Here is a 460078-nt window from a genome sequence, read left to right on the forward strand (position 1 = left end):
TCATCCGTACGTCCCCAAGGCGCGAGGCGGGGCGCGGCGTGCCGGGGCCGGCTGCATGCCGTACGGCTGGACGTACGCGACTGAATTCCCTATTTTTCCTACGGGATTCCTAGGGAATGCTGAATGTGGGCCGGGTCGGGTGACGGACCGGACGAACGAAGGGGAGCGCGCGTGACGGTGGTGGATGCGGCGGTTGAAGCGCCCGACCGCGCGAGGTGGCTGAAGATCGCCGACGAGGCGGCGGACGACCTCGCCACGGACGCGGTCCTCCGTGACCAGGCGGGCAAGACGCCGTACGACGAGGTCGCCCGGCTCCGTGAGGCGGGGCTCCTGACGCTGCTGATCCCCGCCGAGCACGGGGGCGGGGGCGGGGACTGGTCCACGGCCTGCGCCGTCGTGCGCAAGATCGCCGCGGCCGACGGCGCGATCGGCCAGGTGCTCGGCTGTCACTACCTGCTCTGTTTCAGCGCACGCTTCTTCGGCGGGGCCGATCTCGCGGCCCGGCTGGAACGGCGGTCCGCGGCGGGGCAGTGGTGCTGGGGCGGCGGGCTGACCACCCGCGAGCCACGGCTGACGCTCACCCCCGGCCAAGGTGGCCACATGCTGAACGGACGCCAGGGGTACGCCACCGGCGTCCTGGTCGCCGACCGGCTGGCGGTCCGCGCCATCCACGCCGACACCGGCGAACCGCTGGCCGTGCTCGTCGACGCCACCCATCCCGGTGTGGTGTGCGGCGGGGACGACGGGGACACCTTCGGACAGCGGCTGGCGGCCGGCGGCAGCGTGGAGTTCGACGCGGTGCCGGTCGGGGACGACGCGGTGCTCGGCCCGCTCTCCTGGGACGAGGACACCCTGTCGCCCTTCAGCGGCCTGTCCGCGCCGACCGGGCGTCTGGTCTCGGCGCAGATCTGTCTCGGGATCGCGCAGGGAGTGCTCGCCGAGGCCCGCGAGTACACCAGGGCCGTACACGCGCCCTGGCCGCACACCTCCCCGCGCGATCCGTACGCGCTGACCACCTACGGCGAACTCACCGTCGCCACGTTCTCCGCCGCCGCCCTCGCCGATCAGGCGCTGGAGGCCCTGGACGCCGGGCTCGCGCGGGGCGAGGACCTCACCGACGACGAATGCGCCGAGATCACCGTGCTGGCCGCCGCGGCCGAGGCTGCCGCCTCCCGGGCCGCCCATGACGCCACCGCCCGCGCCCTGGACGTCATCGGCGCACGCTCCGCCTCCTCCGCCTACGGATTCGACCGCTTCTGGCGCAACGCGCGCACCCACACGCTCTACGACCCCGTCGCCCACCGGCTCCACGAGGTCGGCGACTACTTCCTCAACGGCGAGCATCCCCCGTTCACCCTGCCCTTCTGAACGGTCCGGCCCGCCGGTGCCGGATAATCACCACATGCGGATTTCGGCGAAGGCGGACTATGCGGTGCGGGCGGCGTTGGAACTGGCCGCGGCGGCGGAGGACACGTCCGTCAAGGCCGAGGTGATCGCCGCCGCGCAGGGCATACCGCACAAGTTCCTCGAAGGGATCCTGGGCGATCTGCGCCGGGGCGGACTGGTGGCCAGCCAGCGCGGCGGCAAGGGCGGATACCGGCTGGCCCGTCCCGCGGACACGATCAGCATCGCCGAGGTGATCCGGGTGGTCGACGGGCCCCTGGTGTCGGTGCGCGGAGTGCGCCCGCCCGAGCTGTCGTACCACGGACCGGCGGAGTCACTGCTGCCGCTGTGGATCGCGGTACGGGCCAATGTGCGCAAGATCCTCGGCGAGGTGACCCTGGCGCAGGTGGCCGCGGCCAAGCTGCCCGACGACGTCCTCGGCCTCGCCGACGACCCCGAAGCCTGGACCAACCCCTGACCTCCCGCTTCCCGGTCAGCCTCCCGCTTCCCGGCCGGGCGTCCGCGGGCCCGTGTCCAGGCCGTCGACCATGCGGTCGAGCAGCCGGGCGAACGTGGCATCGGGGGTGAGCGGCCGCCGGGGCGCGGCGAGGGCCTCGGCGAGCTCCGGGTGGTGTCCGTCGGCGGCCACCGCGGCGAGGTAGCGGGCTTCGGCGGCGGCCCGGTCGGGTGCGCCGGAGACCGCGGCCTGGGCGATCTCATCGGCGACCAGTCCGGTGACGAAGCCGGTGATCAGGCTGAACACCTCGAGCTTCGCACCACCGTCCAGCGCGGTGGGCCGCAGCGCGGCGAGCGCGTGTTCCACGAAGGCCAGGGTGTTGGGCCCGAGCGACCAGCGGCGGCTGGACAGGGCGGCGCAGAGCCAGGGGTGGCGGAGCATCAGGGCGCGCTGGGCATGGGCGATGGCCTTCAGATCGGCGCGCCAGTCGCCGGTCGGCGGATCCGGCGGGCACAGTTCGCCGCTCACGTGGTCGACCATCAGGAGCAGCAGCGTCTCCTTGTCGGGGGCGTAGCTGTACAGCGACATGACACCGGCCCCGACCCGCGCGGCCACCGCTCGCATGGTGACCGCCTCGATGCCCTCGGCATCCGCCAGGGCGACGGCCGCGGCGGTGATCGCGGCACGGCTGAAGGCGGGTTTGCGGCCCCTGCGGGGCCGGTGGGGGCTCAGCCACAGCTGCTGGGGGTCGACGCCTCCGGCGCCGGACCCGTCACCGCGGACCACGACCTGATCGCTCCTTCCACGCCACGCGACTTGCGGAAACCATCCAAGCACCTCAGTATTCTCGTACGTTGTACGGAGTTTTTGGGGAGGGAACACGATGACGTCACATACGGGTGCCGGGGTGCCCGGGGCCACCGGCGGTGCGTCCGGGGCCACCTGGGTCGCGCCGCCGGGCCGGCCGCCGCTGTCCGCGCGGCTGCTGAGGGCGACCTGGCGCTCCCTTCCGGCCAGGCGGTACGAGGCCGGATGGGAGCCGGGCCTGGAGGTGCCGGCCGCCGACGGCGGCACTCTGCGCACGGACCACTACTTCCCGCGCGCGGAGGGCGACTTCCCCACCCTGCTGGTGCGCTCGCCCTACGGCAGGGGAGTGCCCTGGTCACCCATGTACGGTGTGCTCTTCGCCGAACAGGGCTTCCACGTCGTGCTCCAGAGCTGCCGGGGCACCGGTGGCTCGGGCGGCGTGTTCCACCTGTGGCGCAACGAGGCCGCCGACGGCCGGGCCACCGTGGCCTGGCTGCGGGACCGGCCCTGGTTCAATGGCGCGCTGGGCACCATCGGCCCGAGCTATCTCGGCTATGTGCAGTGGGCGCTCGCCCTGGACCCGCCGCCGGAGCTGCGGGCCATGGTGGTGCAGGTCGGCCTGCACGACCCGCATGCCCTGTTCCACCGCAACGGCGCGCTCCAACTGGAGAACGCCCTGCTCGTCGGCTCCGGGATGACCTCCCAGCACCGGGGCTTCGGCCCCTTCCTCCGGGCCACGCTGCGCCTGGGACGCCATCTGAAGGAGATGACCCGGGCGCTGCCGCTGCGCGGGTCGTATGTGCGCGGGCTCGGGGGCGAGGTGCCCTGGCTGGACGGTGCCATGTCCCATCCGGACGCCGACGACCCGTTCTGGGACGGCGCCTACGCGGGCGGCGCCGCGGCCGGCTCGCACATCCCCACCTGCCTGATCAGCGGATGGCATGACGCGCTGGTGGACCAGACCGTCGAGCAGTACGGCCGGCTGCGCCGGTCCGGCTGCCCCACCTCCCTGCTCATCGGCCCCTGGACGCACACCTCCGCGCTGCGGGAGGGCTGGCCCGAAGTGTTCGCCGAAAGCCTCGCCTGGCTGCGCGCGCATCTGTGCGACGACCCCTCGGGACCGCGCCCCCGGGCCGGGGCGCGGGTGCACGTCGGCGGCCAGGGGCGCTGGCGGGACCTCGACGACTGGCCGCCGTCCCCGGCCACCGCCCCGTGGTTCCCCGCCGAGCACGGGCGGTTCACCCGGCGCTCGCCGGGGTCCTCCGTCCCGCTGGCCTCCTTCCGCTACGACCCGGCCGACCCCACCCCGTCCCTCGGCGGGCCCCTGCTCTCCCGTACCTCCGGGAGCCGCGACAACCGTCGCCTGGAGAAGCGTCCCGATGTGCTCACGTTCACCAGCGAGCCGCTGGCCGAGCCCATGGACGTCCTCGGCCCGGTCACCGCACGGCTGCGGATCTCCACGGACACCGGGTACGCCGATGTCTTCGCCCGGCTGTGCGACGTCGACGGACAGGGCCGCTCCTGGAACGTGTGCGACGGGCTGGTGCGGTTGCCCACCACACCCGAGCACCCACTGGAGGTCACCGTGCCGATGAGCTCCACGGCCCACCGCTTCGCCCCCGGCCACCGGGTCCGGCTGCAGATCAGCGCGGGCGCCCACCCCCGCTTCGCCCGCAACACCGGCAGCGGGGAGCCGGCGCTGGAGGCGACCACCCTCACTCCCGTGCGCGTCACCGTGCACGGGGGATCGGCGCTGGAGCTGCCCCGAGGGGCCCGCTGACGGCCGCCGGGCGGGGCGGGAGGATGGGACGCATGACATCCGAGACCGGCTATCTGCTGGACAACCGGCAACGCGAGGCCGGCCGGCGCTTCGACGCGCTGGCCGGGCTCTTCGACCCCTGGACCCTCGACCACCTCGACCGGCTCGGCCTCGCCGCCGGATGGCGCTGCTGGGAGGTGGGCGCGGGCGGGCCCTCGGTGCCCACCGCCCTCGCGGAGCGGGTCGGGCCCACCGGGCAGGTGCTGGTGACCGACATCGACACCTCCTGGCTGATGGATCTGCCCGGCCCGGCCGCCGGGCCGGTCGAGGTACGGCGGCATGACGTGGCCCGCGACGAGCCACCGGGCGGCGGCTTCGACCTCGTCCACGCCCGGCTGGTGCTGGTGCACCTGCCCGACCGGGCCGAAGCGCTGCGGCGGATGGCCGAGGCGGTGCGGCCGGGCGGATGGCTGGTGGTGGAGGACGCCGACCCGGCGCTCCAGCCCCTCGCCTGCCCCGATGAGCGCGGCCCGGCCGAGGAACTGGCCAACCGCGTCCGCCGCGGGTTCCGGTCGCTGCTCGCCGGGCGCGGTGCGGACCTCGCCTTCGGCCGCACCCTGCCCGCCCTGCTGCGCGGCGCCGGGCTGGCCGACGTCCGCGCCGAGGGCTGTTTCCCGCTGACCTCCCCGGCGTGCCGGGAGCTGGAGGCGGCCACCGTGCGTCAGCTGCGCGGTCAGCTGGTGGCGGGCGGACTGGCCACCGACGAGGAGATCGAGCGCCATCTGGACCATCTGCGCGACGCCGGAATGGACGTCACCACCGCCCCGCTCATCACCTGCTGGGGCCGGCGCCCCGACTGAGCGCCGAACGCCCACCAGGCGGTGCGCTCAGTCCAGCAGGCCGAGCCGGCCCGCGGCCCGGATCGCCAGCCAGACCTCGGCGAACGCGCCGGTGGTGGCCAGATCGCGGCCGGTGAGCTCATGGAAGCGGCGCAGCCGGTAGGCCAGCGTATTGGGGTGCACATGGAGCGCCGCGGCCGCCTCGTCGGTGCGGCGGTCGCGCTCCATCCAGGTGCGCACCGACGGCAGCAGCCGTGAGCCGTGGCCGGCGTCGTAAGCCAGCGCCTCGCCCAGCACATGCTCGACCAGGTCGGTGAGGGCGGCCGGGTCGTCGGGCAGCCAGCGGCCGGTGACGTCGTCGCCGTACCGTACGAGGACGCGGCCGGACGCGACGGCGTGCGAGGCCGCCCACAGCGCCTCGCGCTGGGCGATCCGCAGCGGGGCGCCGGGGCTGACCGGGCGGCTCATCCCGGCGGCCGCCCCGGACAGGGACTCGATCGCGTCGCCCAGGCCGGGGGCACCCAGCACATAGCGGTCCTCGCCCCGGTTGAGCAGCAGATACGGCTGGTCCTCCAGCGCCGCCAGCACCTCCTCCTCGGTGACGCCCCTGACCACCGCCAGCACGGTCTCGCCCTCGATGGAGTGGCGCGCCAGATGGCGCCGCGCCACGGCGGGGTCGAGCGCGCCCTGGAGCAGTTCGGCGAGGATCTCCGCACCCTCGCGGCGCAGCGTCTCCCGCTCGGTGCGGACCATGGCGAGCTGGAGCGCGGCCACCGTGGCGATGTGCTGCACCACGGCGAGCCCCGCCGGGCGCGCGCCCTCCCGCTCGAAGGCGATGACGAACCCCGCTGTGCCACCGGGGGAGGGCACTGGGAGCGCGAAGCCGCCGGGGATGGTCGGCGGGGCGTCCGCCGAGCGGGGAATCACGGACGCGTCGGGCGCGGGCACCCCGGGCAGCAGCGGCCGGCCCTGTGGGGTGCACAGGTGGATGTCGTATCCGGACAGCTTCTCCAGCCGGCTGAACAGCGTCGCGGTGTCCAGGTTCTCCGAGGTCAGCCAGCGCAGCGCGCCGAACACCTGGAGCTGCGCGCCGAGCCGGTGCCGGGCGTCCTCCTGGATGGCGGCGGCCACCTCCTGCGCCACCGCCATGAACGGCACGGCCAGCGGAATCTCCAGGACCGGCATGCCCCGCTCCTCGGCGGCGTCGAAGAACGCCCGGCGCAGCGGGGGCATGCGCAGCTGGGCGGAGACGGCGAGGGCGGCGACCCCGGCGTCGTCGAGCCGCTCCAGATAGCCGCGCTGGCCGGCCGCCGAACGGGGCACCGCTATCCCCGTCGTCATGATCATCTCGGCGCCGAGCAGCCAGGGCGTGGGGTCGTCCAGCTCGCTGACATGGGCCCAGGACACCGAGCGGTGCAGACCGGCGCCGCCCGCGAGCAGCCGGAGCTGAAGGGCCGGGTACGACAGCAGGTCGCCGACGGTCACGCCCTGCACCTTGTTGTTCACCACAAACCGAACCTCACTCTTTGTGCCGACAACGATTGTCCCGCGGCTCCTCCGCTGTGCACACTCGCCCGGCCGGACCACACCGGCGCACCGGAGAAGGGACTGCCAGCACCATGACCGAACCCCGAGGGCCCGTCGACTCCTCTCGGATCCCGCGCTTCGCCGGCCCCGCCACGTTCGCCCGGCTGCCCCGCCTCGATGAGGTGGCCCGCGCCGATGTGGCCGTGGTGGGCGTCCCGTTCGACGCCGGCGTCTCCTACCGCCCCGGCGCCCGCTTCGGGCCCGCCGCGGTCCGTGAGGCCAGCCGGCTGCTCCGCCCCTACCACCCGGGGCTGGACGTGTCCCCGTTCGCCACCCAGCAGGTGGCCGACGCCGGTGACATCGCCGTCAACCCGTTCGACATCGGCGAGGCCATCGAGACCATCCAGGACGCCGCCGACCGCCTCCAGGCCGACGGCACCCGCCTGGTCACCATCGGCGGCGACCACACCATCGCGCTGCCGCTGCTGCGCGCCGCCGCGCGGCGGCACGGCCCGGTCGCGGTGCTCCACTTCGACGCGCACCTGGACACCTGGGACACCTACTTCGGCGCCGAGCACACCCACGGCACCCCGTTCCGCCGGGCCGTGGAGGAGGGCATCGTCGACACCTCCGCCCTCTCGCACGTCGGCACCCGCGGCCCGCTGTACGGCAAGGAGGACCTCACCGAGGACCAGAAGCTGGGCTTCGGCATCGTCACCTCCGCCGATGTCTACCGGCGCGGCGCCGACGAGGTGGCCGACCAGCTGCGCGGGCGCATCGGCGACCGGCCGCTGTACATCTCCATCGACATCGACTGCCTCGACCCGGCCCACGCCCCCGGCACCGGCACCCCGGAGGCGGGCGGCCTGACCTCCCGGGAGCTGTTGGAGATCCTGCGCGGGCTCGCGGGATGCCATCTGGTCGGCGCGGACGTGGTGGAGGTGGCGCCCGCCTACGACCACGCCGAGATCACCTCGGTCGCGGCCTCCCACGTCGCCTACGACCTGATCGGCCTGCTCGCGCTGCGCCCTGGTCAGCCTGCTCGCGCCGCATGACCTGTGCTCGCGCCGCATGATGGGAAGTGATCGCGCGCACGCGCACCGGTGGCGAAGAAGGGCGGGGCGGCATGGCGAGGAGTGCGGGCAAGGTCCTGCTCACCGGCTGGTTCAGCTTCCTCGACGGTGAGGCCACCGCGGGCGATGTGCTCGCCCTGCGCCGGCTGCGCGCCGTTCTGGACCACGCCGGTATCCCGTACGACGTGGCCTGGAGTCCCGGTTACCGGGCCGAGGCCCTGCATCTGTCCGACGCCGCCGAGGACTCCTACTCCCATCTGGTGTTCCTGTGCGGGCCGCTGCACGGCCCCCAGGTCGAGGAGTTGCACACCCGGTTCCGGCACTGTGTGCGCGTCGCCGTCGGCACCTCCGTGATCGACGCCTCGTCGCCGGCGGTCGGCGGCTTCCACCAGGTCCTGGCGCGCGACGCGCCCGGCGGTGTGCCCGGAGTGCGCGACCTCGCCGCCGGAGCCCCCGCCGGCGCCGCCACACCGGTCGTGGGCGTCGTCCTCACCCATGGACAGGGCGAGTACGGGCCGGCGCGGCGCCATGACGAGGTGGCCGAGGCACTGACCCGCTGGCTGGCGGCCAAGGACTGTGCCCGGCTGGAGCTGACCACCCGTCTGGACACCCGCGACTGGCGCCTGTGCGCCACTCCGGAACAGTTCGAGTCCGTGGTGCGACGGCTGGACCTGGTGGTCACCGACCGGCTGCACGGCCTGGTGGTGGCGCTGCGGTCGGGTGTTCCGGCCCTGGCGGTCGACCCCGTCGACGGCGGGGCCAAGCTGAGCGCCCAGGGGCGGGCCCTTGACTGGCCCGCCACGCTCGGCGCCGGACAGCTCCACCCCGCCGAGCTCGACCGGTGGTGGCGATGGTGTCTCACCTCGGGGCGCGCCCTGGCCGAGCGGCGCCGCCGCGAACTTTTGGCCACACCCGCGCGCGGCGCCGCCGTGGACGCCACGGACGCGGTGCTGACGGCGCTGTCGGCGGCGGTCTCCACCAGCCCCGGCCCCGGCCCCGGCCGGCCGCGCGGCGGCTGACCGGGCTTCCGGCCCGCCGTGGCACCGCCGTCCACCACCACCGGGGACCCGGACGGTCCGGCCCTACGCGAGCCCGGCGCACAGGATCGTCGTCGTCAACCACCATCGAGCACATCGAGCACATCTTGAGAACTGCCGCTGTACTGCTCGGCCCGTTCCGGTCGCCGGGCGGAAGCCTTGGTGCCCCGGGCATCCGCCACGGCGAGGAGCGCGAGGACGAACACCAGGCTCGAGCCGATCAGGAAGTACGCGAGTCGCGAGGGGACATGGGCGAGATCGGGGCTGAGCAGGCTGACGAACGTCGGCGTGAGGCCGCCGAGCATGAAGCCCAGGTTCCAGCTGACCGCCGTTCCCCTGGCCCGCAGTTCCGTCGGATACCGCTCGTTGAGGAAGATCATCAGTGGCGCGTAGGCCGCGTTGGACAGCATCACCATGATCATGCACAGCAGGGCGACCACGGCACCGCGCTCGCCTCCGGCTTCGGCGATGGCCCAGACGACGGCCGGCAGGGCGAAGAGGTTGCACAGCCCGAAGCCCAGCATGGTCGTGCGGCGGCCGAGCCGTTCGCTCAGCTCCCCCGCGCCGATCGCCGCGGCGACCACCACCAGGCTGCACACGAGCAGGATCAGCCCGCGCAGGCTCTCCGTGACCGGCACCACCTCACTGAGCAGGGTGGGCAGGAAGCCCGACGTCAGGTAGTACTGCGCCCCGCCACCGGCCGCGACGGCGACGTTCAGCGCCAGGATCGTCTTGCCTTGACCCCGCAGCAGTTCACGGAACGCCACCGGCTCGGCGGGCCGGCCGGTCTCGCCGCCGTCCCAGGCCGGTGACTCCTCGACCTTCCTGGAGACGAACAGGCTCAGCAGCGCACCGGCGAGCCCGCAGAAGAACAGCACCCGCCAGCCCCACGCCTCGAAGGCCGGGCCGGGGAAGGCGGCCGAGACGGCGATGTACGCCACACTGGCCAACGCCGCGCCGAGGCCCGCGCCACCGGCGCCGATCAGGCCGCTCATCAGACCTCGCCAGCGCGGACCGATGCTCTCCGTGCCCAACGTGTGCGTGCTCGCGGTGACACCGCCGACGAACAGGCCCTGCACCACCCGCAGGAGCAGGAAGAGGACGGGGGCGAGCACGCCGACCACGGCATAGGTCGGCACGAGTCCCATGGCCGCCGTGGTGAGGCCCACCCCGCACATCACGGTCACCATGGCCTTCTTGCGGCCCTTGCGGTCGGCGACCTCACCGAAGATCGCGGCGCCGGCGGGACGCATGATCACCGTAACGGCGAACGAGCCGAACACCGCGGCGATACCGAGGGTCGGGCTGGAGGTCGGAAAGATGTTCTCGCTGACCGGCCCCGCGACGTAGAGCAGCAGGAACAGATCGAAGAGGTCGAAGGACCATCCCGCGACCGAGGCGAATACCGCGGCTCGGGGCGACTTCGACCGCTGTCGGGTGTCGGACGTCATGGTGTTCCCCTCATGTCCGAGTGTGGTGGGGGGCGGGCCCCGCGGTTTCCGCGAGGGTCCGGGAGCGCCGCCGTCGGCGGCGACGGGTGGTGTTAACACCTGGTCCTAACGCTCCTTCTCGCCGCCGCGGCGGCGCTTTCCGCGTCCGGGCAGGAACCGCTTGACCCGGTCCAGCAGCGGGGCGAACACCAGGCTCAGGGCGCCAGGGGCCGTCACCGGGCCGGACGGGGCCCCGCCCGAGGTGGCCGCTTCGGCGACGGCGTCGGCGAACTGCTCGAACATGCGGCGGCTGACGTCACCGGCGAGGGCGCGGCCGAACTGGGCGATGCGGCCGGTGAGGTAGACCTTGGCGTCGGCGTGCATCGCGGTACCGGTCTCCGTGGCCTTTGTACGCAGCGTGATGTCCGCCTGGGTCTGCGCACCACCGGTGTCCTGCCCCTGGGCGATGACCCGCAGGCGGCCGGCGGAGCGGTCGTGTTCGACGATGTGCGCGAGACCGTTGAACGCCAGCTTGATCGGTCCCACCGACACCCGGGCCCGGCCCGCGTAATGGTCGTTGCCGAGGTCGTCGGTGAGTTCGGCACCGGGCAGGCAGCGTGCGAGGAGGTGGATGTCGTCGAGGACGCGCCAGATCTTCTCCTCGGGCAGGTCGATTCCGGTCGTGATCTCGACCGCGATGGTGGGATCGCCACTGAGCAGCACGATCTCCTTGTCGGTCACCGAGGCCGCCGCCGCTCCGCCGTCCTCCTGACCGGCGGAGGCGTTGCCGCCCTGTCCGGCGCGGCCGACGAGCGCCCGGTGCCCGCAGTTGCCCGGCGCGGGGATTCCCCCGGGATGCGCGCGGTGGGTCTCCCCGACCGCGGTGAGGATGTTGCGGTATCCGGTGCACCGGCAGATGACGCCCGAGAGCTCCTCCGGCAGCTCCTCCTGCGTGACCTCCGGCTTGTTCGCCAGCAGGTCGTAGGAGCTCATCAGGAAGCCGGGGGTGCAGAAGCCGCACTGCAGCGCGTGGTTGCGCCCGAACGCCTCCTGGAGCGGGTGCAGGTCGTCGGGCCGTCCCAGCCCCTCGACGGTGACGACATCCGCCCCGTCGAGCTGTACGGCGAACAGCAGGCAGGCCCGCGCGGCCTCCCCGTTGACCAGCACGGTGCACATTCCGCAGACGCCGTGTTCGCAGCCGATGTGGGTGCCGGTGAGGCCCAGGTGGTCGCGCAGCGCGTCGGAGAGGGTGACCCGCGCGGGCAGGCTGAGGACGCTGGGCGTCCCGTTGACGGTCATCCGCACCTCGACCGGGTCGTCCGCTCCCGCCTTCACCGGCCGGGGCCTGGCGGGGGGCGTCGCCTCGCGGTGCGCCGCTGCTTCGTTGACGGTCATGTGCTCACCTCGACGGAGCCCTTGCGGGCGCGCTCGTATGCCTTGGAAAGTTCCCGGCCGGCCAGGGCGAGGAGGAGCCGGCGGCGGTAGTCCCGGGACGCGTGGGCGTCGCCGTCGGTGTCCACCACCTCCTCGACCACGGCGGACAGCGGCCCCTTGAGCCGCTCCGCGGGCGCGCCGTCCCCGCTGGTGACCGCCGCGGCGAGCTGTTCGGAGACGTCACGGGTGACCGGCCGGTCGGACACGCCGAACGCGGTCATCGTCGCCTCCGGGCGGCCGCCGCGCAGGCGTACCTTCGCGGCGAGGCCCGCGAGGGCGAAGTCGCCGTGCCGGCGCGCGATCTCGGCGAACCCGAAGCCTTCGTCTGCGGCGGCGACCGGCAGTCGCACGGAGGTGAGGATCTCGTCGGGGCCCAGCGCGGTGGTCATCGCCCCGCCGAAGAACTCCCGGGCCGGAACCTGCCGGGCGCCGTCCGGCCCGGTCAGCGTCAGCACGGCGTCGAGGCAGCAGGCCACGGCCGGAAGTTCGGCCGCCGGGTCGGCGTGGGCGAGGCTGCCGCAGACGGTGCCCCGGCTGCGCAGCTCGCGGTGGCCCACCCAGGGCAGGGCCAGGCGCAGCAGCGGAATGGCCGCGCTCAGCGGGTGCCGCTCGACGCGGCGCTGCCGCACGGTGGCGCCGATGTGCACATGGCCACCGGAGCGGGCCAGCTGGTCGAGCTCCTCGATGGCGTTGATGTCGACCAGAGTGTCGGGGCGGGCAAGTCGCATGGCCAGCACAGGTGCCAGCGACTGCCCACCCGCGATGACCTTGCCGCCCCCGCCGGTTCCGGCCAGTTCGGCGATCGCGTCGGTCAGACTCGCCGGACGAACATAGGCGAACGGTGCGGCTTTCATGAATCAGCTCACCGGCCCTGGAACTTCGGGGACCGCTTCTCGGTGAAGGCGGCGACGCCCTCGGCGAAGTCGTGGCTCGACCGCAGCATGGCGTACGCCTTGCGCTCCAGCTCGATACCGGAGTAGAGCGGCGCGTCGACGCCCTTGTCCAGGACCTCCTTGGCGGTACGGGCGGCCAGCGGCGAGAAGCCGAGCAGAGCCTTCACCACGCGTTCGACCTCGGCGTCGAGGGCCGCGCGATCCTCGACGACACTGGCGACCAGGCCCCAGTCGCCCGCCTGCCGGGCGTTGATCCGGGTCGCGGTCATGACGTGGTACTTGGCGCGGGAGAGGCCGATCAGCCGGGCCAGGCGCTGGGTGCCGCCGGAACCGGGGATCATGCCCAGGCGCATCTCCGGCAGGGCGAACTCGCTGCGCTGGGTGGCGATGCGGATGTCCGTGGACAGCGCGAGCTCCAGACCGACCCCGAAGCAGTAGCCGTCGACCGCGGTGATGACCGGCTTCGGGCTGCGGGCCGGTGCGGTGATGTTCTGGCCCAGATCGGTGAAGTCGACCGGATCCAGCTCCATGAAGCCGGAGATGTCGCCGCCGGAGGAGAAGTGCTCGCCGTCGCCCTGGATGACGACGACCTGGATGTCCTCGTCGGCGTCGATCTCGGCGAAGCGGTCGGCCATCACCTGGCGGGTCTCCATGGTGATGATGTTGTACTTGCCGTGATCGATGGTCAGGTAGGCCACGCGTCCGTCGTGGCCGCGGTCCAGCCCGATGCGGCCTCCGGTGAGTGCCATGGTCACAGGTTCCTTCCGGTGTCACTGCCGTTGAGCAGCTCGTTGAGCACATTGCCGTGCAGGGGGAGGGTGGTGATGTCCGCGCCGACCGGGGCGAGCGCGTCGGCGACCGCGTTGGCGATCGCGACGGGAAGGCTCATGCTGCTGCCTTCACCGCAGCCCTTCGCGCCGAGACGGGTGAGCGGGGAGGGGGTCTCGAGGTGGTCGCTGTTGAGCTCGTACCGTGTCTCCGCCGTGGTGGGACACAGGTAGTCCATGAACGTCGCCGTGGGCTGTCCGGCGTCGGTGTAGCGCATCTCCTCGAACATCGCACCGCCGATGGCGTGTGCGAGCGCGCCGTGGATCTGGCCTTCGAGCAGTGTGTGGTTGAGGATCGTGCCCGGGTCGTGGACCGTCACCACCTGGTCGAGCTCCAGCTGCCGGGTCTCGGCGTCGATGCGCACCGTGACCAGTTCCGCGACGAAGCCGTAGCACAGGCTCGAGTTGATCTGATCGGATCTGCTGGCGGCCTTCGACTGCGGGGGCGTGAAGGCGGCCTCCTCGTACAGCCGCGCGGAGGTGCCTTCGGGGAGTGCGCCGGGGTCCCAGTGGACCAGTCCGGCCGCGTGCCGGAACGCGACCGCCCGCTCCGGTTCCGCCCGCAGCCTGATCTGCCCTTCGACGAGCTCGACGGCGTCCGGACCGGTCTCCAGCAGCGTGGCGCCGGCGATCTTGATCGTCTCCGCCAGCTTCTCACTGGCTTCCACCAGCGCGCTGGTCAGCAGGGGGGCGAACCGTGACGAGTAGCTTCCCGAGGTCACCGTCCACGGTGTGGTGGCGGTGTCCATCTCGACCACCGGCCGCACCTGTTCCAGCGGCAGTCCCAGCTGTTCGGCGACGACGGCCTGCGCGACCGTGGCGTGGCCCTGCCCCTGCGGCACGGTGCCCAGCAGCACGGAGACGATCCCGTTCGGATCGACGCTGATGCGCACGTGCTCGGTGGAACCGGACTTGCCCCGCCCCGCCGCTCGCTGCTCCGCCGGGGTGGCCAGGCCCACGTAGCCGATGTTGGTCGCCGACGGGTCGACGATCGTGGCCACGCCGATGCCGACGTACTCGCCGCGCTCGCGCGCCTCCCGCTGCCGCTGCCGCAGCGCCTGGTAGTCGGCGTTCTTCAGCAGCATCTCCATCGCCCGCTGGTAGTCACCCGAGTCGTAGATGCCGCCGGTCGGGGTGGCGTACGGGAAGTCCTCGCGCTCGACGAAGTTGCGCTGCCGCAGCTCGGCCGGGTCCAGACCGCAGACACCGGCGATCTTGTCCATCAACCGTTCCAGACCGAAGTACAGCTGCTGACCGCCGAATCCGCGGTTCAGACCGGTCGGCGTCTTGTTCGTGACCACGGCGCGGGAGCGGATCCGCACGGCGTCGATCTTGTAGGCGCCGGTGATGTTGCCGAAGCAGCGGTACAGCGTGCTGGGCTCCGGCGGGCGCAGATAGGCGCCGACGTTGTCCACCAGGTCCGCGCGCAGCGCCCGCACCTTGCCGTCGGCCGAGACCGCCGCCTCGAACCACATGACACGGTCGGATCCGGCGGAGCTGGCCAGCAGGTGCTCGACGCGGTCCTCGGTCCAGCGCACCGGGCGGCCGGCGTACTTGCTGGCCAGCGCCATCAGCGCCACGTACGGATAGATGCCCGCCTTGATGCCGAAGCTGCCGCCGTTGTCGGCCGGGATCATCAGGCGGACGCGTGAGGCGGGCACACCGAGCGCTCCGGCCAGCACCGGGACCATGGAGAAGGGGCCGTGGAAGTTCGCCCACGCCTGGACGGCGGGGCCGTCGACCTCGTCCTGCCACTCGGCGATGACCGAGTAGCACTCCATCGGGGTCGAGGAGTAGCGCGGGAAGCTGTACTTGCCCTTGACGACGTGGTCGGCCTCGGCGAAGACGGCGTCCACGTCCCCGAACGTGAAGGTGCGGTCGGTCGCCACATTGTCGTCCGCGCCATCGTGCAGCCGCGGGGCGTCCGGCAGCAGCGCCTTCTCGACGTCGACCACCGGTGGCAGCGGTTCGTAAGTGATCTCGACGAGCTCGGCGGCGTCCTCCGCGAGGTAGCGGTCCGCGGCCACCACGACCGCGACCGGTTCGCCGACGAACCGGACCTTGTCGGTGCCCGTCGGGTAGTACGGCATGGGTGCCTTGAGGGAGAGCGGAAACGGTCGCAGGGTCGCGGTGACCTCGTCGGGGCCGATCACGGCGGCGACACCGGGGTGGCGTCGGGCCCGCTCGAGGTCGACACCGCGGATACGGGCGTGCGGATGCGGGCTGCGGACGATCGCGGCGGTGAGCGTGCCGGGCAGCGGGTCGATGTCGTCGAGGAAGCGGCCTCGGCCGGTGAGCAGCGCCGGATCCTCGATCCGCGCGGTCGGCCGGTTCGGCCGTTTGAAGGTGGCGGTCATGTGGTTCACCTGTCTGCTGCGGCGTCGCTGTCGGCCAGCGGGCTGTACTGGCCGGAGCTCAGCCGACGGCGGATGATCTTGCCCGTTCCCGACTTCGGGAGCTCGTCGACGGCGATGAGCCGTTTGGGGCGTTTGAGGGACGGCAGTCCGGAGCCCTCGCGCACATAGGCACGCAGCACCGCCAGCGCGTGGTCGGGGGTCATTCCGCTGTCGGGGACGAAGAACGCGGTGGCGGCCTGGCCCCAGCGGTCGTCGGAGAGACCGACGACGACCACCTCGCTGACCGCGGGACAGCGCATCAGCCTGTCCTCGATCTCGCCCGGATAGATGTTCTCGCCACCGGAGTTGATCATGTCGTCGACGCGGCCGGCGACCCACAGATCACCGTCCTCGTCGGCCACGGCGAGGTCTCCGGGGAAGTACCAGCCCTCGCGGATGGACTTGCTGTCCGCGTCGGGCCGGTGCCAGTAGCCGGCGAAAGCCTCCGGGCTCCGCAGGGAGACGGCGATCTGCCCCTGTTCCCCCGGTCCCACCACGGCGTCGGGACTGGCGTCCGGGACCGGTTCGACCAGACGGACCCGGGAGAAGACGCCGGCTCGTCCCGCGCACCCGGGCTTGGCGATGACGTCGGGCCCGACGGTGAAGGTGTAGATCTCGGTGCTGCCGAAGTGGTTGACGAAGGACTCCGGCCGTAGCGTGTCCGCCAGTTGCTCGGCGAGCACCGGGGTCATCGACGAGCCGGCGTAGGCCAGGTTGCGCACGGACACCGCTTCCGCCAGCCTGCCGGTGCGCATCAGCGACCAGTAGATCGTCGGTACCAGGTACAGCGACGTGATCCGCTCTTCGGTGATGAGGGCGAGCGTCTCCTCGGTGTCGAACCTCACCTGCGGAACCCAGGTGCCCGCACCGACGATGGTCGCGGTCAGCGTGCGCAGCCCCATGGTGTGGAACAGCGGCATCACACCGAGCGTCGTGTCGAAGAGCGACTGTCCGCTCTGCAGCAGATGGGCGACCGCGGCGTGGTACTCGGCGGAGTGCGTCCGCGGTACGCCCTTGGGTCTGCCGGTGGTGCCGGAGGTGTAGAGCATGACGCTGATGTCCTGGTCGGACACCTGGACGTCGAGGGGGCCGTCCGGCTGGGCGAGCGCGAGGCGCTCGACCGTCGCCTCGGCCGGGTCGCCGGAGTGGGCACGAGGCAGGGAACCCATGCCGCTCAGCGCCTCCCGCGCGACGGCGGAGGTCGACGCGTCCATGATCAACAGCGCCGGCTCGGCATCGGAGAGGCAGTACGCGAGCTCCTCGGGGCCGAAGCGGAAGGACAGCGGCACCGAGACGGCACCGATCTTCTGCGCGGCCAGATGCAGGCTGGCCAGCGGCTCGCCACCGGCCATCGAGAGCACCACCCGCCCGCCGGGACGGACCCCGAGCTCGAACAGCGCCCGCGCCAGCCGGTTGGTGTGGGCGTCCCATTCGACGTAGGTCATCGGGGTCCTGCCACCCACCGCGCGGCGCCGCGGATAGCGCTCGGCCGTCCAGCGCAAAACCGTGCCCAGATCCATGGGGCATCCCTCTCCATCGCCTCTTTGCGATTGAGCGACGAACACAACATCGCATCCAGCCAACCGTCTGAAAACGATCGTCTGTTTCGGATGGTGGGGAACCTACGATATGCTTCGGATCATGTCAACGGTTCGGCTATCGACGACGTCGTATGTGGTCCTGGGGCTGATCGCGATGCGTGGTCCGTCCACGTCCTACGACCTCAAACGCGCGATCGGCCGGTCCGTGGGGTACTTCTGGAACTTCCCGCACGCGCAGCTGTACTCGGAGCCGAAGCGGCTACAGGAGGCCGGGCTGCTCGAACTGAACGAGGAGGAATCCGGACGGCGGCGCAAGTTCTACGCCATCACCGAGGCGGGCCGGACAGCGCTGCGGCGCTGGCTCGCCGAGCCGGTCAAGGAACACTTCGAACTGCGCGACGTCGCGGAGATCAAGTTGTTCTTCAACGAGCTGGCAACGCCCGAGGACGTGGCTCGGCTCGCCCGGGACCAGGTCGAGCAGCATGAGCGCCGGATCGCGGAGTACACGGACATGCAACGCCGCTACGGCAAGATCGAAGAGGTGGCCGGCCGCATGATCACCCTGGAGCTCGGGCTGGGCATGGAATACGCGGCACTGGAGTTCTGGCGCAAGGTCCACGCACAGGCGGAGAGCGGCGACTTCCCGTCGAAACCCGGAGCGGCGTGGGGCTGAGGCCCAAGGCGAGCCGAAGATCTGCGGATCGGTCGGGAGAAAGTCGCCTCGGGGCCGCCGGAATCGGCCCCTTGGCGGCCTTCCACGGGTGTCTGGGCGGCCGGTGCCCACGGTCGCGGAGAACTCCTCCACCGCCTCGCCCCCGGCCCCGCGAACGGCCGTCAAAGCCCGTGCCGCATACGGCCTGAGCTGGTCTTTCGCTGGCTCCGTGGCTATGTTTCAGCCCTCTGTGTCACCCCGGGAAAGGGGAGCGAGTGGACCGGAACATACGCACGGTGGACGACGTCCTGCGGCTGATGGACGGCTTGTTCGCGCCGGAGGCCGACCGCTGGACGGCCGGTGGTGCCTCCTGGTGGGACGGTTTCTACGCGGACCGGTCAAAACCGGTGCCGTTCTTCGCGGCCAAGCCCGACGAACATCTGGTGTCCTGTCTCGACCGTGGGCTGATCGCCCCGGGCCGGGCCCTCGACCTGGGGTGCGGCCCCGGCCGCAACGCCCTCCACCTCGCCTCCAGGGGCTTCACGGTGGACGCCGTCGACCTCTCGCCCACGGCCATCGCCTGGGCCGAGGAGCGTGCCCGGGAGACCGGGGCCGAGATCCGGTTCCACCACGGCGACGCCTTCGCCCTCACCACCGGCGAACTCGCCGGTCCATACGACCTGATCTGCGATTCCGGCTGTTTCCACCATCTTCCCCCGCACCGCCGGATCAGCTACCTCGACCTCGTCGAGCGCGTCCTGGCCCCCGGCGGCCATCTCGCCCTCACCTGCTTCGCGGCGGGCGCCATGGGCTCGGAACTCCCCGACGCGGCCTTCTACCGCCAGTCCGGGCTGCACGGTGGTCTCGCCTACACACCCGAGTCCCTGCGCTGGATCTTCTCCGGGCTGACCGAGATCGAGCTGCGCCGCATGCGCGACGAGCCCCCCGACTCCCCGCTCTTCGGGGAGCCGTTCCTGTGGACAGCCCTCTTCCGCCGCGCCACGGAGACGGGGAGCACGGCGGTCCGGGGGCCGGCCGCCACCTGACGGCCCCGGGCCGGATTCCGGCGCGGACTGCGGACGTCGGACGGCCTGGCGCCGCCCGAGTCGTGTCCGCACCGGAACCCGGACCACCACCGCCCCGGTGGGGTCACTCGCAGCCGTACTGCCAGTTCCAGCCCACGAAGGTGTGCCGCAGCTCCACGTCGAAACGGCAGCTCGCCGTCCCGTCGGCCGCCAACGCGACGTAGGAGTGGTGGGTGTTGGCGTACCAGTCGCCGGTCGGATCGAAGACGCCCTGGTACGTGAAGTCGGCGTGCGCTTCGGAGTTGACCGCGGCGCAGTCCGTGACACAGTCGTCCTTCGCGGTCTGCGAGGCGAGCGACCAGCCGGCGTCCCACGGCTCGCGGTTCCACTCCTGGGTGGCCGTGGTGCCGGCCGTCGGGATGCGGCCGTCCGCCGTCTCCCACGAGGACGTGGTGTACAGGCCCGTCATCCGGATGTTGCAGCAGTCGTACATCTCGTTCCAGCCGCGCAGCTGATGGCCGGTGGCGGCGGTGGCGGTGCCGGACGAGCGGGCCGAGGCGGCCGAGGCCGGGCCGTGCTGGACGGAGGCCGGTTCCGGCTTGCAGTCGGCGCCGATGGTGATCCGCCCCGACACGGCCTGGCCGGGCTCCGGAACCGGGAGCTCGCCGGTCAGCCGGACACCGTCACAGGACTTCGGCGCCGGGTCGGACTCCTGAGCCACCGCCACCGTCGTACCACCCAGGAGCGCCACCAGGGAGATGGCCGACACGGCCGCGATTCTTAACCGGGTGCTCACGTCTCACGCCCTTCGATCCGATCCGGTCCTCAACGGGCAGCGCACGTCTCGCCCGTGCGCCGCCCGGTCACGCGGATGATCGTAAAGGGGCGGCGCTGCGCGGGAGCGGGGGATCGCGAAGGTTGGCAGGAAGGTGGCACGTGGCATCCAACGCCCAGCGGCTGGTGGCCCGGTGGGGTGACGCCGCCGGTTCCGGCTCCGGCTAAGGTGGCCCCGGGTCCCACCGAGGGGCCCGGGGGAGGGGTGATGCACGGCGATGTCGAGGCCGAGGGGGCCGGAGGGCTGCGCACGGCCGCGCGCGTCGGCACACTGGCCCTGATCGCGGGCCTTCCGGTGGTGGTGCTCGGCGGTCTCGCCCTCTGGCTCGGGCCGCGGATCACCGAGGGGCTGGACCACCGTGCGGTGGCCGCCTGGCGGACGGTGTTCACCGCGATCGTCATCCAGGGCGTGCCGTTCCTGCTGCTGGGCACCGTGGTGTCGGCCACCATCAGCGCGTTCGTACCGGCCTGGGTCTTCACCCGGGTGCTGCCGCGCAACCCGGCCCTCGCCGTACCCGTGGCGGGCGCCGCCGGGGCGGTGCTGCCGGGGTGCGAATGCGCGTCGGTGCCGGTGGCCGGCAGCCTCATGCGGCGCGGGGTGGCCCCGGCGGCGGCGCTGGCCTTTCTGCTGTCGGCCCCGGCCATCAACCCGATCGTGCTGGTCGCGACCTATGTGGCCTTCCCCGACACACCCTGGATGGTGGCCGCCCGTCTGATCGCCTCGCTGCTGACGTCTGTCGCCATGGGCTGGCTGTGGATCCGGGCGGGCCGCGAGGAGTGGCTGCGGCTGCCGAAGGGGCCCACCGGGCACACTCCCGGCGCGAGCCGCGCGGAGGAGTTCCGCGTCTCGCTCCAGCACGACTTCCTGCACGCCGGGGGCTTCCTGGTGGTCGGCGCGGCGGCCGCGGCCACGTTCAATGTCGCGGTGCCGCACTCCGTGCTGCGGCTCTTCTCCGACTCCCTGTGGCTCTCACTGCCCATGCTGGGGCTGCTCGCGGTGGTCCTCGCGGTCTGCTCCGAGGCGGACGCGTTCGTCGCCGCATCGCTCACCGGGTTCTCGCCCACCGCCCGGCTCGCCTTCATGGTGGTCGGCCCGATGGTGGACCTGAAGCTCATCGCCCTCCAGTCCGGCACGTTCGGACGCGCCTTCGCGGTGCGTTTCTCGTCGGCCACCTGGGTCATGGCGGTGCTGTGCAGCGGACTGGTGGGGTGGTGGCTGCTGTGAAGCGCAACGTCCAGGTGTTGCTGCTGCTGTTCCTCGGCGTCGGTCTGCTGCACATCTCCCTGCTGACCGATCTGTATCTGCGCTATGTGCGTCCGGGCCTGCGTCCCGCGCTCATCGCCTCCGGGGTGTTGCTGATCGTGCTCGGAGCGGTCAGCGCCGCCCGCGACGGCTTCCCCTTCAACCGCCCCCGCACGGACGGCCACGACCACCACGACGGCCACGGCCACGACCACGCGGGCGGGCCGAAGGTGGCCTGGCTGCTGTACGTACCGGCCCTGACCATCCTGTTCCTGGCGCCGCCCGCGCTCGGCTCGTACACCGCCGCCCGCGACGAGGCGGCGGCCCCGAAGGCCCCCTCCTCCTCGTCCTCCTCGGGTGAGAGCCTCTTCCCCGCCCTGCCGGACACCGGTGTGGTGCCGATGTCGCTGAACGACTTCAGCGCCCGTGCGGTCTGGGACACCGACCGCACGCTGAAGGGCCACACCGTCCGGCTCACCGGATTCGTCACCCCCTCGGGCCACGGCACCTGGTACGTCAGCCGGCTCGTCATCAGCTGCTGCGCCGCCGACGCCCAGGTGCGCAAGGTGCGGGTGCACGGGGCCCCGGCACCGCCCGCCGACGCCTGGGTGACGGTCACCGGCACCTGGCATCCCACCGGGAAGGTGGGCACGGACGACGCCAGCCCCGCCCTGGACGCCACCGCCGTACGGCGCGTCCCCGAGCCCAAGGACCCGTACCACGACCTGGGGTGACCCAGGGTCAGTCAGGAGCCGCCGCGCCGTCCGGCGGCGGCTCGTCCGCGGAGCCCTCCTCGGCCCGCGGCGGTGCGGGCTCGACGGCCGCCAGCGGCGCCGCCAGGGACGCCGGCATCGCGCCGGGCTTGCTGTTGACGTAGGTGGTGAGCCGGTGGACCTGACGCTCCAGGGCCCTGATCCGGTCCACGATGTCCTCGGGCAGGTTCGCCATCAGTCTGCCTCCTCCAGATACAGATCGGCGGTCTCCGGGCGCCCCCGCTCCGGGGCGGTGACCTTGATGCCGACGACGCGGTAGCGGGCGTCCAGCCCCTCGGCGAACCACACGTCCTTGATGCGCAGCCGCACGGTCGTGCCGAGCAGCGCGGGCGTGGTGTCCGGACCGAGGCGGATCCGCACCGAGGGGATGACCACCGCACCGCGCAGGGCGGCGAGTTCGGACCGGGCGAACGCGTCGAGCGTCGCCTTGTCGGTGACATTGCTGTGATCGGACGAGGTGTCCAGGCGGGGGAACCCGGCCGCGAGGAGATCCTCGGCCACCTGTTCCCCGGACATCACCGGGCCGCCCGCCCCGCCTTCCGGGGTGCCGCCCCTGGCCCGCGCGGTCGTCCCGCCGCGCGTGGCGTCGCGGGGGAAGGAGTACGACAGCACATCGCCCGGCAGATCCAGCATCACCGGCTGGTCGCCCACCCGGATGGCCGGAGAGCCGAGCTGGAGCTGTTTCACCCGCCGCCCGGTCACCGGATCCCGGTACACCGCGATCCGGTGCTCGAAACCGGGCTCCATCGCCGCGAGCTGCCCGATCGCCTCCTCCACCAGGGTCTCGTCACCGTCGCTGTAGGCCACCGTACGGACCGCGGTGGGGGCCGTCGGCTGGTATTCCACGCCGATGTGGCCGCCTTCGGACCCCTGCATGTAGTCCCACAGCCGACGGACGATCTCCAGGTGGTCGAGCGTGGTGAAGCTCAGGTTCGCGCGGATGTAGCGCCGGCCCGCGTAGGAGTCGAACGTGGCCGCCTGCACCCCGACCGTGGTGAGGCCCCGGTCGTCCGTGGCCGGGGTCAGCGTCCAGACGATACCGCCCCAGCACACTTCGTTCCCCCGTTCCAGGTAGACCGCGGTGCGCCCCTCCACCAGCTCCCGGACCCGGCGGGCCATACGGGCGTCGGGCACCGGCACGGTCGCGGTGAGCGAACCGGGCTTGCCGAGGTAGTCGTCGTACTCCACCTCCCGCAGGGGCAGCACATCGATGGCCTGATCGGTGCGCAGATCGGTGAAGACGGCGCGGTAGCGGGTGTCCACGGCGGTCACGCCACCGGATCGACGCGGATGAAGCGATCGTCGAAGTGCACCCGTGTCCCCGCGATGGACGAGCGGTAGGCGGCGGTCGCCGTGTAGACGGCGCCCGGGGTCAGGTTGCCCACCGGGAAACAGGTGGAGATCGAGGCCCGCCCGGCGCCGGAGAGGGCCGCCGCCCGGTCGTCGGACGGGGCGAGCACCTCGGCTCCGCTCTGCGTCCTGAGCCGGAACGAGATGTACGCGGTGGCGTCCCCGTCGGCGGCCGTGAAGGCGCCGAAGGTGAGGGACACCCACCGGGACGCCGGGGCGGTGAAGGTGGCGGTGAGCGTGGCGACGGTGTCGGTGAGCATCTCCTGATAGGTGGCGGAGGTGGTGGCTCCCCAGTCCGCCGTGTGCCGGAGCACGGTGTCGGGGATGAGCTTCGCCCACTGGGTGCCGTCCCAGCGCTCCAGCCGCCCGCCCGCGTCGCGGTACTGGCCGACGTGCGCGCCGTTGTGCGGCGCGCCGCCGGCCGCGGGGACGATGCCGCCCAGCGCCACGGTGTAGCGACGGCGGTCGGTGATGGCCGAGGCCCAGGTGATGCCCTTGGCGGCGGACGCCCCGGCGGGTACGGCGACCTCGTGGAGGAGTTCGGCGTTCTTGGGCACGGCCGGGGCGGTGGGCGAGCTCGCCGCCGTCCCCTGGAGCACCTCCAGCGTCGCCTCGTACCTGCCCGAGCCGTCGTAATCGGTGTCGTAGACCCGTACGATCACCGCGTCCACGCGCGGCAGGCTGGCGTGGCCGTCGGCGAAGGTCAGCAGGGTGTCGGCGTCGACGGTCACGGGGTAGCCGCCCTGGGCCCCGGTGGAGGTGCCGGGCACCCACACCTGGCCGGGGGAGAGCTTGGCCTGCATACCGGTGGCGGCGGTGCCGGTGAGGTGCAACCCGCCGAACACACACCCCGCTCGGGTCAGCAGCGGTCCGGCGGAGGCCATGCCGAGGCCGACGGCCAGCCGGGTGTCCTCACGGGTCTGTCCATTGGGCAGGTGCCAGGCGGAACGAACGGTCATGAAACGGCTCCTGGATGCGGGAAGAGGCGGGTGCGGGCCGGTGGGCGGCTCGGGGCGGTCACCAGTCGGCACCGCGCCAGGTGACGGTGACGTCCGCCGCCCCGCCGGACGCGGACTCGGCCCGGAACGACAGCTGGGAGGTGCCGGGCGGCAGGGTGAACGACTCCTCGGGGGCGCTGCCCGACGTCGCGGTATGACGTCGCGACGCGGTGCCGTTGAACATCACGGTCCCCTCGGCCGTGTCGACGACGAGTTCGTCGTCCGGGGCCAGGGTGATCGCGTACTCCAGCCAGTCGCCGGTGGTGCGGTTGGCCAGCCGTGGCGTGGTGCACGGACCGGTGAACGTGATCACGGGGTGGGCGGGGGCACTGCCGGTGTTCTCCACGTTCAGATCGCCGGTGGACTCGGGGGTGCCCCAGATCAGCGGCCAGCCGAGCGGCCAGGTCAGGCCGGGCTCCGGCCGGGGGAGACCGACGGTCTCCCGCCGTGCCACCGCCTCGTAGCGGCGTGGGTCGCTCGCCTTCCACTGGAGCGTCATCTTCGCCAGGCGGCTTGCGGTGAACTGCCGGTCGGTGGGCACGACGCGCTGGGTGACCCGGGCCCGTACGGCCAGCGTCTCGCCGTGCAGCCGTACCGCGAGCCACTCCTCCTCATCGCGTACGGCGGTGGCGGCGCGCAGCGCGCGCAGCGCGTCGCGCACGGCCTGTGGCCCGGCGTCCGGGTCGGGCGCGAACCACACCTGCGCGGTGACCGTACGGGCCTGCGCCCACTGCGAACCGGGCCAGCCGCCGTGCCCCACCGGGCGGTCGGCGTCGGAGGTGTCGAGGGCGGGCAGCTCCTCCCAGCCGGTGAGCCCCTCGGCGGCGATCCAGTAGTCGGTGCCGGGGCCCATCAGCAGCCCGGCCCACTGCACCTGCCCATCGGCGGTGATCAGCGGCCCCGGTTCGGTGGTGCTGGTCCGGCTCGTCATGTCACTCACCCCCTCGCCTTCATCAGGAACATCAGATCCTCGGCGGTCTGCCGGGCGGTGGCGCCCGGGGCCTCGTGGTAGTGCTCGATGACGAATCCGCCCGGTGGCCTGCCGGAGGCGGCCGGGCCGGGCGCGGGCCCGGTGCGGGCGAGCAGCGTGTGCAGCCGGTTCAGCGGCAGGACGGCCTCGGCCTGCCCGCCCTCGGCGAGCAGCGCGAGCGTGCCGCCGGGGCGGGGCAGCACGACGCCGCCCTGGGCGAGTGTGGGGATGGTGGGGATGTTCACCCCGAACGACCGGCCGCCGATTCCCCCCGGCACCCAGGAGGGCACCGAGACCTTGACCCGGTTCAGCGCGCCGATCGCCCGGTTGACCAGCCCGATCACTCCGTTGAGCGGTCCGCGCACGGCCCCGAGCACGGCGCTGAACGCACCCCTCACGATGCCCGCCAGCCCGCTGAAGGCGCGCTGGATGCCCCTTCGGGCGGAGCGGAAGGCGCCCGGGACGCGCTCGGAGAAGAACGACAGCAGGGGCCGTACCACGGCCATGATGGCGTGGATGACCGTGGTAATGATGGTTTTGTAGAGGGTGAAGTAGGTCTTCACCACCGTCCAGATGACCTTCAGCACGACCGTGAACGCCGTCTTGATGGCGTTCCACGTCGTCTGGACCACGCGTCTGGCCACCCGCATGGTGGTGCCGATGACCTGGCCGATGATCCGGAAGGCGGCCTGGACGACGCGCTGGACGGTCTTGGACTGCAGGGCCATGTCGACCAGCTTCATGATCAGCGGCATCAGCAGGGCCATGACGGCCCCGAAGACATTCGCCTTCATGGCGGTGTTCAGGCCCTTCTGGGCCGTGGTCACCCCCTGGAGCCCCGTCTTCATCCGCCCCATGAGCCCGCCCCCGGTCGCCGCGCTGCGCCCCGCCGTACTCATGGACCTCCCGCTCTTGGCGACGGAGCGCTCGGCGGCGTCGGCGTTGCGCTGGAGGGTGCGCATCGAGGTGGCCGACTTGTCGACGTCGGCCTTGATACGGCCGACGGCGGAACCCGCCTGGGTGGCCGTACGGGCGAGCCGGGCGACGCTCGTATCGGCCTGACCGGTGCCGTTCTTGAGTTTGACCAGTGCGGACGACGACCTGTTGAGTGCCGCGATCAGTGACATGGCTGCCTCCTTCCCGGCGCGTCAGTCCAGGGCTCGGGTCAGGCTGCTGATGCGTTGTTCGAGGCGGTTGATCCGCTCGGCGGCTTCGCTGAAGGACCGCGTGTTGCCGATGTGCGCCTGCTGCTGCGGGGCGCTGCGCCGGATCTCGGTCCGCAGGGCGTCCAGCCGCCGGTTGGCCCGGGTGGCCTGGCCCAGGGCTCGGCCGGTGACGCGGCCGAGCGATTGGCGGGTGTTCCGCAACGTCACCGTGGCCTGCTCGGCGATCCGTGTCGCCCGCTCCGCCACGCCGCGTACGGTGGCGATCTCGCGCTTGAGGGAATCCGGGTCCAGACCGCGCCTCTTGTCGAGGATCTCTTGGAGGTCGAACACCGTCTTCTCGGCGTTGAACAGTTTGAAGCCGAGCGAGGCTCCGACCGCCTCGGTCTTGATGCCGCTGGTCTCGCCCTTCACCGCCGCGGGGTGCACGATGGCCTTCGCGGCGTCCACGGCGTCTTTGACGATCTTCTTGCCGGCCGTGTTCAGGGCGGCGTGCACTCTGCGGTCGATCTCTTGGCCCATGGACCTCATCGGATCGATCGATCCCGTCATCTTCCTTCCCCTCAGCTCCAGAACGCCTCGTCGGCCGAACGTCTCCTCAGCCGAAGAACCGCGCCAATTCCGCCGCCGTCGGCGCCGGCCCGGTGGCGGCCGGGCCGCCGGACGCGTCGACGGGCTCCGTCTCCGCCCCCGCTCCGGCCCCCGGCCTCGGCACCGGTACCGGCGTCTGGGGCGGGTCCGCGTACTCGTCGCGGTTGACCGACGCGAACATCCAGTTGGCGATCGCCAGGTGGTCCACGGCCGCCGCCAGCAGATGGTCGGTCAGCGTCCACTCCGCGGCCTCGCCCTCCCGCGACCGTACGAACGCCGAGTCCGGTGGCAGATGGCGCACCAGGACCGCCAGACGGCGTGAGGACAGCTCCTCGCGGTGCCAGTCGAGCAGGTCGACGCCGTAGTACCGCAGCAGATCGGCCTCCAGCGCCTCGGCGTGCTCCTCCACGAGCGCGCCGAGGCTCAGCCTTCCCCCACGCCGAGCCCGGTGTCCTGGCCGTACGCCTCCAGGATCGCGGCGATGTCCTGCACGCTCACCTCGTGTGCGCACAGCCGCTGGTAGCTCTCCTCGCCCATCAGGAGGGCGAGCAGTCCGTCCAGGTCGTTGTCCTTCAGCTCGGCCAGGGCGTGCGCGGAGCGGCGGGGGATCTCGGTGGGCAGCGAGAACGTCTCCCCGTCCACCTCGAAGTCCCAGGTCAGGCCCAGCGCTTCGAGGCGCTGGGCGCGAGCGGCGTTGACATTGAACGCGGACATGGGTGACGGCTCCTTCACGGTGGAGATCTTTCGTGGGCGGGGTCTTCGCGGCCGGGGCGGCGCGGTCGGGGCGGCGCGGTCAGGATCCGGCGAACGCCGGGTCGTTCATCAGCCAGGTGGCCAGCGGGGTGGCGTTGTCCACGGCCAGCGCCGTGAAGGTGACGCCGAGCCGGACCGCGGCCGTGCGGGTGAGCTGGAGCTCCTCGGTCTCGGTGACCTGGCCGCGGCGGATGACGAACCGGTACCTGATGACATCGCCGTCCGCGAACTCCACGCCCAGCATCCGCTCGTCCTTCTTCGGCTCGGCGGCGAGTTCATAGCGGTACACCTGGGACCCGGCCTCGGTCTCCGTCACCGCCTCACCGCCGAAGAAGAACGCCAGGGTGTCCTCGTTGAGCTGGAGGAGCTGGAACTTCAGGGTGAGGTCGCGGTCGGAGTAGACGAAGCGGGCGGGGCTGACCGACTGCCAGGTGTCCACCGGGTCGATCTTGTCCTTCTTGTTGAACTTGATGCCGTCGGTGGTGGTGTACCCGAGGTCCTTCCAGCCCGCCGCCCACTCCGTGGAGACATCGGCCGGGACGGTGGTGCCGAGCGGTGCGGTCAGGATGCGGCCGGTCCCCGCGACACGGATCTCATTGGGGTTCATTCCGGGCATGCGTGGCTCCTTGTGGCGTGATGAGGACAGGCGGCCGGCTACGCCGGGCGGATCGAGAGCCGGGCCGTGGACAGATAGCGGCTGGCCGCGGCGTGGAGGTAGTCGGGCAGCCAACGGGGGCCGTCCACCTCGGAGACATCGGTGACGCGGGCGGTGCCGAAGGTGGTGCCGCGCACGGTGAACAGCGCCGTACGGGCGGCCGTGGCGACGGTGTGGGCGGTGGGTTTGTCCGGGCCGTACACCTCGAGGTCGACCAGCGGCTGGTCCAGGTGGATGTCCTCCACCCAGACCCCGCCCGCCCGGGAGACCAGCACGGCCTTCTGGGTCCCGTCGAAGTCCGGCGGGGTCCGGTTGTCCACCAGCACCCCGGCCAGTTCGGGGCGGTTCTGCAAATGCTCGACGACGAGGCGTTCGACGTCAGGAAAGATCACCAAGGGCTCGGTCATGCGCGCACTCCTTGCTGTGGTCAGGGGCTGCGCACAGCGAAAAGCGGCGGGGCCGTGGCCCGTTCCCCGGGCACAGCTCCGCCGCTGGCACCAAGTGTGATTGACCTGGCGCCCCGTGACAACCACTTGTCGTCACTTGTCCCAAGATGACCAAGGGGTCCGCAGGTCAGTCATGTCGCCGTGCGGCGCGCTCGGCCGCGAACACATCCTCCAGCCGGTAGAGGAACGCCTTGCCCTGGCGGCCCGCGGGCCGCAGCCGCTCCAACTGCACCCACTTGCGGATGGTGGCCGGGGTGACGCCCACCTCCAGGGCGGCCACGGCGGCGGTCAGCAGGGGGTATTCGGGCGCCCGGGTGGTCCTCACCGGTTCACCGCCGGTGCGGCGGAACGGCCGTCCAGGGCGGCGGTGATCTCCTCCAGGGCGATCCCGCCGCCGGCCGAGAGCTCCGCCCACTCGCCCTCCGGCCAGGAGTGCCGGTGCGCCCGGTCCGCATGGCAGCCGCAGGCCGGGTGCGGGCAGCGGCAGCCGGGGTTGATGCACAGCACCGCCCGGCGCAGCGGGAAGGCCCGCAGCGAGACCGAGGCGCACAGCGGGCAGCGGCCGCGCAGCCGGACCACGGGCTCGGCGTCCCCGAGCGCGCCCGCGCAGCGTCGCGCCATCGCGCTGACCTCGTCCAGCAGATGGCGCATCAGCACCGGGTCGGCCTCGACCCGCTCCAGCAGTCCCGCCAGGCGTACCAGCCGGACCTCGACCGTTCCCCTGGCCGCGGGCGGCAGGCCGAGCCGGTCGTGGACGGCCTCCTCCAGCTCCACCACGCCGTCGGTGATGTCGCGCAGGGTGTCGGAGACCCGCAGGCGCAACGGTGCCGAGGGCCCGTGGCGGTCGGCGCCGTCCCGCCGCCGGCCCGCGCCCAAGCGGCGCGGGGTGGCGGCCAGCTCCGCCCGCAGTTCGGGGAACTGCCGTACCAGGACGGTGATCCAACGGCTCGCTCTGATGCGGTCAGGGTGCGCGAACGCGTCCTTGCTCAATGGAAACCCCCCGGGTCGTCTGCCTCTTCGCTCCCTATGAACCGCGGTCCACGCGGAACGGTTCCTACCGGAATGAGGCTTTCGAGGGGTGGCCGGGGGTCGGTCAGGGGAGGATCGAGTCGACATAGCCGCCGTCGACGCGGACGGCGCCGCCGGTGGTGGCCGAGGCGAGCGGGGAGCTGAGGTAGACCGCCATGTTGGCGATCTCCTCGGGCTCGATCAGCCGCTGGAGCAGCGACTGCGGCCGGTGCTTGGCCATGAACTCCCGCTGGGCCTCCTCCCAGGGCAGCTCCGGGTCCACCAGCTCGTACACGAAGTCCTCGACCCCGCCGGTGTGGGTCGGCCCGGCGATCAGCGAGTTGACCGTGACCCCGGTGCCGGCGGCCTCCTTGGCGAAGCCGCGGGTGACGGCGAGCAGCGCGGTCTTGGACATCCCGTAGTGGATCATCTCGGCGGGGATGACGACGGCGGAGTCACTGGCGACGTTCAGGATCCGGCCCCATGAGCGGTCCTTCATCCCGGGCAGATAGCCGCGGATCATCCGGACGGCGGCCAGGACGTTCACCTCGAAGTAGCGCCGCCACTCCGCGTCGCTGATCTCCAGCGCCGGAGCGGCCCCGAAGATGCCGAGGTTGTTGACCAGGACATCGGCGTCCGGAACGGCGCCGGTGACCTGGCGGGCGCCGTCCTCGGAGGTGATGTCGCCGGGGGCGGGGACGAACGAGCCGCCCGCCGTCTCCTCCTCGAGCTTCTGGATGGCGGCCTCGACGGACTCCGGCCGGCGGCCGTTGACGGCGACACGGGCGCCCGCCCGCGCCAGGCCGGCCGCGATGGCGAACCCGATGCCCTGGGTGGAGCCGGTGACCAGGGCGGTCCTACCGGAAAGGTCGATCTGCACGGCGCTCCTTCGTCGATGCCTTGGACGCCCGCAATGCTTGCGTACGCCTTTAGTTGCGTGCGCGCCATACTAGCGCAGTCGGCTCTGGGGAGGCGGTCTCCGCCGCGGGGATTCGGCCACGGCCGTCGTGCAGCGTGCGGTCATCACATCACGGGGCCGGCCGCTCGCCGGTGTGCGCCGGATTTTCGTCGAGCGCGGGTGTCGGACCGGTGCGCGGCGGTCCGCCAAAGCGGCGGACCCGCCCGGAAAGGGATGGACCCCGCCCGGAAAGGGGCGGGGTCCACGGCCGCGGGAAGCGCGTTCGCACGCGCCGGGTGCCTCAGGTGCGGTAGGCGTAGTAGGCCGAGTTGGGGTACGAGGCGATGATGCTGGCCACGGACCTGCGGTAGGTGTTCACCGAGTGGTAGGTCAGATACGGGACCCCGCTCGCGCTCCGGTAGGTGACGACCATGGTGTGGTCCTTGGACCCGTCCTTGTCGAAGTCCATCTGCATCACGTCGCCGACGCCCATGTCGTAGACGTTCGCCAGGTTGGTGGCCCGCTTGGAGTCCAGCGTGAACCAGGACCACTCGTTGGCGCCCACCCAGGACGTCGACTGGTACGAGGTGTCGTACCACCAGCTGTGGTAGTCGTCGTAGTCGCCGGACTGGTGGGCCCAGCCGCCCGCCTTCAGGGCCTGGCTCACGAAGTTGGTGCAGTCCCCGCCGTCGTCGTTGAACTTCCGGTAGGCGGTGTTGTAGTTCTGCCAGTACTTCTCCGCGTACGAGGCCATCGCCGCGTAGTCATAGCTGCCCGCGGGCTTCGTCTGCGGCCTTGACGGCACCGTGGTGGCGGCGGGCGTCGCCTCAGGCAGGGCCGTCGTCCCGGCCGCCACCCGCGCCGTACCGGGCTCGTTGACCGCCAGCGGACCGTCGTCGGCCGAGGTGAGGCCGGTCAGCTGCCACGTTCCGTCCGCCGCGGCGGTGAAGCTCAGCCGGTGGTGTGCCTGGAAGCCGGTGGTCGTGGGCTCGTCGCCGCGCACCTTCCGGTACGTCAGCGTCGTGGTCTCGGTGGCCTGGACCGTGGCGTGCCCGGCCTCGACCCGCACCCCGTCCACCGCCACCCGGGTGTCGGCGGAGGTGTACGCCTCGCCCAGGGCCGCCAGCCGCGCCTTGCGGGTGCGCAGCGCGGACAGCGCGGTGTCCTCGGCCCGGGTCGCGCCGGCCGACAGGCGGACGTTGTTCGCGGCGAGCGGGGCCGCGCGCCGCGCAGACCGCTCGTTGTCCAGCAGAGCCGCCGTGCGCTGGGTCAGCACCGCGTCGGCCAGCCGTCCGAAGGACTGCGCGGTCGCGGCGTCCACGGTGCCGGCCGCCGCCGCGTTCTCCGCCGCGCTCGCGGCGGAGGCGGGCAGGGCCACGGCGGACAGGGCCGCCGTCAGCACGGCCCCCACGGCGGCGGATCTGAAGGTCGTTGACTTCACGTGTATGTCCCCTCCACACTCCCGGACCGGACGGACCGGGGCCACCGCATCATCACATGAACTCCACGGATGCGAGGCTCATGTGATGATTTCGGTCGGGTGCGGAACGGGCCCTACCGCGTCGTCACCAGGTGACGGGCAGCTCATGCGCTCCGTAGATGACCATGTCGCTGCGCATCGGGACCTCCTCCGGAGGCACGGCGAGCCGCAGTCCCGGGAACCGGCGGATCAGCCCGCGGTAGCCCGCCACCAGCTCGATCCTGGCCAGATGCTGGCCCAGGCACTGGTGGATGCCGTATCCGAAGGCGAGATGGCTGCTGCGGGCACGCTCGATGTTCAGCGTGTCCGGGTCGTCCACCAGCGCCGGGTCCCGGTTCACCGCGGGGATCGAGACGGCCACGGACTGGCCGGCCGTGATGGTGACACCGCCCACGACGACGTCCTCCAGCGCGATGCGGACGGGGAAGGCGTTGACGATGCTGAGGTAGCGCAGCAGCTCCTCGACGGCCCGCGGGAGGAGCGACTCGTCCTCCCGCAGCCGCCGCAGCTGCTCGGGGTGGCGCAGCAGGGCGAAGGTGCCGAGGCTGAGCATGTTGGTCGTGGTCTCGTGGCCGGCGATCAGCAGCAGCCCCGCGATACCGGCGATCTCCTCGTCGGTGAACTCGTCGACGGCGGTCAGCAGGGAGATCAGATCGTCCCGCGGCTCCTTGCGCTTGGCTTGGATCAGCGTGCCCAGGTAAGTCTGGAGCGCGGCCCGCCCGGCGACGAACTCCTCGTCGGTGCGGTCCTGGCGCAGCAGCTGAGCGGCCACGGTCTGGAACAGCTCCCGCTCCTCGTACGGCACGCCGAGCATCTCGCAGATCACCAGCGAGGGGATGGGCAGGGCGAAGTGCCGGACCAGATCGGCCGGTTTGCCCGCCGCCTCCAGGGCGTCCAGCCGCTCGGCCACGATGTCCTCGATACGCTCCTCCAGCTCACGCATCCGCCGCACGGTGAAGTACTTGGTGAGCTGCCCCCGGTAGCGTCCGTGCTCCGGCGCGTCCATGGCCAGGAACGACCCCGCCCCGCTGCTCCGCTCCCGCCGGATCGACTCGGGGACCTCCCGCATCGCGTCGTCGCCGCGCCAGCGCTCGGCGCTGAAACGAGGGTCGCGCAGCACCTCCCGCGCCTCGTGATAGCCGGTCACCAGCCAGCCGGCGCTGCCGCCGACGAACCTCAGCGGACTGATCGGCGGCCCGCTGAGCAGCGCGCGTGCCGGGTTGATGTAGTCGTCCCGCTCATTCGGATACGAAGGGAGGTCTCGGAGGTCGTCATGGGTCGTGGGCATCGGTGTGTTCACGATGGCTCTCCTTCGTGATTCCTGGAACCGCCCGGAACGAACGTCCCGGAACGAACTTTCCGGAGCATCGGCCGCGGCCTTCGATAGGGAACGCTACCGATAGGGTTCCCTACTGAACAGGGGGACGGATCGGATACCGTACGGATCTGGCCATGTTGGTCGAACAACTGGGGGAGAGGGGCACACCGATGCCGCCGCAGCGGTCAAAGACCGTGGAAGCGCTGCTCGTCGGGGCGGAGCGGGCGTTCGCCGAACGCGGTTTCCACGGGGCCTCGATCGGATACATCTGCCAGTGCGCGGGCAGGACCACCGGGGCCTTCTACTCCAACTACGACAGCAAGCTGAAACTCTTCCTCGATGTCTTCCGGCGGCACGGCGACCGCACCGCCGACTACATCGGGGAGCGGATCGCCCATGTGGACACCAAACGGGACCTCGCCCCCCAGCTCGCCCGGATCTTCGCCGGAATCTTCAGCGGGGAGCACCTGGACGCCCGGTGGGTCTTCATCCACCTCGAATTCCGGATGATGGCGCTGCGGGACCACGAGGCCGCCACCGCCCTGGTGGACCACGAGAACTGGTTCAGCGGCCGCATCGGCACCATGCTGGACGCGCTGTTCGAGCGGGCCGGCCACCGGCCCGCGCTGACCGGCACCGAACTGGCCGCGCTGCTCGGCGCGATGACACGGGGCATCAAGCTGGACCGGGCCATCTACGCCGTGGGCGGGGTCGCCGACCCGCTCTCGTCGGACCAGGTGGCGAGGGCGCTGGAGGGCCTGTTCCGCTCCGTGATGTGAGACCGCCGCACGCGGCGAACGCCGCCCGCCGGGTGTCCCGGCGGGCGGCGCTTACGCGGTGGTCGCTTACGCGGTGGTCGCTTACGCGGTGGTCGCTACTCGACTACCTTGAGCAGCTTGTTGGGCGAGCCCGAGCCGATACCGGACAGGGCCCCCGAGGTGGCCCCGTTCACCAGCGCGGACCCCACCGCGGACGGTGCCGCGGAGGGGTGGCCGGAGAGATAGACCGCCGCGGCTCCCGAGACGTGCGGAGCCGCGAACGAGGTGCCATTGCCGGTGTAGGTGGCGGTGTCGGAGGAGTTCCAGCCGGCGGTGATGTTCGAACCCGGGGCGAAGAGGTCCACGACCGACCCGTAGTTGGAGTAGCTCGCCCGCGCGTCGGCGCTGGTGGTGGCGCCGACCGTGAGGGCGGCCGCCACCCTGGCGGGGGAGTAGTTCGCGGCGTTGGCGCTCGAGTTGCCCGCGGCGATGGAGTAGGTCACGCCGGAGGCGATGGAGTTGTTCACCGCGGTGTCCAGCGAGGTGCTGGCGCCGCCGCCCAGCGACACATTGGCCACCGACGGGCCGGAGTGGTTGGCGGTGATCCAGTCCACGCCCGCGATGACACCGGCCGTGGTGCCCGACCCGTCGTTGCCGAGCACCCGCACCGCCACGATCTTCGCCTTCTTGGCCACGCCGTAGGTGCTGCCGGCGACGGTCGTGGCCACGTGGGTCCCATGGCCGTAACCGTCCTGCGCGGTGGTGTCGTTGTCCACGAAGTCATAGCCGTAGGAGGCCCGGCCGCTGATCTCCGTATGGGTGATCCGCACGCCGGTGTCCAGGACGTAGACCGTCACCCCGCTGCCGGCGCTGTCCGGGTAGGTGTACGTGCCGCTCAGCGGCAGACCGGCCTGGTCGACCCGGTCCAGGCCCCAGGGGGCGTTGGTCTGGGTGGCATCGGCGTGGACCTCGCGGTCCTGCTCGACGGAGGCGACGGCCGGATCGGCGGCGAGCCGTCTGGCCTCGGTGGCGCTCAGCTTCGCCGCATAGCCGTTCAGCGCCGTGGTGTAGGTCCGCCGCACCTCGCCGCCGTATCCGGAGACGAGGTCCTTCCCCTCGCCGGAGGTGGCCTTCAGCCCGGATGTCTTCTTCAAGGTGATGATGTAGCTGCCGGGGATCGCGTCGGCGGCGCCGGCGTGCAGCACCGTGCCTTCGGCCGGTGCGGCGTGCGCGGGGAGCGCCGTGCCTGCTCCGACGCAGACGGCGGCGGCCGCCGCCGCGATCGCTGCGGCGATCCGCCGCTTGGTGGTACGCATCACTGCCATCGCGAGGGTTCCTCCTCGGTCGGTGGCGCGCCGTGGTGCGTGCGCGCTCTATGGGTGGTGTGGGACCGCGCGGTGCACCGGAAGCGCACGGTGAGCGCCCCGGCCTCTCGAGGATTCGTCGCGGTGGAAGCGCACCACAAGCGATGTCATATGCATGCCACACGATTGAAGCGGTGGGCCACCCGCCGTCATGCGGGGCCATGTTGCCGTCACGATGCGGTAAAAGCACTGCGGCTCCCGGCCTCGCCGAGGGCCCGGGAGCCGCCGGGGTCCGGCGGGCGTCAGCTCGCCCTGCGGAAGCTGTCGATGGGGCCGCCGAAGCCGCCCTCGGGGCCGTCCCAGTTGATCGCCAGCGCGTCATCGCCCTTCATCTGGACGGTGCCCCGGCCCCGACCGCCATCGCTGCCGCCCTCGCACGACAGGGTCAGGGAGGGCGCGTCCGCGCCGTCCTCCTGACCGGGCTTCAGCGTGCCGGTGCAGTCGAGCTTCGGCCCCTTCGCGGTGACCTCGCCGTCCGCGATGGTGAGGGTCGCCAGGGCGTCGTCGGACTTCGCCGCCACGATGGACTTCCAGGACCCCGTCGAACGCTCGATGATCGTGCGCTGGGCCGACGGGCTCGAACTGGGCGACTGCCGGGCGGTCGAGGTGGCTCCGCCACTCGGCTTCGATTCCTTCTGACCGTCATCGCTGTTTCCACAGCCGCTGACGACAAGGCCGACGATGACCGAAGTGACTGCCATGTGCACTGCCTTGCGCACGTGATCTCCTTTTGCTTCACAACCGGGCATGTCAACCTAACAGCCCGGGTCACCACCCCCACCACGGGCCTGGCCTGCGAAGACACCGTCCGGGCCGGGAACCTGCGCGCGCGACCGGCCTGATGTGCCCGGCGCTTTCGAAGGCCCGTGAAACGGTCAATACAGTACGTCGGTGGGCGGACCGCCGACCGGGCCGCACGACATGGCGAACGGCGGGGTGAGGAGGAGCACTGCTGTGGAGGCACCGGCGCACACCGGACGGCTGGACGAACTGCTGCACGAGGTGCGGCGGCAGATGAGCCGGGGGACCGGGGCGGACCCGCGGGCGGTTCTCGACTGGCTGGGCCGGCAGATCGACGCCGGTGTCGCGCTGGTCGGCAGCGCGGGGGCGGTGGAGGCGGCCACCGCGCGCTTCCCCCGGCAGATCCTGCCCTCGCTCGGGCCGACGCTGGCGCGCCTGGCCGGCGGGCAGATGGCCGCGGCGGTCACCGAGAGCGGGGCCTTCCAGGTGCGCCTGGAGGCACTCGGCGCGCGTGTGCCACGCCCCGTCCTGGTGGTGGCCGGCGCCTCGGCGCCCACCCGGGACGCGGCGTCGCTGGTCTCGCACGCCGGGAGCGTCATCGCGCTGCTGGACCGGGCGCAGGACGCGGACACCACCTTCCGCGGCTACCAGCACAAGGCCCGGCAGCTGCGGTTCGCCGTCTTCAGCGCCCTGCTGGCGGGGGACATCACCCTGGCCCGCCGGATGACCACCGGCGCCGTCCCCGCGCTGCTGGACGCCGAACGGCTGCGGGTCTACCTGCTGCACTGCCCACCGGAGGACCGGGACCGGCTGGCGCAGGCCTACCAGGACGGATCGGGCTATCACGGCACGGGTCTGATGGTGCACTGCCCGGCCTTCGAGGAGCACCTCATCTGTCTCGTCGCCGACGACGACGACGCCGGCGCCGATGACGCCGATAAGGCCGACGCCGCCGACGGGACCGACGCCGACCCCAAGACGGCCCACGGCCAGGGCATGGTGCTGCGCCGCCTGGTGCGGGAGAACCCGCACTACGCGCTGGGCATCAGCAGCCCGTATCCGCTCGGCGCCACGGCCGAGGCGTACGGGCAGGCCGTCCACGCCCTGGCCGCGGCGCACCACACCCCCGAGCGGACGGCCGCCTACCTCGGCCGGACCCCGCTGCTGCCGCTGCTGCCCCGCACCGACGCGGACGCCTGGGCCCGCGCCCTGCTGCGGCCACTGGCCACCACCCCCAGGGCCACGCTCGACATCACCCGGCTCGCCGTCACCTTCCCCCGGTCCGCCGTGGCCCGGCTGCTGGACATCAGCCGCAACACCGTCTCCCACCACCTCAGACGGGTGGAGACGGCCCTCGGCCTGGACCTGGGCGAGGTGCGCACCCGGGCCGCCCTCGACCTGGCCTTCGGCCTGACCGGAGGGCAGCCGGAGGGTGGCTTCGGCGCCGCGGACGGGCGCCCGGTGCCCACCCTGGACGAGCTGCTGAGCACCGGACCCGCCCACGCCTGGGCGCGGGAATTCCTCGGCCCGCTGCGGGACACCCGGGGCCGCGATCTGCACACCACCCTGCGCGCCTGGATCGACGCGAACACCGACGCCCAGCGGACCGCCCGCCACCTCGGCGTCAGCCGCAACACCGTCAGGGCCCGTCTGCGGGCCGCCGAACACCTGCTCAGCCGTGATCTGCTCACCACCGGGTCCGGCATCCACGACCTGGTGCACGCCCTGCACATCTCCGGGCTCCACCAGGAGGTCTGACTGCGCACCGTGCACATGCCCGCGGGCGACGATGCGCACCGTGCACCGTTGTCCGCCCCCGTGATCCGCTTTAGCGTCGGCCCTGCCGCACAGCGCGGGAACGAAGCCCCGGCCCCAGCGTGACGACGGTCTGCATCACCACGTGGGGAGTGATCCAGGCGGTCGCCGTACGGTGCGTCACAGCTCCGAGGGCTTCTTTCCCGCGCTCGGCGACGTTCCGGCCCACGTCCCCCCGAGATCGGGTGCGGCGAGCGCCCCCAGCAGCAGTGCCCCCGCACAGGTGGCACAGGCCGTGGCGCGCAGCGGGTCGATCCCGGCCGGCACCCGTGGCCCGGTGCCGTGTCCGATCCGTGAGGAATACCCCTTCCCGTGATGTGGAACCGGGTAGGTGTCACCCCGTGGCACGGAACGTTCGCAAGCCAACCCGTGGCACGGACCGCACACAAGGTTCACGCTGTGGAAGGTGGTCCCGTTGAACACCGCTGACCAGGACACATCCGGCGAGCGCAAGGAGTTCCGCCGATCCGCGCCACACTTCTCCGACCGGATCACCGCCGACGGCCGGGACGGCTGGCCGGTGGAGGCCGGGCGCTATCGGCTGGTGGTCAGCCGGGCCTGCCCCTGGGCGAGCCGTGCGCTGGTCTCACGGCGGCTGCTCGGCCTGGAGCCGGCCCTCTCGCTGGCCGTCGCCGACCCCGTCCAGGACGAGCGCAGTTGGCGCTTCACCCTGGACCCGGGGGACCGGGACCCGGTGCTGGGCATCGCGTTCCTCAGTGAGGCGTACGACGCCCGCGAGACGGGATATCCGGGCGGGGTGAGCGTGCCCGCGGTCGTGGACGTCCCCAGCGGCGCACTGGTCACCAACGACTACCACCGGATCACCCTGGACCTCGCCACCGAGTGGACCGCCCTCCACCGGGAGGGCGCCCCGGACCTGTACCCCGAGGAGCACCGCGACGAGATCGACGAGGTGGCGGAGGGGATCTACCGCGATGTGAACAATGGCGTGTACCGGGCGGGTTTCGCCGAGCACCAGCACACCTACGACGACGCCTACCGGCGTCTGTTCGCCCGCCTCGACGAGCTGTCCGAGCGGCTGGCCACGCGGCGCTATCTGGTCGGTGACACCATCACCGAGGCCGATATCCGGCTGTTCACCACGCTGGTCCGGTTCGACGCCGTCTACCACGGCCACTTCAAGTGCAATCGCAACAAGCTCAGCGAGGACCCGGTGCTGTGGGGTTACGTCCGTGACCTGTTCCAGACGCCGGGCTTCGGGGACACCGTCGACTTCGACCACATCAAGCGCCACTACTACCAGGTGCACACGGACATCAATCCCCGCCGCATCGTCCCGCTCGGCCCCGACCGCTCCGGCTGGCTGACCCCGCATCACCGTGAGGAGCTGGGCGGTCGTCCATTCGGCGACGGCACCCCGCCCGGACCGGTGCCGGACGGCGAGGAGGTACCGGAGCGGGGCCGGGCGGACTGATGTCGCACATGTCGCCATTCCCGCGTCGCCCGGCGGCGCGTGCGACCGCCGTTCGCCTGGTCTTCAAGTGATCAGCACAGCTGCTCCACAGATGCCGTGCGTACCTCCCGTCCCAGGTGTCACCTCGGCCCCGGTCCCGGCCGCCGGACCTGGAATGACGCGCGTCACCTGGCGAAAGGTGTCCGGGGCGCGGCGCGAAGGGTGACCTTTCTGTGAGGGAACCGCGTTGATGCTGTGTGCGGATGTGCCTGGCGTGTCATCGGTAAGTGGCGGAATGCCCGATTCCGGGGGTTGGCTGATTCGCGACGCCGCGAGCCCCGTGGTTACATCCCCTTCCGCGCTCAGGCAGCTACGGACCCCGGGTTCCCGGAGCCCCGTGGCCGGCCGCGGGAGCCGATCCCCTTCGGCCCCCATGCGCTGTTGCAAGCTCAACGAGACAGTCACCCAAGGGAGACGCAACAATGAACAACGCGCCCAAGGTCGCGACCCAGGAGATTTCCGACGCCGAGCTGGACAACGTGGCCGGCGGCATCGGCAACCCGGTGGGCGACGTCCTCGGCACGGTCGACTCCGTCACCGGCCCGGTGGCCGGCGTCGTCGGCACCGTGACCGGCACGGTTGACGGTCTCACCGGCCTGAACACCACCGGCATCGTCGGTGGGGTCGTCAGCAGCCTCTGAGGCTGACGCACCGCCTTCCCCGTGCCCCGGACCCGCCAGGTCCGGGGCACTCGGCGGTCCGCGCCCGCCTCATCGAGCACTCCGCCCGTGGTGTCCGGCCACTCCCCTCGCGGTTGAGGAAAGACTTTCGTGCAGTTCCGCCAGCAGGCCCTCACCAAGCTTCAGTCGGCAGAGGACATCGATCTGCCGGTGCGCTATGCCCGTCCCCAGGGATGGCTGGCGCTGGCGGTGACGATGGTGGTCATGGCCGGTGCCGCCGTATGGGCCGTCACCGGCGCCGTCTCCAGCACCCTGGAAGCCACCGGGATCCTCACCCACGGACAGGGCAGCTATGTGCTGCAGAGCCCGATCGCGGGCCAGGTGACCTCGGTCCTCGCGCGCGAGGGCAGCACCCTCCCGGCGGGAGCGCCGCTGCTGAAGGTCCGCACCGACCGTGGCACCACCGTCGTGCGCACCATCGCCGCCGGCCGGCTCACCGCCCTTTCCGCCTCGATCGGCTCCGTGCTGAACACCGGCGCCGACGTCGCGTCCGTGGAGCGGGTCGGCCACTCCGGCGACCCCCTGGTGGCGACCCTGTACGTCCCCGCGGACCGGGCGGCCTCGGTCCGGGCGGGCGCGTCGGTCGACCTCAGTGTGCAGTCCGTGCCCACGCAGACCTATGGGGTGCTGCGCGGTGCGGTGCAAGCCGTCGGCCGGACCGCCCAGTCGTCCCAGCAGATCGGCTCCTACCTCGGCAGCGAACAGCTCGGCGCGGAGTTCTCCAAGCACGGTCCGCCGGTCGCGGTCCAAGTGCGCCTTCACCGCAGCTCCGCCACCCGCTCCGGCTACCGCTGGTCGTCCCCCGAGGGCCCGCCGTTCGCCCTCGGCTCCATGACCCTGACCAGCGGCACCATCCACCTGGCCGACCGCCACCCCATCGATTGGCTGCTCCCGTGACCGCGACGAACCAAGGCGGCCCGCCCCGGCCCGCACCCGCCGGAAGCAGCGGGGCGCGCCGCCCCCAGCCGGCCCGCGGCCGGCGGCGCGCCCCGCGCGGCGGAGGCGGGCCGAGGACATCCAGGCGCCGGACCGTGCGCACCCCCACCGTGCTCCAGATGGAGGCCCTGGAGTGCGGTGCGGCGTCGCTGGCCATGGTGCTCGGACACTACGGGCGCCACGTCCCGCTGGAGGAACTGCGGATCGCCTGCGGTGTCTCCCGGGACGGATCGCGCGCCAGCAATCTGCTCAAGGCCGCCCGCGGCTACGGCCTGCGCGCCAAGGGCATGCAGATGGAGCCCGAGGCCCTCGCGGAGGTCCAGGCCCCGGCGATCCTGTTCTGGGAGTTCAACCACTACGTCGTCTACGACGGCATGGGACGGCGGTTCGGCAAGCGCGGCGTCCACATCAACGACCCCGACAAGGGCCGCCGTTTCGTCCCCGTCGAGGAGTTCGACACCAGCTTCACCGGTGTCGTCCTGGTCTTCGAACCCGAGGAGTCCTTCCGCCGGGGCGGCCGCCGCCCCGGGGTGCTGGGCGCCCTGCCCGCGCGGATGCGCGGCACCACGGGCACCTTGCTGGCGTCGCTGCTGGCCAGCCTGTTGCTGGTGGCGGTGGGGGCCGCGGTGCCGGCGCTCAGCCGTGCCTTCATCGACGGCTTCCTGATCGGCGGCCAGGACTCGACGCTGGGCCCGCTGTTCGCGTCCATGGCCGTGGCGGTGGCGCTGACCGCCGTGCTGACCGGCGTCCAGCAGGCCAATCTGCTGCGCGGACGCATCATCTCCTCCACCCTCGGCAGCGCGCGGTTCCTGCGGCATCTGCTGCGGCTGCCCGTCACCTTCTTCGCCCAGCGCAGCCCGGCGGACCTGGTCCAGCGGCTGCGCTCCAACGACACCGTCGCCGAGACGCTCGCCCGCGATCTGGCCGCCGCGGCCGTCGACGGGATCGTGGTGGTCCTCTACGCCGTTCTGCTGTGGACCTACGACCCCCAGCTCACTGTCGTCGGCGTCGGACTGGCGCTGCTCAACGTGGTGGCGATGCGGGTGGTGGTACGGCTGCGGGCCACCAGGACCCAGAAGCTGCGGGCCGACACCGCGCGGCTGACCACCACCGCGTACACCGGTCTCCAGCTCATCGAGACGGTGAAGGCCACCGGCGGCGAGACCGGCTACTTCCGCCGCTGGGCCGGTCAGCACGCCATCACCCTGGACGAACAGCAGCGCCTCGGCGTGCCGAGCGCCCACCTGGCCGTGGTCGCCCCCACCCTCGCCACGCTCAACAGCGCCCTGATCCTGTGGATCGGCGGGCTGCGGGCCGTCGAGGGACACATCTCCATCGGTCTGCTGGTGGCCTTCCAGGCGCTGGTGGCCCGCTTCACCGCGCCCATCACCCGGCTCAACGGAGTGGCCGGCCGCGTGCAGGACTTCTCCGCCGACGTGGCCCGGCTCAAGGACGTGGAGAACTTCCCGGTGGACTCCCTCTACACCCGCGACGAGCCGCGCGCGGACACCCGCAGGCTGACCGGGCAGGTGACGCTGGAGCACATCACCTTCGGCTACAACCCGCTGGACGAACCGCTGCTGCGCGACTTCTCGCTGTCCGTCGGCCCCGGCCGGCAGGTGGCGCTGGTCGGCGCCTCCGGCAGCGGCAAGTCCACCGTCTCCCGGCTCGTCTCCGGCCTCTACACCCCCTGGGAGGGGGTCATCCGCATCGACGGACAGCGCCTGGAGGACATCCCCCGCGGTGCGCTGGCCGCCTCGGTCTCCTTCGTCGACCAGGACGTCTTCCTGTTCGAGGGGACGGTGCGGGACAACGTGGCGCTGTGGGACCCGTCCATCCCGGACGACGCGGTGGTGGAGGCCCTGCGGGACGCCGCGCTCTACGACGATGTGATCGCACGCCGCCCGGAGGGCATCCACTGCCGGGTGGAGCAGGACGGCCGGAACTTCTCCGGCGGCCAGCGGCAGCGGCTGGAGATCGCCCGCGCCCTGGTGCGGCGCCCCAGCGTCCTGGTGCTGGACGAGGTCACCAGCGCCCTGGACGCGCGGACCGAGCAGATCGTGATGGACAACCTGCGCCGCCGCGGCTGTGCGTGTGTGGTGATCGCCCACCGGCTCAGCACCGTGCGCGACAGCGACGAGATCCTCGTCCTGAACCGCGGCACGGTCGTCGAACGCGGACGGCACGAGGACCTCGCCGCCGCCCAGGGCCCGTACGCCGAGCTGATGAAGGAGCACTGACATGGCGTCCGTTCACCCGTCCGCGGCGGTGGCCGCGGACGGCGGCGACGCGGTGGTCCAGGCGCTGGGCGCCCTCGGCACGCCCGTCGACCTCGCCGGAGCGCGCAGCCTCCCGCTGGAGGGCCCGCAGGTGCTCTGGCTGGTCGTCGGCGGTGCCCTGGACCTGTTCGCGGTCGACGCCGCCGAGGAGGGCCAGTGGCACTTCCTCGGCCGGCTGGAGACGGGCGCCGCGCTGCCGGGCCCGGTCGAGGGGCCACGGCACACCCTGCTGGGCCGGCCCTCGCAGGACTGCCTGGTGCGCCGTATCCCGCTGCGCGAGCTGTACCGCCCGGAGGCGTACGACCCGTACGGCACGGCCCCGGCCCACGACCCGTACGGCACGTACGGGGGCGGCGGATTCCAGGACACCCCGCCCACCCCGCTGGAGCACGCCGTGTCGCTCGGGGTGAGCCGCAGCCTCGGCGTCCTCTTCCAGGCCCCGCTGGACGGCGGGACCGCGTCCGACGCGGAGGCGGCCGACGAGGACCTGCTCTGGCTTCCGGTACCGCCCGGCAGTGTGCGCTACGGCGCCGAGTACAGCGCCCAGGCCGCCGGGGACCTGCTGATCGACGGCGCGCTGTGGCAGCGGATGGTCAATCAGCAGTACCGCCTCGGCACCGCCGTGGACCGCTGGATCGAGACCATGGAGCGGGCCCACGCGGACCGCACGGCGGCCGGTATCCGCGCGGGTGAGGCCGTGCGTACCCGCGCCGACCAGGCGCTGATCGCCTCCATCGCCGGGCCGCGGCGGGAGCGGTGGCCGTCGGAGGAGAGCACCGACGACGCCGTGTACGCGGTGTGCCGCCGCGTGGCGGAGGCCGCCGGGATCACCCTGCCCGAGCCGCCGAGGGTCCGCGCCACCGACGACCGCACGGACCCGGTGGAGCGCATCGCCGCCCACGCGCGGATCCGCACCCGCGCCGTCCGGCTGGAGGGCCGCTGGTGGCGGGAGGACGCCGGACCGCTGGTGGGCTACCGGGCCAAGTCCGGGGCCCCGGTGGCGCTGCTGTGGCGGCGCGGCCGGTACGAGGCGGTCAACCCCGCCTCGGGTCTGCGCATCCGCGTCGGCCCGGACAACGCGGATCAGTTCGAGCCGCGGGCCGTGATGTTCTACCGTCCGCTGCCCGACCGGCCGATGACGGTGTGGCGGCTGATGCGCTTCAGCGCCCGCGGCTCCGCCGGGGACATCCGCAACCTCGCGATCGCGGGGCTGGTGACGGTGGCGCTCGGCGCGCTGGTGCCCCTGGCCACCGGTCAGGTGCTGGGCGGATTCGTGCCCCGCGCCGAGAAGGACCCCATCGTCCAGATCTCCCTGGCCCTGATCGTCGCCGGCGTTGTCGTGGCCGCCTTCATGCTGCTCCAGAACCTCACCCTGCTGCGGCTGGAGGGGCGGCTGGAGTCCACCCTCCAGCCCGCGGTGTGGGACCGGCTGCTGCGGCTGCCCACCACCTTCTTCGCCCGGCGCTCCACCGGAGAGCTGGCCAGCGCGGCGATGGGCATCAGCGCCATGCGCCGGGTGCTCTCCGGGGTCGCCCCGACGGTCCTCCAGGCCGGCACGGTGGGCGCGGTGAACCTCGCCCTGCTGCTGTACTACAGCGCCTCGCTGGCGCTCGCGGTGATCGCCCTGCTGCTGGTGGTCTCCGGGGTCTTCCTCGGCATGGGGCTGTGGCAGGTGCGCTGGCAGCGACGGCTGGTGGAGAGCGAGAACAAGCTCAACAACCAGGCGTTCCAGACCCTGCGCGGGCTGCCCAAGCTGCGGGTCGCCGCGGCCGAGAACTTCGCCTACGCGGCCTGGGCCCGTGGCTTCGCCCACTCCCGCGATCTGCATCAGCGCACCGGCCGCATCAAGAACCTCACCCAGGTGCTGGACGCGGTCTACCTCCCGCTGGTCTCGCTCATCGTGTTCATGCTGCTGGCCGGCCCGGCGCGCGGGAGCATGTCGGCCGGCGCCTTCCTGACCTTCAACACCTCGGTGACCATGCTGCTCACCTCCCTCACCCAGCTCACCAACGCGCTGGTCTCGGTGGTCGCGGTGCTGCCCCTGTTCGAGCAGGTCAAGCCGATCCTGGACGAGCCGCCCGAGGTCCGTGGCGGCAGCGCGCAGCCGGGGGTGCTCTCCGGCGACCTCCGGGCCAAGAACCTCACCTTCCGCTACGGTGCCGACGGGCCGCTGGTGCTCGACGACGTCTCGCTGGAGATCCGGCCGGGCGAGTTCGTGGCCGTCGTCGGCCCGAGCGGCTGCGGCAAGTCGACCCTGCTGCGGTTGCTCATCGGCTTCGAACGGCCGGTGTCCGGCAGTGTGCTCTACGACGGCCAGGACCTCGCCGCCCTCGACCAGGCGGCCGTGCGCCGCCAGTGCGGGGTGGTCCTCCAGAACGCCCAGCCGCTGGGCGGTACGGTGCTGGACTGCATCCGCGGCGCCGAGCCGTTCACCCCCGAGGAGGCCATGGCCGCCGCTGAACTGGCCGGTCTGGCCGAGGACATCCGGCAGATGCCCATGGGGCTCCAGACCATGATCTCCGGCAGCGGTGCCATCTCCGGCGGCCAGCGGCAGCGGCTGATGATCGCCCAGGCCCTGATCCGCCGCCCGCGCATCCTCTTCTTCGACGAGGCCACCAGCGCCCTGGACAACGAGACCCAGCGCATCGTCATCGACAGCACCCGCCGGCTCAACGCCAGCCGGCTGGTGATCGCGCACCGGCTGTCCACCGTCATGGACGCCGACCGCGTCCTGGTCATGGCGGACGGCCGGATCGTGGAGCAGGGCGCCCCGGCCGAGCTGATGGCCCTCCCCGACGGGAAGCTGCGCGAGCTGGTGCGGCGCCAGATGAGCTAGGCCGTGTATCGAAAGTGGATTTTGGCCTGTGAATGATCACGGTTCATGGGTCGGGGAGATCTCACGGACAAGCAGTGGGCGGTGCTGGAGCCGTTGTTGCCGAAGGGCACGAAGACGGGGCGACCGCCGGTCTGGCCTCGGCGGCAGTTGATCGACGGCATACGGTTCCGGGTCCGGACCGGTGTGCCGTGGCGAGACGTCCCCGCCGAGTACGGACCGTGGAGCCGGGTCTACGACCTGTTCCGCCGATGGCAGCGGAACGGCACCTGGCACCGGATCCTCACCCGACTCCAGTCCCTGGCCGACGCGAAGGGGGCGATCGTGTGGGACCTGAACGTCGACTCCACGGTCTGCCGCGCCCACCAGCACGCGGCCGGCGCCCGCAAGCAGGGCGATCTGCAGAAGGAACCACCGGGCGGAATCTTCGTCGAGCCTGGTGATCACGCCCTTGGACGCTCGCGCGGCGGATTCACCACCAAGCTGCACCTGGCCGTCGAGCAGGGCCAGAAGCCCATGGCGATAGTGCTCACGGCGGGACAGCGCGGTGACTCGCCGCAGTTCGAACCCGTGCTGGAGAAGGTCCGCGTGCCCCGCATCGGGCCGGGCCGGCCGCGTGTCCGCCCCAAACCGAGTCCGGGCGGACAAGGCGTACGCCTCCCGCAAGAACCGTGCCTACCTGCGCCGCCGCGGAATCCGCTGCACCATCCCCGACAAGGCTGACCAGGCCCGCAACCGCCAGAAGCTCGGCTCCCGTGGCGGCCGGCCGCCACGTTTTGACGCGGTCGACTACCGCGAGCGCCATGCGGTCGAGTGCGGGATCAACCGCCTCAAGAGACACCGTGCCGTCGCCACCCGGTACGACAAGCTCGCCGTCCGCTACGAGGCGACCGTGCTGGTCGCAGTACTTAACGAGTGGCTGTGACAGGCGCCCTGCTGGGACCATGCGCCGGTGAACTCAGGACTCCCCACCGGATGGACGATTGAACGCGTGCGCGCTCTTTCCGGAGACCCAAGCGCCGCCCCGCTCTCCCTCGATCGGCTCGTAGTCGTCGAGGTGGCCGGCCAGGGCGACTACGAGCCGCTTCAGCCCGATGTAATTCTCGCGTTCCACGAGTTGTGCCTCGTGAGGGACGACGGTGAGTGGTTCATGGGGCAGCTCGACGATGACGGCTCGGTGAGTGGGTGACCTCGGTCGAAGGTGTGCCGCCGACCGGTGGTCGTCCGGGTTCGAAGCCACTGATCGGTCGGTGCGTGGTTGTTTCGCCTCGGGTCCGACGGGTACCCGCACAGCACGCCGCCGGAGCACCGACGCTCCCTTGGGCGGGCCGGCGGCGGAAGCACCGTTCCCCTCACCAAGGTGAACGGCTCCCAGAGGCGCGCCGGAGTCACGGCCCCCGTCGCAGCAGTTGCGAGAGTCGGGTTCTCTGTGCCTTCCACACCACCGCCGTGCCGCAACGTCAAGGGAAGTCACCATGAAGGCAGCGGTATACGAAGGACCGCGAACGGTCAAAGTGAAGGACATACCGGACGCGAAGATCGAGCACCCCTGCGACATCATCGTCAAGATCACCACCACCAACATCTGCGGTTCGGACCTGCACATGTACGAGGGCCGCACCTCGTTCGAGTCCGGCCGCGCCATGGGACACGAGAACATGGGCCAGGTGGTGGAGGTCGGCCCGGCCGTCCGCAAGGTCCAGGTCGGCGAGTACGTGGTCCTGCCCTTCAACATCGCCTGCGGCTTCTGCAAGCAGTGCGAGCGCGGTCTGACCAACTACTGCCTGACCATGCAGCCGGAACCCGCCCTCGCGGGAGCCGCCTACGGATTCGCCGACATGGGCCCCTACCAAGGCGGCCAGGCGGAGCTGCTGCGCGTACCCTACGGCGACTTCAACGCGCTGCGTCTGGGCGAGGACGCCGCCGAGCGGCAGACCGACTACGTGATGCTCGCCGACATCTTCCCCACCGGCTATCACGCCACCGAGATGGCCCACGTCAAGCCGGGCGACCAGACCATCGTCTTCGGGGCCGGTCCCGTCGGGCTGATGGCGACGTACTCCGCCCTCCTCAAGGGCGCCGGCCGCGTCTGGACGGCCGACCACCATCCCGACCGGCTGCGCAAGGCGGAGGAGATCGGGGCCATCCCGATCAACACCGCCGAGCAGGACCCGGCGGAGGTCGTCAAGGAGGCCACCCTCGGTCTGGGCGCCGATAACGGCTGCGAATGCGTCGGCTACCAGGCCCACGACCCCCAGGGACACGAGGACGCCAGCCTCACGCTCAACGGCCTGATCGACTCGGTCAGGTTCACGGGCGGCATCGGCGTGGTGGGCGTGTTCCTGCCCCAGGACCCTGGCGGCGCGGAGGCCCAGGGCGAGCTGGAGGCCCAGGGCAAGGTCCCGATCGACTTCGGCATGATGTGGTTCAAGGGCCAGAGCATGGGCACGGGGCAGGCGCCGGTGAAGAAGTACAACCGGGCGCTGCGGGATCTGATCGCCGGCGGGAAGGCGAAGCCGAGCTTCGTCGTCTCCCACGAGCTCAGCCTGGACGAGGCCCCCACCGCCTACGAGCACTTCGACGCCCGTGACGAGGGCTGGACCAAGGTGGTCCTGCATCCGAACGGACACGGGAACGGCCACAAGCGGTAGGAGACCCTAGGTCGTCGCTATCCCCCTGCTTCCCCTGGTATGCCCCGCGGTCGAAAGCCGGCGGGCGGCCACCGGATCGGCCTCTTCGCCTGCGGTTGGCGGGCTGGTCGGCGGACTGCGGAATCACTGCCCGGTTCCCTCGTCGGCGCAGACGCGTTCGGATTGCACACGACGAGTGGCCTTGCCGACCCAGGACCACACCCGGCCTGGTCCTGGGTCGGCCGATCGGCCGCGTCATCCGTAAACGGACCATGATCCCGGGGAACGCGGGCGCGTCAGCGGCCTGCCCGGGAGTGAAGACGAACGCGAGCGGCCGACGGCGGTTGTTCGCAGCCATCAACGAATGGCTGTGCCCAGGGCATCCGCGCCAGGCGTTAGTGCCCGTTCCTTCGAACGTCGCGTCGGAAGTGCTCGATGCTTGCGCGCAGGTTGACGTAGTCGAGGGCGAGTCCCACGCCACGAGCAGCCAACTTCGCTGCCTTCACCAGGACCTCATCCACCGCATCCTCCATTCTTCGACCTGCATTTCCCCTTCAGACTCCGCTAGGACCGAGAAGGTTGCGCGGTTGCCAAACGGCAAGGTGACCGTGGCTTTCGCAACAGGCCCTAGGCCGCACCCACCCCACCGGCCACGGCCGGCCCCTCCGCTCACGGGGCGGCCGGGCTGGTGGCCTCCTCGGCCTTCCGCGGCGGGGCCGCCGGGCCGGGCCTGCCGCGCAGCGGGACCTCCTGCACGCACAGGGCGGCGACGAAGGCCACGGCGCAGACGACGGCCGCGGTGAGGAAGATCCGCTGGGTGCCGTCGGCGACCGCGTGCAGATAGCCGTCCCTCGCGGCCCGCGGCAGCCGGGCCAGCGCCGCGGGGTCGGACCGGGCCTCACCGGTGTCCGCACCGGCGGGTGCGTGGCCCTGGACGGCGCCGGTGAACAGCGAACCGAAGACCGCGACGCCCAGGGAGCCGCCGATGGTGCGGAACAGGGTGACCGACGCGGAGGCGGCACCCATGTCGCGCATCTCCACACTGTTCTGCGCGATGGTGGTGACCATCTGCATCTGGCACCCCATGCCCGTGCCCACCAGGGCCATGAAGCACCCGGTGGCCGTGCGGGAGGTCGTGGTGTCCATGGTGGCCAGCAGGAACAGACCGGTGGCCATGCAGACGGTGCCGAGGATCGGGAAGATCTTGTACCGGCCGGTGGCGGACATGACCTTGCCGCCGACCTGGGACATGATCACCACGGGGATCATCAGGGGCAGCAGCAGCAGACCGGAGCGGGAGGCGGAGACGCCCTGGACGGTCTGCTGGTACAGCGGCAGATACAGCGAGCAGCCGAACATGACCACCCCGCCCACCAGGATCAGCGAGGACGCCAGGGGGAAGTTGCGGTGTCCGGTGAAGATGCGCAGCGGCATGAGCGGTTCGGCCGCGCGGCGCTGCCGGGCGACGAACGCGGCCACGCCCACCGCGGCCAGGACGAACAGCCCCAGGATCTGCCACGAGGTCCACCGATAGGTGGAACCGGCCCAGGTGGCGGCCAGGGTGAGGGCGCAGACGGTGACCGTCATCACCGCGATGCCCGGCCAGTCGATCCGGGCCTTGGCGCGGGTGGCGGGCAGCCGCAGCATCAGCTGGCACCAGATCAGGGTGAGGACGCCGAGCGGCAGATTGATGAAGAAGGCCCAGCGCCAGCCGAGGTGGCCGGTGATGAAGCCGCCGAGCAGCGGGCCGCCGATGGTGCCGACGGCCATGATGGAGGCGGTCATGCCCTGGTAGCGGCCCCGCTCCCGGGGCGGGGCCAGCGAGGCGATCAGGGCGAAGGCCCCGGCGCCGATACCGCCCGCGCCCAGGCCCTGGAGGGCCCGGAAGACGATCAGCTGGGTCATCGAGTGGGCCGCGCCGGACAGCGCCGAGCCGAGCACGAAGACGACGACGGCGATCAGGTACATGTGCTTGCGGCCGTACAGATCGCCGAATTTGCCCCAGACGGGGGTGGAGGCGGCGGTGGCCAGGGTGTAGGCGGTCACCACCCAGGAGATGTGCTCCAGGCCGCCGAGATCGCCCACGATCGTCGGCATCGCGGTGCCGACGATCGTGGCGTCGAGCATCGACAGCAGCATCGCGAGCAGGACACCGAGCAGGGCCGGACGGACGTTCTTCGGGGCGGGTTGCGGCGGGGCGGGACTGCCGGACCGGGGTGCGTCGGATACGGACATGACTGATCACTTCCTTCTCGGCGCGCTCGGCGCGGGGGTCCTCACAGAAGAGCACACCGAATAAAGAAGTGCAACGACTCAACTTTTACACTCGATCCACCTACGGGGGAGGGTCCCGGGGCCGAGGCGATGGGCGCCGTGAGCACTTCCCCGGCAAGGAGGGTCCTGATCTTCGACCAGGACTCCGACCGGTAGGCCGCCCTCCGCCGGGCGATGACATCTCTCACACCGGACGCCCGAGCGCAGGGCGTGGAGCGGTGCGCATCGACGAGGCGACATAGGAGCTCTTGTCCGCCCTGTCGGACATGAGTGATTCCAGGGGTCGTGCTCCCCGGCGCCACCGGCGCTTCGTCCACGCGCCTGGTCGCCGGGTTTTCCTGATGCCGCGTCGGGCCGCCTGAGTCCTCCCCGGAACCGGCTCAGCATGTCTCGCCGCTGAGCGCAAGCTCAGGTCCTCGCTACGAACCCGTGTCGTACGAACACGTGTTGCCTCGCGCGGCCGGCCGCTCCAAGAATGACGGGCCTCAACCGAGTGTGAGGTCACGTATGAGCAAGCACCGCAGCAGCACGACGCACCAGCGCTCCATAGCCATCGCCGCGCTCGCCGCGGCCGCCGTGGGCATTCCCTCGGCGGCGATGGCACAGTCCGCCGCACCCGCGGGCGCCCCCTCCGCCGCCTCCACGGCGGCCACCGCCCGGCAGGAGGTGGTGGATCTCGTCAACAGCGAGCGCGCCAAGGCCGGTTGTCAGCCGCTGACCGTGAACGAGAAGCTGACCGAGGCCGCCCAGGACCACAGCGAGGACATGGCGGCCCACGGCACGATGTCGCACACCGGCTCCGACGGGTCCTCCCCGGGCGACCGGATCGAGCGGGCGGGCTACAGCTGGAGCACCTACGGCGAGAACGTGGCCTACGGCTACGGCTCGGCCAAGAGCGTCATGGCCGGCTGGATGTCCAGCCCCGGCCACAAGGCCAACATTCTGAACTGCGACTTCAAGGAGATCGGCGTCGGCCTGGCGCAGCCCGGCAACTACTGGACGCAGGACTTCGGCACCGCCCGGTAGCTCAGCGCTCCGGGGCCCGGTGCGACCGGCCCAGCCGCAGTGGCGCCGGTGGCGGGAGCGGGCGGGCCGGCTCGGCCCGCCCGGTCTCGAAGGACCGCAGGAGGTGGGCGACCAGCCGCCGGGACGCGGCCGGTGCGGTCCGGGCGTCGCCGATGACACCCCGGTTGGCCATGAAGACGAGGGTGAGATCCGAGAGGTCGAAGTCCTGGCGCAGCCGACCCGCGGCCTTGGCGCGCCGGACCACCTCGGCGAAGCCCTCCTCGATGCGCCGGCGCTCCCGCTCGAAGCCGGCCATGTCGGGGAACGACGACAGGAAGGCGTCGCTGAACCCCCGGTCCTGCGCCTGCGAGGCGCACACCGACTCGATGGTCCGGCAGAACCCCCGCCAGGGGTCGTCGTCGGCCAGGGCCTCCTCCATGCTCGCCCGGCACACGGACAGCTCGTCCGAGAACACCGCGGTGACCAGCGCGTCGCGGGTGGGGAAGCGCCGGTAGAGGGTGGCCACCCCGACCCGGGCGTGCCGCGCGATGGTGGCCATCGGCACATCGATCCCGCGCGAGACGAACAGCGCACGGGCCGCGTCCAGAACGCGCCGCCGGTTGAGCTCCGCGTCGGCGCGCAGCCCGGTGCCCCCGACGGCCGGGACACCGGTGGCGGGCGCTGTAGGCGAGAGGCGAGCAGGCATGTGTCTCACCTTACGCCGTGCCATAAACAGAGAAACGCCCCTGCCGCCTTGACGGCCGGGGCGTTTCTCCGCGTATATTGGGGATTTCCATGTGCCAATGTTTTATGGCATGCGGAAACCTGATGAAGTCATCGTATCCCGGCGGGAGTCGCATTGTCAAATGAGGAAATGGACCGTGAGCAAGAATTCCTCGATCTGCTCAACGGGCGCCTCGCCGAACTCACGGCGCACGCCGAGGAGGCGGTGACCGAGGCCCTGTCCCTGGAGGGCACCACCTTCCAGGCCCGGCTGGAGCGCGATGTGCTGGTGGCCGAGCGGTCCGGACTGCTCGCCGCGTTCGAGGCGGGGGAGCGCGGGCTGTGCTTCGGCCGGCTGCTGTTCCGCGACGGCCGCGACCACCACATCGGCCGTATCGGCATCCGCCGCGACGACGCGGACCGCACCCCGCTGGTCATCGACTGGCGGGCCGATGTGGCGCGTCCGTTCTACCTCGCCACCGGCCACACCCCCATGGGGCTGCGCCGCAGGCGCCACATCACCACCGAGGGCCCTAAGGTCACCGGGCTGCACGACGAGATCCTGGACCTTGACGACACCGTGCGGACCGGGCACGAGGGGTCCGACGCGGACGCCGTGCTGCTGGCCGCGCTGGACGCCGCGCGCACCGGCCGGATGCATGACATCGTGCAGACCATCCAGGCCGAACAGGACCGGATCATCCGCGCCCCGCACCACGGGGTGCATGTCGTCGAGGGCGGCCCCGGCACCGGGAAAACCGTCGTCGCGCTGCACCGTGCCGCGTATCTGCTCTACGCGCACCGCGAGTCGCTGGCCCGCCGCGCGGTGCTGGTCGTCGGGCCCAACCCGGCGTTCCTCGGTTACATCGCAGAGGTGCTGCCCTCGCTCGGCGAGACGGGTGTGCTGCTCGCCACGCTCGGCGAGCTCTTCCCCGGGGTGACGGCCACCGGCACCGACACCCCCGAGGCCGCCGAGGTCAAGGGCCGCGCCGGGATGGCGGACGTCCTGGCCCGCTTCGTACGCGACCGGCAGTCGCTGCCCGACCCGGCGATCGTGATCGACCACGACGACGGTGAGCTGGTCCTGGACCGGGACATCGCCTCCGAGGCGGGCCACAAGGCCCGGGAGACCGGGCTGCCGCACAACCTGGCCCGGCCGCACTTCGCGTTCCGGGTCATCGACGCCCTCACCGACCAGCTCGTCGACCGGATCGGCGCGGACCCCTACGGCGGGCCCAACCTCCTCGGCGCGGACGACATCGCCCAGCTCGGCAAGGCGATCGCGGTCAACCCCGAGGTGCACGCCGCCATCGAGGAGCTGTGGCCGGCCCTCACCCCGGAGCGGCTGGTGGCCGACTTCCTCGCCGACCCCGTCCACCTCCCCGAAGCCGACGCCGCCGCGATCCGCCGCACCGGCGGCGAGTGGACCCCCGCCGACGTCCCGCTGCTGGACGAGGCCGCCGAACTCCTCGGCCACGACGACGCGGCGGCCCGCGCCCGCGAGGAGGCCGAGCGCCAGGAGCGCATCGACTACGCGCAGGGCGTGCTCGACCTCTCCTACGGCTCGCGCACCCAGGAGTTCGAGGACCGCGACGACGAGGAGTCGGAGGTGCTGGCCGCCCATGACCTGATCGACGCCGAACGGCTGGCGGACCGCGCCGAGGAGCGCGACCACCGCAGCGCCGCCGAACGCGCCGCCGCCGACCGCACCTGGGCCTTCGGCCACATCATCGTGGACGAGGCCCAGGAGCTGTCCGCGATGGCGTGGCGGCTGCTGATGCGGCGCAGCCCCACCCGTTCGATGACCCTGGTCGGCGACCCCGCGCAGACCGCGGAACCGGGCGGCTGCGGCTCCTGGTCCGCGATCCTGGCGCCGTACGTCGGCGATCGCTGGGAGCACACCCGGCTCGGCGTCAACTACCGCACACCCACCGAGATCATGGAGGTCGCGGCCCGGGTGGCGCGCACCGCCGACCCCGCCTTCACCCCGCCGCGCTCGGTCCGCGCCACCGGCGCACGGCCCTGGGCGGAGCGCACCGGCGATCTGCCCGGCGCGGTGGCCGCGGCCGTGGCGCGGGAGACCCGTGCCGAGGGCCGGCTGGCGGTGATCGCCCCGAGGGACCGCCATGCCGCGCTGTCGGCCGCCCTCCCGGACGCGTCCACCGGCCGCTCCCCGGACCTGACCAGCCCGGTGGTCCTGCTCGACCCCCGGCAGGCCAAGGGGCTCGAGTTCGACACGGTGATCGTGGCCGAGCCCGCGGAGTTCGGCACCAGCGACCTCTATGTGGCGCTCACCCGGGCCACCCAGCGGCTGGGCGTGGTGCACACCGGTGAGCTGCCGGCGGGCCTGGACGACCTGGCCGGCCCGGTCGATCAGGAGGAACCCGACGGCTCCGCGGGGACGGTGATGTCCCGGAACTCCGCTCGGGCGTCCTCGGTGTAGGCGCCCACGCTGCCCGCCGTGTACGGGCGTTCGGTGTCGGTGAAGCCCACCACCTGGCGGTCGTCCACCGACACCGTCATCCGCTGACCGCGCTGCCGAACTCGCACGTCCGACCAGTCACCGACCGGGAAGGGGCTGGTGCCGGTGGCCAGGAACCGCTGCCCGCCCCGATAGGCCGGGTCCCGTTTGCCCAGCTCCCAGCCGTTCGGCTTGAGCGCCACGTAGTAGAAGTGCTCCGGGTCGGTGTACGCCCACACCAGCCACGCCACTTCCCAGGGATTGGGCTCGGGTGTGCGCAGTTGCTCCGCCGTGCGCATCCGGGCCCGGAAGTCCACGCGCTCGTAGCGGGCGGTGGAGACCACCAGACAGGCGTGGGTACGGTCCTCCCGGCGGGCCGCCCGCGGGGTGAGCGTCAGCTCGTCCACCCCGCCGACGTTCCCGCCGTAGCCGTGGAACACCGAGCGCCAGGGGCCGTGCACCGAACCGTCCCGCCAGGTCTCGACGTTGTCCGGCGGCCGCTTCTCGTCCCATACGCCGGACAGCGCGAGCACCCCGGCCACCACGAGGGCGAAGGCCAGCACCAGCCCGCCGACACGCCACCAGGTACGCCCTCGTAATGACGTCATGCCACCGGATCATACGAGCCCGGCGCGACGCGCCGCGCGGTGTTCACCGCCTCCTCGGGGCCGAAGTCCTCGGTGAGCCGGGCCACGATGCGCTCGGCGGCCCGGCCGTCGCCGAACGGATTCCCCGCCCCGGCCATCCGCGCGTACTCCCGCGGATCGTCCAGCAGCTGACCGGCGGCGGCGAGGATCGTCTCCGGGTCCGTGCCCACCAGCCGCGCCGCGCCCGCCTCCACCGCCTCCGGGCGTTCGGTGGTGGTCCGCAGCACCAGCGCGGGCTTGCCCAGGCTCGGGGCCTCCTCCTGGAGTCCGCCGGAGTCGGTCAGCACCAGATCGCAGTCGGCGAGGGTGGCGGCGAAGTCCAGATAGTCCAGCGGGTCCACCACCCGCACCCCCGGATGGCCTTCCAGCTCCGGCAGCAGCGCCTCCCGCACCGCGGGACTGCGGTGCAGCGGCAGCACCAGCTCCACATCGCCGCGGTCGGCCAGCCGGCGCAGCGCCGCGCCCATGGACCGCATCCTTTCCCCTTGGTTCTCCCGGCGGTGCAGGGTCAGCAGCACCTTGCGGTGCGCGGTGCGGAAGACGCTTGCCCCGGCGCCCTCCTTCAGCACCCACAGCAGATTGTCGATGACCGTGTTGCCCGTGGTGATCACCTGCTCGGACGGTACGCCCTCGGCCAGCAGCTGGGCGGCGGACCGGCCGGTAGGGGCGAAGTGCCAGCGCGCCACCCGGCCGATCATCCGCCGGTTGAGCTCCTCCGGAAACGGGTTGTCCAGGACGCCGGTACGCAGTCCCGCCTCGACATGGGCCACCGGTACGCGCTCGTAGAACGCGGCCAGCGCACCGCACAGCGCCGTGGTGGTGTCGCCCTGGACCACCACCAGATCCGGCCGTTCGGCGCGGATCACCGTGCCCAGGCCGTCCACCAGCCGGGCGGTCAGCTCCGACAGCCGCTGCCGGTCCCGCATCACGGCCAGGTCGGTCTTCACCCCGACCCCCAGCAGCCCGAGCATCTGCTGGAGCATCTCCCGGTGCTGACCGGTGGTCACCACGACCGGCTGGAACAGCGCGGAGGCGGCCATCGCCCGGACCACCGGGGCCAGTTTGATCGCCTCCGGTCGGGTGCCGAGCACCAGCATGGTGCGCACGGTGCGGGGCGGACGCGGCGCGGACGCCTCGTCCACGGACAGGGACACGGGTCTGCCGATGAGGGACATGGGTCTCCTTGACGAGCGGAGCGGAAGGAGCGGAAGAAGCGGTGCGAGCGGGTGGCGCGGGGTGCGGGGGGTGCGGCGGAACCGGGTGGTGCACGGGTGCGGGCGGATCAGCTGCGGGCGGTCTTGAGCCAGGTGCGCTTTCCGGTGACGGCCCGCCACAGCCCCCACCAGCCCGCGGCGAACCAGATGTAGCCGTAGATCACGAAGACATGGCCGAGCAGTACCGCGCGGAGCGCGCCGAGCGTGGATTCGCGCCGGCGGTAGACGAAGCCGTAGATCCAGGCCGCGGTGAACGAGAGCAGATACGGGCCGAGGAACCACATGGTGGAGACCAGCGGCCGGCCGGCCTGGAGGGAACCGGCGATCGTGCCGACGACCGCCACCAGGAAGGACAGCGGCAGCAGCGAGGTGAGCAGGATCAGCACCGGACTGGACAGGTGGTAGATCAGGTCCATCGCGGCCCGGCCGGGCACATCCCGCAGGATCAGCGGAACCAGGTTGGCCGACTGCAGATGCCCCTGGAACCAGCGGGACCGCTGGCGGACCAGCCGCCGCAGATCCAGGACGGCCTGCTGCGAGACGGCCGCCGTGGTGCAGTGCTGATTGGTCCAGCCGCGGGCGATCAGCCGCACCCCGAGGTCCAGGTCCTCGGTGAGGCTGTCGCTCCAGGGCTTCTCGCCCAGCGTGTCGAGCGCGGACAGCCGCATGAACTGGCCGTTGCCGCCCATGCCGACGCTGCCGATGAAACGGCGGGCGCTTTGGAAGATGTCGCCGTAGACGACGAACTCCATGTCCTGCATCCGGGCCAGCAGCCCCGCCCGGCGGTTGTACATCCGGACGCCGATCTGGGTCGCCCCGGTCCGCGGGTCGTTGAAGAACGGGTCGACCGCCTCGATCACATGCGGGTCCAGCCGGCCGTCCGCGTCCACCACACAGACGATGACGTCGTCCGGGTCCCGGCCGCCGAGCAGCCCGGAAGCGCGCAGCAGACGCACCCCGTCGTTGAGGGCCGCGCCCTTGCCGAGCCGGGCGTTCGGCAGCGTGCGCTGATGGAGCCACACCCGCTCGGGGTCCGCGGACCGCGCGATCTCGGCGGTCCGGTCGTCGGAGGCGTCGTCGATGACCAGGGCGACGCATTTCCCGGCGGGCAGGGCGGTGATCCGCGCAAGGCTTTCGGCCAGTACTTTCTCCTCGTTCAGACAGGCGAGCAGAAAGACGTAGAAGCGTTGGTCACCGGAGCCGGAATGGTGCGGAAGCCGGCGCCGGGACAGCAGGAACAGACCGAAATTGTAGGTACCCGCCATCACGATGATGGCGACGCTGGCCCATATCAGGGGCTCATCGGTCACGTCCGGTCCACCGCGGACAGGTCCTTGGCCCCGGAGGCTGTGGAACCGGTCGCGGAGGGGCGGACGCGCAGCCTTGATCGTGCCACCAGCAGGCCGATGACTATCAGGCAGTACAAGAGAAAACCCGCCCCGGCGGTTGCCTGCAAAGCCCTGGCAACCGGAATTCCGGGAATCATTTCCGGCGCCGCGGCCAGGCCGACCAAGGGCAGCACTGATCCCACAGCAGACCTACCGTACATCGGTCCCCCCACCTTCAGTTGGCGCAGGAGTGCCGGACGCCTCCCCAATGGGCCGGCCGCTGCGCGCTTAGGGAAGGTACCAGACCCAACTGTGCTTCAGTTGAACTTTCAAGGCGTAGTTTTCTGCCCCATCGGCCCCATTGACAGGCAGCCGGAATCGTCAGAACAATCACCGGTTTGTTAGCTCCGTGATCCCGCGTCTGGAATTCCGTGGGGAACCGGCCATGATCCATGCGTTGTGACCGGCCATGATCCTCAGGTCGGAATCGGCCATGATCCGCTGTTTTCCCGCTGTCTCGTTCCAGGTAATGCGGGACCGAATCCGAGGGGGGTAAAGAGCATGAAGGAACCCTGGAGAAGAGCACGGCCGGCCTGGCTGGCGTTCATCGCCCTCGCCATCGCCGCCCTGCTGGGAGGCGGTTTCTGGGCACCCATGGCGGTGGCCCGGGACGGCCGGGGGGACGCCGACCGGTCGGCGACACAGGACACCACCAGCGGTGTGAACGCCGACGACCTCAAGGGCTGGGCGGCCGCGCAGCGGTCCGCCGACCGCGAGCGGCGCGCCGGGACGGCCGGAACGCACACCAGCGAAAAACGGACGACCAAGCAGCTGGGGCGGTCGAACACGGCCACCGGGCCGCGGACGAGGAGCGCACCGCGGGCCGCCGAGCCCGGCCAGGCCAAGACACTGGTCCTGTACGACACGGCGGGCCCGTACGGACACCTCGGTGAGCTGTACGCGATGGGCGCGGCCAACCTCGGCGGCCACTTCGGCACCGTGACCAGCAAGCCGGTCCAGGAGTACACCTCCGGCCTGATCGAGTCCTACGACGCCACCATCTACATCGGCTCCACCTACTACGGCGACGAGATCCCCGACGCCGTACCGGAGGACTTCTACCTGGACACCCTGCTCTCCGAGCGGCCGGTGATCTGGGTCGGCGAGAACATCTGGAACATGGCGAACTCCATCAGCCTCCAGGAGTTCGAGTACCGGTACGGCTGGGACCCGACCTCCTCGTTCTACGAGACGGACGGCAGCGTCGGCCAGATCACCAAGGTCACCTACAAGGGTCAGGAGCTCACCCGGAAGATGCCGGCGGGCCTGGACGCCGGTGTGCTGCACCCCCACCTCACGCCCGGCGGGGACAACGGGACCGTGACCGAGCTGGCCCAGGCGGTCGACACGGCCGGGGGCACCGAGAAGACCTCCCCGTGGGCGATCCGCTCGGGCAACCTGACCTACGTCGGTGAGATCCCCTTCACCTACGTCTCCGAGACCGACCGGATCATCGCCTTCCAGGACCTGCTCTTCGACGCGCTGGCCCCGGACACCGCCGAGCAGCACCGGGCCATGGTGCGCCTGGAGGACATCACCCCGCTCTCCGACACCACCAGCCTCCGGGCGATCGCGGACTACCTGAAGTCCAAGAACATCGCCTACGGCATCAACGTCATCCCGGTCTACAGCGACCCCAAGGGCGTGCAGAACAACGGGGTGGCGCGCACCGTGCGGCTCTCCCAGCGCCCGGCGCTGGTGAACACCCTCAAGTACATGCTCAACAACGGCGCGGTGCTGATGGACCACGGCTACACCCATCAGTACGGCAACACCGACAACCCGTACAACGGGCTCACCGCCGATGACTTCGAGTTCTTCCGGGCCCATGTGGACGCCACCGACACGGTGGTCTACGACGGCCCGGTGACCGAGGACTCCGCCGAGTGGGCACAGGGGCGGGTCACCGCCGCCCTGGCCGAGTTCGCGAAGGTGGGCCTGCCCACGCCGAAGCTGTGGACCACCCCGCACTACGCGGCCTCGGCCACCGACTACAAGGTGTTCGCGCAGAACTTCGCGGCCCGGATGGAGCGCCCGCTGTACTTCTCCGGCACCCTCTCCGGCGCCGAGACCGACACCAGCCGCTACCTCGGACAGTTCTTCCCGTACCCGGTCACCGACGTCTACGGCACCAAGGTGATCCCGGAGAACCTGGGTGCCTACGAGCCCGAGGCCCAGAACAACAACCCGCCCCGGCTGGCGGCCGACCTGATCAACAACGCCAAGGCCAACCTGGCGGTGCGGGACGGCTTCGCCAGCTTCTACTACCACCCCTACCAGGCGGTCGAGCCGCTCCAGGAGACCGTCGAGGGCATCCTGGCGCTCGGCTACACCTTCGTCAGCCCCGAGAGCCTGATCTGACGCACCGTCCGTACCTCACGTCCGTCAAGCCGTTCCCGGCCCGCTCCGCGCGGGCCGGGAACGGCCACGTGTCCGTTCCCGCCCGAGGAAGGAAGGCCCTGACCCGATGAGAGCGCTGAGGCGGGTGACCGCGGCGGTCACCGCCGCCGTCGCCGTCCTGACCGGATGCTCGGCCGGTGGGAACGACGACCCGCCCGCCCCCGATGAGCAGGTGCGGGGCATCACGCTGCCCGCCTGGAACACCGACGACTACGACCGTCCCGAGGCCGGCCGCTATCTGCGGCAGATCGCCGGGACCGGCGCCCGGTGGGTGGTCTTCACCCCCACCTGGTACCAGAACGGCACCCGTCGCGCGACGATGCACACCACCGAGGAGACCGCCAGCGACCGCAGTGTGCGCCGGATCGTCGGCCTGGCCCATGACGCCGGGCTGAAGGTGATGCTCAAACCGCATGTGGACCTGGTGGACGGCGGCGACCGGGCCGGTATCCGGCCCGCCGACCCGGACGCCTGGTTCACCGCCTACCGCCGCTTCATCACCCACTACGCCCGGCTGGCCGGCGCACTGGACGTGGAGAAGTTCGCCGTCGGCACCGAACTGGCCGGCACCTCCACCGACCGCCGCCGCTGGACCGATGTGATCTCCGCGGTGCGCGACACCTACGACGGTCCGCTGACCTACGCCGCCAACTACGACGAGTACGCCCGCATCCGCTTCTGGGGCTCCCTCGATCTGATCGGCATCGACGCCTACTGGCCGCTGGCCGACTCCGCCACCACCGACCCCGCGCGACTGGCGGCGGGCTGGAAGCCGATCGTCGCCGAACTCGCCGATTTCGCCGCCCGGTGGGACAAGAAGATCCTGTTCACCGAGGCCGGCTACACCAGCCAGCGGGGCGCCGTCGCCGCACCGTACTCCTGGACCGTCAGCGAGCGCACGGCGACGGACGAGCAGTCCGCCGCGTATGACGCGCTGCTGACCGCCTTTGACGGCCGGTCCTGGTGGGCCGGGGTGTGCTGGTGGATGTGGGACGACTGGCCGGACAGCGGTGAGACCGCGCCGCGGCTGGCCTACACCCCCCATGGCAAACCCGCCGAGAAGGTGCTGCGCAGCTGGTGGCGGGGGTGACGGCCGCGACCCCGGCCGCCCCGCCGACGGCCCTGCCGACCGTCTGGGAGGCCGCCGGTCGCCTACGATCCCGCTGTGGCCCCCTTCCGCGTCCAGCGGCGCTCCCCGCTGACGGCCGACGAGACCTGGCGGCGGCTCACCGACTGGCCGCGCCACGGTGACCAGGTACCGCTGAGCGGCGTCACCGTCCACCCGGCGGGGCCGACCCGGGTGGGCACCGTGGTCGTGGTGCGCACCGGTGTCGGCCGGGCCGGGTTCGACGACCCCATGGAGGTCGTGCGCTGGGACCCGCCGGCCGGTGACGCTCCCGGGCGCTGCCGGCTGGAGAAGCGCGGCTCGGTGGTCCTCGGCTGGGCCGAGATCGAGGTGCGCCCCCGGGACGGCGGCTCCGAGGTGGTGTGGCGCGAGGAGGCGCGGCTGCGGGGGCTGCCCCGGCTGTTCGACCCGGCCACGGCCTGGTCCGGCCGGCTGCTCTTCGGCCGGGTGGTCGACGCGCTGCTCGCGGAGTGACCGGCTCGGCCCGGACCGCGGGGGACGCGGGCGGGGCCGGTTCCGCCGGGTGTTCGCCTCGGGAGCGCCTCCGCCACGGTGACGCAGGGGTGATCTTGCGCTACTCTCCGTAGTATGGGGGTTCAGGGGGAGACCACGGGACGAGGGACCGCGGTGGTGATCGGCGGAGGTCTCGCCGGGATGCTGGCCGCATGGGCGCTGCGGGGACATGCCGAGCGCATTGTCGTGGTGGAGCGCGACCGCTATCCCGAGCGGCCCGCGTTCCGCTCGGGCCTGCCGCAGGGGCGCCACGCACATCTGCTGCTCGAGGCCGGGCACCGGGCGCTGGAGGAGCTGATGCCCGGTGCGCGCGAGGAGTTGCTGGCCGCCGGCGCGGTGCGCGTGCCGATGTCGGGCGTGCGCTGGCTGAGCGCGGCCGGATGGCTCGCGCGGTACGAGAGCGAGGTCGCGTTCCTGTCGTGCACCAGACCGCTGCTCGACCATACGGTGCTGAGCCGGGTGCGCGGCGAGCCCACGGTGCGCTGGCTGGAGAACACGGATGCCGTCGGCCTCCTCGGCGCGTCCGGCCAGGTGACGGGCGTCCGGGTCCGGGGCCGGGGCGACGCCCGTGCCAGGGTGCGCGAGCTGCGCGCGGAGCTGGTGGTGGACGCCTCCGGGCGGGCCTCCTCGCTGCCTTCCTGGCTGGCCCGGCTGGGCTGCCCGGTCGCCCCGGAGGAGCGCGTCGACGCGGGCGTGTCCTACGCCAGCCGGTTCTACCACCGCTCCACCGGGCCGGATCCGGGCTTCGCCGCGCTCTATCTCCAGACCAAGGCCCCCGACGCGCCCAGGCTCGGTGTGGTGCTGCCGGTGGAGGACGGCCGGTGGATCGCCAGTCTCGGCAGTATGCGCGGGGCGGCGGCCGAGCCCGGCGAGGCCGGGTTCGACCGGCAGCTCCGGCTGCTGCGCGATCCGAGCCTGCGTGAGCTGCTGGCCCGCGCCGAGCCCGCCGGCCCGGTGCGCGGCTTCTGGCCCGGCCCCGGTGTGCGGCGCCACTACGAGCGCCGGGCGCCCCGGGGGCTGGTGGTCATCGGCGACGCCGCGTGCACCTTCAACCCGGTCTACGGCCAGGGCATCACCGTGGCCGCGCTCGGCGCCCGCGCCCTGCGGGCCGCCGCCGAGCGCCACGGCGGCATAGGCCACCGCACGGCACACACCGCCCGCAAGGGCATCGCGGCGGCCACCGACAGCGCGTGGATGATGTCCTCCAGCGAGGATGTGCGCTTCCCCGCCACCACGGGCGGCCCCGCCGGTGTGTCGGTCCGGGTCCAGCACCGCTACCTGGACCGGGTCATGCGGCGGGCCACCGTCGACCCACAGGTCTGCAAGGCGCTGCACGAGGTGATGTCGCTGGTGGCCGACCCCACCGCGCTGATGCGTCCCGCCGTCCTCAGAGCCGTTCTGCGCGGCGGAGGGAGCGGCCGGCCCGCATTCCCCCAGTGATCGCCGCGATGCCGCGAGGGGAGTTCCGCCAGGAGTGCCCGCCCTCCCACGACCCGCCCGCCCACGGTCCGCCTACGGTCTGCGGTCCGGTGTCGGAAGGCCGTCCAGGAGTGTGCCGAGCGCGGTCGTGACCAGCGCGCACACCTCGTCCGGGTCCGCGCCGGCCAGCGGCTCCTTGCCCACGATCACCCGCATCGTCCCTATGCCGAGCAGCCAGGACAGCGCCAGATCCGCCCGCAGCTCGCGGTTGTCGGCGCTGGACAGGGTGGCCAGCACCCGTGCGTAGGCGTCGCTGATGGCCCGCACCGCCGTACCGATCTCATCACCGCTGTCCACGGAGCGCAGCAGGGTCGCCAGGCCGCGGGTGCCCGGTTCCTTCCCGCCGTGGCCGAGCAGCCCGCGCAGGGCGGCCTCCAGCAGCTCATGGGGAGGGGTGGTACGCAGCTGCTCCTCCCCGTTGTGCGCGATCACCTCGCCGAACAACGCTCTTTTCGAGCCGAAATAACGGAACAGCAGCGCCTGGTTGACCCCCGCCCGATCGGCGATGTCCCGGACCGTGGCCCGTTCGTAGCCCCGCTCGGCGAACAGCGCCACCGCCGCCTCCAGCAGCCGCCGACGCGTGTCCCGCGCATCCCGGCGCTGCCCCTCGGACATCGTCCCACTCATCCCGGCACCCCTCTCGTCTGCTTGCGGCGATTCCCCGTCGGTCCGTCAGATCAACGGCGCAAAGGGGCCGTTGACCGTACCAGGCGGCGCCTCCTAGGTTTGTAAGCACGTGCTTACGCAAGGGAGGTCACGGTGACCACAGCGGAGACGGCAACCCTCGCCTATCCCTTCAACTCCGCCGAAGGACTGGCGCTCAGCGAGGCGTACGAGGAGGCCAGAAACCGCCCCGGACTGCTCCGGGTGCGCTTGCCCTACGGTGAGCCCGCCTGGCTGGTCACGCGGTACGCCGAGGCCCGGCTGGTGCTCGGGGACCGGCGCTTCAGCCGGGCGGCGGCGCTCCACCACGACGAACCACGGCAGTCCGAGGCCCGGCGCGACAGCGGCATCCTGACCATGGACCCGCCCGACCACACCCGGCTGCGCACCCTGGTCGCCAAGGCGTTCACCGTCCACCAGGTGGAGAAGCTCCGCCCGTGGGTACGGCAGCTGACCCAGGACCTGCTCGACGACCTCGAGGCCGCCGGGCCGCCCGCCGATCTCGTGGACCGCTATGCGCTGCCCATTCCGGTCGGGGTCATCTGCGCGATGCTCGGCGTCCCGGAGGAGGACCGGCCCAAGTTCCGGGTCTGGAGCGACGCCGCGCTGTCCACCAGCTCCCTGAGCGCCGAGGAGTTCACCCGCAACCGCGACGAGCTGCGCGCCTATATGGCCGGGCTGATCGAGGCCCATCGCATCGACCCGCGCGACGACATCATGACCTCGCTGATCGAGGCGCGGGACGCGGGTGACCGGCTGTCCGAGCTCGAACTGGTCGATCTGTGCGTGGGCATCCTGGTGGCCGGGCACGAGACCACGGCCACCCAGATCCCCAACTTCGTGCTGACGCTGCTGGAGCACCCGGAGGAACTGCGCCGGCTGCGCGAGGACCCCGACCTGGTGCGCGGCGCCGTCGAGGAGTTGCTGCGCTTCGTACCGCTGGGCATGGGGGCCTCCATGCCCCGCTACGCCACCGAGGACATCGAGGTGGGCGGGACGCTCGTGCGCAGTGGGGAGCCGGTGCTGGTGGCCGTCGGCTCGGCCAACCGCGACGCGCTGCGCTTCGACCAGCCCGGCACGTTGAACGTCGCCCGCCCCGCCACCCAGCACCTCGGCTTCGGCCACGGTGTGCACCACTGCCTCGGCGCGTCCCTGGCCCGGCTGGAGCTCCAGGAGGCGCTCGGCGCGCTGATCACCCGCTTCCCGGACCTGCATCTGGCCGGGGACGTGCGGTGGAAGGACCAGATGCTGGTCCGCGGGCCCCGTGTCATGCCGATCGGGTGGTGAGCCGGATGACCTGGAAGGCGGAGATCGACTCCGGCCGGTGCATGGCCTCCGGCATGTGCGCCGGAATCGCCCCCGATCTGTTCGTCCTGGACGAGGAGCACGCCCGCCCGCTGGGTGCGGAGGTGCCGCGGGAGGAGCGGGTGCTGGACGCGGCGGACTCCTGTCCCGCGCTGGCGATCACCATCCGCGACGGCACGACGACCGTCGGACCGCGTCCCTGAGCCACGCCCCCGAAGCCCTGGAGCCGAAGGGCTCCAGGGCTTCGGGGGTTCGTGGCTTCAGGGTTTCCGGATTTCCGGGTTTCAGGGCTTCAGGGCGACGCCCGCCCAGAAGGACACCTCTTCGTCGGTCACATCGCCGGTCTCCACCGAGGAACTGCTCTGTGCCAGGTCGGTCCGCCAGCGGTGCGGCACCTCCAGGCCCGGTTCGACCAGCTCAAGACCGGTGAAGAAGCGCGCCACCTCGTCCTTGGTGCGGATCTTCCCCTGGATGCCCCCGCTGTGGTAGATCTGCACGGTCTTCTGGGTGGCCTCGGGGTCGAAGTCCGGGGTGATGTGGCTCAGCACCAGGAAGGAGCCGGGGGCGAGGGCGTCGACCAGCCGCTGGACGATCTCGTACGGACCCCATTCGTCGGGGACGAAGTGCAGCAGCGAGACCAGGCTCAGCGCGACCGGCTGGGACAGGTCCAGCACCTCGGTGAGGTCGGGCGCGGCCAGGATCGAGTCGGGCTCGGTGATGTCCCCGTGCACATAGGCGGTACGCCCCTGGGGGTGGCTCTTGAGCAGGGCCTGGGCGTGGGCGAGCACGATGGGGTCGTTGTCCACGTAGACGACCCGGGACTCCGGGGCTATCCCCTGGGCGACCTCGTGCAGATTGGGCCGGGTGGGAATGCCGGTGCCGATGTCGAGGAACTGGCGGACGCCCCGCTCGGCGGCGAGGAAGCGGATCGCGCGGTGCATCCAGGCTCGGTTGGTCCGCGCGGCGATCATGACACCCGGCCACAGGCCGAGCACCTTGGCGGCGGCCTCACGGTCGGCGACGTAGTTGTCCTTGCCGCCCAGGAAGTAGTCGTACATCCGGGCGCTGTGCGGTCGCCCCTGGTTGAGGGGGGTGTTGGGGGGCTCCGGCCCGCTTCCGGTCTGGGATGCTACCCCTTGCGCGGTCACGTGGTCTCCTCCGTATCCGGGGCGCGATCCCTCGCGCCGCGGCCGACAGTTCCCGAGATCGTAACCGCGCACCCGTGACGAGGAGTTGAGGGGCCCGGTCGCGGCCGGCGCCGCCACGCGCCGGCCGCGCCGCCCCGCGCCCCGTCAGGAGGCCACGCCGTCCATGCGTTCGCGCAGGCTGCGCGGCCGCATATCGGTCCACACCTCATCGACGTACGCGGAGCACTCGTCCTTGGTGCCCTCCTTGCCGACGGGGTGCCAGCCCTCGGGCACGTCGAGGTCGGCGGGCCACAGCGAGTACTGGTCCTCGTCGTTGCGCAGCACCTGGTAGCGGGCGTTGTCGTCCATGGTCGGTCGGTTCCTCTCCTATGAGTGATCTCGGACGTCGGATCGAGCAGTGGGGACCTGACGGTCAGTCGGCGGCCACGGGCTGCCGCCCGGCCTCATGGCCCCGGGCCAGGGTGCGCAGGCTCGGGCTGACGGTGGCCAGGACGGCCGCGGCGGCCATCCCGGCCGAGCAGAGCAGGATCGCCCGGCCGCCCGGCAGGAGCTGGGCGAGCGACCCGCCCAGCGCGGGACCCGCCGCGCCCGCGGCCCCGCAGGCCAGGACGAGGGTGCTGGTGAGCCTGCCGCGCAGCTCGTCCGGGGTGCGCAGCAGCTGGTCCGTCATGATGGCGGTGTTCGCCGCCGGCGGGAACATCGCCATCAGGGCGAACAGCACCCCGATCAGATAGCCGCTGTCCACCAGCACGGTGACCGGGGCGAGCACGGCCAGGGCCCAGAACACCGCGACGATGGCGCCGTAGGGGCCCAGCCGCCGGTGGGTCACGGGCGCCGTCAGCGCGCCGAGCACCCCGCCCACCCCGAGCATCGCCGCCATCACACCGACCTCCCCGGAGGGCACCCCCCTGGACTCGGCGACCACGATGACGACGAGGTAGAAGGCGCTGAAGAACAGGTTGAGCACCACCGCGCACAGCACCGTGACCCGGATCCGGGGCTCCCGCCACACCCAGCGCAGCCCGGCCAGCGCCTCACCGACGAGCGGGCCCGCCCCGCCGGCGGGCCGCTCGCGCCGGGGCAGCCGGACGAAGAGCAGCGCGACGAAGGAGAGCGTGTGCGTCACGGTGTCCACCAGGAAGGGCACGAACCGTCCCACGGCGAAGAGGAATCCGCCGGTGGCGGTGCCCGCCAGCTGGCCCATCGAGGCGCGGGCGGTGTTCATCGCCACCGCCGTGGGCAGCTGCTCGTCCGCCACCAGGGCCGGCAGCGACGCGCTCTCCGCCGGTTCGAAGAGCGCCGCGCTCGCCCCGAACACCGCCGCCACGACCACCATGTGCCAGACCGCGGCGGCGCCGGACCACACGGCGACCACCAGGCTGAGGGCGGCGGCCGCCTGGGCGGCCTCACAGCCCAGCATGATCGCCTTGCGGTCGTAACGGTCCACCAGGACACCCGCCGGGAGCCCCGCCACCAGCTGCGCGGCGGCGACGGTGCCCATGACCAGACCGGAGGCGGCGCCCGAGCCGGTGAGCGCGAGGACCAGCAGCGGAAACGCGATCGCCGTCGCGTGGAAGCCGAACTCCGATAGCGCCTGACCGCCCCACAGCAGCCGGTAGCCCCGGTTGCGCGACAGCGGGACCGGTTCGGACACCGGCGCGGCCGCGGTCATACGGCACCCCGGCAGTCGTCGGCGATCGCGCGCAGCGCCGCCGCGAAGTCCCCGGCCACCGCCTCCACGGTCGCGTGGTCGTGCACATCGGGGCGGTAGTGCCAGGTGAAGCCGAGCCGGCCGTCCTGCACCGCGCCCACCACCTCCAGCAGGTGGGAACCGCCCTCGCGCGGGTCGTGGTCCTGGCCGAACGACCCGTGCTCGGCGTGCACCAGACCACCCTGGGCTCGCGCCGACCGGGCGTCCCACTGGCCCAGGTAGTTGAAGACGATCTGCGGTCCGGAGCCGTCGCGGGACAGCCGCTCGCGCAGCTCGGGCGGGCCGAAGGCGCGCAGCGCCCCGAAGCCGAAGCCGTTGCCGGGCACGGTCCGCAGCCGCCGCCGGACCGACTTGACCAGACCGCGCCAGTCGGCCGGCCCGCCGTCGGGCAGGTCCGGCAGCTCGAAGGAGACCGGATACATCGTGGTGAACCAGCCCACCGTACGGGAGAGATCGACACCTTCCAGGACGTCCTCCTCGCGCCCGTGCCCCTCCAGCTCCACGAAGACCCGGTTCCGGCCCGTCCAGCGGGACAGCGCCGGCGCGAGGGCGGCGAGCAGCACATCGTTGATCCGGGTGCGGTAGGCGGTGGGCGCCGCGCGCAGCAGCGCCTCGGTGTCCCGCTCGCCGAGCGCGACCGCCACCGTACGGGTGGCTGCCCCCGGCGCGGCCACCTGGTGGTCGACCGGCAGCGGCGGGGCGTCGAGGGCCGCGCACCAGTGGTCGGCCTCATGGTCCAGGGCGCCGCCCGCGACATGGTCCGCCAGCCGCCGCGCCCAGCCCCGGAACGCGGTGGTCCTGGGGCCCAGGTCCACCGGTTCGCCCCGCACGCCCTGCTGATACGCCAGGTCCAGATCGTCCAGCAGGATCCGCCAGGACACCCCGTCGATGACCAGGTGGTGCGCGGTCAGGAAGAGGAACGGCCGCCGCGCCCCGCCGAAGCGGAACAGCGCGGCCTTCAGCAGCGGCCCGCGGCCGAGGTCGAAGCCCGCGTGGAGCGCGTCGGCCACCCGCTCCATCGCCGCGTCCGCCTCCCGCGCCGGCAGACCGGACAGGTCGTGGCGGTCCAGGACGGCGGTGTCCGCCCCCGGCTCGGGGACGTGACCGCGCCACTCGCCGCCGTCCTCGGTGAACCGGGTGCGCAGTGCGTCATGGTGGACCAGGAGCGCGGCCAGCGCCCCTTCCAGCGCCTCCTCGTCCGGTTCCCGGTGCAGCTCCAGCAGGGTGGACTGGTTGAAGTGGTGCGGATTGACGGTGTGGGTGGCGAAGAACCAGCGCTGGATCGGGGTCAGCGGCAGCGCCCCGGTCACCGGCTCCGCACGGCCCTCGTCCCGCTCGGCGGTGGCCACGGTGGCCAGCGCGGCCACCGACTGATGGGTGAACAGGTCCTTGGTGGTCAGCCGGAGTCCGGCCTGGCGGGCGCGGGAGACCACCTGGATGCTGAGGATGGAGTCCCCGCCGAGGTCGAAGAAGTTGTCCTCCACGCCCACCCGTTCCAGGCCGAGCACATCCGCCCAGACGGCCGCGATCCGGCGCTCCATCGGGGTGCGCGGGGCGACATGGCCCGCTCCGGAGGAGGCCGGCGCCGGGTCCGGGTCGGGCAGGGCCCGGCGGTCGACCTTGCCATGGGCCGTCAGCGGCAGGGTGTCCAGGGTGGCGAACGCCGAGGGCACCATATGGGACGGGAGGGTCCGCCGCAGATGGTCGCGGAGCGCGGCGGCGGTCGGCGCGCCGCCCGGCGCCGGGACGACATAGCCCACCAGCCGCTTCCCGCCCATGGGCTGCTCCGGGGTCGCGGCGGTCCGCCGTACGGCGACCACCGCTTCCCGCACGTCCGGGGCGCGCCGCAGCGCGCTCTCCACCTCGCCGAGTTCGATCCGGAAGCCCCGCACCTTGACCTGGTCGTCGGCCCGGCCCAGGAACCTCAACTCACCGTCGCCGGTCCACCGGACCACATCGCCGGTGCGGTACATCCGGCCGCCCGCGGGGCCGAACGGATCGGCCACGAACCGCGCCGCGGTCAGCCCCGGACGGCCCAGATAGCCCCGCGCCAGACCCGCGCCCGCCACATACAGCTCCCCGGCCACGCCCACCGGCACCGGGCGCAGCGCCTCGTCCAGCACATAGACCCGGGTGTTGGGGATCGGCCGGCCGATCGGCGGCGCCCCCGACCCGGCGGTCAGCGGCTCTGACCAGGTGCTCACCACCGTGGCCTCGGTCGGGCCGTAGGAGTTGACCAGCCGCCGGCCCGGGGCCCAGCGGTCCACCAGCTCGGCGGAGCAGGTGTCGCCGCCGACGATCAGGGTCCGCAGATCCGGCAGCTGTGGGCACACCGCCTCGTCCAGGGTGGCCAGCGCCGCCGGGGGGATCAGCGCATGGGTGATCCGCTGCCCGCCGAGCACCTCGGCCAGCCGCTCGCCCAGCAGCGGGCCCTCGTCACCGATCACCAGCGCCGCGCCGGCGGGCAGCGAGACGCACAGCTCGAGGACGGCGGCGTCGAAGCTCGGGGAGGAGAACTGGAGCACCCGGTCCCCGGCCCGCACGCCGTAGTGCGCGGCCCCGGCGGCCGCGAAGCTCGCCAGCCCCGCATGGGTGACCACCACCGCCTTGGGCACACCGGTGGACCCGGAGGTGTAGATGACGTACGCCGGGTGGTCCGGCGTCAGGCCACGGCCGGGCGGCGGCCCGGCCGGGCCGTCCTCTACCCAGACCGGGGCCGTGTCGTCGAGCACCACCGAGGGCCCGGCGTCCTGGAGCATGAACGCCACCCGCTCCTTCGGATAGCCGGGGTCGACCGGCAGGAACGCGCCGCCCGCCTTCACCACGGCCAGCTGCGCCACCAGCATCTCCACCGAACGCGGCAGCACCAGTGCCACCAGGTGCTCCGGGCCCACGCCCCGGCCGATCAGCCGGTGCGCCAGCCGGTTCGCGGCCGTCTCCAGCTCGGCGAAGGTCAGATCGCCCTTCCCGTACCGCACGGCCGTGGCGTCCGGGGAGAGCGCCACCTGCCGCTCGAACAGCTCGCGCAGCGTGGCCGGCGCCACCTCCCGCCGGGTGTCGTTCCACTCGACCAGGGTGCGCCGCAGCTCGGCCGGGGTGGCCAGCGGCAGCGCGCCCACCGGCCGCCGCGGATCCGCGGCGATCCCGGCGAGCAGCGCGCCCAGGGCGGTGCCCATCCGCGCCACGGTCGGGGCGTCGAACAGATCGGTGCTGTAGCCGATCAGCCCGCGCAGCACGCCCCCCTCGCCCTCGGCGAACTCGAAGGTGAGGTCGAAGCTCGCGGTGTCGGTCTCCAGCTCCACGTCCGTCAGCTCCAGACCGGGCAGGTCCAGCGCCCGGCCCGGGGCGTTCTGGAGCACCACCATCGCCTGGAACAGCGGTGTCCGGCTGGTGTCGCGGGCCGGCCGCACCTCGTCCACCACCCGCTCGAACGGCACCGCCTGATGGGCGAAGGCGTCCAGGACGGTGCCGCGCACCTCGGCCAGGAAGTCGTCGAAACGGGCGCGCGGATCGACCGTGGAACGCAGCACCAGGGTGTTGACGAAGAACCCGATCAGCCGCTCGACCTCGGCGCGCTCCCGCCCCGAGGTGACGGTGCCCACGGCGATGTCCCGCCCGCCCGACAGCCGGGCCAGCAGGATCTGGGCCGCCGCCACCAGCGTCATGAACAACGTGGTGCCCCGGGCCTGCCCGAACTCCCGCAAGGGCCGGACCACCTCGGCGGGGACGGTGAACTCCACGGTCGCGCCGTATCGCGTCCGCACCGCGGGCCGGGGCCGGTCGGTGGGCAGCTCCAGCGGTGGTACATCGGCCAACTGGCGCTTCCAGTAGGCCAGTTGCTCTTCGGCGCGGGGGGCGGTGAGCTCGGCGCGCTGCCAGTGGGCGAAGTCCGCGTAATGCACCGGCAGCGGTGGCAGCGCCGCGGGCTCGCCGCTCAGCGCCGCCCGGTACAGCTCCCGCAGATCGCCGAGGAGCACACCGGTGGACCAGCCGTCGGTGATGATGTGGTGCAGCGTCAGGCTCAGTACGTGTTCCCGGGCGCCCAGCCGGATCAGCCCGGTCCGCAGCAGCGGGCCGCGCCGCAGGTCGAACGGGCGGGCCCGGTCGTACGCCAGCAGCGCCCGCAGCTCCGCCTCCCGCTCGGGGGCGGACAGATGGGACAGGTCCAACGGGTCGAGCCGGATCTCCCCCGGCTCGTGCACGATCTGCACCCCGCGGCCGTCCACCGTGTCGAAGGTGGTCCGCAGCGACTCGTGCCGGGCCACCAGCGCGGTCAGCGCCGCGCCGAGCGCGGCCACGTCGAGGGTGCCGCGCATCCGCAGCGCGAGCGGGGTGATGTACTCGGCGCTGTCCGGTGCGAAGGAGTCCAGGAACCACAGCCGTTGCTGGGGGTACGACAGCGGCAGCTCGGCGTCCCGGTCCACCGGTGTGATCGGGGCGGGCCGGTCCGCGCCCCGGCCGTCCGCGCCGGCGAGCGCCTCGGCCAGGGCGGCGACCGTGGGATGGCTGAACACCAGCCGGGGCGACAGCTCCACCCCGAACACCTCCCGCAGCCGCGAGGTGAGCCGGATGGACAGGATCGAGTCGCCGCCGAGCTCGAAGAAGTCGTCCCCGGCGCCGACGCGCGCCACCTGGAGCACCTCGGCCCAGACCGCCGCCACCGTCCGCTCGGCCCCCTCGCGCGGCTCGTGGTAGGGCGCGCGGCGCGATCCGAGGGCCGCCGGGTCCGGGGCGGGCAGCGCCGCGCGGTCCAGCTTCCCGGTGGGGCCGAGCGGCAGCGCGTCCAGCGGGACGACGGCGGACGGCACCATGTAGTCCGGCAGCCGGGCCGCGGCGTACGCGCGCAGCCGCGCACCGTCCACCGTGGCCCCGGCACCGGCCACCGCGTAGGCCACCAGCCGCTTCCCGCCGGGCCGGTCCTCCCGGGCCACCACCGCGACATCCGCCACGTCCGGATGCCCGGCCAGCACCCCCTCCACTTCGCCGGGTTCGATCCGGAAGCCACGGATCTTGACCTGGTCGTCGGCGCGGCCGAGGAATTCCACCGTGCCGTCCGGCCGCCGGCGCGCCAGGTCGCCGGTGCGGTACATCCGCTCCCCGGCGGGCCCGTACGGATCGGCCAGGAAGGAGGCGGCGGTCGGGCCGGGGCGGCCGAGATAGCCACGCGCCACCCCCTCACCGGCGATGAACAGCTCCCCGACCACCCCCGGGGGAACCATCCGCAGCCGCGCGTCCAGGACGTGGACCCGCATGTTGTCCAGCGGCCGGCCGATCGGCACCACCTCGGGCACCGTATCGGCGCGGGACATCGGATACGACGTGGCGAAGGTGGTGGTCTCGGTCGGTCCGTACCCGTCCACCACGGTCAGCCCGGGGCAGTGCGCCAGCACCCGGCGCACCGCCGCCGCCGGCACCACATCGCCGCCCGTCCACACCTCGCGCAGCCCCGCGAAGCAGTCCGGCGCGTCCTGCGCCAGCAGCCGGAACAGCCCGGCGGTCAGCCACAGCCCGGTCACCCCCTGCTCGGCCACCAGCCGGCGCACCGCCGTGGCGTCCAGCTCGCCGGGTGCCACCACCACCCGGCCGCCGTTCAGCAGCGGCACCCACATCTCGTAGGTGGCGGCGTCGAACGCCACCGGCGAGTGCATCGCCACCCGTTCGTGCCCGCCGCCGGTGAAGGCGCGGTCGAGGGCGAGCGCCACCACATCGCGCTGGCGCACCCCCACGGCCTTCGGCGCCCCGGTCGACCCGGAGGTGAACATCACATACGCCAGCTGGTCCCGGTGCACGTCCGCCGCGGGCGCCGCCGGCCCGCCCTGCCGGGCGGCGGCCACCTCCTCGCGCGTCAGCACGACCGCGGCGCCCGCCTGGTCCAGCAGCGTCCGCCGCCGGTCGCGCGGGGCGCGGGCGTCCACCGGTACGTACACCCCACCGGCCCTGACCACCGCCAGCTGGGCCACGACCAGCTCCACCGACCGGTCCATCAGCAGCGCCACCCGGTCCTCCGGCCGCACCCCGGCGCGCACCAGGTGCCCCGCCAGCCGGCCCGACCAGTCGTCGAGTTCGGCGTAGCCGAGCGAGGTGGCGCCGTCGGTGACGGCGACGGCGTCCGGGGCGCGCCGGACCCGCTCGGCGAACAGCTCGGCCGGCGAACCCTGCGGCAGCGGCCGGGCGGTGGCGTTCCACTCGGCCGCCGCCCGCAGCCGCTCCGCCTCCGTCAGCAGCGGCAGCTCGTCCAGACACCGCCCGGCGCCGTCCGCGATCCCGGTCAGCAGCGTCCGGAGATGGGCCGCCGCCCGCTCCACCGTGGCCGCGTCGAACAGCGCCGGATCGTAGGCGATGTCGAAGCCCAGCCGGTCGCCGAGATAGGCGCGCAGACACAGCGGGAAGCTGGTGGAGTCCTCGGCCCGCACCTCGCGGACGACGATCCCGGCACCGGCCGCCGACGCCTCGTCGAACGGGTAGTTCTCGAACACCACCAAGCTCTCGAAGAGCGGCTCGCCGGCCGGGAGCGGGCTTAAGGCCTGGATGCGGGGGAGGGCGACGAAGTCGAAGCGGCGCGCCTCGCTCTGCTGCTCCTGGAGCTCCCGCAGCCACTCCACGACCTCACGGCCGCCGTCCGCCACGGCCCGGGTGGGGACCGTGTTGATGAACATGCCGACCATCGTCTCCACGCCCGGCAGCCCGTCCGGACGGCCCGAGACGGTGGTGCCGAACACCACGTCGCGCTCACCGCCGTACCGCGCCAGCAGCAGCGCCCACGCCCCCTGCACCACCGTGTTGACCGTCAGCCCGCCGCCGCGCGCCGTCCGACGCAGCCGGGCGGACACCGCCTCGGTCAGCTCCAGCCGGGTCAGCGCGGTGGAGGTGGTGCGGTGCGCCTCCCGGGGCGGCCGGTCGTACGGCAGCGGCGTGCGGGCCCCGAACCCCGCCAGCACCCCGGCCCAGTGCCGCTCCGCCCGCTCCTGGTCCCGTCCCCGCAGCCAGCCGAGGAAGTCCCGGAAGGGCCGGCGCGCGGGCGGCCGGGGCGTCAGCCCGGCGGCCAGGGCCGCATAGGTCTCGCACACCTCGGCGAAGACCTGCCCGGTGCTCCAGCCGTCGAGCATCAGATGGTGCGCGGTCCACACCAGCATGACCTCGTCCTCCGGGAGCCGGGCCACCGCGATCCGGCTCAGCGGGGCCGAGGTGAGCTCCATCCCGGCGGCCCGGTCCGCGTCCAGCAGCCGGCGCAGCGCCTCCTCCCGCGCGGGCGGCGTCAGCTCCCGCCAGTCCAGCCGGGCGGTGGGCAGGGCGGCCCGCCGGTGGACGACCTGGACGGGCTCGGCGAGCCCCTCCCAGCGGACGGAGCTGCGCAGGCCCGGCGTACGGTCCACCACCCGCTGCCAGGCGGCCGCGAAGGCGTCCGGGTCGGCGATCCCGCCGATCCGGATCGCGATCTGGTCGAGGTAGGCGCCGCCGGTGTCCACCAGACCGTGGAAGAGCATGCCGGCCTGGAGCGGGGTCAGCGGGCAGATGTCCTCCACCGCGCCGCCGTCACCGGCGATCAGGTCCACCTGGCGCTGGTCGAGCCGGGCGAGCGGGAAGTCGGAGGGGGTGCGCCCGCCGGCGCCGGGCTCCGCGCAGTGCGCGACGATCTCCCGCAGCGCGGCCAGACAGTCCTCCGCGAGCCGGCGCACGGTCGCCTCGTCGTACATCCGGGCCGGATAGCTCCAGCCCAGCTCCAGCCGGCCGTCCTGGACCGCGCCGGTGACCTCCAGCAGGCAGGGGCGGGTCTCCTCGGGCGGGGCGTCCTGGCCGGTCACCGGGAGGGCGGCGCGGTAGAGGCCCGGGGCCGCCCCGGCGTCGTCCCCGGCCACGTCCCACTGGCCGTGGTAGTTGAAGACGATCTGCGGTGACGGGCCGTCGGCAAGCTCCCCGGCCGGGGAGCCCTCGGGGGCCAGGTGGCGCAGCGCTCCGTGGCCGATCCCGTGGTGCGGGACGGCCCGCAGCTGCTCCTTGACGGACCGCAGGGTCTCGCGCCATCCCGCCTCGGCGTCGACGGTCAGCGCCAGGGGGTACTCGGCGGTGAACCAGCCGACGGTGCGGGACAGGTCCAGGTCCTCGAAGAGATCCTCGCGGCCGTGTCCCTCGACCCCGATCAGCGCGGTGTTCCCGCCGGTCCAGCGCACCAGGGTCCGGCCGAGCGCGCCGAGCAGCACGTCGTCGATCCGCGTCCGGTAGACCCCGGGGACCGCGCGCAGCAGCGCCTCGGTCTCGGCGCGGCCGAGGACCGTGGTGACCGTGGCCGCCGTGCCATGGGTGTTGGGGCCCTCGCGGTCGACGGGGAGCGCGGCGGGCGCGGCGCGCGCGACGTCCCGCCAGTACGCCAGGTCGCCGTCGAGGCCGCCGGAGCGCACATGGTCCGCCAGCCGGGCGGCCCACCGGGTGAAGGCGGTGCTCGCCGGGGGCAGGGCGGGAACGCCACCGGCGGCGGCGCTCCGGTAGGCGGTCTGAAGATCGCCGAGGAGGACGCGCCAGGACACGCCGTCCACCACCAGGTGGTGGGCGGTGATCAGCAACTCGGGCGGCCGCTCCGGGCCGAAGGTGAACAGCAGCACCCGCAGCACGGCCCCCGCGCCGATGTCCAGCCCGGTCTGCGCGCCGACCGTGGCCTCGGCCACGGCGGCGGCGCGTGCCGCCTCCTCCAGCCCGGACAGCTCGTACCGCTCCAGGACGCCGGCGGGGGCGGCGGGCAGGACCTCCTGGTACCACCGCCCGTCGACGGCGAGGAAGCGGGTGCGCAGCGCCGCGTGCTGCGCCACCAGGGCGTCCACCGCCTGCCGCAGGGCGGCCTCGTCGAGGTCGCCGGTGAGCTGGAGCCGGTGGCTCATGGTGAAGTGGTGCCGGTCGCCGGGGCGCCGTCCGTAGAGGTACCAGTGCTGGATCGGGGTCAGCGGCGCCGGGCCGGCCACGGCCCCGGACGGGGCCGGGCGGGGCTGGTGGCGGGGGTCGAGGCGCACCGCGAGTTCCGCGACGGTCTGGTGGCGGAAGACGTCCTTGGAGGTGAGCGCGAGCCCGGCCGCGCGGGCCCGGGAGACGATCTGGATGCTGAGGATCGAATCCCCGCCCAGGGCGAAGAAGTTGTCCTCCACGCCCACCTGGGGGACACCCAGCACCTCGGCCCACACCCGCGCGAGCACCGTCTCGGCCTCGGTGCGCGGCGCCACGTACGGCGAGCCCCGTTCCGGGCGGTCGCCGGGTGCGGGCAGGGCCCGCCGGTCGACCTTGCCGCTGTCGGTGCGGGGCATCCGCTCCAGCGTCACGAAGGCGGCCGGAACCATGTAGTCGGGCAGGGTGCGCTTGAGATGGGCGCGCAGCTCGACCGGGTCCGGGGCGGCGGCGGTCACCAGGTAGGCCACCAGCCGCCGGTGGCCGGTGTCCTCGCGGGCCACCACCACCGCGTCCTCGATGGCCGGATGGTCCAGCAGCGCGCCCTCGATCTCCCCGGGCTCGATCCGGAACCCGCGGATCTTCAGCTGTTCGTCGGCGCGGCCGAGGAACTCCAGCGTCCCGTCCGCCGTCCAGCGCGCCCGGTCGCCGGTGCGGTACATCCGGCTGCCGGGAGGGCCGTACGGATCGGCGACGAAGTGCGCCGCGGTGAGCCCGGGGCGGCGCAGATAGCCACGGGCCACCTGGGCCCCGGCCAGATGGAGTGCACCGGGGACGCCGGGCGGCACCGGCCGCAGCGCGCCGTCCAGGACGTACGCCCGCAGATTGCGGCCGGGCCGCCCGATGAGCGGGCGGTCGCCGAGGTCGGCCAGCGCGCCGTACACCGCGTCCACGGTGCACTCGGTGGGCCCGTAGAAGTTGTACGCCGCCACATCCGGCACCGCGCGCAGCCGACGCCACAGCGCCGGCCCGATGGCCTCCCCGCCCACCATGACGATCCGCGGCCGGTGGCGGCCTTCGGCGAACAGCCCGGCCACCGTCAGCTCGTGCAGATACGACGGGGTGAGATCGAGGAAGTCCAGGCCACGGGCGTCGATCAGCGCCACCAGGGCGGGCGGGTCCAGCCGTACCGCGTCGTCGACCAGATGCACCTCCTGGCCCGAGGCCCAGAACACCGCGCCCTCCCAGGAGGTGTCGAAGGAGAACGCGGCGGTCAGCGCGGCGCGCAGCGGACGGCCCGCCCCGGCCTGGTGCGGTGCGATGAGCCCGGCCCGGTGGTCCAGGCACAGGTTGACCAGCTGGCGGTGTTCGACGGCGACACCCTTGGGGCGGCCGGTGGACCCCGAGGTGTAGACGAGGTACGCGCAGTGCCCGGGGAGCAGCGGGGAGAGCCGGTCCGCATCGGTGGGATCGGTGTCCGGCAGCGCGTCCAGGGGCGCGTCCCGCAGGACCTTCGGGGTGAGGACGACCTCCGGCGCCGCGTCCTGGAGCAGGAACCGGGCCCGGTCGGCGGGCAGCGCGGGGTCGAGGTACAGCTGCGCACCGCCCGCCTTGAGGACCGCGAGCTGGGCCACCATCAGCTCGGCGGTACGCGGCAGGCTGACCGCGACCACCTTCTCCGGGCCCACGCCGAGGGCGATCAGATGGTGGGCCAGCCGGTTGGCGCGGGCGTTCAGTCCCGCGTAGTCGTAGGCGGCGTCACCGGCCACCAGCGCCGTGGCGCCCGGGGTGCGGGCGGCCTGCTCCTCGAAGAGCCCGGGGAAGGTGGTGTCCGCCACCGTGAGCCCGGTGGCGTTCCACTCCGCCAGCACCGTCCGCCGCTCCTCGGCCGTCATCAGCGGCAGTTCGCCCACCCGGCGGCCGGGGTCCTCGGCCACCGCCTCCAGCAGCAGCCGCAGCCGGCGGACCATCCGCTCCACGGTCGCCGCGTCGAACAGATCGGTGTTGTACTCCACGAAGCCGGTCACGGCGCCGAGGTGGGCCACGAAGTCGAAGCCCAGGTCGAAACCGGCGGTCCGGCCGGGGACCCGGACGGCCTCCACGGCCAGACCGGGCAGGTCGGGCACCTCGCCGCCCAGGTTGTGCAGCGCCACCATCACCTGGAAGAGCGGGGTGCGGCTGGTGTCCCGCTCCGGCTGGAGCGCGTCCACGACCCGCTCGAACGGCACGTCCTGGTGGGCGAAGGCGTCCAGCACGGTGTCCCGCACCCGGGCCAGCAGCTCCGCGAACGACTCGTCGGCGGCCACCCGGGTCCGCAGCACCAGCGTGTTCACGAACATCCCGACCAGGTGCTCCAGTTCGGGGCGCTCCCGTCCGGAGGTCACGGTGCCCACCGCGATGTCCTCCTGCCCCGACCAGCGGGCCAGCAGCACCTGGCAGGTGGCGAGGAGCGTCATGAACAAGGTGGCGTCACCGCGCCGCCCGGTCGCGCGCAGCCGCTCCACCAGCCCGGCGGGCAGGGTGAACTCCAGCAGCGCCCCATTCTTGGTCTGCACGGCCGGCCTCGGGCGGTCGGTCGGCAGCTCCAGCGGCGCCACATCCGCCAGCCGCGCCCGCCAGTGCTCCAGCTGCGGCTCCACCAGCGCCGCGCCGCCGCGCGGATCGCGCTGCCACGCCGCGAAGTCGGCGTAGCCCAGGGGCAGCGGGGGGAGCGCGGGCCGCCGGCCGGTGGCCGCCGCGCCGTACAGCTCGCTCAGATCGGTGCTGATGACGGCCGTGGACCAGCCGTCCGTGACGATGTGGTGCATCGTCAGGGTCAGCACGTGTTCCGCGTCGTCCAGCCGGATCAGGGACGCCCGCAGCAGCGGCCCGGTGCGCAGGTCGAACGGTGTGGCGCCGTCCCGCTCCAGCAGCCGGGCCAGCTCCCCCTCGCGCTCCGCCGGGGGCGCGGCGGTGAGGTCGTGCAGGGGCAGCGCCACCGGGTACGGGTCGTGCACCCGCTGCACCCCGTGGCCGTCCACCTCGGCGAAGGTGGTGCGCAGCGACTCGTGCCGGGCCACCAGACCGTCCAGGGCGGTGCGCAGGGCGGTGGTGTCGAGGCGGCCGCGCAGCCGCAGCGCGAACGGTGTCACATACTCCGTGCCGCCGTCGTCGAAGGAGTCCAGGAACCACAGGCGCGCCTGCGCGAAGGACAGCGGCAGGTCCCCCTCCCGTGGCACGGCCGGGATGGTGTCCCGGGCCCCGCCGCCCGGTGCCGTGGTCAGCGCGGCGGCGAGGCCGGCGACGGTGGTGTGGGTGAACAGCGCCCGCGGGGAGACGTCCGTGCCGAAGGCCGTCCGCAGCCGGGAGGCCACCCGGATGGCCAGGATGGAGTCGCCGCCCAGCGCGAAGAAGTCGTCCGTCGCCCCGGCCTCCTCGATCTGGAGGACCTCGGCCCACGCCCGCGCCACCGTCACCTCGGCCTCGGTGCGCGGGGCGATCCGCTCGGCGCTCGCCGCGAAGCCGTCCGGGCCGGGCGCGGGCAGCGCCGCCCGGTCCAGCTTGCCGTTGGCGGTCAGCGGCAGCGCGTCCAGCGGCACGAACGCCGCCGGGACCAGCTGCGCGGGCAGCGACCGCTGGAGGAACTCCCGCAGTGCGGCGGCGGACGGTGGCGCGGCCGGACCGGCGGCCACCACATAGGCCACCAGCCGCCGCACCCCGGGCTGGTCCTCCCGCGCGGTCACCACCGCGTCGCCGACCTCCGGATGGGCGGCCAGCGCGGCCTCGATCTCCCCGGGCTCGATCCGGAAACCGCGGATCTTCACCTGGTCGTCGGCGCGGCCCAGATACTCCAGCTGTCCGTCCGCGCTCCACCGGGCCCGGTCCCCGGTGCGGTACATCCGGCTCCCGGCGGGTCCGTACGGATCGGCCACGAAGCGGGCGGCGGTCAGCCCCGGGCGGCGCAGATAGCCGCGGGCGAGCCCCGCCCCCGCCACGTACAGTTCGCCGACCGCCCCCGGGGGCAGCGGCTGAAGACCCTCGTCCAGCACGTACACCCGCAGATCGGGGATGCCGGTGCCGATGGCGCTCCCGGTGGCCGCCGGGGCGGCCGCGGCGGCGCGGTCGAGCGGGGCGCAGGTGACATGCACGGTGGTCTCGGTGATCCCGTACATGTTGACCAGCACCGGCGCGGTGTCCGGATACCGCGCGTACCACTCCGCCAGCCGCCGCACCTCGAGCGCCTCACCGCCGAAGACGACCCGGCGCAGGGCGAGCCGGGCCCCGGGGTGCTCGGCGTCGGCGCGCATCAGCCCCTGGAAGGCGGAGGGCGTCTGGCTGAGCACCGTCACCCGTTCGTCCGCCAGCAGCCGCCGGAACTCCTCTGGGGAGCGGGAGACCGCGTACGGGACGACCACCAGTCGGCCGCCGTGCAGCAGCGCCCCCCAGATCTCCCAGACGGAGAAGTCGAAGGCGTAACTGTGGAACAGCGTCCACACATCGCTGGCGTCGAACGAGAACCACGCGCGGGTCCGCTCGAACAGCCGCACCACATTGGCGTGCGGGATCACCACCCCCTTGGGCGCCCCGGTGGACCCGGAGGTGTAGATGGCGTAGGCGGGGCTGTCCGGCAGCGGCCCGGCACCGGCCGGGACGGCGGCGGGCCGGCCCGCCAGGTCGGCGATCAGCGCCGGGTCGTCCAGGCACAGCCGGGCCACGGCGGTGTGCCCGCCCCCGTCCCCGCCGAGCCGCTCCGCGAGGGCGGCGGTGGTCACCAGGGCGACCGGTTCGGCGTCGGCGAGCATCCGCGCGATCCGGCCGGACGGCTGGTCCGGGTCGAGGGGCAGATAGGCCGCGCCCGTCTTCAGCACCGCCACGATCGCCACGATCATCTCCGGCGAACGGGGCAGGGCCAGCGCCACATACCGCTCCCGCCCGGCGCCCTCGGCCAGCAGCCGGTGCGCCAGCCGGCCCGCCCGCGCGTCCAGTTCGGCGTACGACAGCGACTCTCCGGCGCAGGTGACGGCGGTGGCGCCGGGGGTGCGCCCGGCCTGCTCCGCGAACAGGTCCACCAGGGTCCGCTCCGGCGCCCGCGGGGCCGTGCCGCCGGCCCACTCCTCCAGGGCGCGCCGGCGCTCCTCGGCGGTGGTCCACGGCAGCGCCCGCAGCGGCCGGCCGGGGTCGGCCGCGATCGCGGTGAGCAGCAGACACAGCCGGTCGGCGAGCGCCCGCGCGGTGCGGGCGTCGAACAGCCCCGGGTCATAGCCGAGGTCGAAGCCCAGCCGGTCGGAGAGATGGGCCCGCAGGCTCAAGCCGAAGTTGGTCGCGTCGATGGACCGCACCTCGATGATCCGCAGACCCGCCTCGCGCGCCGAGGAGTCGTCAAAGGGGTAGTTCTCGAAGGCCACCATGGAATCGAAGAGCGGGGTTCCGGCCGGTACCTCGCTCCAGGCCGACACCTGTGCCAGCGAGACCGATTCGTGGCGCCGGGACGCGGACTGCGCCAGCTGGAGGTCCCGCAGCCAGTCACCGGTGTTCCGGTCGGCGTCCACCCGCACCCGGGTCGGCAGGGTGTTGATGAACATCCCCACCATCGACTCCACCCCGGCCAGCTCGGCCGGGCGGCCCGAGACCGTGGTGCCGAAAACCACGTCCCGCTCACCGCTGTACCGGGACAGCAGCAGCGCCCAGGCGCCCTGCACGACCGTGTTGACGGTCAGCCCGCCGCTCCGCGCGGTGCGGCGCAGCTCCTTTGACACCTCGGCGGTGAGCGCCACCGCCACCGTCGCGGAGGACCGGGACCGGTGGGACTCCACGGCCGCGCGGTCGCGGGGGAGCGGGGTCGGCGCGGTGAAGCCCGCGAGCACGGTCCGCCAGTGGCGCTCCGCCTCCTGTCCGTCCTGCCCGTCCAGCCAGTGCAGATAGTCGCGGAACGGCCGGCGGGCGGCGAGCGCCGGCCGACCGCCCCGGGCGGCCGCGGTGTACCGCTCGCACACCTCGGTGAACACCTGCGCCAGGCTCCAGCCGTCCAGGACCAGATGGTGCGAGGTCCAGATCAGCGCCACACGGGTGTCGGTCAGCCGGGCGATGGCCAGCCGCATCGGCGGCGGTGCGGCCAGATCGATGCCCCGGGCCAGATCCTCGGTCCGGAACCGCTCCAGCTCGGCCTCGCGCCGCTCCCCGGACAGTCCGCGCCAGTCCAGCCGGGTCACGGGCACCTCGGCCCGGCGGCGGACCACCAGCAGCGGCCGCTCGACGTCCTCCCAGACGACGCCGCTGCGGAGCACCGGTGTCCGGTCCACCGTCTCCTGCCAGGCCCGTGCGAACCCCTCCGGGTCGCCCACCCCTTCCAGGATCAGCGTGGCCTGGTCCAGGTAGACGTCCTCCCCGCCGCCGACCAGCCGGTGGAAGAGCATGCCCTCCTGAAGCGGCGTCAGCGGATGGACGTCCTCGGTCTCCCGCCCGTCGCCCACCAGCCGGTCGACGGTGGCCTGGTCCAGCCGGGCCAGGGGGAAGTCGGAAGGGGTCCGGCCGCCCGCGTCCGGTCCGTCGCAGTGCGCCACGATCTCCCGCAGCGCCGTGAGCATGCCGTCCGCGAGCCGCCGCACCGTGGCCGCCTCATGCACCCGGTCGGAGAACAGCCAGGTCAGCTCCAGCTCACCGTCGGCCACCACGGCGGACACATCGAGCTGATGCGCCGAGGGCTGGTCGGCGGCCAGATCCCGCCCCAGCGCCTGGCCGGTGAGCGTGAACCCGCCGTCGCCCCCGCCAGAGTCCCACTGGCCGTGGTAGTTGAAGCAGATGCCCGGCAGCGGTGCGGCGGCGAGCGCCCGCGCGGGGGAGTCCGGGGCGCTCAGATACGCCAGCGCCTCATGGCTCAGCCCCCGGTGCGGCACCGCGCGCAGCTGCTCCTTGACCGACTTCAGCACCGCGTCCCAGCCGCCGCCGGGCACGGTCAGCGCCACCGGATACTGCGTGGTGAACCAGCCCACGGTCCGGGACAGGTCGACGGCCCCCGCCGGCTCCTCCCGGCCGTGGCCCTCCATGGCCACCAGCACCCGGTCCTCGCCCGTCCAACCGGCGAGCACCCGCCCCAGCGCGCTGAGGAGCACATCGTTGATCTGCGTGCGGTACACCCCGGGCACCCGGCGCAGCAGCCCGTCGGTGGCCGCGCGGTCGAGCGTGACGCGCACGGCGCGGGTGGACCCGGCCGTGGCCGTGCCCGGCCGGTCCACCGGAAGGGCCGCGCCGCCCGTCCGCCACAGGTCCTCCCAGTACGCCAGATCGCCGTCCAGCCGGCCCTCCCGCACCTGGCCGGCCAGCCGGGTGGCCCAGGTGGTGAAGGGGGTGGGGACGGGCTCCAGCCGCACCGGCTCCCCGGCGGCGGCCTGCCGGTAGGCGCGCTCCAGATCGCCGAGCAGAATGCGCCACGAGACGCTGTCCACGGCCAGGTGGTGCGCGGTCAGGAACAGCCGCGGCCGGGCCCCCGCCCCGCGCCTGAGCAGCGCACCCCGCAGCAATACCCCCGACGCCAGGTCGAGTTCGGCGCGGGCGGCCTCCGCCGCCGCCTCGGCCGCGTCCGTCTCCTCGGCGCCGCTGAGCCCGGACAGGTCGTGGCGGCGCAGCGGCGGCCCGCCCGCCGCGCCGTCCGCCAGCTGCCGCCACCCGCCGTCGTCGCCGCGCACGAACCGGGTGCGCAGGGCCGGGTGATGCGCGACCACGGCGCCCAGTGCGGTCCGAAGCGCCCTCTCGTCCAGGTCGCGGGGCAGATCGAGGACCATCGACATGGTGAAGTGGCGCAGCGGGCCATGGGTGGCGAAGAACCAGTGCTGGATCGGGGTGAGCGGCGCCGGACCCGCCACCTCCGCCCGCTCCCCGGCATCCGCGCCGGCGGCGCCGGGCGCGGTGCGCGGTGCCACGGCGGCGGCCAGCTCGGCGACCGTCTGGTGCAGGAAGACGTCCCGCGAGGTGAGCGCGTATCCGGCCTGGCGGGCGCGGGAGACGAGCTGGATGCTGAGGATCGAATCGCCGCCCAGCTCGAAGAAGTTGTCGCTCACCCCCACCGTCCCGGCGCCCAGCACCTCGGCCCAGATCCGCGCGAGCTCCCGCTCCGCCTCGGTCCGCGGAGCCACCACCGCCCGCTCCGGCCGGTCCGCCTCGGGCCGCGGGGCGGGCAGCGCCCGGCGGTCCAGCTTGCCGCTGGGGGTGAGCGGCATGGCGTCGAGGGCGACGAACGCACCGGGGACCATAGGGCCGGGCAGGGTGCGCCCGAGGGCCGTGCGCAGCTCACCGGAGGTGGGCGGGGCACCGGCCGGGGCGGGCACGTAGTAGGCGGCCAGCCGCGCGTGGCCGCGGTCGTCGGTCACGGCGACCACGGCCGCCTCGGCGACGGACGGCAGATCCAGCAGCGCCGCCTCGATCTCGCCCGGTTCGATCCGGTGGCCCCGGACCTTCACCTGGTCATCGGCGCGCCCGAGGCAGTCCAGCTCCCCGGCGGCGGTCCAGCGCGCGATGTCCCCGGTGCGGTACATCCGGCTGCCGGCGGGCCCGTACGGATCGGCCACGAAGCGGGACGCGGTCAGTCCCGGACGGCCCCGGTACCCCCGGGCCACCTGCGCACCGGACAGATACAGCTCACCCGCCACCCCTACCGGCACCGTCTGGAGCCGGGCGTCGAGCACATGGGCGCGCAGATTGCCCAGCGGCCGGCCCACCACCGGGTGCCCGGCGCCGGATATCCGGGCCGCGAGCGCGTCGATGGTGCACTCGGTCGGGCCGTAGAAGTTGTACGCCGTGGTGCCGGGCGTGTCCGCCAGCCGCCGCCACAGCGAAGGACCGATGGCCTCGCCGCCCAGCATCAGCACCCGCGGGCGGTGCCGGGGGTGGTCCAGCAGCCCGGCGGGCAGGAGCTGCCGCAGATACGAGGGGGTGAGGTCGAGGAAGTCGATGCGGTGGGCCGCGACGTACGCCACGAGCGCGGCCGGATCGAGCCGGGTGGTCTCGTCGATGAGGTGCAGCTCATGGCCGTCGGCCAGCAGCAGCAGCCCCTCCAGCGAGGTGTCGAAGGAGAACGACGCGGTCAGCGCCGCGCGCAGCGGACCGCCGCCCGCCTCGGCCACGAACCCCCGGCCATGGCTGACCAGCAGATTGACCAGCGACCGGTGCTCCACGACCACCCCCTTGGGGCGGCCGGTCGAGCCGGAGGTGTACAGGACGTAGGCGGCGCTGCCGGGGTGCAGGGCGGCGGTCCGGTCCGCGTCCGTGGGATCGGCGGTCGGCAGGGTGTCCGGGACGGCACGCAGCGCCGCCTCGTCGAGCACCAGCGCGGGCCGGGCGTCGGCGAGGAGGAACGCGACCCGCTCGGCGGGCAGTTCCGGATCGATGGGCAGATAGACCCCGCCCGCCTTGAGCACACCCAGGATCGCCACGATCATGCCGGCGGTCCGGGGCAGCTTCACCCCGACGACGCGCTCTGGTCCGACGCCCTGGGCGATCAGATGGTGCGCCAGCCGGTTGGCGGCCGCGTTGAGTCCGACGGCGTCGTACACCGCGTCCCCGGCGACCAGCGCCGTCGCCCCCGGGACGCGGGCCGCCAGCGCCTCGAACACCGCCGGGAACGTGGCCGGTGCCACCGCGAGGGCGGGGCCATGTCCCAGCGCCGCCATCCGCCGCCGCTCCCCGTCCGTGAGCAGGGGCAGCTCGCACACCGGCCGGTCCGGTTCGGCGGCCACCGCGTCGAGCAGCACCAGCAGATGTCCCGCCATCCGCTCGGCGGTCGCCGGGTCGAACAGGTCGGTGCTGTACTCCAGCAGCCCCCGCAGCTGAGCCCCGTCCGCGGCTTCCTCGATGAATTCGACGCTGAGGTCGAAGGTGGCGGACCGCCGGGGCACATCGACGCTCGTGGCGGTCAGTCCGGCCGGCCGGGGCGCGCTCCTGGGGGCGCTGTGCAGCAGCACCATCACGTCGAACAGCGGGTTGCGGCCCGCGTCCCGGCGCGCCCCCACCGCCTCCACCAGCCGCTGGTACGGCGTCTCGTCGTGGGCGAAGGCGTCCAGCACCGTGGCCCCGGCGCCGGCCAGCAGCTCCCGGTAGGAGCGGGCGGTGTCCACCGCGGAGCGCAGCACCACCGTGTTGACGAAGAAGCCGACGGCCCGCTCCAGCTCGGTGCGGCCACGGCCGGAGGTGACGGTGCCGATGGCGATGTCGTCCTGTCCCGACCAGCGGGCGAACAGCCCCTGGCAGGCCGCGACCAGCGCGGTGAACAGCGTGGTGTGCTCCTGCGCGGCGAGCGCGCGCAGCCGGGCCGCGGTGGCGCGGCCCACGGTGAACTCGTGCACCGCCCCCGCCGAGGAGCGCACCGCAGGGCGGGGCCGGTCGGTGGGCAGCTCCAGCGGGACGACGCCGTCCAGCCGCTCCTTCCAGTGGTCGAGCGCCCGGTCCGACGCGGCTGACGCGAGCCGCTCCCGCTGCCACACCGCGAAGTCCGGGTACTGCACCGGCACCGGTGGCAGCGGGTCCGCGCCCGGCTCCGCGCCGTACAGCGCGCACAGCTCGTCCTGGAGCACCCCCATCGACCAGCCGTCGGTGACGATGTGATGGGCCGTGACCAGCAGGACGTGCTCCTCCTCGGCCAGGCGGACCAGCAGCGCCCGCAGCGGTGGCCCGGTCCGCAAGGAGAAGGGCCGGGCGTACTCGGCCGACAGCAGCTCATCCAGCGCCTCCGGCCCGTGCTCCGGGCCGGTGAGGTCCGCCACCGGCAGCGGGACGGGCCCGGCCGGGTGGACCACCTGCACGGGCCGGCCGTCGGTGTCGTCGAACGTGGTCCGCAGCGCCTCATGGCGCGCCACCAGGGCATCCAGCGCCCGGGAGAGCGCCGCCGGGTCCAGGGCGCCGGTCAGCCGCAGCGCCAGCGCGCTGTTGTACCCCGCCTCCCGCGGCTGGAGGGTGTGCAGGAACCACAGGCGCGCCTGGGCGAAGGACAGCGGCAGCGGGCGTGTGCGGTCCGCGCGGGGGATGGCGCCGGCTCGGCCGGCCTTGCCCGCGAGGCGGCGGCGCAGGGCCTCCCGCAGCTCCTCGGGCAGCGCGGCGGCGCGGTCCTTCCTCGAAGACGTCATGTCGTCCTTCCTCACCGTTCGTCGTGGTCGCTGCCGCCGAGCGCGGCGTCTTCGAGTTCGCGCAGGATGTGCTCCTCGACCAGGTCGGCGAGGGCGGAGACGGTGCGCGCGGTCAGGATGTCCCGGGGCGTCAGGTCGACGGCGAACGCCTCCTTGGCCCGGGAGGCGATCAGCAGACTGCGCACCGAGTCACCGCCCAGGGCGAAGAACTCGTCCTCCGCGCCGACCGGTGTGACCCCCAGCACCTCCGACCAGATCTCCGCGAGGACCTCCTCGGTCGGGGTGCGCGGGGCGATGTGGCCGGCCGGCGCGCGCACGGTGGCGGGGCCGGGCGCGGGCAGCGCCGCGCGGTCGGTCTTGCCGTTCTCGGTGAGCGGCAGCCGGTCCAGCACGACGAACGCCGACGGGACCATCGGGCCCGGAAGCGTCCGGCCCAGATGGGTGCGCAGCTCCGGGTCGGCCGGGGCGCCCGCCCCGGGCACGAGGACCAGATGGGCCACCAGCCGGCGCGCCCCGGGCTCGTCCTCCCGCACCGTCACCACGGCCTCCGCGACGGCGGGGTGGCCGCACAGGGCGGTCTCCACCTCACCGGCCTCGATGCGATGGCCGTGCAGTTTGAGCTGGTGGTCGACGCGCCCCAGGTGGTGCAGGCGGCCCCGGGCGTCGTAGCGGGCGAGGTCGCCGGTGCGGTACATCCGCGAGCCGGGCGGCCCGAAGGGGTCGGCCATGAAGCGGGCCGCGGTCAGTCCGGGGCGGCCCAGATAGCCGCGGGCCAGCGACGGGCCGCTGATCCACACCTCGCCGGGCACGCCCACCGGCACCGGGCGCAGCCGCGCGTCCAGCAGGTGGACACGGGTGTTGGGGAGGGGCCGCCCGATCGGCGGCGGGGCGCCGTCGGGGGCGAGCGGCTCGGACCAGGTGGCCACCACGGTGGTCTCGGTGGGCCCGTACGCGTTGATCATGCGGTGGTGCGGGGCCCAGCGGGCGGCGAGCTCCGCGCCGCAGGCGTCCCCTCCGACGATCAGCGTCCGCAGCTCGGGCAGCTCCCGTTCGGTGCCGGCGGGCAGGGTCGCCAGGGCGGCGGGCGGGATGAGGGTGTGGGTGATCCGCTGCCGCCGCAGGACGTCCGCGAGATGGCCGCCCAGTAGCGGACCGGGCTCGGGCACCACCAGGGCGGCCCCGGACGGCAGCGCCATGCACAGCTCCAGGACGGAGGCGTCGAAGCCGGGCGAGGAGAACGACAGGACCCGGTCGCCCGGCCGCACCCGGAAGTGCTCGGCCTCGGCGGCGGCGAAGCTCGCGATGCCGCGGTGGGTGACGACCACTCCCTTGGGGGTTCCGGTGGACCCGGAGGTGTAGATCACATAGGCCGGGTCGTCCGGGTGGACGGCGCGCGGGCGGTCCGCGTCCGTGGGGCGGTGGGCCGGTTCGTCCGGGGCCAGGATCTCGGCGGCCCGCTCGATCACCACGTGCGGGGCGGAGTCCTTGAGCATCAGCTCGACGCGCTCGGCCGGGTAGTCGGGGTCGATGGGCAGATAGCCGCCCCCGGCCTTGGCCACCGCGAGCCGGGCGACGACGGACTCCACCGACCGGGGCAGGACCAGCGCGACGATCCGCCCGGGGCCCACGCCCCGCCGGATGAGGCGGTGGGCGAGGCGGTTGGCGCGGGCGTCCAGCTCGGCGTAGGTCAGCCTCAGGTCCGGGGAGTCCACCGCCGGTGCGTCGGGCCGGCGGTCCGCCGCCGCCTCGAAGAGTTCGGCCAGGGTCGCGTGGGGCACCGGGCGGGCGGTGTCGTTCCAGTCCACCAGGAGCCGGCGGCGCTCGGCGGCCGGGAGGACGTCGATCCGGTCCGGCGGGGAGTCGTCGCCGGCCGTGGCGAGCGCGCCGAGGAGATGGCGGAGCCGGTCCGCGAGCGCCTCGGCGGTGGACTCCTCGAACAGCCGCGGGTCGTAGCCGAGTTCCACGGACAGTTCCGATCCGGGCGAGACCACCACGGTCAGCGCGTAGTTGGTGGACTCCAGGGCGTGCAGATCGCGCACCCGCAGCCCGTGCTCGGCCGCGGCGGCGCTGTTGATGGGGTAGTTCTCGAACACCACCAGGCTCTCGAACAGGTCCACCCCGCCCGGCACCTCGCTCCAGCCCTGGAGCTGGGCCAGCGACACATGGCCGAAGCCGCGCGCGTCCGCCTGCTCGGTCTGGAACTCCCGCAGCCAGGCGGCCGTGCCCACCGTGTCCGGCACCGTGCAGCGCACCGGGAGGGTATTGATGAAGATGCCGGTGATGTCGTCCGCGCCCGGCAGCTCCGTCGGCCGCCCGGAGACCGTCGCCCCGAAGCAGATGTCCGACTCGCCGCTCAGCCGGGAGATCAGCAGCGCCCAGGCGCCCTGCACGACGGTGTTGAGCGTGAGCCGGTGCCGTCGGGCGAAGTCCGTAAGGGCGGCGGTGTCCCGCTCACCGAGCCGGTGCGAGAGCCACCGGGAGGACCGGGTGGCCGGCTCCGGCGCCGGCCTGCGGTCGTAGGGGAGCGGAGTGGGGGTGGTGAAGCCCGCCAGGACCCGCCGCCAGTGCGCCTCGGCCCGCGTCCGGTCCTGACGGCCCAGCCAGGCCACGTAGTCCGCGAACGGCCGGCGGCCCGGCAGCCTCGGGCGCTCCCCGGCGGCCAGGGCGGCATGGGCGGCGAAGACGTCGCCGAGCACCTGGAAGACGCTCCACCCGTCCAGCAGCACATGGTGGAAGGTCCACACCACCCGCACCTCGGCGGGGGAGAGCCGGACCAGGGTGACGCGGAGCAGCGGGGCCGCGGTGAGATCGATCCCCCGGGCGCGGTCCTGATCCAGCAGCCGCTCCAGCGCGGCCGTCCGCTCGTCCTCGCCGAGGCCGCTCCAGTCGAGTTCCTCGACCGGTACGGCCGCGGTGCGGCGCACGATCATCAGCGGCTCGGTCACCCCGTGCACCACCACCTCGCCGCGCAGCACCGGGGTGCGGTCCACGACGTGCCGCCAGGCGGCGGCCAGCACGCCCAGGTCGCCCACCCCGTCCAGCACGAAGGTCGCCTGCTCCACATAGAGCCCCTGGTCGCGCTGGGCCAGTGCGTGGAAGACCAGCCCGGCCTGGGTCGGGGTCAGCGGATGGATCTCGGCCACGTCCCGGCCGTCGCCCGCCAGCCGGTCGACGGTCTCCTGGTCCAGGGCGGCCAGCGGGAAGTCCGAGGGCGTCCGTCCGCCCGCGCTGGGGCGGGTGCACAGCGCCACGATCGCCCGCAGCTCCGCCACCATCTCCTCGGCGAGCCGGCGCACCGTGGCGCGCCGGTGCAGCGACCGGGAGTAGGACCAGCTCAGCTCGAGCCGCCGGTCGGTCACCCGGCCGACCACATCGAGCAGATGCGGCCGGGGCGCCCGCGGGCTCATATCGCCCTCCAGACCGCCGGTCAGGGCGTGCAGCAGACCACCCGGCGCGGGCGGCTCCCAGTCCTGCTGCCCGAGGTAGTTGAAGCTGATCCTCGGTTCGGCGGGCAGGCCGGCGGGGGCCGCGCCGGACAGATGGCGCAGCGCCCCGTAGCCCAGGCCGTTCCCCGGAACCGCCCGCAGCCGCTCCTTGACGGCCTTCAGCGTCCGCTCCAGCTCCCCGTCGGCGGGCGCCTCCAGGACGACGGGGAACATGGTCGTGAACCAGCCGACCGTACGGGACAGATCGACCCCCTCGGCGATCTCCTCCCGGCCGTGCCCCTCCAGGGTCACCGCCACCCGGTCCCGGCCGGTCCAGCGGGCGAGCACCCGCCCCAGGGCGCACAGCAGGACGTCGTTGACCCGGGTCAGATACGCGCCCGGCACCTCCCGCAGCAGTGCCCGGGTCTCCTCGGCACCGAGTGAGACGGTCACCTCCTCCTCGAAGGCCGCGGTGTTGGGCCCCGCCCCGTCCGTGGGGAGGTCGGTGGGGACGTGGCAGGCCGCCCAGTGGTCGCGTTCGGCGTCGAAGCCCCCGGCGGCGGTGTGGTCGCTCAAGCGCCGCGCCCAGGTGCGGAACGACGTGGTCTTGGGGCCCGGCTCGGCGGCCCGGCCCGCCACGAGGCGCCGGTAGGCGGTGTCCAGGTCCTCCAGCACGATGCGCCAGGAGACCGCGTCGACCACCAGGTGGTGGGCCGTCAGCAGCAGCACGGGCCGGTTTCCCTCGCCGCGGGTGAAGAGCGCCGCGCGCAGCAGCGGTCCTACGGCCAGGTCGAATCCGGCCCGCATCCGCCCGGCCGTCTCCCGCAGCACCGCGTCCCGCCGCCCCGGCGGCACCGAGGACAGGTCGTGGACGTCGAGCGCCGGTTCCTCGGCGTCCGGCGGGGCGTTGTACTGGCGCACCGCGCCGTCCCCGGTCCGCTCGAAGCGCAGCCGCAGGGCGTCGTGGTGGGTCAGCACCGTGGCCAGGGCGGTGCGCAGCGCTCCCTCGTCCACCGGCGCGGTCAGCTCGGCCGTGACCGACTGGGTGAAGTGCTCCGGCGCCTCGGGCAGCCGCTCGAAGAGCCAGCGCTGGATCGGGGTCAGCGGCACCTCCCCGACCACCGGGCCCTGCTCGTGCGCGGCCGCCGCGGCCGGTGCCGCCGATGTGGCCGCGGCCAGGTCCGCCACGGTCTGGTGGACGAACAGGTGGCGCGGGGTCAGCTCGATCCCGGCCCGGCGGGCGGCGGAGACGATCTGGATGCTGAGGATGGAATCGCCGCCGAGGGTGAAGTAGTTGTCCTCCACGCCGACCCGCTCCACCCCGAGGACCTCCGCCCAGATGGCGGCGAGGGCCTTCTCGGTCTCCGTACGCGGCTCCACATGGCCGGCGGCGGGGGCCGACCAGACGGGTGCGGGCAGCGCCCGCCGGTCCAGCTTGCCGCTCGGCCCCAGCGGCAGCCGGTCCAGCACGACCACGGCCGAGGGGACCAGGTGGTCCGGCAGGCCGGTGGCGAGGAACGCGCGGAGCGCGGCGGTGTCCACCGGTGCCGAGCCGGGGGCCCGCACCACATAGCCGGCCAGGCGCTTGTGACCATCGGTCTCCACCACGGCCGCGGCCGCCTCGGCGACATCGGGGTGGCGCGCCAGCGCCGCCTCCACCTCGCCCAGCTCGATCCGGAAACCGCGCACCTTGACCTGGTCGTCGGTCCGGCCGAGGTACTCCAGCTGCCCCCGCTCGTCCCAGCGGACCAGGTCGCCGGTGCGGTACATCCGGCTGCCCGCGGGGCCGTACGGATCGGCGGTGAACCGCTGCGCGGTGAGCCCCGGCCGGCCGAAGTAGCCCCGGGCCAGGCCCGGCCCGGCCAGATACAGCTCGCCCGGCACACCGACCGGTACCGGCCGCAGCCGCGCGTCCAGGGCGTAGGCGCGGGTGGCCGCGACCGGGGCGCCGATGGGCGGGGTGCGGTCGGGGTCGGCGGGGTCACAAATCCACGCGGTGGCGTAGACGGTCGCCTCGGTGGGGCCGTAGATGTTCGCCACCCGGCAGCCGGGGACGGCCGCGCGGACCTCCTGGACGGTGCGGGCGGCGAGCCCCTCGCCCGCCAGCACCACGGTGCCGGCCCGCACCGCCACCGACCCCTTGCCGAGCACCTGCCCGAGCGCCGAGGGCACGGCGCTGATCAGGCTCGCCGTCCAGGGTTGCGTGCGCTCGGCCAGGGTGAGCAGATCACGGACGATCTCGACGGAGCCGCCGGCCAGCAGCGGGCAGAGGATCTCGAAGACCGACACGTCGAAGTTGAGCGAGGTCGAGGCCACCACATGGGCGAGCCCCTGGGCGCCGAACTCCTCCCGTGCCCAGGCGGCCAGCGCGGCCACGCTCCGATGGGTGATCACGACGCCCTTGGGCACCCCCGTCGACCCCGAGGTGTGGATGACGTACGCCGGATGGCCGGGGTCCAGCGGGCCGCGCCGCTCGGCGTCGCCGACGTCCCCGGCCGGCAGCCGCGCCAGCCGCCGGCCGCACTCCGCGCCGTCCAGCAGGATCCGGCCGCCCGGCCCGGCGGGCACGCGGTCCGCCGACTCCCCGGTGGTCACCACCGTGTCCGGGGCGATGTCGCCCAGCATGAAGGCGATGCGCTCGGCCGGATACGCCGGGTCGACCGGGAGATAGGCCGCCCCGCTCTTGAGCACCGCCAGCACGGCCACCACCAGCTGAGGTGTGCGCGGCAGCGCCAGGGCCACGAAGCGCTCCGGGCCGGCGCCCGAGGCGATCAGCAGCCGGGCGAGCCGGTTGGCGCGCTCGTTCAGCTCCCGGTAGGTCAGCGGTCCGCCGTCGCCCAGCACCGCCACCGCGTCCGGGGTACCGGCCGCCCGCGCCTCGAAGAGCGCGGGCAGCACCGTGTGCGGCGCGGCCGCGACCGGGCCGCTGAACTCCTCGAGGATCGCGCGCGCAGCGGCCTCGCCGATCAGCGGCAGTTCGTCCAGCCGGCGCTCCGGACCGGCCGCCATCTGCTCCAGCAGCTCCCGCAGACAGCCGCCCAGCCGCTCGATCGTCGGGGCGTTGAAGGCCGCCGGGTCGTAGTCCAGCGAGATCGACAGCCGCTCCTCGGGCGCCACCACCACGCTGAGCGGATAGCTGGTGGGCTCCAGGTCCCGCTCCTGCCGCAGGCCCAGGCCGTGCGCCGCGATGGCCTCGCCGTCGAACGGGTAGTTCTCGAAGACCACGATGGAGTCGAAGAGGTTCACCCCGCCGGGCACCTCGCTCCAGCCGCCCAGCTGGGCCAGGGACACGAAGTCGAAGAGCCGGGCCTCGGACTGCGCCGACTGGAGCTCCCGCAGCCACGGGAGCAGCGGACTGCCGCCCGCCACCCGCACCCGGGTGGGGACGGTGTTGATGAACACCCCGACCATGGACTCGACGCCCGGCAGCGCGGCCGGCCGCCCCGAGACGGTGGTGCCGAAGCACACGTCGTCGGTCCCGCCGTACCGGGACAGCAGCAGCGCCCAGGCGCCCTGCACCACCGTGTTCATGGTCAGCCCGGCCCGCCGCGCGGCCGTCCGCAGCCGGGCGGACTCCTCGGCGCCGAGAGTGACCCGGTGCGAGCCCGACGAGGCGCTGCGGTGCGCCCCCGACGGGGGCCGGTCCCACGGCAGCCCGGTGGGCGAGGTGAACCCCGCCAGCGCCGTACGCCAGTACCGCTCGGCCTCCGCGGTGTCCTGCTCGCCGAGCCAGCCGAGGTACTCGCGGAACGGACGCCGGGCGGGCACCACCGGCGTCCGGCCCGCGGTGAGCGCCGCGTATCGCTCGCACACCTCGTCGAAGACCTGCGCCGCGCTCCAGCCGTCGAGCAGCACATGGTGGAAGGTCCAGACGATCCGCACCTCCTCGGCGGACAGCCGGATCAGCGCCAGCCGCATCAGCGGCGCGGTGGCCAGGTCGATCCCCTCGGCCCGGTCCTGGTCGAGCAGACGGCGCAGCTCGGCCTCGCGCCACTCCTCGGGCCGCCGCCTCCAGTCGTGGTGGACGATCCGGGGGGCCGCCCGGCCCATCACGACCTGGAGCGGCTCCGGGGTGTCCGCCCACACCAGACGGGTGCGCAGGATGGGGTTGGCGGCCACCGTGCGCCGCCACGCGGTGTCCAGCGCCCGTGGATCGCCCACCCCGGTCAGCGTCAGCTGGACCTGGTTGACATAGGCGTCCGACGCCGGCTCCATCAGCCCGTGGAACAGCATCCCGGCCTGCATCGGGGTCAGCGGATAGATGTCCTCGACGGCCCGGCCGTCGCCGGCGATCCGGTCCACCGCCGCCTGGTCCAGCCGGGCCAGCGGGAAGTCCGACGGGGTACGGCCGCCGGCCGCGGGGCCGGCGCAGTGGCCGATGATCTCCTCCAGGGCGCCGAGCATGGCCCGCGCCAGCCCGGTCACCGTCTCCTCGGTGTGCGTCCCCGTGCCGTAGTACCAGGTGATCTCCAGGCACCGCCGCTCCACCCGGCCCACCACGTCCAGCAGATGCGCCCGGACGGTGTCGGGCGCGGCGTCACCGCCCAGCCCGCCGCGTACGGTGCGGACCAGACCGGTGTCCGCACCGGCCGCCCAGTCGAACTGCCCGAGGTAGTTGAAGCTGATGCCGGGCTCCGCCGCCTCCCCGAGCCCCGAGGCCGGGGCCAGATGGCGCAGCGCGCCGTAGCCGATGCCGCGGGCCGGCACCGCCCGCAGCTGTTCCTTGACGGACTTCAGCGTCTCGCCCCAGCCGCCGTCCTCGGGCAGGTCGAGGGCGACCGGATACAGGCTGGTGAACCAGCCGACGGTGCGGGACAGGTCCACCCCGTCCAGCAGATGCTCCTCCCGGCCGTGGCCCTCCAGGTCCACGGCGACCCGGCGCCGCCCGGTCCAGTGGCCGAGCACCCGGCCCAGCGCGGCGAGCAGCACGTCGTCCACCCGGGTGCGGTAGACCCCGGGGACCTGCCGCAGCAGGGCGTCGGTCCGCTCCCGGTCCAGCCGGACGGTGACCGACGCCATGGACGCCACCGTGTTGTCCCCCTCGCCGTCGCCGTCCAGGGGTAGCCGCGCCGCGCACTCCTGCGCCACCGCCCGCCAGTGGGGGAGTTCGGCGTCGAAACCGCCGGCGGCGGTGTGTGCGGCCAGCCGCCGCGACCAGTCGCGCACCGAGGTGGTGCGGGGGCCGAGGTCGGCCCGTCCGCCCGCGAGCACCTGCTGGTAGGCGGTGTTCAGATCCTCCAGCAGCACCCGCCAGGAGACCCCGTCCACCACCAGGTGGTGGGCGGTCAGGAAGAGCGTGGGCCGCCGCCCCGCTCCGGACCGGAACAGCCGCGCGGCCAGCAGCGGTCCCCGCGCCAGGTCGAACCCGGCCTGCGCCTCGGCCATCGCCGCGTCCTCGGCGGCCCGCCGCTCCCGCGCGCCCAGCCCCGACAGGTCGTACTCCCGCAGGGGCGCCGGGGCCGCCGGGTCCGGCGCCGGGCAGTACGGGCGCAGGCTCCCGTCCGCGCCGGGCGTGAACCGCGTCCGCAGCGCGTCATGGTGGACCAGCAGCGCCTCCAGCGCCGCGCGGAGCGCACCGGGGTCCGGGTCCCGGTGCAGTTCGACGACCACGGACTGGTTGAAGTGGCCGGGCCGGCCCGGCCGCATGGCGAGGAACCAGTGCTGGATCGGGGTGAGCGGCAGCTCGCCGGTCACCGGTCCGGTGTCGGCGGCGGGTGGCGCGGTGGGGGTGGCGACGGCGGCGAGCGAGGCGATGGTGGGGTGCCGGAACAGCTCCCGGGGGGTGAGGGCCAGCCCCGCCTGCCGGGCGCGGGAGGCCACCTGGATGCTGAGGATCGAATCCCCGCCCAGCTGGAAGAAGTCGTCCTCCGCGCCGATCCGCTCCCGGCCCAGCAGGGTGCCCCAGATCTCCGCGAGGGCCCGCTCGGCATCGGTACGGGGCGCCACGTACCGCGCCGTCCCGGCCGCCGGATCGGGCGCGGGCAGCCGGCGGCGGTCCACCTTGCCGTTGCGGGTGAGCGGCAGCGCGTCGAGGGTGACGAACACCGCGGGCACCATGTAGTCCGGCAGCACAGCGCCCAGGAAGGACCGCAGCTCCTCGGCCCCGGGCGGCGCGCCCCCGCCGGCCGGCACCACATAGCCGGTCAGCAGCGCGCGCCCGCCCGCGCGGGAGAGCGTCACGACCGCCTCCGCCACGGCCTCGTGGCGGGCCAGCGCGGTCTCGATCTCCCCCGGCTCGATACGGAAGCCCCGGACCTTCAGCTGGTCGTCGGCGCGGCCCACGAAGCGCAGTTCACCGCCGTCGGTCCAGGCCACGATGTCCCCGGTGCGGTACATCCGGGAGCCGGGCGGCCCGTACGGATCGGCCAGGTACCGCTCGGCGGTGGCGCCGGGGCGGCCGTGGTAGCCGCGCGCCACCCCGGCGCCCGCGATGTGCAACTCCCCGGGGATGCCGGGCGGTTGCGGCTGGAGGGCGCCGTCGAGGACGTAGACGCGGGTGTTGTCCAGCGGCCGTCCGATGGGCAGCGCGGGTGGCAGCTCCTCCCCGGCGCGGAACGGGCGCCGGGTGGCGAACGTCGTGGTCTCGGTGGGCCCGTAGCCGTCCACCACCGTCAGCTCCGGGCAGGCCGCGAGCACCCGGCGCACCGCGGCGGCGGGCACCGCCTCACCGCCGGTCCACACCTCCCGGGCGCCCCGCAGACAGTCCGGCGCCTCCTGCGCGAGCAGCCGGAACAGCCCCGCGGTCAGCCACAGGCAGCTCACCTTGTGCACCCCGATCGCCCGGCGCACGGTGTCCGCGTCCAGCTCCCCGGCGGGCGCCAGCACCGCCCGGCCGCCGCGCAGCAGCGGCACCCACAGCTCATAGGTGGAGGCGTCGAACGCCTGGGGCGAGTGCACCAGCACCCGGTCGTGGGCCGCGAACGCGCGGTCCGCGACGAGGGCGGTCACATCGCGGTGGCGCACCGCGACCCCCTTGGGCCGCCCGGTGGAGCCGGAGGTGAACATCAGGTACAGGGCGTTGTCGGGGGAGAGCGCCACGTGCGGCGGCCGCGACGGGCCGTCGTCGTCGCCTCCGCCGCCGGACTCCACCACCAGGGTCCGCCCGGCGGCCGCGATGTCCGCCGCCGTGCGCTGCCAGGCCCGGTCGGTCAGCAGCACCTCCGCTCCCGCCTCCGCCAGCACCCCGCGCAGCCGGTCCCCGGGGGCGCGGGTGTCCAGCGGTACGTACACCCCGCCGGCCTTGACGACCGCCAGCAGCGCCACCACCAGTGCCACGGACCGGTCCATCAGCACGGCCACCGGGCGCTCCGGTCCGACGCCGTGTGCGACGAGCCGGTGGGCCAGCCGGTTGGCGCGCGCATCCAGCTCCCGGTAGCTCACCGGGCCGTCCGCGCCGTCCAGGGCCGTCGCGTCCGGCGCGCACCGCACCCGGTCGGCGAACAGCCCGGCCACCGTGGCCTCGGTCAGCGGGACGGCGGTGTCGTTCCACTCGTGGAGCACCTGGCGGCGGCGTTCGGGGGTGAGCATCGGCAGCCGCGCGGGCGCCCGGTCCGGGCCGTCGGCCATGGCCGTCAGCACCACCGTCAGCTGCTCCGCCATCCGCCGGACGGTGGCCTCCTGGAACAGCGCCGGGTCGTAGCCGAGCCGCAGGCCCAGCTCCGCACCGGGGTAGACCACCAGGGACAGCGGGTAGTTGGTGGTCTCCACGCCTTCCAGCTCCCGCAGGGCGAGGCCGTGCGCGGCGGCGAGGTCCCCGCCGACCGGATAGTTCTCGAAGACCACGAGGGAGTCGAAGAGGTTCACCCGCTCGGGCAGACCGGTGAAGGACCGCAGCCGGGTGAGCGGCACGAAGTCGAACCGCCGGTCCTCGGTCTGCCCGGCCTGCACCGCGCTCAGCCACGCCGTGAGGGTGGCACCGGCCGGCACCGTGAGCCGGGTCGGCACGGTCGTGATGAACAGTCCGTTCATCGACTCCACGCCCAAAAGCTCCGGGGGCCGCCCGGAGACCGTGGTCCCGAAGACGACGTCGTCGCGGCCGGACTGCCGGGCCAGCAGCAGCGCCCACGCCCCCTGCACCACGGTGTTCAGGGTGAGCCCCGCGCCCCGGGCCAGGGCGCCCAGCCGGCGGGTGGTGTCGGCGGACAGGGTGACGCGGAGGCCCTCGGTGGACTCGGCGCGGTGGGTCTCGGTGGGCTCCCGGTCGTACGGCAGCGGGGTGGGCTCGGTGAGGCCGGCGAGCCGGGCCCGCCAGTGCTCCTCGGCCCGGACCTCGTCGCGCTCCCGCAGCCACGCCACATAGTCGCCGAACGGGCGGCGGCCGGGCAGATCGGAGGCCATGGCCGGGCCGGACACGCCCTCGCGCGCGCGAGCGTGGCAGTGGAAGACGTCGGAGAGCACCTGGAAGAGGCTCCAGCCGTCCAGGATCAGATGGTGGAAGGTCCACACCACCTGGACCTCGGTGTCCGACAGACGGGCCAGCGCCAGCCGCGTCAGCGGTGCGGTGGCCAGGTCCACACCGCGCTCCCGGTCCGCGGCGAGGAATCTGCGCAAGCGCTCCCGCCGCTCGTCCGGTCCGGACAGCCGGCGCCAGTCGAGCAGGGTCACCGGGATCCGGGCCCCGCGCTCCACCACCTGGACCGGCTCGGGCACCCCGTCCCACACCGCGCGGGCGCGCAGCACCTGCGTTGCGTCGGCGACCCGCTGCCAGGCCGCGGCCAGCGCCGCCGGATCGGGCACCCCGTCCAGGACGAAGGTGAGCTGCTGGACGTAGGCGCGCCGGTCGTCCTGGGCCAGGGAGTGGAACAGCATGCCCGCCTGGGTGGGGGTGAGCGGGTAGATGTCCTCCACCGTGCTGCCGTCCCCCGCCAGCCGGTCCACGGTGGCCTGGTCGAGGGCGGCGAGCGGGAAGTCGGAGGGGGTGCGGCCGCCCGCGCCGGGCGCGCTGCCGTGCCGGGCGATCTCGCACAGCGCCGCGCGGAACTCCTCGGCGAGCCGCCCGACCGTCTCCGCCCGGTGCAGGTTCTGTGAGTAGAACCAGGTGAAGACCAGGACGCCGTCCTCGACCCGGCCCACCACCTCCAGCGGATGCGGGCGCGCCGCGGCCGGGTCGGCGTCCAGGGACAGTTCCCGGGCAAGGCCGCGGAAGAGCCCGTCGTCACCGCCCGGCGGCTCGAACCGGCCGAGGTAGTTGAAGCTGATCCCGGCCGTGGGACCGTCGGCCAGGCCCGCGCCGCCGAGCAGATGGCGCCGCACCCCGTAGCCCAGACCGCGCCGCGGCACGGCCCGCATCTGCTCCTTGACGGACTTCAGCACCTCGCCCCAGCCGCCCTCCGGCAGGTCGAGCGCCACCGGGAAGCGGGTGGTGAACCAGCCGACCGTACGGGAGAGGTCCAGGTCCGCGAAGAGTTCCTCGCGGCCGTGGCCCTCCACGTCCACCGGGACCCGGTCCCGTCCGGTCCAGCGGTGCAGCACCCGGGCCAGCGCGCTCAGCAGCACGTCGTTCGCCTGTGTCCGGTAGACCTCGGGCAGCGTCTGGAGCAGCGTGGCCGTCTGGTCCGGGCCGAGCCGGACGGTGACCGACCGGGCCGAGGCATAGGTGTTGGCCCCCTGGCGGTCCGTCGGCAGCGAGGGGTCACCGGCCCCGGCCGGGCCGGTCCAGTACGCCTCCTCGTCGGCGAACCCCCCGCCTCGGGCGTGGGCGTTCAGCCGCAGCGCCCAGTGGCGCAGCGGGGAGGACTTGGGCGGAAGCCCGGCCCCGTCGGCCCCGGCTCCCTCGGTTTCGGCCTCCTCGGCGCCGGCTTCCTCGGTTTCGGCCCCCTGCCGGCGGGCGCCGTAGGCGTTGCTCAGGTCCTCCAGCAGCACGCGCCAGGACACCCCGTCCACCACCGCGTGGTGGACGGTGAGGTGGAGAACCGGCCGTTGCCCTGCGCCCCGGTCGAGCACCGCGCGCATCAGCGGCCCCTCGGCCAGGTCGAAGCCGCCCAGATGCGCGCCGCCGGTCATAAGCGGTACGCGGACGGCCCCCGCCTCCTCGATCCGCTGGTACCAGCCGTCGCCCCGCCGGTGGAACCGGGAGCGCAGGGCGTCATGGTGGGCCACCAGCGCGTCCAGGGCGTGGCGCAGCGCGTCCTCGTCCAGGTCCTCGGGCAGCACCAGGGAGATCGTCTGGTTGAAGTGCCCGGCCCGCTCGGGGTCGCGGGTGAACAGCCAGTGCTGGATCGGGGTCAGCGGCAGCTCACCGGTGGCCCTCGCGTCCCCGTCGGAGCCGGGCCGCCCGGCCGGGGCCGCGGTGGTGTCCAGGTGCAGGGCCAGCGCGGCGACCGTCTGGTGGCGGTGGACATCGCGCGAGGTGACCGCGAGGCCGGCCCGCCGGGCCTGGGAGACCAGCTGGATGCTGAGGATCGAATCGCCGCCGAGGGAGAAGAAGTTGTCCTCCACCCCCACCCGCGCCACCCGCAGGACCCGCGCCCAGACCGTGGCCAGGGTCCGCTCGGTGGCGGTCCGGGGCGCCACATAGCCCGGTGCCGCGGCCTCGGTCCAGTCCGGTTCGGGCAGCCGGCCGCGGTCCAGCTTGCCGTTGGGGCCCAGCGGCATCCGCTCCAGGACCAGGACGGCCGCGGGCACCATGTAGTCGGGCAGCGAACGCCGCAGGAACCGCCGCAGCCCCGCCGGGTCCGGTGCGGTGCCGGCGGCGGCCACCACATAGGCGATCAGCCGCTGGTGACCGTCCGTCTCGCGGGCCACCGCGGCCGCCTCGGCGATGTCGGGGTGGCGCAGCAGCGCCGTCTCCACCTCGCCCAGTTCGATGCGGAAGCCGCGGATCTTCACCTGGTCATCGGCCCGGCCCAGGTACTCCAACGCACCGTCGGCGGTCCAGCGGACCAGGTCGCCGGTGCGGTACATCCGGCTGCCGGGCGGCCCGAAGGGGTCGGCGACGAACCGCCGGGCGGTCAGACCGGGCCGCCGCAGATAGCCCCGGGCCAGGCCCTGCCCGCCCAGATACAGCTCACCGGTCACCCCGGGCGGCACCAGCCGGAGGGTGGGGTCCAGGACGTAGGCGCGGGCGCCCGCGACCGGCCGGCCGATCGGCGGGGCCTGCGGCGGCGCCTCGCCGTCGCAGAACCAGGCGGTGGCGTACACCGTCGCCTCGGTCGGCCCGTACAGATTGGCGATCCGGCAGGACGGCACGGCCCGGCGGATGTCCCGTACGGTCTGCGCGGGCAGCGCCTCGCCCGCCAGCACGACGGTCCGGGCCGCGGCCGCCGAGGGGTCCTCGCCCAGCAGCCGGGAGAACACCGAGGGCACCCCGCTGAGCAGCCCCTTCGCCCGCGGCCGCCCCTCGGGGTCGGTGAGGGCGAGCAGGTCCCGCACCACTTCGACGCTGCCGCCGGCCAGCAAGGGGCAGAGGATCTCGAACACCGACACATCGAAGTTGAGTGAGGTGGCGGCGACCACATCGGTCAGCCCCTCCTGCCCGAACTCCGCCTCGGCCCAGGCCGCGAGCCCCGCCACACCGCGGTGGGTGGCCACCACGCCCTTCGGCCGGCCGGTCGACCCCGAGGTGTAGATGACGTACGCGGGATGGGCCGGGTGCAGCGGACGGGTCCGTTCGGCGTCGGTGAGGTCGCCGTCCGCGAGGCCGTCCAGCTCGGCGCGGACCGCCGGGTCGTCCAGCACCAGCCGTTCGGCGTCGGCGGGCAGCGCGCCGGCCGCCCCGGTGGTGGTGAGGATCGTCGAGGGCGCGGCGTCGGCCAGCATGAGCGCGATGCGCTCGGCCGGATAGCCGGGGTCCACCGGCAGATATCCGGCGCCCGCCTTGAGCACCGCCAGCAGGACGACGGCGAGCTCGGCCGAGCGGGGCAGGGCCAGGGCCACCAGCCGCTCGGGACCGGCGCCCCGGGCGATCAGCAGCCGGGCCAGCCGGTTGGCGCGCCGGTTCACCTCGTCGTAGGAGAGGCTGGTCGCCCCGCAGGTCACGGCGGTGGCCGTGCGGCGCCGCACCACCTGGGCGGCGAACAGAGCGGGCAAGGTGGTTTCGACGGCCGGCTGGTGGGGTCCGTTCCAGGCGTCGAGCAGGGCATGCCACTCGGCGTCGGCCAGCATCCGCAGCTCGGCCAGGGTGGCGCCCGGATCGGCCACCATGGCGGTCAGCAGCCGGTGCAGATGCCCGGCCATCCGCTCGATCGTGGCGGCCTCGAACAGATCGGAGTTGAACTCGACGGTCAGCCCCAGCGAGCCGTCGTCGCGGGGCGAGAACTCCAGCACCAGGTCGAAGCGCGCGGCGGGGCGCGGCAGCGGGTGCTCGGTGATCCGCACACCCGCCGCCTCCTGGGCGGGCACCATGGCGCTCTGCTGGACGACCAGCGCCTGCACCAGCGGATTGCGGCTGGGGTCGCGGCGCGGGGCCAGCTCCTCGACGACCCGCTCGAACGGCAGCCGGTCATGGGCGAAGGCGTCCAGCACCGTCTCGCGCATCGCGTCCAGGAACCGCTCGACCGTGCTGTCCGCGTCGACGTCGGCGCGCAGCACCAGGGTGTTGACGAAGAATCCGGCGACCGACTCCAGCTCCGTGCGGTGGCGTCCGGCGGTGACGGTGCCGAAGGCGATGTCCCGCTGGCCCGAGTAGCGGGCGAACAGCACCGCGACGGCGGCCGCGAGCAGCGTGAACGGTGTGGTGTCCCGCTGCCTGCCGAGCCGGGCCAGCCCCGCCAACAGCTCGGCGGGCAGCTCATGGCGGTGCACCGCGCCCGCCGTGGTGCGCACCGGCGGCCGGGGCCGGTCGGTGGGCAGCTCCAGCGTCTGCATCCCGGCGAGCCGGTCCCGCCAGTACGCCAGGTCGGCGTCCTGGCGGGCGTGGGCGGGGCGGCTCCGCTCCCAGACCGCGAAGTCCGGGTACTGGAGCGCGGGCCCGGGGAGCCCGGCATCGTCTCCGGACACCTCGGCGGCGTAGAGCGCGGCCAGTTCGCGCACCAGCAGTCCGACCGACCAGCCGTCGGTGACGATGTGATGCTGCGCCAGCAGCAGGACATGGTCCGCGTCGCCGAGCCGGATCAGCAGCGCCCTGGTCAGCGGCCCCCGCTGAAGGTCGTAGGGGCGGCTCAGCTCCTCGGCCAGCGTGTGCTCCAGCGTCTCGGCGCGCCGCCGCGCCGGATGCCCGCCGAGGTCGATCCGGTCCAGGGGGACGGTCCCGTGCTCGGCCACCCGCTGCACACCGTGCCCGTCCACGGTGGCGAAGGTGGTGCGCAGGGCGTCGTGGCGGGCGGCGAGCCGGTCCAGCGCCCGGCGCAGCGCGGCCGGGTCCAGCGGGCCGTCGAGCCGCAGCCCGGCCCCGGTGTTGTACTCGGTTCCGCCGGAGGTCAGATCGTCCAGGAACCACAGCCGCCGCTGGGCGGAGGACAGCGGCAGCGGACCCCCGCGCGGCGCGGGCGGGATCGGCTGCTCTGACACCTCTGCCGCCTCGCCCGCTTGGGACGGGCCGGCGGCCCCGGCGGCCCCGGCGGGCAGCCGGCCGGCCAGTCGCGCCACCGTCCCGGCGTCGAGCAGGTCGCGCAGCGAGAGCTCCACGCCCAGTTCGGCCCGGACGCGGGCCAGCAGCCGCACCCCGAGGAGGGAGTCGCCGCCCAGGCCCAGGAAGTCGTCCGTCACGCCCACGGTGTCCACCGGCAGCACCTCGGCCCAGATGCGGGTCAGGGTCTCCTCGGCCGGGGTGCGCGGGGCGACATGGCGTACGTCGCCGTCCGGCGCGGAGCGCGGGGCGGGCAGCGCCTGCCGGTCGATCTTGCGGTGCGGGGTGAGGGGGAACGCGTCCAGCACCACATACGCGGACGGCACCATATGCGCCGGCAGCACCCGGGCCGCCGCGGCCCGCACCTCCGCGACCCTCGGCGGAGTCCCTCCGCTGGGCGGCACCACATAGCCGACCAGCCGCTTCCGACCGGGCTCGTCCTCCCGTACGGTGACCACGGCGGCGCCCACCCCGGGATGCCGGGCCAGCGCGGCCTCCACCTCGCCCAGTTCGATGCGGAAGCCGCGTAACGCGACCTGGTGGTCGGCCCGGCCGAGGAATTCCAGCGCACCGTCGGCGGTCCAGCGGGCCAGATCGCCGGTGCGGTACATCCGGGAGCCGGGCGGGCCGAAGGGGCAGGCGGTGAAGCGCTCGGCGGTCAGCCCCGGCCGGTCGAGATAGCCGCGGGCCACCCCGGCGCCGCTGATCCACAGCTCACCGGTGGTGCCGACCGGCACCGGCCGCGCCGCCCCGTCCAGCACGAACACCCGGGTGTTGGGCAGCGGACGGCCGATCGGCGGGGCGCCGGAGCCCGCCGCCAGGGCGTCCGTCCAGGTGGCCACGACCGTGGCCTCCGTCGGACCGTAGGAGTTGACCAGCCGCCGGCCCGGCGCCCACAGGTCCACCAGATCGGCGGGGCAGGACTCCGCGCCCACGATCACGGTGCGGAGGCCGGGCAGCCCGTCGTGGAGCTCCTCCGGGGGTACGGTGGCCAGCGCCGCCGGGGGGATCAGGGCATGGGTGACCCGCCGCTCCCGCAGCACCGCGGCCAGTTCGGCGCCCAGCAGGGGCCCCTCGGGGGGCACCACCAGCGCCGCCCCGGCGAGCAGGGAGGAGCACAGCTCCAGCACGGAGGCGTCGAAACTCGGTGAGGAGAACTGGAGCACCCGGTCGCCCGGCCGGACCCGGTAGTGGGCCGTGGCCGCGGCCGAGAAGTTGCCCAGCCCGGCGTGCGGCACCAGCACACCCTTGGGCACCCCCGTGGACCCGGAGGTGTAGATGACATACGCGGGGTGCCCGGGGAGCAGCGGGCCGAGCCGGTCCCCGTCGCCGGGCGCGTGGTCGGGCCCGGCCCCGGCCGCCGCCTCCCGGATCAGCCGCGGGTCGTCCAGCACGGCCACCGGCCGGGCGTCGGCCAGCATCATGGCGCGGCGCTCCTCGGGGTGCGCCGGGTCGATCGGCAGATAGGCCCCGCCGGCCTTCGCCACCGCGAGCTCGGCCACCACCAGTTCGGCGGAGCGGGGCAGCACCAGGGCCACCACGCGCTCGGGGCCCACGCCCTGCCCGATGAGGCGGTGGGCCAGCCGGTTCGCCCAGACCTCGACCTCGCCGAAGGACCACTCGCGGTCGTCCGCCAGCAGGGCCGGCGCGTCCGGGGTGCGCTCGGCCCATACGGCGAACAGCTCGCCGAGCGGTGCGCGCGAGACGGCACGGTCGGTGGCGTTCCACGCCGCCGGGGGCAGGTCCGCGGCGCCGGGGGGTGTGGACACCGCACCGGATGAGGTCTGGTGGTGGTCGGTCATGGTGGATCGGGGCCCTTCAGAGCGGTTGAACGGGCGGGTGTGCGAGGGCTGGGGCCGTGCGGCCGCCGAGCCGGGGCGCCCGCACCCGGCCGGGGGAGATGTGGGGAGACGGCCGGGCGGCGTGAGGGGTGGGGGACCCTCAGACCAGGGCGCTTTTCCGGGCCATCCGGCCCGAGAGCTGAATCCGGTCGACGGCGCCGGTCCGCGGATCGCGGACGAAGCGTCCGCCGGGAATCCGGCGTCCGGTGGACGGGTCCACCAGATCGCAGGTGAGGTCCTCGTGGCAGACCAGTGGCGCGGGGAGGTCGCCGTCCACGGACACGGCGAGGCCGCCGCCGTCGCCGATGGTCACCTGGTACTCGATGTCGCCGTTGAGGTAGATGCCGGTGCACTGCGAGGTCGCGGCCATGGGGGTGGCCGGGCGGCGCGGGGCCGGGGTGGCGGGCACCCGGATGCCGGTGGTCTCCTCGAGGACGCCGGTCAGTTCGTCCCACAGCCCGGTGCCGCTGCCCGCGTTGGCGGTGAAGGCCACCACCACCCCCGTGGCGGGGTCGGCCCGCAGGTGGCAGCAGGTGCCCTGGGCGTTGCCGTCATGCCCGAACCACAGCGCCTCGCCGCGCCGGAAGAGCGCCCACCCCAGCCCCCAGCCGTCGGCCAGCACACCGGGGTCGGCGCCGGGCACGGGCCGGCGCATCTCCTCGGCCAGCTCGCGGGGCAGCGACCCCGGGGAGCCGTCGCCCAGATGGGCCCGGCCCAGCGCCACCAGATCGAGCGCCCCGGCCCGCAGCGCACCGGCCGCGGCCTCGGCGGGGGCGAGGTTCTGCCGTACCGGCATGGTCCGGCCCGTCACCGTATTGGCCGAGTGGCCGCGCGCCGTGGGCCGGTGCGGGGGGCCGGCCACGCCGATGAAGGACGGCACGGTGCCCAGCGGAGCGAGCAGGATCGACCGCACGGCCTCCTGCCAGCTCATCCCGGTGACCGTCTCGATCAGCCGGCCCGCCGCCACATAGCCCGCGTTGGAGTAGGAGAAGTCCGTCCCCGGGGGCATCACCAGGGTGCGGTCGGTGCAGTGGTCCAGCAGATAGCGGGCGGCGGTCACCGAGGCCACCTGGTCGGAGTCGGGCCCGGACGGCAGCCCCGCGGTGTGGCTGAGCACCTGGCGCACCGTGCACGGCGGACCGGCCCGCCGCAGCTCCGGCACATGGTCGCCGAGCCGGTCGTCCAGCTCCACATCACCGTCGGCGACCAGGAGCATCACCACGGTCGCGGTGTACGCCTTGGTGACCGAGCCGATCGGCACGGCGGTGTCGGCGGTGAACGGCTCCCCGGTGTCCGCGTCCAGTACGCCGGTCTGCACGGCGAGCGTCGAACCGCCGCCGTGCACGGCGAGTTGGGCCCCGGGCACCCGATGGGCGCGGGCCAGGGCGGTCAGGCGCTCCTCGAGGACGCGGCGTATCTTCGACCGCTCCTCGCCGGACGGTGCCGGGGTCGGATGTAACACGGTGCACTCCTTGCCGGGGGACGGGACGGACGACGGGAGCCGGGTCATGGCAGCTGGCTGGTGGCCGTGACATCCCGGGGTACGATCCGGAACCCCTGCCAGTGGGTGGGCATGGGGTCCTGGTCCTCGTCCCTGGGCACATGGTGGAAGTCGACGCTGACCCAGGCGACCGGGTCGGTGAGCCGCTCGCCGTCGGTGTACGTGTCGACCGAGGCCGCGCAGCCGGGGGCGGTGTTGCCGTAGGCCAGCCGCTCGCACTCCCGGTACTGCGTGAAGTACATGTCGTGGTGGGTGAACTCCTCGGTCTCGCTCGGCCCCCGGTACTGATCGCTCTCGTGGTTGTCGATCTCCCACGACTTGGCGTGGCCGTCGGTGTTCTCGGCGGCGGGGTTGACCACCCGCCAGAAGCGGGTGGGCGCGAGGTCTGCGGCGGTCTCCTTGGACAGCACGGTGCGTTCGGTGGTGCGCTTCGCCGTACCGCTGCCCGGGTAGTCGTACTGCTCCACGGTGTTCTCCGACGCCCCGTCGACGTCGAAGTCCAGCCGCCAGAAGATGTTGTGCGAGTGGTTCTCGCTGAACCGGGTGGAGCCCACCCCGGTCGGCCAGCCGCTGCCCGCGTCGGAGAACTGGAACGGCGAGAGGCTTCCGGTGGCGCCCGAGCGGGGCGTGATGGAGCCGTCGTCCGCGAAGCGCCACTCGGTGATGTAGTCGTACCAGCCGATCTCGGAGACCGAGAAGACGACCAGGTCGGTGCCGTGCAGTACCCCTTTCTCCACTGCGCTCTTGTACGCGAACGGCCGGGGCTGCTCCTCGACGCACAGCACCGGGGTGTCCTGGACGTCGCGCAGCTGCCCGGTGGGGCAGTCCTTCTCACTGAGCCGGGTGAGCGTCCCCTGTTCCAGATCGCCGAAGCCGATCGCGGAGACGTCGTAGAAACGCGGCTGACCGCTGTCGTAGGGCACATGGACCTCGGCCAGCGAGGCGCTCTTCAGGACCCGGGTGGCGGTGCCGCGGTTCGGTGTGTAGACGACATCGCTCAGCACCGCACCGGTGTTGCGGTCGATGTCCCAGCACATCTGCCACCGGGCACCGTTCTTCAGCGTCGTGTCGATGCGCTCCGCGGCGGGGCAGGACGGGGCGTCCGCCGAGGCCCTCGCCGGGGCGGCGGACGCCGGGCCCGGCACCCACAGGGCCAGCAGTCCCACCGCGGCGATCAGCACCCGGGCACGCCGGAACAGACTGGACACGGACAACGTCCCCCTCACAGGCCGATGACGGCGGCGCGCCCGGCCGACAGATCGATGACGATCCGGCTGGTGTCGATCCACTTGCCGTCCGGAACGCGTACGAAGAGCTGCACACAGCGGTGCTCACCGCACTGGGACACCTTCCGGGCGCCGTCCACCCCCTTGGCGCGGGAGCCGATGAACGCCATGCTCTGCAGGCGCAGTTGGGACGGCGAGGTCAGCCGCTTCCCGGTCGCCGAGGCGTAGGCGTCGCGCATTCCGGGGCCGAGCCGCCGGTCGGCGAGGACGATCCGCACCGCCGCACGGGCCTCGGCCAGGGTGGGAGGCGGCTGGACGCCGTGCTGACGGGTGGCGTGCACGACCTTCTTGGAGCGCAGATCGACCAGCCGGGTGATCAGGGTGTCCGAGGCGTAGTCGTAGAGCTGGACCTCGGCCCGGCTGTCCGGGGCCGGGGAGGCCGACTTGTCCCGGGGCGGGCGGCGGATGTCCAGCGGCTCGGCGCCCGCGCCGCCCGCGGCGTTCCGCTCCCCGCCGGTCTTCCCCTTCTCGGCGCCCTGATCGCCCGCCGTGGGCGTGGTGTCCGGCCGGGTGGCGGCGGCGCGGGCGATCCGGGCCGCCTCGCGCGACTCCTTCGGCGTCAGCCGGCCCGAGTGCGCGGCGACGACGGCCGCCGGCTCCGGGGCGTCGGGCGCGGGCGATCCGCCCGCTTCGAGGGCGGCGATCCCACCGCCCGCCAGCACCGCCGACAGACCCAGTGCCGCGGATATACGCCATCGCCGGTGCCGGCGCCTGCGCGTATCGGCCGCACCTTTGTCCGTGGCGTTGTCTCTCATCACCCAGCCGTTTCCGTTGTCGGTCAAGTGAGCCCGGTGGAGCTCGGGGTGACAGCACTCGGCCGGTTCCCGGATTGCTTCTGGTGCGTTTCCCGTCCCCGTCGGCGTCATCGACGTCGTCGGTGTCGCGGCGTTTTCGACGGGAATCAAGCCGCTGACGACGGCTCGCGCGGACCCCCCGGACTCTTCGCTGTCCACTGATGGTTCACGCTTTCACCACTGCGGTCGGCATAACAGTCGCATTTGTCATCAAGCGGCTGTGAGAAACGCATGTGCCGGTGGGCGGGCGTGCGGCCGCAAAGCGATGGCACGGAAGGCCCGTTGGACGCCGCTCTGTCATCATGCTCACATGAGTCATTCGATCACCATGAGATGTGACATCTGTGGTGCCACTCATTCCTCTTCCGCGGCCGACAGCGTAGGTGCGCTCCGCGCCTCCATCGTCCGAATGAGCTGGTCCAGGACGCGATGGGATGGCCGGGTGATCGATATGTGCGGTGGGTGCGGGGCCCGGGAAACGGCTCCGGCCGCATCCGGAGGCCGCTGCGGTTCCTGTGAGGGCGGTGAACTCTTCGACGTCCTGGGACACGACAGAATCGGCCATCGTTTGGCCAATGCATTACTCAGAGCAGGTATCGATAATATCGAACTCCTGTCCAGTTTCTCCGCGCGCCAGCTTCGCGATCTGGATGGCATCGGCGCCGTGAGCGCGCATCACACGCTCAATCGTCTGCACTCCGCACCGAACGAAAGGCGATCGTGAACGAATATCCCGCCGGGGTATCCGCACGGCCCGCTCTGTACAGCGGTCGGCGGCACCGGGCGCTGTGGGTGACCGGAGTGGTTTTTTCCGCCGGTCTGCTGGCGCCGCTGTTATTCCTCTTCGCCGCCCGTAAGGGGATCGTGCCGCGCACCGTACCGGCGGCGTACGCGGCGGTCATCTATCCGCTCGCGCTCGGCCGGCAGTGGCTGCCGGACCCGGGCGACTGGATCTCCTGGACGCTCGCGGCCGTGGTGCTCACCGCCGCCGTCCATGCCGCGCTCCTGGACACCGGCCGCACCCCCGGTGGCTGACCGCCGGGCGCGGACGTCAGCTCTGTGCGGTGGGGCGGACCACGATCTCCCCGACGTCGACACCGGCCGGCTGCTCGATGGCGAACGCGATGGCGCGGGCGATGGCGTCCGGGGACATCGCGATCTTGTCCATGCCCTCCTGTATCCCGCTCCGCGTGGCCGGGTCGGTGATGGAATCCGCGAGTTCCGTCCGGGTGAACCCGGGCGAGACGGTGGTCACCCGCAGCGTCTCGCCGGCCTCCTGGCGCAGCCCTTCGGAGATGGCCCGTACGGCGTTCTTGGTGCCGGCGTAGACCGACATCGTCGGGACGATGGTCAGCCCGGCGGTGGAGAGGGTGTGTACGAAATGCCCGAAGCCCTGCGCGCGGAAGACGGGCAGCGCTTCGGCGATGCCGTACAGCACCCCCTTGATGTTGACGTCGACCATCTCCTCCCAGTCCGCGACGCGCAGATCGTCGAGGGCGGAGATCGGGCTGATACCGGCGTTGCCGACCAGGACATCGAGCTGTCCGTACCGTCTCCGTGCCGTCGCGACCAGCCGGGACAGATCCTCGCGCCGCTTGACATCCGTGACGACCGGGACCGCCTCGCCGCCCGCCGCCGCGATCCGGTCCGCCAGCGCCTCGATGCGGTGCGACCGCCGCGCGCCGAGGACGACCTTCGCGCCGCGCTCGGCGAGCAGCAGCGCGGTCGCCTCGCCGATGCCGCTGCTCGCGCCCGTAATGGCGACGACCTTGCCTTCGATACCCGACATCATGGGTCCTTCCAAGAAGAAAAAGGGGGAGGTGGCGATGGACTACAGTGCTAAGTGGAGGCGCCGCCACTTCACCGAAGCCTAAGTGGAAGTCCCTCCGCTTAGCAACACGAATCGAGGAGAGAGCCGCCGATGGCCAGAGACCCAGGGCGCCCCCTGCGGGCCGACGCACAGCGCAACCGGGAGAAGATCCTCTCCACGGCGGTGCGGGTGTTCGCCGAGGAAGGGCTGGACGCCCGCCTCGAGCGCATCGCCAAGGAGGCGGGCGTGGGCACCGGCACCCTCTACCGGAACTTCCCGACCCGGGAGCTGCTGATCGAGGCCGCCTACCGCAACGAACTCGCCCGGCTCTGTGCCGCCGCCCCCGAACTGCTGGCGACCCTGCCCCCGCGCGAGGCCCTGCGCGCCTGGCTGGGCCGTTTCATGGACTACGCCAACGCCAAGCTGGGCATGGCGGACGCGCTGCGGGGCGTCGTCGCGTCGGGCGTCAACCCCTACGCCCAGAGCCACGAGATGATCCAGGACGCTCTGACGCGGCTGATGGACGCCGCCGTCACGGCCGGTGCGATCCGGTCGGACATCGGCGCCACCGACATGTTCGCCGCGCTCACCGGTATCGCCCTCGCCTCGGGCAAGCCCGAACAGCGGGAGCAGGCCGACCGTCTGCTCGACCTCACCCTGGACGGGCTCAGCGCCGCCCCCCGGCCGTAGCGGCCACGGACCGCGGTGGTCAGGGGCGGCCGGTGAGTTCGACCGTACAGCCGCGCAGCTCATAGCCGGCGATCGGGTCCTTGAAGCCGACCCTGGGCGGGGTCGTCATACGGATGCCGGGCAGGGCGAACAGGCGGCTGAGGAAGACGTCCGTCTCCAGGAGCGCGACCGGGGCTCCGGGGCATGTGTGCGCACCGTCCCCGAAGGACAGCCCCGGCGCCCCGGCGCCCGCGGCCATCGGGCGGCCCGGACGGAGCCGCTCCGGCCGCTCACCCACCGTACGGCCGTCGAGATTGGCGCGGTGGAGGACGACGTCGACCAGCTCCCCGGCCGGAATCGTCACCTCCGCCCCCGGTTCCCCGCCGCCCGGCAGCCGGAGCGGGGCGGTGGTCCGGCGGCGGAGCCGGCCGATGACCGGTTCGAGCCGCAGGATCTCCTGGAGGATCGCGATCCTGCCGGGCTCGTCGGCCGCCCGGTACCGCGCCAGCAGCGCGGCGTCGTCGAACAGATGCCACGCCGCCACAGTGACGAACTCCCGGGTGGTGACCATCCCCGCGGCGGCGAAGGTGAGACATTCCCCCAGGATCTCGCCGGCCGAGCACCCCTCATCCAGCAGATGGGAGATCAGGTCGTCGCGCCGCCGCCGTCGCCGGGCCCGTACGGCCGGGCGGACATCACCCCAGTAGACCCGCAGCCAGTTCGCGTATCCCCGCAACAGCCATCGGATTCCGCGCAGACTGGTCAGCCCCGGGGTGCCGAATTCCTCGGGGAAGAACCGCTCCAGCCGCTCCTGGATCCCCGGCCGGCTCTCGGTCAGGCCGATCACCGCACCGGCCACCTCGATCGCCAGATGGAAACCCGCCTCGGCGAGCTGGCCCCGGCCGGTCTCCCGGATGGTGTCGATCCGCGCCTCCGCCACCCGGACCATGATCTCGCGATAGTGCTCGTCCACCCGGCGCGGGGTGAAGAACCGGGCCGTCTGCCGCCGGTCCGCACGGTGTTCGGGCCCGTCCCGGTAGAGCACCGGCCGCCGGAGCCGCGACGGCAGCTTCTCCACGGTCTCGATGCCGAGCCCGGCCTGCACGGTGCCGGTGCTGCGCAGCACGGTGCGGGCCTCGGCGTAGCCGGACACCTGCCAGACCCCGTCCGGCCCGCGCAGCACCGGGCAGCCGCCCTGGTCCGGCCCCCGGTCGACCTTGCGCCCCCCGTACTCCCGCGCCCCGCTCTCCGCAGAGCCGTCGTCGTGCGACGGGCTGTCCATCCCGGCCCCCTCCGTCGATGGTCCCGGCCTCAGACTAGGAGTAGCGCGGCCACCTTACGGGGTCCATACACCGCGTTCCCCCTCCTAAGCTCGCCTTCATGGACAGCGAGAACTCTCTGGGGCGTTTTCTGCGGGCCCGCCGTGAGCGGGTGCGACCCGAGGACGTGGGCATCCTGCCCGGCTCCCGACGCCGGGTGGCGGGGCTGCGCCGGGAAGAGGTCGCCCTGCTGTCGGGGGTCAGCACCGACTACTACGTACGCCTGGAGCAGGGCCGGGAGCGGCACCCCTCCGCTCAGGTGGTCGAGGCCCTGGCCCGCGCGCTGGTGCTGGAGGAGGACGCGGCGGCCCATCTGCACCGGCTGGCCCGCCCGGCCCCCGTCCGGCGCCGCCCGGCCGCGCGGCGGGAGCGGGTGAGCCCGGCCCTGCTGCGGATGATGGAGGGCTGGCCGCGGACACCGGCCGTGGTCCTGGGGCGCTGTCTGACCGTACTGGCCCACAACGCCCTGGGCGGGGCCCTGTTCGACGGGCACACCCACAGCCGGGACCTGATGCGGCTGGTCTTCCTCGACCCGGACGCGCGCGAGTTCTACCCCGACTGGGACCGGGTGGCGGTCAACACCGTCGCCGGGCTGCGCGCGGCGGCCGGGATCGACGAGGAGGATCCCGAACTGATCGCCGTCGTCGGTGAGCTGTCGCTCAAGAGCGAGACGTTCCGGCGGCTGTGGGCCCGCCACGACATCCGTCAGAAGACCCATGAGACCAAGCGCTTCCGCCACCGCCTGGTCGGTGAGCTGACGCTGGAGTACGAGGCGCTGACCGTGAACAGCGCCCCCGGCCAGCAGCTCATCGTCTACCAGGCCGAACCGGGCAGCCCCTCCGAACAGGCGCTGGCCCTGCTGGGCAGCCTCACCGCCGACGCGGTGGAGGCGCCCCACCGTGTCGATCGCACCACGACGAAGGATCGTTCCATATGACCGTCAATGACTCGCCCGTCTGGTTCATCACCGGTTGTTCGACCGGTCTGGGCCGGGCACTCGCCACCGCCGTCCTCGACCACGGCCACCGGGCGGTGGTCACCGCCCGCGACCCCCGGCAGGTGGCCGACATCGTCGCCGGGCACGAGGGCCGCGCGCTGGCCCTGGCACTCGACGTCACCGACACGGCGCGGGTGACGGAGGCCGTCAAGGAGGCGGAAACCGCCTTCGGCCGCATCGACGTCCTGGTCAACAACGCCGGCTACGGCTACCTCGCCGCCCTCGAGGAGGGCGAGGACGAGGAGGTCCGGGCCCTGTTCGACACCAATGTCTTCGGCTTGGTGGACGTCACCCGCGCGGTGCTGCCGGGCATGCGGGCCCGCCGCGCCGGCCACATCGTGAACATCTCCTCCCTCGGCGGCCTGGCCGCCTTCGGCGCCACCGGCTACTACCACGCCACCAAGTTCGCCGTGGAGGGCCTCTCCGAATCGCTCGCCGCCGAGGTGGCCCCCCTGGGCATCAAGGTGACGATCGTCGAGCCCGCCGCCTTCCGCACCAACTGGTCCGGCCCCTCCATGCGGCAGTCCGCCACCACCATCGACGACTACGCCGGGACCGCGGGCGCCCGGCGCACCAGCACCCTGGCCACGTATGGCCGGCAGCCCGGGGACCCGGTCCGGGCGAGCGAGGCCATCATCGGCGTGGTCGAGGCGGAAGAACCCCCGCTGCGGCTGCTGCTGGGCAAGGCCGCCTACGACATCGCCCAGGCCAGGCTGGACTCCCTCAGGACCGCCTTCGACACCTGGCGGGAGGTCACCCTCGGCGTCGACTACCCGGCCGCCTAGGCCCTGCCCGGCACCTGGCGCCGTCCGCCGGAGACGGTGCGCGCGGCGTCTGGTGCGGGGGCACTTCCCAGCGGTAGCCGGGGGCGCTGTGCCAGGCGTCGCCGGCCAGGCGAGATCTGGCGGACAGGACCTGGCCCCGCCGGGCTGTCAGCGGGCCCGCGCCCGGCGGCCGAACCGGCGCGGCAGCCCCCGCCGCGCCCGGGAGGTCCGCGTCCCGGAGGGCCGACGGCCCGCCGGGGCGCGGCTCGGCGTCCACCGGCCGTCGGGGGAGAGGATCGGCGCCTTGCGCTCCGCCTGCGCCCGGATCTCGTGGTGGGAGTCGTGGGCGGCCACCCGGAACGCCTCGTCATGGGAGGCCAGGGCCGCCCGCAGGGCCGCGCCGGTCGCACCACGGCGACGGGCCAGGGACGCCACCCAGCCGAGGAAGCCCATGATCGCGGCGAGCACACCGGCGACGATCAGGTACGGCAGTAAGTCACCCATGGGACGAGCCTACGCACCGCCGCACATCGTCGCGGACGGCCGGCTCGAGCCGGCCCAGACGCACCGGGCCGGCTCGGGGACGGCGTCAGGCGTTCAGCACACCCGTGCCGAGCAGCCCCAGCAGCGCCACACCGACGACGATCCGGTAGATCACGAAGGCGTTGAACGAATGCTTGGCGACGAACTTCAGCAGCCAGGCGATGGAGGCGTACGCCACGGCGAAGGACACCGCCGTGCCCACCGCGAGCGGCACCGCGCCCACCGCGCCGCCCATGGCGTCCTTGAGCTCGTACAGCCCCGCGCCGGTCAGCGACGGGATGCCCAGGAAGAAGGAGAGCCGGGTGGCGGCCACCCGGTCCAGGTCCAGGATGAGACCGGTGGACATCGTGGCGCCCGAGCGGGAGAAGCCGGGGAAGAGCAGGGCCAGGATCTGCGCGCAGCCGACCAGCATCGCGTCCTTGAAGCCGGTGTCGTCCTCGCCGCGCTTGTGGCGGCCCATCCGGTCGGCCGCCCACATCAGCCCGCTGCCCCCGATCAGCGAGGCGGCCACCACCCACAGGGAGGCGAGCGGGCCGTCGATCAGGGGTTTGGCCGCGAGGCCCACGATCACGATGGGGATCGTGGCGTAGATGACCCACCAGGTGAACTTGTAGTCGTGGTGGTACCTCTGCTCGCGGTCGGCCAGCCCGCGCCCCCACGCGGTGACGTAGCGGACGATGTCGCGGAAGAAGTACAGCAGGACGGCGGCGATGGCGCCCACCTGGATCACCGCGGTGAAGGCCACGACGGAGGTGTCGTCGACCGGGATGTCCAACAGCCCTTCAGCGATCTTGAGGTGGCCGGTGGAGGAGATCGGGAGGAATTCGGTGACCCCCTCCACGACGCCGAGGATGACGGCCTGTCCGATGCTGATCGCGCTCACGTGTCCCGTCCCGCTGGGGTCTTCCCGTACACCGGTGAATGTCTACGGGACCGTAGACGATGGATCGGGGGGTGACCACTTGGCAGGGCCGCCCGTGGGGGACCCGGCGGGAAAAAGTGTGCCAAGCGGCTCCCGGTGGACGCCGTTCATGCGCCGTCGCGGCCCGTGCCCGACGGGTGCGGGCACGGGCCGACGTGGGCGATGGGGGAAGGAGGTCAGGCGGCCGGACCGGAGCCGCTGAGCAGGGTCCGTACGCCGTTGGCCGAGAGGGTGACGGCCTCCGGGGCGCCCGCGTCGATGGTCAGCGAGAGCTCCTCGGAGGGCCAGCCCTGGGCCAGCGCTCCCAGCGGCACCAGGTGGTACCGCTCGATCTGCGGCAGGGCCTGGTGCATCCGGGCCGGAGTGGTGAAGACCGGTACCAGCTGCGCCCCGTCCTCCTGCTGGAACACGGGCAGGGTCACGGCCTGCGGGTCCGGCTCCTCGCCGGTCTCGGCGGAGGGGAGCAGGACCTCACTGTTGGCAAGGGTGTTCAGCGCCGTCTCGTCCGCCCGGTCGGCCGCCAGCTCGCCGAGGGCCTGCTGGGTGGCGGAGACGCTTTCGTCGGAAGGGCTGGTCATGATTCCGTCCATGGATCGGGTTCAGGTCTTCATGGGTTTCTGGGTCCCAGAGCGGCTCGTTGCAACAGCCGCGGCTGGCTCGAATACCCCGGCGTGTGGAGCTCACACATCCCCACCGGAGTCGATTCCTCCGCCGCGGCGCGTCCTGTGCCGGGGCGCGTCCCGCGCGGGAGCGGGCTATGGCCTGGCCCAGCCCAGCGACCTCTGGACCGCCCGCCGCCAGTTCTCGTACTCCGCCTCCCGCCGCGCGGGGTCCATGGTGGGCTCCCACTGGGCGGCGCGGTGCCAGTTGCGGCGCAGCCCCTCCAGGTCCGGCCAGTAGCCGGCGGTGAGCCCGGCGGCGTAGGCGGCGCCGAGGGAGACGGTCTCGGAGACCATGGGGCGCACCACGGGCATGTCCAGGACGTCGGCGAGGAACTGCATCAGCAGATTGTTGGAGGTCATCCCGCCGTCCACCTTCAGTTGACGCAGGGGCTGCGGGGAGTCGGCGTTCATCGCGTCGACCACCTCCCGGGTCTGCCATCCGGTGGCCTCCAGGACGGCCCGTGCCAGATGTCCCTTGGTGATGTACGAGGTGAGTCCGACGACCACCCCGCGTGCGTCGCTGCGCCAGTGCGGGGCGAACAGTCCGGAGAAGGCGGGGACGATGTAGCAGCCGCCGTTGTCCTCGACACCGCGGGCGAGGGTCTCTATCTCGGGGGCGCTGTGGATCATTCCCAGCCGGTCGCGGAACCACTGCACCAGTGAGCCGGTGACGGCGATCGGGCCTTCCAGTGCGTAGACCGGCGGTTCGTCGCCGATCCGGTAGCCCACCGTGGTGAGCAGTCCGTGCCGGGAGCGTACGAGGTCGGTGCCGGTGTTGAGCAGCAGGAAGCTGCCGGTGCCGTAGGTGCATTTGGCCTCGCCGCGGCCGAAGCAGGTCTGCCCGAACAGCGCGGCCTGCTGGTCGCCGAGGGCGGCGCAGATCGGGACGCCGGGCAGCAGGGCGCGGGCCGTGCCGTAGCACTCGGCGGAGGCGCGGATCCGCGGCAGCATGGCCCGGGGCACGTCGAAATAGGCCAGTAGTTCGTCGTCCCAGGTCAGGGTGCGGATGTTCATGAGCATGGTGCGGCTGGCGTTGGTGGCGTCGGTGAGGTGGATGCCGCCGTCGGGGCCTCCGGTGAGGTTCCAGATCAGCCAGCTCTCCATCGTGCCGAAGAGCACATCGCCGCGTTCCGCGCGTTCGCGCAGGCCGTCGAGGTGGTCGAACAGCCAGCGCAGCCGCGGTGCGGAGAAGTAGGTGGTGGGTGACAGGCCGCAGCGTTCGAGGAAGAAGTCGTCCCCGGTGGTCCGCCGCAGTTCCTCGACGTAGCCGCTGGTGCGGGTGTCCTGCCAGGTGATGGCGTGGCTGACCGGAACGCCGGTGCGGCGGTCCCAGACCACCGTGGTCTCGCGCTGATTGGCGATGCCGATCGCGGTGATCTGGCCGGGTTCGATCCCCGCGCCCGCCAGGGCCCGGGGGACGACGGAGCGGCGCAGCTGGGACCAGATCTCGGTGGGGTCGTGCTCGGCCCAGCCGGGCTTGGCGTAGTGCTGTTCGTGTTCTCGCTGGGCGACCGACACCAGCCGTCCCTGGTGGTCGAAGAGGATGCACCGGGTGGACATGGTGCCCTGGTCGATGGACATCACATAGCGTTCAACCATGGCCTGGCCTGCCTTCGGGCGCGTTCCGCGCGGGGCGTGGGGGCGTGGGGGTCACCAGCGGGCGGCGCCGAGGTCGCGGGAGATGGCGCGGGCGGCGTCACGGGTCAGCCCGACGAGTGAGGCGTGGGGCCGTCCTTTGCCGTCGCAGAGGCGTTCCATGGCGCCGGAGATGCCGACGGCGCCCACCACCAGGCCGCCCTGTCCGCGGATGGGCGCCGCGATATCCGCCTCGCCCACCATCATTTCCTGTGTGGCGACCGCCCATCCGGTCTCCCGGATCTCGCTGAGCGCGCGGTTCAGCGCGTGTGCGGAGACGATCGTGTGCCGGGTGTAGCTCTCGGGTTCGGGGTCCATGAGCGGCTCCAGGGGGGTCGCCCCGAACGCCAGCAGGATCTTGCCCAGCGCGCTGGCGTGCAGGGGCAGCAGTGAGCCCACGTCCAGGGTCTGGAAGGTGTCGTCGGGCCGGAAGACGTGGTGGACGATGAGGACCTTGCCTTCCAGGGGCACGCCGATGCGCACCGCCTCGCCGCTGCGGGCGGCCAGGGCGTCGGTCCAGTTGATGGAGCGGGACCGCAGCTCGTTGATGTCGAGGTAGCTGGTCCCCAGGTGCAGCAGCGCCGCGCCGAGCTGGTACTTGCCCGTGGCCTTGTCCTGTTCGACGAAGTCGACGCTCTGGAGGGTGCGCAGGATGCCGTGCGCGGTGCCTTTGGCGAGGCCGAGCGAGGCCGCCACCTCGCCCAGACTGAGCCGTCCGGAGCCCTGGGCGAGCAGCCGCAGAATCGCCGCCGCCCGCTCGATGGACTGCACCGGGCCGGCCATGACGCGATCGTAGCTCGTCGGTCAGCGGCACAGCCTGTCGGCGACGGCGCGAAACGTTCGGTAATGCCGACTGCGATTCGTTGACCCCGTCGGGTGAGCCCCATAGCGTCCGTATCAGGACAAGGACTCCAGTATGCCGATAGGTGACTCATGGGACACCCGGCGGAGATACGTACCCGGCTCGGAGAGGAGGAGACGTGGCGGAACGCTTGAGCTTGCCGGTGCCCGGTGTCGTGGGGCAGGCCGTGGGCATGGCCGAACTGTCCGGTGCCCGGCTCATCGGTGCCCAGGTGTCGGCCCCGGACCCCCTGACGGCGCCGGGGGCGGCCGGTGCCGGTGGCCAGGCCCCTCGTCCGCCGTCGGCGGACGAGGGCGACGGTCATGTCCTCCCGGTCCCGCATGCGTGTGAGGCCGTCGCCACGGTGCGGCGGCGGGCGCACGCGCTGCTGTCGGAGTGGGAGCTGCCGGACGACCGGCTCGACGAGGCGCTCATGGTGATCTCGGAGATGGTCACCAACGCGGTCCTGCACGCCCTGCCCCCGGCGGTGCTGCGGCTGCGCCGGACGGAGTCCGAGGGCTGCTCCACCGTGCGGATCGAGGTCATCGACGGCGGCCCGGTCCCCGCCGACCAGCGGGCGGACGAGGACATCGAGCCCGATGAGCACGGCCGCGGGCTCGGCATCGTCACCGCGCTGTCGACGCGCCACGGCAGCCATGCCTGCCGCGACGGCATCACCTGGTGGGCGGATCTGCCGGTCGCCTAGCGCCCGGCTCAGACCGGTTCGGGCTGCGGTTCCGGCCGCGGGGCCGGCGCGGCGGCCGGTTCCCACCGCCTGGTGGTCCGGACGTAGCCCTGGATCACCGAGGCCATCGCCAGCAGGAGAAGCGGTCCGAACAGCCAGGGTGCCTGGGCCATCTCCACCGGCAGATAGCGATAGCACAGCAAGAGCGCGGCGAAGACCGTCGTGCCGTAGACGACGAGCTGGGTTCCCGACCGGTCCCAGCCGCGGGCGAGCGAGAGCAGCGCCGCCTCGATGGTGAGCGTGAACACCACGCCGGCGACGAGGTCCACGCCGTAGTGGTAGCCGAATCCCAGCGTCGCGCCGAGCGTGGCGATCAGCCAGAACGTGCCCGCGTAGCGCAGCGCCCGCGGGCCCTTGCGGGAGTGGATGAAGATCGCGGTGGCCCATGCCGTGTGCAGGCTGGGCATGCAGTTGCGTGGGGTGATCTCGTCGAAGGGCACCGGGTGCGGGGTGCTGATCGGCGGCGGTGTGTGCGGCCACAGGTCGGCCACGGCCCAGTGCCCGCCGTCGGCGCCGTAGGCGAAGACCGGTCCGACCACGGGGAAGATCATGTAGATGCCCGGTCCGAGGAGGCCGATCACGAGGAACGTGCGCACCAGGTGGTGGCGGGGGAAGCGGCGCTCGACGGCCACCTTGCGCAGCTGGTACATCGCGACGGCGACCGCGGCCACCGCGAGCTGGATGTAGACGTAGTCGAGGATGTGGCTGCCGATCGGGCCGGTGGCCCGGACGATCCGGCCCGCCAGCCACGAGGGGTTGCCCAGCGCGTGATCGGCGGTGGCCACGTACGGGTCGAGCACCGTCGGGCGGGTCCTGGAGGTGATGAGCAGCCAGGTGTCGCCGGTCTTGCGGCCGGCCACCAGCAGCAGGGCCAGCCCGACGCCCTTCAGCAGCAGGAGGCGTTCTGGGCCGGTGCGGCGGGTGACGGCGATGACCGCACAGCCCAGGATGACCCACAGCGCGCCGTTGCCGAAGGGGTGGCCGTCGGTCGGCTGTGCGTCGGCCGCCCACCGCACCAGGAAGAAGACGACGTCGATGCCGATCGCGGCACCGGCCGCGAGGAACCGTTGCCGCCAGGTGAGCACCACCATCATCAGCGCCATACCGGCGTACAGCAGGAAACCGGATTTGGGGGCGAACACCACCTCTTTCACCTGGTTGGTGATCGGCCCCGGCAGCCCGTAGCGGCGCGCGACGATCTCCAGCGTGATGAAGAATCCGAGGGCCGTCACACCGGCCGTGGCCCACAGCATCGTCCGGGGTTGACGCCACGCGGTGGCCTTCGTGCTGCTGCTTATTCGGGAGAACACCCGCGATGCTTTAGATGTCAATGTCTGGCCGATGTACTAGATGGTGGTGATGAGGGCACTCCTCATGGGCCGATCATGCTAGCGGAGCGGTGCGGGCGGGGTGCGCCGGTCGCGGGTGGGTGCGGGCGGGGCGATGCCGCGGCCGGGGTCAAGTCGCCTTCCGCGCCGAGGACTTGGCCTCGCGCGGGCTCGCCGAAAAAGGGGATGCGTCCTGCGAAGTGCCTTTTCGGGCCGGAGCGGCCTCAGCGCGCGGTCCGGTCCCAGGTGACCGGGAGCCGGTGGACTCCGTAGACGAGCATGTCGTGACGGAGCGGCACCTGGTCGGGCGGCACCGCCAGGCGGAGCGTGGGGAAGCGCCGCAGCAGGGCCGGATAGCCCGCGCTCATCTCCATCCGCGCCAGGTGCTGGCCCAGGCACTGGTGGATGCCGTGGCCGAAGGCGATCTGATCGGCCGCGTCCCGGGTGACGTCCAGGGTGTCGGGGTCGGGGAACCGTGCCGGGTCCCGGTTGGCCGAGGCGATCGAGCCCACCACCGTCTCCCCGGCGCGCACCCGTACCCCGGCGATCTCCAGGTCCTCCCGGGCGGCCCGTACCGTGCCGAACTGGACGATGGTCAGATACCGCAGCAGCTCCTCGACCGCGCGCTCGGCCAGTTCGGGCCGCTCCCGCACCCTGCGCGACTGCTCGGGGTGGCACAGCAGGGCGTAGGTGCCCAGGGCCAGCATGTTCGCCGTGGTCTCATGGCCCGCGACGAGCAGCAGCAGGCCCACCCCGGTCAGCTCCTCGTCGGTCAGCCCGGCTGCTTTGGCGGTGCCGGGGCCGCCGGGCGTGCCGTGGTCGCCGACCACCAGACGGGACAGCAGCGCCTCGTCCGGATGGTGCCGTTTGGTGTCGATCAGCTCCCGCATGTACTCCCACAGCGCGTCCCGGGCCGCGTAGACCTCCGCCTCGTCCTGGCCGAGGCGGAGCAGCACGGTGGCCCACCGCTGGAAGTCGGCCCGGTCCTCGTACGGCACGCCCAGCAGCTCGCAGATCACCAGCGAGGGGATCGGCTGGGCGAAGGACGGCACGAGGTCGGCCGGCGGGCCGGCGTGCTCCATCGCGGCCAGGTGGTCTTCGACGATCTCCTCGATCCGGGGCCGCAGCCCGCGCATCCCCCGGGCGGTGAACCACTTGCTCAGCAGCCGCCGGTAGCGGGTGTGCTGCGGTGGGTCCATGCCGATGAACGAGCCCAGCATGCGGCGATCGTCCCGGCGGACCGGAAACGCGTGCACCGGGGAGGAGGTCCGGCGGCGGTCGGAGCTGAACCGGTCGTCCGCCAGCAGCCGCGTCACGTCCTCGTACCGGGTGAGCAGCCAGCCCACCGTGCCGTCCGGGAAGGCCAGCCGGCTGGCCCTGCCCTCCTCGCGCAACGCCGCGTAGGCGCCGGGCGGATCGAAGGGGCAGTCACGATGCCGGGGCAGCGCCGCCGGGGCCGACGGGCGTCGTGTGACGGACACGGTGACGCTCCCTTCGAAGACGGACCGAGTCCCTCCCGTTCGAGCGTAGCTCGGGCCACGGGGGCGCGCCGCCCGTGCCGGTGGACGCTCAACGGGGGCGGTGGCCGGGCAGGGCCGGCCCGTCGTCGCGGTCCGCCCGGGGTGTTCCGTGACCGTGCGGCGGAGCGGACGCCGGAAGGTCCCGGGCGTGCCGGACGGGGGAGAAGAGCAGGATCAGCCCGGCCAGCGGAATGCCCGCCGTGGTGATCCACATCGCGGTGCGCAGGCCCAGCGCGGTGCCGAGCGCGCCGCCGAGCAGGGCTCCCAGGGGGAGCGTGCCGTAGCTGACGAACGATGATGTCGCGGTGAGCCGGCCGAGAAGTTCCGGCGGGCAGTAGCGCTGCTGGAAACCGGCTTTGATGACATTGCCGGCCACCACGCCGGCGGTGACGCAGAAGCCGCCCGCCAGGAAGAGCGCGAGGCCGGGCCCGTCGGTGGTCATCGGCATGAGCAAGGCGCCCATGGCCAGCCCCAGTTCGAACAGGAGCGTGGCCCGTGCGTCGCCGACCCGGGCGGCGACGCGGCGTGCGCAGAACGCCCCGGTGACGCCCCCGAGGCTGACGGCCGCGACGAGGCCGCCGACCAGCCCGGGGGACAGGCCGACGGTCCGGACCAGGAAGACGACCCGGATCGACTGGTATCCCATCAGTGCCAGGTTGGAGGCGGCCGCGAAGAGCGTCAGGGTGCGCAGCCACCGGTCGTGGGTGATCAGCCGCAGCCCCTGGGCCACCTCGTGCACCAGCGCCCGGGGAGGGCGCTCGGCCGCGGGGACACGCGGTTCGCGGAAACGGATGCCGGTCAGGCACAGGAGGGAGACGGCGAACGTGGCGGCGTTGACGAACATCCCGTTCACCGCGCCCGCCAGCTGAGCGATCAGGCCGCCGGAGCCCTGGCCGGCGATCTGCGCGGCGGACGCGCTGCCGTGCAGTGCGGCGTTGCCCTCGGGCTGGTCGGCGGGGTCCAGGAGGGCGGGGAGATACGCGCTGTAGGCGGTCTGGAAGAACACCGCCGCGGTGCCCGTCAGCAGGGCGACGGCCAGCAGCAGCCCGATGCTCAGGCGGCCGCACCAGGCGGCCACCGGGACGCAGGCGAACAGCACCAGGGAGACCGCCGCGGCGGTCAGCATGACCGGTCTGCGGGGCAGCCGGTCCACCCAGGCGCCCGCGGGCAGTCCGATGACCAGCCAGGGGAGCCAGCCGGCGGCGGTCAGCAGGCCGATCTCGAAGGTGTCCGCGGTGAGCGTGGAGACGGCGATCAGCGGCATGGCCACACCGGTGACGGCCGCGCCGTACTTCCCGGCGGTCTCGCCGCACCACAGCAGCCGGAAGTCGCGGTGGCGCCGCAGCAGGCCACCGGGGGTCCTGGTGGGCATCAACGCCCCTTCATGTCGCCCGCGACACGGACGTGTTGCATGAGCGTGAACAACGATGCTCCCCCGGTATCAACGCATGCGAATTTTAAGTTAGACGTAGATCGTGTGGCGACCTTAGCTTGCTGAGAAGCTCGTCGGCCGCCGATGCGGAATCCGCGGGCAGACCCATTGACCGAGGGTGATCACCCCTCTAACCTCCATCTGCATATGTAAACGGAGTGCATGTATATGGACTCCACGGCCCGCCTGGCGATCCGTTCGAGCTTCCCGCTCACCGGCCGCAGTGCGAAGCAGTTCAAAGGGGAACTGAGACATGCCTCTAGTCGTCGTAGGAATCAGCGTGGTGATCCTGCTGTTCCTCATGACCAAGCTGAAGCTCAACGGCTTCATCGCCCTGCTCCTCGTGGCCGTCGGCGTCGCGCTGGTACGGGGGGTCGGGATGGAGAAGATCCCCGATGTCCTCGCCGAGGGCGTCGGGGGCCAGATCGGCGACACCCTGCTGGTCGTCGGTCTCGGCGCCATGGTCGGCCGGGTGATGGGCGACGCCGGCGCCGCCCAGCGGATAGCCAACACCCTCATCGACACCTTCGGACTGCGCTGGGTGCAGGTGGCGATGGTGGTCACCGCCATGCTCATCGGCGTCACCATGTTCTACGAGGTGGCCTTCGTCATCATCGTGCCGGTGGCGTTCACCATCGTCCGGGTCACCCGGAAGAACCTGCTGTGGGTCGGCCTCCCGATGTCCATCGCCCTGTCGACCATGCACAGCTTCCTGCCGCCCCACCCCGGCCCCACCGCGGTGGCCTCGACCTTCCACGCCTCCGTCGGCCTGACCCTGTTCTACGGACTGTTCATCGCCATTCCGGCCGGTGCGCTGATCGCCCTGGTGTGGCCGCGCCTCCCGTTCGTCCGGGCCATGGACCCCCAGATCCCCAAGGGCCTGGTCACCGAGCGCACCTTCACCGACGAGGAGATGCCGAGCCTGGGCTGGTCGCTGTCGGTGGCCCTGGTCCCGGTGGTGCTGATCGCCGGCGCCGCGGTGACCGACATGGCCGTGTCCGGCTCCAGCCCCGTCCTGCGCTTCATCACCTTCATCGGCTCCGCGCCCGTCGCCCTGATGATCACCCTGCTGCTGGCCGTGTGGGCGTTCGGCCCGCGGATCGGCCGGAGCCTGGGCGAGGTCAGCGCCTCCTGCAACTCCGCGGCCCAGGCGATGGCGATGATCCTGCTGGTCATCGGGGCCGGCGGCGCCTTCAAGGAGGTGCTGGTCGAAGGCGGGATCTCCGATTACATCAAGGACGTCATGGGCGACTGGCCCATCTCGCCGATCATCCTCGCCTGGCTCATCGCCGTCATCCTGCGGGTGGCGCTCGGATCGGCCACGGTCGCCGTGGTCACCGCGGCCGGTGTGGTGCAGCCGCTCCTGGAGAACAGCGGAGTCCACCCCGAGCTGATGGTCCTCGCCGTCTCCTGTGGATCGATCGCCTTCAGCCATGTGAACGACCCCGGCTTCTGGATGTTCAAGGAGTACTTCAACCTCTCCGTCATCGACGCCATCAAGGCGCGCACCACCTACACCACCGTGCTCGCGGTCCTCGGTCTCGGCGGCGTCCTGGCCGTCGAGTGGACCCTCGAAGCCCTCAACATGTGATTCCCTCCGATACAAGGACCCTGCGATGAGCCAGCCGACCGTCACCTCCTTCTCCGTCTATCCGGTCGCCGGCCGGGACAGCATGGAGCTGAACCTCTCCGGCGCCCACGGCCCCTACTTCACCCGCAACGTGGTCGTCCTCGAAGACTCCGAGGGCCGTACCGGACTGGGGGAGGTCCCCGGCGGTGAGAAGATCACCCAGACCCTGCGCGACGCCGAGTCCCTCGTCGTCGGCGCGCGGCTGGGCGACTACAAGCGGGTGCTGCGCGAGATCGGGCAGCGGTTCGGCGACCGGGACTTGGGGGGCCGGGGCGCCCAGACCTTCGATCTGCGCACCACCGTGCACGCCGTCACCGCCGTCGAGTCGGCCCTGCTCGACCTGCTGGGACAGCATCTTCAGGTGCCCGTCGCGGCGCTCCTGGGCGACGGTCAGCAGCGCGACGCGGTACGGGTCCTGGGCTATCTGTTCTACGTCGGCGACCCCGACCGGACCGACCTGGAGTACGTGCGCGAACCCGGCGCCGACGCCGAGTGGTACCGCATCCGCCACGAGGAGGCGCTGACCCCCGAGGCGATCGTGCGCCAGGCCGAGGCCACCTACGACCTCTACGGCTTCCGCGACTTCAAGCTCAAGGGCGGGGTCCTGGAGGGACACGAGGAGGTCAAGGCGGTACGGGCGCTCAAGGAGCGCTTCCCCGAGGCCCGTATCACCCTCGACCCCAACGGCGCCTGGTCGCTGCGCGAGGCGATCGAACTGTGCCGGCCGCTGACCGGCACGCTCGCCTACGCCGAGGACCCGTGCGGGGCCGAGGACGGTTACTCGGGCCGGGAGATCCTGGCGGAGTTCCGGCGCGCCACCGGGCTGCCCACGGCCACCAACATGATCGCCACGGACTGGCGGCAGATGACCCACGCGCTGGCCTTGCAGTCCGTGTCCATCCCGCTGGCCGACCCCCACTTCTGGACCCTCCAGGGGTCGGTCCGGGTGGCCCAGCTCTGCCATGAGATGGGCCTGACCTGGGGCTGCCACTCCAACAACCACTTCGACATCTCCCTGGCCATGGTGGCCCACTGCGGAGCCGCCGCACCGGGCGAGTACAACGCCCTGGACACCCACTGGATCTGGCAGGAGGGACTGGAGCGGCTCACCGTCGAACCGCCGCGGATCGTCGGCGGTGAGATCGCCATCCCCGACGCCCCCGGACTGGGCATCACCCTCGACAAGGACCGGCTCCTCGCCGCCCACGCCCTCTACCAGGAGAAGGCGCTGGGGGCGCGGGACGACGCGGTCGGGATGCGCTATCTCGTCCCGGGCTGGACCTTCGACAACAAGCGTCCCTGTCTGGTGCGCTGAGCGTCACCGGACGGCAGGTGCGGAAGGGGAGACCGCCGGGGTGTCGTCGACCGGGGCGGGCGGCGACGGAGTGGGCGCCTGCCCCTTCCCGGCGAGCGAGGGCGGCGCCTTCAGGACCACCAGGGGCTCACCGGGCTCGGGCATGACCGGCTTGGTGAAGTCCGGGCCCTGGGTGGGCGTCGCGGTGATCTGGCCGGGCAGGGAGGCGTAGTCCACCATCCCGGTGTTCTCCATCTGCGTGATGTGGTCCAGCACCACGGTGTTGGCCTGCGTGGCGAGCTGCCGCACCAGCGTGTTCTCGCTGGTCGCCCGGATCTTCGCGATGGAGCTGAAGATCTGGCCGTGGGTGATGCGCAGGATCTGCGCCATCCGGCCGTCGAAGTCCTTGCCCGTGGCGGCCGTCAGGGTGTCCAGGAACCCCTGCTGCTGCGGTGTGGGTTTGTTGGGCAGCTGGACGCCGAGTTCGGGCGCGATGTCCCGTACGGCGGCGTCCAGCTGCGCATGCCCCACGATCAGGTGCTCACCCGCCGTCTTCACCGCCGAGGTGGTGCCCTTCCTCAGCGCCAGCTCACCGGAGGGGAACTCCCACAGCCCGGCCAGCCGGACCTTGACCACGAAGTCCTCGTCGGCCCCGGTGAGCGGCCCGTACGGCGTCGAGTGCGTTCTCGCCAGATGCGCCTTGGTCTCCTGCTGCACACCCGTCAGGGCGGGCGACATGAGCACGCCGAGGGTGACCACCACGGAGCCGATGAGGAGGGACGTACCTGTCACGAAGTACCGGGATCGCATGGAGCCTCCTGGCGGGGACGCCGGTCGTGGTGCGGAACAGTGTCCGCCGGTGCGTGCACCGGCGAATACGGATCGCGGGGGCTGTGCGCTCAAGCGGCGGGCCGGTTCTTTCACCCGCGTTTGACCCGGCCGCGGACGGCCAGCACGGTGAGGCCGAACAGCACCGGCTCACCCAGCCGGGACGCCTTCTCCAGATAGCCACCGGCCCGGGTGAGTTCGGTGCCGCTGGAGCGGAAGACCACCGAATTCAGCACCACGTCGACGGCCTTGTCGACCCGGTCCGCGGTGAACCGCTCGCCGAACGGCCGGCGCAGTTCGGGGTGGCCCTTGCCGATCAGCCCGGAGCCGGACGGATACGGGCGCGCCGCCGTGTCCGGCAGCCCGAAGCCCGTCATCAGCACCGTCGTGACGGCCATGGCGCACACCAGCCAGCCCAGCGAGCGCGCCGCGCGCAGCCCGTAGCCGGAGAGCAGCCAGTAGGCCTGGAGCAGCCAGCGCTCGGGGCGGTGCCACCGGTGGCTGTGGCGGCGCATCTCCATCTCCCCGTAGTACAGGTCGGCGGCCCCGGGCTCGTCCTTGGCGTCCTCGCGGGCCTTGCGCAGCTGCCGGTAGAGGGTGGTGAGCGTGGCGAGGCCCGGGGTGGCGCCGGGGTCGTCCGGTGGCGCCGGCCAGCCCAGCCGGGCCGCGGCCGGCCGGCGCGGCAGCGCGCGCCACCGGGCCTCCTCCACGATGACCTGGCGGGTGCTCCACCACCGGGGGATGCCACGGTGCCAGCGCACCCCGGACGGCACGGTGCCCAGGTCCCACCGCCCCTCCAGCCGGAGCTGGTCGAGATGGTGGGCGCCGGAGAACACACAGCGGCTGAGGTTGGTGTCGGCGAGCAGCAGCATCGCGGCGTCGGTGGCTTGGACGGACACCACCGCCACGGTGATCTCCCGCTCGGCGGCGAGCGCCGCCTCGGCCGGCCGCGCCGGGGCGGCGTGGTCGGTGGCCACCGCGCACGGGTGGGTCAGCAGCGCCCCGGTGAGGTCGATCGTCGCATAGCGGGCCCGGAGGGTGACCGGGCCCTCGAAGCGGGCCCCGCTCGCGTCGATGTGGCGTGCCGCCGCGGTGAGCCGCAGCGGCCTGCTGAACGTGGCGTCCGCCAGCGACAGCGTTCCCGAGCAGATCACGGACGCCATGCTGGTGGCGGTGAAGTGGGCGCTCAGGAACACGGCGTCGCCGTGGAAGTGCGTCCGGTCGAACCACACCTTCCCCTCGAAACGGGCCGCGCCGAACCACGCCCGCTCGTGGAAGACCGCGTCACCGAACCCGGCGTCCGCCCCGAAACGCGTCCCGCCGAAGGACGCCTGGCGCAGAAAGCGGGCGCCGTGGAACCACGCCCCGCGCTCGAACCGGACGGTGTCCAGGTCGACCAGGCCCTCGAACCGGGCGTCGCCGAAGACCATGTCACCGCCGAACCGGGCCCCGCTCAAAAGGACGTCGTCGGTGAAGCGCGCGGCGGTGAAGTCGCAGACACCACATCCGTCGTCGGACACCGCCACCTCGAGGACGGCGGTCAGCAGCGCCGCGTCGAAGGTGACACCCCGGCAGTCGATACCGTCCCCGGGCGCCCGCGCCGCCAAGTGGGCGGCGCGGGCGCCCGGTTCGAGATGGGCCAGACAGGGCGCGTCCCGGGCCGTCCGGACGCCCCGGCAGCCGAGGGGGTCCTCCTCGGTGGCGTCGATTCCGCAGTGGTCCCAGTCCGGTGGTGTCGTACGCATGACGACGATCTCAACCTGTCACCGCGCCCGGCCACAAGCGCCCTGGGACGAGGACGTCCACCACGCGTCCGGCACCCGGCGGGGAGGGGGTGCCGGGACCGCTCCCCGCAACCGCGCACCGCTGTACTTGGGTTCACTCCCCCGTCACCGTATGCCCATAGGTTCACACCGAGCACACGGAAGGACGTGATCCTTGATGGAGACGCACAGAGCGCGTCGCACAAGACGCGCAAGCCGATCGGCGCTGGTCGGCGGGGGAGTGGCGGTGGCGCTCGGCGCACTGCTGGCCCCGCTGGTCCAGGCCCCCGCGGCAAGCGCGGCGCCACGGGCCGACGAGGTACGCCACCCCGTCGACTTCGTGGACCCGCTGATCGGCTCCGCGGGCGGCGGCAACACCTACCCCGGCGCCAATCTGCCGTTCGGCATGATCGCCTGGTCCCCGACCAGCACAGGAGGCGACCAGACCAACACCGCGGCGGCCAACGGCTACTCCTACGACACCACCCGGGTCCGGGGCTTCAGCCTCACCCATGTCAATGGCGCGGGCTGCCACCCCGGAGCCGCGGGCGACGTGCCGATCATGCCGTTCGTGGGCCAGGTCGACACCTCGCCCACCGCGGACACCAAGGACCAGAAGTACGCCGCGCACTTCTCGCACGACAACGAGAAGGCCGAGCCCGGTCACTACCGGGTGGCGCTCGACTCGGGCGCGGCCGCCGATCTCGCGGTGAGCGAGCGGGCCGGTGTCGCCGACTTCTCCTTCCCCCAGGGCGCCCCGGCCCATCTGCTGTTCCGCACCTCCAACTCCCTCAACGGCAGCGAGAACGCGCACATCGAGATCGACGCCAAGCGGCGCAAGGTCACCGGCTGGGTGCTGACCGGCGCGTTCTGCGGGCGGCGCGCCAACGGCGGTGAGAACAACCGCACCACGTACTACCGCCTGCATTTCAGCGCCTCCTTCGACCGCCCCTTCGCCACCGTCGGCACCTGGGAGAACGACCGGCTCTCACCCGGCGCCACCACCGCCGACGGCGGCGAGGGCTATCTCACCGGCGCCGACCGGGCCGGGCGCGGCTCCGGCGGATACGTCGGCTTCGACACCACCAGCGACACCGATGTCCACATGCGGCTCGGCATCTCGTATGTGTCCCTGGCGGGCGCCGAGGCCAACCTGCGCGCCGAGATAGCGCCCCGGGCGAGCGTCGCCGAGGTGGCGGCGGCCGGACGGGCCGCCTGGGACCGGCAGCTGCGCGCCGTGCGGATCAGCGGCGGCAGCCGGCCGCGCCGCACCGCGTTCTACACCGCCCTTTACCACGCGCTCCAGCAGCCCAACCTGATCAGTGACACCGACGGCCGCTACCCGGGCATGGACGGCACACCGCACCGCCTGGAGCGCGGGCAGCGGGCGCAGTACAGCAACTTCTCCGGCTGGGACCAGTACCGCGCCCAGGTGCAGCTGCTCGCCCTGCTCCAGCCACGGGTCGCCGGGGACTTCGCCCAGTCGCTGTTCAACTTCGCCCGGCAGAACGGCGGGGTGTGGGACCGCTGGGTGCACATCAGCGGCGCCACCCATGTGATGACGGGTGACCCCAGCGCGGCCACGCTCGCCACGTTCTACGCCATGGGGGTGCGCAACTTCGACGCCGAGGGCGCCTTCGACTCCCTCTACCGCCAGGCCACCGTCCCGCACCCGGACGGGCTCTCCGACAAGGGCTGCCCGGGACAGTGCGAGGGCCAGCGCCCGAACCTCGCCCAGTACCTGGACTCGGGGTACGCGGCGCAGGACGTCTGCCACTGCTGGGGCGGCGCCGCGGAGACCCTGGAGGACGCCGTCGCCGATGACGCGCTCGCCCGCTGGGCGCGGCTGCTCGGCCGCGACGAGGAGGCCGGGGAACTCGGCGCACGGGGCGGCTACTGGCGCAACGTGTTCAACCCGGGGGCCACCGCCACGGCGGGCTACATCCAGGCCAGGAACCAGGACGGCTCCTGGGTGACGCCCTTCGACCCGGCCTCCGACCGGGGCTTCGCCCAGGGCAGCGCGGCCACCTACACCTGGATGGTGCCGCAGGACGTCCCGGGCCTCGCCGAGGCCATGGGCGGACGCGAGGCCGCGGCGGCCCGGCTGGACGGCTTCTTCCACAAGCCCGACGGCTCGTGGTCCCTCCGCGGTGGCGATCCGCTGCGCTACGACCCCACCAACGAGCCGGGCATCCACGCCCCGTGGCTCTACAACGCGCTCGGACAGCCCTGGAAGACCCAGGAGACGGTGCGGCGGATCGTCGACACCGTGTACGGGACCGGGCCGTCGGGGCTGCCCGGCAATGACGACCTGGGCACCATGTCCGCGTGGTACGTGTTCGCGGCGCTCGGCATCTACCCGCAGGCCCCGGGGCGTGCCGAGGCCCTGCTCACCGGCCCCCTCTTCACCCGCGCGGTGATCGTCCCGGCGGGGCGGCGGGGCGCCCTGACCATCGCCGCGCCGGACGCGTCCGACACCAGCCCCTATGTGCACGCCGTGCGGGTGAACGGCACACCGCACGACACCTCCTGGCTCGACGGCTCGGTGCTGCGCGACGGCGGCTCGCTCTCCTTCGACCTGGCCGACCGGCCGGACACCGCATGGGCCACCGACCCGGGCCGGCTGCCCCGCTGACGCACCGGGGCCCCGTCGAGAAGGGGTCCTAGGCCGCCGCGTCGGCGAACGCGTCCGCGCGGATATGGGCCATGGGCCGGCCCGTCACCCGGTACCGTCCGTTGGTCACCCGGTCGGACCGGGTGACCCGCACGGTGAGCGGGCCGGCCCACTCATAGCCCCTGATCTCCGCGTGGCGCGCCAGACGGTCCGTCAGCACCTGTCCCACCCGGCAGCCGCGCCGGGTGAGCTCCTCGTGGACCGCGTCGGCGAGTTCGACGTCGTAGACGTTGGGTACCACCACCCGGGTCGGCCCGCACACCACGGCGTGGCTGTCGCATTCCTGTTTCAGGGCGCCGAGGAGTTCGACGGGCTCGCTGCGGACCACCTTGGCGCGCAGCGATTCCTCCCAGCGCTCTATCGCCCGTTCCCACCGGTTCAGCGTCTGCATGCCCTCCCGGGTTCCCGGTCCGGGGCGGCTCATGCCCGCATCGTCCCAGCCCCCATGCCGTAGACGGTGTCCACTCGCCCTTTCGCCGCGCGGGATCGCCCGTCGGACCGGGGTGTGCCACGGGGCCCCGCGGCGGTACTTCCCTTACGGGTACCCAGCCGGGAGCGTACCGCCGTCGGCGGGTACCTCGGCGACCGCGCCGAGGGCTCCCGCGGACATACCGAGCCGCCGCCGTCCGGTCCCCTGACCCGAGAGCCCGGGGGCCGGACGGCGGCGGCTGTTCACCGCTGCCGGCTCAGACCAGGGCGACCAGCAGATCGCCGCCTTCCACCTGCTGGATGGTGGTGATGGCGATGCGCGACACGGTCCCGCTCTTGGGGGCCGCGATGGTGGCCTCCATCTTCATCGCCTCGATCGTCGCCACGGTGGCACCGGCCTCCACCTGATCGCCCTCGGCCACCGCCAGCGTCACCACGCCCGCGAAGGGCGCCGCCACATGGCCGGGGTTGCTCCGGTCGGCCTTCTCGGTGACCGGCACATCGGTGGCCGCCGAGGTGTCCCGCACCTGGATCGGGCGCAACTGCCCGTTCAGCGAGGCCATCACCGTGCGCATACCGCGCTCGTCGGCGTCGCCGATGGCCTCCAGCTCGATCAGCAGCCGGACACCGGGCTCGAGGTCCACCGTGTACTCCTGCTGCGGGCGCAGCCCGTAGAAGAAGTCCTTGCTGTCCAGCACGCTGGTGTCGCCGTGGGCCTGCCGATGCGCCTCGAACTCCTTGGTCGGGCCGGGGAACAGCAGCCGGTTCAGCGTGGCCCGCGGATCCTTCTCCAACTGCTCCCGGTCCTCCGCGGACAGCTCCCCGTCGGTCGGCTTGGCGTCGGCGCGGCCCGCCAGCGCCTTGCTGCGGAACGGCTCGGGCCAGCCGCCCGGCGGATTGCCCAGCTCGCCGCGGAGGAACCCGATCACCGAGTCCGGGATGTCGTACCGGCCCGGCTCCGCCTCGAAGTCCTCCGGTGACACCCCCGCCCCCACCAGGTGCAGCGCGAGATCGCCGACCACCTTCGAGGACGGGGTGACCTTCACCAGATGGCCCAGGATCCGGTCCGCGGCCGTGTACATCGCCTCGATCTCCTCGAAGCGGTCGCCGAGGCCCAGCGCGATGGCCTGGGTGCGCAGATTGGACAGCTGACCGCCGGGGATCTCATGGTGGTACACCCGCCCGGTCGGCGAGGCCAGGCCCGCCTCGAACGGTGCGTAGACCTTGCGCACCGCCTCCCAGTACGGCTCCAGCCCGCCGATCGCCTCCAGATCCAGCCCGGTCGGCCGGTCGGAGTGGTCGGTGGCGGCCACGATCGCCGACAGCGACGGCTGGGAGGTGGTGCCCGCCATGGAGGCCACCGCACCGTCCACCGCGTCCGCACCGGCCTGGACCGCCGCGAGATAGGTGGCGAGCTGACCGCCCGCGGTGTCATGGGTGTGGATGTGCACCGGCAGGTCGAACTCCCTGCGCAGCGCGGACACCAGCGTGGCCGCGGCCGGTGCGCGCAGCAGCCCCGCCATGTCCTTGATGGCCAGCACATGCGCACCCGCGTCCACGATCTGCTCGGCCAGCCGCAGATAGTAGTCCAGGGTGTAGAGCCGCTCCGCCGGATCGGAGAGATCCGAGGTGTAGCAGAGCGCCACCTCGGCGATCGCGGTGCCGGTCTCCCGCACCGCGTCGATCGCGGGCCGCATCTGCCCGATGTCGTTGAGCGCGTCGAAGATCCGGAAGATGTCGATCCCGGTGGCCGTGGCCTCCCGTACGAACGCGGTGGTCACCTCGGTCGGGTACGGCGTGTAGCCCACGGTGTTGCGGCCGCGCAGCAGCATCTGCAGACAGATGTTCGGCACCGCCTCGCGCAGCTTGGCGAGCCGCTCCCAGGGGTCCTCGGCGAGGAAGCGCAGCGCCACGTCGTAGGTGGCCCCGCCCCAGCACTCCAGCGACAGCAGCTGCGGCACGGTCCGCGCCACCACCGGCGCCACGGCCAGCAGGTCCTTGGTGCGGACCCGGGTGGCCAGCAGCGACTGATGCGCGTCCCGGAAGGTGGTGTCGGTGACACCGATCGTCGGCGACTCGCGCAGCCAGCGCGCGAAACCCTCCGGGCCCAGCTCGGTCAGCCGCTGCTTGGAACCGGCCGGCGGCGCGGTGTCCGGCACCGGGGGCAGCTTGGTGACGGCGTCGATCAGATGGGGCCGTGCGCCGTGGGGCTTGTTCACCGTGACATCGGCGAGATAGGTGAGCAGCTTGGTACCGCGGTCGGCGGAGTGGCGCGCGGTCAGCAGATGCGGCCGCTGCTCGATGAACGACGTGGTGACCTGCCCGGCCCGGAAATCCGGGTCGTCCAGCACGGCCTGGAGGAAGGGGATGTTCGTGGACACGCCGCGGATACGGAACTCCGCCACCGCGCGCCGGGCGCGGCCGACCGCGCCGGCGAAGTCCCGGCCCCGGCAGGTCAGCTTGACCAGCATCGAGTCGAAGTGGGCGCTGATCTCGGCACCGGCGTGGGTGGTGCCGCCGTCCAGCCGGATGCCCGAGCCACCCGGTGAGCGGTACGCGCTGATCATCCCGGTGTCCGGGCGGAAGCCGTTGGCCGGGTCCTCGGTGGTGATCCGGCACTGTAGCGCCGCGCCCCGCAGATACACGGTGTCCTGCGCGAGACCCAGGTCGGCCAGCGTCTGACCGGCGGCGATGCGCAGCTGCGCCTGCACCAGGTCGACGTCGGTGATCTCCTCGGTGACCGTGTGCTCGACCTGGATCCGCGGATTCATCTCGATGAACACATGGCGGCCGTCGCGGTCGAGCAGGAACTCCACGGTGCCCGCGTTGCGATAGCCGATCTGCCGGGCGAACTTCACCGCGTCCGCGCAGATGCGCGCCCGCAGCTCCGGGTCGAGGTTGGGCGCGGGCGCCAGCTCGATCACCTTCTGGTGGCGCCGCTGCACCGAACAGTCACGCTCGAACAGGTGGATCACATCGCCCTGTCCGTCGGCGAGGATCTGCACCTCGATATGGCGGGGTTCCACCACGGCCTTCTCCAAGAAGACCGTGGGGTCGCCGAAGGCGGACTCGGCCTCCCGCGACGCCGCCTCGATGGCCTCGCGCAGCGCCTCCCGGCTCTCCACCCGCCGCATCCCGCGCCCGCCACCACCGGCGACGGCCTTGACGAACACCGGGAAGCCGAGCTCGTCCGCGGCCCGCACCAGCTCGTCCACATCGGTCGACGGCTCGGAGGAGCCGAGCACCGGCACCCCGGCCGCGCGGGCCGCGGCCACCGCACGCGCCTTGTTCCCGGTGAGCTCCAGGATCTGGGCGCTGGGGCCGACGAAGGTGATCCCCGCCTCCTCGCAGGCGCGCGCGAGCTCGGGGTTCTCGGAGAGGAAGCCGTATCCGGGGTACACCGCGTCGGCGCCCGCCCGCTGCGCCGCGCGGACGATCTCCTCGACGGAGAGATAGGCCCGCACCGGATGGCCCGGCGCACCGATCTCATACGCCTCATCGGCCTTCAGCCGGTGCAGCGAGTTGCGGTCCTCGTGCGGGAACACCGCGACGGTTCTCGCGCCCAGTTCATAGCCGGCGCGGAAGGCGCGAATGGCGATCTCTCCACGATTGGCGACCAGCACCTTGCGGAACATGCCCGATCCCTTCTACCTGCGCGGGTACCAACACACACTTGTCGGCGAACCCTACTGCCGCACACCGCGAAGGGTGCCCGGTGTGTGATCGAGTTCTCCCGGACGGTGTGCGGTACGGCGCCCGGTCCACTCATCCATGGCGGCGGGACCACCGTGAGTGGTTCCGCGTGCGCGCCGGGTGAAAGGCCGGGCTCAGGGACCGGAAGGGCTCCGGATCGGGTATCCCAGGGCTCCCCGGCGCTCCCCGGGGTCAGCCCAGGGCCCGGTCCAGGTTGAACGCGGCACTGATGAGCGAGAGATGGGTGAACGCCTGCGGGAAGTTGCCGATCTGCTCACCGGTGCGGCCGATCTCCTCCGCGTACAGCCCCACATGGTTGGCGTAGGTGAGCATCTTCTCGAAGGCCAGCCGCGCCTCGTCCACCCGGCCGGCCCGGGACAGCGCCTCGACGTACCAGAACGAGCAGATCGAGAAGGTGCCCTCCGCGCCGCGCAGCCCGTCCGGGCTGGCCGTGGGGTCGTAGCGGTAGACCAGCGAATCGGACACCAGCTCCTCGCCCAGCGCGTCCAGGGTGGACAGCCACTTGGGGTCGGTGGGGGAGATGAACTTGGCCAGCGGCATCATCAGCACCGAGGCGTCCAGCACATCCTCGCCCTCGTGCTGCACGAACGCGCGCCGCCGCGGCGACCAGCCGCAGCGCATGATCCGGCGGTAGATGGCGTCGCGCGCCCGTGCCCAGCGCAGTACGTCCGCGGGCAGTCCGCGGTGGCGGGCGATGCGCATCGCCCGCTCGATCGCGACCCAGCACATCAGCGCCGAGTACAGGAAGCGCTGCGGGCCGGCGCGGGTCTCCCAGACGCTCATATCGGGCTGGTCCCAGTTGTCGCAGACCCAGCCGACCAGTTCGCAGACGGTGTCCCAGTGGTCGCTGGCCAGCGGCTGTCCCCATTTGTCGTAGAGGTAGAGGGAGTCCACCAGCGCCCCGTAGATGTCCAGTTGGAGCTGGTGGACCGCGGCGTTGCCGACCCGGACCGGGGAGGAGTCCAGGTGGCCCGCCAGGTGGGTGAGGGTCTGCTCGGGCAGTTCGCTGCGGCCGTCGATGCCGTACATGATCTGTAGGGGGCCGCTGGGGCCGTCGCCCAGGTGGATGTCCTCCGACAGGAAGTGCACGAACGCCTCGGCCTCCTGGGTGAAGCCCAGCCTCAGCAGCGCGTAGATGCAGAACGCGGCATCGCGGATCCACACGTACCGGTAGTCCCAGTTGCGCTCGCCGCCGATCTGCTCGGGCAGGCTGGTCGTCGGGGCCGCCACGATGGCGCCGGTCGGCGCGTAGGTGAGCAGCTTGAGGGTGAGCGCCGAGCGGTGCACCATCTCCCGCCACCGCCCGCGGTAGCGGGACTGCGCGAGCCAGCGCCGCCAGTAGCGCACGGTGGCGTCGAACAGCTGCCCCGCCTCCGTCAGCGGACAGCTGCGCGGCCGCACCGCACCGCCGATCCGGTCGAGCGCGAAAACCGCGGTCTCGCCCTCGACCAGCTTGAACGAGGACACCACATCGGGCCCGTCGGCCTCCACGGTGACCGTGGACGTCAGCGCCAGCGACAGCTCCGGGGACTCGAAGACCGTGAGCCCTTCCCCGGTGCGCACCGTGTGCGACTGCCGGGCGTAGTCGAACCGGGGCGCCACCCGCGCGGTGAACGGCAGCGATCCGCGTACGCACAGCACCCGGCGGATCAGCCGGTGCCGGTCCGCCTCGCGGGAGTCGTCCACGATCGGCATGAAGTCCTGGACCTCGGCGACCCCGTCGTCCGCGAAGAACCGGGTGATGAGGATGTTGGTGTCGGGGAAGTAGAACTGCTTGGTCCGGGCGGGCACATCCGGTGCGAGCCGGAACGAACCGCCGCGGTCGGCGTCCAGGATCGACGCGAACACACTGGGCGCGTCGAAGCGGACCGGGCAGTACCAGTCGATGGTGCCGCATGTGTCGACGAGCGCGGCCGTGCGCAGATCGCCGATCAGCCCGTGCTCGGCGATCGGCACATAGCGGTACGCGTCCGCCGTGTGCGGGCGGGTGCTTCCGGGGACGCTCATGGAGACCTCCCGCGCCGAGGGGAGGGACAGGCTTCAGTCGTGGGCGGCACGCCCTCGATTCAGCATACGACCGACGGGCCGGTCCGGCGCGGCCGACCGCCGCGCGGCCTCGCCGGACCTGGGCCCACGCCTCCTCCGCGTGACCCGGTCGTCACCGACCGTGAGCGGTCACAGCCCGTGATGCGTGGGCCGGATGCCCGGCGGGGCGTCCGGCGGGGGTTTTGGTGACGCCCCCGGGGGCTCGGCGCTCCGTGGTGCGGGTGGTGAGCGCCGTGGCCGCGCGGTGTGCGGCGCCGCCAGCCAGGACGCGACCGCCGCCGCGATGGGCTGACCGGTCTCCAGCTCCACGAAGCCGAATTGGCCGCCCTGGTTGCACTCCAGGAACCACCAGACGCCATCGGCGTCCTCGGCGAAGTCGAACGCCCCGTAGGCGAGACCGGTGAAGGTCATGTACGCGTGGACGGACGTCGCGATTCTGGCGGGCACCGCCACGGGCTCCCAGGGGTGACCATGACAACCGAAGCGCCCGTCCACCTGTCCGGAGGCGGCGGTCTTGCGCGCGGCGAATAACTCGGCGCCGACGCAGAACAGCCGGATGTCGGCCCGTTTGGGAATGTAGCGCTGAAGAAGGGTGGCCGCGGCCGCGACATCGGAGAAATCCGCGTCCGGTCCGATACGGGTCGTGGGCAGCGCGACCGGGGGATCGACGGACGGCGGACCGGAGGCGGATTTCACCACGATGTCCGCGCACCGGACGGCGAAATCCCGCGCCGCGCGCGGATAGGTGGTGACGAGGGTCGAGGGCACGGCGAAACCGCTGTGCTGGGCGACGCGTAACTGGAAGGGTTTGTGGCGGGCCGGTTCGGCGGCGCCCGGGTGGTTCATCCAGCGCGCCGTCGTGGCGTAGAGCATCCCGTAGAGGGCCTGTCCGCACTCGGCCGTCAGCCACTCCGACGGATTCGCCGCGTGGGCCGCGGGCCGGCCCGGTCTTCGTACCCAGATGGACCGCAAACCGTGGATGCTGACAAGGCGTCCCTCGGTCGACAGATATCCCGTGAAGTCACCACGGTCGAATTCGGCCGACAGGGCGGCCCGGTCCGGAAGGTCGGCCGGATCGAAACGCACCAGAGGGACGCCTTGTTCGCGCAGCTCCGCCACCACCAAGTCGGCCGTGACATCCTGGCGACAGGTCAGGATGAGTACCGTCATCGACGTCTGCGCAGGTCAGTCGTCGAAGTGCGTCTTGGACCCAGCTGTGGACGTGGTGGTGCCGGTCGCCAGCAGCACCGCCCGGTCGGCGATGGCCGGACGGCCGTCGGAGAGGACATTCATCTGCAGGGCGGCGTTATAGGCGTAGGGAACACTGACCGACGAGCGCTCGGCGGGGATTGCGTGCTTCAGTACGAAGGGCTGCATGAGTGACCTCTTGGTGCTCCATGTATTCGTCTATCCACCACGCAACAGTACGTACGAAAAGTCTACGGCACTCACTAGCGGCGATTTCGTCCTCTGTGTTGCGATATGAAGTGTGTCACACAATCCTGTGGAACATCTATGGAGTGGTCGAACACCAACATATGCCCGGGGTAATGCGTCATCGAATAGTCGGCCGCCGCCGAGGGCAGCACCAGCTGCGGAGTGACTCCACAAGCCCAGAACACCGGGGTGTCGCCCGGCTCGATGACCGGCGGCGGCCCGAAGTCCGGCCGGCCGAGGTCGGTGATGCCGAGCTCCGCCGGATCCCCGATGTGCACCGGCGCGCCGTGCCCGGTCGGATAGCGCGAGGTGACCTCGACCGCCCGCGCGACCAGCGGACCGGGCACCGCCCGCATGCTGACGACCAGGGGGCCGGAGAGCCGGCCGGCCGGCTGGGTCGGCACATCGGTCACATAGACCGCGGGGGCCGCGGACGAGGCGGCGTACCGCACGGGGACCCCGGCCCGGCGCAGCGGCCCCTCGAAGGTGTGGCTGCACCCCAGCAGGAAGCCGACCGCGTCCTCGCGCCAGTACGCGGTGATGTCATGGGGCTCGTCGACCAGTTGGCCGCGCCGCCACACGCGGTAGCGGGGCAGATCGGTGCGCAGATCCGCCACGGTGTCCCCGAGGCGCACCACCGGATCGCCCGGTTCGGTGACCGCGAGGACCGGGCAGGGCGCCGGATTGCGGACACAGTAGAGCAGGAAGTCGAAGGCCAGGTCGTGGGGGACCACCACCAGATTGGCCTGCTGGTAGCCGTCCAGGATGCCTGCCGTGGGGCCGGTCCACTCGCCGCGCGCCGCGAGGTCGCGCAGCGCGGCGGCGGTGGACGGCACGGGGGTGCGCGAGGTCATGCCAGCGCCTCCCGGCTGGATTCCCTGACCGTGCGCAGGGTGAGCAGGGCGATCACCACGGCGCCCATCAGCAGGTAGCCGGGCGCCAGCAGGTTGCCGGTACCGTCGATCAGCCAGGTGGCCAGATAGGGGCTCAGCCCGCCGCCGAGGATGGTGCCGATGTTGAAGCTGAACGACAGCCCGGTGTAGCGCACTTCGGTGGGGAAGAGCTCGGCGTAGGTCGGGTACGTCACCGACTGGACGATCGGCATCGGCACCGCCAGGACGACCATGGCGAGGATGGCCAGCGGGAAGTTGCCGAGCCCCATCACCAGCATGGCGGGGATGACCAGGACGCCGTACCCGGCGAAGCCGAGGGTGATGACCTTCTTGCGGCCCAGGCGGTCGGAGAGTGCCCCGAAAAGGGGCATCAGACAGGCCACGAACAGCCCGATCCCGCCCATGATCCAGAAGGTGGAGGACTTGGGATAGCCCAGGTTGGAGGTGAGATAGATGTTCATGAAGATCAGGCCCACCCAGTAGCCGCAGTTGGACCCGGTGGCCAGCAGCGTCACCTTGAGCACCGGACCGCGATGGCGGGTCAGCACCTCGCGCAGCGGCGCCTTGGCCGTGGCGCGGTCCCGCTTCTTCTCCAGGAACGCCTCGGAGTCCGCCAGATGGCGGCGGGCCGCCAGCGCCACCAGGATCAGCGGGAACGACAGCAGGAACGGGATCCGCCAGCCGTACGCCTCCAGCTGACGCTCGCTCAGCACGGTCGAGACCACCCCCGCCACCAGCGCGGCCGCGCCACCGCCGAGGGCCACCCCGACCGGGGTGAACGCGCCGAAGAAGCCCCGCCGGCCGGGCGGCGCCGCCTCGGCGAGATAGGTGGCCGAACCGGTCACCTCCCCGCCCGCGAAGAACCCCTGGGCCAGGCGCACCAGCAGCAGCGCGAAGGGAGCGGCCACCCCGACGGTGTCGGCCGTCGGCAGCAGCCCGACGGCCATGGTGGCGGTGCCCATGCCCACCACGGTGAGGATCAGCACCGGCTTGCGGCCGACGCGGTCCCCGAGGCGGCCGAGGAGCACACCGCCCAGCGGCCGCATCAGGAAGGCGCTGCCGAAGACCGCCAGCGTGGCCAGCAGGGCGGCGGTGGGGTCGTCGCCGGGAAAGAAGTGCGGTCCGAGGACGACGGCCAGATAGCCGTAGACACCGAACTCGTAGTATTCGATGGCGGTTCCCGCCGCGGCGGCCAGCGCCGCCCTGCGGGGACGCGGGTCGTGCGCGGGCCGGTCCGGGTCCGCCGCGGCGGGCCCTGGGGTGTTCACTGACGTTGGTACGCTCGCCATGGAGCCCTCCGGGTCTGACCTGTCCTGTGGCTGGGATGTGATGGCAGACGGGTGATGCGCGTCCGCGTTGGCGCGCGGACGGATGGGTTCATCGCGCCGGGGGCCCGTGCGACGGTCATCCGCGGGACCAGTCCTCCTGCTGATGACCGTCGTCTGCCGGGCCGGCGCGGTGTTCGGCTCAGACCGCGAAGAGCTGCCCGAGGTCGGCGAACGCCTTGAACTCCAGGGCGTTTCCGGCGGGGTCGAGGAAGAACATCGTCCACTGCTCGCCCGGCTCGCCCTGGAAGCGGACGTACGGCTCGATGACGAAGTCGGTGCCCCGCGCCGTGAGCCGCTCCGCGAGCTCCTGGAACTCCGGCACCGGGAGCACCAGGCCGAAGTGCGGTACGGGCACCTGGTGACCGTCGACCGGGTTGGTCCCGGCGATACCGTCGCGCGGCGTCTTCGACGGGCCGTCGCCCACCTGGTGGGTGACCACCTGGTGGCCGCGGAAGTTCCAGTCGATCCACTTGGTGTCCGAGCGGCCCTCGGAGAAGCCGAGCACCTTGCCGTAGAACTCACGGGCGGCGTCGATGTCGTCGACGGGGATGGCCAGGTGGAACGGGACGAGGTCGGGGGACTGTGCGGTCATGGCGTATTTCCTTACGTGAGAGCGGAGTTGACATAGGTGTTGGGACAGATGGATGGGACAGATGGTTCAGGGGGACCGGCGCGGCGCGGCGGACGGCGCGGGCACCAGCCGCAGCTCGTCCCCGGGGACGGCCTGGCCGAGGAGATCGCAGTCGGCGTCCGTGAGCACACCGATGACGGGATAGCCGCCGGTGACCGGGTGGTCGGACAGGAAGACGATGGGCTCTCCGGAGGGCGGCACCTGGATGGCGCCGCGTACGGTCCCCTCACTGGCCAGATCGACCGAGCCGATCGACAGCGGCGGACCGGTCAGCCGCGCGCCCACCCGGTCGCACTGCGCGGAGACCCGCCAGGCGGTCGCGGTCAGCCGGTGCCGGTCGGCGGCGCTGAACAGATCGTGCCGCGGCCCCCACCGGAACCGGGCGGTCATCGAACCGCCGCCGGGCACCGGGCTGAACGCCAGCTCCAGCGGGACCGCGGGGACCGGACGCGCGGGGCCGACGCCGAGCACCGTCCCGGCGCGGACCGGTTCGGGGCCGAGCCCGGTGAGCGAGTCACGCGAGGCCGAGCCGAGCACCCGCTCCGCCTCGACGCCGCCGGAGACGGCCAGATAAGTCCGGCAGCCGGCCCAGGGACGGCCGATCGCCAGCCGGGCCCCGGCGGGCAGATGGACCAGGGCCGGTTCGCTCACCGGCACCCCGTCCACCGTGACCGGGGCGGGTGCGCCGGTGACCGCCACATAGCGGGACCGGGACAGCGTGACGGCCAGTCCGCCGAGCGTCGTCTCCAGGGCCGGGGTGTTCTCCGGGTTCCCCACCAGCCGGTTGGCGAGGGTGAAGCCGCGCCGGTCGGCCGGGCCCGCCGCGGGCACGCCCAGATGCGCCAGCCCCGGCCGGCCCAGATCCTGGACGCTGGTGCCCATGCCCGCGTCGGCCACGGTCAGCCGGGCGTCCGCACCGGCGTGACGCGCCGAGGCCCTGGGGCTCTCGATCGCGGCGGCCGTCATGAGCCGACCGCCCGGAAGACGACGCGGTCGCCGACCGAGAGCCGGTTGGGCGGTTCGGCGGTCACGTCCCACAACCGGGTCGTGGTGGTGCCGATCTGGTGCCAGCCGCCGGGAGTGCCCCCGGGGTAGACCACCGACTGGTTCCCGGCGATGGCCACCACCCCCGCGGGCACCCGGGCCCGGGGGCTGGTCAGCCGGGGCAGCCGCAGCGGCTCGGGCAGGCCGTCCAGATAGGCGAAGCCGGGTGCGAAACCGAAGAACGCCACCGTGTGTTCGGCCTCGGTGTGGAGCCGGGCGACCTCCTCGGGCGAGACCCCGGCGCGCTCGGCCACCGCCGCCAGATCCGGTCCGTCGTAGCGGACGGGAATCACCACCGTGCGCGGCGCGGCGGCGGACCCGGCCCGGCCGGGCCCTCCCGCGCCCTCGTCCAGCAGTGCGCGCAGCCGCGCCGCCAGCCGGTCCATCCCGGCCCCGTCCTCGGCCACCACCAGGACGGTCCTGGCGGCGGGGACGACCTCCCGCAGCTCCCGCGCCCAGCGCCGCTCCCGGATCGCGGTGGCCAGTTGGGCGGGGCGCAGCGCGCGGCAGTCGATCAGCCAGCCCCGGTCGCCGGCCCGGCGCAGCACCGCCCGGTCCGCGGCGGCCGAGGACGCCGGGGCTGCCGTGGTCGCCGGGGCCGTCATGGCCGCCGTTGACGCGGCCGCCGTCGATATGTCCGTCATGGGCGCACCGTGGCCTCGGCCAGGTCCCGGCTCCCGGCGGACGGCGCGCACGGCACACCGACCTCGATACCGGCGGAGGCCAGCCCCGCGCGCACCGCCGCGGCGATGGCCACCGCCCCGGGGGTGTCGCTGTGCACGCACACCGCCGCCACCGCCCCGCCGTCCGGGGCGATCCGCACCGTACGGCCGGTCACCGAGGTCACCGTCCCCGACTCGGCCATGCGCACCGCGCGCCGGGCCGCCTCCTCGGGATCGGTGATCAGCGCACCCGGCTGCGAGCGCGCCACCAGCAGCCCCTCGTCCGTGTAGCCGCGGTCCGCGAACCCTTCGGCCAGCGGGCACAGCCCCGCCTGGACGGCTCGTGACCAGACCTCCGTACGGGGCTGGCACAGCAGCGGCAGGCTCCGGTCGTACCGGGCCACCGCCTCGACCAGGGCGGCCGCGTGGCCACCGTGGTGCGCCGCGGTGTTGTAGAGCGCGCCATGGGCCTTCACATAGCTGACCCGGCTCCCGGCCAGCCGGGCGAACACCTCCAACGCGCCCATCTGGTACAGCAGTTCATTGACCAGGGTGGCCGGTGGTACGTCGATGAAGCGCCGGCCGAAGCCCGCCAGATCCCGGTAGGAGACCTGGGCGCCGATCGCCACACCGCGCGCCGCGCTCGCCTCACAGGTGCGCCGCAGGATGTCGGGGTCGCCCGCGTGGAAGCCGCAGGCCACGTTGGCGGCCGTGACCTGGTCGAGCAGGGGACCCTCGTCGGCCGGGCCCCACGCCCCGAACCCCTCGCCCACATCGCTGTTGATGGCCACGCTCATCGCGCCGACTCCGCCCAGTACGCCCGGATGGTGTCGGTGCTGTTCTCCCACGCGGCGTGCAGCCCCCGCTGACCGCCGTCGATATGCGCCATGATCTGCCGGGCCAGCTCCTCGGCGTCACCGTCGGCCAGCGCGCCGACCATCGCCGAGTGCTCGCACTGCACCCGCTCGTACGCCGAGGTGCCGTGCACATAGAACCGTGAGTACGGCTCCAGCCGGTGGTACATCTGCGCGATGATCTCGTACCGCATGGGCAGCCGGGCGAGCCGGTACATGTCGAGATGGAAGGCGAGATTCGTCCGGGACCAGGAATCCGCGCCGACGTCCTGGACGCGGTCCATATGCGCGACCATCTTCTCGAATCTGCTGATGTCGCGTCGGGAAACCCGCTCGGTGACATGCTCGGCGAAACTCGGCTCGATCAGCCGCCGGAGATTGTAGATTTCATCGATCTCATCCAGGTCCAGCTGGGTCACAAAGGTGCCCTGACCGGGCTTGGTGACCAGCAGCCCCTCGCTGCTGAGGGTCCGGATGGCCTCACGGAGCGGAATGCGGCTCACACCGAAACGGTCCGCGAGTTCTTCCTGGATAAGACGGTGGCCCGGCGGATAAACGCCGCTGACAATCAGCCTGCGCAGCTCATCGGTGAGCGTGCCGGCGCCCCCGGCACCGCCGTGCGGACCTCGATCATCTCGACTCATATACCGTGTATACAGTGCATCCACGGGAGGGGACAAGGGATGTCGGCAGAGGAAACCGGAGATTTACCCGGACGAGACACGGGCCCTCGGCCGCCAGACGGCTCAGGGCGTCTGTCCGGCCTCCCGGTGGGTGACCCGGATCTTGGACTGACCGTGCGGCAGCTCCTCCCAGTCCGTCATGAACCGGGCCGACAGCCCGTGCTTCTCCGCCAGGGCGATGAGCGTCTCGGTGCGGTAGTAGAAGTCCTCCCGCAGCACCTGGTGTTCCACGCCCTCGGTGCGGTCGAAGGTGAAGTCGAACCAGCCGCCCGGCGCCATGACGCGCCCGACATGGGCCAGGCACTCCTCGATGACCGGCAGCGGCGAGTGCGAGAAGACGCTGTGCGCGTGCACCACGTCGAAGTGGGCGTCGGGCAGGAACCGCAGCGTCAGGTCGCGGACCGGGGTGAGGGTGGGGAGGCGGTTCTGGAGCCCCTGGCGCACCAGCGTGTCCTGCGCGGCCGCGAGGATCTCGGGCGAGATGTCGATGCCGTAGTAGTGACCCGGCTCCAGATGGCTGATGAACCGCCAGCCCGCGCGCAGATTGCCGCAGCCGATCTCCAGCATCCGGTGTTCCGGCCGCAGACCGTGGCCGAGGAGATAGTCGAACTGCATCGCGCCCAGCGCCAGCCACCGCTCATGGGTGCGGCTGCCGACCGCCGCCTCCGGGCTGGTGCGGGTGTCGGACCGCATCACCGCGCGGTAGTAGGAGACGTGGTCCGGGTAGCGGTAACGCAGCCAGGCGTCCCGGGTGGCACGGACCAGGTGGCGCGGTACGCGGTGCGGATGGCGCAGCGCGTAGGAGACACGGTGACCGAGGGCGGAGCGGTTGGCGGTGAGGTTCTTGGCGGGCATGCGGACTCATTTCGTACTCGGGGTGCGGACGCGGCGGGCCTATGGGTTCCCGCATCGCTGATGTCGCTACCAGCCTCTGCGCCGTGGCGGTGGCGGGGATCCCCGGACCGGCCCCGGTCCTGGCGCGGTCCGGGGGATCCGCGTATCAACCGATCGGATGATGCGGCGCCCGGTCCGGCCCGTTAGGACTGAAGAGAACCGGAGAGCAGGGGAGGGATCGGGGTGCGGTCGGCGGTCAGGGCGGTCGGAGCGGTCGGGGCGGTCGGACGGCCCGGATGGGCGCCGTGGTCGGCGTGGTCCGGACGGTCCGGGACCGACGGGCCGGACGACCCGGACGAGCGGTGGCTGACGGCGGTCCTGCACATCGCGTTCTTCCTGCTGCTGGGCTCCTCGCTGGTGCGCTATCTGATCCGGGACACCGGCGACGCGCCGAACCTCTGGGTCATCGCGCTCTTCGTGGCCTTCGGCGTGCTCTACCTGCCCGGCCGGTGGCCGGCGCCCGCGGCCGGCCCCGGCGGCCGGCCCTCCGGCCGGTACCTGGTCTGGCTGGCGGCGGTGCTGGCCGCATGGGTCGCGCTGCTGGTCCTCGCGCCGAGCGCGGCCTGGTGCGCCATGCCGCTGTTCTTCACCGGTCTGCACACCCTGCCCACCCGGTTCGCGGTACCCCTGGCCGCCGTGCTCACCGCGCTGGTCGTCGCCTCCAAACTGCGGTTCATGCACGACGGCTTCGACCCCAACGCGCTGATCGCGCCGCCCGCCATCGCCGCCGTGGCCGCCGCCGTCCTCATCCACCTGCGGCGCCAGTCGGCCCGGCAGCGGGTGCTGATCGACGACCTGGTCCGCACCCGCCGCGATCTGGCCGCGACCGAGCGGCGGGCGGGCATCCTGGCCGAGCGCCAGCGGCTGTCCTCGGAGATCCATGACACCCTCGCCCAGGGCCTGTCCAGCCAGCGGATGCTGTTGCAGGCCGCCGACCGCACCTGGGAGACGGACCCGCGGGCGGCCCGGGGCCATATGCGGGACGCGGCGGAGATCGTGTCCCGCAGCCTGGCCGAGGCCCGCCGGTTCGTCCAGGACCTCGCCCCGGCCGACCTCGCCGAGCGCTCCCTGGCCCAGGCGCTCGGCGCGCTCGCCGAGCGGGAGAGCGCCACGGGGCCGGCGGTGGACTTCCGGCTCGACGGCCCGCCCGGCCCGCTGCCCGAGCGGGTGGCGGCGGCGCTGCTGCGCATCGCCCAGGGCGCGCTGGCCAATGTGCGGGAGCACGCCGGGGCGAGCCGGGCCGCGCTCACCCTGACCTGCATGGGCGACCAGATCTGTCTGGACATCGCCGACGACGGCCGTGGTTTCGACACCGACGCCGTCCCGGCCCCCGGAACGGACCGGTCGCGTGGACACGGGCTGCCGGCCATGCGGGCCCGGGTACGGCAGCTGGGCGGCACGCTCACCGTGGAATCCGCACCCGGGGAGGGGACGGTCGTCTCGGCCGCCATCCCCCTGGAGCCCCACCCCGCCCCCGTCCCCGACCGCCCCCTGGAGGCCACACCATGAGCCGGACCCCCGCGGTCCCCTCCGCCCCCGCCGTACGGCTGCTGCTCTGCGACGACCACGCCGTGGTGCGGGCAGGGCTGCGTGCGCTGCTGGCCAGCACCGAGGGCATCGAAGTGGTCGGCGAGGCGGGCAGCGGCGAGGAGGCCCTCGCCATGGCCGCCCGGCTCCGGCCCGATGTGGTGCTGATGGATCTCCAGCTCGGGGCGGGCATGGACGGGGTGACCGCCACCCGGCGGCTGGTCTCCGGCGAGCCGCCCGCGCCCCGCGTCCTGGTGCTCACCATGTTCGACACCGACGCCGACATCACCCGTGCCATCGAGGCCGGGGCCACCGGCTATCTGCTCAAGGCCGAGCGGCCCGAGGAGCTGTTCGCGGCGATCCGGAACGCCGCCTCCGGCCGTACCGCGCTGTCGGCCCCGGTCGCCGACCGGGTGCTGGCCCGGATGCGCAGCCCGCGGCCCGGACTGTCCGAGCGGGAGCGCGACATCCTCCGGCAGCTGGCCCGTGGCCTGGGCAACCGGGACATCGCGCGGGCGCTGTTCATCAGCGAGGCCACGGTCAAGACCCATCTGGGGCGGATCTACGGGAAATTGGGGGTCGAGACCAGGGCCGGGGCGGTGGCGGTGGCCACCGAGCGGCGGCTGCTGCCCTGAGGCGTGTGAGGCTGCTGCGAGCCGCGTGAGGGCGGGAGGCGGGTCAGATCACCGGCCGGCCCGGCAGCGGCGGCCGGTCCTGGTCCGGCAGGACGAGCGTACGGGTGGGCAGCGGGATCTCGATGTCCTCGGCCCGGAACCGGCGGTGCAGCTCCTTCATGAACTCGTGCTTGATGAGGTACTGGTCGCTGAACTCCAGGGCCCGCAGAAACACCGAGAAGTCGATGCCGGACTCTCCGAAGGTGTGGAAGCGCACGCTCGCCTCGTGGTCGACGACCCCGCCCTCGACGGCGGACATCACCTTCCCGGCCACCTCGATGGTCACCCGCTCGACGTGGTCCAGATCGCTTCCGTAGCCGACCCTGCCCTGCACCATGACCGACATCTGCTGCTCGGGCTGGTGAAAGTTGGTCATGATGGTGTTGCCGAGCTTGGCGTTCGGGATGATGACGAGGTTGTCCGACAGCTGTCGTACCGCCGTGTTGCGCCAGTTGATGTCGACCACGTACCCCTCCTCCCCGCTGCTGAGCCGGATGTAGTGGCCGGGCTGCACCGTCTTGGAGGCGAGGATGTGCACGCCCGCGAAGAGATTGGCCAGGGTGTCCTGGAGGGCCAGGGCGACCGCCAGACCGCCCACGCCCAGCGCGGTGAGCAGGGGCGCGATCGAGACGCCCAGCGTCTCCAGCAGGATCAGCACACCCATCGCCAGCACGGCGATCCGTGTGATGTTGACGAAGATGGTGGCCGTTCCCGCCACCCCGGAGCGGGACAGCGCCAGCGAGCGCACCAGATCGGCCACCACCCGCGCCGCCGTGACCGTGGTGACCAGGATCAGCACCGCCACCAGCACCTGATCGACGTCGTGTCCGACCGTGGGGGTCAGCGGCAGCGCGGCGGCCGCGGCGGCGACACCGGCGGCCATCGCCGCCCACGGCGCCAGTGAGCGCAGCGTGTCCACGATGATGTCGTCGCCGCTCCACCGGGTGGACCGGGCCCGTTCGCCCAGCCAGCGCAAGCCCAGGCGCAGCAGCACACCCGCCGCCGCGCCGCAGACCAGCGCCGCCCCGACGACGATGACGTCATGCACGGTGAGTGCCCGGTTCATCGGCCACCGCCCGGTATGCCGGAAAGCGTGTCAGAACCGGCCGTGCGGACCGCCGTCGTCGGTGCGGCCTCCGGTCTGGAATTCCGTTGGGTCACGTTGTTGTCACCTGCTCGTGCCTGGGTTGTACGGGCGGCACCGGGGCACATGTGTACGGCTCCGGCGCAAGGAGCCATCCTGCCGCATGCGGTGACGGCCCCACGACGGGATGCGCCGGCACCGCACGTAACCCGCCAGGGGGCGTGGCGGCGCGTCATCCGGGTTGACGCACATCCGTTTTATGGTGGAATCGGGCCGCATGGACATGCGCCGTAACGACGTGGACCGGGGATGGCCGTTCCTCGTGGCCGCCTACGCCTTCGTGGTCACGATGTGCGGTACGACCCTGCCCACCCCGCTGTACTCCCTCTACCAGCGGCAGTTCGGCTTCTCGTCGCTCATGGTCACGGTGATCTTCGCCGTCTACGCGGTGGGGGTCATCGCCGCGCTGCTGCTGTTCGGCCATGTGTCCGACTTCATCGGGCGCCGGCCCGTCCTGCTGGCCGCGCTGGTGCTGTCGGGCCTGAGCGCGGTGTGCTTCCTCCTCGCCGGCGGGCTGCCCCAGCTGTTCACCGGCCGCGTCCTGTCAGGGCTGTCCGCGGGCCTGGCCACCGGCACCGGCACCGTGACGGTGATCGAGCTGGCGCCGCCGCGCCGGCGCCGTGCCGCCACCTTCGTCGCGACCGCCGCCAACCTGGGCGGCCTCGGCGTCGGCCCGCTGCTGGCGGGCGTGCCGGCGCAGTACGCCCCGGCGCCGCTGCGCCTGGTGTTCGTGGTGGACCTGGCGCTGGTGGCGGTGGCCGCCGCCGGGGTGCTCGCCCTCCCGGAGACCGTACGGAGACGGGGGCGCCCGCCGCTGCGGCCGCAGCGGATGCGGGTGCCCAAGGAGATGCGCTCGACGTTCGCCGCCGCGGCCATGGCGGGGTTCGCGGGCTTCGCCACGCTGGGCCTGTTCACCTCGGTCTCGCCGACGTTCCTGAGCGAGGTGGAGGGGGAGCGCAATCTCGCGGTCGCCGGTGCCGTGGCGTTCTCCGTGTTCGCCGCCTCGATCGGCGGGCAGGCGCTGGGCCGGCGGCTGGGCCCGGACCGGTCGCTGCCCGGGGGATGCGCGGTGCTGGTGGCCGGTATGGCGACCATCGCCGCCTCGCTGGCCATCGCGTCGCTGGCGCTGCTGGTGCTGGGGGCCGTGGTCGCGGGGACGGGCCAGGGACTGTCGTTCCACGCGGCCGTACGGGTGGTGACCGAGCACAGCCCGGCCGACCGGCGCGCCGAGGTCACCTCCGCCCTGTTCGTCCTGATGTACCTGGCGCTCTCGATTCCGGTGATCGGCGTGGGGGCGCTGTCGGTCGCGGTCGGACTGCGGTCCGCGGGGCTGATCTTCACCGGCTGTGTGGCCCTGTTGGCCGTGGCCACGCTGCTGCGGCTGCGGCTGCGCCCGGCCGGGTCGCCCGGCCGCTGAGGCGACGCCCGATCCCGTACAACCATCCACGATCCCCGCATGTCTCCCTAGGCAGACGCAAACAGCGCCTACACCCATGAAGAACCATTAAGGGGGACAAATGAATCTTTCTCGCCGTATGGCGGCCGCCGCGGTCCTCGCCACCGCCGTCGCGGGCACCGTGGCCCTCACGCCGCAGGCGTCGGCCGCCGCCACGGCCGCGTACAACGGGGTCTGCGGCAGCGGGTACAAGGTGGTGAACTCGGCGCCCATCGGCTCCAAGGGCACCGTCTTCCTCACCTACAACTCCGCCAAGGGCAAGAACTGCGTGGTCACCGTCCGGAACACCACGGGCAAGGCGGTTCCGATGTTCGCCTACCTGTATGTGCAGGGCGCCGACGAGTCGGCCGAGGACGGCGGCGCGTACACCTCGTACGCGGGGCCCGTGTACGGCGACGGGCGCGGCAAGTGCGTGGACTGGGCCGGGGGCATCGACAACCAGTCCACCTGGACCTACGGATCGAACTGCGCGGCCCTGAAGGCGCACCGCGTGACCAAGGGCTGGTAAGACGGCGACGGGGGAGCGGCGGCCACCTCTCGGGGCGGCCGCCGCGGTCGTGTCCGGTGGACTCCAGCGCTCGGTGGCTGACCCTCGGTGAGGTCGGTGGCGTGCGTGGACGACCACCGAGATGTCGTCGCCGTCGAACACCGTATCCCCGGGGCCCCGGTACGGTGGCCGCATGCCCGGTGTCCGCGACTACCCCCATCGCCTCAAACGCCCGCTCCGCGATGTGCAGGCGCTGGTGTCGAGCGAGGGCGGAGTGCGGCCGTACGCCCTCGCCTCCGCCGACGTCGAACCCCTGCCGCACGACGCGGACCCCGCCGCCGTCTTCGTCAACGACGTACCGGACGCCGAACTGCCGCCCCGGTTCGGCGCGGCCTTCGGCGAGGGGGTGCTGGCGAAGCTGGCGGAGTGGTCATGGCGTGGCGTCCCCGCGTACGCGGTGCGGGTGCGGCTGCGCGACGCGCGCTGGCGTGAGGGGGAGTCCACCGAGGCGGGTTTCGCCTGGGCGGGGCGCCGGGCCGCCCTCGAACTGGACCGCTGCTTCCACGCGCGGGTCCGTCCTCGCCCCTACCTCCTCCACTGGCCCCCGCCGCGCACCACCGCCCACCGGGCGCCCGAGCACGACGTGCCCCTGGCCCGGCCGGTGGCGGCCCGCGGCACCTTCCGCGACATCCACGTCCGCATGGCGACCGTGGGCGGCTGCGGTGGGTACGCCGTGGCCACCGCCGACTTCGAACCGCCGGCCGCCGGCTCCGGGGTGCTCTTCGAGTTCGTCTCGGCGCTGGACGAGGACCGCCTTCCGCATGAGCTCGCCGACGCCTTCGAGCGCGGTGTCCACGAGACGCTGTGCGCGTTCGGGACGCGCCGGATGCCCACGGTCGCCTTCCGGGTCCGGCTCCGCGACGCGCGGTGGAGCGAGACCGACTCCGGCCCGACCACCTTCGCCCAGGCCGGCCGCAGGGCGGCCACGGAGGCGCTGCGCCGCCACGACGCGCTGGAAGCGGACCGATGACGCCCCCGCACCCGGGGCCGCGGCCGCGCGCCGTCCCGCGCCGGGCGGACAGCGGAATTCGCGGAAGCCACCGACCCATCGGTATGTCGATGGTGCAATAGCGGGGCAGGTTTGGGTATCGCGCCCGGCCGTGGCCTCACGCCGGGGCGTCGGACCGCGCCGTGCCCGTCAAAGGTGGAGGAATGTCATGCACTCAGTCACCGGCTCCCGCGCTTTTGTCCCCGCCCCGGGCCGCCCCGCCCCCCGCCTGTCCGCCGACCGGGTCCGCACGGCGCCCCGGATGCCCGCCGCCCGCCCGCCGGTCCGGTCGCGGGCCGACGCCGAGACCGTGGCGCTGCTGCACCGCACCGCCCGGGTACTCCTGGCGGACGTACCACGGCTGACGGACCGTATCGTCGCGCTGATGAAGGAGCGGGAGCCCGCCTACCGGTCCCCCTCCCTCGATCCGCGCGAGGTGTGGCGCGAGGTCCACGACTCGCTCAGCAACAATGTGCGCTCCCTGGTGCACCCCAAGGAGACCCGTGAATCGGCCAGGTCCTGCTCCTGGCGGATTGGCACCGACCGTGCCGCCCAGGGCTTTCCGCTGGACGCGCTGCTGCACGCGTACCGCATCGGCTGCACCGTCGTGTGGGAGCAGCTCCTGGAGACCGCCTCGAAGGAGGACCCGCTCGGCGCCCGGTCGCTGGTCCATGTCGCCGCCGACGTGTGGAACTTCGTCGACGAGCACTGCACCCTCGTCGCCAAGGCGTACCAGGAGGTCGAGCGGCAGCTCGCCTGGCACCGGGAGAACCGCTACCGGATCCTCGTCGCGGCCCTGCTCGACGGCACCGCCCGGGTCGGCGACTTCCCCGAGGCGGAGGAGGTCCTGGGCCTGCCCGAACAGGGGCGTTACGCGGTCGTGGCCGTCAAGGACGCCGACGCCGCGCCCCGGGCGCCGCACCCGGCGAAGGTGCGCGGCGGACTCCGTACGGTCTGGCACACGGCCGAGGCCACCGCCCACGCCATCGTGCTGCTCGGCGACGCCGGCACCGAGCAGCTGGTGCGCGACCTGGTGGTGCCGCCCGGCGGACGGGCCGGGGTCAGCCCCGCCGTGACCGGTCTCGCCGCGGTGAACACGGCCCGCCGGCTCGCCGATACGGCGCTGCGCACCCGACCCGCCGCCGGGGAGGCGGCGCTGCTGGACGAGCGCTATCCGGAGGCGCTGGTGGTGTCCGCCCCGGACCTCGGCTCCGCGCTCGCCGACCGGATGCTCGGACCGGTCCTGGCGCTGGAACCCGCCGACCGGGACCTGCTGCTGACCACCCTGGACGCCTGGCTGGAGGCCGGCGGATCGGCGCGCCGCGCCGGTGAGCTGCTGTTCTGCCACCGCAATACGGTGCTCAACCGGCTGCGCCGCTACGAGCAGCTGACCGGGCGTGCACTGGACCATCCGCGCGAGGTCATGGAGTTGTCGCTGGCGCTGTCCGCGCACCGGCTGCTGGCGTCCTAGGAGCACCCGCCCGGCCTTGAGCGGATGTGGGCGTGCACAACGGTCCCCGGCCGGCCGTGTGCGCCCGGCACACGGTCCGCCGGTTGGGCTGTGCGCGACCGTGCCGGCCTGCTGTCGTGGCGGTCCCGTCCCGGCGACAGGGGACGGAACCCGCGCAAGGAGCCGCGACATGTCCGATCACGACCACCCCTGGGGCCCGCCCGCCGGGGCCCGTCCCGGCCGCCGCACCACGGCGGCGCCGCCCCGCCCCACGGCGCCGCCTTCGCCGGTGCGGCGCGCACCGTGGCGGGGGTCCCACCGCCGGTCCACCGCCTCGGGGGAGGGGGAGCGGTGAGCTCCGTCGACCCCAGAACGCTCGCGTTCGTGCTCTTCGCGGGCTTCACGGCCGTCTCGTTCCTGCTCTGCATCCTCGCCGCCACCGGCCATGACGACCCCACCGAGTTCTACCTCGGCACCGGCACGCTCAGCCCGATGCAGAACGGCCTGGCCATCGCGGGCGACTACATCTCCGCCGCCACCGTGCTCAGCACCACCGGCACCATCGCCATGGCGGGGTTCGACGGGGTGCTCATCGCCTCGTCCACCGTGCTCTCCCTCCTGCTGTTCATGCTGGTCCTGGCCGGACCGCTGTGCGGACGGGGGCAGTTCACCCTCGGCGACGTCCTCTCCGAGCGGCTGGGGGCACACTCCGTCCGCACCGGCACCGCCGTCGTGGTGCTGGCGGTCACCATGCCGCTGCTGCTGGTCCAGCTCAACGGCGCCGGGGCCATGATGGCGCTGCTGCTCGGCATCCCCGGAAGCGGCGCGGTCACCGGCTGCACCGTCTTCATCGGCTCGCTCATGGTCTGCTACGCCGCCCTCGGCGGGATGAAGGGCACCGGCTTCATCCAGATCCTCAAGACGGTGCTGCTGTTCGCCGCGTTCGTCCTGCTCGCCTGTCTGGTGCTGCGGCGCTTCTCCTGGAACCCGGCCACCCTCTTCGACGCCGCGGCCGACGCCGGCGGCCACGGCGGCGGCTTCTGGCGGTCCGGCGGCCAGTACGGCGACTCCCTCAGCGGCCGGCTGGAGATCATCAGCGTCCAGCTCACCCTCGTCCTCGGCGCGGCCTGCATGCCCCACCTCACCATGCGGCTCCATCCGATCCGCGGGGTGCGGGCCGCTCGCGCCGCCACCGCCTGGGCGGTGGGCGCGGTCACCACCATCCTCGGACTGATCGTGATCGCGGGTGCCGGAGCCACCGCGATCGTCGGCGCCCGCGCCCTGCGCGCCTCCGACCCCACCGGCAGCGACGCGCTGCTGCTGCTGACCCTCGCCCTGGACCCGGCCGCCCAGTCGGCCCACCGCAGCCTGCTCTTCTCCGTCGTGGCCTGCGCGGTCGTCGCCACCACCCTCGCCGCGGTCGCCGGACTCACCCTGGCCGCCGCGGCCTCCCTCGCCCATGACGTCCTGGCCAAGGCCGTCTTCAAGGGCGGGCTCTCGGCCAACCGGGAGCTGGCCGCCGCCCGTGCGGCGATCGTGGCCGTGGGCGTCGTGGCCGTTGTCCTCGCCATCGCGACCCAGCACTGGAACCGGCACGTCCTGATCTCCTTCACCTTCGCGGCCGCCGCCTCGGCCCTGCTGCCGGTCGTGCTCTACGGCACCCTGTGGCGCGGCTTCACGGTGCGCGGCCTGCGCTGGGCGCTGTACGGGGGGCTGGTTCTCACCGCCCTCGCCATGGCCTTCTCCCCGGCGATCTCCGGCGACCCCCTCGCGGTCTTCCCCGAGCGCGACTTCCACTGGTTCCCGCTCCGCAACCCGGGCCTGATCACCATCCCCGCCGGCTTTCTGCTCGGCCGGCTCGGCTCCCGTACCGGACGGCGGACACGGCACTCCCCGGACCCCGCGCGGGGCGACGCGCCCCACGCGGTGCACACTGGCTGACGCGACGGGAGCCCCCCGGGGGCTGTGTGACAGAGCCATGTCAGGCAAGATGACCCGCATGAAAGACCTGCAAGACCTGCTTCCCGCCGAGGCCGTCCGGCTCGACGTCCGGGCGGCCGACTGGCGTGAGGCGATAACCGTCGCCGGGCGTCTCATGGTGGAGACGGGCGTCACCACCGATGAGTACACCCGCGAGATGGTCGCCAACGTCGAGGAGAACGGGCCGTACATCGTCATCGCGCCGGGGCTGGCCTTCGCCCACTCCCGGCCGTCCCCGGCGGTGCTCGCCACCGGGATGTCCTGGGTCCGGCTCGCCGAGCCCGTGGCATTCGGCCACGAGTCCAACGACCCCGTCACCCTGGTCGTCGCCCTCGCCGCCCAGGACTCCGCCGCGCACACCTCCGCGATGGCCGGCCTGGCCCGGCTCCTGGGCGATCCCGCCACCGCGGCCGCCCTCGCCGCCGCGCCCACCCCGGAGGCGCTGCGCGCCGCCCTCGCCGGGGAGCGGACGCCGGACGGCTCCGAGACGACCGAGCAGCCCGTCACCACCGAGCAGCCCGCCGCCACCGGGGCGTCCGCCACCGGGGCGTCCGCCGCGCCCGAGCCGTCCGCCGCCGGGCCCCGCGCGGCCTCGCTGCACAAGATCCTCACCGTCTGCGGCAACGGCGTGGGCACCAGCCTGTTCCTCAAGAACACCCTGGAGCAGGTGCTGGACCGCTGGGGCTGGTCGCGGTTCGTCACCGTGGAGGCCACCGACACCATCTCCGCGAAGGGCAAGGCATCCGAGGCCGTGGCCCTGTTCACCTCCCGTGAGATCGCCAGGACGCTGGGGGATGTGGGACGGCCGGTGAAGGTCGTCCAGGACTTCACCAGCACCGCCGAGGTGGACGCGGTGCTCCGGGACACGTACGACGTCTGACGACGGGGACGAAGGAATCACCATGGGCCGGCTTGTCACCCCCGCCACGTTTCTCGTCAACGAGATTCTGAGCGAACCCGCGTATCTGATCGGCATCATCACCGCCGTCGGACTCATCGCGATGAAGAAGAGCGCCGGGCAGATCATCGGCGGCGCCATCAAGGCGACACTCGGTTTTCTGCTGATCGGCGCGGGAGCGGGGCTGGTCACCGACTCCCTCGCACCACTGGGCACCATGATCCAGGGCGTCACCGGCGCCCACGGGGTCATCCCCACCAACGAGGCCATCGTCGGCATCGCCCAGGACCAGTTCGGCTCACGGGTCGCCTGGCTGATGATCCTGGGCTTCGTGGTCAGCCTGCTGTTGGCCCGGTTCACCCCGCTGCGCTATGTCTTCCTGACCGGACACCACATGCTCTTCATGGCCACGCTGCTGACCGTGGTGCTGGCGGACGGCGGCCGCTCCACCGTCGCCGTGGTGGCCACCGGCGGTGTGCTGCTGGGCATCATGCTGGTCGCGATGCCCGCCTTCGCCCACCCCTGGACCAAGCGCGTCACCGGCAGTGACACCGTCGCCATCGGCCACTTCGGCACGGCCGGCTACATCGTGGCGGGGGCGGCCGGAAAGGTGGTCGGCAAGCGCAGCCGCTCCACCGAGGAGATGAAGCTCCCCGAGGGGCTGCGTTTCCTGCGCGACTCGATGGTGGCCACCGCCCTGTCGATGCTGCTGATCTACCTGGTGCTGGCGGTCCTCTATCTCGTCAAGGAGGGGCAGCGGACCGCCTTCAAGGCGTTCGCCGCGGGCACCGGCGGGGTGGCCACCGGCACCGGGAACTATCTGATGCAGTCCGTGATGCAGGGACTCCAGTTCGGCATCGCCGTCGCGGTGATCCTCTTCGGTGTCCGGACGATCCTCGGTGAGCTCGTCCCCGCCTTCCAGGGCATCGCCCGGAAGGTCGTCCCCGGCGCCCTGCCCGCGCTGGACGCGCCCATCGTCTTCCCGTACGCGCAGAACGCGGTGCTGATCGGCTTCATCGCCAGCTTCACCGGCGGACTGATCGGCCTGGCCCTGCTCACCTGGGTCTTCAACCCCGCCTTCGGCCTCGCCCTGGTGCTGCCCGGCCTGGTGCCGCACTTCTTCACCGGCGGCGCGGCCGGGGTCTACGGCAACGCGACCGGCGGCCGGCGCGGCGCGGTCGTGGGGGCGTTCCTCAACGGGCTGCTCATCACCTTCCTCCCCGCCCTGCTGCTCGAGGTGCTCGGTGCGTTCGGCGACCAGAACACCACCTTCGGCGACGCCGACTTCGGCTGGTTCGGCGCGCTCATCGGCAACGCCGGCAAGGCCGGTGGCGCGGCCGGCCTCGTCGTCGTCCTGCTGCTCGGCCTCGCGGTCCTCGGGGCCGCGATCTGGGTGCAGAAGCGGGTGGTCGAGACCGGCTGGGACCCGGGCGCGGCGCGCGACGCCCTGATGCCGCGCGAGAGCGCGGCGGCGCCCGCCGGGGCCGGATCCGGCAGCGCCCCGGCCGCCTACGCCAAGATCCCGCCACCCGCGGGCGCCCCCGCGCCCCCGCCCGCCCCCTGACCCACCGCGTCGCCCCGGTGGCCCCGTCCGGAGACCGGAGCCGGGGCCACCGGGCCGGGCGGGAGACCCGGCCCGGCCTGGGCGGACCGGGCCGCCCGACATCGGCCGGCCCGGGACCGATGAGTTCTCGGCGCGGGAGCGGTCGGTATGGGTAAACGCTCCCCAGCGCAGGAGGTACCGATGGCCGGCGACGGATTCACCACATGCCTGTGGTTCGACGGCCGGGCCGAGGAGGCGGCGCAGCACTACGTGTCGATCTTCAAGAACTCCAGGCTCGGACGGATCGCCCGCTACACCGGGGTCGAGCCCGGCGGCCCGGCGGGGTCCGTGATGACCGTCGAGTTCGAGGCGAACGGGCAGAAGTTCGTGGGCCTCAACGGCGGGCCGCAGTTCACCTTCAGCGAGGCCATCTCCTTCCAGGTCCACTGCGCCGACCAGGACGAGGTGGACTACTACTGGAGCAGGCTCTCCGAGGGCGGCGAGGAGGGGCCCTGTGGCTGGGTGAAGGACAGGTTCGGGGTCTCCTGGCAGGTCGGCCCCGCCGAGTTCATCGACATGGTGAGCGGTCCCGACCCGGAGAAGACCAAGCGGGCCACCGAGGCGATGATGGCGATGGGCAAGCTCGACATCGCCGCGCTGCGGACGGCGTACGAGGGCGGGTAGCCGGCCGGGGCGGGTCCCGTGCGGCAGCCTGTCCGGATGCCGTACGGGGACCGCCCGCCGATGTGCCGCTACCGGCCGTGGGCCAGGTCCCCGGGGTCGGTGTTGGCCCCGCAGAGGACCACGGCGACCTTCTCCGCGGGGCCCGGCCGGTGCGCCCCGGAGGTGATGGCCGCGAGCGCGGTGGCCGCGGCGTGTTCCACCGCGATCCTGCGCTCGTCCCACAGGGCCTGCCGCGCCGCGACGATCGCCTCGTCGGACACCAGGACCGACCGCACCCCGTCCCTGCGGGCCCACTCCAGTGCCGTCGAGGACACCTGGCGCGCCCCCAGCGAGTCCGCCGCCACCGAGTCCACCGGGACGTCGACCACCGCGTCCGCCTCCAGCGCGGCGTTCAGGGCACGGCTGCCGCGCGGCTCCACGGCGACGACCCCGACGCCGCGCTCCAGGGCGGACGCCGCGACACCGGAGAACAGCCCTCCGCCCCCGACCGCCACCACCACCGTGTCCAGATCCGGCCGGACCGCGAGGATCTCCTCCATGAGGGTGCCCGCCCCGGCCGCGATCAGCGGGTGGTCATACGCGTGCGACCGCAGGGCACCGGTCTCGGCGGCGTACTTCTCCGAGGCCGCCAGCGCGTCGGCGTACTCGGTGCCCACCTGACGCACATCGGCCCCGAGCCGGCGCAGCCGCTCGACCTTGACGGCGGGCGCGGTCTCGGGCACGAACACCGTGGCGCGCGCGGAGTGCCGTGCCGCCGCCCAGGCACACGCCAGCCCGGCGTTCCCGCCGGAGGCGATCACCACCCCCGCGTCCGGCATGGCGCCCGCCGCGACATGGCTGCTGATGAAGTTGTACGCGCCGCGCGCCTTGAAGGAGCCGGTGTGCTGGAGGTACTCCAGGGCCAGCCAGCCCTCCGCCGCGCCCCATGTGCCCGGGTCCACCGGCGCGAGCGCCACCGGCCGGACCTGCCCCGCGACCCGCTCGGCCGCCTTCTGTACGTCGCGATAAGTCATCACGGATACACGGTAACAACGGCCAGATACACTGTAACAACCACTGGTACGCTGCGTAGGTGAGAAGCAAGCGCACGGAAGCCGATCAACCCTCCCTGGACGCCATCGCCGAGGCGGCCCTGTCGATCGTCGACCAGGAGGGCCCGGAGGCGCTGAGCTTCCGCAGGGTGGCCCAGAGCCTCGGCGTCTCGCATGCCACGGTCTTCCGCCGCTGCGGCGACTTCGACGGTCTGCTCACCGCGTGCGCCGACCATGTGGCCGGGCGGGTGCCGCTGGTGGCGCCGGACACCGACTGGGCGGCGGCCACCGAGGCCCGTTTCACCGGGTTCTACCAGGTGCTCATCGAGCACCCCGGACTGGTGGCGCTGCGCGCGGGCCGCTCCTGGTTCGGCCCCCATCTGCTCAGCCGGCTCGTCGAGCCGCAGCTGGCGCACAGCGTCGCCGCCGGAATGACACCGAAGGCGGCGATCGAGGTCTACCGGCGGCTGTATCTGCTGACCCTCGGCGCCGTGGCCTTCGTCGACCACCGGGACCAGAAGCGGGCGAGGGCGTCCGCGCGCACCGCGCTGGCCGTGCTGGACCCCGAGGACTTCCCCGTCCTCACCGGGCACCTCGACACCGTGCTGCCCGCGCTGACCGACCACGAGGTCTACTACGGCGCGCTGCGCCAGCTGATCGACGCCTCCGTGCCGGCCTGCCGGGGACGGTGACCGACGCCGGGCGGGCCGGAAACGGCGGGGCGGGCCCACCCCGGGCCCGCCCCGCTTGCGTTCCGCTGTGACTACAGCGTCTGCTGCACCCGCTCGGCCACCAGCTTGATGAAGCGCGACGGATCGCTCAGCTCACCGCCCTCGGCGAGCAGCGCCATGCTGTGGAGCAGCTCGGCCGTCTCCGCGAGACCGCTGTCGTCCTTGCGCTCGGCATGGGCCGCGCGCAACCCGCTGACCAGCGGATGGCTGGGGTTCAGCTCCAGGATGCGCTTGACCTCGGGCAGGCTCTGGCCCATGGAGCGGTAGATGTTCGCCAGGGCCGGGGTGACATCGAAGGTGTCGCCCACGATGCATGCCGGGGAGGTGGTCAGCCGGGAGGACAGCCGTACCTCCTTGACCTGCTCGCTCAGCGTCGTCGTCATCCAGGAGAGCAGATCGGCGAAGTCCTTCTGCCGCTGTTCCCGCTCGGCCTCCGCCGCCTCGTCCTTCTCGTCCTCGGAGTCGAGGTCGACCTGGCCCTTGGCGATGGAACGCAGCTGCTTGCCGTCGAACTCCGGCACGGCGTCGACCCACAGCTCGTCGATGGGGTCGGTGAGGACGAGCACCTCGTAGCCCTTTTCCCGGAACGCCTCCATATGGGGCGAGCTCTCCACGATCGACCGGGACTCGCCCGTCATGTAGTAGATGTGCTCCTGCCCGTCCTTCATGCGCTCGGTGTAACCGCGCAGCGTGGTCGGCTGCTCCGCGTCCTGGGTCGAGGCGAACGAACACACCTCGAGGATCGCCTCGCGGTTCTCCAGGTCGCTGAGGAGACCTTCCTTGAGAACGCGGCCGAATTCCTTCCAGAAGGTCGCGTACCGCTCGGCGTCGGAGGACATGATGTCCTTCACCGTCGAGAGCACCTTCTTCACCAGACGCCGCCGCATCAGCTGGATCTGGCGGTCCTGCTGAAGGGTTTCCCGCGAGACGTTCAGCGAGAGGTCCGCCGCGTCCACCACACCCTTGACGAAGCGGAGGTACTCCGGCATCAGCGCTTCGCAGTCGTCCATGATGAAGACGCGCTTGACATAGAGCTGCACACCCCGCTTGCGGTCCTGCATGTACAGGTCCTGCGGTGCGCGGGCCGGGATGAAGAGCAGCGACTGGTATTCGAAGGTGCCCTCCGCCTGCATGCGGATGGTCTCGAGCGGGTTGTTCCAGTCGTGGCTGATGTGCTTGTAGAACTCGTGGTACTCGTCGTCGGTGACCTCGTCCTTGGGACGGGCCCACAGCGCCTTCATCGAGTTGACGGTCTCGAGCTCGGGCGCCTTCTGCTCGCTCTGCTCCGACTCGTCCGTCCCGGCCGGGGGCTGGGCGGCGGCCATCCTGATGGGCCAGGTGATGAAGTCCGAGTGCTGCTTGATGATTTCCCGGATCTTCCAGGGCGAGGCGTAGTCGTAGAGGTGGTCCTCGGTGTCCTCCGGCTTGAGCTTCAGCGTGACGGAGGTGCCCTGGGGGGCGTCGTCGACCGGTTCGATCGTGTAGGTGCCCTGGCCGTCGGACACCCAGCGGGTGCCCTGCTTCTCCCCGGCGTGCCGGGTCAGCAGCGTGACCTCGTCGGCCACCATGAAGCTGGCGTAGAAGCCCACCCCGAACTGCCCGATGAGGTCCGCCGAGGCGGCCGCGTCCTTCGACTCCCGCAGCTCCTTGAGGAACTTGGCGGTGCCGGAGTTCGCGATGGTGCCGATGAGCTCCACGACTCCGTCGTGCGACATGCCGATGCCATTGTCGCGGACGGTCAGGGTGCGCGACTCCTTGTCGATCTCGATGGCGATGTGGAGATCAGAGGTGTCCGCCTGGAGGTTTTGGTCGCGGAGCGATTCGAGGCGCAGTCTGTCCAGCGCGTCGGAAGCGTTGGAGATGAGCTCGCGCAGGAAGACGTCCTTGTTCGAGTAGATCGAATGGATCATCAACTGCAGAAGCTGTCGCGCCTCGACCTGAAACTCGAAAGTCTCGACCCCTGTAGTCAATTGTTTCCCCTCGTGAGATAAGTGTCGACGCCATCAAGCACGGTGCGTCATCAGCAGCTTATCGAAGGTGAGGGGTGCCGAGCGGCCTTCCGGGCAGATCACGGACGGCCGCTCGGGCGGCGAGACGGTACGGCGCGCGACGACGGGGCCGGGCCGGGTCAGTCGCCGGGGCGGACCGTCCTGAAGTCCAGGGCCTCGGCGGCCTCGCGCTGGATTTCCTCGGCCGCCTCCCGGGTCTCGGCGGGAACATCACCCTGCTCCGCCACGAGGCTGTCGTAGATCGGCGCGAAGCCGGCTTTGTCTGTCGCGGTCATGGTGGCGCACTTCCTTGTTACGGATTCCGGGTCACGCTCCCGGCTACCCGATCCATCAAACAGGCATGCTCCGGTGCGTGTCACACGGGGGTCCGCGGAAACCCCACCGGGCCCGGCGCGGTGGGCCGCGCCGGGTTGCCCAGGTCAGTGCCCGTCGGCCGCCGGCTCCAGGACGAAGACCGGGATCCTTCGGTCGGTCTTCGTCTGGTACTCGGCGTAGTCCGGGTACGCCTCGACCGCGCGCTCCCACCACAGGGCCCTCTCCTCGCCCGTGACCTCGCGCGCCGTCATGTCCTGCCGCACCGGGCCGTCCCGCAGCTCGACCCGGGGGTCGGCCCGCACGTTGTAGTACCAGACCGGGTGCTTGGGGGAGCCGCCCAGCGAGGCGACGACGGCGTAGGTGCCGTGGTGCTCCACCCGCATCAGCGGGGTCTTGCGGAGCTTTCCGCTCTTGGCGCCCCGTGTGGTCAGGACGACCACGGGCCTGCCCCGCAAGGTCGTTCCCTCGGTGCCACCGGAACTCTCGATCAGCTCGACCTGATCGCGTACGAACTTCTCCGGGCTCGGCTCGTACTCACCCTGAAGCGGCATGTGCCCGTCCCCTTGTCCCTTGTGTGAAGGCTCACCTGACGTGCCCCCGTGCTCATCGTCAACACGGAAGGCCGGCGAGATCATCCCGGCGGGCTCCGGCCGTCGGGCGGTGACGCGGGGGGACGGCCGTCACGCCGCCAGGCGCCGCCCCGTGGGGGAGGGGGCGGGGGCGGAGGTGCGGGCTTCCTTGTCGCCGGTCCGCTCCGCCGTGCGCTTCGCGTCGTCGGAGCGACGTCCCCGAGCGGGGAAGGTCAGATCCGGTACGTCGACGACCGGAGGCAGATCGGGAGTGAGCAACGGCTGCTCATGTGTGTTCATGACCCGCGGGTACCCAGGTGCGGCACTCTTACCCTGCGATACCGGTCACAGTCGGACATGGCGGTCAGATCGACGGTTCACGCCCGCGTTCCGGCGGGTCGAGGGCGACGGGGGCGGCCGGTCGCGCGGCCACGACCGTCGACCGCGCGGAGCGGGACCCGCGGCGGGAGATCCCCACCCCGGCCAGGCACAGCGCGCCGCCCGCCAGCGTGAGCGGGCCCGGCACCTCGTCCAGGGCCAGCCAGGACATCAGCACCACCAGCGCCGGAACCACATAGGTGGTGGCGCCCATCCGGCTCGCGGTGGTGCGGGCCAGGGCGAACGCCCAGGTGGTGAAGGCCAGGGCGGTCGGGAAGAGCCCCAGGTAGACCATGTTGAGCGTCGCGGACAGCGGTGCCCGCGCGGCCTCGGTCACCAGCGTGCCGGCGAACGGCAGACAGGCCACCGCCCCCACCAGACAGCCGAAGGTGGTCACCTGGAGGGCCCCGGCGTGCCGCAGGGCCGGCTTCTGGGACACCACACCACCGGCGTAGGACACCGCGGCCAGTACGCACAGCAACACCCCCCGCACGGACGCGTCGCCCGAGCCGGACATCGACACCCCCACGACCACCGCCCCGGCGAAGGACACCGCCATGCCCGCCAGCAGCGGGCGCGGCAGCCCCTCGCCCAGCAGCCGGGCGCCGAGCAGCGCGACGAGCAGCGGCCCGATGTTGACGACCATCGCTGCGGTGCCGGCGTCGACCTCCCGCTCGCCCCAGTTGAGCACCACCATGTAGAGGCCGAACCACAGGACCCCCGAACAGGCGATGCCCGGCCAGGCCGCCCGGGGCGGCCACCCCACCCGCCGCACCAGACTGATCGCCCCCAGCACCAGCGCCCCGGCCAGCAGCCGGCCGAGCGCCAGGGCGCCGGGGGAGTAGGCCGCCCCGGCGCTGCGTATGGAGACGAAGGCCGAGGCCCACAGCGTGACGGTGATGCCTGCCGCGGCCACGGCGGGCCATTGCCGGGAGCGGCCGGCGTCCGGTGGAAACGTCATGGCGCCGAGCGTAGGACGTGGGATTTTCGGTGCTCAACGAAGTTTCCACGGCCCGCCTCGGCGCCCGCGCCCCCGGGGCCGTCACACCGGGCGGGGCCCGCCGGACGGCGCTCGTCAGCAGATGCCGCCCGCGAGCGGGCCCCATGCCGGCACGGCCAGGTCGCACGCCCTTCGCCTGGGGCAGGAGTTCGCGGTTCCCACGGGGGCGCGGGCCGCGGATGTGTTACGGCGCGGCCGAGGCGCGGATGTCGTGTCCGTCCGAGGTCAGACAGCGGCCGGTGGACAGGTCGTACCGCCAGCCGTGCAGGGTGCAGGTGAGTACATCGCCCTCGATCTGCCCGAACCGGCTGAGGTCGGCGCGCAGATGGGGGCAGCGCCGCTGCACCCGCCAGCCGTCCAGCACGATGTCCTGGCCGTCGTCCTGGCATGAGTCGTAGTAGTTCTCCACGTACTCGATGCGCTCCATGGACAGGCACTTGAAGAACACGTACAGGAACTCGTTGTAGGGCCCGATCCGGCTGGCGGTGAACCGCATCGACAGCAGCAGGCTGTTGGACCAGTCCGCCTCGCGCCGCGCGATGTTGGTGGCCACCAGATCGGCCGAGGTGGACAGCGTGTAGCGGCAGCGCTCACCGTCCCAGAGGCGGACCTCCCGCGCCGGGAAGTCGATCACGATCGGCACCTCGCCCACGTCCAGCCGGGCCGGGCCGCCGACGCCCGCGCAGATCCGGTCGGCCCTGGTCAACAGCGGCTCCCACCACTGCTTCAGCTCGGTCAGCAGCCGCTCGCGCGGCAGCGCCGGGGCGCGCGAGGCACGCTCGGCGGCGAGCGCGGGCCGCTGCCGGCGGGCGAAGTCCCGCAGATACGCGCGCTTGTCGCCGAAGATGCGCTCGATCTCCTTGCCGGTGTAGCGGTGGGTGAGCTTGCACGCGGTGCCCTCCGGCTCCGCCACCGTCCCCGGCAGCAGCAGATGCGCCGTCACCTCCGGGCGCGCCCGGCCGAGCTCGCGCAGGAACTCCAGCTGGTCGACGAAGATGCTCTCGCCGTCCCGGCCGGTGCCGTTGTGCTCGAAGAGCTCGTCGTCCAGGAAGCACGGCGGGCCCGCGTTGGGAAACACATGCTTGGCTTCCACCGCGTCGATGTAGCGCAGCGCCCGGTCGAACTGGCCCTGCCGCTTCCGTGCGGCGAACTCCTTCTTGGCGGAGAGCGGCAGTTGGTACACCATCGGGTACCAGATCGCGCCGGAGAACTGCACGAAGTACGCGTCGACCTCGCCGAACTCCCGGATCGCCGCGATGTCCAGCGGATGGGCGTCGTTCTGGTTGAGCAGGACGACGCGGCCGTCGTCCAGCGAGAGCGCCGAGTCGCCGATGGGCCCGTCCCCGGGGCCGGTCAGCGCGGTGATCATGATGCGCAACCCGTCGCGTTCGACCGGCACACCGGAGCGGGTGCGCAGGAAGCGGCTGAACCCCAGCCCGCTCAGCTCGCGTTCCAACTCGTCGGTGGCGAAGGCCGGCAGCAGCACGGTGATGTCCTTGCGCACGTTCCGGCGCAGGTTCTCCACGTCGAAATGGTCCCGGTGCAGATGCGAGACATAGAGATAGTCCGCCGCGCGACCATAGTGCGTCCAGTCCAGATCGGTGTTGTCCGGGAACGGAAACCACGAGCCGAAGAAGGCGGGGTTGACCCACGGGTCGCAGAGCACCGACCCCGCCGCGGTTTCGATGAACAGTCCAGCATGCCCCAGTCCGGTCACACGCATACCACAGCACCTCAACCCGGTCGGCGATGTCGGATGTCTCCACCGTGTCGGGGTTCGTGGCCGTGTGCATCCGCGGCTGCGCCTGCCGGGTGGCGGCATCCGCCACCCGGGTCACGCCGATGTGGTCAGGGTTTTCGGCCCTGACCGGTGGCGGCCGCGCCGGCCGGTGGCGGCCGCGCTGCGGACGCCCGTCGGCCGGGGAGCCGGCCGTAACGAAATGATCTCTCCTCTGGCGTATCCGCACCGGATGCGCTGTCGTGGCGTGATGGCATCCCCCAGCACCAGGCTCCGCCCCGCCGCCGCCACCCTCTGCGCCGCCGCGCTGGCGCTGCTCACCGCGTGCGGCGGTGGCGGTGGCGACGACGAGGAGAGGAGTGGCGACGGGACCGGGAAGAGCACGGCCGCACCCGTCGTCACCCCCACCGCGACCGCTCCCGTCACCCGTGGCGAGGGCAGCGCACTTCCGGACGACCTCAACGGCGACGGCCACCCCGAGCTCAGGATCCCGCTGGCCTCCGATGAGGAGTTCGGCGGACTGCACCGGATCGCCTACGTGTACGGCTCGGCGAAGGGCGTCGACCCCGCCGTCCGCACCGTGCTCGACCGTGCCGAGCTCGGCCTGCCCACCGGCGCCGGGGGGCCGGACCGCGACATGGGCGAGATGCGGTCCGCGACCACCGCCGACCTCGACGGCGACGGCTACGCCGAGGTGATCGCCACCGCCACCAAGGACCGCGATCCGGCCGGGATCGAGCGCGTCCACATCACCACCCAGACGCTCCCCTACATCACCTGGGGCGGCCCCGAGGGGCCACGCCGGGGGGCCTCGGCCACTCCGGTCCGGCTGACCGACGCCGACGACGGGCTGGAGAGCTCCCAGCCCCTGGCGGTCGGTGACTTCAACGGGGACGGACACCACGACCTGGCCGCCATACGCCAGAGCGGCAAGGACTTCCACGTGCTGTACGGTCCGTTCGGCCGCGACGGGGAGGCCGCCCGCACCGCGACCTACGCCAACCCGCTCGGCACGAGCGGCCAGATCGCCGGGCTGTACGCCGACGCGATCGACGGCGACCGCCCCACCGATCTGGTGGTGCACGCCCAGGGCGATGACGACCAGATGGAATCCGCGCTGCTCACGGCGGGCCCGGACGGCCTCGCCGAGACGGGCCGCACCCTCCGCAAGGGCAACGCGATCGCCTTCGGCGACTTCGACGGCGACGGGAAGCGGGATGTGGCGGTCGCCGACACCGGCACCCGCAACGACGAACCCGGCTATGAGACCGAGCCCGCGGACGTCGACCATTCGGTGAGCGTGTACACCCAGCGCACGGCCGGCTCGACCCCTGCGCCGATCAAGATCCCCGCCCTGGGCGGCGATGTCCTCGCCGCGGCCGACACCGACGGCGACGGCACCGATGAACTGGCCGTCTCGCTGCGCACCGGCGGCACCCAGCTGCTGACGATCCGCCCGGACGCCCCCGGGGAGATCGCCCACCGCCGCACCCTGAACCGGACCGTCCCGGCCCGCGTGGACGGCCGCAAGGTGCCGGACAAGCGGCGCGCCGTCAAGCTCTACGGCGCGGGCGACTTCGACCACGACGGCAAGGACGAAGTGGTGCTGGCCTGGGGACCGGATGCGCTCTTCGCGCTCTACGGGGAGAAGCCGCAACGGTTCTGGGTGACCGACGGCACCGATGACAAGGTGGTGTTCACCAGCGCGCCCTACGGCGACCGGCGCTGACACCGCCCCGGCGGCCGCGTGCCGCCCGACGCTCACGGTCCGCCCGGAGCGCACGATCCGCCCAGGGCGTGAGCAGGACGCCGCTTCCTTGCGTACGAGGGGGAGGGCCTTCGCCGTCTGAGGCCCCGGCCGGATCGACGTGAGGAGGCAGGGTGGTGAAGCACATGCGGCGGGGCGTGCGCGATCTCGTGCGGTGGGCGGCCATCGGGGCCCTGGTCTGTGGCGGGGTGATGGTCTCCCGGGCCGGGCCGGGCGGAGCGGCCCACGGGACGGCCGGGGGCGGCGGCTCGCGGCCCCTGATCGCGCGGGCGACGGACGACGTGGGCGGACGGCTGGTGTCCCGGCTCGGCACCTCCCGTACGGCGGGCAACTGGATCGGCGCCGACGGCCGCCCGGTGGTCGCGGTGACGGACGACACGGCGGCGGAGGAGGTCAGCCGGGCCGGGGCCAGGGCCGAGCGGGTCCGGTACAGCATGGCGCAGCTGGACTCGGCCACCCGGAAGCTGCGCTCGGCGCCCCGGGTGGCGGGCACCGCGTGGCTGGTGGACCCGCGCGCCAACCGGGTCGTGGTGATCGGCGACGGCACCGTCTCCCGCGCCGGCTGGTCGAGGGTGAAGAACCTGGCCGCGGCGGTGGGCGACGAGGTGCGCACCCGGCGGACGACGGGCTCCTTCACCACCAGAACCGCCGGTGCCGCCCCCCTGTTCACGAGCGGCAGCCGCTGCTCGGCCGGTTTCAACGTCACCGACGGCCGAACCGGGTTCCTCCTGACGGCGGGACACTGCGGCCCCACCGGGACCCGCTGGTTCACCGACGGCGGCGGCTCCACCGGCATCGGCACCACGGTCCGCGGCAGTTTCCCGGGCAATGACTTCTCACTGGTGCGGTACGACAACACCTCGCTGGACCGGAGCAGCGTGGTGAACGCCGGCGGCGGCCGGACGGTGCGGATCACCGGTGCCGCCGACCCCGTGGTGGGCCAGGAGGTGTTCCGCGCCGGCAGCACCACCGGGCTCCGCTCGGGCGAGGTGACCGGGCTCGACGCGACGGTCAACTACCCCGAGGGCACGGTCACCGGGCTGATCCGGACCACCGTGTGCGCCGAACCCGGCGACAGCGGGGGCCCGCTGTTCGCCCAGGGCGTGGCGCTCGGTGTGACCTCCGGTGGCAGCGGCGACTGCACCCGGGGCGGGGTGACGTTCTTCCAGCCCGTCACCGAGGCGCTGTCGGCGCTCGGGGTGACCATCCCGGGCGACAGGTCCCGGCACACCGACCCGTCCGCCGCCCCCGCCGCTCCCGGCGGCCCGGCGGGCGCCGCGTCCGCCCCCGGCGCATCCGGGACCGGTGACGGCCTCTGGACGCTCGACGAGGTCGTGGCCTACGCCCGGAGCCTCGGCCCCGGGCCGGCCGTCGTCGTGGTGGGTTTCGCCGGGCTGCTGTCCACCCTGACCGTCCGGCCCCGGCGCCGTCGCCGTCGCGGCTACCCCACCGGATGGGGATGAGCCGGCGGCGCGTCGTCCCCGGGCGGCAACGTACAGACCGCGATGCCCCGTTCGAAGAGGCTGCCCAGCACGAGGAGGCCGCCATACGCGCACGCGCTCGTGGCCGTCCGGTACGGGGCCCGGCGCCGCACCAGATGGCGTACGACCCGGCCGTCGGGGCCGAACGCCAGGGCGCGCACCGTGGGCCGCGGGCGCGGCCGGACCCTGGCGACGACGGGCGCCACCGCCCTCCTGAGCGGCGCGGGCGCGCGCTGCAGCAGCTCCATGGCGGGCTCCCGCGGCCCGGCGAGGGCCACCCAGAGGAGGCCGCCGGGGCCGCGGGTGAGATTGTCCGGGAAGCCCGGCAGATCGTCGGCGAGGACGTCCCGTTCACCCGCCCGGCCGCCGGTCAGCCACAGCCGGCTGATCCGGTAGGCGCCGCTCTCGGCCACGGCGACATACGACTCGTCCGCGGCGAGAGCGACCCCGTTGGCGAACCGCAGCCCGTCCAGCAGCACTTCCGGCCGGCCGCCGGGCCGCAGCCGCAGCAGCTGCCCGGTGGCGGTGTTCTCCAGGATGTCGCGCAGCCAGTGCTCCAGGCCGTGGCGGCGGCTGGACACGGTGAAGTACACCGTGCCGTCCGCCGCCGTGGCGACATTGCTGCAGAACCGCAGCGGTCGCCCGGCCACCTGGTCGGCGACCACCGTGACGGCCCCGTCGTCCGGTTCGACCCGCAGCAGCCCGCGCCGTGCGTCGCACACCAGCAGTCCGCCGTCGGGGCAGGGGGCCAGGCCCAGCGGCCGTCCGCCGGTGTGCGCGAGCACCTCGGAGCGGACGAGCCCCCGGGCCGGCGACAACGTCAGCCGCCGGATCGCCCCGTCCGCGGTCCCGGTCAGGATCCGGCCCCGCGCGTCGACGGTGACGTGTTCGGGCCCGTGCGCCTCCGGCGCCAGCACCCGCGGACACGGCAGGGGTTCGGCCGCCCCGGTGGCCGGCCGGGTGCGCGGTCGCGGCATGGGCTCATACCGCCTTGCGGGCGCGGGCGGCCCTGACGCACCGCCGCATCTCCTCGGCGTAGGGCAGCACCACGAAGGCGCCGATGCCGAGCCCGATCGCCGCCAGGTAGCGGGCGGGCAGCGGGTTGTCCTTGGGCAGCAGCCGCCAGTCCTCGGGCCGGTCCCCGCCGCGCAGCGCGGCGCGCACCTGGTCCCAGTGCAGACAGCAGGTGAACGCCATCGCCGACAGTGGCAGGACCTCCAGGAAGCTGTGGATGTGCTGTTCCACCGGCCGCACCTCGCGCTCGCCGGTGGCCAGGCTGACATCCCACAGCGCGGTGGCGCCGTGGGCGACGGCGGCGCCTCCCATCACCGACAGCACCAGCGGATTGACCCGGGCGAGCAGCGCCATCGCGACGGGGACGCCGGCCTCCGTCATCATCAGGGCGTGCACCGCCGACTCCCGGGTGCCCGAGGTCTCCTCGATCCGGGTCCGCCGGTGCATGAGCCAGTCGGCCACCGCGGGGACGAACCACAGCGGCATCACCCCGTACATCAGGAACCGCCGGTTGGCGTCCTCGACGTCCACGGGGGTCCGGGGCACCCGCAGATCGCGGGGCCGCCGCCACCGCCGCCACGCACGGGCCACCGGACCAAGGGCACCAGTCATCTCGCCTCCAGCACGATGTCGGAAGAAACCGGGTGCCCCCTTCGTATCCCGCACAAACGGCGGCGGGTGGCTCCCCGGCTCCCGGCGTGGCGCCGGTGTCGTCCACCGGGGCCATGCGTGTGCCTACCGGGGCGTCCTGGACCCCTGTGCGGTGCACTGCACCAGGCCGTTCAGGATGAGGGCGAGGCCCGCCTCGAACGCCGACTCGTGATCGATCACCGGCATGCCGGCCGGTAGCTCCGCGCCGTCGGCGGAGCCGGTGTCCGCCTGCTCCTCCAGGACGCTGCCGACCGTGAAACGGCCGGCGGCCAGCATCGCCATCTGCGCGTCCCGCTCGGGCACGCCGGAGGCGACGAGGAAGTCCATCTTGTGGCGGAGCCGGTCGAGGTCGCCGGTGGGGGTGCTGCCGGCGTGGAGCCGTGCGCCGTCCCGGCGCATCAGCAGGGTGCGCCGGAAGCTGCGCGTGTTGTCCAGGAACCAGTCGCGCCAGTCGTCGCCGGGTGTCGGCAGCGGGGCGGTCGCATGGGGGGCCATCGCCGCCTCCGCCATGGCGGCGATGAGGTCTTTCTTGGTGCGGAAGTACCAGTAGAGCGACGGCTGCTCGACGCCCAGTCGCTTCGCCAGCCGCCTCGTGCTGACGGCGTCCAGCCCGACCTCGTCGAGCAGGCCGAGCGCCTCGGCGATGACGGTCTCACGGTTCATCTTGGTCACGTTGACAATCTATCGCTGATAGATGACGCTGAAAAGGAATCTTTCACTGATAGATTTTCGAGGTGATGGGCATGACAAAGGGATCGCGGCCGCTGCGGGTCCTCGTCGCCGGTGGCGGCATCGCGGGGCAGGCTCTGGCCTACTGGCTCACGCGGGGCGGCCACCGGGTGACCGTTGTCGAACGCTTCCCGGCGCTGCGGGCCACTGGGGCCCAGGTCGACCTCCGGGGGCAGGGCATCGAGGCCGTCAAGCGGATGGGGCTCCTCGACACTGTCCGCGCCAAGCTCGTGGACGAGGCGGGCGTCGCTTTCATCGACGCCCGCGGCAGGGCCAGGGCGACGATCATGGCCAACACCTCGGGGCAGGGCCGGCAGACCCTCACGTCCGAGTACGAGATCATGCGCGGCGACCTGGTGCGCATCCTCCACGACGCGACGAAGGACGACACCGAGTACGTCTTCGGCACCAGCGTGGACGGCTTCGAGCAGGATGAGCACGAGGTCACCGCGCACTTCTCCGACGGGTCCTCCGGTGCGTTCGACCTCCTGGTCGGCGCGGACGGACAGGGATCACGCATCCGGCGAGCGCTTCTCCCCAAGGGATCCGACCCGTACTGGCGCATGGGCATCCACATGGCCTACTGGTTCATCCCGCGCATCGCGTCCGACAGCACCATCCGGGACACCTACATGGTCCCGGGAGGCCGCCAGATCATGCGCCGCAGCCACAACCCGACCGAGACCCAGGTGTACTTCGTCCTACGGGAGGCATCCGATGCGGCCTCGGCGATCCACCGCGCGCCCGTCGAAGCCCAGCAGGAGTTCTGGGCCGCCAGGTTCCGCGACGCCGGATGGCAGACCGAGCGCTTCATCGAGGGGATGAGGACGAGTCCGTTCTTCTACTCCCAGGAGGTCGTCCAGGTCCGCACCGACACCTGGTCCAAGGGCCGCGTGGTGCTGGCCGGTGACGCCGCCCACTGCGCCTCCCCCTACAGCGGCATGGGCATCTCCGGCGGCCTGGTCGGCGCGCACGTCCTGGCCGGTGAGATCAACCGGCACCCGGACGACCTGCCGACCGCGCTGGCGAACTACGACAGCGTGCTGCGGCCCTTCGTCAACCACATCCAGGGCGGGGTGAATCCGCGCCTGCTGCGCCTGGCCATGCCGAGGACACAGCGCGCGATCGACGCGTTCCAGGCCGCCGCCTCGCTCGCCTGCTTCCTGCGCGTCCCCGACCTCGTCGCCCGCCACTCGAAAGAGGACCGCGGCGGCGACTGGCGGCTCCCCGCGAACCCGGCGCCGGTCAGCACCGGCTGAAGGGCGGCGGGCAGCGGGACCGATGGGGCCGTCATGAGCGGGGATGGACACGTCGCTCAGCCGTCCGTGGCGTCGAACGCGACGATGCGCTGGGCGCCGTTCGCCGCGCCCGGGTGACGGCTGGTGAGGTCCAGCCGGAGCCGGGAGGTGCGGACCGGGTCGAAGGTGATGACCGTCGGGGTGTCGGAGGCGGTGGCCCAGGTGACGACCGCCCCGCGCACCGGAACCCAGGCGTGGCCGTGCCACGCCGAGACCTCGATCGAGGCGGGCAGGGTGTGCGTGGCATCGACGGTGAAGGACACCTCGACACGGCGCAGGCGCCGCTTCCCCTCCCAGGTCACCGAGACCCAGTCGGCCTTCCGGGCACCGTCGAAGGCGGGCAGCAGCGCCGTGGCGGCCTTGTGGAAGGCGTTGGACCAGCCGGTGGCCGGGTCGCCGTCCAGCATGGCCGAGGGCAGGGTCGTCGGTGCGCCCGAGTAGCTCGCGTCGGCCTGCGGATAGCCGGGGGCGCCGGGGCCGGGGCCGGGTGCGACGGCCGCCGGGCGGGTGACCGGCTCCGATGTCCCGCCGGTGGCGCGGACGGTGGCGGTGCCGGTGCGCAGCCCCGCCGCGCGGGCGGTGAGGGTGAGGGGCCCGGCCTCGGTGCCGGAGCGGACGATGGCCAGGGCCTTGCCGTGGAAGGCGGTGCGGGTGGTGGCCTGGTAGCGCTCGGCGCTCTCCTGGCGGCCGTTGTCGACCCCGGCCAGGGAACCTCCGGTGACCTTGAAGGAGATCAGGTGGCCGGCGTCGGGCACCACCACGCCCTTGGCGTCGACGATGTCGGCGGTCACGAAGCACAGGGAGCGGCCGTCGGCGTCGACGGTCTCGCGGTCGGGGGTGAGCCGCACGGCGTGCGGGCGGCCCGCCGTGCGCAGCACATCGGTGGCCACGACCGTGCCGCCGCGCCGGGCCACGGCCTTCAGCTCGCCCGGTGCGAACGGCACCTTCCAGGTGAGGTGGAGCTTTCCGGCGCTGCCGGTCGGGCTGGTGTAGCTGCCGGGGTAGGCGCCGGAGGTGACGGTCTTGTCGTCGCCGGTGGGCTCGGTGGTCTCCAGATAGGCGCGGCCGTCGGTGGTCTTCTTGGTGTCGAACTCGCGGACCCCGAGCGACCGGCCGTTCAGGAACAGCTCCACCGTGGCGACGTTGGAGTACGCCCACACCTCCACGGTCTCGCCCGCGCGGTGGCCGGTCCAGTCCATGGGGACCAGATGGACCATCGGCTCGCTGGTCCACTGGCTTTTGAAGAGGTGGTACATGTCCTTGGGGAAGCCGGCCGTGTCCACCGCGCCGAAGAACGACGCCTTCACCGGGAAGACGTCGTACGGCGTGGGCTCGCCGATGTAGTCGATGCCCGACCACAGGAACTGCCCGGCGAAGAACTTCCGGTCCCGGTCCTTCTTCAGCCCGTACTCGCCGCTGATGGTCCAGGAGGCGAGGTTGTTGTCGTAACTGGAGGTCTCGCGCTTGCCGGGGGTGTGGTTCTCGCCGGTGTTGAGGTGTTCGGGCTCCTGGTAGGTCCCGCGGGTGGAGGTCTCGGAGGAGGACTCGGACTCGAAGAGGAACAGATGCGGATAGCGGGCGTGCAGGGCGTCCACCGAAGCGGCGGTGTTGTAGTTGAGGCCGAGCCCGTCCAGCTTGGCGAGCATCAGATCGGCGGGGGAGCCCTCGGCGGGCAGGGTGCGGTACTTGTCCGAGCCGATCACCACGGGTCTGGTGTCATCGGCCGCGCGGACGGCGTCGGTGAGCCGCTGGGCCATGTCCAGCCCGGCCGCGCTGGTGGAGTCGGGGATCTCATTGCCGATGGACCACATGACGACCGCGGGGGAGTTGCGGGCGGCGTACACCATCTCGGTGATGTCCGCCTCGCAGTGCTCGTCGAAGAAGCGCCCGTAGTCGTAGGTGTTCTTGCCGGTCCGCCAGCAGTCGAACGCCTCCACCAGCATCACGATGCCGAGCCGCTCGCAGACGTCGATCACCTCCGGTGCGGGCGGATTGTGGGAGGTGCGCAGGGCGTTGACGCCCATGCTCTTCATGATGGTCAGCTGGCGCAGCACGGCGTCGGCGTTGACCGCGGCGCCGAGCGCGCCCAGGTCATGGTGCAGGTCGACGCCCTGGAGCTTGGCGTAGGCGCCGTTCAGCGAGAACCCGTGGTCGGGGTCGACGGTGACATGGCGGAGCCCGAAGGGGGTGCGGTACCGGTCGGTGGTGTCCTGGCCGACCCGCAGTTCGGTCTCCAGCACATAGCGGTGCGGGGTGTCGAACGACCACAGCCGCGGCCGGTCGACCCTGAGCTCCTGGGTGGCGGTACGGGTGTCACCCGCCCCGACGGTGAGGGTGGAGCGGGCCTGGGCCACGGTGTGCCCGTCGGGGTCCTTGACCGTGGAGACCACGGTCACCGGCTCGGGGTCGGCCCCCTCGTTGACCACCAGGGTCTGTGCCCGCACCGTGGCGTGCCCGGATGTCAGGGCGGTGGCCAGGTCGGGGGTGGTGACATGGGTGCCCCACCGGGCGATGTGGACCGGGTCGGTGACGACCAGCCGGGCGTGGCGGTAGATGCCGCTGCCCGAGTACCAGCGGCTGCTGGGGAGCCGGTTGCGCACGCGGACGGCGAGGACGTTGGGGGTGGCGCCGTCGGTGTGGGCCACCTCGGTGAGGTCGAGGGCGAAGCCGGTGTATCCATAAGGGTGCTCGCCGACCAGCCGCCCGTTGCAGTACACGGACGAGTCCATGTAGACGCCGTCGAACTCGACGGAGATCCGCTTGCCCGCGAGGGCGCGCGGCAGGGTGAAGGCGGTGCGGTACCAGCCGAGCCCGCCGGGCAGGAATCCGGTGCCGCCGCTGGTGCCGTGGTCGGTGGTCGGGGTGAGTTCGATGCTCCAGTCGTGCGGCACCGCGACCTCGCGCCAGTCCGAGTCGTCGTACGCCGGATCGTGGGCCTGGTCGTACGCACCGGTCGGATCGCTGATCCCGCCGGGGTTGACGAGGGCGAATCGCCAGCCGTCGGTGAGCGGGATGGTCCGTCCTCCCAGGGCGCGGGACGCGGTGGCGCCGTGCGCGGGACCGGCCGGGACCAGGGTTCCGGCCATCGGCGCGGCGGTGCCTGCGATCAGCAACGATCTGCGAGTGACCGCCATCGCGATCCCCATTCTCTTCGATTATGTTCGACTACGACGGGGATCGACCACAACACCCCCCTTCGCGCAACAGATTCTGACGGTTTCGAACAGGGGACTGTCAAGAGGCCCGCAGTCACTCAGCGCCCCAGCGCACTGTCGTCCAGCTGCCGGAGCAGATCCGCGGGGTCGCGGTAGATCTCGGCCGCACCGGCCTCGCGCAGCAGCTCGGCGGGGATGCCGCCGGACAGCAGCGCGATACTGCGCACCCCGGCCTTCCCACAGGCCGCCATGTCCCACACGGTGTCACCGACGAAGACCGCGTCCCCGGCCGGTACCCCGGCGCGCTCCAGGGACTGTTCGACCAGGTCCGGCGCGGGCTTGCCCTCCCCGACGTCATCCGAGCTGAGCACGGCACCCAGAGCCTCGTCGGCGCCGATCGCCGCGCGCATCGCGGCCAGTTCGTCCTTCGAGGCGGAGCTGGCCAGCACCACGTACCAGCCGTTGCCGGCCAGGGTGCGCAGCAGCTCCGAAGCGCCGTCGAGGGCGGGCAGCCGGGGGAAGTACTCCGCGTACAGGGCCTTGTGCGCACCGCTGATCCGCTCGTCCCGCGACCGGTCCCGGTCCTCGGGCAGCAGACGGTCCATGAGCTTGTCGGAGCTCATCCCGATGGTGTGGTGGATCTCCCGCATGCCCACCGTGTGCCCGGCCTGCCGCATCGCCTCCCACCAGGTGACGGCGTGCAGATAGTTGGTGTCCACGAGCGTGCCGTCCACGTCGAACAGCGCGGCCCGGCGGCCACCGGCGTCCCTGCCTGCGGTGTCAGCGGTGCGTTCGCCGCTCATCGTGTCCTCCCGGGGGCAGTCGGTACGACGACGAGGTGGCCCCCACCCGCGGCGGGGGCCACCTCGTGAGGAAAGGGGCACCGGCACTCAGTAGTGGTGGTGGTGCCGGGAGTGATGATCGGGATCGTCGACCACGGGGGGAGCCACGGCGGTCGGCTCGACGATGCGCCGACGCTTGTAGACACTCACATACGCCGCTGTCCCGATGATGCCGACGGCCATCAGGATCAGGCCCACCAAGGGGACGTTGAAGCCGTTGGCGTTCCAGTCGGTGGCGAAGGTGAGAATGCCTCCCACCGCAATCATCAATATGCAACCGCCCAGGCCCATCAGTTCTGCCTCCGTACATGAGTTGGCTTGTCGCGGGCTGGTCTTCACCGGGTACCCAGGCCGGCCGGGGCCAATCTCACCCCTCGCGGTCCTCCCGTGCCTCGGCCGCCACCGTCTCGTCGAGCGCCCGGAGGTCCTCCCGTGCCTGCGCCCGGTCCCGGGCGGAGGCGTCGGTGACATCGAGGAAGATCTGGTCGGCGTGCGGCCACAGCCGCGTCATCGCCTTCTTGACACGCACCAGGACCTCCTCGACCTCCTCGCTGTCGAGCCCGGGGACGAGGTCGACCCGGGCCGCCACCAGCGTCGAATCGTTGCCCAGACGCATGGTCAGCAGGGTGGTCACGGTGTCGATCTCGGGCTGACCCGTCAGGAACCGGCGCAGCTCCCGGCGCTGGGCGGGGTCGATCGCCTCGCCGATGAGCCGCCCGCGCGACTCCTTGGCCAGCCGGTAGGCCACATAGACCAGCAGCGCGCCGATCAGGAACGAGGCCGTGGCCTCGTAGACCGCGTCGCCGGTGACCATGTGCAGCCCCATGCCGGCCAGGGCGAAGACCACGCCCAGACATGCGGTGGAGTCCTCGGCCAGGACGGTGCGCAGCGTGGGGTCGTCTCCCGCGCGCAGTTCGGCCACCAGGGAGCGGCCCGTCTCCCGGGCGTGGCCGCGGACCTGGAACAGCGCACGGACCAGCGAGGAGCCCTCCGCGAGGAGCGCCACGCCCAGGACCGCGAGGCCGACCAGATAGCCGCTGTGGTCCTCCGAGCCGCCCGCGCTCAGCGCCTCGGCGCCCTGGAAGAAGGAGAAGCAGCCGCCCATGACGAAGATGCCGACGGCGGCCAGCAGCGCCCAGAAGTAGCGTTCCTTGCCGTAGCCGAAGGGGTGCTGTTCGTCGGGGGCCCGCCTGCTGCGCTTGAGGGAGGCGAGCAGAAACACCTCGTTCAGGCTGTCCGCGACGGAGTGGGCGGCCTCGGAGAGCAGCGCGGGGGAGCCGGCGAAGGCCCCGCCGGCCGCCTTGGCCAGCGCGATGACGAGGTTGGCGCCGAGGGCGACGAAGACGGTGACCGCCGTTCTGGCGTCCTTGCCCCCCGACGCGTCGTGCCTGTCCGGCCCGCCTGACCTGTCCGGGGCGTGTGGCCTGTCCGGGGCGCGCGAGTGCTGCGGCGCGTCCGGCGTATCCGGTGGTGTCCGCGGCGTGTCCGGCGTGTCCGGCGTACCCGGGGTGTCCGGGATACGCGGTGTGCCGGGCCGGCCGGAAGGGTGGGGTGCGGAACGGCTCATCGGCGGAAGACTCCATAGGCGGGAAGGTCGTGCCGTGGCCCTCCCCGCCGGGGACGGCCGGACGGCCTGTCCCCATGGCGTGTGTCCCGATGGCGGGAGCTCAATCGTGGCACGCCCGCCGGACAAGCGCGCCCGCGATGTCCTACGGCCGGCCGCACCGGCCGGGTGGCGGCGGGCCGGGCCGCATACGCTGACCGAAGGGTCTCACCGATGGCCGAAACCTTGTCCTGTACGACGGGAGCACCCGGTGGTCTCCTCCACCTCGGGCGGCGGCGCCGCCTCCGACGGCGGGCCAGGCGGCGGGCCGCGGCAGCGGCTGCGCGCCTGGCTGCTGGAGGGCCTGTCCGACATGGCCAAGCGCCAGCCCGGTCCGCATGCCCAGCCGGAGGGCGCCCACCGGGGCCATGCGTGGTGGCGGGTCATGTGCCTGACGGGTCTGGACTACTTCTCCACCCTCGGCTACCAGCCCGGTATCGCCGCCCTGGCGGCCGGGCTGCTCTCCCCGCTCGCCACCGTGGTGCTGGTGGTGGTGACGCTGGTGGGCGCGCTGCCGGTGTACCGCAGGGTGGCCGAGGAGAGCCCGCACGGCCAGGGCTCGATCGCGATGCTGGAGCGGCTGCTGACCTTCTGGCGGAGCAAGCTGTTCGTCCTCACCCTGCTGGGCTTCGCGGCCACCGACTTCCTGATCACCATCACCCTCTCGTCCGCCGACGCCACCGCCCACCTCGTGGAGAATCCGCATCTCACCGGGACCCTGCGCGGCCATGAGGTGGCCGTCACCCTGATCCTGGTGGGGTTGCTCGGTGCGGTGTTCCTGAAGGGGTTCACCGAGGCCATCGGGATCGCGATGGCGCTGGTGGCGGCCTATCTGCTGCTCAACGCCGCCGTGGTGGCGGTCGGGCTGTGGCATGTGTTCACCGCGCCGCGGGTGATCCCCGACTGGTCCCAGGCGCTGGTCGCCGAGCGCGGCAGTCCGCTGGTGATGGTCGGGGTGGCGTTGGTGATCTTCCCCAAACTGGCCCTGGGCCTGTCCGGGTTCGAGACCGGCGTGGCCGTGATGCCGCATATCGAGGGCAGGCCGGGCGATGTGGAGGAGCGTCCCGCCGGACGCATCCGGGGTGCCAAGAAGCTGCTGACCACCGCCGCGGTGATCATGAGTATCTTCCTGATCACCTCCAGCTTCATCACCACCCTGCTGATCCCGCAGCGGGAGTTCGAACCGGGCGGCCAGGCCAATGGGCGTGCCCTGGCCTATCTCGCCCACGAGTACCTGGGCTCGGCGTTCGGCAGCGTCTACGACGCCTCCACCATCGCCATCCTCTGGTTCGCCGGCGCCTCGGCCATGGCCGGACTGCTCAATCTGATGCCCCGCTATCTGCCGCGCTACGGCATGGCACCCCACTGGGCACGCGCGGTCCGCCCCATGGTGCTGGTGTTCATCGCCATCGCCTTCGTGGTGACCTGGATCTTCGAGGCCGATGTGGACGCCCAGGGCGGTGCCTACGCCACCGGTGTGCTCGTGCTCATCACCTCCGCCGCCATCGCCGTCACCATCGCCGCGCGGCGCGCCCGGCAGCGCGGCTGGACCCTCGGCTTCGGCGTGATCTCAGTGATCTTCCTGTACACCACCGGGGTGAACATCGTGGAGCGGCCCGACGGCGTCAAGATCGGCGCCTGTTTCATCGCGGGCATCCTGGCCGTATCGCTGCTGTCCCGGGCCGTCCGGGCGTTCGAGCTACGGGTCACCAGCGTGACGTTCGACCCCCTGGCCGAGCGGTTCGTCCGCGACACCGCGCACCGCAGAATCCGCTTGATCGCCAATAAGCCGGAACGCCGTGACCTGGCCGAATACCGGGAGAAGCAGCATCAGATCCGGGCGGACAACGATATCCCGCCCGAAGAGGACATCATCTTCGTCGAGGTCACCGTCGCCGACCCGTCCGAGTTCGAGAGCGAACTGCTGGTGCACGGGGAGGTGGCGCACGGCCGCTACCGCGTGCTGACCATGCAGAGCGCCACCATCCCCAACGCGCTGGCCGCGCTGCTCCTGTGCGTACGGGACATGACCGGGCAGCGCCCGCACATCTACTTCGAGTGGACGGAGGGCAATCCGCTCGCCCACTTCCTGCGCTTCTTCCTCTTCGGCCAGGGAGAGGTGGCCCCCGTCACCCGTGAGGTCCTGCGCGAGGCCGAACCCGACCGCGGCCGCCGCCCCCATGTCCACGTCGGCTGAGGGGACCCGGCCTCAGGACGCGGCCGGCTCCGGCTCCGGGTCCTCGGCGGGCAGGCTGTCCATGAACGAGCTGACCGAGAACACCGCCCGCCCCGGTCCCGGCGGGCCGTATCCGGGGGGCGAGGTCAGCCCGAAGTCCTCGAGCGTCGCCCGGTAGGTCTCCAGCAGCCGGATGTGGTACTCCAGCGGGGCGCCGTGCGGATTGGCCTTGCCCAGCGGTGTCGTCGGCTCGGGGCACCAGGTGGTGAACCGGGGCACGACGCCGTGCGACATGAAGAACCGCAGCCCTTCGGCGGTGGAGGCGATCGCCTCGTCCACGGAAGGGAAGCCGAACGGCTCGGCCATCTCCACGCCCGCGACGAAGTTGGGGATCACGTTCCGGGCGCCGAACACCTCGGCCGAGTCCAGGATCCGGCGGTGCCACTCGTCACGGCCGATGTAGCGCTCCTTGCCCGGACAGTACAGCTCGAACAGCCGCCGGTCCCACACCTCGAAGTTGGGGTGGTAGATGCGCACCCCGTAGTCGTGGAACCGCTGGACGTCTTCCTTGGGCAGCGCCTGCGCCACCACCTTGCCGATCCACCGGCCCGGGAAGCGCTCCTCGATGGCCTTCGCGTAGTGGCCGTAGAAGTCGGCCTCGTCACGGCCGCCGACCTGTGAGGTGATCGCCCCGCCGGTGAGGGTGTACGCCTGGGAGGTGCGGGCGGTGTCATGGCGGTCGATGATCTCCAGCGCCTCCAGCACCTCCTCCACCGGCTTCACCCCGGTGTAGGGGCGGCCGGCCGCCTTGTGCTGACGCCAGTTGTGGTTGATGTCGCAGTACTGGCACTCCTCCTTGGCGCCGAAGTACTGGCACACCCGGAAGACCGTCAGATAGACCAGGTAGCCCCACTGGATGGTCGGCGCGACCTCCATCACCGACTTGCCGTTCGACAGGGTGTGGCGGTAGTAGTCCGGCATCGGCGGCAGCCCCACATCGGCGATCCGCGCACCGTCCAGGTACAGGCCCAGCGCACCGTCCTCCCCGGCCCGGACCACATACGGCGAGGCGGGGTTGACGCGGACGGACACCACGGTGCGGCGCAGCTCGTACGGCCCGCCGGTGAGCACGATCTCCTCGGGCGGCCGGTTGAGGGCCGCGGCGCCCAGCTCCGGCAGGGTGCGGTGGTCGAACGAGAAGATGAAGTACGACTTCGGCTTGACGTCGCCGTCCTCGTTGCCGCTGAGCGCGGACTCGTCGAAGGCCATCCCGCCGCGCAGCAGGTCCTCCTTGAGCACGGCTTCCCGGGGCACCTGCGGGAAACGCTCCATCAGGTCCTCGACCAGCGCGGTACGCCCTTGGCTCTCCATCTGCTGCACCATCCCCGGCTGCGTCGACACTTTTGCTGACAACACCTTAGATCAGAACGGATGTTCGACATGGGGGGTGGTCCAGGTGGGTGTCCGGACGCACGGTCCGGTGGGCGGTCCCGGTGGGCGGTCCGGACCCGGCCCGTCTACGGTGGAAGGGCCATGGCTGTCAACCGGCTCGGCCTGGTCGTCCACCAGGCCCGCCCCACCGCCGTCGCGGGGGCGCGCACCGCCCACGCCTGGGCCGCCGCCCATGGCATCCCCTGCTGTGAACTCGACGTCTGGCACGGCGACCGGCCCCGGCGCAGCGCCCAGGAGGAGTCCGCGGCCGCCGGCCATCCCGATCTGATCGTCACCTTCGGCGGCGACGGCACCTTTCTGCGCGGCGCCCGGATCGCGGCCGGGAACGGGGCCGCCGCGCTGGGCGTGAACGTGGGGCGGGTCGGCTTCCTCACCGAGATCACCGCCGACCAGGTGGCGGACGCGCTGGACGCCGTCCACGACGGCCGCCACACGGTCGAGGAGCGCATGCTGCTCACCCTGCGGGCGTCCCGGCCGCTGGAACTGCCCGAGGGCATGGACGCGCTGCTGCGCTACGGGCGGGGCCCCGCCCTGCCCCCGCCCAGGGTCCGCCCCGGCAGCCGCCCCGAGCAGGTCGGCTGGGGCATCCCGCTGGACGCCGTCGCCGTCAACGACGTGGTCTTCGAGAAGCTCGCCCGCGACCGCCAGGCCGGGCTGGGCGTGTACATATCCGGGCAACTGCTGGCCTCGTACTCGGCCGACGCGGTCATCGTGGCCACCCCGACCGGCTCCACCGCGTACAGCTTCGCGGCCGGCGGGCCAGTGGTCTCCCCGTACCTGGACGCGGTCGTCTTCACCCCGGTCGCCCCGCACATCGCCTTCGACCGCACCGTGGTGGCCGCGGTGGACGAGGCCGTCGCCGTGCGGGTGCTGCCCACCTCGGGGCGGGTGGCGGTCAGCCTCGACGGGCAGCTGCGCGGGGTGCTGGAGCCGGGCGACTGGGTGGCGGCCTACCGGGCACCGGACCGGCTGCGGCTGGTACGGCTCGCGCCGACGCGGTTCTACCACCGGCTGCGGGACCGCTTCCGGCTGGCCGATTCGCCCGCCGCCGACCCGGCCCCGCCGTTCTACCGCCCCCGCTCCCCGGTCCCCGCGGACCTGGCCCATCTGCGGCTGCCGCCGGCTCCCGGCGAGCCACCGGAGCCGGGACGCGGCGACCGGCGCTGAGGACGCGGGGTGCCCACCCCGATGCCAGGCCGAGGATGCGGGGTGTCCACCACGGTGCGAGGCTGAGGAGGTGACAGCTCACGCCTTTCACAGTGATCTCACGCTGCGGGTCAACGGCGCCGACCGCGCCCTCACCCTCGACCACCGGGTGACGCTGCTGGACGCCCTCCGCGAACATCTGGCGCTGACCGGGGTCAAGAAGGGGTGCGACCACGGGCAGTGCGGGGCCTGCACCGTTCTGATCGACGGTGAACGGGTCAACAGCTGCCTGGTGTTCGCCGTGGCCGCCCAGGGCCGCGACATCACCACCATCGAGGGCGTCGCGGAGCTCGCCGCCCCGGAGGAACTCCACCCGCTCCAGCGCGCCTTGCTGAAACACGACGGATTCCAGTGCGGCTACTGCACACCGGGCCAGATCTGTTCCGCGATCGGCGCGCTCACCGAGGCCGCCCGTGGCTGGCCCAGCCACGTCACGAAGGACATGGCGGCCGGGGCCGGCGCGCCGGGCGGCCTGGACGCCGAGGAGATCCGGGAGCGCATGAGCGGCAATCTGTGCCGCTGCGGGGCGTACCCCGGCATCGTGGCCGCCATCCGCGAGGTCGCCGGGGCCGACGGCGGCGGGGCGCCGGCCCGCGCCACCACGGGCACGGGAGGCGGGGTGCGATGAAGCCCTTCGCCTACGAACGCGCCACCGCCCCCGAGAGCGCCGCCACCCTGGTGGCCGACTCCACCGAGGCGGTCTATCTCGCCGGGGGCACCAACCTGGTGGACCTGATGAAGCTCGGGGTGACCGAGCCCGCCATGGTCGTCGACATCACCGGGCTCCCGTACGACACCATCGAGCACCGCCCGGACGGCGGTGTGCTCATCGGCGCGCTGGTCCCGGGCAGCCGGCTGGCCGGTGACCCCGGCGTCCGCGCGCGCTTCCCGGCCCTGGCCGAATCGCTGCTGTCGGGGGCCTCCGGGCAGCTGCGGACGGTGGCCACCACCGGCGGCAACCTCCTCCAGCGCACCCGCTGCGTGTACTTCCAGGACGTCACCAAACCGTGCAACAAACGGCGGCCGGACACCGGCTGTTCGGCCGTCCAGGGCCTGCACCGCGATCTGGCCGTGCTCGGCACCTCCGACGCCTGCGTGGCGAGCCACCCCTCCGACATGGCGGTGGCGATGGCCGCGCTCGACGCCGTCGTCCAGCTGCGACGGGTGGACGGCAGCCCCCGTGCGGTGCCGCTGAACGACTTCTATCTGCTGCCCGGTGACACCCCGCACCGCGAGACGGTACTGCAACCGGGCGATCTGATCACCGGGGTCGAGCTGCCACCGCCCCCCGAGGGCGCCGCCATGGTCTACCGCAAGGTCCGCGACCGCTGGTCCTACGCGTTCGCGCTGGTGTCGGTGGCCGCCGTGGTCGCCACGGACACCGGCGGCACCCTGCGGGAGATCCGGCTGGCGCTCGGCGGAGTGGGCACCCGCCCCTGGCGGGCCCGCGAGACCGAGCGGCTGCTGACCGGCCGGCCGCCGACCGAGGAGACGCTGCGGGAGGCGGCACGGGCCGAGTTCGCCCCGGCGCGCCCGCTGCCGCAGAACGCGTTCAAGATCGACCTCGCCGTGGATCTCATCACCTCGACCGTGCGCGACCTGGTGGAAGGGAAACGGCCATGACCACGCTCCAGCGGACCGTGGGCGCGGACGTGACCCGCGTCGAAGGACGGGAGAAGGTCACCGGTACCGCGCTGTACGCCTATGAGTACCCGGTGCCGGACGCCCTGTACGCGCTGGCGGTGCAGTCCACCGTCCCGCGCGGCCGGGTGCGCGCCGTCGACACCGGCGCGGCCTACGCCCTCCCCGGGGTGGTCGCGGTGCTCGACAGCCACAACGCACCCCGGCTGCACCCGGTCGACGACCCCGAACTCGCCGTTCTCCAGTCCGCCGACATCGCCTACCGGGGGCAGATCGTGGCGGCCGTGGTGGCGGACACCTACGAGAGGGCCGCTCAGGCCGCGGCGGCCGTACGGGTCGAGTACGACGTGGCCGACCACGACGCCGAGCTGACGGACGGCGATCCCCGGATCTTCGTCCCCGACACGGTCAACGGCGGCTACCCGGGGCATACGGAGAGCGGCGATGTGGAGGCCGCCCTCGCCGCCGCGCCGGTCGTCCTCGACGCCACGTACACCACGCCCCCGGAACACACCAGCGCGATGGAACCGCATGCCACCATCGCCGTCTGGGACGAGGACTCGCTCACCCTCTACAACGGCGACCAGGGCCCCTGGATGACGGCCGCCACGCTGGCCGGGCTGTTCGGCCTGCCCGAGGGCGCCGTACGGGTCGTCGCCGACCACACCGGCGGGGGCTTCGGCTCCAAGGCGGTTCCCCGCCCGCCCACGGTGCTCGCCGCGCTGGCCGCCCGCGCGGTGGGCCGGCCGGTCAAGGTGGCGGCCACCCGGCAGCAGATGTTCACCATGGTCTCGTACCGGACACCCACCATCCAGCGCATCCGGCTCGGCGCCGAACGGGACGGACGGCTCACCGCCGTCTGGCACGACGCGCTCCAGCAGAGCTCCACACTCGCCCCGTACTGCGAGCAGACGGCCACCCCCACCCGTGTGATGTACGCCGCGCGCCACCGTCGCACCACCCACCGCCTGGCGCAGCTGGACGTGCCCACGCCCTCGTGGATGCGGGCCCCCGGCGAGGCGCCCGGGATGTTCGCGCTGGAGAGCGCGATGGACGAGCTGGCCGTGGCGCTGGGCATGGACCCCATCGAGCTGAGAGTGGTCAACGAGCCGTCGGTGGACCCCGAGACCGGCCACCCCTTCAGCAGCCGCAATCTGGTGGCCTGCCTGCGGGAGGGCGCGGCGCTCTTCGGCTGGACGGGCCGCGACCCCGCGCCGGGGCGCCACCGGGAAGGGCGCTGGCTGGTCGGCACCGGAGTGGCGGCGTCCCTCTTCCCCGCCATCACCTGGCCCGCCACCGCGACCGCCCGGGTCGAGCCGGACGGCGGTTTCACCGTACGGATCGCCGCGGCCGACATCGGCACCGGGGCCCGTACCGCGCTGACCCAGGTGGCGGCGGACGAACTCGGGGTGGGGATCGACCGGGTCACCCTCGACATCGGCCGCAGCGCCTACGGCCAGGCGCCGTTCGCGGGCGGCTCGATGGGCACGAGTTCCTGGGGATGGGCGGTGGCCAAGGCGTGCCGGGCGCTGGCCAAGCGGCTCGACGAGTCCGCCGGCGCCATCCCGCCCGGCGGACTGGAGGAGCGGGCGGACACCACCGAGGACGTCGCGGCGCGCCGGGACTTCTCGCGCCACGCCTACGGCGCCCAGTTCGCCCGGGTGCGGGTGGACGCCGTCACCGGTCAGGTGCGGGTCGACCGGCTGCTGGGGATGTTCGCCGCCGGACGCATCATCAACCCCCGGACGGCGGGTTCGCAGCTGCGCGGCGCCATGTGCATGGGGCTGTCGATGGCGCTGCACGAGGGCCTCGACGTGGACCCGCGGTTCGGTGACTTCGCCAACCACGACCTCGCCACCTACCACATCGCGGCCAACGCGGATGTGCCGGACATCCAGGCGCACTGGGTGGAGGAGGACGACGACGAGCTCAACCCGATGGGCAGCAAGGGCGTCGGGGAGCTGGGCATCGTCGGTACGGCGGCGGCGATCGCGAACGCGGTGTACCACGCCACGGGGGTGCGGGTCCGTGATCTGCCGATCACCCTGGAGCGGGTGCGGGCGGGACTGCCCGCCCGCTGAGCCACCGCCCGGCCCGGTGCCGCTGAGCCGCCGCCCGGCCCGGCGCGCCGTGCGGGTGGTTCACCCGGCGCCCCCGCCGGCGGCCCGGTGGGCCAGCTCCTGGCGGACCAGCGGCAGCAGTTCACGGCCGTAGCCGACGGCGTCGTCCAGCGGGTCGTAGCCGCGGATCAGCAGGGTCGTGACACCGATGTCCACATAGTCCAGCAGCGCCTTCGCGACCGTCTCCGGGGTGCCGACCAGCGCCGTGGAGTTCCCGGCGGCCCCGGTGGCGGCCGCGGTCGCCGTCCACAGCGCCCGGTCGTGGCGCTCCCCCCGGGCCGCGGCGGCCAGCAGCCGCTGGGACCCCACGTTCTGCGGTCGCGGACCTCCGGTCGTGGGCGAGCCCAGCGTCTCGCGGCCCCACCGGGAGGAGGTGAAGGAGCCGGCCGGGCCATGGGTGGTGATGGTGTCGAGAATCCGGTGCGCCCGCTGCCACGCCTGCTCCTCGGTCGCCCCGAGGATGGGCCGGAAGGACACGCTGATACCGGGCGGCTCGGCCCGCCCGGCGGCCTTGGCGGCCCGGTGCACCGAGGCGATCTGCTCCGCCGTCTCGGCCAGCGGTTCGCCCCACAGCGCGAAGGTGTCCGCATGCTTGCCGCCCACGGTGTAGGCGGCTTCGGAGGAACCGCCGAAGTACAGGGGGATGCGCGGCCGCTGGTACGGGCGGACCTCGGCGTGGAAGTCCTCGAAGCGGTAGAAGCGGCCGTCGTACCCGAACGGCTCCTCGTCCGTCCACGCCCGCTTCAGGATTTCCAGATACTCGTCGGTGCGGGCGTAACGGTCGTCCTTGCCCAGGTAGTCGCCGTCGCGCCGCTGCTCGGCGTCGCGCCCGCCGCTGATGATGTGCACGGCCACCCGGCCGCCGGAGAACTGGTCGAGGGTGGCGAAGGTACGGGCGGCCAGGGTGGGGGCCACGAAGCCGGGCCGGTGGGCCACCAGCAGCCCGAGCCGCTCGGTGTGCGCGGCGACGTACGCGGCCACCTGGGCGCCGTCCGGGGTGGCCGAGCCATAGCCGATGAGCACCCGGTCGAAGCCCGCGTCCTCATGGGCGCGGGCGAACCGCAGCGTGTAATCGGCGTCCACGACGGGACCACGGGCCGGGTGGATCTCGGACACCTCACGGGTGCCGATCATTCCGATGAACTCGACGGACATCGTCAGCCTTTCTCATGAGGGGTGGAACGCGACCGGGGGGAGGGTCACCGCCCGGCTTCCTCGCGGGTTTCTCCGGTGACCGCCACCAGTTCCGGCGGCCGCTGTGCGGCGGCCGGAGCGGCCGCCTGGGCGACCAGCTCACGCCACTGCGGCACCCGGTGGCAGGCGGCGAAGCGCCCTTGGCCCACCGGGGCCGGTGCGGGCGCGGTGCGGCAGGAGTCGATGACGAACGGGCAGCGGTGGCCGAAGACACAGCCCTCCCGCGCCGTCCAGGCGGGCGGTTCGGCCGACGGGCGCAGCGCCGCCGCGCCCGGCCCCTCCTCGGCCCGTACGCTCGGCGCGGAGGCGGTGAGCAGCGCGGTGTACGGATGCAGGGGGTGGCTGAACACCTCCCGTACCGGCCCCTGTTCCACCACCCGGCCGCGGTAGAGCACCGCCACCCGGTCCGCGATGCCCGCCAGCGAGCTGAGGTCGTGCGAGATGACGACGACGGCCATCCGGTGCTCGGTGCGCAGCCGGTCCAGCAGCCGCAGCACCCGGTTGCGGTTGGAGGCGTCCAGGGCGCTCACCGGCTCATCGGCGATCAGCAGCCGGGGCCGGGTGACGATCGCCCGCGCGAGCAGCACCCGCTGCCGCTGACCGCCGGAGATCGCCCCCGGCAGCCGGTCGCCGAGGCGAGCCGGGTCCAGACCCACCGTCGTCAGCGCCTCGTCCACCCGCGCCGCGATCCCGGCGTCGTCGAGCTCGCCCGCGACCGCGAGCGGCTCCGCCACCGCCCGCCGGACCGTCAGCTCCGGGTCCAGGGCCCGCAGCGGGTCCTGGAACGCGTAACTCATCCGCCCCGAGCGGCGGAACGCGCGCAGTGCGCGCCCCCGCAGCCCGGAGACCTCGCGCCCGTCGAAGACCACCCGGCCCGAACGCGGGGCGACCAGGCCCACGGCGGCACGGGCCAGCGTGGTCTTGCCGGAGCCGGTCTCCCCGATGACCCCGACGATCTCCCCCTCGCCCACGGACAGCTCCACACCGTCCAGCACCGGCTGCGCGCCCCGCCGGCCGAAGGCCACGGTCAGCCCGGAGATCTCCAGCAGCCCGCTCATACCGCCACCTCCCGGGCGCCGCGCGCACCGGCCCGCGACAGATCGATCTCCTCGCCGCGCACACACCGCACCCGCCGCCCGTCGGCCGTCTCCCGCAGCGGCACCGGGCCGCTGCGGCACTCCGGCGCGGCGAACCCGCAGCGGTCCGCGAACCGGCAGCCCGGCAGCCGCGCGCCCACCTCGGGCGGCGCTCCGGGGATCACCTCCAGCTCGCGCCGCTCCCAGTCGCCGACCGTGGCCACGCGCAACAGCGCTTCGGTGTACGGGTGCAGGGGGTCGTTCAGCACCCGCTCGGCCGGGCCGTCCTCGACCAGCTCCCCGGCGTAGGCCACCAGGATGCGGTCGCACACCTCGGCGATCACCGCCAGATCATGGCTGACCAGCAGCAGTGCCAGATCGTGCTCGGCGCGCATCCGGGCCAGCAGCTCCAGCACCTCGGCCTGGACCACCACATCCAGCGCGGTGGTGGCCTCGTCGGCCACCAGCAGATCCGGTGCACAGGCCACCGCGATGGCGATCAGCACCCGCTGGAGCATCCCGCCGGACAGCTCGTGCGGATGGCGCCGGGCGACCTCGGCGGGGTCGTGCAGCCCGACGGCGGCGAACAGCTCGACGGTCCGCTCGTGGGCCCGTGCCCGGTCCAGTCCCAGCTTCACCCGCAGCACCTCGGTCAGCTGACGCCCCACGGTCAGCGACGGGTTGAGATACGAGGCGGGGTCCTGGAAGACGGCGCCCACCCGGGTGCCCCGCACCCGGTCCCACTCCCGGCGCGACAGCCCGGTCAGCTCCTCACCGGCCAGCGTGATGCGGCCCTCGAAGACCGCGCAGCCCGGGGGCAGCAGCCCGAGCACCGACCGGCAGATGAGGGTCTTGCCGCTGCCGGACTCGCCGACCAGGCCGACGGCCTCACCGCGGCCCACGGTGAACGACACATCGCGTACGGCCGTCAGCCGCCCGGCGGAGACGGTGACGCCGAGCCCCTCGACGGACAGCGCGGCCGGCCGCGGGACGGGCCCGCCGGGCGCGGCGGGATCAGGCGACGGGGAGTGCGGCATCGGCCTGCTCCTTGGTGGTGTCGGGGGAGTCGGCGGTGGCGTCCGGGGCACCGGTGGGCAGCAGCTCGTCCGCCCCGGCGTCCCGTACGGCGTCGGCCAGCAGATTGAGCGCCCCGGCGGTGATGACGATCAGCGCGGCCGGGAACACCGGGGCCCAGATCTGCTGGGTGAGGAAGCCCAGATCGGTGGCGAGCATGCCGCCCCAGGTGGCGGCGGGCGGCTGCACACCGACCCCGAGGAAGGTCAGCGAGGAGACCACCAGCAGACAGGTGGCCAGCGCCTGGGCGGCCGTGACGATGACCGTGGGCAGGACCTTGCTCCAGATGTGGGTGCGCAGCACCCGCCCCACCGAGGCGCCGAACAGCTCGGCCGACTCCACGTACTGGGCGTGCCGCAGACTCAAGCCGGCGGCGCGGGTCATCCGGAAGAACAGCGGGGCGTAGAGCACCCCGAGCGCCAGCATGGCCTGGTGCATCCCATTGCCCAGCGCGCCCACGACCGCGATGGCGAACACGGTGAACGGCAGCGTCATCAGCGCGTCGACGACGCGCTGCGCGATCCACTCGCCCATCCGGCCCATCCACAGCGAGACCAGACCGGCCGGCACCCCCACCGCCATCGCGGCGGCCACCGCCTCCACCGCGCCCGCCACCGAGCGGCCACTGCCCTCCAGCAGCCGGCTGAGCACATCGCGGCCCAGGTAGTCGGTGCCCAGGAGATGGCCGGGGCCGGGTCCGCGCAGCATGTTCCGGGGGTTCTGGGCGAGTGGGTCATGGGGCGCGAGCCAGCCGCCGAACACCGCCAGCAGCGCGATGGCCAGCAGCACCAGCAGCGCCACCTTGGCGGAGGCGGGCCGCCACGCCCGTCGCAACGTCCTCATCGGCGCGTCACCTCCCGGCGCCGGGCGGCGGGGTTCAGCGCGAGCAGCGCCGCGTTGACGGCCACGTTGACGACCAGCACCACCGCGATGGTCACCAGCAGCGTCCCCTGGATCACCGGGATGTCGTGCTGCTCCGCCGACTGGAGGGTGAGCTGGGCCAGGCCGGGCAGCGCGAAGATCTGCTGGGTGACCACCGCGCCGCCGAGCAGCATCGGCACGCTCATCCCGAGGGCCGTGAGCGCCGGTCCGGCGGCGTTGCGCAGGGCATGGCCGAACACCACCCGCCGGGCGCGCAGCCCGCGCATCACCGCGCCCGTCACATAGTTCTCCCGCAACGTCCCCACCAGGGAGGTGCGCAGCTGACGGGCGATGGCGGCCGCGGCCTCCAGGCTCAGCGCGAACGCGGGCATCACGGTGTACCGCAGCCACTGCGCGGGGTCCATGTCCAGCGGCACATAGCCGCCCGACGGCAGCCATCCCAGCCTCAGCGAGAACACCGTGACCAGCGCGATGGCCACGACGAAACCGGGCAGTGTGCCGAGCAGCGCGCACAGCGCGGTGACGGCGCGGTCCAGCCGGCCGCCGGCCCTGAGCGCGGCGGCGACACCGGCCGCGCCGCCCAGCACCACCGCCATCAGCAGCGCGAGCCCGGCGATGGACAGGTCCACCGGGATCGCCTGCCGGATGCTGTCGGCCACCGGGACGGTGGTGAACCACGAGCGGCCCAGGTCCCCGGTGAAGGCGTGTCCCAGCCACGACACGTACTGCTCCCACAGGGGCCGGTCCAGGCCGAACTGGTGGTTCATCCGGGCGATGTCGGCGGGTGTCGCCGTCTCGCCGAGCACCGCCGCCGCCGGATTGGCCCCGGAGAGCGCGCCGAGACCGAAGGTGAGCGCGGAGGACAGCAGGAAGACCGTGCCCGCCGTGGCCAGGACGCGGCCGAGCGAGCGGGGGACACGGGCCGGCCGTACGGCCTTCCGGCGCATCCGCGCGAGATGTGGAGCGAGCGCGGTCATCCGGCCGTCACCCCCTCGAACCGCTGCACCACCGGGAGCGCGGGGATGGGGGAGACGGAGGAGGTACGGGCCAGGGCGCGCGGCACCGTGTAGAGGAACACGTTCGGCATCGTGCGCACCGCCACCGAGGTGGCCGCCCGCAGCACCTCCGGATAGCGCGGCGACTCCAGCGGAGTGCGGCGCACCGCGGCCACGGCCGCCTCCAGTTCGGGCGTGGTCCGGCGGGAGGGGTTCATCAGCCCCTCCGCGCCGAAGAGCACCTGCATGGCCTGCACCGGTGACTCCCGCCCGGCGAACTGGTCGAGGTACAGGGCGCGGGAGTGCTGGACGTACACCACCTGGGAGGCCCGCGCCGCGGGGATGACCTCGATCCGGGCCCGGAACCCGACCCGGTTCAGCTGCGCCTGGAGCTGCTCGGGCGCGCCCTGCGGCTGGGTGGTGGTGATGGTCACCTCCACGCCGTCGTGGTATCCGGCCTCCCGGAGCAGCCGGCGCGCCCGTTCCGGGTCGTGCTCGTACACCGCGCCGAGCCCCGGGTCGAAGCCCGGGTAGCCGGGCGGAAACGGCTGGTGGTCCACCTCGCCGTGGCCGAACTGCTCGCTGTCCAGCAGCGCCTGGCGGTCCACGGCGTACTTCAGGGCCTTGAGGACGGCGGGGTCGTCGAAGGGCTTCATGGTGGTGTTCACATCCAGGACGCGCACCACCATCGAGGGGATGAGCTGCACCGGGAAACCGGCCTCACGCGCCGCCTCCACCTGGCTGAACGGGATCTGGGCCACATTGAGCCGCCCCGACTGGAGCGCGGCGAGCGCCGTGGTCTCATCGGGCTTCGGATACGCCTCGAAGCGCTCGACGGCGATGTGTTCGGCGTTCCAGTAGCCGGGGTCGCGGCGCAGACTCGCCATGGAGTTCTCGGTGTAGGACACCAGCCGGAACGGGCCGTGGCCGACCGGCCGGGTGGCCAGGCGCGCCTCGTCCGCACCGAACGCGGTGGGGCTGACCACCATGCCGGTCTTCCCGGCCAGCAGCGCGGGCAACTGGTAGTCGGCCTCGGTGAGTTCCAGGACCACGGTGTGCGGATCGGGCGCCCGTACCGTCTCGATACTGGTCAGCTGGGAGGCGATCAGGGACTTTGGGTGGTTCTTGCCGCGGTCGAGGCTCTTTTTGACGGCCTCGGCGTTCACCGGGGTGCCGTCGGAGAACCGCAGCCCCCGGCGGAGGGCGAAGGTGAGCCGCCGGCCGTCGTGGGAGTAGCGCCAGGAGGAGGCGAGCGCGGGCTTGGCGCCGCCCTTGGCGTCGAGCTGGGTCAGCCCGGAGTAGACCAGGGACAGCAGATGGACGTCCCAGCCCTTGGAGGAGAACACCGGGTCCCAGGTGGAGGGCAGATCCCAGCCCCAGCGCAGGGTGTCGCCCCCGCCGCCCGCCCCGGTCGTCGCCACCCCGCCGCAGGCGGCCAGCAGCAGGGAGCCACCCGCCCCCAGCGCGAGCCCGAGCACCGAGCGGCGGCCCGGAGCGGGGTCCGGCGGCGGATCGGGCGGAAGGCGGACGGGAAGCGGCGGGGCGGCGGGAGACATGGCTGGACGTCGCCTTTCGTGGTGTCGACTGTGCCCCCGGGGCGGCCGTGGAACAGCGCGCGTCACCGCACCTGGCGCGCGCAGGGACATGCGAACGGGCGGCGGCCGGTGCGGGCCGGAGGCGCTGGGCCCGGGGCGGACATGCGAGAAGGAGGAGAAGGAGAAGCAGAACGAGCGCAACAGGGCGCTCGGAGGACGTGGCGGACCGCGGGAGCGGGCGGTCAGCGACAGATGGCGCTGGCGGTGCGCCGGAAGTCCACGTATCGGCACACCACGGCGGGGTGCGTCGTCATCATGTGCCCATGGTGAGGGGCGAGACCCCGGGAAGTCAATGGACACCTTTTGGTGTCTCATTGGCCAAGACGGCTACGGCCTGGGGGTTTTCAGCTCCGGGACGGTGAGCGCCGGATGGGTGGCGGCCTCGTCCGGGTGCAGCCACAGCGGACCGCCCGCCGTGTCCACCCGCACGGCCGAGGGCGGGGGAGTGGCGCCGCCCGTCAGCAGTGACAGATCGGGCCCGGTCAGGCTGCGGTGCTCCGCCAGCGCCTCCTCCGGGCCGGCCAGGGGCGCGTCCCAGAGGTGATGGGGCGCCACCGTGCGCAGCGCCGCCGTGTACTCGGCCATGCTCCGCCACCCCGGTGCGGCCACCCGCCCGCCGGGCCCTGAGAACACCAGGGTGGGCAGGGCGTAACGCACCCCGTCGTCGGTCTTCTTGACGCCCGTGCCGTGCGGACCCGGGGCGTGGAAGGCGCGCGCCTCCGGGACGGGGGCACGGGCCTCGGCGTGGTCCCGCCGGACGGCCGCCACCACCGACGGCTCGCCCATCTCCGCGCCCAGCCGCCCCACATCGACACCGTCGAGACCGGCCAGGGCGTCGAGCACCCGCTCGGCGGTATCGGCCGGGGTGCCCAGGACGAACGTGGTCTCGCGCAGCCGCCGCAGCACCCGCTCCGCGGCCGTCGCGCCCTGCCGCTCGGCCGCCTTCGCGGCGAGCGAGGCGGGCCGGCTGGTGGCCGCCACCCACCGCAGCCGGTGTGCGTAGGGCGCCCGCGTATGGCGGGCGATAGCGGTGATGTAGCGGCTGTACCAGGCGGTCTCGGCCGCCGGGTCCGGCGCCGGATCGTCGTCCTCGTCGAAGAGGATGCCGAATACCCGGCGCCAGCGGACCCGCCCCGCGGTGAGCGCGCGCAGCCGGCGGAACGCGGGCTCCGAACCCCAGGCCCACGGGCAGGCCGGATCGGTGAACTCCACGACCTCGACGGCCCCGGGCCCGACGGCCTCGGACCCGCCACCACCGACGGCCCCGACCTCGGCGGCGCCGTCGACGCTCGCACCGCTGTGCCGGGGCCGGCCGGCGCCCGTGGGTGTCATACCGCCAGCCGTTCGCCGACCAGGTCGCTCAGGGCGGTGGTGGTCAGCACCCGGCGCACATGGTCCTCCATCCCGCGCCACACCCCGGGCAGCCCGGCCGCCGGGCCGTGGTAGCCGAGGTCGTCCAGCCGTTCGCCGCGCAGGGTCAGGAACGCGCCGTCCACGGCGAGCACGATGTCCGCGAGCGTCATCTCGGCGGGGTCGCGGGCGAGCCAGTAGCCGCCCTCGCAGCCGCGCTGGCTGCGCACCAGACCGGCCTGGCGCAGATCGCGGAAGACCGCCTTGAGGAACCGGAAGGGGATGTCCTGGGAGGTCGCTATCGCCTCGCAGGTGAGCGGTCTGCTCGCGTCCGCGGCCAGCTCCGCCAGCGCCCGGACCGCGTAGTCCGCCTTCGCCGAGATCTGCATACGGTCATTATGCGGCCTGGATCGGCCGTGTTGTGCCTGGTGAGCGAAAGGACACCTGTTGACATCCATTGCCGGGGCTTTCTACGGTCGATGCCATGACGACGCCCGGCGGCCACCCCGCGCAGCAGCACGACGCGTTCCATCCGCATCTGAGGGACACCGCCCCCGACGGCCCCCTGCGGACGCGTCTGCACCACATCCGTACCGAGGACGTCGACCCCGGCACCGCCCAGACCGAGGGCATGCGGCGGTTCGCCGCGATCAGCGGTCAGTCGGTGGGGTCCGAGCGGCTCTGGATGGGCCAGACCCATGTGGCGCCGGACACCGCCTCCGCCAATCACCACCACGGCGCGTCCGAGACGGCCATCTTCGTGGTGCGGGGCCACCCCGAGTTCGTCTTCGCCGAGGAACGGGACGGACAGGTGGAGGAGATCCGGCTGCGCACCCGGCCGGGGGACTACATCTTCGTGCCGCCGTATGTGCCGCACCGGGAGGAGAACCCGGACCCCGACGACGAGGCGGTGGTGGTCATCGCCCGCAGCACCCAGGAGGCCATCGTGGTCAACCTGCCGGAGCTGTACGTGCTGGAGCAGGGGGAGCGGGGGGAGCGGGGGGAGTAACCGACCGGGCCGGCCATGCATTCGGCCGCCGCTCGCGGGTAATCGCCTGTGCTGTGTCCCCTCCACGAACCCCACCGAGGAAAGGAGCGGCATCATGAGCGACGACCGGCGACCGGAAGAGGGCGAGGAGCGCGGCGGGATCCCCCGGGACCTCCCCGACCAGCAGGCGCAGGACGGGCCCGACCACCTGGACGTGGCGGGCGCCGGCCAGGAGCCCGAGGAGACGGACGACGTCCCCGAGACGGACGAGTCCGGCACGGGGCGGCGGGGGAAGCCGCAGACCGGAAGCGTCCACCCCGAGCAGCCCGTCCCGGACGAGCCCTCGGGGTGAGCGCCCCGGGGCGGAACCGGGAAACGGGCGCGGCTCAGCCACCGGCGGGGCGGGCGCGGACATGGATGCGCTCACCCTGCGCCCCGAAGAGGGAGAGGAACTCCACTGGCTGATCCCCTGCGTTGGTGAAGCCATGGGGGGTGCGGGTGTCGAATTCGGCGGCCTCCCCGGCCGTGAGCACCAGGTCGTGTTCGCCCAGCGCCAGCCGCAGCCGCCCGGAGAGCACATAGAGCCACTCATAGCCCTCGTGCACCCGCTGCTCGAGCGGTGCGTCGCGCTCGCCCGGCGGCCGGGGCGGCATGATCTGCTTGTAGGCGTGCAGCCCGCCCAGATAGCGGGTCAGCGGAACGAACGTGTGGCCGTACCGGGTGAACGGCCGCGCGTGGATACGCGGATCCCCGGTGGCCGGCGCCCCCACCAGCTCGTCCAGCTGCACCCCGTACGCCTTGGCCAGCGGCAGCAGCAGCTCCAGCGTCGGTTTGCGCTGCCCCGACTCCAGCCGGGACAGCGTGCTCAGCGAGATCCCGGTCGTCTCGCTCAGCTGGGCCAGGGTGGTGCCACGGGTGCGCCGCAACGCCCGCAGCCGGGGCCCTACGGCGGTCAGCACCTCCGTGAGATCTTCATCAGCCATACCCTCATTTGCCACCTCGGCAAAGAGCTGTGTCAAGTGGCGGCGGCCATGCGCACTCTCCCGCCGTCACGAACCGGTGCGCCGGAACACCCAGTCCATGCGTGGCTCCAGCACGGGCCGCAGGACCCGACGCACCGGCTGGGTGCACAGCGCGCTGATCATGAGCACCGCGGCCGCGGTGACGGCGAGCTCCCCGAGCGGGGTGTGCAGCCACGGATGGTCGTACCAGTCCCAGAACCGGGACGACTTGATGATGAAGCCGTGCAGCAGATAGCCGTACAGCGTCCCGGAGCCGAGTGCGGTGAACCAGGTCCGGCGCCCCGGGACCCAGGCCAGGAAGCAGGCGGTCAGCACCAGCGCCAGAGCGAAGAGGGCGGGCGTGGTGAGCAGACCGGCCCAGGGCGGCACGCCGTCCAGCTTCGCGACGCTCGTGCGGTGGTAGAACCACTCCGCGTCCAGCCAGGGTGCCACCTTGTACGCCGTGCACAGGGCGAGGATTCCGACCGGAAGGGCGATCAGCCGGGCCCGCCGGTTCCGCAGCCGGGTGAAGTGGTCCGGCCGCAGGGTGAGCCCGAGCACGAAGAACGGCAGGAACGCCAGCACCCGCTGGAGGCCCAGATCCCCGCCGCTGTCCGGCGAGACCGAGGCCAGCGCCGCCACCGCCAGTGCCACCGGCACCGGATGGCGCAGCGCGAGCCACAGCGGGGTGGTGATCCGCCAGATGAACAGCGCGGCCAGGAACCACATCACGTACCAGGGGTCGAGCAGGCTGATCGGATAGCCCGGATCGTCCTGTGCCCAGCGGTAGAACAGGGTGTACGCGACCTCGAACACCACATACGGCACCACGACCCCGGTGAACAGCCGTTTCACCCGCCCCGGGGACATGTCGAAACTCCGCGAGAAGTAGCCCGATATGAGGGCGAACGCGGGCATGTGGAACGCGTACACCAGCAGATAGACCGCGGTGGCGGCCCGGCTGCCGTAGGTGAGCGGCTCCCATGCGTGGCCACAGGCCACCAGCACGATGGTCAGGTACTTCGCGTTGTCGAAGTACGGGTCGCGCGTGCGGCCTTTCGGCGCGGCGCCGTCCCGCGGCCGGGGTACGGCCGGGGGCGTGGTCACACCGGTGGGGCTCTCCTGCTGCACAGATTCTCCTGAACACCTTTGATCGAGCCGACAGTCGAATCCTGGTCGTCTGCCCGGTTCGGCCGTGGCCATGCGGCCCTGGATTCGGAACCCCGTACGATACGTGCGGTCCGGCCGTGACACGCACCGGCTGACGGTACTCGCGAGGATTCCCTGGTGACCTCGGCCTCGGCTTCCTCCCGCAGCGCACGGGGATCACGGCCAGGGCAATGGGGAACCACGGCCAGGGCCCGTGGGGTCACGGCACGGGAAGTGGTCAATCACGACACGGGAAGCCGGCTCAGCGAGGTCAGCTCGGCGTGCGCGGAGGCGAACAGCAGGGCGACGGCCAGGGCGCCCGGGTCCGGGACGCCACGGGCGTGGTCACCGGTGTAGCTGGCGCGCCCGCGGCGGGCGCGCAGATCGGTCGTGGCGCGGGCCCCCCGATGCGCGGCGACCGCGGCCACGTGGAGCGCGTGCGCGGGGTCGGCGGTGGGCGCGCAGGAGGCGAGTGCCCGCGCCGCGGGGACGAGGGCGTCCACCATCGTCTTGTCGCCCACCTCGGCCTCGCCGACCCGCTGGATCGCGGCCGCCCCCGCGGCGGTGCCCAGGGCCAGCGCGGCGGTCCCGGGCGGGTCGGCGGCCATCCCCAGCGCGTCGGCGAGCTCCTGGAAGAGCAGCCCGAACAGGGGACCGCTGGTGCCGCCGACATCGTCCAGGAAGACCCGCGCGGCGGCGTCGAGCGGCACGTCCGGGCCCCTCCGGCCGTTCCCCGTGCTGGCCACCAGTGCCTCCAGCGCACGGCGGACACCGTCCATCCCGGTGACCAGGTTGGCGCCGAAGTCCCCGTCGCCCGCCTTCTGGTCGAGCGCGGTGAGCTCGGGTTCCACGGAGCGTACGGTGGCGGCGAACCGGGTCAGCCAGTCCAGGACGGCGGCGTGGGAGAGGCCCTTCGGGCCGGGCTGGTCGGACATTTGCGGGCAACTCCTCGGGACGGTGGGGCGGGGTCAGCGGGGTCACAGGGGCCAGGCGGGGGTGCGGGCGGGGGCGTCCCACAGCCGCAGCGCCTCCGCGTCGGTGGCGAACAGGGTCAGCGAGAAGCCCCGCATGTCCAGGGCGCTGACGAAGGTGCCGGTCAGGGAGCGGTCGAGGCCGACACCCCGGTCGTCGAGGGCCTTGGCGACGGCGTGCCGGATGCCGTACAGCTCGAGTGAGGTGATCGAGCCCAGCCCGTTGACCAGGGCGAGCACCCGTGTCCCGGCGGTGTCGGGGAGCGCGGCCAGCAGCTGGTCCGTCATGGTCTCGACCAGCTTGCCGAGCGGCGCGTGCGGGGTGGTCCCCTCGGCGCGTTCGCCGTGGATGCCGACCCCGAACTCCAGGACGTTGTCGGGGAGGGCGAAGGCCGGTGCCCCGGAGGCGGGTGTGGTGTGGGCGGCCGAGGCGACGGCGAGACTGCGGGAACGCCGGGTCACCTCGGTGCCGAGGGCGGCCAGGTCCTCCAGGCCGCGTCCCTCGTCGGCGGCGGCGCCGAGGATCTTCTCCACGATCAGGGTGGCGCCGGTGCCGCGCCGGCCGACCGCGATGTCGTCGGAGTCGGTGGCGAGGTCGTCGTCGATGAGGACGCGGGCGCAGTGGATGCCCTCGTGGGCGAGGCGTTCGGCGGCGATGCCGAAGTTGATGCGGTCCCCGGTGTAGTTCTTGACGATGTGCAGCACCCCGTCGGGCCCGGCGACGGCGCGGCTGGCCTCGAAGATCTGCCGGTTGTGGGGCGAGGCGAAGATCCGGCCGGGGCAGGCGGCGTCCAGCATCCCGGTGCCGAGGAAACCGGAGTGCAGGGGTTCATGGCCGGAGCCACCTCCCGAGACCAGCCCGACGCGGCGGGTGGGCGCGGTGTGGCGGGTGCGGAAGTACCCGTGGTCGGGGTGGTAGGCGACGAGATCGGCATGGGCGGCGGCGAAGCCCGCGAGCGCGTCGGGAACGAGAGACTCGGGCGAGTCGCGGAAGTACTGGGGCATGATCTCAGCTCCCTGGGCGAGTGGGGCGGACGGGGTGGACTCGGCGGTCGAGCGCCGTCTCGGCGTTACGAGGGCTCAGGGACAGATCGTCGCCGCGACGCGGCGGCAGGGTGCTCAGGCTGGACAGCAGCGCGACCCCAACGGGCTACCCGCATACGCCGGTCGTGTGGGATCGGCGGACGTCCGGCCCCCCCACAAGGCGCCCCCATGTCCCTCGGCGACGTCGAGCGCCACCCCTCGTGCTCTTCGGTCCCGGTCCACCCTCTGGACCGGCTGAGCGGCGGCTCGGCGGGCCGCGCATCCGGGCCGAGCGCGAGGACCGCGACGCCCGCCTCGGCGGCCCGCCCGCGCACAACGCCTACAGCGGCGCCTTTGCGCCGGCCCGATCGCCGGTGTGACCTGAAGGCGGAGCGCGGGGCGGTGAGCGGGCGGGAGCGGGGTACCCGGCGCACGGGTCCATCCGCGCGAGACCGGGGAGCCAGGGTGACGGACACGAACACCGGGAACGGCCGGTACGCCGGGCACGGCGGCCCTGCCGGCGGCCCGCTGGCGGGCTGCGCGGCGCTGGTGACCGGCGCCTCCAGCGGCATCGGCGCGGCCACCGCCGTGGCGCTGGCCCGGCAGGGCGCGGATCTCGCCGTGGTCGCCCGCCGCACCGAACGGCTGGAGGGCCTGGCCGCCACCGTCCGCGAGGAGGGCCGCTCGTGCGCCGTCCTCACCGCCGATCTGCGGAACGCGGAGCAGGCCCGCCAGTGCGTCGAGGACGCCGTGGAGCGGTGCGGACGGCTCGATGTGCTGGTGAACAACGCCGGCTACGCGACGACCGGTGCCGTCGAGGAGAGCGACCCCGACGGCTGGCGGCGGATGATCGACCTCAACGTGGAGGCGGTACTACAGACCTCACGGCAGGCGCTGCCGCATCTGCTGCGGGCGGCGTCCGACGGCCCGCGCGGGGTGGCGGACCTGGTGAACGTCAGCTCGACGGCCGGCCGGGTGCCACGCGGCAACAACAGCGTCTACTCGGCCACCAAACACGCGGTGGGCGCCTTCAGCGAGGCATTGCGCCAGGAGGTGACCGCCCGCGGTGTCCGGGTGGGACTGGTCGAGCCGGGCATGACCGCCACCGAGCTGACCACCGCCGACTGGGCCTCCGCCGTCGCCCGCGGTATGCCGCGGGAGTCCTGGCTGCGTCCCGAGGACATCGCACGCTCGATCGCCTTCATGGTGACCCAGCCCCCGCACGCCGCGGTCAACGAGATCCTGGTGCGCCCCACCGCCCAGGAGCACTGACCCGCCGCGCCCCCGCCACGGCCCGACCGCACCCGTCCCGCCACGGCCCGACCACACCCGCCCTGCCACGGCGCCACCGCACCCGTAGCGCCGCGCCGCACGCCGCACCCGGCGCGCGGACAAACGTGTCCCCTTCACGGAACTGTGCGCGAGGGATTTACAACGTTGGAAATTATCTCTAGCGTTGCGCCTCGCACGGCCCGGGTCGCTCTTCTGTCACTACTCCTCCCCTCCACCACTCCTTTCCAGGGAGCGTGCATGACCACGCCGCACCGAAGACTCCTGCCTGCCCTGCTGACCCTCCTGACCGTCCTGGGCTCGCTCCTGGCCGTCCAGGCACCCCCCGCCGCGGCCGCCTCCGGCACCGTGCTGCGGGACGGCACCGGCCTTTACCCCCGCGCTCTGAGGCTCCAGCACAACGGCGCCGCCAACGGCCGTATCCTCGCCTCGGTCGTCACCTTCCGGAACTCGGACGGGCTCGGCGCCATCTACGAGAGCACCGACGACGGCGCCACCTTCCACCAGGTGGGCGAGGTGGCCGACCCCGAGGCGTCGGGCGGACAGGGCGAATGCTGCGCCACCCTCTACGAACTGCCGCAGGCCGTCGGCTCCCTGCCCGCCGGGACCCTGCTGTGGTCCGCCTCCATCGGCCAGGACGAAACGAACCGCCGGATGGCCATCCGGGTCTTCCGCAGCAATGACCAGGGGCGCACCTGGTCCTATCTGTCCACCGTGGCCACCTCCACCAGCACCAAGGGACTGTGGGAGCCGGAGTTCTCCATCGACTCCAGCGGACGCCTGGTGGTCCACTACTCGGACGAGACCGACTCCGCCCACAGCCAGAAGCTGGTCGCCGCCCGCAGCGCGAACGGGATCACCTGGGAGGGCTACCACAACACCGTGGCCAGCAACCTCGCCTCGGACCGGCCCGGCATGGCCATCGTGCGCAAGCTGCCCAGCGGCCAGTACTTCATGGTGTACGAGATCTGCGCCGCCCAGGGGCAGTACTCGTGCGTGGTCCACTACCGGACCTCGTGGGACGGCTGGAACTGGGGCGATCCCGCTCACCTCGGCTACCGTCCCGAAACCGCCGACGGCAAGTACTTCACCCATACGCCGAACCTCGCCTGGGCACCCGAGGCGGGCAACTCCCAGGGCAAGCTGTTCCTCATCGGCCAGGTGCTGAAGAACGCCGACGGCAGCACCGCCACCGGCAGCGGCGCCACCGTGTGGACCAACAGCAACGGCGGCACCGGGACCTGGCGTTCGATCTCCGCCCCGGTGCGGGTGGACTCCAAGACCGTCGACTACTGCCCCAACTACAGCTCGGCGCTGCTCCCGTCGGCGGACGGAACCCGCCTGCTGGAGATCGCCACCGACTACGTGGGCACCGTGTGCAAGCCCTTCTACGCCACCGGGCCGAGCTGACCCGGTGAACACCCCCTGAGGGACGTGCTGAACACCCGCTGACCCGAGCGGTGTTCACCCGGCCGTCCCCGGACCTCCCGTCCGGCCGATCGGGGCCGGCGCCCGGCACGGTGCGGACGACCGTCCGCACCGGGGCGCCGGCCCCGGCGCGCTTCCGCCTCCTCCGCGTGGGCGTCCGCCGTTGGCCCGGCCAGGTGACGGATGACGGCCGGGCCATGCCCCGAACGCCGTACGGCGGTGACCCGGTGAGCGCACCCGGACACCCGGTGGCCAGCTGTCCGCCCACTGCCGCGCGGCCGTCTGTCCGTACCCCGAGCCACCCGGCTGACCTGCTCGGACGGGATCGGCGGGGGCGGGGTGAGGGGGTGTCGGGCGGCCGGAGGGGGAGTGGCCGGGGCCGCTTCCCGGGGAGCCGGGTGCCCGCCATCCGGCCGACGGCACGGGCCGTGCGGGTGCTCGACCTGCCCGGTCTCGGATGACAGCGTGTGCCGACATGGAGCACAGCCCAGGACCGCAAAACGTGCGCGCGAGGCTGCTGCTGGCCAGCGCCACCATGCTCTTCGTCGAGCTGGCGCTGATCCGGTGGACCGGCGCCAATATCGTCCATCTGAGCTATTTCTCGAACTTCATCCTCTTGGGCTCGTTCCTCGGGATCGGCCTGGGATTCCTGCTGCCCGCCGACCGTGGACAGTGGCTCACCCGCTGGGCGCCCGTGCCGCTCGCCGTGCTCGTCGTCCTGGTGCGGGAATTTCCCGTGCAGGTGCGGCAGACCAGCGGTGAGGTCATCTACTTCACCGCGGTGAAGACCACCGGGCTGCCCCAGTGGGTGACCCTGCCGGTGCTCTTCGGACTGACCGCCCTGATCATGACGGCGATCGGGAAGATGACGGCCGATCAGTTCCGTCGGCTGCCCTCGCTGGAGGCGTACCGCTTCGACCTGCTGGGCTCGCTCACCGGCTCGGTGTCCTTCGCGGCGCTGTCCTGGCTGCGCGCACCGTCGGTGGTGTGGGGTGTGCTCGCCGCGGCGGCGCTGCTCACCCTGGGCGGGCGCCGCAACACCTTCCGGTACACGGTGCCGCTCGCGTTGATGGTGGCGGTCCTGGCGCTGGAGACGGCGGCGAGCGGTATCTCCTGGTCCCCCTACTACAAGATCGAGGTCACCAGGCCGACCACCGGCAGCCGGGACTACAAGATCTCCGCCAATGGCGTACCGCACCAGTCCATCGCCCCGCTGAAGGTGCTCAGGCGCCCCGACTCCCCGTACGAACAGCCCTACCGCGAAACCCCGGGGAACACCCACCGGCGGGTGCTGGTCATCGGCGCGGGCAACGGCAACGACGTGGCCATGGCCCTCGCCCACGGCGCCCGGCGGGTGGACGCCGTGGAGATCGACCCCCGGCTCCAGGAGATCGGCGCGGACCTGCACCCGGCCAGGCCCTACGACAACCCCCGGGTGCACGTGCACATCAACGACGGCCGGGCCTTCCTGGAGCGGACCGACGCCCGCTACGACCTGATCGTCCTCGCCCTCCCGGACTCCCTGACCCTGGTGTCGGGCGCCAGCAATCTGCGGCTGGAGAGCTATCTGTTCACCCGGCAGGCATTCGAGGCGGCACACCGCCACCTCGCCCCCGGCGGCGCGTTCGCGATGTACAACTACTACCGGCAGAACTGGCTCATCGACCGGTTCGGCTCCACGGTCACCTCCGTCTTCGGACACGCGCCCTGCATCACCCACTACGGGGGCAAGAAGGCGGCCATCCTGGTGGCCGGTGTCACCTCGGGCGACCAGTCCTGCACCACCTCCGCGTGGCGCCCCTCCGGCCCGGTGCCCTCGGCCGCCGGTGACGACCACCCGTTCCCGTATCTGCTGCACCGCACCATCCCCACCCTCTACATCGGGGTGCTGGGCGCGATCCTGCTGGTGACGCTGGTGTCGGTCCGGCTGACCGGGGTCCGGCTGCGGCGCACCGCCGCCTATGCGGACATGTTCCTGCTCGGCGCGGCGTTCATGCTGCTGGAAACCAAGAACGTGATCGGGTTCGCCCTCTACTTCGGCACCACCTGGCTGGTCAACGCCATGGTCTTCGCGGGGGTGCTGCTCGCCGTGCTGTGCGCGGTGGAGGTCCGGCGACGGATGCGCCGGGTCAACCAGCTCGTGCTGCAACTGATGCTGTTCGCCAGCCTCGCCATCGCCTGGCTGATCCCGTCCGACATGGTGCTGGGACTGCCCTTCGCCCCCCGGCTGGCCGCCGCGATCGGGCTGGCCTTCGCCCCCATCTTCTGCGCCAACCTCATCTTCTCCGACCGGCTGGCGGCGGCCGCCGATCCCACGGCGGCCTTCGGGGCCAATCTGCTGGGGTCCCTGTTCGGCGGCACCCTGGAGTATCTGGCCCTGCTCACCGGCTATCAGGCGCTGCTGCTGGTGGTGGCGGTGCTGTACGCGGGTGCCTGTGCCGCCATGCGCTTCACCCGGCGCGGCCCCGGCGACACCACCAGCCGGGAACCGCTCACCGTGCAGACGGCGCCACGTCCCTGAGCGCTCCCTCCCCAGCCGCCCCCGGCCCCTGGGCCGGGGGCGGGCGCGTGGGTGGCGCCCGTCGGCGCGGTCACTCGAACACGCGGTCACTCGAACATGACGTAATCCGGCCGCGGGCGCAGGGCCAGCACCTCTTCCGGGGTCATCAGCCGGCTCCCCTCGGTGTCCTCCTCGTAGAAGAGCTTGAAGCCGGTGCGCACCCCCTCGGGCTGGTCCTTGACCAGCTGCCGCCAGGTGTCCCGCTTCATCCCGGGCGAGCCGATGCCGTCCGCGCTCTTGATGAGCACCACACCCGGCTGCGGGCGCAGCGCGGACTGGTCGCCGACGACGGAGACGGCCACCTGGTGGAAGACGAGCGGTTTCTGCGGCAGATCGTGTTCGGCGACGATCCGGGAGAGATAGCGGGCCACATCGGTGATCTCCTGGCCGCTGGTGTGGCCGTAGGTGTCACCCGGCACCTCGCCCGGACCCATCTCCCACTCGGGGTCCAGGGCTATGCCCACATCCGGATGGACCAGCCATTCGCGCAGCGCCTTGACCTCGCCGAGGACCGATGCCCGGCCCGGCTGGATGTTCAGCAGCAGCAGGGCGCGATGGCGTTTGGCCGCGTCGTGGAAGCGGCGGATCGTATCGGGGGAGGTGCGGGAGCGGTAGGTGCCGTCGGGGCCCGCGGTGCCGTTGGCCACGGTCGCCAGGAGCTCCAGCACCGGCTGTGGTGCGCGGTCCGCGGCATAGGCGCGGGCGGTCTTCTCGATCTGCCGCACCCGGTCGTCGAGGTCCCCCGTGCCGAGCCGGCCGAGCGCGGCGGCTCCGGGCAGTCCGCAGTAGCCCACCAGACGGTAGCGGGACAGCTCCCGGCCGCCCCGGGGCAGCTCCGGCCGCGGTGTCGGGGTGGGGGAGTGTGCGGACGGTTCGGCGGACGGGGAGCGCTCTGCCCCCGTCGAGTCGTGCGGGCCCGCTCCCGAGGCGGAGCGGGCGGTTTCCTCGCCGCAGCCGGCGAGCAGGCCGACGCCTGCCGCCGCGGCCACCGCGGCCACCGCGAGCATGCCACGCCGGGTCGGCGGCGGTGTGCCCGGTCCCGCGCCGCCGTCGCCGTGTGGTACGGCCTCCTGCCGTGCCGATGCCTCCTGGGGTGTCGATGTTCCGGATGTGCTGTGAGCCACGTTCCCTCCGTCCGCGGTGGCCGGTCCCGGCGGACCGGCCACCGGTCTGTGCTGCGGGCCGATGGGTTGTCCGTGCCAGGCAGCCTCTCCGGTCTGACGGAGGCGAAACGGAATAGTGTCCACCGGGTGCCGGGAAGGCGTCGCTTTCAGCCCCGGCGAGCGACCGGTGGGCGCGGTGCGGCATCGTCGAACATGGCCGTCGAAACCGGCGGCCTGCGCCAACCCGCCCCGTAACACACCGCGTTGAAGGGTGGTATGGCCGGTCAGCCGGCCGGTTCGGGCGGGCTCAGCCGGCGGATCGGCTCCCCCTCCAGATAGCCGCGGATGTCCTCGACCACATCCCGGTAGAAGCGCTCGTAGTTGGCCCGGGTCACATAGCCGAGATGCGGAGTGGCCAGCAGATTCGGCAGCGTGCGGAACGGGTCGTCCGACGGCAGCGGCTCCCGCTCGAACACATCGACCGCCGCGCCCGCGATCCAGCCCTCCCGCAGCGCCTGGGCGAGCGCCGCCTGGTCCACGATCGCGGCGCGGGAGGTGTTCACCAACAGCGCCGTGGGACGCATCCGCCTCAGCTCCCGCGCGCCCAGCAGCCCCCGGGTGCGGTCGCCGAGCACCAGATGCACCGAGACGATGTCACTGGTCTCCAGCAACTCCTCCTTGGAGCCGGCCGGCCGCACCCCCTCCGCCTCGGCGCGCTCGGCCGTCAGGTTCTGGCTCCAGGCGGCCACCTCCATGCCGAAGGCCCGGCCTACCCGCGCCACCTGGGCGCCGATCCGGCCCAGTCCGAGCAACCCCAGCCGGCGGCCGTGCAGATCGGTGCCGACCGTGCTCTGCCACGGCCCGCCGTCGCGCAGCGCCGTGCTCTCCGGCACCACATGGCGGGCGAGCCCCAGGATCAGCGCCCAGGTGAGCTCGGTGGTCGGCTCCGAACCACCGGACGTGCCGCAGACGGTGACACCGTGGCGGGCGGCGGCCCGCAGATCGACCGACGCATTGCGCATCCCCGTGGTGACCAGCAGCCTCAGCCGTGGCAACCGGTCGAACAGCGTTGCGGGGAAGGGAGTGCGCTCCCGCATGATGACCACGATCTCGCAGTCCCCGATGGCCTCGGCCACCGCGTCCTCACCGGTGATGTGGTCATGCACCGGCACCACGTCCACCGCGTCCAGCACACTCGACCAGTCGGCGCTCGACAGCGCCACGTCCTGGTAGTCGTCGAGCACGGCGCAGCGCAACTTCATCGTCCTACCTCTGTTTCCTCGGGCCGGTACGGTGTTTCTACCACCCGGGGTGGAGCCACCCCGAAACGGGGGCTGACGCGTCGCCACCGCGTTTGCGCCGCCACCCTTCCGGATGACATCGGCTGTGTGGGCGCGGTGTGACGGGCGTGTTTCTTCGCCGAAAGTTGGCCTCTCATGGGGTGCTCGGACACGTGTCGTTGTTTTGTGCAGTGACACACCGGGCACCGCACACTTCTGACAGCAGGCATAATCGCTGTCGCGATGGGCGCAGACGCCCAGAAAGGGGACGAACTGAAGTGAACGCGTTGAGCGCGGACAGCAGTGTGGGATCGACCATCGAGGTGCTGGAGGCCGAACTCCCGCAGCTCCAGAAGCAACAGCAGTCGCTCAAGGGTGATTTGGAGGCCGTCACCAAGCGACTGGAGGCGGTCAGCACCGCCCTGAGCAGCCTTCAGGCGCTCGCCACCGCCACAGTGCCGGAGCAGGCCGCCGACGGCGCCCCGGTGGCGGTGGCGGAGCCGGTGGCCGAGGCCACCCCCGCTCCGGCCGAGCCGGCCGCGGAGCCGGCCACCGAGGCCACGGCCACGGAGCCGGAGTCCGCCGAGGACACGGAGTCCACCGGCGACACCTCCGCCACCACGCGCAAGGCCGCCATCGGCCGCCAGCGCAGCAGGGGCAAGGCGGCCAAGGCACCGGCCACCGGGCGGGCCACCAAGGCGGCGGCCAAGAAGACCGCGGCCAAGAAGACCGCCGCGAAGGCCGCCGCGAAGGCTCCCAAGTCCGCCAAGGCCACGGTGAAGGCCACCAAGGCCACGGCGAAGACCGCCAAGAGCGCCAAGGCGGCGGAGAAGCCGGCCGAGCCGGCCACCACCTCCGAGCGCTCCACGGGGCTCGCCGACAGCGTGCTCGCCGCGCTGCGCAAGGCCGGCCGTCCCATGCGGGCCTCCGAGGTCAACGAGGCCCTGGGGCGCGACGAGACCCGCACCAATGTGAACTCGGTGCGCAACACCCTGGAGCGGCTGCGCTCCTCGGACCGGGCCCAGCGCTCCGGCCGTGGCCTGTACGAGGCCACGGCCACGAGCTGAACGAACCGTCAGTTCACCGCCACCGATGTGTAGCGGTGTTCGGGACGGCCGGTGTCCCCGTACTTGAGGGTGAGGCTGATGCGGCCCGCATGCTCGAGGTACTTCAGATAGCGCTGGGCCGTGGAGCGGCTGATACCGGTGCGCTCCGCCACCTCGTGGGCGGAGAGCGGCTGGTCGGCCTGGTCCAGGACCCGGCGTATGAGGTCGACGGTGGGCGCGGAGTGGCCTTTGGGCAGGGCGGGGCCGGATGTGTCGGCGGCTGCGAAGGCGCCGAAGATCCGGTCCACCCGCTCCTGGCCGGTCTCGCCACGCCCGCCGACGCCTTCGAGGGTGCGGCGCAGCCCCGCGTAGCCGTCGAGCTTGGCGCGCAGTCCGGCGAAGCTGAACGGCTTGACCAGGTACTGCAGTGCGCCATGGCGCATGGCGGCCTGGACGGTGGACACATCACACGCCGCCGTCACCATGATGACGTCGGCGTGGTGGCCGAGCTGGCGCATCCGCCGCACCAGCGTCAGCCCGGTCTCGTCCGGCAGATAGTGGTCGAGCAGGACCAGGTCGACCGGGGTGCGCTCCAGGGTCGCCAGGGCCTGGGCGGCGGTATGGGCACGGGCGGCGACCCGGTAGCCGGGCACCTGGGCCACATACGCAGCGTTGATCTCGGCGACATGGAAGTCGTCGTCCACGACAAGAACGTCGATCATCGTGACTCTCCTGCTGCGGTGAACTCATGAGTGGGTGTGTCGTCCCCGGTGAGGGCCTCGGGCAGGACGACGGTGAACACCGCGCCGCCACCCGCCCGCGCGGTGACCCGGGCCATGCCTCCGTACCGCTCGGCCAGCCGCCGCACCAGGGCGAGTCCGATCCCCCGGCCACGCGGCGACACCGCGGCGGACCCTTCCGTGGCCTCGGGGCCGGTGTCCGGGAAGCTGGGGAGGGCGGGCCGTTTGGTGGACCAGCCCTCGGTGAAGATCAGATCGCGCATCCCGGGCGGCACCCCCGGGCCGGTGTCGCTCACCCGCAGCACCGCGGTGGTGCCCTCGGCCCTCAGCTCGACCTCGATGAACGGGGTGGGGCAGGGGTGCCCGGCCACCGCCTCCAGCGCGTTGTCGATGAGGTTGCCGAGCACGGTCACCAGATCGCGCGGATCGACCACCCGCCCGGTCAGCCGGGTCGCGGGTGAGATGCGCAGGGCGACCCCGCGCTCGGCCACGATGGCCGACTTGCCGACCAGCAGCGCCGACAGCAGCGGATCGGGCACCCGTTCGGAGATCTGCTCGGCCGAGGCGCGGCGGGCGTTGGTGAGCTCGGCCACGAACTGCGCCGCCCGCTCGTGGAGTCCGAGCTCCAGCAGCCCGAGCAGGGTGTGCAGCCGGTTGGCGTGTTCGTGGTCCTGGGCGCGCAGCGCGTCCAGCAGCCCACGGGTGCTGTCCAGCTCCCGGCCCAGCAACTCCAGCTCGGTGCGGTCGCGCAGCGTCGCCACCGCCCCGCCGTCCTTGGTCGGCATCCGGTTGGCCACCAGCACCCGGCCGCCGCTGACGGTCAGCAGATCCGTCCCCGCGACCCGCCCCGCCAGCACCTCGGTGGTACGGCCGGGCGGCAGCGACTGCTCCAGGGTGCGCCCGGTGGCGTCCGGGCGGACCCCGAGCAGCCGTCCGGCCTCGTCGTTGATCAGGCGGATCCGGCCCTGCCGGTCCAGCGCCACGACGCCCTCGCGGATGCCGTGCAGCATCGCCTCCCGCTCGTCGAGCAGCGCCGAGATGTCGGCGAACGCGACACCGTGGGTACGGTGGCGCAGCCGGCGTGAGACCGCGAGCGCGGCCAGCACGCCCACCCCGAGCGCCACCCCCGCGTACAGCAGCAGCCGGGGCACCGCCGCCAGCAGCTGGTCGCGCACACTGCCGTAGCCGATGCCCACCGACACCGCGCCGACGATCCGCCCGCTGCCGGTCCGCAGCGGCACTTTGGCTCGGGCCGAACGGCCGAGTGTGCCCACGTCGATCTGGAGGACCTGGTGGCCCGCGAGCGCGGCGCCTGGATCGGTGGAGACGTGTTCGCCGATCCGCGCGGTGGTGGTGTGCGACCAGCGCACCCCCCGGGAGTCCAGCACCACGATGTACAGCGCCCCGGTGGCCCGGCGGATCCGTTCCGCCGCCCGCTGTACCGGGCCCGAGGGGGTGGGTTCGGTGGTGGTGAGGTCCCGCGCGATATCCGGATCGGCCGCGGTGGTCTGGGCGATGGCCAGCGCCTGGTGCATCGCCTGGTTGTCGATCTCGGAGCTGAGCGGGGCCAGGAACAGCGCGGTGGCCAGCACCATCACCCCGGCGGTGATGGCCAGTTGTGCCGCGAGCACCTGGCCGGAGACGCGTCGGGGCCATCGGATGCGCATGCTGGGCTCCCTGTCTCCCGTCTGCCGGTCCCTGCCGTCCGGTGCGCGAGCGGTAGTAATTCCTCCGTTTATGCCGCTGTGAAGGCACCGTAAAGGCGCCGGGGGCGTATGCCCAGCCTCCGTGGCGTATTCGTTGCGCGGGCGCGAGCAAAACGAGCAGAACGGGGTTTGTGAGCGCAACGGCGGGTTGTGCCCACAAGACTGCCGCTGTGGCCAGGGTCACTCCTAGCCTCCCGGCCATGAGCAGCCACCCCAGCCCCGCCATCGAGCTGCGGGGAACGAGCAAGGCGTTCCGGACTCCGTCCGGGGCCCTCCACACCGCGGTCAGGGATCTCGACCTGACCGTCGGGCACGGTGAGTTCGTCGCCGTCGTCGGGCCCACCGGTTGCGGAAAGTCCACGACACTGACGCTGGTCAGCGGGTTGGAGGAGCCCACCGAGGGCGAGGTGCTGGTGGCCGGGGAGCCGGTCCGGGGCATCGCCTCCAACGTCGGCTTCGTCTTCCAGCAGGACGCGGTGTTCCCCTGGCGCAGCGTGCTGTCGAATGTGATGGCCGGCCCCCGGTTCCGCGGCGTGCCCAAGGCCGAGGCGAAGGAGCGGGCCCGGGAGTGGCTTTCCCGGGTCGGCCTCTCCGCCTTCGCGGACCGCTATCCGCATCAGCTCTCGGGCGGTCAGCGCAAGCGCGTGGCGCTGGCGTCGACCTTCGTCAACGACCCCGAGATCCTGCTCATGGACGAGCCGTTCTCCGCGCTCGACGTCCAGACCCGCGCGCTGATGTCGGACGAACTGCTGGAGCTGTGGGCGGGCACCGGCGCATGCGTCGTCTTCGTCACCCACGACCTGGAGGAGTCCATCGCGCTGGCCGACAAGGTCGTGGTGATGACGGCGGGACCGGCCACCGTCAAGGAGGTCTTCGAGATCGACCTGCCCCGGCCCCGCAAGGTCGAGTCGGTGCGGCTGGAGCCCCGGTTCGTGGAGATCTACCGGGAGATCTGGTCCTCGCTCGGCGAAGAGGTCCGCATCACCCGTGAGCGGGGTGCCGTCGATGCCTGAGACCGCCGCCGCCCCGGCCGCCCCCGCCCTCGGCAAAATCCCCGGGACGGACCGCTCCAGGGCCCGCGCCCGCGCCGCCCGCAACCGCGCGATCCTCGTCCACAGCACCCGTGTGCTGGTGTTCCTCGCCGTCATCGGGCTGTGGGAATGGCTGGCCCGCGCCGCCGTGATCGACCCGTTCAACTTCTCGATGCCCTCCAAGATCTGGGCGCAGCTCAAGGAGTGGGCGCTGCACGGGACCGCACAGGGCTCGCTGTGGGAGCAGATCTGGTACACGCTCTACGAGGCGCTCCTGGGCTGGGGCATCGGCGTGGTGGCCGGGGTGGTCCTGGGGATCGCGTTCGGCCGGATCGCCTTCCTCGCCGATGTGCTCGGCCCGTACATCAAGGTGCTCAACGCGCTGCCGCGCATCGTCCTCGCACCCATCTTCCTCATCTGGTTCGGCCTCGGACCGGCCTCGAAGGTCGCCTCGGCCGTCGTCCTGGTGTTCTTCCCCGTCTTCTTCAACGCCTTCCAGGGCGCACGGGAAGTCGACCGCAACCTGGTGGCCAACTCCCGGATCCTCGGCGCGAGCAACCGCCAGGTGACCCTTCAGGTGGTGATCCCCTCCGCCACCTCATGGATCTTCACCAGCCTCCATGTCAGCTTCGGCTTCGCCCTGATCGGCGCCATCGTCGGCGAGTACATCGGCGCCACCAAGGGGCTCGGCCTGCTGGTCTCCTCCTCCCAGGGCACCTTCAACGCCGCCGGGGTCTACGCGGCCATGGTGATCCTCGCCGTGGTGGCCCTGCTCGCCGAGGGGCTGCTGACCTTCCTGGAGAAACGGCTCTTCCGCTGGAAGCCCGCCCAGCCCGGCGCCGAACGCTGACCCGCTCCTCGGCCCCCCGCACTGCCTGCCCCACCCACCGCTCACAAGGACGTGACCCATGCGCAGCTTCGCCAAGTTCTCCGCGGCCACGGTCGCCGCGGCGCTCGCTCTCACCACCCTCACCGCCTGCGGCGACTCCGGCGCCTCCGGCGGCGGGGACGGCAAGGTCAAGATCATGGTGGGTGGCCTGGACAAGGTCATCTACCTGCCCGCGATGCTCACCCAGCGGCTCGGCTACTTCACGGCGGAGGGCCTGAAGGTCCAGCTGCTCACCGAACCCGCGGGGGTGCAGGCCACCACCTCGCTGGTCGCGGGGGACGTCCAGGGCGTCGTCGGTTTCTACGACCACACCCTCGACCTCCAGGTCAAGGGCAAGCAGGTGGAGTCCGTCGTCCAGCTCGCCCAGGCACCCGGTGAGGTCGAGGTGGTCTCCAACAAGGCGGCGGACGAGGTCAAGTCCCCCAAGGACTTCAAGGGCAAGAAGCTCGGGGTCACCGGTCTGGGCTCGTCCACGGACTTCCTGACCAAGTACCTCGCGGTCGACGGCGGAGTGAAGACCAGCGAGTTCACCCCGGTGGCGGTCGGCGCGGGCCAGACCTTCATCTCCGCCCTCAAACAGGGCTCCATCCACGGCGGTATGACGACCGATCCGACCGTCGCCCAGATCGTGGACCAGAAGATCGGCAAGGTCCTGATCGACATGCGCACGCCCGAGGGGTCCAAGCAGGCGCTCGGCGGTCTGTACCCCTCCTCCTCCCTCTACATGAACACCGACTGGGTGAACGGCCACAAGGAGACCGTGCAGAAGCTGGCCAACGCCTTCGTGAAGACCCTCACCTGGATGTCCACCCACTCGGCCGAGGACATCGCCGCCAAGATGCCCAGCGACTACGCGCAGGGCGGTGCGAAGCTCTACGCGGAGTCCATCAAGAGCACCCTGCCGATGTTCACCAAGGACGGTGTGATGCCGGCGGACGGCCCGGCCACCGTCGAGCGCGTCCTGAAGGCGTTCAACCCCAACCTGAAGAACGCCACGGTGGACCTGGAGAAGACCTACACCACCGAGTTCGCCGAGAAGGCGGGCTGAGGGCCCTGTCCGACACATGGCGCCGTCCGCCGGAGGCGGTGCTCGCGGCGTCCGGTACGGGGGGTACCTCCCAGCGGCAGCTGGGGGAGCGTCGCAAGGCGGAGGATCGTCCGCGGAGTGGGCCTGCTCGGACGACTCCGACAACGCGGCCGGGGCACCTCCCAGCGGTAGCTGGGGCGCGGTGCCAGGCGTCGCGAGCAAGGCGGGACGTGGCAGACAGGCCCAGGACCCGCCTGGCCGCGTCTGTCGAGGTGTCCGCTCACCGCGGCGCCGCCGGCCGGGTGACCGTCTCGGTCAGCCGAACGGCGGCGTCCTCGGCGAACAGCCGGCGGCCCGCCGCGATACGGCGATCCCGCGGCGCGGAGGGCTCGGTGAGCACATCGAGCAGCCGCAGCAGCTCCCAGGAGTCCCGTGCGTGGTCCGAGAGCCCCAGCGCGGCCATCCGCCGGACGCCCTCGCGGCCATGGCCCGGGATGGGGCGGTAGCCGACCACGGGCACCCCGGTGGCCAGCGCCTCCAGCGCGGTCTGGCCGGCCGCGTTGTCCACCACGGCCCGTACGGCGGCCAGCAGGCCGGGCATGTCCCGCTCCCAGCCGAGGGCGGCCACCTCCGGCAGGCGCGACAGCTCCCCGCGCAGCCGCTCGTCCCGGCCGCACACCACCACCGGCAGATACCCCGCCCCGGACAGCAGCCGCGCGGTGTCCGCCACCCGCGTACCGGCGCCCCACGCCCCCACGGACAGCAGCACCGGCGGCCTCCCGGGCGCACGCGCCCGGAAGCGCCGCCGCCACCGCGCCGCCCCCGGCGCCGGGGCGAAGAAGCGCTCCGCCACCACCGGTCCGGTGGCGAGCGACGGACGGTCCAGCGCCCGGCGCACCGTGTCCGCGGCCTCCCGGGTGACACACAGATGCAGATCGTTGCCCGGGTGCAGCCACTGGCGGTGCACCGCGAAATCGGTCACCACGACCGCGCTGGGCACCTCCAGCGCACCGCGCGCCCGGAGCCTGCCCGTCAGCTGCGCGGCCAGGTGGAACACCGGCACCACAACATCCGGCCGCTCCCGCGCCACCAGGGCCAGCAGCCGGTCCTCGGCGAGCGCGGCCAGCGGGGCGCTGCCCGGCCGCAGGCCCCTGCCGGGGCGGAAGAACACCCGGTAGATGCCCTCGTACACCACCGGCGCACGGCGGATCGCGGTCCGGTAGAACGCGCGCAGCCCCGCCCCCACCCCGTCCGGCAGCAGCTCCAGCACATCCACCCTTCCGGCCCCCTGGCCCCGCGCCTGAAGCCTGCGCACCAGCTCAGCGGCGACCGCGTCATGCCCGGCCCCCATCCCGGCGCTCACGATGAGAAAACGTGCCGACGACGGACGCATGGCCACCTCCGGTGGTGCGAGGCGCGGCTCCTCATGGCTCACTGGAGGTATCCGCTCCGCGTGCCGTCAAACCGCGCGCTCGACGGCCGGTGACCCAGGAGAAGCAGCCGGCCGGCGGCGAGACAGGGAGATGCCATGACCCGACCCCTCCCGGACGCACCCCTCAACCGCGGTCAGGCGCGGGACACCGGGAGTCCCGCCGCCACCGGGACCAGGGTCGCGCTGGTGACCGGTGCCTCCTCGGGCATCGGTGCCGCCATCGCCGACCGGATCGCGGCCGAGGAGGGCTGGCGGCTGCTGGTCAGCGGCCGCCACCGGGAACGGCTCGACCGCGTGGCCGCCCGGACATCGGCCCTCGCCCTGCCCGTCGACCTGGCCGCGCCGGAGGGCCCGGAGGCGCTGGTCCAGGACGCCCTCCGGGCCGCCGGACGGGTGGATCTGCTGGTCGCGGGGGCAGGCGTGGGCTGGGCCGGGCCCTTCGCCACGATGCCGCCCGCCGCCATCGAACAGGTGGTCCGGGTCGATCTGCTCGCCGCGATGCGGCTGGTCCGCACGGTCGTACCCCGGATGCGGGCCGAGCGGCGCGGACACATCGTGCTGATCGGATCGGTGGCCGGGACCGTCGGGGTGCGCGGCGAGGCGGTGTACTCCGCGGCCAAGGCGGCGCTCGGGGCCTTCGCCGACGCCCTGCGCCTCGAGCTGTGCCGGGCCGGGGTGCGCGTCACCCATGTGGTCCCCGGCGTGGTGGACACCCCGTTCTTCGCCCGGCGCGGCGCCCCGTACACCCGTCGGCTGCCGCGTCCGGTGCCGCCCGAGCGGATCGCCGACGCGGTCTGGGACGCCGTCGAACGCGGACGGGACGAGGTGTACGTACCGGCCTGGATGCGGCTGCCCGCGGTGGTCCGCGCCATGACCCCCCGGCTGTACCACCGGTTGGCCGCACGCTTCGGGTGAACCCCGGTGAACGTCGCGGCCGTCGTCCTCGCCCTGCTGTCCGCACTGGGCAACGGCGCGGCGTCCGTACTCCAGCGGCGGGCCGCGGTGGACCAGGTCCGGGAGGAGCGGGGCGCCCGGGGGCTGAAGCAGAACCTGCTGCGGCTGACGCGTCTGCTGCGCCGCCCGTACTGGCTGGCCGGGCTGGCCGCGATGGTGGTGTCGGCGGTGGCGCAGGTGGGCGCGCTGGCCGTCGGACGGCTCTCCGTGGTCCAGCCGCTGCTGGTCAGCGAGCTGCTGTTCACCCTGGTGGTCGGCTCTCTGGTCTTCCGCCACCGCCCGGACGGCCGGACCTGGCTGTCGTTCGTGACGCTCGCCGCGGGGCTCGCGCTCTTCCTGGTGGCGGCCGATCCCTCGCACGGCCGGAACACGGCACAGAACGGCGAGTGGCTGCCCGTGGGCGTGGCGGTGGCCACCGTCGTGGGCATCCTGATCGCGGTGGCCCGGATGCTGCGCGGGGCGGCGCGGGCCGCCACCCTCGGCTGCGCCACCGCCGCCTGCTTCGCCTGTACGGCCGCCCTGATCAAGGAGTTCACCGGGCGGTTCTCCGGCGGAGTGGCCGAGGTGTTCACCGACTGGCCGCTGTACGCGGTCTGCGCCGTGGGACTGCTGAGCTTCCTGCTGTTGCAGAGCACCCTGCGCGCGGGGACCCTGGCCGCCTCCCAGCCCGCGCTCACCCTCGGCGACGCCCTGGTGAGCGTCACGCTGGGCTGGGTGCTGTTCGGTGAACGCGTCGAGCTGGGCCTGCGCGTCCTGCCCGAGGTGGCCGGCATCCTCCTGATGGCGGCCGGCATCGTCGGGCTGACCCGCTCGCCCGCCATGTGCGGCGGCTGGGACCAGGCCGTACCCGGGCACCCGGACCTGGCGGCGCGGAACGCCGGAAAGCCACGGCCACCGCTCCCCGGACGGCGCGGGAACCCGGGCCGCGGGGGGACACCATGAGCCTGTGCCACCACTGCGGTGTCCTGCTGCGCGACGCGGCGCTGCTGGCGGCGGCCGCCCACATCGCACCGGCCGGCACCTGGCTGCCCGGCCCCCGGCGCGCCCTCTTCCCCGCCCTGGCGGGCCACGGACGGGCCGACCATGTGGCCCTCACCTTCGACGACGGACCCGATCCGCGCACCACACCGCGCTTCCTCCGGGTCCTGGACGAGCTGGAGGTGCGGGCCACCTTCTTCGTCCTGGGGGAGGGGGTGACGCGCTTCCCGCGCACCACGCTGGAGATCGTCCGCCGGGGCCATGAGCTGGCCGTCCACGGCTGGACCCACAGCCGCCCCTGGCTGCCCGCACCGGCCCGGGACGCCCACGAGGTCGCCCGTACCGCCCGCGCCCTACGGCTGGCCACCGGCGCGGCACCGCGGTGGTACCGGCCGCCGTACGGCATCCTCACCGGCGGCCGCTGGCTCGCGGCGGCGCGGGCCGGACTCACCCCCGTTCTCTGGTCGGCGTGGGGACGCGACTGGTCCGCGGACGCCACCGCGCGGTCGGTGCTCGCCACCGTACGACGCGATCTGCGCGGTGGCGCCACCGTCCTGCTGCACGACACCGACCGCGCCGCGGCTCCCGGATGCTGGCGCGCCACGCTGGCCGCGCTGCCCGCGGTGGTGGCGGAGTGCCGGGCCGCCGGCTGGGAGGTGGGACCGCTGGCCGAGCACGGGACGCGTCGATGGGCTCATGACCACCCGATGCGCCGATGACCCGCCGAGCGCGGAACACGCCGCCGGGCGCACCCGGGACACGCTGCCGGGACGGGCTCAGCCGTGGCGGAGGCGGGCCATCTTCCGGGGGTCCACGATGCGGTCGAAGTCCTCGGCGCCGATATGACCGCTGGCGATGGCGGCCTCGCGCAGGGTCGTTCCCTCGGCGGCGGCCTTGCGGGCGATCTCGCCGGCCCTGTCGTGGCCGATCTCCGGGGACAGCGCGGTGACCAGCATCAGCGAGCGGGCGAGATACTCGTCGATCTGCTCACGGTTCAGCTCGATGCCCTCGACGCAGTACGTGCGCAGCTTCTCGCAGGCGTCGGCGAGGATGCGGGCGGAGTGCAGGAAGTCGCGGATGACGAGCGGCCGCGCCGTGTTGAGCTGGAAGTTCCCCTGGGTGCCCGCGTGCGCGACGGCGCCGTCGGCGCCGAGCACCTGGGTGCACACCATCATCATGGCCTCGCACTGGGCCGGGTTGACCTGGCCGGGCATGCTGGAGCTGCCCGGTTGGTATCCGGGCAGCGTCAGCTCCCCGATTCCGCAGCGCGGGCCGGAGGCGAGCCAGCGGATATCGTTGGCGATCTTCATCAGCGGCACGGCGAGGCCCCGCAGCCCGGCGGAGGCGGCCACCAGGGCGTCCACACCGCTCTGCGCGGCGAAGGGGTTGGACGCCACCTTGAACGGGTGGCCGGTGGCCGTCGCGATCTCCCGGGCCACCGCCGGGCCGAAGCCCTCCGGGGCGCCCAGCCCGGTGCCGACCGCCGTGCCACCGATGGCGAGCTGATAGAGGTCCGGCAGCGTGGCGCGCAGCCGCTCCAGCGCGTCGGAGAGCTGGGCGGCGTGGCCGGACCACTCCTGTCCCACGGAGAGGGGGACCGCGTCCTGCACCTGGGTGCGGCCGGTCTTGAGGACGTCGTACCAGGCGCGGGACTTGGCGGCGATGGCCTCCTGGAGCAGGCTGACCTGCGGCAGCAGGGGGTCGTGCAGAATGCGCACGGCGGCGATGTGCATGGCCGTGGGGAAGGTGTCGTTGCCGGCCTGGCCCAGATTGACGTGGTCGTCCGGGTGCACCGGGTCCTTGCTGCCCAGGACGCCGCCCACCAGCTGGATCGCGCGATTGCTGATGACCTCGTTGACGTTCATGTTGGTCTGGGTGCCGGAGCCGGCCTGCCACACGTACAGCGGGAAGTGGTCGTCCAGCGCACCGGAGACCACCTCGTCGGCCACATGGGCGATCAGATCGGCCTGCCAGCCCGCCAGCCGCTCCTCCCGCCCGTTGACCAGCGCGGCGGCCTTCTTGACGTAGCCGTAGGCGTGGTAGATCGCCTTGGGCATACGGTCGTCGCCGATCGCGAAGTGGATCAGGGCCCGCTGCGTCCGGGCGCCCCAGTACCGGTCCGCGGGGACCTCCACGGCCCCCAGCTCGTCGCTCTCCCGGCGGGTGCCGGTGGCGTCGATGCGGGTGGGCAGGTCCCGGACCCTCGGGGTGCCCTGGGCACCCCGGCGCCTGTGGGGCGTGTTCATCGCGTGCTCTCCCAGACGGATGGCAGCCGATCCCTCACCACACACTCCGCTCACGGCCGATGCCCTCACCGCCAGTGTCGCCCCGTACCGCCCCGGCCGCATCCGGCGCCGTCGCCCGTACCCGACATGATCGGGCACAGGATGTCGGGTCCGGCGCCCCGTGCGCTGCCTAGCGTGGTGGTCGTCACGAGGAAGGAGACGGGGCGTGCTGAAGAGGCTCAACCAGGCGATGGAGCACATCGAGCGCCACCTCGACCAGCCCATCGACGTGGCCGAACTGGCGCGCATCGCGGCCACTTCGGAGTACCACCTGCGCCGGATGTTCTCCGCGCTCGCGGGCATGCCGCTGTCGGAGTACATCCGGCGTCGGCGGCTCACCCTGGCGGGCGCGGAGGTGCTCGCGGCGCGGGAGACGCTGCTGGAGATCGCGGTGCGGTACGGCTACGGCTCGGGCGAGGCGTTCGCCAGGGCGTTCCGCGCCATGCACGGAGTCGGGCCGGGCGAGGCCCGGCGCACCGGCGCCACGCTCAGTTCGCAGCCCCGGATGGCCTTCCGTCTCATCGTCGAGGGGAGCAGCAGTATGCGTCACCGCATAGAGAACAAGCCGGACTTCGCCGTCGTCGGTCTCAAGGCCCGGGTCCCGCTGGTACACGCGGGGCCGAACCAGGCCATCATGGACTTCGTCCGTGGTATCGACCCGCGGACCCTGGAGCGACTGGAGAAGCTGTCGGACCAGGAGCCGCACGGCATCGTCGCGGTCTGTGACGACCTGGACCCCAGCCGCGCCGAGGGTACGGAACTCGACTACTACCACGGAGTGGTCACCTCCGCGGCCGCCCCCGAGGGCACGACCGCCCTGGCCGTCCCGGCCGGCGCCTGGGCGGTCTTCACCACCTCCGGGCCGGCCCCGCAGGCCATCCAGAACCTGTGGCGGGATGTGTACACGCAGTGGTTCCCGTCGAACCCGTACCGCGGCCGCCCCGGTCCGGAGATCCTGCGCACCCGGCTGTCGCCGGACACGACCGAGGCCGACGCCGAACTGTGGCTGCCGGTGGAGCAGGTACCCGGCTGAGCGGGACGGCAGGCTCCGGGAGGCGGAGCCGGCGCCTCGGCCGGGCCCGACGGGCCCGGCCGAACCGCCGGCTCCGGCCCGCGTCGGGCCGGCGCCCGTCAGACGCGGGTGCGCAGCCGGATGAGGGTGCCGTCCGCGTCGGCCTGCATCTGCACCACGTCGCACAGCATGCGGACGCCCCACAGCCCGAAGCCGGGCTCCGCGTCGGCCGGCGGGGTGAAGCCCCACAGGGCGTCCGGGTACCAGTGGCCGGGGCCGGAGATCTCGCAGACCAGATCGCCGTCGTGGACCCAGGTGCTCAGCCGTGCCGGGGCCTCGCCGTGCCGGATCGCGGTGGTGGTCACCTCGCTCACCGCCGCGACCAGGTTGCGCAGCGCGTCATGGCCCATGCCGTGCCGGCTCGCCCGCTCGGCGACGAAGGCGCGCACCTCGTCCAGCCGGGTGGAGACGACCGGCACGGACTCGGCCGTGCGCGGGGCGGGCGGCAGGGGGCGCCGGTCGCAGGTGGCGCTGAACGGGCCGGGGTCGGTGTAGGCGTCGCTCCGCTCCGGCCCGTGGCCGTCGATGATCTCGGGGTGGGTCTGGCGCGCGTAGGCGAGGATCTCGGGGTGCAGCAGGCGGCGGTCGTAGCAGCAGATCGCGCGGGCGCCGGAGTGGGCGAAGGCCGCGTTGACGATCGACTCGTAGCGCGCCCACTCCACCACCTCGAGCGGGGTGCGGCCCTGCCACACCGGTTCGGCGATCACCCGGACCCGGCGCGGCTTCTCGGCCTTCACGAAGGAGTCGTAGGCGGCGATGGTCTTGACCGGGTGCTGGTACCAGCTGAGCGCCTCTTCGAACTGCACCGCCTTGGCGTCCTGCCCGAGCGCGTCCCGCAGCGCCGCGATGTTGGAGGTCGCGGCCACGACGGCCACGGCCTCGTCCGCCGCCAGCCCCTCCCGGAGGAAGGGGACGCAGATGTCGACCACTTCCTCCTCGTCGCGATAGAGGAATCCACGGTGCACCATCGCGTCGCGGTGGTCGGCGACGGGGCTGCTCGGGCTGGTCATCGGGCCTCCCTGGGGCTCGGCCGGCGAAAACACGGATGTGCGTCATCGAATTACCGGACGGTATAGCGCAGTCTGCCACTTCCCGCGCCCGCCGCCCAGCCCCTTCCGGCCGTACATGGACGGCGAGTTGATGCTGCATTAGCATCCTCGGACGTGACAGAGCTGAAGTACATCAACGCAAATGGACTTGATTTCGGGTATTTCGAAGCGGGTCCGGCCGACGCCCCATTGGCGCTCTGCTTGCACGGCTTCCCGGACACCGCGCACTCCTGGCGCCATATGCTCCCCGCGCTCGCGGACGCGGGCTACCACGCCGTCGCCCCCTTCCTGCGGGGCTACGCCCCCACCGGCATTCCCGCCGACGGCGCCTACCAGGCGGGCGCGATCGCCGCGGACGCCAACGCGCTGCACGAGGCGCTCGGCGGCGACGGTGACGCCGTGCTCATCGGCCACGACTGGGGCGCGATAGCCGCCTACGGGGCCACCGCGAGCGCCCCCGAGCGCTGGCGGCGCGCCGTCACGATGTCGGTGCCTCCGCTGGGCGGTGTGCTGGCCGACTTCTTCAACTACGACTACGGCCAGTTCAAGCGCTCCTTCTACATCTTCCTGTTCCAGACGCCGCTGGCCGAGGCCGGGGCGGCGGCGCACGACATGGCCCTGATCGACGGCCTGTGGCGGGACTGGTCGCCCGGCTACCAGGACGCCGCCGAGGACATCGCGCACGTCAAGGAGAGCCTGCGGGACCCGGCCCATCTCGCCGCCGCGATCGCCTACTACCGGGCGCTGTTCGACCCGACCCGCCACGTGGCGGCGTACGCGGCCGAGCAGGAGGCCGTCACCCGGACCGGCGAGACCCCCATCCTCTACCTGCACGGCACCGACGACGGCTGCATCGGCGCCGAGGTGTCCCAGAGGGCCAAGGACCACCTCCCGGCGGGCTCGCGGATGGAACTGATCGACGGCGCCGGGCACTTCCTCCACCTGGAGCGGCCCGAGCGGATCAACCGCGAGGTGCTGGCCTGGCTCGCCGAGTGACCAGGCGGCCCGGCGCGCGGACCTGACCGTCATAACGCGCCTGACCAGGGCCTTCACTTGCGGAACGCGGCACGGCCGCGGCGGTGACCGGGACCGGAACGGACCCGGTAGAGCCGCCGCGGCCGTCGCTTTACCGCCGATATACCGCCGCTGATCCGCCCTCTTCCATGCTGGACGCATCGCTACAGCCGCCCGGTCGGGACGCGTCTGGAGAGGGCCTGTGAACGTCGACCAGCAGCATCAGCCACATACCGGGGACGAACCCCTCTACGCCTGGCACACCTTCCAGCTCTGCGGCGGGGTGGAGGGGTCCGGTCCGAGCGGTACCTGCCGGGCCGAACACACCGCCCGAGCCTGCCTCGAAGCGGCACTCCAGGCCGCCGCGGCCCACTCCGGCGACGCGTACTCCTGGGGGCAGCTCAGCCGGGTGTCGGCGGATGTCGACCTGCCCTTCCACCTGTGGGCCCGGGACCCGGTCGCCTGGGCCGAACCGGGGCCCAGCGCCACGGTCACCTGGCGTCCGGGCGCGGCGCCGCGTCCACAGTGACCCGGAACCGTCCGCGGTGAGGCGAGGCAGTGCTATCGGTAGGGGAATCACGATGAAGAGCAGCGGGCCCGGCATAGGGCTCAGGACAAGGGAGTGGCGGCCGTCCGACCACGGCCGGCTCGCGGTCAGCAAGGCGAATCCGGCCCGGGTCTACAACTATCTGGTCGGTGGTAAGGACAATTACCTCGCCGATTACGAACAGGCCCAGCGTTTTCTCGGGGTCGCCCCGGAGATCCGCGACACCGCCCTCTCGAATCGGCGATTTCTGCACCGTGCCGTCCGTCATCTCGCCGCCAGTGGCATCAGCCAATTCCTGGATATCGGTGCGGGATTGCCGGCGAACCCGAATGTCCATGAGATCGCCCAGGCCGTGAATCCCCGGGCCCGGGTGGTCTACGCCGACAACGACCCCATCGTCGCCAGCCACGGCCAGGCCCGTCTCTCCGTCTCCGGCACCACCATGGTCAGGGCCGATATCCGCTCGCCCGACGACCTCCTGGGCCATGAGGAGCTGCGCCGGCTGCTCGACCCCACGCAGCCGGTCGCGATCCTGCTCACGCTCGTCCTCGAATACCTCGAGGACCTGGAGGACCCCGTCGGCATCGTCCGCCGGCTCATGGACTGGGCCGCACCGGGCAGCTGTCTGGTCCTGTCCCACTCCACCGGTGACTTCACCCTCGACCACGACCGGGAGTGGGAGGTCATCAGCTTCGAGGGACCGGTCTCCCTGGTCTCCCGCGACCGTGCCCAGATCATGGAGTTCTTCACCGGCCTCGAACCGCTCGCCCCGGGCCTGGTGCAACTGTCCTCCTGGCGTCCGGGCATCGGCGCCGCGCACGACCCCAGCCGGATCTGGGCCTACGGCGGGGTGGCCCGCAAGCCGTAACCCCGCCTTTCGCGCGCATGACGCCCGTGACCGGCCCCCACGGCCCACGACCGACGTCCGCCCCGGCCGCCCGGTGACCCCAGCGGGTCACTCGCGCGGACCGGGGCCGATCTGCAGGGTCATACAGGCGGGGAAGAGCCCGCTCCAGGTGTGCCCGCGCCAGCTCTCGTACGTGCCGCGGCGCTTCCACACGGGCAGGGCCTGGTCCATATGGGCCCGGCCCTCATCGAACCTGCCCTGCTCCATATAGGTGATCCCGATCTCGTACAGGGCGAAGCCCTCGTGGTGGATGTTGCCCGTGCGGCGGGCGTACTCCAGGCTCTCCTTGAAACAGGTCAGGGCGTCCTCGGGGCGGCCCAGGCCCCGGTGAGCCCGGCCGAGGTTGCCCAGGCCGATCACCTCGGCCGGCAGGTCCCCGGCCGCGCGGGCGAGGGCCAGCTGCCGCTCCTGCACCATGATGGCCTCCTCGAACAGGCTCAGCTCGCACAGCGCGTCCGCGAGATTGCACAGGGAGCGCAACTCGCCCGCCACGTGGCCCAGTGCGCGCCAGAGCTCCAGCGCCGACTCCAGGCAGACCCGTACCTCGTCATAGCTGTGCTGGAGCCAGTACGCGGCGGAGAGGCCGTCCAGCGCCCATGCCTCGCTCTCCAGGTCGTCCAGGCGGCGGGCGATCTCGATGGCCAGCTCGTTGACCGCCTGGAGATCCTGGGCGTGGGCCCGGGGGAAGAGGAACCACTGGAGCGCCCGCGCCAGCGCCAGCCCGAGGCGTGCGATCGCCTCGGGCTGGGCGGGCTCGGCCGCGTGGGCGACGGCGGCCAGCAGATTGGGGAGTTCGCTCCGCAGCCAGCCCTCGGCCTCGTCGTGGCCGGTCAGCGGGACCGCCGGGCCCGCGACGGGATGCCGGGGCCAGGGGCGGAGCGGGTCGAGCAGGGTGACCGCCTGCTGGGCGGTGGCCGCATAGCAGGACAGCGCCCGCTCCAGCGCCGCCGTGCGCTCCGCCTCGGACTCCTCCTGCTCGGCCTGTTCCAAGGCGAACAGCCGCAGCAGGTCGTGCATGTGGTAGCGGACCGAGTCCCGGCTCTCCAGGAGCTGGGCGTCGACCAGCCGCTCCAGCGCGTTCTCGGTGCGGTCGGCGGGCAGGTCCAGCAGCGCGGCGGCCACCGGCAGGCTCACATCATGGCCGTGCACCACGCTGAGCAGCCGGAAGGCGCGCACCGCGTCCGCGTCGTCGGAGCGCCGGCCGAGCCGGAATCCCTCGTAGCTGACCTGGAAGCTGATACGGACGGCGAGATCGCCGAAGCGCAGCTCGTCCAGCCGGCCGCGGGCGTCGGTCAGCTTGGTCACGAGGGTGCGCAGCGGCCACGCGGGCCGGGCGGCCAGCCGGGCGCCGGCGATCCGCAGCGCCAGCGGCAGCCCGCCGCACAGCCGGGTGATCTGCTCCGCCTCGGCGGGCTCGGCCCGCACCCGCTCCGCGCCCACCACCCGCTCCAGCAGCGCCACCGCCTGGTCCTGGGGGAGTACGTCCAGGTGCAGATGGGTGGCCCCCTCCAGAGTGGTCAGCATCTCGCGGCTGGTGACCAGCGCGGCACAGCCCGGCCCGGCGGGGATCAGCGGCCGCACCTGGTCCACGCTCTTGGCGTTGTCGAGGATCACCAGCAGTCTGCGGCCCGCCGCCAGCGAACGGAACTGCGCGGACGCCTCGTCGGGGTCGCTCGGCACGTTCGAGCCGTCCACGCCGAGGGCGCGCAGGAACCGGCCGAGCACCTCGCCGGGTTCCAGGGCCGACTGCCCGGCGGTGGCCCCGTACAGATCCACATAGAGCTGGCCGTCGGGGAAGCGGTCGGCCAGCTGGTGCCCGGCATGGATGGCCAGGGCCGACTTGCCGACCCCGCCGGTGCCGTCGATGGCCGCGAGCATCACCGACCGTCCGCCCGCGCCCTCGTCCGCCTCCGGGTCCCCGCCGGCGTGCAGCAGCGCCTCGATCACCGCGACCTCGCCGTGCCGGCCGGTGAACGCGGGGCTGGCGGGCGGCAGTTGGCGCGGGCCCCGGGGGGCCTTGCGCGGGGGTGCGGCGGGAACGGGCCGGTCCTCCTGCGGGGCGGGCGCCGTCAGCAGTGAGGCGTCGGCGTTCAGGATCCGCTCGTGGAGCCGGCGCAGCGGCGGGGTCGGCTCGACCCCCAGCTCCTCGCTCAGCAGCCGGCGCAGATCGCGGTAGGCGGCCAGGGCGTCGGCCTGCCGGCCGGACCGGTACAGGGCCAGCATCAGCCGTCCGCGCAGCTCCTCCCGGAACGGATGCTCGGCGGTCAGCGCCTCCAGCTCACCCAGGACGGCCGTATGCCGCCCGCAGCGCAGGTCCGCCTCGATCCGGGCGTCCACGGCCCGCACCCGGCACTCCTGGAGCCGGGTGGCCTCCGCCGCCACCGCCGGGGTCGGGGGCACATCGGCGAACGGGGCGCCGCGCCACATCGCCAGCGCCTCGCGCAGCCGCTCGGCGGCGGCCTCGGGCGCCTCCCGGTCCAGGCACCGCCGCCCCTCCTCGACCAGCTGCTCGAAGCGGTGGGCGTCGAACTCGGCGGCCTCCACGGACAGCCGGTAGCCGTGCGCCTTGTAGCCCTGCTTCTCGGTGACCAGAGTCCGCCCGGACTCGTCGCCCAGGGTCTGGCGGAGACGGGAGACATAGGTCTGGAGCAGTTTGGTGGCGCTCTGGGGCGCCCGGCCCTCGCCCCAGAGTTCGTCCAGGAGCCGCTCGGTGGACACGGTCTGGTTGGCGTGGCACAGCAGCACCGCGAGCAGCATCCGCCACTTGGCCGGCCCCAGGGAGGCCCACTCCTCGCCCTTGCGCAGCTCCAGCGGCCCCAGGACCCGGTATCGCACCCGTCGCCTTCCGTCGGCTCGTCAACTGACCACTCCGCAACGGTTATACCTCCGGTGCGGCCCTGACGCGTATCGTTTCATCCGCGCCGGAGGTGTCCTCGCCGGGTACGGGCGTGTGGATGACCGGAAAACGCCGCGCCGGGGCCCCGGCGGACAGCGGAGGTCAGAACGGCTGGTCGCCCTCGATGGCCACGCGTTCGGCGACCCTGCGGTGCGGGGCGTAGTCATTGGCCGCGTAGTGCTGGGTGGCGCGGTTGTCCCAGAACGCCACATCGCCCGGCTGCCAGTGGAAACGCACCTGGTACTCCGGCACGTGCGCCTGCCGGCACAGGAAGCTCAGCAGCCGGTCGCTCTCCGCCCGCTCCATCCCGGTGATCCGGGTGGTGAAGGAGGTGTTGACGAACAGCATCCGGCGGCCGGTCTCCGGATGGGTGCGCACGACCGGGTGCTCCACCGGCGGGAACATCTCCTGGAACGGGGCGAGCCGCTCGGGTCCGTAGAAGCGGGCGAAACCGGGGATGAAGTCGTGGACGGCGGTGGCGCCGTCGATACGGTCCTTCACCTCCGCCGGAAGGTTGTCGTACGCGGCGGCCATGTCCGCCCACAGGGTGTCCCCGCCCACCGGCGGCACCTCGCGCAGTTGCAGTACGGCGCCGAGCGCGGGCCGGGTCCGGAAGGTGACGTCGGTGTGCCAGACGTTCTCGAAGGTCGGGGTGGCGCCGGCCCCCTTGTCGAAGCGGACGACATCCGCGCTGGAACCGGCGGCGAGCAGCGGGTTGGTCTCCAACTCGCCCCAGTGGCGGGCGAATCCGCGCTGCTGCTCCGGGGTGAGGTGCTGGCCGCGGAAGAAGAGCACCTTCCACTCCAGCAGGGCGCGGTTGATCTCCTCGCGCAGTGCGGGCTCCAGCGGCCGGGAGAGGTCCAGGCCGCGGATCTCGGCGCCGATGACGCGTCCGAGCGGCACCACCTCGAACCTCTCGTACGGCCGCTCCTCCCACCCTTCGGGCAGCCGGCGCAGAATGCGCGGGCCCTCGTACATCCCGCCCGGCGGGATGTGGGCCTCGCGCAGCGTCGCTGGGGCGGTGTCGACGACGGTCATGGCGTCTCCTCATGCGTGACACGGAAGGGGCGGGCGGGAAAAGAGAGGGGTGCCCTCGTGCCGCGGGGAACCACGGGAATGTCGTCCGGATCGTCTGCTGCCCGGATCGTCAGGGGAATGACCGGCGTGGTCTCGGGGGCGCGGGGGCGGTTGGCCGCGGGATGTGCGGAATCCCGGTCAGTGGCCCGAGCGCGTACACCCGGTCCGGTCCGGAACGCGAAGATGTCCCGTCGAGTCGAACCGGTGCCTGATCATGAGGGCAATTCTGGGATCTGTCCCGGTGAGCTGTCAACGGTGCGTGTCACCTACGTCCACGGGGTGACTCCTTACCCGGTGGCGGAGCCGGACGCCGGACGGGACGGACCGCCCAGGGCGGTGCGGGCGCGCTCGACCAGGGCCCGGCCGGCCGGACCGCTCGGGCCGTCCGCCCGCCAGGCGAACACCAGCCGCCCCCGCAGGGCCGGCCGGTCGATGAGGACCGGCCGCAGCCGGTCCGCGCGCCTCGGCGAACGCGCCGGGCAGGATCGCCGCAGGCGCACGCCCCGGGCCCGTTCCGGACCGAGGAGGCGCTGCCGACCGTCCGCTACGGCGATCTGGCCCTCACCTCGACCCGCCCCGCCGACCACACCGGCGGCCGGGTGCAGGTGGCCCGCCGGCAGCCGGACGGCACCTGGCTGCGCATCATGGACCGCCCCGAGATCCGTCCCGAGCCCGGGGCCGAGTGAGGGCCGTGCCCATCGGGGCCGGGACCGGCGGACCGGACCAGGACGGTGCGGTCCGTCCGGTGGGCCGGGCACCGGTGGGCCGGGCGCCAGCGCTGGCGGCCGCCTGACACCGCGCCTAGCGTGGACAGCAGGCAGCGGTCTCGCGAGACGGTCCGACGCGACGAGTGCCGGACCGTTCCTGGCGCGGGAGGTCGGGAATGGACTCCGTCTCCTTCCTTCTGGTCGCCGTCATCCTCACGGCACTGGCCTTCGACTTCACCAACGGTTTCCACGACACGGCCAACTCGATGGCCACGTCCATCGCCACGGGGGCGCTGTCGCCCCGGATCGCGGTCGCCGTCGCCGCGGTGCTCAATCTGGCGGGGGCCTTCCTCTCCACGGAAGTGGCCGAGACGATCTCCAACGGCATCGTCGACGACGTCCGGGTCTCCCCGGTCATGATCTTCGCGGGCCTGGTCGGGGCGATTCTGTGGAATCTGGTCACCTGGTTCGCCGGGCTGCCGTCGAGTTCCTCGCACGCCCTGTTCGGCGGGCTGATCGGCGCGGTGTGGGTGGGCGCGGGGGGCTCCGCGGTGCGCTTCCCCGCGATCGTCGAGAAGATCGTGGTGCCGGGGCTCGCCTCGCCGGTGGTGGCCTGTGTGGTGGCCGTGGCGGCGACCTATCTCGCCTATGTGATCACCCGCCGGGCGGCCGCCCATGCGGCGCGGAAGGGCTTCCGCGCCGGCCAGGTGGGGTCCGCCTCGCTGGTGGCCCTCGCCCACGGCACCAACGACGCGCAGAAGACGATGGGCGTCATCACCCTCACCCTCATCTCCGGCGGTGTGCTCGGCCACGGCGCGGGGCCGCCGTGGTGGGTGGTGCTCAGCGCGGGCCTGGCGATCTCGCTCGGCACCTATGCCGGAGGGTGGCGGATCATCCGGACCATGGGGAGGGGCCTGACCGACATCCAGCCCCCGCAGGGCTTCGCAGCCGAGACCAGCGCGACCGCGGTGATCCTGGCCTCGTCGCATCTGGGCTTCGCGCTGTCCACCACCCAGGTGTGCACGGGCAGCATCCTGGGGGCCGGGCTCGGCCGGAGGCTGGCCCAGGTGCGCTGGGGGATCGCCGGGCGGATCGCCGTGTCCTGGCTGCTGACCCTGCCCGCGGCGGCGGCCGTGGGCGGAGTCGCGGCCTGGGTGGCGGGCCGGGGCAACGCCGGGGTGGCCCTGGTGGCGGGCGTCGCCGTGGCGGCGGCGGTGGGCTTCTTCGTCCTCGCCCGCCGCCGCCCGGTGAACCCGGACAACGTCAACGCGCCGCGACTCCCCGAGCGGGCCGAGCGCTCCCTGGGCACGACCGCCTGAGCGCACGACCGGACCGCTTGAGCCCGGACCGACCGCCGTGAGGAGCTGAACCGCATGGGCACCACTTGGGGCACGATCGGCGGGGTCTTCGGGGTCAGCCTCGGGGTCACCGTCCTGGTAGTCGTGATGTTCTCCCTCGGCGTCGCCGCCTGGGCCCGCTCCGGTGGCGGCGCACCGCGCCACGGCGCACACCGCGGCCGTTCGGAGCGAGTGGCGGCGGCCGCGGCGGTGGCGTGTTTCGCCGCGTGTCTGGCGACCGCCGCCTATGGCATCGACCTGATCGTTCCGGGCTGAGCCCGCTTGCGACAATGGATCCCTGCCGAGCACCGCCGCGGACCGCGGTGCTCTTGTCCTCCCGGGAGAGCGCGCACGGTGTCACCCACGACCGAACCCCCCTCCGCCGGCCCGGCCGGCGCGGACCGCCCCGCCCTGCGGGCCGACTGCGGCAGCTGCTTCGGCCTGTGCTGTGTCGCCCTGCCCTTCGCGGCCTCGGCCGACTTCGCGATCGGCAAGGACGCGGGAGAGCCCTGCCGCCACCTCCGGTCCGACTTCCGCTGCGGCATCCACGCCCGGCTGCGGGAGCGGGGCTTCTCCGGCTGTACGGTCTACGACTGCTTCGGCGCCGGACAGAAGGTCTCCCAGTTCACCTTCGAGGGCCGCGACTGGCGGCGGCACCCCGGCACGGCCGCCGAGATGTTCGCCGTCTTCCCCGTCGTGCGCCACCTCCATGAGCTGCTCTGGTACCTCACCGAGGCCCTGACCCTGCCCGCCGCCCGGCCGGTCCACGGCGCGCTGCGCCAGGCGCTGCACGAGACGGAGCGCCTCACCCTCGGGAGCGCCGCCGAGCTGAGGGAGCTGGATCTGGCGGCCCACCGCGCCCAGGTCAATCAGCTGCTGCTGCGGACGAGCGACCTGGTGCGGGCCCGGATACCGGGCAGGAAGAAGAACCGCAGGGGAGCCGATCTGATCGGCGCCGACCTCCGCGGAGCCGATCTGCGGGGTGCCAACCTCCGCGGGGCCCGTCTCATCGCGGCCGACCTCGAACGGGCCGATCTGACCTCGGCCGATCTGATCGGGGCCGACCTCCGCGACGCCGATCTGAGCGGGGCCGACCTCCGGGGAGCCGTCTTCCTCACCCAGGACCGGCTGAACGCGGCCCGGGGCGACGCCGCCACCCGGCTGCCACCGGCCCTCACCCGCCCCGCCCACTGGTGACCGGCCGCTGCCCGGGTGTGCGACCCTGACTGCCATGTCCGACACCGTCGACGCGCCCGTGATCCGTGCCGATGAGCCCGGGTCGTTCGCCCGGAGTGTGCTGGCCGAGCGCCATCCGGCGCTGATCGAGAAGGTGCGCGACGCCTTCCCGTACGGCCCCGAACAGCACCGCGCCCTCGACGCGCTGCGCGACAACAGCGCCGGGGGCACCATCCCCCCGCTCGCCCCCACCGCCTACGACCACGACCGGTGGGAGGTGTGGGGCCGGGAGCACGTCGGCCGGTCCTGGTTCGACGTCCCGTTCCTGTGGGCGGAGAGCTACTTCTACCGCCGGCTCCTGGAGGCCGTGGGCTACTTCGCCGACGGCCCCTGGCGGGGCATCGATCCGTTCCGTCCCTTCAAACAGGCCGAGCTGCACACCCCTCAGGCCGAGGCCGAGCTGGCCGCGCTCGATGACGTCCTGCGCCGGCCCGCCGGCGAACAGGCCCAGGCGCTGGTGCACGGCTCGCTGTGGGGCAACCGCGCGGACCTGGGCTTCCGCCTCTCCGCCACGGGCGCGGAGGCGACCGGCGCCGACACCCCGCCCCTGGTCGCGGACGACGCGGAGGCGCTGTGGTCGCTGCTGCCCGTCGGCTCCCCTGCCACGCTGTGTGTGGTGGCGGACAACGCCGGGCGGGAGCTGCTCCCCGACCTCGTCCTCATCGACCATGTGCTCCACCACGGGCGTGCCGAGCGGGTGGTGCTCCAGGTGAAGCCGTATCCGTACTACGTCTCCGACGCCACCATGGAGGACGTGGTCGACTGTCTGCGCCGGCTGGCCGGGGCGAAGGGCGCCGCGGCGGGGGTCGGCGGACGGCTGTGGGCGGCCTTGGGCGACGGGCGGCTCACGGTGCGGGCGCATGACTTCTTCCGCGCACCGCTGCCGTACCAGGAGATGCCGGGCGATCTGCGGCGTGAGTTCGCCGGGGCCACGCTCACCGTGATGAAGGGCGATCTGAACTACCGCCGCCTCGTCGGCGACCGGATGTGGCCCCCGACCACCTCCTTCGCCGACCGCACCGGGTACTTCCCCGGCCCGGTGGCCGCGCTGCGCACCCTGAAGTCGGATGTGATCGTCGGACTCGACGAGCCGACCGTGGCCGCGCTGGACGCGCGGGAGGACCGGTGGCGCACCAGCGGCGCCCATGCGCTGATCCAGGTGCGGGGGTGAGCCGCGCGCCCCTCACCGCGGAAAGGGTGAGGGGCGCGCTGGTTCAGCGGTGGTGACCGCCGCTGGTTCCGCGGAGGGTTACCCGCCGATGTTGTTGACGCAGGTGGCGCCGATGTTGATGTCACCGCTCGGGGCTCCGTAGCCACCGGAGAAGGCCCACCCGTTGCTGGTGTCGCACTTGTTGCTCTGGAAGATGAAGGTGGAGACGTCGAAGCTGGTGGGGGCTGTCCCGCTGGTGCCGTTGGCGACCGCGGTGCCGGTGCCGAGGAGTACCAGAGTGCCTGCGGCCGCGGTCAGCAGGGCGGCCTTCTTCCTGATCTGCATGGATTCCTCCGTCAATGAGGCGCAGTATGAACTGACATCATGATTTAACGGAAGAAAGACCATTGAAGTCTGGTAAGCACACCGGAGAGTGACCCGTCCAGCGCACGATTCCCCCTCTGGCACCCCGAATGGTGGCATCGGAAACGACATGCTCCCCCCACCGCTGCGAGGTGGGGGGAGCGCGTCGAGTGGGCGACCTCGGTCGCCGCCGGTTCCGCCGGAGGTTACCCGCCGATGTGGTTGAGGCAGGTGGCGCCGATGTTGATGTCACCGCTCGGGCCGAGCCCGCCCACGGACCAGGCGCTCCCGTTGTTGGTGTCGCACTTGTTGCTCTGGAAGATGAAGGTGGAGACGTCGAGGCTGGTGGGGCCGGTGGGGGCTCCGCTGGTTCGGTCGGAGCCGCCGCCGTAACCGCCGCCGTAACCGCTGCCTCCGCCGTTGGCGGCCGCGGTGCCGGTGCCGAGGAGCGCCAGGGCGCCGGCGGTCGCGGCCAGCAGGGCGGCCTTCTTCGCGATCTGCATGGATTCCTCCGAGTCGAGTCGCAGTGCGAGATGTGTCTGACGATCCGATTTAACGAAGGAGAACAGGCGAAAACCGGGTAAGCGCACCGGAGGGTGGTCCGTCCGGCCTACGACATCTTCTGGCCGGAGCGGAGGCCGGCCGCTCGCGCGAGGGCGTCCCGGCACGCCAGGATCGCGGGGTGCCGGTTGCTCCCGCGGCGTACGACGGTGAAGATGCGGCGGGTGCGCCGGCCGCGCGGAAGCCGCCGCAGCGGGACCGACGGGCGCTGTCCGCTCCAGACGAGGTCGGGAAGGAAGGCGGCGGCGTGTTTCTGCTCGACGAGGCGGAGGTGGAGCAGGAGGTCGGCGGTCTCGAACCGTACGTCGGGTTCGAAACCGGCGTCGCGGCACAGCGTCATGGCCCAGTGCCGTGCGGCCGTGCCTTCGGGCTCCATCACCCAGGGGTGCTGCGCGAGTGAGCGCAGCGCCGCCGTCGGGCCATCGGCGTCCGGGCGGCCGGCCCCGTGGGGCAGCGCGAGGTGCAGGGGGTCGTCGAGCAGGTCTTCCTGTTCGAGTTCGGCGGGCCGCGCATTGGGATTGCCGGGATATTCCTCGGCGAGGACCAGGTCGAAGTCGCGGGCTTGCAGGGCGGGCAGGGACTTTTCCGGTTCCATGTGCGTGACGTGGACGCGCAGCCGCGGGTGGCGGGCGCGCAGCAGATCGAGGGTGGCCGGGACCAGGGTCAGCGCGGCCGTCTGGAACGAGGCGATGCGCAGGGTGCCGGTCAGGTCGGTCAGGGACGCGGCGATGTCCGCCTCCGCGCGCTCCAGGCGTTCGAGGATCACCTCGGTGTGGGCCACGAGGATCTCCGCCTGCTCGGTCAGCCGTACCCGCCGCCCGACCGGCTCCAGCAGGCGGACGCCGACCTCCGATTCCAGCTGTGAGAGCTGCTGGGAGACGGAGGAGGGAGCGTAGGACAGGGCCGCGGCGACGGCCGCGAGGGTGCCGCGGCGCTTGAGCTCACGCAGCAGGCGCAGCCGGTGCAGGTCGAACATCGGTACTCCGCGAATCATCGGGATGGCCGATGAGTATAGGTCGAAAACATTCGCTGGACCCGATCGTAGGAGGCAGTGGACCCTGGACGGGTGTCCGAAAACGCTTCCTCCCTCGGTGCGCTGCCGTGGTCCGTACGGCCCGGCGCCCGCACCTGGCGGTGTGCGCCCGCCCCCGCCGAGGTGCGCGACTTCCATGCCGCACTGCCCGGCTACACGCCCACCCCGCTGACCGAACTACCGCCGCTGGCGGCGGAGTTGAGGGTCGGCCGGGTCTTCGTCAAGGACGAGTCGTGCCGTCTGGGGCTGCCCGCGTTCAAGGCGCTGGGCGCGTCCTGGGCGGTCCACCGCGCCCTCGCCGAACGGGCCACGAGCGGCGAACCGGGCCCGGTCACCCTGGTGACCGCCACCGACGGCAACCACGGCCGCGCGGTGGCGCGGATGGCGCGCCTGTTCGGGCAGCGCGCCCACGTCTTCGTGCCCCGTGGGGTGCACCGGCGGGCCGTGGCGGCCATCGCCGCCGAGGGGGCGCGGGTCACCGAGGTCCCGGGGCCGTACGACGAGGCGGTGCGCCTGGCGGCCGAGGCGGCTGCCGGACCGGCGGCGGTCCTGGTCCAGGACACGGCCTGGCCGGGCTATGAGCGGATCCCGGGGTGGATCGTCGAGGGCTACTCCACCCTCTGCGCCGAGACCGACGAGCAGCTGGCGGCCGAAGGGGCCGCCCGGGGGCCCGACCTCGTCTCCGTACCGGTGGGTGTGGGGTCCCTGGCCCAAGCCGTGGTCACCCACTACCGCAGCCGCCCGTCCGGGCGGACTCCGGCGCTGCTGTCGGTGGAGCCGCGGGCCGCGGCCTGCGTCCTGGAAAGCCTCACCCTCGGCGCACCCGTCAGCGTCACCACCGGTGACACCGCCATGGCCGGGCTGAACTGCGGCACCCCGTCCAGTATCGCCTGGCCCTACCTCCGGGGCGGGCTGGACGCCGCCGTCGCCGTCTCCGATCCCGACAGCGCCCGCGCGGCAGCCCGCCTCGCCGCGCTCGGCGTCGCCTCGGGCCCCTGCGGGGCCGCGGCGCTCGCCGGTGTGCGCGCGGCGCTCACCGGCGGGGGCGCGGGGGAGCGCCGTGCGGCGCTGGGGCTCGGCCCGTCCTCGGTGGTCGTGCTGCTGAGCACCGAAGGCCCGGCCGCCAACCCGCACTCCGCCACCACCGACCGCTGACATCCCGACCCCCGAAAGACCCACCGCGTTGAACGACCGCACCCCCGCCCCGCCGCCGACCGGTTCGACCCGGAGGAGGGCGGCGGCATGCTGACCCATTTCGCGGCCGCCATCGGTGTCCTGGGCCTGCTGACCATCGTGCCCGGCCCGGACATGGCGGTGGTGACCCGGCGTGCCATCGCGGCCGGCCCCGCGGACGCGTTGCGGACCGTGGGCGGGATCGCGACCGGGCTGCTGGTCTGGGGCGCGCTCACCGTGGCCGGTCTCGCGGCCGTGCTGGCCGCCTCACCCGCGGCCTATCTGGCCGTCAAGCTGCTGGGCGCCGGCTATCTGGTGTTCCTGGGCGTACGGGCGCTGTGGCACAACCGCCGGGCCGCCACCGCCCCGGCCGGAACCGGCACCGGCACCGAAACTGGCACCGAAACCGACAGCGAAACCGGCACTGGAACCGGCGCCGGAACCGGCACCCGCGCCACCGCCGGGAGTCCGTGGCGCACCGGCCTGATCAGCAATGTCCTCAACCCGAAGATCGCCGTCAGCTACACCGGCCTGCTCCCCACACTGGCCCCGCCCCGGCTGCCGACCGCCTGGGCCATGACGCTGCTCGTCCTGCTCCACGCCGGCCTCACCCTCGCCTGGCTGAGCGGCTATGTGCTCCTGCTGTCCAAGGCCGGGCCGGTCCTCCGCACGCCGCGGGTCCACCGCGCGCTCGGGTGGACCACGGGCGTGGTGCTGATCGGCTTCGGCCTCGCGGTCGCGACCACCTCCGCTTGATCGGCCCGGGTCTCACGGTGCCACGGCCGGCGGTGGCCGGGGCGGCCGTCAGCGGGGGACCAGCCAGGGCCACTGCGGCAGCGGGCTGCCCGTCTCGATCAGCGACTTCAGATTGGACAGCACCGCGGCCCAGCCGTGGGCCGCGGTGGCCCGCTCGGTCTCGTCCGGCAGGTTCTCATGGGTCACGGTCAGCCGGACGATGTCGCCGTGCGGCTCGATGCCGAAGGTGACCCGGGAAGGCTCGGCGGCGGCCGCGTCGGGCAGGGCCCAGGTGGTCACCAGCCGGGTGGGCGGTGAGCTCGCCACGACCCGGCCGACGACGTCGGCGATGCCGGAGCCGTCCGTCCGCCGGTGTTCCCACGCGGAGCCGGCCTGCCAGTCCGACACGTTGTGGTGGTCCCAGTACTCGGCCGTGAGGTCGGCGTCGGTCAGCGCGTGCCAGACCTTCTCCGCCGTGCCCTCGATATAGATGACGTACCGGAACGCCGGTCTGTCGGCCATCGCTTCCTCCGCTCGTCGTGCCGGGTGATGGTGTCGCGATTCCGCCCTACCGCCTGCGGATCGTGCCGCGGATGAACGCCGCCTGTCCCGCGTGCTGCAGATCGTCGGCGATCACGCTGATCAGCCGGACGCCGAGGCTCACCGGCGGTGTCCACCGCTCGTCCACGATCCGGTCCAGATCGTGGTCCCGCAGCCCGCGCACGAAGGCGAGCGTGTTCTCGTGCACCGCGTCGTAGTACCCGGTGAGCAGCTCGGCGTCCGCCCGCACCGCCGCCACGTCCTTGCTCCGGTGGCCGTAGCCGGTGGCCTCCGGAGGGAACGGCAGGCCGAACCGCTCGGCCCAGCCCTCGGACGTCCACAGCTGCTCGGTGCCGGCCGCGTCGGCGATGTGGTCGTCCTGGACCCGGGTCAGATGCCACACCAGCCAGGCGATCGAATTGGCCCCGCTGTCCAGCCGCACGGCCAGCTCGTCCGCCGAGAGCCCGGCCACGGCCGCGTGCACCTCCTCACCCACCCGCTCGAAGGCGTCGGCCAGCAGATCGGCGCTGTTCATTCGCGGCTCCTCGCTCGTGGTTACCTCCCGGCCATGGTTTCACCCCGCGGCGCGGGCCGCGGGGTGCCGACTCGCCGGGAGGCGATTCACACGGGCGGGACGAGGGTGAAGTAGCGGTCGAGCACCGCCTGGTCGCCGGTCACCTTCTCGAGCCGGTCCGCGGGGAGCCGCCGCCACAGGAACAGCGCCAGATCGGAGGCGGTCCCGGCCAGTTCGACAGCGCGGGACGCGTCGTCGGCGCCCTCGTCAGCGGCGCCCTCATCCGCCGCGCCCGTGGTGAGCCGGACGTCATCGCCGTCGAACCGGACCGTCCACAGCCCCGGACCGTCGGTCCGGCGGAACCGGAACCGCTCACCCGCGCCGGGAGGGGCCTCCCGCCACGCCCGCCGGGCCGGTGCCATCACCTCGAACGTCTGGGCCACGGCGTCCGCCGCGAGGTCGGGCTCGATCGGCCGGGCCGGTCCGCCGGCCGCCTGCTCGGCGTCCCAGCGGTGCAGGGCCGCCTCGATGGTCTGCATCCGCAGCCAGAATCCCGCCGTCCGCTCCGCCGACCAGGTCCACACCGCCGCGTCCGGGTCACCGCTCCGGAACAGCGCCTCGAGCCGGGCGGCCCCCTCGGCGAACCAGTCGACGAGGCCCACCGGCACCGGGCCGTGATGCGGTGCGCCGGTGAGCCCCGGCCAGCCCGCGCGGTCCTCGGGAAGGTCGAAGAGGGTGACGTCGGTGAGGTCCGGCTGCTGGGTGAGCCGCTCCCGGATCACACGGGCGATCAGACGGTGCACCCCGCCCAGGTGCAGTACCAGATCCGACATCGTCCAGCCGGGGCAGGAGGGGATCAGCGGCGCGTCCGCCCCGTCGGCGGCGCCACGGGCCACCTGCTCGAACGCCACGATCTCACGATGGAAATGGGCTGAATAGTCCATGGCAGCACTCTGTCAGGTGGCTTCCGCGCTCGGCCAGTTGCTTTGTTTAATTCACCTGTTTTAAGGTGGTGTCGACAGCTCACGCGAACGATCCAGACCGGAGGCCGCGGTGGCCGGCGCCCGCACTGTCCGCTCCGTCGAGACCCGCGAAGCCATCATGGCCGCGGCGGAACGGCTCTACGCCGAACACGGACTGGTCGCGGTGTCCAACCGGCAGATCAGCGAGGCGGCCGGGCAGGGCAATGTCGCCGCGGTCGGCTACCACTTCGGCACCAGGGCGGATCTGGTGCGTGCCATCATGCGCAAGCACTCCGAGGCGATCGAGCGGATCCGGCAGCGGATGCTGGACGAGACCCGCGGCAGCCGGGAGGTCCGGGACTGGGTGGCCTGCCTGGTGCGGCCCGCCCCCGAGCACCTGGCCACCCTGGGCGTCCCCTCCTGGCACGCCCGGTTCGCCGTGCAGGTGCTGACCGACCCGGTACTGCGGGCGATCGTCACCGACGAGGCCCTCACCCGGGAGCCGCTGCGGGAAACCCTCCACGGCCTGGGCCGCTGCCTGGACGCCCTGCCCGCCGAGGTACGGGCCGAACGCGGCGACATGGCCCGCCAGTTGATCACGCACACCTGTGCCGAACGGGAGCGCGCCCTGGCCGAGGGGATCAGCACGCGCCAGCCGTCCTGGGACGACACGGCCGGTGCGCTGACCGACGCCATCACCGGTCTGCTCCTCGCCCCGGTCACCCCCCGTTCCCCAGCCAAGGAGACCCGGACATGAAGATCACCGTCGATGAGGCGAAGTGCTGCGGCGCGGGCCAGTGCGTGCTCCTCGCGCCCGAGGTGTTCGACCAGCGCGAGGAGGACGGCATCGTCGTCCTCCTCGACGCCGAGCCGGCCGAAGAGCGGCACGCCGCCGTCCGGGAGGCCGCGAGCATGTGCCCGGCCGCCGCGATCCGGCTGGGCGACACCGCGTGACCGCGCCGTCGGCCCGGCCGCGCCTGCCCGCGCGGGCGCTCGCCGTCCCCGCGTGACCGGCCCACGCCGACCGACCATCGGAGGAAGACCATGACCACCTCGCCCGTGGCCGACGACACGTCGGCCGAGATCCCCGACTTCCCCCAGCCGCGGGCCGCGGCCTGCCCCTTCGACCCGTCCCCGGAGCTGCGCGGGCTGGCGCGGCGGGGCCCGCTGACCCGGGTCCGGTCCTGGAACGACAGCACCCCCTGGGTGGTGACCGGCCACGCCGAGCAGAAGACGCTGCTCTCCGACCCCCGGCTGAGCGCCGACTTCTCCCACCCCGGCTTCCCGAGCCCCGTGCCGCACACGGGCGGCGAGCGGCAGGCCACCGACCTGAGCTTCGTCGGGATGGACGATCCGGAGCACGCCCGGCTGCGCCGCATGGTCAGCGGCGCCTTCACCATCAAGCGGGTGGAGGCGATGCGCCCCGTGGTGCGGGAGATGGTGGACGACTTCATCGCCCGCATGCTGGCCGGTCCGAAACCGGCCGACCTGGTCCAGGCGCTCGCGCTGCCGCTGCCCTCGCTGGTGATCTCCGAGCTGCTCGGCGTCCCGTACGAGGACCATGAGTTCTTCCAGACCAACAGCAGGGTCCTGGTCTCCGCCGTGGCCACGCCCGAGGAGCGGCGGGCCGCGCACACCCTGCTGGGTGAGTACCTGGACCAGCTGGTGGGCGAGAAGCTCGGCAAGCCCGGCGAGGACCTGCTCTCCGGTCTCGGTGAGCGGATCAAGGCCGGTGAGCTCACCCGCCGCGAGGCGGTCGCGATGGGCGTGCTGCTGCTCCTCGGCGGACACGAGACCACCGCCAACATGATCACGATGGGTACGCTGCTGCTGCTCCAGCACCCCGAACAGCTCGCCCGCATCCGGGCGGCCGACGACCCCAAGGTGATCGCCTCCGCGGTGGAGGAACTCCTGCGCTACCTCAGCGTCGTCCACCTCGGACGCCGCCGCACGGCACTGGAGGACATCGAGATCGCCGGCCGGACCATCCGGGCCGGTGAGGGGGTGATCCTGCTGGGCGAGCTGGCCAACCGGGACCCGGCGGTCTTCCCCGACCCGGACCGGCTGGACATCGGCCGCGACGCCCGTCACCACCAGGCGTTCGGCGTGGGCACCCACCACTGTCTGGGCCAGCCGCTGGCCCGGATGGAGCTCCAGGTGGTCTACCCCACCCTCTTCCGGCGTGTCCCCACGCTGCGGATGGCGACGGATCTGTCGGACATCCCGTTCAAGTACGAGGCGGTGATCTACGGGGTCTATGAACTCCCCGTCACCTGGTAGCGGTTCAGGCCGCGGGCGTCCGCAGCGGCGGAACGGCCGGGACCTGCGGCGCGGCGCCGATCTGCTCGGGCGTCATCATGAACTCCTCGGGATAGGCGTCGCGCCGGGTGCGCCGTGCGGGCTCGCTGGTGCGCCACATGTACAGGCAGCGCCCGCACTGGAGCACCTCCCAGACGCCGGGGACGGGGGAGTCGAAGATGTGCTCGATCGTCCGGTGGGCACAGCGCGGGCACAGGGGGGTGGTGTCGGACATCATGGTCCTTCCGTGGGGTGGGGGAGCGGGGGCGGTCAGCGGGCGCCGGCGAGCTTCTGCAACCGGGCCAGCCACTCGCCCGTCTCGGGCAGATCGCGCACCTGGGTGCCGTAGTTGCCGCGGTTGTCGGGGGCGACCGGGGTGGTGGCGTCGATGACGAGCTTGTCGGTGATACCGGGCGTGATGGCCTGCGGGGCCAGCTCCAGCACCGGCAGATTGGGGATCTGGACCAGATCGCCGGCCGGGTTCATCTTCGTGGACAGCGCCCACATCACCTGGGGCAGGTTGAACGGGTCCACGTCCTCGTCCACCACGATCACGGTGGTGGCGTAGCCGAGGCCGTGCGGGGTGGTCAGCACCCGCATGCCCACGGCCTTGGCGAAACCGCCGTAGCGCTTCTTGGTGGACACGATGACGACCAGGCCGTGGGTGTACATCGCGTTGACCGCCCGGACCTCGGGGAAGTCGCGGCGCAGCTGCTTGTACATCGGCACACAGGTGCTGGCGGCGATCAGGTAGTCCACCTCGGTCCACGGCATGCCGAGGTAGAGGTGCTCGAAGACGGGGTTGGTGCGGTACGAGATCCGGTCGATGCGGATGACGGGCATGTTCCGGCCGCCGGAGTAGTGGCCGGTGAACTCGCCGAACGGGCCCTCGATCTCCCGCTTGCGGCCCTCGATCACGCCCTCGATGACCACCTCCGAGCCCCACGGCACGGGCAGCCCGGTCAGCGGGGCCTTGGCGAGCGGCGTGGGCGCGCCGCGCAGGGCACCGGCCAGCTCGTACTCGTTCTGCTCGTACTCCATCGGGGTGGAGGCCACGATGGAGATCATCGGCTCGTTGCCGAGCGTGATGGCCACCGGCAGGTCCTCGCCCCGCTCCTCGGCGGTGTGCAGATGCTGGGCGATGTCGTGCACCGGCACCGGCTGGATGGCCAGTGTGCGCCGGCCCTTGACCTCGATGCGGTAGATGCCGACGTTCTGCTTGCCGCTGTGCTCGGGGTCGTCGGGGTCCTTGGAGACCACGGCCGCCTTGTCGATGTAGAAGCCGCCGTCGCCGTCGTTGAGCCGGATCAGCGGGAGCACCCGGAAGATGTCGGCGTCCTCGCCCTCCAGGGTGTTCTCGGCCCACAGCGGGTTCTCCCGCCACTCGGGGGCGACCGGGAAGGTGTCCCAGCGGCGGATGAACTCCTCGACCTGCTCCTTGGTGCCGGTCTCCTTGGGCAGGCCGAGCGCGAGCGCGTGGTTGGCCCAGGAGCCGTGCACATTGAGCGCGATCCGCGCGTCGGTGAAGCCCTTGACGTTGTCGAAGTACAGGGCGGGGGCCTGGTCGCCCAGGCGCGGGGCGGCGTTCGCGGCGGCGGCGATGTCCGGCTCCGGCAGCACCTCGTCGGTGATGTGCAGCAGCTGACCCTCCTTCCGGAGGGCTTCGAGAAAGCCGCGGAAGTCGTCGTAGGCCATGGGGAACTCCAAATGCGGGGGTGCGGGAATCAGGCGGCGGTGGGCTTCGGGCCGCGGGCGGCACGCATGCCCTCCCACCGCTTGGCGGCGGGCGCGGGCAGGTCGAACTGGTCGAGCAGGCGTGCCGTGATGTGGTCGACGATGTCGTCCACCGACCGGGGGTGGTTGTAGAACGCGGGCATGGGCGGAACCATCCGCACGCCCATCCGGGAGAGCGCCAGCATGTTCTCCAGGTGGATTTCGCTGAGCGGGGTCTCCCTCGGTACGAGAACGAGCCTACGCCGCTCCTTGAGGACCACGTCCGCGGCGCGTCCCACCAGGCCGTCGGCGTATCCGGCGCGGATCCCGGCGAGCGTCTTCATCGAGCACGGCGCGATGATCATGCCGTCGGTGCGGAAGGAGCCGGAGGAGATGGTGGCGCCCTGGTCCTCGGGGGAGTGGGCCACATCGGCGAGCGCGGCCACCTCACGGGCGGACCGGCCGGTCTCCAGCTCGATCGTGGTGCGCGCCCAGCGGCTGAGCACCAGATGGGTCTCCACCTCGGGCAGTTCGGCCAGCCGCTCCAGCAGCCGGACGCCGAACACGGCACCCGTGGCTCCCGTCATGCCCACGATCAATCGCACACGCTCTCCCTTGGCTGCTGTCGGTGGCGGGGACGCGATGGACATGGGGACTCTTTCGGTCACCCGTTCATCGCAACGCACTCCACGCTAGATGCGGACCAGGCCACACCAGCCGTACACTGAGGACGCGCTATGGACAGAAACGGACACCGTGATGTCACCGAGGTTCCGTTCCGGCCCTCCGTGGGAGCCCCGCCGGGAGCGGTGGTCCTGGATTTCCCCGGGCTGGCCGCCCGCGCACACAGCCATGGCCTCGACGTCCGCGCCCCGATGCGGCTCGCCTTCCACCAGCTGATCACCGTGCGCTCCGGTGCGCTGCGCTGCTCGGTGGACTTCACCGAGCACGAGCTGACCGAGGGCGGCTGGATGTGGGTGCGCCCCGGGCAGATCCACCAGTTCCGCTCCGACCTCGACGCCGCCGAGGGCGCCGCCGTGCTCTTCCCGCCCGGCTATCTCGGCGCCGCCAGCGCGGTGGCCGCCCGGCTGGACCGGCCCGCGCCGCAGCACCCGCTGGTGGTCCCCGAGGGCGCCGCCGCGAGGGCCGTCCGCGGCGTCCTGGACCTGCTGGAGAACGAGTACCGGACGACGTCCGGGCCGCTGGAGGCGCATATCGAGGTGGTGCGCCACCTCGTCGCCGTCCTCGTGCTGCGGCTGGCCCATCTGCCCGGCGCCCCGAGCGGGGACACCACGGGCAGCGAGGCGTTCCGCCGCTTCCAGCAGGCCGTGGAGCGCGACTACACCCGCACCCACCGGGTCGAGGACTACGCGGCCCGGCTGGGCTACAGCGTCCGCACCCTCACCCGCGCCACCCGCGCCACCGCCGGATGCGGCGCCAAGCGGTTCATCGACGACCGGGTGCTGCTGGAGGCCAAGCGGCTGCTGGTGCACACCGATCTGTCCGCCACGGCCATCGGCGAGCGGCTCGGCTTCCCGGACGCCACCGTCTTCACCAAGTTCTTCCGGCGGCGCTCCGGCGAGACCCCGGCCGGTTTCCGCGCCCGCGCCTCGGGCGGCCGTCACTGACCGCCCGTACCCGCCGGGGAACGCCTCGCGCGCCCGCCCGGGGCGGGCAACCGCCGGACGGACGCGCGAGACGGGGCCGGTGGCGGTGGGATCAGTCCGCCGAGAGCGCGGGGTCGCTCTTCCCCGCCCGGCCGGTCTCCACATGTCCGGCCAGCCGGCGCAGATAGCCGCTGTCGTGGTCGGAGACCACCGACAGGTCGTACCACTGGTGGTTGTGCCCGGTGCGCGCGGTGTGCACCACCCGCGCGCCCGGCCGGAGCCGGTACTCCACCGGCTTCTCCCCGTGGTAGCCGTCCGTCACGGTGAGCCGCACCGTCGTGTCGCCGTCATGGGTGAGGGTCAGCCGGACCTGGCCGGTCGCGCGGTCGTGGCGGGCGCTCACCTCCGGGCCCTTGCCGGTGGCGTGGCCGGTGAAGTGGCGCAGGAAACCGGCCGGGCCGTGCACCTGGAGGTCATAGCCGCCCCGGTCGTCCGAGGAGCGCCGCCAGTCGCCGGACAGCCGCTTGCCGGCTTCGACGGTGTAGCCCCACGGGCCGCCCGCATGGCTCGCGGAGGTCACGTGGAAGTGCGCCCCGGCCACCTGTCCGTGGTTGCCGAAGTCGATCCGCACAGTGCCGTCGGCGGCGGTCACGGCATCGGCCGACAGGTCGTACGGCAGCGGCCTGGCCGGGCGCAGTCCGGACTCCTGCCGGGGCAGCGAGGGGTGTGCCGGGACCGCCGGCACGTAGTCGGGGTGCCGGTCGTTGTCCTTGGGGCGGTAGCCGCTGGTGTCCGGCAGGGCCGGGACCTTCACATCGGTCCGGGAGAAGTCGAAGGCCGCGGTCAGATCGCCGCACACCGCCCGCCGCCACGGCGAGATGTTCGGCTCCTGGACGCCGAAGCGCCGCTCGATGAGCCGGATGACCGAGGTGTGGTCCAGGGTCTGCGAGCACACCCAGCCGCCCTTGCTCCACGGCGAGACCACCAGCATCGGCACCCGCTGCCCCAGCCCGTACGGGCCCGCGGGCTGCGTGGCGGAGCCGGCGAACAGCTCCCCGGTGGTGTCCACGGTCGAACCGCCCCGCCCCGCGGCCGGCGCGTACGGCGGCACCACGTGGTCGAAGAAGCCGTCGTTCTCGTCGTAGGTGATCAGCAGCGCGGTCCTGCTCCACACCTCGGGGTCGGCGGTCAGCGCGTCCAGCACCTGCGCGATGTACCAGGCGCCGTAGTTGGCGGGCCAGTTGGGGTGCTCGGTGAAGGCCTCGGGCGCCGCGATCCAGGAGACCTGCGGCAGCTTCCCGGCCCGCACATCGGCCCGCAGGATGTCGAAGAGGCCGTCGCCGTTCTTGGCGTCGGTGCCGGTGCGGGCCTTGTCGTACAGCGGGTCGCCGGGGGCGGCGTCGCGATACTGGTCGAAGTACAGCAGCGAGTTGTCGCCGTAGTTGCCGCGGTAGGCGTCCTCGATCCAGCCCCAGCCGCCGTCGGCGTCGAGGCCGTCGCCGATGTCCTGGTAGATCTTCCAGGAGACCCCGGCCCGCTCCAGGCGCTCGGGGTAGGTGGTCCACCCGTAGCCGGCCTCCGCGTTGTCCAGGACCGGGCCGCCGCCCTTGCCGTCGTTGCCGGTGTAACCGGACCACAGGTAGTAGCGGTTGGGGTCGGTGGAGCCGATGAACGAGCAGTGGTAGGCGTCGCAGATGGTGAAGGCGTCGGCCAGCGCGTAGTGGAACGGGATGTCCTCGCGGGTCAGATACGCCATGGTGGTGGCCGACTTCGCGGGCACCCACTTGTCGTAGGCGCCGGCGTTGAACGCGGCGTGGCCGTCGCCCCAGCCGTGCGGCAGGTCCTGGAGGAACTGGAGGCCGAGGTCGTTCACCTCGGGCCGGAACGGCAGGACGTCCTTGGTGCCGTCGGACTGGTGCCACACCGGTTTCCCGCCGGGCAGCCGCACCGGCCGCGGATCCCCGAATCCCCGGACCCCGCGCAGGGTGCCGAAGTAGTGGTCGAAGGAGCGGTTCTCCTGCATCAGCACCACGATGTGCTCGATGTCCCGCAGACTGCCGGTCCGGCGGTTGGCCGGAATCTGGGCGGCGCGCGCGATGCTGGCGGAGAGCAGGGACATCGCCGTGCCGGTGCCGGCCAGTTGCATGAATCTTCTGCGGTCTATGGAGGTCATGAAGGTCCGGTCTCCTGGGACGTTTCGATAAGGGAGCGAGGGGACCGGTGCAGTCTCTTGTGCCGGACCGGTACGGACAACGGCCCACGGGCGAAACGGCGGGAAAGCCTCCGTAAATTGTGGACGCGGGCGCTCGGGCCCTGGCCGCGGGCGCTTCCGCGGGCCCGAACGGGCACCTCTGGAGCCGGAGCGCACAACGCCGCACCGGGGCACCCGCATTCACCGAGGGGAATTTCGTTTCAGGGCGCCGAGGGCGGGCACGCGACCTGTGTGCTTCGGACCGGAGGCACGCCACGGGAGCAGCCCGGCTGCGGAAGGCGTGTGACACGGTCGCCCGAGTTGTCCGTATCGCCGCCCTGTGGTGACACTGACGACAGCTCAAGGGAGACACCCCATGACGCCCGTACGAGCACACCCCCGAGCACACTCCAAGCATGCGCACGACGACGCCCCCGACACCTCCGGGGAGTTCCGCCGGATCGCCGCCCTGCCGGACGGCTCGGAGAAGGAGGCCCTGCGGCAGGACGTCGTCCGGGCCTGGATGCCGATGGCCGAACGGATCGCCGCGCAGTTCCGCAACCGCGGTGAAACGCCCGAGGATCTGCGGCAGGTGGCCATGGTCGGCCTGGTCAAGGCGGTCAAGCGCTATGAGCCGAGCCGGGGCACGGCCTTCGAGAGCTACGCGGTGCCGACCGTGACCGGTGAGGTCAAGCGGCACTTCCGCGACCATATGTGGGGCCTGCACGTCCCGCGCCGCATCCAGGAACTGCGCAACCGGGTCCGCACCGCCGTCCAGGAGCTGACCCGCTCCCCGGACGACCGCTCGCCCAGCGTGAGGGACGTCGCGCTGCACACCGGCCTGAGCGAGGAGGACGTCCTGCTGGGCATGGAGGCGCTCGAGAGCTTCCGGACGCTGTCGCTGGACGCGGAACTGCGCGGCGCGGACGACGGCTACACGCTGGTGGACACCCTCGGCTCCACCGAGCCCTCCTACGAGCGGGTGGTGCAGCGCGAAGCCCTCAAGCCGTGTCTGCGCAGGCTCCCCGACCGCGAGCGGGAAATCCTCTACCTGCGCTTCTTCTGCGACGAGACCCAGAGCCGGATCGCCGACCGGCTCGGCATCTCCCAGATGCACGTCTCCCGTCTGATCAGCCGCACCTGCGCCCGCCTGGGCGAGGAGGTCGGCGCGCGGGCCGCGTAACGCCCACTGCCCCGTGGGGCGGCCATGGAGCGTGTGCGATCGTTGAGATATGCCCGGCACGGCGGTGACGCTGTTCCTCTGCGGCGATGTGATGCTCGCCCGCGGAGTCGACCAGATCCTGCCGCACCCCGGCGACCCGGAGCTCCACGAGCCCTATATCCGCGACTCCCGCGCCTATGTCGAGCTGGCCGAAGAGGCGAACGGCCCGATCCCGCGCCCGGTCGACTTCACCTGGCCCTGGGGGGACGCCCTGGCGGTACTGGACGAGGAGGCACCCGATGTGCGGGTGCTCAACCTGGAGACGAGCGTCACCCGCGGAGGTGAGTTCGCCCCGGGGAAGGACGTCCACTACCGGATGAGCCCGGACAACATCCCCTGTCTGACCGCGGTCCGGCCCGATGTCTGCGTCCTGGCCAACAACCATGTGCTCGACGGCGGCCGGCCCGGCCTCGACGAGACGCTCGACATGCTCGCCGCCGCCGGACTCACGGTGGCCGGAGCGGGCCGTGACGCGACCGCCGCGCGGCGCCCCGCCGCCGTCCCCGCCGGTGACCGGCACCGCGTCCTGGTGTTCGCGTTCGGCGCGGCCTCCAGCGGCATTCCGCGTGGCTGGGCCGCGACGGACGACCGGCCCGGAGTGGACTTCCTGCCCGATCTGTCGGACGCCCGCGCGGCCGCCATCACCGACCGGGTACGGCAGCTGAGCCGGCCCGGCGACATCGCCGTCGCCTCGGTCCACTGGGGCGGCAACTGGGGGTACGGCGTCCCACCGGACCAGATCCGCTTCGCCCACGCCCTGATCGACGGCGGGGTCGACCTCGTCCACGGCCACTCCTCCCACCACCCCCGCCCGCTCGAGGTGTACCGCGGCAAGCTCGTCCTCTACGGCTGCGGCGACATGGTCGACGACTACGAGGGCATCGGCGGATACCAGCGGTACCGCGACGATCTGCGGCTGCTCTACTTCCCCGAGGTGGACCCGGACACCGGCCGCCTGGTGAACCTGCGCATGGTGCCCCTGCGGGCACGGCGGATGCGGCTGGAGCACCCCGGCCACGCGGACGCCGCATGGCTGGGCGAGACCCTCGACCGGGTCGGGGCCGGCCTCGGCTCGCGTATCGACGTCCGGGACGACGACGTCCTCACCCTGCGCCGCCCCTGACCCCGCCGGCCGGACCGTCCACGCCCGGCCGCACGGTGTCCGGCCACCCCGCTCAGATGATCTTCGAGCGCACCAGGCCGCCCAGCACCAGCGCCCCGGGGATCAGCGGCAGCCACACCGTGATGAAGCGGTACGCCAGCACCGCGGACGTGGCCGAGTCGACCGCCGCCCCCGCCGCGACCAGCGCGATGACCAGCGCCGCGTCGACCGAGCCGATACCGCCGGGGGAGGGGACGACGGCGGCCACCGCCGTGGCGGCCAGATACGCGAGCATCACATGCGCCGGCCGCACCTGGAGCTCCAGCGCCAGACCGACCGCCACCAGCCCCGCCGCCTGGAGCAGGGGAAACGCCAGCGAACCACCCCACAGCGCCAGCGCCCTGGACGGCCGGGTGTGCAGCGAACGGGCGTCGGCCAGCGCGGTGCGCACGAACGTCGCCACCAGCCGTCGCACCGGACGGACCAGCGCCACCCCGGCCACCAGCGCCCCGGCCGCCGCCACCGCGCCGGCCACCACCCATCCGCTCACCGACGCCGGGAGCACCGGGCCCAGCCGCAGCGCCTGGGGAAACGCCATCAGCAGCACCAGCAGCAGCCCCACCCGGGTGGTGGCCTCCGCCAGGAAGTACAGGGCGAGCGCGGCCGAGGAGCGGGCGGGCGGCAGCCCGCAGCCCGTCATGAACCGGATGTTGACCGCGCTCGCACCGATCCCCGACGGCAGCAGATGGTTGGCCGCCCCCGCGGCGAACTGGGCGGCGAACAGCCGCCTCGCCGGAAGCCGTTCCAGCACCGTGCCCTGCCGGGCGAAGGCCACCGCGACCCAGCCGAGCCCGGTCGTCGCCACCGCCGTCAGCAGCCAGTACGGATCGGCCGTGAGCGTCTGACGGGCGCCGGAGCCGATCAGCGACCGGTGCTGGACCACCCAGACACCCACGACGAGCAGCGGCAGCAGACACAGGATCCGGCGCAGCGGCAGCCGCCGGTGCCAGGGCCGGTGCCCGGCCCGCTCCGCGGAGTGCTCCAGGGGCCGCCCCGTGGGGCGCGGCATCGTGTGTCGCATCGGTCCAGGCACTCCTTGTTCATGGGATACGCGCCGGATACGGCTCATGGCTCGGCAGCCGCGCGGAATCCGCACCGCGCAGCGGGAGCGCGATCAGCAACCCGAGGCAGATCCACACATAGGCGTTGCTGCCGAGGAAGCCGTCCACCCCGGTGAAGTCGAACCGCCACAGCCACACCACACTGCTGCACAGGATGACGTACACCACCGCGCACACCGGCAGCAGCAGCCTGCGCCGGGCGGGTGGCGCGTCCGGCCGCAGCCCGCTGTCGACGAGCACCGCCAGGGCCGGGATCAGCCACACCAGATGGTGCACCCAGGTGATCGGGCTGACCAGACAGGCGGCGACACCGGTCAGCGCGAAACCGGCCGGCTCGTCCCCGGCGGCCGCCGCGCGGCGCACCCGGTACGCCCAGACGGCCAGTACCGCCAGCGCCCCGAGCCCCCACACGGCGCCGCTCGGCGGCACCGGATCGACCAGCCGGGCCAGCAGCCCTTCCCACGACTGATTGGAGACGTAGCTGAGCACCCCGATCCGGTCGGTGTCCCACAGCGCCTCGGTCCAGTAGGTCCGGGAGGCCCCCGGCGCCACCGCCAGGGCGAGCAGGGTGGCGGCCGCGGCGGTGCCGGTGGCCGTCGCGGCGGCGCGCCGGCGCCCGGTGATCAGCAGATAGCCGATGAAGATCGCCGGGGTGAGCTTGACGGCGGCGGCCAGCCCGATGCCGCAGCCGGCGAACCGGCCGCGCCCGGTGGTCAGCAGCCGGGCGTCGAAGCACACCAGCACCAGCAGCAGCAGATTGACCTGCCCGAAGCTGAAGGTGTCCCGCACCGGCTCCAGCAGGACGAACAGACAGGCCGCCACCACGAAGGCGAACCACCTGGGCCAGCCGTGCCGGCCCACCATCGGGCCGATCAGCCAGGTCAGCAGGGTGGCCGAGGCGGCCACGTTGAGCACCATGCTGAGGGTGATCGCGGCCGGCCAGTCGAACAGGGCCATCGGCAACATGCACAGCGCGGCGAAGGGCGGATAGGTGAAGCCGTAGTCCGCCCCGTCCGCGCCGGGGATGGTGAAGTCGTAGATCCGGCCGTCCCGCAGCCAGTGCGCCACGGCCCCGTAGTAGACGTTCAGGTCGAACCAGTGCCGGTGCAGCGGTACGAAGGCCAGGAAGAGCGCCACCGCCCCGGTGAGCGCGAGCGCGAGCACCAGCCGTCCGCGTGGTGTGGTGGGCCCCGTCATGCCGAACGCCCCGATCGGGGGCCGCCGTGGACGGCGGAGAGCGCGGCGCCGGTGGCGAGCCCCGGTGCGTGCCGGACGCACCACAGCGCGCACACCGCCAGCGCGCCCCCGCACACGGCGAACGTCAGCTGCCGTGGATCCGGGGCGAACCCGCTGGGCAGCACGGCCAGCGCCAGCACCCCGCTGCCCGCCACCACCACCTTGCGCACCGCTCCGCCCGGCCCGGCCGCCGCGATCACGAACAGCCCCCACAGGACGTACCAGGGCCGGATCGCCGGGCCCAGCACGGCCACCGCGATCAGGCTGAGCCCCAGTGCGTACACGGGCCGGGGGCGGGGCGGTCGCAGCCAGGCGGCCCCGATGGCCGCGGCGGTGGCCAGCAGCCCCAGTGCCTGCCAGGCGGGCCCGGCCAGCGGGGCCAGCCCGCTGCCGACGGCGTCCAGCAGGGCGCCGGTGGCGCGGCCGAGGGTGCTGGTCAGCGCCCAGTTGTCGGGTGTGGCCGGGGTGGTGAGCGCGGTGATCCAGCCGTAGCCGGTGCCGGTGACGGCCGTGGCCACCCCGGTGGTGGCCAGGGCCAGCGCGCCGGTGGCCGCCACGGCGCCGGCCCGGCGCCCGCGGCCCTCCACCCGGTGCGCCCACAGCGTGGCGACCGCCAGCAGCCCCAGCGCGGCCGGGGCCTTGACCAGGGCGGCGAGCGTGACCAGCACCGTGCCGCAGGCCGGCCACCGGCCCGTCGCGGCCACCAGTCCGGCACCGAGGAGCCCGAGCATCACGGCATCATTGTGCGCCCCGCCCACCAGATGCAGCAGCAGGAGCGGGTTGAGCGCGCCCAGCCACAGGGCGGCGCTCGGATCGGTGCCGCAGCGGCGGGCCAGCACGGGCAGCGCGAGAACCATCAGCGCCACCCCGAGCAGCGCGATCAGCCGCAGCCCGATCACCCCGAGGGAGGGCTGGGCGCTGGAGGCGTGGGCGACGGCGGATTCGAAGGCCAGCGAGACGGGGCCGTACGGCGCCGGGGAGTGCTGCCACACCGGTGCCACCTCGGCCGCCAGCGGCCCGCCGAGGCGTACCGGGCCGTGGGTGTAGACGTCGATACGGGCGTGCACCATGGCGCCCTGGGCGAGATAGCTGTAGACGTCCCGGCTGAACAGCGGCGGTCCGGGCAGCAGGGGAGCCGCCCAGGTGACGAGCGTCAGCAGCAGGGAGCGGGGGCCGGGCGGCCGGGGTCCGCGCACCTCACGTCCCAGCAGCCACCACGCCGCGACCAGCAGCACCAGTCCGAAATACGTGCTGACCAGCCCGAGCGCGGCCGTCCCGGAGTCAGGGGTGAGGGCGTCCCCCACGGGCAGCGCTCCGGCGGTCGCCCCGCCCGCCGCCAGGGCCACCGACCCGGCGAGCCCGAGGAGCCGGCAGTGACGCGGGGCGAGGGCCACGCTGTGGGCGAGAGCGGTGAGAACACGACGGACCAGCACCCCGCCAGGGTGATCGGCGCGCATGGCCGGGAATTGGCCTCGCGGTCACCGGATACTGGCCGAGAGGTGTCGGTCGGCCAACACCGCGGGCGAGGGGGGTGCCACCGTCTTCCAGGGCGCCCGGTCGACCACGAGTTGACGCAGTTCGCGCAGCTCGCGCGGGCTGTTCCAGCCGAGCACCCCGACCACCCGCCCCTGGTGGCCGTAGGCGACGACGAAGTGGCCGCCGTCGAGCTCGCCGTGGAGCACGGTGAGCTCGGCGTCGGCGGGGAAGATGCCGTACGCCTGGATATGGGCGTCGTACTGGTCGGTCCAGAAGTACGGCACGGGCGCGAACGGCCGGTTCTCGCCGAGGACATTGCGGGCGACGGCCTTGGCCTGTTCGGTCGCGTTCAGCCGGTGTTCCAGCCGCATCCGGCAGCCGAAGTGGTTGTTGTGCCACGAGGCGACGTCCCCGGCCGCGTAGACCCCGGGCGCGGCACAGCAGGTGGGATCGCATTCGACGCCGTTGCCCAGCCCCAGGCCGGAGCCGGCCAGCCAGCCGATCGCCGGGACGGAACCGATCGCGACCACCACCACATCGGCATCGAGCCGGGTGCCGTCGGTCAGCTCCAGACCGGTCACCCGGCCGCCGGACTCGAAGAACCGCCGCACCCCGGTGCCACAGCGCATGGACACGCCGTTCTCCGTGTGCAGCCGCCCGACCAGGGCGGCTATCCGGTCGCCGAACTGCCGCCGCATCGGCACCGGGCGGGGGTCGATCATGGTGACGTCCAGCCGCATCCTGCGGGCCGCCGCCGCGGCCTCCGAGCCGAGGAAACCCGCCCCGACCACCGCCACCTTCACATCCGGCGCGCGGCGCAGATCGGCGCGCAGGGCCAGGGCGTCGTCGAGCGTGCGCAGCAGATGCACCCCGGCCAGATGGTGGGCGCCGGGCAGGCTGTTGGGGGTGACGCCGGTGGCGATGACCAGGGCGTCGTAGGAGACGCTGTCGCCGCCGTCCAGCATCACCCGGCGGGCGGTGGTGTCCAGACCGGTGGCGGACCTGCCGAACAGCAGCCGCGCGTCGAGGTGGGACAGCTCCTCGTCGGTGCGCAGCTTGATCCGGTCCGGCTCCCAGGTGCCCGCCAGGATCTGCTTGGACAGCGGCGGCCGGTTGTAGGGGGTGTGCGGCTCGTCGCCGATCAGGGTGAGCCTTCCGCCGTACCCCTGGGCCCGCAGCGTGACGGCCGTGGTGAGCCCGGCGACCGAGGCGCCCACGACCACGACGTTCCGTGGTGTGCTCACGAGCCGGCCAGGGCCATGGCCAGGGCGCAGTTGTCCTGATGCAAGGTCACCCGCATGAGCGTTCTCCGACAATGGGGGATCAACGGAAGGCAGTTACCAGACGAATGTTCGGTAACGGGCGGAACGGAGGCTAGTTCTCCTGCGTATCCAGCACAACACGCTCCGCATGAAGCTGGCCACGCCGTGAGACATATGAGTCTGGCAAGTGCGCCCCGACAAAACCGGCCGGCCGGTCCGCGCCAACCGGCCGAACCACCAGGTCACACCCGGGTTCCCGGGCCGCGGGCCGGCTGGGTACGAGGCGGGGCATCAGCCCCTCACATGGCGGAAATACGCAGGTTACGAAAGTTCCCCCTTGCTCACGTACGGTCGAAGAGGCCCATGATTTCCACCTCACGGAGGATCCTTGCGCACGCTCACCGCACCGCCCGACTGGCTGACGCACCCCCTGCGCGGGATGCGGGCGCTGCGGGGCCCGGTGCCCTGGGCGGCGGTGGTCCGCGGGGCGCTCGGCGTGGGGCCGGTGGTGGCCGTCGGCGTCGCGTCGGGACACACCCCGTTCGGGGTGGTCGCCGGGCTGGGCGCGATGTTCGCCCACATCAACGACCGTCCCGCCACCCGCGCCACCCGTCCCGTGCGCATCGGCCTGCCCGCCCTCGCCGGCGCCGCCGGCCTGCTGACCGGGGCCTGGCTGGGCACCCTGGGCCTCGGGGCGTGGATCGCGCTCGCCCTCGCCGCCGTCGGACTGGTCTCCGGCGCGATCAGCGCCATCGGCCCGGTCAGCTCCTCCGCCGGGGTGCAGCTGATGGTGGCCGCCGTGGTCGGCGCGGGCATGCCCCTGCCGGTGCCGCCGCCGGTCCGGGCGGGCCTGCTGCTGCTCGGCGCCGCCTGGGTGCTCGCGATGGCCGCGCTGCTGCCCCGCGCCGTCCCGGCACGCCAGACCGCGCCCTCCGGGCAACGGGAGCCGGTGGCCGCCGTGTACGACGCCCTGGCCGGCCTGATGACGGCGGTCGGCACCGACGGCGGCCAGGCCGCCCGGCGCCGGCTGACCGCCGCCTACGACGCCGCGTACGAGGCCCTCTACGCCCACCGGCTGCCACTGCACCGCCTCGACGCGGAGGAGCGGCGGCTGCGCGACCGGCTGGCGGTGGCCGGAGCGCTCAGCGAGGCCGTCCTGACCCTGCTGTGGGAGCACGCACCGGTGCCCGGCCGGATCGCGCGCACCCCCGCCCAACTGGCCCGCTCGGTACGGACCGGACTGCCACCGGGCCGGCTCCCCGCCCCCGTACCCGACACCGCGGGCAATGTGGCCATGCACCGGGCCGTGCTGCTCGCCGCCCGGGTCTTCGACGGCGAACCGGCGCCCGCCGTCGGCGCCGTCGTCCCCGGCCACCGGCAGCGGCTGCGCCGCGCGCTCGGCCCCGCGGGCCGGGAGTACGCCGCCCGGGTGGCCCTGTGCGTGGGCGTCAGCACCGCGCTGGCACAGGCACTGCCGGGCGCGCACTGGTACTGGCTCCCCGCCACCGCCGCCTTCCTGGTCAAGCCCGACATGGGCCCGCTGGTCTCCCGGGCCCTCTCCCGCGCGCTGGGCACCGCCGTGGGCGTGGCCGTCTTCGGCGCGCTCGTCACGCTGCTCGGCCCCGGCCAGGGCGCCGCCGGCAGCTGGCCGGTCGCCGTCGCCGCCGTCTGCTCCGCGCTGATCCCGGTCTCGGTACGCCACTTCGCCCTCCAGACCGCCGTGCTCACACCGCTGCTGCTCTCCCTCGTCTACCTCGGCGGCGACACCGACCCCGGGTTCGCCCGGCTCACCGACACGCTGCTGGCCTGCGCCGTGGTGCTGGCCGCCGGGGCGCTGCCCGGACTCGGCGGCCCGCGCGCCCAGGTGTCGGTGCGGCTGTCGCTCGCCGTCCGCGCCACCCGCGACCACCTCGACCGGGTGCTGACCGCCGAAGCGCCCTACGCCACCCGGCTGCGGCTGCGCCGCGAGGCGTACCGCGCCCTGGCCGACGCCCGCCGCGCCGTGGAGGTGGCGAGCGCCGAACACCCGCCGTTCGGCCGGGACCTGGCGGCCTGGGCTCCGGTGGTCTTCGCCCTGGAGGAGATCGTGGACGCGGCCACGGCCTGCGGCGTACGGCTCGACCAGGGCGCCCCACAGCCCGAGCCCGCCCTCGCGGCCCGGCTGCGGGCCGCGCTGTCCGACCTGGCCGACGCCGTCGCCACCCGCCGCCCCCCGACGGACCTCATGCTGCCCGTGGGGGCGGCGGTGGGGGACTGCGCGACCCTCGCGGATGTCACCGCCGGGCTGCGCAGGGCCCGCGAGCTGGCGCCGGGCTGAGCCCGCGCACCGGCCCGGCGGCGGATGGCCCGGTGCGCAGGGGGCACCCCGTCCTGCCTCGCACCGCCCGCATCCCGTCGGCGGTCGATGCGGGTCTCACCGGGGAGGCTGGGGAGGTCCGGGAAGCGGGAGTGTGCTGTCGAGCCGGTGGATGGCTCGGTGCGCACGGGCCCCGTCCTGCCTCGCACCGCCCGCACCCCGTCGGCGGTCGATGCGGGTCCCACCGGGGAGGCCGGGGAGGTCCGGGAAGCGGGAGTGTGCTGTCGAGCCGGTGGACGGTTCGGTGCGGGTGGGTGCGCGTAGGGCCGCGCGACGGCGGAACGGGCGGTCGTCCCGCACGCCGGAGTCACCTTCGGCATCGCGCCGTGCGCACCGTGCGCGCCGATGGGCCTGCGGGCGCCGTGCTCACCCGGTCCGTGGGGACCGGGCGGCGTGCCACAGGTGGTGCATGGCGTACGAGCGCCAGGGGCGCCAGCTCTCGGAGTCCTCCAGCCGCGCCCCGGCGCCGCGGGCCCCGGCCCGTACGGCGACATCCGACTCCAGCAGCACATCGGGGTCGCTGAGCGCCCGCATCCGGATGTAACCGGCCGTCCAGGGGCCGATGCCGGGCAGCCCCAGCAGCTCCTTCTCGGTCCGGTCGCGCTCGGCGCCGGCGTCCAGCCGGACCGTGCCGTCCGTGAGCGCGGTGGCGAGCGCGCGCAGCGTGGTGCGTCGGCTCTCGGGCATGCCGAGTTCGGTGAGCGGCGCCTCGGCCAGGTCCTCGGCGCGGGGGAAGAGATGGGTGAGCCCGCCGTCGGGCCGCGCCAGGGGCTTCCCGTACGCGGCGACCAGCGCGTCCCCCAGCACGCGCCCCGCCGCCACCGAGACCTGCTGGCCGAGCACGGCGCGGATGGCGAGTTCGCCGGGGTCGGCGGCGCCCGGGGCGCGCAGCCCCGGCCGCGCGGCCACCAGGGGCGCGAGCGCGGCATCGGCGCCGAGCCGCTCGGCGACCGCGTAGGGATCGGCGTCCAGGTCGAACAGGCGCCGGATCCGCTGAATGGCGGTGGTCAGATCGCGCAGCTCGGTCAGGCGCAGCCGGCACTCCAGCCAGCCGTCCCCGGGCCGTTCGTCGATCTCGGCGACCGCGCAGGCGTGCGGCAGCCGCAGGGTGCGGCGGTAGGTCCGGGCGCCGGGGGCGCCCACCATCTCCTCCACCCCGGTGAGGGTGCGCCGGGCGAGGTGGTCGAAGACCCCCGTGGTGTCGTACGGACCGCGGTAGGCGAGCCGCAGCGGTACCCCGGCCGTGCCGCCGCCCGCCCCACCGCCGGCCCCCAGCACCCCGCCGGCTGCCGCCGCGGGCCCGGACCTGGCGGACTTCTCCGGCCGGGCGGCGCGCAGTTCGGTGGGGGTGGCGGCGTAGATCTCGCGCAGGGTGTCGTTGAACTGCCGGACGCTGGAGAACCCGGCCGCGAACGCGATCTCCGAGGCCCGCAGGGCGGTGGTCTGCAACAGGATGCGCGCGGTGTGGGCGCGCTGGGCGCGGGCGAGCGCGACCGGTCCGGCGCCGAGCTCGGCGGTCAGCTGCCGCTGCACCTGCCGGGCGCTGTAGCCGAGCCGCGCCGCGAGCCCGGACACGCCCTCCCGGTCCACCACCCCGTCCCCGATCATCCGCATCGCGCGGCCGACGGCGTCCGCCCGCGCGTTCCACTCGGCGGAGCCGGGCACGGCGTCCGGGCGGCAGCGGCGGCAGGCCCGGAACCCCGCGCCCTGCGCGGCGGCCGAGGTCGGGAAGAACCGGACGTTCTTGCGCCGGGGCGTGGTCGCGGGGCAACTCGGCCGGCAGTAGATCCCGGTCGTGGCGACACCGAAGAAGAACTCGCCGTCGAACCGCGCGTCACGGCTGCACACCGCCTGGTACCTGCTGTCCTCGCTCATCACACCCTCCACTGTGCGCCACCGCGGGGGAGTGCGCTGGCGGACATCGGACATGGCGTTCCCGACCCTCGCTCTACGCGTCGGCAAAGGACCGGCCGCCAGCTGAGCGCCACGCTTCCGGCGGTAGGATGCGGACCATGAGGAACCGTGCAGACAGCGCTCGACCAGCACGTTCGCTCCGCTCCCGCGGGCAGGTGGGCTGAGATGGCGGGCCTGCGCGCGGCCCAGAAGGAGATGACCCGCAAGCTCCTGCTGTCGACGGCGCTGGAGCTGTTCAAGACCAAGGGTTACGCCGCGACGACTGTGGACGACATCGCGTCCGCGGCGGGCACCACCCGGGTCACCTTCTACGCGTACTTCCCGTCCCGCAGCGATCTGATGAAGGCGCTGATCGGCGAGTTGAACGAGGCGCTGGAGCGCATCGACTCCCCGGCGCACGGCTCCACCGCGCGGGACCTGGTCTCGGTGGTCGACGACGGCAGCCGTGAGGCGATCGCCGGGTGGCTGACGACCATCGCCGGCCGCTGGGACACCGTACGGCCCTACCTCAACGCCGCCTTCGAGGCGGCGGCGGTCGACCCCGAGCTGCGCGGGCTGGTGGACGCCTGGTTCGAGGAGACCATCAGCGACATCGAGGACGGCCTCGACCGGGCGGGACGCTTCGACCCGGCGAGCCGGCACCTGCGCGGCGTGCTGGCGATGGCGCAACTCGACTACGTGGCGCGCAACTGGACACCGGGACGCTGGGACAACGACCGCGAGCAGCTGGTGAACACCCTGGCCGAGAGCTGGGCGGGACTGCTCGGCAAGAACCCGCCCGGCGCCTGACGCCGCACACCGGCCACCCCTCCCGGCCACCCTCTCCCGGCCGCCCCTCCAGCCGCCACAGAGGCACGGCCCGGGGCCGGGGGCGCCGCCGCTACGCCGCCGTCAGATCGGCCTCCATGGCGCGCGCCGCGGCGTTCAGGGTCGCGACCAGCGAGCGCAGCCGGCCCGGGTCGTAGCGCACCCCGGGCAGCGACACCGACACCCCGGCCAGCGCGACGCCGTCCGCGCCGCGCACCGGCACGCCGACCGCGACCAGCCCGCGCTCGGAGCGGTCCTGGTTGACGGCGAAGCCGCTGCGTCGCAGGCGGGCCAGCTCGGTGCGCAGCGCCGCGAGGTCGGGGCGGTCGCCCGGACGGTCCTGATGGCGTGCGGGGGCGTAGACCTGGTCCAGTTCGTCATCGGTGAGCTCGGCGAGCAGCAGCAGTCCGGCGGTCGTGCGGTGCGCCGGGAACACCATGCCCTCGCGGGAGCCCACGCGCAGCGTCCGCGCGCACTCGACGCCGGCGATGAACCGGGCCGTGTCCCCGGTCCGGATGGTCAGGTTGGCGGTCTCCTCCAGCAGGCCGACCAGCCGGTGCAGATGGGGCAGGGCGGCGGCGCGCAGCCGGGACACCTGCGACTGCGAGTGCGCGGCCAGCTCCAGGACGGGCCCCGCGCGATAGACGCGCTGGTCGTCCTGTACGGCGAAGTCCCGGTAGACGAGCATCGCCAGCAGCCGGTGCGCGGTCGACCGGGCCACACCGAGGCGCTTGGCGACCTGCGACACGGTCAGCCCGCCCTCCAGCTGGAGCATCGCCGCGGCCCGCAGGGCGTGGTCGACGCTGGTGATGGCATACGGCGGAGGATTCTTCAGCGGCTTGTCCATGGGTCCTCCCGATCCTCCCGGTCCTGCCGATCCTCCCGGCCCTGATTCTGCTCTCCAGAATCTCCATGTCTTCCGAGTGAACACCACGCACGCTGAGGGCCGTGACCGACACCTCCATCGCTTCAGACACCGCCACGGGCTCCCCCGTCCGCCTCGAGGCCGTCCCGGGGCCGGGCCGGCCCCGGGTCACCCCGGCACTCGAAGAGCTGTACCGGGGTTTCGAGCAGGAACTCCTCGTCCCGCTGTGGACCGAGATCGGCGACCTCATGCCGGCGCACCCGTCCTCACGGGCCATGCCCCACCTGTGGCGCTGGGAGCGGCTGCGGCGGCTCGCCGCCCAGGCCGGCGATCTGGTCCCGGTGGGCCGCGGCGGCGAGCGGCGCGCCATCGCGCTGGCCAATCCCGCGCTGGGCGGCCGGCCGTTCGCGACGCCGACGCTGTGGGCCGCCATCCAGTACCTGATGCCGGGCGAGGACGCCCCCGAGCACCGCCACACCCAGCATGCGTTCCGCTTCGTCGTCGAGGGGGAGGGCGTGTGGACGGTCGTCGACCGCGATCCGGTGGCCATGCGGCGCGGTGACTTCCTGCCGCAGGCGGGCTGGAACTGGCATGCCCACCACAACGCCACCGCCGAGCCGATGGCCTGGATCGACGGCCTGGACATCCCGTTCCAGTACCTCACCGAGGCGCAGTTCTTCGAGTTCGGCCGCGAGGAGATCGGCGACGCCGAGCGCATCACCCCCGACCGGTCGCGCGCCGAGCGGCTGTGGGGCCACCCCGGTCTGCGCCCCGTCTCGGTCGGTACGACCGCCCCCGGCTCCCCGCTGCTGGCCTACCGCTGGGAGCACACCGACCGCGCCCTGGCGGACCAGCTCGCCCTGGCGGCCGAGGGGTTCCCCGGCGTCGTCGAGCCCGGCCACGCGGCGGTGCGCTTCACCGACCCGGCCACCGGCGCCGATGTGCTGCCCACCATCCGCGCCGAGATGCACCGGATCGCCCGTGGCGCCGAGACCGCGCCGGTGCGCGAGACCGGCTCCTCGGTCCACCAGGTCTTCGACGGCTCCGGCACCGTGACCGTCGGCGACCGGACGTGGTCGGTGACGCGCGGCGACCTGTTCGTGGTGCCGTCCTGGCAGCCGCTCTCCATACGCTCCGAGGCGGGGTCCTCCGACTCCGACTCCGGTGCCCTGGACCTGTTCCGGTTCAGCGACTCCCCCGTCTTCGAGTCCCTCCGGCTCGACCGCACCCACGTGGAAGGAACCACCCGATGAAACTCGCGACCATCCGCCTCGACGGCGCCACCCGTGCCGTGAGGCTGGACGGCGACACCCTGGTCGACCTCGGCGTGCCCGACGTCGGCACCCTGCTGGAGCAGGACGGCTGGGCCGAGCGGGCGGCCGCGGCGGCCGGGGCGGCGTACCCGGTGGCCGGTGCCGACTTCGCGCCCGTGGTCCCCCGCCCCTCGAAGGTGGTGTGCGTCGGCCTCAACTACCGCAACCACATCCAGGAGATGGGCCGCGACCTGCCCGCACACCCCACCCTGTTCGCCAAGTTCGCGGACTGCCTGATCGGTGCGGGCGACGACATCGTCCGGCCCGAGGAGACCGGGCAGTTCGACTGGGAGGTCGAACTCGCCGTGGTCGTCGGCAAGCCGGTGCGCCGGGCACGCGGCGCCGCGGCACAGGCCGCGATCGCCGGGTTCACCGTGCTGAACGACATCACCTGCCGGGACTGGCAGTTCCGCACCCGGGAGTGGTTGCAGGGCAAGATGTGGGACTCCAGCACACCGGTCGGCCCCTACCTGGTGACCCCCGATGAGCTGCCCGGCGGCGTGCGCCCCTCTGTGGATGTGCGCCTGCTCGTCGACGGCGAGGTCATGCAGTCCGACTCCACCGGCGACCTGCTGTTCGACCCGGTGGTGCTGGTGGAGTACGTCTCCACGGTGATCCGGCTCAACCCCGGCGACATCATCGCCACCGGCACGCCCGGCGGCGTCGGCCACGCCCGCGAGCCGCAGCGCTTCCTGCTCGGCGGCGAGACCGTCGTCACCGAGATCGAGGGCATCGGCCGCCTGGAGAACCGCGTGGTCAAGGAGGCGTCCGCCTGATGGGCCGCACCTTCGACGACGCCCGCCGCTGGGCCCGGCTCGGCACCGAGCTGTTCGTGACGGCGGCGGACCTCCACGACACCGGGCTCGACGCGCACAGCGCCCTGCCCGGCTGGCGCCGCAAGCACCTGGTGGCCCACGTCGCGGCCAACGCCGACGCGCTGGGCAACCTCGTCCACTGGGCCGCCACCGGCGAGCCGACCCCGATGTACGCCTCCCCCGAGGAGCGCACGGCCGGCATCGAGAACGGCGCCCGGCTGCCCGCCGCCGACCTCACCGCCTGGCTGCGCCGGTCCGCGCGGACACTCGCCGACGGCATGGACGCGCTCACCGAGGAGCGGTGGCAGGCGCCGGTGGTGACCGCGCAGGGCCGCACCGTACCGGCCACCGAACTGCCCTGGATGCGCTCCCGCGAGGTGTGCGTGCACGCCATCGACCTCGCCACCGGGCTGACCTTCGCCGACCTGCCGGCGGACTTCCTCGCCGCGCTCAACGACGACGTGCTCGGCAAGCGCGGCACCGCCCCCGGCCCGGCCGTGGTTCTCACGGCGGGGGAGGCCCGCTGGGAGCTGCCCGGTGAGGGCGAGCCCGTCGAACTCGTCGGCGCCCTCCCCGAGATCACGGCGTACCTCACCGGCCGCGACCACCACCTCACCACCGCCGACGGCGGCCCCGCCCCGGACCTCGGCCCCTGGCTGTGACCCGGCCCGCCCCACCCACGGCCCCAGCACCCCGGGGCGCACGGCACCGGGACGCACGACCCCGGGACTCAAGGAAGAGATCATGACCCCTGCGACACCCTCCACCGAGAACACCTTCGACGTCATCGTCGTCGGCGGCGGCATCGGTGGTCTCAGCACCGCCTTCGCCCTCGCCCGGAAAGGGCTGCGGGTGCGCGTCCTGGAGCGGGCCAAGGAGTTCGGCGAGGTCGGCGCCGGCATCCAGCTCGCGCCCAACTGCACCCGCATCCTCGACGATTACGGTCTGCTCGACGAAGCCAAGAGCCTCGGTGTGCTGCCGGAGAACATCGTGATGCGCGACGCGCTCGACGCGCGCGAGCTCACCCGGCTCGACCTGGCCGACCTGGAGCGCCGCTACGGCTACCCCTATATGGTCATCCACCGCAGCGACCTGCACGCCCTGTTCCTGGGCGCCTGCCGCCGGGCCGGGGTGGACCTGGTCACCGACAGCACGGCCGTCGGCTACGAGAACACCGCCACCGGCGCCCGTGTGCTGCTGGCGGACGGCCGGGTCGAACAGGCCCCGCTCGTCGTCGCCGCCGACGGGCTGAACTCGGTGGCCCGGCGCGTCCTCGTCGGCGACGACGTGGTCAGCTCCCGCTATGTGGCCTACCGGGCGGCCATCCCGTTCGAGCGGGTGCGGGACAACGGTGTCGCGGAGCGGGATGTCGTCGTCCACGTCGGCCCGCGCTGCCACTTCGTGCAGTACCCGCTGCGCGGCGGCGAGATGTTCAACCAGGTGGCCGTGTTCGAGTCGCCGACGGCCGACTCCGGGAACGAGGGCTGGGGCGGCCCGGACGAGCTCGACGCCGCCTTCGAGGCCACCTGCGACACCGTGCGCAAGGGCATCCCGCTGATGTGGCGGGACCGCTGGTGGCAGATGCTCGACCGGGAGCCGGTCGACACCTGGGTGTACGGCCGCATCGCCCTGCTCGGGGACGCCGCCCACCCGCCGCTCCAGTACATGGCGCAGGGCGCGATCATGGCAATCGAGGACGGCTGGGTGCTGGCCGAGCACCTGGTGCGGCACAGCGGCTCCGGCACCCCCGACTACGACGCCGCCCTCCAGGCGTACCAGGCGGTCCGCGTCGAGCACTGCCGCCGGGTGCAGACCACCGCACGCGCCTGGGGCGAGCTGTGGCACCTGGAGGGCGTGCGGCGGCTCCAGCGCAACGCGATCATGCGGGCACGGGACACCTACGACTACGGCTTCACCGACTGGGTGTACGGCCCGACGGCGCTGACCCACGACCAGGAGCCCGCGATGTTCACGCCGATCCCGCTGGACTCGGCGCCGCTCCAGGAGGGCGCCGCGGACTTCGCGGGTCGGACCGGCTGAATCGGACCGGCTGAACCTCGGGGTGTGCCGGAGGGCACGCCGTGGCGGCGGGTCACGCCTCGCGCAGGTCCTTGACCCTGCGGAGCTTGCCGAGGGAGCGCTCCAGGGTCTCCGGGTCCACGATGGTCACGTCCACGCTCACGCCGACGCCGTCCTTCACGCCCTTGGCGATGGCCCGCGCCGCGCTCTCGCGCCGCTCCGGCCCGGCGCCGGGCCGCGCCTCCACACGGACGGTCATGTGGTCCATCCGCCCCTTCCTGCTCAGCTGGATCTGGAAGTGCGGGGTGACATCGGGGGTGCGCAGCACGATCTCCTCGATCTGGGTGGGGAACACATTCACCCCGCGCACGATGATCATGTCGTCGCAGCGGCCGGTGATCTTCTCGATGCGGCGGAACCCGGTCCGGGCCGTTCCGGGCAGCAGCCGGGTCAGGTCCCGGGTGCGGTAGCGGATGATGGGCAGCGCTTCCTTGGTGAGCGAGGTGAAGACCAGTTCCCCGCACTCGCCGTCGGCCAGGGCGTCGTCCGTGATCGGGTCGACGATCTCGGGCAGGAAGTGGTCCTCCCACACATGCAGACCGTCCTTGGTCTCCACGCACTCCTGCGCGACGCCCGGCCCCATCACCTCGGAGAGCCCGTAGATGTCGACCGCGTGGATGTCCATGCGCTCCTCGATCTCGCGGCGCATCTCCTCGGTCCACGGTTCGGCGCCGAAGATGCCGATCTTCAGTGAGGTGGAGCGGGGGTCGACGCCCTGCCGTTCGAACTCGTCGAGCAGGGTGAGCAGATAGGACGGGGTGACCATGATGATGTCGGGCTCGAAGTCCTGGATGATCTGCACCTGACGCGCGGTCATCCCGCCCGAGGCGGGGATCACCGTGCAGCCGGCCCGCTCGGCGCCGTAGTGGGCCCCGAGCCCGCCGGTGAACAGGCCGTAGCCGTAGCTGATGTGGACCTTGTGCCCCGGGCGGCCGCCGGCGGCGCGGATCGAGCGGGCGATGAGGTCCGCCCAGGTCGACAGGTCGTTCTCGGTGTAGCCGACCACCGTCGGGCGTCCGGTCGTACCGCTGGAGGCGTGCAGGCGCCGGACCTCGGACATGGGGACGGCGAACATGCCGAAGGGGTAGGTCTCGCGCAGATCGGCCTTGGTGGTGAAGGGGAACCGGGCCAGGTCCCGAAGCGACCGGCAGTCGTCGGGCGCCACTCCGGCCTGGTCGAACTTCTTGCGGTACAGCTCGACGTTGTCGTAGGCGTGCCGCAGCGTCTGCCGGAGGCGGCGCAGCTGGAGGTCCCGCACCTCCTCGGGGGACATCCGCTCGGCGTCGTCCAGCAGGTCCGCCGGAAGGGGCTCCCCCCGGCGTGCCGGGGCGTCGGCCGGTGTGTTCGGTTCGCTGGTCATCGCGGCTCCTCGGGTTCCGTGCCCCGGACGCTGCGGCTGCGGCCTCGGAACTCCGCGATCACCGCGTCGCCGCGGGCAACGCTCACGTCATAGATACCGCTGCGACCGAAGCGGGTGACCTCCCGGGCGGTGGCCACCAGCACGTCCCCTTCCTTCGCGGGTGCCACGAAGGTGATCTCCGCCCCGGACGCGAGGGTCACGGGGCCATGGCTGTTGCAGGCGCAGGCGAAGGCGGTGTCGGCGAACAGGAAGAGGTATCCGCCGTGCGCGGTCCCATGGCCGTTGACCATGGACGCGGTCACGGTCATGCGCAGCACGGCGGTCCCCTCGCCCTGCTCCAGCACCTCGATGCCGAGCAGCCGCGAGGCCTTGTCCGCGGCGAACATACGGGCCGCGGGCCCCTTGGCCGACTGCATGTCTTCCGTCACGTCGTCCCACCACCTTGTGTACCGACCGAACATTCGGTTAGCGTGCGGCACGGCCAAATAATCAAGCCGTGCCATGGCCTGTCAAGAGGTGAACCACATGCCGTACGCAGCCCCCGAGGTGCCCGACTTCTTCGCCCGCCACCGCAGACTGCTGGAGCGGGCGGTGGCCGCGACCGAGAGCCGGGAGCACTGGACGCCGTATCCGGAGTCGCCCAGCAAGACGGTGTACGGCGAGGACGCCCCGGTCCTCGGTGAGGCGGCCTTCCGGGAGCAGGTCGGCAGGCCGTTCGACCTGCCCGGCCATCCGGAGGAGGGTCGCGTGGCGCCCGAGGAGCGCTCTCCGTACGGCTTCCCGCTGGGCATCGACTACCCCCGGCTGGCGCCGGAAGCGGCCGTGGCCGCCGCCAAGGCCGCCACCGGCCCCTGGCGCGCGGCCGGCCCGGACACCCGCGCCGGGGTCGTGGCGGAGATCCTCGCCCGGCTCAACGCGGCGAGCTTCGAGATCGCCCACGCCGTACAGCACACCACCGGCCAGGCGTTCGTCATGGCCTTCCAGGCCGGCGGCCCGCACGCGCAGGACCGCGGACTGGAGGCCGTCGCCTACGCGTGGGCGGCGCAGAAGAAGCATCCGGCGGCCGCCCGCTGGAGCAAGCCGCAGCGCAAGGGCGACGCCCTGGTCATGGACAAGACCTTCACCCCCGTCGGACGCGGTGTGTCGCTGCTCATCGCCTGCAACACCTTCCCCACCTGGAACGGCTATCCAGGGCTGTTCGCCTCGCTCGCCACCGGCAACCCCGTCGTGGTCAAGCCGCACCCGGGCGCCGTACTGCCCCTGGCCGTCACCGTCCGCATCGCCCGGGAGACGCTGGCCGAGGCGGGCTTCGACCCCGACCTCGTGCTCCTGGTGGCCGAGGCCCCCGGGGGCCGGGCCGCCGCCACGCTCGCCCTGGACCCCCAGGTGCGGATCGTCGACTTCACCGGCTCCACCGCGTTCGGCGACTGGCTGGAGACCAACGCCCGCCAGGCCGTCGTGTACACGGAGAAGGCGGGTCTGAACACCGTCGTCCTGGACTCGACCGACGACTACCGCGGCCTGCTGGGCAACCTCGCCTTCTCGCTGTCCCTGTACAGCGGGCAGATGTGCACCACCCCGCAGAACCTGCTGATCCCGCGCGAGGGCATGGCCACCGACCAGGGGCACAAGACGGCCGACGCGTTCGCCGCCGACCTCGCCGCCGCCCTGGACCGGCTGCTCGGCGATCCCGCCCGCGCCGCGGGCACGCTCGGCGCCCTGGTCAACGACGGGGTGCGGGAGCGGCTGGAGAAGGCGGCCGCGCTGGGCCGGACGGTGCGCGCCTCGGCGCCCGTCGAGCACCCCCAGTACCCGGCGGCGGATGTGCGGACACCGCTGGTGGCCCGGCTGGACGCGGAGGCCGACCGCGACGTCTTCACCCAGGAGTGGTTCGGACCGGTGTCCTTCGTGATCGGCACCGACTCCACCCGGCACGGTCTGGACCTGTTCCGTGAGACGGTGCGCGCCCACGGGGCGCTGACCGCCGCCGTCCACTCCACCGACGAGCGGGTGCTGACCGCCGCCGAGGAGGCGGCCCTGGACGCGGGCGTGCACCTGTCCGAGAACCTCACCGGCCAGGTCTTCGTCAACCAGTCCGCCGCCTTCAGCGACTTCCACGGCAGTGCGGCCAACCCCGCGGCCTGCGCCACCCTCTCCGACACCGCCTTCGTCACCGGCCGCTTCGCGGTCCTCCAGTCCCGCCGCCCCGTCGCCGCCACCACCGAGGAGCCCGCCTGATGCCCGAAGACGTCTATCTGATCGACGGAGCCCGCACGCCGCAGGGCCGCTACGGCGGCGCCCTGGCCTCCGTACGGCCCGACGACCTGGCGGCGCTCGTGGTCGGCGAGGCCGTGCGCCGCGCGGCGGTCCCGGCCGAGGCCGTGGACGAGGTGGTCCTCGGGGCGGCCAACCAGGCGGGCGAGGACAACCGGGACGTGGCGCGCATGGCCGTCCTGCTGGCCGGGCTGCCGCACACCGTACCCGGCTACACCGTGAACCGGCTCTGTGCCTCCGGCCTGACCGCCGTCGCCTCGGCCGCCCAGGCCATCCGGGCCGGGGAGGCCGACCTCGTCGTGGCCGGCGGCGTGGAGTCCATGACCCGGGCCCCGTGGGTGATGGAGAAGCCCGGCACCCCGTGGGCCAAGCCGGGCCAGGTGCACGACACCGCGCTGGGCTGGCGCTTCACCAACCCCCGCTTCACCGCCGCCGACCGTGCCGTGCCGGCCGGCGCCGGGCCCCAGGCGGTGAAGGTCACCCTGTCGATGGGGGAGACCGCCGAGGAGGTCGCGGCCCTGGACGGCATCACCCGCGCCGAGTCCGACGCCTTCGCCCTGCGCAGCCACCAGCGGGCCGTCGCCGCCCAGGAGGCGGGCCGCTTCGACCGCGAGATCGTGCCCGTCCCGGTGAAGGACGGCCAGGTCACGCGGGACGAGGGGCCGCGCCCCAGCACCTCGCTGGAGAAGCTCGGCACGCTGCGGACGATCTTCCGTGAGGACGGCATCGTCACCGCCGGTTCCGCCTCGCCGCTCTCCGACGGGGCCGCCGCCCTGGTCGTGGCGAGCGCGGCGGCCGTGGACCGGTACGGGCTCACCCCACGGGCCCGGATCGTCACCTCCGCCTCGGCCGGTGTCCAGCCCCAGGTGATGGGCCTGGGCCCGGTGCCCGCCACCGAGAAGGCCCTCGCCCGGTCCGGGTGGCGGATCGGGGACCTGGACGCCGTCGAGCTGAACGAGGCGTTCGCCGCGCAGGCCCTGGCCGTGATCCGCCGGCTGAAGCTGGACGAGGACGGCGGGGACAAGGTCAACGCCGACGGCGGCGCCATCGCGCTCGGCCACCCGCTGGGCTGCTCCGGCGCCCGCATCCTGCTCACCCTGCTCGGACGCCTGGAGCGAGAGGACGCCGCACGCGGACTGGCCACCCTGTGCGTCGGGGTGGGACAGGGCGTGGCGATGCTGGTGGAGCGGGTATGAGCGAGACCGTCTACGAAACCCTCCTGGTCGAGGAGCGCGACGACCGGGTTATCGTCACGCTCCACCGCCCCGAGGCCCGCAACGCCATCAGCGGCCGCATGATCGCCGAACTGCACGAGGTGTGCGCCCTGCTGGAGAGGGACCCGAAACTGCTGCTGCTCACCGGCCACGGCCGGGTGTTCGCCGGTGGCGCCGACATCGCCGAGCTGCTGCGACGCGGCCGGGACGAGGCCCTCCAGGGCATCAACAGCCGCCTGTTCGAGCGGGTGCGGCGCTTGCCCATGCCCACGCTCGCCGCCGTCGACGGCTGGGCCCTCGGTGGTGGCGCGGAGCTGAGTTACGCCTGCGACCTGCGCATCGCCGGGCCCGACGCCGTCTTCGGCAACCCGGAGCCGGGTCTGGGCATCCTCGCCGCGGCCGGCGCCTGCTGGCGGCTGCCCGAGCTGGTCGGCGAGTCCGTCGCCAAGCAGGTGCTGCTCGCGGGGCGCACCCTCGACGCGCCGGCGGCCCTGGCGGCGGGCCTGGTCATCGAGGTCGTACCGGCCGACGAGCTGCTGGATGCCGCGCATGCGCTGCTCGACCGCATGGCCCGTTCCTCGGCCACCGCGCTGCGCCTGACCAAGCTCGTCGTCGACTCGCCCGGCGCCCATCCGGTCGCCGACGACCTGGCCCAGGCCGTGCTGTTCGAGGGCCAGGACAAGAAGGACCGCATGACCCGCTTCCTGGAGAAGAGGAGCCGAGCATGACCGCCGCACCCGCACCCGCACCCGTCCCCGCACCCGCGGTCGTCGGAGTCATCGGCGGTGGCCGCATGGGCGCCGGGATCGCCCAGTCCTACGCGGCCGCCGGGTCGGCGGTGACCGTGGTCGAGAGCGACGCCGCGGCCGCCGCTGCCGCGCTGGAGCGCGTGTCCACGGGGCTGAAGCGGGCCGCCGAACGCGGCCGGCTCGCCGAACCGGCCGACCGGATCCTCGCCCGGGTGAGCACCGCGGAATCGGTCGCCGCACTGCCCCGCGAGGCCGACCTGGTGGTGGAGGCCGTCCCGGAGGACGCCGCGCTCAAAGCGCGGGTCCTCGCCGCCGCCGAGGCGGCCGTGACCGCGTCGACGGTGCTGGCCAGCAACACCAGCTCGCTGTCGGTCACCGAACTGGCCGCCGCGCTCACCCGCCCCGGCCGGTTCCTCGGCATGCACTTCTTCAACCCGGTGCCCGCCTCAGAGCTGGTCGAGATCGTGGTGGCGCCCGGCACCGACCCCGCCACCGTGGATGCCGCCCTGGCCTGGACCCACTGCCTCGGCAAGAAGGACGTCGTGGTCAAGGACTCGCCCGGCTTCGCCAGCAGCCGTCTCGGCGTCGCCCTGGGGCTGGAGGCCATCCGCATGGTCGAGGAGGGCGTGGCGGAGCCCGAGGCCATCGACGACGCGATGCGGCTCGGCTACAAGCACCCCATGGGACCCCTGCGCCTGACCGACCTGGTGGGCCTGGACGTGCGGCTGGCCATCGCGGAGCATCTGCACGCCACGCTCGGCGAGCGGTTCGCCCCGCCCCGGCTGCTGCGCGAGAAGGTCGCCCGTGGCGAACTCGGCCGCAAAACCGGACAGGGGTTCTACCCCTGGTGACCGGCACGCCGCGGTCCCGCGTCCGGAATTGACCCGCTCCGGCGGTTGCCGGAACCAAGGAGGCTCGGCATATCATGTACCGAACGAATGGTCGGTTGGGATAGGTGGTAGGGATGACTGCACGGCAGACCGGCTCGTCAGCGGTGGACGGCGCGCCGCCCGGACTCCAGGAGCGCTTCGACGAGACGATCGCCCGCGACCAGCGGATCGAGCCGCGCGACTGGATGCCCGACGGCTACCGCAAGACCCTGATCCGGCAGGTGGCCCAGCACGCCCACTCCGAGATCATCGGCATGCAGCCGGAGGGCGAGTGGATCACCCGCGCCCCGTCGCTGCGCCGCAAGGCGATCCTGTTCGCCAAGGTCCAGGACGAGGCCGGCCACGGGCTCTATCTGTACTCGGCGGCCGAGACGCTGGGCGCCGACCGCGCGGACCTCACCCAGCGGCTGATCGAGGGGCGCCAGAAGTACTCATCGATCTTCAACTACCCCACCCCGACCTTCGCCGACGTCGGCGTCATCGGCTGGTTCGTGGACGGCGCCGCCATCTGCAACCAGGTGCCCCTGTGCCGCAGCTCCTACGGCCCCTACGCACGCGCCATGGTGCGCATCTGCAAGGAGGAGTCCTTCCACCAGCGGCAGGGCTATGAGCTGCTGATGACGATGATGCGCGGCACCGACGCCCAGCGCGAGATGGTCCAGGACGCGGTCGACCGCTGGTGGTGGCCGTCCCTGATGATGTTCGGCCCGCCCGACGACGACTCGCCCAACTCGGCCCGGTCCATGGCCTGGAAGATCAAGCGGCACAGCAACGACGAGCTGCGCCAGCGGTTCGTCGACATGACCGTGCCGCAGGCCGAGAAGCTCGGCGTGACCCTGCCCGACCCGGAGCTGCGCTGGAACGCCGCACGCGGCCGGCACGACTTCGGCACCCCCGACTGGGCCGAACTCAAGCGGGTGATCAGCGGCGACGGGCCCTGCAACACCGCACGCATGGCGCGCCGCAAGGCCGCGCACGAGGAGGGCGCCTGGGTGCGCGAGGCGGCCGCCGCGCACGCCGCCAAGCAGGCCGCAAGGACACGGAAGGGAGCGGCGGCATGAGCGACCCGCGGACGACGAAGGGCGACTGGCCGCTGTACGAGGTCTTCGTGCGGGGCAAGCGCGGACTCAACCACGTCCACGTCGGCTCCCTGCACGCCGCCGACGACCGGATGGCCCTCACCCACGCCCGCGACCTGTACACCCGGCGCAACGAGGGCGTGAGCATCTGGGTGGTGCGCTCCGAGCACATCGCCGCCTCCACCCGCGACGAGAAGGACCCCTTCTTCGACCCCAGCGCCGACAAGGTCTACCGGCACCCCACCTTCTACGACATCCCCGACGACGTCCCGCACATCTAGGAGCAGGCATGAGCGACGACCACGTCTACCTGTCCCTGGCCGAGGAACACGCGGACGGCGACGCCCGCTGGGCCTTCGGGACCGGCTTCGAGGACCCGCTGCACGGGGTGAGCACCGCCGTTCCCGAGGGTGTCGACCGGGCGGAGCTGGCCGCGCTCTGTCTGGCACTCGGCGACGACGCCCTGGTCACGGCCCAGCGCCTGGCCGAGTGGACCACCCGCGCACCGGAGCTGGAGGAGGAGGTGGCGCTCGCCAACATCGGACTCGACCTGCTCGGCCAGGCCCGCCTGCTGTACGCCCGCTGCGGACAGGTCGACGGCACCGGACGCGGCGAGGACGCCTACGCGTACTTCCGCGACGCGGACGACTTCCGCAACGTCCGCCTGGCCGAACTCCCCAATGGCGACTTCGCGTTCTCCATCGCCCGGCTGCTGGTGTTCTCCAGCTGGCGGCTGGCCCACTTCGGACGGCTCACGGCCGCCTCCGACCCGGTGCTCGCCGCCGTCGCCGCCAAGGGCGTGAAGGAGCTGACGTACCACCGGCAGTACGCGGCGGAGTGGGCCGTCCGGCTCGGTGACGGCACCGCGGAATCCCACCGCAGGATGCGGGCCGCTCTGGCACACATGGCGCCGTACCTGGGCGAGCTGTTCGCCGCCCATGACGCCGAGACGGAGGTCCTCGCCGTGCTGCGGCAGGTCGGCGAGGCCACCGGGCTGCCCCTGCCGGACGCGCCGCCGGCCGCCGGCTGTGGACGCGAGGGCGACCACACCGGGCATCTGGCCCCGCTGCTGGCGGAACTCCAGAGCGTGGCCCGCGCCCACCCGGAGGCAGCGTGGTGACCATGCCGACCGTCCTCACCGACGCACGGCGCGCCCGGCACATCGCCGCGCGGGTGCCCGACCCCGAACTGCCCATGCTCACCCTCGCCGACCTCGGTGTGCTGCGCGAGGTGACGGTGACACCCGACGGCACGGTCATAGCCGACCTCACGCCGACCTACTCCGGCTGCCCGGCCATGTCCGAGATGCGCGCCCAGGTGGCCGCGCGGCTGAAGGACGCCGGCTACCGGCGGGTGGAGGTGCGCACGGTCCTCGACCCGCCGTGGACCACCGACTGGATCACCCCCGAGGGGCGCCGCAAGCTCGCCGAACACGGCATCGCGCCCCCCGGACCGGCGCCACGCCCGGCGCCCGGCCCGGTACCGCTGGTCCTGTCCGCCACCCGGCGCGTGGTGCCGTGCCCGCGCTGCGGCGCCACGGACACCGAGGAGACCTCCCGCTTCGGCGCCACCTCCTGCAAGGCGCTGTGGCGCTGCCGCGCCTGCCGCGAACCGTTCGAGTACGTCAAGGAGATCTGATGGAGGACCTGTTGGCCCCCGGCACCGAGGCCCCCGTCACGGTGCGGCGCACCCGCCGCCGCCCGGCCTTCCACCCACTGCGGGTGGCGGCGGTCGAGCGGCTGTGCGAGGACGCGGTCGCGGTGAGCTTCGACATACCCGACGAGCTGGCGGGGGAGTTCGCCTTCGCGCCCGGCCAGTCCCTCACGCTCCGGCGCCAGGTGGACGGACGGGACGAGCGGCGCTCGTACTCGATCTGTGCCCCGGCAGGCGCCCGGCCCCGGATCGGCGTCCGGGTGGTGCCCGGCGGGCTGTTCTCCTCCTGGCTGGTCCATGAGGTCGGGCCGGGTGACACCGTCGAGGTGATGGCCCCGGTCGGCGCCTTCACCCCCGATCTGACCGAGCCCGGCCACCATGTGCTCATCGCGGCCGGCTCGGGCATCACACCGATGCTCTCCATCGCCGAGTCCGTCCTGGCCGCCGACGACGACTCCCGGGTCACCCTCTTCTACGGCAACCGCCGCACCGACTCGGTGATGTTCGCCGACGAGCTGGCCGATGTGAAGGACCTCTACCCCGCCCGGTTCCAGCTCGCGCACGTGCTCTCCCGCGAACCGCGCGAGGCCGAGCTGCTGAGCGGCCGCCTGGACGCAGACCGGCTGGCTGCGCTCATCGACGGTCTGGTCGACGTCGCCGACGCCGACCACTGGTGGCTGTGCGGCCCGCACGGCATGGTCCGCGACGCCCAGCGGGTGCTGGCCGGACTGGGGGTCCCGGACGACCGGATCCACCAGGAGCTGTTCTTCGCCGGCGAGGAGCCGGTGGGAGCCGTGCGCCGGGAGGAGCCCCGGGCCGACGGACCGGTCAGCGAGGTCACCGTCGTCCTGGACGGGCGCTCCACCACATCCGCGCTCTCCCGCGAGGCCACCGTCCTGGACTCGGCCTCGCGTATCCGCCCCGACCTGCCCTTCGCCTGCAAGGGCGGCGTCTGCGGCACCTGTCGTGCCCGGGTCACCCAGGGCGAGGCCGATATGCGCCGCAACTACGCGCTGGAACCGGCCGAGGTCGCCGCGGGCTATGTGCTGACCTGCCAGACCTTCCCGGTCTCCGACACCCTGACCGTCGACTTCGACAGCTGAGGTCGCCGGGCCGGCCGAAGGGGGGCGCCTTGAGCCCATCCGGTCCTCGGTCCATCCGGCCCTCAGCCCATCCGGTCCTCGGCCGACAGATGCTCCACCGTCCTGCCGGTCGCGGTGAACGTCCGGGTCACCCGCCCCGACGAGTACACCCACAGGATGCGCAGCGGCCGGTCCCCGATGTTCCGGAACAGGTGGGGGACGGGGGAGGGGACGTAGGTGGTGTCGAACCGGGTCAGCTTCGTCACCTCGCCGTCGACCACGACCTCGGCCTCCCCGTCGAGGACCGTGACGTGCTCGTCGCAGTTGTGCGAGTGCAGCGGGGCGCCGGAGCCGACCGGATAGACGCTCATACCGCTGGTGATCCTGTTCTCGCCGCCTGCGGACGGCGTGGTGATCAGCGGGGTCGTCACCACGGCCCCGCCGCGGTCGAGGAGTGGGACGTCGGCGGCCTTGATGATGGTGGTCATCCGGGGTTCCCCCATCGTGTGTATCGGCGGGTTGCGACGACCGAGGTTAGAAGCCCGCCGCCGTCGGGGGATGCCGCCCGGCGCGCAGTTTTACCTTGCGTTCCCGGAGGGGTGGGAAGGGCGGTGTCGGGGGGTACGGTCGGCCACCGTCGCACGGTGCGACCGGACCGTGCCTGGATGCGAAGGCGGATTTCCGGCCATGAGGCTCCCCGTTCTCGGTGAAGACGACATGACCCCGCGCCAGAAGGAGCTGGCCGCCCGGATCGCGGGGCGGCGCGGTGCCGTACGCGGCCCGTTCCGGGTGTGGCTGCACAGCCCCGAGATGGCCGAACGGGCCGACTCACTCGGCGCGTTCGCCCGCTTCGACTGCTCCCTGCCCCGCCGTCTGCGGGAACTGGCGCTGCTGATGGCGGCCCGCACCTGGGACGCCCAGTACTCCTGGAACGCCCATGTGCACCAGGCGGTCGAGGCGGGCATCCCCCGGGCCGCCGTCGAGGCGATCGCCGAGAAGCGCGAGGCCCACTTCGAGGACGCCGCCGACGCCGCCTTCTACGCCTTCTGCCGGGAGGTGCTGGAGGACCATTTCGTCTCCGACGCGACCTTCGCCCGCGCCCTGGAGCACTTCGGCCCGCGCGGCCTGGTCGACACCATCGGCGCGCTCGGCAACTTCACCATGCTGAGTATGTGCCTCAACGCCTTCCAGGTGGATCTCCAGCCGGACACGGCACCCCCGTTCCCCGACATCCGCGGCTACCGGCGGGTGGCCGACGGCGGCGACCGGACGTGAGGCACACCGACGGCGGCCGAGAAGATCGTTGACCTTCTTGGCGGCAAGAAGGTTGACAAAGTCAGTAAGGTCCGCCTTACCTTGAGCGCCATTCGCACCACCGATCCGGAGGGGTCATGGACCGCCTGCTGCTCATGCACAGCTTCGTCACCGTCGCCCGGAACGGCAGCTTCAACGGGGCCGCCAAGAAGCTCGGTTCATCGGGCTCGCTGGTGTCGCGGCATGTGGCCGAACTGGAGCGGCAGGTGGGCGTCCGGCTCGTCCATCGCACGGCCCGTTCGGTGAGCCTGACCGAACAGGGCCTGCGCTATGCCGAGTTCTGCACCCGCATACTCGATGAAATAGCGGCGGAGGACGCCTCCATAGCCCAGCTCCACGACCGGGCCGAAGGGGCGCTCAGCATCATCTGCCCGAAATGGATCGGCAGTCTGGACCTGGGCGACGCCATCGCGGCCTTTTCCGCGGCCTATCCGAAGATCCAGGTGCGTTTCGAACTCGGCGGCATGTCCGACCGGACGTACGACTTTCTGGACAGCGGATTCGACGTGGCGTTCCACACCCGGGACCTCAGGGATTCCGGGGTGCGGCTGAAAAAGATCGCCTCGCTGCCTTTCGTGCTGTGCGCCGCGCCGGAATACCTGGAGCGGCACGGACAGCTCACCGGACCCAACGAGATCGCCGCCCACGACTGCCTCGTGCACGTCAACGATCCCTTGTGGCGGATCGGGCACGGCCCCTCGTCGACGCTGCACAAGATCCGCAACGTGGCCTTCTCGTCCAACTCCTACATCGCCCTGCAGAAGGCCGCCGTGCACGGCCGCGGCATCGGGCTGCTCCCGCAGCGCCCCGCCTACGACGACCTGCTCTCCGGCGCGCTGCGCGTGCTGCTGCCGGAGCTCGGCGTCCCCGACCGGCCGTTGTTCGCCATCTACGGACCGGGCCGGACCACCCCACGGAAGATCGCGGTGTTTCTCGGCTTCCTCACCGAATGGTTCTCCGAGAACCCCATTCCGAGAATCGTCACCGGCGGCTGAGCCAAACGGTCAGGTCCGGTGTGACGAAGCGCGCAAGCAAGGATTGCGGACCCTGCACGGCAGGGCCGTTGAGGCGGCCGGTCCGGCAAATCTACGATCGCCGGGGGAAAAGATCTGAAGTGAGGAATCGATGGGGATTCAGCGCATGGAGTCGGTCACCTACGGCATCGAGGTTCTCGAAGAAGCTGTGCGGTTCTTCGAGGATTTCGGCCTTTTCCTGGTGGAACGGACCGGCGAACACGCGGTGCTGGAGACACGCGCGGCGCAGACCGTCCACCTGGACACCGTGCCGGGCCCGCTGCTCCCGCCGCCCGTCGAACCCGGCCCGACCCTCCGCGAGATCGTCTGGGGTGTGGACACCGCCGCCGAACTCGACCGTCTGGTCGCGGAGGTCGGCACGGACCGCACGGTCCGCAGGAGCGCGGACGGCGTCCATCACACGGTCGACGAGACCGGCTTCGGCGTCGGGCTCACCCTCGCCCGGCCCCGCCCCCTGGACATCACCCCGCGCCCGTCCAACTCTTGTGGCAGCGTGGGCCGCTGGAACGCCCCGCTGGAGCTGGTCGGGCAGGTCCGGCCGCTGCGGATGTGCCACGTCGCCCTCAACATCCCCAAGGCCGGCCGGGAGCGGGCGGTCGCCTTCTACACCGACCGGCTCGGCTTCCGCCCCACCGACATCGTCGAACCCATGGGCGTCTTCCTTCAGGCACCCGGCGACGACGACCAGCACACGTTCCTGCTCTGCCACCGACCCGACAAGGCCGGGATCAACCACGTCGCGTTCGAGGTCCCGGGCGTCGACGACGTCATCGAGGGCGGCAACAACATGATCGACAAGGGCTGGCGCGAGGCCCGCAAGCTGGGCCGGCACACCATCGGCTCCAACATCTTCCGCTTCCTGCACGCCCCGTGCGGCGGGCGCGTGGAGTACGCCTGCGACATGGACCGGGTCGATGCCTCGTACCGGACCCGCCGGCACGCCACGGCTCCGCCGCACACGATCTGGTCCCTGCGCACCAACCGTGACGCCGAGGCGCCGTCCGCTCCCTGAGGGCGCGGGACCACATCGCGACGCGGCTCCGCCGCGCGGGCGCGACCCGCCACGACGGCGGCGTCACAGCCGCCAACGACACCTCGGCCGGCAACGGCGCCGAGGCCCCGCAGAAAGGGCACCGCCCCATGACCACCCGGACCGACCCCCGCGGCTACCCCGCCGTCCGCATGTACATCGGCGGCGCATGGCGCGAATCCGGCGCCCAGCACACCGCCCCCGTCGTCAACCCCGCCACCGAGGAGATCATCGGCACCGTCCCGCTCGCCACCCCGGCCGACCTCGACGACGCCCTCGAAGCGGCCCGGCGCGGCTTCCGGATCTGGCGCGACACCCCCGTCGCGCAGCGCACCGCGATCCTCCACCAGGCCGCCGACCTGCTCACCCGGCGTGCCGCGGAGATCGGCCGGGTGATGACCCTGGAGCAGGGCAAGCCGCTGACGGAGGCGACCGGCGAGGCGCGCCGCGTGGCCGACACGCTGCGCTGGCACGCCGACGACGCCCGCCGGGCGTACGGCCGCGTCATCCCGTCCGCCCCCGGCACCCTGCTGACCGTCCGCCGCGAGCCCATCGGCCCCGTCGCCGCGTTCGTGCCGTGGAACTTCCCGGCGGGCGGCCCCCTGAGGAAGATCTCCTCGGCGCTGAGCGCCGGCTGCTCGATCGTCCTCAAGGCGTCCGAGGAGACCCCCGCCACCGCCGCCGCCCTGGTGGGCTGCTTCGCCGACGCGGGACTCCCGGACGGCGTCCTCAACCTCGTCTTCGGCGAACCGGCCGAGGTCTCCGCCCATCTGATCGCCTCGCCGGTCATCCGCCTCATCGCGTTCACCGGCTCGGTACCGGTCGGCAAGCTGCTCGCCGCGGCCGCCGGGAACGTCATGAAGCCGTCCCTGATGGAGCTCGGCGGCCACGCCCCGGTCATCGTCTGCGCGGACGCCGACCCGGCGCGGGCCGCGCGCCGGGCCGCTCGGGCCAAGTTCGCCAACGCGGGCCAGGTGTGCACCTCGCCCAGCCGTTTCCTCGTCCACGAAAGCCGCTTGCAGGACTTCACCGCCGAGTTCGTGAAGGCGGCCGAGGCGGTCGTGGTCGGCGACGGCCTCGATGAGGGCACCACGATGGGGCCGCTGGCCAATGAGCGCCGGCTGACCGCCGTGGAGCGCCTGACCGCCGACGCGGTGCGGCGCGGCGCGACCGTGCGCACCGGCGGTCGGCGCCCCGACCGGGCCGGCTACTTCTTCGCGCCGACCGTCCTCACCGACGTACCCGAGGACGCGCTGATGATGAGCGAGGAGCCGTTCGGGCCGCTCGCGCCGATCGTGCCGTTCAGCGAACTGGACGAGGCGCTCGCGGTCGCCAACTCCCTTCCCTACGGGCTCGCCGCCTACGGCTTCACCGAATCCGCCGCCACCGCGGAGCGGCTCTCCGCGGAGCTCGAGGCCGGCATCCTCTCCATCAACCACTGCGGCGGCTCCGTCCACGAGGCGCCGTCCGGCGGCGTCAAGGAGAGCGGCTACGGCAGGGAAGGCGGCCCGGAGGCCCTCGACGCCTATCTCGTCACCAAGCGCGTCTCCCACCTGCTGGCGGGCTGAACCGCCATGCGATACGCGCGAGTGGAGGTCGGCGGGTGCGCCCGCTGGGGGCGCGTCGCCGGCGACACCGTGGAACTGCTCTCCGCCTCCCCGCTGGAGAGCCCGTCGCGGACCCCGGTCACGGGCGCCGTGCCGGTGGCCGGGGTCCGGTGGCTTCCCCCGGTGCTCCCGCCCGTCTTCTACGCCGTCGGCTTCAACTACCCCCGGCACATCGCCCACGCGGGCGCCGGGACACCCGGGCGCCCCGAGATCGGCTACCGCGCCAACAACGCGCTCACCGGCCACCGCTCGCCCATCCTCAAGCCCCGTGAGGTGACCGGCCGGTTCGAGGCCGAGCCGGAACTCGTCGCCGTCATCGGGACGACCCTGCGGCACGCCTCGTACGACCAGGCGCGTGCGGGGATCTTCGGCTGGACGATCGGCAACGATGTGAGCGCCCGCACCTGGCAGCACCAGGACCGCACCCTCTGGCGCGCCAAGAACAGCGACACCTTCAAGCCGATGGGCCCCTGGATCGAGACCGACGTCGACGCGCTCGCCCAGACCACCACGCTGCGGGTGGGCGGCGAGGTCCGCGCCGAGTTCCCCACCGGCGACATGGTCTTCGACCCGTACGACTACATCGTCGAGATGAGCCGGCGCCTCACCCTGCACCCCGGCGACGTGCTGTGGATGGGCGCGGAGTCCACCTGCCGGCTGGAGCCGGGGGACACCGTCGACGTCGAGATCAGCGGCATCGGCGTGCTCTCGAACCCCGTACGCCTGGAAGAGCCTCCCGAAAGGACCCACCCATGAGCAGGGAACCCCGCTACATCCACCACGTCAACTTCCCCACCACCGACCCCGACCGGACGGCCGAGTGGTACGCGAAGGTCTTCGGGATGAAGCGCATCCGGCCCAAGTCCAACACCCGCGTGGTGCTGATGACCCGGGGCACCTTCGACCTGCACTTCACCCCGGTGGAGGAGATGGAGCGCATGGCGCCCTATCACTTCGCCATCGAGGTCGACGACTGGGACGAGTTCCTGGACCACCTGAAGGAGCTGGGCATCCGGCACACCCGCCCGATCCAGCGCCCCGAGAACCAGTCGACGTTCTGCTACATCCACGACCCCGACCACACCATGATCGAACTCGTCCACCACACCAAGCGCCCCAACTGAGCCGCAGCGCTGAGGAGTTGTTCCCATGCCCTACGCCGACTCCGACGACGGCACACCCATCTACTACGAGCGCCACGGCAGCGGCCCGGCCATCCTCTTCGTCCACGGCTCCGGCGGCCACCACGCCGCCTGGTGGCAGCAGGTCGCCGCGCTGCGCGATGAGTTCACCGTGCTCACCCTCGACCTGCGCGGCTTCGGCAAGTCCGGCACCCCTTCGCGTCCGCGCTCCTCGCCGCCCGGGTTCGACGGGCAGGACTTCCCCGGTGATGTCGTCGCCGTCCTCGACGAGGCGGACCTCCGCGACGCGATGCTGGTCGGCCAGTCCATCGGCTCGGTCGCCGCCCTGCGCGCCGCACTCGCCCGCCCCGAACGCGTCTCCTCCGTGGTCCTCGGCCACTCGCTCGGCGGCATCAGCCACCCCGAGCTGACGGAGCTCGCCGCCGCCGACCGCGCCGAGGCCGTCCAACTGCCCGTGCTCGACCGGCTGCTGACCCAGCGGTTCCAGACCGAGCGCGCCGACCTCACCTTCCTGTTCCAGCAGATGGGCACGTTCAACGTGGCCACGATGCGGGACCTGCGCAACCTCGACACCAACGGCCCCTCGCTCGACGACATCGCCCGGTCCGGTCTCCGCGTCGCCTTCCTGGCGGGCGAGCGGGACGCGGTGCTCAGCGTCAAGACCGTCACCCGCGCCCATGAACTCCTCCCCGGCTCCCACCTGGAGATCGTCCCCGGCGCCCCGCACTCCCTGTACTGGGAGGCGCCCGCCACGTACAACGCGGCCCTCGCCCGGCTGCGCCGCACCCTCACCGCACCGAAGGACACCGTATGACCGCCCTCACCCTCGACGCCGCAGAGGAGATCATCGCCGCCGCGCACCGGCGCGCCCAGGACATCGGCAAGGCGGTCAGCGTCGCCGTCGTCGACGCGGGCGGGTTCGTCGTCGCCGTACGGCGCCCGGACGGCGCCCGGCCGCTCACACCGGACATCGCCCGCGCCAAGGCCTACACCGCGGCCGTCATGCAGCGCCCCGGCGCGATGCTGAAGACGTGGCAGGAGAGCCAGCCCGTCTTCTTCTCCCAGCTCTCCCAGCTCCCCGGCGCGGCCATGCCGATCATGGCGACCGAGGGCAGCGTCACCATCAAGAAGGACGGCGAGGTCATCGGTGGCCTCGGCATCGCCGGCGGCACCGCCGACGAGGACCAGGCCATCGCTGAGGACGTGCTGGCGGCCCTCGGCTACCAGCTGGAGTTCGCGGCGTGGGGCGTGTCCGGCCGGCCCGCCGCGCCCTCCGGAAAGGATGCGTGACCCATGGCGGACACCTTCAACTACCGCATCGACCACCACGGCAGTCTGGTCCGGCCGGCGGGACTGGACCGCGGCGACCCCGACTCCCTGGACGCGGCGATCGTGGAGGCGGTCGCGTACCAGCGCACGCTGCGCTCCACGGTCGTCACCGACGGCGGCTACCCGTACGAGGACTTCCGCGGTGTCGTCCTCGACGGCGTCAGCGGGGTGCGCCGCACCGGTGCGACCGGCGCCGACGGGCTCGCGGTCTGGGTGGCCGAGGCCCTGCCGAAGGCCGACGGCCCCCTGGCCGCGGACCGGGCCAGACGCCTCACCGAGCTGACCGTCATCGCGCCCAAGGTGACCCTGCCCGCCCCCTCCTACCTCGCCGCCACCCTCTACGACCCGGCGGCCCGGGGGCCGGCCTCCGCACGGGAGCTGGGCGAGGCGTTCGCCGAGATCATCCGGGCGGAGATCGCGCGCCTGGTCGACACCGGGGTCCGCCTGATCCAGCTCGACAACCCGCTGCTGCTCGCGGCGACGGGCCCGGAGGAGACACCGGTCGGCGCCCTCTCCTTCGCCGACGCGCTCGCCGTCGACGCGCCCGCCGTGCGCCTCGACACCCGGCCCGAGGGCGTCCGCATCGGCGTCTTCCCCGGCGCGGTGGCCCCGGCCGCGGTGGACCGGGCCAAGGCCGAGCGGCTGTACACGCAGGTGCCCGCGGACCGCTGGGTCCTGCCGCTGCTGCACGCCTCCGCCGCGGAACTCGACCTGGTACGCGCCCTGCCCGAGGACCGCGACGTGTGCTTCGGCGTGGTCGACGCGGCCACCTCCGGACCGGCGGACATCGACCCGGTCCTGGACCGGCTGGACGCGGCGGGCGAGCTGAAGGACCTGGAGGACGCGGCGGTCGCGCCCTCCCGTGGCTTCGCCGACATCGCCGACCGGCCGCTGCTCACCGCCGAGGACCAGCGCCGCAGAATCGTCCTGGTCGAGACGGTGGCCCGGTACATCTGGGGCAACGAGTTCTGACCGGGACGCGCCGAGGGCCGGGAAGCGCCACGAGACGCTTCCCGGCCCCCGGCGCCGTACCTACAGAACCTCGGCGAACGTCACCTCCCGCTCGGTCAGCAACGGCCGCACCACCCCCACGATCAACTCCTGGAAGTGGTCCGCGGCCGCGTGCGCGTCGAACCCCGCCCGGTCCTCGTACACCTCGTACAACACGAAGCCGCCCGGGTGTCCGGCCTCCGCGTGTACCTCGTACGCCACGTTCGCGGGCTCCCGGCGGGTGCGCTCCCGCATCGTCAGCAGGGCCTCCCGCACGGTCGCCGCATCGGCGGCGGCACAGCGGTAGTGGGCGAAGACGGCGTAGGCCATGGCCTGGGACTCCCTCACGACACCTGACGGCAACTCACGACACCTGACGAGCACCTGACGACAACCATGAACGTGCACTTCAGCGAGTCCGTCGATTCCAGCACAGATCATCGCGGCGGCGGGCCCGCACGCCGCGCAAGCAATGACTGCTTCCCCGGATCTGCCCGCGGGCGCCGTGTGTGGTGTGTCGTACCTCCGGTTCCAGACACCGGCATCCGGTGCCGACACCGGCGAAAGAAGTGATCTTGATGCGTTCCGTGGAAACCCTGGTGGGCGGGGAGTGGGTGGCCTCCGGCGAGTGGATCGACGTCCAGAACCCGGCCGATCTGCGCACGCCCGCCTTCCGCGTCCCCGCGCTCACCCCCGACGACGTGACCGGCGCCTACGACCACGCCCAGCGCGCCTTCGCCACCTGGCGGCGCACCAGCCCCCTGGAGCGCGCCACCATCCTCACCACGGCGGCCGGACTGCTGCGCGAGCGCGCCGACACGATCGCCGAGGACATCGCCACGGAGAACGGCAAGACCCGCGCCGAGGCCCGCGGCGAGACCCTCAAGGCCGCCGACTTCCTGGAGTACTACGGTCTGCTCGTCGGCCGCGGCGGCTACGGCACGCTCCTGAGCGACATCCGCCCCGACACCCGCACCAGCGCCCAGCGCGAGCCGCTCGGCGTCGTACTGGCGATCACGCCGTGGAACGACCCGCTGATCACCCCGGCCCGCAAGCTCGCCCCCGCCCTCGCCGCGGGCAACACCGCGGTCCTCAAGCCCGCGACCGAGACCCCGGTGTCGGGCCTGCACCTGGCGCGGGCGCTGCACGGCGCGGGCCTGCCCGCCGGTGTCCTGGGCGTCGTCACCGGGCATACGCCGCGGATCGGCGAGGCCCTGCTCGGTGACGAGCGCATCGCCGCCGTCACCTTCACCGGCTCCAACGCGGTCGGCGACCGGCTGCGCACCGCCTTCGCCGCCCGCAACATCCGCTTCCAGGGCGAACTGGGCGGCAAGAACGCCTCCGCCGTGCTCGCCGACGCGGACCTGCCGAAGGCCGCGAGGACCGTCGTCGCCGCCGCCTTCGGCCAGGCCGGCCAGCGCTGCACCGCCACCAGCCGCGTCATCGTCGAGCGCTCCGCCTACGAGGAGTTCACCCGGCTGCTGCTCGCCGAGGTCGCCGGGCTGCGGCTCGGGGCCCCGCTCGCGGAGGGGACGGGCATGGGCCCCCTGTCGAGCGCCCGTCAGCGGGACGGCGTGGTCGCCCATATCGAGGGCGCCGTCGCGCAGGGCGCCACGGTGCTCGCGGGCGGTGACGTACCGGCCGAGGGCGACCTGGCCCACGGCTGCTACGTCGCTCCGACCGTCCTCGCGGACGTGACGGCCGATATGGCCATCTGGCGGGAGGAGGTCTTCGGGCCCGTGATCGCGCTGCGCGCCGTCGACTCGTTCGACGAGGCCGTCGCGGCCGTCAACGACTCGGACTTCGGCCTCGCGGCAGCGGTGTTCACCAGGGACCTGGGCGCCGCCCACCGCTTCGCCGACGAGGCCGAGTGCGGTCAGATCGCGGTGAACCTGACCACCCCGGGCTGGGACGTCCACCACCCCTTCGGCGGCTTCCACGACTCCGGCTCGCCCTTCAAGGAGCAGGGCACCGAGGCCCTCCACTTCTACACCCGCGTCAAGACGGTCGCGATCCACTTCGGCGCGTAGGGCACCGGACCGCCAGACACCCGACCGCCAGACACCCGACTGCCAGAAAGGAGGCGGACGTTGGCTGACGAGACGATCGGCGTGGTGGGCGCGGGCATCGTGGGCCTCGCCACCGCCCGGGAGATCGCGCTGCGCCGGCCCGGCACCCGTGTCGTGGTCTTCGACAAGGAGCGGGAGGTCTCGCTCCACCAGACCGGCCACAACTCCGGGGTGGTGCACGCGGGCATCTACTACCCGCCCGGCAGCCTCAAGGCGCGGCTGACCGTACGCGGCGTGGCCCTGCTGCGCGCGTACTGCCAGGACCGCGACCTGCCGTACCGCGAGATCGGCAAGCTGGTGATGGCCGTGCGCGAGGACGAGCTCGGCCGCCTGCACGACCTCTACCGGCGGGCCAAGGACCATCACGTGCCCGAGCTGCGGAAGGTCTCCCGGGAGGAGATCAGGGAGATCGAGCCGCACGCCGGCGGTCTCGCGGCCCTGCACTCCCCGCGCACCGCCATCACCGACTACCCGGCGATCGCCCGGGAGTTCGCCAAGGACGTCGCCGCGTCCGGGGGAGAGGTGCGGCTCGGCTTCCGGGTGACGGGCCTGGCCCGTGTGGCCGGCGGCATCGAGGTCGCCTCGCGGCGGGAGCGGGTGCGCGTGCACCGGCTGGTCCTGTGCGCGGGCCTGCACTCGGACACCGTCGCCAAGCTCGCCCACGACCGGCGGGAACCGAAGATCGTCCCCTTCCGGGGCGAGTACATGCTGCTGCGGCCGGAGAAGACGGACCTGGTGCGCGGGCTCCTCTACCCGGTGCCCGACCCCCGCTACCCGTTCCTCGGTGTGCACTTCACCCCTCGCGTCGACGGCACCGTGGAGGTCGGGCCCAACGCGGTCCTGGCCCTGGCCAGAGAGGGCTACCGGCGCGGCCGGGTCTCCCCGCGCGACCTGTTCGGCCTGGCCGCCTACCCCGGCGCCTGGCGGATGGCCGCACAGCACTGGCGCACCGGCGTCAGGGAGTACCGCGGCTCGTTCTCCGCGGCGGTCTTCATGAAGGACGCCAGGCTGTACGTGCCCGGCGTCGGTGTCCGGGACGTGGTGCGCGGCGGCGCCGGGGTACGCGCTCAGGCGCTCGACCGCGACGGCACCCTCGTCGACGACTTCCGCATCCATCGGATGGGCCGGATCACGGCCGTACGCAACGCGCCCTCGCCGGCCGCGACGGCGTCGCTCGCGATCGCCGAGCACATCGTCGACACCGTCTTCGACGCGGGCTGAATCCCCTGCTGACAGCGGCTTTTCGCGCAAGAACAGGTTGCGCGTCCAGCTCTCCGCAAGGCCCCGCGGCCCGCCTAACGTCGATCCCGCACCACCTCCCGATACCACCTCCCCGCACCACCTTCCCCGCAGTACATCCTCCGCGCAGGACGTCGAGAGAGAGAAGCAACGGCATGTTCGTCGTCGACACCCAGATCCACATCTGGAAGGAAGAGACCCCGGACCGCCCCTGGGTCCCCGGTGCGCGTGAGCGCATCCGCCTCAACGGCCACCGCGAGGACCCCTTCTCGTACCAGGAGGCCCTGGAGCTGATGGACGAGGCGGGCGTCAACCGGGCGCTGATCCTCCCGCCGTCCTGGGAGGGCAACCGCATCGACTACGCCCTGGAGGCCTGCGAGGCCCACCCCGACCGCTTCGGGATCATGGCCCGTATTCCGCAGAACAAGCCCGAAGAGGGCAAGGCCATGCTGGCGGACTTCGCGCGGAACCCGCATGTGAAGGGCGTCCGCCTCACCTTCCACCGCCCGATCGACCGCAACTGGATGATCGACGGCACCAACGACTGGTACTGGCCGGTCGCCGAGGAGCTGGACATCCCGACGATGGTCCACGCCCCCATCTGGAAGCGCGAGCTGGGCGAGATCGCCGCCCGCCACCCCGGACTGAAGATCATCATCGACCACATGGGCATCATGGCCCGCTGCGTCGACGACGCGATCGGCTACTGGGTCCAGGAGACCGCCGACCTGCACGAGCACCCCAACATCTACGTCAAGGTCTCGGCCCTCCCCGGCTACTCCACCCAGCCCTTCCCGAACAACAACATCGAGAAGTACGTGCGCGAGATGGTCGACACGATGGGCGCTCGGCGCTGCTTCTACGGCACCGACATCACACGCCTGCTCGGCCACGGCATCACCTACACCGACACCATCGAGCAGTTCACCAAGCACTGGGACTTCACCCCCGAAGAACTCGAATGGATCATGGGCCGGGGCATCGCCGAGGTCCTGAACTGGCCGGTCGAGGGCTGAGGACACACCAGAGATGACGGACACCCCCAGCACTCCGGGCGTCGACGGCGGTGACGCCGTCGTCTCCGCCTTCAACGCCGTCGGCGCCGACTACCTCTTCTGCTCCTCGGGGTCCGAATGGGCCCCGGTGTGGGAGTCGCTCGCCCGCCACCACCGTGACCGGATCCCCGCGCCGCGGTACCTGGACCTCACCCACGAGACCGTCGCCGCGGGCATGGCCACCGGCTACGGACTGCTCACCCGCCGCCCGCAGGGCGTTCTCCTGCACGCGGCGCCGGGCCTGCTCCAGGGCTCCATGGCCGTCCACGGGGCGCTGCTGGCCGGCGTCCCGATGGTGGTCGCCTCGTCCGAGTCCACGACGTACGGCGACGGGCCCGGCCAGGACCCGGGCGGGCAGTGGTACCGCAACCTGTCCGTCGTGGGCGGCCCGCACGGCGTCGCCCAGCCGTTCACCAAGTGGGCCAACGAGGCCGCCGACGTGCACACCCTGCCCACCATGATCACGCGGGCGGCGGAGCTGGCCTGGCGGGCGCCCGCCGGACCGGTGTACCTCGACATCCCGCTGGAAATCCTCCTGGAGGACTGGGACGGGCGCGAGGCCAAGCCGATCGTCCGGCCCGGCTCCACGCACAGCTCGCCCGAGGAGGTCGAGCCGGTCGCGCGGATGATCCGCGAGGCGAGGAACCCGGTGGTCGTCACCGAGACGGCCGGGCGCGAAGCGGGTGGCTACGAGGCCCTCGTCGCGTTCGCCGAGGCGTGGCAGATCCCGGTGGTCGAACCGGACTCGGCGGTGTGCGCCAACTTCCCGCGCAGCCACCCGCTGCACGCGGGCTCGGACCTCGGCCCGTGGATGGCCGAGGCCGACCTGATCCTCCTGGTCAACTGCCGCGCCCCGTTCTACCCGCCCAGCCGCCGGCCCGTGAAGGCGCAGGTGGTGGTCATCGACCAGGTGCCGCAGCGACCGCATATCGCCTACCAAGTGCTCCACGCCGACCGGTACTTGGAGGGAAACACCGCCAACACCCTGCGTCAGCTGGCCAAGCGGGCCGAGGACCTCGACGGCGCCGCGGTAGCGGCCCGGCGCGCGGCACAGGAGGAGCGGCACGCCGCGGAACAGACCGCGATCGCGCGGGCGGAGGCGAAGGCCGCCGAGACCGGCGAGGGCATCGACCCGGTGCTCGTCGCCGCCACCCTGCGGGGGCTCCTCGCCGGGCGCGACGCCGTCGTCGTCGACGAGACCATCACCCACAGCCGCGTCGTCAAACGCCATCTGCGCACGTCCGCCCCGGACTCCTACTTCTATGTGCAAGGCGGCCTCGGTCAGGGCATGGCGGTCGCGCTCGGCGTCAAACTCGCCGCCCGGGACCGCCCGGTGGTCCTCACCATCGGCGACGGCGCCTTCACCTACAACCCGGTGATCCCGTCCTACGACGCGGCCAACGCGTACGGCCTGCCGCTGCTGATCGTGGTGTTCAACAACCGCGGTTACCGGTCGATGAACCTCAACCACCGCAGGTTCTACCCCGACGGCGCGGCCGCCGGGACCGGCGAGTGGCTCGGCACCGACCTGCACCGGCTGCCCCGGCTCGCCCCGTTCGCCGAGCCGTTCGGCATGCACACCGAGACCGTCGACACCACGGACGCGCTCGCGCCCGCGCTGGAGCGCGCCCTCAAGGCCGTGGCCGAGGGCACCACCGCCGTCGTCGACGTCCTCGTCACCCGCTGACCCAGGAGGCATCCGCCACCATGACCGCCACCCCGAGCCCCAAGCCGGGCCCAGTCCGCGTCCGAGCCGAGGATCTGCGCACCTTCTCCGCCGCCCTCCTCGAGAAGGGCGGCCTGGGCCCCGAGCAGGCCCGCACCACCGCCGATGTGTTCGTCTGGGCCGCGCTGCGCGGCGTCGACTCCCACGGCGTCGCCCGCGTCCCCGCCTACCTGGAGCTGCTCGCCAAGGGCGTCGCCAACGCCCAGGCCGACATCACGGTGGAGTCCACCGCACCGGCCGCCGCCGTCCTCGACGCCGACCGCGCCCCCGGTCCGGTGGCGCTGTGCGCCGCGGCCGACGAGGCCGTACGCCGGGCCAGGAACACCGGCATCGCCTCCGTGGGCGTCCGGCGCACCGTCCACACCGGCGCGATCGGCTACTACGTGTCGAGGATCGCCGAAGGGGGCCTGGTCGGCATCGGTTTCGTCGCCGGCATGCCCAACATGGGCTACCCCGGGGCCCGCGGCCCCGCCGTGGCCACCAGCCCGCTCGCCATCGCCGTACCGGCCCGCGAGCGGGCGCCGCTGCTGCTGGACATGGCCACCGCCACCATCGCCCTCGGCAAGATCCGCCAGGCCAGGGCGAACGGCACCCCGCTGCCCGAGGGAGCGGCCGCCACCGAGGACGGGACACCGACCACCGACCCGGAGAAGGCGGCCATGCCACTGCCGCTGGGCGGCGCCAAGGGGGCCGGTATGTCGCTGGCCTTCGAGCTGCTGACCAGTGTGCTGGTCGGCGCGCCGATCTTCGCCGCGTTCCACTCGGACGCCCCCGAGGGCCGTAAGCACCGGCAGAACGCCCTGCTCATCGCCGTCGACCCGGCGGCCTTCGGCGACCCGGACGGCTTCACCGCGGCGGTCGACGACACGCTGGACACCCTGAAGGCCCTGCCGGTCGCGGACGGCGCCGACGGTGTGTTCTACCCCGGTGAGCGCAGCGCCTCGGTGCTCGCCGAGCGCGGCGAGCAGGGCGTGCCCGTGGCGCCGAAGGCGTGGCGCGAGCTGACGCGGCAGGCCGAGCGGCTGGGCATAGCGCTGCCGGAGGCCATGAGCTAGCCGTCAGCCGGGGGGAGGGGGCTGCCGGGCGGGCGCGGCCACCCGCGTGCACCCGCCCGGACCGTCCCTGGGGCCGCCTGCCATGACCGGTCTGCCTGGGCTGCCGTGGCCGCCCAGGCAGACCGGTCATGCCTTCGTCACCGCCCGGGACACCGCCCGGGACACCGCCCGGGACACTGCCTTCGGACGGCCGCCCAGCCGTCACCGTCGTTCACCTTAGTTTGCGGGTCCCAGGGCATCTCCGAAGGGGTTCGGCCGGTATACGGTCCAAGCGGTTTCCCTGACCATATGTGGCTTACGTCAATGGAGATTCGAGCCGAACACGCAGCGAACGGTCCGGTCCGGACCGTGGAATCGACATGACCGAGCCGGTGTGGTCAGCCCCGCGGCAGACCATGCACACCCGTCGGCCTGGAATCGACGGGCCGTCAGCCGCCGTCTCCGCGCCCCCCTTACGTCACCGTTGCGAGGTGTCATGTCGGCCATCAGTCCCGCTACACCCTCCTCCGCGCCGCCACCGTCCGGGTCCCGGCACATCACGGCCACCATCGTGCTGGCCTGCATGGGCGTGTTCGTCTCCTATCTGCCGGTCGTCGGTGTCTCCGTCGCCCTGCCGGTCATGCAACAGGCGCTCGACGCCTCCACCACCGGACTCCAATGGATCACCGACGCCTTCATCCTGCCGACCGCGGCGCTGCTGCTGACCTGCGGCATGGTCGGCGACCTGTACGGACGCAAGAAGACCTGGCTCGCCGGTCTGGCCCTGTTCTGTCTCGGCTGCCTGGTGTGCCTGACCGCGGACGGCGTCGTGCAGGTCTGCGTGGGCCAGGCGTTCACCGGCGTGGGCACCGCCGCCCTGCTCCCCACCACGCTCGCCCTGATCAGCCACGTGTGTCCGGACCACCACAAGCGCGCCAGAGCGATAGCCCTGTGGACGGCCTCCCTCGGTCTCGGACTGACCCTCGGTCCGCTGTTCAACGGTGTGATCGTGGAGCATGTGAGCTGGCGGTGGATCTTCCTGCCCGCCCTGGTCATCGGTCTGGTCACGGTCGTGGTCGGGGCCTTCGTCCTCACGGAGTCCCGTGCCCAGCGGGAACGCCACCTGGACATCCCCGGGCAACTCCTGGCCATCGTCGCCATCACGGGTCTGGTGTACGGCGTCATCGAGGGCGGCGGCGCCGGCTGGGATGCGGCCGAGGTCGTGATCGCGTTCCTGGTGGCCGCCGTCGGTCTGCTGGCCTTCGTCCTGGTGGAACTCCGCTCGCCCTGCCCGATGCTGGACATGCGGCTGTTCACGTCCTCGGCGTTCTCCGGCGCCGCGCTCGTGATGGCGCTCACCCTGTTCGCCCAGGTCGGCCTCGTCTTCGCGCTGAGTGAGTACTTCGGGCTCGTCCACCACGCCTCCACCTGGGACATCGGTGTGCGCCTGGTCGCCATCAACGGCTTCACCGTCGTGCTGGGGCCCCTGGTCGGCCGCCTGATGACCCGGACCTCGCCCGGTCTGCTGCTGGTCACCGGCCTCGTGGTCGGTGGCATTGGGGCGCTGTGCGTGAACCTCTTCCACGCCTCCACCGGCACCGGCGAAGCCGCCTTGGTCATCGCGGTGCTGGGCGTCGGCATCGCGCTGGCCATCGCGCCGATCACCACCATCGCGGTGAACAGCCTGCCGCACCGGCTGGCGGGAACGGCCGGCGCCGCCAACAGCGCCCTGCGCCAGATCGGCAGCGCCCTCGGTCCCGCCGTCTTCGGGGTGATCCTCACCAACCGCACCCTGGACACCCTGCCCGGACATCTCGCCCGGTCCGGTCTGAGCGCCGCCGACCAGGGGCAGGTGGACGGGCTGGTGTCGCATGTCGGCATCCAGGCCGGCGCGTTCCTGCACCTGAAGACGCCCGAGGCCACCGGCCGGGCCCAGGCCGCCTACGGCGCGAGCTTCACCGACGCGCTGCACACGTGCGCCCTCGTCGGCGGCATCGGCATGCTGGTGGCCGCGGTGGTCGCCCTCGTCCTGATCGGCGTGCGCACCCGGTCCGCGCAACGCACCGGCGGGGCGGCCGAGGCGATGACGCACCCCGCCGGAGCCACCGGGCCGGTCGCGGCCGGCGAGGTGAGCTGAGCTCGCCGGCCGGTGCGGGGTGGTGGTTCCCGGCCCTCCTATCCACCCCAGGTGACCTGGATTTTCGTACGCCCGGAGGCAACGCCACCCCTGCCCCGGGTATGATCCGCGGCCCCCTACACTGTCTGCAATCCCCGCGTTGATCGGAGCACCACATGCGTCGCCTTGCCCTTGCCCTTCTGGCCTGTACCACCCTCACACTCGCCGGGTGTGCGCAGGACTTCGACCGGGGTCCTGACGGGGTGGTCACCGACAAGGTCAAGGACGGGAAGAAGTTCTACCTGGTCGTCGATCCGACCAAGGGGGGCGAGGAGAAGAAGTTCCGGGTCAGCAAGTACGACTACCACGACTGCAACCGGGGCTCGAAGTACCCCAAGTGCGTGGACGACTGAGCCTGAGGGCCTGAGCGTCAGCACCGCGGGCATCGGCCGGCCGCCGATGCCCGCGAAGGCGAACTGCCCCCGCCCCGGCGCACGAGGTGGTGTCGTGCGCCGGGGCAGGGCGCGGCGCCGTGGATCACTCCCGGAGGCCGTGGATCACTCCCAGATGGAGTCGACCCACTCGGGGTGGTCGATGAACGGGTTCCGGTTGTGCTGGAAGCTGTCGTAGATGACCTGGTTGCGGTTCTTCTCGAAGTCGTCCGGCGGGTCCTCGTCGTTCCACTGCTTCAGTACCGACAGGCGGCCGATGTTGGGGGCGGAGCCGTTGTCGACCTTGTCGTTGGGCTCGAGGTCGGCGAAGCCGTCGTCTCCCTCGTAGCGGACGGCCATGTAGAGGATCATCCGGGCGACATCGCCCTTGACCTGGTCACGGGGTTCGAAGGAGTCGTCGTCGGTGCGGTTGCCGGCGGCGTCGGGCACGTCCTCGCCGCCGTTGTCGAAGTCCTTGTTGCCGCGGATGCTGTTCACCGTGACATTGGCCGGACGCAGGTGGTGCAGGTCGGTGCCGGGCCCGGTGGCGGTGCCGAAGTCGCCGTGCGACTTCGCCCAGACGTGTTCGCGGTTCCAGTCGTCGGCGTTGCCGCCGTTCTCGTCCTTGGACTGGGAGCGGCCGGAGTAGAGGAGTATGACGTTCGACGGGTTGTCCGGGTCCTCGTCCGTGGCCTTCAGAGCGTCCCAGACCTCGCTGTAGGACACTTTGGTCTGCTCGCTGATGATCGTGTGCAGCGCGGCCTTCAGCTCCTGGCCGCTCTTGCCCAGCGCGTCCTGGTAGTAGGTGTCGTCCAGTACCCGTACGGCCGTGGGCCGGTGGTTGTCCGATGCGACCGGGGCGACCGGTGTGTCGGCGGCGGCGACCGAGGGGACGGCGATACCGGCCGCGGCCACTACGGCCAGCAGGGAGATGCGCCGTGACCGGCGCGGGCGATGAGTGGACATGATGTGGGGGGTGTCCTCTCCGAGACGAGTGCCCGGACCGCCAACGGGGCGTCATGGGCACGTATGTTCAAGGGGTAAGCCCTGGGAGACTCCCACGCATGACGCCCGAACATGTGTCCATGCTGTGCTCGTTCGGCGTGAATCCGGTGAACACCCGGTGGTCGCCCCTGCGTGTGCTGCCCTCCGCCGTGCCGGAGGAGACGTGCCGGCGGTGGCGGAGTGCTGGCAATATCGGCGTATGGCTGAACAGATCATCGCCGCGTGTGACGGGGCATCGAAGGGAAATCCCGGGCCCGCGGCCTGGGCGTGGGTCATCGGCGGCACCGATGGAGCGGTGGAGCGCTGGGAGGCCGGGCCGCTGGGCACCGCGACCAACAATGTGGCCGAACTCACCGCGTTGGAGCGGCTGTTGGAGTCCACCGACGCGGTCGTGCCGCTACAGGTGCGGATGGACTCCCAGTATGCGATGAAGGCGGTCACCACATGGCTGCCCGGATGGCGGAAGAAGGGGTGGAAGACCGCATCGGGTTCGCCGGTGGCCAACCGCGAGCTGGTGATGCGTATCGATGAGCTCTTGGGCGGCCGCACGGTGGAATTCGTCTATGTGCCGGCCCACCAGATCGACGGTGATCCGTTCAACGCGGCCGCCGACCGGGCGGCCAGCCACACGGCCCGCACACAGCAGCCCGCGGGCTCCTCGCTCGGCTCCGCCCTGCCACCCCCCGAGGACCGGACGGCGACGCGCCCGGCAGGCCGCGGTGGCGCGGCGCGCCCGCGCACGACGACGGCCCAGCGGGGGAGGGGCGCCCGCTCGAAGGGGTCCGTCAAGGCGAAGTTCCCCGGCCGGTGCCGCTGCGGCACGCCCTATGCCAAGGGTGAAACGATCATGAAGAACGCCGACGGCTGGGGCCACCCGTCCTGCGCCACCTGAGACCGGGCACGGAAATTCTGTGGTGTGTGCCTTCCGAGGTGTGTGCTCCCTCACTTCTGGATCGATCGGTCCCGAAGTTGCTTGACAGTCGAGTTCGGTCCGGGTGAATGTTCTGGCATGAACGATCCAGAATTGCTGTCGGGCAGTACGTCATGCCTGACCGCGGCGCCCGGCCCGGCCGCCGTGGCGCCCGCACAGTCGGTGGCGCCCGGCCCCCCGGCGGTCGCCGCACCCGACCCCCGCGGGGGTTCCGCCGGGCTGAGCCGGGCGACGGTGCTGCTGCTGTCGCTCGTGTGCGGCTCGGCGGTGGCCAACATCTACTACGCCCAGCCCTTGCTGCCCGTCATCGCGAAGGCGCTCGGGGTGTCCGAAGGGGCCGGTGGACTGGTCGTCACCGCCTCCCAGATCGGCTATGCGCTCTCGCTGGCACTGCTGGTGCCCCTGGGCGATGTGCTCGAACGTCGCCGTCTGGTCAGCGTGTTGCTCGGACTCACCGCCGTGGCCCTGCTCGGCGCGGCCGCGTCCCCGTCGCTGGGTCCCCTGCTCGCCGCGATCGCGGCGGTGGGGGTGACATCGGCGGTGGCCCAGATCGTGGTGCCCATGGCCGCGTCGCTCGCCGCCGACCACGAACGCGGCTCGGTGGTGGGCACGGTGATGAGCGGTCTGCTCATCGGCATCATGTTCGCCCGCACCCTCGCCGGGCTGCTCGCCCAGATCGGCGGATGGCAGCTGGTGTTTATCGTCGCGGCCGTCCTGATGGTCGTGCTGGCCGTCACCCTGCGCCTGGTCCTGAGCCCCGTACCGCCGCCGGAGAGCACGGCCTACCCCCGGCTGCTGCGCTCGGTACTCATGCTGGTGCGCACCGAGCCGCTGCTGCGCCGGCGCATGGGCCTGGCCGCGGTCGGGATGGGCTGCTTCACCATCCTGTGGACCGCGTCGTCGTTCCTGCTGGCCAACCCGCCGTACAACTACCGGCCTGCCGCCATCGGCCTGTTCGGCCTGGCCGGGGTCGTCGGAGCTGTCGCCGCCGTCCTCGCCGGCCGGCTCGCGGACCGCGGCCGTGGCCGTCAGGTGGTGACGGGCGGGCTGATCCTGCTGACCGGCAGCTGGGGTGTGCTCGCCGCCGCCGGCCTGGGCGGAGCGGCCGGTCTGACCGCGCTGATCGTCGGCATCATGGCGCTCAACCTCGCCCAGCAGTCCCTGCTGATCAGCCACCAGAGCGCGATCTACCGCCGGGCCCCGCACGCCCGCAGCCGGGTGACGACCGCCCTCATGGTCTCCGCGTTCGTCGGCAGCGCCGCCTCCTCGGCGCTGACCGCACTGCTCTACCCGCTCCTCGGATGGACGGGCATGTGCGGCCTTGGCGCGCTGATCGCGCTGGCCGGGGTCGGCATCTGGATCCTCGAGCTGCGCCGGCCCAGCCCCTCCGAACCGCTCGCCGCTCCGTCGGCGGCCCAGGAGGACGACCGTGCCTGAGACCGCCGACTGCCCCGTCCCGACCACTCTCCCTCATGAAAGGCCCCACACCGTGGTGACACCCGTAGGCAGGACCGGTGCCGTGGCGGACGGTACGCAGGGCGGCGGCGCCGACGGCTCCGGGTCCCGGCTGCCGGGGCTCTGGCGGCGCACCATCGGTGAACTCACCCTGACCTATGTGCCCGACGCGGGTGTCGCGATGATCCCCACGCGTGTCTACCCGCTCTCCACCCCGCAGGACTGGGACGGGCACCGCACACATATGACCGGAGAGGGCCACCTGGCCATGGGATGCGGAGCGCTGCTCGTCGAGCGCGGAGCGACCCGCCTGCTCATCGACGCCGGCCACGGGTCCATTTCCGGCGAGGACGTGGAGCACTTTCAGCATGGGTTCACCCATGTGCGGACCCTGCCCGCGGCGCTGACCGAACTCGGCGTGGACCCCGCCGACCTGGAGATGGTCGCCTTCACCCACCTCCACGGCGACCACACCGGATGGGCCCGGCCCGACGCGGTCGAGGATCCACGGAGCCTGTTCACCACGGCACGGTGGATGGTCGGCGAGGGTGAACTGAAGGGCGCCGCCCTGGGAGACGGCCCGATACTGGCCGGCGGGGACGAACGGATCACGTTCGTCGCCGACGGAACCGAGATCGCCGACGGCGTCCGCGCCTGGTCCCTGCCCGGACACACCCCCGGGCACACCGCCTGGATCCTCGACACCGGCGACGGCCGGAGCATCGTGGCCTTCGGCGACGCCATGCACTCACCGGTCCAGGTGCGGCACCCGGACTGGCAGGTGGTGCTGGACGCCCACCCGGACGAGGCCGAGAAGTCACGACGCCGTCTCATCGACCACCTCGCCCGGGACGGGGTCTTCGGTTTCGGTGTGCACTTCGCCGACCAGCAACTGGGAACGGTGGACGGCTCCGGGCGGTGGTGCCCGTGGTCCGACGAGACGACCGGGTAGGTGCCGTGGCCCCTCAGGCGGAGGGTGCCTCGCCGGACTCGGCCGTACCGGCGGCCGGGTCCGGGGTGGCGGGCGAGTAGAAGACCGACTTCTGCTGCTTGGTGCGGTGTGCCTGGCCCTTCGCCACGAGGGACTCGAGCGTGCTGCGCACGACCGTGGCCTTGATCTCGCGGTCCGGATGCGCCTGTGTGACGGCGGCGGTGATCTCGGCGGCGGAACGGGGCTCGCCGTGCTGGGTGAGGTGGTCACGGACGAGATCCCGGAGCGTGGGCGCGTCCGCCTCCCGCGCCCGCTTGGCACGGCCGCTGCCCGGCTCCGCGCGCTTCCGCTTGCCGTTGGTGGCGTCGGCCTTCTTCTTCGCCTTGCGCGGCGCTGACGGCGCGGTGGACTTCGGCGCGGTGGACTCCGGCGCCGCGGACTCCGGCGCCGTGGACGCGCCGTTCGCGGCGCCGCTGGAGCCACCGTTCGCCGGTACGTCGGCGGTGGCGTCGTCACCAAGGGTCTGCCGCATGGTGAGCAGCAGCGCCCGGTTTTCCTCCAGTACCGCCAACTGCTCCCGCAGCGCTGCTATTTGGGAGCTGATACGTTCGTGCTCGGCGGTGTTGCGTTCCAGATCGGCGGCGACCTGAGCCGCGTACTGGGACTTCAGGTTGGCATTGTCGGCAGAGGTGTCCACTACAAGCTCCCTCATCTGGGCGCATAACGTGTTGGTGCTGGATGGTACATGTGCGCCAATCCCACGTGACGCCGCCCTGCTGTGGAGTTGGACCGGAAAGGAACCACGGATGACCTCGGACGCACGACCCATACGATCCGGCGCACACGCGACGGCGGGCCCGGCGGCGGACACACTCCCGGACACGATGCGCGCGGCGCGGTTCGACACGGCCGCGCGCACCCTGACGGTCGAGGAGGTGCCGGTGCCCCGGCCGGGCGCGGGCGAGGTCCTGGTCAAGGTGGCCGCGTGCGGCATCTGCCAGTCGGACCTGAGCCAGCTCGACGGCCATATCGCGCCCCGGCTGCCGGTGGTCACCCCCGGACACGAGGCGTCGGGGGTGGTGGCGGCGGTGGGTGACACCGCCGGACACTGGAAGGCGGGCGACCGGGTGGTGCTGGGCGCGGGGAAGGCGTGCGGCACCTGTTCCGCCTGCCGGTTCGGCGGTGGCACGAACACGTGTGAGAACCTCCAGGTGATGGCCTTCCACTACGACGGAGCCTGGGCCGAGTACGTACTGACGGACGCGACGACGCTCATCGCCGTGCCCGACTCCGTACCCCTGGAACACGCCGCCGTGCTCGCCGACGCCGTCTCCACCCCGTACGGCGCCATCGACACCGCCCAGTTGCGGTCCGCCGAATCCGTGGGCATCTGGGGGCTGGGGGGTCTGGGTACCCACCTCGTCCAGCTGACCCGCGTGTGCGGCGCGTCCCCGATCGTCGCCCTCGACCCCCTGCCCGCCGCGCGTGAGCGCGCGCTCGCGCTGGGCGCCGACTTCGCGCTCGACCCGACGGAGGAGGACACCCCGGCCAGGCTGAAGGAGATCACGGCGGGCAAGGGCCTGGACGTGGCCTTCGACTGCGTCGGCCGCGCCCCCGCCTTCACCCAGGCCGAGCGCGCCCTCGGCCACCGGGGCCGCCTGGTGCTCGTCGGCATCTCTCCCGACCCGCTGGCCGTGGGCCCGGAAATCCACTTCGTGCGCAACCGCCACACCGTGATCGGACACACCGGGTATCGCATGGAACACCTGGAGGACCTGGTCGAACTGACGGCCCGGGGCCGCCTGGACATCTCCGGTTCGGTCAGCGCGGTCCTCCCCCTGGAGGACGTGCACGAGGGCATCCGCCGGCTGCGTGAGCGGGAGGGCAACCCGATCCGCGTCCTGCTGCGGCCCTGACGCCCACGGCCGCCCCGGTCCACTCGGCCGGGGCCCGACACCGGCCGGGGCGAGACCCCGGCCGGTGTCCGCCTCAGGAGTACGGCTGCCTCAGGAGCCCGGCTGCTCGATCCACGCACGCCACTGCCCGGCGCCGACGAGTTCGGCCAGCCGCTGGTAGCCGCCCCTGCCCGGATGCGCACCGTCGCCGGCCAGGGCTTCCCGGGTCCAGACCGGGTCGTCGGCCAGTTCCAGGGTCGTGGCGATGAACGGGACGTGCTGTGCCCGGCAGAGGGCGGCCATCTCGTCGGCGAGTGCCGCGGTACGCCGCAGATGCTCTTCGCCCGCGTCGACGACCGGCGGTGGGCCCACGACCAGTGGGGTGATGGCCTGCCGCCGGGCCTCCTCCAGGAGCGAGGCCAGGTTCTCCCCAGTGCGGGCCGCGTCGACGCGCACCGTGCCGTTCTCCTGGACCGTGTCGTTGCTGCCGAAGGAGACGACGAGCCGGTTGTCGGAGCCGGGCAGGGTCCGCGGCAGGACCTCCTGCCAGCAGCGCCGCAGGACGTCCTCGGAGGTGTTGCGCCTGATGCCCAGGTTGAAGGCGGTGATGTCGCCACCGGTGGCCTCCAGCACCCTGCCGACCCACCCCCGGTGTTCCGGGTCGCCGATCCCCTGGACGAAGGAGTCCCCGATGAAACAGATACGTATGGTTCCGCTCACTGAGCCGACCCTAGCGTCCGGGCGTGGGCCGGTCGCGTAGCCTCCGGGCATGACTGATCACCGTTCGGTGGACCTGGGAGAAACGCGGCTGGCCTATCAGGTGTCCGGCCCGCCGGACGCTCCGCCGCTGGTGCTGTTGCACGCTCTGGGGGAGAGCGCCGCCGACTGGGACGCGGTGGCGCCCGTCCTCGCCCGAAGCCGGCGGGTGTACGCCCTCGACCTTCGTGGCCACGGCAGGAGCGCTTGGCCGAAGGACTGCTCGCTCGAACTCATGCGGGCCGATGTGCTCGCGTTCATGGACGAGCTGGCACTTGGCCGGGTGGACCTGATCGGCCACTCGATGGGCGGGATCGTGGCCTACCTGCTCGCGTCCGCCCAACCGCGGCGGGTGGCGCGGCTGGTGCTGGAGGAGGCCGCGGTGCTGCGCCCCCGGCGGCCGGCCACTCCGGCCAGGCCGGACGGCGAGCCGACCTTCGACTGGGAGACGGCGCTGGCCATCAGGAAGCAGATCGACGACCCGGACCCGGCGTGGTCGGAGGGGCTCGACCGGATCACCGCCGCCACCCTGGTCGTGGCCGGTGGCGCACGGAGCCATGTGCCCCAGGAGGACGTCGCCGAACTGGCTCGCCGCATCCCCGGCGGACGCATGGTCACCATCCCCGCCGGCCATCTGGTCCACGCCGCGGAGCCCACGCTGTTCACGGCCGCGGTGGCGGCGTTCCTGGAGTCGGAGCCGGACGCCCGTCCCGCCCCTCAGCGCTGAAGCCCCGGCAGGGCGTTGCGGACGACGTACGGCAGGATGCCGCCGTGGCGCAGGTAGGTCAGCTCCTGCTGGGAGAAGATCCGCAGTCTCAGCCGTGCGGTGGTGCGGTCGCCGTCCTTCCCCGTGATGTGCCAGGTGACCGGGTTGGTTCCCACGGACAGCTCGTCGATCCCCTCGAACGTCAGCTGCTCCTCGCCGGTGAAGGTGTACGCGGACGCGCGGTCGCCCTCGGGGAACTCGAGCGGCAGCACGCCCATGCCGATCAGGTTGCTGCGGTGGATGCGTTCGTACGACTCGGCGACGACGGCCTTGACCCCGAGCAGGGCCTGGGCCTTGGCCGCCCAGTCGCGGCTGGAGCCGGCGCCGTAGTTGCGGCCCGCGACCACGACCAGGTCGTAGCCGGCCTCCCGGTAGGTGGACGCGGCCTGGTGCACGGGCAGCACGCGGGTGCGGTCGGCCGTGTACGCGTGGCCGCCCGGTCCCGGCCGGTCCGGCACCATCAGGTTGTCGACGGCCGGGTTGGTGAAGGCGCCGCGCAGCATGACCTCGTGGTTGCTGCGCCGGGTGGAGTACTGGTTGAGGTCGCGGCGGGGGACTCCGCGCCCGGTCAGCCAGCGGCCCGCCGGGCTGTCGGCGGGGATGCGGCCGGCCGGGGAGATGTGGTCGGTGGTCACGTCGTCGCCCAGGTGCAGCAGGACCTTGGCGCGGGTGAGGGCCGGCCGGTCGGGGGCGGCCGGTGACAGGCCGGTGAGATGCGGGGGGCGGCGGATGTAGGTCGACGCCGGGTTCCAGGGGAAGCGGGTGCCGGCGGGGGCGTCCAGGCGGCGCCAGGCGTCGGTGCCCTCGCGCAGGCGCTCGGCGTTCCGCCGGAACATCTCGGGGCCCACATGGGCGGCGATGCGGGCGGCCACCTCCTCGTCGGTGGGCCACAGGTCCTTGAGGTGGACGGGGTGGCCGTCCGGGCCGGTGCCCAGCGGATCGTGCGCGAAGTCGTGCAGGATCGAACCGGCCAGGGCGTAGGCGACCACGAGCGGTGGGGAGGCCAGGTACGACAGCGGGGTCCGGGGGTTGACCCGGCCGGCGAAGTTGCGGTTGCCGGAGAGGACGGCGACGGGCTGGACCGCGTCGGTCTCGGCGAGCTGTTCCATCGCCGGGTGCAGCGGGCCGGAGTTGCCGATGCAGGTCATGCAGCCGAAGCCGACGATGTGGAAACCGGTCTGCTCCAGTGCGGGCAGCAGCCCGGACGCGCGCAGGTACTCCTCGACGACCCGGGAACCGGGGGAGAGGGACGTCTTCACCCAGGGCTTGGCGGTCAGTCCCGCCCGCGCGGCCCGTTCGGCGAGCAGACCCGCCTGGACCATCAGGGCCGGGTTGGCGGTGTGGGTGCAGCTGGTGATGGCGGCCAGGGCGACCGGGCCGTCCGGCAGCCGTTCACCGAAGGCGCGTTCGGCGGCGGCCCGTTCGTCGGCGGCCCGGCCGCGGGCGGTGGCCGGGGCGGCCGCGCGGTACGACTCCGGCACGCGGGAGAGCGGCAGCCGCTGGTGGGGCAGGTTCGGACCGGCCATGCTCGGCTCGACGCCACCGAGGTCGAGGTCGATGACGTGGTCGTAGCGCGGTTCACGGCGGTGCTCGGTCCGCTTGAGCCCCTGGGCGGTGAGGTAGGCGTCGACCAGCCGGATGTGGTCCTCGGTCCGGCCGCTCAGCCGCAGATAGGCGGCGGTCTCGTCGTCGTAGGGGAAGTAGACGCAGGTGGCGCCGTACTCGGGTGCCATGTTGGAGACGGCGGCACGTTCCGCCCAGCCGAGGGCGGCGACGCCGGGCCCGCAGAACTCGACGAACGTGTTCACCACGCCCTTGGCGCGCAGGAGTTCGGTCAGGGTGAGGGCGAGGTCGGTGGCGCCGACCCCGGGGCGCAGCCGGCCGCGCAGGCGGACGCCGACCACCTCGGGGTACGGAATGGTGACCGGCTCGCCCACCATCGCGGCCTGGCCCTCCAGGCCGCCGACGCCCCAGCCGACGACCCCGAGGGCGTTGATCATCGGGGTGTGGCTGTCGGTGGCGACCAGCACGTCCGGATGGAGCACCGGCAACCCGCCGTCGGCCGCGTCCGTCACCCAGACGACGCGGGCCAGCGCCTCCATGTTGACCTGGTGGATGATGCCGGTGCCGGGCGGCACGACACGGAAGTCGGCCACGCTGCGCTCGGCCCACTTCACCATCTCGTAGCGCTCGCCGTTGCGGCGGAAGTCGATCAGCAGGTTGCGCTCGACGGCGTCGGGGCGGCCGTACTCCTCGACGATGACGGAGTGGTCCACGGTCAGGTCGACCGGGATGGCGGGCTGGAGCCGCTCCGGGGCGCCGCCCAGCTCCGCGACGCTGTCCCGCATGGCCGCGAAGTCGGCCAGGGCCGGCAGGCAGGTGGTGTCGTGCAGCATGATCCGGTTCGGGTGCACCGGTACCTCGCACGCACCGCTGCCCGTCCGGATCCGGGCGACCACGTCCGCCAGCGCCGCCGGTGACCTGCGGGCCACGTTCTCCAGGAGCACCCGTATCGCGTAGGGGAGGGCGTCCAGCTCATCGCGGGTCAGGAGCCGGTCCAGGGGCAGGTAGCGGTGGGAGCGGCCGTCCACGGTGAGTACGGCGGTGGCGGTGTGGTCAGCGTTCATGTTCCCCTGCCGTCACGATTGTATCTGTTTCAGATCTAGTACAAATCCCGGAGCTCAATGTCTTGACGCTCCGATCAGCTGTCTTCATATTGTCTCAAGCCGCTTATTGATACAACCGTCGCGCTATCGCGATGCACCTGCTCCCCCCGATCGAGCCGTCTGGAGCTCCTCATGGCGATCAATGTCGATCAGCGCGAGGCCACCGCGACGATGCGCACCGTCTCCCGGCGCATCCTCCCGTTCCTCTTCGTGCTCTACGTCGTCAACTACATCGACCGCGCGAACATCGGCTTCGCCGCCCTGCAGATGAACGAGGAACTGGGGCTGAGCAGCCAGGCGTTCGGCCTGGCCGCCGGCCTGTTCTTCTGGGGCTACTTCCTGTTCGAGGTGCCCAGCAACCTCGCCCTCGCCCGCTTCGGCGCCCGCCGCTGGATCGCCCGCATCCTGGTCAGCTGGGGCATCCTCGCCACCATCATGGCGTTCACCCACTCCGCGACGCAGCTGTATGTGCTGCGCTTCCTGCTCGGCGTGGCCGAGGCCGGCTTCTTCCCCGGCATCGTGGTCTACCTGACCTACTGGTTCCGCAAGAAGGAGGTCGCCACCGCGACCGCGCTCTTCCTCACCGCGATCCCCGCCTCCTACATCCTCGCCGCCCCGCTCAGCGCGCTGATCATGGACCATGTGCACTGGTTCGGCCTCAGCGGCTGGCGCTGGATGTTCATCCTGGAGGGCGCCCCGGCCGTACTCCTGGGCATCGCCTGCTACTTCGTGCTGACCGAGCGGCCGGCCGACGCCACGTGGCTCACCGAGCGGCAGCGCGCCTGGCTGACGGCCGAGCTGGACCAGGAGCAGCAGGCCAATCCGCACGCCAGGAAGCTGAGCACGCTCAAGGTCATGGCCGACCCCAAGGTCCTGCTGCTGGCGGTGGTCTACTTCGTCTACCAGGCCGGCAGCCTCGGCGTCGGCTACTGGCTGCCGCAGATCGTCAAGGACTTCTCGGACGGCCTCGGCAACTCCGCGATCGGCTTCATCAGCGCCATCCCCTATGTCGTCGCCGCCTTCGGCATGGTGTGGTGGTCGCGCCGCTCCGACCGGCTCGGCGAGCGCAAGCTCCACTCGGCCGTCCCGCTGGCGCTGGCCGCCGTCACCCTGATCGCGGCCGGCTTCACCCACTCACCCGTGCTCGGTCTGGCGATGATCGCGCTGTCGCTGACCGGCCTGTACGGCTTCAAGTCGCCGTTCTGGGCGCTGCCCACGCTCTTCCTGACCCGCTCCACCGCCGCGGTCGCGGTGGCGGTCGTCAACTCCATCGGCAACCTCGGCGGTTTCTTCGGCCCCTACGCCATCGGCTGGGCCAAGGACTCGACGGGCTCGGCCACCGGCGGGCTGATATTCCTCGGCGGCCTGGTCCTCGTCGCCTTCCTGCTCACCCTGGCGCTGCGCGTCGGTGGCGGAGCGGGGACCCCGGCCGGGCAGCCGGACACCGGTGAGGCATCGCCCACGTCGTCGGTGCCGGCGCCGTAGCCCCTGGCATCGAGAAGCCCGCCGGTTCCCGCGCTTCGCGTGGCGGGAACCGGCGGGCCTGCGCTGTGCGGCTATGCCCCGTGGCCGGGTCCGGTCTTGATCTCCCGTACCGTGTCCAGGTGCTGGTGCAGGAAGGCCGACGCCTCCTCGATGCGGCCGTCCTCGATCAGGTCCAGCAGGTGGAGGTGTTCGCGGGCCTGACGGGTCAGCCGGGAGCGGTCGATCTGGTGGCGGTACTCGATCAGCCGCCGCAGCCGGTTCTGCCGGCGTACGGCGTCCAGCAGGAACTGATTGCCCGAACAGCCCACCAGCATCTCGTGGAACGAGGCGTTGACCTGGAACAGCTCCGCCCGCGGCAGCAGCAGGATGTCCCCGTGCAGCAGGTCCTCCTGCTGCTGCCGGTGGCGCGCGAACGCCTCGGTGTCCACGGTGAAACCCGGCTCCAGCAGGGCGGCCGACTCGACGATCATCCGGAACCGGTAGCTCTGGGCGTGCGCCTCGACGGTGGCCATGACGTGCTGGAACTCCCAGCCACGGCCGCCGGTCTTGCGCCGGACCAGGTCCTCGGCCTCCATCCGCGCCAGCACCCGGCCGGCCTGGCGCGGCGTCAGCCGGTACCGGCGGCTGATGTCGGCCGCGGTGAACGAGCCGGTGAAACGGCCGCCGACATAGTCGTCGGCGATCTCGAAGTACGCCGCCTGCTCCACGTCCTCGCCGTCGGTCAGGTCCGGCCGGGTCAGGGCGCTCGCGTCACGGGCGAGGAAGAAGCCGCGGTTGGGGATCCGGTCCAGGATGCCGACGTCGGCCAGGAAGAGCATGGCCTTGCGCACCGGAGTACGGGAGACCTCCAGCGCGTCGGCCGCCCACTGCTCGGTGACGTGCGCGCCCTCCGCCAGGCCGGTGCGACGCATCAGGTCCACCAGTCGGGTGGCGATGGAGGTGGTCAGGTTCGGGCGCGACATCAGCCCCTGCGCTTGTCGGGTAGGACGGGACGGCAACGCCCCATCCTACGAGTAACGGCCCGTCGTGCGAGTTCCGGGGAGCCAGGGTCTGTCGTCAAAGGGGGCGCCCTGCTCCCGACGCCTGGCACGGTCGCTCGCCGCGTTGTCGCATCATCCGAGTACGCCCAGTACGAGGGCGATGCTCCGCCTTGCGATCGACCGCACCAGCCTCCCCCGGCTACCGCTGGGAGGTGCCCCCTGCTCGCGGCCGGGCGCCCCCTTCGGCGACAGACCCTAGGCGCCTTGGTGATCGAGCCGGACGAACAGGACGCACACCGGGGACCCGGTCTCCACCACCTCGCCGGCGCGGCGCAGCGTGCCGCTCGTGCGGTCGACGTCGAAGGGAACGATGGTGTGGCTGCGCTCATTGGCCGCGAACAGCCTGTGCCCGTCGGGGCCGAAGCAGAAGAACCGCGGCCGGATGCCCTCCGTCGACGTCCAGCCCACCGGCCGCAGCATGCCCGTCCCGGCCGAGACCGCGAAGACGCCGAGGGTGTCGGGCTCGGGACCGCCGGGCGAGCTGTCCCCGGCCCCGCTGCGGTTGGAGGCGTACACGAACCGCCCGTCCGGACTGACGGCGATCTCGCCCCCGCGGCTGTCGCCGGTCATGGTGGACTCCGTGCTGGACAGGATCTGCACGGCCGCCAGCGCCCCGCGCCCGGTGTGCCGGTAGACGGTCACCGTCGAGCGCAGTTCGTCGATGGTGTACGCGAACGGCCGCCTGGGGTGGAAGGCGATGTGCCGCGGCCCGGCCATCTCGCGCGTGGCGACGGACGGCACCGGGCCGAGGGACAGCTTCCCGGAGGTGGCGTCCAGGGTGAGGGTGAAAATCCGGTCCAGGCCCTTGTCCGGTACCACGATGAACCGCCCGTCCGGCGAGAACGGCACCTGGTGCGGTTTGGACCCGGTCTGGTCGGTGCGGTGCGGGCCGGGTTCGCCGGGCAGCGACAGCAGGTCGGCGACCGGCCCGAGCGAGCCGTCCTTCCGCAGCGGCAGGGTGGCCACGCTGCCGGAGGAGTGGTTGGCCACCACCAGGAAGCGGTTGGACGGGTCCACCGCCAGGTGTGCCGGGTTGCGCCCGCCGGTCTCCTGCGTGCCCAGGGCGGTCAGCCGCCCGGTGTCCGGGTCGATCCGGTAGGCGCTGGCGTAGGTGAAGTCGCCGTGCACGGCGTAGAGGAACCGCCGCGTGTGATCGACGGCCAGGAAGGTCGGATTGTCCAGCTCGACGGTCTGGAGCAATGTCCATCCGGTGCCGTGCGGACCGACCTCGTAGACCTCGATGCCCTTTCCCTCGCCCTCGCGCTCGGCGGTGGTGCGCGAGCCCACATAGGCCACCGTGCGGGCGGCGCGTCCGGCGCCCTGGGCGGCGGCCGGCTGGGCCGCCGCCGAGGTCATCTGCCCGGCCGCCATGGCGGCGACCGGCAGTGTGACCATCGCGCGGCGCGACAGCGCGGCGATCGCCGAGGTGCCCGGATGGCCATGGCCGGCGTGGCTGTCAGGAAGTGTCATGTCCGCTCCCGTCCCTGGGGATGATAACCCGGAGATTGTATCTACATGGCGTTTGATACAACAGGGGCGATGGCTGATGGCTGCGCCCGCATACGGCGTTGCCCACCCGCCCCGTGCTCACCCACCCCTGTTCCGGAGGTTCCCGATGTCCGACCAGCCGACGTCCGGCCGGCCGCTCCCCACCGCCGACCTGGCCGACCGGTACGGCGCCGCCCTGCGCGTATGCGATCTGCAGTTCCGCTCGCTCGGGGGTGCCCGCTCCTTCACCGGGCGGGTGCGGACCGTCTCCTGCCGCGACGACAACGCCCTGCTCCACGACCTTCTGCGGACGCCGGGGGAGGGCGCCGTCGTGGTCGTCGACGGTGGCGGCTCCCTGCACACGGCGCTCCTGGGGGATCTGATGGCCGAGCGCGCGCTGGCGGGCGGCTGGGCCGGTGTCGTCGTGCACGGAGCCGTCCGCGACCTCACCGCGCTCGCCGAGGTGCGGATCGGTGTGCAGGCCCTGGGCGTCAACCCGCGCAAGAGCGGCAAGGCGGGCGGCGGCGCGGTCGACGTACCGGTCTCCTTCGGAGGAGTCACCTTCCACCCCGGCGACATCCTGCACGCCGACACCGACGGCGTCGTCCTCCTGCCCGCCGAACCCGCCGAACTGTCCGGGCCCGCCGGACCCGCGTGCACCTGACCCGAGCGGCCTTCGGGCCCGGCGGGCTCAGCGCACCCGGTAGGGCCGGGCGCGCCCGGTGTTCAGGGTGAGCCCCAGGCCGGGCGCTCCGCTCCGGCCGGGGGTGACGCTGCCGCCGTCCGGAGCGAGCACGCCGTCGAACAGCAGGCGTTCGACGCGGACGTGGTCGTGGAACCACTCCAGGTGGCGCAGGTTGGGCACCGACGCGGCGGCGTGCGCATGCGCGTGCGGGGCGCAGTGGCCGGAGATCTCTATGCCGTGGCCGTGCGCGAGGGCGGCGGCGCGCAGCCAGACGGTGATGCCGCCGCAGCGGGTGACGTCGGCCTGGAGACAGTCCACGGCGCCGGCGGCGAGCATATGCGTGAAGTACGGCAGGGTGTAGCCGTACTCACCGGCCGTGACGTCCATCGGGACCCGGTCGCGGATCGCCGTGAGCGTGGTGAGGTGGTCGGAGGAGACGGGTTCCTCGAACCATGTCACCCCCTGGTCGGCGAGGGCGTCGGCGACGCGGATGGCCTGTTTGGCGCCGTAGGCGCCGTTGGCGTCGACGTACAGGGCGGCCGTGTCGCCGATGCTCGCACGCGCCTTCGCGACGCGCCGCCGGTCCCGCTCCTCGCACCGCCCCCAGGACTCACCGATCTTGATCTTGACGCGGGGTATCCCCTCCTCCCCGGCCCACTGGCGCAGTTGCCGGTCCTGCCGTTCGTCGTCGTACGTGGTGAAGCCACCGCTGCCGTAGACCGGCACGTCCGCACAGGCGGCGCCCAGCAGATGGACGAGCGGCACGCCCAGCAGCCGGGCCTTGCAGTCCCACAGGGCAATGTCCACGGCGGCGATCGCCTGTGCGGCCACACCGGGCAGCCCGGCGTTGCGCACGGCGCGCAGCATGGCCTCGTTCGCCCGTGGCACGTCCATGGCCGGGGAGCCGGTGACCACACCGGCGAGCAGGTCGTCGACGACCTGGGCGGTGGCCGCCGGGGCGTAGGTGTAGCCCAGTCCGGTGACCTGGCCGCACCGGACGGTGGCCAGGACCAGGGTGGTGCTCTCCCAGCTGAGGGTCCCGTCCGCCTCGGGGGCGTCGGTGGGCACCGTGTAGACGGCGCTGTCCACCCGCTCCACGACCGGTGTGTCCGCCACGCCCCGGATCACCTCTCGGCGTGGCGCAGGTGCCGCACGGCGGCGCGGCCGACTCCCGCCGCGGCCGTCGCCACGACCGCGGCGGTGCCGGCGGTGGCCGTCCACCGGGCCGCGGTCGAGGGCCGCGGCGGCCGCTGCGCGAGACGTTCGGGCCGCTCGCTGGGCAGGGTGGTGTCGAGCCCCAGGGCCAGTGCCTCGGCCAGGTGGAGGGCCCCGCGGCCGGTGTCACCCTGTTCGATCTGGGTGCGGCAGCTGAAGCCGTCCGCGAGCAGCAGGCTGCCGGGGGCGGCCGCGCGGACGGCGGGCAGCACGCCCTGTTCCGCGACGGCCATGGAGACCTCGTGGTGGCCGCGTTCGAAGCCGAAGTTGCCGGCCAGCCCGCAGCAGCCCTCGTCGAGGACGTCGGTGACGAGATGGGCGCGGCGCATCAGCTCGCGGTCCGCGTCGTCCTTCATGATCGCGTGCTGGTGGCAGTGGGTCTGTACGACGGCCTGCCGGGCGAGCGCGGGTGGCCTCCAGCCGTCGGGCGCGTGGTGGACGAGGTGTTCGGCGAAGGTGCGGAACTGCCCGGCCAGCCGGCGCACATCCTGGTCGGCCGGCATCAGTTCGGGGGCGTCGGCCCGGAACACCGCGGTGCAGGAGGGTTCCAGGCCGATGACCGGGGTGCCCGCTTCGAGGTAGGGCCGCAGCACGCCCAGCGTGCGGCGCAGCACCCTCTTCGCGGCCGTGAGCTGCCCGGTGGAGATCCAGGTCAGACCGCAGCACACGGGCCTGGTCGGAACGGCGACCCGGAAGCCGGCGTCCTCCAGCACACGGACGGCCGAGATGGCGATCGAGGGGTGGAAGTAGGTGCTGAAGGTGTCCGGCCACAGCACCACGGTCCGCGGGTCGGCCGGATCCGGTGTGCCGGACGCACGGGCCTGCCACCACTGGAGGAAGGACCGCCGCGCGAACACGGGCGCCTGGCGTGCGCCGTCCACCCCGGCCAGCCGCTTGCCCACCCGGGCCAGGCCCGGTGCCTGGACCGCGGTGTTGACCAGCGCGGGCGCGATGCGGGACAGCCGGGCCCACACCGGGAGCCAGCCCATGGAATAGTGCGCCGCCGGGCGCGGGCGGCCCGCGTAGTGGTGGGCGAGGAACTCGGCCTTGAGCGTCGCCATGTCCACCCCGGTGGGGCAGTCCGACTTGCAGCCCTTGCACGCCAGACACAGGTCCAGGGCGTCCCGCACCTCGGTCGAGCGCCAGCCGTCGGTGACGGCGGAGTCCGCGTGGCCGTCGAGCATCTCGAACAGCAGCCGCGCCCGGCCGCGCGTGGAGTGCTCCTCCTCCTTGGTGGCCCGGTAGGACGGACACATCACACCGCCGTGGTGGCTGCGGCAGTTGCCGATGCCGACGCAGCGCATGACGGCGCGGGTGAAGGAGTGCTCGTCATCGGGGTAACCGAACTCCGTCGTGGGGGTGGCCGGCCGCCACCCCGGGCCCAGGCGCAACTGGCCGTCGACCGGGTGCGGATCGACGACCTTGCCGGGGTTCATCCGGTTCTCCGGGTCGAACAGGGACTTCAGCTCGCCGAACGCGGTCACCAGGCGCTCACCGTACATACGGGTGAGCAGCTCGCCCCGGGCCTGCCCGTCCCCGTGCTCGCCGGACAGCGAGCCGCCGTAGGAGGCCACCAGGTCGGCGGCGCGTTCCACGAAGCGGCGGAAGTCGGCCACCCCCTCGGCGGTCTTCAGCCCGAACGGGATGCGGGTGTGCACACAGCCCTGCCCGAAGTGCCCGTACAGCGAGGGGTGGTCGTAGCCGAACTCCCCGAACAGGCCCTTCAGATCGCGCAGGTAGTCACCCAGCCGCTCGGGCGGGACGGCCGAGTCCTCCCAGCCCTCCCAGGTCTCCCGGTCGTCCGGCGGCCGCGCGGTCACCCCGAGCCCCGCCTCGCGGGCCTTGAGCATCCGCTGCTCGCGCCGGGGATCGTCGGAGAAGGTCACCCTGGCGTCCTTCTCGTCCCGCCCCAGCGTGCGCAGCAGCGCGTGCGCCTGCTCGTCGACCTCCTCCTGGCCGTCCCCGCTGAACTGCACCAGCAGCCAGCTCTCGCCCTCCGGAAGGGCGTTGAGCGATTCGAGGTAGGCGTGTTCCTCGCGCATCAGCTGGGCCATCCGCCCGTCCAGGGCCTCCAGTTCGCTGGGCGCGCAGTGTTCCAGGAGCCGGGGTACGTCGTCGGCGGCGGCGCAGATGTCGTCGTAGCCGAGCACCAGCAGCGACTGGTACGCCGGGACGGGCACCAGGTCGAGTTCGGCGCGCACCACCGTCACCAGGGTGCCCTCGCTGCCCACCAGGGCCCGCGCCAGGTCGAAGCCGTTCTCCGGCAGCAGCGAGTCCAGGTTGTAGCCGGAGACCCGGCGCGGGATCTTCGGGTAGCGCCGGATGTCCGCCAGATACTCGCCGACGATGCGGTCCAGCCCGGCGTAGATCTCGGCCCGGCGGCCGCCCTCCGCCGCGATGCGCGCACGCTCGGCCCCGGATGTCGGCCCCACCCACATCCGCACCCCGTCGTAGGTGACGATCTCCAGCCGGCGCACGTTGTCCACGGTCTTGCCATAGGCCTGGGCCGACGCCCCGCACGCATTGTTGCCGATCATGCCGCCCAGCGCGCAGTGGCTGTGCGTGGACGGCTTCGGCCCGAACTGCAGCCCGTCATCGGCGAGTTGGCGGTTGAGCTCGTCCAGGACCAGCCCCGGCTCCACCACGCAGGTGCGCGCCTGGGCGTCCACCGAGACCAGGGCGTCGCAGTACTTGCTCCAGTCGATCACCACGGCGGTGTTCGTCGACTGGCCGGCCAGGCTGGTGCCCCCGCCCCGCGACAGGACGGGTGCGCCGAAGCGGGCGCACACCTCCACCGCCCGTGCCCCGGCCTCCACATCGCGGGGGACGACCACGCCGATGGGCACCTGACGGTAGTTGGAGCCGTCCGTGGCGTACGCCCCCCGGCTGCCCGCGTCGAACCTGACCTCGGCGGCCACCTCCGCACGCAGTGCCCGCTCCAGGCCCCCGCTGTCCACCCCTGGCACTCCCTGGCGTTGCTGCCCGCCTTCACGCATGCCTGCGCCCCGTCAGGTGCTCGGCGTACTGGGCGGCCTTCTGCCGTATGCCCCGGCGGGCGATGCCGGCCAGCTCGGGGTCGTGCAGGGCGGCCTTCACCGTCTTCTTCGCCTGGGGGGCCATCAGGTGCGGCGGGATCGGCGCGATCTCCTGGTCGACCTTGAACTCCAGGACGACCGGGTGGTCACTGGCCAGGGCCTCGTCCCAGGCCCTGCCCACCTTCTTCGGCGCCTCGCACCGGATGCCCCGCAGCCCCAGCAGCTCGGCGTACGCCCCGTAGGGGATGTCCGGGATGACCTGGGAGGCGGGGTACTTCGGGTCCCCGGCCATGGCGCGCTGTTCCCAGGTGACCTGGTTGAGGTCCTGGTTGTTGAAGACGCAGAAGACCAGCGGCGGGCCACCCGCCAGCCGGTCCATATAGCGCTTGACGGTGATCATCTCGTTCATGCCGTTCATCTGGAACGCGCCGTCTCCCACGAAGGCGATCACGGGACGGTCCGGATGGGCGAACCGCGCCGCGATCGCGTACGGCACTCCGGGGCCCATGGTGGCCAGCGTGCCGGACAGCGAGGCGTCCATCCCGGCGCGCAGCCTCAGATGGCGCGCCCACCAGTTGGTGGCCGAGCCCGAGTCGGCGGTGAGGATCGCCCGGTCCGGCAGGCGCGAGGAGAGCTCGGCGGCCACCGACTGGGGGTTGATGAGGTCCCCGAAGTGCTGGCCGGACCAGGTGGCGCAGATGTCCTGCCACTCCCGCACGTCCTTCTCGACCTTGTTTCTCCAGCTCCGCTTCTCCTTGCGCCGCAGCAGCGGTACGAGCTCCCGGAGGGTCTCCTTGGCGTCGCCGATCAGATGGGCGTCCATGGGGTAGCGGATACCGATCATGCGGCCGTCGATGTCGATCTCGACACCGCGGGCCTGCCCCTCGTCCGGCAGCCACTCGGAGTACGGGAAGCTGGTGCCGATCAGGAAGAGGGTGTCGCACTCTTTGATCATCTTGTCGCTGGCGGTGCTGCCCAGCAGACCGATCGGCCCGGTGACGTACGGCAGGTCGTCGGCGAGGACGCCACGGCCCAGCAGCGCCTTGGCCACACCGGCGCCCAGCAGGTCCGCCACCGCGACGACCTCGTCCGCGGCGTCGGCCGCGCCCTGCCCGACGATGATGGCCACCTTCTCGCCCTCGTTGAGCACATCGGCGGCGCGGCGCAGTTCATCGGGGTCGGGCAGGACCCGGGGGCGGCTCCAGCCCACGCTGGAGAAGACCGATCCGTGGGCCTTGGGCGGGGAGGGCTGGGCGTCCTCCTCCTGGATGTCGTTGGGGATGACGATGGTCGACACGCCACGGGTGGTCAGCGCGGTCTTGAAGGCGCGGTCGATGACATGCCGCGCCTGGCCGGGGTGGGTGACCATCTCGCAGTACTCGGAGACGTCCTCGAACAGCCGGTCCAGATGGATTTCCTGCTGGTAGTGGGAGCCCAGGCTGAGCCGCTTCTGCTGGCCCACGACGGCGACCACCGGCTGGTGGTCGAGCTTGGCGTCGTACAGACCGTTGAGCAGATGGACGGCGCCGGGGCCGGAGGTGGCGGTGCAGACTCCCACCTCGCCGGTGAACTTCGCGTGGCCGCAGGCCATGAACGCGGCCATCTCCTCGTGCCGGACCTGGATGAACTCAGGGTCCCCATGGGCCCGGTCGAACGCCCCGAGCAGACCGTTGATCCCGTCCCCCGGATAGCCGAAGACCCGGTGCACACCCCACTCGCGCAGACGAGTCAGCACGAAGTCCGATACCTGAGCCACGGCGTCCTCCTCGGTAGTACTGCACGGAGCACTCGCACAGGAGTAGCCGTTCGCCGGACGAGTAAACCTGGCGCCGTGTGCCCTCCGCGTCCGCCGTGCATGGGCCGCGGCCGGACCGGGCACCCGGCCGGTGGCGACAGACGAGGGAGGACAACACCGTGAGCGGAGAGAAGAAGGGCGCCCGGACGGCGACCGAGGAGATCGAGGAAGAGATCACCGAAGCCGAGACGAGGGTGACCGGCGACGAGGAGGACAGCCGCTACGGCGAGTCGGGCGACGCGCTCACCCCCAACACCGACGCCCAGGCCCAGAGCCAGGGAGAGCGGGAAGAGGGCGGCGGAGAAGACGGGCGGCGGGCGGGCGTCAGCGGGTGAGGCGGGGGAAGAGCGCCTCGGCGCTGGCGCGGTCGATCGCCTCGGCCTGGCCGGGGGTGAAGTCCGGGTAGCTCTCCAGGAAGCGGTTGTAGTAGCTGCCCGCGTCCTGGGGAGCGAAGGGCCAGTCGCTGCCGTAGAGGACGTGGCCGGGCTCCGCGAAGGTGAGCAGGGCGGGCAGCGCGCTGGGGCTGGCGGACAGGGCGGTGTCGAAGTAGAACCGCTTGAGGTCGCGCAGCACGTCCTCGGCGCCGCGGTCCGGGTCGACGACGGTGGAGGTCAGGCCGGAGAAGCGATAGGCGGCGTAGGGCAGGAAACCGCCGCCGTGGGAGAGGATCACCCGTACGTCGGGGTACCGGCTCATGACGCCGCTCAGCACCAGGTTGAGCGCGGTGCGGGTGGTGTCGAAGACGTAGTCGGCCAGCGGGGCGGGGGTGCCGGGCAGCAGCGGCATCGGCGGCTGGGCGGGGTGGACGAACACATTGGCCCGGCGGCGGTCGAGTTCGGCCCACAGCGGTTCGAAGTGGGGGTCGCCGAGGTAGCGGCCATGCGCGTTGGACATCAGCACCACGCCGTCGGCACCCAGGGTGTCCAGCGCGTGGACGGCCTCGGCCACCGCGCCGTCGAGGTCGGGCAGCGGGACGCTGGCGAAGTGGCCGAAGCGGTCGGGGCGGTCCTTGACGACCTCGGCGCCGTACTCGTTGACGGCGCGGGCCAGGGCGCGGCCGTCCTGGTCGCTGTCGAGGTGGACACCGGGCGCGGTGACGGACAGCACCCCGGTGGCGATGCCCTGCTGGTCCATCATCGCGATCGCGCCCCGAGGGCTCCAGGCGGGGATGGCCCAGCCGCCGGAGTCCAGGCCGCGCGCGTCCAGGGCCTTCGCCCAGACGGGCGGAACGATGTGCTGGTGAACGTCGATGCGTGCGGGGGAGTCCATGGTGTTTGTCATGGTGTCCGCCATGGTGTTTGCCTCCCTAGAGATTAGCTTGCTAACTATTACGTTGAGTAAGCTAACAGCTATGCGAGAGACCGGCAACCGCCCCTTCGACGAGAGCCCCGCACCGGCCCCCGAAGCCGGGGTTGAGGAACTGGCCCAGGCCGCCGACCAGCTCTTCTACGCCATGCGCCGCTCCCGGGCCGCGACCGCGGGCCAGGCCGTGGACGGACTGTCGCTGGCGCAGCTGGCCCTGCTCGACCTCCTGGCCGGGGAGGGGGCGGGGGCCGGCCTGCCGGTCAGCAGGCTCGCCGCGTCCGCCGAGGTCAGCGTCCCCACCGCGACCCGGATGCTCAAGCAGCTCGAAGCCAAGGAGGTGGTGACCCGGCGGCGGTCACCCGAGGACGAGCGCCAGGTCCTGGTCCGCCTCACCGAACACGGTGCCCGCCGGCTCGCGGCCATGCGCACCGAGCTGCGTGAGCGCCAGGCCCGCGCGCTGTCCCGGTTCACGCCCGAGGAGCGCCTCCAGCTCGCCGCGCAGCTGCGCCGGCTGGCCGGGGCCATCACCGACCGGGACCGCTGAGCCCCGCGTGGCGGAGTGGCCGACGCTGGAGGGGCGGTGTCAGTTCGCCGTGCCGCCGTGCCCGGTGGCGGCGCCGTCCCTGGCCGCCTTGAGATTGGCCTTCTTCCTCTTGTTGCCGCAGGTCGACATGGAGCACCACCGCCGCCTCCGACCACGGCTGGTGTCCACGAAGAGCCCTCCGCAGGTGCGTTGCTCACAGCGCTTGACGACGCCGTCGCCATCGCCGCCGAGCGTGGCGACGGCGTCCAGGGCGACGATGGCGAGCGCGGCGCGCGCGGGATCGGCCTCCGGCAGCCGCCACCGAGCCCGCCCGCCGGTGAGGAAGAGGCGTGCCCGGTGACGCGCGGTCCAGCGGTTGAGCAGATCCTCGTCCGCCGGGTCCGGCACGTCGCCGGCGGCGATGGCGGTGCCGGTCCGGTGGATGGCCTCACGCAGTTCGCGAGCGTCGCGCAGGAGGGCCTCGGAGACCGGCATGTCCGCGTCGCCGAGCCCGTTGACGGCGAGCCATGCGCCGAGCTGCTCCGGGACGGCGATCCGTTCCACGGGATCGCCGCGCCGCTCGCTGAGCGTGGCGACGAAGCGGAACGCGAGGATCTCGTTGCCGAGGCGGAATTCCCCGTGGTGCCGCGCGGCGGCCGGGGACGAGGTGCTTCGTGCAGCGGGAGAACCGGTCATGGTGGTTCATGATACGCCCTCCGGTCCCTGCAGGGCCACCGTTTGACTTCCCTCCTTCGAACCGTCTTAGCTGGTTCACATGAACCACTTGAACCCAGCCCCCAGCCGTCCTGGGGAAGCGCCTGGCCGTCCTTCGCCGGGCCGTCCTTCCCCAGCCGTGCCGGCGGCTCCCGCTCGCCCCGGGCGGCACCGGACGGCGTTCTGGGCCGTGGCGGCGGTCTTCACCGTCGTCACCGCGTTCTCGACCGTGCCGACGCCGCTGTATCCGCTGTACGAGGAGCGCGACGGCTTCGGTGCGTTCACCGTGACCGTGGTGTTCGCGGTGTACGCGATCGGCGTGGCCGCCGGACTGGTGCTGGCCGGCCACCTCTCCGACCGCACCGGCCGGCGCCCGGTCCTGGCCACGGCGCTGATGTGCGAACTGGCCGCGGCGGTCCTCTTCGCCGTCTGGCCCGCGCTGTCGGGCCTGCTCCTGGCCCGGTTCGTCACCGGGCTCGCCGTGGGCATGGCCACCCCGACCGCCACCGCCTACCTCCAGGACCTGCACGCACGGGCCCGGCCCGGGGCCGGGCCGGGCCGCTTCGAGACCGTGTCCACCGCGGCCAACGTCGGCGGCCTCGGCGTGGGGCCACTGGCCGCCGGACTGCTCGCCGCGTACGCCCCGGCCCCGGTCCGGCTCCCGTACGGCGTCTTCGCGGTGCTCCTGGCCGTCGGCGCCGCCGCCGTCATGGCCCTCCCGGAGACGGTCGACCGCCCTGATGTGCCGGTGCCGTACCGCCTGCAACGGGTGAGTCCGCACGCCGGCGCCGCCGTCTTCTGCCTGGCGGTCGCGTGCGTCTGCGCGGCGCTGGCGGTGTTCGGGCTCTTCACCTCCCTGGCGCCCGGGTTCATCGCGAGCACCCTGCACCAGGACTCCCCGGCCGTCGCGGGCGCCACGGTGTTCGCCGTCTTCGCGGCCGCCGTGCTCGGGCAGATCCTGGCCGGCGCCCTGCGGCCCACGGCCCGCCGGGGCGTCGGTGTCGCCGCGGAGGCCGCCGGATGCGCCGCGGTCGCCGTGGGCATGGTCCGTGCGGACGCCGCCCTGTTCATCGCCGGCGGCATCGTCGCCGGCGCCGGAGCCGGCACTCTGTTCAAGGCGGCCGTCGCGCTGGTCGCGCACGCCGCTCCGGCGGGCGCCCGCGCCGAAGCGCTCACGGCCTTCTTCCTCGCCGCCTACACCGGCCTGGTCGTCACCTCCCTCGGACTCGGTGTCGCCGCCCAGTTGACCGACCCGACGACGGCGACGCTGTGGTTCGCCGGTTTCCTGGCCGTACTCCTCGCCGCGATCGTCCTCCTGGGCCGGGCGGGCGGCCTCGACCGCCACCGTCTCGCACCGTGAAACCGCGACCGCGAACGACCGGCCTCGGTCTCCTCGGGCGGCCCTCATGAGCCCCTGGGTCAGCCCGTGGGTCCGGGGGAGGCCGGCCGGCGGGGCAGCAGCGTCACCGCGAGGGCCGGGACGGCGGCGAGGACCAGCCAGCGGACGGTGGCCGGGAGGCCCAGGTCGAGCAGGGAGCCCGTGGCCGAACTGCCGATGAGGACGATCAGACCGGAGACGGAGGACAGCGCGCCGGTGTAGAGGCCGAGCCGGGTGTCCTCGGCCAGATCGGGCACCCAGGCGCGGGCAGCCGGGACGACCAGCATCTGGCCGAGGGTGAGCAGGACGACGTAGCCCGCGGCGGGCAGCAGCCCGACGGTGCCCGTCCAGGCGGCGGGGCGGGCGGCGGCCACGACCGCGAAACCCGCCGCGATGAGCAGCAGCCCCGCGGTCATCGAGCGGCGCAGGTCGAGCCGGTCGCCCGCCCAGCGGGTGACCGGGAGCTGGGCGCACACGACCAGCAGCGAGGACAGGGCGAACAGCCAGGACAGCGGCACCTGGGAGCCCGCCGCCCGCTCCACCTCGTCCGGCAGGGCCAGGTAGAGCTGGTTGTACGCGAGCAGATAGCTGCCGTACGCGCAGCACAGGGCGAGGAACCGGCGGTTGCGCAGCAGCACACGGACCCCGCCCCGCTCCCGGACCGGGACCCGGCCGGGGATGTGCCGCGGCATCAGCCACGCGTGCCCGGTGAGGACGAGCAGGAAGACCCCGGCCCCGGCGAGGCACGCGGCGCGGAAGTCCACGGTGAGCAACAGCCCGCCGAGCAGCGGACCGATGAACGTACCCGCCTGGCCGCAGGCGGTGAACAGGGCCAGCACCCGGGTGCGTGCGCCATGGCCCTCCCGCTCCCAGGCCACGGCCTGCCGGGCCACCTCCGACTCCACCGCGGGGGAGAACAGCGCGGCGGCGAAGCCGATCAGCAGCACCGCCCCGATCACCGCCCAGGTCCGCTCCGCGTAGCCGAGCCAGGCGAAACCCGCGATCCGGGCGGCACAGCCCGCCAGCACGACCGGGCGCACACCGTGGCGGTCCACCAGCCAGCCGCCGACCACGAACAGACCCTGCTGGCTGAAGGTCCGCAGCCCGAGGACGAATCCGACCAGCCAGCCCGCCATGCCGATCGCGGTGCCGAGGTGCTCGGCGAGGAAGGGCAGGACGGCGAAGAAGCCGATGTTGAACGCGAGTTGCGTCAGGATCAGCAGCCGGAGAAGCGGGGACAGGCGCGCCCAGGTGCGCTCGCGTGGGGACGTGGACGACGTCCGGGCGGCTCGGCGGACCGGCCTATTGCGCAGGACATGCATCTGCTCATCGTACGCAGCAAGGCGCGGTGCGGTAAGACGCGGTAAGGGCTCGGTCTCGGTGCCGAAAGCCCGGTCCTTTTGAGGAAGTCGCCACGGAACGCACGGTAGTTCCGGGGCCAGGGGCGGGAAATTCCGCACGCCCGCATGGCTATACCGTGGTCCGTCCCCGGGCGCTTCGCATGCCGCGGCGATCAGCCGTACGCGAATTCCCGGCGCTTTTCCTGCTTGGCGTTTTCCTTTTTCCCACAGTTTTTCCCACAGTGGAGCGGCGATGATTTCTCCCCCGGCCGGCCGGGTCCGGCCCGAACCTCTCCCCATCGGCGAACGACTGCGGCCCGCAGGGCCGGTCGCGGGTTTCCTCGCGCTGCTGGCCCTGCTGTTCGCGCTGGCCTACGCGGTGGGCGGGCTCGCCGGTCCGGTGGCTCCCGGGATGCGTCCCGCGGGCGGTGGCGGGCAGGGGCACAGCGGGCCCGCCGAGCACGGCGACATGGGTGACCCGCACGGCACGCACGACATGGGGGCTCCCGCCGCGGGCGCCGGGCGGAGCGGGAGCCGGTGATGGCACGTCGGCCCTCTCCCACCTCTTCCACGGCCGCCCCCGCCGCTCCGGAAGACCCGGTGTCCACCGTCCTGGTGGTGGACGGCATGACGTGTGCCGCGTGTGTGGGCCGGGTCGAGAAGCGACTCGGCCGCCTCGAAGGGGTCCACGCCACGGTGAACCTCGCCACCGGCCGCGCCAAGGTCGCCCACCCGGCCTCGGTGTCCGTCGAGGCGCTCGTGACCGTGGTCGAGGCCGCCGGATACCCGGCACGGCCTGCCGAACCCACCGCCGGTTCCGGCGGGACACCGCGGACCGCGCGCCCGGCGCCGGGCCGGGCTCCGGACGACGGGCGGCCCGGGAGCGAAGAGATGAGTGAGCGTCAGGAGCGAGACCGGCTGGTGATCACCGCGCTGCTGGCCGTCCCGGTGCTGGTGCTGTCGATGGTGCCCGCGTGGCAGTTCCGCAACTGGCAGTGGCTGTGCTTCGTCCTGGCCGCGCAGGTCGCCGTCTGGGGAGCGTGGCCCTTCCACCGCCGCGCGCTGCGCGGGCTGCGGCACGGCACGGCGACGATGGACACCCTGGTCTCCCTCGGCGTCACGGCGTCCTTCGCCTGGTCCGCGTACGCCCTGTTCCTGGGGGGAGCGGGCCTGCCGGGCATGACCATGCCGCTGACGCTGCTGCCCTCCGCGAGCGGCGGGGTGGCCCATGTGTATCTGGAAGCGGCCGTCGGTGTGCCGCTGTTCGTCCTGGCGGGGCGGCGGCTGGAGGCCAGGGCCCGCCGGGGTACGGGGTCCGCGCTGCGCTCCCTGGCGGAACTCGCCGCGAAGGACGTGGCGGTGCGGCGCGGCGGTGGGGAGTGCCGGGTGCCGGCGGCCGAGCTGGCGGTCGGCGAGGTGTTCCTGGTCCGGCCGGGAGAACGGGTGGCCACCGACGGCACCGTCGTCGAGGGCGGCTCCGCCCTGGACCTCTCCCTGGTCACCGGGGAGAGCCACCCGGTCGAGGTCGGGCCCGGTTCGGCGGTGATCGGCGGCGCGGTGAACTCCGGCGGCCTGCTGGAGGTACGGGCCGACGCCGTGGGCGCCGACACCCAACTCGCCCGGATCACCCGGCTGGTGGAGGACGCCCAGACCGGTAAGGCGGCCATCCAGCGGCTCGCCGACTCCGTCGCCGCCGTCTTCGTCCCCGCCGTGCTGTCCGTCTCCGTCACGGTGCTCGGCTTCTGGCTCGGTGCCGGGGCCGATCCGCAGGCCGCGATCACCGCGGCGGTCGCCGTCCTGGTCGTCGCCTGCCCCTGCGCGCTGGGCCTGGCCACCCCCACCGCGCTGCTGGCCGCCACGGGACGCGGGGCGCGGCTCGGCATCCTGGTCAGCGGGGTCGAGGCGCTGGAGCGTCTGCGGAAGGTCGACACCGTGGTCCTGGACAAGACCGGAACCCTCACCACCGGCCGGATGAGCGTCGTCGCCGTCACCGCAGCCGCCGGTACCGACGCCGACGCGGCCGAGGTGCTGCGCCTGGCGGCCGCCGTCGAGCAGGGGTCCGAACATCCGCTGGCCCGCGCCCTCGTCACCCACGCCCGCCGCCAGGGGAACGGACCGCTGCCACGGCCGGTCCGCTTCGCCGCCGTCCCCGGCTCCGGGGTGAGCGCCCTGGTGGACGGCGAGGAAGTGGCCGTGACGCGGCCCGGAGAGCTGCACGGGCTCCCCGATGACCTGCGGGAGGCGGTCCGCGCCGCCGAGATGGCCGGCCACACCGCGGTGCTGGTCCGCGTGGCCGATGTCCCCCGGGCGGTCATCTCCGTGGGCGACACCCCGCGTTCCGACGCCTACCGCGCGGTCGAGCATCTGCGCCGGCTGGGGCTGCGGCCCGTCCTGGCCACCGGGGACCGGGAGGCGACCGCGCGGGCCATCGCCGGACAGCTGGGCATCACCGAGATCCACGCCGAGGCGCTGCCCGAGGACAAGGCCGCGCTGGTCGCCACCTTCCGGAAGCACGGCAGCCGGGTGGCGGTCGTCGGCGACGGCGTCAACGACGCCGCCGCGCTGGCCGCCGCCGACCTGGGCATCGCCATGGGCGGAGGGGCCGACGCCGCCATCGGCGCCGCCGACGTCACACTCGTCCGCGAGGACATCCAAGCCCTTCCCGACGCCGTGCGCCTGGCCCGGCACACCCTCGCCACCATTCGCGCCAACCTGGTGTGGGCCTTCGGCTACAACTTCGTCACCCTCCCGCTGGCCGCCGTCGGCCGGCTCAACCCGATGGTCGCGGCCGCGGCCATGTCGGCCAGTTCGCTGCTGGTCGTGGGCAACAGCCTGCGCCTGCGCGCCTGGAACCCGTCCCGGCCACGCGCCTTCGGCCGCCGCTCCGGGCGGGCCCGCACCGCGACCCGATGGGAGACCTCGTCGTGATCCCCCGATCCGCTGACGGCACCCGGGCCCCGGCGCCCGAGACGGGCCGTACGCCCTGGTGGCCGTTGCGTGCCGCCGCGGTCCCGCTGCTGGCCGGACTGCTGACCCTCGGCACCCTCGTCGCGTGGACCACCGCGGGCAGGGCGGGCACCCCCGCCGCCCTGAGCGTCCGCGACGGACGCGTCTTCGTACCGCAGAATCCCGAGGCCACGGCCGCGTTCTTCACCATCGTCAACAGCGGCGGCAGCGACGACCGGCTGATCGGCGTCACCGCACCGGCCGGACAGCGCGCCATGCTGAGCCGGTCCGTCGTGACCGGCAAGGGGGCACGCGGTATGCGCATGATCTCCGCCGTCACCGTGCCGGCGGGCGGGACTCTCCGCATGACCGCGGACACCGTGGATGTGATGATCGAACCGCCGCCCCAGATCTCTCCGGGGGACCGGCTCACCTTCACGCTGCGCTTCCGCGACAGCCCCGCGGTCACCACCCGGGCGCTGGCGGTACGCCCCGGCGGGTGACCGGGGCGTACCGCCACAGCGCCGCGCCGCTCGCCGTGCGCTCGGACCGGGGCATGCGCCTCGCGTCAGCGCGCGGCGAGCGGCAGTTGGTCGAGGGCGCCGGATTTGGCCTGCGCCACCAGGTCCCGGAACTGTTCCTCGCTCATCTGCACCCGCTGGCCGAAGTCGTCCGTGATCCGGACGCGCCGCTCCGGCTCCGCGCCGGTGTCGACGAAGAGCTGGGGACAACCGCAGTCGCAATTGCCGCAGAACGTGGCCAGGGGCTGCGCCTCGATTTCCCGCACAGTGCACCACCTCGATTTTCGGAATGACAGGAGAGGGGACAGCGGCCGCTGATCCGGTCGTGCCCCGATCAGCGGCGCCCCGAAACCCTTTTGACGGAAAAGAAGGAAACGGATCGCGCGGGGGAACTGAAAGGGACGGGCGAACGACTTCCTGAGGGGCCCACCATAAGCAGGGGCCCATAAGTGAAGGACCCCATAAGTGAGGGACCCCTTATAAGCGAGGGGACCACCATACGTGCGGGAACCTCAGGAAGAACGGCCGGCCCGGGTGCGGTGGCGGGCGAGCGGTCGCGCCGCCTCCACCGCACCCGGGTGTCCGTCACCGAACCGGCGTCAGACCATGGCCCCGGCCGTGGCCGGTACCCGGGGAGCGCCGATCCGGGCCGCCGCCGCCGGCTCCGGGCCGGCTGGTTCACCCTCCTCGGCGGTGAGCTGAGTGATCAGGGTTTCCCGGGCCCTGGCCACGCGGGAGCGGATCGTGCCGACGGGGCAACGCGCCACGGCGGCGGCCTCCGGGTAGGTCAGCCCCAGCAGCTGGGTGAGCACGAACGCCTCCCGCCGGGCCCTGGGCAGCGCGGCGAGCAGTTCGCCGAGGGCGACGCTCTCGTCGAAGCCCGGTACACCGCGCGGCTGACTCCGTTCCGCGGCCGCCTGCCAGTCGTCGGTCGCGGCGACCCTGGGGCGGGCCGCCAGCCGCCGGATCCGGTCGGCCACCACTCTGCGCGCGATCACCAGCAGCCAGGTACGCGCCGACGACCTCCCCTGGAATCCGGGGAGGCTGCGCAGCGCGCGCAGATAGGTGTCCTGCACCAGATCGTCCACCGCCTGCGGGTCACCGCTCAGGTGCGCCACATAGCGGCGGACGTCCGGGCGGGTGGCGCGGACGAACTCCTCCACGGCGACCGGGTCACCGGCACGGGCCGCGAGTGCCCATGACGTCACGGCGGCGTCGTCACGCATCCCGCACCTCCCCGCACCGGCCACCACTCGCGTCGGAGAGGATGGGGACATGTCGTGCTCGCGGATCCGAACCGCCCTCTCCGCCCGTCTCGACGGTGAGGAGCTGCCGCCGGGGGTCACCGAGGAACAGGTGGCGGCCCACCTCGAGGCGTGTGCCGCCTGCCGGCTGTGGGAGACCCGGGCCCAGCGGCTCACCGAGCACATCGCGCGACTGACGGAGGCGGACACCACCCACGGCGGAGGAACAGCGGGACGGCCGCGCCGGCCGTTCTGAAGCTCCGGCGCGCTGCCATGGGCGCCGCACGGAGGGGAATACGGGATCGGGCACCGATGGCCTCGGCATCCGGACAGGAAACATCATCGGGAGTCCTTCGTATGATCCGGTCACCGTGTCGCACGGCACCGGCACAATGAGTGACCAGGGCGCGGCAGCCTCGGCGGTGCGATGGCGCACCCGGGCGCGCCCCGGTGGGGAACGGACCGGCTGTCAGCGGACAGCGGGCACCGGCGGCGGACCCCGCAGGGAAATGGCGTTGGCGAGCAGGAGTTCCCGTGCGGCGCGGCGCGGCTTCTCCCGTGTGACACGGGCGGACGGCAGGACGTCGGGAATGACGACGCCGAAGACGACGAGCAGCGGGGCGAACAACCGGATGGCCGCCGCGCGCGCCAACTGGAAGGCCGCGCGCTCGCCGCCCCACAGCCACCACGCGCTCAGGACGGCGACCAGAAGGTGTGCGGCGAGCATGCCGGACATGGTTCCGTGCATGCCGTCGTGCGCCATGGACGGCACCGTCATGGCCATATGACCGGCCGTCATCCCACCGCCGGCGTGCCCGTGTTCCGCCATGGCGGGGGCCGCGTCCCGGAGCAGTCCGCCCAGCCCGGCGTCCCGGACCACCCGCGCGGCGTCGCCCTCGGCAAGCGGGGCACGCCCCGGTCCGCACAGCAGGAGGTCGGCCCAGCGCCGGGACAGCGACGGCCCGGAGCCACTGCCGCCGTCCAGAGCCTGGCCGAACGAGAACGCGGTGTGCAGCGCCGCCTGTGTGCCCACGGTGAGCAACCCCACCGCCACCGGGCCGCGCTCACGGCCGGCACAACACCACGCACCGGCGACCGCGGCCGCCAAGGCGCCCAGCAGGGTCGGCAAGGGCACCCGGACACCCGATGTCACCACGTGTCCCAGGGCCGCGAGCAGCACGCAGACCACCGCGAACACCGCGGCCCGCACCGTTCTGAGCATCCGCCCCGCATCCATGACGCCGCTCATCGTCTCAGCGGGGCGGGAACGCCGGACGGCCGGGTGCCGTACGAGGTGCGCGACGGACACACTTTCGGCCGGCTCCCGCACGAGAGGTTCCCGTCGGCCACCCGTTCGACCACACTCCGTGGTGCGCGTCACGCCACCGCTCCGGAACTCCTGTCTCCGGAGGCCCGACTACTGGACCGGTACGGCTCCGGCCGACCGGTCACCGGCCCCGACCCAGGAGTTCCCATGTCCGCCGAGCCCGTTGTCCCCGACACCGAGGACGGAACACCGCCGCCGGACGCGCCGCCGCCCGGCGCCGCGCCCCGGACAGCGGACTTGGGCGGCGGCCCGCGCGGCTGGTCGGGCCTGCGCCCGCTGGTCCTGCGACTGCACTTCTACGCGGGCGTCCTCGTCGCGCCCTTCCTGCTCGTCGCCGCCGTGACCGGGCTGTTGTACGCGGCCTCCACCCAGGCCGAGAACATCGTCTACGACCATGAGCTCCGGGTCCCGGCCGGTACGAGCGAACTGCCCCTGTCCCAGCAGATCGCCGCCGCCCGCAAGGCCCACCCCGAGGGCGAGATCAGCGCGATCCGCCCCTCGCCGGAGGCGGGCGCGACGACCCGGGTGCTGCTCTCCGGCGTCAAGGGCGTCGACCCCGAACACACACTGGCCGTCTTCGTGAACCCGTACACCGGTGAGGTGCGCGGCGCGCTGGAGCAGTACGGAACCAGCGGTGCGCTGCCGCTGCGCACATGGATCGACGACCTGCACCGCAATCTGCACCTCGGCGACACCGGCCGGCTCTACAGCGAACTCGCCGCCAGCTGGCTGTGGGTGATCACCGGTGGCGGGCTGGTGCTGTGGCTCGCCCGCCGCCGCACGGGCCCGGTGAAGCGGAAGCTGCGCGCGACCGCGTTCCCGGACCGCTCCGCCACGGGGCGCAGAAGGGCGATGTCCTTTCACGGCTCGGTCGGCGTCTGGGCGGCGCTGGGGCTGTTCTTCCTGTCCGCGACCGGTCTGACGTGGTCCACCTACGCGGGCGCGAACGTCACCGACCTGCGCGCCGCCCTCGGCCAGGCCACGCCGGCCGTCAGCTCCGCCGTCGGCGGCGAACACGCCGGACACGGCTCCATGGACGGCATGGAGGGCATGGACATGGGCGGGTCGGGAGGACCCGGCGGCTCGTCCGCCGATGTCGGCTTCGACGCCGTCCTCAAGGCCGCCCGCGCCGAGGGCCTGGACAACCCGGTGGAGATCGTCCCGCCCGCCGGGCCCGGCACCGCGTACACCGTCAGCCAGATCCAGCGCAGCTGGCCGGAGAAGCAGGACGCGGCCGCCGTCGACCCGGCGACCGGTCAGGTCACCGATGTGGTGCGGTTCGAGGACTATCCGCTGCTGGCCAAGCTCTCCCGCTGGGGCATCGACGCCCATATGGGGAGCCTGTTCGGGCTGCCCAACCAGATCGCCCTGGCCGTCCTCGCGCTCGCCCTGGTCTTCCTGATCGTATGGGGCTACCGGATGTGGTGGCAGCGCGGCCGGGCCGGTGCCTTCGGCCGCCCCATCGCGCGTGGCGCCTGGCGTCAGGTGCCGTCGTACGTCCTGGCCTCGCTGGTCGTCGCGATCGGGGTGCTCGGCTACTACCTGCCGCTGCTCGGCATTCCGCTGGCCGCCTTCCTGGTCATCGACATCGCGCTCGGCCGCCTGGCCGACCGGCGTGGGAAACGGACCGGCGCGGCCGGCGCCTGAGCCGGCCACGGGGCGGCCGTCCGCGGCCCGCCGGACCGGGCCCCCTCCCGGCTTGCCGCTTTTGCCCGGCCGGCCCTACAGTTGGCGGGCCGTGGTGTACGGGAAGACCGGTGCGAAACCGGAGCGGCCCTCGCCACTGTGATCGGGGAGTTCCCGTCCCGTTCCGCGGTCGGTCGGACCGTGCCGCGGAGCCACTGGTCGCCCATGGCGGCCGGGAAGGCAGGGGCGGGCGCGGCGACCCGTCAGCCAGGAGACCGGCCACGGCATCTCACGAGATGATCCACGAGGTGCTGGAGCGTGATCGCATGACCCTGCCCACCCCATCGCGATGGCGGCGCGAGGACACCGTCCGGACCGCCGGGCTGCTGGCGGTGATACTCATCCTGCACGCCGTCGCCTTCGGTCTGCTCTTCCTGGTCGTGGCGCCCCGTCACTACGAGGTCGGCGCCAAGACGTTCGGCGTCGGCCTGGGCATCACCGCGTACACCCTGGGCATGCGGCACGCCTTCGACGCCGACCACATCGCCGCCATCGACAACACCACCCGCAAGCTGATGGCGGACGGCAAGCGGCCGGTGTCCGTCGGCTTCTGGTTCGCGCTCGGCCACTCCGGTGTGGTGGTCGCCCTGGCCGCGCTGGTGGCCGGCGGGGCCCAACTGGCCGGCACCCTGGTCAACGAGGACTCCGGGACCCACCAGGTGCTCGGCGCCGTCGGCACCACGGTCTCCGGCGCCTTCCTCTACCTCATCGCCGCGCTCAACCTGGTGGCCCTGCTGGGCATCCTGCGCGTCTTCAAGGCGATGCGCGCCGGACAGTACGACGAGACGGAACTGGAAGCACATCTGGACGCCCGTGGCTTCATGAACCGCGTCCTGGGCCGCTTCACCAAGTCCATCACCCGGCCGGGGCAGATGTTCCCGCTCGGCTTCCTCTTCGGGCTCGGCTTCGACACCGCCACCGAGGTGGCCCTGATGGTGATGGCCGGAAGCGGCGCGGCCGCCGGGCTGCCCTGGTACGCCATCCTGTGCCTGCCGCTGCTCTTCGCCGCCGGGATGAGCCTGTTCGACACCCTCGACGGCACCTTCATGAACGTCGCCTACCAGTGGGCGTTCGCCAACCCGGTCCGCAAGGTCTTCTACAACCTCGCCATCACGGGTCTGTCCATCGCGGTCGCCTTCCTCATCGGCACCATCGAGCTGATCAGCGTCCTGCACGACAAGCTCGAACTGCGGGACGCCGTCACCGGCTGGATCTCGGCGCTGAACCTGGACAACGTGGGCTTCATCATCGTCGGTCTGTTCGTGGTGGTGTGGGCCGCGGCGCTGGCCTACTGGCGGCTGGCCAAGGTCGAACAGCGCTGGGCCGTCCGTACCGCGCGCGCCGACGGCGGCTGACCCCAGCCTCCTCCATGTGCCCGGCGCCCGGCACATGTCCCGGCGTCACGGAATCTCGCCCATCGCGTCGGGCTCCCACGCGTACACGGCGGTGACGGCCTTGACGAACGCGCGGTGGCGTTCCTCGATCTCCTGAGCCATCCAGGACTCCACCGGCTCCCCTTCCTCGAGGACACGATGCACCTGGACGCAGGTCAGCGACAACTCGTCGGCAGCGGTTCGGACCGTCGCGGGACCCACCACATCGACCCGCAGCCGAGCCGAGCGGAACCGTTGCCGCGCCGCCTCTGCCGCCTCCGCCGTCGTCGTCGGCTGGATGAGGGCGTCCGTGTACGCGTCGGTGGCGCTCAGGATGACCTGATAGGCGTCATGCCGGGCCTGGAGGAGCCATCGCTTGGACTCCACCCGCGCCTGGTCCTCCACCTGCTGGCGTGCGGCCTGAACGGTCTTCTCGCCGCCGATCCGCGCCGCCCGTGCCGAGAAACCGCCGCCGATGAGGGCACCCAGCAGGGCCACCAACCCGGCGAACAAGGCCGCGAGTCCTTGATCCATGAGGTCTCCTTCCCTCCCTGCGCACGGAATTACCGCCGTGGGGGGACGAGCGCAAGAGCCGCACGGTTCGACCCGACCCGACAACGGCCGGCGCACCATCCGGGAAGGACGATGCGCCGGCCGGCTGCCGAGTGGGGTCACCGGGCTTCGGCCGCGGCGGTCCGCCCGGCCGCGCGGCCGAACACGGCGGCGCGCATGAGGGCGGCGCCCCGGGGACAGTCGCCGTGGAACAGCCCGCCGGTGGCTTCGCCGGCCGCGTACAGACCGGGCACCGGTACCCCGTCGTCATCAGCTTGATGTGCGGCGGCCCCGCGGAAGGGGCCGTGGCCGTGCGTGCGGAGCCGGCCCGGTTCGCCCTTCGGCTTCACCAGGCGAAGGCCAGTGGCTCCGCCGGCCGGCCGGCGGCCGGCACCGGGCCGGTGTGCCGGACGAACCCCTTGCCGGGGATGCCGACCTCGTCGGTCAGCCAGTTGGCGGTGTCGATGAGCCGGGACAGGTCGATTCCGGTGGACACTCCGGCCAGCTCCAGCAGCTGCACCGCGTCCTCGGTGCACACGCCGCCGCCCTGGGAGCCGGGCATGGCGGGATGGCCGCCGCTGCCGGCCAGTGAGGTGTCGATGGCGCGGACGCCGAGGTCGAGAAGGGGGAGCAGGGCTGCGAGACCCATGCCGCGTCCGTCGTGGATCTGCACGGTGAGGTGGTCGGCGGGCACGTGGGCGAGCGCGGCGGTGACGAGTTCGCGGATCTGGGGTGGCGCGGCGTAGCCGACGGAATCCGCGAGGATCCAGCGGTCCACCCCGATGTCGAGGAGCCGCCGGGCCAGCGGTTCGAGGTCCGCGGCGCCGCGGGCGGGGCCGGTGGGCCCGCCCCAGGCGAAGATGAGGTAGGTGTCGAGCACCAGGTCGCGGTCGGCGGCGAACGCCGCCATGCGCTCGAGTTCGGCGAGGGAGTCGGCGGTGGACCGGCCGATGTTGGCACGGGCGAATCCCTCGTCCACCGAGAGGAGGAAGGACGCCGTGTCGGCGCCGGCGTCGGCCGCGCGGGCGAGACCGCGCGTGTTGCCGACGCAAGCGCCCAGGGTGAGACCGGGAACCCGGGGGACCCGGGCGAACACCTCCGCGGCGTCGGCGAGACCCGGCACCAGGTCGGGCCGGACGAACGAGGACAGCTCGAACGAGCGGACACCGGCGTCGAGGAGCCGTCGCACCAGCTCGGTCTTCACCTCGGTGGGGACCGGGTGGTTCTGGAAGGTCAGGCGTGGCGCGATCTCGCGGATGCGCACATCGGGCTGGGGCACGGTGGGTTCCTCAGGCATGTCGGGTCGGCTTGAGCCCGGCGGCGTACGAGTCCCAGGCGTCCGTCGCGCCCTGGAGGCGCAGGTCGCTCTTGCGCACCTTGCCGGTCGGGGTGGTGGGCAGTTCATCCAGGACGCGGTAGTAGCGCGGGACCATGAAGTGCGGCATGGACCGGTCGCAGTGCGCGAACAGCTCCTCGAAGTCCAGGCGCTGACCGGGTGCGAGCTGGAGCACGGCGAGCACCTCGTCCTCGCCCAGTTCGGAAGGCGCCGCGACCGCCGCGGCGGCCACCACGCCGGGATGGGCGAGCAGGACCGACTCCACCTCGTGGGAGGAGATGTTCTCGCCGCGGCGGCGCAGGGCGTCCTTCTTGCGGTCGATGAAGTAGAAGTACCCGTCCTCGTCGGTGTAGCCGAGGTCCCCGGTGTGCCACCACAGGTCTCGCATGGTCGCGAGGGTCGCGGCCGGATTCCGGTGGTAGCCGGAGAACATGATGTGCGGCAGCCGGGGCCGGTAGACGATCTCCCCGGCCTGGCCGGGGGCGGCACGGTGGCCGGATTCGTCGTGGACCTCCAGGATGGACGATTCGGTCGGCAGTCCGATCGAGCCGATCTTGCGGGCGTGGAGCGGGTTGTAGAGCACGTTCTTGATCTCGGTGAGCCCGTACCCCTCGACGATGTGCACCCCGAACCGCTCCTCGAAGGGGTGCAGCACCTGCGGCGGGGCGGGCGCGGCGAACAGCTTGGTGACGTAGTGGTCCCGGTCGCGGTCCGAGGGCGGCTGGGCGAGGAGCATCGGCAGGATGGAGCCGAGCGCGTTGAACTGGGTGACCCGGTGCGCCCGGACCTCGTCCCAGAACCCGCTGGCGCTGAACCTGCGGCCGAGCACCAGGGTGGCACCGGCGTAGAAACAGTGCAGCGAGATGTTGATCTGGGCCGCGCCGTGGAACAGCGGCAGACAGGTGTAGAGCCGGTCCTCGGGCGTGGTGCCCATCTGCCGCGCGCACTCGCGCCCGCCGACCAGGGCCATCAGATGCGGCTGCACGACCCCCTTGCTGCGCCCGGTGGTGCCGGAGGTGAGCATGATGGCGGCCGGGTGGTCCGGCGCGACCTGGGGGAGCCCGGTCTCCGGGCCGCCGGCCGCGAGCAGTTCGCGCCACGTCCGCACGTCGACCCCGCGCGGGGCGCGGCGGGGCGCCGCGTCGTCGAGCAGGATCACGGACTTCAGGGTTTCCGGTGGTTCCGGCAGCTCGGCGACGAGCTCCAGCAGGGCCGCTTCGGTGACCAGGACGCGTACGTCGGTGCTGCGGAGCGCGTGGTCGAGGAACGAGCCCTTGTAGGCGGTGTTGACCGGTACCTCGACGAGACCGGCGCGGGCCGCGCCGAGCCAGGTGAGCAGGTATTCGGGCCGGTTGGGCAGGAAGATGCCGACCGAGCTGCCCGGGGTGCCGCCCAGAGCGACCAGGCCGCGCGCCACCTCGGTCACCGCCGCGTCGAGCGCGCCGTAGGTCAGTGCGGTGTCGTGGAAGACGAGCGCGGTCCTGTCCGGGTGCGCCGCCGCGCGGGCGGCGATGAGTCCGCCGACCGTCCCGTCGGCGAGATCGTCGAAGCCCGGGACGTGCGGGCTCCGCGCGTTGTCCCCGGTCATGCGCGCAACTCCTTCTTGGCTCGGGCCAGGAAGCCTTCCAGGGCCGGGTCCCACGCCGCTTCGGCGCCGGTCGTCACGAGGAACGTGTCGACCCCGAGGTCCCGGTACCTGCCCAGGGTGTCCAGGATGCGCTCCTCGGTGCCGACCAGCGCCTGGGAGTTGGCGAATCCGCCCAGCAGCTTGGTCAGGCCGGTCCAGAAGCAGTCGTCGTGCAGCTCCTCGGAGATGAGCGCGAGCGCGCGTTCCCGCCCGACGGAGGTGTCGGTGGAGGACGAGCGCAGGAAGGCCGGGGTGCCGGCGGCCTCGGCGATCCGCCGTTCCACCGAGCGGGCCTGGGCCCAGGCGTCGTCGTCGGTGTCGCCGACGAACAGCCGCAGGCTCAGGGAGAACCGCATCCGGCGGCCGTAGCGCTCGGCGGCGGCGGTGACCCGGTCGATGCGTTCCTTCGTACCGGCGAACGGCTCGCCCCACAGCATGTAGAGGTCGGCGTGGCGGGCGCCGAAGTCCACGGCGTCGTCGCTCTCCCCGCCCATGAAGATCGGGACCTGACCCTGGACCGGCTTGGTCTGGATCTTCACCGCCTCGGCCGTGTAGTACTCGCCGTGGTGGTCGAAGGGCGCGGTTTCGGTCCAGGTACGGCGGACGACGTCGAGGTACTCGATCGCCCGCCGGTAGCGTTCGCCCTTGGCCAGGTGGTCCGACTCGCGGCGCAGGTCCTTCTCGGAGCCGCCGACGACCACGTTGACGGCGAGCCGGCCGCGGGCCAGCACGTCGAGGGTGGCGAAGTAGCGCGCGGCGGCGACCGGCGGCATCACCCCGGGCCGGTGCGCGACGATGGGCGAGAACTTCCGCGACAGCGCGAGCGCGAACGGCGCGGTGGCGTGGTTGTGCGGCCAGGTGGCGGAGTAGCCGACCAGGACCCGGTCGATCACCTCGGAGCGATCCAGTTCCTGGATCCTCGCGATGAGCTGATCGGGGTCGGTCTCGTCGGCCTGGAGGGGCTGTAGCCCGGTGAAGAAGTCGACCATGATGTGGTCCTCAGCTCTCTGTGGGGAACGCCTGACGGGGCAGCGGGCGGCGGGGCACCGGCTGCTGGGGCGTCGGCTGGTGGGCGAGCCAGTCCTGGTGCCGGGCGAAGTGGTCCGGTCGGCGCGTGCGCAGTTCCGCACGGGCGGTGGCGAGCGCCTGGCCCGTGGCGGCGAGTGCCGGATCCGCGGTGGCGAGCGTCATCCGCGCCGACACCTCCCACCGCCTGCCGTGGTGGGCGTCGACGCGTGCCAGGACCGTGAGCGGCCGCTCCACGGGCACCGGGCGGAGATACTCGACCGTCAGGGATCTGGTGACCAGCCGTGGCTCGGTGCGCAGGGCGGCCATGCTGAGCACGTCGTCGAACACCGCGGCGATCCAGCCACCGTGCGCCACCTCGGGCCCGCCGCACCAGGAACGCGCGCAGGTGACGTCGAACCACAGCACGCCGTCCCGCGCACCGGCGACCTCCACGCCCAGCCGGCAGGCGTCGTCCGGAGCGCAGCCGCCGCACAGCAGCCGGCCGGAGGCGGATGGCTCGATCGCGAAGTCGTCCATGTCGTCCACCTCAGTCATGGGCCGTTCCCCCGCCCTGGGTGGGAAGTCCCGCCTCCCGGCGCATGGCCTCGACCACCGCTGCGGGTACGTCGATCGTGCCGCGTCGCAGTGTCTCCTCCCGGTGGGCGACCGAGCGGTCGAACGGCACCCGGACGGCGGCGCCGCCGTCGACCGGGCGGGTCGCCCGGATCGCGTCGGCGAAGGCGGCGACCCGCCGGCGGTAGTCCGCCGGGTCGGTCAGCACACCGGGATCGACCAGCAGGACGAGGAAACCGCAGTCCGAAACGCCGGGCGGGTCGGCGGCCGCGCCGGTCATCATGCCGAGCAGTTGGACGACCATCGCCAGCCCGGAACCCTTGTGCCCGCCCCACACGCCGAACGCGCCCTCCAGGGCGGCGGCCGGGTCGAGCGTCGGGGCGCCGGTGGCGTCGTAGGCCTGGCCGGGTTCCAGCCGCGCACCGAGCCGGGCCTTGAGCATCACCTCGCCGTACATGACCGACGCGGTTCCGATGTCCCAGATGACCGGCGCCGGTGTGGACGGGAAGCCGAATGCGATGGGATTGGTGCCGAACCGTCCCTCCGTACCTCCGTGGGGCGCCACCACCGCGGGCCCGCTGCCCGCGATCATTCCGGCGAGCCCGGCGTCCGCCGCCTTCTCCAGGTAGTAGGAGAACATGCCCGTGTACCAGGTGTTGCGGGCGCCGACCACCGCCACTCCGTGCGCACGGGCCTTTTCCACGGCCAGGTCCAGTGCGCGCATGCCGACGAGGTAGCCGACCCGGTCCCCGCCGTCGAGGCTCGCGGAGACCGCTGTCTCGGCGACGACCCGGATCGGGCCCGGGGGCTGTGGGGTGGCGCGGAGACGTTCCACCACCGACAGCGCGCGGGCGAGCCCGCCGAAGGACAGGCCGCGCAGTTCGCAGTCGAGCAGGTGGTCGGCGATGATCTCGGCCTCGGCGGCGCTGTGCCCGGCCCTGGCCATCGCGGCGGCGACCAGCGCGTGGGCCTCGGACGGGGTCAGCGTGGTCATGGGAGCGTGGTGTGGCGACGTCTTCGCTTGTGTAGTGGTCATGACATACCTCTCCTTTGAGGTTGTCGGTCACCGGGATGTTCTCCGCCCTCAGGCGGCCGCGAGGTGGTGGTAGTGGCTTCGGAAGAACAGCAGCGGGGACGCCTCGGTGCGGGCGTCGAGATCGTCGACGCGCCCGATGACGATGTGGTGGTCACCGGCGTCGTGCACGGCCTCGATCGTGCAGGCGATCCACGCCACCACGCCGTCGATGACCGGATCTCCGTGGGGCCCCGGCTGCCAGGTCACACCGGAGAACTTGTCGCCGCCGGACACCGACAGCGCCCGGCAGATCCATTCCTGGTCGGTGGCGAGGACGTTCACGCAGAAGCTGCCGCGTTCGGCGATGGCGGGGAACGTCGATGAACTCTTGCCCGGCAGGAACGCCACCAGCGGCGGGGTGAGCGAGGCCGAGGTGAAGGAGGACACGGCCATGCCCACCGGTTTGCCGTCCGCGTCACGCGAGGTGATCGCGGTGATGCCGCTGGGGAAGTGCCCCAGAACCGATCGGAACCGGGTGGGATCGGGATCCTGCCGCGCGGAGTGAGCGAAGCGCGTTGTAAGCATGCTTGGATAATATAAGCATGCGAACAAATTGCAAGAGGGCTGATACCTCGGACTCCGGTCCTGCCACTACGCTGCACCTGTGACAGACCCCCTGCCGTACATCAGCCCCATGAACGACGACCGGCCCCCGTCACGGGCGGCGACCGGCATGGATGAGGCGTCCTCGCTGATCGACGCGGCCTTCAGGCTCGAGCGAGCGGTCACCAGGATCGGGAACACCCGGCTGCGGCCGTGGAATATGACGCTGTCGAGCTACACGGCGCTGCGGATTCTCGCCGGACAGCCCCAGCTCAGCCTCGCCCAGCTGTCACGGCGCTGCTACGCCCGGCCGCAGACCATGACCCGGATCGTCACCCAGCTGGAGAACCGCGGCTTCGTGGCCCGTGGCGCACACCCGGAAAGCGAACGTGCGCTGTCGCTGAAGGTCACCGAGGCGGGCCTGGCGGCATTGGAGCAGATGGGCGCCGAGGTGCTCAAGATCAGCGACACGCTGAACGCCACGCTCGGCCTGGAGGACATCGTGGCGGCGGACCGGAACCTGCGGCGGGCCGCGCTCGTGGTCGAGAACGAACTGCGGGAGATGAAGCGGCCGGACGAAGGCTGAGACGGCCGGAACCCCCTTCCGGCCGCCGGCCCCCGAAACGGGCGGCTCCCCGAAACGGGCGGCTCCCCGAAACGGGCGGCTCCCCGAAACGGGCGACGCCATCACCTCTTGGCCACGAGATCCCTGAGCGCGATGTTGAGTTCGAGGACGTTCACCCGCGGCTCGCCGATGAATCCGGCCACCCGGCCCTCGGTCGTGTCCTCGACCAGCTTCGCCACCTGGGCGACCGGCAGTCCGTTCCGCGCGGCGACCCGGTGGACCTGGAGCCGCGCGTACCGCGGGGAGATGTCCGGGTCCAGGCCGGAGCCGGAGGACGTCACCGCGTCGGCGGGGACCTGGGACGGCTTCACGGTGTAGCCGGGCACCGAGTTGGCCTTGATGACCGCGGCCTTGGCGTCCTCGACCCGCCGGCGGAGGTCCTCGCTGCCGGCGGAGAGGTTGGTGGCTCCGGACAGCAGCAACTGGTACCGGGTGTTGACGCTGTTGGTGCCGAGGCCGCCCGCCGGGCGTCCCTGGAACCATCGGAGGTCGGGCTCCGGGGTCTGCCCGCCCTTCTTCGGCGGCAGGTTGTACGACTGCCCGATCAGGGAGGAGCCGACGACCTCGCCGTCCGCCCTGATCTCCGAGCCGTTCGCCTTGTCGTGGAACAGCCCCTGGGCGATGCCGGTGACCACCAGCGGATAGATGACGCCCGTCACCAGGGTCAGCATGAGGAGGGCGCGCAGACCGGCCCCGAGCAGCCGGGCGGTGTTCATGACGGAGTGGTTCATGGCGATCAGCCGATCCCGGGGATGAGGGAGATGAGCAGGTCGATGATTTTGATGCCGATGAAGGGGGCTATCAGCCCGCCGAGGCCGTAGACCCCGAGGTTGCGCCGCAGCATCCTGTCCGCGCTCACCGGCCGGTACCGCACGCCCTTCAGGGCGAGTGGCACCAGCGCGAGGATGACCAGCGCGTTGAAGACGACGGCGGACAGGATCGCGGAGTCCGGCGAGGACAGCCGCATGATGTTCAGGGTGTCCAGGCCCGGATGGACCGCCGCGAACAGCGCCGGGATGATCGCGAAGTACTTCGCCACGTCGTTGGCGATGGAGAACGTCGTCAACGCGCCACGGGTGATCAGCAGTTGCTTGCCGATTTCGACGATCTCGATGAGCTTGGTCGGGTCGGAGTCGAGGTCGACCATGTTGCCGGCCTCCTTGGCGGCCGACGTCCCGGTGTTCATCGCCACGCCGACGTCCGCCTGCGCCAGCGCCGGGGCGTCGTTGGTGCCGTCGCCGGTCATCGCGACCAGCTTGCCGCCCGCCTGCTCGCGCTTGATCAGCGACATCTTGTCCTCGGGAGTGGCCTCCGCGAGGAAGTCGTCGACGCCCGCCTCGTCCGCGATCGCCTTGGCCGTCAGCGGGTTGTCACCCGTGATCATGACGGTTTTGATGCCCATCCGGCGCAGCTCCGCGAACCGCTCCCGCATCCCGTCCTTGACGACGTCCTTGAGGTGGATGACGCCCAGCACCCGTGCCCCGTCGGCGTCGGCGGCCGCCACCAGCAGCGGGGTGCCACCGGCCGCGGAGATCCGGTGGACGACGCGATCCGCGTCCTCGGGGACCGTTCCGCCCTGCTCCCGGACCCAGGCGAGCACCGAACCGGCCGCACCCTTGCGGATCCTGCGGCCGTCGAGGTCCACTCCCGACATCCGGGTCTGCGCGGTGAACTCGATCCACTCGGCGCCCACCAGTTCGCCCTGGTGGCGCTCGCGCAGCCGGTACCTCTCCGTCGCCAGGACGACGACGGACCGGCCCTCGGGGGTCTCGTCGGCCAGCGAGGACAGCTGGGCGGCGTCGGCGACCTCGGCCTCGGTGGTGCCGCGCACCGGTACGAACTCCGCGGCCTGCCGGTTGCCCAGGGTGATCGTGCCGGTCTTGTCCAGCAGCAGCGTGGACACATCGCCGGCGGCCTCGACCGCACGGCCCGACATCGCCAGCACATTGCGCTGCACCAGGCGGTCCATGCCCGCGATGCCGATCGCCGACAGCAGCGCGCCGATCGTCGTCGGGATCAGGCAGACCAGCAGCGCCACCAGGACCACCATCGTCAGCCGCGTGCCCGCGTAGGCGGCGAACGGCGGCAGGGTGGCGCAGGCGAGCAGGAAGACGATCGTCAGCGAGGCGAGCAGGATGTTCAGCGCGATCTCGTTCGGCGTCTTCTGCCGCGCGGCGCCCTCGACCAGATGGATCATCCGGTCGATGAAGGTCTCGCCCGGCCTTGTCGTGATCTTGACGACGATCCGGTCGGAGAGCACCTTCGTCCCGCCGGTCACGGCGGACCGGTCGCCCCCGGACTCGCGGATGACCGGCGCGGACTCACCGGTGATCGCCGACTCGTCGACCGAGGCGACGCCCTCGACGACATCGCCGTCACCGGGAATGACATCGCCGGCCTCGCAGACCACCAGGTCACCGATCCGCAGTACGGTGCCGGGCACGCGCTCCTCGGCCGTGCCGTCCGCGGTGAGCCGCCGGGCCACCGTATCGGTCTTGGCCTTGCGCAGGGTGTCGGCCTGCGCCTTGCCGCGGCCCTCGGCGACCGCCTCCGCCAGATTGGCGAAGACCACGGTCAGCCACAGCCAGGCACTGATCGCCCAGCCGAACCAGTCGCCCGGGTCCTGGACGGCGAACACGGTGGTCAGCACGGAGCCGACCAGCACGACGAACATCACCGGGGAGGTGACCATCACCCGCGGGTCGAGCTTGCGGAAGGCGTCCGGCAGCGATGTGAGCAGCTGCCGGGGGTCGAAGAGGCCCGCGCCGACCCGGCCCCCGGCCGAGGTGTGCCCGGTGGGAACGTCGCCGTGCGGCGCCCTGGTGGGAGTGGCAGTGGACATGGAGTCCTCGTGGTTTTCTGTGCGGGTGGTCATCACGCCAGCCCCTCGGCCAGCGGCCCCAGCGCCAGGGCCGGGAAGTACGTCAGACCGGTGATGATCAGGATCGCGCCCGTCAACAACCCCGTGAACAGCGGCTTCTCGGTGCGCAGCGTGCCCGCGGTGGCCGGGACCGGCCGCTGCCCGGCGAGCGAGCCCGCGAGCGCCAGGACGAAGACCATGGGCAGGAAGCGGCCGAGCAGCATCGCGAGCCCGGTCGTGGTGTTGAACCAGTCGGTGTTCGCGTTCAGGCCCGCGAAGGCCGACCCGTTGTTGTTGGCGGCGGAGGTGAAGGCGTACAGCACTTCGGAGAAGCCGTGCGCCCCGGAGCCCAGCATCGAGTGCGGTGGCGTCGGCAGGGCCATGGAGACGGAGGTGAGGACCAGCACCAGCGCCGGGGTGATCAGGATGGAGCAGGCCGCCAGCTTGATCTCACGAGGACCGATCTTCTTGCCCAGGTACTCGGGCGTCCGGCCGACCATCAGCCCCGCGAGGAACACCGCGATGACCGCCATGATGAGCATGCCGTAGAGGCCCGAACCGGTACCGCCGGGCGCGATCTCACCCAGCATCATGCCGAGCAGGGTGATACCGCCGCCCAGACCCGTGAACGAGGAGTGGAAGGAGTCGACCGCCCCGGTCGAGGTGAACGTGGTGGACACCGCGAAGATCGACGAGGCGCCGACGCCGAAGCGGACCTCCTTGCCCTCCATCGCGCCACCGGCGGCCTGGAGGGCCGGGCCGTGGTGGGCGAACTCGGTCCACATCATCAGGGCGGTGAAACCGGCCCAGATGGTGACCATCGTCGCCAGGATCGCGTAGCCCTGCCGGACCGAGCCGACCATGATCCCGAAGGTGCGGGTCAGGGCCAAGGGGATGACCAGGATCAGGAAGATCTCGAAGAGGTTGGTGAACGGGGTCGGGTTCTCGAACGGATGGGCGCTGTTGGCGTTGAAGTAGCCGCCGCCGTTGGTGCCCAGCTCCTTGATGGCCTCCTGCGAGGCGACCGCACCGCCGTTCCACTGCTGCGAGCCGCCCATGAACTGGCCCACCTCGTGGATGCCGGAGAAGTTCTGGAGGGCGCCACAGGCCACCAGGACGACCGCGGCGATCGCCGCGCCGGGCACCAGGACACGGACCGTGCCGCGCACCAGATCGGCCCAGAAGTTGCCGAGCTCACCGGTGCGCGACCGCGCGAAGCCGCGCACCAGCGCCATCGCGACCGCGATGCCGACCGCGGCCGACACGAAGTTCTGCACCGCCAGACCGGCGGTCTGCACGACGTGGCCCATGGTCTGTTCGCCCGCGTACGACTGCCAGTTGGTGTTCGTCACGAACGACGCGGCCGTGTTGAACGCCTGCGCCGGCTCGATCGAGGAGAACCCGAGCGAACCGGGCAGGCCGCCCTGGAGCCGCTGCAACAGGTACAGGAAGAGCACCCCGGCCGCCGAGAAGGCCAGCACCCCGCGCAGATACGCGGCCCAGCGCATCTCGGTGTCGGGGTTGGCGCCGATGCCCCGGTAGAGCCACCTCTCCACGCGCCAGTGTGTGCCGGAGGAGTAGACCTTGGCCAGATAGGTGCCGAGGGGTACGTAGGCGAGCGCCAGCGCCCCTACGAGGGCGAGCAGCTGGAGCACGCCGGCGAGTACGGGACCCATCACCGCTCTCAGAACCTCTCCGGGAAGATCAGGGCGAGGACGAGATAGCCCAGCAGGGCGACGGCCACGACCAGGCCGACGACGTATTCGGCGGTCACAGCTTCGTCACCCCCTTGGCGACGAAGGCCACCAGCGCGAACACCGCGATCGTGGTGACGACGAAGGCCAGATCGGCCATCGCGAGCTCCTGGAAGAGGTCGGGAAATCCGCAAGCGGATCGGATGCACAGCAGGAAACCCCGCCCATTGGCCGGATTCGAGCGTCGTTGACGGGTCCCATACGGCCCTCCGCACGCCTTTGACGCGCCCCTTACGCCCCCGCGCGACGTTCCGGACGCACGCCGGACAACCCCTTCCCCTCGGGGGGGCGAACTCTGACCGCGCGGGGCGGGGCGCCACGCGCGAGCGCGGACGACGGCACGGCCGTGCGGAGGTGTAGCCCCGGCCGCTTCCGGGCACCCGCGCCCCAGCAAGGATCACGCCTACCAGTACAGCGGGCCCGGTTCGCACCCTCTGGCCGGGCCGCGGAACAGGAAGGCCATGAGCAGCGGTTTCATGGGGCCTGGAGGCTTCGGTCCAGACCCGTTCGAGGAATTCATGGCGCGATTCCTCGGCGGCGGGCCGCGTCCCGGCCTCCGGCACATCGACATCGGCCGCCTGATGAGCGGCCCCGCCCGGCAACTCGTCGTGGACGCGGCCTCCTACGCCGCCGAGCACGGCAGCGCCGATCTGGACACCAAGCATCTGCTGCGCGCCGCGCTGGCCACCGAGCCGACCCGGGGGCTGCTGGCGGGGGCGGGCGCCGACACCGAGGCGCTGGCCGCGGAGATCGACCGGATGAGCGGCGACGGACCGCCGCGGACCCAGCTGTCGGTCACTCCCGCCGTCAAGCGCGCCCTGTTGGAGGCCCATGAACTGGCGCGCGCCGGTGGCGCCGGCTACATCGGCCCCGAGCATGTGCTCGGAGCGCTGGCCGCCAACCACGACTCCACGGCCGGCCGCATCCTCAACTCCCTGCCGCTGGACCCCACGGCGGCCCAGCGCGGGCCGCAGAGCACACCGGGCCGGCCGCCGTCGGCCACCGGGGCCGGGCAGCAGCCCGGCCGGCGTCATGACACGCCCACGCTCGACAAGTTCGGCCGCGATCTGACCGACCTCGCTCGCGCGGGCCGTATCGACCCGGTCATCGGCCGTGAGCAGGAGATCGAGCAGACCGTGGAGGTGCTGTCCCGCCGGGGCAAGAACAACCCCGTGCTGATCGGCGACGCCGGTGTCGGCAAGACCGCCATCGTCGAAGGGCTCGCCCAGCGCGTGGCCGAGGGAGACGTCCCCGACATCCTGCTCGACCGCCGGGTCGTCGCCCTGGACATGGCCGCCGTCGTGGCCGGCACCCGCTACCGCGGCGACTTCGAGGAGCGGCTGAGCGGCATCATCGACGAGATCCGCACCCACTCCGACGAACTGGTCGTCTTCATCGACGAGTTGCACACCGTGGTCGGCGCGGGAGCGGGCGGCGAGGGCGGCTCCATGGACGCCTCCAACATGCTCAAGCCCGCCCTGGCCCGTGGCGAACTCCATGTCATCGGCGCCACCACGCTGGAGGAGTACCGCCGCCACATCGAGAAGGACGCGGCACTGGCCCGCCGGTTCCAGCCCGTCCTGGTCCCCGAGCCGTCCGCCGCCGACGCGGTGGAGATCCTGCGGGGTCTGCGCGACCGCTATGAGGCCCACCACCAGGTCCGGTTCACCGATGAGGCGCTGCTCGCCGCCGTGGAGCTGTCCGACCGCTATCTGACCGACCGCTTCCTGCCCGACAAGGCCATCGACCTGATGGACCAGGCCGGCGCCCGGGTGCGCCTGCGCTCCCGTACCAAGGGGACCGATACGCGCGCCCTGGAACGGGAGATCGAGCAGCTGACCCGGGACAAGGACCAGGCGGTGGCGGCGGAAGAGTACGAGCGGGCCACCGAACTGCGCGACCGCCTCGGTGAGTTGAGCCGCCGGATGGAGGCCGACGGCGGCACGGAGCCCGATGACGGGCAGGGCCTGGAGGTCACCGCCGAGGACATCGCCGGGGTGGTCTCCCGGCAGACCGGAATTCCGGTCAGCAGCCTCACCCAGGAGGAGAAGGACCGGCTGCTCGGCCTGGAGGAACACCTGCGCACCCGCGTCATCGGACAGGACGAGGCCGTCGGCGCCGTCGCCGAGGCGGTGCTGCGCTCCCGGGCCGGACTGGCCGACCCCGGCCGCCCCATCGGCAGTTTCCTCTTCCTCGGCCCGACCGGCGTCGGCAAGACGGAACTGGCGCGGGCGCTGGCCGAGGCGCTGTTCGGCAGCGAGGAGCTGATGGTGCGTCTGGACATGAGCGAGTACCAGGAGAAACACACCGTCAGCCGGCTGGTCGGCGCTCCACCCGGGTACGTCGGCCACGAGGAGGCCGGGCAGCTCACCGAGGCCGTGCGTCGCCGCCCCTACGCGCTGCTGCTGCTGGACGAGGTCGAGAAGGCCCACCCGGACGTCTTCCACACCCTCCTCCAGGTGCTCGACGACGGCCGGCTCACCGATGCCCACGGCCGCACGGTCGACTTCCGCAACACGGTCGTGGTGATGACCAGCAACCTCGGCTCCGAGGCCATCGCGGGGCACGGCGCCGCCCTCGGCTTCAAGGCCGTGGACGCCGAGACGGACGAGCAGGCCCGGCGCGAGCGCGTGCTGCGACCGCTGCGCGAGCACTTCCGTCCCGAGTTCCTCAACCGCATCGACGAGATCGTGGTCTTCCGCCGGCTCACCGACGAGCATCTGCGCGAGATCACCGACCTGCTGCTGGAGGAGACCCGGCGCCGGCTGCGCGCGCAGGACGTCACCGTCGAGTTCGCCCCGGAGGCCGTCGACTGGATCGCGCGGCGCGGGCATGAACCCGCGTACGGGGCCCGGCCACTGCGCCGCACCATTCAGCGACAGGTCGACAACGGTCTGTCGCGGATGCTGCTGGACGGTGCCCTCTCCCCGGGCGACCGGGTCCGGGTGGACGTCGCGGACGGACACCTGGCGTTCCGCACGGATACGGCCGCGAACGGGAAGCGGCTCTGACACGCACGGCCCACGGCCGTATCGTGGAAAACAAGGTAAAACGGCCGGAAAGGAGTGCATCGGACATGGATCAGAGGAACCCGAACGCGGACCCCGACCGCACTCCTGGGCTCCGGCCGGGCGAAGCGGAGCCCGACCGCACTCCTGGGCTCCAGCCGAGCGGGCTCGTACCTCCGGGGGAGACCCCACCGGCCGAAGGCAGCACCCCGGACGCGGGTCCGCAGGAGACGTACAACCCCACGAAAGGCTGGGCGAAGGGACCCACGATCGTCATCCTCGCCCTGGTGGTGCTGTTCGTGGCCTTCTGCCTCGCGTTCGCGATCACCCTCTGAGGGCGGGGCCCGGAAAAGGGCCTATGAGGGCCTATGAGAGGGGGTCCGGGCCTCGAGAGGCGCCGGACCCCCTGTCAGTGGGTTTCCTCAGTCGGCTTCGGCCGGCGGATCAGCCGCCGAGGCGGGCCTTCAGCAGCCGCTTGCCCAGCTCGGCGCCCTTGCGGCTGTCGGCCTGGGCCTTGCGGAACAGCTCCGCGACCTCGGTGTCGTTGGCGCGTTCCGCGTCCTGGATGTAGGTCTCCATGCGCAGCGCGTTGCTCAGGCACGCCTCGACGTACCAGATCAGGTTGTAGTCCTTGTCCTTGGTGCCGGTGGCTTCGCCGGTCTCGGCCGTGTGGGTCATGGCGTCTCTCCTTTCCCGTGACGCGTCGCCGAGTGCCCCTGATCGCCGTGGTGATGCGTAGTCCCGCCGCCACATCGCACCCGACGTTCGCCTTTCGCGGTGGCCGGGAAAACGTGGAGGGACGCGAAGGAGGTCTGTTGATGCGTGCGGACGACCACGAGGCGCCGGGAGAGGACGGCCGGGAGGCGCGGTCCGGCCGGGTGGAGACCAGGGAGGAGCGGGCCGACCGCAAGTGGGCCGAGCTGCTCCAGGAGGTGAGGGTGACGCAGACGGGTGTGCAGATCCTGTTCGCGTTCCTGCTCACGGTCGCCTTCACCCCGCGCTTCCAGGGCCTCGGCCAGGTGGACCGGACGATCTACGTGGTGACCGTCCTGCTCGGCGCGGCGGCCACCGGCGCGTTGATCGCACCGGTCTCGTTGCACCGGATCGTCACCGGACGGCGGCTGAAGCCGGAAACGGTGGACTGGGCCGCCCGCTTCACCATGGCCGGGCTGGTGCTGCTGCTGTGCACGGTGGCGTCGGCGCTGCTGCTGATCCTGCGCGTCGTGGTCGCCCACAGCACCGCGTACTGGCTGGCGGCCGCCGCTCTGTTGTGGTTCGTGACCTGCTGGTTCGTGCCCGCGGTCTGGCTTTTCCACCGGTCGCGCAAGGGGCGCTGAGGGGCCCGGAGAACCACACCGGTCGGGGGCCGGGCCCGGTGTCGCCCGGTTTTCCTTCCCTGCGGCGGGGCACCCGCCGGGCATGGATCATAAGCAGGCTCCCGTCCTGGAGGCCCTCGCCCGGTACCACGAGCGCGGGTCACTCCCCTTCACACCGCCCGGACACAAGCAGGGCCGGGGCGCCGACCCCGAGGTCGTCAAGATCCTGGGCGACGACGTGTTCCGCGCCGACGTCCTCGCCTTCGGCGGCCTGGACGACCGGCTTCAGTCGGACCGTGTGCTGGAGCGTGCGGAGGCCCTGATGGCGGACGCCGTGCACGCCGAGCACACCTTCTTCACGACCTGTGGCAGTTCGCTCTCCGTCAAGGCGGCGATGCTGGCGGTCGCCGGCCCCCACCAGACCCTGCTGGTGGGCCGGGACGCGCATAAATCAGTGGTCTCCGGCTTGATCATCTCCGGGGTCCGCCCGGTCTGGGTGGAACCCCAATGGGACGCCGACCGCCACCTCGCCCATCCACCGTCCGCCGAGTCCTTCGAGCGGGCCTTCGACGCGCATCCGGAGGCCAGGGGCGCTCTGGTGACCAGCCCTACCCCGTACGGCGCCTGCGCCGACCTGGCGCGGATCGCCGAGGTGTGCCACCGGCGCGGGCGCCCGCTGATCGTCGACGAGGCGTGGGGAGCGCATCTGCCGTTCTGCTCCGAGCTGCCGAGCTGGGCCATGGACGCGGGCGCCGACGTCTGCGTGACCAGCATCCACAAGATGGGCAGCGGTCTGGAGCAGGGCTCGGTGTTCCATCTGCGGGGCGATCTGATCGACCCGGCCGTGCTGAAGTCCTGCGCCGATCTGCTCGGCACCACCAGCCCGTCCGTGCTGCTCTTCGCGGGCATGGACGGGTGGCGTCGGCAGATGGTGACAGACGGCGAGGACCTGCTCGGCGCGGCCTTGCGGCGGGCCCATGCGGTGCGCGAGGAGATCGAGGCCATCGACGGTCTGCACGTGGACGGGCGGGCGGACTACGTGGGTCCCGGCCGCGCCGCCGACTTCGACCCGCTGCCCGTGGTCATCGACCTGACCGGTCTTCGGGTGAGTGGCTACCGGGCGGCCGACTGGCTCCGGGAACACCACGACGTCAACGTCCACCTGGTCGACCACCGGCGGATCAGCACCCAGCTGACCCACGCGGACAACGACTCGACGACCGGCGCGCTGCTGGCGGCGCTGCGCGAGCTGCCCGGCCACGCCGACGCGCTGCGGCCCGCTCCCGAAGTGGCCGTGCCGGCACCGGGCCAGTTGCGGATGGAGCAGTCCTGCCTGCCGCGCGACGCCTACTTCGGCTCGGTGGAGGACCTGCCCGTGGAACGGGCGGCGGGCCGGGTGGCGGCCGAGATGGTCACTCCCTACCCGCCGGGCATCCCGGCCGTGCTGCCCGGTGAGGTGCTGGCCCAGCCGGTCCTGGACTATCTGCGCACCGGAGTGGAGGCCGGGATGAACCTCCCCGACGCGGCCGACCCCACCCTGCACACCATCCGGGTCCTGGTCGAGGGGACCGGAGCCGACTGACACACCGCCCGGCGAAGCCGAGCTGCGCGATGAGGAAGATGAGGAAGAGGAACGGAAGGAAGGACGGACGGTGAGCCAGACGCGTCCGGCGACGACGACCGGGCCGACGCCCCTGCCCACGCGGCGGGGTGAGGTGTCCGCCGCGCTGGCCGACGCCCTCGTGCGCGAGCCCGGCGAGATGGCACTGCCCACCGGCCGCCCGCTGCGGGAGGCCGATCCGTACGGCGACGATCTCCAGCTCGCGCTGTATATGTGCTACGAGCTTCACTACCAGGGGTTCTCCGGGGTGGACGACGCGTGGGAGTGGGACCCGGAGCTGCTGCGGACGCGGCAGGCGCTGGAGCGGAGGTTCCTGGAAGCGCTGCGCCCGGATGCCACCACGCACGACGACCCGGACGCCGCCGTGGCCGGTCTGCTGGTGGAGCCCGCCGGGGGGACGGGGGTGTCGCACCATCTACGGGACGACGGTGAGCTGTGGCAGATGCGTGAGTACATCGCGCAGCGGTCGCTGTACCAGCTCAAGGAGGCCGACCCGCATGTGTGGGCCGTGCCACGGCTGCGGGGTCAGGCCAAGGCGGCGATGGCGGCGGTGGAGTACGACGAGTTCGGCGCCGGGCGCGGGGAGCGGGTGCACGCGGAGCTGTTCGCCGACCTGATGGCCGACCTGGCCCTGGATCCGACGTACAACCACTATCTGGACGCCGCGTCGGCCCGGATGCTGGCGGTGGTCAACATGATGTCGCTGCTGGGGCTGCACCGGTCGCTGCGCGGTGCTCTGGTGGGCCACTTCGCGACGGTGGAGATCACCTCGTCGCCCGCGTCCGACCGGCTGGCCCAGGCGCTGCGGCGGATGGGCGCGGGGGAGGCGGCGGTGTTCTTCTACACCGAACACGTCGAGGCCGACGCCGTACATGAGCAGATCGTGCGCCATGAGGTGATCGGCGATCTGCTCCGGAGCGAACCCGCGCTGGCCGCGGACGTGGCATTCGGGGTCGATGCCACCGTGTTCCTGGAGGACCGGTTCGCCGAGGAGGTCCTGGGGGCCTGGCGGGAGGGCCGGTCCTCACTCCGCGTCCCGCTGTGATCCGCGCCGGGACGCCGGCGGGCGGCGGCGGTGGCTGGTGTCGCACCACGGGTAGCGCGCGCTGCGGCCGCACATGCACACGGCCGCGGTGAAGCGGTCGGAGCGCACCACGCTGCCGTCGGGCAGGGTGATCTCGACCGGTCCCTCGATCAGCATCGGGCCGTCGGTCCCCATCCTCACCCGCACGGCGGGGTCACGCCGGTGCACGGCGGGGTCACGCCTGTCGTTCGGCACGGATCACCACCAGTTCTTCCTTCCGTTCGCCCGGGGCGATCAGCCCACGGGCCTCCAAACAGGGCGCCTGCTCGCGCAGCACCGGCCCGAAGGGGACGATACGGCGGTCGGCCACCGCCGCCCGCAGTCCCGTCCGCGTCAACTGCTCGACGGTCCGCTCCGCACCGCACAGCGCCGAGTGCACCAGCAGCAGCACCCCGCCGGGACGCAGCAGCGGTGGCGCGTCCGCGCAGATCCGGTCGATCAGCGCCCGCCCGTCGGTACCGCCCCGCCAGGCCACCCCCCGGCCCCGCCAGGCCATACCGTGGCCCCGGCGCCCCGCCACGGGCACATAGGGCGGGTTGGCGACGATGAGATCAAAGGTGCGGTCGGCGACCGGGGTCAGCAGATCGCCGTGGCGGACACGGACCCGCAGTCCTTTGAGGCAAGCCCGGAGCCAGGTGGCGCCCACGGCGAGCGGTGAGACATCGACCGCGGTCACCTGGGCCGCGCCGCGCTCGGCCGCGGCGAGGGCCAGGGCACCGCTGCCCGTCCCGACGTCCAGAACGGACGTGTCGGCGGTGATGTTCTCCTGGAGCAGGGCCTCGGTCAACAACCACGTGTCGTCCTGTGGCGCGTACACACCGGGAGTCGCTTTGAACACCATAGGTGGCGTGTACCCACAAAGGGCACCGACGTGCACACGAACATCGCCGTGCACACGAACATCGCCGGGCACACGAACCCGTCGGACACCTCGCGCCGGCGCGGCGGGACCGGCTCAGCCGGCCGGGCGGTACGGCGGGAGTTCCCCGGAGCCGCGCGGGATGAGGCGTGGCGGGAGCAGCCGTCCGGTGATGGCGCGGGAGGGGTCGGCCAGCTGCTCGATCAGCGCGGTGGCCGCCGCCTTGCCGATCGCCGCCGGGTCCTGGGCCACCACCGTCAGCCCGGGTTCGAGTTCACCGGCCAGCTCGACGTCGTCGAAACCCAGCAGGGCGATGCGGTGCTGGGCGCCGGCGCGCCGCAGCCCGCGTACGGCACCGATGGACAGCGCGTTCCGGGCGGCGATGACGGCCGTGGCCCGGCCGGAACCGTTCGCGATCCGCTCGGTGATGTGGGCCGCCGCCTCGGTGTCCTCGACGGTGTGGTGGAGCAGCCCGGGGTCGGGAGTGAGTCCCGCTTCGGCGAGCGCCGCCTGGTATCCGGCGAAGCGCAGCCGCATCGGCGCGGATCGCAGGTCCCCGAGGTAGGCGATGTGTCGGTGGCCGTGGTCCAGCAGATGGCGGACCGCCTGGCGCATACCGCTCTCGTTGTCGCTGAGCACCGCGGGTGCGTCAAGACCTTCGGCCGGCCGGTCGACGAGCACCAGGGCCATGCCCCGCCGCAGGTGGGGGGTGAGGTAGGACTGGTCGCCGGGGGGCGGCGCGAGCAGCAGTCCGTCGACATCGCGGTCACGGAAGGCGTCGAGCAGCAGCCCCATCCGCTCATGGTCCTCGTCGGTGCTGGCGGTGAGGACGAACGAGCCGACCGAGCGGACCACGTCCTCGACCGCCCGGTGGATGGCGGCGGAGAAGGGGTTGCCCACATCGTGCAGGATCAGCCCGATGGTCCAGGGCGAGAGATCCGGCCGGCGCAGCGAGGTGGCCACGGCGTTGCGCGCGTATCCGAGTTCGGCCACCGCGGCGAGCACCCGCTCGCGCAGATCGGCGCGGACGCGGGGATGGCCGTTGACGACGCGGGAGGCCGTCATGGGGCTGACGTTCGCGCGGGCGGCGACGTCCTTGATGGTCGGCCGGCCGCTGCCCCGGCCCGGTCGGTTCGCACCGTGGTCCGAGCCTCGCGGGTTCCGCCCCAGTGGCGCCGTGCCCCGTGCTGAGCCCACCGATTCCTCCCTCTTGACGTATGCGGAAACCCTATCGTAGCTTCCAGGTAACGTTACCTCGCTGCCACGGCAGCCCCCGTTCCCACGCGTCACCGCTTCCGGGACGAGGCGGACTCGCCGCGGCGCGGTCCGTGGCTCACCGGCCACCCCCTACCTCAGCACCTGTCAGGGAACTCATCTGTGCGCGCATCCGACGCGCACCCGGACGAAGGCAGGATCGATGCCTCCCCCGTCTCGACGCGCCGTCCTCGGAATGACGGCCATGGCCATCTCGGTGCCCTCCGCGCTCACGGCGTGCTCGCCGTCCGGAGGGCGGAACGGGGCGATGTCCTTCTGGAACCTATGGGGCCCGGCCAAGGGGGCGGGCGCCGCCAAACCCAGCGACTGGTTCGTCACCATGGCGCGGGAGTGGAACGCGCGGAACCGGGCCAAGGTCGAGCTGACCTACTTCTCCGGCAACACCTACACCAACGGCTCCACGCTGCCCACCGCCTTCCTCGCCGACAAGGGGCCGGACATCTTCGCGCTGAGCCCCGGCGATTTCCTGCGCTACGCGAACGGCGGAGTCCTGGAGGACCTCACGCCGTACCTGACCCGCGAGGCGATCGACGACTTCGTGGACGGCGCCCTCGACACCCGCACCGTGGACGGGAAGATCTACGGACTTCCGCTGTCCCTCCAGCCCCACGCCTTCTACTACGGGATCGACGCCTGGGAGCGCTCGGGGCTGTCCGAGGGCGACATCCCGCGCACCTGGGACCAGTTCCTGTCCGTGGCGGAGCGGCTGACCACGAAGAAGAGGTTCGGCCTGACGCTGGAGACGACGCCGGGCTATCTGCAGAACTTCTGCTGGTACCCCTTCATGTGGGCCGGTGGCGCGGACGCCGTGGCACCGGACGGCACATCGAGCGCCTTCCGGGAACCGGGCGCGGTGGAGGCGCTGCGTTTTTGGCAGGAGACCATCCAGCGAGGCGTGGCACCGCGCAGATCGCTCGGCACCGGCTCCACCGACATCACCGCCAACCTCCTCGTCGACTACTGCGGCATCCAGCACTGCGGCCCTTACGGGGCGAGCACCTTGCGCAGCGCGGCGCCGCACTTCGCATTCGGCGTGTTCAAACAGCCGGTCCCACCGGGCGGGACGTACACCACCGATGTGGGCGGCTGGGCGTTCGTGGTGAACCGGCGCGGCAGGAACCCGGAGGCGGCGGCCCGGTTCGTGGTGTGGGCGCTCGGCTCCATGGAGGAGTCCTGCGTCAAGCGCATGGCGGACTGGTGCACGGTGGCGAACAGCGACATGCCGCCGCGGAAGAGCGTGGCGCGCCTGGCGGAGCAGCGCGGCTACTTCGAGGACCCCATCATGAAGTACTTCCACGAGGAGGTCGTGCCCGGCGGACGGGGCGAGCCGCGCTATCCGCCCAACGTCTACCAGCCCATCTCCGAGGCGATCCAGGCATGCCAGCTCAGCGGCGCCGATCCGCGGGCGCGGGCCGACCGCGCGGCGGACCTCATCGAGGACGCGCTCGCCACCTACGAGGGAGCGAGGATCTTTTGATGGATGTCACCGTGGCGTCCTCCGCGAGGCAACCCAGGCGGTCCGTGACGAGCGGCAGACGCCCCCTGTCGCAGCGCGGCCGTGAGACGGTCGCCGGCTATCTGTTCGTCGCCCCCAGCGTCATCGGGATGTTCGTCTTCCTGGTGCTTCCCATGATCGCGTCGCTCACCATCAGTTTCTTTCGGGTGTCCGGGTTCGGGGACTACGAGTTCATCGGCCTGGACAACTACCGGACACTGCTGTCCGACCCGGTCTTCGCCTCCTCGCTGAAGACCACCGGGCTGTTCACCCTGGCGTTCGTGCCGACGCTCTTCACGGTGAGCCTGTGTCTCGCCCTGTTGGTGAAGAAGCAGCGGCGCGGCATCGGGCTGCTGCGCAGCCTGTTCTTCGCCCCGAACGTCGTGAGCCTGGTCGTGGTGGGCCTGGTGTGGCAGTTCCTGCTGACCGACCATGTGGGCGCGGTCAACCGCTCGTTGGAGCGGATGGGCCTGTCCGGCGAGTCCTGGCTGGGCAATCCCCGGTACGCCCTGTTCGCGGTCGTGGTGATCAGCGTGTGGTTCTTCATGGGCTACTACATGATCATTTTCCTCAACGGGCTCCAGGACATCCCCTCCGCCTACTACGAGGCCGCCCGGCTCGACGGCGCGGGGCGCTGGCGGTCGTTCTGGAACGTGACCTGGCCGCTGCTCCGGCCCACCAGCCTGTTCGTGCTCGTCATGACCACCCTGACGGCGATCGGGGCCGCCGGGATCTTCGACCTCATCTACGTCATGACCAAGGGCGGCCCCGACTACAGCACACAGGTCGTCATGTTCTACATCTACCAACGGGCCTTCCAGCTGAACGACTTCGGCTACGCGGCGGCCATGGCAGCCGTGGTCTCGTTCGCCCTCATGATCATCATGTTCGTCATGCTGCGCATCACCAAGGGAGGGAAGGTCGATGCCTGACACCGCCCGGCTGCCACGGCGACGGCCGTCCCGCCTCGGCCCGACGGCCGTCTGGGGGAGCATCGCCTTTCTCGCGCTGCTGACCGTCGCCCCGCTGCTCTACATGGTCTCCACGGCCTTCAAACAGGCCAAGGACGTCTACACGCCGGACCTCATACCCGGTTCCCCGACCCTGGACAACTTCCGCTACATCTTCTCCGAGATCCCCATCCTGCGGTATCTGTTCAACTCGTTCCTGGTCGCCGCCGTCGTCACCGTGCTGTCCCTGTTCTTCCACTCGATGGCCGGCTACGCCCTGGCCAGGCTGAGGTTCCGGGGCCGTGACACCATCTTCTCCGGCATCTACGCCACGCTGCTCATCTCGCTGCCGCTCATCATGGTGCCGCTGTTCCTCGTCGCGAAGACACTCGGCATCCTCGACTCCTACCTCGGGATGATCCTCCCGGCCGTCTTCAACGCCTTCGGCATCTTCTTCCTGCGGCAGTTCTATCTGAGCTTCCCGGACGATGTGGAGGAGGCCGCGCGACTCGACGGATGTGGCTACTGGCGCATCTACTGGCAGGTGATCCTGCCCATGAGCAGGCCCTTGCTGACCGCCCTGGCGGTCTTCTTCTTCCTGGGCACCTGGAACTCCTTCCTGTGGCCGCTGACGATCGTCCAGAACCCCGATCTCATTCCGGTCCAGGTCGGGATCTCCAACTTCCAGGGACAGTTCTCGGCCGCCTGGAACTACTCGATGGCGGCCTCGACAGTGGCGGCGCTGCCCACCCTGATCCTCTTCTTCGTCTTCCAGAAGCAGTTCACCGAGACCATCAAGACCTCCGGCGGCCGCTGACCGCCACCCGCCCCGGAACCACTCCGGCCACCGGACCGACCGAAACTCACACCGCGAAGGACACCATGCAGACCCAGCCGTATCCGTTCCCCCTGACGCCCGCGCCGGGCATGTCGAGCCGCGCCATCACCGCGGAGAACCCGTCCGGGCAGAAGGGCGCCGGCGGCCGGGCGGCCTCCGCCCTGGGCCCCGGGCGCAAGGGACGCCCCTGCGTCGACCTGCCGAGCGGCCAGACCACGGTGATCGCGGACATCCCGGGGGCCGGTGTCATCACTCACATCTGGATCACCTGCCCCGCGCACACCGACGCCGTGGGCTTCGTCCTGCGGGACCTCGTGGTGCGCGCCTACTGGGACGGGGACGACCAGCCCGCCGTCGAGGCGCCGCTGGGCGACTTCTTCTGCAACGGCAACGGCGCGCGGGCGCTGCTGACCTCCCAGCCGGTCACCGTGGCCCCCACCGGCGGCATGAACGCCTACTTCCAGATGCCGTTCGCCGACGGGGCCCGCATCACCGTCACCAATGAGCACCCCGCGGACATCACGGGGTTCTTCTTCCAGATCGACTACGTCTCGGTGCCCGAACTGCCCGAGCACACCCCGCGCTTCCACGCGCAGTGGCGGCGGCAGCGGACCACGGTGCCCGGCCGCGACTACGTCGTCCTGGACGGGGTGACCGGCGCCGGACGGTATCTCGGCACCTTCCTGTCCATCGTGGCGCTGGAACGCTACTGGTGGGGAGAGGGCGAGATGAAGTTCTTCATCGACGGCGACACCGACTTCCCCACGATCTGCGGCACCGGAACGGAGGACTACGCCGGAGGCGCCTGGGCGTTCCAGAACAAGCTCTCGGCCACCGAGGAGCCCGACGTCCTGACCTTCTCCGCACCGTATTTCGGATACCCGCAGTACGAGACCCGCGATGTCTCCCAGGGCGCCCCCTACGCCACCGCCATGGCACCGCACCACGGCCTCTACCGCTGGCACCTCGCGGACCCCGTCTACTTCGCCCAGGACCTCAAGGTGACGCTCCAGCAGATCGGCCAGGTCGGCACCGGCCTCTTCGAGCGGAGCGACGACGTGTCGTCCGTCGCCTACTGGTACCAGCACGGCGGCGCCGTCGCCGCCCCCGCGTTCCCGTCCCGGGCCGAGCGCACCCCCCGCTGAGTCAGCGCTGGTAGCGGTCGAGGATCCGCCGGCCGTCGCCGACGAGGCGGTCACGCAGTTCGCCGACGCCGAAGGCACCGTTGTAGAACTCCTGATAGGCCGGGGTGGCGACCTTGTCCTTCCACTCGGCGTAGCCGCGGATCCCGAGCGCCGGGGACGGGCGCAGGGCGGCCGCGACGTCGACGCCCGTCTTCCAGCCGTACCGGTGGGCGTTGATGGCCGGGTCCTTCAGCGCCCGCGTACTCGTGGGCAACAGCCAGTCGCCGCGGGCGAGGCCGGCCTGGTGGTCGGCCCGGTTGAGGAAGGCGATGAAGTCCACGGCGGCCTGCTTGTGGCCGCTGTCCCGCGCGACCGAGAGCGTCTGCGGCGCGACGCCCTGGGCGAGGCCGTCCGCGCCGCCGCCGCTCGGCATGGGCAGGACCGTCCAGTCGAAGCCGTCGGGCGCCTGTTGCCGCACTTGCTGCCGGTAGGAGAAGTTGAGCGGCAGCATGGCGTAGCGGCCGGCGAAGAAGCCGGGCAGGGTGTCCGCGCCCGCCATGCCCAGGCCCGTGGTGGGCGCGGTGCGGTCCTCGTTGACCTGCCGCTGGATGAGCCGCGGTACGGCCGATTCGGCCGCGCCGAAACGGAGCCGGTTCTTGCCGTCCGGGCCCTTGACGAAGACCTTGCCGCCGGTGGACAGGGACAGGTTCATGGACTGGGTGACCGGCTCCTTCAGGGACCAGGCCACTCCGTAGGTGTCGGTTCTGCCGTCGTGGTTCCGGTCGCGCGTCAGCTCCTTGCTCACCGTCTCGAACTCGGCCCACGTCCAGGGGTGCCGGGCCGTGGGGATGCGGACGTCCGCCTGCCGGAGCAGCGCGGTGTTGGCGATCAGGACGCGGGGCTCCTGGAGGAACGGGACGCCGTAGACGCCCCCCTGGTACGTCGTGGTCTGCCAGGCGGCCCGGGGGATGTCGGCGCGCAGTTCCTCCGGCAGGTAGGGGGTCAGGTCGGTGAGGTAGCCGCCGGACGCGAAGTCGGTGAGGTCGGTGGCGTCGTCGTGGATGATGTCCGGCGCCTCACCGCCCTCGAAGGAGGTCAGCAACTGGTCGTGGACGGTGGTCCAGCTGCCCTGGACGTACCGGACCCGGACATCGGGGTGGGCCTGGTTCCACTGCCGTACCAGTCGCTTGTTGGCATCGACGGACTGCTTCTGCCAGGCGAGGCTGAGGAATTCGAGCGTGACCTTGCCATCGGCGCTGTCCGGGGAGGCGCCCCCGCAGCCGGCCAGGAGGCTGAGGGAGACGATGGCGGCCACACCCGGAAGGACCGCCCGCGGCGCTCTCTTCGCACCTGTCATGCCTTCACCGCCCCGGCGAGCATGCCACCCACCAGCCGGCGCTGGAGCAGTGCGAAGAACACCAGGCTGGGGAGGGTGGCGAGGACCGAGGCGGCGGCCAGGGGACCGAGGTCCGCGACTCCCTCGGTGCCCAGGAAGTGGGTGAGGACCACGGACATGGTCTGGTTCTCCGGTGACTTGAGGAGGACGAGGGCGAAGAAGAACTCGTTCCAGGCGGTGACGAAGGAGAACATGAGCGTGGCCACCAGACCGGGGGCGAGCAGGGGCAGCACCACGCTGCCCAGCGTGCGCAGGCGGCCGGCCCCGTCCACCGCGGCCGCCTCCTCCAGCGAGCGCGGCACCGCCTTGATGTACCCCTGGAGCATCCAGAGGGAGAAGGGCAGGTTCCACACCACGTACACGACGATGAGGCCGGCGATGCTGTCGATCATGTGCAGGTTCTTCAGCACCAGGAACAGCGGGATGATCACCAGGATGAACGGGAACATCTGGCTGACCAGGATCCAGACCGTGCCCACCCGGCTGGCCCACGACCGGTGGCGCGCCATCGCGTACGCGGCGGGCACCGCTGTCGCGACCGAGACCAGCGCGGCGGTGGCCGCCACCACCAGGCTGTTGAGCGCGGCGTGCAGCAGCGGCTGGGCCTCGAACGCGGCCCGGTAGTTGTCCCAACTGGGGTCCTCCGGCAGCCAGCTGGGGTGCAAGGAGCCCAGCTCCCGCGTCGATTTGAACGACGTCGACACCAGCCACAGCAACGGAAAGGCCAGGAAGACCAGATAGCAGCCGAGGGCCAGGTACTGACCGGCGCCGCCCGCGATGCGCAGCGCGCGCACCTTGGCGGGGGTGGGCGAGGAGGCACCGGTCATACCGCGTCCTCCGTCAGCTTCTTGCGCAGGAACAGGGTGAGCAGGACCGCGATCACGGCGACCATGACCAGTCCCATGGCCGCGGCGTACCCGAACTGGCCGTAGGTGAACGCCTCTTCGTAGGCGAACAGCATCGGGAGCCGGGTCTGTCCGCCCGGCCCGCCCTGGGTGAGGACGTACACCAGGCCGAAGGAGTTGATGTTCCAGATGAAGTTGAGCGCGGTGATCGACACCACCACGGGCCTGAGCGCCGGCCAGGTGACGGTGGTGAAGCGGCGCCAGATGCCCGCACCGTCCAGGTGCGCCGCCTCACGCAGTTCACGCGGGACGTTCTGGAGACCGGCCAGCAGCACCACGGTCGTCTGGGGCATGCCCGCCCACACACCGACCACGATGACCGCCGGCAGGGCGTAGGACAGGTCGGCCAGCCAGTCGACGTTCTCGTGGAGGAGGCCGGTCCGGGTGAGCGTGTCGTTCAGGATGCCCGCGTCGGAGTGGTAGACCAGGCGCCACATGATGCCGACGACGACCTCGGGCATGGCCCACGGCACGAGCGCCAGGGTCCGGGCCAGCCAGCGCAGCCGGAGGTTCTGGTCGAGCAGCAGCGCCAGGCCGAGGGCCAGCGCGAACTGGAGCACGGTCACGCAGACGGCCCAGGTCAGGCCGATGGTGAAGGAGTCCCAGAACAGGGAGTCGAACCGCAGGTCGGAAAGGTTGGCCAGGCCGATGAACCGGGTGGGGGTGGTGCGGCCGCTCTGCGCGTCGGTGAAGGCGAGCGCGACGCCGTACAGCAGGGGTCCCACGCTGAGCACCAGGACGGGGATCAGCGCGGGAAGCAACAGGAACCACGTGCCCCGGTCCAGGCCGAGCGCCCGCCTGCGCTGGGCGGCGGTGCGGGGCGGTGGGGTTCCGCGGCCACCCGGGACGTCGTCGGCCCGGGAAGCGGTGAGACTCATGTGAACCTCGTGGTCGGTGATCGCCCAGTATCGTGGCGGTCACCCGAGGCGCCGTCAACGGACCGGACACGTGACGCGGCTCACGGGCCGTGCGCCTTCCGGTGGGCGGCCGCGCGGACGGGGCCGTGCCCACCCCGTCCGCGCGGTGACGCCGGCCACCCCGCGCCGGGGGCGGTCCGGCCGGTCCGCCTCAGTCCTGCTGCGGTACGGCCATCTCCCCGAGGCGGGACCAGTCGTCCTGGTCCACAGTCACATTGACGATCCGGGGCGTCTCCACGAGGTGGGGAGGCAGCGTCCGCCGTGCCGTGGTGAAGTGGTCGGACTGGACGTGCGCCGCCCCGGCCTCGTCGTCGCGGAACGCCTCGGTCAGCACGTACTCGGTGGGGTCGTCGATGCTGCGGGACCAGTCGAACCACAGGCACCCCGGCTCGTCGCGGGTCGCGCGGGTGAACTCGCGGGTGATCTCGGGCCAGGCGTCCGCGTGCTCGGGCAGGACGCGGAACTTGGCGGTGATGAAGATCATGATGCTCCCGGTGGGTAGGTCTTGTCAGGCTCGTCGGTTCGGTTGTGCCCGGTCGGGCGGGTCGGTCGGCCGGGTGGGTCGGCCGGGTGGGTCGCTTCGGGGGGACGGACAGGCGGTCATCATGGGGCCGTCGCCCTCGCTCGGGCCCCATGATGACCGCGGCCGCTCCGCGTGGGCCACCCGCCACTCATCAGCGCGGCGGACCGCCGGGCCGGGTCAGGGAACGAGGATCGCGCGTCCGCGGACCCGGCCGGCGTCGAGGTCGTCCAGGGCGTCCTGGAACCGCTCGAGCGGGTACACGCTGGTGTGCAGCCGGACCCGTCCCTGGGCGGCGAGCACCATCAGCTCGCACAGATCGTTGTAGGAGCCGACGAGGTTGCCGATGAAGTTGATCTCGGTGGAGATGATGTCGATCGTCGGTACGTCGATGTTCTCGCCGTATCCGACCACGTGGTAGTCGCCCGCGCGGCGCAGCATCCGCACACCGTCCCGGGTCGCTCCGCCCTCGCCCACGAAGTCGATCACGACCTCGGCTCCCTGGCCGCCGGTCAGCTCGAGCACCTCGGGCACCTGCTGCCCAGCGGCGACGACACCATGGTCGGCGCCGAGGGAGGCGGCCAGCTTCACCGCGTCGGGGTTGCGGTCGACCACGATGATCTCGGCGGCCGTGATCGCCCTCAGCGCCTGCACCCCGATGTGACCGAGCCCGCCGGCGCCGATGATCACGCAGCGGTCGCCCGGCCGCAGCTTCCGGGCGGCCTTGGCCACCGCGTGGTACGCGGTCAGCCCCGCGTCGGCCAGCGCCGCCACATCGGCCGGCTCCAGGGAGTCGTCGATGCGGACGACACTGCGGGCGGAGGTCTTCAGGTACTCGGCGTAGCCGCCGGCGGTGTCGATGCCGGGGAAGAGGCTCTGCTCGCAGTGGACGTCGTCGCCGGACCGGCACGCCCGGCACAGCCCACAGGTGACCAGCGGGTGGACGATGACCTTGTCGCCCTCGGCCACGTTGGTGACGGCGCTGCCGACCGCGTGCACCCAGCCGGCGTTCTCGTGCCCGATCGTGTAGGGCAGCGTCACCCCGGACTTCTCGGCCCACTGTCCCTCGAGGATGTGGAGGTCGGTGCGGCACACGCCCGCCCCGCCGATCTTGACGATCACGTCGTACGGGCCGGTGACCGAGGGGGCCGGTACGTCGGCCATCTCCAGGTTCCGGCCGTACCCCACGACCTGGACTGCTTTCACGAGACGCGCTCCTTCGAAGGGGAGGGGACACAGGTGGGATCGGTGGCGTCCACCGCCCGGGGGGACTGGTCGGCCGCGGACTCCGGATAGCGGGTGCGCAGCAGCCCGCGGCAGAAGTGCGCGTTGCCGTCGATCGAGACGCGGACCGAGCGGGCGAACCGCAGGCGCAGCGGGATCTCATCCGGCGGCCAGGGGTGCCCGTGCTCGTCCACCAGGACCAGGTCGGACGGTGCCACACCGAGGCCGAGCGCCGCGCGCCGGCGCAGCAGCGCGTGCGTCGTCGCCATGTCGGGGAGGTCGCCGAGCACCACCTCGTGCAGCTTCTCCTCGGTGAGGGCGGGGTCCTGCCGCAGCAGCGAGGTGAGGACCCGCTCCATCGCCGCGGTATGGGCCTTGCGCCGGAAGATCAGCCGCAGCTCGTCCAGGCTCTCCTCGGCCTCCGCGCCGAACGTGCCCCGGTAGTCGGCGTCGGCGGCCAGCCCGCGGTTGATCAGGTCCGAGTCATGGTGGTCGTCGAGCAGCACCGTGACCGCCTCGACGCCCGGCAGGGCCGCCAGGGCGTCCTTGGCGTCGGACGCCATGAGGTAGGCGAAGTTCGGGGAGCAGAACGAGGTCGGCAGCCGCAGGCGCACCGTCAGCCGGCGGTCGGCGTCGACGTCGATGGACCGGACGAAACCGAGATCGGTGATCGGTTCGTCCAGCTCGGGATCGAAGACGGTGTCGAGCGCCTTCCTGGCCTGTTGGACCAGTGGCGGGGCGGACACCTCCTGGGCCAGTGGACGGGCGGCCATCTCAGACCCCCGCCGGCTGGGCCACGGTGTACTCGGCGGGCACCTCGATGTCGTACATCGCCGCCGCGTTCAGCCCGAGGATCTTCTTCTTCTGGGCCACCGTGATCGGCGGGTACTCGCCCTGCATGTCCTCCGGTATCTGGAAGTCGACGAACCGCTCGATCAGCCACTTGGGCGTCCACAGCGCGTAGTCGCTGGAGAACTGGATACGGTTCTCGTCCAGCCAGTACAGCAGCTCGCCGATGATCTGCGCGAAATACCGCGGGCGGGTGTGGATGAAGGGGATGGCGACCGCCAGGCCCGCGTGCACATTCGGCTCCTGGGTGGCGATCCAGCAGAAGTCCTCGAGCCGGGGCAGCCCGCAGTGCTCGACGACGAAATTCATGTCCGGGAATTGCGTGGCGACCTTGTCCACGTCCGCGACGTCGAACGCGTCCCGGTCCAGGGGCCGGATCGTCGGTCCCTTGTGGATGTGGATGTTCTTGATGCCCATCTCCTGGGCCGCCTCCAGGTACCGGTAGGACCACGGATCGTCCAGTTTGTACCCGCGCGAGTCGCCGTGCCATTCGGCCGTGTAGAGCTTGGCGCCCTTGAGCTGGAACCGCTCGGCGTCCCGCCGGAGCTGGTCCAGCCCCGCCTGCTCGAAGCGCGGGTCCCAGTAGTGGTTGTAGGTCAGCTTGTCGGGGTGGCGCCGGGCCAGCGCGAAGGCTTCCTCGGTCTGCCCGAAACCGTTGCGGTAGAACGCCCCGAGACGGGCCGGCTGGAAAATGGCGTGGTCGACGTATCCGTCGATGAAGAGGTCCTTCATCAGCCGCTCGCCGCCCTGGTAGAGGTATTCCTCGTACGGCCACTTCTCCGATGCCGGGCTGAGGTTCTGGTGGTAGTCGTAGAAGCAGTCGATGAACTGCTTGCCGTGAATGTTGAGCTGGTTCTCGGGGCGCGCGTCCCACAATGCGATATGCGCGTCCACGATGAAGTAGTTCTCGCCGTCCTTGCTGTACATATCGGTCTCCGTCCCGGTGATGACCGTGTCTTGGAAGGTGACGTTAGGCAGGTCGGTGTTCACCGGGGAGCCGTCGGTTGTCTCACTTTGAGACAACCGACCGGGGGCACGTGGCGGTCCCCGCAGTAGCCTGACCGCCTGTTGACGCACGGGCTCTTCATGGAGGTCGCGGTGGACCATCACGGCAACCCGGCACCACTCCCGCCGTACGGGGCGACGGACGGCGAAGCAGCCGTCCTGGCACCCCGCCTGCGCGCCTCATGGCAGCGCAGCAGGCGGTACGGGGTGACGCCGGAGGAGATGCAGCCGGTGTTCACGGGCTCGGTGGACACCGAATCGCTGCTGTACGAATGCGGCCACGAGGTGCTGCAAGGGCTGCGCGCCACCCTCGCCGACGAACCGGTCAGCATGATGATCACCAGCAGTGACGGGCTGGTGCTGTGCAGACTGTGCGACGATCCCTCGATCAACCGGTCGCTGGACCGGGTCAATCTGGCACCCGGCTTCTACTTCGCCGAGAGCAACGCCGGCACCAACGGGCTCGGGCTCGCCCTGGCCGACCGGGCGCCGACGCTGGTACGGGCCGATGAGCACTACTGCACGAGCCTGCGCGGATACACCTGCGCCGCGGTACCGGTCCTCGACCCGATCACCGGCGACCTCGCCGGCAGCGTCAACCTCACCACCTGGTCCGACTCCTCCTCGGCGCTGCTGCTGGCCCTCGCGCAGGCCGCGGCCGGGAACACCACGGCCCTCATGCTGGCCCGCGGCAGCGGCAGAAGGGCCCGCCCGGCCCCGCGCGGCGAGGTGTTCCAGGTGTACCCGGGACGTGCCCGGCACGGCAGCGAGACGCCGCTGCTGTCCTCCCGCTGGATGGACGCGGTCGCGGAGGCGCGGGCGGCGATGACCCAGGGGCGGCTCCTGGCCGTCGTCGGTGAGCCGGGCGCGGGCAAGGCGGCCCTCGCCTCGATCGCCCGGCGGGAGATCAAGCCACGGGAGCGCCTGCTGTGCGCCCGTCCGCCGGCCGCCACGGACGTCGACTTCTGGCTGACCCTCTGGGCCCCCGAACTGGCCAAGGACGACACCTGTGTGATCACCGCCGGCGTGGACACGCTCCCCGCGTGGGTGGCCGAGGAACTGGCGCGGCTGCTCACCACCGCGCCCCGTACGCACACGGAGACGGGCCGACGGGCTCTGCAACCGTCCGTCATCACGGCCGAGGACTATTCGAGCATCCCCGAGCCCCTGCGTGTCCTGGTCGGCGCCGTGGTGGAGGCCCCCGCACTGCGATGGCGCCCCGACGACGTCCTCCCGCTCGCCCACCACTTCGCACACCAGCACCGGAGCCGCCCGGTCACCTTCTCCGCGGCGGCGGCCCGCGCCCTGGCCGACTACCACTGGCCGGAGAACGTGAAGCAACTACAGCGCGTGGTGCGCGACGCGGCGTCGCGTACGGACGTGGTGGACCTCAGGCATCTCTCGAGCGAGATCTTCGCGAGTCCGGGACGGCGGCTGAGCCGCATCGAGGCCCTCGAACGGGAGGAGATCGTGCGCTGTCTGACCGAGCCCGGGACGACCATGGCACGAGCGGCGGACAAACTCGGCATGAGCCGCGCGACCATCTACCGCAAGATGGCGCGGTACGACATCAAAATGCCGGGCCGCACACCACGCACCCGCTCATGAGGACGGGACCGCCGCGGGTCAGTGGGGTGCCACGGCGGGTGTGCCCTTCTTGCGGGCGCGGTAGGCGGCTGCCTTGATCTTGTTGCCGCAGGACTCCATACCGCACCACTGCCGGCGCATGCCGCGCGAGCGGTCGATGTAGACGCGGGTGCACTCGGGGTTGCCGCACTCCTTGAGCAGCGGCACGTCCGGCCCGCTCAGCACCTCGACGGCATGGCGCGCCACCACCGACAGCGCTTCGTCCGGCGTCGCTTCCGTCCGGCGCCCGGAGCGAGTGAGCCGGGGCACCGCCGAAGGCTCGCGGGCCGCGTCGTTCACCACGGTGAGCGCCTCGTCGTCGTACTCCTCCCCGAGGCGGCGCGCGGTCACCAACTGGTAGATGGCCTCCCGCACGGTCGTCGCCCGCTCGACGTCGGCCTGCCGGCTGGGCGACGACACCACATCGACGATGCCCGATTCCACGTACCACGCGTCCAGCCTGTCCGGTGTCACGAACATCTCGAACCGCGCCGAGCGGCGCGCGCGCAGCGTCGCGGCGAAGTCGAGGGCCGGGTTTCCGCAGACGAAGACATGGTTCAGACTCACGTCACCATACTGGCGGGTGACTGCTGTGCCGGCAAGGTTCGGCTGCCGCGGTGGCGTTCACCGCAGCCGGAGCTCCCGGCCCTGCCAGCGCTTCCGCAGCCAGCGGTCGTGGCTGGCCAGGACGATCGCACCGGGGCCGGTGCCGAACGCGGCCTCCAGTTCATCGCACAGCCGTGGCGACAGATGGTTCGTGGGCTCGTCGAGCAGCAGCAGTTCCGGAGGGCGCGCCACCAGGAGCGCCAGCGCGAGCCGACGGCGCTGGCCGACCGACAACCGCCCCACCCGCTTGTCCAGGTCCGCCTCGTGGAGCAGACCCAGTGAGGTCAGCGGGACCGCCTCCGCCCGCTCGGCGCCGAGGAAAAGCTCATAGGTGTCCCGGACGGTCCGGTCCGGTCGGTCGAAGGCGGTGTCCTGCGCCAGCAGCTCCACCGTCAGCCCCCGCCGCCGCCGTACCTCACCCTCCGCCGGGAGCCGCCCGGCGAGCACGGTCAGCAGGGTCGACTTGCCCGCCCCGTTTCCTCCCGTGACCAGCAGCCGCTCGGTCGCCGAGACATCGAGGCGGCCGATGGCGAGCCGCCCCGGCACCCGCACCTCGCGCAGCGAGACGACGGTGCCGGCCGCCGATCCTTCGGCGAGCGCGGTGCGCCGGAAGCGCAGCGGCCGCGGCGGCTCACCGATCTGGGCGCGTTGCAGTTCGTCCAGTCTGCGGGCGGCGTTGCGCACCCGCCGGGAGATCTGGCTCTGCACCCGGCCGGCGCGGTGGCCGTAGCCCATCTTCTCGTTGTCCCGCCGCTCGCGGTCCGGGGCGACCAGCCGCGCGGTGACCTGGGCCGACCGGCGCAGTGCCGCCAGTTCCTCCTGCTCCTCGGCGTACCGCCGCTCCCAGCGCGCCCGCTCCGCCTCCTTCTCGGCCAGATAGGCGCTGTAGTTGCCGCCGTACCGGACCGGACCGTCCATCGCCGGGTCGAGGTCGATCAGATCCGTACAGACGGCGTCGAGGAAGGCCCGGTCGTGGCTGGCCACCACCACGGCCCCGGGCAGGCCGCGCACCTGTTCCTCCAGGAAGGCGGCGGCGCTGTCGTCGAGGTGGTTGGTCGGCTCGTCCAGCAGCAGTGCCGAAGGCCGCCGGAGCAGCAGCGCGGCCAGCGCCAGCCGGCCGCGCTGCCCGCCGGAGAGCGAGCCGAGCGACCGGTCGTGCCGGACCGTGCCGAGGCCCAGCCCGTCGAGCACGATCGCGGCGCGCCGGTCGGCGTCCCACGCCTGTCGCTCCTGAGCGCCTTCGAGCCGCGCGCCGTAGGTGTCGAGCAGTTCGGCGTAGCCGGGGGAGTCCTGCGGGGTGCGGGCGAGCCGCTCGGCGAGGCGCTCGAGCTCCGCGAGGTCCTCGCGTGCCTCGCGCAGGGCGTCGTCCAGTACGTCGGCCATCGTCGCCGTGGCGTCGAACGGCATCTCCTGGTGCAGGAAGCCCAGGTCGGCCGGGCGCGTGACGCTCCCGGCGTCGGGCTCGTCCGCCCCGGCGAGCAGACGCAGCAGGGTCGACTTGCCGACACCGTTCTCCCCGATCAGGCCGATGCGGTGACCGGGGGACGCGGTGAGGGAGAGCCCGTCGATGACCCGGCGGGTGCCGAGGGTACGGACGAGGTCATGGGCGAGCAGGGCGGGCTGGGGCATGGTGGTGGCCTCCAACGTGATCGTTTTCTTGGCCCGCCGGGTGACACACCTCGGGCGCGGGCCCGGTCGACACGTCAGCGGTTCACACCTCCGGGGCCCCGGTTTCCGTCAGCTCGCCGTCGGCCAGCCGCAGCCAGCGGTCCACGCCGATCCGGGTGAGGAACCGCTCGTCGTGGCTGACCACCACGAAGGCCCCCTGGTAGGAGCCCAGGGCGCTCTCCAGCTGGCCCGCGCTGACCAGGTCGAGGTTGTTGGTCGGCTCGTCCAGCAGCAGCAGTTGCGGGGCCGGTTCGGCGCACAGGACGCAGGCCAGGGTGGCCCGCAGCCGCTCGCCGCCGGACAGCACCCCGACCGGGAGATGGGCGCGGAAACCCCGGAAGAGGAAGCGGGCGAGCAGGTTCATGCGCTCCGCCTCCGCCCTGTCCGGGGCGAACGTGGCGAAGTTCTCGGCCACGGTGCGGTCGAGGTCCAGCAGGTCGAGCCGCTGCGAGAGGTAGGCGATCCGCCCGTCGGCCCGCGCCACCTGCCCGCCGTCCCTCTCGAGGTCGCCGTTGACCAGGCGCAGCAGCGTGGTCTTGCCCGCGCCGTTGGGACCGGTCAGGGCGATCCGTTCGGGGCCGCGGATCGCCAGGTCCAGGCCCTCCCCGGCGAACAGGGGCCGTTCGCCGTGGCGGACCTGCAACCGCTCGCCGAGGAAGACGGTGCGCCCGGCCGGGAGGTTGGTGTCCGGCAGATCCAGGGTGATGCGCTGTTCGTCGCGCAGGGCACGTCCCGCCTCGTCCAGCCGGGCCTTCGCCTCGCTGACCCGGGCGGCGTGCATCTGCCCAGCCCGCCCCGCGGCCTCCTGGGCGCCTCGTTTCATGTTCCCGGCGAAGATGCGGGGCAGGCCCGCGCTCTTGAGGTTGCGGGCGGCGTTGCTCGCGCGCCGCTCGGCGCGTTCGCGCGCCTGCTGCATCTCCCGCTTCTCCCGCTTCAGCTCCTGCTCCGCGTTGCGGACGTTGCGTTCGGCGGCCTCCTGCTCGGCCCGCACCGCCGCTTCGTACTCGGTGAAGTTCCCTCCGTAACCGCGCAGTTCACGGGGGCCGAGTTCGGCGATGCGGTCCATGCGGTCCAGCAGCGCGCGGTCGTGGCTGACCAGCAGCAGAGCGCCGGTCCAGTCCGTCAGGACCTCGTAGAGCGTGTGGCGTGCGTCGAGGTCCAGGTTGTTGGTCGGTTCGTCGAGCAGCAGCACATCGGGCCGCTTCAGCAGCTGGGCCGCCAGGCCGAGCGAGACGACCTGACCGCCGCTGAGCGTGTTCAGGCTCCGGTCGAGGGCGAGCCGGCCCAGGCCGAGCCGGTCCAGCTGGGCGCGGGTGCGTTCCTCGATATCCCAGTCGTCGCCGATGGTGGTGAAGTGCTGCTCGCTCACGTCCCCGGATTCGACGGCGTCCAGGGCCCGGATGACCTCGGCCACGCCCAGGACCTCGGCCACCGTGAGATCACCCGTCAGCGGCAGGCTCTGCGGGAGGTAGCCGAGCGTGCCACTCACCGACACCGACCCGGTGGCGGGACGCAGTTCGCCGGCGATCAGCTTGAGCAGGGTGCTCTTGCCGGAGCCGTTGGGCGCCACCAGACCGGTGCGTCCGCCGCCCACGGTGAAGGACAGGTCTGCGAAGACCGGTGTGTCGTCGGGCCAGGAGAAGGACAGGTTCGAGCAGATGACGGAGGCGTCGGACATGAAAGAGACCTCGAATGCGATACGGGCACACGGACCGTGCCGCCCGGAACATGGAAAAGGGGAAACGACTACACGGCCACGACGGCGATGCTCCTGGGCACCGGCCGGTGGCCTGTCAGATCCGGGTATCACCCGGAGATGTCGTCGTCACCCACCATGTCTGGTCTCCTCGTCACACAGCGAAGGTCACTCGCCACTGTAGCGCAAGCGGATGCCGTACGAGGTGTCGTGGCGCTTCCGCGTCATCGCCATTCAGGCCATGGTCCGGCGCCGCAGGGAAGCGATGTCCTGGTCCAGGGCGGCCTCCAGGTGGGTCAGCCGGCCCGTCGACATGAGGATCGGCACTCCGCCTGGATACCGGCCGGCAGCGCTGTCGCACTGGTGTCGGCGTCCAGGTCGGCGTCCACCTCGTGCGGATGTCGTAAGGCCATCCGTGCAGCCTGCGGGCCGCGGGCGTCCGTGTGTGCCAGGACTGTCGCACAGGATTCGTCACCGATCACATAGGTGACGGGATGCGGCGTGTGGTCGCCGTCGCGCCAAGTGGGTTCGGGGGCGGGGGAGTTGGGGCCGCGCGGCGGGACGTTCGTCGTCGACACGACGAAGCCGCTGGTGCCCACGTACGGGGACGCCGTGGGCGGGTCATTCCGTACCCTGCGCCCATGACGTCGGGCGCCGCTGAGAGAGTCCATCCGCGAGAGCTGTGTTGCGCGACGTCGTGGGCGACGCGGGCCACCCCGGACCCGACCGCGCGGCGCGGACGCTGATGGTGCTGCGCGACGGAGCGATGCTGAGCGGGTGCCTCGATGACCACCGGGACATCGGGGATACGCTGCGCGAAACAGCGGAGAACCTGCTGAATGCGTGAGGGAGTGCCGATGGCCGAGGACGAACTCCACTACCAGGACGCGACCGCGCTGGCGGGGCTGATCGCCAGACGGCAGGTGTCCGCGGTGGAGGTGATGCGGGCCCATCTGGACCGCATCGAGGCGGTCGATCCGAAGGTCAACGCCATGGTGACGGTGCTGGCCGAGCAGGGACTCGCCGCGGCACGCGCCGCGGACGAGGCGGTGGCGGCCGGTGACGCGGTGGGTCCGTTGCACGGTGTGCCGTTCACCGTGAAGGACGCGCTGGACGTGGCGGGAGCGGTGACCACACGCGGCTCAACGCTGTTCCGGGATCGTGTTCCCACCACCGACGCGACCGCGGTGGCACGGTTGCGGGCGGCCGGTGGGATTCCGCTGGCCAAGACGAACCTGCCGGAGTTCTCCTACTGGACCGAGACCGACAATCCGCTGGTCGGCAGGGCCCGCAACCCCTGGGACGGCGAGCGGACCCCGGGCGGCTCCAGCGGTGGCGAATCGGCCGCGATCGCCGCCGGGATGTCGCCGCTGGGGCTGGGCAGCGACGTGGCCATCTCGGTGCGCGGCCCGGCTCACGACACGGGCATCGTCGCCCTGAAGGCGACCCGGGGGCGGATACCGATCACCGGGCACTGGCCCGAAGTTCCCCGTCGCTACTGGCATGTCGGCCCGATGGCCCGCAGTGTGCGGGACATCGCGGCCGCCTTCCGGGTTCTCGCCGGGCCCGATGGCGCCGACGGGTACGTACGCCACTCGCCACCGTCGCCGCCGTCGCCGCCGTACGGGGACGGCGCGCGGGACCTGGCCGGGATGCGGGTGGGCTGGGCGAGCGATCCCGCGTTCGGCCCGGTGGAGCGCGAGGTGACCGCCACGGTCTCCGCCGCCGCGGACGCGTTGCGGGAGCTGGGCTGTGTGGTCGAGCCCGCCCCGCCGGCCGGGCTGGAGGCGATCGACTGCACCGCGTTGAGCGCGGTGCTGTACACCGCCGAGGTGGTGCCGTACTTCCGGCAGGTGGTGGCCGGCCGCGCATCCGATGTGCACCCGGTCATCCAGCGGACGCTCACCGCACCCGAGGTGACCTCGGCCGACTACCTCGCCGCACAGCGGCAAGTGGAGGCGCTCAGCTCGCTGTTCGCCGGGTACTTCGAGCGCTACGACGTACTGCTGTGCCCGGTGTGCCCCATCCCCGCGCCGCCGCACGCCCAGTCGGCGTTCCAGGTCGGCGACGTGACCGTAGAAGCACGCGGGATCATGCGGGCGACCGTGCCGTTCAACCTCACCGGTCTGCCGGCGCTGTCGTTGCCGTTCGGGGCCACCGCCGCCGGCCACCTGCCGATCGGCGTCCAGCTCGTCTCCCGTTGGTACGACGAGGCCACCATCCTGCGCCTGGCCGCCGCGCTGGAAACGGTCAGTCCCGTCCGGCACCGCCACCCCGACCTGGTCTGACGCGCGCTCAGCCACCGGCCGGCGGGGCGCCGGTGGTCCCCGTACGTCCCCGTCGGCGCGGCCCCGGGCCGGCTCACCGACCCGCAGCGCCCCGCCCGCAGCAGCGATCCGATCCCGAAACCGCACGGAGCACCAGGTGGGCGCTGCTGCTGTGCACGGCGGACCCAGCGGACGGACTCAGCGGACTCAGCGGACCGTCGGGGCCGGCGGCGTGACCGCCTCGCCCAGCTCGGCAGCGGCCTGGGCGACGAGCTCGGAGAAGGTGGCGTCCGGGTCGGCCAGCCAGCGGGACGTGGCGCGCCGGGAGATCGCTATCGCCACGTCGATGATGAAGCGTGCCTGGCCGGGCTCGACGCCGCGGCGCTCGAGCGCCCGCGTCAGCGCGTCGGCGATGTCGGCGAGCTTGATCAGATCGCGTTCGGCCAGTGCCGGGTTGGCGGCGATCACCGTGGCGCGGCGCAGCAGGAACGTGCGCGGGCGGAAGATCTCGTCGGCGGTCCCCAGCGCGGCCAGCAGCGTCTCGAAGGGCGTGAGGTCCGGGTCGGCCGCCTCGACCTGGGCGACGAGGTGGGCCTCGAGCTCCCTGCCGGCGAAGAGGACTTCCCGCTTGTCGGGGAAGTAGCGGTAGAAGGAGCGCTCGGTCAGACCGGCGGCGCGCGCGATCTGCGCGACCGAGGTGCGTTCGAACCCCTGCCTCTCGAACAGCTCGAGCGCCGCGCGCTCAAGCCGACCCTGTGCGTCGGACTCCCATCGTGGCATGCCCACCAGCATATGACAGCAGACGCTGTCATCACGATGCTATGGTCTGATGACAACAGATGCTGTCATCATCAGGACGGGAGATCGTCATGAAGGCTCTTCAGTTCGACCGATTCGGATCCCCGGACGTGATCGTGCTCCGCGACGTCCCGCAGCCGGAGCCGGGACCCGGCCGGATCCGGATCGCCGTGCGGGCGTGCGGCCTGACCCCGGCCGACTGGGCGGTGGTCGACGGCCTCTTCGGCGACCAGCTGCCGCCGCTGCCGCGCGGGCTCGGTCTCGAGGTCGCGGGCACCGTCGACGCGCTCGGTGAGGGCGTCATCGGCGTCGAGATCGGCGACCGGGTGTTCGGCCCGGCGATCTTCAACGGCCCGACGGCCGGGGCCGCCGAGTATGCGCTGATGGAGGCCTGGGCCCACATTCCCGAGGGCGTCACCGCCGAGCAGGCCGCCGCGCTGCCGATGGCGGCCGAGACGGCGTGGCGCGCGCTCGACGACCTCGGCGTCCAGCCGGGTGAGCTGCTGCTCGTCCACGGCGCGGGCGCCACCGTGGGTGAGGCGGCGGTGCGCCTCGCGCTGCACCGGGGCGTCCGGGTGATCGCCACCGCCGGGCCGACGCGGGCCGCCGCCCTGGAAGAGATCGGTGCCCAGGTGACCGGCTACGGCAACGGCATGGCCGAACGCGTCGCCGCACTGGCCGGAGGCCGCGTCGACCGCGCCCTGGACACGTCCCCGACCGGCGGCCGGATCGACCGCGCCGACCAGGCCAGCCCGGCCGGCGGTTCGCTGCCGACCCTGATCGAGCTGACCGGGGACCCCGACCGCGTCCTCACCGTCTCCGACTTCGCCGCCGCGGCCGAGCTGGGCACCCGGACCACCAGCATCGACATGCGCTACGACCTGATGGGCGAGTTCGCCCGGCTGGCCGGCGAAGGCGTCCTGGCCGTACCGGTCGCCCGCACCTACACGCTCGACCAGATCCAGGAGGCGGCCAAGCTCAGCCAGTCCCGCCGGCCCGGCGGCAAGCTCATGCTCGTCCTGTGATCGCGCCACCGGCCGGGTCAGGCGAGACGTATCCGTCGCGGAACAGGGCCGGGTCTCGCCTCCACGTCGTGGGCCGCCACCTGCGTCAGACGGGCATCTGCGCCTCCGGCGGTCATGCCCTGGCCGCCGCCGCGGAGGCATGTGCACTGGACGGGCGGCACGGTGTCGAGGGCTACGAGTACTACCGCACCGACCTTGGTGCAGGGCGCCGGCGACGGGAGGCTCGCGCAGCCGCCGGTGACTACGGCGACGCGCGGCGTGGTGCTGCTTCAGTGCACCGGCCGCCGGCGCGCCACCCCGGCGCGGCCGGCGGCCGGACATCGGCGCGCCGGTCACGCCCGGCCGACCCGGTCACGCCCGGCCGGGTCGGTCACGGTCGCGAGTGCGGGTGGCTCAGCGCAGTTCCTGGATGCGGATCTGGTTGCCGGCCGGATCGCGGAAGGCGCAGTCGCGGACGCCGTACGGCTGCTCGGTCGGCTCCTGGATCACCTCGGCGTCGGCGGCCTGCACCTTCTCGAAGGTGGCGTTGAGGTCCTTGGTGGCCAGGAGGATCCAGCCGTAGGTGCCCTTGGCCATCATCTCGGTGATGGTGCGGCGTTCGTCGTCGGTGATCCCCGGGTCGACGGCCGGCGGCGCCAGGAGGATGGACGTGTCGGGCTGGCCGGCGGGGCCGACCGTGATCCACCGCATCGCGCCGCTTCCGACGTCGTTGCGGACCTCGAAGCCGAGGATGTCGCGGTAGAAAGCCAGGGCGGCGTCCGGGTCGTCGTGCGGGAGGACGCTGGTGTGAATGGTGATGTCCATGGCCGTCACGCTAGCCGCGGCCCGTGGCCCGCGCTTCTCGATTCCTGATCGGTCTGGTCACCTGTTTCGCCAGGCAGGGCGGCATCCCCGCGGTCGCGCGCGCCGCCTCGCGCCGGTAGACGCTGGGCGGCATACCGACCAACTCGGTGAAGCGGGTGCTGAAGGTGCCCAGTGACGCGCAGCCGACCGCGAAACAGACCTCGGTCACGCTGAGGTCGCCTCGGCGCAGCAGCGCCATCGCGCGCTCGATCCGCCGGGTCATCAGATAGCCGTACGGCGACTCGCCGTAGGCGGCCCGGAACTGGCGGCTGAGGTGCCCGGCCGACATGTTCACGCCGCGGGCCAGCGCCTCGACGTCCAGCGGCTGGGCGTACTCCCGGTCGATCCGGTCGCGGACGCGGCGCAGCCGCGCGAGGTCGCGCAGCTGCTGCGCTGCGGTGGGTCTGCTGGTCACCTGCGCGATCGTGCCACGTCGCGGCGGCGTTGCCCAGTGCCGGAGTTGTCCGGTTTCCAGCGGAAAGAGTGCTGTACAGGCCATACATTTGTAAGCTTTACGTCATGAGCGCGCGGTTGGCTTTGCTCGCCTCGGTGGCCCCTGGTGTCACGGAGAGTGAAGTCTTCCGGCTGGCCCTCCACCACGCCGCGGCAGAGCTGGGTGCCCTGGGCGGAACCGTCCATCTGCGTGGTCCCATGTCCGCGCTGCGGCTGGTCTCGTCGGTCGGTCTCCCCTCCGCCCTCACCCGTACCTGGGAGATCATCGACCAGGAGGGTCCGTCGGCTCCGGCCCGTGCCCTGCGCCGCGGCACGGGTGTGTGGGTGCCACCGGAGTCCACCGAACCGCCACCGGAGTCCGCCGAACCGCCATCGGAGTCCACCGAACCGCCACCGGAGTCCACCGAACCCGCCGAGGCCACCGGCTCCAGCGGTCCCGCCGCGGCCCGGTGGCCTGCGACCGGCCTGGCCGCCGTGCCGTTCTTCAGCGGGGAACGCAGTATCGGTGTGCTCAGCCTGGTCATGGCCGAGCCCGGCCCCGAGCAGTGGGACTTCCTGCGGTCCGTGATCGCCTGGCTCGAGGAGCGCATGGGCCAGGCGCCGCCGCCCGCCCGGCCACCGCAGGAGGAACACGGTGGCGACCGTCTCCGGCAGGCGCTCAAGGCGGTCAAGGTCGGCTCCTGGGAATGGCACATCCAGACCGGCGATCTGATCTATGACGAGGCCGCCATGGAGCTCTACGGCATCCGGCCGGAGGACTTCACCGGCCGGATCGAGAACTGGATGGGCGTCATCCACCCCGACGACCTGCCGCCCACACTGGCCGCGGCGCAGCGGGCGATCAGGGATCACGGCGTGTACGAGGCCGAGTACCGGGTGCGCAAGCTGGACGGCACATGGGGCTGGACCCGGGCGCGCGGCCGGGCGACGTACGACGACCACGGCGATCCGGTCCGGATGGTCGGCATGGGGTGGGACAGCAACGAGTCCCGTTCGGCCCGTGACGCCCTCAGCAGGGCGCTGCGGTACATGAGTGACGGCTTCCTGGCCGTGGACGAGGAATGGAAGATCATCTTCGTCAACCTGGAAGCCGAGCGGACGCTGGGTTTCTCCGAGGAGGAGCTGTTCGGGCGGGTGCTGTGGGAGCTGCCCGCCGTGCGCCAGGTCCCCGACCTGGAGCAGCGTTTCCGGCAGGCCGCGGCCGCCGACGAGTCCATGGGGTTCGACGTGACGATGCCGGACACCGGGCGCTGCTACCACGTACGGCTCGTCCCGGGGCCCGACGGCCGCACCCTCTACCTCACCGATGTCACCGAGCAGCGGCGGCACCAGGAGGAACGCCGGGCGGCCGAGCGCGCCGCGGCCCAGCGCGCGGCCCGTATCGCCGAGCTCACCGCGGGCCTGTCCAAGGCGATGACCTCGGGGGACGTGGTGGACGCGGTCGCCACGCGGGTGCTGCCGCCGTTCGGCGCCGGGGGCCTGCTGATGCAGGTCATCGAGGAGAACCGGCTGCACGCCGTGGGATCCGTCGGCTACTCCGACGACTTCCTCGCCACGGTCGACGACCGCCCGCGGACATCTCGTGATCCGGCCTGGGAGTCGGTTCTCAGCGGTGTGCCGATCTTCCTGTCCTCCGTCGAGGAGTACGTCACCCGCTACCCCGACCTCGCCGACCTGCCGGGGCGGGGCGGCAAGCGCGCCTGGGCGTTCGTGCCGCTGATCGCCTCCGGGCACACCTTCGGGGTGTGCGTGGTCGCCTTCGACGAACCACGCCGTCTCACGGACGAGGAGCGCACCCTGCTGACGGCGATCTGCGCGCTCGTCGCCCAGGCCCTGGAACGCGCCCGGCTCTTCGACGCCGAGCACACCCGGTCGCGTGAACTACAGCGCAGCCTGCTTCCGCACGCCCTGCCCCAGCTTCCCGTGTGCAGCTCCGCCGCCCGCTACCTGCCCGCCGGACAGGGCACGGACGTGGGCGGGGACTGGTACGACGTCATCCCGCTCTCCGGCGGCCAGGTCGCGCTCGTCGTCGGCGACGTCATGGGCCACGGTCTTTCCGAGGCGACGACGATGGGCCGGCTGCGCACCGCCCTCCACACCCTGGCCGACCTCGAACTGCCCCCCGACGAGATCATGGGCAACCTCAACGACATCGTCGGCGACATGCCCGAGGAGTCGTACGTGACCTGCCTGTACGCGCTGTACGACGCCACCGCGAAGACCTGCTGCATCGCCTGCGCCGGGCATCCGCCACCCGCCGTGGTGCGTCCGGACGGCCAGGTGTACTTCCCGGACCTGGACATCAACCCGCCCCTGGGCGCCGCGGAGCCACCCTTCGAGACATCCGAGGTGGCCGTTCCCGAGGGCACCCTCATCGTGCTCTACACCGACGGCCTGGTCGAGTCGGACAACCGTGACATCGACACGGGTATGGCCGACCTCGCCCGGCTCCTGCGCGCCGCGCACCAGGACGGCATCGTCCACGGCGGCGACCTGGAACGCCTCTGCGACGTCCTCACGGCCGAACTGCTCCCGGCCGTCACGCCGATGACCGACGACGCGGCGCTCCTCGTCACCCGGCCGCACGCCCTGCCGGACGACAAGGTGGTGTCCTGGCCGCTGCCCGAAACCCCGCAGGCCGCGGGGCAGGCCCGCCGGTGCGTACGTGAGCAGCTGTCGCTCTGGGGCCTGGACGAACTGACCCCGACCACGGAGCTGCTGGCCAGTGAGCTGGTGGGCAATGTCGTACGCCACGCCAAGGGCCCGGTCCGGCTGCGCCTGCTGCACACCGCCGGGCTGGTCTGCGAGGTCTTCGACGGCAGCCTGACCATGCCCCGCATCCGCCGTGCGACGGAGACCGACGAAGGCGGCCGGGGACTCCAACTCGTCACCGCCCTCTCCCAGCGCTGGGGCACCCGCTACACGCCGATGGGGAAGTGCATCTGGACGGAGCAGGCACCGCTGGGCCCGGACAAACGGCCGGACCGGCGGGTCGACCCCTTGGAGTTCATGTTCCCGACCGTGGAGGACTTCGGCCTGTGAGGCGGTGACCCGCCCCGGCCGCCCCGCGGTCAGCCGGTGGCGGCGGGCGGCCTCGCGCACGTGCCGCAGCGGGGGAGCCGGTGGACGGCGATCGTTCATCCGCGCACACCGGGAACAGACCGCGATGCCCGGCTGTTGGGGCACTACGACGAGATGTGCGTACGGCGCGAGGGAACGGAGGTGCGGCACATGCGATGCCCGTGCCCCGCCCGCGTCGTGAACCCGCGCCGCCGGATCCGCCTCCACTCCCGGCCGCACATCGATCTCCAGCGGGTGGCCGGCGCGCTCTGTCGCGCCTGACCCTCCCCCAGCCGCCGGCCGGGGGACCGCGTCCCGCCGCGCTCGCCCGCCGCCGTGCCCTCCGCGCTTCCCAGGAGGGCCGGCCCTCTTGGTACGGACCTTCAGGAAGGCACCCACCTGTGTCCACGACACCCTCTTCCCCGCTGCACCTCGCCGTCGCTCTCGACGGGACCGGCTGGCATCCCGCCTCCTGGCGCGATCCGGTGGCCCGGCCCCGGGACCTGTTCACCGCCGGGTACTGGGCCGATCTGGTCGCCGAGGCCGAGCGCGGTCTGCTCGACTTCGTGACCTTCGAGGACGGCCTCGGCCTCCAGTCCACCCACCGCCTCCAGCCGGACGACCGCACCGACCAGGTCCGCGGACGCCTGGACGCCGTCCTCCTCGCGGCCCGTATCGCCCCGCTGACCCGGCACATAGGGCTGGTCCCGACCACGGTGGTCACCCACACCGAGCCGTTCCACATCTCCAAGGCCATCGCGACCCTCGACTACGTCAGCACCGGACGGGCCGGTCTGCGGGTGCGGGTCACCGCGCGCCCGAACGAGGCCGCGCACTTCGGCCGCCGTACGATCCCCCGCCTCGACGACTACGAGAGCCCGGCCGCGCGGGAGGTGCTGACCGACCTCTTCGACGAGGCCGCCGACTACGTGGAGGTGGTGCGCAGGCTCTGGGACAGCTGGGAGGACGACGCGGAGATCCGGGACACCGCCACCGGCCGCTTCATCGACCGCGACAAGCTGCACTACATCGACTTCGAGGGCAGGTACTTCACCGTGAAGGGCCCGTCCATCACCCCCCGCCCGCCGCAGGGCCAGCCCCTCGTCAGCGCCCTGGCGCACCGGACCGTCGCCTACCGGCTGGTGGCCCGCCAGGCCGACATCGGCTACGTCACCCCGCACGATCCCGGCGAGGCCCGCTCGATCGTCGCGGAGATCCGTGCCGAGCAGGAGGCGGCCGGCCGGGCCGGCCGGCCCCTGCACATCTTCGGTGACCTCGTGATCTTCCTCGACGACGACCCGGCCGCCGCGACGGCCCGACGTGAGCGGCTCGACGCCCTCGCCGGATACCCGTACGCCGGCGACGCCCGCGTCTTCACCGGCACCCCCGCCCAACTCGCGGACACGCTACAGGAGTTGCGGTCCGCGGGGCTGAGCGGTTTCCGGCTGCGTCCGGCCGTCCTCGGCCACGACCTCCCGGCGATCACCCGGGAGCTGGTCCCCGAACTCCAGCGCCGGGGAGTCTTCCGCCGCGCCTACGAGGCCGACACCCTGCGCGGTCTGCTGGGCCTGGCCCGCCCCGCCAACCGCTACGCCGCCACCGCGACCGCCTGAGCCGGAGGGACACCGAACGACCATGAGCAAGCCGCTGAAGCAGATCCACCTGGCAGCCCACTTCCCCGGCGTCAACAACACCACCGTGTGGAGCGACCCGGAGGCCGGCAGCCACATCGAGTTCAGCTCCTTCGCCCACTTCGCGCGCACCGCCGAACGCGCCAAGTTCGACTTTCTCTTCCTCGCCGAGGGGCTGCGGCTGCGCGAACAGGGCGGGAAAATCTACGACTTGGACGTCGTGGGCCGCCCCGACACCTTCACCGTGCTGGCCGCGCTCGCCGCCGTCACCGAACACCTCGGCCTGACCGGCACGATCAACTCCACGTTCAACGAGCCCTACGAGGTCGCCCGGCAGTTCGCCAGCCTCGACCACCTCTCCGGCGGCCGCTCCGCGTGGAACGTCGTCACCTCATGGGACGCCTTCACCGGCGAGAACTTCCGCCGCGGCGGATTCCTCCCGCAGGAGGAGCGCTACTCGCGGGCGAAGGAGTTCCTGGCCACCGCGGGCGAACTCTTCGACTCCTGGCGCGGCGACGAGATCCTCGCCGACCAGGCCGGCGGCACCTTCCTGCGCGACGCGAAGGCCGGGTCGTTCGTCCACACCGGCCGGCACTTCGACATCGAGGGCCAATTCGACGTGCCCCGCTCCCCGCAGGGCCGCCCGGTCATCTTCCAGGCCGGTGACTCGGACGAGGGCCGCGAGTTCGCCGCCTCCAGCGCCGACGCCATCTTCAGCCGGTACGCCACCTTGCAGGACGGCCAGGCCTTCTACACGGACGTCAAGAACCGGCTGGCCGCGTACGGCCGACGCCACGACCAGCTGCTGATCCTGCCCGCCGCCACCTTCGTCCTCGGCGACACCGACGCCGAGGCCGAGGAACTGGCCAAGGAGGTGCGCCGCCAGCAGGTCAGCGGGGCCACGGCCATCAAGCACCTGGAGTTCGTCTGGAACCGGGACCTGTCCTCCTACGACCCGGACGGCCCGCTCCCCGACGTCGACCCGGATGTCGGCGAGGACCACATCGCCCGGGGCCGGGCCCAGGTGCGCATGTACCGCGACCCGCTGGCCACCGCCCGCGAGTGGCGGGAGCTCGCCGCCGCCAACAACTGGTCCATCCGCGACCTCATCATCGAGACCGGCAACCGGCAGAGCTTCATCGGCTCCCCGGCCACCGTCGCGAAGACCATCAACGACTTCGTCCAGGCCGACGCGAGCGACGGTTTCATCCTCGTCCCGCACATCACCCCCGGCGGCCTCGACGGCTTCGCCGACAAGGTCGTGCCGCTGCTCCAGGAACAGGGCGTCTTCCGCACGGAGTACCAGGGCCCGACCCTGCGCGACCACCTCGGGCTCGCCCATCCGGACGACGCGCGGGACGAGCGGGTGGCGTCGTGACGCGGTGACACGTGGTTCCGGGTGGTGACCCGGATGCCCCGCACCGTACCGCCGGTGCGGGGCACGGTGTCAGCCGAGCTTGAGCAGCAGTTCGGAGAGCTCGGCCGGCATGGTGATCATGCAGTCGTGGCCGGTCGCCAGTTCCCACACCTGTGCCGGGGTGCCGTTGGGCTGGATCGCGGGGACGGGGCGCCGGTCGAAGCCTTCCGGCTTGTTGGCGACGCAGTGGATGTGCGTCCGCGGGATCGTGCGCGCGGCCGGATTGTCCAGCCGGACCGGCTGCTGGAGGCAGCGCACCGGCTGGTCCGACAGCATCGTGCGCAGCCAGGCGACGTCCGCCGGGTCGGTGACCCCGAACAGGCCGGCCGGCGGCGGCATTTCCGGCAGCGGCGGAACCCGCCAGCCGCTGTCGGACTTCGTGGCGAGATCGATCAGGGACTGGGTCACGGGCATGACATCGGCCGCGGTCTCGCCGTCCTCCGGGACCATCGCGTCGAGGTAGACCAGCTGTGCGATCCGCTCCGGGACCTGGTTGGCCACGGACGAGATGACCAGCCCGGCGTAGCTGTGTCCCACCAGGACCATCTCGGTGAGGTCTTCCTCGCTGATCAGCCCGACGATGTCGTCGACGTGCGTGTTCAGCCCCACCTCGGGGCTGAGCAGATGTGCCTTGTCGCCGTAGCCGGTCAGCGACGGGGCGAACACCCGGTGCCCGGCCGACGTCAGCAACGGGACCACCCGGTCCCAGCACCGGCCGCTGTGCCAGGAACCGTGCACCAGCAGATACGTAGACATGATCGCGCTCCTTGCCGTGGTCGTCGGCGCTGGGTCGTCCGCGCCGGGGACGTGGAAACCGTCCTCGGACGACCACGTTGCCGCCCGGGTCCTGACCGAGCGAGGGTCCCCGCGATCCTGGGGGTGACAGGACCAGGCACGCGCGCGGTCGCGCGGATTACAGTGCCCAGATGACCGACGAACCGAACCTGCTGGGCGATTACGTGCGCGCCCGCCGCGAGCTCGTCACCCCGGACCAGGTCGGCATCCCCGTCCTGGGGGTACGGCGCGTGCCGGGGCTGCGCCGGGAAGAGGTCGCGATGCTCGCCGGCATCAGCGCCGACTACTACCTGCGCCTGGAACAGGGCCGCGACCGCAACCCCTCGGTGCAGGTCCTGGAGTCGCTCGCCCGCGTGCTCCAGCTCGACGACGCCGCGACGGCACATCTGCTGCGCCTCGGCGCCGGCCGACCCCGACGGCGCCGGCGCCGCCCCCGCAAGGAGACCGTCCCCGCCGGCATCGCCCAGCTCGTCGCCATGCTCCCGCTCCCTGCCTGGGTCGAGGGCCGCTACTTCGACGTCCTCGCCGCCAACGCCCTGGCGACCGCTCTGTCACCGCGCCTCGCGGTGGGGGCCAACCGGCTGCGGGACGTGTTCCTCGACCCCGCCGAGCAGGCCCTCTACCCGGACTGGGAGAAGACCATCGCGAGCATGGTCGCCAGCTTCCGCGAGTCCGTCGGCACCGATACGGACGACCCCCGGTTCATCGAGCTGGTCGGCGAGCTCTCGCTCGCCAGTCCCCACTTCAGCCGGCTCTGGGCCCGCCATGACGTACGGGTGTGTGAAGGCACATCCATACGGGTCGACCACCCCCAGGTCGGTGGCCTTCAGCTGCACCGGGAGCGGCTGGGCATCGACGGTGCCCCGGGCCAGCGGCTCGTCGTCAACCACCCGGACCCCGGCAGCGACGACGCCGACAAACTGGCACTCCTCGCCTCCGCCACGCGGACACCGGCTCCCCACCAGGAGGCGACGGCACGGCCGTCCGCGCCGGATCAGCGGTGTGCGGGCAGGGTGATGCCGTAAGCCCGCATCTTGCGGTAGATCGTGGTGCGTGAGATGCCGAGCCGCTGGGCCGCGAGCAGCTTGTTGCCGTCGGCCTCCAGCAGCGCCGCCACCAGGGTGTCGCGCTCCGCGGTCTCCCAGGCGCTCAGCGACCGGTGGCCGGCGGCGTGCAGGGACGGCGGCAGGTCGCGGGATTCGACGCGGTAGGTGCGGCGCCCCGCGGCGGCCTTGCGCAGCACGGACTCCAACTGGCGGACGTTTCCCGGCCAGTCCTGCCGGCGCAGCAGCGGCAGTACGTCGGGAGCGCACTCCACTCCCGCGTCGACGCGCCGCAGCAGGGTTTCGACCAGCGCCGGCAGATCGGCCAGACGGTGTCGCAGCGGCGGTACGGTGACCGCCTCCGCGAAGCAGCGCAGCAGAGCGTCCGGTTCCTCGGGAGTGTGGACCAAGGTGGCCACGATCCACGTGCCCCGCGCCGCCGCGGCGGACAGCGCCTGGGCGACGGCCGGAGCCTGCGCGGTGGCCACGGCGTCGAGGTGGCGCAGCACCAGGGTCCGGCCGGGGCCGGCGGGCGCGGAGCCCAGCGCGTGCGGCAGTCCGTCCGGGAGGGGCGCGTCACCCGGACCGGTGGCCTCGTCCGCGTACCGGGAGTCCGCGTACCGGGAGTCCGCGTACCGGGAGTCCACGTGCTGCGGGTCCGTGTACCGCGGGTCCGCGTACCGGGGGTCCGCGGCGTCGACGACCACCGGCGCCCAGGCCGCCCCGGCGAACGCGTGTGCCGCGCGGGCCAGAGCGGACTTCCCCGTGCCGGCCTCGCCGTAGATGAGCAGCGGCACCCGGTCACGGGCGCAGCGCGCCGCCGTGCGGGACACGGTGTTCCACGCGGGATCGGTTCCGGCCAGTCCGGGCAGCGGGCACGGCCTGGTGGGCCCGCCGCCCGGTCCGCCCTGCTTACCCGGTCCGCCGGGGGAGCGGCTCCCCGCCGTCCGGTGCGGTTCCTCCGCCGCCGGCGAGTCGTCGAAGGTCAGGTCCAGCAGATAGCCGGCCTTGCCGGCCGGGCCGTCCACCCGGCGGCAGCGCACCAGCACGGACTGGCCACCGGTCAGCTGCACCCTCCGGCGGGTGCGTGGGGCGTGGTCCAGCTCGGCCGCGGCCTCGTGCAGCAGCCGGTGGTCGTCGCCGGTCAGCCGTCCCGCCGCGGCGGAGTTGGCGAGCAGCAGATCCTGGCCGAGGCAGAGCACGGGCCGGCTGCCGTAGTGGGTCGCCTGCCGGAACGCCTCCAGCAGGGCGTGCTCACACGTGGTGCCGAACTCGTACAGCATCCGCTCGACGTCGTCGGCGGCCTCCTGCGCCAGGGCGGCCATCAGCGAGCCCGCCGGGCCGTTCCAGCAGGTCAGGTTGATGGCGCCCTCGACCCGCCCGCTGATCGGATTGCGGATCGGGGAGGCCGCGCAGGAAACCTTCTGGAGGCGCTCGTTGAAGTGCTCGGTGCCCAGCACCACGGAGGAGCGGCGCTCCTCCAGTGCCATTCCGATGCCGTTCGTGCCGACGAACTGCTCCGCGTAGCTGAATCCGGGCGCCAGCTTCACCCGGTCCAGATGGGCGGACAGCCGCGCCTCCCCGACGCGGCGATCGCGCACCCAGCCCTTCCGGTCGGTGACGATGACACACACGTCGGAACCGGCCAGCGTCTGCTCCAGCCGGTCCAGCACGGGCGCCGCCGCACGGATCAGGCGGCTCTCCCGGTCGTAGTCCGGCTGATAGGGAACGGTCACCTCGTCGATGCCGATCCCCAGGTGCTTGCAACGCTGCCAGGAGTCGCGGATCTTCTCGGGCACGACCGAAGCCGGTGGTTCCGCGCTCTGGAGGAAGTTCAGGCGTGCCCGTGCGATGTTCTGTTCCCGCGCTGTGATGTCCATGGGCGAGGTGTCTCCGGGGGAGTGTTTCAGCCATATTACGAACGCCCGGCTTGAACGCAAGATCTCTCGCAACAACAGCGGAATCGACATGCGGGGCCCGCTCCGGCGGCAGCACGCCCCCGTGTTCCACATTGAAAAAGTCGACGGCGCCGGTCGCCCCCACGCTGATGGACATGGCGGACCGCAGAGGGACGCGGTCCGCTCCGCCCAAGCGGAATCGAGCGGAACAGACCGGAGGAGCGTTTATGACTTCCCGTATCGCCATCGTCACCGGAGCGGCCCGCGGCATCGGCCGGGGCATCGCGGAGCGGCTGGCGCAGGACGGCCTCGATGTCGCCGTCGCCGATCTGCCCGCCATGCGCGGGGAACTGGACGAGGTGGTGGCCGCCATCGAGAAGCAGGGCCGCCGGGCCCTCGCCGTGGAGACGGACGTGACGAGCAAGGAGCAGACCGACGCGCTCGTACGGGACGTGGCGGACCACTTCGGCAAGCTCGACGTCTTCGTCGCCAACGCCGGCATCGCCCGTGTCACGCCCCTGCTGGAGACCGAACTCGAGGAGTTCGAGCAGGTCATGGCCGTGAACCTGCGCGGTGTCTTCCTCTCCTACCAGGCCGCCGCGCGGCAGATGATCGCCCAGGGCTCGGGTGGAAAGATCATCGGCGCCGCCTCGATCGTCGCCTACCGCCCCTTCGCGCTGCTCGGCCCGTACTCCGCCTCCAAGTGGGGCGTTCGCGGTCTGACGCAGGCCGCCGCCATGGAGTGGGCGAAGCACGGCATCACCGTCAACGCCTACTGCCCCGGCATCGTCGGCACCGCCATGTGGGACCTGATCGACGAGAAGCTGGCGGAGGCGGAGGGCATCGCCAAGGGCCGGGCGATCAAGAAGCATGCGGAGGCGATCGCCCTCGGCCGGGTCGAGGAGCCCGCGGACGTCGCGTCCTTCGTCTCCTACCTGGCCTCGCCGGACTCCGACTACATGACCGGCCAGTCGGTGATGATCGACGGCGGTATCCAGTTCTCCTGACCCGCCCCGGGCTTTCGGCGCCGCTCGACAGCGCCGCGACGGCCGCACGCCACCGCCCTCCTCGGCCCCGTGCCCGAGGAGGGCGGCGGCGCGACCGCGGAACGGGACGGTGACCGGCGTCGGACCGCGCTCTTCGAGGTGGCCGGGGCCGCGTGCAGGCGAGCGCGGCCGCCGCGGCGCGATACAATCCGGACAAACGGAACGGTGTTCCGGCAGACGATACGGGGCACTGATCCGGTGAGCGAGGAGGAGCGCCCGTGAACGATGGTCCGGCGACTGGACGACGGCCCCGTCAAGCTGTCCGCGCCGACGCGCAGCGCAGCATCGACGCCCTGCTCACCGCGGCCGCCGAGGTGTTCGCCGCCTCCGGTGTGGACGCCCCGGTGCGGCAGATCACCGCCAAGGCGGGAGTCGGCGCGGGCACCCTCTACCGGCACTTCCCACAGCGCTCGGACCTCATCGCCGCCGTCTTCCGCCACGAAGTGGACGCCTGCGCCGACGCCGCCCCCTCCCTCACGGCCCAGTACGAGCCCGTCGAAGCGCTCGTCCGGTGGCTCCAGCGCTTCGCGGGCTTCATCGCCACCAAACGCGGACTCAGCGCCGCCCTGCACTCGGGGGACCCGGCCTACGACAGCCTGCCCTCCTACTTCCAGCAGCGCTTCAACCCCGTCCTCGGCGCACTCCTCGACGCCGCGGCGAAGACCGGTGAGATCCGCTCCGACGCCGACCCGGAGGAACTGCTGTACGCCGTCGCCGGCCTGACCCTGCCGGCCCAGGAAAGCGGCGGCGGCTACAACACCCAGCGCATGATCGCCCTGCTGGTCGACGGACTCCGCTACGGCGCCCGCACCGAGTCTTCCCGGTCGGCCTCCTGAGCCGCACGCTCCACCCGGCCTCGGTACTCCTCCCACCACGCCGAGTCGCCCGGCACCATGCTGTCGTTGCCCTCGCTCATCCCGACGGCACCGTCCATGAGCTCCCGGATGATGTCGGCGTGCCCGGCGTGCCGGTGCGTATCGGCGATCACCCGCACGACGGCATGATGCAACGTCACCTCGTTCCGGTGGCTCGGCCACCACGGCACCGTGCCGATCGTGTCCAGGGGCAGCGCGTCGATCGTGGCGTCCGCGTGCGCCCACGCCCGCCGGTAGAGCCCCACGACGTCCTCGCGTGACTCATCGGCGGTGGCCCACATGTCCGCGTTGGGCTCGGCACCGTCCTCCAGCCAGGGCAGCGGCTCGCCGGACGGCCGTCCGAAGGTGTCGCCGAGGTAGCCCAGCTCCACACTGGCCACGTGTTTCACCATGCCCAGGAGATTGGTGCCGGTCGGCGTGTGCGGGCGGCGGATGTCGTACTCCGAGAGTCCTTCGAGCTTCCACAGCAGGGCATCACGCGCGGACTGGAGGTAGAAGTGAAGGTCGGCCTTGGTATCGGGTGCGTTCATGGGGCCAGTCTGCCGGGGAATTGCGGTCAGGCGCCGACGTATGCGGCGAGATGGTGGCCGGTGAGGGTGGCCGGGGCGGTGACGAGGTCGGTGGGGGTGCCTTCGAAGACGACCCGGCCACCGTCGTGGCCGGCGCCGGGGCCGAGGTCGATGATCCAGTCGGCGTGTGCCATGACCGCCTGGTGGTGCTCGACGACGATGACCGACTTGCCGGAGTCCACCAGCCGGTCGAGCAGGCCGAGCAACTGCTCCACGTCGGCGAGATGCAGGCCGGCGGTCGGCTCGTCGAGTACGTAGATACCGCCCTTCTCGGCCATGTGGGTGGCCAGCTTGAGCCGCTGCCGTTCGCCGCCGGACAGTGTGGTGAGCGGCTGGCCGAGGGTGAGGTAGCCGAGTCCGACGTCGGCGAGCCGGGTGAGGACGCGGTGCGCGGCCGGCGTACGCGCCTCGCCGGCGCCGAAGAACTCCTCGGCCTCGGCCACCGACATCGCCAGCACCTCGCTGATGTCGCGGCCGCCGAGGAGGTGGTCCAGCACCGATGCCTGGAACCGCCGCCCCTCGCACTCCTCACAGGTGGTGGCGACACCGGCCATCATCGCCAGATCGGTGTAGAGGACACCGGCGCCGTTGCAGTCGGGGCAGGCGCCCTCGGAGTTGGCGCTGAACAGCGCCGGCTTCACCCCGTTGGCCTTCGCGAACGCCTTGCGGATCGGGTCGAGCAGTCCGGTGTAGGTGGCCGGGTTGCTCCGCCGTGAGCCGCGGATCGGGCTCTGGTCGACCGCGACCACCCCCGCGTCGGCGGGGATCGACCCGTGCACGAGCGAGCTCTTGCCGGAGCCCGCGACACCGGTGACCACGGTGAGCACCCCGAGCGGGATGTCGACGTCGACATCGCGCAGATTGTGCGCCGTCGCGCCGCGGATCCGCAGCGTGCCGGTGGGCGTCCGCACCGTCTCCTTGAGGGCGGCCCGGTCATCCAGATGGCGCCCGGTGACGGTGCCGGCCGTCCGCAGCCCCTCGACGGTGCCCTCGAAGCAGACGGTGCCACCCCCGGTACCGGCGCCGGGGCCGAGGTCGACGACGTGATCGGCGATCGCGATCACCTCCGGCTTGTGCTCCACGACGAGCACCGTGTTGCCCTTGTCCCGCAGCCGCAGCAGCAGGTCGTTCATCCGCTGGATGTCATGGGGGTGCAGGCCGGTGGTGGGCTCGTCGAAGACATAGGTGACGTCGGTGAGCGCGGAGCCGAGATGGCGGACCATCTTGACGCGCTGCGCCTCGCCGCCCGACAGCGTGCCCGACGGCCGGTCGAGCGAGAGATAGCCCAGACCGATCTCCACGAACGAGTCGAGGGTCTGTCGCAGCGTGGCGAGCAGCGGCGCCACCGACGGTGCGTCGAGGCCGTGGACCCATGCGGCCAGGTCCCTGATCTCCATCGCACAGGCGTCGGCGATGCTGATCCCCTCGATCTTCGACGAGCGGGCTCCCTCGCTGAGCCGGGTGCCGTCGCACTCGGGGCAGGTGGCGAAGGTGACCGCCCGCTCCACGAACGCCCGGATGTGCGGCTGCATCGCCTCCTTGTCCTTGGCCAAGAACGACTTGTGGATGCGCGGGATCAGCCCCTCGTAGGTCATGTTGATGCCCGCGATCTTCATCCGGGTCGCCTCGCGGTGCAGGAAGTCGTGCAGCTCCTTCGTGGTGTACGCGCTGATCGGCTTGTCCGGGTCGACGAGTCCCGACTCACTGTAGAGCCGGTGGTTCCAGCCGCCCGCCGTGTAGCCGGGGATGGTGAGCGCGCCCTCGTTGAGGGATTTCGAGGCGTCGTAGAGCTGGGTGAGGTCGATGTCGGAGACCGTGCCCCGGCCCTCGCAGCGCGTGCACATGCCGCCGGTGCGGTGGAAGGTCGCCTTCACCGCTTTCTTGGCGCCGCGCTCGACGGTGATCGCACCACTGGCCCGGACCGAGGGGACGTTGAAGGCGTACGCGCCGGGCGGGCCGATATGCGGCTGCCCGAGGCGGCTGAAGAGGATGCGCAGCATCGCGTTGGCATCGGTGGCGGTGCCGACCGTGGAGCGGGGGTCGGCCCCCATCCGCTGCTGGTCGACGGTGATCACGGTGGTCAGCCCGTCGAGGACGTCGACCTCGGGCCGCGCCAGGGTCGGCATGAAGCCCTGCACGAAGGCGCTGTAGGTCTCGTTGATCAGCCGCTGCGACTCCGCGGCGATGGTGTTGAACACCAGCGAGCTCTTGCCCGAGCCGGAGACCCCGGTGAACACCGTCAGCCGGCGCTTCGGGATCTCGACGGTGACGTCCTTGAGGTTGTTCTCGCGCGCGCCGTGCACACGGATCAGGTCGTGACCGTCGGCGATGTGCGGTGCGGGCGACCGCGTGTCCGTCCTCGTGGCTGTGCTCATCGTCTCCCCATCGGTCGGGCGGTACGTCTGGTTGTTCTGGTTCTTCTGGTTTCCGCGTCGGCGTCGGCGATCAGACTAGACGTGGCGCGGTGTCCGGTGCTTCTCCATTCCTGATCGGTCCGGTCACCCGTGGTCGGTGCTCGGCCGGACAGAACGGTCGGATATGTGTCATGGACGCGCCCGGTGCTGCCTCCCTAACGTCGTCACATGCTTCCCGAGACACCCGAGACACCCGAGACAGCCGAGACACCCGAGACACCCGGGACGGCCGGTGGCGCCCCGGAGCGCCACCTCATCCGCTTCAGCGGCCGAGCCGCGTTCACGCCGGAGGTCATCGTCCGCGCCGCGGGCACCTCGGTGTACACCGAGAGCGGTCGCGAACTGCTCGATTTCACCTCCGGTCAGATGAGCGCGATCCTCGGGCACTCGCACCCGGCGATCGTGGCGACGGTGCGCGAGCAGGTCGCCCTCCTCGACCACCTCCACAGCGGCATGCTCAGCCGCCCGGTCATCGAGCTCACGCGCCGGCTCGCCGAGACCGTGCCCGACCCGCTGGAGAAGGCGTTGCTCCTGACCACCGGGGCGGAGGCGAACGAGGCCGCGGTGCGGATGGCGAAACTCGTCACCGGTCGCCATGAGATCGTCTCGTTCGCCCGGTCCTGGCACGGCATGACCCAGGCCGCCGCGAACGCCACCTACAGCGCTGGGCGCAAGGGCTACGGACCCGCCGCGCCGGGCCACTTCGCGCTGCCGGTTCCGGACCGCTTCCATCCCGACGTCGTCGACGCCGATGGCTCGCTCGACTGGCGCCGCCAACTCGACCTGGGCTTCGACCTGATCGACGCCCAGTCGGTCGGCAGTCTCGCCGCATGCCTGGTCGAACCGATCCTCAGCTCCGGCGGCATCATCGAACTCCCGCCGGGCTATCTGGCCGCCCTGGCGCGGAAGTGCCGGGAACGGGACATGCTGTTGATCCTCGACGAGGCCCAGACCGGACTGTGCCGCACCGGCGACTGGTACGCCTTCCAGCACGACGGCGTCGTCCCGGACATCCTCACGCTGTCCAAGACGCTCGGCGCGGGGCTGCCATTGGCCGCGGTGCTGACCAGCCCGGAGATCGAGCAGCGGGCGTACGACCGGGGCTTTTTGTTCTTCACCACGCATGTCAACGACCCGTTGCCGGCCGCCGTCGGCAACACCGTCCTCGATGTGCTGGTCCGCGACCGCCTCGAGGAGCGTGCGCGCCGGCTCGGCACGACACTGCGCGGTCGGCTCGATGAGCTCGCCACCCGCCACGACATCGTCGGGGACGTCCGGGGCCGTGGGCTGCTGCTGGGCGTGGAACTGGTCGGCGACCAGGCTCTGGGCGCCGGTGGCGCCGACCGTTTGGGCGCTGCCGTCACCCGGCGCTGCTTCGAGCTGGGGCTGCACATGAACATCGTCCAGTTGCCCGGTATGGGAGGCACCTTCCGGATCGCGCCCCCGCTGACCGCGAGCGACGACGAGATCGCCCGCGGTGTCGCCATCCTCGACGAAGCGCTCACCGATGCCGTACGGGACCTCTGAAGCGACGCCGCGTTCGGGGTCCGGATGACAGAGGTCATGCGGACCCCGTCAGCGTCGCGGCACCTGCGACGGGGGTGCGGCATGACGGGCGACGAGTTCGTACGAGCGCACCCGGTCAGCCACCGCGTAGACGGGTGTGACCAGCATCAGTTCGTCCGCGCCGGTCGCGTCGGCCACGTCCGTCAGGCGCCGTACGACGGTCTCGGGTGTGCCGTACGCCTGGTGGGCCCCGAAAGCCGCCAGCGCCCGCCGCTCCTCCGGGGTGAACGGGTGCGCCGACGCCTGTGCGGGCGAGGGGAACGGGACCTCGCTGTGCCCCTTGAGGAGCCCGGCCTTGACGACGTTCATCGGACCGGCCAGCCGTATCGCTTCCTCCTGAGTCTCGGCGCACACGGTCTCCACGCACACCAGCACGCGGGGGCGTGCGCACCAGGGGGAGGGCGAGAAGTGCGCACGGTAATGGTCCAGCGCGGACAGGGTGTTGTCGGGGCGGATGTGATGGGCGAAGGCGAGCGGCAGACCCAGTCGCGCGGCGAGCGCGGCACCGGCGGTACTGGAGGAGAGCAGCCACGGCTCCGGGAGCGGACCGAGCGCCACCTCCTCGACCAGGAACCGCAGCGTCGCCGCCACGTCGTCCCGGTACTCGTCGTCCGTCGTCGGGCCGGCGCCGCGCCGCAGCGCTCGGGCGGTGGCCTCGTCGAAGGTGCCGGGACCACGGCCGATGCCCAGATCGATCCGGTCGGGATGCAGCGCGGCGAGGGTGCCGAACTGCTCCGCCAGCATGATGGGGGCGTGGTTGGGGGCGAGCACGCCTCCGGAGCCGAGCCGGATGTCCGAGGTCGACGCGGCCGCGTGGGCGGTCAGGACGACGGGTGGGAACGCGCCGATGGCGGGGGAGTGGTGGTGTTCGGCGTACCAGAGCCGCCGGTAGCCGAGGGCGTCCAGACGCCGGGCGAAGGTGGTGGTGTCGCGTAAGGTGTCCACGGCCTGTGTGCCGGTCTGGACCATGGCGACTTCCAGCGCGGAGAGCGGCAGCTCGATCATGCGGTCAGCATAGGGAGGAGCGGTCGCCTCGGGCAGCTGTTCGCTCGGCGACCGGCGGTCGGATGTCCCAGGGGCACCCTGGCGGCCTGCGGAAACGTACGCCGGGGGCCGCCCGACTAAAATTCGGAGCAGGGCGACAGGTTGAGTTCAGCCATGTGGAGGTCCCATGGATACCTGTCCGGATGGGGACCGTGACCTTCGTCCGTACGAGCTGGCGGTCGCGCGGTCGCTGCTGGGCGCGCGCAGCTGGGGCATGGTGATCACCGATCTGAGCTTGCGGGTTCTGCGCTCACACACGGCGTCGACCATGTTCGGCGACCGCGCCGTGCCCTGCGGGAGCCCGGTGCAGGACTTCTTCCCGGCCCAGGACACGGCCGAGGTGGAGCGCCACCTGCGGTGCGTGGCCGAGGAGGGCCATGAGCTGGCGGACTGGCGGGTGCCCTCGCCGATGCCGGCGGCCGCGGGACGGCCCCGGATCATCGCGCTGACCGCCCTCCGGCTGGAGGACGAGCAAGGGCGGCCGGTGGGGCTGGTGGTCTTCCTGGCCGACGCCTCCGAACGGTGGTACGCCCGTCACCGTCTGGAGCTGCTGCACCGGGCGGCGAACCGGATCGGCGGCTCGCTGGACGTCTCGCGGACCGCTCAGGACCTGGCGGATCTCCTGGCGCCCTCGATGGGCGATCTGTGCGCGGTCTTCCTGGCCCAGTCGGTCCTCGTCGGCGAGGTGCCGCCCGGGGTCGCCGGGCTGGAACGCAACCCGTTGCTGTGCGCGGCGGTGAGCCCGCGGGACGCCTGGCCGGAGACGATGATCTCGCCCGGCGCACGGCTGCCGACGCTGCCCGGACTTCCGGAGGTCCTGATGGTCATGCGCCAGGGGGAGGCGCGCATCCTCGACCGGCAGGAGCACGACCGCCTCTTCGCGGACCATCCCGCCCTGAGGGATGCCCTGATCGCGCCGACGGAGCGGGCGCAGCTGTCGACCGCCCTGTTCGCCCGTGGCAAGGCGCTGGGGAGCGTGTCGCTCTGGCGCACCGAGATGGAGTACCCGTTCGACGCGGAGGATTCCCGGCTCCTGCGGGAAATCGCCTCGCGGGCGGCGCTGAGCGTGGACAACGCCCGTCGGTTCACCCGTGAGCACCGCGCCGCGGTCACGTTGCAGTACAGTCTGCTGCCCCTCCAGTCCACGCGGGTCACCGGGGCGCGTACCTCCGGTGTCTACCTTCCCGCCAGTGGCGGTACCAGCCCCGGCGGTGACTGGTTCGACGTGATCCCCCTGTCCTCCATGCGCATCGCCATGGTCACCGGGGACGCCGCCGGTCACGGTGTGCAGGCCGCCACCATGATGGGCAGGCTGCGGGCCGCGGTGCGCACGCTGGCCAACCTCGACCTGCCGCCCGACGAGCTGCTCATCAACCTCGACGACCTGGTCCAGCAGGTCGCCGCGGAAGCCACCGACACCACGCACGGTGCGGACGGTGTCGGCGCGAGCTGTCTGTACGCCATCTACGACCCCGTGGCCGGGCGGTGCGCCATGGCGAGCGCGGGGCACCCCGCGCCCGCCGTGGCACGGCCGGGCGGGCAGGTCGAGTTCCTCGATCTCGACCCCGGCCCCCCGCTGGGCGTGGGTGGCCATCCGTTCGAGGTCACCGAGGTCGAGATCGAGCCCGGCAGTGTGCTGGCCCTCTACACCGACGGTCTGGTGGAACAGGGCGGCGGCGATGCCGGAGCCGGTAGGGAGCGGTTGCGGACGGCACTCGTCCAGGCCTGCGGGAGCTCGGCCTTCGACGTGGACAAGGAGTGCCGCCGGATCGTCGCCGAGCTGACACCGGCGGCGGCCGACGACGATGCGACCCTGTTGCTCGCCCACACCCATGCGATACCCGCCGACCGCACCGCCTGCTGGGAGTTCCCGGCGGATCCCGAGACGGTCACCCGGGCCCGCGCGCTGACCGTGCGGCAGCTGCACGATTGGGGGCTGGCGGAGCTGGCGTTCAGCACCGAGCTGGTCGTCAGCGAACTGATCACCAACGCCATCCGCTACGCGGGCGGCCCCATCCAGCTGGGCCTCATCCGCGACCGCGTCCTGACCTGCGAGGTCTCCGACGCCGGCACCAACCAGCCGCATCTGCGCCGGGCACGGCTCCTGGACGAGGGAGGCCGCGGGCTGTTTCTCGTCGCTCAGCTCACCACCCGATGGGGGAGCCGCTACCGCGTCGACGGAAAGACGATCTGGACAGAGCAGTCCCTGGCGTGACCAGTCGAACTCGTCGGATAGCGGCAGCGGGGTGCCCCAGCCCTACCGTTCGGCGGCCTGCGTCTGGTCGGAGGACTCCTGGTCGCCGTGGGTGACGCTCAGCCCGTAGATCGTGACCTCGCCGTAGTTGCCGTCGTCGCACGGTGCGGAGTTGTCGCAGTTGGCCTGTGTGTACGCGCCTGCCTTGAAGTAGCCGCCGGAGAAGCTCTTCGACAGCGTGGTCTGCAGTACGCCGTTGTAGTAGGCCCTGATCTTCTTGTCGCTGACCACGAACTTCGCCTGGAACCTGGTGCCGAGTTCGTAGTCGTCCGTCACCAGCTTGTGGTGGCTGTCGTCGCCGTCGGTGATGTAGAGCTTGCTGCCTTCCAGGCGGAACACCGAGACATCGTCGTCGGCGTCGTGGATCTGTCCGGCCACGACGTGGGGCTTGTCCTCGGGCAGCGCCGTGATGGCCTGGTCGATCACCATCGTGTGCTCGCCCGACGTCGATGACCAACTGGCCTGCGTCCGGCCCGAGTCCGTCATCTCCCGCAGCTCCGAGCGGGGGTAGCTGGAGCCGCTGGTGGTGACCCCGTTGACAGCGGCACGGAACCGCACCGCGTCGCAGTCCGGCGTCGCGGTGAACCACGGGTCGTTGGCGTACGTGGCGAGTTCGGGTTGCTTGACGTTGGTCGGCTTCTCGGCCTCGCCGATGGGCAGCCCGACATACCAATTGGTCAGATCCAGCACCTCGGCCGGGTAGTCACAGCCGCCGTCGCCGTCTCCGCCGCCGTTTCCGTTGTCGGGGCCGTTGACGGTGGTTTCGGTGATGCTGGTCCAGTCGTTGGAGGTGTTGCCGTGGCCGACGATGCGCAGATATCGGGCGGAGGCGTCGGTGAAGTCGTAGTTCTGTGGCTGCTGGGTGGTGCCGCTGCTGGTCTTTCGCCGCAGGGCGGTGGTCCATGACGATCCGTCGTCGGACAGCTGGACGTCGAAGGTGGTCTTTCTGGTGTCGCCCTTGTGCCAGGCGATGGACACCGAGCCGATGGTCTGGCGCGATCCGAGGTCGTAGCGGATCCACACCCCGTCGCCTTCGGCGGACCAGCGGGTGTCCAGGTCGTTGTCGAGCGTGTTGGCGGGGACGTTTCCGTCGTCCTCGCTGGCCGAGACTCCCGTGACGGCCACCGGGGAACCCGCCGCCGAGGCCACCGGGTGGTACGCCCCCGCGATCCCGAGGGCGAGCACTCCCCCTAGGAGCGCACGATGTATTCGTCTCATCAGACCTCACTTCGGTTGCGAAAGAACGCGCTGCCGGCTGTGCGGCGCCAGGCTGTCACGGGCGTGGCGGGACCCGTCCCGTGGACGGCGCACCATGGGGACGGCCCACGCCCGATCCGCGGCAGGCACAGGGGGAGATCAGGACTGGTCCGGTGTCGACGGTGTGACGACGGGAGGCTCCGGCTACCCGCGCGCCGAGCTGCGGGAGATGACCGACGGCGGGGAGGAGGAGGCCGGCTGGCCGACCACCGAGGGCACCCACACCCTCGTGGTCACCGAGGCGTGCCGGCGGCATCACGGTGCCGGGCCTGCCCGTCGCGGGCGGCCCGGCACCGCCGCGAACGCCGCGCAATCTCCATAAAGGTGAAGATTTCCGGAGTGGTGCGTGAATTCCCTTCTCAACGGCCAGGTCCGGCCGGTCCCCGGGCGCGTGCCGGGCCCGGTGCCGCCCTCGGAAGCGCCGTAACCGGTGTGGGGCGCTCCCCGTACGCAGTAAGTTCGGTCCGCGTGCCTGGTAACAGCAGGGGTTTGATCTCAGGCGAGGGGGTGCCGTCGTGCGGCGGGGGGAGAAAGTGGGCAAGTACCGGCTCACCAGGGGGCCCGTCGAGGGGGGAAGAGGCGCGGTCTGGTTCGCCGTCGACACGGAGCTGGGCAGACCGGTCGTTCTCAAACGTGCCCTGCTCGAGGACCACAGCACGGCCGACTTCGACGAGCTGCTGGCCGAAGCGCGCGCGCTGGCGAAGTTCAGCCACCCGCACGTGGTCACCCTCTACGACGCCGTCCGCGCGGGCAAGGGCAGGAAGGCCACGTTCTGGCTGGTGATGGAGCATGTCACCGGCGGGAGCCTGGACGTCCCGGTGAAGCTGGCCCCGGAACTCGCGGCGCACATCGGCGCGCAGATCGCGGGCGCGTTATCGGCCCTGCACGCCAAGGGCATCGTGCACTGCGACGTCAAGCCCGGCAATATCGTGATCACCCACGACAGAGTGGCCAAGCTGGCCGACTTCGGCGCCGCGTACCGGGTGGACGGCAGCGAGACCATCACGCCCAACGGGCCGATCAGCCTCACCCCGTGCTACGCCGCCCCCGAGGCGTTCCGGGGAGCGCCCGAACGAGCGTCCGATGTGTTCTCCCTCGGTGCCACCCTCTACTCGCTGGTGACGGGGACTCCGCCACTGCGCGGCGCCGGACGCGTGATCCGGATGGAGGCCATGAGCCCCCTGGTCGGGCCGCTCAGAGGGGTGCTCACCGCGATGCTCCAGCGCAACCCCGGGACCCGGCCCACCGCCGAAGAGGCGCGTGACGCCCTCGTGGAGATCGCGGGATCGCCGGACCGGTTCCCGCCCCTCCCGCTGACCTCGGTGACCACGCCCTGTACGGCCACCGTCGCGGCCGGCGAGGACCCGGTGGGAGGGCGGTGGCTGAGCCGGACGGCGAGCCTCGTCCGGCGCCGCCCGCTGCTGACGGCCGGTGCCGCCGCCGTCACGGCGCTGGCCGTCGCCGTCCCGTTCGCCGTGATGCGCCTGGGCGACGAAGCCGGGGACGACCAGGCCGCCCCGTCACCGCCCACGCCGACCAGCACCGACTTCATCGGCGACCCTCGGACGGCCGATCCCTGCGCCTTGCTGAACGCCGGCCTGTTCGACCGGTACGAGCAAGCCCAACTGGTCCGTGACTACGGCAACTTCAACCGGTGCGACATCGCCCTGAAGGAGCGCGGTGAGGAGGTCGTCGACGTCAGGGTGGAACTCGACGCCGACTCCCTGCCGGAGGGCGTGACGAGGAGGACCACGGGCCGGGTCACCGTCGTGCGGCGCGCCGCCGAGCACGACGAGTGCGAGCGCGCCCTGGCGGTGACCGGCGCCCGCGACAACAGCCTCCGGGTCACCGCGGCCGCGCGCCGGCCGGCCGAGGTCAAGGAGCCGCTGTGCGACACCGCCGACGTCGCCACGGGACGCGCGGTCACGGTGCTCAACCGCGGTGCGATCCCCCGGCGCTCCCCGGGCTTCGCGCCCGATTCACTGGCGCACCAGGACGCGTGCACCTTGCTCGACGTCAAGGCGCTGGAGAAGGTGCCCGGTGTCGACGCCCGGGAGCCGGACGTGGGATACGGCCGCTGGCAGTGCCAGTGGAAGAGCACCACCAGCGATGTCGAGGTGGATCTGCGCTTCGACCAGGGTGGTCTGCCGAACGACAAGGACGCCCGGTCGACCAGGCTCAGCGGTCACCAGGCCATCGTCCTGCCGGCGAACGAGGGCCCGGGGACCTGCCGTGTCGAGGTGGTCCACCGTGAGTACACCGGTGTGGACCGGGTGACGGGGACCGAGCGGGTGGCCGTCGTCATCAAGGGGGCGGGCGCCAAGGGCCGGTCCTGCGAGCTGGCCACCGACCTCGCCGGGTCGGCCGCGGCCGCCCTGCCGCCGGTCTGACGGCCGGCCTCATCCGCTTTCCGCGCCGGGTGCGTGCCCCGGCCGACGGCCGGGGCACGCGGCGGCGGTTGTCTCAGGCGTCGAGGACCAGGGAGTCGTCCTCGGTACGGGCGCCGGGGAGCCGGTGCCGGGCGGCGATCAGGGCGGCGTCCACATCGCGGGTGCCGGTGACGACGCACAGCGTGTAGGCGACATCGGCAAGCCGCTGCCGCGCCTCCGGGCCACCGTCCGCGGCGTCCAGGGCTCGCAGGGTCTCGTAACTGCGGATGAGGTCGGTCAGCACCGCGGGATGGGCCATGAGCATGGCAAGCTCCCCTTCTTCGTCAGGTGGCGTGGTACGTGAAGTGGCGTCGCATGTGCCGTGGCGGCGGTGTCGCCGCCCGGACGGGGGTCAGGCGGCGACCGGGACCTGCTCGGTCTGCGGCTCGGCCTCGACCTGGTCACGGATCGTGCGGCAGCTGCGGGAGATGAGGCGGGAGACGTGCATCTGGGAGATGCCCAGTTCCTCGGCGATACTGGATTGGGTCATATCGCGGAAGAAGCGCAGATACAGGATGTGCTGCTCCCGCTCCGGCAGCCGGTGCAGGCAGGGCTTGACCGCTTCCCGGGCGATGACCGTCTCGTAGCGGGCCTCGGGCCGGCCGAGGGTGTCGGCCAGGGAGTAGCCGTCGTCCGCGCCGGCGAGCTCGGCGTCCAGGGACAGGGAACGGAAGCTGTCGATGGCCTCCATGCCGGTGAGCACGTCCTCCTCGCTCATGCCGGCGGCTTCGGCGACCTGCGCCACGGTGGGGGAGTGGCCGGCGCCTTCCGCCGTGGCCAGTTCCTTGATGGTGACGCGGACCTTGTTGCGCAGCTCCTGCACCCGCCGGGGAACGTGCAGGTCCCAGGCGCAGTCGCGGAAGTGCCGCTTGAGCTCCCCGACGATGGTGGGAATGGCGTACGGCTGGAACGCGCCGCCGCGCCGCGGATCGTAGCGGTCGACGGCCTTGACCAGGCCGAGGGCGGCGACCTGCTCCAGGTCCTCCAGGTTCTCCCCGCGGTTGCGGTAGCGGCGGGCCAGGCGGTGGGCCATCGGCAGCCATGCTTCGACCAGCTTCTCGGCCAGAGCCTCCCGCTCGGGTCCGTCAGGCATGGCGGCCAGCCGCTCGAAGTCGGCCGCGGTGTCTGGGGTGTCGTCGTGACGGCGGCGGGCGTCTGCGCGAGTGGCGCTCATCGAGGTTCCTCTCCTCCCTGCTTTGTCGGTGTACAGCAGAGCGGGAGGCCGGCACGGCGCGTCTGGGGCCCGCAGCGCGTGGCGCGCGGCTCCCGCCTGGTGTGCCTGCTTTCCGAAGCACCTCGGTCAGCCACCCTTCTAACCGGGCTCACCGGCCTCAAACCATCACGGTTCCAGCTCCGCGCAATCCCGTCCCGGCGGGTTTGCGGGAGCGTGTGCCTGGTAAGACGGGCCGTACCGGCAGGTTGAGCCAACAGCCTCCGGTGCCATGAGGAGACCTGCCTCAGCCGCGCACGCACTCCTCGATCACGGAGGCGACCTGCTCGGTCGCCGGCGAGTTGCGCTGTGCCCGGCGGGCCAGGGCGAGATCGACGGACTCCGTTTCGGTGAGGGGCATGTAGATCACACCGTCGAGCCGCAGGCTCTGCACCGACTGCGGCACCAGCGCCACGCCGTGCCCGGCGGCGACGAAGACGACCAGCGTGGCCGTCTCGCCGACCTCGACGAGCGAGGCGGGCTGGAAGCCGGCCCGGCCGCAGGCGGACAGGACGCGGTCGTACATGGAGGACCGGGGCTGTGCGGGGTGGATGACGAACGGCTCGTCGGCCAGGTCCCCCAGCGAGACGTGCCGGCCCGTGGCCAGCGGATGGCCGGCCGGCAGGACGGCCACCAGCCGCTCGGAGCGCAGCGGTGTGAGGTGCAGCCCCTCGATGCTCGCGGTGCCGGAGCGGAACACCGCCAGGTCGTAGGAGCCGGTGAGCAGACCGTCGACGAGCTGCGGGGTGAGGAGCTCGCCGTGCAGGTCCAGGGTGATGTCCGGCAGCCGCGCCCGTACGGCTCGGGCGACGTGGGGGAGCACGTCGTAGGTGGCGGTGCCGATGAAGCCGACCGAGACCCGGCCCGCGCGGCCGGTGGCCAGCTCCGCCATATGGGTGCGCGCGCGCTCGGCCTCGGCCACCAGGGCGCGCGCGTACCCGGTCAGGTGCCGGCCGGCCTCGGTGAGCTCGACCTGCCGGGTGGACCGGTGGAACAGGGCGGTGCCCAGCTCCCGCTCCAGATGCTTGATCTGTTGCGAGAGGGCCGGCTGCGCGACGTGCAGGCGTGCCGCCGCCCGGCCGAAGTGGCACTCCTCGGCGAGAGCGAGGAAGTAGCGGACCTGGCGAAGTTCCATACCCGCATCCTATAAGAAGCGCTTATCAATCAAGGTCGACTAGGTCTTGGACGTGATGGAGCGGGCGACTCTACCGTGGGAGCGTGACCGACAGTTACGTCTACGCAGCGGCAAGAACACCCTTCGGACGGTTCTCGGGCGCCCTCGCCGGCGTCCGGCCCGACGACCTCGCGGCCCTGGCCATCAGCGGGACCCTGGCCAAGGTACCGGGGCTCGATCCGGGAGAGATCGGCGACGTCGTCTGGGGGAACGCCAACGGCGCCGGCGAGGACAACCGCAACGTCGGCCGGATGGCCGTGCTCCTGGCCGGACTGCCCACCTCGGTACCCGCCACGACCGTCAACCGGCTGTGCGGATCCTCCCTGGACGCGGCGATCATCGCGTCCCGCACCATCGAGACCGGCGACGCCGACATCGTGCTCACCGGCGGTGTGGAATCGATGACCCGGGCCCCCTGGGTCCTGCCCAAGCCCACCCGTGCCTTCCCCGCCGGGGATGTGACCGCCGTCTCCACCACGCTCGGCTGGCGGCTGGTCAACGAGCGCATGCCCAAGGAGTGGACGGTCTCCCTGGGCGAGGCCAATGAGCAGCTCGCCGACCGGTTCGGGATACCCCGGGAGCGCCAGGACGAGTTCGCGGCCCGCTCCCACAACCTCGCCGACGACGCCTGGAACGCCGGTTTCTACGACGACCTCGTGGTGCCGGTGGAGGTGGACGGCAAGGGCGGCACCCTCGACCGGGACGAGGGCATCCGGCCCGGATCGACTCCGCAGAAGCTGGCCGGTCTCAAGCCGGTGTTCCGCCCCGACGGTGTGATCACGGCGGGCAACGCCTCACCGCTGAGCGACGGCGCTTCGGCCGTGCTGCTCGGCTCGGGGGCGGCCGCGGAGCGCATCGGGGCCGATCCGCTGGCCCGTATCGCGGGCCGCGGGGTGTCCGCGCTGGATCCGCAGATGTTCGGCTTCGCCCCCGTGGAGGCGGCGAACCGGGCGCTGAGGAGCGCGGGCATCTCCTGGACCGATGTCCAGGCGGTGGAGCTGAACGAGGCGTTCGCCGTGCAGTCACTGGCCTGTGTGGACGCCTGGGAGATCGACCCGGAGACGGTGAACGCCAAGGGCGGTGCCATCGCGCTCGGCCATCCGCTGGGCGCATCCGGCGGCAGGATCCTGGGCACGCTGGCCCACCGGCTTCGGGAGTCCGGCGGGCGGTGGGGCGTCGCGGCCATCTGCATCGGCGTGGGCCAGGCCCTCGCCGTCGTCCTCGAGAACGTCACGGAGAAGAGTCGATGACCACACAGCTGTGTGCCAACGCCGACGAGGCGGTGGCCGGAATCGAGGACGGCTCGACGGTGCTCGTCGGCGGCTTCGGGATGGCCGGGATGCCGGTCGACCTGATCGACGCGCTCATCCGTCAGGGGGCCAAGGACCTGACCGTCGTGTCCAACAACGCCGGCAACGGCGACACCGGGCTCGCCGCGCTGCTGGCGAAGGGACGGGTCCGCAAGGTGATCTGCTCCTTCCCCCGCCAGTCCGACTCCTGGGTCTTCGACGACCTGTACCGGTCCGGCAGGATCGAACTGGAAGTGGTGCCGCAGGGCAACCTCGCGGAGCGGATGCGGGCGGCCGGCGCCGGTATCGGAGCCTTCTTCTGCCCCACCGGCGTCGGCACGCTGCTGGCCGAGGGCAAGGAGACGCGCGAGATCGACGGCCGCACCTATGTGCTGGAGTACCCGATCAAGGGCGATGTGGCGCTGATCGGCGCCCAGCGGGCCGACCGCATGGGCAACCTCGTCTACCGCAAGACCGCTCGCAACTTCGGCCCGGTCATGGCCACCGCCGCGACCACCGTGATCGCGCAGGTCCGCGAGATCGTCGAGACCGGCACGATCGATCCCGAGACCGTCGTGACCCCGAGCATCTATGTCGACCGCGTGGTGAAGGAGGCGAAGACCGCATGAACCCGACCAGCCGGCCCACGGACACCGAGCGCGGTCCTCTGGGCAAGCACGACATCGCCGCCCTCGTGGCACGCGACATCCCCCAGGGGGCGTTCGTCAACCTGGGCATCGGTCAGCCGACACTCGTCGCCGACCATCTGCCGGCCGACTCCGGTGTGGTGCTCCACACCGAGAACGGCATGCTCAACATGGGGCCCGCCGCCAAGGACGACGAGATCGACCCGGACCTCATCAACGCGGGCAAGATCCCGGTGACCGAACTGCCCGGAGCGGCCTACTTCCACCACGCCGACTCGTTCGCCATGATGCGCGGCGGCCACCTCGACGTCTGCGTACTGGGCGCCTTCCAGGTGTCCGCCGGCGGGGACCTGGCCAACTGGCACACCGGCGCACCCGACGCCATCCCCGCCGTCGGCGGGGCCATGGACCTGGCGGTCGGGGCCAAGAAGGTCTACGTGATGATGACGCTGTTCACCAAGACCGGCGAGCCGAAGCTGGTGCCCGCGTGCACCTACCCGCTGACCGGCCTCGGCTGCGTCGACCGCGTCTACACCGACCTCGCGGTATTCGAGATCACCTCGCGGGGCGTCACCGTGCTGGAGACCTTCGGTACCACCTTCGAGGAGCTCGCGGACCGGCTGGAGGTACCGCTCATCCGCGCCCAGGCGCCCGTGGCGTAGGCCGGGGCCGCACCCGCGAACGGCGCCGGCCGGTCGGCAGGGGCACGGGTTCGGGGCCGGGCACGACGGTGTTGGCGGGGCCGTCCGGGGCCGAGAGGGTGGCGAGGGCGAAAGGTCCGGCGAAGAGAGCGGACGCGGGTTCAGGTTTCACGGACACGCTGGGTCTTCCTCGTCGCGGACGACCACCCCAGCGTCGACGGCCGGATCACCCGGCAGGACCTGGCCCGGCTGCCCTGGGCGACCTATCAGCGGACCTACGACGCACCCGCCGTGCGCCAACTCGGCATGCTCGGCATCGAGCCGCGCGTGGGGTCTTCCGTCGACAGCTTCCAGCTGCTCCCCCCGCTGGTCGCGGGCACCCGCCGGATCGCCCTGGTGCAGGCGCGCATCGCCGAACTGATGGCGCCGGTGGCCGCCGTGCGCGCGCTGGAGCCGCCGTACGAGGCGGTGCCGCTGCGCGAGGGCCTGTGGTGGCACCCGGTCCACACACCCGACGCGGCACACATCTGGCTGCGCGAGACGGCCGCGCGGGCCGGCAGACGACTGGCGGACACGCCCGGCCCGTGAGGCGCCACCCCGCCACCGCAGCGCGTGACGCACTTCCCCGCCGCTCCGGCGCCTGTGCTCACAGGCGCCCGCCAGGCCCTGTGCGGTGCGCGTAACCCCTGGTGATCGGCCGGGGAGACACCCGCGTAATGAGCGGTCCGTACGGTCACCAAGGGTGGGACCAGGCCGAGCACAGGGAAAGGAGGCGCCCGTGGTCGCGCCGGGCTCTCGGAGCGGGGACACGACGAAGGTCCGGACGGTCTGCTCGTACTGCGGAGTGGGCTGCGGGATGGTCCTCGACATCGGCACGGGACCGGACGGGCGCCGGACCGTCCTGAAGGCGTCCGGGGACAAGGAGCACCCCGCGAACTTCGGCCGGCTGTGCACCAAGGGCGCCACCACCGCCGATATGCTCGCCGCCCCCGGGCGGCTGACCACGGCGCTCCGGCGTCCCCGGCGCGGGCAGGAGCCGGTGCCGGTGTCCAGGGACGAGGCGATCGCCGAGACGGCGCGCCGGCTGCGGGCGATCGTCGACGAGCACGGGCCGGACGCGGTCGCGCTCTATGTGTCCGGCCAGATGAGCCTGGAGGCGCAGTACCTGGCGAACAAGCTGGCCAAGGGCTTCCTCCGGACCAACCAGATCGAGTCCAACTCCCGGCTGTGCATGGCCGGCGCCGGCACCGGCTACAAGCTGTCGCTGGGCGCGGACGGGCCGCCCGGCTCGTACCAGGACTTCGAAGCGGCCGATGTCTTCTTCGTCATCGGCTCCAACATGGCCGACTGCCACCCCATCCTCTTCCTGCGGATAATGGACCGGGTGAGGTCCGCGGGCGCCAAGCTGATCGTCGTCGACCCGCGCCGCACCGCCACCGCCGCCAAGGCGGATCTGTTCCTCCAGATCAAGCCGGGTACGGACCTCGCGCTGCTCAACGGGCTGCTGCACCTGCTGCACGCACACGGCCACACCGACGCCGAGTTCATCGCCGAGCACACCGAGGGCTGGGAGGCGATGCCGGAGTTCCTCGCCGACTACCCGCCCGCCACCGTCGCCGAGATCACCGGCATCCCGGAGGACGACCTCCGCGAGGCCGCCCGGCTGATCGGCGAGGCGGGGGAGTGGATGAGCTGCTGGACGATGGGGCTGAACCAGTCCACGCACGGCACCTGGAACACCAACGCCCTGGTCAACCTGCACCTCGCCACCGGCGCGATCTGCCGCCCCGGCAGCGGGCCCTTCTCCCTCACCGGACAGCCCAACGCCATGGGGGGCCGGGAGATGGGCTACATGGGGCCGGGACTGCCCGGACAGCGGTCCGTGCTCGTCGACGCCGACCGGGCCTTCGTCGAGCAGCTGTGGGAGCTGGAGCCGGGCGCGCTGCGTGCCGAGGGCGCCGGCAAGGGCACGGTCGAGATGTTCCAGAAGATGGCCGCCGGGGACATCAAGGCGTGCTGGATCATCTGCACCAACCCGGTCGCCTCCGTCGCGAACCGCAAGACGGTCATCGAGGGCCTGGAGGCCGCCGAGTTCGTCGTCACACAGGACGTGTTCGCCGACACGGAGACGAACGCGTACGCCGATGTCGTGCTGCCCGGTGCGCTGTGGACCGAGACCGAGGGCGTCCTGATCAACAGCGAGCGCAACCTCACCCTCGCCCAGCCGGCCGCCGATCCGCCCGGCGAGGCGACGGCGGACTGGCGGATCATCGCCGCCGTGGCCCGCGCGATGGGCTACGGGCAGGGTTTCGGGTACGACAGCGCCGAGGAGGTCTTCGAGGAGATCAAGCGCGCCTGGAACCCGGTGACCGGCTGGGATCTGCGCGGGGTGAGCTACGAGCGGCTGCGTACCACTCCGGTGCAGTGGCCGGCGGCGAGCGCCGAGGGGTCCGACCGCAATCCGATCCGGTACCTCACCGAGAACGGGTCGCCGGCCTTCCCGACCGCCGGCGGCCGCGCCGTCTTCTACGCCCGCCCGCACATCCCGGCGGCGGAGATGCCCGATGACGACTACCCGTACGTGCTCAACACCGGCCGCCTCCAGCACCAGTGGCACACCCTGACCAAGACGGGCAAGGTGCCCAAGCTGAACAAGCTCGACCCCCGTCCCTTCGTGGAGGTGCACCCGCGGGACGCGGCCGAGCTGGGCCTCGCCGAGGGGGACTCGGTGGAGATCGCCTCGCGGCGCGGGCGGGCCGTACTGCCCGCGGTCGTCACCGACCGGGTGCGGCCGGGCTGCTGTTTCGCACCGTTCCACTGGAACGACCTGTTCGGGGAGTATCTGAGCATCAACGCGGTGACCAGCGACGCCGTCGATCCGCTGTCGTTCCAGCCCGAGTTCAAGGTGTGCGCGGTGGCGCTGACCAAGGTGGCCACCCCGGTGACGGTGCGGGCCCCGGCCCTGGTGAGCGCGCGGCCCACGGACTCGGCGCCCGCCGAGGGCCCGGCGGCCCTCCCACAGCCCGCCGCCGCGGCCCCCACCCCGCTCGGGCTGGAGCCCGCCCCGTTCGGCCTGGAGTCCGCCCCGTTCGGCCTGGAGCCCGCCCCGTCCGGCCTGGAACCCGGCTCGTTCGGTCTGGAACCCACCCCGCCGCCGGTTCTGGCCGAACCCGAACGCCGGTACCTGACCGGCTTCCTCGCCGGCATCCCGTCCGGCGCCCCGGGCGTGCCGGTGCTGCCGCCGGACGCCCCGTTCAGCCCGGAGCACGCCCAGTGGGTGAACGGTGTGCTGGCCGGGATGTACTCCAGGGCCGAGGCGACGCCCGCCACCGCACACCGCGCCGGCGGCTCCCCGGGGGCATCCGCCCCGGCCGCGGACGCTCCGCGCCGCCAGGTCGTGATCCTCTGGGCGTCACAGACCGGGAACGCCGAGGAGTTCGCGACCGCCACGGCCGAGCGGCTCACCGCGGACGGCCACGCCGCCTCCCGCGTGTCCATGGCGGAGGCCGACCCCGCCGCCCTGCCGTCCGGCGCCGACCTGCTGCTGATCACGAGCACCTTCGGCGACGGCGACGCCCCGGACAACGGGGCCGGCTTCTGGGACGCCCTCGCCTCGTCCGACGCCCCCCGTCTGAAGGACCGGCGCTACTCCGTCCTGGCCTTCGGCGACTCCTCCTACGACGACTTCTGCGGCCACGGCCGCCGCCTCGACCGGCGCATGGCGGAACTGGGCGCCGTGCGGCTGGCCCCGCGCACCGACTGCGAACCGGATTACGAGAGCGAGGCCGGGGCCTGGCTGGACCAGGTCCTCACCGCGCTGAGGAGCGCGGGACACACCGCCCTCGCCCCGGCCCCGGAAGCCGCCCCGGCCCCCGCAACCGCCCCGGCTCCCCGGCCGGGCCGTCCCGCCCCTGCCACCGCCCGCCTGACCGGCAACCGTCGCTTGAGCCGGCCGGGCGCGGGCAAGGAGGTCCGCCGCTTCACCTTCGACGTCCGCGACAGCGAGACACCGCTGGTCTACGAGGCCGGTGACGCCCTGGCGGTGCACCCGCTCAACTGGCCCGAGCTCGTGACGGAGTGGCTGGCCGTCACCGGCCTCGACGCGGACGCGACCGTACGGATCAAGAACGTCGGAGAGGTGTCCTTCGCCGAGGGCCTGCTGCGCCACCTGGACATCACCCGCATCACCCCCGGCCTGCTGCGGTTCGTCGCCGACCGCGCCCGCGACCCCCGCGAGCTGCGGAAGCTCCTGCGTCCGGACAACAAGGGCGAGCTGGCGCAGTGGTCCTGGGGACGCCAGGCCGTGGACGTGGCGGCCGAGTTCGGCATCCGGGCCGGGGCGCAGGAGTGGGCCGATGTGCTGGGGCGCCTGACGCCCCGCCTGTACTCGATATCGTCCAGCCCGCGGACCGACCCCCACCTGGTGTCGCTGACGGTCTCCGTCGTCCGCTACGAGAACCCGGGCGGCCGCCCGCGCCAGGGCGTGTGCTCCCCGTTCCTCGCCGACGCCGAGCCGGGGAGCCCGGTGCCGGTCCGCGTCCAGCGCGCCCCGCACTTCCGCCCGCCCGCCGACCCCGCCACGCCCATGGTGATGGTCGGACCCGGCACCGGTATCGCGCCCTTCATCGGCTTCCTGGAGGAACGCCGGGCCCGCGGCCACCGCGCCCCGAACTGGCTGTTCTTCGGCGAGCAGCACCGCGCGACCGACTTCTACTACGAGGAGGAGCTGACCGAGTTCCTCGCCGAGGGCGTCCTCACCCGCCTGGACACCGCCTTCTCCCGCGACCAGCGCACCAAGATCTACGTCCAGGACCGCATGCGCGAGCACGGCCCCCTGCTGTGGTCCTGGCTCCGGGACGGTGCCCACTTCTACGTCTGCGGCGACGCCTCCCGTATGGCCAAGGACGTCGACCGGGCCCTGCGGGACATCGCCACCGTCCACGGCGGCCTGGACGAGGCCGAGGCGGCGGCGTACGTCAAGCAACTCGCCGCCGACAAACGCTATCTGCGCGACGTCTACTGACCACGAGGGCCGCCCGGCTACGTGCCGTGCGCCTGACCGGCTCCCGCCCGGCGCCGATCCGCCCCCTACCGTGACGTCAGGCCGCGCTCTTCGAGTTCGTCCGCGCACTCCTTTGGCACCACTATCGCGGTCGCCTCCAATCTGTTCTGGTGCCGAGGGGGCGCGGACGGGCTGAGCGCTTCCTGCCGCTCGTGTTCGGCCTCGGCACGGGCTTGTTCGATGCGGTCGGCGATCTCCTGGCAGCCGGCGGTGCGGGGGCGCGCCGGCGTCGGCTCCTCGGTGGCGGACCCCGGGTCCGGGTACGGCTCGGCGTCGAGGGCGGCGGTGGCGGCGACACCGGCCAGGCACAGCCCCGCCCAGACGACGATGACCACACGGCGGGCGCTCACGAGCCGGCCAGGTCGAGTGCGGCGCGCACCAGTCGCTCCCGCGCGTTCGGTTCCCCTCGAGCCATGGGGACAGCGTAGATGAGGCGACTTCGTACCGTCAGTCGGGCGACGCTGGACGAGGGCGCGGTGCCCGTCCCCGACGCGGTACTGGCGGCGATGCGCGCGCATCCGCAGGGAGGGGGTGCGGTCGTGATCGGTGGGTGCGTGGCCGAACACCCCGGCATGGTCGTGGCCCGTACCGGATTCGGCGGGACCCGGATCGTGGATCCGCCGCTCGGCGAGCGACTCCCGTGCATCTGCTGAACGGGCGCGGTTTCCAGGTGGCCGGGACACACCGGCGGACCGGACACTGGAAGGGGAAGAGCCGCCGGAACGCCGTGCGGAACGGACCGAGGGAAGGGAGGAACCCCGTGCCCGAGACTCCGCACATCGTGAGCGATGTGATGACACGGACGGTGGTCGCCGTCGGGCGTGAGGCGCCGTTCAAGGAACTGGTGCAGACCCTGGGCACGTGGCGGGTGAGCGCCATGCCGGTCCTGGAGGGCGAGGGCCGGGTCATCGGCGTCGTCTCCGAGGCCGACCTGCTGCCCAAGGAGGAATTCCGGGACAGCGACCCGGACCGCTTCCAGCAGCTGCGGCGCCTCCCCGATCTCGCGAAGGCGGGGGCGGTGACGGCGGAAGAGCTGATGAGCTCCCCGGCGGTGACCGTCCACCCGGACGCCACGCTGCCCGAGGCGGCCCGGATCATGGCCGTCAGGGGGGTCAAACGGCTTCCCGTGGTCGACGCCGAGGGGAAGTTGCAGGGCATCGTCACCCGGGGTGATCTGCTGAAGGTCTTCCTCCGCACAGACCAGGACATCGAGGCGGAGGTCCACCGCACCGTGGTGTCCCACCTCTTCCCCGGCAGCGGTGTCCACGTCCGGGCCCGGGAGGGTGTCGTCACCCTCAGCGGACAGCTCGGCGACACCGCGCTGATCCCCGTGGCCGCGCGCCTCACCCGGGCCGTGGAGGGAGTCGTGGACGTCGAATGCCATTTCCGGGGCGTCGGGCCGGACCAGGCCGCACACCCCGCCTGACGGGGGCCTCCCCGGCCGGTCCCGCACGCACCACGCACGGCCGCGGTTACGGCTCGGTGTCCAGCACGTCCTGGACCGGCCGGCGGGGGTCCGGGCGCCCGGACGGCCGTACCCCAAGCGCAGCACCATCTGCACATAGGCCATGCCCGCCGCCGGGGCGGCGCTGGTCCTCCAGGCGGCCGGCGTGTATCTGCCGCCCCTGCGCGCCCTGTTGGGCACCGAGCCGCTGCCCCCGGGGGGCCTCGCCGTCGCGTGTGTCCTCTCCGGCCTCGGGCACATCGTCATGCGCGCACAGGCGCGGCTGGTCCCGGAGCGGCCACCCCGGACGGGCTCCGCCGTCCGCGAGGCGCGACGGGGCGCCAGGTGAGGCGGGCGCCGGGCAGGTCGGGCGGAGGTCCGGCCGAGCGCTCCGCCGACTCCGTCCGTTCCGGCACGGGGGAGCGGTTACAGACCCTGCGACAGCAGGAGTTCGTGGGCGAGCCGCGCGCCGCGTGCCGCCTCCTCGGGCGGAACGTCCTTCGACGGGATGTTCTCCAGGCCGTGGGCCAGTGCCCGGACGGCCTCGGCCAGGGTTCCGACCTGTGCTTCCAGCCGGCTCAACCGGGCTTCCGGTCCGCGCTCGGCATCGGATGCTTCGGGATGGTTGTGCGTCATGTCGTGCCTCCCCACGAGGCGGTGACAAACCGGGCCTCAGCTCGGTGGGAACGAACGAACGCCCGCCAATCGGTGGTCGTGTGCATGCGTGCGTCCGGGCCGGGGAACACAAGGGGGGCCCGGCCGGTGTTCACTCATCGGTGGTCACGCATCCACATCCCGCCTTACTGCCTGACTTCCACTGTGTCACCGCTGATGAGCCGTGTCCTGGGGGCGGAAGACCTGGCGGGTGGGCCGGATGGCCCCGTGGTGGGCCGAGCGGCCGTAACAGGGAGCCATGAGGCTCATCCGGCGGCCGGGGACGAGCTGGCAGGCTCGATGAGGAGCACACGGGCGGCCTGCCGCGCGTCCGTGAGAGGAGTCGGGAGATGCACCACAGAACGGTCGGAGAGCTCATGACGCGGCCCGTGGTCCGGGCGCCGCGCGACATGCCGTTCAAGGAACTCGTGGCACTGCTCACGGAGCACGATGTCACCGCCGTGCCGGTCGTGGACGACTCCGGACGCCCGGTCGGTGTGCTGTCCGAGGCCGATCTGCTCCGCAAGTCGTCCGGTCAGGCCGACCCGTCGGGTCTGTTGCCCCTTCCGCACCTGGAGGCGTGGGAGCGCGCGAAGGCGCGGGGGGCGAGGGCGGAGGAGCTGATGTCGGCGCCCGCGGTGTGTGCGCGTCCGGAGTGGACGGTCGTCGAGGCGGCTCGGGTGATGTCGGACCGGAACGTCAGGCGGCTGCCCGTGGTGGACGAGACCGGCGAGCTGCTCGGCATCGTCAGCCGGGGCGACCTGTTGCGGGTCTTCCTGCGCCATGACGACGCGATCCGCGACGAGATCGAAGGGGATCTGCTGCGGCGGACCCTGCGTCTGGCGCCCTCGGCCGTGACGGTCGAGGTGCGGCAGGGCGAGGTCACGCTGGACGGGTCGGTCGAGACCAGGAGCCTGGTCCCGGTCATCGTGCGGCTGTGCCGGGGGGTGGACGGGGTGGTCTCGGTCGACGAGCACATCGCCTATGGCACCGATGACACCGGCGGCTCCGCCATGGCCGCGTGAACCCGGCAGGAGGCACCGGCATGGAACACGCCAACGCCACGGAACACGCCACGGAACAAGTGGTCACCGTGGGCCTCGACGGCTCGGCCGAGAGCCTGGCCGCCGCTCACTGGGCCGCCGACGAGGCGGAGCGGCGTGAGCTGGCACTGCGTCTGACGCACGCCTGGATCCTGCTGTCCCCGCCCACGCCGGACAGCCCCACGGCGGATGACCAGAACTACTGGGCGCGGCGGATCGTGCACGACGCCCACGCCGAGCTGGCCCGCGACCATCCGCGGCTGACCATCGTCGAGGACCTGGTCGCGGACGAGGCCGAGACGGCCCTGCTCGACGCGGCCGCGCGGTCCCGCATGCTGGTGCTCGGATCCCGGGGACTGGACCGGGTGGCCAGCTTCTTCCTGGGCGACATCGGATCGCACACCATCGCACGGGCGGAGCGGCCCGTGGTGCTGATGCGCGCGGCGGGGAGAACGGACGGACGCCGGCGTCATGTGGTCGTGGGCCTGAGCCTGCACGGTCCCCAGGACAACCTCCTCGAGTTCGCCTATGTCACCGCGTTCACCCGCGATGTGCCGCTGCACGCCGTCCACGGAAGAAAGCCGGACCGGGCACACACCGCCGCCCGGGGGACGGAATCCGACGTGGCTCAGGTCTTCACGGAGCAGGCGCGCCGGGAACTGGACGAGGTGCTGCGGCCGTGGCGGGAGAAGTTCCCCCGGGTGCGGGTGATCGACGAGGTCCGGCTGGAGAGCCCCGCCCAGGCCGTCGTACGGGCCGCGTCCGACAGCGATCTGCTGATGCTCGGACGGCGGAAGCACCCGCCCGCGCTGGGTCCCCGCCTGGGCCCCGTGGTGCAGGCGGCGGTGCACCACGCGGGCTGTCCGGTCGCCGTCGTCCCGCATGAATGAGCGGGACGCGGCAGTGGCGGGACGGATGGCCACGGTCGGCGCCCACCTGCGGCGACCGCGCGCCGCCAGGCGGTGGCGGGCGGCCTGAAGGCGCCCGGGACGGGGCGCGGTCACGTCTGCCGCGGGACGATGGCGACCGGGCACGCGGAGTGGTGGAGCACCGCATGGCCGACCCGGCCGAGCTGTAGACCACTGTGGTCACGGCGGCGGAGGGCACTGTGGTCACGGCGGCGGAGGGCGCCGACCACCAGCAGATCGGCTGTTCCGACATGTCCCGCAGAACCCGGTGCGCCGGTCGGCGACGATTGCTCGGCCACGGTCTCCCCCGAGGGGCGTTCCGTGCTGAACGAGGGGAGACGGCCCTCGTACCGCTCCCACCGGGAGGCGTGGATCAGACGCAGGGGCAGCTCATGGCGCGCCGCCTCGTCCACCGCCCAGTCCACGTCCCGCGCCGACCCCGCCCGTCACGGCGCGGCCCCGGCCAGGACCGTCCCGGGGAAGCCCGGGGTGCGCCAGACCTCACCCGCCGCGGTGATCCCCAGCGCCTCGTGGCCGTCCAGCGCCTCGACCCAGGCGCGGGCCCCGCCGCCCATGGCGAACGCGGCGGTGGCGTAGGCGTCGGTCCGGGTGAGGTGACGGCCGGTGAGGGTGAGCGAGAGCAGCCCGGTGGCGGGCCGGCCGGTGTGCGGGTCCAGCACATGCGCACCGCGCTCGGCCGTGCCCGAGGTGGCGACGGCCAGGTCGTGTCCGGTGACGACGGCGGCCGGCTCCCCTGGGCGGGCGGGGTGGGCGATGCCGATCCGCCACGGCGTGCCGGGGGCGGCTTCGCCACGCGACTGGAGGTCGCCGCCGCCGTTGACGCAGGTGTTGTGGGCGCCCGCCGCGTCCAGCATCTGGGAGACCCGCTCGACCGCCCAGCCCTTGACCATCCCGGAGGGGTCGAGCCGGCCGCCGGGGGTGTGGCTGAACCAGCCGCCGGTGGCGCGCGTCGCTTCCGCGCACAGCGCGAACACCTCGGTCACCTCGGGCCCGTACCGCTCCGGGACCGGCTCGCCACGGCCCAGGCGGCTGATCACGCTGTTGGGGCGGTAGGTCGAGAAGACCTCGTCCACATGGTGCAGCCAGGCCACGGCCTCCCGCAGGGCCCGGCGGACGGGCGGGGTGACCGGGTCACGGAGGTCGAAGGAGAACACCGTGCCCATGACGTGCTCGACGTGGCGCAGCCCACGGGCGGGCGCGGAGGTCTCAGACACCGGCCCTGTCCAGTGCGCTCTGGAGGGACCGGGTGTATCCCTCGCTGGTGTAGGTGGCGCCGGAGACCGCGTCGATGTGGGCACTCTGGGCGCTCAGCGCCTCCTGGGTCAGCTGCGGTACGGCGTAGGAGTTGATCTCCTGGGAGCGGGGGCGGTCGGACGGTGTCCGGAGCGCCTTGACGGCGGTGATCCTGCCGCCTGAGACCGTCACGGCCACCTGGACCGGGCCGTACGCGGTGTTGCTCACGTCGCCGGTGTAGGTGGCGGAGGCGCCGGAGGTGCCGGAGGTGCCGCCCGAGGGTGCGGGGGACGACGTTCCCGACCGGCCGGTGCCGGGCGACGGGGACGATGACGCTCCCGGGGTTCCGGAGGCCGGCGGCGACGCCGCCATGGCCGTGGCGGGGTTCTGGTGTGGTTTGAGCGACAGCAGCAGGACGATGCCCGCCACGGTCGAGACGGTGGTGACGGCGGCCTTGCGCACGGAGGTCTCCTTCGGGTGCGGCGCGGTGCGGATCGGACTCAGAACGCGAACGACTCGTGGTGGACGCGGCGGCGCGGCACCCCGGCGTCGCGCAGGGCGCGCCGGGCGGCCTCCGTCATGCCGGGCGGGCCGCACAGGTAGACGTCACGTTCGGTGAGGTCGGGCACCAGGCCGCGCAGTGCCTCGGCGGTCAGCGGGGAGGAGTGGACGGCCGGCTCGTCGACGACGTAGTGGACCACCGCCCCGCGCGCGGCGGCCACGCCGTCCAGTTCGGCGCGGAGCGCCAGGTCCTCCGGGCGCCGGGCCCGGTAGACGAGGGTCACCTCGCCGGGCAGCGTCTCGAAGAGGGTCCGCAGCGGGGTGATCCCGACGCCGCCGCCCAGCAGGAGGGTCTTGCGGGCGCGGCGGCGGCGTGCGGTGAAGCCGCCGTACGGGCCCTCGGCGAGCACCCGGGTGCCGGGTTCGAGGCGGGCGAGCGCCGCGCTGTGGCCACCGGACGCCTTGACGGTGATCCGCAGATACGCCGGGTGCGGGACGGCCGACAGCGAGTAGGGGTTGGCGGCCCACCACAGGCCGTGGGTCAGGAACCGCCACCGGAAGAACTGGCCGGGCTCGGCACACAGCTCCGTCAGCCGGTCGCCCGACAGGTACACCGACACCACACCCGGGGCCTCCGGCCGGACCCCGGTGACGTACAGCCGGTGGCGCAGCGCCCGGCGCACCGGGACGGCGAACCGGTACCAGACCAGCAGCGCCGCCGCTCCGATGTAGAGCGTGTACCAGGCCAGCTGGGCGGGGCGGTCGCCGACGAAGTCGGCCCCGTCGGAGAGCTGGTGCCCGAAGACGAGGAAGACCGCGAGGTAGGTCGCGAAGTGCAGGAAGTGCCACGTCTCGTAGGAGACGCGGCGGCGCACGGCGCGCGCGGACACGAACGCGGTGACGAGGAAGAGCAGGAAGCCGATCGTGCCCTTGAGCAGGTCCGGGTAGTGGAACACCAGGGCGGTGGTCTGGTCCACCACCCCGGTGTGCGATTCCAGCGCGTACCCCCAGATGATCAGCAGCACGTGGGCGCAGGCCAGCGAGATCGTGTACCGGCCGCCCATGGCGTGCCAGCGGGCCAGCCGGTCGGTGCCGACGGCGCGGTCCAGGAGCGGTACGCGGGCCATGAGGATCAGCAGCACCGCGCACGCGTAACCGGCCAGCAGCCCGGTGATCCGCCCCGCACCGGTCAGCCAGTCCGCGGCGCCGACGACCGAGGACGTGTCGCTCCACCACAGCGCCAGGACGGCGGCGGCCCCGCCCCAGATCACCAGGTGCGCGAGGGCCGGGACGGGGCTGGGCGGGCGCGGTGCCGACCGGGCCGGGCGGGTCACGGCCGGGACCGGCGTTGTCGTGCTGGTCATGGGATTCCTCTCGGTGAATTGCCTGGTCAGAGTGGTCGGCGAAGTTCTGAAAACCCTATGAACAGGGGCGAAGCGCTCGGAATTCAGAGGAAACTCAGAGGAAGGCCGGGCCTTGGCGCGGCGCGTCCCGAGGGATGCTGGAACGCATCATGGATACGCACACCACCAGCCGTTTTCTGCTGCGGCCCGACGGCGCCCGGGTCCGCGTCCTGGTCGTCGACGACGAGCCCGATCTGACCGATGTGCTGTCGGGGGCGCTGCGCTACGAGGGCTGGGAGGTCCGTACCGCCGCCGACGGGGCGTCCGCGCTGGAGGCGGTGCGGACGTTCCGCCCGGACGCGGTGGTACTCGACTGGATGCTGCCGGACACCGACGGGCTCACGGTGCTGCGCGCGATGCGGGCGGAGCTGCCGGATGTGTGCGTGCTGTTCCTGACCGCCCGGGACGCGGTGGAGGACCGGATCGCGGGGATCACGGCGGGCGGCGACGACTACGTGACCAAGCCGTTCAGCCTGGAGGAGGTGCTGGCCCGGCTGCGCGGGCTGCTGCGCAGGGCCGGGATGGCGCGGGAGCCGGACGACGACCGGCTGGTGGTCGGGGATCTGGTGATGGACGAGCAGGCGCGGGAGGTGACCCGCGGGGGTGTGGCCGTGGAGCTGTCCCGCACCGAGTTCGAACTGCTGCGGTTCCTGATGCGCAACCCCCGGCGGGTGCTGTCCAAGGCGCAGATCCTGGACCGGGTGTGGAGCTATGACTTCGGCGGCCAGGCGCATGTGGTCGAGCTGTACATCAGCTATCTGCGCAAGAAGATCGACGCGGGACGGGCGCCGCTGATCCACACGGTGCGCGGGGTGGGCTACGTGCTGAAGGCGGAGGTCTCGTGAGGCGGCCGCTCACCGCGCGGCTGCCCGGGTGGCTGCCCCGTACGCTGCGCGCCCGGCTGACCGCCGGTCTGGTGGTGCTGCTGGCGGTGGCATGTCTGGCGGTGGGGCTGACCACGGTGTTCGCGCTGGAGGGGTTTCTGGTGCGCCGGCTGGACCAGCAGCTGACGGCGGCCGGCGGCCGGTTCCCGGCCAGCCTGGAGCACGGTGAGCGGCGGCCGGACGCCGACAACCGGCCCGACACCCGTGGCCAGTCGGACGGCACCTTCGGCGCCCGGCTGGTGGACGGTACGCCGACCGACGCGGCGGTGGTGCGCGACCAGACGGACGCCGCCGTACCGCTGACCGGCGCCGACCGGCGGGTCCTGGCCAAGGTGCCGGTGGACGGCGCCGGCCACAGCATCCGGCTCACCGCGCTCCGCGGCTACCGGGTCGCGGCGGTCGCGGGGGACGACGGCGATGTCCTGATCACCGGGCTGCCGCTGCGCCCGGTGGAGGAGACCGTGCACCGGCTGGAGCTGGTGGAGACCGTGGTGTTCGGCAGCGCGCTGCTGGTGACCGGGGTGGCCGGGGCGCTGTGGGTCCGTCTGTCGCTGCGCCCGCTGCGGCGGGTGACCACGACCGCAGCGGGCGTGGCCGAGCTGCCGCTGGCCAGCGGTGAGGTGGCCATGCCGCCACCGGTGCCGGACACCGATCCGCACACCGAGGTGGGCCAGGTGGGCACCGCGCTCAACCGCATGCTCGGCCACGTCGGGGACGCGCTGGCCCGTCGCCAGGCGAGCGAGGAGCGGCTGCGGCACTTCGCTGCCGACGCCAGCCACGAGCTGCGCACCCCGGTGGCCTCCGTCCGCGGCCACGCGGAGCTGGCACTGCGCCATCCGGGTCCGGTGCCGGCCGAGGTGCGGCACGCGCTGGAGCGGATCCAGTCCGAGTCGGAGCGGATGTCCACACTCGTGGACGATCTGCTGCTGCTCGCCCGGCTCGACGCGGGGCGGCCGCTGGCCCGCGCGCCGGTCGACCTGACCCGACTGGTGCTGGACGCGACGGGCGACGCACGGGCCGCCGGTCCGGGGCACCGCTGGACGCTGGAGCTGGCCGAGGAGCCGGTCACGGTCGTCGGCGACGAGCACCGCCTCCAGCAGGTGGTGGGCAACCTGCTGGCCAACGCCCGTATCCACACCCCGCCCGGCACGCGGGTCACGGTCCGGCTGGCACCGGCCGGCGAGGACTGGGTCGAGTTCAGCGTGGCGGACGACGGTCCCGGGGTTCCCCAGGCGCTCCGGGACGAGGTGTTCGAGCGGTTCGCCCGCGCCGACCCGGGGCGGGCTCGGGCCGCGGGCGGCACCGGACTGGGGCTGGCGATCGCCCGCGCCGTCATCGCGGCACACGGCGGCACGGTCACGCTGGCCGACGCGCCGGGCGCCACCACCTTCCGCGTCCGGCTCCCCCGCCGCACCACGGCGCCCGATCCGGGCTGACACGGCGCCCGATCCGGGCTGACCGGGGCCGGCGGTGCCACGCCGGCGGCGTCGGCGTGGCGCAGAGGGTGGCAGGTGATGCCGCCGAAGGTGACGGGCACGTCGAGGTCGCCGGTGGACGCGGGGGCGCGCCGGGAACGCTCCCGCTCCCGGGAACGCTCCGCCGGGGCGCGGGCGGATCAGTCGGCGGTGCGCTGCTCCAGCGCCTCCCGCAGACGGCGCGAGGCGCCCTCCATATGCCGGGCCATCGCCGCTCGGGCGGCCTGCGCATCGCCCTTCTCGACCGCCTCGAAGATCGGCACATGGTCGGCGTAGGCGACCTCGCGGGGCCGTACGGCGCCGGTGCGCTCGACCCAGCCGCGCTGGATCACGGCGCGCATGCCCTTGAGCATGTCCCGCAGGACCGTGTTCCCGGCCAGCTCGGCGAGGGTCGCGTGGAACGCGGTGTCCGCCTCGGCGAACTCCGCGTCGGGGCATTCGCGCATCGCGGCGAGCCGGGCCCGCAGCAGCCGCACCCCCGCCTCGTCGCGGGTCTCGGCGGCCAGACCCGCGACGACGACCTCGAGTTCGGCACGGGCCCGCAGCATGTCCTGCGCGCCGCGCTCGCCGAGCACCAGGCCGAGTTCGAAGAGGCGGTACAGGACGTCGGAGTCGGCGCCGCGGAAGTAGGTGCCGCTGGACTGCCGGATCTCCAGCAGTCCCAGGAATCCGAGGGATTTGATGGCCTCGCGCACAGTGGGCCGGTTGACTCCGAGCATCTCGGTGAGCCGGCGCTCCGAGGGGATGCGGTCGCCGGGCTGGACCGCGCCGGACATCAGATAGTCGATGAGGCGGCGCGAGACCTCGGCGGCCAGCGGTTCCCTCGGCTCGACCGTGATTCTCGAGAGTTCGGCCATGGATTCCCTCACTTCGGTGTGGATGAGTCAGCCGGAAGTCTAGTTTCCTACCGGCCGACCGGTCATCCGGTTGGCCGCGTCCGGAACCACGAGGACGCCGTGGGGGACAGGGGCCGTCCTCCACGGCGTCCATGACGCGGCAGGCCGGTGGGCTCCTCGGTCAGCCGGCCGGGGCGAGCGTGATGTCGTGTCGCTGGGCGTGGCCGGGCGCCACCAGCAGGAACTCCGCACGCGGCGCATGCGCCGGGCTGGACGCGATCAGGGTGTAGCCGCCGGGTCGCAGACCGGGCAGCCGGTAGCCACCGCCGGCGGCCCGGACCAGGGCCTCGCGCTTGCCCCGATCGCTGATCACGGTGATCCACGCCGAACAGCCGTCCGGGTGCGCCGGGCAGTGCAGCGCGCCGCTGACGGTGACCGTCCCGGAGCCGGCGGAAGACGCGGTGGCGGCAGGCGCCGTCGTGCGGTGGCCGGCGGCACCGGCGGCGGGGGCGCCCGCGCTGTGGGCGCGCGCCGTGTTCGTGGTCGTGCCGGGACGCAGGGTGGCCGCCCAGGCGGCGAGGGCGGTGTGGGTGCGGTCGGCCGGGGCGGTCCGTGTGGTGGGCGGGGTGGTCGTCGCCAGCCCCCGGCCCTCCGCGAGCGCGGCGAGCGCCTCGTCCAGCGCCGCCAGCTCGTGCAGTGCGGTGTGCAGCCGGTCGGCGCGTGGCCGGTCGGCGGTGCGCAGATGGTCCGTCAGCTCGTGGATCAGGGGACTGACCCGGACCCAGGTGCCGCCCTCCTCGCCCTTCGTGATGCGCCGGTCCAGGGCATGGAGGGAGTCGACGAAGACATCGCAGACGCGCCGCAGACGGGCGGCCGACTCAGGAGCGAGGCGGATGTCGACGTCCGCCGCCGCGGCCAGGGTGTGTGCGTGCCGGGTGGCGGTGTTGAGAATCCCGAGCGCGCTCTCGTTGCCGCGCCCCCGGCCGCCCAGCGGCATCCGGACCAGTGGCCTGACCACGCTGCGCACCTGGAGGAGGGCGGCGTCCAGGGCGCGGGCCGCGCCGCGCAGCCGGACCGGGGCCTTCGGATCGGTCCAGCGCAGGGCGACCTGCTGGATCAGGTGTTCCATCGCGGACAGGTAGCCGCGCTGGACCTCGCCCGCGACCTTGCGGGTCGAGACCGGGAAGATCACCGCGGCGCAGACGGTGGCTATCGCGCAGCCCAGCGCGTTGTCCATCAGACGCTGCGTCAGCAGCCAGTTGACGTCGTCGTACGGCGTGGTCAGGCCGTACATCTGGACGAGCGCGGCGACCAGGCCGACGACCCAGTACGCGTACTGGCGCTGCATGCCCCAGGAGCCGATGGCCAGCCCGCCGACGATCACCGCGAGGGTCCACCAGATGTGGCCCGGCCCGATCAGGTGCAGCAGGACGATGCCGATGACCGCGCCGACGGCCGTGCCCACCACACGGTGTGCGAGCTTGCGCAACCGCTCATGCGTGGTGTTCGTGCCGAACAGCGTGATCATCACGCCCACCAGGCCCCAGTAGAAGCGCTGCCCGTTGATGGCGTCGGCCAGCGGGCACGTGATGGCGGCGGCGACCCCGGCCTGGAGCGGGGCGCGCAGAGACGGAACGGCGCGCCGCCACCCCGGGCCGGCCTGCGCGGCGGCGACCCGCTTGGCGGCGGGACCGGCTTCGGCCGGACGGTTGCGCTCCAGCGCCACGGTGGGCTGGAACGGCACCCTGGCCCGTACGGTGGACGAACTCCACCCCAGCTCCAGCCAGCGGGCGAGGGATTCGGCGAGCCCGTCCAGCAGGTCCGCGACACGGTGGGCCAGGGCACGCACCTCCGCCTGCTCCGCGCTCGTCCCCTCGGGGACGGCGGCGGCCTGCTGCCGGATCAGCTCGGCGGCCGGGCGCAGCGCGTCGGCCTGCCCCAGATGCGTGTCGCGGGCGATGACCAGGCCGATCACAAGTGTTTCGCGCAGCGGAGCCGGAACCTGGCGGGCCGTCAGCTTCTGGATCGCCTGGCCGATGCCCTGGAGGGCGAGCTCGGCGTCGAAGAGGTACTGGTGCAGCAGCTCGGCGGTGTCCGGGTCGGCCGCGACCTCGGGCTGGGCGAGGTGGCCGTCGATGGTGACGGTGGTGATGTTCAGCCGGCGCTGCGCGCGGCTCATCCGTTTGACCGCCGTGGCCTGGTCGGCGTCGGGGTCCAGGGCGGTGGCGGCGGCGTCCGCGATCCTGCGGGCCTCGACGAGGAAGGCGCGCTGGGTGCGCAGCAGGTCCTCACGCGGCATCGGATAGCACAGCAGCAGCCGGGCGAGCAGTACGGCCACCGAGGCCACCACGGCGATGACGGCGAGCGGCCCACAGGTGTCCAGCGGGATGACGATGATGCCGCCGACCATGAAGGCGTTGAAGGTCATCATGCCGGTCAGCAGGCCGATGGGACCGAAGCGGGCCAGGAAGAACGCGAAGGCCAGCGCCACCACCAAGAGGGTGAGGTCGAGCATCCGGTGCGGATGCGCCCATGAGGCGATCGGCAGGGCGGCGCAGTAGGGCAGGGGCATCCACAGGCTGGAACGCGCCAGTCGCAGCGGGGTGTTCTCGGCCACCACGAAGGCGCTCATCAGCCCCATCATGCCGCCGACCACCATGCCCAGCATGGTGGGCACGTCCAGGACATGCGTCATCCCGTAACCGACCGAGAGGGAGACGGTCATGGACACCAGCGCTCGCCACCCCGCCTGAAGGTGGCCGAGGCCGGGATCGGAGGCGAGCACCCAGTCCCACCAGCGTCTGGGTCCGCCGACTCGGGGCGGGGCGAATCTACGGGCAGGGTGTGTGGGGTGCGGGTCCGTGGCCGACGGGGGTGAGTCGATAGCCGGCGTCGTCAACTGGCCTCCGTTTCTCTGGCGGGTACAAGGGGTGTGGCCGGACGTGCGGGGCGGTCACACAGCCGCGCGGTGCCCCGGAGCGGCCGGGCGTACGCAGGACGCGGAGAGCCCGCCGATGTCGCTCAGTGGCCCTCTCGGGCCCTGCCCCATCCGACACTCGTCGGGTCCCAGCGAACGATGCATTGGCCAATTATATAAGTGGCTTTCACTTCGGCGGTGGCCGGGGCACCACGCCGGAACCGCCGGTCCGCCACGCCGGAGGCGTCATCTCCTCACCGCCGCAGTCCGTTTCACCCCGGGCAGCCCGTGATGCACCCCGGCGTCGCGGACGTTGTGGCATCAGCGGCGGAGTCGGCGGCTCGGCGGCTCGGTGTCTCACCGGCCCGGTCGGGTGACTCGCCCGGATCACAGCCTCAGCGTCGCCGCCACCGGCAGGTGGTCGCTGTCGGTGGCGGGCAGGGTCCAGGACGCGCGCGGATCCACGCCGCGCACGAGTATGTGGTCGATCCTCGCCACGGGGAGGGAGGCGGGCCACGTGAGCCCGAACCCGGCGCCCGCCTCGCTCTGGGCCGAGCGCAGTCGGGAGGTGACGGCGGACAGTGCCCGGTCCTCGAAGGTGCCGTTGAAGTCGCCCACGAGCACGGTGCGGCCCGCCGGTTCGGCCCGCAGGGCGTCGCCGAGGCGGTGCGCGGCGGCGTCGCGCGCGCCGGCGGCGAAACCCGAGAAGGGAGTGAACCGGACCGACAGCAGATGGGCGACGAAGACGGTGACCGGCCCCTTGGGTGTCCGCACGGTGGCGCGCAGCGCGCGTGGCCAGGGCGCGATGTCCACCGTGCGGGAGGCGTCGATGGGGTAGCCGCTCCACAGTCCGACCGTGCCCCGCACCACGTGGTACGGGTAGGTGCCGGCCAGTGTTCTCTCGTACTGCGCTGTCGCGCTGCCCAGCTCTTCGAGGGCCAGCACATCGGCACCGGAGGCGGCGAGGGCGCGTGCGGTGTGCGCGGGGTGCGGGTTGTGCTCGTTGACGTTGTGGGACACCACGGTCAGGTCTCCGCCGTCCGCCCGCTTGTCGAGGAGCGTCCCGCCGAACAGCGAGCACCAGGTGAGCGCGGGCAGGACGACGGCCACGGCGGCGGTCGCGGACCGGCGGACGAGGGCACAGAGCAGCAGCGCCGGCACGGCCAGCCCGGTCCAGGGCAGAAAGGTCTCCACGAGGCTGCCGAGGTGGCCGACCTGGTTGGGGATCTGGGCGTGGAACAGCATCGCCGCCGCGGCCGACAGCGCGAGCACGGCGATGGTCCGGCCCCGCCGCCAGACGCCGCCGCCGGTCGTGGCGCTCTCGTCGGCCTCGGGCGGGGGAGCGGGCGCCGGCGGTGTGGAAGGGGTGTCGAGGGAGGTGGTCATGGTGCTTTCACCGGGTCCCGGAGGTGGTCGTCGACACCCACCGCCGTACGGCCTCGATCAGGGTGCGGCTGCTGTCGAGCGCGGCCCGGAGCCCCTCCTGGGGGCTGGAGCCCGCGCGCTGGTGGAGGACGACGCCGAGGATCAGCCGGTCGTGTCCCGCGCCGTCGGGCGCGGTGGCCGCCCACATCAGGGCGCCGCCGGCGGGTGTGCTGGAGCCGGTCTTGAGGCCGATCACACCGGCCGTGCCCAGCAGGGTGTTGGTGTTGCGGATCGGGCCGGGCACACCGGGGACGGTGGTGCTGGGCTTGGCGACGATGGCTCGGAACACCTCGTTGCGCATCACCCGCCGCGCCAGTTTCAGCTGGTCGGCGCTGGTGCTGGTGGTCGTGGACTCGATGCCGCTGGCGCCGCTGTAGGTGGTGTGGCGCATGCCCAGATCGTGGGCGGCCCGGTTCATCTTCGCCACGAACGCCTCCTGCGAGCCCGCGTCCCAGCGGGCCAGCAGCCGGGCGATGTTGTTCCCGGAGGGGATCAGCATCAGTTCCAGCACGTGTCGTTCGCTCAGCCGCTGTCCGGCCCGCACCCGCACGCTCGACTCCGAGCCCGAGCCGGACTCGTCGGCGGCCGGCTGGTCGACGGTGATGTCGGGACCGGCCTCGCCGGCCCGCAGCGGACGGTCACGCAGGATCACGTACGCGGTCATCACCTTCGTGACGCTGGCGATCGGCACCGGCCTCTGGGCGCCGTCGGTGGCGACATCACCGGTATCACCGGTATCACCGGTATCACCGGTATCACCGGTGTCGCCGGTTGCCCCGGTGTCGCCGGTGCCCTCGACCAGCACGCTCGTCTGGCCCTCCCGCGGCCAGGGCCACGACAGCGAGCCGTCCTCTCCTGAGGTGAGTCCGACGCACAGGCCGATGACGGCCACGAGCACCACGGCCGTGGCAGCGGCTGTGCGGAGGGGAGGCCACGAGCGGCCCGGCCGTGGCGGCTGCGCCACGCCCGTGCCAGGTGGGCGGGGGATACGGTCACGGTCCATGTGCAAGGCACCTCCAAGGTGGTCGACGTGCTGCGCTCGTGCACGTCGGCCACCTTGGCCGGGCCGGATTTCCGCGGGGTCGTGACCGTGGCTCCGGCACCGCTCGGCCGGTCTTCCGTTGTGTATCAGCTCTGTGGCGTCAGCCCGTCGGCGGCAGCCGGAGCGTGACGACGGCTCCGCCGTCGGCGGCGTTCGAGAAGTGCAGCGCCGCCCCGATGACCCGGGCCTGGCCCGAGGCGACGGTCAGCCCGAGTCCGTGACCGCGGCCGCGCTCGGCCGCGCCGGTGCGGAACCGCTGCGGCCCTTCCACGAGCAGGCTGTCGGGGAAACCGGGGCCGTGGTCGCGGACCACGACCGTCGTTCCCTCGATGGTGACCTCGACCGGCGCACCGCCGTGCCGGTGGGCGTTGGTGAGCAGGTTGGCGAGGATCCGGTCGAGCCGGCGCGGGTCCGTCTCGACCACGCCGGGCGCGGCCCCGGCCGTGAGGGTCGCTTCGAGACCGGTGCGGGCCAGCGAGTCCCGGACCATGTCGGGGAGAGCGACGGGCCGCAGATCGGCGCGTTCCACACCGGCGTCGAGACGGGAGATCTCCAACAGATCCTCCACGAGGGTGCGCATCACCCGCACCCGGTCCCTGACCAGATCGGTGGCCTCGCTCTCGGGGAGCAGCTCGGCGGAGGTGACCAGGCCCATCAGCGGGGTGCGCAACTCGTGTGCCACATCGGCGGTGAAGCGCTGTTCACCGCGCAGCCGGTCCCGCAGGCTGTCGGCCATGGAGTCGACGGTGGCCGAGATCTCGGTGATCTCGTCGCCCGCCCGGCCGCCCGCCTCGGTCCTGGCGTCCAGGTCGCCCGAGGCGATGCGCCGTGCGGTCCGCGCCACCCGCCGCAGCCGTCGGTTGGGGAGTTCGGCGGCGAGGGCGGACACGGGGACGACGACGGCCAGCGCGGCCAGCGAGTACTTCCACATATGCCGGTCCAGGGCGCGGCGGCTGAGCTGATCGGGCGTCATATCGACCCAGATGGCCACCAGACGGCCGTCGGACAGCCGCTTTCCGGCCCACATCCGCGGACGGTAGGGCTTGCTCTCGTCGTACACGGCCGCCTCCCCTTGGGTCCGCACCCTCCGCACCAGCTCCGGTGGCATCTCCCCGGGGGCGCGGACGACGGCGTCGGGCCCGCTCCGGCCGCCCGAGCGGAGGGCCGTGTCCAGTGCGGTGTGCGCCTTGACCGCGCCCTCGTTCATGGACCGCTCGTAGGTGCTGTGGTGCACCAGCAGTCCGACCGTCAGCGCGATGCCGCAGCACGCCGCGGCCACCAGCAGGGCGATCTTCCAGCGCAGGGAGCGCCAGTTGAGCAGGGACCGGGTGCCCACGTCAGCGCCTCAGCTTGTAGCCGAAGCCGCGCACCGTCTCGATCCGTCCGGCGCCGATCTTCTTCCGCAACCGCTGGACGCACAGGTCGACGACGCGGCTGTCGCCGTCCCAGCCGTAATCCCACACGTTGCGCAGCAGTGTCTGCCGGTCCAGCACGATGCCGGGATGCGCGGCGAACTCCAGCAGCAGCCGCAGTTCGGTGGGTGCCAGCGCGACCGGCTCACCGGCCAGGAACACCTCCAGGCCGCCCGTGTCGATGGCCAGGTCACCGAAGCGGAGCCGGGCGCGTTCGGGGCGCGGCTCGGGCTGCTCGGGGCGGCCCGGCCGGCCCGGCTGGTGGCCCGTCGATCCGGCCGCCGCCGGGGTGGCCGGATCGGCGGGTGCCGTGGCCGGTGCGAACGTGGCCCGCCGCAGCAGCGACCGGATCCGGGCCACCAGCACCGCGGTGTCGACCGGCTTGACGACATAGTCGTCGGCGCCCGCCTCCAGGCCGGATATGACGTCCAGCGCGTCGCCGCGGGCCGACATCATCAGGATCGGGTCCATGCTGGTCTCCCGGATCCGGCGGCACAGTCCGATGCCGTCGAGCCCCGGCAGCATCACGTCCAGCAGCAGCAGGTCATGGCCCCCGTCCCGGAACAGCTCCAGACCGGTCAGCCCGTCTCCGGCCGTGGTGACGCGGTAGCCGTAGCGCTCCAGCGCCATCGCGACCGACCTGCGGATCACCTCGTCGTCCTCCACCAGGAGGATCGTGACGGGCGTGGGACCACCGTCACCGGCGGCTGCGTAGGACATGTTCACCAACCTGTGCGAGGAGCGGAGCCTCCCATGATGCCGAAGGAGATCTCCGCCCCGGCGAGGCCGGGCCTCCGTGGCCGCTCAGCTGTGTATCAACCGCGTATCGGCCGCCGTCACCGCACAACACCGCGTCACACCACCGCGTCTAGGCGTCGTGGCCGAAGTCGGGTACGTCGGTGGACAGCAGGTGCTCGGCGCCGCCTTCGAGGGCCTTGGCCGTCTCGGTGGAGCGGGGGAGCATGGTCTTCTCGTACGTGCGGATGGCGTCGTCGACCGTGGCGGCGTTCGCGAGCGCGAGGGCGAGTTCGGCGGCGTCGAGCATGGCGAGGTTGACGCCGACGCCGAGCGGGGGCATGAGGTGGGCGGCGTCGCCGAGCAGGGTCACCGTCGGGTTGGGTGCCCAGGTGTGCGGGACCGGGAGGGCGAACAGCGGGCGGTCGACGTAGGGGCCTTCGTTGTCGGTGAGCATCCGGCGCATCCGGGGCGACCAGTGGGCGTACTCCTCGAGGAGCAGGGCGCGGATGCCGTCGGTGTCGTCGGCGGTCAGGCCGCTCCTGGAGAGCCAGTCGACCGGGACTCGCCGGATGATGTAGACGCGGATGTGGTTTCCGCCGTTGCGCTGGGCGAACAGGCCCCGGTCGCCGTCGGCCGCGGCGGCGCTGCCCGGACCGACCAGCTCGGCGATGTCGGGGTGGCGGTTCTCGACGTCGGAGAACCACGCCTCCAAGAAGCCCACCCCGGTGTACTCGGGGACGGCGGTGGACACCACCGGGCGCACCCGGGAGAACGCGCCGTCGGCGCCGATGACCAGATCGGTCTCGATGGTCGTACCGTTCGCGAAGTGCAACCGCCGCGGCCCGTCGGCGGGCCCGCTGACGGTGTCGAGGGCGTGGCCCCAGCGCACGGTTCCCGGGTGGAGGGAGTCGAGCAGCAGGTCGCGCAGCTGGCCGCGGTCGATCTCCGGCTTGAACAGCTCACCGGCCGCCGGGACGTGCTGGTCCGTCAGCGTTCCGGACGGGTCCCAATGGCGCATTTCCTGCCCCTCGGGGCGGGACAGTGCGAAGAACTCGTCGAGCAGACCGGCCTCGCGCAGGGCGATCTGGCCGTTGTCGGCGTGCAGGTCGAGGGTGCCGCCCTGGTTGCGTGCGTCGGGGCCCGGGTCGCGGTCGTGGACGGTGACGTCCATGCCGTGTCGCTGGAGGATGCGGGCGCAGGTCAGTCCGCCGGGTCCGGCGCCGATGACGCTGATGCGGGCGTGGGCGGGTGCGGGAGAGGTCATGGTGGGTTCCCTGTCGATGGGCGAAGAGGGGGCATGGGCGAGCGGGGCCCGGCGTGCGGACCTCAGAAAAGCAGAACGATGTAAAAAGTGCAACGAGGCAACTTAGCTATCGATGCAACTATCGGATATGCTCACGCCATGACCACGCCCCCCGTCGGCCGCCGGGAACGCAAGAAGGCCGCCACCCGGCAAGCGATCGCCGACGCCGCACTCCGGCTCTTCCTGGAACGCGGCTACGACCAGGTGAGCATCCGTGACATCGCCGACGCGGCCGATGTGTCGACCACTACGGTGTTCAAGCACTTCACCGGCAAGGAAGCGCTGGTATTCGACCAGGACGAGGACCGGGAGGCAGCACTGATCGCCGCGGTGCGGCGGCGAGCCGCCGGCCAGAGCATCCCCGACGCCCTCCGGCAGCACGTCCTCGACAGCTGGCTGCCGATCGCGGCACATCCCCAGATGGCCGAGTTCACCCACCTCGTGGAGACCACACCGGCGCTGCGCGCGTACGCCGAACGCATGTGGACCCGGCACACCGACGCGCTCGGCGCGGCCATCGCCGACGAGATCGGCGTCGACCACGATGACCTCGCCTGCGGGGTGCTCGCCCGGTTCGTACTCGAGATCCCGGCCCTCGCTCGCGGCCGGCAGGACCGCCGGGCCGCCGTCGAGGCCATCTTCGACATCCTCACCCACGGCTGGGAACCGCCGGGCGAGCCGCCCGCGCCCCGTACCGGGCGGGGCGGCACTCAGGGCCGTTCTGACGGATCTCCGCGGTAGGCGGCCGTCGCGATCCGGACGAACGACCGGATCAGCGGGTTCGTGTCCCCCGCTTTCCACGCGGCCACCACACGGCTCGGCGCCATGTCGATCAGCGGTACCACGGTCAGCTCCTCGGGCGGCTCGTGTCCGAGGGCGAGCGGGGCCATCCCGACCGTGCCGTTCCAGAGCACGGCCTGGAGGCACTCCTGGACGGCGCGCACCACCGGACCCTCGCGCGGCTCGCCGCCGTTCCAGTACGACTGCCAGAGCGGGTCGGTGCCCGGCGGGAACCGGAACCAGCGCCGGCCGGCCATATCGGCCAGCTTCAGGCGGTCGCGTCCGGCCAGCGGGTCGTCCGCGCGCAGCACCGCGCCCACCGGGTCGGCGCGCAGCTCGCGCACCGTCAGACCGGTTTCGTCGAACGGTCCGCGGGTCAGGGCGACGTCGACCAGTCCGGCGCGCAGTCCGCAGGTCGGATCGGTCAGGTCGGTGTCGCGGACCCGGACCTCGACGCCCGGGTGCTGCCGGCGGTAGGCGGCGGCCAGCCGTGTCGCGCCCGGGTCGGTGCTGTCGCCCAGGATGCCGACGGTGATGGTCGCGGCGCCGGCCGCCGCGGCCACGCGTACGCGCACCTGGTCGGCCTGGTCGAGCAGGGTGCGCGCCTCCTCGAGCAGCGTCGCCCCGACCGGGGTGAGGCTGACTCCGGCGGCGGAGCGGTGGAACAGCACGGCGCCGACGTCCGTCTCCAGCTGCTTGATCGCCCGGCTCAGCGGCGGCTGGCTCATGTGCAGCCGGGCGGCGGCCCGGCCGAAGTGGAGTTCCTCGGCGACGGCCACGAAATAGCGCAGCGTGCGTAGCTCCATGACCGGCCACGATATCCAGGCGGAATCGGCCTCACCCACTCGGTCCGCTCGCCTCGGCCGGCTGTGCTCAGCCGGCGGGGGCCGGCAGGGTCGTTCGGCCGCTGACCGCGGCGGAGAACATTTCTCGAGGGCCCCGGCCCGTATCAGGGCGGGGGAGCGGAGGCGGCGCGCCTCCGCACCGGCCGCCGGAACCCCCCGTATCCCGTACGGGCATGCCGATGCGAGCCTTCGGGCACGGGCCGGACCCGCCGGGCTCAGGGCATGGGGCGGCGGCGGATCGGCGGGGGAGGGCCGGGACACGGGGGGCGCGCGGTCCGGCGGACGGCTGGTGCCGACGGGGTGGGCGCGGGGGCGGAGCCGGGCTTTCGAGCGACCGCGTCGGCTCGGTAGGCGACGCCTCGTTCGTGACCGGAGCTTCCCTCGTCGTCGACGGCGGCGGGAGCGGCATGAAGAACTCCGCATGACCGCGCCGGAAAAGATCGACGGACGGAACCGGCGCCGCACCGCTCAGCGGAGGGTCAGGCCACCGTCCACCGCGAGCACGGTGCCCGTCGTCCACGACGCCTGGTCGGAGGCCAGGTACACGGCGGCGTTCGCGACCTCTTCCATGCGGCCGATACGTCCCGTCGGATAGGCGTCCCGCACATAGCGTTCGTAGGCGGCGCGCTGCTCCGAGGTCATCCGGCCGAGGAACTCGCGGTCGAAGGTGGGTGTCGCGATCGAGCCGGGAGCGATGGCGTTGACCCGTACTCCGTCGGGGCCCAGCTCGTTGGCGAGCGCGCGGGTGAGCGATTCGATGGCGCCCCTGGTGGCCGAATAGATCGAGGAGGGACGCCCCGCGACCATCGTGGTGGCCCAGTAGCTGGACATGTTGATGACCGTCCCCCGTGCCGCGACGAGGGAGGGCAGCAGAAGCTGGGTGAGCCGGAAGGGCACCATGAGGTTGAGGGTCACCATGGCCTCCGCGTCCGCCGGCGTCAGATCGGCCAGCGGCTTCAGCCGCGCCAGGCCCACGTTGTTGACGAGGATGTCCATGCCGACGTCGAGGCGGGTGACCGCGTCGGTCAGGGCCGAGAGGTCGGCCAGGTCCACGGCGAGGGTGCGCACCGTCGCCCCCTCGGACCGCAGCGCACCGGCCGTCCTGGCCAGCTTCTCCCGGTCACGGGCCAGCAGCACCAGACCGGCGCCCTCGGCGGCGAACGCCTCGGCGATCGCGCGCCCCAGCCCCTCGCTGCCGCCGGTGATCAGCGCCGTACGCCCCTCGAGCCTTCCCATGGCGTCCGCCTCTCTTCATTGCACTCGTCGCACTCATCGCACCCCTCGCACCAAACGGAGAGGGGTTGTCCGCTTAGTGCTGAGCCTACAGCAACTGGAGAGGGGGTGTCCGGTTGGCTAGGCTGGAGGCGTGCATCACGAGAACACCGCGCTGCGGGCCGACGCTCTGCGGAACCGCGAACTCCTGATCAAGGTCGCCCGGGAGGCCGTGGCGGAGGTCGGCCTCGGCGTGTCGGTGAACGAGATCGTGCGACGGGCCGGGGTGGGACAGGCGACGTTCTACCGCCGCTTCGCCTCCCGTGAGGAACTGCTGTCCGCCGTCCTCGACGATGTGCTCACGACGGTTGAAGGGGGCTTGCGCGAGGCCCTCGAGGCGCCCCCCGCGACGGGGCTGCGGGACGCGCTGTGCGTTCTGGTGGCGCATCAGTCCCGGCACCGGGGTCTCTACGAACTGCTCAACGGCGACCCCGCCATGGCCGGGAAGGTGCATGCCGAGGGCCGCGCCCGGGTCCGCGACCTCGTCCGCCGCGTCGGTGAGCGAGCCCAGGAAGCGGGAGCCATGCACCCGCACGCACGGTGGCAGGACCTGCCGTTCCTCGCCGGCTCACTCGCGGCGGCGTCCCCGTCCTGCCTCGGTATCGACGCCGATCCCGGGTTGGCCGACCGTATGCTCGACACGGTGCTGGCCGGCCTCCGTGCGGGGGGCGGTGCGTCGGGCGCTCAGAATTCGTTGCCCGCGCGCAGCCAGGAGACGTAGTCGGCGGTCGCGCGTTCGGTGTCGTAGGCGGGGCGGTAGCCGGTGTCCTGCTGGATGCGGGTGATGTCGAGGTGGTTCCGCGCGGCGGTGCCGCCCGTGGGCAGCTCGATCCGGGCGTCGGGAACGACCTTCTTGATGGCGGCGATGATCTCGGCGTTGGCCGTCGCGCGGCCGGAGGCGACGTTGTAGGTGCGGTGGTGGAGACGGTCCGCGAGCTGGAGGAGCGCGATGGCCCGGCCCGCGTCCTTGACGTAGCACAGGTCGAGCGCGTCCTCCGTGTACGCGGGCCCGGGGAGCGGGGAGAGGTCCGGCTCGGTGCCGCGTACGGCGGCGTGGACGAGTTCGGGGGCGGCGAAGAACAGTGGGCCGTGGGGGTCGCGGGGTCCCCAGATGCCGGAGATGCGGTAGTTGATGACGTCGATGCCGGTGGCGTCGGCCAGGTGGCCGTTGAGAAGCTCGCCGATCTTCTTGAAGGTCGGGATGAGGTGGCCCGAGCTCATCGCCAACGGCGTGTCCTCGGTGAGCGGGCCCTCGGTGCCGAGGTCGTAGACGCCGATCGTGCTCGCGACGCCCACCCGCCGCACGCCCCAGTCCTGCGCGGCCTGGAGGACGTTGAGCAAACCGCCGATCGCCTTGCGTGTCGCCTCGACGGGCTGATCGGAGCTCGGCGGCCAGGGCATGGACCCCGCCAGGTGCACAATGCCGGTGATCTTGTGGCGGGTGCCGATGTCGAGCAGCGCGCCCAGATCGGTGATGTCGGCCTGTTCCACCGCGACCGGCGCGCTGAAACGTCCGGCCGGCGGCTCGGGGGTGCGGCGCTGGACCAGCACACACTCCTCACCCGCGTCGAGGAGTGCCTGCACGGTGTGGGAGCCGATGAAGCCCAGTCCTCCGGTGACCAGAATCATCTGTGGACCTTCCTGACGTCCGGTTGATCGCCCGCTTCGGCCACGCCAAAACGGGACGCTGTTCCGATTAAGATACGGAACGCTGTTCCGGTTGTCAAAGAACCGGCTCCCCGTGGTGCCCGCCCGGCCCGCTTCACACTGCCGCAACACCCGTTCCCAGCATGCGGACAGTTGCCGCGCCGTCTCGACAGGCGGCCCCGGGACTTGCGAATCTCCGGCTATGCATTTCGTCAACCGCCCCCTGGGCACCGCCCTTTGCTCGGCCGTCGCCCTCTGCGCCGCCCTCACCAGCTGCTCCCCGCAACCGGAGGAGAAGGCGTCCGGCACGAAGGACACGTCGCACTCCTGCACACCCGGCGGGCTCGCCACCGAGGTGCCGGGAAAGCTGACCGTCGGCACCGACAGACCCGCGTACGCTCCCTGGTTCGCCGACGACAAGCCGTCCAACGGAAAGGGGTTCGAGTCGGCGGTGGCGTACGCCGTGGCCAAGCGGCTCGGCTACGACCGCGACGCGGTGGTCTGGCAGAACGTGCCGTTCAACAGCTCCTTCGCACCCGGCGCCAAGAAGTTCGACTTCGACATCAACCAGATCTCCATCAGCGAGGAGCGCAGGAAGGCCGTCGCCTTCTCCTCCGGCTACTACGACGTGCGCCAGGCCGTCGTCGCCCTGAAGACGTCGAAGGCCGCCACGGCGAAGAGCGTGGCCGACCTCAAGGATGTGAAGCTGGGCGCCCAAGTGGGCACCACCAGCCTGGACGTCATCAATGACCTGGTGAAGCCCACGCAGCGGCCCGCCGTTTACCAAAGGAACGACTTCGCCAAGTCGGCGCTGAAGAACGGCCAGGTGGACGCCATCGTGGTGGACCTGCCCACCGCCTTCTACATCACCGGGTCCGAGGTGCCCGAGGCGAAGGTCCTCGGCCAGTTCCCGAACTCCTCCGGCAAGCCCGAGCAGTTCGGCCTCGTCCTCGACAAGGACAGCGGGATCACCTCCTGCGTGACCGCCGCCGTGGACGCCATCCGGAAGGACGGCACCCTCGCCGCGCTGGAGAAGAAGTGGCTCTCCGAGGCCGTCGACGCACCGGTGCTCACGTGACGCCGCACACGACACCCGGCGGCGCGGACGGCTACGTCCCCTCGGAACGCCGCATCGCCCGCGAGCGCCACCGGCGTGCCCGCGCCCGGCGCGCGACGGCGATCGCCGCGACCAGCACCCTCGTCACCGGCGCGGCGCTGTTCCTGCTGATCATCAACTCGCCCGGCTGGGCCCGCACCAAGGAGACGTTCTTCAGCGCTCACTACGCGCGCGTGGCGCTCCCGCAGGTTCTGGAGGGCCTGTGGCTCAATCTGCGGCTGCTGGCGGTGTGCGGCGTCGCCGTGCTGGTCCTGGGCCTGCTGCTGGCCGTGGCGCGCACCCTGCGCGGGCCGGTGTTCTTCCCCATACGGGCGCTGGCCATCGCGTACACGGACTTCTTCCGCGGACTACCGCTCATCATCTGCCTGTTGATGGTGGTCTTCGGGGTGCCCGCGCTGCGCCTCCAGGGGGTGACCACCGATCCCGTCCTGCTGGGCGGTGGCGCCCTGGTGCTGACGTACTCGGCCTACGTCGCGGAGGTGTTCCGGGCGGGCATCGAGTCCGTACATCCCTCGCAGCTGGCCGCGGCCCGCTCCCTTGGACTCAGCGGCGGCCAGGCGCTGCGCTTCGTCGTGCTGCCCCAGGCGGTGCGCCGCGTGGTGCCGCCGCTCCTCAACGACCTGGTGTCCCTCCAGAAGGACACCGGTCTGGTATCGATCGCCGGCGCCGTCGACGCCGTGTACGCGGCGCAGATCATCGCCAGCAAGGACTTCAACTACACCCCGTACGTCGTCGCGGGCCTGGTCTTCGTGGCGCTGACCATCCCGATGACCCGGCTCACCGACTGGGTGACGGCCCGGATGGACCGGCGGCGGGCCCAGGGAGGGATCGTATGAGCGGTCGCAAGAGCGTGGCACCGGCCGCGGTACCAGGGGTTTCGCAGGCTCCCGTGCTGCGGATGGAGGCGGTCCGCAAGTCGTTCGGCGGCTCGCTGGTCCTGCGCGAGGTGGACCTGGAGGTCGCCCCGCACACGGTGACCGCGCTGATCGGCGCCTCCGGGTCGGGGAAGTCGACCCTGTTGCGCTGCGCCAACCTCCTGGAGGAGGTCGACGACGGGGCCATCTGGCTCGACGGCGAGGAGATAACCGATCCGCGGACCGACAAGGACGCGGTGCGCCGCCGGATCGGGGTGGTGTTCCAGGCGTACAACCTCTTCCCGCACCTGACCGTCCTGGAGAACATCACCCTGGCCCCACGGCGCGTCCACGGGCTCTCCCGGGCGGAGGCCGAAGAGCGCGGCCGCGACCTGCTGGAGCGGCTCGCGCTCGGGGCGAAGGCCGAGGAGTACCCGGACCGGCTCAGCGGCGGACAGCAGCAGCGGGCGGCGATCGTACGGGCGCTGGCGGTACGCCCCCGGCTGCTGCTCCTGGACGAGATCACCGCCGCGCTGGACCCGGAGCTGGTGGGCGAGGTGCTCGCCCTGGTCCGCGAGGTGAAGGACGAGGGCATGACCATGGTCATCGCCACCCACGAGATGGTCTTCGCGCGTGAGGTCGCCGACCAGGTGTGCTTCCTGGACGCCGGAGTGGTGCTGGAGCGCGGCACTCCACAGGAGGTCTTCGGCAGTCCGCGGCAGGAGCGGACCCAGCGGTTCCTGCGCCGGTTCGCCGAGGCGGGCCGGCTGTGACGACGCGCCCTCAGCGACGCGCGAGCCGGTGGGTATCCTCATGTCATTGATGGATGACATCCGCTGATGACATCACCCGGTCGGCTTGAGGGAGATCCCGAGGATGGAAACCGGCACCGGACCGCAGACCGGCGAGACGGCGCGCGCACAGCCGGCCGCGGACCTCGGCGGCGCCGCCAGGCGCGGCAGGGTCCTCCTCGGGTCGCTCTCCTTCACGGCGCTGTCGGTCTCCGTGATCAGCACACTCGGTGCTCCGATGGTCCCGACCATCGCCCATGACCAGCACGTCTCACTCGGCACCGCGCAGTGGATCCTGACGGTGACCCTGCTCGCCGGAGCGGTCTCCGGACCGGTGCTGGGGCGGCTCGGCGACGGCCCGCGCCGCAAGGGGGCCATCCAGGCCGCCCTCGCGGCGGTCTTCCTCGGCAGCGTGCTGGCCGCCCTGGCACCGAGCTTCGGTGTGCTGCTGGCGGGCCGGGCGTTGCAGGGCGTGGGCATGGGCCTGATGCCGCTGGCCATCGCGGTCGCGCGGGAACACGTGCACCCGGCGCTGCTGCGCCGTGGTGTGGCGTCGCTGTCGATCACCACCTCGGTCGGGGCGGGGCTCGGCTACCCGATCACCGGGCTGATCGCGCAACATCTCGACTACCGCGCCGGGTTCTGGTTCGCCGCGCTGTTGACGGCCTCGTCCTTCACGGTGGTGGCACGGGTGGTGCCACGCGGCTCCTCGGTGCCGCACCGGCCGCTGGACACGGTCGGAGCCGTGCTGCTGTGCTCGGGTCTCGCGGCCGTCCTGCTGACGCTCAGCCAGGGTACGGACTGGGGTCTGACGTCGCCCGCCACGCTGACCGGTGCGGCCGCCGGGCTGGTGCTGCTGGTGGCGTGGGTGCTCCAGGCCCTGCGGGCCCGCCATCCGCTGGTGGACCTGCGCCTGGTGCGGCACCGCGCGGTGCTGGCGGCGAACGTGGCCGCGCTGCTCATGGGGGTGGGGATGTACGCCGGGCTGTCCCTGGTGAACCTCTACACCCAGGTCCCCTCGGGGGCGGGCTACGGCTTCCACCTGTCGCTGACCCTCACCGGTGTCGTCCTGATGCCGATCTCGCTCGGCAGCCTGCTCGCCAACCGCCTGGCCTCGGCCCTGGTCGGCAGGTTCGGGCTGTACCGCATCCTGCCGCTGGGCGCGGTGCTGTGCTCCCTGGACCTGGTGGTGCTGGCGCTGTGGCGGCATGAACTCGTCGTGCTCATGGTGGGCACGTTCCTCCTGGGCGGCGGCGTGGGCGCGGCCTACGCGGCGATGCCGGTGCTGATCGTGCGCAGTGTGCCGGCTGCCGAGACGGGCAGCGCCACCAGCCTCAACCAGGTGCTGCGTACGGTCGGTGGCTCGGTCGGCAGCGCGGCCATCTCCGCCATCATGATCGCGTACACGCCCGCCGGGAGCTCCCTCCCGCCGGACCACGCCTACTCGGTCGCGCTCTGGGTCACCGCGGCGGTCTCCCTGCTCGGCGCGGTGGCCGCCGCGGTGATCGCGGGCCGGGGCGCGTCGGCCGCCACGCCGGAGCCGAGCGCCGTGGCCACGGGGGCGACGCCTATCGTGGACCGGCGCCAAGGCCGCTGATCGGTCCGAACCTCGGGAGACCCCCATGCACGCTGACACCGGGACGAGCCGGAGCCGGAAGCGCGACTCGGAAGCGACCCGGGCCGCGCTCCTGGACGCGGCCCGTGAGCTGTTCGGACGACATGGCTATGAGCGGGTCACCCTGCGGGACATCGGCCAGCGGGCCGGTGTGGACGGCTCGTTGATCGCCCGGTACTTCGGCAGCAAGGCCGCGCTGCACCGCGCCGCCGTCGACGAGGACGGCCGCCAGGTCGCCGCCGAGCCGGCGGCGGACTTCGCGTCGTTCACCACCGAGGCGATCCGCCGCGTCGACCGGAGGCAGGCCCCCGGTCCGCTGGTGCAGACGCTCCTCCAGCCCGGTTCCGACCACGCCGCACGGGTGGCCGCCGCCGAGGACATACGGGGACGGCTGATCGGACCGCTCACCGCGCAGCTGACCGCCCAGGGCGCCGCCGACCCGGAGACGCAGGCCGAGACGCTGGTGGCGGCTCTGATGGGCGTCCTCGCCCTGCGGCCCAGCGGGCTGTTCCCGGCGTTGTCCGCCGCGGATCCGGAACAGCTGGGCCGGCTCCTGGGCCGGTTCGCGGCCGCCGCGGCGGACGAACCCCCCGCCACCTGATCCGGCTCGCGGTCGCGCGGTGGACGTATCTCCCGCCACCTGATCCGGCTCGCGGTCGCGCGGCGGCCGGTCCGCCGCTCGCCGCGATGTCCGGTCGCCGCGATGTCCGGTCGCCAGGAGCGACCGGACCCGCCGGCTCCGTCAGGCGGACGTGGCGGTCGAAGCGGCGCCGGTCCGGGACTCCTGGCCGCCCGCCGGGTCCGGGGCCGGCCGCTCGCCCTCCCGCTCCTCGGGCAGCTTCAGCGTCAGGGTCAGCACGAAGGCGACCAGGTAGAGGGCGAGGAAGATCAGGGTGACTCCGCCGGCCCCGACGAGGGGGAAGAAGAGGCTGGCGATCGCCGGGCCGACGAAGGCCGCGCCGCCCGCTCCCAGGTTGAGCAGGGCCATCGAACCGCCCTTGTTCTCGGGCGCCATCGAGGGGATGAGCGCCGAGATGGGGACGAAGCCCGCGAGGGTCGCGCCGTAGAACATGCCCGCGAGCACCGCGACCCAGTAGTAGTCCGCACCGAGCCAGGTCGGCACGAAGTACAGCGTCGTGACGCTGATCGCGCAGCCCAGCGCGCCGAAGCCCGCGATGGTCGTGCGCCAGCCGATGCGGTCGGACAGGACGCCGAAGATGAGGTTGAAGAAGATGTTCGTGCCGTAGATGATCGCCAGCAGCTGGAGCCACTTGTCCTCGCCGAAGCCGACGTCGTCGGAGAAGATCCGCGGCAGGTACACCAGCATGCCGAACTCCGGAGCCGTGTTGATGATCCGGACCAGGCAGCCCACCAGGACGCGCGGATGGGTCCAGATGATGGACACGGAGTTGAGCAGGCTCTCGCCGGTGGTGACCTCCGGCGGCGCCATCCGGTCACCGCCGGGCCTCCTGCGGGCGCCGACCAGGGCGATGGCACCGCCGATGAGGATGAGGACGAGTGCGGACCACAGCGTGCCCAGGCGGCCGAACCAGGGGATCGTCAGGCTCGACCACAGCGAGCCGAGGGTGGGCAGGCCGCCGGTGAAGGCGAAGTAGAACCATCCCACCGCGGTGCCCAGCCGGGCCTTCGGTGCCGTGTTGGTGATCCACACCAGGAAGCCGAACGCGAAGAGCGGGTAGCCGAAGCCCCGGATGCCGTAGAAGAGCAGCATCATCGGGTAGTTCTCGGTGCCCAGCGCGAAGAGCAGATAGGCGGCGTCGAAGACGGCCCAGATGGCCAGGCCCGTCCACATCACCCGGCGTGGCCCCCACACCTGGCAGAGGGCTCCGGAGAACCAGGACGCCAGCATGACGGCGATGCCGTACACCGTGATGACATAACCGGCTCTGACGTCCGTTGACGCCCCGTGGTCGGCCATGTACGGGGCGATGAAGCCGGATTCGACTCCATCGCCGATCATGAACAGCAGCACGCCCACATAGCCCAGGATCAAGGGTTTCGGCATCGCTACCTCCACTCTGAGGTGATGACGTAGTACGACCGCAGATACTCAAGCGAGCCGAGAGAAATATCAAGGGGCTTGGTAAAAATAACGAGATCCGGTGCTAACTCCTCCAGCTGTCCCGGTGTCTCCGGACGGCTCCGTCCCGATGACCTACTCCGCCCCGCCGGCCTGCTCGGTCTCGATGACCCGGACATCGGTCAGCTCGCGCATCTCCCGCACCAGCTCCTCGTCCACCGGGCCGGTCAGCAGGACGTGGTCGAAGGAGTCCACGCTCTCCAGCCGGTGCAGGGCGCGACGGCCCACCTTGCTGTGGTCCATGAGCAGCACGCTCTTCGCGCCCGCCTGCCGGGTCGCCCGCTTGATGCTGACGATCTCCTGTTCCTGGTGGAAGGTCATGCCCGCGGTCATCGCGGAGGTGGACAGCACGCTCACATCGACCGAGATGCCGCTGATCATGTCCATCGCCGGCAGGCCGATCCACGAGTCGTGGGTGCGCGAGTACTCGCCGCCCACGCAGATCAGCCGGATGCCCTCGACCCCTCTGAGCTCCTCCGCGATCAGGCGGTAGTTGGTCACCACGGTCAGCGGCCCCACGTCGGGCAACAGCCGCGCCAGGGCCAGTGCCGAGGTCGAGTCGTCCAGCATCACCGACATCCCCGGCGCGAGGAACGGCAGGGCGGCGCGGGCCAGCGCCCGCTTCTCGTCGGTGTGCGCGTGCAGCCGGAAGTCCGAGCTGGACTCGAAGACCATCGAGGGCTGCGCGGAGACGCCACCGTGGTATTTGCGCAGGATGCCGCGGTCCGCCAGCTCGGCGATGTCCCGGTGGACGGTCATCACGCTGACGTCGGTCAGCTCGGCCAGTTCGGCCACGGTGGCGTCCCCCCGGGCCAGAACGTGGTCGACGATCAGTTGGTGCCGCTGCTGCCGCGCACCGCGCGAGGACGGGAGAGTAGTCATGTCTCCATCCTGCCGTGTCAATTTCTCACAGAGAACCAGTGACAACTCACGAAGCGACTGTTAATTTCACTGTCACGGACACCGCCCGGTGCTCCGGCCAGCCAGAGTTCATCAGCGAGGAGATCAGGGGTACGCATGGCCGACGCAGTGGTCTTCGACATGGACGGCGTACTGGTGGAGAGCGAGCACCTGTGGGAGGAGCTGTGGGCCGCGTACGCCGCGGCACGCGGCCGCGCATGGGGCCCCGACCAGACCCGCGACGTCCAGGGCATGAGCGCCCCCGAGTGGGCCGCCTACCTCACCCGGTTCTGTGGGGCGGGTGACCCGGCCGAGGACACCGAACGGGTCGTCGTCGACGGTATGGTCCAGGCGCTCGCGGACGGCCGCATCGGCCTGCTGCCCGGCGCCCGCGAGATGATCACCGCCGCCGCCGAACTCGCACCCGTCGCGCTCGCCTCCTCCGCACCGCGCCGGGTCATCGACGCCGTCCTCGTCCATCATGGTGTCGACCACCACTTCAAGGCGACCGTCTCCAGCGCCGAAGTGGAGCGCGGAAAGCCGAGCCCGGACGTCTATCTGGCCGCCGCACGCGCGCTCGGCGTGGCCCCGGAGCGCTGCCTGGCGGTGGAGGACTCCAGCAACGGACTGCGCGCCGCCGCGGCCGCCGGAATGACCGTCGTGGCCATCCCCAATCCGCAGTACCCACCCGCCGAGGACGCCCTCGCGGCCGCCTCCTTCCGCTCTCCGGACCATCATGCCGTACGCGACTTCCTGCTCAGCAGGCTCCAGACCCGAGGGGAGTGACCGACATGACAACGGTCCTGGTATCCGGCGACGACTTCATCGCCCCTGAACTGTTCTCCGCCGCCCTGAGCGAGAGCCTGCCCTCCGCCGGGCTGAGCTTCCGCACGATGCGCACCCGCTGGCCGAACGAGCCCTTCGGGCCGGTGGGGGCCGACGCGCAGGGCAACGGCGGGGTCAAGGAGGCCAGCGGCACCGAGGAGCAGCTGCTGGAGGCGCTCGGGGACGCCAGTGTCGCGCTCACCCAGATGGCCCCGTTCACCTCCCGGGTCATCCGGGAGTCACCCCAGCTGAAGTTCATCGGCGTGGCCCGCGGCGGCCCGGTCAACGTGGACCTGGCCGCCGCCACCGCCGCCGGGATACCCGTCACCTTCACGCCGGGCCGCAACGCCGCCGCCGCGGCCGAATTCGCCATCGGCCTGATCCTCGCCGCCATGCGCCGCATCACCTTCTCCGACGCGGCCCTGAAGGACGGCGTCTGGCGCGGCGACTACTACGCCTACGAGAACGCCGGGCTGGAACTCGACGGCGCCACCGTCGGCCTCGTCGGCTACGGCGCCATCGGCGCGATCGTCGCCCGGGTGCTGCGCGCCTTCGGCTCACACGTCCTGGTGGCCGATCCGTACGCCGACCCGGCACGGGCCCAGGCCGACGGTGTCGAGCTCACCGCCCTGGAGGACCTGCTGCGGCGCAGCTCGGTGGTGAGCCTGCACGCCCGGGTCACCCCCGAGACACGGCATCTGATCAACGCCGACAACCTCGCGCTGCTGCCCGAGGGCGCCGTCCTCGTCAACTCGGCCCGCGGGGAACTGCTCGACTACGCCCCGCTGCCCGGTCTGCTGGAGTCCGGCCGGCTGGGCGCGCTCGCCCTCGACGTCTACGACATCGAGCCGCCCCCGGCCGACTGGCCGCTGCACAAGGCCCCCAACGTGATCACCACGCCCCATCTGGCCGGCGCCACCCGGCAGACCGCCGACCGGGCCGCCCTGATCACCGCTGCCGAGGCCGCCCGCTTCCTGCGCGGCGAACCGCTGCGGCACGTGGCCAATCCGGAGGTGCTGACCGGGGGCCGGCCATGATCGTCGGGGTCGACATCGGTACCTCGGTCACCAAGGCGCAGCTGATCTCCCGCGACGGCCGGACCACCCCGGTGCACGAGGCCCGCAGCACCGTCTACACCCTGCCCGGACACCGCGTCGAACAGGACCTGGACGAGGTCGTGGGCACCGTGGAGACCGTCGTACGGGCGGCCCTGTCCGACACCGCGCAGCTGGGCGACGAACCGGTCGAGGCGCTGGCCCTGACCGGGCAGGGCGACGGCCTGTGGCTGCGCGACGCGGGCGGCGCCCCCGTCGGCCGCGCCCTGTCCTGGATGGACGGCCGGGCCGCGGACCGGCTCGACCGGTGGACCGCCGACGGCACCCTGCGCACCCTGCACCGGCGTACCGGCGTCGGCCTGTTCCCCGGCTCGGCGGCCCCCCTGCTGGCCCATCTGGCCGAACACGAGCCGGAGCGGCTGGCGGCGGCCCACGTCGCCGGATACTGCGTGGACGCCGTCGTGCAGCGGCTGACCGGCGCCGTGACCGTCGACGCCTCCGACGCCTCGCAGCCGTTCCTCGACGTCGCCACCCGTACGTACGACGAGACCGCGCTCGAGCTGTGCGGACTGTCCGCCCACCGCCGGCTGCTGCCGGACCCCGCGCCGCCCGGCACCCTGCACCGGCTGCTGCCCGACGCCGCCCGACGGCTGGGCCTGCCCGCGGGACTGCCGGTCTCCGCCGGCCCGTTCGACATACCGGCCTGCGCCTTCGGCTCGGGGATCGCCGAACCGGGCGAGGGCAACCTCATCATCGGCACCACCCTCGCCGCCCAGGTCCTGGACAGCGAGCCGCGTCCGGCCGCCACCGACGACCCGGCCGGGATGGTGCTGGCGACCCCGTACGAGAACCGGTACCTGCGGGTCATGCCCGCCATGATCGGCACCGCGGGCCTGGACTGGCTGCTGAAACTCCTCGACGTGAAGATCGAGGCGCTGGACGCGCTGCTCGTCCAGTCCCCGCCCGGCGCCTCGGGCGTCACCGCGCTGCCGTTCCTGTCCACCAGTGGCGAACGGGCCCCGTTCGTCGACCCGCGGGCCCGTGGCCGGTTCGACGGCCTGTCCCCGCTGGCCGGCCGCGCCGACCTGGTACGGGCCCTGTGCGAGGCCGTCGCCTACTCGGCCCGGCACTGCATGGACACCCTCGGCTTCTCCGGCACCGTCACCGCGTGCGGCGGCGGCGCGCGCTCCGGGGAGTGGGCGCGCATCTTCGCCGGCGTCCTCGGGGGCAGCCTGGAGGTCTGCGACGACGCCGTGGGCATCCGCGGCGCCGCCCACGTCGCCTGGAGCTCCCTGGGCACGCCGGTCGACGCCGACGCCTGGCGCGCCCGCCTCCGCACCGTCACCGCCGAGCGGGGGCTGATCGACCACTACGCCGAGGGCTACGCCGCCTACCGCCGTGCCCTCGACACCGCACGCGAAGGCTGGAGCACCCGATGACCAGGCTCTTCAACGACCCCGCCCGCTTCACCGACGACATGATCACGGGATTCGCCGCCGCCCATCCCGAGCACGTACGGGCCGTGCCCGGCGGAGTGGTGCGCGCCCGCCCCACCCGCGCCGGGAAGGTGGCCGTCCTCACCGGCGGCGGCTCCGGCCACTATCCCGCCTTCTGCGGTGTCGTCGGCCCCGGCTTCGCCGACGGCTCGGTCATCGGCAACGTCTTCACCTCCCCGTCGGCCGCCCATGCCCGCTCGGTGGCCGAGGCGGCGGAGGCGGGCGGCGGTGTCCTCTTCCTCTTCGGCAACTACGCCGGGGACGTGATCAACTTCGGCCTCGCGGCACGGCAGTTGGAGGGCGACGGGATCCCCGCCCGCTGCTTCGCCGTCACCGACGACATCGCCTCCGCCCCCGCCGACCAGACCGCGCGGCGCCGGGGCATCGCGGGCGGCTTCGTCGTCTTCAAGACCGCCTCGGCGGCGGCCGAGGAAGGCGCCTGCCTGGACGAGGTCGTCCGCGTCGCCGAGCACACCAACGCCCGTACCCGCACCCTCGGCGTGGCCTTCGACGGCTGCACCCTGCCGGGCGCCGACGCGCCCCTGTTCACCGTCCCCGAGGGCCGCCTGGGCCTCGGCCTCGGCATCCACGGCGAACCGGGGGTCAGCGAGGACACCCTGGGCACCGCGGAGGACCTGGCCCGCGCCCTGGTGACGGGGCTGCTGGCGGACCGGCCCGACGGCACGGACGGTGACGGGCGGGTCGCCGTCGTCCTCAACGGCCTGGGCGCCACCAAGTACGAGGAGCTGTACGTGCTGTGGGGCGCCGTGGCCCGGCTGCTGGACGAGGCGGGGCTCACCCCCGTACGCCCCGAGGTCGGCGAACTCGTCACCAGCCTCGACATGGCCGGCTGCTCCCTGACCCTGAGCTGGCTGGACGACGAGCTGGAACGCCTGTGGCTGGCCCCGGCCGACACCCCGGCCTTCTCCCGGACGCCCCTGTCGGAACCCCCGGTGGACGCCGCCGCACGGCCCGCCGCGGCCCGGCGCCGCCCGGACCGGTCCGCCGCCACGGCGTCCGGCGCGGCGGTCGAGGTGGCGGAGCTGGCCGTGAGCGCACTGCGCGCCGCACGCGACGTGCTGCACCGGGACGCGGAGGCCCTGGGCCGGCTGGACGCGGTGGCGGGCGACGGCGATCACGGCCGTGGCATGTGCAAGGGCGTCGACGCGGCCCTGGCGGCCGCCGAGAAGGCGCATGCCGACCGGCTCGCCCCGGCGGCGGTGCTGGCCGCCGCCGGCGACGCCTGGGCCGCGGAGGCCGGGGGCACCTCGGGCGCGCTGTGGGGGGCCGCGCTGCGCGCCGTCGGCGCCGTCCTGCCCGCCGACCGGGCGCCGGAACGCACGGAGCTGGCGTCCGCCGCCGAGGAGGCGCTCACCGCCGTCACCTCGCTGGGCGGAGCCGAAGTGGGCGACAAGACCCTGGTCGACGCGCTCGCCCCGTTCGCCACGGCGTTCGCCGAACGGCTGCGGACCGGGGCCCCGGTGGCCGAGGCGTACGCGTCCGCGGCCGCCGAAGCCCGCGCCGCCGCCGAGAACACGGCCGGCCTGCGCCCCCGCCTCGGCCGCGCCCGCCCGCTCGCCGACCGCAGCGTGGGCACCCCCGACCCCGGAGCCACCTCACTCGCCGCGGTACTGACCGCGGTGGCCACCCTCGGCGCGATGATAGGAAACGACCCGGTATGACCACCACGAACGCCTTCCGGATCGTCGTCGGCTGCGACGACGCCGGCTACGACTACAAGGAAGTCCTCAAGCGGGATCTGGCGGCCGACCCGAGGGTCGCCGAGGTCATCGACGTCGGGGTGGGCAGCGACGAGCACACCGCCTATCCGCATGTGGCCGTGGAAGCGGCCCGCCGCGTCGCCGAAGGCGCCGCCGACCGCGCCCTCCTGGTGTGCGGCACCGGCCTGGGGGTGGCCATCAGCGCCAACAAGGTCCCCGGCATCCGCGCGGTCACCGCCCACGACAGCTATTCGGTGCGCCGCTCGGTCCTCAGCAACAACGCCCAGGTGCTCTGCTTCGGCCAGCGCGTCATCGGCCTGGAACTCGCCCGTGCGCTCGTCGACGACTGGCTCGCGCACACCTTCGACGAGACCTCCCCTTCAGCGGAGAAGGTCGCCGCCATCCGGAGTTACGAGGGCTGACGCCGGGCGTCCCCGCCTCGGCGGCCGCGGGCCGCACACGCCGGTCTCCACGATCCCGAGCGGATCGTGGAGACCGGCGCCATGGGGGCATGACGCGTCGCCGCTACTGGCTCACCTTGACCGAGAACCAGTCCACGCTCATCCCCGCACCGGAGGTGGTGTCCTGCGCGGGAGAGGTGCAGCCGCAGACCTTGTTCGGGTAGGAGCCGCCGATCGCGACATTGAAGATGGCGAAGAACCCGTGGTCCACCGCCTTCGTCCAGGTGTCGGCGGACACCTGGTTCTGATGCACCGTGAAGGTCTCGTTGCCGTCGCGGTAGAAGCGCAGTTGCTCGGCGGAGGTGTCGGTGCGATCCACGATCACCGAGTACGTGTGGTACTCGGTCTGGCAGGTGTCGCACGGCAGCAGGTCACTGCTGATCCCGTCCGGGTCGTTGCACTCGCCGGCCCACTCGTCGCAGTGGAAGGTGTGCGAGTGCTTGCTCAGCCCGTTGACGTCCTCCATGATGTCCAGCTCGCCGATGCCCGGCCAGTTGGTGGCTCCGGTGGGGCGGGCGTCGGCGCCCATGGCCCAGAAGGCGGGCCAGACGCCCAGCGGCTTCTCCGGGTTGGGCTGCTTGAGGGAAGCGCTGATCTCCAGCTGCCCGCCGGCCGGCGCCTCGAAGTCGGTGCGCTGGGTCTCCACGCGGCCGGAGGTCCACTTCCCGGAGGCGTCGCGGATCGGCTTGATCACCATGTGACCCTCACCGTCCTGGTAGACGTTGTCGGTCGAGTCGGTGACCGTCTCGACCTCGCCGGTGCCCCAGTTCGCGGCCCCGCCCGGATAGCCGGTGCCGATGTCGTACAGCCAGTCGTCCTTGTTCAGACCGGTGCCCGCCGCACCGTCGAAGTCGTCGTGGAAGACGGTGGTCCACTCGGCCGCGGCGGACTCGTCCGCGGCCGCGCTGGAGGACGCGGTGAGAGCCAGCAGCCCGGTCAGCGGCAGCGACAGGGCGGCCACGAAGGCCACAACGCGTCGTCGGCGGCGGGGTTTGCCCTCCGCCGCCGAACGTGAGGAAGTGATGCGGTACATGTGGGGGGTTGCTTCCATTCCGTAGGAACGTCGGTCACGGGTGTGCGAGACCCGTGACCCGCGCCTGGCGTGGGGTGAGAAGCGCGGGCCACGGAAACTCGGCACAGTGGAACAGAGCGAGCGCCGCGGGGTCTTGAGAGCGCTCACACAGAACGACTGTCTTGGACCGTGCCCTTGCCGGTCAAGAGTCATGCTGCGTTCACAACGTGAACACAAGCCCTTCGCTCCGCCGCGACAGCACCGAACCATCGCTCGATCCACTTCAGAGTTGGACGCATGCGCGGGGTGCGGGCCTCCGCGCACGCCAACTCTTGACTTCAGGAACTCTCCGGCAGGGACTCCAGGACATCCGCGACGGACACCCGGCCGACGACGTCCAGAAGAGCCTGTCCCAGGACGGAGACCGGCTCCCGGGGAGGGAGCAGCAGGCCGACGGCGGCCGTACGCGAGGGCCCCGCCAGCGGGATGACCCGCATACCGGCGGGGATGCCGAAGACGTGCAGCCAGGCATGCGACACGATGCTCGCCCACTGGCCCGTCCGGACGTGTGCGAAGAGGGAGGCGATGGAGTCGGTCTCCACGCGCGGAGCCACCTTGGTGCCCAGTTCGGCGAAGACCGCGTCGAGGACCTGGCGGCCCTGCATCATGGGGTGCAGCAGGCACAGCGGGTACCCGGCCGCTTCCTCCCACTCGATGCCGGCCGGGTGCACATCGACGGGCCGGGTGGTCAGGAACACATAGCGCTCCCGGTACAGCGGCACGAACTTGAAGTCCGCGTCCGCCGACGGCGGGCGGTAGGTGAGGGCTGCGTCCAGCTCATAGGTCTGCAACCGGCGGAGGATGTCCTCGGCCCGCAGATCCGTGTACACCAGCACGGTCGCCAGCGGATTGGCCACGCAGAACGGCTGCGTCAGCACCGACACGGCCGTCGAGGCGGTGGGGACCGTGCCGATGCGCAGCCGGCCCGTCACACCCGACCGCAGCGCCTGGATGTCGTCACGCATCGCGTCCCGGTCGGCCAGGATCCGCTGCGCCCATACGACGACGCGCTCGCCCTCCGGAGTGAGCCCCTCGAACTTGCGCTCCCGACGGACCAGGGGCACCCCGAGTTCGTCCTCGAGCTTCCGGATCCCCTCCGACAGCGCGGGCTGGGAGACGAAACACGCCTGGGCCGCCCTGGCGAAGTGGCGGGCACGGGCGAGGGCGACCAGGTATTCGAGTTGGCGAAGCAGCACTCTCCCATGATCTCGCGGACCCGGCGGAGCGGCCCGGCGGGCCCGGCCGCGACGGGGCGTGATCGGCCTCGCCTATCACGCGATCAAAGATGCCGCTTTGACCTGGCCTTCTTCGGAGAGGAGCCTGCTTGCGCAGGGAATTCGGAGAAAGGACCGACGGGCGATGCGGGACATCGAAGAGCCGGCCGAGGACGTGACGGTATCGGCGCCCAAGACCTGGGCCACCGGTGCTCCCGCCGTCGCGCACGCACTCACCTACGCCTTGGGCCAGACCTCGCCGAAGCGCACCGCCCTCACGCTGCTGAACATCAACCAGGCGCGTGGCTTCGACTGTCCCGGCTGCGCCTGGCCCGAGCCCGCGCCGGGCCACCGGCACCGCAACGAATACTGCGAGAACGGCGCCAAGCACATCAGCGACGAGGCCACCTCCCGGAGGGTGACCAGGGAGTTCTTCGAGCGCCACCCGGTCGATGAGCTGAACGGGAGGTCGGACTACTGGCTGAACCAGCAGGGCCGGCTGACCGAGCCGATGGTGCTGCGCGAGGGAGCGCGGCACTACGAACCGATCGGCTGGGACGAGGCGCTGGACCTGCTCGCCACCGAACTGCGCGGACTGGACCATCCGGACGAGGCGCTGTTCTACACCTCCGGCCGGCTGGCCAACGAGCCGGCTTTCCTGCTGCAGCTGCTGGCGCGCGCGTTCGGCACGAACAACCTCCCGGACTGCTCCAACATGTGCCACGAGTCCAGTGGCTCGGCGCTGAACGAAACCCTGGGCATCGGCAAGGGCAGCGTGAGCCTGGACGACATCTACGACGCCGATCTGGTCTTCGTGGTCGGCCAGAACCCCGGCACCAACCACCCGCGGATGCTGTCGGCCCTGGAGGAGACGAAGCGCCGCGGCGGCCAGGTCATCGCCGTCAATCCGCTGCCGGAGGCCGGACTGCTGCGGTTCAAGCACCCGCAGAAGGTGCGCGGGGTCATCGGCCGGGGGACGGACATCGCCGATCAGTTCCTTCAGATCCGGCCCGGCGGCGACCTGGCGCTGTTCCAGATGCTGAACCGGCTGCTTCTGGAGGCCGAGGACGAGGCGCCCGGAACCGTCCTGGACGGTGAGTTCATCGCGGCGCACACCACCGGCTTCGCCGCCTTCGCCGACCACGCGCGGCAGATCACCTGGCCGCAGGTGGAGCGGGCCACCGGCCTGAGCCGGGAAGAGATCGAGCAGGTGCACGCCCGAGTGCTGAAGAGCCGCAGCGTCATCGTCTGCTGGGCCATGGGCCTGACCCAGCACAAGCACGGAGTGCCCACGATCAGGGAAGTGGTGAACTTCCTGCTGCTGCGCGGCAACATCGGGCGCCCGGGAGCCGGGGTCTGCCCGGTCCGCGGCCACAGCAACGTCCAGGGCGACCGCACCATGGGCATCTGGGAGCGCATGCCCCAGCCGTTCCTCGACGCGCTGGAGGCCGAGTTCGGCTTCAAGCCGCCCTCGGCACACGGCGTGGACTCGGTGGACGCCATCCGCGCCATGCGGGACGGCCGGGCCAAGGTCTTCGTCGGTGTCGCCGGCAACTTCGTACGGGCCACTCCCGACAGCGACGCCACCGAACGGGCCATGCGCAACTGCCGGCTGACCGTGCACATCTCGACCAAGCTCAACCGCTCCCACGCGGTGTGCGGCCGGACCGCCCTGATCCTGCCCACCCTCGGCCGCAGCGACCGCGACGTCCAGGCCGGCGGAGAACAGTTCATGACGGTCGAGGACTCCATGAGCGAGATCCACGCCACCCGCGGCCGTCTGGCGCCCGCCTCCGAACACCTGCTGAGCGAGGTGTCCATCATCAGCAGGCTGGCCCGCAAGGTCCTCGGCGCACAACCGGACATCCCCTGGGAAACCTTCGAGAGCGACTACGACACCATCCGCGACCGCATCTCCCGGGTCGTCCCGGGCTTCGAGGACTTCAACGCGCGGGTGCGGCGTCCCGGCGGATTCCGGCTGCCCAACCCGGTCAACAGCAGGGTCTTCCGCACACCCAGCGGAAAGGCCGTGTTCACCACCAACGACGTCACCGTCCTTCAGGCCCCGAAGGGACACCTGGTCCTCCAGACCCTGCGCTCGCACGACCAGTGGAACACCATCCCCTACGCCATGGACGACCGCTACCGCGGCATCAAGGGCGGCCGCCGCGTCGTCCTCGTCAACCCCGCCGACCTCGCCGACCTCGGCATCGCGGACGCGAGCAGGGTGGACCTGGTCGGCGTATGGTCCGACGGAGTCGAGCGCAGGGCCCAGGACTTCCGCGTCGTCGCCTACCCCACCAGCCGTGGCTCGGCGGCCGCCTACTACCCCGAGACCAACGTCCTCGTGCCGCTGGACAGCGTCGCCGACATCAGCAACACACCCACCTCCAAGAGCGTCATCGTCCGCCTGGAGCCCGCCACGGTCTGACCGGACCGGCCCTGGCCACGGGCGGGGTGGCGATGCGGTGGTGGTGGTATTCGGCGGCGCCGTGCGCGGAGAAGACCTGGACCTGGCCGCCGTGGTCGCGGGCCAGTTCACGCAGCCGCCGCTGGTGGTGCGGCCGCGCCCGTTCCTCGGTCTGCACCAGGGAATGGCGTGCCCACTTCGGACGGTGCGCGAAATGGGCCGCCCGGTACCGCCCGCGGTCGGCTGCTGTGCGGGGCTGCTCGGCCGCGCGCAGTTCCTCGGCGTAGACGTGCACGGTCGCGTCCGCGCGATCTGCCGGACGACCGCCTGACCGGCGTCCGGGACCGCGCTCGCCGGGTCCGGAGCCCCGGCGATGACCTCCCGCAGTGCCTCGCCCAGCCGGCTGCCGGACATCCGCAGCGCCTGGGCCGCCAGTTGTTCCCTGCCGCCCTACCCGAACCATGACGACCGGGTCTCGTGAGTGCTGCGCGCCAAAGGTACGTCAGGTCTGACTGACCCTGCGACCACTTCGGCATCGGAGCTCATTCGCCGGTAACCCGCGCAGCGGACCCACTCAGGCGGCGGCACCACCCAAATCACCAGCTTGTTGCCGATGAGCCGGCTCGGTGAAATCCCCGTAACCGATGACGGCGAGTGCGCGCACACCTCTGGACAAAGTCTTCAGGGGTCTGTCACTTTTGATGGACCCAACCGGTTCTGTCGGCCGTCGGACCTGACGTCGCCTTGAGAACACGAAGGAGGACCCGTGCCGCACCGCCGCGAGGACGCCTCGTTTGTCCTGTTGGAGGCGCTGGCCGAAGCCGGGCAGCCGCTCGGCGCGCGTCAGGCGAAAGCCGCCCTGGCCTCGGCGGGCATCTCCATCAGCGAGTCGTCCGCCAGCCGCTTGCTGCGCGACCTCGACAGCGAGGGCCTGGTGGCCACGGCCGGGGCCAAGGGCAGGGTCATCACCGAGGAAGGCCGCCGCCGGGTCGCGGAACTGCACGGAGTCGCCGCCACAAGCGCCAGGCTCCAGCAGGCCGTCGACGTACGGGCCGCGAAGGACTTGCTGGATCTGCTGCACGCGCGGCGCACCGTGGAACGCGAGATCGTGCGCGAGGCCGCCGAACACGCCGGTGAGAAGGACCTGACGGACCTCAGGGACCTCACCCGCCGGCACGCCCTCTGCATCAGCAAGGGGGAAGTGCCGCAGACGCCCGGACTCGACTTCCACCGCCGCATCATCCGGCTCTCGCGCAACCGGCCGCTCCGGGCCATGGCCGATGTGGTCCTCGGCCCGCGCTACAACCGGGTGGAGACCCTGCTCGACATCATCATGGGCAACCACCACACCGAGACCAAGTCCGTCGGCGAGCACGAACGCATCCTCGACGCCATCGCGGCGGGCGACGCGCTCACCGCCGAGCGGACCATGAACGACCATCTGCTCCGCATGTCCGAGGAGGTCGAAAGGTATCTTCCCGCGGACAACGACCCCCTTTTCCAGCGCCTGCTGAGCTGGATGGACACCCAGGAGTCGCTGCGGCCCGCCTAGCGGCGTACGCCGCGGTGCCCCCGGCGCGCCGTCCCTTCGCCCGGCCCCGGACCGCGCACCGGACACCGCGGCACCGGACACCACGCACCGCGCACCGCGCACCATCGAGCACGACCAGGAGAGAAGTCCCATGTACCCACGCGACCTCAAGGGATACGGCCCCCTTCCGCCCAGTCCGCAGTGGCCGGACGGGGCACGGGTGGCCCTGCAGTTCGTCATCAACTACGAGGAGGGAGGCGAGCGTTCCATCCTGCACGGAGACCGGTGCTCCGAAGCCTTCCTGACCGAAGAGCCGACCCGTGAACTGCCCAACCTCCGCAACCTCAACGTCGAGTCACAGTACGAGTACGGCAGTCGCGCCGGCTTCTGGCGCCTGCACCGGATGTTCACCGAACGCGGGCTGCCGGTCACCGTCTTCGGCATCGCCGAGGCACTGGAGAAGAACCCCGAAGCCGTGGCGGCCATGCGGGAAGCGCGGTGGGAGATCGCCTGCCATGGACTGCGCTGGATCAACTACGCGGAAATGCCACGGGAGGAGGAAGAGCGCCATGTGCGCCGCGCCGTCGAACTGCACACGCGGGTCACGGGCGAGCGTCCCCGGGGCTGGTACACGGGCCGGATGAGCCCGCACACCCGTCGGCTCGTTGCGGACGAGGGCGGCTTCCTCTACGACTCCGACTCCTTCGCCGACGACCTGCCCTACTGGGTACCGGTGGGGGACCGGGCGCAACTGGTCGTCCCGTACACCCTCGACAACAACGACGGCCGGTACCTGAACACCTACGGATTCCAGTCCGAGAGCTTCTCCCGGTATCTGCTGCGCGCCCTGGACCTGCTGCGGGCCGAGGCGGACCACTGCCCGAAGATGATGAGCGTCGGGCTGCACACCCGGATCGTCGGCCGTCCCGGCAGGGCCGCGGACCTGGCGCGCTTTCTCGACGAGGTGGCCGCGGCCGACGACGTCTGGGTCACGCGGCGCGTCGACATCGCCCGGCACTGGCGCCGGGTGCAGCCCGCCGAGGCCCATCTGCCCGGCCTGCGCGACGCGGCCGTGTCCGCGGACGCCCTCGTCTGAGCTCATCCGCAACCTCTGAGCCCATCCGCGGCCGGATGCGCTCTTCCGCGGCCGGACGCTCCCGGCTCTCCGGGCGGACATCGCCCGCCCCCGGCGCATGGTCGCCACCCCCGCGTGTGCCCGCCACCCCCCGGCGCGTGCCCGCCACACCTCACGTGCGCCCGGCTCGCCCCCGGACACGTGCCCCGCGCGTGCCCGGTGCGCTCCGCCCCGGCGTCATCACTCACACGGCCGGTCCTCTCGCGGCCAGTCCGTTCGCGGCCGGTCCGTTTCCCTACCGTCCGCACCGCCCGATCCACCAGCGACATCCCCAGCAGCGTCCCCCGGGCCCGAGGGGCCCGTCCCACCTGTGGAGACCACTATGCGTGAAGGAAGATGGGCAGCCTTGCCCAACTGGCAGTTCCGGCTCTTCCCCCGTGACACCCGCTCCATCATCACCTGTGTCTTCCTGGGCCTGATCATGGCCGTGATCCTGCAGATCACCGAGCGGATCGACCTGGCGCTCACCGGCGGCACCATCGCTGTCGTCTCGGCCATCGTGGTGTGTGCCATCTGGGTGCCGGCCGCGGCCTTCTACGGTCTGACCGGCGCTCTGATCACGGCCTGGATCAACCCCATCATCTCCAACCTGACCGCCTCCCAGCCGATGGCGCCGTTCCTGTTCGTCACCAACGCCGCGCACACGGTGCCGGTGGCGCTGCTGGTGTGGCTGGTGAAGTCCGGCTCGCGCGGTCTGCGGCTGTGGCACGTGCTGGTGATCGGCCAGATCGGCGGCCTGCTGGACGCCGTGTTCTTCGGCATCGGCAACCGGATCATCATGCATATGCCCTGGGACTTCATCGGCTTCCAGGTCCTGGTCATCCAGCCGTGTTATCTGGCGGGCAGTCTCATCACCTTCGTCATCATGCGCCGCCTGCTCAAGACCGGCCTGATCACGACCGAGCGGAAGGAGGACCTCAATGCCATGGCCGTCTGAGTCCACCCCGTACCGGGGAGCCGGCCGATGAGCGGCACCATGCTCTACCGTCCAGGAGATACGTTTCTGCACCGAGCGGATCCCCGCGCGAAGATCGTCACGGTGCTGGCCGTGCTGGTCACCGCCCTGACCACCACCCGGCTGGATGTGCTCGCGGTGCTGCTGCTGGCGGTGGTGGCCGGGCTGTATCTGCTCGGCGGGATGTCGGTACGCGCCTACGGGCGCGGCGTGGCGGTGGTCGTCCCGCTCATCGCCGTACTGGTGCTGCTCCAGGGCCTGCTCCAGGCGGGGCCCGCGCTGCTGACCGTGGCCGGCCTCACCCTGTCCGAGCCGGGCGTCCTGCTCGCGCTGGGGATCGGTCTGCGGCTGCTGGCCATGGGCATCTGCTTCTACGGCTTCTCCGTCTCCACCAGCCCCGCGGACATCTCCCTGGCCCTGAACAAGGTCGGCGTCCCCTACAAGTTCGCCTATCTCACCAGCTTCGCCTTCCGCTTCCTGCCGCTGCTCCAGGACGAGGCCCGGACCCTGCTCACGGCCATGGCGGTGCGCGGATCGGGCGAAGCGGCGTCGCGCAGCCCGGTACGGCGCTGCCGGGCGATCGTGCGGATGCTCTTCCCGATGCTGGTCGGCTCCCTGAAACGCAGCGGTGAGATCGCCCTCTCCATGGAGCTGCGGGGTTACGGCCTGCCGGGCCGGCGCACCTTCGTGCGCACACTGCGGCTGCGCGGCGCGGACATGGCCCTGATGGGCGGCGCGTTCGCCGTCGCCGCCCTGCTCATCGCGGCGGGCGCCGGCGCCTTCCCCCTGCTGTCGTCGGAGGGCTGATCCATGACCGACACCGTCATCCGGGTGAACGACCTGAGCCTGCGCTACCGGGGCGCCGACCGGCGCGCCCTGGACGAGGTCTCCTTCGACGTGGCCAGAGGGGAGGTACTCGGCATCCTGGGCCCCACCGGGGCGGGCAAGTCGACGCTGCTCAAGTGCCTGGCCGGGGTCATTCCGCACTACGAGCACGACAGCGCCCACCGTGGCACGGTCGAGGTGCTCGGACACTCCGTGGCCGAACGCGGCTCACTGGCCGAGGTGGTGGCCGACGTCGGACTCGTCCTCCAGGACCCCGAGGTCCAGTTGGTCAACACCACCGTCCGGGAGGAACTCGCCTGGGGCATGGAGAACCGCGGCACACCCGTGGCGGAGATCCACCGCAGGCTGGCGCGGTCCGCCGGACTGTTCGGCGTGGAGCGGCTGCTGGACCGCTTCACCCACGCCCTGTCCGGCGGTGAGAAGCAACGCACCGTCGTCGCCGCGACGTACTGCCTCGGCCCGCAGGTCATGCTGCTGGACGAGCCGACCTCGGAACTCGACCCGGCGGGCACCGAAAGCGTGCTCCAGGCCGTGCGGGTGCTGGCCCGGGAGGGCGTCACCGTCGTCGTGGTGGAGCACAAGGTCGAGGAGCTCGCCCAGTACGCCGACCGTCTGATGGTCCTCGACCAGGGCCGGGTGACCGCACTGGGCACCCCGCGGGAGGTCTTCACCGGCGAGCACGCGCCCTACCGGCCCCAGGTGCTGGAGGTGGCGCTGCGCCTGCGCGACCTCGGCCGCTGGTCCCCGGCCCAGCTGCCGCTGACCGTCGACGACGCGGTGGCCGCGTGGCGGCCGGCCGCCGGCGCCGCGAGCGCCGTGACCGGGAAGGAGGAGTGACCATGGAACCCGGCGTCGCCGTGGACGTGCGGAACGTCGAGCACGTCTACGCGGGAGGCGTACGCGCCCTCGCGGGCGTCTCCCTGAGCATCGAGCAGGGCGAGTTCGTCGCGATCATCGGAAAGAACGGCTCGGGCAAGACGACCCTGGCCAAGCACCTCAACGGGCTGTTGCGACCGACCAACAAGGACGGCGCGGTGCTGGTGCGGGAGTCGGAGAGTGACACCTTCAGCACCCGTGACCGGCCGCTGCACCGCATCGCGCCGGTCGTCGGATACGTCTTCCAGAACCCCGATCGGCAGATCTTCCACGACACCTGCCGGGAGGAACTGGAGTACGGCCCGCGCAACATCGGCATCCCCGCCGGCCTGCTGGCCGAGCGGGTCGCCGAGACGCTCGCCGCGGTCGGCCTGCCGGGCCGCGAGGAGACCAACCCCGTGCACATGAGCCGCGGCGAGCGACAGCGATTGGCCATCGCGGCGACGCTGGTGATGGGCCCGCAGGTGGCCATCGTCGACGAGCCGACGACCGGGCAGGACCGTCACGAGGCCCGGCTGATCCTGGACTACCTCGCCCAGTACCACGCTTCGGGCCGCACCGTGGTGGCCGTCTCGCACGACATGGCGCTCGTGGCCGAGTACGCCACCCGCATCGTCGCCATGCGGGAGGGCCGGGTCCTCGCCGACGGACCGCCACGGCAGGTCTTCGCCAGGCCCGAGGTGCTGGAGTCCACCAACATCCGCCCGCCACAGGTGACCGTGCTCGGCGCGCGGCTGGGCCACCCCGGACTGCTGACCGTGGACGAAGCGGTGACCGCCCTGGCCGGGGGTGACCAGTGACCCGGCACGGGCCGACCCCGCCGACGGCTCGGACCGGAAAGAACACGTGGACCGGAAGGAACACGCGGACCAGGAAGAACGCATGGACCGGACAGAACACACGGACCGGAAGGGTCACAACGCCATGAGTACGCGCATCGCGGTGACCGGCGCCGGTGGATTCGTCATGAGCGTCTTCATCCGCCACCACCTGCGGCACCACCCGGACGCCGAGGTGCTCGCCCTCGACATCACCGAACCGGACGAGGACCTGAGGGCCTACCTGGCGGATGTCGCCGCCCGCGTCGAGTTCCGGCGCTGCGACGTGCGCGACGCCTCCACCGTCACCGAACTGCTGACGGGGTACCGGCCGCGGGCGGTGGTCCACGGCGCGACGGTCACGCACGTGCCGCGGTGGGAGCGGGAGGACCCCGGCCGCTTCCTGGACGTCAACGTCATGGGCACCTCCGCCGTACTCGACGCGGCCCGGCGCACCCCGTCCGTCCAGCGCGTCGTCCACATCAGCAGCGCGGCCGTCTACGGCGCGGGCACCCCGGGCCGGGAGGACCCGCAGGACGAGGACACCCCGCTGGTACCGGACGAGATGTACGGCGTCAGCAAGGTGAGCAGCGAGCTGGTGGCCCGGCGCTTCGCCGACCTCTACGGACTCGCCGTGCCGATCGTGCGCTTCACCAAGGTGTTCGGCCCCATGGAGCGCCCGACGTCCTCCCGGACCGCCATGTCCCTGCCGTACCACCTGGCCCGCGCGGCCGCCGCCGGCCGGCCGCTCACGGTCACCCCGCGCACCCTGCGGGCCGCCGGGGACTGGATCAGCGCGGTGGACGTCGCCGACGCCCTCGACCGCCTGTGCGCCGGAACCGGCCCCGGGGCCGCCGTCCTCAACCTGGCCTCCGGGTCCCTCACCCCGGTGCCGGAACTGGTGGACCTGTTCGGCACGACGGTGGTCACCGGCACCGGTGCGGAGGCCGTCGACATGGACCCGCTGCCGCGCACCGGGAAGAACGGGACCTACGCGATCCACCGGGCGGCCGACCTCCTCGGCTGGCGCCCGCGTGATCTGCGGCGCCAGGTGGCCGAGTACCGCGACTGGGCCGTGTCCCACCGTGACACCCCGGCGCTCCGCGCCTGACCCGGCGAACCCGGCACCCGGCACCCGGCACAGCGCCACGGCTCACAGCTGCACACCGCGACACACCGCGACACAGAGCGACATACGACAGAAGAAGAGAGGACCCCACCGTGCACCAGGGCACGCTGACCGCACCCCGCATCCTCGTGCGTCCGCGGCAGGCTCGTTATCAGGACGCCTTCCGCACCTGGCAGGGCATCCCGTCCGTCGAACGCACCCCCGGCGGGCGGCTGTACGCCAACTGGTACTCCGGGATGGACACCGAGACAGGCGGCAACTTCGTCGTGGTCACCACGAGCGACGACAACGGCGACACCTGGGACGGGCCCCGGTACGTCGTCGAACACGACGACCCCGAGGTACGCGTCTACGATCCCTGCCTGTGGCTCGACCCCCTCGGCCGCCTGTGGCTGACCTGGAACCAGAGCCGCGACTTCTTCGACGGACGGGTCGGCGTCTGGGTCTCCACCAGCGCGAACCCCGATGCCGACGAGCCCACTTGGAGCGCGCCACGACGCATCGCCAACGGCCTGATGATGAACAAACCGACCGTCACCGCCACCGGGGAATGGCTCGTTCCGGCGGCGATCTGGGCCTGCCACCCGCCGACCGAGCGGCACGGGCTGGAGGCGGAGATGTTCTCCAACGTGTACGCGTCCACCGACCAGGGCACCACGTTCGAGCTGCGGGGCAGCGCGGACGTCCCCAACCGCAGCTTCGATGAGCACATGATCGTCGAACGCCGCGACGGCACGCTGTGGATGCTGGTCCGCTGCTTCGACGGCATCGGCGAGAGCTTCTCCACGGACGGCGGCCGGACCTGGTCACCCGGGCGCCGTAGCCACATCGACGGACCGTGCTCCCGCTTCCACATCCGACGGCTGACGTCCGGACGGCTGCTGCTCATCAACCACTACGGCTTCGCAGAGCGCAGCGACCGCGCGGACATCGAACAACAGGGCAACGTCAAGGCGTGGAAGGGCCGCAGCCACCTCACCGCCCTGCTCAGCGACGACGACGGAAGGACCTGGCCGCACCGGCTGCTGCTGGACGAACGCGACGATGTGTCCTATCCGGACGCGGCGGTGGGCGACGACGGCACCATCCATGTCGTCTACGACCACGACCGCTTCGGCGACCGTGCCATCTACCTGGCGCGGTTCACCGAGGACGACATCCTCGCGGGCCGCCTCCACGACCCGGGGTCGCGGCTGAGGCTCCTGGTCAACCGTGCCCTCGCGCTCCCCACCGAGGAGGCGGCCCGGCCGGGCGGTCCCGCCGCGTAGGCCGGACACGATGCCACCCGCCGTCAGCCGACCCGCCGGGCCAGCACCTGGCCCGGCCAGGTCCCGGAGCGGAAACCCTCGGTGCGGATGAAGCCGTTGCGCTCGTAGAACGCCACCAGTTCGCCCCCGCCGCCCGCCCAGCAGTCGACCCGCAACAGGTCCACGCCGGCCCGCCGGGTCTCCTCGGCGGCATGGGCCAGCAGCGCCGCCCCGATGCCCAGACCGGCGTGCCGCCGGTCGGAGACCAGCAGCCGGACGTACCGCTCGGGTTCTCCGGCCGGCGCGATCGGCATGTGCGGGCTGGGCCCGGAGTCCAGCACCAGGGCCCCGACCGATGTTCCCGCCAGCTCCGCGAGGTACGGGGTGTTCTCGGTCATGTACCGCTCGACCCGCGCCACTCCGCCGGGCTTCTGTGAGTACGGTGTCGTGCCCCACTGCTCGGTGTTGCCGCGCTCGTTCATCCAGGCCACCGCCGAGTCGAGCATGTCCAGAACCGCCGGTGCGTCGGCCAGGCTGCCGCGTCTGATCCGTATGCCGTGCGTGGTGTCGTTCACGCCGGAAGCCTAGCGGTGCGGTTCGAAGTCGTTCGGGGGTTGACTCCGGAGCCGTAGGCGGAATCCCGTCCCGCGAAGCCCGCGCACCGCCGGCCGGACGCCTGTGCCGGTGCCGGTGCCGGTGCCGGTTGTCAAAGCCGGTAATAGCGCGCGGCGTTGTCGTGGAAGAGCGCCATGCGCTCATCGCGCGAGTAGCCCCGCGTGATCTCCCGGAACGCTGCGAAGATCGTGCCGTAGTCGGAGAACAGCTTGTCCACCGGGAAGTTCGACGCGAACATGCACCGGCCCACTCCGAAGCTCTCCAGGGCGGACTCGACGTACGGGCGGATCGATGTGACGGTCCAGTCGTGGTCACCCATACCGAGACCGGAGATCTTGCAGGCCACGTTCGGCGCCTGCGCGATCACCCGCATCCCCTCGCGCCAGGCGTCGAAGTGGTCCGGGCCGTCGACCTGCATCCCGGTG

General features: G+C 72.5%; 385 protein-coding genes, 5 pseudogenes and 1 riboswitch (1 of these 391 cut by a window edge). Of the genes and pseudogenes, 190 read left to right on the plus strand and 200 right to left on the minus strand.

Annotated features, from left to right (window positions below; genetic code table 11):
• Positions 1–171 precede the first annotated feature (171 nt).
• Together N6H00_RS35355 and N6H00_RS35360 are read left to right on the plus strand one after the other, a co-directional pair.
• Entirely contained in the window at positions 172–1368 is a 1197-nt protein-coding gene (locus N6H00_RS35355) for an acyl-CoA dehydrogenase family protein (RefSeq protein WP_268975930.1), read from the plus strand.
• A 34-nt stretch (positions 1369–1402) separates the two neighbouring features.
• The gene (locus N6H00_RS35360) at positions 1403–1861 is read left to right on the plus strand and encodes an RrF2 family transcriptional regulator (RefSeq protein ID WP_268975931.1); all 459 of its coding nucleotides are present in this window, start codon (positions 1403–1405) and stop codon (positions 1859–1861) included.
• A 15-nt stretch (positions 1862–1876) separates the two neighbouring features.
• Here N6H00_RS35360 and N6H00_RS35365 read toward each other — a convergent pair whose 3' ends face one another.
• Positions 1877–2626, minus strand: a complete 750-nt coding sequence (locus tag N6H00_RS35365; protein ID WP_268975932.1) for a TetR/AcrR family transcriptional regulator — start codon at positions 2624–2626, stop codon at positions 1877–1879.
• Positions 2627–2723: 97 nt separating this feature from the next.
• Here N6H00_RS35365 and N6H00_RS35370 point away from each other — a divergent pair, with 97 nt between their 5' ends.
• The gene (locus tag N6H00_RS35370) at positions 2724–4427 is read left to right on the plus strand and encodes a CocE/NonD family hydrolase (protein WP_268975933.1); all 1704 of its coding nucleotides are present in this window, start codon (positions 2724–2726) and stop codon (positions 4425–4427) included.
• Positions 4428–4459: 32 nt separating this feature from the next.
• Positions 4460–5266, plus strand: coding sequence for a class I SAM-dependent methyltransferase (locus N6H00_RS35375; RefSeq protein ID WP_443073140.1), 807 nt, complete (start codon positions 4460–4462; stop codon positions 5264–5266).
• 27 nt (positions 5267–5293) lie between these two features.
• On the opposite strand, the gene N6H00_RS35380 is transcribed toward N6H00_RS35375, so the two are convergent.
• A complete protein-coding gene (locus N6H00_RS35380; RefSeq protein WP_268975935.1) occupies positions 5294–6754 on the minus strand; it encodes a PucR family transcriptional regulator in 1461 nt (486 codons plus the stop codon).
• Positions 6755–6864: 110 nt separating this feature from the next.
• Here N6H00_RS35380 and speB point away from each other — a divergent pair, with 110 nt between their 5' ends.
• Together speB and N6H00_RS35390 are read left to right on the plus strand one after the other, a co-directional pair.
• Entirely contained in the window at positions 6865–7827 is a 963-nt protein-coding gene (gene speB / locus N6H00_RS35385) for an agmatinase (RefSeq protein ID WP_268975936.1), read from the plus strand.
• A gap of 71 nt (positions 7828–7898) precedes the next feature.
• The gene (locus N6H00_RS35390) at positions 7899–8864 is read left to right on the plus strand and encodes a polysaccharide pyruvyl transferase family protein (protein ID WP_268975937.1); all 966 of its coding nucleotides are present in this window, start codon (positions 7899–7901) and stop codon (positions 8862–8864) included.
• 95 nt (positions 8865–8959) lie between these two features.
• Here N6H00_RS35390 and N6H00_RS35395 read toward each other — a convergent pair whose 3' ends face one another.
• The 6 genes from N6H00_RS35395 to N6H00_RS35420 all read right to left on the minus strand — a co-directional run bounded on the left by N6H00_RS35395 (position 8960) and on the right by N6H00_RS35420 (position 17382).
• On the minus strand, positions 8960–10333 hold the full coding sequence (locus N6H00_RS35395; RefSeq protein WP_268975938.1) for an MFS transporter: 1374 nt from the start codon (positions 10331–10333) through the stop codon (positions 8960–8962).
• A 105-nt stretch (positions 10334–10438) separates the two neighbouring features.
• Entirely contained in the window at positions 10439–11707 is a 1269-nt protein-coding gene (locus tag N6H00_RS35400) for a xanthine dehydrogenase family Fe-S subunit (RefSeq protein WP_268975939.1), read from the minus strand.
• The gene (locus tag N6H00_RS35405; protein ID WP_268975940.1) at positions 11704–12600 is read right to left on the minus strand and encodes an FAD binding domain-containing protein; all 897 of its coding nucleotides are present in this window, start codon (positions 12598–12600) and stop codon (positions 11704–11706) included. The genes N6H00_RS35400 and N6H00_RS35405 overlap by 4 nt, the downstream gene beginning before the upstream one ends.
• Before the next feature lie 8 nt (positions 12601–12608).
• Positions 12609–13388, minus strand: coding sequence for an enoyl-CoA hydratase/isomerase family protein (locus N6H00_RS35410; protein ID WP_268975941.1), 780 nt, complete (start codon positions 13386–13388; stop codon positions 12609–12611).
• Between the two features lie 2 nt (positions 13389–13390).
• Positions 13391–15823 (minus strand): xanthine dehydrogenase family protein molybdopterin-binding subunit, encoded by a 2433-nt coding sequence (locus tag N6H00_RS35415; RefSeq protein ID WP_268975942.1) that lies wholly within the window; start codon positions 15821–15823, stop codon positions 13391–13393.
• Positions 15824–15828: 5 nt separating this feature from the next.
• Positions 15829–17382, minus strand: a complete 1554-nt coding sequence (locus N6H00_RS35420) for a class I adenylate-forming enzyme family protein (RefSeq protein ID WP_268975943.1) — start codon at positions 17380–17382, stop codon at positions 15829–15831.
• 121 nt (positions 17383–17503) lie between these two features.
• Here N6H00_RS35420 and N6H00_RS35425 point away from each other — a divergent pair, with 121 nt between their 5' ends.
• Entirely contained in the window at positions 17504–18076 is a 573-nt protein-coding gene (locus N6H00_RS35425) for a PadR family transcriptional regulator (protein ID WP_268975945.1), read from the plus strand.
• Positions 18077–18330: 254 nt separating this feature from the next.
• Positions 18331–19101, plus strand: a complete 771-nt coding sequence (locus N6H00_RS35430; RefSeq protein WP_268975946.1) for a class I SAM-dependent methyltransferase — start codon at positions 18331–18333, stop codon at positions 19099–19101.
• A gap of 103 nt (positions 19102–19204) precedes the next feature.
• Here the strand turns inward: N6H00_RS35430 and N6H00_RS35435 are convergent, their stop codons facing one another.
• Entirely contained in the window at positions 19205–19849 is a 645-nt protein-coding gene (locus N6H00_RS35435; protein ID WP_268975948.1) for a hypothetical protein, read from the minus strand.
• A gap of 273 nt (positions 19850–20122) precedes the next feature.
• On the opposite strand from N6H00_RS35435, the gene N6H00_RS35440 reads away from it, so the two are divergent.
• Positions 20123–21139: a permease gene (locus N6H00_RS35440; RefSeq protein WP_268975949.1), complete on the plus strand. Its 1017-nt coding sequence runs from the start codon at positions 20123–20125 to the stop codon at positions 21137–21139.
• On the plus strand, positions 21136–21891 hold the full coding sequence (locus tag N6H00_RS35445; protein WP_268977242.1) for a TIGR03943 family putative permease subunit: 756 nt from the start codon (positions 21136–21138) through the stop codon (positions 21889–21891). The genes N6H00_RS35440 and N6H00_RS35445 overlap by 4 nt, the downstream gene beginning before the upstream one ends.
• A 7-nt stretch (positions 21892–21898) precedes the next feature.
• Here N6H00_RS35445 and N6H00_RS35450 read toward each other — a convergent pair whose 3' ends face one another.
• The 15 genes from N6H00_RS35450 to N6H00_RS35520 all read right to left on the minus strand — a co-directional run bounded on the left by N6H00_RS35450 (position 21899) and on the right by N6H00_RS35520 (position 33542).
• Positions 21899–22105, minus strand: a complete 207-nt coding sequence (locus N6H00_RS35450) for a hypothetical protein (RefSeq protein WP_268975950.1) — start codon at positions 22103–22105, stop codon at positions 21899–21901.
• On the minus strand, positions 22105–23202 hold the full coding sequence (locus N6H00_RS35455) for a hypothetical protein (RefSeq protein ID WP_329618592.1): 1098 nt from the start codon (positions 23200–23202) through the stop codon (positions 22105–22107). Before N6H00_RS35455 ends, N6H00_RS35450 begins: the two co-directional genes overlap by 1 nt.
• A complete protein-coding gene (locus N6H00_RS35460) occupies positions 23199–24239 on the minus strand; it encodes a hypothetical protein (RefSeq protein ID WP_268975951.1) in 1041 nt (346 codons plus the stop codon). The genes N6H00_RS35455 and N6H00_RS35460 overlap by 4 nt, the downstream gene beginning before the upstream one ends.
• 58 nt (positions 24240–24297) lie before the next feature.
• Positions 24298–25209, minus strand: a complete 912-nt coding sequence (locus N6H00_RS35465) for a phage distal tail protein (protein ID WP_268975952.1) — start codon at positions 25207–25209, stop codon at positions 24298–24300.
• A gap of 5 nt (positions 25210–25214) precedes the next feature.
• Positions 25215–26375, minus strand: coding sequence for a hypothetical protein (locus tag N6H00_RS35470; RefSeq protein WP_268975953.1), 1161 nt, complete (start codon positions 26373–26375; stop codon positions 25215–25217).
• A 21-nt stretch (positions 26376–26396) separates the two neighbouring features.
• Positions 26397–26963 (minus strand): hypothetical protein, encoded by a 567-nt coding sequence (locus N6H00_RS35475; protein ID WP_268975954.1) that lies wholly within the window; start codon positions 26961–26963, stop codon positions 26397–26399.
• A 46-nt stretch (positions 26964–27009) separates the two neighbouring features.
• Positions 27010–27411 (minus strand): hypothetical protein, encoded by a 402-nt coding sequence (locus tag N6H00_RS35480; protein ID WP_268975955.1) that lies wholly within the window; start codon positions 27409–27411, stop codon positions 27010–27012.
• Between the two features lie 14 nt (positions 27412–27425).
• Entirely contained in the window at positions 27426–27716 is a 291-nt protein-coding gene (locus N6H00_RS35485) for a hypothetical protein (RefSeq protein ID WP_268975956.1), read from the minus strand.
• Positions 27717–27795: 79 nt separating this feature from the next.
• On the minus strand, positions 27796–28371 hold the full coding sequence (locus tag N6H00_RS35490) for a phage tail tube protein (protein ID WP_268975957.1): 576 nt from the start codon (positions 28369–28371) through the stop codon (positions 27796–27798).
• Positions 28372–28409: 38 nt separating this feature from the next.
• Complete coding sequence (locus N6H00_RS35495) at positions 28410–28817, minus strand: hypothetical protein (protein ID WP_268975958.1); 408 nt, start codon at positions 28815–28817, stop codon at positions 28410–28412.
• A 166-nt stretch (positions 28818–28983) separates the two neighbouring features.
• Positions 28984–29181 carry a hypothetical protein gene (locus tag N6H00_RS35500; RefSeq protein ID WP_268975959.1) on the minus strand — a complete coding sequence of 66 codons (198 nt, stop codon included), beginning with the start codon at positions 29179–29181 and terminating at the stop codon, positions 28984–28986.
• A complete protein-coding gene (locus tag N6H00_RS35505) occupies positions 29178–29846 on the minus strand; it encodes a hypothetical protein (RefSeq protein ID WP_268975960.1) in 669 nt (222 codons plus the stop codon). The genes N6H00_RS35500 and N6H00_RS35505 overlap by 4 nt, the downstream gene beginning before the upstream one ends.
• 103 nt (positions 29847–29949) lie before the next feature.
• Positions 29950–30744 (minus strand): SDR family NAD(P)-dependent oxidoreductase, encoded by a 795-nt coding sequence (locus N6H00_RS35510; protein WP_268975961.1) that lies wholly within the window; start codon positions 30742–30744, stop codon positions 29950–29952.
• A 319-nt stretch (positions 30745–31063) separates the two neighbouring features.
• The gene (locus N6H00_RS35515; protein ID WP_268975962.1) at positions 31064–32203 is read right to left on the minus strand and encodes an amidase domain-containing protein; all 1140 of its coding nucleotides are present in this window, start codon (positions 32201–32203) and stop codon (positions 31064–31066) included.
• 124 nt (positions 32204–32327) lie between these two features.
• On the minus strand, positions 32328–33542 hold the full coding sequence (locus tag N6H00_RS35520; protein WP_268975963.1) for a cytochrome P450: 1215 nt from the start codon (positions 33540–33542) through the stop codon (positions 32328–32330).
• 152 nt (positions 33543–33694) lie between these two features.
• On the opposite strand from N6H00_RS35520, the gene N6H00_RS35525 reads away from it, so the two are divergent.
• A complete protein-coding gene (locus N6H00_RS35525) occupies positions 33695–34339 on the plus strand; it encodes a TetR/AcrR family transcriptional regulator (protein ID WP_268975964.1) in 645 nt (214 codons plus the stop codon).
• Positions 34340–34434: 95 nt separating this feature from the next.
• Here N6H00_RS35525 and N6H00_RS35530 read toward each other — a convergent pair whose 3' ends face one another.
• Entirely contained in the window at positions 34435–35643 is a 1209-nt protein-coding gene (locus tag N6H00_RS35530) for a S8 family peptidase (protein WP_268975965.1), read from the minus strand.
• A gap of 281 nt (positions 35644–35924) precedes the next feature.
• The gene (locus tag N6H00_RS35535) at positions 35925–36383 is read right to left on the minus strand and encodes a hypothetical protein (protein ID WP_268975966.1); all 459 of its coding nucleotides are present in this window, start codon (positions 36381–36383) and stop codon (positions 35925–35927) included.
• A 253-nt stretch (positions 36384–36636) separates the two neighbouring features.
• Between N6H00_RS35535 and N6H00_RS35540 the strand changes: the two genes are divergently transcribed.
• From N6H00_RS35540 to N6H00_RS35580, 9 genes are all read left to right on the plus strand, one after another.
• On the plus strand, positions 36637–38181 hold the full coding sequence (locus N6H00_RS35540; RefSeq protein ID WP_268975967.1) for a helix-turn-helix domain-containing protein: 1545 nt from the start codon (positions 36637–36639) through the stop codon (positions 38179–38181).
• Positions 38182–38653: 472 nt separating this feature from the next.
• Positions 38654–39673 (plus strand): glutathione S-transferase family protein, encoded by a 1020-nt coding sequence (locus tag N6H00_RS35545; protein ID WP_268975968.1) that lies wholly within the window; start codon positions 38654–38656, stop codon positions 39671–39673.
• A 461-nt stretch (positions 39674–40134) separates the two neighbouring features.
• Entirely contained in the window at positions 40135–40353 is a 219-nt protein-coding gene (locus tag N6H00_RS35550; RefSeq protein WP_268975969.1) for a type A2 lantipeptide, read from the plus strand.
• Positions 40354–40482: 129 nt separating this feature from the next.
• Positions 40483–41289 carry an HlyD family efflux transporter periplasmic adaptor subunit gene (locus tag N6H00_RS35555; protein ID WP_268975970.1) on the plus strand — a complete coding sequence of 269 codons (807 nt, stop codon included), beginning with the start codon at positions 40483–40485 and terminating at the stop codon, positions 41287–41289.
• Positions 41286–43568, plus strand: a complete 2283-nt coding sequence (locus tag N6H00_RS35560) for an NHLP family bacteriocin export ABC transporter peptidase/permease/ATPase subunit (protein ID WP_443073142.1) — start codon at positions 41286–41288, stop codon at positions 43566–43568. Before N6H00_RS35555 ends, N6H00_RS35560 begins: the two co-directional genes overlap by 4 nt.
• A gap of 1 nt (position 43569) precedes the next feature.
• Positions 43570–46443, plus strand: a complete 2874-nt coding sequence (locus N6H00_RS35565) for an NHLP bacteriocin export ABC transporter permease/ATPase subunit (protein ID WP_268975972.1) — start codon at positions 43570–43572, stop codon at positions 46441–46443.
• Positions 46444–46488: 45 nt separating this feature from the next.
• A protein-coding gene (locus N6H00_RS35570; protein ID WP_443073143.1) for an IS5 family transposase occupies positions 46489–47365 on the plus strand; the annotation gives its coding sequence in 2 pieces (ribosomal slippage) (positions 46489–47070 and positions 47072–47365; 876 coding nt in all).
• 66 nt (positions 47366–47431) lie between these two features.
• Positions 47432–47629, plus strand: coding sequence for a hypothetical protein (locus N6H00_RS35575; protein WP_268975974.1), 198 nt, complete (start codon positions 47432–47434; stop codon positions 47627–47629).
• Between the two features lie 286 nt (positions 47630–47915).
• A complete protein-coding gene (locus N6H00_RS35580; protein ID WP_268975975.1) occupies positions 47916–49091 on the plus strand; it encodes a glutathione-independent formaldehyde dehydrogenase in 1176 nt (391 codons plus the stop codon).
• Positions 49092–49739: 648 nt separating this feature from the next.
• On the opposite strand, the gene N6H00_RS35585 is transcribed toward N6H00_RS35580, so the two are convergent.
• Positions 49740–51305, minus strand: coding sequence for an MDR family MFS transporter (locus N6H00_RS35585; protein WP_268975976.1), 1566 nt, complete (start codon positions 51303–51305; stop codon positions 49740–49742).
• A gap of 708 nt (positions 51306–52013) precedes the next feature.
• On the opposite strand from N6H00_RS35585, the pseudogene N6H00_RS35590 reads away from it, so the two are divergent.
• A pseudogene (locus N6H00_RS35590) lies at positions 52014–52370 on the plus strand (CAP domain-containing protein); the annotation flags it as partial.
• A 1-nt stretch (position 52371) separates the two neighbouring features.
• Here the strand turns inward: N6H00_RS35590 and N6H00_RS35595 are convergent.
• Positions 52372–53055 carry a TetR/AcrR family transcriptional regulator gene (locus N6H00_RS35595; protein ID WP_268975977.1) on the minus strand — a complete coding sequence of 228 codons (684 nt, stop codon included), beginning with the start codon at positions 53053–53055 and terminating at the stop codon, positions 52372–52374.
• Positions 53056–53223: 168 nt separating this feature from the next.
• Here N6H00_RS35595 and N6H00_RS35600 point away from each other — a divergent pair, with 168 nt between their 5' ends.
• The gene (locus tag N6H00_RS35600; protein ID WP_268975978.1) at positions 53224–55515 is read left to right on the plus strand and encodes a HelD family protein; all 2292 of its coding nucleotides are present in this window, start codon (positions 53224–53226) and stop codon (positions 55513–55515) included.
• On the opposite strand, the gene N6H00_RS35605 is transcribed toward N6H00_RS35600, so the two are convergent.
• The 3 genes from N6H00_RS35605 to N6H00_RS35615 form a co-directional block, all read right to left on the minus strand.
• On the minus strand, positions 55446–56141 hold the full coding sequence (locus N6H00_RS35605) for a family 16 glycoside hydrolase (protein WP_268975979.1): 696 nt from the start codon (positions 56139–56141) through the stop codon (positions 55446–55448). The two genes, N6H00_RS35600 and N6H00_RS35605, sit on opposite strands and share 70 nt — an antisense overlap.
• Positions 56138–57277, minus strand: coding sequence for a non-hydrolyzing UDP-N-acetylglucosamine 2-epimerase (wecB, locus tag N6H00_RS35610; RefSeq protein ID WP_443073258.1), 1140 nt, complete (start codon positions 57275–57277; stop codon positions 56138–56140). Before wecB ends, N6H00_RS35605 begins: the two co-directional genes overlap by 4 nt.
• 185 nt (positions 57278–57462) lie before the next feature.
• Positions 57463–58704, minus strand: coding sequence for a glycosyltransferase family 2 protein (locus N6H00_RS35615; protein WP_268975981.1), 1242 nt, complete (start codon positions 58702–58704; stop codon positions 57463–57465).
• Positions 58705–59283: 579 nt separating this feature from the next.
• Between N6H00_RS35615 and N6H00_RS35620 the strand changes: the two genes are divergently transcribed.
• From N6H00_RS35620 to N6H00_RS35635, 4 genes are all read left to right on the plus strand, one after another.
• Positions 59284–61143 (plus strand): polysaccharide deacetylase family protein, encoded by a 1860-nt coding sequence (locus N6H00_RS35620; protein WP_268975982.1) that lies wholly within the window; start codon positions 59284–59286, stop codon positions 61141–61143.
• Between the two features lie 106 nt (positions 61144–61249).
• Positions 61250–62272 (plus strand): glycoside hydrolase family 113, encoded by a 1023-nt coding sequence (locus N6H00_RS35625; RefSeq protein ID WP_268975983.1) that lies wholly within the window; start codon positions 61250–61252, stop codon positions 62270–62272.
• A gap of 75 nt (positions 62273–62347) precedes the next feature.
• On the plus strand, positions 62348–62782 hold the full coding sequence (locus tag N6H00_RS35630) for an SRPBCC family protein (RefSeq protein ID WP_268975984.1): 435 nt from the start codon (positions 62348–62350) through the stop codon (positions 62780–62782).
• Between the two features lie 114 nt (positions 62783–62896).
• Positions 62897–64261 carry an NAD(P)/FAD-dependent oxidoreductase gene (locus tag N6H00_RS35635; RefSeq protein ID WP_268975985.1) on the plus strand — a complete coding sequence of 455 codons (1365 nt, stop codon included), beginning with the start codon at positions 62897–62899 and terminating at the stop codon, positions 64259–64261.
• A gap of 72 nt (positions 64262–64333) precedes the next feature.
• On the opposite strand, the gene N6H00_RS35640 is transcribed toward N6H00_RS35635, so the two are convergent.
• Entirely contained in the window at positions 64334–64927 is a 594-nt protein-coding gene (locus tag N6H00_RS35640) for a TetR/AcrR family transcriptional regulator (RefSeq protein WP_268975986.1), read from the minus strand.
• Positions 64928–65059: 132 nt separating this feature from the next.
• On the opposite strand from N6H00_RS35640, the gene N6H00_RS35645 reads away from it, so the two are divergent.
• Both N6H00_RS35645 and N6H00_RS35650 read left to right on the plus strand, forming a co-directional pair.
• Positions 65060–66250: a cytochrome P450 gene (locus N6H00_RS35645; protein WP_268975987.1), complete on the plus strand. Its 1191-nt coding sequence runs from the start codon at positions 65060–65062 to the stop codon at positions 66248–66250.
• 5 nt (positions 66251–66255) lie between these two features.
• Complete coding sequence (locus tag N6H00_RS35650; protein ID WP_268975988.1) at positions 66256–66471, plus strand: ferredoxin; 216 nt, start codon at positions 66256–66258, stop codon at positions 66469–66471.
• Positions 66472–66552: 81 nt separating this feature from the next.
• Here the strand turns inward: N6H00_RS35650 and N6H00_RS35655 are convergent, their stop codons facing one another.
• From N6H00_RS35655 to N6H00_RS35690, 8 genes are all read right to left on the minus strand, one after another.
• A complete protein-coding gene (locus N6H00_RS35655; RefSeq protein ID WP_268975989.1) occupies positions 66553–67416 on the minus strand; it encodes an SAM-dependent methyltransferase in 864 nt (287 codons plus the stop codon).
• A gap of 144 nt (positions 67417–67560) precedes the next feature.
• The gene (locus tag N6H00_RS35660; RefSeq protein WP_268975990.1) at positions 67561–67764 is read right to left on the minus strand and encodes an MbtH family protein; all 204 of its coding nucleotides are present in this window, start codon (positions 67762–67764) and stop codon (positions 67561–67563) included.
• A 64-nt stretch (positions 67765–67828) separates the two neighbouring features.
• Positions 67829–69088: an MFS transporter gene (locus N6H00_RS35665; RefSeq protein ID WP_268975991.1), complete on the minus strand. Its 1260-nt coding sequence runs from the start codon at positions 69086–69088 to the stop codon at positions 67829–67831.
• Positions 69085–89085 carry a non-ribosomal peptide synthase/polyketide synthase gene (locus N6H00_RS35670; protein WP_268975992.1) on the minus strand — a complete coding sequence of 6667 codons (20001 nt, stop codon included), beginning with the start codon at positions 89083–89085 and terminating at the stop codon, positions 69085–69087. Before N6H00_RS35670 ends, N6H00_RS35665 begins: the two co-directional genes overlap by 4 nt.
• A gap of 11 nt (positions 89086–89096) precedes the next feature.
• Positions 89097–107816, minus strand: coding sequence for a non-ribosomal peptide synthetase (locus N6H00_RS35675; protein WP_268975993.1), 18720 nt, complete (start codon positions 107814–107816; stop codon positions 89097–89099).
• A gap of 139 nt (positions 107817–107955) precedes the next feature.
• A complete protein-coding gene (locus tag N6H00_RS35680; RefSeq protein WP_268975994.1) occupies positions 107956–109317 on the minus strand; it encodes a serine hydrolase domain-containing protein in 1362 nt (453 codons plus the stop codon).
• Between the two features lie 44 nt (positions 109318–109361).
• Positions 109362–110564 carry a copper amine oxidase gene (locus tag N6H00_RS35685; protein WP_268975995.1) on the minus strand — a complete coding sequence of 401 codons (1203 nt, stop codon included), beginning with the start codon at positions 110562–110564 and terminating at the stop codon, positions 109362–109364.
• 14 nt (positions 110565–110578) lie between these two features.
• Positions 110579–111397, minus strand: a complete 819-nt coding sequence (locus N6H00_RS35690; RefSeq protein WP_268975996.1) for a hypothetical protein — start codon at positions 111395–111397, stop codon at positions 110579–110581.
• Between the two features lie 349 nt (positions 111398–111746).
• On the opposite strand from N6H00_RS35690, the gene N6H00_RS35695 reads away from it, so the two are divergent.
• Positions 111747–112160 (plus strand): helix-hairpin-helix domain-containing protein, encoded by a 414-nt coding sequence (locus N6H00_RS35695; RefSeq protein ID WP_268975997.1) that lies wholly within the window; start codon positions 111747–111749, stop codon positions 112158–112160.
• A complete protein-coding gene (locus N6H00_RS35700) occupies positions 112157–112471 on the plus strand; it encodes a hypothetical protein (protein WP_268975998.1) in 315 nt (104 codons plus the stop codon). The genes N6H00_RS35695 and N6H00_RS35700 overlap by 4 nt, the downstream gene beginning before the upstream one ends.
• A gap of 16 nt (positions 112472–112487) precedes the next feature.
• Here N6H00_RS35700 and N6H00_RS35705 read toward each other — a convergent pair whose 3' ends face one another.
• A complete protein-coding gene (locus N6H00_RS35705) occupies positions 112488–113225 on the minus strand; it encodes an SDR family oxidoreductase (protein ID WP_268976000.1) in 738 nt (245 codons plus the stop codon).
• A gap of 132 nt (positions 113226–113357) precedes the next feature.
• Between N6H00_RS35705 and N6H00_RS35710 the strand changes: the two genes are divergently transcribed.
• On the plus strand, positions 113358–113936 hold the full coding sequence (locus N6H00_RS35710) for a TetR/AcrR family transcriptional regulator (RefSeq protein ID WP_268976001.1): 579 nt from the start codon (positions 113358–113360) through the stop codon (positions 113934–113936).
• A gap of 19 nt (positions 113937–113955) precedes the next feature.
• Here the strand turns inward: N6H00_RS35710 and N6H00_RS35715 are convergent, their stop codons facing one another.
• Entirely contained in the window at positions 113956–115197 is a 1242-nt protein-coding gene (locus N6H00_RS35715; protein WP_268976002.1) for a cytochrome P450, read from the minus strand.
• 98 nt (positions 115198–115295) lie between these two features.
• Here N6H00_RS35715 and N6H00_RS35720 point away from each other — a divergent pair, with 98 nt between their 5' ends.
• Both N6H00_RS35720 and N6H00_RS35725 read left to right on the plus strand, forming a co-directional pair.
• Complete coding sequence (locus tag N6H00_RS35720) at positions 115296–116171, plus strand: helix-turn-helix transcriptional regulator (RefSeq protein ID WP_268976003.1); 876 nt, start codon at positions 115296–115298, stop codon at positions 116169–116171.
• Positions 116168–117016, plus strand: a complete 849-nt coding sequence (locus tag N6H00_RS35725) for an oxidoreductase (protein ID WP_268976004.1) — start codon at positions 116168–116170, stop codon at positions 117014–117016. The genes N6H00_RS35720 and N6H00_RS35725 overlap by 4 nt, the downstream gene beginning before the upstream one ends.
• 147 nt (positions 117017–117163) lie before the next feature.
• Here the strand turns inward: N6H00_RS35725 and N6H00_RS35730 are convergent, their stop codons facing one another.
• From N6H00_RS35730 to N6H00_RS35750, 5 genes are all read right to left on the minus strand, one after another.
• Complete coding sequence (locus tag N6H00_RS35730) at positions 117164–117499, minus strand: hypothetical protein (protein WP_268976005.1); 336 nt, start codon at positions 117497–117499, stop codon at positions 117164–117166.
• A gap of 85 nt (positions 117500–117584) precedes the next feature.
• Positions 117585–118421, minus strand: coding sequence for an undecaprenyl-diphosphate phosphatase (locus tag N6H00_RS35735; protein WP_268976006.1), 837 nt, complete (start codon positions 118419–118421; stop codon positions 117585–117587).
• 215 nt (positions 118422–118636) lie between these two features.
• Positions 118637–119038 (minus strand): SseB family protein, encoded by a 402-nt coding sequence (locus N6H00_RS35740; RefSeq protein ID WP_268976007.1) that lies wholly within the window; start codon positions 119036–119038, stop codon positions 118637–118639.
• A 177-nt stretch (positions 119039–119215) separates the two neighbouring features.
• Positions 119216–120721, minus strand: a complete 1506-nt coding sequence (gene glpK / locus N6H00_RS35745; protein WP_268976008.1) for a glycerol kinase GlpK — start codon at positions 120719–120721, stop codon at positions 119216–119218.
• A gap of 51 nt (positions 120722–120772) precedes the next feature.
• Complete coding sequence (locus N6H00_RS35750; protein WP_268976009.1) at positions 120773–121540, minus strand: IclR family transcriptional regulator; 768 nt, start codon at positions 121538–121540, stop codon at positions 120773–120775.
• A gap of 197 nt (positions 121541–121737) precedes the next feature.
• On the opposite strand from N6H00_RS35750, the gene N6H00_RS35755 reads away from it, so the two are divergent.
• Positions 121738–122304, plus strand: a complete 567-nt coding sequence (locus tag N6H00_RS35755; RefSeq protein WP_268976010.1) for an ATP-binding protein — start codon at positions 121738–121740, stop codon at positions 122302–122304.
• Positions 122305–122312: 8 nt separating this feature from the next.
• Here N6H00_RS35755 and N6H00_RS35760 read toward each other — a convergent pair whose 3' ends face one another.
• From N6H00_RS35760 to N6H00_RS35770, 3 genes are all read right to left on the minus strand, one after another.
• Positions 122313–123596 carry a phosphatase PAP2 family protein gene (locus tag N6H00_RS35760; protein ID WP_268976011.1) on the minus strand — a complete coding sequence of 428 codons (1284 nt, stop codon included), beginning with the start codon at positions 123594–123596 and terminating at the stop codon, positions 122313–122315.
• 299 nt (positions 123597–123895) lie between these two features.
• Positions 123896–125152, minus strand: coding sequence for a cytochrome P450 (locus N6H00_RS35765; RefSeq protein ID WP_268976012.1), 1257 nt, complete (start codon positions 125150–125152; stop codon positions 123896–123898).
• Positions 125153–125240: 88 nt separating this feature from the next.
• A complete protein-coding gene (locus N6H00_RS35770) occupies positions 125241–126563 on the minus strand; it encodes an MFS transporter (protein ID WP_268976013.1) in 1323 nt (440 codons plus the stop codon).
• A gap of 313 nt (positions 126564–126876) precedes the next feature.
• Here N6H00_RS35770 and N6H00_RS35775 point away from each other — a divergent pair, with 313 nt between their 5' ends.
• Together N6H00_RS35775 and N6H00_RS35780 are read left to right on the plus strand one after the other, a co-directional pair.
• Entirely contained in the window at positions 126877–128214 is a 1338-nt protein-coding gene (locus N6H00_RS35775) for a gluconate:H+ symporter (RefSeq protein ID WP_268976014.1), read from the plus strand.
• Positions 128215–128239: 25 nt separating this feature from the next.
• Positions 128240–129568, plus strand: a complete 1329-nt coding sequence (locus N6H00_RS35780; RefSeq protein WP_268976015.1) for an enolase C-terminal domain-like protein — start codon at positions 128240–128242, stop codon at positions 129566–129568.
• Positions 129569–129571: 3 nt separating this feature from the next.
• On the opposite strand, the gene N6H00_RS35785 is transcribed toward N6H00_RS35780, so the two are convergent.
• Positions 129572–130357, minus strand: a complete 786-nt coding sequence (locus N6H00_RS35785) for a DUF4142 domain-containing protein (RefSeq protein WP_268976016.1) — start codon at positions 130355–130357, stop codon at positions 129572–129574.
• 110 nt (positions 130358–130467) lie between these two features.
• The gene (locus N6H00_RS35790) at positions 130468–132120 is read right to left on the minus strand and encodes a pentapeptide repeat-containing protein (RefSeq protein ID WP_268976017.1); all 1653 of its coding nucleotides are present in this window, start codon (positions 132118–132120) and stop codon (positions 130468–130470) included.
• Between the two features lie 196 nt (positions 132121–132316).
• Between N6H00_RS35790 and N6H00_RS35795 the strand changes: the two genes are divergently transcribed.
• Entirely contained in the window at positions 132317–134773 is a 2457-nt protein-coding gene (locus tag N6H00_RS35795; RefSeq protein WP_268976018.1) for a GH92 family glycosyl hydrolase, read from the plus strand.
• 28 nt (positions 134774–134801) lie between these two features.
• Here N6H00_RS35795 and N6H00_RS35800 read toward each other — a convergent pair whose 3' ends face one another.
• The 13 genes from N6H00_RS35800 to N6H00_RS35860 all read right to left on the minus strand — a co-directional run bounded on the left by N6H00_RS35800 (position 134802) and on the right by N6H00_RS35860 (position 149388).
• On the minus strand, positions 134802–135203 hold the full coding sequence (locus N6H00_RS35800) for a DUF3662 domain-containing protein (protein ID WP_268977245.1): 402 nt from the start codon (positions 135201–135203) through the stop codon (positions 134802–134804).
• Positions 135204–135498: 295 nt separating this feature from the next.
• Positions 135499–138876, minus strand: a complete 3378-nt coding sequence (locus N6H00_RS35805) for a pyruvate carboxylase (protein WP_268976019.1) — start codon at positions 138874–138876, stop codon at positions 135499–135501.
• Between the two features lie 250 nt (positions 138877–139126).
• A complete protein-coding gene (locus N6H00_RS35810; RefSeq protein ID WP_268976020.1) occupies positions 139127–140962 on the minus strand; it encodes a glycoside hydrolase family 15 protein in 1836 nt (611 codons plus the stop codon).
• A 168-nt stretch (positions 140963–141130) separates the two neighbouring features.
• Positions 141131–142171 (minus strand): ATP-grasp ribosomal peptide maturase, encoded by a 1041-nt coding sequence (gene tgmB / locus N6H00_RS35815; RefSeq protein ID WP_268976021.1) that lies wholly within the window; start codon positions 142169–142171, stop codon positions 141131–141133.
• A 15-nt stretch (positions 142172–142186) separates the two neighbouring features.
• On the minus strand, positions 142187–142378 hold the full coding sequence (gene tgmA / locus N6H00_RS35820) for a putative ATP-grasp-modified RiPP (RefSeq protein WP_268976022.1): 192 nt from the start codon (positions 142376–142378) through the stop codon (positions 142187–142189).
• A 74-nt stretch (positions 142379–142452) separates the two neighbouring features.
• Positions 142453–143292 (minus strand): putative hydro-lyase, encoded by an 840-nt coding sequence (locus tag N6H00_RS35825; RefSeq protein WP_268976023.1) that lies wholly within the window; start codon positions 143290–143292, stop codon positions 142453–142455.
• Positions 143289–144620: an MFS transporter gene (locus tag N6H00_RS35830; RefSeq protein ID WP_268976024.1), complete on the minus strand. Its 1332-nt coding sequence runs from the start codon at positions 144618–144620 to the stop codon at positions 143289–143291. Before N6H00_RS35830 ends, N6H00_RS35825 begins: the two co-directional genes overlap by 4 nt.
• 178 nt (positions 144621–144798) lie before the next feature.
• Positions 144799–145251 carry a VOC family protein gene (locus tag N6H00_RS35835; RefSeq protein WP_268976025.1) on the minus strand — a complete coding sequence of 151 codons (453 nt, stop codon included), beginning with the start codon at positions 145249–145251 and terminating at the stop codon, positions 144799–144801.
• Positions 145252–145317: 66 nt separating this feature from the next.
• Positions 145318–146256 (minus strand): biotin-dependent carboxyltransferase family protein, encoded by a 939-nt coding sequence (locus N6H00_RS35840; protein WP_268976026.1) that lies wholly within the window; start codon positions 146254–146256, stop codon positions 145318–145320.
• Positions 146253–146978 carry a 5-oxoprolinase subunit B family protein gene (locus N6H00_RS35845; RefSeq protein WP_268976027.1) on the minus strand — a complete coding sequence of 242 codons (726 nt, stop codon included), beginning with the start codon at positions 146976–146978 and terminating at the stop codon, positions 146253–146255. The genes N6H00_RS35840 and N6H00_RS35845 overlap by 4 nt, the downstream gene beginning before the upstream one ends.
• The gene (locus N6H00_RS35850) at positions 146975–147793 is read right to left on the minus strand and encodes a LamB/YcsF family protein (RefSeq protein ID WP_268976028.1); all 819 of its coding nucleotides are present in this window, start codon (positions 147791–147793) and stop codon (positions 146975–146977) included. Before N6H00_RS35850 ends, N6H00_RS35845 begins: the two co-directional genes overlap by 4 nt.
• Complete coding sequence (locus N6H00_RS35855) at positions 147790–148494, minus strand: GntR family transcriptional regulator (protein WP_268976029.1); 705 nt, start codon at positions 148492–148494, stop codon at positions 147790–147792. Before N6H00_RS35855 ends, N6H00_RS35850 begins: the two co-directional genes overlap by 4 nt.
• Positions 148495–148596: 102 nt before the next feature.
• On the minus strand, positions 148597–149388 hold the full coding sequence (locus tag N6H00_RS35860; protein WP_268976030.1) for a class I SAM-dependent methyltransferase: 792 nt from the start codon (positions 149386–149388) through the stop codon (positions 148597–148599).
• 345 nt (positions 149389–149733) lie between these two features.
• Between N6H00_RS35860 and N6H00_RS35865 the strand changes: the two genes are divergently transcribed.
• Entirely contained in the window at positions 149734–150936 is a 1203-nt protein-coding gene (locus N6H00_RS35865; RefSeq protein ID WP_268977246.1) for a sensor histidine kinase, read from the plus strand.
• Positions 150933–151589, plus strand: a complete 657-nt coding sequence (locus N6H00_RS35870; protein ID WP_268976031.1) for a response regulator — start codon at positions 150933–150935, stop codon at positions 151587–151589. Before N6H00_RS35865 ends, N6H00_RS35870 begins: the two co-directional genes overlap by 4 nt.
• A gap of 43 nt (positions 151590–151632) precedes the next feature.
• Here N6H00_RS35870 and N6H00_RS35875 read toward each other — a convergent pair whose 3' ends face one another.
• The gene (locus N6H00_RS35875) at positions 151633–152694 is read right to left on the minus strand and encodes a mechanosensitive ion channel family protein (protein ID WP_268976032.1); all 1062 of its coding nucleotides are present in this window, start codon (positions 152692–152694) and stop codon (positions 151633–151635) included.
• A gap of 295 nt (positions 152695–152989) precedes the next feature.
• Between N6H00_RS35875 and N6H00_RS35880 the strand changes: the two genes are divergently transcribed.
• The 9 genes from N6H00_RS35880 (at position 152990) to N6H00_RS35920 (ending at position 162318) form a co-directional block, all read left to right on the plus strand.
• Complete coding sequence (locus N6H00_RS35880) at positions 152990–154189, plus strand: MFS transporter (RefSeq protein ID WP_268976033.1); 1200 nt, start codon at positions 152990–152992, stop codon at positions 154187–154189.
• 118 nt (positions 154190–154307) lie between these two features.
• Positions 154308–154736: a spore-associated protein A gene (locus N6H00_RS35885; RefSeq protein ID WP_443073259.1), complete on the plus strand. Its 429-nt coding sequence runs from the start codon at positions 154308–154310 to the stop codon at positions 154734–154736.
• A 172-nt stretch (positions 154737–154908) separates the two neighbouring features.
• Complete coding sequence (locus tag N6H00_RS35890) at positions 154909–155745, plus strand: hypothetical protein (protein WP_268976035.1); 837 nt, start codon at positions 154909–154911, stop codon at positions 155743–155745.
• Positions 155746–155932: 187 nt separating this feature from the next.
• A complete protein-coding gene (locus N6H00_RS35895; protein WP_268976036.1) occupies positions 155933–157234 on the plus strand; it encodes a PucR family transcriptional regulator in 1302 nt (433 codons plus the stop codon).
• Between the two features lie 169 nt (positions 157235–157403).
• Positions 157404–157568 (plus strand): hypothetical protein, encoded by a 165-nt coding sequence (locus N6H00_RS35900; RefSeq protein ID WP_268976037.1) that lies wholly within the window; start codon positions 157404–157406, stop codon positions 157566–157568.
• Positions 157565–159154 carry a sodium/solute symporter gene (locus N6H00_RS35905; RefSeq protein ID WP_268976038.1) on the plus strand — a complete coding sequence of 530 codons (1590 nt, stop codon included), beginning with the start codon at positions 157565–157567 and terminating at the stop codon, positions 159152–159154. Before N6H00_RS35900 ends, N6H00_RS35905 begins: the two co-directional genes overlap by 4 nt.
• Before the next feature lie 58 nt (positions 159155–159212).
• Complete coding sequence (locus N6H00_RS35910; protein ID WP_268976039.1) at positions 159213–160073, plus strand: PTS sugar transporter subunit IIA; 861 nt, start codon at positions 159213–159215, stop codon at positions 160071–160073.
• Between the two features lie 22 nt (positions 160074–160095).
• A complete protein-coding gene (locus tag N6H00_RS35915; RefSeq protein WP_268976040.1) occupies positions 160096–161655 on the plus strand; it encodes a PTS ascorbate transporter subunit IIC in 1560 nt (519 codons plus the stop codon).
• Between the two features lie 180 nt (positions 161656–161835).
• The gene (locus N6H00_RS35920) at positions 161836–162318 is read left to right on the plus strand and encodes a VOC family protein (protein ID WP_268976041.1); all 483 of its coding nucleotides are present in this window, start codon (positions 161836–161838) and stop codon (positions 162316–162318) included.
• 68 nt (positions 162319–162386) lie between these two features.
• Here N6H00_RS35920 and N6H00_RS35925 read toward each other — a convergent pair whose 3' ends face one another.
• Entirely contained in the window at positions 162387–163331 is a 945-nt protein-coding gene (locus N6H00_RS35925) for a serine/threonine dehydratase (protein ID WP_268977247.1), read from the minus strand.
• 59 nt (positions 163332–163390) lie between these two features.
• On the opposite strand from N6H00_RS35925, the gene N6H00_RS35930 reads away from it, so the two are divergent.
• The gene (locus tag N6H00_RS35930; RefSeq protein WP_268976042.1) at positions 163391–164041 is read left to right on the plus strand and encodes a TetR/AcrR family transcriptional regulator; all 651 of its coding nucleotides are present in this window, start codon (positions 163391–163393) and stop codon (positions 164039–164041) included.
• 71 nt (positions 164042–164112) lie between these two features.
• On the opposite strand, the gene htpG is transcribed toward N6H00_RS35930, so the two are convergent.
• From htpG to N6H00_RS35960, 6 genes are all read right to left on the minus strand, one after another.
• On the minus strand, positions 164113–166050 hold the full coding sequence (gene htpG, locus N6H00_RS35935; RefSeq protein WP_268976044.1) for a molecular chaperone HtpG: 1938 nt from the start codon (positions 166048–166050) through the stop codon (positions 164113–164115).
• A 158-nt stretch (positions 166051–166208) separates the two neighbouring features.
• A complete protein-coding gene (locus N6H00_RS35940) occupies positions 166209–166364 on the minus strand; it encodes a hypothetical protein (RefSeq protein ID WP_268976046.1) in 156 nt (51 codons plus the stop codon).
• A gap of 144 nt (positions 166365–166508) precedes the next feature.
• Positions 166509–166955 carry a nitroreductase family deazaflavin-dependent oxidoreductase gene (locus N6H00_RS35945; RefSeq protein WP_268976047.1) on the minus strand — a complete coding sequence of 149 codons (447 nt, stop codon included), beginning with the start codon at positions 166953–166955 and terminating at the stop codon, positions 166509–166511.
• A gap of 129 nt (positions 166956–167084) precedes the next feature.
• Positions 167085–167273: a hypothetical protein gene (locus N6H00_RS35950; RefSeq protein ID WP_268976048.1), complete on the minus strand. Its 189-nt coding sequence runs from the start codon at positions 167271–167273 to the stop codon at positions 167085–167087.
• Between the two features lie 64 nt (positions 167274–167337).
• On the minus strand, positions 167338–168312 hold the full coding sequence (locus tag N6H00_RS35955; RefSeq protein WP_268976049.1) for a DMT family transporter: 975 nt from the start codon (positions 168310–168312) through the stop codon (positions 167338–167340).
• Between the two features lie 223 nt (positions 168313–168535).
• Entirely contained in the window at positions 168536–170074 is a 1539-nt protein-coding gene (locus N6H00_RS35960) for a Rieske 2Fe-2S domain-containing protein (protein ID WP_268976050.1), read from the minus strand.
• 265 nt (positions 170075–170339) lie between these two features.
• Here N6H00_RS35960 and N6H00_RS35965 point away from each other — a divergent pair, with 265 nt between their 5' ends.
• Together N6H00_RS35965 and N6H00_RS35970 are read left to right on the plus strand one after the other, a co-directional pair.
• Entirely contained in the window at positions 170340–171818 is a 1479-nt protein-coding gene (locus tag N6H00_RS35965) for an FG-GAP repeat domain-containing protein (protein ID WP_268976051.1), read from the plus strand.
• A gap of 155 nt (positions 171819–171973) precedes the next feature.
• Entirely contained in the window at positions 171974–173320 is a 1347-nt protein-coding gene (locus tag N6H00_RS35970; RefSeq protein WP_268977248.1) for a S1 family peptidase, read from the plus strand.
• On the opposite strand, the gene N6H00_RS35975 is transcribed toward N6H00_RS35970, so the two are convergent.
• From N6H00_RS35975 to N6H00_RS35985, 3 genes are all read right to left on the minus strand, one after another.
• The gene (locus tag N6H00_RS35975) at positions 173299–174315 is read right to left on the minus strand and encodes an SMP-30/gluconolactonase/LRE family protein (RefSeq protein ID WP_268976052.1); all 1017 of its coding nucleotides are present in this window, start codon (positions 174313–174315) and stop codon (positions 173299–173301) included. The two genes, N6H00_RS35970 and N6H00_RS35975, sit on opposite strands and share 22 nt — an antisense overlap.
• Positions 174316–174319: 4 nt before the next feature.
• Positions 174320–174964: a diguanylate cyclase gene (locus tag N6H00_RS35980; RefSeq protein ID WP_268976053.1), complete on the minus strand. Its 645-nt coding sequence runs from the start codon at positions 174962–174964 to the stop codon at positions 174320–174322.
• A gap of 123 nt (positions 174965–175087) precedes the next feature.
• Entirely contained in the window at positions 175088–175666 is a 579-nt protein-coding gene (locus N6H00_RS35985; RefSeq protein WP_268977249.1) for a TetR/AcrR family transcriptional regulator C-terminal domain-containing protein, read from the minus strand.
• A gap of 80 nt (positions 175667–175746) precedes the next feature.
• Here N6H00_RS35985 and N6H00_RS35990 point away from each other — a divergent pair, with 80 nt between their 5' ends.
• Positions 175747–176991: an FAD-dependent monooxygenase gene (locus tag N6H00_RS35990; RefSeq protein WP_268976054.1), complete on the plus strand. Its 1245-nt coding sequence runs from the start codon at positions 175747–175749 to the stop codon at positions 176989–176991.
• Between the two features lie 56 nt (positions 176992–177047).
• Here N6H00_RS35990 and N6H00_RS35995 read toward each other — a convergent pair whose 3' ends face one another.
• The 4 genes from N6H00_RS35995 to N6H00_RS36010 form a co-directional block, all read right to left on the minus strand.
• A complete protein-coding gene (locus tag N6H00_RS35995) occupies positions 177048–180164 on the minus strand; it encodes a glycoside hydrolase family 2 TIM barrel-domain containing protein (protein ID WP_268977250.1) in 3117 nt (1038 codons plus the stop codon).
• Positions 180165–180283: 119 nt separating this feature from the next.
• The gene (locus tag N6H00_RS36000) at positions 180284–180988 is read right to left on the minus strand and encodes an HAD family hydrolase (RefSeq protein ID WP_268976055.1); all 705 of its coding nucleotides are present in this window, start codon (positions 180986–180988) and stop codon (positions 180284–180286) included.
• Positions 180989–181075: 87 nt separating this feature from the next.
• Complete coding sequence (locus N6H00_RS36005) at positions 181076–181318, minus strand: hypothetical protein (RefSeq protein ID WP_268976056.1); 243 nt, start codon at positions 181316–181318, stop codon at positions 181076–181078.
• A 76-nt stretch (positions 181319–181394) separates the two neighbouring features.
• On the minus strand, positions 181395–182594 hold the full coding sequence (locus N6H00_RS36010) for a cation diffusion facilitator family transporter (protein ID WP_268976057.1): 1200 nt from the start codon (positions 182592–182594) through the stop codon (positions 181395–181397).
• 349 nt (positions 182595–182943) lie between these two features.
• On the opposite strand from N6H00_RS36010, the gene N6H00_RS36015 reads away from it, so the two are divergent.
• On the plus strand, positions 182944–184827 hold the full coding sequence (locus tag N6H00_RS36015; protein ID WP_268977251.1) for an amino acid transporter: 1884 nt from the start codon (positions 182944–182946) through the stop codon (positions 184825–184827).
• Positions 184828–184839: 12 nt separating this feature from the next.
• Here the strand turns inward: N6H00_RS36015 and N6H00_RS36020 are convergent, their stop codons facing one another.
• A complete protein-coding gene (locus N6H00_RS36020; RefSeq protein ID WP_268977252.1) occupies positions 184840–186177 on the minus strand; it encodes a radical SAM protein in 1338 nt (445 codons plus the stop codon).
• A 162-nt stretch (positions 186178–186339) separates the two neighbouring features.
• Here N6H00_RS36020 and N6H00_RS36025 point away from each other — a divergent pair, with 162 nt between their 5' ends.
• From N6H00_RS36025 to N6H00_RS36040, 4 genes are all read left to right on the plus strand, one after another.
• Entirely contained in the window at positions 186340–187425 is a 1086-nt protein-coding gene (locus tag N6H00_RS36025; protein ID WP_268976058.1) for an NAD(+)/NADH kinase, read from the plus strand.
• 70 nt (positions 187426–187495) lie between these two features.
• Entirely contained in the window at positions 187496–188092 is a 597-nt protein-coding gene (locus N6H00_RS36030) for a 2Fe-2S iron-sulfur cluster-binding protein (protein ID WP_329618593.1), read from the plus strand.
• Entirely contained in the window at positions 188089–189087 is a 999-nt protein-coding gene (locus tag N6H00_RS36035; protein ID WP_268976059.1) for an FAD binding domain-containing protein, read from the plus strand. Before N6H00_RS36030 ends, N6H00_RS36035 begins: the two co-directional genes overlap by 4 nt.
• On the plus strand, positions 189084–191186 hold the full coding sequence (locus tag N6H00_RS36040) for a xanthine dehydrogenase family protein molybdopterin-binding subunit (RefSeq protein ID WP_268976060.1): 2103 nt from the start codon (positions 189084–189086) through the stop codon (positions 191184–191186). The genes N6H00_RS36035 and N6H00_RS36040 overlap by 4 nt, the downstream gene beginning before the upstream one ends.
• A 60-nt stretch (positions 191187–191246) precedes the next feature.
• Here N6H00_RS36040 and N6H00_RS36045 read toward each other — a convergent pair whose 3' ends face one another.
• The 8 genes from N6H00_RS36045 to N6H00_RS36080 all read right to left on the minus strand — a co-directional run bounded on the left by N6H00_RS36045 (position 191247) and on the right by N6H00_RS36080 (position 199780).
• The gene (locus N6H00_RS36045; protein WP_268976061.1) at positions 191247–192380 is read right to left on the minus strand and encodes an LLM class flavin-dependent oxidoreductase; all 1134 of its coding nucleotides are present in this window, start codon (positions 192378–192380) and stop codon (positions 191247–191249) included.
• 44 nt (positions 192381–192424) lie between these two features.
• Positions 192425–193477: an ABC transporter ATP-binding protein gene (locus N6H00_RS36050; RefSeq protein ID WP_268976062.1), complete on the minus strand. Its 1053-nt coding sequence runs from the start codon at positions 193475–193477 to the stop codon at positions 192425–192427.
• Positions 193474–194532 carry an ABC transporter ATP-binding protein gene (locus tag N6H00_RS36055; protein WP_268976063.1) on the minus strand — a complete coding sequence of 353 codons (1059 nt, stop codon included), beginning with the start codon at positions 194530–194532 and terminating at the stop codon, positions 193474–193476. Before N6H00_RS36055 ends, N6H00_RS36050 begins: the two co-directional genes overlap by 4 nt.
• Positions 194510–195412 (minus strand): ABC transporter permease, encoded by a 903-nt coding sequence (locus N6H00_RS36060; RefSeq protein WP_268976064.1) that lies wholly within the window; start codon positions 195410–195412, stop codon positions 194510–194512. The genes N6H00_RS36055 and N6H00_RS36060 overlap by 23 nt, the downstream gene beginning before the upstream one ends.
• Complete coding sequence (locus N6H00_RS36065; RefSeq protein ID WP_268976065.1) at positions 195409–196428, minus strand: ABC transporter permease; 1020 nt, start codon at positions 196426–196428, stop codon at positions 195409–195411. Before N6H00_RS36065 ends, N6H00_RS36060 begins: the two co-directional genes overlap by 4 nt.
• On the minus strand, positions 196425–198002 hold the full coding sequence (locus N6H00_RS36070; RefSeq protein WP_268976066.1) for an ABC transporter substrate-binding protein: 1578 nt from the start codon (positions 198000–198002) through the stop codon (positions 196425–196427). The genes N6H00_RS36065 and N6H00_RS36070 overlap by 4 nt, the downstream gene beginning before the upstream one ends.
• 366 nt (positions 198003–198368) lie before the next feature.
• On the minus strand, positions 198369–199373 hold the full coding sequence (locus N6H00_RS36075) for a DsbA family oxidoreductase (protein WP_268976067.1): 1005 nt from the start codon (positions 199371–199373) through the stop codon (positions 198369–198371).
• A complete protein-coding gene (locus N6H00_RS36080) occupies positions 199370–199780 on the minus strand; it encodes an RrF2 family transcriptional regulator (RefSeq protein WP_268976068.1) in 411 nt (136 codons plus the stop codon). Before N6H00_RS36080 ends, N6H00_RS36075 begins: the two co-directional genes overlap by 4 nt.
• Before the next feature lie 95 nt (positions 199781–199875).
• Here N6H00_RS36080 and N6H00_RS36085 point away from each other — a divergent pair, with 95 nt between their 5' ends.
• Both N6H00_RS36085 and N6H00_RS36090 read left to right on the plus strand, forming a co-directional pair.
• Complete coding sequence (locus N6H00_RS36085) at positions 199876–200400, plus strand: cupin domain-containing protein (protein ID WP_268976069.1); 525 nt, start codon at positions 199876–199878, stop codon at positions 200398–200400.
• 94 nt (positions 200401–200494) lie between these two features.
• Positions 200495–200731, plus strand: a complete 237-nt coding sequence (locus N6H00_RS36090; RefSeq protein WP_268976070.1) for a hypothetical protein — start codon at positions 200495–200497, stop codon at positions 200729–200731.
• Between the two features lie 34 nt (positions 200732–200765).
• On the opposite strand, the gene N6H00_RS36095 is transcribed toward N6H00_RS36090, so the two are convergent.
• From N6H00_RS36095 to N6H00_RS36110, 4 genes are all read right to left on the minus strand, one after another.
• The gene (locus N6H00_RS36095; protein ID WP_268976071.1) at positions 200766–201362 is read right to left on the minus strand and encodes a helix-turn-helix domain-containing protein; all 597 of its coding nucleotides are present in this window, start codon (positions 201360–201362) and stop codon (positions 200766–200768) included.
• Positions 201363–201428: 66 nt separating this feature from the next.
• Entirely contained in the window at positions 201429–202511 is a 1083-nt protein-coding gene (locus N6H00_RS36100; protein ID WP_443073145.1) for an acyltransferase family protein, read from the minus strand.
• A 260-nt stretch (positions 202512–202771) separates the two neighbouring features.
• Entirely contained in the window at positions 202772–203464 is a 693-nt protein-coding gene (gene dhaL / locus N6H00_RS36105) for a dihydroxyacetone kinase subunit DhaL (protein WP_268976072.1), read from the minus strand.
• A gap of 42 nt (positions 203465–203506) precedes the next feature.
• Entirely contained in the window at positions 203507–204505 is a 999-nt protein-coding gene (locus N6H00_RS36110; protein ID WP_268976073.1) for a dihydroxyacetone kinase subunit DhaK, read from the minus strand.
• Between the two features lie 483 nt (positions 204506–204988).
• Between N6H00_RS36110 and N6H00_RS36115 the strand changes: the two genes are divergently transcribed.
• The 3 genes from N6H00_RS36115 (at position 204989) to N6H00_RS36125 (ending at position 209762) form a co-directional block, all read left to right on the plus strand.
• A complete protein-coding gene (locus N6H00_RS36115) occupies positions 204989–205795 on the plus strand; it encodes an SDR family oxidoreductase (protein WP_268976074.1) in 807 nt (268 codons plus the stop codon).
• A gap of 258 nt (positions 205796–206053) precedes the next feature.
• The gene (locus tag N6H00_RS36120) at positions 206054–207223 is read left to right on the plus strand and encodes a sialidase family protein (RefSeq protein WP_268976075.1); all 1170 of its coding nucleotides are present in this window, start codon (positions 206054–206056) and stop codon (positions 207221–207223) included.
• Positions 207224–207743: 520 nt separating this feature from the next.
• Complete coding sequence (locus N6H00_RS36125) at positions 207744–209762, plus strand: spermidine synthase (RefSeq protein WP_268976076.1); 2019 nt, start codon at positions 207744–207746, stop codon at positions 209760–209762.
• Between the two features lie 86 nt (positions 209763–209848).
• Here N6H00_RS36125 and N6H00_RS36130 read toward each other — a convergent pair whose 3' ends face one another.
• Together N6H00_RS36130 and N6H00_RS36135 are read right to left on the minus strand one after the other, a co-directional pair.
• Positions 209849–210925, minus strand: coding sequence for a hypothetical protein (locus tag N6H00_RS36130; RefSeq protein ID WP_268976077.1), 1077 nt, complete (start codon positions 210923–210925; stop codon positions 209849–209851).
• A 263-nt stretch (positions 210926–211188) separates the two neighbouring features.
• Positions 211189–212166: a D-2-hydroxyacid dehydrogenase family protein gene (locus tag N6H00_RS36135; RefSeq protein WP_268976078.1), complete on the minus strand. Its 978-nt coding sequence runs from the start codon at positions 212164–212166 to the stop codon at positions 211189–211191.
• Positions 212167–212462: 296 nt separating this feature from the next.
• On the opposite strand from N6H00_RS36135, the gene N6H00_RS36140 reads away from it, so the two are divergent.
• Positions 212463–213251, plus strand: a complete 789-nt coding sequence (locus N6H00_RS36140) for a prephenate dehydrogenase (protein WP_268976079.1) — start codon at positions 212463–212465, stop codon at positions 213249–213251.
• An 8-nt stretch (positions 213252–213259) separates the two neighbouring features.
• On the opposite strand, the gene N6H00_RS36145 is transcribed toward N6H00_RS36140, so the two are convergent.
• Positions 213260–213952: a response regulator gene (locus N6H00_RS36145; protein WP_268976080.1), complete on the minus strand. Its 693-nt coding sequence runs from the start codon at positions 213950–213952 to the stop codon at positions 213260–213262.
• Positions 213949–215637 carry an ATP-binding protein gene (locus tag N6H00_RS36150; protein WP_268976081.1) on the minus strand — a complete coding sequence of 563 codons (1689 nt, stop codon included), beginning with the start codon at positions 215635–215637 and terminating at the stop codon, positions 213949–213951. Before N6H00_RS36150 ends, N6H00_RS36145 begins: the two co-directional genes overlap by 4 nt.
• 239 nt (positions 215638–215876) lie before the next feature.
• Here N6H00_RS36150 and N6H00_RS36155 point away from each other — a divergent pair, with 239 nt between their 5' ends.
• From N6H00_RS36155 to N6H00_RS36165, 3 genes are read left to right on the plus strand one after another with little or no spacing between them, the layout of a single operon-like run.
• Positions 215877–216689 (plus strand): ABC transporter ATP-binding protein, encoded by an 813-nt coding sequence (locus N6H00_RS36155; protein WP_268976082.1) that lies wholly within the window; start codon positions 215877–215879, stop codon positions 216687–216689.
• Positions 216682–217557 carry an ABC transporter permease gene (locus N6H00_RS36160; protein ID WP_268976083.1) on the plus strand — a complete coding sequence of 292 codons (876 nt, stop codon included), beginning with the start codon at positions 216682–216684 and terminating at the stop codon, positions 217555–217557. Before N6H00_RS36155 ends, N6H00_RS36160 begins: the two co-directional genes overlap by 8 nt.
• 58 nt (positions 217558–217615) lie before the next feature.
• The gene (locus tag N6H00_RS36165) at positions 217616–218644 is read left to right on the plus strand and encodes an ABC transporter substrate-binding protein (RefSeq protein WP_268976084.1); all 1029 of its coding nucleotides are present in this window, start codon (positions 217616–217618) and stop codon (positions 218642–218644) included.
• Positions 218645–218903: 259 nt separating this feature from the next.
• Here N6H00_RS36165 and N6H00_RS36170 read toward each other — a convergent pair whose 3' ends face one another.
• Positions 218904–220016 carry an MGDG synthase family glycosyltransferase gene (locus tag N6H00_RS36170; RefSeq protein WP_268977255.1) on the minus strand — a complete coding sequence of 371 codons (1113 nt, stop codon included), beginning with the start codon at positions 220014–220016 and terminating at the stop codon, positions 218904–218906.
• Positions 220017–220151: 135 nt separating this feature from the next.
• Between N6H00_RS36170 and N6H00_RS36175 the strand changes: the two genes are divergently transcribed.
• Genes N6H00_RS36175 through N6H00_RS36185 form a run of 3 tightly spaced genes read left to right on the plus strand, consistent with a single transcriptional unit; the run spans position 220152 to position 222706 of the window.
• The gene (locus tag N6H00_RS36175) at positions 220152–220970 is read left to right on the plus strand and encodes an SDR family NAD(P)-dependent oxidoreductase (RefSeq protein WP_268976085.1); all 819 of its coding nucleotides are present in this window, start codon (positions 220152–220154) and stop codon (positions 220968–220970) included.
• A 6-nt stretch (positions 220971–220976) separates the two neighbouring features.
• Positions 220977–221951, plus strand: coding sequence for a DMT family transporter (locus tag N6H00_RS36180; RefSeq protein ID WP_268976086.1), 975 nt, complete (start codon positions 220977–220979; stop codon positions 221949–221951).
• On the plus strand, positions 221948–222706 hold the full coding sequence (locus N6H00_RS36185) for a polysaccharide deacetylase family protein (protein ID WP_268976087.1): 759 nt from the start codon (positions 221948–221950) through the stop codon (positions 222704–222706). Before N6H00_RS36180 ends, N6H00_RS36185 begins: the two co-directional genes overlap by 4 nt.
• Positions 222707–222763: 57 nt before the next feature.
• Here the strand turns inward: N6H00_RS36185 and N6H00_RS36190 are convergent, their stop codons facing one another.
• A complete protein-coding gene (locus tag N6H00_RS36190) occupies positions 222764–224233 on the minus strand; it encodes a class II fumarate hydratase (RefSeq protein ID WP_268976088.1) in 1470 nt (489 codons plus the stop codon).
• 205 nt (positions 224234–224438) lie between these two features.
• On the opposite strand from N6H00_RS36190, the gene N6H00_RS36195 reads away from it, so the two are divergent.
• Positions 224439–225305: an AraC family transcriptional regulator gene (locus N6H00_RS36195; RefSeq protein WP_268976089.1), complete on the plus strand. Its 867-nt coding sequence runs from the start codon at positions 224439–224441 to the stop codon at positions 225303–225305.
• A gap of 98 nt (positions 225306–225403) precedes the next feature.
• On the opposite strand, the gene N6H00_RS36200 is transcribed toward N6H00_RS36195, so the two are convergent.
• Positions 225404–226354, minus strand: a complete 951-nt coding sequence (locus N6H00_RS36200; RefSeq protein WP_268976090.1) for a sensor histidine kinase — start codon at positions 226352–226354, stop codon at positions 225404–225406.
• Positions 226355–226507: 153 nt separating this feature from the next.
• Here N6H00_RS36200 and N6H00_RS36205 point away from each other — a divergent pair, with 153 nt between their 5' ends.
• The 3 genes from N6H00_RS36205 (at position 226508) to N6H00_RS36215 (ending at position 228822) form a co-directional block, all read left to right on the plus strand.
• Positions 226508–227389: an alpha/beta fold hydrolase gene (locus tag N6H00_RS36205; RefSeq protein WP_268976091.1), complete on the plus strand. Its 882-nt coding sequence runs from the start codon at positions 226508–226510 to the stop codon at positions 227387–227389.
• Between the two features lie 220 nt (positions 227390–227609).
• The gene (locus N6H00_RS36210) at positions 227610–227936 is read left to right on the plus strand and encodes a hypothetical protein (RefSeq protein ID WP_268976092.1); all 327 of its coding nucleotides are present in this window, start codon (positions 227610–227612) and stop codon (positions 227934–227936) included.
• A 52-nt stretch (positions 227937–227988) separates the two neighbouring features.
• On the plus strand, positions 227989–228822 hold the full coding sequence (locus N6H00_RS36215) for an SAM-dependent methyltransferase (RefSeq protein WP_268976093.1): 834 nt from the start codon (positions 227989–227991) through the stop codon (positions 228820–228822).
• Positions 228823–228909: 87 nt separating this feature from the next.
• Here the strand turns inward: N6H00_RS36215 and N6H00_RS36220 are convergent, their stop codons facing one another.
• From N6H00_RS36220 to N6H00_RS36230, 3 genes are all read right to left on the minus strand, one after another.
• The gene (locus tag N6H00_RS36220) at positions 228910–231696 is read right to left on the minus strand and encodes an AfsR/SARP family transcriptional regulator (RefSeq protein ID WP_268976094.1); all 2787 of its coding nucleotides are present in this window, start codon (positions 231694–231696) and stop codon (positions 228910–228912) included.
• Between the two features lie 163 nt (positions 231697–231859).
• The gene (locus N6H00_RS36225) at positions 231860–232795 is read right to left on the minus strand and encodes a TauD/TfdA dioxygenase family protein (protein WP_268976095.1); all 936 of its coding nucleotides are present in this window, start codon (positions 232793–232795) and stop codon (positions 231860–231862) included.
• A 326-nt stretch (positions 232796–233121) separates the two neighbouring features.
• On the minus strand, positions 233122–233334 hold the full coding sequence (locus N6H00_RS36230) for a hypothetical protein (protein WP_268976096.1): 213 nt from the start codon (positions 233332–233334) through the stop codon (positions 233122–233124).
• 383 nt (positions 233335–233717) lie between these two features.
• Between N6H00_RS36230 and N6H00_RS36240 the strand changes: the two genes are divergently transcribed.
• The 4 genes from N6H00_RS36240 to N6H00_RS36255 all read left to right on the plus strand — a co-directional run bounded on the left by N6H00_RS36240 (position 233718) and on the right by N6H00_RS36255 (position 237285).
• Entirely contained in the window at positions 233718–234860 is a 1143-nt protein-coding gene (locus N6H00_RS36240; RefSeq protein ID WP_268976097.1) for an inorganic phosphate transporter, read from the plus strand.
• A 54-nt stretch (positions 234861–234914) separates the two neighbouring features.
• Positions 234915–235154 (plus strand): hypothetical protein, encoded by a 240-nt coding sequence (locus N6H00_RS36245; protein ID WP_268976098.1) that lies wholly within the window; start codon positions 234915–234917, stop codon positions 235152–235154.
• A gap of 78 nt (positions 235155–235232) precedes the next feature.
• The gene (locus tag N6H00_RS36250; RefSeq protein WP_268976099.1) at positions 235233–236075 is read left to right on the plus strand and encodes a pentapeptide repeat-containing protein; all 843 of its coding nucleotides are present in this window, start codon (positions 235233–235235) and stop codon (positions 236073–236075) included.
• A 34-nt stretch (positions 236076–236109) separates the two neighbouring features.
• A complete protein-coding gene (locus N6H00_RS36255) occupies positions 236110–237285 on the plus strand; it encodes a damage-control phosphatase ARMT1 family protein (RefSeq protein WP_268976100.1) in 1176 nt (391 codons plus the stop codon).
• A 78-nt stretch (positions 237286–237363) separates the two neighbouring features.
• Here the strand turns inward: N6H00_RS36255 and N6H00_RS36260 are convergent, their stop codons facing one another.
• From N6H00_RS36260 to N6H00_RS36270, 3 genes are all read right to left on the minus strand, one after another.
• Positions 237364–237609: a hypothetical protein gene (locus N6H00_RS36260; RefSeq protein WP_268976102.1), complete on the minus strand. Its 246-nt coding sequence runs from the start codon at positions 237607–237609 to the stop codon at positions 237364–237366.
• Positions 237610–237833: 224 nt separating this feature from the next.
• Positions 237834–238130 carry a hypothetical protein gene (locus N6H00_RS36265; protein WP_268976103.1) on the minus strand — a complete coding sequence of 99 codons (297 nt, stop codon included), beginning with the start codon at positions 238128–238130 and terminating at the stop codon, positions 237834–237836.
• Between the two features lie 107 nt (positions 238131–238237).
• Positions 238238–239164, minus strand: coding sequence for a LysR family transcriptional regulator (locus N6H00_RS36270; RefSeq protein WP_268976104.1), 927 nt, complete (start codon positions 239162–239164; stop codon positions 238238–238240).
• A 90-nt stretch (positions 239165–239254) separates the two neighbouring features.
• Between N6H00_RS36270 and N6H00_RS36275 the strand changes: the two genes are divergently transcribed.
• Both N6H00_RS36275 and N6H00_RS36280 read left to right on the plus strand, forming a co-directional pair.
• Complete coding sequence (locus N6H00_RS36275; protein ID WP_268976105.1) at positions 239255–240376, plus strand: diaminopropionate ammonia-lyase; 1122 nt, start codon at positions 239255–239257, stop codon at positions 240374–240376.
• An 87-nt stretch (positions 240377–240463) separates the two neighbouring features.
• Complete coding sequence (locus N6H00_RS36280; RefSeq protein WP_268976106.1) at positions 240464–241150, plus strand: LysE family translocator; 687 nt, start codon at positions 240464–240466, stop codon at positions 241148–241150.
• A gap of 48 nt (positions 241151–241198) precedes the next feature.
• Here the strand turns inward: N6H00_RS36280 and N6H00_RS36285 are convergent.
• The 3 genes and pseudogenes from N6H00_RS36285 to N6H00_RS36295 all read right to left on the minus strand — a co-directional run.
• Positions 241199–241669 (minus strand): annotated as a pseudogene (locus tag N6H00_RS36285) (SRPBCC family protein); the annotation flags it as partial.
• Positions 241670–241697: 28 nt separating this feature from the next.
• Positions 241698–242204, minus strand: a complete 507-nt coding sequence (locus N6H00_RS36290; protein WP_268976107.1) for a mycothiol transferase — start codon at positions 242202–242204, stop codon at positions 241698–241700.
• 86 nt (positions 242205–242290) lie between these two features.
• A complete protein-coding gene (locus N6H00_RS36295) occupies positions 242291–243127 on the minus strand; it encodes a maleylpyruvate isomerase family mycothiol-dependent enzyme (protein ID WP_268976108.1) in 837 nt (278 codons plus the stop codon).
• A gap of 157 nt (positions 243128–243284) precedes the next feature.
• On the opposite strand from N6H00_RS36295, the gene N6H00_RS36300 reads away from it, so the two are divergent.
• The 3 genes from N6H00_RS36300 (at position 243285) to N6H00_RS36310 (ending at position 245425) form a co-directional block, all read left to right on the plus strand.
• Positions 243285–243902 (plus strand): TetR/AcrR family transcriptional regulator, encoded by a 618-nt coding sequence (locus N6H00_RS36300; protein ID WP_268977256.1) that lies wholly within the window; start codon positions 243285–243287, stop codon positions 243900–243902.
• Positions 243899–244099 (plus strand): ferredoxin, encoded by a 201-nt coding sequence (locus N6H00_RS36305; protein WP_268976109.1) that lies wholly within the window; start codon positions 243899–243901, stop codon positions 244097–244099. The genes N6H00_RS36300 and N6H00_RS36305 overlap by 4 nt, the downstream gene beginning before the upstream one ends.
• A gap of 90 nt (positions 244100–244189) precedes the next feature.
• Positions 244190–245425, plus strand: coding sequence for a cytochrome P450 (locus N6H00_RS36310; RefSeq protein ID WP_268976110.1), 1236 nt, complete (start codon positions 244190–244192; stop codon positions 245423–245425).
• A gap of 4 nt (positions 245426–245429) precedes the next feature.
• On the opposite strand, the gene N6H00_RS36315 is transcribed toward N6H00_RS36310, so the two are convergent.
• Genes N6H00_RS36315 through N6H00_RS36325 form a run of 3 tightly spaced genes read right to left on the minus strand, consistent with a single transcriptional unit; the run spans position 245430 to position 247761 of the window.
• Entirely contained in the window at positions 245430–245678 is a 249-nt protein-coding gene (locus tag N6H00_RS36315; RefSeq protein ID WP_268976111.1) for a non-oxidative hydroxyarylic acid decarboxylases subunit D, read from the minus strand.
• 35 nt (positions 245679–245713) lie between these two features.
• Complete coding sequence (locus N6H00_RS36320) at positions 245714–247138, minus strand: non-oxidative hydroxyarylic acid decarboxylases subunit C (protein WP_268976112.1); 1425 nt, start codon at positions 247136–247138, stop codon at positions 245714–245716.
• Positions 247139–247167: 29 nt separating this feature from the next.
• Positions 247168–247761, minus strand: coding sequence for a non-oxidative hydroxyarylic acid decarboxylases subunit B (locus N6H00_RS36325; protein ID WP_268976113.1), 594 nt, complete (start codon positions 247759–247761; stop codon positions 247168–247170).
• A gap of 132 nt (positions 247762–247893) precedes the next feature.
• On the opposite strand from N6H00_RS36325, the gene N6H00_RS36330 reads away from it, so the two are divergent.
• Positions 247894–248784, plus strand: a complete 891-nt coding sequence (locus N6H00_RS36330) for a helix-turn-helix transcriptional regulator (RefSeq protein ID WP_268976114.1) — start codon at positions 247894–247896, stop codon at positions 248782–248784.
• A 91-nt stretch (positions 248785–248875) separates the two neighbouring features.
• On the opposite strand, the gene N6H00_RS36335 is transcribed toward N6H00_RS36330, so the two are convergent.
• Complete coding sequence (locus N6H00_RS36335) at positions 248876–250936, minus strand: phosphocholine-specific phospholipase C (protein ID WP_268976115.1); 2061 nt, start codon at positions 250934–250936, stop codon at positions 248876–248878.
• Positions 250937–251330: 394 nt separating this feature from the next.
• Here N6H00_RS36335 and N6H00_RS36340 point away from each other — a divergent pair, with 394 nt between their 5' ends.
• Together N6H00_RS36340 and N6H00_RS36345 are read left to right on the plus strand one after the other, a co-directional pair.
• Positions 251331–252137: a SigB/SigF/SigG family RNA polymerase sigma factor gene (locus N6H00_RS36340; protein WP_268976116.1), complete on the plus strand. Its 807-nt coding sequence runs from the start codon at positions 251331–251333 to the stop codon at positions 252135–252137.
• 49 nt (positions 252138–252186) lie between these two features.
• Positions 252187–253299, plus strand: a complete 1113-nt coding sequence (locus N6H00_RS36345; RefSeq protein WP_268976117.1) for a CapA family protein — start codon at positions 252187–252189, stop codon at positions 253297–253299.
• Positions 253300–253351: 52 nt separating this feature from the next.
• Here N6H00_RS36345 and N6H00_RS36350 read toward each other — a convergent pair whose 3' ends face one another.
• The 4 genes from N6H00_RS36350 to N6H00_RS36365 are packed head-to-tail and all read right to left on the minus strand — an operon-like array spanning position 253352 to position 258355.
• Positions 253352–254359, minus strand: a complete 1008-nt coding sequence (locus tag N6H00_RS36350) for a lysylphosphatidylglycerol synthase transmembrane domain-containing protein (RefSeq protein WP_268976118.1) — start codon at positions 254357–254359, stop codon at positions 253352–253354.
• A gap of 19 nt (positions 254360–254378) precedes the next feature.
• On the minus strand, positions 254379–255596 hold the full coding sequence (locus tag N6H00_RS36355; RefSeq protein ID WP_268976119.1) for a glycosyltransferase 87 family protein: 1218 nt from the start codon (positions 255594–255596) through the stop codon (positions 254379–254381).
• Positions 255593–257092, minus strand: coding sequence for a polyprenol phosphomannose-dependent alpha 1,6 mannosyltransferase MptB (gene mptB / locus N6H00_RS36360; RefSeq protein ID WP_268976120.1), 1500 nt, complete (start codon positions 257090–257092; stop codon positions 255593–255595). The genes N6H00_RS36355 and mptB overlap by 4 nt, the downstream gene beginning before the upstream one ends.
• A 21-nt stretch (positions 257093–257113) precedes the next feature.
• Positions 257114–258355 (minus strand): NAD(P)/FAD-dependent oxidoreductase, encoded by a 1242-nt coding sequence (locus tag N6H00_RS36365; RefSeq protein WP_268976121.1) that lies wholly within the window; start codon positions 258353–258355, stop codon positions 257114–257116.
• Between the two features lie 406 nt (positions 258356–258761).
• Here N6H00_RS36365 and N6H00_RS36370 point away from each other — a divergent pair, with 406 nt between their 5' ends.
• On the plus strand, positions 258762–260690 hold the full coding sequence (locus tag N6H00_RS36370; protein ID WP_268976122.1) for an FUSC family protein: 1929 nt from the start codon (positions 258762–258764) through the stop codon (positions 260688–260690).
• Positions 260691–261095: 405 nt separating this feature from the next.
• Here N6H00_RS36370 and N6H00_RS36375 read toward each other — a convergent pair whose 3' ends face one another.
• On the minus strand, positions 261096–262604 hold the full coding sequence (locus N6H00_RS36375; protein WP_268976123.1) for an AlkA N-terminal domain-containing protein: 1509 nt from the start codon (positions 262602–262604) through the stop codon (positions 261096–261098).
• Positions 262605–262808: 204 nt separating this feature from the next.
• Between N6H00_RS36375 and N6H00_RS36380 the strand changes: the two genes are divergently transcribed.
• A complete protein-coding gene (locus tag N6H00_RS36380; protein ID WP_268976124.1) occupies positions 262809–263432 on the plus strand; it encodes a TetR/AcrR family transcriptional regulator in 624 nt (207 codons plus the stop codon).
• Between the two features lie 91 nt (positions 263433–263523).
• On the opposite strand, the gene N6H00_RS36385 is transcribed toward N6H00_RS36380, so the two are convergent.
• Complete coding sequence (locus N6H00_RS36385; protein ID WP_268976125.1) at positions 263524–264297, minus strand: IclR family transcriptional regulator; 774 nt, start codon at positions 264295–264297, stop codon at positions 263524–263526.
• 101 nt (positions 264298–264398) lie between these two features.
• On the opposite strand from N6H00_RS36385, the gene N6H00_RS36390 reads away from it, so the two are divergent.
• The 4 genes from N6H00_RS36390 (at position 264399) to N6H00_RS36405 (ending at position 268483) form a co-directional block, all read left to right on the plus strand.
• Positions 264399–265568, plus strand: coding sequence for a cupin domain-containing protein (locus N6H00_RS36390; RefSeq protein ID WP_268976126.1), 1170 nt, complete (start codon positions 264399–264401; stop codon positions 265566–265568).
• A complete protein-coding gene (locus N6H00_RS36395; RefSeq protein ID WP_268976127.1) occupies positions 265565–266404 on the plus strand; it encodes a fumarylacetoacetate hydrolase family protein in 840 nt (279 codons plus the stop codon). Before N6H00_RS36390 ends, N6H00_RS36395 begins: the two co-directional genes overlap by 4 nt.
• Positions 266404–267105 (plus strand): maleylpyruvate isomerase family mycothiol-dependent enzyme, encoded by a 702-nt coding sequence (locus N6H00_RS36400; protein ID WP_268976128.1) that lies wholly within the window; start codon positions 266404–266406, stop codon positions 267103–267105. Before N6H00_RS36395 ends, N6H00_RS36400 begins: the two co-directional genes overlap by 1 nt.
• 82 nt (positions 267106–267187) lie before the next feature.
• Positions 267188–268483 carry an FAD-dependent oxidoreductase gene (locus N6H00_RS36405; protein WP_268976129.1) on the plus strand — a complete coding sequence of 432 codons (1296 nt, stop codon included), beginning with the start codon at positions 267188–267190 and terminating at the stop codon, positions 268481–268483.
• Positions 268484–268535: 52 nt separating this feature from the next.
• Here the strand turns inward: N6H00_RS36405 and paaK are convergent, their stop codons facing one another.
• Entirely contained in the window at positions 268536–269882 is a 1347-nt protein-coding gene (gene paaK, locus N6H00_RS36410; protein ID WP_268976130.1) for a phenylacetate--CoA ligase PaaK, read from the minus strand.
• Positions 269879–270298, minus strand: a complete 420-nt coding sequence (gene paaI / locus N6H00_RS36415; protein WP_268977257.1) for a hydroxyphenylacetyl-CoA thioesterase PaaI — start codon at positions 270296–270298, stop codon at positions 269879–269881. The genes paaK and paaI overlap by 4 nt, the downstream gene beginning before the upstream one ends.
• A gap of 109 nt (positions 270299–270407) precedes the next feature.
• On the opposite strand from paaI, the gene paaN reads away from it, so the two are divergent.
• The 9 genes from paaN to paaE all read left to right on the plus strand — a co-directional run bounded on the left by paaN (position 270408) and on the right by paaE (position 278844).
• On the plus strand, positions 270408–272120 hold the full coding sequence (gene paaN / locus N6H00_RS36420; RefSeq protein ID WP_268976131.1) for a phenylacetic acid degradation protein PaaN: 1713 nt from the start codon (positions 270408–270410) through the stop codon (positions 272118–272120).
• On the plus strand, positions 272120–273352 hold the full coding sequence (locus N6H00_RS36425; RefSeq protein ID WP_268976132.1) for a thiolase family protein: 1233 nt from the start codon (positions 272120–272122) through the stop codon (positions 273350–273352). Before paaN ends, N6H00_RS36425 begins: the two co-directional genes overlap by 1 nt.
• Positions 273349–274098, plus strand: coding sequence for an enoyl-CoA hydratase/isomerase family protein (locus tag N6H00_RS36430; RefSeq protein ID WP_268976133.1), 750 nt, complete (start codon positions 273349–273351; stop codon positions 274096–274098). The genes N6H00_RS36425 and N6H00_RS36430 overlap by 4 nt, the downstream gene beginning before the upstream one ends.
• Entirely contained in the window at positions 274095–274970 is an 876-nt protein-coding gene (locus tag N6H00_RS36435) for a 3-hydroxyacyl-CoA dehydrogenase family protein (RefSeq protein ID WP_268976134.1), read from the plus strand. The genes N6H00_RS36430 and N6H00_RS36435 overlap by 4 nt, the downstream gene beginning before the upstream one ends.
• A 113-nt stretch (positions 274971–275083) precedes the next feature.
• Positions 275084–276070, plus strand: coding sequence for a 1,2-phenylacetyl-CoA epoxidase subunit PaaA (gene paaA, locus N6H00_RS36440; RefSeq protein ID WP_268976135.1), 987 nt, complete (start codon positions 275084–275086; stop codon positions 276068–276070).
• Positions 276067–276369, plus strand: coding sequence for a 1,2-phenylacetyl-CoA epoxidase subunit PaaB (paaB, locus tag N6H00_RS36445; RefSeq protein WP_268976136.1), 303 nt, complete (start codon positions 276067–276069; stop codon positions 276367–276369). Before paaA ends, paaB begins: the two co-directional genes overlap by 4 nt.
• Before the next feature lie 8 nt (positions 276370–276377).
• Positions 276378–277208, plus strand: a complete 831-nt coding sequence (gene paaC / locus N6H00_RS36450; protein ID WP_268976137.1) for a 1,2-phenylacetyl-CoA epoxidase subunit PaaC — start codon at positions 276378–276380, stop codon at positions 277206–277208.
• A gap of 2 nt (positions 277209–277210) precedes the next feature.
• Positions 277211–277726 (plus strand): 1,2-phenylacetyl-CoA epoxidase subunit PaaD, encoded by a 516-nt coding sequence (paaD, locus tag N6H00_RS36455; protein WP_268976138.1) that lies wholly within the window; start codon positions 277211–277213, stop codon positions 277724–277726.
• On the plus strand, positions 277726–278844 hold the full coding sequence (paaE, locus tag N6H00_RS36460) for a 1,2-phenylacetyl-CoA epoxidase subunit PaaE (RefSeq protein WP_268976139.1): 1119 nt from the start codon (positions 277726–277728) through the stop codon (positions 278842–278844). Before paaD ends, paaE begins: the two co-directional genes overlap by 1 nt.
• Positions 278845–278906: 62 nt before the next feature.
• On the opposite strand, the gene N6H00_RS36465 is transcribed toward paaE, so the two are convergent.
• Positions 278907–279311 (minus strand): cupin domain-containing protein, encoded by a 405-nt coding sequence (locus N6H00_RS36465; RefSeq protein ID WP_268976140.1) that lies wholly within the window; start codon positions 279309–279311, stop codon positions 278907–278909.
• A 229-nt stretch (positions 279312–279540) separates the two neighbouring features.
• Between N6H00_RS36465 and N6H00_RS36470 the strand changes: the two genes are divergently transcribed.
• From N6H00_RS36470 to N6H00_RS36510, 9 genes are all read left to right on the plus strand, one after another.
• Complete coding sequence (locus N6H00_RS36470; protein ID WP_268976141.1) at positions 279541–280098, plus strand: carboxymuconolactone decarboxylase family protein; 558 nt, start codon at positions 279541–279543, stop codon at positions 280096–280098.
• Between the two features lie 116 nt (positions 280099–280214).
• Complete coding sequence (locus N6H00_RS36475) at positions 280215–281132, plus strand: LysR family transcriptional regulator (protein ID WP_268976142.1); 918 nt, start codon at positions 280215–280217, stop codon at positions 281130–281132.
• 130 nt (positions 281133–281262) lie between these two features.
• Positions 281263–282183 carry a VOC family protein gene (locus N6H00_RS36480; RefSeq protein WP_268976143.1) on the plus strand — a complete coding sequence of 307 codons (921 nt, stop codon included), beginning with the start codon at positions 281263–281265 and terminating at the stop codon, positions 282181–282183.
• A 128-nt stretch (positions 282184–282311) separates the two neighbouring features.
• Positions 282312–283769, plus strand: coding sequence for an NAD-dependent succinate-semialdehyde dehydrogenase (locus N6H00_RS36485; RefSeq protein WP_268976144.1), 1458 nt, complete (start codon positions 282312–282314; stop codon positions 283767–283769).
• 6 nt (positions 283770–283775) lie between these two features.
• A complete protein-coding gene (locus N6H00_RS36490) occupies positions 283776–284564 on the plus strand; it encodes a fumarylacetoacetate hydrolase family protein (RefSeq protein ID WP_268976145.1) in 789 nt (262 codons plus the stop codon).
• A complete protein-coding gene (locus tag N6H00_RS36495; protein WP_268976146.1) occupies positions 284561–284932 on the plus strand; it encodes a VOC family protein in 372 nt (123 codons plus the stop codon). Before N6H00_RS36490 ends, N6H00_RS36495 begins: the two co-directional genes overlap by 4 nt.
• Before the next feature lie 25 nt (positions 284933–284957).
• A complete protein-coding gene (locus tag N6H00_RS36500) occupies positions 284958–285764 on the plus strand; it encodes an alpha/beta fold hydrolase (RefSeq protein WP_268976147.1) in 807 nt (268 codons plus the stop codon).
• Complete coding sequence (locus N6H00_RS36505; protein WP_268976148.1) at positions 285761–286240, plus strand: GlcG/HbpS family heme-binding protein; 480 nt, start codon at positions 285761–285763, stop codon at positions 286238–286240. The genes N6H00_RS36500 and N6H00_RS36505 overlap by 4 nt, the downstream gene beginning before the upstream one ends.
• Positions 286241–286243: 3 nt before the next feature.
• The gene (locus N6H00_RS36510; protein WP_268976149.1) at positions 286244–287251 is read left to right on the plus strand and encodes a methionine synthase II (cobalamin-independent)-like protein; all 1008 of its coding nucleotides are present in this window, start codon (positions 286244–286246) and stop codon (positions 287249–287251) included.
• 60 nt (positions 287252–287311) lie between these two features.
• On the opposite strand, the gene N6H00_RS36515 is transcribed toward N6H00_RS36510, so the two are convergent.
• On the minus strand, positions 287312–287617 hold the full coding sequence (locus N6H00_RS36515) for a putative quinol monooxygenase (RefSeq protein WP_268976150.1): 306 nt from the start codon (positions 287615–287617) through the stop codon (positions 287312–287314).
• 230 nt (positions 287618–287847) lie between these two features.
• On the opposite strand from N6H00_RS36515, the gene N6H00_RS36520 reads away from it, so the two are divergent.
• The 7 genes from N6H00_RS36520 to N6H00_RS36550 all read left to right on the plus strand — a co-directional run bounded on the left by N6H00_RS36520 (position 287848) and on the right by N6H00_RS36550 (position 296921).
• Positions 287848–289299 (plus strand): aldehyde dehydrogenase family protein, encoded by a 1452-nt coding sequence (locus N6H00_RS36520; RefSeq protein ID WP_268976152.1) that lies wholly within the window; start codon positions 287848–287850, stop codon positions 289297–289299.
• Between the two features lie 60 nt (positions 289300–289359).
• The gene (lhgO, locus tag N6H00_RS36525) at positions 289360–290559 is read left to right on the plus strand and encodes an L-2-hydroxyglutarate oxidase (RefSeq protein ID WP_268976153.1); all 1200 of its coding nucleotides are present in this window, start codon (positions 289360–289362) and stop codon (positions 290557–290559) included.
• Positions 290560–290732: 173 nt separating this feature from the next.
• Entirely contained in the window at positions 290733–291593 is an 861-nt protein-coding gene (locus tag N6H00_RS36530; RefSeq protein ID WP_268976155.1) for an amidohydrolase family protein, read from the plus strand.
• A 13-nt stretch (positions 291594–291606) separates the two neighbouring features.
• A complete protein-coding gene (locus tag N6H00_RS36535) occupies positions 291607–293319 on the plus strand; it encodes a thiamine pyrophosphate-dependent enzyme (RefSeq protein WP_268976156.1) in 1713 nt (570 codons plus the stop codon).
• A 20-nt stretch (positions 293320–293339) separates the two neighbouring features.
• Positions 293340–294413 carry an Ldh family oxidoreductase gene (locus tag N6H00_RS36540; protein ID WP_268976157.1) on the plus strand — a complete coding sequence of 358 codons (1074 nt, stop codon included), beginning with the start codon at positions 293340–293342 and terminating at the stop codon, positions 294411–294413.
• A gap of 475 nt (positions 294414–294888) precedes the next feature.
• Positions 294889–296529, plus strand: a complete 1641-nt coding sequence (locus N6H00_RS36545) for an MFS transporter (RefSeq protein WP_268976158.1) — start codon at positions 294889–294891, stop codon at positions 296527–296529.
• Between the two features lie 155 nt (positions 296530–296684).
• The gene (locus tag N6H00_RS36550; RefSeq protein ID WP_268976159.1) at positions 296685–296921 is read left to right on the plus strand and encodes a hypothetical protein; all 237 of its coding nucleotides are present in this window, start codon (positions 296685–296687) and stop codon (positions 296919–296921) included.
• Between the two features lie 144 nt (positions 296922–297065).
• Here N6H00_RS36550 and N6H00_RS36555 read toward each other — a convergent pair whose 3' ends face one another.
• Positions 297066–297905 carry an endonuclease I family protein gene (locus N6H00_RS36555; RefSeq protein ID WP_268976160.1) on the minus strand — a complete coding sequence of 280 codons (840 nt, stop codon included), beginning with the start codon at positions 297903–297905 and terminating at the stop codon, positions 297066–297068.
• A 238-nt stretch (positions 297906–298143) separates the two neighbouring features.
• Between N6H00_RS36555 and N6H00_RS36560 the strand changes: the two genes are divergently transcribed.
• The 3 genes from N6H00_RS36560 (at position 298144) to N6H00_RS36570 (ending at position 301282) form a co-directional block, all read left to right on the plus strand.
• Positions 298144–298836 (plus strand): ribonuclease H family protein, encoded by a 693-nt coding sequence (locus N6H00_RS36560; RefSeq protein ID WP_268976161.1) that lies wholly within the window; start codon positions 298144–298146, stop codon positions 298834–298836.
• Positions 298837–298953: 117 nt separating this feature from the next.
• The gene (locus N6H00_RS36565) at positions 298954–300312 is read left to right on the plus strand and encodes an MFS transporter (protein ID WP_268976162.1); all 1359 of its coding nucleotides are present in this window, start codon (positions 298954–298956) and stop codon (positions 300310–300312) included.
• An 82-nt stretch (positions 300313–300394) separates the two neighbouring features.
• Positions 300395–301282, plus strand: a complete 888-nt coding sequence (locus tag N6H00_RS36570) for an MBL fold metallo-hydrolase (protein ID WP_268976164.1) — start codon at positions 300395–300397, stop codon at positions 301280–301282.
• A gap of 13 nt (positions 301283–301295) precedes the next feature.
• Here N6H00_RS36570 and N6H00_RS36575 read toward each other — a convergent pair whose 3' ends face one another.
• Positions 301296–301958, minus strand: coding sequence for a hypothetical protein (locus tag N6H00_RS36575; protein ID WP_268976165.1), 663 nt, complete (start codon positions 301956–301958; stop codon positions 301296–301298).
• A 109-nt stretch (positions 301959–302067) separates the two neighbouring features.
• On the opposite strand from N6H00_RS36575, the gene N6H00_RS36580 reads away from it, so the two are divergent.
• Positions 302068–303177 (plus strand): zinc-binding dehydrogenase, encoded by a 1110-nt coding sequence (locus N6H00_RS36580; protein WP_268976166.1) that lies wholly within the window; start codon positions 302068–302070, stop codon positions 303175–303177.
• A gap of 90 nt (positions 303178–303267) precedes the next feature.
• Here N6H00_RS36580 and N6H00_RS36585 read toward each other — a convergent pair whose 3' ends face one another.
• Positions 303268–303876 (minus strand): GDSL-type esterase/lipase family protein, encoded by a 609-nt coding sequence (locus N6H00_RS36585; RefSeq protein ID WP_268976167.1) that lies wholly within the window; start codon positions 303874–303876, stop codon positions 303268–303270.
• A gap of 49 nt (positions 303877–303925) precedes the next feature.
• On the opposite strand from N6H00_RS36585, the gene N6H00_RS36590 reads away from it, so the two are divergent.
• Entirely contained in the window at positions 303926–304639 is a 714-nt protein-coding gene (locus N6H00_RS36590) for an alpha/beta fold hydrolase (RefSeq protein ID WP_268976169.1), read from the plus strand.
• Here N6H00_RS36590 and acnA read toward each other — a convergent pair.
• Positions 304630–307305, minus strand: coding sequence for an aconitate hydratase AcnA (acnA, locus tag N6H00_RS36595; protein ID WP_268976170.1), 2676 nt, complete (start codon positions 307303–307305; stop codon positions 304630–304632). The two genes, N6H00_RS36590 and acnA, sit on opposite strands and share 10 nt — an antisense overlap.
• Positions 307306–307476: 171 nt before the next feature.
• On the opposite strand from acnA, the gene N6H00_RS36600 reads away from it, so the two are divergent.
• Positions 307477–308829 carry an MFS transporter gene (locus N6H00_RS36600; RefSeq protein WP_268976171.1) on the plus strand — a complete coding sequence of 451 codons (1353 nt, stop codon included), beginning with the start codon at positions 307477–307479 and terminating at the stop codon, positions 308827–308829.
• Positions 308830–308900: 71 nt separating this feature from the next.
• Here N6H00_RS36600 and N6H00_RS36605 read toward each other — a convergent pair whose 3' ends face one another.
• Together N6H00_RS36605 and N6H00_RS36610 are read right to left on the minus strand one after the other, a co-directional pair.
• Complete coding sequence (locus tag N6H00_RS36605; protein ID WP_268976172.1) at positions 308901–309791, minus strand: GntR family transcriptional regulator; 891 nt, start codon at positions 309789–309791, stop codon at positions 308901–308903.
• Between the two features lie 273 nt (positions 309792–310064).
• Positions 310065–311339 carry a lactonase family protein gene (locus N6H00_RS36610; RefSeq protein WP_268976173.1) on the minus strand — a complete coding sequence of 425 codons (1275 nt, stop codon included), beginning with the start codon at positions 311337–311339 and terminating at the stop codon, positions 310065–310067.
• 145 nt (positions 311340–311484) lie between these two features.
• Between N6H00_RS36610 and rraA the strand changes: the two genes are divergently transcribed.
• Positions 311485–312021 carry a ribonuclease E activity regulator RraA gene (gene rraA, locus N6H00_RS36615; RefSeq protein ID WP_268976174.1) on the plus strand — a complete coding sequence of 179 codons (537 nt, stop codon included), beginning with the start codon at positions 311485–311487 and terminating at the stop codon, positions 312019–312021.
• Between the two features lie 27 nt (positions 312022–312048).
• On the opposite strand, the gene N6H00_RS36620 is transcribed toward rraA, so the two are convergent.
• From N6H00_RS36620 to N6H00_RS36630, 3 genes are read right to left on the minus strand one after another with little or no spacing between them, the layout of a single operon-like run.
• Positions 312049–313158: an enolase C-terminal domain-like protein gene (locus N6H00_RS36620; RefSeq protein ID WP_268976175.1), complete on the minus strand. Its 1110-nt coding sequence runs from the start codon at positions 313156–313158 to the stop codon at positions 312049–312051.
• Positions 313159–313166: 8 nt separating this feature from the next.
• Positions 313167–316253, minus strand: coding sequence for an FAD-binding and (Fe-S)-binding domain-containing protein (locus tag N6H00_RS36625; protein ID WP_268976176.1), 3087 nt, complete (start codon positions 316251–316253; stop codon positions 313167–313169).
• Complete coding sequence (locus N6H00_RS36630) at positions 316246–318048, minus strand: thiamine pyrophosphate-requiring protein (RefSeq protein ID WP_268976177.1); 1803 nt, start codon at positions 318046–318048, stop codon at positions 316246–316248. The genes N6H00_RS36625 and N6H00_RS36630 overlap by 8 nt, the downstream gene beginning before the upstream one ends.
• Positions 318049–318206: 158 nt before the next feature.
• Between N6H00_RS36630 and N6H00_RS36635 the strand changes: the two genes are divergently transcribed.
• A complete protein-coding gene (locus tag N6H00_RS36635) occupies positions 318207–318422 on the plus strand; it encodes a hypothetical protein (protein ID WP_268976178.1) in 216 nt (71 codons plus the stop codon).
• Here the strand turns inward: N6H00_RS36635 and N6H00_RS36640 are convergent.
• Positions 318412–319356: an amidohydrolase family protein gene (locus tag N6H00_RS36640; protein WP_268977258.1), complete on the minus strand. Its 945-nt coding sequence runs from the start codon at positions 319354–319356 to the stop codon at positions 318412–318414. The two genes, N6H00_RS36635 and N6H00_RS36640, sit on opposite strands and share 11 nt — an antisense overlap.
• An 82-nt stretch (positions 319357–319438) precedes the next feature.
• On the opposite strand from N6H00_RS36640, the gene N6H00_RS36645 reads away from it, so the two are divergent.
• Positions 319439–319936: a MarR family transcriptional regulator gene (locus tag N6H00_RS36645; RefSeq protein ID WP_268976179.1), complete on the plus strand. Its 498-nt coding sequence runs from the start codon at positions 319439–319441 to the stop codon at positions 319934–319936.
• Between the two features lie 39 nt (positions 319937–319975).
• On the opposite strand, the gene N6H00_RS36650 is transcribed toward N6H00_RS36645, so the two are convergent.
• On the minus strand, positions 319976–320611 hold the full coding sequence (locus tag N6H00_RS36650) for a CGNR zinc finger domain-containing protein (protein ID WP_268976180.1): 636 nt from the start codon (positions 320609–320611) through the stop codon (positions 319976–319978).
• A gap of 208 nt (positions 320612–320819) precedes the next feature.
• Here N6H00_RS36650 and N6H00_RS36655 point away from each other — a divergent pair, with 208 nt between their 5' ends.
• Complete coding sequence (locus N6H00_RS36655; RefSeq protein WP_268976181.1) at positions 320820–321989, plus strand: MFS transporter; 1170 nt, start codon at positions 320820–320822, stop codon at positions 321987–321989.
• A 59-nt stretch (positions 321990–322048) separates the two neighbouring features.
• Here N6H00_RS36655 and N6H00_RS36660 read toward each other — a convergent pair whose 3' ends face one another.
• Positions 322049–323329 (minus strand): MDR family MFS transporter, encoded by a 1281-nt coding sequence (locus tag N6H00_RS36660; protein WP_268976182.1) that lies wholly within the window; start codon positions 323327–323329, stop codon positions 322049–322051.
• 271 nt (positions 323330–323600) lie between these two features.
• Here N6H00_RS36660 and N6H00_RS36665 point away from each other — a divergent pair, with 271 nt between their 5' ends.
• Genes N6H00_RS36665 through N6H00_RS36675 form a run of 3 tightly spaced genes read left to right on the plus strand, consistent with a single transcriptional unit; the run spans position 323601 to position 326796 of the window.
• Positions 323601–323888 (plus strand): hypothetical protein, encoded by a 288-nt coding sequence (locus tag N6H00_RS36665; protein WP_268976183.1) that lies wholly within the window; start codon positions 323601–323603, stop codon positions 323886–323888.
• The gene (locus N6H00_RS36670; protein ID WP_268976184.1) at positions 323888–326275 is read left to right on the plus strand and encodes a heavy metal translocating P-type ATPase; all 2388 of its coding nucleotides are present in this window, start codon (positions 323888–323890) and stop codon (positions 326273–326275) included. The genes N6H00_RS36665 and N6H00_RS36670 overlap by 1 nt, the downstream gene beginning before the upstream one ends.
• Positions 326272–326796, plus strand: coding sequence for a copper chaperone PCu(A)C (locus tag N6H00_RS36675; RefSeq protein WP_268976185.1), 525 nt, complete (start codon positions 326272–326274; stop codon positions 326794–326796). The genes N6H00_RS36670 and N6H00_RS36675 overlap by 4 nt, the downstream gene beginning before the upstream one ends.
• Before the next feature lie 65 nt (positions 326797–326861).
• On the opposite strand, the gene N6H00_RS36680 is transcribed toward N6H00_RS36675, so the two are convergent.
• Positions 326862–327080 carry a hypothetical protein gene (locus N6H00_RS36680; protein ID WP_268976186.1) on the minus strand — a complete coding sequence of 73 codons (219 nt, stop codon included), beginning with the start codon at positions 327078–327080 and terminating at the stop codon, positions 326862–326864.
• 333 nt (positions 327081–327413) lie between these two features.
• Positions 327414–328040, minus strand: coding sequence for a sigma-70 family RNA polymerase sigma factor (locus N6H00_RS36685; protein WP_268976187.1), 627 nt, complete (start codon positions 328038–328040; stop codon positions 327414–327416).
• A gap of 49 nt (positions 328041–328089) precedes the next feature.
• Here N6H00_RS36685 and N6H00_RS36690 point away from each other — a divergent pair, with 49 nt between their 5' ends.
• Positions 328090–328314 (plus strand): zf-HC2 domain-containing protein, encoded by a 225-nt coding sequence (locus N6H00_RS36690; RefSeq protein WP_268976188.1) that lies wholly within the window; start codon positions 328090–328092, stop codon positions 328312–328314.
• Between the two features lie 213 nt (positions 328315–328527).
• Here N6H00_RS36690 and N6H00_RS36695 read toward each other — a convergent pair whose 3' ends face one another.
• On the minus strand, positions 328528–329280 hold the full coding sequence (locus N6H00_RS36695) for a PE-PGRS family protein (RefSeq protein ID WP_268976189.1): 753 nt from the start codon (positions 329278–329280) through the stop codon (positions 328528–328530).
• Between the two features lie 252 nt (positions 329281–329532).
• On the opposite strand from N6H00_RS36695, the gene N6H00_RS36700 reads away from it, so the two are divergent.
• Positions 329533–331032, plus strand: coding sequence for a PepSY-associated TM helix domain-containing protein (locus N6H00_RS36700; RefSeq protein WP_268976190.1), 1500 nt, complete (start codon positions 329533–329535; stop codon positions 331030–331032).
• Between the two features lie 75 nt (positions 331033–331107).
• A riboswitch (cobalamin riboswitch) is annotated at positions 331108–331309 on the plus strand.
• On the plus strand, positions 331308–332426 hold the full coding sequence (locus N6H00_RS36705) for a HoxN/HupN/NixA family nickel/cobalt transporter (protein WP_268976191.1): 1119 nt from the start codon (positions 331308–331310) through the stop codon (positions 332424–332426). Its footprint overlaps the riboswitch before it by 2 nt.
• 45 nt (positions 332427–332471) lie before the next feature.
• Here the strand turns inward: N6H00_RS36705 and N6H00_RS36710 are convergent, their stop codons facing one another.
• The 8 genes from N6H00_RS36710 to N6H00_RS36745 form a co-directional block, all read right to left on the minus strand.
• The gene (locus tag N6H00_RS36710; RefSeq protein WP_268976192.1) at positions 332472–332978 is read right to left on the minus strand and encodes a hypothetical protein; all 507 of its coding nucleotides are present in this window, start codon (positions 332976–332978) and stop codon (positions 332472–332474) included.
• Positions 332979–333115: 137 nt separating this feature from the next.
• A complete protein-coding gene (locus tag N6H00_RS36715) occupies positions 333116–333346 on the minus strand; it encodes an FAD-binding protein (protein ID WP_268976193.1) in 231 nt (76 codons plus the stop codon).
• On the minus strand, positions 333343–334293 hold the full coding sequence (locus tag N6H00_RS36720) for a pyruvate carboxyltransferase (RefSeq protein ID WP_268976194.1): 951 nt from the start codon (positions 334291–334293) through the stop codon (positions 333343–333345). Before N6H00_RS36720 ends, N6H00_RS36715 begins: the two co-directional genes overlap by 4 nt.
• Entirely contained in the window at positions 334286–335920 is a 1635-nt protein-coding gene (locus N6H00_RS36725; RefSeq protein WP_268976195.1) for an AMP-binding protein, read from the minus strand. The genes N6H00_RS36720 and N6H00_RS36725 overlap by 8 nt, the downstream gene beginning before the upstream one ends.
• Positions 335917–336948: an LLM class flavin-dependent oxidoreductase gene (locus tag N6H00_RS36730; RefSeq protein WP_268976196.1), complete on the minus strand. Its 1032-nt coding sequence runs from the start codon at positions 336946–336948 to the stop codon at positions 335917–335919. Before N6H00_RS36730 ends, N6H00_RS36725 begins: the two co-directional genes overlap by 4 nt.
• A gap of 10 nt (positions 336949–336958) precedes the next feature.
• Positions 336959–337522, minus strand: a complete 564-nt coding sequence (locus N6H00_RS36735; RefSeq protein ID WP_268976197.1) for a PaaI family thioesterase — start codon at positions 337520–337522, stop codon at positions 336959–336961.
• Positions 337515–338576: an Ldh family oxidoreductase gene (locus tag N6H00_RS36740; RefSeq protein WP_268976198.1), complete on the minus strand. Its 1062-nt coding sequence runs from the start codon at positions 338574–338576 to the stop codon at positions 337515–337517. The genes N6H00_RS36735 and N6H00_RS36740 overlap by 8 nt, the downstream gene beginning before the upstream one ends.
• 48 nt (positions 338577–338624) lie before the next feature.
• Positions 338625–339140, minus strand: a complete 516-nt coding sequence (locus N6H00_RS36745; protein ID WP_268976199.1) for a flavin reductase family protein — start codon at positions 339138–339140, stop codon at positions 338625–338627.
• A 79-nt stretch (positions 339141–339219) separates the two neighbouring features.
• Here N6H00_RS36745 and N6H00_RS36750 point away from each other — a divergent pair, with 79 nt between their 5' ends.
• The gene (locus tag N6H00_RS36750; protein WP_268976200.1) at positions 339220–339744 is read left to right on the plus strand and encodes a MarR family winged helix-turn-helix transcriptional regulator; all 525 of its coding nucleotides are present in this window, start codon (positions 339220–339222) and stop codon (positions 339742–339744) included.
• A 101-nt stretch (positions 339745–339845) separates the two neighbouring features.
• Here the strand turns inward: N6H00_RS36750 and N6H00_RS36755 are convergent, their stop codons facing one another.
• The 4 genes from N6H00_RS36755 to kdpF are packed head-to-tail and all read right to left on the minus strand — an operon-like array spanning position 339846 to position 344417.
• A complete protein-coding gene (locus tag N6H00_RS36755) occupies positions 339846–340514 on the minus strand; it encodes a potassium-transporting ATPase subunit C (RefSeq protein ID WP_268976202.1) in 669 nt (222 codons plus the stop codon).
• Positions 340515–340519: 5 nt separating this feature from the next.
• Positions 340520–342658, minus strand: a complete 2139-nt coding sequence (gene kdpB, locus N6H00_RS36760) for a potassium-transporting ATPase subunit KdpB (protein WP_268976203.1) — start codon at positions 342656–342658, stop codon at positions 340520–340522.
• Positions 342658–344319, minus strand: coding sequence for a potassium-transporting ATPase subunit KdpA (kdpA, locus tag N6H00_RS36765; RefSeq protein WP_268976204.1), 1662 nt, complete (start codon positions 344317–344319; stop codon positions 342658–342660). Before kdpA ends, kdpB begins: the two co-directional genes overlap by 1 nt.
• An 8-nt stretch (positions 344320–344327) precedes the next feature.
• Positions 344328–344417, minus strand: coding sequence for a K(+)-transporting ATPase subunit F (gene kdpF / locus N6H00_RS36770; protein WP_268976205.1), 90 nt, complete (start codon positions 344415–344417; stop codon positions 344328–344330).
• Between the two features lie 441 nt (positions 344418–344858).
• On the opposite strand from kdpF, the gene N6H00_RS36775 reads away from it, so the two are divergent.
• Complete coding sequence (locus N6H00_RS36775; RefSeq protein WP_268976206.1) at positions 344859–347408, plus strand: ATP-dependent Clp protease ATP-binding subunit; 2550 nt, start codon at positions 344859–344861, stop codon at positions 347406–347408.
• Positions 347409–347473: 65 nt separating this feature from the next.
• Positions 347474–347740 carry a DUF6480 family protein gene (locus tag N6H00_RS36780; RefSeq protein WP_268976207.1) on the plus strand — a complete coding sequence of 89 codons (267 nt, stop codon included), beginning with the start codon at positions 347474–347476 and terminating at the stop codon, positions 347738–347740.
• Positions 347741–347849: 109 nt separating this feature from the next.
• Here the strand turns inward: N6H00_RS36780 and N6H00_RS36785 are convergent, their stop codons facing one another.
• The gene (locus tag N6H00_RS36785) at positions 347850–348083 is read right to left on the minus strand and encodes a hypothetical protein (RefSeq protein WP_268976208.1); all 234 of its coding nucleotides are present in this window, start codon (positions 348081–348083) and stop codon (positions 347850–347852) included.
• A gap of 140 nt (positions 348084–348223) precedes the next feature.
• Between N6H00_RS36785 and N6H00_RS36790 the strand changes: the two genes are divergently transcribed.
• The 3 genes from N6H00_RS36790 to N6H00_RS36800 all read left to right on the plus strand — a co-directional run bounded on the left by N6H00_RS36790 (position 348224) and on the right by N6H00_RS36800 (position 351387).
• Complete coding sequence (locus N6H00_RS36790; RefSeq protein WP_268976209.1) at positions 348224–348742, plus strand: DUF6328 family protein; 519 nt, start codon at positions 348224–348226, stop codon at positions 348740–348742.
• An 82-nt stretch (positions 348743–348824) separates the two neighbouring features.
• A complete protein-coding gene (locus N6H00_RS36795; protein WP_268976210.1) occupies positions 348825–350303 on the plus strand; it encodes an aminotransferase class I/II-fold pyridoxal phosphate-dependent enzyme in 1479 nt (492 codons plus the stop codon).
• Between the two features lie 70 nt (positions 350304–350373).
• Positions 350374–351387, plus strand: a complete 1014-nt coding sequence (locus N6H00_RS36800; protein WP_268976211.1) for an iron-containing redox enzyme family protein — start codon at positions 350374–350376, stop codon at positions 351385–351387.
• Here the strand turns inward: N6H00_RS36800 and N6H00_RS36805 are convergent.
• From N6H00_RS36805 to N6H00_RS36815, 3 genes are all read right to left on the minus strand, one after another.
• Positions 351367–351561 carry a CDGSH iron-sulfur domain-containing protein gene (locus N6H00_RS36805; RefSeq protein ID WP_268977259.1) on the minus strand — a complete coding sequence of 65 codons (195 nt, stop codon included), beginning with the start codon at positions 351559–351561 and terminating at the stop codon, positions 351367–351369. The genes N6H00_RS36800 and N6H00_RS36805 overlap by 21 nt on opposite strands.
• A 40-nt stretch (positions 351562–351601) precedes the next feature.
• Positions 351602–352267 (minus strand): HemK2/MTQ2 family protein methyltransferase, encoded by a 666-nt coding sequence (locus N6H00_RS36810; RefSeq protein WP_268976212.1) that lies wholly within the window; start codon positions 352265–352267, stop codon positions 351602–351604.
• A 114-nt stretch (positions 352268–352381) separates the two neighbouring features.
• Positions 352382–353629, minus strand: a complete 1248-nt coding sequence (locus N6H00_RS36815) for a LacI family DNA-binding transcriptional regulator (protein ID WP_329618594.1) — start codon at positions 353627–353629, stop codon at positions 352382–352384.
• A gap of 115 nt (positions 353630–353744) precedes the next feature.
• Between N6H00_RS36815 and N6H00_RS36820 the strand changes: the two genes are divergently transcribed.
• From N6H00_RS36820 to N6H00_RS36835, 4 genes are all read left to right on the plus strand, one after another.
• Positions 353745–355037, plus strand: a complete 1293-nt coding sequence (locus tag N6H00_RS36820) for an ABC transporter substrate-binding protein (protein ID WP_268976214.1) — start codon at positions 353745–353747, stop codon at positions 355035–355037.
• A gap of 44 nt (positions 355038–355081) precedes the next feature.
• Positions 355082–355987 carry a carbohydrate ABC transporter permease gene (locus tag N6H00_RS36825; RefSeq protein WP_268976215.1) on the plus strand — a complete coding sequence of 302 codons (906 nt, stop codon included), beginning with the start codon at positions 355082–355084 and terminating at the stop codon, positions 355985–355987.
• Entirely contained in the window at positions 355980–356822 is an 843-nt protein-coding gene (locus N6H00_RS36830) for a carbohydrate ABC transporter permease (protein ID WP_268976216.1), read from the plus strand. Before N6H00_RS36825 ends, N6H00_RS36830 begins: the two co-directional genes overlap by 8 nt.
• A gap of 65 nt (positions 356823–356887) precedes the next feature.
• Positions 356888–357988, plus strand: a complete 1101-nt coding sequence (locus tag N6H00_RS36835; protein ID WP_268976217.1) for a glycoside hydrolase family 172 protein — start codon at positions 356888–356890, stop codon at positions 357986–357988.
• A 1-nt stretch (position 357989) separates the two neighbouring features.
• On the opposite strand, the gene N6H00_RS36840 is transcribed toward N6H00_RS36835, so the two are convergent.
• The 7 genes from N6H00_RS36840 to N6H00_RS36870 form a co-directional block, all read right to left on the minus strand.
• Positions 357990–359324, minus strand: coding sequence for an ABC transporter substrate-binding protein (locus N6H00_RS36840; RefSeq protein ID WP_268976218.1), 1335 nt, complete (start codon positions 359322–359324; stop codon positions 357990–357992).
• Positions 359321–360190, minus strand: a complete 870-nt coding sequence (locus N6H00_RS36845; protein WP_268976219.1) for a carbohydrate ABC transporter permease — start codon at positions 360188–360190, stop codon at positions 359321–359323. Before N6H00_RS36845 ends, N6H00_RS36840 begins: the two co-directional genes overlap by 4 nt.
• The gene (locus tag N6H00_RS36850) at positions 360187–361146 is read right to left on the minus strand and encodes a carbohydrate ABC transporter permease (RefSeq protein ID WP_268976220.1); all 960 of its coding nucleotides are present in this window, start codon (positions 361144–361146) and stop codon (positions 360187–360189) included. The genes N6H00_RS36845 and N6H00_RS36850 overlap by 4 nt, the downstream gene beginning before the upstream one ends.
• Before the next feature lie 190 nt (positions 361147–361336).
• On the minus strand, positions 361337–361669 hold the full coding sequence (locus N6H00_RS36855; RefSeq protein ID WP_268976221.1) for a putative quinol monooxygenase: 333 nt from the start codon (positions 361667–361669) through the stop codon (positions 361337–361339).
• Positions 361670–361885: 216 nt separating this feature from the next.
• Positions 361886–362911, minus strand: a complete 1026-nt coding sequence (locus N6H00_RS36860; protein ID WP_268976222.1) for an NAD(P)-dependent alcohol dehydrogenase — start codon at positions 362909–362911, stop codon at positions 361886–361888.
• Positions 362908–363702 (minus strand): metal-sulfur cluster assembly factor, encoded by a 795-nt coding sequence (locus N6H00_RS36865; protein WP_268976223.1) that lies wholly within the window; start codon positions 363700–363702, stop codon positions 362908–362910. Before N6H00_RS36865 ends, N6H00_RS36860 begins: the two co-directional genes overlap by 4 nt.
• Position 363703: 1 nt before the next feature.
• On the minus strand, positions 363704–364705 hold the full coding sequence (locus N6H00_RS36870) for an amidohydrolase family protein (protein ID WP_268976224.1): 1002 nt from the start codon (positions 364703–364705) through the stop codon (positions 363704–363706).
• A gap of 141 nt (positions 364706–364846) precedes the next feature.
• On the opposite strand from N6H00_RS36870, the gene N6H00_RS36875 reads away from it, so the two are divergent.
• Positions 364847–366391 (plus strand): helix-turn-helix domain-containing protein, encoded by a 1545-nt coding sequence (locus tag N6H00_RS36875; protein WP_268976225.1) that lies wholly within the window; start codon positions 364847–364849, stop codon positions 366389–366391.
• Between the two features lie 18 nt (positions 366392–366409).
• Here N6H00_RS36875 and N6H00_RS36880 read toward each other — a convergent pair whose 3' ends face one another.
• The 3 genes from N6H00_RS36880 to abc-f form a co-directional block, all read right to left on the minus strand.
• The gene (locus N6H00_RS36880) at positions 366410–366976 is read right to left on the minus strand and encodes a CGNR zinc finger domain-containing protein (protein ID WP_268976226.1); all 567 of its coding nucleotides are present in this window, start codon (positions 366974–366976) and stop codon (positions 366410–366412) included.
• A gap of 57 nt (positions 366977–367033) precedes the next feature.
• On the minus strand, positions 367034–368644 hold the full coding sequence (locus N6H00_RS36885) for an ABC-F family ATP-binding cassette domain-containing protein (protein WP_268976227.1): 1611 nt from the start codon (positions 368642–368644) through the stop codon (positions 367034–367036).
• A gap of 82 nt (positions 368645–368726) precedes the next feature.
• A complete protein-coding gene (abc-f, locus tag N6H00_RS36890; protein ID WP_268976228.1) occupies positions 368727–370361 on the minus strand; it encodes a ribosomal protection-like ABC-F family protein in 1635 nt (544 codons plus the stop codon).
• Between the two features lie 700 nt (positions 370362–371061).
• Here abc-f and N6H00_RS36900 point away from each other — a divergent pair.
• Positions 371062–371226, plus strand: a complete 165-nt coding sequence (locus N6H00_RS36900) for a hypothetical protein (RefSeq protein WP_268976229.1) — start codon at positions 371062–371064, stop codon at positions 371224–371226.
• Between the two features lie 10 nt (positions 371227–371236).
• On the plus strand, positions 371237–372667 hold the full coding sequence (locus N6H00_RS36905; RefSeq protein WP_268976230.1) for an amidase: 1431 nt from the start codon (positions 371237–371239) through the stop codon (positions 372665–372667).
• 186 nt (positions 372668–372853) lie between these two features.
• On the opposite strand, the gene N6H00_RS36910 is transcribed toward N6H00_RS36905, so the two are convergent.
• A complete protein-coding gene (locus N6H00_RS36910) occupies positions 372854–373426 on the minus strand; it encodes a TetR/AcrR family transcriptional regulator (RefSeq protein ID WP_268976231.1) in 573 nt (190 codons plus the stop codon).
• A gap of 89 nt (positions 373427–373515) precedes the next feature.
• On the opposite strand from N6H00_RS36910, the gene N6H00_RS36915 reads away from it, so the two are divergent.
• Positions 373516–374469, plus strand: coding sequence for an NADP-dependent oxidoreductase (locus N6H00_RS36915; RefSeq protein ID WP_268976232.1), 954 nt, complete (start codon positions 373516–373518; stop codon positions 374467–374469).
• Positions 374470–374862: 393 nt separating this feature from the next.
• Here N6H00_RS36915 and N6H00_RS36920 read toward each other — a convergent pair whose 3' ends face one another.
• On the minus strand, positions 374863–375273 hold the full coding sequence (locus N6H00_RS36920) for a VOC family protein (protein WP_268976233.1): 411 nt from the start codon (positions 375271–375273) through the stop codon (positions 374863–374865).
• 10 nt (positions 375274–375283) lie between these two features.
• On the minus strand, positions 375284–375727 hold the full coding sequence (locus N6H00_RS36925) for a helix-turn-helix transcriptional regulator (protein ID WP_268976234.1): 444 nt from the start codon (positions 375725–375727) through the stop codon (positions 375284–375286).
• 104 nt (positions 375728–375831) lie between these two features.
• Between N6H00_RS36925 and N6H00_RS36930 the strand changes: the two genes are divergently transcribed.
• The 4 genes from N6H00_RS36930 to N6H00_RS36940 all read left to right on the plus strand — a co-directional run bounded on the left by N6H00_RS36930 (position 375832) and on the right by N6H00_RS36940 (position 381834).
• Entirely contained in the window at positions 375832–378807 is a 2976-nt protein-coding gene (locus tag N6H00_RS36930) for a SpoIIE family protein phosphatase (RefSeq protein ID WP_268976235.1), read from the plus strand.
• Between the two features lie 189 nt (positions 378808–378996).
• On the plus strand, positions 378997–379107 hold the full coding sequence (locus tag N6H00_RS40285; protein ID WP_329618595.1) for a putative leader peptide: 111 nt from the start codon (positions 378997–378999) through the stop codon (positions 379105–379107).
• Positions 379108–379226: 119 nt separating this feature from the next.
• On the plus strand, positions 379227–380438 hold the full coding sequence (locus N6H00_RS36935; RefSeq protein WP_268976237.1) for an LLM class flavin-dependent oxidoreductase: 1212 nt from the start codon (positions 379227–379229) through the stop codon (positions 380436–380438).
• 22 nt (positions 380439–380460) lie between these two features.
• Positions 380461–381834 carry an NtaA/DmoA family FMN-dependent monooxygenase gene (locus N6H00_RS36940; protein ID WP_268976239.1) on the plus strand — a complete coding sequence of 458 codons (1374 nt, stop codon included), beginning with the start codon at positions 380461–380463 and terminating at the stop codon, positions 381832–381834.
• A gap of 69 nt (positions 381835–381903) precedes the next feature.
• On the opposite strand, the gene N6H00_RS36945 is transcribed toward N6H00_RS36940, so the two are convergent.
• A complete protein-coding gene (locus N6H00_RS36945; RefSeq protein ID WP_268976240.1) occupies positions 381904–382629 on the minus strand; it encodes an alpha/beta hydrolase in 726 nt (241 codons plus the stop codon).
• Between the two features lie 170 nt (positions 382630–382799).
• On the opposite strand from N6H00_RS36945, the gene N6H00_RS36950 reads away from it, so the two are divergent.
• Positions 382800–383693, plus strand: coding sequence for a helix-turn-helix domain-containing protein (locus N6H00_RS36950; protein WP_268976241.1), 894 nt, complete (start codon positions 382800–382802; stop codon positions 383691–383693).
• Here the strand turns inward: N6H00_RS36950 and N6H00_RS36955 are convergent.
• Entirely contained in the window at positions 383663–385591 is a 1929-nt protein-coding gene (locus N6H00_RS36955; protein ID WP_268976242.1) for a sigma-54-dependent Fis family transcriptional regulator, read from the minus strand. The two genes, N6H00_RS36950 and N6H00_RS36955, sit on opposite strands and share 31 nt — an antisense overlap.
• A gap of 245 nt (positions 385592–385836) precedes the next feature.
• Here N6H00_RS36955 and N6H00_RS36960 point away from each other — a divergent pair, with 245 nt between their 5' ends.
• On the plus strand, positions 385837–386616 hold the full coding sequence (locus N6H00_RS36960; RefSeq protein ID WP_268976243.1) for an acetoin reductase: 780 nt from the start codon (positions 385837–385839) through the stop codon (positions 386614–386616).
• A 257-nt stretch (positions 386617–386873) separates the two neighbouring features.
• Positions 386874–387491, plus strand: a complete 618-nt coding sequence (locus N6H00_RS36965; RefSeq protein WP_268976244.1) for a TetR/AcrR family transcriptional regulator — start codon at positions 386874–386876, stop codon at positions 387489–387491.
• On the opposite strand, the gene N6H00_RS36970 is transcribed toward N6H00_RS36965, so the two are convergent.
• A complete protein-coding gene (locus tag N6H00_RS36970; protein ID WP_268976245.1) occupies positions 387452–388060 on the minus strand; it encodes a DinB family protein in 609 nt (202 codons plus the stop codon). The two genes, N6H00_RS36965 and N6H00_RS36970, sit on opposite strands and share 40 nt — an antisense overlap.
• A gap of 26 nt (positions 388061–388086) precedes the next feature.
• Positions 388087–390474, minus strand: a complete 2388-nt coding sequence (locus N6H00_RS36975) for an excinuclease ABC subunit UvrA (RefSeq protein ID WP_268976246.1) — start codon at positions 390472–390474, stop codon at positions 388087–388089.
• Positions 390475–390681: 207 nt separating this feature from the next.
• On the opposite strand from N6H00_RS36975, the gene N6H00_RS36980 reads away from it, so the two are divergent.
• Complete coding sequence (locus N6H00_RS36980; protein ID WP_268976247.1) at positions 390682–392040, plus strand: aspartate aminotransferase family protein; 1359 nt, start codon at positions 390682–390684, stop codon at positions 392038–392040.
• Positions 392041–392088: 48 nt separating this feature from the next.
• On the opposite strand, the gene N6H00_RS36985 is transcribed toward N6H00_RS36980, so the two are convergent.
• Positions 392089–393084: an LLM class flavin-dependent oxidoreductase gene (locus N6H00_RS36985; protein ID WP_268976248.1), complete on the minus strand. Its 996-nt coding sequence runs from the start codon at positions 393082–393084 to the stop codon at positions 392089–392091.
• 166 nt (positions 393085–393250) lie between these two features.
• Here N6H00_RS36985 and N6H00_RS36990 point away from each other — a divergent pair, with 166 nt between their 5' ends.
• A complete protein-coding gene (locus N6H00_RS36990; protein WP_268976249.1) occupies positions 393251–395338 on the plus strand; it encodes a SpoIIE family protein phosphatase in 2088 nt (695 codons plus the stop codon).
• Between the two features lie 42 nt (positions 395339–395380).
• Here N6H00_RS36990 and N6H00_RS36995 read toward each other — a convergent pair whose 3' ends face one another.
• A complete protein-coding gene (locus tag N6H00_RS36995) occupies positions 395381–396595 on the minus strand; it encodes a polysaccharide lyase family 7 protein (protein ID WP_268976250.1) in 1215 nt (404 codons plus the stop codon).
• A gap of 163 nt (positions 396596–396758) precedes the next feature.
• On the opposite strand from N6H00_RS36995, the gene N6H00_RS37000 reads away from it, so the two are divergent.
• Together N6H00_RS37000 and N6H00_RS37005 are read left to right on the plus strand one after the other, a co-directional pair.
• Positions 396759–396956: a hypothetical protein gene (locus N6H00_RS37000; RefSeq protein WP_268976251.1), complete on the plus strand. Its 198-nt coding sequence runs from the start codon at positions 396759–396761 to the stop codon at positions 396954–396956.
• A 211-nt stretch (positions 396957–397167) separates the two neighbouring features.
• A complete protein-coding gene (locus N6H00_RS37005) occupies positions 397168–399024 on the plus strand; it encodes a serine/threonine-protein kinase (protein ID WP_268976252.1) in 1857 nt (618 codons plus the stop codon).
• 73 nt (positions 399025–399097) lie between these two features.
• On the opposite strand, the gene N6H00_RS37010 is transcribed toward N6H00_RS37005, so the two are convergent.
• The 3 genes from N6H00_RS37010 to N6H00_RS37020 form a co-directional block, all read right to left on the minus strand.
• Positions 399098–399328 carry a DUF5133 domain-containing protein gene (locus N6H00_RS37010; RefSeq protein WP_268976253.1) on the minus strand — a complete coding sequence of 77 codons (231 nt, stop codon included), beginning with the start codon at positions 399326–399328 and terminating at the stop codon, positions 399098–399100.
• 87 nt (positions 399329–399415) lie between these two features.
• Complete coding sequence (locus N6H00_RS37015) at positions 399416–400237, minus strand: SigB/SigF/SigG family RNA polymerase sigma factor (RefSeq protein ID WP_268976254.1); 822 nt, start codon at positions 400235–400237, stop codon at positions 399416–399418.
• Positions 400238–400520: 283 nt separating this feature from the next.
• On the minus strand, positions 400521–401408 hold the full coding sequence (locus tag N6H00_RS37020) for a LysR substrate-binding domain-containing protein (protein WP_268976255.1): 888 nt from the start codon (positions 401406–401408) through the stop codon (positions 400521–400523).
• A gap of 83 nt (positions 401409–401491) precedes the next feature.
• Between N6H00_RS37020 and N6H00_RS37025 the strand changes: the two genes are divergently transcribed.
• The 5 genes and pseudogenes from N6H00_RS37025 to N6H00_RS37045 all read left to right on the plus strand — a co-directional run bounded on the left by N6H00_RS37025 (position 401492) and on the right by N6H00_RS37045 (position 409047).
• Positions 401492–402697, plus strand: a complete 1206-nt coding sequence (locus N6H00_RS37025) for a thiolase family protein (RefSeq protein ID WP_268976256.1) — start codon at positions 401492–401494, stop codon at positions 402695–402697.
• Positions 402694–403365: a 3-oxoacid CoA-transferase subunit A gene (locus tag N6H00_RS37030; RefSeq protein WP_268976257.1), complete on the plus strand. Its 672-nt coding sequence runs from the start codon at positions 402694–402696 to the stop codon at positions 403363–403365. Before N6H00_RS37025 ends, N6H00_RS37030 begins: the two co-directional genes overlap by 4 nt.
• Positions 403362–404045, plus strand: a complete 684-nt coding sequence (locus N6H00_RS37035) for a 3-oxoacid CoA-transferase subunit B (RefSeq protein ID WP_268976258.1) — start codon at positions 403362–403364, stop codon at positions 404043–404045. Before N6H00_RS37030 ends, N6H00_RS37035 begins: the two co-directional genes overlap by 4 nt.
• A gap of 156 nt (positions 404046–404201) precedes the next feature.
• Positions 404202–404612: pseudogene (locus N6H00_RS37040) on the plus strand (LysR substrate-binding domain-containing protein); the annotation flags it as partial.
• Positions 404613–404880: 268 nt separating this feature from the next.
• Positions 404881–409047 (plus strand): molybdopterin-dependent oxidoreductase, encoded by a 4167-nt coding sequence (locus N6H00_RS37045; protein WP_443073260.1) that lies wholly within the window; start codon positions 404881–404883, stop codon positions 409045–409047.
• 65 nt (positions 409048–409112) lie between these two features.
• On the opposite strand, the gene N6H00_RS37050 is transcribed toward N6H00_RS37045, so the two are convergent.
• Positions 409113–409436 (minus strand): hypothetical protein, encoded by a 324-nt coding sequence (locus N6H00_RS37050; protein ID WP_268976260.1) that lies wholly within the window; start codon positions 409434–409436, stop codon positions 409113–409115.
• Between the two features lie 138 nt (positions 409437–409574).
• On the opposite strand from N6H00_RS37050, the pseudogene N6H00_RS37055 reads away from it, so the two are divergent.
• The 3 genes and pseudogenes from N6H00_RS37055 to N6H00_RS37065 form a co-directional block, all read left to right on the plus strand.
• Positions 409575–409739 (plus strand): annotated as a pseudogene (locus tag N6H00_RS37055) (hydrogenase expression/formation protein HypE); the annotation flags it as partial.
• Positions 409740–409846: 107 nt separating this feature from the next.
• Positions 409847–410512, plus strand: a complete 666-nt coding sequence (locus tag N6H00_RS37060; RefSeq protein WP_268976261.1) for a CBS domain-containing protein — start codon at positions 409847–409849, stop codon at positions 410510–410512.
• Between the two features lie 142 nt (positions 410513–410654).
• A complete protein-coding gene (locus N6H00_RS37065) occupies positions 410655–410879 on the plus strand; it encodes a hypothetical protein (RefSeq protein ID WP_268976262.1) in 225 nt (74 codons plus the stop codon).
• Positions 410880–410956: 77 nt separating this feature from the next.
• On the opposite strand, the gene N6H00_RS37070 is transcribed toward N6H00_RS37065, so the two are convergent.
• Complete coding sequence (locus tag N6H00_RS37070) at positions 410957–411166, minus strand: hypothetical protein (RefSeq protein WP_268976263.1); 210 nt, start codon at positions 411164–411166, stop codon at positions 410957–410959.
• Positions 411167–411534: 368 nt separating this feature from the next.
• Here N6H00_RS37070 and N6H00_RS37075 point away from each other — a divergent pair, with 368 nt between their 5' ends.
• Positions 411535–412209, plus strand: a complete 675-nt coding sequence (locus N6H00_RS37075; protein ID WP_268976264.1) for a CBS domain-containing protein — start codon at positions 411535–411537, stop codon at positions 412207–412209.
• Between the two features lie 20 nt (positions 412210–412229).
• Positions 412230–413117 (plus strand): universal stress protein, encoded by an 888-nt coding sequence (locus N6H00_RS37080; protein ID WP_268976265.1) that lies wholly within the window; start codon positions 412230–412232, stop codon positions 413115–413117.
• Between the two features lie 110 nt (positions 413118–413227).
• Here N6H00_RS37080 and N6H00_RS40660 read toward each other — a convergent pair whose 3' ends face one another.
• The 5 genes and pseudogenes from N6H00_RS40660 to N6H00_RS37100 form a co-directional block, all read right to left on the minus strand.
• Positions 413228–413434, minus strand: a complete 207-nt coding sequence (locus N6H00_RS40660; RefSeq protein ID WP_443073261.1) for a universal stress protein — start codon at positions 413432–413434, stop codon at positions 413228–413230.
• Positions 413426–413560: pseudogene (locus N6H00_RS40665) on the minus strand (universal stress protein); the annotation flags it as partial. The gene N6H00_RS40660 and the pseudogene N6H00_RS40665, both read right to left, overlap by 9 nt.
• Before the next feature lie 21 nt (positions 413561–413581).
• Positions 413582–414319 (minus strand): FAD:protein FMN transferase, encoded by a 738-nt coding sequence (locus N6H00_RS37090; RefSeq protein ID WP_268977260.1) that lies wholly within the window; start codon positions 414317–414319, stop codon positions 413582–413584.
• A gap of 43 nt (positions 414320–414362) precedes the next feature.
• The gene (locus tag N6H00_RS37095; RefSeq protein WP_268976267.1) at positions 414363–414851 is read right to left on the minus strand and encodes an FMN-binding protein; all 489 of its coding nucleotides are present in this window, start codon (positions 414849–414851) and stop codon (positions 414363–414365) included.
• A 38-nt stretch (positions 414852–414889) separates the two neighbouring features.
• Positions 414890–416254: a ferredoxin reductase family protein gene (locus tag N6H00_RS37100; RefSeq protein WP_268976268.1), complete on the minus strand. Its 1365-nt coding sequence runs from the start codon at positions 416252–416254 to the stop codon at positions 414890–414892.
• A gap of 149 nt (positions 416255–416403) precedes the next feature.
• On the opposite strand from N6H00_RS37100, the gene N6H00_RS37105 reads away from it, so the two are divergent.
• Both N6H00_RS37105 and N6H00_RS37110 read left to right on the plus strand, forming a co-directional pair.
• Positions 416404–417138 (plus strand): response regulator transcription factor, encoded by a 735-nt coding sequence (locus N6H00_RS37105; protein ID WP_329618596.1) that lies wholly within the window; start codon positions 416404–416406, stop codon positions 417136–417138.
• Entirely contained in the window at positions 417135–418613 is a 1479-nt protein-coding gene (locus tag N6H00_RS37110) for a sensor histidine kinase (RefSeq protein WP_268976269.1), read from the plus strand. The genes N6H00_RS37105 and N6H00_RS37110 overlap by 4 nt, the downstream gene beginning before the upstream one ends.
• A gap of 179 nt (positions 418614–418792) precedes the next feature.
• On the opposite strand, the gene N6H00_RS37115 is transcribed toward N6H00_RS37110, so the two are convergent.
• The 7 genes from N6H00_RS37115 to N6H00_RS37145 form a co-directional block, all read right to left on the minus strand.
• Positions 418793–419509 carry a FadR/GntR family transcriptional regulator gene (locus N6H00_RS37115; protein WP_268976270.1) on the minus strand — a complete coding sequence of 239 codons (717 nt, stop codon included), beginning with the start codon at positions 419507–419509 and terminating at the stop codon, positions 418793–418795.
• Between the two features lie 160 nt (positions 419510–419669).
• Positions 419670–422273 (minus strand): FUSC family protein, encoded by a 2604-nt coding sequence (locus tag N6H00_RS37120; RefSeq protein WP_268976271.1) that lies wholly within the window; start codon positions 422271–422273, stop codon positions 419670–419672.
• 519 nt (positions 422274–422792) lie between these two features.
• Positions 422793–423650 carry an endonuclease/exonuclease/phosphatase family protein gene (locus N6H00_RS37125; protein WP_268977262.1) on the minus strand — a complete coding sequence of 286 codons (858 nt, stop codon included), beginning with the start codon at positions 423648–423650 and terminating at the stop codon, positions 422793–422795.
• A gap of 148 nt (positions 423651–423798) precedes the next feature.
• Positions 423799–424833, minus strand: a complete 1035-nt coding sequence (locus N6H00_RS37130) for a D-alanyl-D-alanine carboxypeptidase family protein (protein WP_443073149.1) — start codon at positions 424831–424833, stop codon at positions 423799–423801.
• A 139-nt stretch (positions 424834–424972) separates the two neighbouring features.
• Positions 424973–426208 (minus strand): sensor histidine kinase, encoded by a 1236-nt coding sequence (locus N6H00_RS37135; protein WP_268976273.1) that lies wholly within the window; start codon positions 426206–426208, stop codon positions 424973–424975.
• A 1-nt stretch (position 426209) separates the two neighbouring features.
• Positions 426210–427004 carry a response regulator transcription factor gene (locus tag N6H00_RS37140; protein ID WP_268976274.1) on the minus strand — a complete coding sequence of 265 codons (795 nt, stop codon included), beginning with the start codon at positions 427002–427004 and terminating at the stop codon, positions 426210–426212.
• Between the two features lie 148 nt (positions 427005–427152).
• Positions 427153–428286, minus strand: a complete 1134-nt coding sequence (locus N6H00_RS37145; RefSeq protein ID WP_268976276.1) for an FAD-dependent oxidoreductase — start codon at positions 428284–428286, stop codon at positions 427153–427155.
• Between the two features lie 138 nt (positions 428287–428424).
• Between N6H00_RS37145 and N6H00_RS37150 the strand changes: the two genes are divergently transcribed.
• Positions 428425–429066, plus strand: a complete 642-nt coding sequence (locus N6H00_RS37150) for a TetR/AcrR family transcriptional regulator (RefSeq protein ID WP_268976277.1) — start codon at positions 428425–428427, stop codon at positions 429064–429066.
• Here the strand turns inward: N6H00_RS37150 and N6H00_RS37155 are convergent.
• Both N6H00_RS37155 and N6H00_RS37160 read right to left on the minus strand, forming a co-directional pair.
• Entirely contained in the window at positions 429036–429911 is an 876-nt protein-coding gene (locus N6H00_RS37155) for a LysR family transcriptional regulator (protein WP_268976278.1), read from the minus strand. The two genes, N6H00_RS37150 and N6H00_RS37155, sit on opposite strands and share 31 nt — an antisense overlap.
• Before the next feature lie 507 nt (positions 429912–430418).
• The gene (locus N6H00_RS37160; protein WP_268976279.1) at positions 430419–431186 is read right to left on the minus strand and encodes an SDR family NAD(P)-dependent oxidoreductase; all 768 of its coding nucleotides are present in this window, start codon (positions 431184–431186) and stop codon (positions 430419–430421) included.
• 130 nt (positions 431187–431316) lie between these two features.
• Here N6H00_RS37160 and N6H00_RS37165 point away from each other — a divergent pair, with 130 nt between their 5' ends.
• Entirely contained in the window at positions 431317–431943 is a 627-nt protein-coding gene (locus N6H00_RS37165; RefSeq protein ID WP_268976280.1) for a TetR/AcrR family transcriptional regulator, read from the plus strand.
• Here the strand turns inward: N6H00_RS37165 and N6H00_RS37170 are convergent.
• On the minus strand, positions 431907–432851 hold the full coding sequence (locus N6H00_RS37170) for an NAD-dependent epimerase/dehydratase family protein (RefSeq protein WP_268976281.1): 945 nt from the start codon (positions 432849–432851) through the stop codon (positions 431907–431909). The two genes, N6H00_RS37165 and N6H00_RS37170, sit on opposite strands and share 37 nt — an antisense overlap.
• A gap of 220 nt (positions 432852–433071) precedes the next feature.
• Between N6H00_RS37170 and N6H00_RS37175 the strand changes: the two genes are divergently transcribed.
• The 5 genes from N6H00_RS37175 to N6H00_RS37195 all read left to right on the plus strand — a co-directional run bounded on the left by N6H00_RS37175 (position 433072) and on the right by N6H00_RS37195 (position 437847).
• Positions 433072–433947 (plus strand): ABC transporter substrate-binding protein, encoded by an 876-nt coding sequence (locus tag N6H00_RS37175; RefSeq protein WP_268976282.1) that lies wholly within the window; start codon positions 433072–433074, stop codon positions 433945–433947.
• Positions 433944–434822 (plus strand): amino acid ABC transporter permease, encoded by an 879-nt coding sequence (locus N6H00_RS37180; RefSeq protein WP_268976283.1) that lies wholly within the window; start codon positions 433944–433946, stop codon positions 434820–434822. Before N6H00_RS37175 ends, N6H00_RS37180 begins: the two co-directional genes overlap by 4 nt.
• The gene (locus tag N6H00_RS37185; RefSeq protein WP_329618598.1) at positions 434819–435613 is read left to right on the plus strand and encodes an amino acid ABC transporter ATP-binding protein; all 795 of its coding nucleotides are present in this window, start codon (positions 434819–434821) and stop codon (positions 435611–435613) included. The genes N6H00_RS37180 and N6H00_RS37185 overlap by 4 nt, the downstream gene beginning before the upstream one ends.
• Positions 435614–435716: 103 nt before the next feature.
• Complete coding sequence (locus N6H00_RS37190) at positions 435717–437228, plus strand: MFS transporter (protein ID WP_268976284.1); 1512 nt, start codon at positions 435717–435719, stop codon at positions 437226–437228.
• 25 nt (positions 437229–437253) lie between these two features.
• Positions 437254–437847, plus strand: coding sequence for a TetR/AcrR family transcriptional regulator (locus N6H00_RS37195; protein ID WP_268976285.1), 594 nt, complete (start codon positions 437254–437256; stop codon positions 437845–437847).
• Positions 437848–437988: 141 nt separating this feature from the next.
• Here the strand turns inward: N6H00_RS37195 and N6H00_RS37200 are convergent, their stop codons facing one another.
• Positions 437989–439272 carry an MFS transporter gene (locus tag N6H00_RS37200; RefSeq protein ID WP_268976286.1) on the minus strand — a complete coding sequence of 428 codons (1284 nt, stop codon included), beginning with the start codon at positions 439270–439272 and terminating at the stop codon, positions 437989–437991.
• A gap of 150 nt (positions 439273–439422) precedes the next feature.
• Positions 439423–440229: a DeoR/GlpR family DNA-binding transcription regulator gene (locus tag N6H00_RS37205; RefSeq protein WP_268976287.1), complete on the minus strand. Its 807-nt coding sequence runs from the start codon at positions 440227–440229 to the stop codon at positions 439423–439425.
• Between the two features lie 135 nt (positions 440230–440364).
• Here N6H00_RS37205 and N6H00_RS37210 point away from each other — a divergent pair, with 135 nt between their 5' ends.
• The 5 genes from N6H00_RS37210 to N6H00_RS37230 are packed head-to-tail and all read left to right on the plus strand — an operon-like array spanning position 440365 to position 445766.
• Positions 440365–441033 (plus strand): HAD family hydrolase, encoded by a 669-nt coding sequence (locus N6H00_RS37210; RefSeq protein ID WP_268976288.1) that lies wholly within the window; start codon positions 440365–440367, stop codon positions 441031–441033.
• A 5-nt stretch (positions 441034–441038) separates the two neighbouring features.
• Complete coding sequence (locus tag N6H00_RS37215) at positions 441039–442109, plus strand: 2-hydroxyacid dehydrogenase (RefSeq protein WP_268976289.1); 1071 nt, start codon at positions 441039–441041, stop codon at positions 442107–442109.
• Entirely contained in the window at positions 442106–443566 is a 1461-nt protein-coding gene (locus N6H00_RS37220) for an FGGY-family carbohydrate kinase (RefSeq protein WP_268976290.1), read from the plus strand. The genes N6H00_RS37215 and N6H00_RS37220 overlap by 4 nt, the downstream gene beginning before the upstream one ends.
• Entirely contained in the window at positions 443563–445305 is a 1743-nt protein-coding gene (locus N6H00_RS37225) for a dihydroxyacetone kinase family protein (protein WP_268976291.1), read from the plus strand. The genes N6H00_RS37220 and N6H00_RS37225 overlap by 4 nt, the downstream gene beginning before the upstream one ends.
• Entirely contained in the window at positions 445302–445766 is a 465-nt protein-coding gene (locus tag N6H00_RS37230) for a ribose-5-phosphate isomerase (protein ID WP_268976292.1), read from the plus strand. The genes N6H00_RS37225 and N6H00_RS37230 overlap by 4 nt, the downstream gene beginning before the upstream one ends.
• Before the next feature lie 103 nt (positions 445767–445869).
• On the opposite strand, the gene N6H00_RS37235 is transcribed toward N6H00_RS37230, so the two are convergent.
• Together N6H00_RS37235 and N6H00_RS37240 are read right to left on the minus strand one after the other, a co-directional pair.
• On the minus strand, positions 445870–446838 hold the full coding sequence (locus tag N6H00_RS37235; RefSeq protein ID WP_268976293.1) for a glycoside hydrolase family 16 protein: 969 nt from the start codon (positions 446836–446838) through the stop codon (positions 445870–445872).
• A 317-nt stretch (positions 446839–447155) separates the two neighbouring features.
• Complete coding sequence (locus tag N6H00_RS37240; RefSeq protein ID WP_268976294.1) at positions 447156–448073, minus strand: LysR family transcriptional regulator; 918 nt, start codon at positions 448071–448073, stop codon at positions 447156–447158.
• 163 nt (positions 448074–448236) lie between these two features.
• On the opposite strand from N6H00_RS37240, the gene N6H00_RS37245 reads away from it, so the two are divergent.
• A complete protein-coding gene (locus tag N6H00_RS37245; protein ID WP_268976295.1) occupies positions 448237–450522 on the plus strand; it encodes an FdhF/YdeP family oxidoreductase in 2286 nt (761 codons plus the stop codon).
• Here the strand turns inward: N6H00_RS37245 and N6H00_RS37250 are convergent.
• Positions 450491–450796: a hypothetical protein gene (locus N6H00_RS37250; protein WP_268976296.1), complete on the minus strand. Its 306-nt coding sequence runs from the start codon at positions 450794–450796 to the stop codon at positions 450491–450493. The genes N6H00_RS37245 and N6H00_RS37250 overlap by 32 nt on opposite strands.
• A 471-nt stretch (positions 450797–451267) precedes the next feature.
• On the opposite strand from N6H00_RS37250, the gene N6H00_RS37255 reads away from it, so the two are divergent.
• The 8 genes from N6H00_RS37255 (at position 451268) to N6H00_RS37290 (ending at position 459059) form a co-directional block, all read left to right on the plus strand.
• Positions 451268–452053, plus strand: coding sequence for an FCD domain-containing protein (locus N6H00_RS37255; RefSeq protein ID WP_268976297.1), 786 nt, complete (start codon positions 451268–451270; stop codon positions 452051–452053).
• 130 nt (positions 452054–452183) lie between these two features.
• On the plus strand, positions 452184–453128 hold the full coding sequence (gene puuE, locus N6H00_RS37260; RefSeq protein ID WP_268976298.1) for an allantoinase PuuE: 945 nt from the start codon (positions 452184–452186) through the stop codon (positions 453126–453128).
• Positions 453129–453513: 385 nt separating this feature from the next.
• Positions 453514–454104, plus strand: coding sequence for a hypothetical protein (locus N6H00_RS37265; protein ID WP_268976299.1), 591 nt, complete (start codon positions 453514–453516; stop codon positions 454102–454104).
• A 27-nt stretch (positions 454105–454131) separates the two neighbouring features.
• On the plus strand, positions 454132–454929 hold the full coding sequence (locus tag N6H00_RS37270; protein WP_268976300.1) for an energy-coupling factor transporter transmembrane component T family protein: 798 nt from the start codon (positions 454132–454134) through the stop codon (positions 454927–454929).
• Positions 454930–454932: 3 nt separating this feature from the next.
• On the plus strand, positions 454933–455805 hold the full coding sequence (locus N6H00_RS37275) for an energy-coupling factor ABC transporter ATP-binding protein (protein ID WP_268976301.1): 873 nt from the start codon (positions 454933–454935) through the stop codon (positions 455803–455805).
• 2 nt (positions 455806–455807) lie between these two features.
• A complete protein-coding gene (locus N6H00_RS37280; protein ID WP_268976302.1) occupies positions 455808–456644 on the plus strand; it encodes an energy-coupling factor ABC transporter ATP-binding protein in 837 nt (278 codons plus the stop codon).
• Positions 456645–456768: 124 nt separating this feature from the next.
• Positions 456769–457773, plus strand: coding sequence for an NAD-dependent epimerase/dehydratase family protein (locus N6H00_RS37285; RefSeq protein WP_268976303.1), 1005 nt, complete (start codon positions 456769–456771; stop codon positions 457771–457773).
• 110 nt (positions 457774–457883) lie between these two features.
• The gene (locus N6H00_RS37290) at positions 457884–459059 is read left to right on the plus strand and encodes a sialidase family protein (protein ID WP_268976304.1); all 1176 of its coding nucleotides are present in this window, start codon (positions 457884–457886) and stop codon (positions 459057–459059) included.
• 23 nt (positions 459060–459082) lie between these two features.
• On the opposite strand, the gene N6H00_RS37295 is transcribed toward N6H00_RS37290, so the two are convergent.
• Both N6H00_RS37295 and N6H00_RS37300 read right to left on the minus strand, forming a co-directional pair.
• On the minus strand, positions 459083–459613 hold the full coding sequence (locus tag N6H00_RS37295) for a GNAT family N-acetyltransferase (protein WP_268976305.1): 531 nt from the start codon (positions 459611–459613) through the stop codon (positions 459083–459085).
• A gap of 131 nt (positions 459614–459744) precedes the next feature.
• On the minus strand, positions 459745–460078 hold the final stretch of the coding sequence (locus tag N6H00_RS37300) for an amidohydrolase family protein (RefSeq protein WP_268976306.1). Its footprint extends 566 nt past the window's final position; only the last 334 of its 900 coding nucleotides appear in the window; its start codon lies off the right edge, out of view; its stop codon occupies positions 459745–459747.

The organism is Streptomyces sp. S465, from assembly GCF_026898115.1.
Taxonomy (GTDB): Bacteria; Actinomycetota; Actinomycetes; order Streptomycetales; family Streptomycetaceae; genus Streptomyces; species Streptomyces luomodiensis.

Excerpts from the sequence above, each read along its gene's own strand:
- N6H00_RS35360 (WP_268975931.1), top strand. The coding sequence starts at position 1,403 with ATGCGGATTTCGGCGAAGGCGGACTATGCGGTGCGGGCGGCGTTGGAA.
- N6H00_RS35370 (WP_268975933.1), top strand. The coding sequence starts at position 2,724 with ATGACGTCACATACGGGTGCCGGGGTGCCCGGGGCCACCGGCGGTGCG.
- N6H00_RS35375 (WP_443073140.1), top strand. The coding sequence starts at position 4,460 with ATGACATCCGAGACCGGCTATCTGCTGGACAACCGGCAACGCGAGGCC.
- speB (WP_268975936.1), top strand. The coding sequence starts at position 6,865 with ATGACCGAACCCCGAGGGCCCGTCGACTCCTCTCGGATCCCGCGCTTC.
- N6H00_RS35390 (WP_268975937.1), top strand. The coding sequence starts at position 7,899 with ATGGCGAGGAGTGCGGGCAAGGTCCTGCTCACCGGCTGGTTCAGCTTC.
- N6H00_RS35395 (WP_268975938.1), bottom strand. The coding sequence starts at position 10,333 with ATGACGTCCGACACCCGACAGCGGTCGAAGTCGCCCCGAGCCGCGGTA.
- N6H00_RS35400 (WP_268975939.1), bottom strand. The coding sequence starts at position 11,707 with ATGACCGTCAACGAAGCAGCGGCGCACCGCGAGGCGACGCCCCCCGCC.
- N6H00_RS35405 (WP_268975940.1), bottom strand. The coding sequence starts at position 12,600 with ATGAAAGCCGCACCGTTCGCCTATGTTCGTCCGGCGAGTCTGACCGAC.
- N6H00_RS35410 (WP_268975941.1), bottom strand. The coding sequence starts at position 13,388 with ATGGCACTCACCGGAGGCCGCATCGGGCTGGACCGCGGCCACGACGGA.
- N6H00_RS35415 (WP_268975942.1), bottom strand. The coding sequence starts at position 15,823 with ATGACCGCCACCTTCAAACGGCCGAACCGGCCGACCGCGCGGATCGAG.
- N6H00_RS35420 (WP_268975943.1), bottom strand. The coding sequence starts at position 17,382 with ATGGATCTGGGCACGGTTTTGCGCTGGACGGCCGAGCGCTATCCGCGG.
- N6H00_RS35425 (WP_268975945.1), top strand. The coding sequence starts at position 17,504 with ATGTCAACGGTTCGGCTATCGACGACGTCGTATGTGGTCCTGGGGCTG.
- N6H00_RS35440 (WP_268975949.1), top strand. The coding sequence starts at position 20,123 with ATGCACGGCGATGTCGAGGCCGAGGGGGCCGGAGGGCTGCGCACGGCC.
- N6H00_RS35450 (WP_268975950.1), bottom strand. The coding sequence starts at position 22,105 with ATGGCGAACCTGCCCGAGGACATCGTGGACCGGATCAGGGCCCTGGAG.
- N6H00_RS35460 (WP_268975951.1), bottom strand. The coding sequence starts at position 24,239 with ATGACCGTTCGTTCCGCCTGGCACCTGCCCAATGGACAGACCCGTGAG.
- N6H00_RS35465 (WP_268975952.1), bottom strand. The coding sequence starts at position 25,209 with ATGACGAGCCGGACCAGCACCACCGAACCGGGGCCGCTGATCACCGCC.
- N6H00_RS35470 (WP_268975953.1), bottom strand. The coding sequence starts at position 26,375 with ATGTCACTGATCGCGGCACTCAACAGGTCGTCGTCCGCACTGGTCAAA.
- N6H00_RS35475 (WP_268975954.1), bottom strand. The coding sequence starts at position 26,963 with ATGACGGGATCGATCGATCCGATGAGGTCCATGGGCCAAGAGATCGAC.
- N6H00_RS35485 (WP_268975956.1), bottom strand. The coding sequence starts at position 27,716 with ATGTCCGCGTTCAATGTCAACGCCGCTCGCGCCCAGCGCCTCGAAGCG.
- N6H00_RS35490 (WP_268975957.1), bottom strand. The coding sequence starts at position 28,371 with ATGCCCGGAATGAACCCCAATGAGATCCGTGTCGCGGGGACCGGCCGC.
- N6H00_RS35495 (WP_268975958.1), bottom strand. The coding sequence starts at position 28,817 with ATGACCGAGCCCTTGGTGATCTTTCCTGACGTCGAACGCCTCGTCGTC.
- N6H00_RS35525 (WP_268975964.1), top strand. The coding sequence starts at position 33,695 with ATGTTGGTCGAACAACTGGGGGAGAGGGGCACACCGATGCCGCCGCAG.
- N6H00_RS35530 (WP_268975965.1), bottom strand. The coding sequence starts at position 35,643 with ATGGCAGTGATGCGTACCACCAAGCGGCGGATCGCCGCAGCGATCGCG.
- N6H00_RS35535 (WP_268975966.1), bottom strand. The coding sequence starts at position 36,383 with ATGGCAGTCACTTCGGTCATCGTCGGCCTTGTCGTCAGCGGCTGTGGA.
- N6H00_RS35550 (WP_268975969.1), top strand. The coding sequence starts at position 40,135 with ATGAACAACGCGCCCAAGGTCGCGACCCAGGAGATTTCCGACGCCGAG.
- N6H00_RS35565 (WP_268975972.1), top strand. The coding sequence starts at position 43,570 with ATGGCGTCCGTTCACCCGTCCGCGGCGGTGGCCGCGGACGGCGGCGAC.
- N6H00_RS35580 (WP_268975975.1), top strand. The coding sequence starts at position 47,916 with ATGAAGGCAGCGGTATACGAAGGACCGCGAACGGTCAAAGTGAAGGAC.
- N6H00_RS35585 (WP_268975976.1), bottom strand. The coding sequence starts at position 51,305 with ATGTCCGTATCCGACGCACCCCGGTCCGGCAGTCCCGCCCCGCCGCAA.
- N6H00_RS35595 (WP_268975977.1), bottom strand. The coding sequence starts at position 53,055 with ATGCCTGCTCGCCTCTCGCCTACAGCGCCCGCCACCGGTGTCCCGGCC.
- N6H00_RS35600 (WP_268975978.1), top strand. The coding sequence starts at position 53,224 with ATGGACCGTGAGCAAGAATTCCTCGATCTGCTCAACGGGCGCCTCGCC.
- N6H00_RS35605 (WP_268975979.1), bottom strand. The coding sequence starts at position 56,141 with ATGACGTCATTACGAGGGCGTACCTGGTGGCGTGTCGGCGGGCTGGTG.
- wecB (WP_443073258.1), bottom strand. The coding sequence starts at position 57,277 with ATGCTGGTGCTCGGCACCCGACCGGAGGCGATCAAACTGGCCCCGGTG.
- N6H00_RS35620 (WP_268975982.1), top strand. The coding sequence starts at position 59,284 with ATGAAGGAACCCTGGAGAAGAGCACGGCCGGCCTGGCTGGCGTTCATC.
- N6H00_RS35625 (WP_268975983.1), top strand. The coding sequence starts at position 61,250 with ATGAGAGCGCTGAGGCGGGTGACCGCGGCGGTCACCGCCGCCGTCGCC.
- N6H00_RS35635 (WP_268975985.1), top strand. The coding sequence starts at position 62,897 with ATGGGGGTTCAGGGGGAGACCACGGGACGAGGGACCGCGGTGGTGATC.
- N6H00_RS35640 (WP_268975986.1), bottom strand. The coding sequence starts at position 64,927 with ATGAGTGGGACGATGTCCGAGGGGCAGCGCCGGGATGCGCGGGACACG.
- N6H00_RS35650 (WP_268975988.1), top strand. The coding sequence starts at position 66,256 with ATGACCTGGAAGGCGGAGATCGACTCCGGCCGGTGCATGGCCTCCGGC.
- N6H00_RS35660 (WP_268975990.1), bottom strand. The coding sequence starts at position 67,764 with ATGGACGACAACGCCCGCTACCAGGTGCTGCGCAACGACGAGGACCAG.
- N6H00_RS35665 (WP_268975991.1), bottom strand. The coding sequence starts at position 69,088 with ATGACCGCGGCCGCGCCGGTGTCCGAACCGGTCCCGCTGTCGCGCAAC.
- N6H00_RS35670 (WP_268975992.1), bottom strand. The coding sequence starts at position 89,085 with ATGACGTCTTCGAGGAAGGACCGCGCCGCCGCGCTGCCCGAGGAGCTG.
- N6H00_RS35675 (WP_268975993.1), bottom strand. The coding sequence starts at position 107,816 with ATGACCGACCACCACCAGACCTCATCCGGTGCGGTGTCCACACCCCCC.
- N6H00_RS35690 (WP_268975996.1), bottom strand. The coding sequence starts at position 111,397 with ATGAGAGACAACGCCACGGACAAAGGTGCGGCCGATACGCGCAGGCGC.
- N6H00_RS35695 (WP_268975997.1), top strand. The coding sequence starts at position 111,747 with ATGAGTCATTCGATCACCATGAGATGTGACATCTGTGGTGCCACTCAT.
- N6H00_RS35705 (WP_268976000.1), bottom strand. The coding sequence starts at position 113,225 with ATGTCGGGTATCGAAGGCAAGGTCGTCGCCATTACGGGCGCGAGCAGC.
- N6H00_RS35710 (WP_268976001.1), top strand. The coding sequence starts at position 113,358 with ATGGCCAGAGACCCAGGGCGCCCCCTGCGGGCCGACGCACAGCGCAAC.
- N6H00_RS35715 (WP_268976002.1), bottom strand. The coding sequence starts at position 115,197 with ATGGACAGCCCGTCGCACGACGACGGCTCTGCGGAGAGCGGGGCGCGG.
- N6H00_RS35720 (WP_268976003.1), top strand. The coding sequence starts at position 115,296 with ATGGACAGCGAGAACTCTCTGGGGCGTTTTCTGCGGGCCCGCCGTGAG.
- N6H00_RS35725 (WP_268976004.1), top strand. The coding sequence starts at position 116,168 with ATGACCGTCAATGACTCGCCCGTCTGGTTCATCACCGGTTGTTCGACC.
- N6H00_RS35730 (WP_268976005.1), bottom strand. The coding sequence starts at position 117,499 with ATGGGTGACTTACTGCCGTACCTGATCGTCGCCGGTGTGCTCGCCGCG.
- N6H00_RS35740 (WP_268976007.1), bottom strand. The coding sequence starts at position 119,038 with ATGACCAGCCCTTCCGACGAAAGCGTCTCCGCCACCCAGCAGGCCCTC.
- glpK (WP_268976008.1), bottom strand. The coding sequence starts at position 120,721 with ATGGTTGAACGCTATGTGATGTCCATCGACCAGGGCACCATGTCCACC.
- N6H00_RS35750 (WP_268976009.1), bottom strand. The coding sequence starts at position 121,540 with ATGGCCGGCCCGGTGCAGTCCATCGAGCGGGCGGCGGCGATTCTGCGG.
- N6H00_RS35760 (WP_268976011.1), bottom strand. The coding sequence starts at position 123,596 with ATGCTGTGGGCCACGGCCGGTGTGACGGCCCTCGGATTCTTCATCACG.
- N6H00_RS35770 (WP_268976013.1), bottom strand. The coding sequence starts at position 126,563 with ATGCCCACCAGGACCCCCGGTGGCCTGCTGCGGCGCCACCGCGACTTC.
- N6H00_RS35775 (WP_268976014.1), top strand. The coding sequence starts at position 126,877 with ATGCCTCTAGTCGTCGTAGGAATCAGCGTGGTGATCCTGCTGTTCCTC.
- N6H00_RS35780 (WP_268976015.1), top strand. The coding sequence starts at position 128,240 with ATGAGCCAGCCGACCGTCACCTCCTTCTCCGTCTATCCGGTCGCCGGC.
- N6H00_RS35785 (WP_268976016.1), bottom strand. The coding sequence starts at position 130,357 with ATGCGATCCCGGTACTTCGTGACAGGTACGTCCCTCCTCATCGGCTCC.
- N6H00_RS35790 (WP_268976017.1), bottom strand. The coding sequence starts at position 132,120 with ATGCGTACGACACCACCGGACTGGGACCACTGCGGAATCGACGCCACC.
- N6H00_RS35795 (WP_268976018.1), top strand. The coding sequence starts at position 132,317 with ATGGAGACGCACAGAGCGCGTCGCACAAGACGCGCAAGCCGATCGGCG.
- N6H00_RS35800 (WP_268977245.1), bottom strand. The coding sequence starts at position 135,203 with ATGCAGACGCTGAACCGGTGGGAACGGGCGATAGAGCGCTGGGAGGAA.
- N6H00_RS35805 (WP_268976019.1), bottom strand. The coding sequence starts at position 138,876 with ATGTTCCGCAAGGTGCTGGTCGCCAATCGTGGAGAGATCGCCATTCGC.
- N6H00_RS35810 (WP_268976020.1), bottom strand. The coding sequence starts at position 140,962 with ATGAGCGTCCCCGGAAGCACCCGCCCGCACACGGCGGACGCGTACCGC.
- tgmB (WP_268976021.1), bottom strand. The coding sequence starts at position 142,171 with ATGACGGTACTCATCCTGACCTGTCGCCAGGATGTCACGGCCGACTTG.
- tgmA (WP_268976022.1), bottom strand. The coding sequence starts at position 142,378 with ATGCAGCCCTTCGTACTGAAGCACGCAATCCCCGCCGAGCGCTCGTCG.
- N6H00_RS35825 (WP_268976023.1), bottom strand. The coding sequence starts at position 143,292 with ATGACCTCGCGCACCCCCGTGCCGTCCACCGCCGCCGCGCTGCGCGAC.
- N6H00_RS35830 (WP_268976024.1), bottom strand. The coding sequence starts at position 144,620 with ATGGCGAGCGTACCAACGTCAGTGAACACCCCAGGGCCCGCCGCGGCG.
- N6H00_RS35835 (WP_268976025.1), bottom strand. The coding sequence starts at position 145,251 with ATGACCGCACAGTCCCCCGACCTCGTCCCGTTCCACCTGGCCATCCCC.
- N6H00_RS35840 (WP_268976026.1), bottom strand. The coding sequence starts at position 146,256 with ATGACGGCCGCCGCGATCGAGAGCCCCAGGGCCTCGGCGCGTCACGCC.
- N6H00_RS35845 (WP_268976027.1), bottom strand. The coding sequence starts at position 146,978 with ATGACGGACATATCGACGGCGGCCGCGTCAACGGCGGCCATGACGGCC.
- N6H00_RS35850 (WP_268976028.1), bottom strand. The coding sequence starts at position 147,793 with ATGAGCGTGGCCATCAACAGCGATGTGGGCGAGGGGTTCGGGGCGTGG.
- N6H00_RS35855 (WP_268976029.1), bottom strand. The coding sequence starts at position 148,494 with ATGAGTCGAGATGATCGAGGTCCGCACGGCGGTGCCGGGGGCGCCGGC.
- N6H00_RS35860 (WP_268976030.1), bottom strand. The coding sequence starts at position 149,388 with ATGCCCGCCAAGAACCTCACCGCCAACCGCTCCGCCCTCGGTCACCGT.
- N6H00_RS35870 (WP_268976031.1), top strand. The coding sequence starts at position 150,933 with ATGAGCCGGACCCCCGCGGTCCCCTCCGCCCCCGCCGTACGGCTGCTG.
- N6H00_RS35875 (WP_268976032.1), bottom strand. The coding sequence starts at position 152,694 with ATGAACCGGGCACTCACCGTGCATGACGTCATCGTCGTCGGGGCGGCG.
- N6H00_RS35880 (WP_268976033.1), top strand. The coding sequence starts at position 152,990 with ATGGACATGCGCCGTAACGACGTGGACCGGGGATGGCCGTTCCTCGTG.
- N6H00_RS35885 (WP_443073259.1), top strand. The coding sequence starts at position 154,308 with ATGGCGGCCGCCGCGGTCCTCGCCACCGCCGTCGCGGGCACCGTGGCC.
- N6H00_RS35890 (WP_268976035.1), top strand. The coding sequence starts at position 154,909 with ATGCCCGGTGTCCGCGACTACCCCCATCGCCTCAAACGCCCGCTCCGC.
- N6H00_RS35895 (WP_268976036.1), top strand. The coding sequence starts at position 155,933 with ATGCACTCAGTCACCGGCTCCCGCGCTTTTGTCCCCGCCCCGGGCCGC.
- N6H00_RS35900 (WP_268976037.1), top strand. The coding sequence starts at position 157,404 with ATGTCCGATCACGACCACCCCTGGGGCCCGCCCGCCGGGGCCCGTCCC.
- N6H00_RS35910 (WP_268976039.1), top strand. The coding sequence starts at position 159,213 with ATGAAAGACCTGCAAGACCTGCTTCCCGCCGAGGCCGTCCGGCTCGAC.
- N6H00_RS35915 (WP_268976040.1), top strand. The coding sequence starts at position 160,096 with ATGGGCCGGCTTGTCACCCCCGCCACGTTTCTCGTCAACGAGATTCTG.
- N6H00_RS35920 (WP_268976041.1), top strand. The coding sequence starts at position 161,836 with ATGGCCGGCGACGGATTCACCACATGCCTGTGGTTCGACGGCCGGGCC.
- N6H00_RS35925 (WP_268977247.1), bottom strand. The coding sequence starts at position 163,331 with ATGACTTATCGCGACGTACAGAAGGCGGCCGAGCGGGTCGCGGGGCAG.
- N6H00_RS35940 (WP_268976046.1), bottom strand. The coding sequence starts at position 166,364 with ATGACCGCGACAGACAAAGCCGGCTTCGCGCCGATCTACGACAGCCTC.
- N6H00_RS35945 (WP_268976047.1), bottom strand. The coding sequence starts at position 166,955 with ATGCCGCTTCAGGGTGAGTACGAGCCGAGCCCGGAGAAGTTCGTACGC.
- N6H00_RS35950 (WP_268976048.1), bottom strand. The coding sequence starts at position 167,273 with ATGAACACACATGAGCAGCCGTTGCTCACTCCCGATCTGCCTCCGGTC.
- N6H00_RS35955 (WP_268976049.1), bottom strand. The coding sequence starts at position 168,312 with ATGACGTTTCCACCGGACGCCGGCCGCTCCCGGCAATGGCCCGCCGTG.
- N6H00_RS35960 (WP_268976050.1), bottom strand. The coding sequence starts at position 170,074 with ATGCGTGTGACCGGACTGGGGCATGCTGGACTGTTCATCGAAACCGCG.
- N6H00_RS35965 (WP_268976051.1), top strand. The coding sequence starts at position 170,340 with ATGGCATCCCCCAGCACCAGGCTCCGCCCCGCCGCCGCCACCCTCTGC.
- N6H00_RS35975 (WP_268976052.1), bottom strand. The coding sequence starts at position 174,315 with ATGCCGCGACCGCGCACCCGGCCGGCCACCGGGGCGGCCGAACCCCTG.
- N6H00_RS35980 (WP_268976053.1), bottom strand. The coding sequence starts at position 174,964 with ATGACTGGTGCCCTTGGTCCGGTGGCCCGTGCGTGGCGGCGGTGGCGG.
- N6H00_RS35985 (WP_268977249.1), bottom strand. The coding sequence starts at position 175,666 with ATGAACCGTGAGACCGTCATCGCCGAGGCGCTCGGCCTGCTCGACGAG.
- N6H00_RS35990 (WP_268976054.1), top strand. The coding sequence starts at position 175,747 with ATGACAAAGGGATCGCGGCCGCTGCGGGTCCTCGTCGCCGGTGGCGGC.
- N6H00_RS35995 (WP_268977250.1), bottom strand. The coding sequence starts at position 180,164 with ATGGCGGTCACTCGCAGATCGTTGCTGATCGCAGGCACCGCCGCGCCG.
- N6H00_RS36000 (WP_268976055.1), bottom strand. The coding sequence starts at position 180,988 with ATGAGCGGCGAACGCACCGCTGACACCGCAGGCAGGGACGCCGGTGGC.
- N6H00_RS36005 (WP_268976056.1), bottom strand. The coding sequence starts at position 181,318 with ATGGGCCTGGGCGGTTGCATATTGATGATTGCGGTGGGAGGCATTCTC.
- N6H00_RS36010 (WP_268976057.1), bottom strand. The coding sequence starts at position 182,594 with ATGAGCCGTTCCGCACCCCACCCTTCCGGCCGGCCCGGCACACCGCGT.
- N6H00_RS36015 (WP_268977251.1), top strand. The coding sequence starts at position 182,944 with ATGGCCAAGCGCCAGCCCGGTCCGCATGCCCAGCCGGAGGGCGCCCAC.
- N6H00_RS36020 (WP_268977252.1), bottom strand. The coding sequence starts at position 186,177 with ATGGAGAGCCAAGGGCGTACCGCGCTGGTCGAGGACCTGATGGAGCGT.
- N6H00_RS36025 (WP_268976058.1), top strand. The coding sequence starts at position 186,340 with ATGGCTGTCAACCGGCTCGGCCTGGTCGTCCACCAGGCCCGCCCCACC.
- N6H00_RS36035 (WP_268976059.1), top strand. The coding sequence starts at position 188,089 with ATGAAGCCCTTCGCCTACGAACGCGCCACCGCCCCCGAGAGCGCCGCC.
- N6H00_RS36040 (WP_268976060.1), top strand. The coding sequence starts at position 189,084 with ATGACCACGCTCCAGCGGACCGTGGGCGCGGACGTGACCCGCGTCGAA.
- N6H00_RS36045 (WP_268976061.1), bottom strand. The coding sequence starts at position 192,380 with ATGTCCGTCGAGTTCATCGGAATGATCGGCACCCGTGAGGTGTCCGAG.
- N6H00_RS36050 (WP_268976062.1), bottom strand. The coding sequence starts at position 193,477 with ATGAGCGGGCTGCTGGAGATCTCCGGGCTGACCGTGGCCTTCGGCCGG.
- N6H00_RS36055 (WP_268976063.1), bottom strand. The coding sequence starts at position 194,532 with ATGCCGCACTCCCCGTCGCCTGATCCCGCCGCGCCCGGCGGGCCCGTC.
- N6H00_RS36060 (WP_268976064.1), bottom strand. The coding sequence starts at position 195,412 with ATGAGGACGTTGCGACGGGCGTGGCGGCCCGCCTCCGCCAAGGTGGCG.
- N6H00_RS36065 (WP_268976065.1), bottom strand. The coding sequence starts at position 196,428 with ATGACCGCGCTCGCTCCACATCTCGCGCGGATGCGCCGGAAGGCCGTA.
- N6H00_RS36070 (WP_268976066.1), bottom strand. The coding sequence starts at position 198,002 with ATGTCTCCCGCCGCCCCGCCGCTTCCCGTCCGCCTTCCGCCCGATCCG.
- N6H00_RS36075 (WP_268976067.1), bottom strand. The coding sequence starts at position 199,373 with ATGACACCCACGGGCGCCGGCCGGCCCCGGCACAGCGGTGCGAGCGTC.
- N6H00_RS36080 (WP_268976068.1), bottom strand. The coding sequence starts at position 199,780 with ATGCAGATCTCGGCGAAGGCGGACTACGCGGTCCGGGCGCTGGCGGAG.
- N6H00_RS36085 (WP_268976069.1), top strand. The coding sequence starts at position 199,876 with ATGACGACGCCCGGCGGCCACCCCGCGCAGCAGCACGACGCGTTCCAT.
- N6H00_RS36090 (WP_268976070.1), top strand. The coding sequence starts at position 200,495 with ATGAGCGACGACCGGCGACCGGAAGAGGGCGAGGAGCGCGGCGGGATC.
- N6H00_RS36095 (WP_268976071.1), bottom strand. The coding sequence starts at position 201,362 with ATGGCTGATGAAGATCTCACGGAGGTGCTGACCGCCGTAGGGCCCCGG.
- dhaL (WP_268976072.1), bottom strand. The coding sequence starts at position 203,464 with ATGTCCGACCAGCCCGGCCCGAAGGGCCTCTCCCACGCCGCCGTCCTG.
- N6H00_RS36110 (WP_268976073.1), bottom strand. The coding sequence starts at position 204,505 with ATGCCCCAGTACTTCCGCGACTCGCCCGAGTCTCTCGTTCCCGACGCG.
- N6H00_RS36120 (WP_268976075.1), top strand. The coding sequence starts at position 206,054 with ATGACCACGCCGCACCGAAGACTCCTGCCTGCCCTGCTGACCCTCCTG.
- N6H00_RS36135 (WP_268976078.1), bottom strand. The coding sequence starts at position 212,166 with ATGAAGTTGCGCTGCGCCGTGCTCGACGACTACCAGGACGTGGCGCTG.
- N6H00_RS36145 (WP_268976080.1), bottom strand. The coding sequence starts at position 213,952 with ATGATCGACGTTCTTGTCGTGGACGACGACTTCCATGTCGCCGAGATC.
- N6H00_RS36150 (WP_268976081.1), bottom strand. The coding sequence starts at position 215,637 with ATGCGCATCCGATGGCCCCGACGCGTCTCCGGCCAGGTGCTCGCGGCA.
- N6H00_RS36155 (WP_268976082.1), top strand. The coding sequence starts at position 215,877 with ATGAGCAGCCACCCCAGCCCCGCCATCGAGCTGCGGGGAACGAGCAAG.
- N6H00_RS36160 (WP_268976083.1), top strand. The coding sequence starts at position 216,682 with ATGCCTGAGACCGCCGCCGCCCCGGCCGCCCCCGCCCTCGGCAAAATC.
- N6H00_RS36165 (WP_268976084.1), top strand. The coding sequence starts at position 217,616 with ATGCGCAGCTTCGCCAAGTTCTCCGCGGCCACGGTCGCCGCGGCGCTC.
- N6H00_RS36170 (WP_268977255.1), bottom strand. The coding sequence starts at position 220,016 with ATGCGTCCGTCGTCGGCACGTTTTCTCATCGTGAGCGCCGGGATGGGG.
- N6H00_RS36175 (WP_268976085.1), top strand. The coding sequence starts at position 220,152 with ATGACCCGACCCCTCCCGGACGCACCCCTCAACCGCGGTCAGGCGCGG.
- N6H00_RS36185 (WP_268976087.1), top strand. The coding sequence starts at position 221,948 with ATGAGCCTGTGCCACCACTGCGGTGTCCTGCTGCGCGACGCGGCGCTG.
- N6H00_RS36190 (WP_268976088.1), bottom strand. The coding sequence starts at position 224,233 with ATGAACACGCCCCACAGGCGCCGGGGTGCCCAGGGCACCCCGAGGGTC.
- N6H00_RS36200 (WP_268976090.1), bottom strand. The coding sequence starts at position 226,354 with ATGACCAGCCCGAGCAGCCCCGTCGCCGACCACCGCGACGCGATGGTG.
- N6H00_RS36215 (WP_268976093.1), top strand. The coding sequence starts at position 227,989 with ATGAAGAGCAGCGGGCCCGGCATAGGGCTCAGGACAAGGGAGTGGCGG.
- N6H00_RS36225 (WP_268976095.1), bottom strand. The coding sequence starts at position 232,795 with ATGACCGTCGTCGACACCGCCCCAGCGACGCTGCGCGAGGCCCACATC.
- N6H00_RS36240 (WP_268976097.1), top strand. The coding sequence starts at position 233,718 with ATGGACTCCGTCTCCTTCCTTCTGGTCGCCGTCATCCTCACGGCACTG.
- N6H00_RS36245 (WP_268976098.1), top strand. The coding sequence starts at position 234,915 with ATGGGCACCACTTGGGGCACGATCGGCGGGGTCTTCGGGGTCAGCCTC.
- N6H00_RS36255 (WP_268976100.1), top strand. The coding sequence starts at position 236,110 with ATGTCCGACACCGTCGACGCGCCCGTGATCCGTGCCGATGAGCCCGGG.
- N6H00_RS36260 (WP_268976102.1), bottom strand. The coding sequence starts at position 237,609 with ATGCAGATCAGGAAGAAGGCCGCCCTGCTGACCGCGGCCGCAGGCACT.
- N6H00_RS36265 (WP_268976103.1), bottom strand. The coding sequence starts at position 238,130 with ATGCAGATCGCGAAGAAGGCCGCCCTGCTGGCCGCGACCGCCGGCGCC.
- N6H00_RS36270 (WP_268976104.1), bottom strand. The coding sequence starts at position 239,164 with ATGTTCGACCTGCACCGGCTGCGCCTGCTGCGTGAGCTCAAGCGCCGC.
- N6H00_RS36280 (WP_268976106.1), top strand. The coding sequence starts at position 240,464 with ATGCTGACCCATTTCGCGGCCGCCATCGGTGTCCTGGGCCTGCTGACC.
- N6H00_RS36290 (WP_268976107.1), bottom strand. The coding sequence starts at position 242,204 with ATGAACAGCGCCGATCTGCTGGCCGACGCCTTCGAGCGGGTGGGTGAG.
- N6H00_RS36295 (WP_268976108.1), bottom strand. The coding sequence starts at position 243,127 with ATGGACTATTCAGCCCATTTCCATCGTGAGATCGTGGCGTTCGAGCAG.
- N6H00_RS36300 (WP_268977256.1), top strand. The coding sequence starts at position 243,285 with ATGGCCGCGGCGGAACGGCTCTACGCCGAACACGGACTGGTCGCGGTG.
- N6H00_RS36305 (WP_268976109.1), top strand. The coding sequence starts at position 243,899 with ATGAAGATCACCGTCGATGAGGCGAAGTGCTGCGGCGCGGGCCAGTGC.
- N6H00_RS36310 (WP_268976110.1), top strand. The coding sequence starts at position 244,190 with ATGACCACCTCGCCCGTGGCCGACGACACGTCGGCCGAGATCCCCGAC.
- N6H00_RS36315 (WP_268976111.1), bottom strand. The coding sequence starts at position 245,678 with ATGTCCGACACCACCCCCCTGTGCCCGCGCTGTGCCCACCGGACGATC.
- N6H00_RS36320 (WP_268976112.1), bottom strand. The coding sequence starts at position 247,138 with ATGGCCTACGACGACTTCCGCGGCTTTCTCGAAGCCCTCCGGAAGGAG.
- N6H00_RS36330 (WP_268976114.1), top strand. The coding sequence starts at position 247,894 with ATGGACAGAAACGGACACCGTGATGTCACCGAGGTTCCGTTCCGGCCC.
- N6H00_RS36335 (WP_268976115.1), bottom strand. The coding sequence starts at position 250,936 with ATGACCTCCATAGACCGCAGAAGATTCATGCAACTGGCCGGCACCGGC.
- N6H00_RS36340 (WP_268976116.1), top strand. The coding sequence starts at position 251,331 with ATGACGCCCGTACGAGCACACCCCCGAGCACACTCCAAGCATGCGCAC.
- N6H00_RS36345 (WP_268976117.1), top strand. The coding sequence starts at position 252,187 with ATGCCCGGCACGGCGGTGACGCTGTTCCTCTGCGGCGATGTGATGCTC.
- N6H00_RS36350 (WP_268976118.1), bottom strand. The coding sequence starts at position 254,359 with ATGCGACACACGATGCCGCGCCCCACGGGGCGGCCCCTGGAGCACTCC.
- N6H00_RS36355 (WP_268976119.1), bottom strand. The coding sequence starts at position 255,596 with ATGACGGGGCCCACCACACCACGCGGACGGCTGGTGCTCGCGCTCGCG.
- mptB (WP_268976120.1), bottom strand. The coding sequence starts at position 257,092 with ATGCGCGCCGATCACCCTGGCGGGGTGCTGGTCCGTCGTGTTCTCACC.
- N6H00_RS36375 (WP_268976123.1), bottom strand. The coding sequence starts at position 262,604 with ATGAGCGAGGACAGCAGGTACCAGGCGGTGTGCAGCCGTGACGCGCGG.
- N6H00_RS36380 (WP_268976124.1), top strand. The coding sequence starts at position 262,809 with ATGGCGGGCCTGCGCGCGGCCCAGAAGGAGATGACCCGCAAGCTCCTG.
- N6H00_RS36385 (WP_268976125.1), bottom strand. The coding sequence starts at position 264,297 with ATGGACAAGCCGCTGAAGAATCCTCCGCCGTATGCCATCACCAGCGTC.
- N6H00_RS36395 (WP_268976127.1), top strand. The coding sequence starts at position 265,565 with ATGAAACTCGCGACCATCCGCCTCGACGGCGCCACCCGTGCCGTGAGG.
- N6H00_RS36400 (WP_268976128.1), top strand. The coding sequence starts at position 266,404 with ATGGGCCGCACCTTCGACGACGCCCGCCGCTGGGCCCGGCTCGGCACC.
- N6H00_RS36405 (WP_268976129.1), top strand. The coding sequence starts at position 267,188 with ATGACCCCTGCGACACCCTCCACCGAGAACACCTTCGACGTCATCGTC.
- paaK (WP_268976130.1), bottom strand. The coding sequence starts at position 269,882 with ATGACCAGCGAACCGAACACACCGGCCGACGCCCCGGCACGCCGGGGG.
- paaI (WP_268977257.1), bottom strand. The coding sequence starts at position 270,298 with ATGCAGTCGGCCAAGGGGCCCGCGGCCCGTATGTTCGCCGCGGACAAG.
- paaN (WP_268976131.1), top strand. The coding sequence starts at position 270,408 with ATGCCGTACGCAGCCCCCGAGGTGCCCGACTTCTTCGCCCGCCACCGC.
- N6H00_RS36425 (WP_268976132.1), top strand. The coding sequence starts at position 272,120 with ATGCCCGAAGACGTCTATCTGATCGACGGAGCCCGCACGCCGCAGGGC.
- N6H00_RS36430 (WP_268976133.1), top strand. The coding sequence starts at position 273,349 with ATGAGCGAGACCGTCTACGAAACCCTCCTGGTCGAGGAGCGCGACGAC.
- N6H00_RS36435 (WP_268976134.1), top strand. The coding sequence starts at position 274,095 with ATGACCGCCGCACCCGCACCCGCACCCGTCCCCGCACCCGCGGTCGTC.
- paaA (WP_268976135.1), top strand. The coding sequence starts at position 275,084 with ATGACTGCACGGCAGACCGGCTCGTCAGCGGTGGACGGCGCGCCGCCC.
- paaB (WP_268976136.1), top strand. The coding sequence starts at position 276,067 with ATGAGCGACCCGCGGACGACGAAGGGCGACTGGCCGCTGTACGAGGTC.
- paaC (WP_268976137.1), top strand. The coding sequence starts at position 276,378 with ATGAGCGACGACCACGTCTACCTGTCCCTGGCCGAGGAACACGCGGAC.
- paaD (WP_268976138.1), top strand. The coding sequence starts at position 277,211 with ATGCCGACCGTCCTCACCGACGCACGGCGCGCCCGGCACATCGCCGCG.
- paaE (WP_268976139.1), top strand. The coding sequence starts at position 277,726 with ATGGAGGACCTGTTGGCCCCCGGCACCGAGGCCCCCGTCACGGTGCGG.
- N6H00_RS36465 (WP_268976140.1), bottom strand. The coding sequence starts at position 279,311 with ATGACCACCATCATCAAGGCCGCCGACGTCCCACTCCTCGACCGCGGC.
- N6H00_RS36470 (WP_268976141.1), top strand. The coding sequence starts at position 279,541 with ATGACCCCGCGCCAGAAGGAGCTGGCCGCCCGGATCGCGGGGCGGCGC.
- N6H00_RS36475 (WP_268976142.1), top strand. The coding sequence starts at position 280,215 with ATGGACCGCCTGCTGCTCATGCACAGCTTCGTCACCGTCGCCCGGAAC.
- N6H00_RS36480 (WP_268976143.1), top strand. The coding sequence starts at position 281,263 with ATGGGGATTCAGCGCATGGAGTCGGTCACCTACGGCATCGAGGTTCTC.
- N6H00_RS36485 (WP_268976144.1), top strand. The coding sequence starts at position 282,312 with ATGACCACCCGGACCGACCCCCGCGGCTACCCCGCCGTCCGCATGTAC.
- N6H00_RS36490 (WP_268976145.1), top strand. The coding sequence starts at position 283,776 with ATGCGATACGCGCGAGTGGAGGTCGGCGGGTGCGCCCGCTGGGGGCGC.
- N6H00_RS36495 (WP_268976146.1), top strand. The coding sequence starts at position 284,561 with ATGAGCAGGGAACCCCGCTACATCCACCACGTCAACTTCCCCACCACC.
- N6H00_RS36500 (WP_268976147.1), top strand. The coding sequence starts at position 284,958 with ATGCCCTACGCCGACTCCGACGACGGCACACCCATCTACTACGAGCGC.
- N6H00_RS36505 (WP_268976148.1), top strand. The coding sequence starts at position 285,761 with ATGACCGCCCTCACCCTCGACGCCGCAGAGGAGATCATCGCCGCCGCG.
- N6H00_RS36510 (WP_268976149.1), top strand. The coding sequence starts at position 286,244 with ATGGCGGACACCTTCAACTACCGCATCGACCACCACGGCAGTCTGGTC.
- N6H00_RS36520 (WP_268976152.1), top strand. The coding sequence starts at position 287,848 with ATGCGTTCCGTGGAAACCCTGGTGGGCGGGGAGTGGGTGGCCTCCGGC.
- N6H00_RS36530 (WP_268976155.1), top strand. The coding sequence starts at position 290,733 with ATGTTCGTCGTCGACACCCAGATCCACATCTGGAAGGAAGAGACCCCG.
- N6H00_RS36535 (WP_268976156.1), top strand. The coding sequence starts at position 291,607 with ATGACGGACACCCCCAGCACTCCGGGCGTCGACGGCGGTGACGCCGTC.
- N6H00_RS36540 (WP_268976157.1), top strand. The coding sequence starts at position 293,340 with ATGACCGCCACCCCGAGCCCCAAGCCGGGCCCAGTCCGCGTCCGAGCC.
- N6H00_RS36545 (WP_268976158.1), top strand. The coding sequence starts at position 294,889 with ATGTCGGCCATCAGTCCCGCTACACCCTCCTCCGCGCCGCCACCGTCC.
- N6H00_RS36550 (WP_268976159.1), top strand. The coding sequence starts at position 296,685 with ATGCGTCGCCTTGCCCTTGCCCTTCTGGCCTGTACCACCCTCACACTC.
- N6H00_RS36555 (WP_268976160.1), bottom strand. The coding sequence starts at position 297,905 with ATGTCCACTCATCGCCCGCGCCGGTCACGGCGCATCTCCCTGCTGGCC.
- N6H00_RS36560 (WP_268976161.1), top strand. The coding sequence starts at position 298,144 with ATGGCTGAACAGATCATCGCCGCGTGTGACGGGGCATCGAAGGGAAAT.
- N6H00_RS36565 (WP_268976162.1), top strand. The coding sequence starts at position 298,954 with ATGAACGATCCAGAATTGCTGTCGGGCAGTACGTCATGCCTGACCGCG.
- N6H00_RS36580 (WP_268976166.1), top strand. The coding sequence starts at position 302,068 with ATGACCTCGGACGCACGACCCATACGATCCGGCGCACACGCGACGGCG.
- N6H00_RS36590 (WP_268976169.1), top strand. The coding sequence starts at position 303,926 with ATGACTGATCACCGTTCGGTGGACCTGGGAGAAACGCGGCTGGCCTAT.
- acnA (WP_268976170.1), bottom strand. The coding sequence starts at position 307,305 with ATGAACGCTGACCACACCGCCACCGCCGTACTCACCGTGGACGGCCGC.
- N6H00_RS36600 (WP_268976171.1), top strand. The coding sequence starts at position 307,477 with ATGGCGATCAATGTCGATCAGCGCGAGGCCACCGCGACGATGCGCACC.
- N6H00_RS36605 (WP_268976172.1), bottom strand. The coding sequence starts at position 309,791 with ATGTCGCGCCCGAACCTGACCACCTCCATCGCCACCCGACTGGTGGAC.
- N6H00_RS36610 (WP_268976173.1), bottom strand. The coding sequence starts at position 311,339 with ATGACACTTCCTGACAGCCACGCCGGCCATGGCCATCCGGGCACCTCG.
- rraA (WP_268976174.1), top strand. The coding sequence starts at position 311,485 with ATGTCCGACCAGCCGACGTCCGGCCGGCCGCTCCCCACCGCCGACCTG.
- N6H00_RS36625 (WP_268976176.1), bottom strand. The coding sequence starts at position 316,253 with ATGCGTGAAGGCGGGCAGCAACGCCAGGGAGTGCCAGGGGTGGACAGC.
- N6H00_RS36640 (WP_268977258.1), bottom strand. The coding sequence starts at position 319,356 with ATGGACTCCCCCGCACGCATCGACGTTCACCAGCACATCGTTCCGCCC.
- N6H00_RS36645 (WP_268976179.1), top strand. The coding sequence starts at position 319,439 with ATGCGAGAGACCGGCAACCGCCCCTTCGACGAGAGCCCCGCACCGGCC.
- N6H00_RS36650 (WP_268976180.1), bottom strand. The coding sequence starts at position 320,611 with ATGACCGGTTCTCCCGCTGCACGAAGCACCTCGTCCCCGGCCGCCGCG.
- N6H00_RS36660 (WP_268976182.1), bottom strand. The coding sequence starts at position 323,329 with ATGCATGTCCTGCGCAATAGGCCGGTCCGCCGAGCCGCCCGGACGTCG.
- N6H00_RS36665 (WP_268976183.1), top strand. The coding sequence starts at position 323,601 with ATGATTTCTCCCCCGGCCGGCCGGGTCCGGCCCGAACCTCTCCCCATC.
- N6H00_RS36670 (WP_268976184.1), top strand. The coding sequence starts at position 323,888 with ATGGCACGTCGGCCCTCTCCCACCTCTTCCACGGCCGCCCCCGCCGCT.
- N6H00_RS36685 (WP_268976187.1), bottom strand. The coding sequence starts at position 328,040 with ATGCGTGACGACGCCGCCGTGACGTCATGGGCACTCGCGGCCCGTGCC.
- N6H00_RS36690 (WP_268976188.1), top strand. The coding sequence starts at position 328,090 with ATGTCGTGCTCGCGGATCCGAACCGCCCTCTCCGCCCGTCTCGACGGT.
- N6H00_RS36695 (WP_268976189.1), bottom strand. The coding sequence starts at position 329,280 with ATGCTCAGAACGGTGCGGGCCGCGGTGTTCGCGGTGGTCTGCGTGCTG.
- N6H00_RS36700 (WP_268976190.1), top strand. The coding sequence starts at position 329,533 with ATGTCCGCCGAGCCCGTTGTCCCCGACACCGAGGACGGAACACCGCCG.
- N6H00_RS36705 (WP_268976191.1), top strand. The coding sequence starts at position 331,308 with ATGATCCACGAGGTGCTGGAGCGTGATCGCATGACCCTGCCCACCCCA.
- N6H00_RS36710 (WP_268976192.1), bottom strand. The coding sequence starts at position 332,978 with ATGGATCAAGGACTCGCGGCCTTGTTCGCCGGGTTGGTGGCCCTGCTG.
- N6H00_RS36720 (WP_268976194.1), bottom strand. The coding sequence starts at position 334,293 with ATGCCTGAGGAACCCACCGTGCCCCAGCCCGATGTGCGCATCCGCGAG.
- N6H00_RS36725 (WP_268976195.1), bottom strand. The coding sequence starts at position 335,920 with ATGACCGGGGACAACGCGCGGAGCCCGCACGTCCCGGGCTTCGACGAT.
- N6H00_RS36730 (WP_268976196.1), bottom strand. The coding sequence starts at position 336,948 with ATGGTCGACTTCTTCACCGGGCTACAGCCCCTCCAGGCCGACGAGACC.
- N6H00_RS36735 (WP_268976197.1), bottom strand. The coding sequence starts at position 337,522 with ATGACTGAGGTGGACGACATGGACGACTTCGCGATCGAGCCATCCGCC.
- N6H00_RS36740 (WP_268976198.1), bottom strand. The coding sequence starts at position 338,576 with ATGACCACTACACAAGCGAAGACGTCGCCACACCACGCTCCCATGACC.
- N6H00_RS36745 (WP_268976199.1), bottom strand. The coding sequence starts at position 339,140 with ATGCTTACAACGCGCTTCGCTCACTCCGCGCGGCAGGATCCCGATCCC.
- N6H00_RS36755 (WP_268976202.1), bottom strand. The coding sequence starts at position 340,514 with ATGAACCACTCCGTCATGAACACCGCCCGGCTGCTCGGGGCCGGTCTG.
- kdpB (WP_268976203.1), bottom strand. The coding sequence starts at position 342,658 with ATGACCACCCGCACAGAAAACCACGAGGACTCCATGTCCACTGCCACT.
- kdpA (WP_268976204.1), bottom strand. The coding sequence starts at position 344,319 with ATGGGTCCCGTACTCGCCGGCGTGCTCCAGCTGCTCGCCCTCGTAGGG.
- N6H00_RS36775 (WP_268976206.1), top strand. The coding sequence starts at position 344,859 with ATGAGCAGCGGTTTCATGGGGCCTGGAGGCTTCGGTCCAGACCCGTTC.
- N6H00_RS36780 (WP_268976207.1), top strand. The coding sequence starts at position 347,474 with ATGGATCAGAGGAACCCGAACGCGGACCCCGACCGCACTCCTGGGCTC.
- N6H00_RS36785 (WP_268976208.1), bottom strand. The coding sequence starts at position 348,083 with ATGACCCACACGGCCGAGACCGGCGAAGCCACCGGCACCAAGGACAAG.
- N6H00_RS36790 (WP_268976209.1), top strand. The coding sequence starts at position 348,224 with ATGCGTGCGGACGACCACGAGGCGCCGGGAGAGGACGGCCGGGAGGCG.
- N6H00_RS36795 (WP_268976210.1), top strand. The coding sequence starts at position 348,825 with ATGGATCATAAGCAGGCTCCCGTCCTGGAGGCCCTCGCCCGGTACCAC.
- N6H00_RS36805 (WP_268977259.1), bottom strand. The coding sequence starts at position 351,561 with ATGGGGACCGACGGCCCGATGCTGATCGAGGGACCGGTCGAGATCACC.
- N6H00_RS36810 (WP_268976212.1), bottom strand. The coding sequence starts at position 352,267 with ATGGTGTTCAAAGCGACTCCCGGTGTGTACGCGCCACAGGACGACACG.
- N6H00_RS36820 (WP_268976214.1), top strand. The coding sequence starts at position 353,745 with ATGGCCATCTCGGTGCCCTCCGCGCTCACGGCGTGCTCGCCGTCCGGA.
- N6H00_RS36830 (WP_268976216.1), top strand. The coding sequence starts at position 355,980 with ATGCCTGACACCGCCCGGCTGCCACGGCGACGGCCGTCCCGCCTCGGC.
- N6H00_RS36835 (WP_268976217.1), top strand. The coding sequence starts at position 356,888 with ATGCAGACCCAGCCGTATCCGTTCCCCCTGACGCCCGCGCCGGGCATG.
- N6H00_RS36840 (WP_268976218.1), bottom strand. The coding sequence starts at position 359,324 with ATGACAGGTGCGAAGAGAGCGCCGCGGGCGGTCCTTCCGGGTGTGGCC.
- N6H00_RS36845 (WP_268976219.1), bottom strand. The coding sequence starts at position 360,190 with ATGACCGGTGCCTCCTCGCCCACCCCCGCCAAGGTGCGCGCGCTGCGC.
- N6H00_RS36850 (WP_268976220.1), bottom strand. The coding sequence starts at position 361,146 with ATGAGTCTCACCGCTTCCCGGGCCGACGACGTCCCGGGTGGCCGCGGA.
- N6H00_RS36855 (WP_268976221.1), bottom strand. The coding sequence starts at position 361,669 with ATGATCTTCATCACCGCCAAGTTCCGCGTCCTGCCCGAGCACGCGGAC.
- N6H00_RS36865 (WP_268976223.1), bottom strand. The coding sequence starts at position 363,702 with ATGGCCGCCCGTCCACTGGCCCAGGAGGTGTCCGCCCCGCCACTGGTC.
- N6H00_RS36870 (WP_268976224.1), bottom strand. The coding sequence starts at position 364,705 with ATGTACAGCAAGGACGGCGAGAACTACTTCATCGTGGACGCGCATATC.
- N6H00_RS36885 (WP_268976227.1), bottom strand. The coding sequence starts at position 368,644 with ATGCCCCAGCCCGCCCTGCTCGCCCATGACCTCGTCCGTACCCTCGGC.
- abc-f (WP_268976228.1), bottom strand. The coding sequence starts at position 370,361 with ATGTCCGACGCCTCCGTCATCTGCTCGAACCTGTCCTTCTCCTGGCCC.
- N6H00_RS36905 (WP_268976230.1), top strand. The coding sequence starts at position 371,237 with ATGGCCGAGGACGAACTCCACTACCAGGACGCGACCGCGCTGGCGGGG.
- N6H00_RS36910 (WP_268976231.1), bottom strand. The coding sequence starts at position 373,426 with ATGCCACGATGGGAGTCCGACGCACAGGGTCGGCTTGAGCGCGCGGCG.
- N6H00_RS36915 (WP_268976232.1), top strand. The coding sequence starts at position 373,516 with ATGAAGGCTCTTCAGTTCGACCGATTCGGATCCCCGGACGTGATCGTG.
- N6H00_RS36920 (WP_268976233.1), bottom strand. The coding sequence starts at position 375,273 with ATGGACATCACCATTCACACCAGCGTCCTCCCGCACGACGACCCGGAC.
- N6H00_RS36930 (WP_268976235.1), top strand. The coding sequence starts at position 375,832 with ATGAGCGCGCGGTTGGCTTTGCTCGCCTCGGTGGCCCCTGGTGTCACG.
- N6H00_RS40285 (WP_329618595.1), top strand. The coding sequence starts at position 378,997 with ATGCGATGCCCGTGCCCCGCCCGCGTCGTGAACCCGCGCCGCCGGATC.
- N6H00_RS36940 (WP_268976239.1), top strand. The coding sequence starts at position 380,461 with ATGAGCAAGCCGCTGAAGCAGATCCACCTGGCAGCCCACTTCCCCGGC.
- N6H00_RS36945 (WP_268976240.1), bottom strand. The coding sequence starts at position 382,629 with ATGTCTACGTATCTGCTGGTGCACGGTTCCTGGCACAGCGGCCGGTGC.
- N6H00_RS36950 (WP_268976241.1), top strand. The coding sequence starts at position 382,800 with ATGACCGACGAACCGAACCTGCTGGGCGATTACGTGCGCGCCCGCCGC.
- N6H00_RS36955 (WP_268976242.1), bottom strand. The coding sequence starts at position 385,591 with ATGGACATCACAGCGCGGGAACAGAACATCGCACGGGCACGCCTGAAC.
- N6H00_RS36960 (WP_268976243.1), top strand. The coding sequence starts at position 385,837 with ATGACTTCCCGTATCGCCATCGTCACCGGAGCGGCCCGCGGCATCGGC.
- N6H00_RS36970 (WP_268976245.1), bottom strand. The coding sequence starts at position 388,060 with ATGAACGCACCCGATACCAAGGCCGACCTTCACTTCTACCTCCAGTCC.
- N6H00_RS36975 (WP_268976246.1), bottom strand. The coding sequence starts at position 390,474 with ATGAGCACAGCCACGAGGACGGACACGCGGTCGCCCGCACCGCACATC.
- N6H00_RS36980 (WP_268976247.1), top strand. The coding sequence starts at position 390,682 with ATGCTTCCCGAGACACCCGAGACACCCGAGACAGCCGAGACACCCGAG.
- N6H00_RS36985 (WP_268976248.1), bottom strand. The coding sequence starts at position 393,084 with ATGATCGAGCTGCCGCTCTCCGCGCTGGAAGTCGCCATGGTCCAGACC.
- N6H00_RS36990 (WP_268976249.1), top strand. The coding sequence starts at position 393,251 with ATGGATACCTGTCCGGATGGGGACCGTGACCTTCGTCCGTACGAGCTG.
- N6H00_RS36995 (WP_268976250.1), bottom strand. The coding sequence starts at position 396,595 with ATGAGACGAATACATCGTGCGCTCCTAGGGGGAGTGCTCGCCCTCGGG.
- N6H00_RS37010 (WP_268976253.1), bottom strand. The coding sequence starts at position 399,328 with ATGCTCATGGCCCATCCCGCGGTGCTGACCGACCTCATCCGCAGTTAC.
- N6H00_RS37015 (WP_268976254.1), bottom strand. The coding sequence starts at position 400,237 with ATGAGCGCCACTCGCGCAGACGCCCGCCGCCGTCACGACGACACCCCA.
- N6H00_RS37020 (WP_268976255.1), bottom strand. The coding sequence starts at position 401,408 with ATGGAACTTCGCCAGGTCCGCTACTTCCTCGCTCTCGCCGAGGAGTGC.
- N6H00_RS37030 (WP_268976257.1), top strand. The coding sequence starts at position 402,694 with ATGACCACACAGCTGTGTGCCAACGCCGACGAGGCGGTGGCCGGAATC.
- N6H00_RS37035 (WP_268976258.1), top strand. The coding sequence starts at position 403,362 with ATGAACCCGACCAGCCGGCCCACGGACACCGAGCGCGGTCCTCTGGGC.
- N6H00_RS37045 (WP_443073260.1), top strand. The coding sequence starts at position 404,881 with ATGGTCCTCGACATCGGCACGGGACCGGACGGGCGCCGGACCGTCCTG.
- N6H00_RS37065 (WP_268976262.1), top strand. The coding sequence starts at position 410,655 with ATGCCCGCCGCCGGGGCGGCGCTGGTCCTCCAGGCGGCCGGCGTGTAT.
- N6H00_RS37070 (WP_268976263.1), bottom strand. The coding sequence starts at position 411,166 with ATGACGCACAACCATCCCGAAGCATCCGATGCCGAGCGCGGACCGGAA.
- N6H00_RS37075 (WP_268976264.1), top strand. The coding sequence starts at position 411,535 with ATGCACCACAGAACGGTCGGAGAGCTCATGACGCGGCCCGTGGTCCGG.
- N6H00_RS37080 (WP_268976265.1), top strand. The coding sequence starts at position 412,230 with ATGGAACACGCCAACGCCACGGAACACGCCACGGAACAAGTGGTCACC.
- N6H00_RS37090 (WP_268977260.1), bottom strand. The coding sequence starts at position 414,319 with ATGGGCACGGTGTTCTCCTTCGACCTCCGTGACCCGGTCACCCCGCCC.
- N6H00_RS37100 (WP_268976268.1), bottom strand. The coding sequence starts at position 416,254 with ATGACCAGCACGACAACGCCGGTCCCGGCCGTGACCCGCCCGGCCCGG.
- N6H00_RS37105 (WP_329618596.1), top strand. The coding sequence starts at position 416,404 with ATGGATACGCACACCACCAGCCGTTTTCTGCTGCGGCCCGACGGCGCC.
- N6H00_RS37115 (WP_268976270.1), bottom strand. The coding sequence starts at position 419,509 with ATGGCCGAACTCTCGAGAATCACGGTCGAGCCGAGGGAACCGCTGGCC.
- N6H00_RS37125 (WP_268977262.1), bottom strand. The coding sequence starts at position 423,650 with ATGCTGTTCCACGCCCAGATCCCCAACCAGGTCGGCCACCTCGGCAGC.
- N6H00_RS37130 (WP_443073149.1), bottom strand. The coding sequence starts at position 424,833 with ATGGACCGTGACCGTATCCCCCGCCCACCTGGCACGGGCGTGGCGCAG.
- N6H00_RS37140 (WP_268976274.1), bottom strand. The coding sequence starts at position 427,004 with ATGTCCTACGCAGCCGCCGGTGACGGTGGTCCCACGCCCGTCACGATC.
- N6H00_RS37145 (WP_268976276.1), bottom strand. The coding sequence starts at position 428,286 with ATGACCTCTCCCGCACCCGCCCACGCCCGCATCAGCGTCATCGGCGCC.
- N6H00_RS37150 (WP_268976277.1), top strand. The coding sequence starts at position 428,425 with ATGACCACGCCCCCCGTCGGCCGCCGGGAACGCAAGAAGGCCGCCACC.
- N6H00_RS37155 (WP_268976278.1), bottom strand. The coding sequence starts at position 429,911 with ATGGAGCTACGCACGCTGCGCTATTTCGTGGCCGTCGCCGAGGAACTC.
- N6H00_RS37160 (WP_268976279.1), bottom strand. The coding sequence starts at position 431,186 with ATGGGAAGGCTCGAGGGGCGTACGGCGCTGATCACCGGCGGCAGCGAG.
- N6H00_RS37170 (WP_268976281.1), bottom strand. The coding sequence starts at position 432,851 with ATGATTCTGGTCACCGGAGGACTGGGCTTCATCGGCTCCCACACCGTG.
- N6H00_RS37175 (WP_268976282.1), top strand. The coding sequence starts at position 433,072 with ATGCATTTCGTCAACCGCCCCCTGGGCACCGCCCTTTGCTCGGCCGTC.
- N6H00_RS37185 (WP_329618598.1), top strand. The coding sequence starts at position 434,819 with ATGAGCGGTCGCAAGAGCGTGGCACCGGCCGCGGTACCAGGGGTTTCG.
- N6H00_RS37190 (WP_268976284.1), top strand. The coding sequence starts at position 435,717 with ATGGAAACCGGCACCGGACCGCAGACCGGCGAGACGGCGCGCGCACAG.
- N6H00_RS37195 (WP_268976285.1), top strand. The coding sequence starts at position 437,254 with ATGCACGCTGACACCGGGACGAGCCGGAGCCGGAAGCGCGACTCGGAA.
- N6H00_RS37200 (WP_268976286.1), bottom strand. The coding sequence starts at position 439,272 with ATGCCGAAACCCTTGATCCTGGGCTATGTGGGCGTGCTGCTGTTCATG.
- N6H00_RS37205 (WP_268976287.1), bottom strand. The coding sequence starts at position 440,229 with ATGACTACTCTCCCGTCCTCGCGCGGTGCGCGGCAGCAGCGGCACCAA.
- N6H00_RS37210 (WP_268976288.1), top strand. The coding sequence starts at position 440,365 with ATGGCCGACGCAGTGGTCTTCGACATGGACGGCGTACTGGTGGAGAGC.
- N6H00_RS37215 (WP_268976289.1), top strand. The coding sequence starts at position 441,039 with ATGACAACGGTCCTGGTATCCGGCGACGACTTCATCGCCCCTGAACTG.
- N6H00_RS37220 (WP_268976290.1), top strand. The coding sequence starts at position 442,106 with ATGATCGTCGGGGTCGACATCGGTACCTCGGTCACCAAGGCGCAGCTG.
- N6H00_RS37225 (WP_268976291.1), top strand. The coding sequence starts at position 443,563 with ATGACCAGGCTCTTCAACGACCCCGCCCGCTTCACCGACGACATGATC.
- N6H00_RS37230 (WP_268976292.1), top strand. The coding sequence starts at position 445,302 with ATGACCACCACGAACGCCTTCCGGATCGTCGTCGGCTGCGACGACGCC.
- N6H00_RS37235 (WP_268976293.1), bottom strand. The coding sequence starts at position 446,838 with ATGTACCGCATCACTTCCTCACGTTCGGCGGCGGAGGGCAAACCCCGC.
- N6H00_RS37245 (WP_268976295.1), top strand. The coding sequence starts at position 448,237 with ATGCGGGACATCGAAGAGCCGGCCGAGGACGTGACGGTATCGGCGCCC.
- puuE (WP_268976298.1), top strand. The coding sequence starts at position 452,184 with ATGTACCCACGCGACCTCAAGGGATACGGCCCCCTTCCGCCCAGTCCG.
- N6H00_RS37270 (WP_268976300.1), top strand. The coding sequence starts at position 454,132 with ATGAGCGGCACCATGCTCTACCGTCCAGGAGATACGTTTCTGCACCGA.
- N6H00_RS37275 (WP_268976301.1), top strand. The coding sequence starts at position 454,933 with ATGACCGACACCGTCATCCGGGTGAACGACCTGAGCCTGCGCTACCGG.
- N6H00_RS37280 (WP_268976302.1), top strand. The coding sequence starts at position 455,808 with ATGGAACCCGGCGTCGCCGTGGACGTGCGGAACGTCGAGCACGTCTAC.
- N6H00_RS37285 (WP_268976303.1), top strand. The coding sequence starts at position 456,769 with ATGAGTACGCGCATCGCGGTGACCGGCGCCGGTGGATTCGTCATGAGC.